415 protein-coding genes, 2 pseudogenes and 2 riboswitches (2 of these 419 cut by a window edge) are annotated in these 450,391 nt (G+C 63.8%); of the genes and pseudogenes, 177 read left to right on the plus strand and 240 right to left on the minus strand.

The annotated features are described in order from the left end of the window. The 5 genes in view from HS961_RS00540 to HS961_RS00560 are tightly spaced (at most 48 nt apart) and all read right to left on the minus strand, a layout consistent with a single transcriptional unit that may run on beyond the window. A protein-coding gene (locus HS961_RS00540) for an OprD family outer membrane porin (RefSeq protein WP_202883134.1) crosses the window boundary here: on the minus strand, nt 1-1,243 show its 5' portion. It extends 92 nt beyond the left edge of the window; only the first 1,243 of its 1,335 coding nucleotides appear in the window; the start codon lies at nt 1,241-1,243; its stop codon lies off the left edge, out of view. A 31-nt stretch (nt 1,244-1,274) separates the two neighbouring features. Then, on the minus strand, nt 1,275-1,697 hold the full coding sequence (locus HS961_RS00545; protein ID WP_182325885.1) for a pseudoazurin: 423 nt from the start codon (nt 1,695-1,697) through the stop codon (nt 1,275-1,277). Between the two features lie 48 nt (nt 1,698-1,745). Beyond that, complete coding sequence (locus HS961_RS00550) at nt 1,746-2,537, minus strand: ABC transporter ATP-binding protein (RefSeq protein ID WP_182325886.1); 792 nt, start codon at nt 2,535-2,537, stop codon at nt 1,746-1,748. After that, a complete protein-coding gene (locus HS961_RS00555; protein ID WP_202883135.1) occupies nt 2,534-3,601 on the minus strand; it encodes a FecCD family ABC transporter permease in 1,068 nt (355 codons plus the stop codon). The genes HS961_RS00550 and HS961_RS00555 overlap by 4 nt, the downstream gene beginning before the upstream one ends. 40 nt (nt 3,602-3,641) lie before the next feature. After that, nucleotides 3,642-4,670 carry an ABC transporter substrate-binding protein gene (locus HS961_RS00560; protein ID WP_182325887.1) on the minus strand — a complete coding sequence of 343 codons (1,029 nt, stop codon included), beginning with the start codon at nt 4,668-4,670 and terminating at the stop codon, nt 3,642-3,644. A 191-nt stretch (nt 4,671-4,861) separates the two neighbouring features. Continuing rightward, nucleotides 4,862-5,096: riboswitch (cobalamin riboswitch) on the minus strand. 91 nt (nt 5,097-5,187) lie between these two features. On the opposite strand from HS961_RS00560, the gene HS961_RS00565 reads away from it, so the two are divergent. Continuing rightward, nucleotides 5,188-5,673, plus strand: coding sequence for a GNAT family N-acetyltransferase (locus HS961_RS00565; protein ID WP_238347728.1), 486 nt, complete (start codon nt 5,188-5,190; stop codon nt 5,671-5,673). Nucleotides 5,674-5,741: 68 nt separating this feature from the next. Here HS961_RS00565 and HS961_RS00570 read toward each other — a convergent pair whose 3' ends face one another. From HS961_RS00570 to HS961_RS00610, 9 genes are all read right to left on the minus strand, one after another. After that, entirely contained in the window at nt 5,742-6,158 is a 417-nt protein-coding gene (locus HS961_RS00570) for a F0F1 ATP synthase subunit epsilon (RefSeq protein ID WP_182325889.1), read from the minus strand. A gap of 68 nt (nt 6,159-6,226) precedes the next feature. Continuing rightward, the gene (gene atpD, locus HS961_RS00575) at nt 6,227-7,636 is read right to left on the minus strand and encodes a F0F1 ATP synthase subunit beta (RefSeq protein WP_182325890.1); all 1,410 of its coding nucleotides are present in this window, start codon (nt 7,634-7,636) and stop codon (nt 6,227-6,229) included. Nucleotides 7,637-7,670: 34 nt separating this feature from the next. Next, nucleotides 7,671-8,543, minus strand: coding sequence for a F0F1 ATP synthase subunit gamma (gene atpG, locus HS961_RS00580; RefSeq protein ID WP_182325891.1), 873 nt, complete (start codon nt 8,541-8,543; stop codon nt 7,671-7,673). Nucleotides 8,544-8,561: 18 nt separating this feature from the next. Further along, complete coding sequence (gene atpA, locus HS961_RS00585; protein WP_182325892.1) at nt 8,562-10,121, minus strand: F0F1 ATP synthase subunit alpha; 1,560 nt, start codon at nt 10,119-10,121, stop codon at nt 8,562-8,564. Nucleotides 10,122-10,162: 41 nt separating this feature from the next. Continuing rightward, nucleotides 10,163-10,711, minus strand: coding sequence for a F0F1 ATP synthase subunit delta (locus HS961_RS00590; protein ID WP_182325893.1), 549 nt, complete (start codon nt 10,709-10,711; stop codon nt 10,163-10,165). 12 nt (nt 10,712-10,723) lie between these two features. Then, nucleotides 10,724-11,194: a F0F1 ATP synthase subunit B gene (locus tag HS961_RS00595; protein WP_182325894.1), complete on the minus strand. Its 471-nt coding sequence runs from the start codon at nt 11,192-11,194 to the stop codon at nt 10,724-10,726. Nucleotides 11,195-11,229: 35 nt separating this feature from the next. Next, on the minus strand, nt 11,230-11,478 hold the full coding sequence (atpE, locus tag HS961_RS00600) for a F0F1 ATP synthase subunit C (protein ID WP_021025615.1): 249 nt from the start codon (nt 11,476-11,478) through the stop codon (nt 11,230-11,232). A 52-nt stretch (nt 11,479-11,530) separates the two neighbouring features. Continuing rightward, the gene (gene atpB / locus HS961_RS00605) at nt 11,531-12,394 is read right to left on the minus strand and encodes a F0F1 ATP synthase subunit A (RefSeq protein WP_182325895.1); all 864 of its coding nucleotides are present in this window, start codon (nt 12,392-12,394) and stop codon (nt 11,531-11,533) included. Between the two features lie 20 nt (nt 12,395-12,414). Next, a complete protein-coding gene (locus tag HS961_RS00610) occupies nt 12,415-12,888 on the minus strand; it encodes an ATP synthase subunit I (RefSeq protein ID WP_182325896.1) in 474 nt (157 codons plus the stop codon). Nucleotides 12,889-13,107: 219 nt separating this feature from the next. On the opposite strand from HS961_RS00610, the gene HS961_RS00615 reads away from it, so the two are divergent. The 3 genes from HS961_RS00615 to lipA all read left to right on the plus strand — a co-directional run bounded on the left by HS961_RS00615 (nt 13,108) and on the right by lipA (nt 15,301). Beyond that, on the plus strand, nt 13,108-13,419 hold the full coding sequence (locus HS961_RS00615; protein WP_182325897.1) for a YbeD family protein: 312 nt from the start codon (nt 13,108-13,110) through the stop codon (nt 13,417-13,419). 57 nt (nt 13,420-13,476) lie between these two features. Then, nucleotides 13,477-14,181, plus strand: a complete 705-nt coding sequence (gene lipB, locus HS961_RS00620; RefSeq protein WP_182325898.1) for a lipoyl(octanoyl) transferase LipB — start codon at nt 13,477-13,479, stop codon at nt 14,179-14,181. A gap of 139 nt (nt 14,182-14,320) precedes the next feature. After that, complete coding sequence (lipA, locus tag HS961_RS00625; protein WP_182325899.1) at nt 14,321-15,301, plus strand: lipoyl synthase; 981 nt, start codon at nt 14,321-14,323, stop codon at nt 15,299-15,301. A gap of 85 nt (nt 15,302-15,386) precedes the next feature. Here the strand turns inward: lipA and HS961_RS00630 are convergent, their stop codons facing one another. Continuing rightward, on the minus strand, nt 15,387-15,977 hold the full coding sequence (locus HS961_RS00630; protein ID WP_182325900.1) for a cysteine hydrolase family protein: 591 nt from the start codon (nt 15,975-15,977) through the stop codon (nt 15,387-15,389). 139 nt (nt 15,978-16,116) lie between these two features. Here HS961_RS00630 and HS961_RS00635 point away from each other — a divergent pair, with 139 nt between their 5' ends. Then, nucleotides 16,117-17,109, plus strand: a complete 993-nt coding sequence (locus HS961_RS00635; RefSeq protein ID WP_182325901.1) for a GlxA family transcriptional regulator — start codon at nt 16,117-16,119, stop codon at nt 17,107-17,109. Between the two features lie 6 nt (nt 17,110-17,115). Here HS961_RS00635 and ptsP read toward each other — a convergent pair whose 3' ends face one another. The 4 genes from ptsP to HS961_RS00655 all read right to left on the minus strand — a co-directional run bounded on the left by ptsP (nt 17,116) and on the right by HS961_RS00655 (nt 20,456). Beyond that, the gene (gene ptsP, locus HS961_RS00640; protein ID WP_182325902.1) at nt 17,116-18,876 is read right to left on the minus strand and encodes a phosphoenolpyruvate--protein phosphotransferase; all 1,761 of its coding nucleotides are present in this window, start codon (nt 18,874-18,876) and stop codon (nt 17,116-17,118) included. A 214-nt stretch (nt 18,877-19,090) separates the two neighbouring features. Further along, complete coding sequence (locus HS961_RS00645; RefSeq protein ID WP_182325903.1) at nt 19,091-19,360, minus strand: HPr family phosphocarrier protein; 270 nt, start codon at nt 19,358-19,360, stop codon at nt 19,091-19,093. Next, on the minus strand, nt 19,329-19,778 hold the full coding sequence (locus HS961_RS00650) for a PTS sugar transporter subunit IIA (RefSeq protein ID WP_182325904.1): 450 nt from the start codon (nt 19,776-19,778) through the stop codon (nt 19,329-19,331). Before HS961_RS00650 ends, HS961_RS00645 begins: the two co-directional genes overlap by 32 nt. A 135-nt stretch (nt 19,779-19,913) precedes the next feature. Then, nucleotides 19,914-20,456: a hypothetical protein gene (locus tag HS961_RS00655; protein ID WP_182325905.1), complete on the minus strand. Its 543-nt coding sequence runs from the start codon at nt 20,454-20,456 to the stop codon at nt 19,914-19,916. Between the two features lie 136 nt (nt 20,457-20,592). On the opposite strand from HS961_RS00655, the gene HS961_RS00660 reads away from it, so the two are divergent. Beyond that, nucleotides 20,593-21,105 (plus strand): TlpA disulfide reductase family protein, encoded by a 513-nt coding sequence (locus tag HS961_RS00660; protein WP_182325906.1) that lies wholly within the window; start codon nt 20,593-20,595, stop codon nt 21,103-21,105. Nucleotides 21,106-21,220: 115 nt separating this feature from the next. Beyond that, nucleotides 21,221-21,715: a GNAT family N-acetyltransferase gene (locus HS961_RS00665; RefSeq protein WP_182325907.1), complete on the plus strand. Its 495-nt coding sequence runs from the start codon at nt 21,221-21,223 to the stop codon at nt 21,713-21,715. Between the two features lie 114 nt (nt 21,716-21,829). Here the strand turns inward: HS961_RS00665 and HS961_RS00670 are convergent, their stop codons facing one another. The 21 genes from HS961_RS00670 to HS961_RS00770 form a co-directional block, all read right to left on the minus strand. Beyond that, nucleotides 21,830-22,336: a peroxiredoxin gene (locus HS961_RS00670; RefSeq protein WP_182325908.1), complete on the minus strand. Its 507-nt coding sequence runs from the start codon at nt 22,334-22,336 to the stop codon at nt 21,830-21,832. A gap of 127 nt (nt 22,337-22,463) precedes the next feature. Next, nucleotides 22,464-22,733, minus strand: coding sequence for a 30S ribosomal protein S17 (gene rpsQ, locus HS961_RS00675; protein WP_182325909.1), 270 nt, complete (start codon nt 22,731-22,733; stop codon nt 22,464-22,466). A gap of 11 nt (nt 22,734-22,744) precedes the next feature. Beyond that, entirely contained in the window at nt 22,745-22,942 is a 198-nt protein-coding gene (gene rpmC, locus HS961_RS00680) for a 50S ribosomal protein L29 (protein ID WP_021025600.1), read from the minus strand. 16 nt (nt 22,943-22,958) lie between these two features. Beyond that, nucleotides 22,959-23,375 carry a 50S ribosomal protein L16 gene (rplP, locus tag HS961_RS00685; RefSeq protein ID WP_021025599.1) on the minus strand — a complete coding sequence of 139 codons (417 nt, stop codon included), beginning with the start codon at nt 23,373-23,375 and terminating at the stop codon, nt 22,959-22,961. A 2-nt stretch (nt 23,376-23,377) separates the two neighbouring features. Beyond that, nucleotides 23,378-24,241 (minus strand): 30S ribosomal protein S3, encoded by an 864-nt coding sequence (gene rpsC / locus HS961_RS00690; protein WP_182325910.1) that lies wholly within the window; start codon nt 24,239-24,241, stop codon nt 23,378-23,380. Between the two features lie 16 nt (nt 24,242-24,257). Beyond that, nucleotides 24,258-24,590, minus strand: a complete 333-nt coding sequence (gene rplV / locus HS961_RS00695; RefSeq protein WP_182325911.1) for a 50S ribosomal protein L22 — start codon at nt 24,588-24,590, stop codon at nt 24,258-24,260. Between the two features lie 10 nt (nt 24,591-24,600). Further along, on the minus strand, nt 24,601-24,876 hold the full coding sequence (gene rpsS / locus HS961_RS00700; RefSeq protein WP_027010580.1) for a 30S ribosomal protein S19: 276 nt from the start codon (nt 24,874-24,876) through the stop codon (nt 24,601-24,603). Between the two features lie 10 nt (nt 24,877-24,886). Beyond that, nucleotides 24,887-25,711, minus strand: a complete 825-nt coding sequence (gene rplB / locus HS961_RS00705; protein ID WP_182325912.1) for a 50S ribosomal protein L2 — start codon at nt 25,709-25,711, stop codon at nt 24,887-24,889. Nucleotides 25,712-25,713: 2 nt separating this feature from the next. After that, on the minus strand, nt 25,714-26,049 hold the full coding sequence (gene rplW, locus HS961_RS00710; RefSeq protein WP_021025594.1) for a 50S ribosomal protein L23: 336 nt from the start codon (nt 26,047-26,049) through the stop codon (nt 25,714-25,716). Next, nucleotides 26,046-26,666, minus strand: coding sequence for a 50S ribosomal protein L4 (rplD, locus tag HS961_RS00715; RefSeq protein ID WP_182325913.1), 621 nt, complete (start codon nt 26,664-26,666; stop codon nt 26,046-26,048). Before rplD ends, rplW begins: the two co-directional genes overlap by 4 nt. Continuing rightward, nucleotides 26,666-27,337 (minus strand): 50S ribosomal protein L3, encoded by a 672-nt coding sequence (rplC, locus tag HS961_RS00720; RefSeq protein WP_182325914.1) that lies wholly within the window; start codon nt 27,335-27,337, stop codon nt 26,666-26,668. Before rplC ends, rplD begins: the two co-directional genes overlap by 1 nt. A gap of 233 nt (nt 27,338-27,570) precedes the next feature. Continuing rightward, nucleotides 27,571-27,882, minus strand: a complete 312-nt coding sequence (gene rpsJ, locus HS961_RS00725) for a 30S ribosomal protein S10 (protein WP_021025591.1) — start codon at nt 27,880-27,882, stop codon at nt 27,571-27,573. A 24-nt stretch (nt 27,883-27,906) separates the two neighbouring features. Further along, entirely contained in the window at nt 27,907-29,097 is a 1,191-nt protein-coding gene (gene tuf, locus HS961_RS00730) for an elongation factor Tu (RefSeq protein ID WP_182325873.1), read from the minus strand. Nucleotides 29,098-29,243: 146 nt separating this feature from the next. Then, nucleotides 29,244-31,355, minus strand: coding sequence for an elongation factor G (fusA, locus tag HS961_RS00735; RefSeq protein ID WP_182325915.1), 2,112 nt, complete (start codon nt 31,353-31,355; stop codon nt 29,244-29,246). Between the two features lie 156 nt (nt 31,356-31,511). Continuing rightward, nucleotides 31,512-31,985, minus strand: a complete 474-nt coding sequence (rpsG, locus tag HS961_RS00740) for a 30S ribosomal protein S7 (protein WP_182325916.1) — start codon at nt 31,983-31,985, stop codon at nt 31,512-31,514. A 168-nt stretch (nt 31,986-32,153) separates the two neighbouring features. Continuing rightward, the gene (gene rpsL, locus HS961_RS00745) at nt 32,154-32,531 is read right to left on the minus strand and encodes a 30S ribosomal protein S12 (protein WP_012202325.1); all 378 of its coding nucleotides are present in this window, start codon (nt 32,529-32,531) and stop codon (nt 32,154-32,156) included. Between the two features lie 343 nt (nt 32,532-32,874). Next, the gene (locus tag HS961_RS00750) at nt 32,875-34,047 is read right to left on the minus strand and encodes a D-alanyl-D-alanine carboxypeptidase family protein (RefSeq protein WP_238347729.1); all 1,173 of its coding nucleotides are present in this window, start codon (nt 34,045-34,047) and stop codon (nt 32,875-32,877) included. A gap of 80 nt (nt 34,048-34,127) precedes the next feature. Continuing rightward, on the minus strand, nt 34,128-34,769 hold the full coding sequence (locus HS961_RS00755) for an alpha/beta hydrolase (protein WP_182325917.1): 642 nt from the start codon (nt 34,767-34,769) through the stop codon (nt 34,128-34,130). 81 nt (nt 34,770-34,850) lie between these two features. Next, nucleotides 34,851-35,204, minus strand: coding sequence for a (2Fe-2S) ferredoxin domain-containing protein (locus HS961_RS00760; protein WP_182325918.1), 354 nt, complete (start codon nt 35,202-35,204; stop codon nt 34,851-34,853). 91 nt (nt 35,205-35,295) lie between these two features. Beyond that, nucleotides 35,296-36,495: a VanZ family protein gene (locus HS961_RS00765; RefSeq protein WP_238347897.1), complete on the minus strand. Its 1,200-nt coding sequence runs from the start codon at nt 36,493-36,495 to the stop codon at nt 35,296-35,298. A 48-nt stretch (nt 36,496-36,543) separates the two neighbouring features. Continuing rightward, the gene (locus HS961_RS00770; protein WP_182325919.1) at nt 36,544-36,963 is read right to left on the minus strand and encodes a CopD family protein; all 420 of its coding nucleotides are present in this window, start codon (nt 36,961-36,963) and stop codon (nt 36,544-36,546) included. Nucleotides 36,964-37,161: 198 nt separating this feature from the next. Between HS961_RS00770 and hemB the strand changes: the two genes are divergently transcribed. After that, a complete protein-coding gene (hemB, locus tag HS961_RS00775) occupies nt 37,162-38,178 on the plus strand; it encodes a porphobilinogen synthase (RefSeq protein WP_182325920.1) in 1,017 nt (338 codons plus the stop codon). Nucleotides 38,179-38,248: 70 nt separating this feature from the next. After that, on the plus strand, nt 38,249-39,496 hold the full coding sequence (locus HS961_RS00780) for a magnesium transporter CorA family protein (protein WP_412101646.1): 1,248 nt from the start codon (nt 38,249-38,251) through the stop codon (nt 39,494-39,496). Between the two features lie 51 nt (nt 39,497-39,547). On the opposite strand, the gene HS961_RS00785 is transcribed toward HS961_RS00780, so the two are convergent. From HS961_RS00785 to HS961_RS00795, 3 genes are all read right to left on the minus strand, one after another. Further along, a complete protein-coding gene (locus HS961_RS00785) occupies nt 39,548-41,599 on the minus strand; it encodes a bifunctional 2',3'-cyclic-nucleotide 2'-phosphodiesterase/3'-nucleotidase (RefSeq protein ID WP_182325921.1) in 2,052 nt (683 codons plus the stop codon). 145 nt (nt 41,600-41,744) lie between these two features. Further along, entirely contained in the window at nt 41,745-42,437 is a 693-nt protein-coding gene (locus HS961_RS00790) for a dienelactone hydrolase family protein (protein WP_182325922.1), read from the minus strand. A 53-nt stretch (nt 42,438-42,490) separates the two neighbouring features. Next, nucleotides 42,491-43,708 carry an MFS transporter gene (locus HS961_RS00795; RefSeq protein ID WP_182325923.1) on the minus strand — a complete coding sequence of 406 codons (1,218 nt, stop codon included), beginning with the start codon at nt 43,706-43,708 and terminating at the stop codon, nt 42,491-42,493. 131 nt (nt 43,709-43,839) lie between these two features. Here HS961_RS00795 and HS961_RS00800 point away from each other — a divergent pair, with 131 nt between their 5' ends. The 6 genes from HS961_RS00800 (at nt 43,840) to HS961_RS00825 (ending at nt 49,475) form a co-directional block, all read left to right on the plus strand. After that, complete coding sequence (locus tag HS961_RS00800) at nt 43,840-44,721, plus strand: helix-turn-helix transcriptional regulator (protein ID WP_182325924.1); 882 nt, start codon at nt 43,840-43,842, stop codon at nt 44,719-44,721. Nucleotides 44,722-44,799: 78 nt separating this feature from the next. Further along, entirely contained in the window at nt 44,800-45,546 is a 747-nt protein-coding gene (locus tag HS961_RS00805) for an SDR family oxidoreductase (protein WP_182325925.1), read from the plus strand. A 25-nt stretch (nt 45,547-45,571) separates the two neighbouring features. Continuing rightward, on the plus strand, nt 45,572-46,288 hold the full coding sequence (gene creB, locus HS961_RS00810; protein WP_182325926.1) for a two-component system response regulator CreB: 717 nt from the start codon (nt 45,572-45,574) through the stop codon (nt 46,286-46,288). 9 nt (nt 46,289-46,297) lie between these two features. Next, nucleotides 46,298-47,758: a two-component system sensor histidine kinase CreC gene (gene creC / locus HS961_RS00815; RefSeq protein ID WP_182325927.1), complete on the plus strand. Its 1,461-nt coding sequence runs from the start codon at nt 46,298-46,300 to the stop codon at nt 47,756-47,758. 107 nt (nt 47,759-47,865) lie between these two features. Next, nucleotides 47,866-49,281, plus strand: a complete 1,416-nt coding sequence (gene creD, locus HS961_RS00820) for a cell envelope integrity protein CreD (protein WP_182325928.1) — start codon at nt 47,866-47,868, stop codon at nt 49,279-49,281. Beyond that, nucleotides 49,278-49,475, plus strand: a complete 198-nt coding sequence (locus HS961_RS00825) for a hypothetical protein (protein ID WP_182325929.1) — start codon at nt 49,278-49,280, stop codon at nt 49,473-49,475. Before creD ends, HS961_RS00825 begins: the two co-directional genes overlap by 4 nt. 68 nt (nt 49,476-49,543) lie before the next feature. Here the strand turns inward: HS961_RS00825 and HS961_RS00830 are convergent, their stop codons facing one another. The 5 genes from HS961_RS00830 to HS961_RS00850 are packed head-to-tail and all read right to left on the minus strand — an operon-like array spanning nt 49,544 to nt 53,801. Beyond that, a complete protein-coding gene (locus tag HS961_RS00830) occupies nt 49,544-50,182 on the minus strand; it encodes a hypothetical protein (RefSeq protein ID WP_182325930.1) in 639 nt (212 codons plus the stop codon). Continuing rightward, nucleotides 50,182-50,868, minus strand: coding sequence for an ABC-type transport auxiliary lipoprotein family protein (locus HS961_RS00835; protein ID WP_182325931.1), 687 nt, complete (start codon nt 50,866-50,868; stop codon nt 50,182-50,184). The genes HS961_RS00830 and HS961_RS00835 overlap by 1 nt, the downstream gene beginning before the upstream one ends. Before the next feature lie 10 nt (nt 50,869-50,878). After that, the gene (locus HS961_RS00840; RefSeq protein WP_182325932.1) at nt 50,879-51,844 is read right to left on the minus strand and encodes an MlaD family protein; all 966 of its coding nucleotides are present in this window, start codon (nt 51,842-51,844) and stop codon (nt 50,879-50,881) included. A 2-nt stretch (nt 51,845-51,846) separates the two neighbouring features. Beyond that, nucleotides 51,847-52,674 carry an ABC transporter ATP-binding protein gene (locus HS961_RS00845; RefSeq protein ID WP_182325933.1) on the minus strand — a complete coding sequence of 276 codons (828 nt, stop codon included), beginning with the start codon at nt 52,672-52,674 and terminating at the stop codon, nt 51,847-51,849. A 2-nt stretch (nt 52,675-52,676) separates the two neighbouring features. Further along, the gene (locus tag HS961_RS00850) at nt 52,677-53,801 is read right to left on the minus strand and encodes an MlaE family ABC transporter permease (RefSeq protein WP_182325934.1); all 1,125 of its coding nucleotides are present in this window, start codon (nt 53,799-53,801) and stop codon (nt 52,677-52,679) included. A 310-nt stretch (nt 53,802-54,111) separates the two neighbouring features. Here HS961_RS00850 and HS961_RS00855 point away from each other — a divergent pair, with 310 nt between their 5' ends. Both HS961_RS00855 and HS961_RS00860 read left to right on the plus strand, forming a co-directional pair. Next, the gene (locus HS961_RS00855; RefSeq protein ID WP_182325935.1) at nt 54,112-55,794 is read left to right on the plus strand and encodes a GMC family oxidoreductase; all 1,683 of its coding nucleotides are present in this window, start codon (nt 54,112-54,114) and stop codon (nt 55,792-55,794) included. A 499-nt stretch (nt 55,795-56,293) separates the two neighbouring features. Continuing rightward, complete coding sequence (locus HS961_RS00860) at nt 56,294-57,052, plus strand: sulfite exporter TauE/SafE family protein (protein ID WP_182325936.1); 759 nt, start codon at nt 56,294-56,296, stop codon at nt 57,050-57,052. A 51-nt stretch (nt 57,053-57,103) separates the two neighbouring features. On the opposite strand, the gene mrdA is transcribed toward HS961_RS00860, so the two are convergent. The 4 genes from mrdA to HS961_RS00880 all read right to left on the minus strand — a co-directional run bounded on the left by mrdA (nt 57,104) and on the right by HS961_RS00880 (nt 61,907). Further along, complete coding sequence (mrdA, locus tag HS961_RS00865) at nt 57,104-59,056, minus strand: penicillin-binding protein 2 (protein ID WP_182325937.1); 1,953 nt, start codon at nt 59,054-59,056, stop codon at nt 57,104-57,106. A gap of 21 nt (nt 59,057-59,077) precedes the next feature. After that, on the minus strand, nt 59,078-59,596 hold the full coding sequence (gene mreD / locus HS961_RS00870) for a rod shape-determining protein MreD (protein WP_182325938.1): 519 nt from the start codon (nt 59,594-59,596) through the stop codon (nt 59,078-59,080). Nucleotides 59,597-59,633: 37 nt separating this feature from the next. Next, on the minus strand, nt 59,634-60,575 hold the full coding sequence (gene mreC, locus HS961_RS00875; RefSeq protein WP_182325939.1) for a rod shape-determining protein MreC: 942 nt from the start codon (nt 60,573-60,575) through the stop codon (nt 59,634-59,636). A 285-nt stretch (nt 60,576-60,860) separates the two neighbouring features. After that, entirely contained in the window at nt 60,861-61,907 is a 1,047-nt protein-coding gene (locus HS961_RS00880) for a rod shape-determining protein (protein ID WP_182325940.1), read from the minus strand. Between the two features lie 211 nt (nt 61,908-62,118). Between HS961_RS00880 and gatC the strand changes: the two genes are divergently transcribed. The 3 genes from gatC (at nt 62,119) to gatB (ending at nt 65,511) form a co-directional block, all read left to right on the plus strand. Further along, nucleotides 62,119-62,418 carry an Asp-tRNA(Asn)/Glu-tRNA(Gln) amidotransferase subunit GatC gene (gene gatC / locus HS961_RS00885; RefSeq protein ID WP_182325941.1) on the plus strand — a complete coding sequence of 100 codons (300 nt, stop codon included), beginning with the start codon at nt 62,119-62,121 and terminating at the stop codon, nt 62,416-62,418. A gap of 142 nt (nt 62,419-62,560) precedes the next feature. Next, nucleotides 62,561-64,036: an Asp-tRNA(Asn)/Glu-tRNA(Gln) amidotransferase subunit GatA gene (gatA, locus tag HS961_RS00890; protein ID WP_182325942.1), complete on the plus strand. Its 1,476-nt coding sequence runs from the start codon at nt 62,561-62,563 to the stop codon at nt 64,034-64,036. Nucleotides 64,037-64,056: 20 nt separating this feature from the next. Then, nucleotides 64,057-65,511 (plus strand): Asp-tRNA(Asn)/Glu-tRNA(Gln) amidotransferase subunit GatB, encoded by a 1,455-nt coding sequence (gatB, locus tag HS961_RS00895; RefSeq protein ID WP_182325943.1) that lies wholly within the window; start codon nt 64,057-64,059, stop codon nt 65,509-65,511. A gap of 139 nt (nt 65,512-65,650) precedes the next feature. Here gatB and HS961_RS00900 read toward each other — a convergent pair whose 3' ends face one another. From HS961_RS00900 to HS961_RS00925, 6 genes are all read right to left on the minus strand, one after another. Further along, on the minus strand, nt 65,651-65,803 hold the full coding sequence (locus tag HS961_RS00900; protein WP_182325944.1) for a transcription initiation factor TFIID subunit D10: 153 nt from the start codon (nt 65,801-65,803) through the stop codon (nt 65,651-65,653). A 357-nt stretch (nt 65,804-66,160) separates the two neighbouring features. Then, nucleotides 66,161-66,949: a hypothetical protein gene (locus tag HS961_RS00905; RefSeq protein ID WP_182325945.1), complete on the minus strand. Its 789-nt coding sequence runs from the start codon at nt 66,947-66,949 to the stop codon at nt 66,161-66,163. Nucleotides 66,950-67,056: 107 nt separating this feature from the next. Then, nucleotides 67,057-67,215 carry a hypothetical protein gene (locus tag HS961_RS00910; protein WP_182325946.1) on the minus strand — a complete coding sequence of 53 codons (159 nt, stop codon included), beginning with the start codon at nt 67,213-67,215 and terminating at the stop codon, nt 67,057-67,059. A 41-nt stretch (nt 67,216-67,256) separates the two neighbouring features. Further along, complete coding sequence (locus HS961_RS00915; RefSeq protein WP_133857608.1) at nt 67,257-67,385, minus strand: transcription initiation factor TFIID subunit D10; 129 nt, start codon at nt 67,383-67,385, stop codon at nt 67,257-67,259. A 225-nt stretch (nt 67,386-67,610) separates the two neighbouring features. Further along, entirely contained in the window at nt 67,611-68,801 is a 1,191-nt protein-coding gene (locus HS961_RS00920; protein ID WP_182325947.1) for a hypothetical protein, read from the minus strand. Beyond that, nucleotides 68,798-70,183: a hypothetical protein gene (locus HS961_RS00925; protein ID WP_182325948.1), complete on the minus strand. Its 1,386-nt coding sequence runs from the start codon at nt 70,181-70,183 to the stop codon at nt 68,798-68,800. The genes HS961_RS00920 and HS961_RS00925 overlap by 4 nt, the downstream gene beginning before the upstream one ends. Before the next feature lie 160 nt (nt 70,184-70,343). Between HS961_RS00925 and HS961_RS00930 the strand changes: the two genes are divergently transcribed. Next, the gene (locus HS961_RS00930) at nt 70,344-70,817 is read left to right on the plus strand and encodes a PaaI family thioesterase (RefSeq protein WP_182325949.1); all 474 of its coding nucleotides are present in this window, start codon (nt 70,344-70,346) and stop codon (nt 70,815-70,817) included. Between the two features lie 58 nt (nt 70,818-70,875). After that, the gene (locus tag HS961_RS00935; RefSeq protein ID WP_182325950.1) at nt 70,876-71,427 is read left to right on the plus strand and encodes a nitroreductase family protein; all 552 of its coding nucleotides are present in this window, start codon (nt 70,876-70,878) and stop codon (nt 71,425-71,427) included. Between the two features lie 61 nt (nt 71,428-71,488). Here the strand turns inward: HS961_RS00935 and HS961_RS00940 are convergent, their stop codons facing one another. The 6 genes from HS961_RS00940 to serA all read right to left on the minus strand — a co-directional run bounded on the left by HS961_RS00940 (nt 71,489) and on the right by serA (nt 78,285). Beyond that, nucleotides 71,489-72,580 (minus strand): ABC transporter ATP-binding protein, encoded by a 1,092-nt coding sequence (locus tag HS961_RS00940; RefSeq protein WP_182325951.1) that lies wholly within the window; start codon nt 72,578-72,580, stop codon nt 71,489-71,491. A 1-nt stretch (nt 72,581) separates the two neighbouring features. After that, nucleotides 72,582-73,448 carry a carbohydrate ABC transporter permease gene (locus tag HS961_RS00945; RefSeq protein ID WP_238347731.1) on the minus strand — a complete coding sequence of 289 codons (867 nt, stop codon included), beginning with the start codon at nt 73,446-73,448 and terminating at the stop codon, nt 72,582-72,584. Further along, nucleotides 73,438-74,424 (minus strand): carbohydrate ABC transporter permease, encoded by a 987-nt coding sequence (locus HS961_RS00950; protein WP_182325953.1) that lies wholly within the window; start codon nt 74,422-74,424, stop codon nt 73,438-73,440. The genes HS961_RS00945 and HS961_RS00950 overlap by 11 nt, the downstream gene beginning before the upstream one ends. Nucleotides 74,425-74,443: 19 nt before the next feature. Further along, a complete protein-coding gene (locus HS961_RS00955; RefSeq protein WP_238347732.1) occupies nt 74,444-75,808 on the minus strand; it encodes an ABC transporter substrate-binding protein in 1,365 nt (454 codons plus the stop codon). 97 nt (nt 75,809-75,905) lie between these two features. After that, nucleotides 75,906-76,862: a TauD/TfdA dioxygenase family protein gene (locus HS961_RS00960; protein ID WP_182325954.1), complete on the minus strand. Its 957-nt coding sequence runs from the start codon at nt 76,860-76,862 to the stop codon at nt 75,906-75,908. 193 nt (nt 76,863-77,055) lie between these two features. Then, nucleotides 77,056-78,285, minus strand: a complete 1,230-nt coding sequence (gene serA, locus HS961_RS00965; RefSeq protein ID WP_182325955.1) for a phosphoglycerate dehydrogenase — start codon at nt 78,283-78,285, stop codon at nt 77,056-77,058. 322 nt (nt 78,286-78,607) lie between these two features. Here serA and HS961_RS00970 point away from each other — a divergent pair, with 322 nt between their 5' ends. The 5 genes from HS961_RS00970 to HS961_RS00990 all read left to right on the plus strand — a co-directional run bounded on the left by HS961_RS00970 (nt 78,608) and on the right by HS961_RS00990 (nt 81,658). Continuing rightward, nucleotides 78,608-79,738: an alkene reductase gene (locus tag HS961_RS00970; RefSeq protein ID WP_182325956.1), complete on the plus strand. Its 1,131-nt coding sequence runs from the start codon at nt 78,608-78,610 to the stop codon at nt 79,736-79,738. 67 nt (nt 79,739-79,805) lie between these two features. Beyond that, nucleotides 79,806-80,378 carry a hypothetical protein gene (locus tag HS961_RS00975; protein ID WP_182325957.1) on the plus strand — a complete coding sequence of 191 codons (573 nt, stop codon included), beginning with the start codon at nt 79,806-79,808 and terminating at the stop codon, nt 80,376-80,378. Nucleotides 80,379-80,392: 14 nt separating this feature from the next. Next, nucleotides 80,393-80,755, plus strand: a complete 363-nt coding sequence (locus HS961_RS00980; protein ID WP_182325958.1) for a hypothetical protein — start codon at nt 80,393-80,395, stop codon at nt 80,753-80,755. A gap of 80 nt (nt 80,756-80,835) precedes the next feature. Further along, nucleotides 80,836-81,066, plus strand: a complete 231-nt coding sequence (locus tag HS961_RS00985) for a hypothetical protein (protein ID WP_182325959.1) — start codon at nt 80,836-80,838, stop codon at nt 81,064-81,066. A gap of 58 nt (nt 81,067-81,124) precedes the next feature. Then, nucleotides 81,125-81,658, plus strand: a complete 534-nt coding sequence (locus HS961_RS00990) for a GNAT family N-acetyltransferase (RefSeq protein WP_182325960.1) — start codon at nt 81,125-81,127, stop codon at nt 81,656-81,658. A gap of 11 nt (nt 81,659-81,669) precedes the next feature. Here the strand turns inward: HS961_RS00990 and HS961_RS00995 are convergent, their stop codons facing one another. The 3 genes from HS961_RS00995 to pyrE are packed head-to-tail and all read right to left on the minus strand — an operon-like array spanning nt 81,670 to nt 83,686. Beyond that, complete coding sequence (locus tag HS961_RS00995) at nt 81,670-82,287, minus strand: DNA-3-methyladenine glycosylase I (RefSeq protein ID WP_182325961.1); 618 nt, start codon at nt 82,285-82,287, stop codon at nt 81,670-81,672. A gap of 15 nt (nt 82,288-82,302) precedes the next feature. After that, complete coding sequence (locus HS961_RS01000; protein ID WP_182325962.1) at nt 82,303-82,950, minus strand: DUF4124 domain-containing protein; 648 nt, start codon at nt 82,948-82,950, stop codon at nt 82,303-82,305. A gap of 37 nt (nt 82,951-82,987) precedes the next feature. Further along, entirely contained in the window at nt 82,988-83,686 is a 699-nt protein-coding gene (gene pyrE / locus HS961_RS01005) for an orotate phosphoribosyltransferase (RefSeq protein WP_182325963.1), read from the minus strand. 10 nt (nt 83,687-83,696) lie between these two features. On the opposite strand from pyrE, the gene HS961_RS01010 reads away from it, so the two are divergent. Both HS961_RS01010 and HS961_RS01015 read left to right on the plus strand, forming a co-directional pair. Next, nucleotides 83,697-84,500 carry an exodeoxyribonuclease III gene (locus HS961_RS01010; RefSeq protein ID WP_182328058.1) on the plus strand — a complete coding sequence of 268 codons (804 nt, stop codon included), beginning with the start codon at nt 83,697-83,699 and terminating at the stop codon, nt 84,498-84,500. A gap of 56 nt (nt 84,501-84,556) precedes the next feature. Next, complete coding sequence (locus tag HS961_RS01015) at nt 84,557-85,144, plus strand: hypothetical protein (protein ID WP_182325964.1); 588 nt, start codon at nt 84,557-84,559, stop codon at nt 85,142-85,144. A 9-nt stretch (nt 85,145-85,153) separates the two neighbouring features. Here HS961_RS01015 and pntB read toward each other — a convergent pair whose 3' ends face one another. The 4 genes from pntB to HS961_RS01035 all read right to left on the minus strand — a co-directional run bounded on the left by pntB (nt 85,154) and on the right by HS961_RS01035 (nt 89,754). Beyond that, nucleotides 85,154-86,569, minus strand: a complete 1,416-nt coding sequence (gene pntB, locus HS961_RS01020; RefSeq protein WP_182325965.1) for a Re/Si-specific NAD(P)(+) transhydrogenase subunit beta — start codon at nt 86,567-86,569, stop codon at nt 85,154-85,156. Nucleotides 86,570-86,587: 18 nt separating this feature from the next. Further along, on the minus strand, nt 86,588-88,168 hold the full coding sequence (locus tag HS961_RS01025) for a Re/Si-specific NAD(P)(+) transhydrogenase subunit alpha (protein WP_202883154.1): 1,581 nt from the start codon (nt 88,166-88,168) through the stop codon (nt 86,588-86,590). A gap of 242 nt (nt 88,169-88,410) precedes the next feature. Then, entirely contained in the window at nt 88,411-88,836 is a 426-nt protein-coding gene (locus tag HS961_RS01030; RefSeq protein ID WP_182325967.1) for a cupin domain-containing protein, read from the minus strand. Between the two features lie 81 nt (nt 88,837-88,917). Further along, entirely contained in the window at nt 88,918-89,754 is an 837-nt protein-coding gene (locus HS961_RS01035; protein ID WP_182325968.1) for an AraC family transcriptional regulator, read from the minus strand. A gap of 191 nt (nt 89,755-89,945) precedes the next feature. Here HS961_RS01035 and HS961_RS01040 point away from each other — a divergent pair, with 191 nt between their 5' ends. Beyond that, nucleotides 89,946-90,584 (plus strand): MBL fold metallo-hydrolase, encoded by a 639-nt coding sequence (locus HS961_RS01040; RefSeq protein ID WP_182325969.1) that lies wholly within the window; start codon nt 89,946-89,948, stop codon nt 90,582-90,584. Between the two features lie 66 nt (nt 90,585-90,650). Here the strand turns inward: HS961_RS01040 and HS961_RS01045 are convergent, their stop codons facing one another. Continuing rightward, nucleotides 90,651-92,957 (minus strand): TonB-dependent siderophore receptor, encoded by a 2,307-nt coding sequence (locus tag HS961_RS01045; protein ID WP_182325970.1) that lies wholly within the window; start codon nt 92,955-92,957, stop codon nt 90,651-90,653. A 163-nt stretch (nt 92,958-93,120) separates the two neighbouring features. Next, a complete protein-coding gene (locus HS961_RS01050) occupies nt 93,121-94,047 on the minus strand; it encodes a helix-turn-helix transcriptional regulator (RefSeq protein ID WP_182325971.1) in 927 nt (308 codons plus the stop codon). 121 nt (nt 94,048-94,168) lie between these two features. Here HS961_RS01050 and HS961_RS01055 point away from each other — a divergent pair, with 121 nt between their 5' ends. Then, nucleotides 94,169-95,263: an alpha/beta hydrolase gene (locus HS961_RS01055; RefSeq protein WP_182325972.1), complete on the plus strand. Its 1,095-nt coding sequence runs from the start codon at nt 94,169-94,171 to the stop codon at nt 95,261-95,263. A gap of 20 nt (nt 95,264-95,283) precedes the next feature. Here HS961_RS01055 and HS961_RS01060 read toward each other — a convergent pair whose 3' ends face one another. After that, nucleotides 95,284-96,141, minus strand: coding sequence for a M48 family metallopeptidase (locus HS961_RS01060; protein WP_182325973.1), 858 nt, complete (start codon nt 96,139-96,141; stop codon nt 95,284-95,286). A gap of 170 nt (nt 96,142-96,311) precedes the next feature. Here HS961_RS01060 and HS961_RS01065 point away from each other — a divergent pair, with 170 nt between their 5' ends. From HS961_RS01065 to HS961_RS01090, 6 genes are read left to right on the plus strand one after another with little or no spacing between them, the layout of a single operon-like run. Continuing rightward, nucleotides 96,312-97,019 carry a hypothetical protein gene (locus HS961_RS01065; RefSeq protein ID WP_182325974.1) on the plus strand — a complete coding sequence of 236 codons (708 nt, stop codon included), beginning with the start codon at nt 96,312-96,314 and terminating at the stop codon, nt 97,017-97,019. Next, nucleotides 97,016-97,906: a collagen-like protein gene (locus HS961_RS23675; protein ID WP_272956281.1), complete on the plus strand. Its 891-nt coding sequence runs from the start codon at nt 97,016-97,018 to the stop codon at nt 97,904-97,906. Before HS961_RS01065 ends, HS961_RS23675 begins: the two co-directional genes overlap by 4 nt. Further along, complete coding sequence (locus HS961_RS01075; protein WP_182325975.1) at nt 97,903-98,757, plus strand: aspartyl/asparaginyl beta-hydroxylase domain-containing protein; 855 nt, start codon at nt 97,903-97,905, stop codon at nt 98,755-98,757. Before HS961_RS23675 ends, HS961_RS01075 begins: the two co-directional genes overlap by 4 nt. Then, nucleotides 98,745-99,770, plus strand: a complete 1,026-nt coding sequence (locus HS961_RS01080) for a sulfotransferase family protein (RefSeq protein WP_182325976.1) — start codon at nt 98,745-98,747, stop codon at nt 99,768-99,770. The genes HS961_RS01075 and HS961_RS01080 overlap by 13 nt, the downstream gene beginning before the upstream one ends. Beyond that, complete coding sequence (locus HS961_RS01085; protein ID WP_182325977.1) at nt 99,767-100,915, plus strand: hypothetical protein; 1,149 nt, start codon at nt 99,767-99,769, stop codon at nt 100,913-100,915. Before HS961_RS01080 ends, HS961_RS01085 begins: the two co-directional genes overlap by 4 nt. Before the next feature lie 20 nt (nt 100,916-100,935). After that, on the plus strand, nt 100,936-101,502 hold the full coding sequence (locus tag HS961_RS01090) for a phage tail protein (RefSeq protein ID WP_182325978.1): 567 nt from the start codon (nt 100,936-100,938) through the stop codon (nt 101,500-101,502). A gap of 29 nt (nt 101,503-101,531) precedes the next feature. On the opposite strand, the gene cysC is transcribed toward HS961_RS01090, so the two are convergent. From cysC to HS961_RS01115, 5 genes are all read right to left on the minus strand, one after another. Continuing rightward, nucleotides 101,532-102,158, minus strand: a complete 627-nt coding sequence (gene cysC / locus HS961_RS01095) for an adenylyl-sulfate kinase (protein WP_182325979.1) — start codon at nt 102,156-102,158, stop codon at nt 101,532-101,534. Continuing rightward, nucleotides 102,155-102,673 (minus strand): GNAT family N-acetyltransferase, encoded by a 519-nt coding sequence (locus HS961_RS01100; protein ID WP_182325980.1) that lies wholly within the window; start codon nt 102,671-102,673, stop codon nt 102,155-102,157. The genes cysC and HS961_RS01100 overlap by 4 nt, the downstream gene beginning before the upstream one ends. Further along, nucleotides 102,663-103,010: a DUF6916 family protein gene (locus HS961_RS01105; protein ID WP_182325981.1), complete on the minus strand. Its 348-nt coding sequence runs from the start codon at nt 103,008-103,010 to the stop codon at nt 102,663-102,665. The genes HS961_RS01100 and HS961_RS01105 overlap by 11 nt, the downstream gene beginning before the upstream one ends. Nucleotides 103,011-103,105: 95 nt before the next feature. Beyond that, complete coding sequence (locus tag HS961_RS01110) at nt 103,106-104,050, minus strand: DMT family transporter (protein ID WP_238347734.1); 945 nt, start codon at nt 104,048-104,050, stop codon at nt 103,106-103,108. Between the two features lie 87 nt (nt 104,051-104,137). After that, nucleotides 104,138-104,839 carry a helix-turn-helix domain-containing protein gene (locus tag HS961_RS01115; protein WP_182325982.1) on the minus strand — a complete coding sequence of 234 codons (702 nt, stop codon included), beginning with the start codon at nt 104,837-104,839 and terminating at the stop codon, nt 104,138-104,140. A gap of 164 nt (nt 104,840-105,003) precedes the next feature. Here HS961_RS01115 and HS961_RS01120 point away from each other — a divergent pair, with 164 nt between their 5' ends. The 3 genes from HS961_RS01120 (at nt 105,004) to HS961_RS01130 (ending at nt 108,516) form a co-directional block, all read left to right on the plus strand. Next, nucleotides 105,004-106,359, plus strand: coding sequence for an AmpG family muropeptide MFS transporter (locus tag HS961_RS01120; RefSeq protein ID WP_182325983.1), 1,356 nt, complete (start codon nt 105,004-105,006; stop codon nt 106,357-106,359). Between the two features lie 128 nt (nt 106,360-106,487). Then, nucleotides 106,488-107,216, plus strand: coding sequence for a response regulator transcription factor (locus HS961_RS01125; protein ID WP_182325984.1), 729 nt, complete (start codon nt 106,488-106,490; stop codon nt 107,214-107,216). A gap of 28 nt (nt 107,217-107,244) precedes the next feature. Then, on the plus strand, nt 107,245-108,516 hold the full coding sequence (locus tag HS961_RS01130) for a sensor histidine kinase (RefSeq protein ID WP_182325985.1): 1,272 nt from the start codon (nt 107,245-107,247) through the stop codon (nt 108,514-108,516). Nucleotides 108,517-108,594: 78 nt separating this feature from the next. Here the strand turns inward: HS961_RS01130 and rbsD are convergent, their stop codons facing one another. The 7 genes from rbsD to HS961_RS01165 all read right to left on the minus strand — a co-directional run bounded on the left by rbsD (nt 108,595) and on the right by HS961_RS01165 (nt 116,100). Beyond that, nucleotides 108,595-108,996, minus strand: a complete 402-nt coding sequence (gene rbsD, locus HS961_RS01135; RefSeq protein ID WP_182325986.1) for a D-ribose pyranase — start codon at nt 108,994-108,996, stop codon at nt 108,595-108,597. Beyond that, a complete protein-coding gene (gene rbsK, locus HS961_RS01140; protein ID WP_272956282.1) occupies nt 108,993-109,967 on the minus strand; it encodes a ribokinase in 975 nt (324 codons plus the stop codon). Before rbsK ends, rbsD begins: the two co-directional genes overlap by 4 nt. Beyond that, nucleotides 109,964-111,013, minus strand: coding sequence for a LacI family DNA-binding transcriptional regulator (locus tag HS961_RS01145; protein WP_182325987.1), 1,050 nt, complete (start codon nt 111,011-111,013; stop codon nt 109,964-109,966). Before HS961_RS01145 ends, rbsK begins: the two co-directional genes overlap by 4 nt. A gap of 9 nt (nt 111,014-111,022) precedes the next feature. Continuing rightward, nucleotides 111,023-111,961 (minus strand): ABC transporter permease, encoded by a 939-nt coding sequence (locus tag HS961_RS01150; RefSeq protein ID WP_238347898.1) that lies wholly within the window; start codon nt 111,959-111,961, stop codon nt 111,023-111,025. A gap of 102 nt (nt 111,962-112,063) precedes the next feature. Beyond that, nucleotides 112,064-113,653, minus strand: a complete 1,590-nt coding sequence (locus HS961_RS01155; protein ID WP_182325989.1) for a sugar ABC transporter ATP-binding protein — start codon at nt 113,651-113,653, stop codon at nt 112,064-112,066. A gap of 15 nt (nt 113,654-113,668) precedes the next feature. Further along, nucleotides 113,669-114,619, minus strand: coding sequence for a sugar ABC transporter substrate-binding protein (locus HS961_RS01160; protein WP_182325990.1), 951 nt, complete (start codon nt 114,617-114,619; stop codon nt 113,669-113,671). A gap of 215 nt (nt 114,620-114,834) precedes the next feature. Continuing rightward, nucleotides 114,835-116,100, minus strand: a complete 1,266-nt coding sequence (locus tag HS961_RS01165; protein WP_182325991.1) for a YbfB/YjiJ family MFS transporter — start codon at nt 116,098-116,100, stop codon at nt 114,835-114,837. A gap of 85 nt (nt 116,101-116,185) precedes the next feature. Between HS961_RS01165 and HS961_RS01170 the strand changes: the two genes are divergently transcribed. The 4 genes from HS961_RS01170 to HS961_RS01185 are packed head-to-tail and all read left to right on the plus strand — an operon-like array spanning nt 116,186 to nt 119,640. Continuing rightward, nucleotides 116,186-117,070 (plus strand): LysR family transcriptional regulator, encoded by an 885-nt coding sequence (locus HS961_RS01170; RefSeq protein WP_327012009.1) that lies wholly within the window; start codon nt 116,186-116,188, stop codon nt 117,068-117,070. Next, nucleotides 117,067-118,119 carry an NAD(P)H-dependent flavin oxidoreductase gene (locus HS961_RS01175; protein ID WP_182325992.1) on the plus strand — a complete coding sequence of 351 codons (1,053 nt, stop codon included), beginning with the start codon at nt 117,067-117,069 and terminating at the stop codon, nt 118,117-118,119. The genes HS961_RS01170 and HS961_RS01175 overlap by 4 nt, the downstream gene beginning before the upstream one ends. A 47-nt stretch (nt 118,120-118,166) precedes the next feature. After that, nucleotides 118,167-119,063 (plus strand): pyridoxal kinase PdxY, encoded by an 897-nt coding sequence (gene pdxY / locus HS961_RS01180; protein ID WP_327012010.1) that lies wholly within the window; start codon nt 118,167-118,169, stop codon nt 119,061-119,063. A gap of 19 nt (nt 119,064-119,082) precedes the next feature. Beyond that, complete coding sequence (locus tag HS961_RS01185; protein WP_182325993.1) at nt 119,083-119,640, plus strand: GNAT family N-acetyltransferase; 558 nt, start codon at nt 119,083-119,085, stop codon at nt 119,638-119,640. Nucleotides 119,641-119,668: 28 nt separating this feature from the next. On the opposite strand, the gene HS961_RS01190 is transcribed toward HS961_RS01185, so the two are convergent. From HS961_RS01190 to HS961_RS01205, 4 genes are all read right to left on the minus strand, one after another. After that, complete coding sequence (locus tag HS961_RS01190; protein ID WP_182325994.1) at nt 119,669-120,961, minus strand: O-antigen ligase family protein; 1,293 nt, start codon at nt 120,959-120,961, stop codon at nt 119,669-119,671. After that, the gene (locus tag HS961_RS01195; RefSeq protein ID WP_238347735.1) at nt 120,958-121,770 is read right to left on the minus strand and encodes a glycosyltransferase family 2 protein; all 813 of its coding nucleotides are present in this window, start codon (nt 121,768-121,770) and stop codon (nt 120,958-120,960) included. Before HS961_RS01195 ends, HS961_RS01190 begins: the two co-directional genes overlap by 4 nt. Then, nucleotides 121,771-121,977, minus strand: coding sequence for a zinc-finger domain-containing protein (locus HS961_RS01200; protein ID WP_021028650.1), 207 nt, complete (start codon nt 121,975-121,977; stop codon nt 121,771-121,773). It lies immediately after the preceding gene. Between the two features lie 243 nt (nt 121,978-122,220). Then, nucleotides 122,221-122,652 (minus strand): glycerate kinase, encoded by a 432-nt coding sequence (locus HS961_RS01205; RefSeq protein ID WP_182325995.1) that lies wholly within the window; start codon nt 122,650-122,652, stop codon nt 122,221-122,223. 175 nt (nt 122,653-122,827) lie between these two features. Here HS961_RS01205 and HS961_RS01210 point away from each other — a divergent pair, with 175 nt between their 5' ends. From HS961_RS01210 to HS961_RS01225, 4 genes are all read left to right on the plus strand, one after another. Then, on the plus strand, nt 122,828-123,520 hold the full coding sequence (locus HS961_RS01210; RefSeq protein WP_182325996.1) for a MarC family protein: 693 nt from the start codon (nt 122,828-122,830) through the stop codon (nt 123,518-123,520). A gap of 176 nt (nt 123,521-123,696) precedes the next feature. After that, nucleotides 123,697-125,163, plus strand: coding sequence for a S1C family serine protease (locus HS961_RS01215; protein WP_182325997.1), 1,467 nt, complete (start codon nt 123,697-123,699; stop codon nt 125,161-125,163). Then, nucleotides 125,160-126,239, plus strand: a complete 1,080-nt coding sequence (locus HS961_RS01220) for an FHA domain-containing protein (protein ID WP_182325998.1) — start codon at nt 125,160-125,162, stop codon at nt 126,237-126,239. Before HS961_RS01215 ends, HS961_RS01220 begins: the two co-directional genes overlap by 4 nt. Before the next feature lie 72 nt (nt 126,240-126,311). Then, nucleotides 126,312-127,316 (plus strand): aldo/keto reductase, encoded by a 1,005-nt coding sequence (locus HS961_RS01225; protein ID WP_182325999.1) that lies wholly within the window; start codon nt 126,312-126,314, stop codon nt 127,314-127,316. A 6-nt stretch (nt 127,317-127,322) separates the two neighbouring features. Here the strand turns inward: HS961_RS01225 and HS961_RS01230 are convergent, their stop codons facing one another. Next, nucleotides 127,323-127,988 carry a phytanoyl-CoA dioxygenase family protein gene (locus tag HS961_RS01230; protein ID WP_182326000.1) on the minus strand — a complete coding sequence of 222 codons (666 nt, stop codon included), beginning with the start codon at nt 127,986-127,988 and terminating at the stop codon, nt 127,323-127,325. A gap of 4 nt (nt 127,989-127,992) precedes the next feature. After that, nucleotides 127,993-129,378, minus strand: a complete 1,386-nt coding sequence (gene radA, locus HS961_RS01235; RefSeq protein ID WP_182326001.1) for a DNA repair protein RadA — start codon at nt 129,376-129,378, stop codon at nt 127,993-127,995. Nucleotides 129,379-129,510: 132 nt separating this feature from the next. Between radA and HS961_RS01240 the strand changes: the two genes are divergently transcribed. Further along, a complete protein-coding gene (locus HS961_RS01240) occupies nt 129,511-130,146 on the plus strand; it encodes a glutathione S-transferase family protein (RefSeq protein ID WP_182326002.1) in 636 nt (211 codons plus the stop codon). Here the strand turns inward: HS961_RS01240 and HS961_RS01245 are convergent. The 8 genes from HS961_RS01245 to HS961_RS01280 form a co-directional block, all read right to left on the minus strand. Next, on the minus strand, nt 130,083-131,012 hold the full coding sequence (locus tag HS961_RS01245; RefSeq protein ID WP_182326003.1) for a substrate-binding domain-containing protein: 930 nt from the start codon (nt 131,010-131,012) through the stop codon (nt 130,083-130,085). The genes HS961_RS01240 and HS961_RS01245 overlap by 64 nt on opposite strands. Nucleotides 131,013-131,057: 45 nt before the next feature. Then, entirely contained in the window at nt 131,058-132,680 is a 1,623-nt protein-coding gene (locus HS961_RS01250; RefSeq protein WP_182326004.1) for an ABC transporter substrate-binding protein, read from the minus strand. Between the two features lie 167 nt (nt 132,681-132,847). After that, nucleotides 132,848-133,486 (minus strand): 4'-phosphopantetheinyl transferase family protein, encoded by a 639-nt coding sequence (locus tag HS961_RS01255; RefSeq protein ID WP_182326005.1) that lies wholly within the window; start codon nt 133,484-133,486, stop codon nt 132,848-132,850. Then, nucleotides 133,474-137,541 (minus strand): Pls/PosA family non-ribosomal peptide synthetase, encoded by a 4,068-nt coding sequence (locus HS961_RS01260; protein ID WP_182326006.1) that lies wholly within the window; start codon nt 137,539-137,541, stop codon nt 133,474-133,476. Before HS961_RS01260 ends, HS961_RS01255 begins: the two co-directional genes overlap by 13 nt. 175 nt (nt 137,542-137,716) lie before the next feature. Further along, nucleotides 137,717-139,183, minus strand: a complete 1,467-nt coding sequence (locus tag HS961_RS01265) for an efflux transporter outer membrane subunit (RefSeq protein ID WP_182326007.1) — start codon at nt 139,181-139,183, stop codon at nt 137,717-137,719. Further along, nucleotides 139,180-140,376, minus strand: coding sequence for an HlyD family secretion protein (locus HS961_RS01270; protein WP_182326008.1), 1,197 nt, complete (start codon nt 140,374-140,376; stop codon nt 139,180-139,182). The genes HS961_RS01265 and HS961_RS01270 overlap by 4 nt, the downstream gene beginning before the upstream one ends. A 40-nt stretch (nt 140,377-140,416) precedes the next feature. Continuing rightward, a complete protein-coding gene (locus HS961_RS01275; RefSeq protein WP_182326009.1) occupies nt 140,417-142,081 on the minus strand; it encodes an MFS transporter in 1,665 nt (554 codons plus the stop codon). Beyond that, the gene (locus HS961_RS01280) at nt 142,078-142,662 is read right to left on the minus strand and encodes a TetR/AcrR family transcriptional regulator (protein WP_182326010.1); all 585 of its coding nucleotides are present in this window, start codon (nt 142,660-142,662) and stop codon (nt 142,078-142,080) included. The genes HS961_RS01275 and HS961_RS01280 overlap by 4 nt, the downstream gene beginning before the upstream one ends. Before the next feature lie 367 nt (nt 142,663-143,029). Here HS961_RS01280 and HS961_RS01285 point away from each other — a divergent pair, with 367 nt between their 5' ends. Both HS961_RS01285 and HS961_RS01290 read left to right on the plus strand, forming a co-directional pair. Beyond that, nucleotides 143,030-143,530 (plus strand): helix-turn-helix transcriptional regulator, encoded by a 501-nt coding sequence (locus HS961_RS01285; protein WP_182326011.1) that lies wholly within the window; start codon nt 143,030-143,032, stop codon nt 143,528-143,530. After that, nucleotides 143,527-144,798, plus strand: coding sequence for a type II toxin-antitoxin system HipA family toxin (locus HS961_RS01290; protein ID WP_182326012.1), 1,272 nt, complete (start codon nt 143,527-143,529; stop codon nt 144,796-144,798). The genes HS961_RS01285 and HS961_RS01290 overlap by 4 nt, the downstream gene beginning before the upstream one ends. 85 nt (nt 144,799-144,883) lie before the next feature. Here the strand turns inward: HS961_RS01290 and alr are convergent, their stop codons facing one another. Beyond that, complete coding sequence (gene alr, locus HS961_RS01295; RefSeq protein WP_182326013.1) at nt 144,884-145,987, minus strand: alanine racemase; 1,104 nt, start codon at nt 145,985-145,987, stop codon at nt 144,884-144,886. A gap of 142 nt (nt 145,988-146,129) precedes the next feature. Between alr and lplT the strand changes: the two genes are divergently transcribed. The 3 genes from lplT (at nt 146,130) to HS961_RS01310 (ending at nt 148,946) form a co-directional block, all read left to right on the plus strand. Beyond that, the gene (gene lplT / locus HS961_RS01300; RefSeq protein ID WP_182326014.1) at nt 146,130-147,431 is read left to right on the plus strand and encodes a lysophospholipid transporter LplT; all 1,302 of its coding nucleotides are present in this window, start codon (nt 146,130-146,132) and stop codon (nt 147,429-147,431) included. A gap of 106 nt (nt 147,432-147,537) precedes the next feature. Next, a complete protein-coding gene (locus tag HS961_RS01305) occupies nt 147,538-148,419 on the plus strand; it encodes a DMT family transporter (RefSeq protein WP_182326015.1) in 882 nt (293 codons plus the stop codon). Nucleotides 148,420-148,448: 29 nt separating this feature from the next. Next, entirely contained in the window at nt 148,449-148,946 is a 498-nt protein-coding gene (locus tag HS961_RS01310) for a glutathione peroxidase (protein WP_182326016.1), read from the plus strand. 14 nt (nt 148,947-148,960) lie between these two features. On the opposite strand, the gene HS961_RS23680 is transcribed toward HS961_RS01310, so the two are convergent. From HS961_RS23680 to HS961_RS01340, 7 genes are all read right to left on the minus strand, one after another. Next, nucleotides 148,961-149,086, minus strand: coding sequence for a hypothetical protein (locus tag HS961_RS23680; protein WP_272956283.1), 126 nt, complete (start codon nt 149,084-149,086; stop codon nt 148,961-148,963). 145 nt (nt 149,087-149,231) lie between these two features. Next, nucleotides 149,232-150,329 (minus strand): ProQ/FINO family protein, encoded by a 1,098-nt coding sequence (locus tag HS961_RS01315; protein WP_238347736.1) that lies wholly within the window; start codon nt 150,327-150,329, stop codon nt 149,232-149,234. Nucleotides 150,330-150,553: 224 nt separating this feature from the next. Beyond that, on the minus strand, nt 150,554-151,333 hold the full coding sequence (locus HS961_RS01320) for an SDR family oxidoreductase (protein ID WP_182326017.1): 780 nt from the start codon (nt 151,331-151,333) through the stop codon (nt 150,554-150,556). A 21-nt stretch (nt 151,334-151,354) separates the two neighbouring features. Then, nucleotides 151,355-152,389 carry a 2Fe-2S iron-sulfur cluster-binding protein gene (locus HS961_RS01325; RefSeq protein WP_182326018.1) on the minus strand — a complete coding sequence of 345 codons (1,035 nt, stop codon included), beginning with the start codon at nt 152,387-152,389 and terminating at the stop codon, nt 151,355-151,357. 30 nt (nt 152,390-152,419) lie between these two features. Continuing rightward, nucleotides 152,420-152,896: a GlcG/HbpS family heme-binding protein gene (locus HS961_RS01330; RefSeq protein ID WP_182326019.1), complete on the minus strand. Its 477-nt coding sequence runs from the start codon at nt 152,894-152,896 to the stop codon at nt 152,420-152,422. A gap of 24 nt (nt 152,897-152,920) precedes the next feature. Beyond that, a complete protein-coding gene (locus HS961_RS01335; RefSeq protein ID WP_182326020.1) occupies nt 152,921-154,378 on the minus strand; it encodes an aldehyde dehydrogenase family protein in 1,458 nt (485 codons plus the stop codon). Nucleotides 154,379-154,468: 90 nt separating this feature from the next. Beyond that, entirely contained in the window at nt 154,469-155,206 is a 738-nt protein-coding gene (locus HS961_RS01340) for a TenA family transcriptional regulator (protein WP_182326021.1), read from the minus strand. A 301-nt stretch (nt 155,207-155,507) separates the two neighbouring features. Between HS961_RS01340 and HS961_RS01345 the strand changes: the two genes are divergently transcribed. From HS961_RS01345 to HS961_RS01365, 5 genes are read left to right on the plus strand one after another with little or no spacing between them, the layout of a single operon-like run. After that, nucleotides 155,508-155,858, plus strand: coding sequence for a 2Fe-2S iron-sulfur cluster-binding protein (locus HS961_RS01345; protein WP_182326022.1), 351 nt, complete (start codon nt 155,508-155,510; stop codon nt 155,856-155,858). A 9-nt stretch (nt 155,859-155,867) separates the two neighbouring features. Next, entirely contained in the window at nt 155,868-156,185 is a 318-nt protein-coding gene (locus tag HS961_RS01350) for a ferredoxin (RefSeq protein WP_182326023.1), read from the plus strand. Nucleotides 156,186-156,194: 9 nt separating this feature from the next. Then, nucleotides 156,195-156,485: a 2Fe-2S iron-sulfur cluster-binding protein gene (locus HS961_RS01355; RefSeq protein WP_182326024.1), complete on the plus strand. Its 291-nt coding sequence runs from the start codon at nt 156,195-156,197 to the stop codon at nt 156,483-156,485. Next, complete coding sequence (locus HS961_RS01360; protein ID WP_238347737.1) at nt 156,482-157,228, plus strand: sulfite exporter TauE/SafE family protein; 747 nt, start codon at nt 156,482-156,484, stop codon at nt 157,226-157,228. The genes HS961_RS01355 and HS961_RS01360 overlap by 4 nt, the downstream gene beginning before the upstream one ends. Before the next feature lie 23 nt (nt 157,229-157,251). Continuing rightward, complete coding sequence (locus tag HS961_RS01365) at nt 157,252-158,178, plus strand: ornithine cyclodeaminase family protein (RefSeq protein WP_182326025.1); 927 nt, start codon at nt 157,252-157,254, stop codon at nt 158,176-158,178. Nucleotides 158,179-158,193: 15 nt separating this feature from the next. On the opposite strand, the gene HS961_RS01370 is transcribed toward HS961_RS01365, so the two are convergent. Both HS961_RS01370 and HS961_RS01375 read right to left on the minus strand, forming a co-directional pair. Further along, nucleotides 158,194-158,847 (minus strand): GntR family transcriptional regulator, encoded by a 654-nt coding sequence (locus tag HS961_RS01370; RefSeq protein WP_182326026.1) that lies wholly within the window; start codon nt 158,845-158,847, stop codon nt 158,194-158,196. Nucleotides 158,848-158,985: 138 nt separating this feature from the next. After that, nucleotides 158,986-159,216 (minus strand): hypothetical protein, encoded by a 231-nt coding sequence (locus tag HS961_RS01375; RefSeq protein WP_182326027.1) that lies wholly within the window; start codon nt 159,214-159,216, stop codon nt 158,986-158,988. A 348-nt stretch (nt 159,217-159,564) separates the two neighbouring features. On the opposite strand from HS961_RS01375, the gene HS961_RS01380 reads away from it, so the two are divergent. Beyond that, nucleotides 159,565-161,103, plus strand: a complete 1,539-nt coding sequence (locus tag HS961_RS01380; protein ID WP_182326028.1) for a hypothetical protein — start codon at nt 159,565-159,567, stop codon at nt 161,101-161,103. Between the two features lies 1 nt (nt 161,104). After that, the gene (locus tag HS961_RS01385) at nt 161,105-162,577 is read left to right on the plus strand and encodes a gamma-glutamyltransferase family protein (protein WP_182326029.1); all 1,473 of its coding nucleotides are present in this window, start codon (nt 161,105-161,107) and stop codon (nt 162,575-162,577) included. Between the two features lie 136 nt (nt 162,578-162,713). Here HS961_RS01385 and glcF read toward each other — a convergent pair whose 3' ends face one another. The 6 genes from glcF to HS961_RS01420 form a co-directional block, all read right to left on the minus strand. Further along, nucleotides 162,714-163,979, minus strand: coding sequence for a glycolate oxidase subunit GlcF (gene glcF / locus HS961_RS01390; RefSeq protein ID WP_182326030.1), 1,266 nt, complete (start codon nt 163,977-163,979; stop codon nt 162,714-162,716). A 33-nt stretch (nt 163,980-164,012) separates the two neighbouring features. After that, the gene (gene glcE, locus HS961_RS01395; protein WP_182326031.1) at nt 164,013-165,164 is read right to left on the minus strand and encodes a glycolate oxidase subunit GlcE; all 1,152 of its coding nucleotides are present in this window, start codon (nt 165,162-165,164) and stop codon (nt 164,013-164,015) included. Nucleotides 165,165-165,483: 319 nt separating this feature from the next. Further along, on the minus strand, nt 165,484-165,879 hold the full coding sequence (locus HS961_RS01400; protein ID WP_182326032.1) for a hypothetical protein: 396 nt from the start codon (nt 165,877-165,879) through the stop codon (nt 165,484-165,486). Continuing rightward, nucleotides 165,870-170,828, minus strand: coding sequence for an RHS repeat-associated core domain-containing protein (locus HS961_RS01405; RefSeq protein WP_412101619.1), 4,959 nt, complete (start codon nt 170,826-170,828; stop codon nt 165,870-165,872). Before HS961_RS01405 ends, HS961_RS01400 begins: the two co-directional genes overlap by 10 nt. A gap of 119 nt (nt 170,829-170,947) precedes the next feature. Continuing rightward, on the minus strand, nt 170,948-171,895 hold the full coding sequence (locus HS961_RS01415; RefSeq protein ID WP_182326035.1) for an SMP-30/gluconolactonase/LRE family protein: 948 nt from the start codon (nt 171,893-171,895) through the stop codon (nt 170,948-170,950). Between the two features lie 75 nt (nt 171,896-171,970). Then, nucleotides 171,971-172,438 carry an Lrp/AsnC family transcriptional regulator gene (locus HS961_RS01420; RefSeq protein ID WP_182326036.1) on the minus strand — a complete coding sequence of 156 codons (468 nt, stop codon included), beginning with the start codon at nt 172,436-172,438 and terminating at the stop codon, nt 171,971-171,973. Nucleotides 172,439-172,532: 94 nt separating this feature from the next. Between HS961_RS01420 and HS961_RS01425 the strand changes: the two genes are divergently transcribed. Then, a complete protein-coding gene (locus tag HS961_RS01425; RefSeq protein WP_182326037.1) occupies nt 172,533-174,785 on the plus strand; it encodes an aminotransferase class V-fold PLP-dependent enzyme in 2,253 nt (750 codons plus the stop codon). A gap of 85 nt (nt 174,786-174,870) precedes the next feature. On the opposite strand, the gene HS961_RS01430 is transcribed toward HS961_RS01425, so the two are convergent. The 3 genes from HS961_RS01430 to HS961_RS01440 all read right to left on the minus strand — a co-directional run bounded on the left by HS961_RS01430 (nt 174,871) and on the right by HS961_RS01440 (nt 177,358). Further along, complete coding sequence (locus HS961_RS01430; RefSeq protein WP_182326038.1) at nt 174,871-176,178, minus strand: ammonium transporter; 1,308 nt, start codon at nt 176,176-176,178, stop codon at nt 174,871-174,873. A 66-nt stretch (nt 176,179-176,244) separates the two neighbouring features. Then, nucleotides 176,245-176,583 (minus strand): P-II family nitrogen regulator, encoded by a 339-nt coding sequence (gene glnK, locus HS961_RS01435; RefSeq protein WP_027010591.1) that lies wholly within the window; start codon nt 176,581-176,583, stop codon nt 176,245-176,247. A 43-nt stretch (nt 176,584-176,626) separates the two neighbouring features. Then, complete coding sequence (locus tag HS961_RS01440; RefSeq protein WP_182328067.1) at nt 176,627-177,358, minus strand: TorF family putative porin; 732 nt, start codon at nt 177,356-177,358, stop codon at nt 176,627-176,629. A gap of 327 nt (nt 177,359-177,685) precedes the next feature. Here HS961_RS01440 and HS961_RS01445 point away from each other — a divergent pair, with 327 nt between their 5' ends. The 8 genes from HS961_RS01445 to HS961_RS01480 all read left to right on the plus strand — a co-directional run bounded on the left by HS961_RS01445 (nt 177,686) and on the right by HS961_RS01480 (nt 185,854). Next, complete coding sequence (locus HS961_RS01445; protein ID WP_182326039.1) at nt 177,686-179,230, plus strand: YifB family Mg chelatase-like AAA ATPase; 1,545 nt, start codon at nt 177,686-177,688, stop codon at nt 179,228-179,230. Nucleotides 179,231-179,399: 169 nt separating this feature from the next. Continuing rightward, a complete protein-coding gene (locus HS961_RS01450; protein WP_182326040.1) occupies nt 179,400-180,626 on the plus strand; it encodes an ABC transporter substrate-binding protein in 1,227 nt (408 codons plus the stop codon). Beyond that, nucleotides 180,623-181,399: an ABC transporter ATP-binding protein gene (locus HS961_RS01455; RefSeq protein ID WP_182326041.1), complete on the plus strand. Its 777-nt coding sequence runs from the start codon at nt 180,623-180,625 to the stop codon at nt 181,397-181,399. Before HS961_RS01450 ends, HS961_RS01455 begins: the two co-directional genes overlap by 4 nt. After that, nucleotides 181,396-182,118 (plus strand): ABC transporter ATP-binding protein, encoded by a 723-nt coding sequence (locus tag HS961_RS01460; protein ID WP_133856808.1) that lies wholly within the window; start codon nt 181,396-181,398, stop codon nt 182,116-182,118. Before HS961_RS01455 ends, HS961_RS01460 begins: the two co-directional genes overlap by 4 nt. After that, nucleotides 182,118-182,981, plus strand: coding sequence for a branched-chain amino acid ABC transporter permease (locus HS961_RS01465; RefSeq protein WP_238347740.1), 864 nt, complete (start codon nt 182,118-182,120; stop codon nt 182,979-182,981). Before HS961_RS01460 ends, HS961_RS01465 begins: the two co-directional genes overlap by 1 nt. After that, nucleotides 182,978-183,883 carry a branched-chain amino acid ABC transporter permease gene (locus tag HS961_RS01470; RefSeq protein WP_182326042.1) on the plus strand — a complete coding sequence of 302 codons (906 nt, stop codon included), beginning with the start codon at nt 182,978-182,980 and terminating at the stop codon, nt 183,881-183,883. The genes HS961_RS01465 and HS961_RS01470 overlap by 4 nt, the downstream gene beginning before the upstream one ends. A gap of 2 nt (nt 183,884-183,885) precedes the next feature. Then, complete coding sequence (locus HS961_RS01475) at nt 183,886-184,449, plus strand: carboxymuconolactone decarboxylase family protein (RefSeq protein WP_182326043.1); 564 nt, start codon at nt 183,886-183,888, stop codon at nt 184,447-184,449. Nucleotides 184,450-184,480: 31 nt separating this feature from the next. Further along, the gene (locus HS961_RS01480) at nt 184,481-185,854 is read left to right on the plus strand and encodes an LLM class flavin-dependent oxidoreductase (protein WP_182326044.1); all 1,374 of its coding nucleotides are present in this window, start codon (nt 184,481-184,483) and stop codon (nt 185,852-185,854) included. A gap of 126 nt (nt 185,855-185,980) precedes the next feature. Here the strand turns inward: HS961_RS01480 and HS961_RS01485 are convergent, their stop codons facing one another. Next, the gene (locus HS961_RS01485) at nt 185,981-186,319 is read right to left on the minus strand and encodes a helix-turn-helix transcriptional regulator (protein WP_182326045.1); all 339 of its coding nucleotides are present in this window, start codon (nt 186,317-186,319) and stop codon (nt 185,981-185,983) included. 311 nt (nt 186,320-186,630) lie between these two features. Between HS961_RS01485 and HS961_RS01490 the strand changes: the two genes are divergently transcribed. Further along, nucleotides 186,631-188,031, plus strand: a complete 1,401-nt coding sequence (locus HS961_RS01490) for a DNA/RNA helicase domain-containing protein (protein WP_182326046.1) — start codon at nt 186,631-186,633, stop codon at nt 188,029-188,031. Between the two features lie 398 nt (nt 188,032-188,429). On the opposite strand, the gene HS961_RS01495 is transcribed toward HS961_RS01490, so the two are convergent. The 11 genes from HS961_RS01495 to trpB all read right to left on the minus strand — a co-directional run bounded on the left by HS961_RS01495 (nt 188,430) and on the right by trpB (nt 200,386). Then, the gene (locus HS961_RS01495; protein ID WP_182326047.1) at nt 188,430-189,041 is read right to left on the minus strand and encodes a peroxidase-related enzyme; all 612 of its coding nucleotides are present in this window, start codon (nt 189,039-189,041) and stop codon (nt 188,430-188,432) included. Beyond that, on the minus strand, nt 189,038-189,556 hold the full coding sequence (locus tag HS961_RS01500) for a CMD domain protein (protein WP_182326048.1): 519 nt from the start codon (nt 189,554-189,556) through the stop codon (nt 189,038-189,040). The genes HS961_RS01495 and HS961_RS01500 overlap by 4 nt, the downstream gene beginning before the upstream one ends. Nucleotides 189,557-189,570: 14 nt before the next feature. Further along, a complete protein-coding gene (locus HS961_RS01505) occupies nt 189,571-190,878 on the minus strand; it encodes an acyl-CoA thioesterase/bile acid-CoA:amino acid N-acyltransferase family protein (protein ID WP_182326049.1) in 1,308 nt (435 codons plus the stop codon). Then, nucleotides 190,878-192,446: an ABC transporter substrate-binding protein gene (locus HS961_RS01510; RefSeq protein ID WP_182326050.1), complete on the minus strand. Its 1,569-nt coding sequence runs from the start codon at nt 192,444-192,446 to the stop codon at nt 190,878-190,880. Before HS961_RS01510 ends, HS961_RS01505 begins: the two co-directional genes overlap by 1 nt. A gap of 72 nt (nt 192,447-192,518) precedes the next feature. Beyond that, nucleotides 192,519-193,556 carry an ABC transporter ATP-binding protein gene (locus tag HS961_RS01515; RefSeq protein ID WP_182326051.1) on the minus strand — a complete coding sequence of 346 codons (1,038 nt, stop codon included), beginning with the start codon at nt 193,554-193,556 and terminating at the stop codon, nt 192,519-192,521. Then, nucleotides 193,553-194,590, minus strand: a complete 1,038-nt coding sequence (locus HS961_RS01520; RefSeq protein ID WP_182326052.1) for an ABC transporter ATP-binding protein — start codon at nt 194,588-194,590, stop codon at nt 193,553-193,555. The genes HS961_RS01515 and HS961_RS01520 overlap by 4 nt, the downstream gene beginning before the upstream one ends. Then, nucleotides 194,587-195,525 (minus strand): ABC transporter permease, encoded by a 939-nt coding sequence (locus tag HS961_RS01525; protein ID WP_182326053.1) that lies wholly within the window; start codon nt 195,523-195,525, stop codon nt 194,587-194,589. The genes HS961_RS01520 and HS961_RS01525 overlap by 4 nt, the downstream gene beginning before the upstream one ends. Next, nucleotides 195,522-196,496: an ABC transporter permease gene (locus HS961_RS01530; protein WP_133856796.1), complete on the minus strand. Its 975-nt coding sequence runs from the start codon at nt 196,494-196,496 to the stop codon at nt 195,522-195,524. Before HS961_RS01530 ends, HS961_RS01525 begins: the two co-directional genes overlap by 4 nt. Then, nucleotides 196,493-197,980, minus strand: a complete 1,488-nt coding sequence (locus tag HS961_RS01535) for a SidA/IucD/PvdA family monooxygenase (protein WP_182326054.1) — start codon at nt 197,978-197,980, stop codon at nt 196,493-196,495. The genes HS961_RS01530 and HS961_RS01535 overlap by 4 nt, the downstream gene beginning before the upstream one ends. Further along, complete coding sequence (locus HS961_RS01540) at nt 197,977-198,993, minus strand: LysR family transcriptional regulator (protein WP_182326055.1); 1,017 nt, start codon at nt 198,991-198,993, stop codon at nt 197,977-197,979. The genes HS961_RS01535 and HS961_RS01540 overlap by 4 nt, the downstream gene beginning before the upstream one ends. A 193-nt stretch (nt 198,994-199,186) precedes the next feature. Then, nucleotides 199,187-200,386 (minus strand): tryptophan synthase subunit beta, encoded by a 1,200-nt coding sequence (gene trpB / locus HS961_RS01545; protein WP_412101620.1) that lies wholly within the window; start codon nt 200,384-200,386, stop codon nt 199,187-199,189. A gap of 101 nt (nt 200,387-200,487) precedes the next feature. On the opposite strand from trpB, the gene HS961_RS01550 reads away from it, so the two are divergent. From HS961_RS01550 to HS961_RS01560, 3 genes are all read left to right on the plus strand, one after another. Beyond that, on the plus strand, nt 200,488-201,999 hold the full coding sequence (locus tag HS961_RS01550; protein ID WP_182326057.1) for a DUF2868 domain-containing protein: 1,512 nt from the start codon (nt 200,488-200,490) through the stop codon (nt 201,997-201,999). Nucleotides 202,000-202,012: 13 nt separating this feature from the next. Beyond that, nucleotides 202,013-203,617 (plus strand): DUF3482 domain-containing protein, encoded by a 1,605-nt coding sequence (locus tag HS961_RS01555; protein ID WP_238347742.1) that lies wholly within the window; start codon nt 202,013-202,015, stop codon nt 203,615-203,617. Between the two features lie 143 nt (nt 203,618-203,760). After that, the gene (locus HS961_RS01560) at nt 203,761-204,117 is read left to right on the plus strand and encodes a signal protein (protein ID WP_182326058.1); all 357 of its coding nucleotides are present in this window, start codon (nt 203,761-203,763) and stop codon (nt 204,115-204,117) included. Between the two features lie 49 nt (nt 204,118-204,166). On the opposite strand, the gene HS961_RS01565 is transcribed toward HS961_RS01560, so the two are convergent. Beyond that, nucleotides 204,167-206,068 (minus strand): ABC transporter permease, encoded by a 1,902-nt coding sequence (locus HS961_RS01565; RefSeq protein WP_182326059.1) that lies wholly within the window; start codon nt 206,066-206,068, stop codon nt 204,167-204,169. Nucleotides 206,069-206,179: 111 nt separating this feature from the next. Beyond that, the gene (locus HS961_RS01570) at nt 206,180-207,394 is read right to left on the minus strand and encodes an ABC transporter substrate-binding protein (RefSeq protein ID WP_182326060.1); all 1,215 of its coding nucleotides are present in this window, start codon (nt 207,392-207,394) and stop codon (nt 206,180-206,182) included. Nucleotides 207,395-207,768: 374 nt separating this feature from the next. Between HS961_RS01570 and tssI the strand changes: the two genes are divergently transcribed. The 13 genes from tssI (at nt 207,769) to HS961_RS01630 (ending at nt 226,863) form a co-directional block, all read left to right on the plus strand. Next, nucleotides 207,769-210,105: a type VI secretion system tip protein TssI/VgrG gene (gene tssI, locus HS961_RS01575; RefSeq protein WP_182326061.1), complete on the plus strand. Its 2,337-nt coding sequence runs from the start codon at nt 207,769-207,771 to the stop codon at nt 210,103-210,105. Between the two features lie 61 nt (nt 210,106-210,166). Continuing rightward, a complete protein-coding gene (locus HS961_RS01580) occupies nt 210,167-213,064 on the plus strand; it encodes a DUF6531 domain-containing protein (protein WP_327012011.1) in 2,898 nt (965 codons plus the stop codon). Nucleotides 213,065-213,070: 6 nt separating this feature from the next. Beyond that, nucleotides 213,071-214,666, plus strand: a complete 1,596-nt coding sequence (locus HS961_RS23750) for an RHS repeat-associated core domain-containing protein (RefSeq protein WP_327012012.1) — start codon at nt 213,071-213,073, stop codon at nt 214,664-214,666. A 461-nt stretch (nt 214,667-215,127) separates the two neighbouring features. After that, nucleotides 215,128-215,499, plus strand: coding sequence for a hypothetical protein (locus tag HS961_RS01585; RefSeq protein WP_182326062.1), 372 nt, complete (start codon nt 215,128-215,130; stop codon nt 215,497-215,499). After that, on the plus strand, nt 215,499-215,861 hold the full coding sequence (locus HS961_RS01590; RefSeq protein WP_182326063.1) for a hypothetical protein: 363 nt from the start codon (nt 215,499-215,501) through the stop codon (nt 215,859-215,861). The genes HS961_RS01585 and HS961_RS01590 overlap by 1 nt, the downstream gene beginning before the upstream one ends. Before the next feature lie 1,586 nt (nt 215,862-217,447). Continuing rightward, nucleotides 217,448-218,878 carry an FAD-binding oxidoreductase gene (locus HS961_RS01595; RefSeq protein WP_182326064.1) on the plus strand — a complete coding sequence of 477 codons (1,431 nt, stop codon included), beginning with the start codon at nt 217,448-217,450 and terminating at the stop codon, nt 218,876-218,878. 50 nt (nt 218,879-218,928) lie between these two features. Beyond that, on the plus strand, nt 218,929-220,005 hold the full coding sequence (locus HS961_RS01600; RefSeq protein ID WP_182326065.1) for an ABC transporter substrate-binding protein: 1,077 nt from the start codon (nt 218,929-218,931) through the stop codon (nt 220,003-220,005). Between the two features lie 148 nt (nt 220,006-220,153). Beyond that, nucleotides 220,154-221,248: an ABC transporter ATP-binding protein gene (locus HS961_RS01605; protein WP_182326066.1), complete on the plus strand. Its 1,095-nt coding sequence runs from the start codon at nt 220,154-220,156 to the stop codon at nt 221,246-221,248. After that, nucleotides 221,245-223,008 carry an ABC transporter permease subunit gene (locus HS961_RS01610; protein ID WP_182326067.1) on the plus strand — a complete coding sequence of 588 codons (1,764 nt, stop codon included), beginning with the start codon at nt 221,245-221,247 and terminating at the stop codon, nt 223,006-223,008. Before HS961_RS01605 ends, HS961_RS01610 begins: the two co-directional genes overlap by 4 nt. Before the next feature lie 6 nt (nt 223,009-223,014). Further along, nucleotides 223,015-223,929 carry a 4-hydroxy-tetrahydrodipicolinate synthase gene (dapA, locus tag HS961_RS01615; protein WP_182326068.1) on the plus strand — a complete coding sequence of 305 codons (915 nt, stop codon included), beginning with the start codon at nt 223,015-223,017 and terminating at the stop codon, nt 223,927-223,929. A 13-nt stretch (nt 223,930-223,942) separates the two neighbouring features. Next, complete coding sequence (locus HS961_RS01620) at nt 223,943-225,079, plus strand: alpha-hydroxy acid oxidase (protein ID WP_182326069.1); 1,137 nt, start codon at nt 223,943-223,945, stop codon at nt 225,077-225,079. A 28-nt stretch (nt 225,080-225,107) separates the two neighbouring features. After that, nucleotides 225,108-225,932 (plus strand): IclR family transcriptional regulator, encoded by an 825-nt coding sequence (locus HS961_RS01625; protein WP_182326070.1) that lies wholly within the window; start codon nt 225,108-225,110, stop codon nt 225,930-225,932. A gap of 157 nt (nt 225,933-226,089) precedes the next feature. Further along, complete coding sequence (locus HS961_RS01630; protein WP_182326071.1) at nt 226,090-226,863, plus strand: ferredoxin--NADP reductase; 774 nt, start codon at nt 226,090-226,092, stop codon at nt 226,861-226,863. A gap of 95 nt (nt 226,864-226,958) precedes the next feature. Here HS961_RS01630 and HS961_RS01635 read toward each other — a convergent pair whose 3' ends face one another. Next, on the minus strand, nt 226,959-227,486 hold the full coding sequence (locus HS961_RS01635) for a flavin reductase family protein (RefSeq protein ID WP_238347744.1): 528 nt from the start codon (nt 227,484-227,486) through the stop codon (nt 226,959-226,961). A 155-nt stretch (nt 227,487-227,641) separates the two neighbouring features. Between HS961_RS01635 and HS961_RS01640 the strand changes: the two genes are divergently transcribed. Both HS961_RS01640 and HS961_RS01645 read left to right on the plus strand, forming a co-directional pair. Further along, nucleotides 227,642-228,451, plus strand: coding sequence for an alpha/beta fold hydrolase (locus tag HS961_RS01640; RefSeq protein ID WP_182326073.1), 810 nt, complete (start codon nt 227,642-227,644; stop codon nt 228,449-228,451). 239 nt (nt 228,452-228,690) lie between these two features. Next, the gene (locus HS961_RS01645) at nt 228,691-229,791 is read left to right on the plus strand and encodes a branched-chain amino acid aminotransferase (protein ID WP_182326074.1); all 1,101 of its coding nucleotides are present in this window, start codon (nt 228,691-228,693) and stop codon (nt 229,789-229,791) included. Nucleotides 229,792-229,861: 70 nt separating this feature from the next. Here HS961_RS01645 and HS961_RS01650 read toward each other — a convergent pair whose 3' ends face one another. After that, complete coding sequence (locus HS961_RS01650) at nt 229,862-231,196, minus strand: D-amino acid dehydrogenase (protein WP_238347745.1); 1,335 nt, start codon at nt 231,194-231,196, stop codon at nt 229,862-229,864. 88 nt (nt 231,197-231,284) lie between these two features. Here HS961_RS01650 and HS961_RS01655 point away from each other — a divergent pair, with 88 nt between their 5' ends. Continuing rightward, nucleotides 231,285-232,229 (plus strand): LysR family transcriptional regulator ArgP, encoded by a 945-nt coding sequence (locus HS961_RS01655; RefSeq protein ID WP_182326076.1) that lies wholly within the window; start codon nt 231,285-231,287, stop codon nt 232,227-232,229. Between the two features lie 191 nt (nt 232,230-232,420). Here the strand turns inward: HS961_RS01655 and HS961_RS01660 are convergent, their stop codons facing one another. The 3 genes from HS961_RS01660 to HS961_RS01670 form a co-directional block, all read right to left on the minus strand. Next, nucleotides 232,421-232,843, minus strand: a complete 423-nt coding sequence (locus HS961_RS01660) for a universal stress protein (protein WP_182326077.1) — start codon at nt 232,841-232,843, stop codon at nt 232,421-232,423. Nucleotides 232,844-233,086: 243 nt separating this feature from the next. Continuing rightward, nucleotides 233,087-233,932, minus strand: coding sequence for a metallophosphoesterase (locus tag HS961_RS01665; RefSeq protein ID WP_182326078.1), 846 nt, complete (start codon nt 233,930-233,932; stop codon nt 233,087-233,089). Nucleotides 233,933-233,970: 38 nt separating this feature from the next. Then, the gene (locus HS961_RS01670; protein WP_182326079.1) at nt 233,971-234,948 is read right to left on the minus strand and encodes a LysR family transcriptional regulator; all 978 of its coding nucleotides are present in this window, start codon (nt 234,946-234,948) and stop codon (nt 233,971-233,973) included. A 147-nt stretch (nt 234,949-235,095) separates the two neighbouring features. Here HS961_RS01670 and HS961_RS01675 point away from each other — a divergent pair, with 147 nt between their 5' ends. Then, nucleotides 235,096-235,533 carry a hypothetical protein gene (locus HS961_RS01675; RefSeq protein WP_182326080.1) on the plus strand — a complete coding sequence of 146 codons (438 nt, stop codon included), beginning with the start codon at nt 235,096-235,098 and terminating at the stop codon, nt 235,531-235,533. A gap of 392 nt (nt 235,534-235,925) precedes the next feature. Here HS961_RS01675 and HS961_RS01680 read toward each other — a convergent pair whose 3' ends face one another. The 3 genes from HS961_RS01680 to HS961_RS01690 form a co-directional block, all read right to left on the minus strand. Next, nucleotides 235,926-237,794 carry a phosphoenolpyruvate carboxykinase (GTP) gene (locus HS961_RS01680; protein WP_182326081.1) on the minus strand — a complete coding sequence of 623 codons (1,869 nt, stop codon included), beginning with the start codon at nt 237,792-237,794 and terminating at the stop codon, nt 235,926-235,928. 392 nt (nt 237,795-238,186) lie between these two features. Then, complete coding sequence (locus HS961_RS01685; RefSeq protein WP_182326082.1) at nt 238,187-238,339, minus strand: hypothetical protein; 153 nt, start codon at nt 238,337-238,339, stop codon at nt 238,187-238,189. A gap of 117 nt (nt 238,340-238,456) precedes the next feature. After that, nucleotides 238,457-239,068 carry a LysE family translocator gene (locus HS961_RS01690; RefSeq protein WP_182326083.1) on the minus strand — a complete coding sequence of 204 codons (612 nt, stop codon included), beginning with the start codon at nt 239,066-239,068 and terminating at the stop codon, nt 238,457-238,459. A 109-nt stretch (nt 239,069-239,177) separates the two neighbouring features. On the opposite strand from HS961_RS01690, the gene HS961_RS01695 reads away from it, so the two are divergent. Beyond that, nucleotides 239,178-240,686: a PLP-dependent aminotransferase family protein gene (locus tag HS961_RS01695; protein WP_182326084.1), complete on the plus strand. Its 1,509-nt coding sequence runs from the start codon at nt 239,178-239,180 to the stop codon at nt 240,684-240,686. 22 nt (nt 240,687-240,708) lie between these two features. On the opposite strand, the gene HS961_RS01700 is transcribed toward HS961_RS01695, so the two are convergent. Both HS961_RS01700 and HS961_RS01705 read right to left on the minus strand, forming a co-directional pair. Then, nucleotides 240,709-241,908, minus strand: a complete 1,200-nt coding sequence (locus HS961_RS01700) for a threonine ammonia-lyase (RefSeq protein WP_182326085.1) — start codon at nt 241,906-241,908, stop codon at nt 240,709-240,711. 93 nt (nt 241,909-242,001) lie between these two features. Beyond that, entirely contained in the window at nt 242,002-242,667 is a 666-nt protein-coding gene (locus tag HS961_RS01705) for a TenA family protein (RefSeq protein WP_182326086.1), read from the minus strand. A 119-nt stretch (nt 242,668-242,786) separates the two neighbouring features. Between HS961_RS01705 and HS961_RS01710 the strand changes: the two genes are divergently transcribed. The 9 genes from HS961_RS01710 to HS961_RS01745 all read left to right on the plus strand — a co-directional run bounded on the left by HS961_RS01710 (nt 242,787) and on the right by HS961_RS01745 (nt 250,495). Continuing rightward, the gene (locus HS961_RS01710) at nt 242,787-243,152 is read left to right on the plus strand and encodes a RidA family protein (protein WP_182326087.1); all 366 of its coding nucleotides are present in this window, start codon (nt 242,787-242,789) and stop codon (nt 243,150-243,152) included. A gap of 220 nt (nt 243,153-243,372) precedes the next feature. Beyond that, the gene (locus HS961_RS01715) at nt 243,373-244,680 is read left to right on the plus strand and encodes a C4-dicarboxylate transporter DctA (RefSeq protein WP_182326088.1); all 1,308 of its coding nucleotides are present in this window, start codon (nt 243,373-243,375) and stop codon (nt 244,678-244,680) included. 4 nt (nt 244,681-244,684) lie between these two features. Then, nucleotides 244,685-245,371: a GntR family transcriptional regulator gene (locus tag HS961_RS01720; protein WP_182326089.1), complete on the plus strand. Its 687-nt coding sequence runs from the start codon at nt 244,685-244,687 to the stop codon at nt 245,369-245,371. Further along, a complete protein-coding gene (locus HS961_RS01725) occupies nt 245,371-245,997 on the plus strand; it encodes a pseudouridine synthase (RefSeq protein ID WP_182326090.1) in 627 nt (208 codons plus the stop codon). Before HS961_RS01720 ends, HS961_RS01725 begins: the two co-directional genes overlap by 1 nt. Nucleotides 245,998-246,200: 203 nt before the next feature. Beyond that, entirely contained in the window at nt 246,201-246,872 is a 672-nt protein-coding gene (locus HS961_RS01730; RefSeq protein ID WP_182326091.1) for an ankyrin repeat domain-containing protein, read from the plus strand. Between the two features lie 318 nt (nt 246,873-247,190). After that, entirely contained in the window at nt 247,191-247,400 is a 210-nt protein-coding gene (locus HS961_RS23550) for a hypothetical protein (RefSeq protein WP_238347901.1), read from the plus strand. A gap of 114 nt (nt 247,401-247,514) precedes the next feature. After that, nucleotides 247,515-247,871, plus strand: coding sequence for an RNA recognition motif domain-containing protein (locus HS961_RS01735; RefSeq protein WP_182326092.1), 357 nt, complete (start codon nt 247,515-247,517; stop codon nt 247,869-247,871). A 451-nt stretch (nt 247,872-248,322) separates the two neighbouring features. Then, nucleotides 248,323-249,684 carry a glycerophosphodiester phosphodiesterase family protein gene (locus HS961_RS01740; RefSeq protein WP_182326093.1) on the plus strand — a complete coding sequence of 454 codons (1,362 nt, stop codon included), beginning with the start codon at nt 248,323-248,325 and terminating at the stop codon, nt 249,682-249,684. Nucleotides 249,685-249,889: 205 nt separating this feature from the next. Further along, nucleotides 249,890-250,495 (plus strand): DUF4304 domain-containing protein, encoded by a 606-nt coding sequence (locus tag HS961_RS01745; RefSeq protein WP_182326094.1) that lies wholly within the window; start codon nt 249,890-249,892, stop codon nt 250,493-250,495. 38 nt (nt 250,496-250,533) lie between these two features. Here HS961_RS01745 and HS961_RS01750 read toward each other — a convergent pair whose 3' ends face one another. Both HS961_RS01750 and metH read right to left on the minus strand, forming a co-directional pair. Beyond that, the gene (locus HS961_RS01750) at nt 250,534-250,803 is read right to left on the minus strand and encodes a helix-turn-helix domain-containing protein (RefSeq protein ID WP_182326095.1); all 270 of its coding nucleotides are present in this window, start codon (nt 250,801-250,803) and stop codon (nt 250,534-250,536) included. Nucleotides 250,804-250,921: 118 nt separating this feature from the next. After that, the gene (metH, locus tag HS961_RS01755) at nt 250,922-253,675 is read right to left on the minus strand and encodes a methionine synthase (RefSeq protein WP_182326096.1); all 2,754 of its coding nucleotides are present in this window, start codon (nt 253,673-253,675) and stop codon (nt 250,922-250,924) included. Between the two features lie 34 nt (nt 253,676-253,709). Next, nucleotides 253,710-253,823, minus strand: a riboswitch (S-adenosyl-L-homocysteine riboswitch). Nucleotides 253,824-254,048: 225 nt separating this feature from the next. Between metH and gltS the strand changes: the two genes are divergently transcribed. Next, entirely contained in the window at nt 254,049-255,287 is a 1,239-nt protein-coding gene (gene gltS, locus HS961_RS01760; RefSeq protein ID WP_182326097.1) for a sodium/glutamate symporter, read from the plus strand. Nucleotides 255,288-255,353: 66 nt separating this feature from the next. Here the strand turns inward: gltS and HS961_RS01765 are convergent, their stop codons facing one another. Next, a complete protein-coding gene (locus tag HS961_RS01765; RefSeq protein WP_238347746.1) occupies nt 255,354-255,809 on the minus strand; it encodes a PACE efflux transporter in 456 nt (151 codons plus the stop codon). Nucleotides 255,810-255,877: 68 nt separating this feature from the next. Here HS961_RS01765 and HS961_RS01770 point away from each other — a divergent pair, with 68 nt between their 5' ends. Then, the gene (locus tag HS961_RS01770; protein ID WP_182326098.1) at nt 255,878-256,834 is read left to right on the plus strand and encodes a LysR family transcriptional regulator; all 957 of its coding nucleotides are present in this window, start codon (nt 255,878-255,880) and stop codon (nt 256,832-256,834) included. Here the strand turns inward: HS961_RS01770 and HS961_RS01775 are convergent. The 6 genes from HS961_RS01775 to HS961_RS01800 form a co-directional block, all read right to left on the minus strand. Beyond that, the gene (locus tag HS961_RS01775; RefSeq protein WP_182326099.1) at nt 256,831-260,217 is read right to left on the minus strand and encodes a mechanosensitive ion channel domain-containing protein; all 3,387 of its coding nucleotides are present in this window, start codon (nt 260,215-260,217) and stop codon (nt 256,831-256,833) included. The two genes, HS961_RS01770 and HS961_RS01775, sit on opposite strands and share 4 nt — an antisense overlap. A gap of 123 nt (nt 260,218-260,340) precedes the next feature. Then, entirely contained in the window at nt 260,341-265,851 is a 5,511-nt protein-coding gene (locus HS961_RS01780) for a DNA repair ATPase (protein ID WP_182326100.1), read from the minus strand. A 139-nt stretch (nt 265,852-265,990) separates the two neighbouring features. Continuing rightward, nucleotides 265,991-268,081 (minus strand): flotillin family protein, encoded by a 2,091-nt coding sequence (locus HS961_RS01785; RefSeq protein WP_182326101.1) that lies wholly within the window; start codon nt 268,079-268,081, stop codon nt 265,991-265,993. Between the two features lie 83 nt (nt 268,082-268,164). Next, a complete protein-coding gene (locus tag HS961_RS01790) occupies nt 268,165-268,848 on the minus strand; it encodes a ubiquinone biosynthesis protein UbiH (protein ID WP_182326102.1) in 684 nt (227 codons plus the stop codon). Nucleotides 268,849-268,937: 89 nt separating this feature from the next. Further along, nucleotides 268,938-269,642, minus strand: coding sequence for a PspA/IM30 family protein (locus HS961_RS01795; RefSeq protein WP_182326103.1), 705 nt, complete (start codon nt 269,640-269,642; stop codon nt 268,938-268,940). A gap of 40 nt (nt 269,643-269,682) precedes the next feature. Next, a complete protein-coding gene (locus HS961_RS01800) occupies nt 269,683-270,321 on the minus strand; it encodes a YjfI family protein (protein WP_182326104.1) in 639 nt (212 codons plus the stop codon). Between the two features lie 163 nt (nt 270,322-270,484). Between HS961_RS01800 and HS961_RS01805 the strand changes: the two genes are divergently transcribed. The 9 genes from HS961_RS01805 to catC all read left to right on the plus strand — a co-directional run bounded on the left by HS961_RS01805 (nt 270,485) and on the right by catC (nt 280,584). Continuing rightward, nucleotides 270,485-271,252: an enoyl-CoA hydratase gene (locus HS961_RS01805; protein WP_182326105.1), complete on the plus strand. Its 768-nt coding sequence runs from the start codon at nt 270,485-270,487 to the stop codon at nt 271,250-271,252. A 673-nt stretch (nt 271,253-271,925) separates the two neighbouring features. Then, nucleotides 271,926-273,380, plus strand: coding sequence for a glycosyltransferase family 2 protein (locus HS961_RS01810; RefSeq protein WP_182326106.1), 1,455 nt, complete (start codon nt 271,926-271,928; stop codon nt 273,378-273,380). After that, nucleotides 273,377-274,330: a hypothetical protein gene (locus HS961_RS01815; protein WP_182326107.1), complete on the plus strand. Its 954-nt coding sequence runs from the start codon at nt 273,377-273,379 to the stop codon at nt 274,328-274,330. The genes HS961_RS01810 and HS961_RS01815 overlap by 4 nt, the downstream gene beginning before the upstream one ends. Continuing rightward, complete coding sequence (locus HS961_RS01820) at nt 274,327-275,334, plus strand: hypothetical protein (protein ID WP_182326108.1); 1,008 nt, start codon at nt 274,327-274,329, stop codon at nt 275,332-275,334. Before HS961_RS01815 ends, HS961_RS01820 begins: the two co-directional genes overlap by 4 nt. 10 nt (nt 275,335-275,344) lie before the next feature. Further along, complete coding sequence (locus HS961_RS01825; protein ID WP_182326109.1) at nt 275,345-277,237, plus strand: hypothetical protein; 1,893 nt, start codon at nt 275,345-275,347, stop codon at nt 277,235-277,237. After that, complete coding sequence (gene wecB, locus HS961_RS01830) at nt 277,234-278,406, plus strand: non-hydrolyzing UDP-N-acetylglucosamine 2-epimerase (protein WP_182326110.1); 1,173 nt, start codon at nt 277,234-277,236, stop codon at nt 278,404-278,406. Before HS961_RS01825 ends, wecB begins: the two co-directional genes overlap by 4 nt. A gap of 31 nt (nt 278,407-278,437) precedes the next feature. Continuing rightward, nucleotides 278,438-279,331 (plus strand): YaiO family outer membrane beta-barrel protein, encoded by an 894-nt coding sequence (locus HS961_RS01835; protein WP_182326111.1) that lies wholly within the window; start codon nt 278,438-278,440, stop codon nt 279,329-279,331. A 9-nt stretch (nt 279,332-279,340) separates the two neighbouring features. After that, entirely contained in the window at nt 279,341-280,105 is a 765-nt protein-coding gene (locus HS961_RS01840; protein ID WP_182326112.1) for a hypothetical protein, read from the plus strand. A gap of 194 nt (nt 280,106-280,299) precedes the next feature. After that, nucleotides 280,300-280,584 (plus strand): muconolactone Delta-isomerase, encoded by a 285-nt coding sequence (gene catC, locus HS961_RS01845; RefSeq protein ID WP_182326113.1) that lies wholly within the window; start codon nt 280,300-280,302, stop codon nt 280,582-280,584. Between the two features lie 92 nt (nt 280,585-280,676). Here catC and HS961_RS01850 read toward each other — a convergent pair whose 3' ends face one another. Next, entirely contained in the window at nt 280,677-281,459 is a 783-nt protein-coding gene (locus HS961_RS01850) for a fumarylacetoacetate hydrolase family protein (protein WP_182326114.1), read from the minus strand. A 209-nt stretch (nt 281,460-281,668) separates the two neighbouring features. Here HS961_RS01850 and HS961_RS01855 point away from each other — a divergent pair, with 209 nt between their 5' ends. The 4 genes from HS961_RS01855 (at nt 281,669) to HS961_RS01870 (ending at nt 286,767) form a co-directional block, all read left to right on the plus strand. Then, nucleotides 281,669-282,973 carry a Glu/Leu/Phe/Val family dehydrogenase gene (locus HS961_RS01855; protein WP_182328071.1) on the plus strand — a complete coding sequence of 435 codons (1,305 nt, stop codon included), beginning with the start codon at nt 281,669-281,671 and terminating at the stop codon, nt 282,971-282,973. A gap of 187 nt (nt 282,974-283,160) precedes the next feature. Next, nucleotides 283,161-284,114, plus strand: coding sequence for a Bug family tripartite tricarboxylate transporter substrate binding protein (locus tag HS961_RS01860; RefSeq protein WP_182326115.1), 954 nt, complete (start codon nt 283,161-283,163; stop codon nt 284,112-284,114). Nucleotides 284,115-284,137: 23 nt separating this feature from the next. Then, nucleotides 284,138-285,724: a class I adenylate-forming enzyme family protein gene (locus HS961_RS01865; RefSeq protein WP_182326116.1), complete on the plus strand. Its 1,587-nt coding sequence runs from the start codon at nt 284,138-284,140 to the stop codon at nt 285,722-285,724. 44 nt (nt 285,725-285,768) lie between these two features. Beyond that, complete coding sequence (locus tag HS961_RS01870) at nt 285,769-286,767, plus strand: tripartite tricarboxylate transporter substrate binding protein (protein ID WP_182326117.1); 999 nt, start codon at nt 285,769-285,771, stop codon at nt 286,765-286,767. 68 nt (nt 286,768-286,835) lie between these two features. On the opposite strand, the gene HS961_RS01875 is transcribed toward HS961_RS01870, so the two are convergent. From HS961_RS01875 to HS961_RS01905, 7 genes are all read right to left on the minus strand, one after another. Then, nucleotides 286,836-287,705 carry a hypothetical protein gene (locus HS961_RS01875; RefSeq protein WP_182326118.1) on the minus strand — a complete coding sequence of 290 codons (870 nt, stop codon included), beginning with the start codon at nt 287,703-287,705 and terminating at the stop codon, nt 286,836-286,838. Between the two features lie 119 nt (nt 287,706-287,824). After that, entirely contained in the window at nt 287,825-288,706 is an 882-nt protein-coding gene (locus HS961_RS01880) for an HpcH/HpaI aldolase/citrate lyase family protein (protein ID WP_182326119.1), read from the minus strand. Between the two features lie 70 nt (nt 288,707-288,776). Further along, nucleotides 288,777-289,730 (minus strand): tripartite tricarboxylate transporter substrate-binding protein, encoded by a 954-nt coding sequence (locus tag HS961_RS01885; protein ID WP_238347902.1) that lies wholly within the window; start codon nt 289,728-289,730, stop codon nt 288,777-288,779. Nucleotides 289,731-289,879: 149 nt separating this feature from the next. Next, nucleotides 289,880-291,259, minus strand: a complete 1,380-nt coding sequence (locus tag HS961_RS01890) for an MmgE/PrpD family protein (protein WP_182326121.1) — start codon at nt 291,257-291,259, stop codon at nt 289,880-289,882. Nucleotides 291,260-291,284: 25 nt separating this feature from the next. Beyond that, on the minus strand, nt 291,285-292,466 hold the full coding sequence (locus HS961_RS01895; RefSeq protein ID WP_182326122.1) for a CaiB/BaiF CoA transferase family protein: 1,182 nt from the start codon (nt 292,464-292,466) through the stop codon (nt 291,285-291,287). Between the two features lie 40 nt (nt 292,467-292,506). Further along, complete coding sequence (locus tag HS961_RS01900) at nt 292,507-293,673, minus strand: acyl-CoA dehydrogenase family protein (RefSeq protein WP_182326123.1); 1,167 nt, start codon at nt 293,671-293,673, stop codon at nt 292,507-292,509. An 87-nt stretch (nt 293,674-293,760) separates the two neighbouring features. Then, nucleotides 293,761-294,657, minus strand: coding sequence for an FAS1-like dehydratase domain-containing protein (locus HS961_RS01905; RefSeq protein ID WP_182326124.1), 897 nt, complete (start codon nt 294,655-294,657; stop codon nt 293,761-293,763). A 221-nt stretch (nt 294,658-294,878) separates the two neighbouring features. On the opposite strand from HS961_RS01905, the gene HS961_RS01910 reads away from it, so the two are divergent. The 6 genes from HS961_RS01910 to HS961_RS01935 are packed head-to-tail and all read left to right on the plus strand — an operon-like array spanning nt 294,879 to nt 301,736. After that, on the plus strand, nt 294,879-295,784 hold the full coding sequence (locus HS961_RS01910; protein WP_182328072.1) for an SDR family NAD(P)-dependent oxidoreductase: 906 nt from the start codon (nt 294,879-294,881) through the stop codon (nt 295,782-295,784). A 9-nt stretch (nt 295,785-295,793) separates the two neighbouring features. Further along, nucleotides 295,794-296,687 carry a MaoC/PaaZ C-terminal domain-containing protein gene (locus HS961_RS01915; RefSeq protein WP_182326125.1) on the plus strand — a complete coding sequence of 298 codons (894 nt, stop codon included), beginning with the start codon at nt 295,794-295,796 and terminating at the stop codon, nt 296,685-296,687. Continuing rightward, nucleotides 296,684-297,952, plus strand: a complete 1,269-nt coding sequence (locus HS961_RS01920) for an acetyl-CoA hydrolase/transferase family protein (RefSeq protein WP_412101621.1) — start codon at nt 296,684-296,686, stop codon at nt 297,950-297,952. The genes HS961_RS01915 and HS961_RS01920 overlap by 4 nt, the downstream gene beginning before the upstream one ends. A 24-nt stretch (nt 297,953-297,976) precedes the next feature. Beyond that, the gene (locus tag HS961_RS01925) at nt 297,977-299,173 is read left to right on the plus strand and encodes an acetyl-CoA C-acetyltransferase (RefSeq protein ID WP_182326126.1); all 1,197 of its coding nucleotides are present in this window, start codon (nt 297,977-297,979) and stop codon (nt 299,171-299,173) included. Between the two features lie 45 nt (nt 299,174-299,218). Beyond that, on the plus strand, nt 299,219-300,208 hold the full coding sequence (locus tag HS961_RS01930; protein WP_182326127.1) for a Bug family tripartite tricarboxylate transporter substrate binding protein: 990 nt from the start codon (nt 299,219-299,221) through the stop codon (nt 300,206-300,208). A 10-nt stretch (nt 300,209-300,218) separates the two neighbouring features. Further along, nucleotides 300,219-301,736, plus strand: coding sequence for a class I adenylate-forming enzyme family protein (locus HS961_RS01935; RefSeq protein WP_182326128.1), 1,518 nt, complete (start codon nt 300,219-300,221; stop codon nt 301,734-301,736). On the opposite strand, the gene rraA is transcribed toward HS961_RS01935, so the two are convergent. From rraA to HS961_RS01970, 7 genes are all read right to left on the minus strand, one after another. Continuing rightward, the gene (gene rraA / locus HS961_RS01940; protein WP_238347747.1) at nt 301,727-302,236 is read right to left on the minus strand and encodes a ribonuclease E activity regulator RraA; all 510 of its coding nucleotides are present in this window, start codon (nt 302,234-302,236) and stop codon (nt 301,727-301,729) included. The two genes, HS961_RS01935 and rraA, sit on opposite strands and share 10 nt — an antisense overlap. Continuing rightward, nucleotides 302,236-303,192 (minus strand): Bug family tripartite tricarboxylate transporter substrate binding protein, encoded by a 957-nt coding sequence (locus tag HS961_RS01945; RefSeq protein WP_182328075.1) that lies wholly within the window; start codon nt 303,190-303,192, stop codon nt 302,236-302,238. The genes rraA and HS961_RS01945 overlap by 1 nt, the downstream gene beginning before the upstream one ends. Before the next feature lie 67 nt (nt 303,193-303,259). Next, nucleotides 303,260-305,260 (minus strand): aconitase family protein, encoded by a 2,001-nt coding sequence (locus HS961_RS01950; RefSeq protein WP_182326129.1) that lies wholly within the window; start codon nt 305,258-305,260, stop codon nt 303,260-303,262. 91 nt (nt 305,261-305,351) lie between these two features. Continuing rightward, on the minus strand, nt 305,352-306,266 hold the full coding sequence (locus HS961_RS01955; RefSeq protein ID WP_182326130.1) for a LysR substrate-binding domain-containing protein: 915 nt from the start codon (nt 306,264-306,266) through the stop codon (nt 305,352-305,354). Between the two features lie 101 nt (nt 306,267-306,367). Further along, the gene (locus HS961_RS01960; RefSeq protein ID WP_182326131.1) at nt 306,368-307,189 is read right to left on the minus strand and encodes a TlpA disulfide reductase family protein; all 822 of its coding nucleotides are present in this window, start codon (nt 307,187-307,189) and stop codon (nt 306,368-306,370) included. Between the two features lie 132 nt (nt 307,190-307,321). Continuing rightward, entirely contained in the window at nt 307,322-308,761 is a 1,440-nt protein-coding gene (locus tag HS961_RS01965; RefSeq protein ID WP_182326132.1) for an NAD-dependent succinate-semialdehyde dehydrogenase, read from the minus strand. 82 nt (nt 308,762-308,843) lie between these two features. Beyond that, on the minus strand, nt 308,844-310,052 hold the full coding sequence (locus HS961_RS01970; RefSeq protein WP_182326133.1) for an ABC transporter substrate-binding protein: 1,209 nt from the start codon (nt 310,050-310,052) through the stop codon (nt 308,844-308,846). 255 nt (nt 310,053-310,307) lie between these two features. On the opposite strand from HS961_RS01970, the gene HS961_RS01975 reads away from it, so the two are divergent. From HS961_RS01975 to HS961_RS01990, 4 genes are read left to right on the plus strand one after another with little or no spacing between them, the layout of a single operon-like run. Then, complete coding sequence (locus tag HS961_RS01975) at nt 310,308-310,673, plus strand: Zn-ribbon domain-containing OB-fold protein (RefSeq protein WP_182326134.1); 366 nt, start codon at nt 310,308-310,310, stop codon at nt 310,671-310,673. 15 nt (nt 310,674-310,688) lie between these two features. Next, entirely contained in the window at nt 310,689-311,882 is a 1,194-nt protein-coding gene (locus HS961_RS01980; RefSeq protein ID WP_182326135.1) for a thiolase, read from the plus strand. 23 nt (nt 311,883-311,905) lie between these two features. Beyond that, nucleotides 311,906-313,066, plus strand: a complete 1,161-nt coding sequence (locus HS961_RS01985) for an acyl-CoA dehydrogenase family protein (RefSeq protein ID WP_182326136.1) — start codon at nt 311,906-311,908, stop codon at nt 313,064-313,066. Beyond that, nucleotides 313,063-313,521 (plus strand): PaaI family thioesterase, encoded by a 459-nt coding sequence (locus tag HS961_RS01990; RefSeq protein ID WP_182326137.1) that lies wholly within the window; start codon nt 313,063-313,065, stop codon nt 313,519-313,521. The genes HS961_RS01985 and HS961_RS01990 overlap by 4 nt, the downstream gene beginning before the upstream one ends. Before the next feature lie 402 nt (nt 313,522-313,923). Here the strand turns inward: HS961_RS01990 and minE are convergent, their stop codons facing one another. The 6 genes from minE to HS961_RS02020 form a co-directional block, all read right to left on the minus strand. After that, complete coding sequence (gene minE, locus HS961_RS01995) at nt 313,924-314,181, minus strand: cell division topological specificity factor MinE (RefSeq protein WP_021027472.1); 258 nt, start codon at nt 314,179-314,181, stop codon at nt 313,924-313,926. A 5-nt stretch (nt 314,182-314,186) separates the two neighbouring features. Beyond that, a complete protein-coding gene (gene minD / locus HS961_RS02000) occupies nt 314,187-314,999 on the minus strand; it encodes a septum site-determining protein MinD (protein ID WP_182326138.1) in 813 nt (270 codons plus the stop codon). Between the two features lie 67 nt (nt 315,000-315,066). Further along, nucleotides 315,067-315,798, minus strand: a complete 732-nt coding sequence (gene minC, locus HS961_RS02005; RefSeq protein WP_182326139.1) for a septum site-determining protein MinC — start codon at nt 315,796-315,798, stop codon at nt 315,067-315,069. 186 nt (nt 315,799-315,984) lie between these two features. After that, nucleotides 315,985-317,436, minus strand: a complete 1,452-nt coding sequence (locus HS961_RS23685) for a hypothetical protein (protein ID WP_272956284.1) — start codon at nt 317,434-317,436, stop codon at nt 315,985-315,987. Between the two features lie 80 nt (nt 317,437-317,516). Next, complete coding sequence (locus HS961_RS02015; RefSeq protein WP_182326140.1) at nt 317,517-318,164, minus strand: hypothetical protein; 648 nt, start codon at nt 318,162-318,164, stop codon at nt 317,517-317,519. Nucleotides 318,165-318,175: 11 nt separating this feature from the next. After that, nucleotides 318,176-319,114 (minus strand): zinc ribbon domain-containing protein, encoded by a 939-nt coding sequence (locus HS961_RS02020; RefSeq protein WP_182326141.1) that lies wholly within the window; start codon nt 319,112-319,114, stop codon nt 318,176-318,178. Between the two features lie 286 nt (nt 319,115-319,400). Here HS961_RS02020 and HS961_RS02025 point away from each other — a divergent pair, with 286 nt between their 5' ends. From HS961_RS02025 to HS961_RS02035, 3 genes are all read left to right on the plus strand, one after another. After that, a complete protein-coding gene (locus HS961_RS02025) occupies nt 319,401-320,693 on the plus strand; it encodes a solute carrier family 23 protein (protein ID WP_182326142.1) in 1,293 nt (430 codons plus the stop codon). A 237-nt stretch (nt 320,694-320,930) separates the two neighbouring features. Continuing rightward, nucleotides 320,931-322,451 (plus strand): acetyl-CoA hydrolase/transferase family protein, encoded by a 1,521-nt coding sequence (locus HS961_RS02030; protein ID WP_238347748.1) that lies wholly within the window; start codon nt 320,931-320,933, stop codon nt 322,449-322,451. 259 nt (nt 322,452-322,710) lie between these two features. After that, on the plus strand, nt 322,711-324,012 hold the full coding sequence (locus HS961_RS02035) for an MFS transporter (RefSeq protein WP_182326143.1): 1,302 nt from the start codon (nt 322,711-322,713) through the stop codon (nt 324,010-324,012). An 84-nt stretch (nt 324,013-324,096) separates the two neighbouring features. Here the strand turns inward: HS961_RS02035 and HS961_RS02040 are convergent, their stop codons facing one another. Then, on the minus strand, nt 324,097-325,077 hold the full coding sequence (locus tag HS961_RS02040; RefSeq protein ID WP_182326144.1) for a YihY/virulence factor BrkB family protein: 981 nt from the start codon (nt 325,075-325,077) through the stop codon (nt 324,097-324,099). A 133-nt stretch (nt 325,078-325,210) separates the two neighbouring features. Then, the gene (locus HS961_RS02045) at nt 325,211-327,025 is read right to left on the minus strand and encodes an NAD(P)/FAD-dependent oxidoreductase (RefSeq protein ID WP_182328077.1); all 1,815 of its coding nucleotides are present in this window, start codon (nt 327,023-327,025) and stop codon (nt 325,211-325,213) included. 316 nt (nt 327,026-327,341) lie between these two features. Here HS961_RS02045 and HS961_RS02050 point away from each other — a divergent pair, with 316 nt between their 5' ends. The 3 genes from HS961_RS02050 (at nt 327,342) to HS961_RS02060 (ending at nt 330,255) form a co-directional block, all read left to right on the plus strand. Continuing rightward, nucleotides 327,342-329,303 carry a sigma-54-dependent Fis family transcriptional regulator gene (locus HS961_RS02050; RefSeq protein WP_182326145.1) on the plus strand — a complete coding sequence of 654 codons (1,962 nt, stop codon included), beginning with the start codon at nt 327,342-327,344 and terminating at the stop codon, nt 329,301-329,303. Nucleotides 329,304-329,438: 135 nt separating this feature from the next. Next, complete coding sequence (locus tag HS961_RS02055; RefSeq protein ID WP_182326146.1) at nt 329,439-329,987, plus strand: hypothetical protein; 549 nt, start codon at nt 329,439-329,441, stop codon at nt 329,985-329,987. 28 nt (nt 329,988-330,015) lie between these two features. Continuing rightward, nucleotides 330,016-330,255 (plus strand): DUF7661 family protein, encoded by a 240-nt coding sequence (locus HS961_RS02060; RefSeq protein WP_182326147.1) that lies wholly within the window; start codon nt 330,016-330,018, stop codon nt 330,253-330,255. Here the strand turns inward: HS961_RS02060 and HS961_RS02065 are convergent. The 9 genes from HS961_RS02065 to HS961_RS02105 form a co-directional block, all read right to left on the minus strand. Beyond that, complete coding sequence (locus HS961_RS02065) at nt 330,252-331,109, minus strand: nucleotidyl transferase AbiEii/AbiGii toxin family protein (RefSeq protein ID WP_182326148.1); 858 nt, start codon at nt 331,107-331,109, stop codon at nt 330,252-330,254. The two genes, HS961_RS02060 and HS961_RS02065, sit on opposite strands and share 4 nt — an antisense overlap. A 2-nt stretch (nt 331,110-331,111) precedes the next feature. Continuing rightward, entirely contained in the window at nt 331,112-332,002 is an 891-nt protein-coding gene (locus tag HS961_RS02070) for a type IV toxin-antitoxin system AbiEi family antitoxin domain-containing protein (protein WP_238347749.1), read from the minus strand. Between the two features lie 413 nt (nt 332,003-332,415). Further along, nucleotides 332,416-332,739, minus strand: a complete 324-nt coding sequence (locus tag HS961_RS02075; protein WP_182326150.1) for a hypothetical protein — start codon at nt 332,737-332,739, stop codon at nt 332,416-332,418. Between the two features lie 369 nt (nt 332,740-333,108). Continuing rightward, entirely contained in the window at nt 333,109-334,833 is a 1,725-nt protein-coding gene (locus HS961_RS02080; protein WP_182326151.1) for an acetyl/propionyl/methylcrotonyl-CoA carboxylase subunit alpha, read from the minus strand. A 137-nt stretch (nt 334,834-334,970) separates the two neighbouring features. Beyond that, nucleotides 334,971-336,563: a carboxyltransferase domain-containing protein gene (locus HS961_RS02085; protein ID WP_182328078.1), complete on the minus strand. Its 1,593-nt coding sequence runs from the start codon at nt 336,561-336,563 to the stop codon at nt 334,971-334,973. Nucleotides 336,564-336,577: 14 nt separating this feature from the next. Further along, nucleotides 336,578-337,354, minus strand: a complete 777-nt coding sequence (locus HS961_RS02090; RefSeq protein WP_182326152.1) for a LamB/YcsF family protein — start codon at nt 337,352-337,354, stop codon at nt 336,578-336,580. Nucleotides 337,355-337,376: 22 nt separating this feature from the next. Continuing rightward, nucleotides 337,377-338,045 (minus strand): pyroglutamyl-peptidase I, encoded by a 669-nt coding sequence (pcp, locus tag HS961_RS02095; RefSeq protein WP_182326153.1) that lies wholly within the window; start codon nt 338,043-338,045, stop codon nt 337,377-337,379. 24 nt (nt 338,046-338,069) lie between these two features. Then, entirely contained in the window at nt 338,070-339,026 is a 957-nt protein-coding gene (locus HS961_RS02100; protein ID WP_182326154.1) for a DUF979 domain-containing protein, read from the minus strand. Next, a complete protein-coding gene (locus tag HS961_RS02105) occupies nt 339,023-339,757 on the minus strand; it encodes a DUF969 domain-containing protein (RefSeq protein ID WP_182326155.1) in 735 nt (244 codons plus the stop codon). Before HS961_RS02105 ends, HS961_RS02100 begins: the two co-directional genes overlap by 4 nt. Nucleotides 339,758-340,077: 320 nt before the next feature. On the opposite strand from HS961_RS02105, the gene HS961_RS02110 reads away from it, so the two are divergent. Beyond that, nucleotides 340,078-340,752, plus strand: a complete 675-nt coding sequence (locus HS961_RS02110) for a GntR family transcriptional regulator (protein WP_182326156.1) — start codon at nt 340,078-340,080, stop codon at nt 340,750-340,752. 265 nt (nt 340,753-341,017) lie between these two features. Next, nucleotides 341,018-342,469, plus strand: coding sequence for an aldehyde dehydrogenase (locus HS961_RS02115; protein WP_182326157.1), 1,452 nt, complete (start codon nt 341,018-341,020; stop codon nt 342,467-342,469). Between the two features lie 33 nt (nt 342,470-342,502). Here HS961_RS02115 and HS961_RS02120 read toward each other — a convergent pair whose 3' ends face one another. Next, the gene (locus HS961_RS02120) at nt 342,503-343,567 is read right to left on the minus strand and encodes a homocysteine S-methyltransferase family protein (RefSeq protein ID WP_182326158.1); all 1,065 of its coding nucleotides are present in this window, start codon (nt 343,565-343,567) and stop codon (nt 342,503-342,505) included. A 299-nt stretch (nt 343,568-343,866) separates the two neighbouring features. On the opposite strand from HS961_RS02120, the gene recQ reads away from it, so the two are divergent. The 8 genes from recQ (at nt 343,867) to HS961_RS02160 (ending at nt 353,127) form a co-directional block, all read left to right on the plus strand. Next, complete coding sequence (gene recQ / locus HS961_RS02125; protein WP_182326159.1) at nt 343,867-345,798, plus strand: DNA helicase RecQ; 1,932 nt, start codon at nt 343,867-343,869, stop codon at nt 345,796-345,798. Between the two features lie 113 nt (nt 345,799-345,911). Further along, nucleotides 345,912-346,760, plus strand: coding sequence for a hypothetical protein (locus HS961_RS02130; RefSeq protein ID WP_182326160.1), 849 nt, complete (start codon nt 345,912-345,914; stop codon nt 346,758-346,760). Nucleotides 346,761-346,895: 135 nt separating this feature from the next. Continuing rightward, nucleotides 346,896-347,525: an ABC transporter ATP-binding protein gene (locus HS961_RS02135; protein ID WP_182326161.1), complete on the plus strand. Its 630-nt coding sequence runs from the start codon at nt 346,896-346,898 to the stop codon at nt 347,523-347,525. Beyond that, nucleotides 347,522-348,325, plus strand: coding sequence for an ABC transporter permease (locus HS961_RS02140; RefSeq protein WP_182326162.1), 804 nt, complete (start codon nt 347,522-347,524; stop codon nt 348,323-348,325). The genes HS961_RS02135 and HS961_RS02140 overlap by 4 nt, the downstream gene beginning before the upstream one ends. A gap of 61 nt (nt 348,326-348,386) precedes the next feature. After that, nucleotides 348,387-350,102, plus strand: a complete 1,716-nt coding sequence (locus tag HS961_RS02145; protein WP_182326163.1) for an acyl-CoA dehydrogenase family protein — start codon at nt 348,387-348,389, stop codon at nt 350,100-350,102. 13 nt (nt 350,103-350,115) lie between these two features. After that, nucleotides 350,116-351,507: an L-serine ammonia-lyase gene (locus HS961_RS02150; RefSeq protein ID WP_182326164.1), complete on the plus strand. Its 1,392-nt coding sequence runs from the start codon at nt 350,116-350,118 to the stop codon at nt 351,505-351,507. An 83-nt stretch (nt 351,508-351,590) separates the two neighbouring features. Next, nucleotides 351,591-352,547, plus strand: coding sequence for a LysR family transcriptional regulator (locus tag HS961_RS02155; protein ID WP_182326165.1), 957 nt, complete (start codon nt 351,591-351,593; stop codon nt 352,545-352,547). Between the two features lie 151 nt (nt 352,548-352,698). Next, entirely contained in the window at nt 352,699-353,127 is a 429-nt protein-coding gene (locus tag HS961_RS02160; RefSeq protein ID WP_182326166.1) for a hotdog fold thioesterase, read from the plus strand. 7 nt (nt 353,128-353,134) lie between these two features. On the opposite strand, the gene HS961_RS02165 is transcribed toward HS961_RS02160, so the two are convergent. Together HS961_RS02165 and HS961_RS02170 are read right to left on the minus strand one after the other, a co-directional pair. After that, nucleotides 353,135-353,866 carry an aspartate/glutamate racemase family protein gene (locus HS961_RS02165; protein ID WP_182326167.1) on the minus strand — a complete coding sequence of 244 codons (732 nt, stop codon included), beginning with the start codon at nt 353,864-353,866 and terminating at the stop codon, nt 353,135-353,137. A gap of 79 nt (nt 353,867-353,945) precedes the next feature. Next, a complete protein-coding gene (locus tag HS961_RS02170; RefSeq protein WP_182326168.1) occupies nt 353,946-354,830 on the minus strand; it encodes an amino acid ABC transporter substrate-binding protein in 885 nt (294 codons plus the stop codon). Nucleotides 354,831-355,054: 224 nt separating this feature from the next. On the opposite strand from HS961_RS02170, the gene HS961_RS02175 reads away from it, so the two are divergent. Beyond that, on the plus strand, nt 355,055-356,272 hold the full coding sequence (locus tag HS961_RS02175; protein ID WP_182326169.1) for a D-amino acid dehydrogenase: 1,218 nt from the start codon (nt 355,055-355,057) through the stop codon (nt 356,270-356,272). 23 nt (nt 356,273-356,295) lie between these two features. Here the strand turns inward: HS961_RS02175 and HS961_RS02180 are convergent, their stop codons facing one another. After that, nucleotides 356,296-357,195, minus strand: coding sequence for a LysR substrate-binding domain-containing protein (locus tag HS961_RS02180; protein WP_182326170.1), 900 nt, complete (start codon nt 357,193-357,195; stop codon nt 356,296-356,298). Between the two features lie 17 nt (nt 357,196-357,212). Next, complete coding sequence (locus HS961_RS02185) at nt 357,213-357,824, minus strand: cob(I)yrinic acid a,c-diamide adenosyltransferase (RefSeq protein ID WP_182326171.1); 612 nt, start codon at nt 357,822-357,824, stop codon at nt 357,213-357,215. Nucleotides 357,825-357,978: 154 nt separating this feature from the next. Between HS961_RS02185 and HS961_RS02190 the strand changes: the two genes are divergently transcribed. Continuing rightward, the gene (locus HS961_RS02190) at nt 357,979-358,203 is read left to right on the plus strand and encodes a hypothetical protein (protein WP_182326172.1); all 225 of its coding nucleotides are present in this window, start codon (nt 357,979-357,981) and stop codon (nt 358,201-358,203) included. Between the two features lie 137 nt (nt 358,204-358,340). After that, the gene (locus HS961_RS02195) at nt 358,341-359,762 is read left to right on the plus strand and encodes an FAD-binding oxidoreductase (RefSeq protein WP_182326173.1); all 1,422 of its coding nucleotides are present in this window, start codon (nt 358,341-358,343) and stop codon (nt 359,760-359,762) included. Between the two features lie 74 nt (nt 359,763-359,836). Here the strand turns inward: HS961_RS02195 and HS961_RS02200 are convergent, their stop codons facing one another. Continuing rightward, nucleotides 359,837-361,120: an MFS transporter gene (locus HS961_RS02200; protein WP_182326174.1), complete on the minus strand. Its 1,284-nt coding sequence runs from the start codon at nt 361,118-361,120 to the stop codon at nt 359,837-359,839. Between the two features lie 105 nt (nt 361,121-361,225). Here HS961_RS02200 and HS961_RS02205 point away from each other — a divergent pair, with 105 nt between their 5' ends. Then, nucleotides 361,226-362,128 (plus strand): AraC family transcriptional regulator, encoded by a 903-nt coding sequence (locus HS961_RS02205; RefSeq protein WP_182326175.1) that lies wholly within the window; start codon nt 361,226-361,228, stop codon nt 362,126-362,128. Nucleotides 362,129-362,173: 45 nt separating this feature from the next. Then, nucleotides 362,174-362,788: a flavin reductase family protein gene (locus tag HS961_RS02210; RefSeq protein WP_182326176.1), complete on the plus strand. Its 615-nt coding sequence runs from the start codon at nt 362,174-362,176 to the stop codon at nt 362,786-362,788. A gap of 15 nt (nt 362,789-362,803) precedes the next feature. Here the strand turns inward: HS961_RS02210 and HS961_RS02215 are convergent, their stop codons facing one another. The 4 genes from HS961_RS02215 to HS961_RS02230 form a co-directional block, all read right to left on the minus strand. Next, on the minus strand, nt 362,804-363,433 hold the full coding sequence (locus HS961_RS02215; protein WP_182326177.1) for an N-acetyltransferase: 630 nt from the start codon (nt 363,431-363,433) through the stop codon (nt 362,804-362,806). Between the two features lie 146 nt (nt 363,434-363,579). Then, nucleotides 363,580-366,582 (minus strand): beta strand repeat-containing protein, encoded by a 3,003-nt coding sequence (locus HS961_RS02220; protein ID WP_182326178.1) that lies wholly within the window; start codon nt 366,580-366,582, stop codon nt 363,580-363,582. Between the two features lie 119 nt (nt 366,583-366,701). Next, nucleotides 366,702-368,078, minus strand: a complete 1,377-nt coding sequence (locus tag HS961_RS02225) for a CsgG/HfaB family protein (protein WP_182326179.1) — start codon at nt 368,076-368,078, stop codon at nt 366,702-366,704. Between the two features lie 18 nt (nt 368,079-368,096). Then, complete coding sequence (locus HS961_RS02230) at nt 368,097-368,672, minus strand: hypothetical protein (protein ID WP_182326180.1); 576 nt, start codon at nt 368,670-368,672, stop codon at nt 368,097-368,099. 365 nt (nt 368,673-369,037) lie between these two features. On the opposite strand from HS961_RS02230, the gene HS961_RS02235 reads away from it, so the two are divergent. The 3 genes from HS961_RS02235 to HS961_RS02245 all read left to right on the plus strand — a co-directional run bounded on the left by HS961_RS02235 (nt 369,038) and on the right by HS961_RS02245 (nt 373,388). Next, the gene (locus HS961_RS02235) at nt 369,038-369,691 is read left to right on the plus strand and encodes a response regulator transcription factor (RefSeq protein ID WP_182326181.1); all 654 of its coding nucleotides are present in this window, start codon (nt 369,038-369,040) and stop codon (nt 369,689-369,691) included. A gap of 83 nt (nt 369,692-369,774) precedes the next feature. After that, complete coding sequence (locus tag HS961_RS02240; RefSeq protein ID WP_182326182.1) at nt 369,775-371,283, plus strand: ABC transporter substrate-binding protein; 1,509 nt, start codon at nt 369,775-369,777, stop codon at nt 371,281-371,283. 5 nt (nt 371,284-371,288) lie between these two features. Then, nucleotides 371,289-373,388: a hybrid sensor histidine kinase/response regulator gene (locus HS961_RS02245; protein ID WP_182326183.1), complete on the plus strand. Its 2,100-nt coding sequence runs from the start codon at nt 371,289-371,291 to the stop codon at nt 373,386-373,388. 54 nt (nt 373,389-373,442) lie between these two features. On the opposite strand, the gene HS961_RS02250 is transcribed toward HS961_RS02245, so the two are convergent. The 7 genes from HS961_RS02250 to mnmG all read right to left on the minus strand — a co-directional run bounded on the left by HS961_RS02250 (nt 373,443) and on the right by mnmG (nt 380,574). After that, entirely contained in the window at nt 373,443-374,486 is a 1,044-nt protein-coding gene (locus HS961_RS02250) for a peptidoglycan-binding protein (protein ID WP_182326184.1), read from the minus strand. A gap of 208 nt (nt 374,487-374,694) precedes the next feature. After that, entirely contained in the window at nt 374,695-375,612 is a 918-nt protein-coding gene (locus HS961_RS02255; RefSeq protein ID WP_182326185.1) for a ParB/RepB/Spo0J family partition protein, read from the minus strand. A 3-nt stretch (nt 375,613-375,615) separates the two neighbouring features. Next, the gene (locus HS961_RS02260) at nt 375,616-376,179 is read right to left on the minus strand and encodes an RBBP9/YdeN family alpha/beta hydrolase (RefSeq protein ID WP_412101622.1); all 564 of its coding nucleotides are present in this window, start codon (nt 376,177-376,179) and stop codon (nt 375,616-375,618) included. 175 nt (nt 376,180-376,354) lie between these two features. Beyond that, the gene (locus HS961_RS02265) at nt 376,355-377,128 is read right to left on the minus strand and encodes a ParA family protein (protein WP_182326186.1); all 774 of its coding nucleotides are present in this window, start codon (nt 377,126-377,128) and stop codon (nt 376,355-376,357) included. 23 nt (nt 377,129-377,151) lie between these two features. Further along, the gene (locus HS961_RS02270) at nt 377,152-377,766 is read right to left on the minus strand and encodes a LysE family translocator (RefSeq protein ID WP_182326187.1); all 615 of its coding nucleotides are present in this window, start codon (nt 377,764-377,766) and stop codon (nt 377,152-377,154) included. 175 nt (nt 377,767-377,941) lie between these two features. After that, entirely contained in the window at nt 377,942-378,598 is a 657-nt protein-coding gene (rsmG, locus tag HS961_RS02275; RefSeq protein WP_182326188.1) for a 16S rRNA (guanine(527)-N(7))-methyltransferase RsmG, read from the minus strand. Next, entirely contained in the window at nt 378,595-380,574 is a 1,980-nt protein-coding gene (mnmG, locus tag HS961_RS02280; protein WP_182326189.1) for a tRNA uridine-5-carboxymethylaminomethyl(34) synthesis enzyme MnmG, read from the minus strand. The genes rsmG and mnmG overlap by 4 nt, the downstream gene beginning before the upstream one ends. 221 nt (nt 380,575-380,795) lie before the next feature. Here mnmG and gstA point away from each other — a divergent pair, with 221 nt between their 5' ends. The 3 genes from gstA (at nt 380,796) to cueR (ending at nt 382,230) form a co-directional block, all read left to right on the plus strand. Then, complete coding sequence (gene gstA / locus HS961_RS02285; protein WP_182326190.1) at nt 380,796-381,398, plus strand: glutathione transferase GstA; 603 nt, start codon at nt 380,796-380,798, stop codon at nt 381,396-381,398. 158 nt (nt 381,399-381,556) lie between these two features. Beyond that, nucleotides 381,557-381,751 carry a heavy-metal-associated domain-containing protein gene (locus tag HS961_RS02290; protein ID WP_182326191.1) on the plus strand — a complete coding sequence of 65 codons (195 nt, stop codon included), beginning with the start codon at nt 381,557-381,559 and terminating at the stop codon, nt 381,749-381,751. 2 nt (nt 381,752-381,753) lie between these two features. Next, entirely contained in the window at nt 381,754-382,230 is a 477-nt protein-coding gene (cueR, locus tag HS961_RS02295; protein WP_238347750.1) for a Cu(I)-responsive transcriptional regulator, read from the plus strand. 75 nt (nt 382,231-382,305) lie between these two features. On the opposite strand, the gene HS961_RS02300 is transcribed toward cueR, so the two are convergent. Next, nucleotides 382,306-383,385 carry a recombination-associated protein RdgC gene (locus tag HS961_RS02300; RefSeq protein WP_182326192.1) on the minus strand — a complete coding sequence of 360 codons (1,080 nt, stop codon included), beginning with the start codon at nt 383,383-383,385 and terminating at the stop codon, nt 382,306-382,308. 280 nt (nt 383,386-383,665) lie between these two features. On the opposite strand from HS961_RS02300, the gene HS961_RS02305 reads away from it, so the two are divergent. After that, nucleotides 383,666-384,256: a Spy/CpxP family protein refolding chaperone gene (locus tag HS961_RS02305; RefSeq protein ID WP_182326193.1), complete on the plus strand. Its 591-nt coding sequence runs from the start codon at nt 383,666-383,668 to the stop codon at nt 384,254-384,256. Nucleotides 384,257-384,417: 161 nt separating this feature from the next. Continuing rightward, entirely contained in the window at nt 384,418-384,981 is a 564-nt protein-coding gene (locus HS961_RS02310) for an acyloxyacyl hydrolase (RefSeq protein WP_182326194.1), read from the plus strand. A 3,312-nt stretch (nt 384,982-388,293) separates the two neighbouring features. Here HS961_RS02310 and HS961_RS02315 read toward each other — a convergent pair. From HS961_RS02315 to HS961_RS02325, 3 genes are all read right to left on the minus strand, one after another. After that, a complete protein-coding gene (locus HS961_RS02315) occupies nt 388,294-388,656 on the minus strand; it encodes an HPF/RaiA family ribosome-associated protein (protein ID WP_182326195.1) in 363 nt (120 codons plus the stop codon). 275 nt (nt 388,657-388,931) lie between these two features. Then, entirely contained in the window at nt 388,932-389,495 is a 564-nt protein-coding gene (locus HS961_RS02320) for a GNAT family N-acetyltransferase (protein WP_182326196.1), read from the minus strand. Nucleotides 389,496-389,603: 108 nt separating this feature from the next. Continuing rightward, complete coding sequence (locus HS961_RS02325; RefSeq protein ID WP_182326197.1) at nt 389,604-390,074, minus strand: FKBP-type peptidyl-prolyl cis-trans isomerase; 471 nt, start codon at nt 390,072-390,074, stop codon at nt 389,604-389,606. A gap of 200 nt (nt 390,075-390,274) precedes the next feature. Here HS961_RS02325 and HS961_RS02330 point away from each other — a divergent pair, with 200 nt between their 5' ends. The 3 genes from HS961_RS02330 to HS961_RS02340 all read left to right on the plus strand — a co-directional run bounded on the left by HS961_RS02330 (nt 390,275) and on the right by HS961_RS02340 (nt 394,548). Further along, nucleotides 390,275-391,063, plus strand: coding sequence for a 3-hydroxybutyrate dehydrogenase (locus HS961_RS02330; protein WP_182326198.1), 789 nt, complete (start codon nt 390,275-390,277; stop codon nt 391,061-391,063). 282 nt (nt 391,064-391,345) lie between these two features. Next, nucleotides 391,346-394,036 (plus strand): penicillin-binding protein 1A, encoded by a 2,691-nt coding sequence (locus HS961_RS02335; RefSeq protein ID WP_182326199.1) that lies wholly within the window; start codon nt 391,346-391,348, stop codon nt 394,034-394,036. 41 nt (nt 394,037-394,077) lie between these two features. After that, nucleotides 394,078-394,548, plus strand: coding sequence for a lysozyme inhibitor LprI family protein (locus HS961_RS02340; RefSeq protein ID WP_182326200.1), 471 nt, complete (start codon nt 394,078-394,080; stop codon nt 394,546-394,548). A 16-nt stretch (nt 394,549-394,564) separates the two neighbouring features. Here the strand turns inward: HS961_RS02340 and HS961_RS02345 are convergent, their stop codons facing one another. From HS961_RS02345 to HS961_RS02355, 3 genes are all read right to left on the minus strand, one after another. Beyond that, nucleotides 394,565-395,407 (minus strand): siderophore-interacting protein, encoded by an 843-nt coding sequence (locus HS961_RS02345; protein ID WP_182326201.1) that lies wholly within the window; start codon nt 395,405-395,407, stop codon nt 394,565-394,567. Nucleotides 395,408-395,742: 335 nt separating this feature from the next. Next, nucleotides 395,743-396,348: a glutathione S-transferase family protein gene (locus HS961_RS02350; protein ID WP_182326202.1), complete on the minus strand. Its 606-nt coding sequence runs from the start codon at nt 396,346-396,348 to the stop codon at nt 395,743-395,745. A gap of 68 nt (nt 396,349-396,416) precedes the next feature. After that, the gene (locus tag HS961_RS02355; RefSeq protein ID WP_182326203.1) at nt 396,417-397,655 is read right to left on the minus strand and encodes a CaiB/BaiF CoA transferase family protein; all 1,239 of its coding nucleotides are present in this window, start codon (nt 397,653-397,655) and stop codon (nt 396,417-396,419) included. Between the two features lie 175 nt (nt 397,656-397,830). Between HS961_RS02355 and HS961_RS02360 the strand changes: the two genes are divergently transcribed. The 7 genes from HS961_RS02360 to HS961_RS02390 all read left to right on the plus strand — a co-directional run bounded on the left by HS961_RS02360 (nt 397,831) and on the right by HS961_RS02390 (nt 404,306). Further along, nucleotides 397,831-398,799, plus strand: coding sequence for a Bug family tripartite tricarboxylate transporter substrate binding protein (locus HS961_RS02360; protein ID WP_182326204.1), 969 nt, complete (start codon nt 397,831-397,833; stop codon nt 398,797-398,799). A gap of 5 nt (nt 398,800-398,804) precedes the next feature. Beyond that, the gene (locus tag HS961_RS02365) at nt 398,805-399,872 is read left to right on the plus strand and encodes a mandelate racemase/muconate lactonizing enzyme family protein (RefSeq protein ID WP_182326205.1); all 1,068 of its coding nucleotides are present in this window, start codon (nt 398,805-398,807) and stop codon (nt 399,870-399,872) included. An 84-nt stretch (nt 399,873-399,956) separates the two neighbouring features. Then, nucleotides 399,957-400,982 carry a Bug family tripartite tricarboxylate transporter substrate binding protein gene (locus tag HS961_RS02370; protein ID WP_182326206.1) on the plus strand — a complete coding sequence of 342 codons (1,026 nt, stop codon included), beginning with the start codon at nt 399,957-399,959 and terminating at the stop codon, nt 400,980-400,982. A gap of 4 nt (nt 400,983-400,986) precedes the next feature. Next, nucleotides 400,987-401,841 carry an alpha/beta fold hydrolase gene (locus tag HS961_RS02375; protein ID WP_182326207.1) on the plus strand — a complete coding sequence of 285 codons (855 nt, stop codon included), beginning with the start codon at nt 400,987-400,989 and terminating at the stop codon, nt 401,839-401,841. A gap of 33 nt (nt 401,842-401,874) precedes the next feature. Beyond that, entirely contained in the window at nt 401,875-402,843 is a 969-nt protein-coding gene (locus HS961_RS02380; RefSeq protein ID WP_182326208.1) for a LysR family transcriptional regulator, read from the plus strand. 75 nt (nt 402,844-402,918) lie between these two features. Continuing rightward, nucleotides 402,919-403,494: a carboxymuconolactone decarboxylase family protein gene (locus HS961_RS02385; protein ID WP_182326209.1), complete on the plus strand. Its 576-nt coding sequence runs from the start codon at nt 402,919-402,921 to the stop codon at nt 403,492-403,494. Next, nucleotides 403,491-404,306 carry an amidohydrolase family protein gene (locus HS961_RS02390; RefSeq protein WP_182326210.1) on the plus strand — a complete coding sequence of 272 codons (816 nt, stop codon included), beginning with the start codon at nt 403,491-403,493 and terminating at the stop codon, nt 404,304-404,306. Before HS961_RS02385 ends, HS961_RS02390 begins: the two co-directional genes overlap by 4 nt. Nucleotides 404,307-404,346: 40 nt before the next feature. Here the strand turns inward: HS961_RS02390 and HS961_RS02395 are convergent, their stop codons facing one another. Next, nucleotides 404,347-405,132 carry an enoyl-CoA hydratase/isomerase family protein gene (locus tag HS961_RS02395; RefSeq protein WP_182326211.1) on the minus strand — a complete coding sequence of 262 codons (786 nt, stop codon included), beginning with the start codon at nt 405,130-405,132 and terminating at the stop codon, nt 404,347-404,349. Nucleotides 405,133-405,370: 238 nt separating this feature from the next. Between HS961_RS02395 and HS961_RS02400 the strand changes: the two genes are divergently transcribed. After that, nucleotides 405,371-406,354 carry a Bug family tripartite tricarboxylate transporter substrate binding protein gene (locus tag HS961_RS02400; protein ID WP_182326212.1) on the plus strand — a complete coding sequence of 328 codons (984 nt, stop codon included), beginning with the start codon at nt 405,371-405,373 and terminating at the stop codon, nt 406,352-406,354. A gap of 58 nt (nt 406,355-406,412) precedes the next feature. Here the strand turns inward: HS961_RS02400 and HS961_RS02405 are convergent, their stop codons facing one another. From HS961_RS02405 to HS961_RS02420, 4 genes are all read right to left on the minus strand, one after another. Next, on the minus strand, nt 406,413-408,128 hold the full coding sequence (locus HS961_RS02405) for an FAD-dependent oxidoreductase (RefSeq protein ID WP_182326213.1): 1,716 nt from the start codon (nt 408,126-408,128) through the stop codon (nt 406,413-406,415). Between the two features lie 42 nt (nt 408,129-408,170). After that, nucleotides 408,171-409,658, minus strand: a complete 1,488-nt coding sequence (locus HS961_RS02410; RefSeq protein WP_182328081.1) for a polyamine aminopropyltransferase — start codon at nt 409,656-409,658, stop codon at nt 408,171-408,173. Nucleotides 409,659-409,963: 305 nt separating this feature from the next. Further along, nucleotides 409,964-410,182 (minus strand): DUF350 domain-containing protein, encoded by a 219-nt coding sequence (locus HS961_RS02415; protein ID WP_021027983.1) that lies wholly within the window; start codon nt 410,180-410,182, stop codon nt 409,964-409,966. A gap of 68 nt (nt 410,183-410,250) precedes the next feature. Beyond that, the gene (locus HS961_RS02420) at nt 410,251-411,804 is read right to left on the minus strand and encodes a DUF4178 domain-containing protein (RefSeq protein ID WP_182326214.1); all 1,554 of its coding nucleotides are present in this window, start codon (nt 411,802-411,804) and stop codon (nt 410,251-410,253) included. Nucleotides 411,805-412,018: 214 nt separating this feature from the next. Between HS961_RS02420 and HS961_RS02425 the strand changes: the two genes are divergently transcribed. Continuing rightward, nucleotides 412,019-412,279: a DUF2061 domain-containing protein gene (locus tag HS961_RS02425; RefSeq protein ID WP_182326215.1), complete on the plus strand. Its 261-nt coding sequence runs from the start codon at nt 412,019-412,021 to the stop codon at nt 412,277-412,279. Nucleotides 412,280-412,347: 68 nt separating this feature from the next. Continuing rightward, nucleotides 412,348-412,647 (plus strand): hypothetical protein, encoded by a 300-nt coding sequence (locus tag HS961_RS02430; RefSeq protein ID WP_182326216.1) that lies wholly within the window; start codon nt 412,348-412,350, stop codon nt 412,645-412,647. Nucleotides 412,648-412,656: 9 nt separating this feature from the next. On the opposite strand, the gene HS961_RS02435 is transcribed toward HS961_RS02430, so the two are convergent. The 9 genes from HS961_RS02435 to HS961_RS02475 form a co-directional block, all read right to left on the minus strand. After that, a complete protein-coding gene (locus HS961_RS02435; RefSeq protein ID WP_182326217.1) occupies nt 412,657-413,445 on the minus strand; it encodes a peptidoglycan DD-metalloendopeptidase family protein in 789 nt (262 codons plus the stop codon). Then, nucleotides 413,442-414,077, minus strand: a complete 636-nt coding sequence (locus tag HS961_RS02440) for an FMN-binding negative transcriptional regulator (protein WP_021027987.1) — start codon at nt 414,075-414,077, stop codon at nt 413,442-413,444. The genes HS961_RS02435 and HS961_RS02440 overlap by 4 nt, the downstream gene beginning before the upstream one ends. A gap of 23 nt (nt 414,078-414,100) precedes the next feature. Next, complete coding sequence (locus HS961_RS02445; protein ID WP_182326218.1) at nt 414,101-415,537, minus strand: amidase; 1,437 nt, start codon at nt 415,535-415,537, stop codon at nt 414,101-414,103. 90 nt (nt 415,538-415,627) lie between these two features. Further along, nucleotides 415,628-417,190, minus strand: coding sequence for an ABC transporter substrate-binding protein (locus HS961_RS02450; RefSeq protein WP_182326219.1), 1,563 nt, complete (start codon nt 417,188-417,190; stop codon nt 415,628-415,630). Between the two features lie 51 nt (nt 417,191-417,241). Further along, nucleotides 417,242-418,105: an alpha/beta hydrolase gene (locus HS961_RS02455; RefSeq protein WP_182326220.1), complete on the minus strand. Its 864-nt coding sequence runs from the start codon at nt 418,103-418,105 to the stop codon at nt 417,242-417,244. 28 nt (nt 418,106-418,133) lie between these two features. Next, on the minus strand, nt 418,134-419,810 hold the full coding sequence (locus HS961_RS02460; protein ID WP_182326221.1) for a dipeptide ABC transporter ATP-binding protein: 1,677 nt from the start codon (nt 419,808-419,810) through the stop codon (nt 418,134-418,136). After that, the gene (locus HS961_RS02465; RefSeq protein ID WP_182326222.1) at nt 419,807-420,625 is read right to left on the minus strand and encodes an ABC transporter permease; all 819 of its coding nucleotides are present in this window, start codon (nt 420,623-420,625) and stop codon (nt 419,807-419,809) included. The genes HS961_RS02460 and HS961_RS02465 overlap by 4 nt, the downstream gene beginning before the upstream one ends. Beyond that, nucleotides 420,622-421,566 (minus strand): ABC transporter permease, encoded by a 945-nt coding sequence (locus HS961_RS02470; protein ID WP_182326223.1) that lies wholly within the window; start codon nt 421,564-421,566, stop codon nt 420,622-420,624. The genes HS961_RS02465 and HS961_RS02470 overlap by 4 nt, the downstream gene beginning before the upstream one ends. Before the next feature lie 5 nt (nt 421,567-421,571). Continuing rightward, nucleotides 421,572-422,723 (minus strand): C45 family autoproteolytic acyltransferase/hydolase, encoded by a 1,152-nt coding sequence (locus HS961_RS02475; RefSeq protein ID WP_182326224.1) that lies wholly within the window; start codon nt 422,721-422,723, stop codon nt 421,572-421,574. A 242-nt stretch (nt 422,724-422,965) separates the two neighbouring features. On the opposite strand from HS961_RS02475, the gene HS961_RS02480 reads away from it, so the two are divergent. Then, entirely contained in the window at nt 422,966-423,841 is an 876-nt protein-coding gene (locus HS961_RS02480) for a GntR family transcriptional regulator (protein WP_238347751.1), read from the plus strand. A gap of 10 nt (nt 423,842-423,851) precedes the next feature. Here HS961_RS02480 and HS961_RS02485 read toward each other — a convergent pair whose 3' ends face one another. The 11 genes from HS961_RS02485 to HS961_RS02535 form a co-directional block, all read right to left on the minus strand. Continuing rightward, nucleotides 423,852-424,607, minus strand: coding sequence for a siderophore-interacting protein (locus tag HS961_RS02485; RefSeq protein WP_182326225.1), 756 nt, complete (start codon nt 424,605-424,607; stop codon nt 423,852-423,854). A 141-nt stretch (nt 424,608-424,748) separates the two neighbouring features. Next, entirely contained in the window at nt 424,749-425,738 is a 990-nt protein-coding gene (locus tag HS961_RS02490) for a 2-hydroxyacid dehydrogenase (RefSeq protein WP_182326226.1), read from the minus strand. Nucleotides 425,739-425,761: 23 nt separating this feature from the next. Continuing rightward, a complete protein-coding gene (locus HS961_RS02495) occupies nt 425,762-426,712 on the minus strand; it encodes a sugar kinase (RefSeq protein WP_182326227.1) in 951 nt (316 codons plus the stop codon). A gap of 49 nt (nt 426,713-426,761) precedes the next feature. Then, nucleotides 426,762-427,574, minus strand: coding sequence for a sugar phosphate isomerase/epimerase family protein (locus HS961_RS02500; RefSeq protein ID WP_182326228.1), 813 nt, complete (start codon nt 427,572-427,574; stop codon nt 426,762-426,764). Between the two features lie 151 nt (nt 427,575-427,725). Continuing rightward, nucleotides 427,726-428,481 carry an amino acid ABC transporter ATP-binding protein gene (locus HS961_RS02505; protein ID WP_133858129.1) on the minus strand — a complete coding sequence of 252 codons (756 nt, stop codon included), beginning with the start codon at nt 428,479-428,481 and terminating at the stop codon, nt 427,726-427,728. 88 nt (nt 428,482-428,569) lie between these two features. After that, the gene (locus tag HS961_RS02510; RefSeq protein WP_412101623.1) at nt 428,570-429,361 is read right to left on the minus strand and encodes a transporter substrate-binding domain-containing protein; all 792 of its coding nucleotides are present in this window, start codon (nt 429,359-429,361) and stop codon (nt 428,570-428,572) included. Nucleotides 429,362-429,405: 44 nt separating this feature from the next. Further along, the gene (locus HS961_RS02515) at nt 429,406-430,059 is read right to left on the minus strand and encodes an amino acid ABC transporter permease (RefSeq protein WP_182326230.1); all 654 of its coding nucleotides are present in this window, start codon (nt 430,057-430,059) and stop codon (nt 429,406-429,408) included. Between the two features lie 21 nt (nt 430,060-430,080). Continuing rightward, complete coding sequence (locus tag HS961_RS02520) at nt 430,081-430,752, minus strand: amino acid ABC transporter permease (protein ID WP_133858132.1); 672 nt, start codon at nt 430,750-430,752, stop codon at nt 430,081-430,083. Between the two features lie 118 nt (nt 430,753-430,870). Beyond that, nucleotides 430,871-431,977, minus strand: a complete 1,107-nt coding sequence (locus HS961_RS02525) for a LacI family DNA-binding transcriptional regulator (protein WP_238347752.1) — start codon at nt 431,975-431,977, stop codon at nt 430,871-430,873. 314 nt (nt 431,978-432,291) lie between these two features. Then, complete coding sequence (locus tag HS961_RS02530) at nt 432,292-433,272, minus strand: LysR family transcriptional regulator (RefSeq protein WP_412101624.1); 981 nt, start codon at nt 433,270-433,272, stop codon at nt 432,292-432,294. Nucleotides 433,273-433,478: 206 nt separating this feature from the next. Next, nucleotides 433,479-434,651, minus strand: coding sequence for an NADH:flavin oxidoreductase/NADH oxidase (locus tag HS961_RS02535; RefSeq protein ID WP_182326232.1), 1,173 nt, complete (start codon nt 434,649-434,651; stop codon nt 433,479-433,481). Nucleotides 434,652-434,988: 337 nt separating this feature from the next. Between HS961_RS02535 and HS961_RS02540 the strand changes: the two are divergent. Continuing rightward, a pseudogene (locus tag HS961_RS02540) lies at nt 434,989-435,261 on the plus strand (LysR substrate-binding domain-containing protein); the annotation flags it as partial. Nucleotides 435,262-435,598: 337 nt separating this feature from the next. On the opposite strand, the gene HS961_RS02545 reads toward HS961_RS02540, so the two are convergent. The 4 genes and pseudogenes from HS961_RS02545 to HS961_RS02560 all read right to left on the minus strand — a co-directional run. Continuing rightward, nucleotides 435,599-436,978, minus strand: a complete 1,380-nt coding sequence (locus HS961_RS02545) for an MBL fold metallo-hydrolase (protein WP_202883137.1) — start codon at nt 436,976-436,978, stop codon at nt 435,599-435,601. Continuing rightward, on the minus strand, nt 436,975-438,843 hold the full coding sequence (locus tag HS961_RS02550; RefSeq protein WP_202883138.1) for a hypothetical protein: 1,869 nt from the start codon (nt 438,841-438,843) through the stop codon (nt 436,975-436,977). Before HS961_RS02550 ends, HS961_RS02545 begins: the two co-directional genes overlap by 4 nt. A gap of 61 nt (nt 438,844-438,904) precedes the next feature. Then, nucleotides 438,905-439,936: a patatin-like phospholipase family protein gene (locus tag HS961_RS02555; RefSeq protein ID WP_182326233.1), complete on the minus strand. Its 1,032-nt coding sequence runs from the start codon at nt 439,934-439,936 to the stop codon at nt 438,905-438,907. 253 nt (nt 439,937-440,189) lie between these two features. Continuing rightward, nucleotides 440,190-440,321: pseudogene (locus HS961_RS02560) on the minus strand (IS3 family transposase); the annotation flags it as partial. 200 nt (nt 440,322-440,521) lie between these two features. Here HS961_RS02560 and HS961_RS02565 point away from each other — a divergent pair. The 4 genes from HS961_RS02565 to HS961_RS02580 all read left to right on the plus strand — a co-directional run bounded on the left by HS961_RS02565 (nt 440,522) and on the right by HS961_RS02580 (nt 444,658). Next, nucleotides 440,522-441,061 carry a cysteine hydrolase family protein gene (locus HS961_RS02565; protein ID WP_182326234.1) on the plus strand — a complete coding sequence of 180 codons (540 nt, stop codon included), beginning with the start codon at nt 440,522-440,524 and terminating at the stop codon, nt 441,059-441,061. A 250-nt stretch (nt 441,062-441,311) separates the two neighbouring features. After that, nucleotides 441,312-442,268: a sulfurtransferase gene (locus HS961_RS02570; RefSeq protein WP_182326235.1), complete on the plus strand. Its 957-nt coding sequence runs from the start codon at nt 441,312-441,314 to the stop codon at nt 442,266-442,268. Between the two features lie 92 nt (nt 442,269-442,360). Beyond that, nucleotides 442,361-443,641, plus strand: coding sequence for a YeeE/YedE family protein (locus tag HS961_RS02575; RefSeq protein WP_182326236.1), 1,281 nt, complete (start codon nt 442,361-442,363; stop codon nt 443,639-443,641). Between the two features lie 153 nt (nt 443,642-443,794). Beyond that, nucleotides 443,795-444,658, plus strand: a complete 864-nt coding sequence (locus HS961_RS02580; RefSeq protein ID WP_182326237.1) for a methylglyoxal synthase — start codon at nt 443,795-443,797, stop codon at nt 444,656-444,658. Nucleotides 444,659-444,673: 15 nt separating this feature from the next. Here the strand turns inward: HS961_RS02580 and HS961_RS02585 are convergent, their stop codons facing one another. Continuing rightward, nucleotides 444,674-445,108: a VOC family protein gene (locus tag HS961_RS02585; RefSeq protein WP_182326238.1), complete on the minus strand. Its 435-nt coding sequence runs from the start codon at nt 445,106-445,108 to the stop codon at nt 444,674-444,676. A gap of 63 nt (nt 445,109-445,171) precedes the next feature. Then, nucleotides 445,172-445,651, minus strand: coding sequence for a hypothetical protein (locus HS961_RS02590; protein WP_182326239.1), 480 nt, complete (start codon nt 445,649-445,651; stop codon nt 445,172-445,174). A gap of 292 nt (nt 445,652-445,943) precedes the next feature. Here HS961_RS02590 and HS961_RS02595 point away from each other — a divergent pair, with 292 nt between their 5' ends. From HS961_RS02595 to HS961_RS02605, 3 genes are all read left to right on the plus strand, one after another. Continuing rightward, complete coding sequence (locus HS961_RS02595) at nt 445,944-447,305, plus strand: aspartate aminotransferase family protein (RefSeq protein WP_182326240.1); 1,362 nt, start codon at nt 445,944-445,946, stop codon at nt 447,303-447,305. Between the two features lie 80 nt (nt 447,306-447,385). Then, complete coding sequence (locus tag HS961_RS02600) at nt 447,386-448,903, plus strand: CoA-acylating methylmalonate-semialdehyde dehydrogenase (RefSeq protein WP_182326241.1); 1,518 nt, start codon at nt 447,386-447,388, stop codon at nt 448,901-448,903. Between the two features lie 95 nt (nt 448,904-448,998). Then, complete coding sequence (locus HS961_RS02605; RefSeq protein WP_182326242.1) at nt 448,999-449,928, plus strand: IclR family transcriptional regulator; 930 nt, start codon at nt 448,999-449,001, stop codon at nt 449,926-449,928. Between the two features lie 83 nt (nt 449,929-450,011). Here HS961_RS02605 and HS961_RS02610 read toward each other — a convergent pair whose 3' ends face one another. After that, nucleotides 450,012-450,391, minus strand: the 3' portion of a protein-coding gene (locus HS961_RS02610) for a Zn-dependent hydrolase (protein WP_182326243.1). The gene runs 874 nt beyond the window's last position; only the last 380 of its 1,254 coding nucleotides appear in the window; its start codon lies beyond the right edge, outside the window — the gene reads right to left on this strand; the stop codon is at nt 450,012-450,014.

The following is a 450,391-nucleotide window of genomic DNA, read 5'->3' on the forward strand; positions in this document are numbered from 1 at the left end:
GCAGCTGCAGCGCCAGCCCCTTGGCCTGCCCTTGCTGCACGGTGTAGCGCAGCAGCATGTCGCGCTCCCAGTGCCGGCCGCCACTGCCGCTGGCGCCCAGGTAGTTGGCGTACACGCTGCCAGCGCGGCGGTAGTCAATGCCCGAGCCCCGTGTGTAGGCGACGCCCGCGCGCAGGCCCGGCGTCAGCCACTGGCCCAGATCGGCCTCGTACTTGAGCTGCCACGAGGCCTCGTGCGGCGCGTTGAAGTCCGACAGCTGCATCGCGTTCTCTAACCAAATGGAGCCCCGGTTGACATAGTCAAACGGCGTGTCGCCATCCACCTTCTGGTACCCCAGGCCCAGCTGGTGCATCCCAGCGGCATAGGTGGCCATCAGGCTCCAGGTCAAGTTATCCACCCGGCCTGCCTTGGCGGCGCCGGTGTCTTTGTTGCGGTACAGGTTCAGGCTCAGCGACAGGCTTTGCTTATCAGCCAGCGCCCTTTTGTAGAAGCCGCCCAGGTACCAGGTGTTCCAAACGTCCTCGTATTGGCCGACATAGCTCGACAGGCTCAGCCCATTCCAAGGCGTTGTCCAGCTGCCGCCCGCAAAGCTGAAGGCATCGCCTTGCACGCCCGAGTAATTGGCCAACAACGGCTGGCCGTTTTTGCGGGCATTGCGATCGGCCCAGCGGGTAAAGCGGCCGGCCTGCAGGCTCAGCTGCGGAATATCGTTGCTGCTGATCAGCCAGCCCCGGTTGGTCTCCGGCAGCAAACGCGTGTCGGACGAGTGGAAGATCGGGTTCTTGGTGCGCATCTCGCCGACCTTCAGCTCGGTCGATGACCAGCGCAGCTTGAGGACAGCCCCCGCGCGGCCAAAGCTGTCTTGGAGATCACTGCCGTCCTTGGCGATATAGCGCGGATTGCTGCGCACCTTGTCCGCATCCGAGCCCAGGTTGAGCCCCCCATAGGCATGGGCATCGAGCCCCAGGCCGATGAGACCCTGGGTGTAGCCCGAGCTGAAGTTGAGCATCAGCCCATAGCCTGCCTCGCGCGCCTCGTCGGAGCGCGCGCCGCCAGACACCACCCGGGTGCTGTCGCCGCGCCGGTAGTCCAGCTGCTCCACCACCATGCGGTTGACGAGGCCCAGACTCGCGCCTTCGACCAGGCCCTTGGCCTCGTCCTGCGCGCCTGCCTGGGCTTGGCCAGCGGCCACGGCCAATACCGCCAGGCCGCTGATACGGGCCATCAATGTGAAATAGTTCATGCTTGTAAATTGCCCAAATTGCGGTGGCCGTTCAGCGCGGCGCCGATGCGCGGCTGACGATGTCCTTGAAGCGCTGCTGCGCACGCTCAGGCACCTCAGCGGGTACCTGCAGGCCAGACAGCGGCACATCGCCGACCTGCACCAGCATGACCATGCCCATCGCGTAATGAGGCAGGCACTGCACGCCATAGAGGCCTGTGGCATCAAAGCTGACTTCGATCTCCTCATTGATCTTGCCCTTGAAGGGCTTGGCACCGGCAGGCGCCATGCCCGGGATGCTGACGGCATCATGGCCATTGCTGCTGGCCAGAAACTTGATCTTGTCGCCCGGCTTGAGCTTCAGAAACTCGGGCTCATAGGTCATCGCGCCGGTGGCGCTGCGGTTGCGCATGTGGACCTCAAAGGTCTCGGCTGCTGCCTGGCTGCACAGCAAGGCGCTCAACACAAGCGGCATACAGACTCGGAAAACTGGGAAGACTGGGAGGGGCATATCGGGTCACCGTCAAGAAGAAGAAAGCGGACGAAAACGCAGCACACGGCTGCCGTCCCAGGGGTCGACCAGGGTGCTGGCCTCCACGCGAAAAACCTGCGCTAGCAGAGCGGCATCCAGCACCTGCGCGGGCGCGCCCAGCGCCACCAGCCGGCCCTGCTGCATGACGGCAACGCGGTCGCAGGCGAGGGCCTGGTTCAGGTCATGCAGCGCCACGACCTTGGTGACGGGCAAGGCGCGGATCAGCGCCATCAGCGACAGCTGCTGGTGGATATCGAGGTGGTTGCAGGGCTCATCGAGCAGCAGCACGCCGGGTTGCTGCGCCAGGGCCCGGGCAATGTGTACACGCTGGCGTTCGCCGCCCGAGAGGCTGTGCCAGGCGCTGTGGCGTTTGGCCTCCATGCCCACGGCGTTGAGGGCTTGCTGCACGGCATCCCAATCCTGCAGCGAAAAAGGCTGCAGCGCCGACAACCAGGGTGTGCGCCCCAGCGCCACCGCATCCTCGACGCTGATGGCATCCTGCGTCTCGGCCATTTGCGCGACCAGGGCCAGCTCACGCGCAATGGCGCGACGCCCCATCTTCTGCAGCGGTTGGCCCTGCAGCAATACCTGGCCTTCGTTAGGCTGGATGACCCCGGCCAGCAAGCGCAGCAGGCTCGATTTGCCCGAGCCATTGGGCCCTATCAAACCCAGCATCTCGTGGCGCTGCACCGGCAGCGTTACCTGGTCCACAATGCGCTGGCCCTGCAGCCGCAAGCCCAGCGCGCAGGCTTGCAACACCACGCCATCGGCGGCCGCGATCATCGCTGCCTCCGCTGGCTTCTGAGCAAGATGCAGGCAAACACCGGCGCGCCAACCAGGGCGGTGATCACGCCAATCGGCAGCACCTGGCCGCGTATGAGAGTGCGCGAGAGTACATCGGCAGCGATCAGAAAAATGGCGCCCATCATTGCGCTGGCGGGCACCAGGCGGCGGTGGCGCACCCCCACCAGCATGCGCGCGGCATGCGGAATCACCAGGCCGACAAAGCCAATCGCGCCGACGATGGAGACCATGACGGCGGTCATCAGCGCAGCCACCAGCAACAGCACCAGTTGCACCCGGCGCACCGGCACACCGAGCGCAGCAGCCGATTCACTGCCGAAGGTAAAGGCATCGAGCGCCCGCGTGTGCAGCAGGCAGAGCAGCAGGCCGGTGATGGCGATGCAGGCCGTGAGCACGGTATCGGGCCAGCGCACGCCGCTCAGGCTGCCCAACAGCCAGAACATGATGCCCCGGGCCTGCTCGGCGCTGCCTGATTTGGTGATGATCAGCGAGGTCAGCGCATTGAAGAGCTGCGAGCCCGCAATGCCGGCCAGCACAATCTGCCCGCCATTGCGCAAGCCACCGCTGCCGGCGGCATGGGCCAGCAGGGCCACCAGCGCAAACGCACAGAGCGCGCCAAAAAAGGCGCCCACGGTCATCGAGATGGCGCCGGCGCCAATGCCCACGACCGACACCAGCACCGCACCGGTAGAGGCCCCGGCGGAGATACCAAGCAGATAGGGCTCGGCCAGCGCATTGCGCAGCATGGATTGCAGAATGACGCCGGCGACCGCCAGGCCCGCGCCGCAGCTGGCCGCGACCAGGGCCCGAGGCAGGCGGTAGTTCCAGACGATGCCCTGGCTGATCGGATCAATGGCGTAGTTGGCCCCAAACAGCTTGTTGGCCAGCACCTGCAGCACCAGGCTGGGCGACAGCGCGGTTTCGCCAATGGCAATGCCCAGCGCCACGCTCAGCAGCAGCGCAAGGGCGGCACCCAGGCCCAGCAAGGCCCAGTGCAGCGGCTTGCGCAGCGCCGATGCAGCGGCCACAGGCGCAGCGCTCATGGGCATGCCGGGCTTGGTACCAACGCGCACGCAACCGGCATCAACGGCCGGCCGGCTGGGCGAGCTTCAGCACGGCATCGCTGATCTGCTCCATACCATCGACTACGCGGATCGAGCCCTGCAGCGCATCGGCATCGACAATGACAATGCGGTTGTTCTTGACCGCATCCATGTGCTGGGTGACGGGGTCCGTTTTCAAGAAATCCAGCTTCTTCTGGTAGTCATCGGCCGGAAAACGACGGCGGTCCATGCGGGCAATGACCAGGATCGAGGGGTTGGCTTTGGCAATCGTCTCCCAGCCCACGGTGGGCCATTCTTCGGACGAGTCGACGATATTGCGCAGGCCCAGGGTCTGCAGCATGTAGCCAGCAACCCCGTTCTTGCCGGCCATATAAGGATCAATGGCCAGGTCGGCGCTGGAGAACCACAGCGCGGCTGTGAGCTGGGGCTGCTGGGCGGCCTTGACCTTGGCCACTGCCTTGGCCTGGCGCTCGCGCAGATCCTTGACCAGGCGCTCGCCCTGGGGCTGCACATCAAACAGCTGCGCCAGTTGCGTGATGCTCTTGTAGAGCGCCTGCACATCGTAGGCCGAGGTGCGGGTGCCGTCTGCACCTTTGAGGTTGTTCTTGCCTTCGCAATCAGACGGCATCGCATAGGTGGCGATGCCCAGGTCATGGAACTGCTCGCGCGTGCCGACCACGCCATCCTTGCCGACCATCCATTCGAACTGCGACACCACCAGCGCCGGGCGCTTGCCGATCACCGACTCAAAGCTGGGATCGTTGTCCGCCAGGCGCGGCACCTTGTCGTTGATGGCCTTGAACGGGGGCAGCACGGCATTGAACCACAGCGATGTGCCTACCACCTTGTCACCCAGGCCCAGCGCATACAGCATCTCGGTGCCGGCCTGGCCAATGGTGACGACCGAGGCAGGTGGCTGTTTGAGCGACACGGTATAGCCGCAGTTTTGCAGCTGCATCGGATAAGGGGCAGCCGAGGCGGACAGGGAAGTCAACAAGGAAGTGGCCAGCAGGCCAGGCAGCACAAAACGGCGAACGGAAATCAACATCGTCTCTCCAGCAAGAGGCAAGGCATGCCAAGGCTGCGCGAGCCGATCCGGTGCTGAGAGGCTGCCTGGTTCATCCAGGGCAGCCTTGCGCAGACAAGACGCTGCTCACCGCCCGGACACCCCGCCGGTCATGATCAAAAACATGCGCGCATCCGCCAATGCCAGGCCTGCATCGCAGACCTGCGCATGGAGAGGGCACGCATGGCTTTGGCAGGTTTCCTGACTGGCTGGTCTACGCAGGCCATCGCCTTCCCAAACCCTGAGGTTCAGTGGCAGATGGATGGCATGCTCGCGGCCTACAGTTGCGGGGGCAGTTCCGTTGAAGGGCGCTGGCTGTTGGCAGTTGGCTGGCCCTGCTGGATTCCCTCATGCAGTGGCCATGTGCCGGCCGCATGTTCTGGCGAAACCAAAGTGGCTGTAATGTAGCCGATTTCTGTGGCCTACATGCTAAGCTCGCCCGCGCATGCATGCCCTGAACCACGCTCCAGACCCGTCCCCTCCATGCCGTGTCACGCGCGTGGAGACACTTGCCCCGGTGGCCGATTTTTTGCAGGCAGCGCGCCAAGCAATGTTTGGCGACCGGGTCGCAACCACCTCACCGCAGGCGGATCTGCGCGACTTTGCCAAGGTGTATGCGTCATCCGGCGGCTGCATGCTGGCAGCACGTGACAGCAGCGCTGCAGTGGTGGGCAGTATTGCCTACCGGCCCTATGACGGGCGTTTTGCGCAGTTGGACGTGCCTAGCGCCGACACGGTGGAGGTCGTGCGGCTTTTTATTGCACCGGCCTGGCGCAGGCGCGGGCTGGCAGGCGTGCTGTTTGCCCAGCTAAAGCAGCATGCGCTGCAGCACGGCGTGCAGCGCATGTATTTGCACACCCACCCTTTTCTTCCTGGTGCCCAAATGTTTTGGCAGCAGCAGGGCTTTGTGGTGTTGCACCAGGATGCCGACCCGCTGTGGCAAACCATTCATATGCAGATGGCCTGCCTATCACCCCAGGACTGAGCATTTGTGGCGCACAAAAAAGCCACCGCAAGCGGTGGCCTTTCAGGGGTAGTTGCGCAGACAGCGGATCAGCGCTTCTTGCGGTATTTTTGCAGGGCTGCAATCTGGGCGGCCATCACGGACAGCTCGGATTGGGCCTTGGCCAAGTCAAGCTCGCCCTTGGCGTTCTTGAGGGCTTCTTCAGCCTTTTGCTTGGCTTCAACCGCCTTTTGCTCGTCCAGGTCCTTGCCGCGCACAGCGGTGTCGGACAGCACGGTCACGCAGTCGGGTTGCACTTCGAGAATGCCACCAGCCACGAAGATGAATTCTTCGCTGCCGTCGGCCTTCTCAATGCGTACCGAACCCGGCTTGATGCGGGTGATCAACGGCGTGTGGCGGGCGTAGATACCGAGTTCGCCCATTTCACCAGGCAAAGCCACAAAGCGGGCTTCACCGGAGAAGATGGATTCTTCAGCACTGACCACATCAACGTGGAAGGTGTTCATCTTTGATCCTCAGAGTGAAAAAGAAACAAGTCCGCCGGGATGGGCTGCATGGCTGCAGCCCGACCCAGTTAGGCTTGCATCTTCTTCGCCTTCTCGATGGCTTCGTCGATCGTGCCAACCATGTAGAAGGCTTGCTCAGGCAGGTGGTCGCACTCGCCGTTGACGATCATCTTGAAGCCGCGGATGGTTTCCGACAGCGGCACGTACTTGCCTGGAGCGCCCGTGAACACTTCAGCAACGTGGAACGGCTGCGACAGGAAACGCTGGATACGGCGAGCGCGGGCCACGACGAGCTTGTCTTCGGGAGCCAGTTCGTCCATACCCAGAATCGCGATAATGTCGCGCAGTTCGGTGTAGCGCTGCAGGGTGCCCTGCACTTGGCGGGCCACGGTGTAGTGCTCTTCACCCACCACTTGGGGGTCCAGCTGGCGGCTGGTCGAGGACAGCGGATCCACGGCAGGGTAGATACCCAGCGAGGCGATGTCACGCGACAGTGCCACGGTGGAGTCCAAGTGGGCGAAGGTCGTTGCTGGCGATGGATCGGTGTAATCGTCCGCTGGCACGTAAACGGCCTGGATCGAGGTGATCGAACCGACCTTGGTCGAGGTGATACGCTCTTGCAGACGGCCCATTTCTTCGGCCAGCGTAGGCTGGTAGCCCACAGCCGAAGGCATACGGCCCAGCAGTGCGGACACTTCGGTACCGGCCAGGGTGTAGCGGTAGATGTTGTCCACGAAGAACAGCACGTCCTTGCCTTCGTCACGGAAGGCTTCGGCCATGGTCAGACCGGTCAGCGCAACGCGCAGACGGTTGCCTGGTGGCTCGTTCATCTGGCCGTACACCATGGCAACCTTCGAGTCGTTCAGCGACTCTTGGTTCACCACACCGGCGTCCGACATTTCGTGGTAGAAGTCGTTACCTTCACGGGTACGCTCACCCACACCAGCAAACACGGACAAGCCGCTGTGTGCCTTGGCGATGTTGTTGATGAGCTCCATCATGTTCACGGTCTTGCCCACACCGGCGCCACCGAACAGACCCACCTTGCCGCCCTTGGCGAACGGGCACACCAGGTCGATCACCTTGATGCCAGTTTCCAGCAGTTCTTGTGCAGGTGCCAGCTCGTCATAAGCGGGCGCCTTGCGGTGGATGGAAGCCGTCAGCGTCTGGTCCACAGGACCGCGTTCGTCGATGGGGTTACCCAGCACGTCCATGATGCGGCCGAGCGTTGCCTTGCCCACGGGCACGGTGATCGCCTTGCCGGTGTTGGTGACCATCAGGCCACGCTTGAGACCGTCGGACGAACCCAGCGCAATGGTACGCACCACGCCGTCACCCAGCTGCTGCTGCACTTCCAGCGTCAAGGCGGTGCCTTCGAGCTTCAGTGCGTCATACACGCTAGGCACGCTGCCGTGGGGGAACTCAACGTCCACCACCGCACCGATACATTGAACAATCTTGCCTTGTACTTGAGCCATTTGTTGCTCCAATATTGATTTCAGTCGAGCTGTATTACACAGCCGCGGCGCCTGCGACGATTTCCGACAACTCGGTCGTAATCGCAGCCTGACGCGTCTTGTTGTAGATCAGCTTCAACTCGCTGATGACGTTGCCGGCGTTGTCGGTCGCGGCCTTCATGGCCACCATACGTGCAGACTGCTCGGAAGCCATGTTGTCTGCAACGGCTGAATAAATCAGCGACTCCACATAACGCACGAGCAGCTCGTCGATCACGCTTTGCGCATCGGGCTCGTAGATGTAATCCCAGCCGTGGCTGGTAGCCGGTGCCGAACCCTCGATCGCATCTTGCGACAGAGGCAGCAACTGCTCCACCAGCGAGTCCTGCTTCATCGTATTGATGAACTTGGTGTAGCACAAATAGACTGCGCTCAGCTTGCCCTCAGCGTACTGGTCGAGCAAGACCTTGGCCGGTCCGATCAGTGCGTCGAGGTGCGGCGTATCGCCCAAGGCGGTAGCGTTGGCCACCACCTTGACACCCACGCGCGTCAGAAAGCCCAGACCCTTGCTGCCAATGGCCACGGCCTCTGCGCTCACACCAGCGGATTGCAGGTCCTTGAGCTTGTGAGTCACGGCACGCAGCACATTGGTGTTCATGCCGCCGCACAGGCCCTTGTCAGTCGTCACCACGATGATGCCGACCTTCTTGACGTCGTTCGACACCATGAAGGGGTGGACATACTCGGGGTTTGCCTGGCTCAGGTGAGCTGCAATTGCGCGAATCTTGTCGCTATATGGACGGGCTGCCTGCATCCGCTCTTGCGCCTTGCGCATTTTGGATGCGGCAACCATCTCCATGGCTTTGGTGATCTTCTTGGTGTTTTCCACCGATTTGATCTTGCCGCGTATTTCCTTGCCTGCTGCCATGATGACTCCTCGCCTGGCTTAAGCGAAGGACTTCTTGAATGCAGTGATGGCTGCAGTCAGTTCAGCTTCGTCCTTGCCTTCCTTGTCGAAAGCCTTCTTCTCGTTCAGACGTTCCACCAAGGCGCCGTAGCTGGTCTTGAGGAATTGGTGCAGACCCGATTCAAAGGACAAAACCTTCTTGACTTCGATGTCGTCCATGAAACCCTTGTTCACGGCAAACAGCGACGAAGCCATCAAGGCGACGGGCAGTGGGCTGTACTGGGCTTGCTTGAGCAGCTCAGTCACGCGGGCACCACGGTCCAGTTGCTTGCGGGTTGCATCGTCCAGGTCAGAGGCGAACTGTGCGAAAGCAGCCAGCTCACGGTACTGTGCCAAGTCGGTACGGATACCGCCGGACAGGCCCTTGATCAGCTTGGTCTGTGCAGAACCACCCACGCGGGACACCGAGATACCGGCGTTGATAGCGGGACGGATACCGGCGTTGAACAGGCTGGTTTCCAGGAAGATCTGACCATCGGTAATCGAGATCACGTTGGTAGGCACGAAGGCCGACACGTCACCCGCTTGCGTTTCGATGATCGGCAGTGCGGTCAGCGAACCGGTCTTGCCCTTGACTTCACCCTTGGTGAAGGCTTCCACGTAGTCGGCGTTCACACGTGCAGCACGCTCCAGCAGACGGCTGTGGAGATAGAACACGTCGCCGGGGAATGCTTCGCGGCCTGGTGGGCGGCGCAGCAGCAGCGATACCTGGCGGTAAGCCACGGCTTGCTTGGACAGGTCGTCATACACGATCAGGGCGTCTTCGCCACGGTCGCGGAAGTACTCACCCATCGTGCAACCCGAGTAGGCCGACACGTACTGCATCGCAGCGGATTCGGAAGCGGTAGCGGCCACGACGATGGTGTATTCCATCGCGCCGGCTTGTTCCAGCGCGCGCACCACGTTCTTGACCGACGAAGCCTTCTGACCAATAGCCACGTACACGCAGGTAACGCCTTGGCCCTTTTGGTTGATGATGGCGTCGATAGCCACAGCGGTCTTGCCGGTCTGGCGGTCACCAATGATCAGCTCGCGCTGGCCACGGCCCACGGGCACCATTGCGTCGATGGACTTGATGCCCGACTGCAGTGGTTGGTCCACGGATTGACGTGCGATAACACCAGGCGCAACCTTTTCGATCACGTCGGTCATCTTGGCGTTGATAGGACCCTTGCCGTCGATAGGCTGACCCAGTGCATTGACCACGCGGCCAATCAGCTCGGGGCCCACGGGCACTTCCAGAATACGGCCGGTGCACTTGACGATGTCGCCTTCCGAGATATGGGTGTATTCACCCAAGATCACGGCGCCCACCGAGTCACGCTCCAGGTTCAGTGCCAGACCGAACGAAGGCTGACCATCGGCGCCTGCTGGGAATTCCAGCATTTCACCGGCCATCACATCGGACAGGCCGTGCACGCGCACGATACCGTCGGTCACCGACACAACCGTACCTTGGTTACGGATATCGGAATTGCCTGACAGACCCTCAATGCGGCTCTTAATCAGTTCAGAAATTTCTGCGGGATTGAGTTGCATTACTCACTCCTTTTCATGGTTTAGCCGAATCCTCGATCTGCTTACGCAGTGAGGGTTGCTTTCATTTGTTCCAGACGGGCTTTGACGGAGGTGTCGAGCACCTCGTCGCCGACCACAACGCGCACGCCGCCAATCAGCGATTCGTCCACGGTGGTGCTCAGATTGAGTTGGCGGCCAAAGCGTTTTTCCAGCACGGAGCCCAGCGCATTCAATGCGGCGTCATCCATGGGGAAGGCGCTGACCACCAGCGCATCGGACGAGCCGTTGCCGCTGTTGACCAGTGCGCGAAATTGCTTGGCCACTTCAGGCAGCGCATCCAGACGACGGTTCTGCACCATCGTGCGCAGGAAATTGCGCGCCAGATCTGACAAGGCCCAACCGCGTGCCAGCGTCACACCGGCCATCACCTCGATCACCTGTTCGTTGGTGACGTTGGGATTGTCGGCCAGTTGGCGCATTTCCGGATCGGCGGCAATCGCCGCCAGTTCGTCCGTCCAAGACAGCGCATCGCTCAGGCCAACACTCTTTTCAGTGCAGGCCTTGAACAAGGCTTCAGCGTAAGGACGGGCAATGGTGGCGAGTTCTGCCATTTCGTTGCTTCCTTACAGCTCAGTCTTCAGGCGATTGAGCAAATCACTGTGGACCGCAGGATTGACTTCCTTGCGGAGAATCTGCTCGGCACCCTTGACTGCCAAAGCAGCAACTTGCTCGCGCAGCGTTTCGCGCGCTTGGATCACTTGCTGCTCGGCATCTGCACGAGCGGCGGCAATGATCTTGTTGCCTTCTTCGGTAGCACGGGCCTTGGCCTCTTCTACGATTGCTTGGGCACGACGGTCTGCGTCCGCGATACGCGACGCTGTCTCATTGCGGGTTGCGGAAAGTTCTTCCTCAACGCGCTTGTTCACAGCTGTCAACTCGGACTTTGCCTTATCGGCAGCAGCAAGACCATCGGCGATTTTCTTAGCCCGCTCATCCAACGCCTTAGCAATAGGTGGCCACACGAATTTCATCGTGAAGAGCACCAGAATCAAGAAGACAATGGCCTGAACGAACAGGGTCGCGTTAATACTCACGGCAACACCTTTCTATCTACGGCGTTGATCGGAGCTTAGGCCAGTTGGAATGGGTTGGCGAAAGCGAACAGCAGAGCGATAGCAACACCAATCAGGAATGCAGCGTCGATCAGACCAGCCAAGATGAACATCTTGGTTTGCAGTTCGTTGATCAGCTCAGGCTGACGTGCCGACGATTCCAGGAACTTGCCGCCCATCAGAGCAATACCGATCGAAGCGCCGATTGCGCCCAGACCAACAATCAGACCACAAGCCAGAGCGACGAGACCGAGAACGTTTTCCATGATGACTCCTGAGAAAAAAAAGAAAGGTTAAGAGAAAGAGGAAAGGGAACAGTTAGTGAGATTCATGTGCCTGGCCGAGATAAATCAGCGTCAGCATCATGAAAATGAAGGCCTGCAGAGTAATCACCAGAATGTGGAAGATCGCCCAGATCGTGCCTGCAATGATGTGCCCCACGGGGAGCAACACACCAGAGAGCGACATAGCGGCTGCGCCACCCATCAGGGCAATCAGCATGAACACCAACTCACCAGCGTACATGTTGCCGAACAGTCGCATACCGTGCGACACCGTCTTGGCAACGTATTCGATAATCTGCATCAGCAGATTGATAATGCCGAGGATCACGGCAAAGACAGGATTCTTGCTGGTGCCAAAGGGTGCCGAGACCAGCTCATGCGCCCAGCCACCCAGGCCCTTGATCTTGACGCTGTAGTACAGGCACAGCACCAGCACCGCGGTCGACAGACCCAGGGTGGTCGACAGGTCAGCCGTTGGCACCACACGCAGATAGGCGTGGTGGTCAGCGGTCGCACCTTGCCACAGCAGCGGCAGCAGATCGACGGGCAGCAAGTCCATCGCGTTCATCAGGAAAATCCAGACGAAAACGGTCAGCGCCAGAGGGGCAATGAATTTACGGGATTGTGCGTTGTGGATATTGGCCTTGGCCTGGTTATCCACCATCTCGACCAGCATCTCGACCGCTGCCTGGAAACGACCAGGAACGCCGGATGTGGCGGTGCGCGCTGCCAGCCACATCACGAAGATGCCCAGCAGGCCCAAGATCACGCTCACGGAGATCGAATCAAGGTTAACCACCGAGAAATCGATGATCGACTTTTGCTTGATATTCTGAAGATGCTGCAAGTGGTGAACGATGTATTCACTTGCAGTGGGTGCATTCGCTTCTGCGGCCATCGGACAACTCTTCTTCTCAATTACAAAATTTTTGCAGATCTGGTCAGCAGCCAAAGCGCCAGCCAGTACGTCTTCATCACTACAACCAGACCCAACACCAGAGCCAACCAGTTGAGTCCCGGCACGACCAGGGGCGCCAGCAACAGCAGCACCACGGTCAGAACCAATTTTGCGATCTCCAGTCCAAAGAATCGGACCATGGCAACATTCTCTTGCCCAGCCCCCAGATGCAGCCGCAATCCACGTGCAAAAAAGGCAGCAGGAATCACCACCGCCGCCGCACCGTATGCCACCGACCACATCCATCCGGCCCGCTGCGTCACCAGACCCACCAATACGGTGAGCACCACCCCGACGACCAGCTGCCACTTCACCACACGCACCACCGATACCGGCGGGTGACGTTGGCGCCACTCGGCTGCTTCTTGCGCAGTCAGGGGCTTGAAGTCCGACTCTTCGGCCACATGTTCTTCTTGCGGAGCATTTGTTGTCATTGTGTTGGCTCCCGGGCAGAACAACCTAGCCAAAGCCTGCGATTATAAGGATAAACCCGTTGCAATCGGGAAGCGTTTTGTTGCGCGTCTGTTTTTTTGCAGCACGCCAGCACCTCTTCGCCCTCTTTTGGCGTCAGCCCCCTCTGACAAATTCCACAACAGGAAGATGGCTTATGGACTGACTCCGCATCACTTCACAGCTTCTGTTTTAATAGCAAAATGACCACCCCTACACCTTCTGCTGACACCGGCGACACCAGCACCGATCCTCGCAAAGATTCGCTGATTGAATACCCCTCAGAGTTCCCGATTAAGGTGATGGGGCTCAACCAGGACGGCTTCGTACACGCGGTCACCGCCATTGCCAAGGAACATGACCCCTTCTTTGACGCTAGCACCGTAGAGCTGCGCCCCAGCAGCGGTGACAAATACCTGGGCGTCACCATCACCGTGACGGCCACCAGCCGCGAACAGCTCGACAACCTCTACCTTGCGCTCACCTCCAACCCTCTGGTCAAGGTCGTACTGTAAGCGCGCCTTGTTGTCACCTTTGTGAACCCCGCCGGCTTTCCATGCCGGCTCTTTGCCATGCAAACCCGCTTTCTTGGCCGGGCGGATTACGCGCCCACGCTGCAAGCCATGCAGCAATTCACTGCGCAGCGCACGCTGCAAGACACTGACGAGCTATGGATTTGTGAGCATCCCGCCACCTTTACCCAGGGTGTGGCGGGTCTGCCCAGCCATCTGTTGCATACAGGCGACATTCCCGTGGTACAAACCAACCGAGGTGGTCAGGTAACCTACCACGGCCCGGGGCAAGTGGTCGCTTACCCACTGATCGACCTCCAGCGCGCCGGCTACTTCGTCAAAGAATTTGTGTTCCGCATTGAAGAAGCGGTGATCAGGACCTTGGCCACGTTGGGGGTAACCGGCCACCGCGTCGCTGGGGCGCCCGGTATCTATGTGCGCCTGGATGACCCCTTCTCCCATGCGATGCTGGACCAGCGCCCCCAATTGCGCGAGCCCGGCAGCGCCGCGCCCGAACCCGTGTTTGATGGTCTGGGCAAGATCGCTGCGCTGGGCATCAAGATCAGCCGCCACTGCAGCTACCACGGCGTGGCGCTGAATGTAAAGATGGACCTGGAACCCTACCACCGCATCAACCCTTGCGGTTATGCCGGGCTGCAAACCGTCGATCTTTCTACAATCGGGGTTAACGCCGACTGGGAGGACGTGGCCAAGACCTTGGCGCGCGAGCTTTCCTCCCGCTTGGTGACTGCCGGTTCTGCATAACCCGGAGCAGCAGCGCACGCCCCATTCCCCACCAAGGGCGGCGCAGCTGCCTCGGGCCGTCCTTGCTCAGAGCCTACGGTCACACCGGTTTTGTCTGCGCTGGGCGCACAGGACGCGGTGAAACAACTAAAGTGAGCATATGAGCACCAATGAAGTCGTGCGTGAAGCACAGTCCGCCGCCAACTACAACCCACTGGCCAAGCAAAAGGCAGCGGCCAAGCTGGCGCGCATTCCGGTCAAGGTCCAACAAGCCGAGGTGCTGAAAAAGCCCGATTGGATCCGCGTCAAGGCCGGCAGCCCCACGACCCGTTTCTACGAGATCAAGGACATCCTGCGCCAGAACAACCTGCACACCGTCTGTGAAGAGGCCAGCTGCCCCAACATCGGCGAATGCTTTGGCAAGGGCACAGCGACCTTCATGATCATGGGCGACAAGTGCACGCGCCGCTGCCCGTTCTGCGATGTGGGCCATGGCCGCCCGGACCCGCTGGACATGAATGAGCCGCTGAACCTGGCGCGCACCATCGCCGCGCTGCGCCTGAAGTACGTGGTGATCACCAGCGTGGACCGCGACGACTTGCGCGACGGTGGCTCCGGCCATTTTGTCGAGTGCATCAAGAACATCCGCGAGCTGTCTCCGACCACGCAGATCGAGATCCTGGTGCCCGATTTCCGCGGCCGCGATGACCGCGCACTGGAGATCCTCAAGGCCGCGCCGCCCGATGTGATGAACCACAACCTGGAAACCGCACCACGTCTGTACAAAGAAGCGCGCCCCGGCTCCGATTACCAGTTCAGCCTGAACCTGCTCAAGAAGTTCAAGGAACTGCACCCCGATGTGCCGACCAAGAGCGGCATCATGGTGGGCCTGGGCGAGACGGACGAGGAAATCCTGCAGGTGATGCGCGACATGCGCGCCCACAACATCAATATGCTGACCATCGGCCAGTACCTGGCGCCGTCGAACAGCCACTTGCCAGTGCGCCGCTATGTGCACCCTGACACCTTCAAGATGTTTGAAGAAGAGGCCTACAAAATGGGCTTCACCCATGCGGCCGTGGGCGCCATGGTGCGCTCCAGCTACCATGCGGACCAGCAGGCGCACGCAGCAGGCGTCTAAACGCTAAGCACCCACAACAAAAAGGCGGCCCCTGACGAACAGGGGGCAGCCTTTTTGCTTGGGCGCGTGTGGCTGAAGGACGGTTTTATCCCAGCGCGGCGCTGCTGCCGACCACGACGGCATACAGGTCACCAATGGTGGCCATCGCGCTTTGGTGCAGTTGCGCTGCAGAGACTGCGCCAGCAGCCGACTGCAAGGAACGCGTTGCGCAGGCATTGGCCACGACGGTGGCGCGGTTGCCGCGCAAAAACGCACCTTCTGCGGTGAAGGTAACGCACATATGGCTCATGAAACCAATGATCACCAGCTGCGCGTTGCCCGCAGCATCCACCTGCTGGGCCAGGTTGGTGTTGTGAAAGGAGTTCGGGGCCGTCTTGACCACTACGGGTTCATCCGACAGCGGTGCCACGCTGGCATGGATCTGGCCGATCTCGGCGCGGATGTCATAAGGTGAGCCCTCACCGCCGTCGTGCATCACATGGATCACCTTGGCGCCGGCGGCACGGGCCTGGGCCAGCAGCCGCGAGGCGGCATCCAGCGCCGCTTGCCAGCCCTCCAGCTCCATGACGCCCTGGGTGTAGGTATTTTGGTAGTCCACCAGAACCAGGGTCGATTCGGCCAGCACGGCGGGCTTGGCGTCCAGTTGGTTGAGTTCGCGTAAAGTGCTGGTATGCATGATTGTTGCCTTGTGTGGGTGGGTTAGGTTAGAGCCACCAACAGCGGTGGCGACATGACTGCATCTTAGGCACAGTGCCCGCTGCGGACAATGCCGTCTTTGCCGCAGAAACCGACACCCGCCTCCTCAGAAAGACCGCATGCCGCACCCAGAACGCCTGATCGTGATCCTGTTGTTTGACCGGGTGGATCTGCTTGACGTGACCGGCCCACCCGAGGTGTTTGCGCTGCTCCAGCGCGAGATGGAGGAGCCTTGCGGCTACAAGGTAGTGCTGGCGGCGGAGTCGCTGGAGCCGGTGACTACGGCAGCCGGCGTGCGCGTTCTGCCCGATATCCGCCTGGACAGCCTGCAGCACCAACCCATCGATACCTTGATCGTGCCAGGCTCAGTGGAGACGGATGCCAGAGGCCGGGTGCAGGCGCTGGCTGATCCGCAGGTGGTGCAATGGGTGCAGGCCCTGGCCAGCCAGTCGCGCCGCGTGGCCTCGGTCTGTGTGGGCGCGCATATCCTGGCCGCCGCCGGTTTGCTGGAGGGCAAGGAGGCCACCACACACTGGTCCACTGCCGCACAGCTGGCCCAGGACCATCCCGATATCCGTGTCGATGCCGACCGCATCTACATTCAGCAGGGCCGCATCTGGACCGGTGCTGGCCTGACCACCTGCCTGGACCTGGCACTGGCCTTGGTGGCCGACGATTTTGGCAATGCCCCGGCGATGCGCGTGGCGCGGCAGCTGGTGATGTTCTTGAAACGCACCGGCGGCCAAAGCCAGTTCAGCGTCATGCTGGAGCCGCTGTCCAGCACGCGCCGCATGGAAAACCTGCGCCAGTACATCGCCCTTAACCTGGGCCAGCCGCTGTCGATGCCCGATCTGGCCGAGCAGATGCATGTCAGCGACCGGCAGTTGGCCCGCATCTTCAAAACCGAGTTGGGCATGACGCCAGCGGCCTACCTGGAGGCCGCAAGGGTGGAGGCAGCCCGCCAGCAGCTGGAGGCCACCGATGCCTCGCTGGAGCGGGTGGCCGAGACCTGCGGCTTCAATACCACCGACACCCTGCACCGCGCCTTTCGCCGCCAGCTGGGCACCACCCCGGGCCAGTACCGCAACCGCTTTCGCGCGCCTGCGGAATAGCTGCGCTCAGCGCTCCAGCACGCCGGCCGGGTCTTCCGAATCGATGACCTGCTGGGCCCAGCCTTCCAGGCGACGCGTATCGGCGCGCAGCACCTCTTGCTTGATGGCCAGAATCTGCGCTGGCTGCATGGAAAAGCTGCGCAAGCCCAAGCCCAGCAGCAGCCGCGTCATGGCCGTGTCCCCCGCCATCTCGCCGCAGACGCAGACCTCCTTGCCCGCCGCCTTGGTCGCCTGAATCACCTCTGCCACCAGGCGCAGCACGGCCGGGTGGAACGGGTCATAAAGCTGCGAAACGGCCTCGTCGGCGCGGTCAATCGCCAAGGTGTACTGGATCAGGTCATTGGTGCCGATCGACAGAAAATCGAAATACTTCAAAAAGGTGCGCACCGTGAGCGCTGCCGCTGGTATCTCGATCATCGCGCCCAGTTTGACCAGGCCCTGGGGCACATTGCGCTCGCGCAGCTCTTGCGAGGCCTGCTCGACCAACGCCAGGGTCTGCCTGATCTCGCTGACATGGGCCAGCATGGGGAACAGCAGCTGCACCGGGCCATGGGCCGCAGCGCGCAAGATGGCGCGCAGCTGAGTGCGGAACATGTCCGGGTCCGCCAGGCTGAAACGGATGGCCCGCAGCCCCAGCGCGGGGTTGAGGTAGTAGTCCTTGGGCTGGGCTTTGTCCAGAGGTTTGTCGGCACCAATGTCCAAGGTGCGGATGGTCACCGGCATGCCCTGCATGCCCGCCAGCGCCTCGCGGTAGGCGCGGTACTGCTCCTCTTCGCCGGGCACCTTGCCGCCCCGGCCCATGAACAGAAACTCGGTACGGAACAGCCCTACGCCCACGGCACCGGCCTTGACGGCGGCCGGCCCATCGCCAGGCAACTCAATATTGGCCAGCAGCTCGATGCGCTCGCCATCGATAGTGATCGACGGCGTATCGCGCAGGCGCGACAGGCGCTCCCGTTCCAGCCGCATCTGGCGCTGCTTGAAGCGGTACTCCTCCAGCAAAATCGGCGAGGGATCGATAATCACCTCGCCGGCATCGCCATCGATGATCACCCAGTCATCGGCACGGATCAGCTGGCTGGCGGTGCGCGCACCGACCACGGCCGGGATGTCCATGCTGCGCGCGACGATGGCGGTGTGGCTGGTCTTGCCACCCACGGCCGTCACAAAACCGGCAAACACGCTTTGCTTGAACTGCAGCATATCGGCGGGTGAAAGGTCATTGGCGATCAACACCATCGGTGCATCGCGCTCATCCACCACCCAGTCGTGCTGGCCCTCTTGCACCCCCAACGGCGCACTGATGGGCGCCGCCACCGGGCTGGAGACGCCGCGCATATGGCGAAGCACCCGCTCCACCACCTGCTGCAGGTCGAACTTGCGATCACGCAGGTACTCGTCGTCCATCTCGTCAAACTGGCGGCAGAGCAGCTCCAGCTGTGCGGTGAGCGCCCATTCGGCGTTGTAAAGGCGTTCACTGATCAGCTGGCGTACGCCGGACGAGAGCATGTCGTCCTGCACCAGCATCAGGTGTACATCCAAGAGCGGCTCCAGCTCTTGCGGGGCATCTACGCCCAGGTCACCACGCAACCGCTGCAGCTCTTCGATCACCGCCAAGCGGCCCGCGCGCACCCGGTCAATCTCACGCGCGACCTGGTCGGGCTCGATCAGGTAGTGGGTCACCTCCAGGTGGCTGGATGCGGCCATGACTGCCCGGCCAATGGCGATCCCCCGGGCCACTGCAATTCCATGGATGGCGAATGTCATGCGGAACTTCCTCTTCGCTGGCACATGTTGCGCCAAGCTGATTTATACGCCTGTCGCAGAAGACTGTACAAGCACGGGGACTGGGAAGGGGTGGGCGCTCCCACCAGGGCTGGCGAGCGTATGCCATGTCAGGCAGCCGCAGCGGGCCGCCGCCGGCACTGGTGGGCAGCGCGTGGCGTTTGCGCTGCGCCGATCCGGAACGCCAGGCAGCGACTTATTCGCCTTCGCCGAACTTGTCGTTGACGAGGGCCAGCAAGGCATCCATGGCCTGCTGCTCATCGGCACCCTCGGTCTCGATGGTCACCTCCGTACCGATGCCGGCAGCCAGCATCATCACGCCCATGATGCTTTTGGCATTGACGCGGCGCTCGCCCCGCGTGATCCAGACCTCGCAGGCAAAGCTGCCGGCGAGCTTGGTGAGTTTGGCAGACGCGCGGGCATGCAGGCCCAATTTATTGCTGATGGTGACTGCGGTCTTGATCATGTGCTCGGGTATTTTGGTTCTGTGGCGTGTTCTGCGTCACCTGCATGATGCCTTGGCTACCACCGGCAATGGCCCGGGCCACGAGGCTGTCCAGCTCCTCATGGCGGTAGCACAGCGCGCGCAGCAACATCGGCAGGTTGACGCCGGCGACCAGCCGTGTCGATGCACGGCGCTTGGCCAGCTCCTGCGCAATATTATGCGGGGTTGCACCGAACACATCGCTGAGCACCAGCACCGGGCCGCTGTGGCTGTGATCAAGCATGGCTTGCGCCTCTTGCAGGCAAGCCACCGGATCGGCGCTGGCAGCCACATCCAGCGCCATCAGGTGCTCCCCGCTGTCGGGGAACACATGCGCGGCGCATTGCGCCAGCGCCTGGGCCAGCGGTGCGTGGGCGATCAACAATATCCGGTTGCTCATCAATACAAAAGGTTGTGTTTAACGAAGGCGCAATGGGCCAGCAGTCTGCCCACCCGCATCCTTTGCCAGTGTAGCGATTTTGCCGCACTGCAACATTGGTAGTGTTGCTTAGCCAAGCGCACTGCAAGGTACCGCTCAGCGCAGTTGCAGCCCCTGCACAAAGCTCTGCAATGCCGTTGCCGCCACCGGTTTGCCGGGCGCCAACACCATTGCCTGGTAAATGCGCACCTGCTGGCCCTGCGTGCGAGCAAACCAGCGCGCATCAGCATAGACGGTCTTTCCTTGTGCATTCTTCCCTTGCCATTGCACTTGGCGCGCCTGCGGCAGCTCCAAGGTGCCGGGCCACACCAGCACCTGGCCCGGCAGGGGCTGCCAGGCATCGGGGATCTGCAGCTGCTGGTACAAGGCCTTTTGCCAGTCGCCCATGACAACAGCAGCATCCTGGGGCTGAACCACGGCATGGGCCAGTGTGTAGGTGGCTCCATCGGCCTCGCAACCCACCATGGACACGGACAGCTGCTGCGTACCCCAGGCCACATCGCGCACCGCTCGGTCAGGTTTGCAGGGCAGCATCAGCGCCAAGGGTACATCATCCAAAGCCACGGACCGCCAGTTCAGCGCCGGGCTGCAGGCTCCCAGCAGGGCAGCGGAGAAGATCAGGCAGCGAGCTAACGTCATCAGGCGATTATGGGTGCTGCACCGCGATGGTCAATCAGTACGAGCAGGTATGCCGGGCCGCAAACCAGCGCTGGACGGCCTGGTCGCATAATGGCTGGGCTTACGAACTTTTTGCAGCACCTTGACTCTCAGCCCCATGCCCAAAAAATCTACCACCACCGTCTTCTCCGCCATCGCCATTGCTGCGGCATTGGGCGTGGGTGCGTATGTTTACCAAGGCAGCGGGCAAATCACTGCGCCTGAGAGCCAGTTTGTGCTGCTCAATGGCAGCACCCAGACGACCTCCGACATGAAGGGCAAGGTCACCCTGGTGAACTTCTGGGCCACCAGCTGCACCACCTGCGTGGCGGAGATGCCCGAGATCATCAAGACCTACGACAAGTTCAAGGACCGGGGCTACGACACGATGGCCGTGGCCATGCACTACGACCCGCCCAGCTATGTCGTCAATTTTGCCGAGTCCCGCAAGCTGCCGTTCAAAGTGGCCATCGACAACACTGGCAAGATCGCCAAGGACTGGGGCGACATCCAGCTGACCCCCACCACCTTCATCGTCAACAAGCAGGGCCAAGTGGTCAAGCGCTATGTGGGTGCGCCCAACTTTGACGAGCTGCACAAGCTGATCGACAAGCTGCTGGCCGAGACCTGAGTCCGCCACCGAATCCTGCGCCAAGTCAAAACCGTCCTCCAGGGGCGGTTTTTCTTTGGGGGCTCGCCCGCATGTGGGCGCTACACTGCCCATTCCTTGACTAAGCGCATTCGCTGTGGACCGACCTGAGATAACGTTCCTGCACCCCTCCACGCCAGAAGAGTTTGCGGTGACCCGCGAGATCTTTCTGGAGTATGCCCAATCACTCGATATTGACCTGGGCTTTCAGGGTTTTGAGGAAGAACTGGCCGAGTTGCCAGGTGAATATGGCGCGCCTCGGGGCGACCTGGTGCTGGCCTTGGTAGAAGGCTCGGTGGCAGGCTGCTGCGCACTGCGCCCGATGGACGATGTTGACTACAGCAATGCCTGCGAGATGAAACGTCTCTATGTGCGCAAGGCCTTTCGGGGCTTTGGCCTGGGCCGGCAACTGGTGGACTACACCATGTCCAGCGCCATCCGGCTGGGTTACGACTGCATCTTGCTCGACACCCTGGACAGCATGGAATCGGCCCGCGCGCTGTATGCCGACTTTGGCTTTGAAGAGATTCCGCCCTACTACCACAACCCGGTATCGGGCACGCATTACCTCAAGGCAGACGTGCACCCCTGAGCGCGGGTGCTTTCAGCCACAAAAAAGCACGCCTCGGCGTGCTTTGCTGTTTTTGGGTGGGCGGCCGGCTGGCCCGCCCGACATGGGGCGGATGCCCGCCAATCCAGGGGCCGCTTAGGCCTTGGCTTGTGCCAGGATCGTGTCGGCATCGCTGACCGTGAACTGGCCAGGGGCTTCCACGTTCAGCTGCACGACCTTGCCATCCTTGACCAGCATGGAGTAGCGGTTGCTGCGCAGGCCCAGGCCCTTGCCGTTCAGGTCCAGGGTCAGGCCGGTAGCCTTGGCAAAAACGGCATCGCCGTCGCCGATCATGCGCACTTTGCCGTCGGTGTGCTGGTCCTTGCCCCAGGCACCCATCACAAAGGCGTCATTGACCGACAGGCACCAGATTTCGTCCACACCTGCGGCCTTGAAAGCCTCGGCTTGCTCCACGTAGCCAGGCAGGTGCTTGGCCGAGCAGGTGGGGGTGAACGCGCCGGGCACCGCAAACAAAGCGATGGTCTTGCCAGCCGCTTCCTTGGTCACATCGAATGCGTTAGGGCCCAGGCTGCAGCCATTGCCTTCAACCGCCACAAACTCGCTCAGGGTAGCTGCGGGAAGCGAATCGCCAACTTTGATCATGGTGTACTCCTTGTAAATTGCCACTATGGCAGTGAGCCCGCTGACCGACGGGTCAAACGGGCATAAAAAAACGACCCACAGATTGTGGGTCGTTTTTCAAGTTACGTTGGTGCAAGTCGCAAAAGACTTAAACCAATGCAGCCTTTTGCACCAAGCGGGTAGCAACCCAGTTCTTGGTCTTGGAGAGCGGACGGCTCTCGGTGATTTCAATCATGTCGCCGGTGTTGTACTCGCCATTTTCATCATGGGCGTGGTACTTGCTGGACTTGATCATGATCTTGTCGTAGATCGGGTGCTTCACGCGACGTTCTACCAGAACGGTCACGGTCTTTTCACGCTTATCGCTGACCACCTTGCCAATCAAGGTGCGCTTGAGGGATTTTTTAGCTTCCGTCATGTCGGCTCCTATTACTTGGCGGCTTGCTTTTCAGCAAGAATGGTCTTGGCACGTGCCACATCGCGGCGGGTAGCCTTGATGGTAGCGGTGTTGCCCAGTTGTTGCGTTGCCTTTTGCATGCGCAGACCAAAGTGAGCCTTTTGCAAGGACTTGATCTCGGCTTCCAGGCCAGCAACGTCTTTTTGGCGCAGTTCAGCAGCTTTCGTCATATCGATTTCTCCTGAATTAAGCGCCAAGCTGACGGGTGACGAACGTGGTGCGCAGCGGCAGCTTGGCGGCAGCCAGGCGGAACGCTTCACGGGCCAGTTCTTCGGGCACGCCAACGATTTCGAACACCATCTTACCGGGCTGAATTTCAGCCACGTAGTACTCTGGGTTACCCTTGCCGTTACCCATACGGACTTCAGCAGGCTTGGTCGAAATTGGCTTATCAGGGAACACGCGGATCCAGATACGGCCGCCACGCTTCACGTGACGGGAGATTGCACGACGTGCAGCCTCGATCTGGCGGGCCGTCAAGCGGCCACGGTCCGTGCATTTCAGGCCGAAATCACCGAACGCTACCGTGTTACCACGGGTTGCGATACCAGTGTTGCGACCCTTTTGCTCCTTGCGGTATTTGCGGCGAGCAGGTTGCAGCATAGTTATTCTCCTTTACCGTCCGCTGCTGTAGCGGGCGCGTCAGTCTTGCGAACGCGCTTAACGGAATCAGCACCAGCGCCGGCGGGCTTGTCGCTACCGTCTGCAGGAGCCGTGTTACCACCAGCGGGGCGACGAGGGCCACGCGATGGACGATCGCCATTGCGGTTATCACGACGAGGACCACGTGGACGACGCTCATCATCAGGACGTGGCGTTTCTGCGGCTGGCAGATCGTTACGACCCAGAGTGTCACCCTTGTAGACCCACACCTTCACGCCGATCACACCGTAGGTGGTCTTGGCTTCGGAGGTGCCGTAGTCGATATCAGCGCGCAGGGTGTGAAGTGGCACACGACCTTCGCGGTACCACTCGGTACGTGCGATTTCGATGCCGTTCAAACGACCCGACGACATGATCTTGATACCTTGAGCGCCCAGACGCATCGCGTTCTGCATCGCACGCTTCATGGCGCGACGGAACTGGATACGCTTTTCGAGCTGCTGGGTGATCGAGTCAGCGATCAGCTTGGCATCGATTTCAGGCTTGCGCACTTCTTCGATGTTCACTGCCACTGGCACGCCCAGGCGAGCAGCGAGTTCCTTCTTCAGGGCCTCGATGTCTTCACCCTTCTTGCCGATCACCACACCAGGACGAGCCGAGTAAATGGTGATACGGGCGTTCTTGGCAGGACGCTCGATCAGAACGCGTGCCACGGCAGCGTTCTTCAGCTTCTCTTTCAGGTACTCACGAACCTTGATGTCTTCGGCAAGCATGCCGGCGAAATCACGGTTGCTTGCGTACCAGCGGCTAGACCAGTTACGGCTGACCGCCAGACGGAAGCCGGTAGGATGGATTTTTTGTCCCATGTTCTTCCTTTAGGCCTCAGTTACCCACGGTCACATAAATGTGGCAGGTAGGCTTGCTGATGCGGTTGCCGCGGCCCTTGGCGCGAGCGGTAAAACGCTTGAGCGTGGTGCCTTGCTCAACGAAGATGGTCGTAACCTTCAGTTCGTCGATATCAGCGCCGTCATTGTGCTCAGCGTTGGCGATAGCGGACTCCAGAACCTTCTTGACGATCACAGCAGCTTTTTTCTGCGTGAACTCGAGAATGTTCAGAGCTTGGTCAACCTTCTTGCCGCGAATCAGATCCGCAACCAGACGGCCTTTGTCAACCGACAGGCGAACGCCGCGGAGGACTGCACGTGTTTCAGACATGGTCTACTCCTTATCGTTTCGCTTTTTTATCAGCGGGGTGACCCTTGAAGGTGCGCGTCAGGGCGAATTCGCCGAGCTTGTGGCCCACCATCTGGTCGGTTACATATACTGGTACGTGTTGCTTGCCGTTGTGCACGGCAATGGTCAGACCGATGAAATCGGGCAGAACCATGGAGCGACGCGACCAGGTCTTCACTGGTTTCTTGTCCTTGGTGGCAATGGCCTTTTCGACCTTAGCCAGCAAATGATGGTCAACAAACGGGCCCTTTTTTAGAGAACGAGTCATTTGCTACCCCTTACTTCTTACGGCGCGACACGATCATGGTCTGTGTGCGCTTGTTGTTACGGGTACGGTAGCCCTTCGTCAGATTGCCCCATGGGTCAACTGCGTGACGGCCTTCACCGGTCTTGCCTTCACCACCACCGTGTGGGTGGTCGACAGGATTCATCACCACACCGCGAACGGTAGGACGAATACCCATCCAACGCTTGACACCGGCCTTGCCCAATTGGCGCAGGCTGTGTTCTTCGTTGGCGACTTCACCAATGGTTGCACGGCATTCGATATGGATCTTGCGAACTTCGCCCGAACGCATACGCACTTGGGCGTAGACGCCTTCGCGAGCCAGCAAGGTAGCCGAGGTACCAGCAGAGCGGGCGATTTGTGCGCCAGCGCCGATCTTCAGCTCGATGCAGTGAATGGTCGAACCCACAGGGATGTTGCGGATCGGCAGGGTGTTACCCACGCGGATCGGTGCTTCAGAGCCACTGACAATGGTTGCGCCCACTTCCAGGTTGCGCGGAGCGATCACATAACGACGCTCGCCGTCTGCATAGCACACCAGAGCGATGTGAGCGGTACGGTTTGGATCGTATTCAATACGCTCAACCTTGGCGGGGATACCGTCCTTGGTGCGCTTGAAGTCCACTACGCGGTAGTGGTGCTTGTGACCACCGCCCTTGTGACGGGTAGTAATGTGACCGTTGTTGTTGCGGCCTGCCTTTTGGAACTGAGGTTCCAGCAGAGGAGCGAAGCCTTCGCCCTTGTGCAGATGGCCACGGGTCACCTTCACCACATGGCGTTGGCCTGGGGAAGTTGGTTTGAGCTTAATAACAGCCATGATTACGCAGCCTCCCCAGAGAGGTTCAGCTCTTGACCTGGCTTGAGCAGCACATAAGCCTTGCGAACGTTGTCGCGACGGCCAATGGTCTTGCCAAAGCGCTTGGTCTTGCCCTTGGTGTTCACCACAGACACGCCCTTCACTTCGACCTTGAACAGCAGCTCAACAGCGGCCTTGATCTCGGGCTTGGTGGCGTTCTGCAGCACCTTGAATGTCACAGCGTTGGACTTTTCAGCAACCAGCGTGGCCTTTTCGGACACGATAGGAGCAACCAGCACTTGCATCAGACGACCTTCGTCGAACTTGCGTTCGGCGGGAGTAGGGTTCACACGGCTCATGCGAACATCTCCTTGAGTTTGTCGAGAGCGCCCTTGGTGACGAGCACTTTCTTGAATTGCACCAGCGACACTGGGTCAGCGTAACGTGGTTCAACCACGAACACATTCTTCAGATTGCGCGAAGCGAGGTACAGGTTTTCGTCCACTTCGTCAGCGATCACCATCACCGATTCGAGGTTCATGGACTTGAGCTTGTCAGCCAGCACCTTGGTCTTGGGCGAATCAACCGTCAGCGAATCAACCACAGCCAGGCGGCCTTCACGGGCCAGCTGCGAGAAGATGGATGCCATACCGGCACGGTACATCTTCTTGTTGATCTTCTGCGTGAAGTTTTCATCAGGCAGATTCGGGAAAATGCGACCACCGCCACGCCACAGAGGCGAGGAGGTCATACCAGCACGTGCGCGACCCGTACCCTTTTGTTTAAAAGGCTTGGCGGTCGAGTGACGGACTTGTTCACGGTCTTTTTGAGCGCGTGTGCCTTGACGGCCGTTGGCGCGGTAAGCAACGATGATCTGGTGAATCAGGTCTTCATTGAAATCGCGACCAAACACGGTCTCAGGAGCGTCCACTTGGGAGGCTGCCTTACCTTGTTCGTTCAGGAGTTCGAGCTTCATTAGTTCGCTCCTTTAGCAACTGCCTTGACAGCAGGACGCACGGTTACGAAGCCATTCTTCGAACCGGGGATTGCGCCCTTGATCAGCAGCAGTTGACGCGCTTCGTCGATACGAACCACGTCGAGATTCTGGGTAGTCACGGTCTCATCGCCCATGTGACCAGTCATGCGCTTACCGGGGAACACGCGACCTGGGTCTTGTGCCATACCGATCGAGCCGGGAACGTTGTGCGAACGGCTGTTACCGTGCGACGCGCGTTGCGACTTGAAGTTGTGACGCTTGATGGTACCGGCGTAGCCCTTACCGATCGAGGTACCTTGCACGTCGACCTTTTGGCCCACTGCGAAGATCTCGGTCACTGGCAGGGATGCACCTGCGGCGTACTTGCCGGCGGTGTCAGCTGCAACGCGGAATTCCTGGGTGATTTCACCAGCTTCCACGCCTGCTTTGGCCAGGTGGCCAGCGGCTGGCTTGGTCACGCGCGAGGCGCGACGTTGACCAAAGGTGACCTGCAGGGCCACGTAGCCGTCGTTCTCTTGGGTTTTAACCTGGGTCACGCGGTTGTTAGATACATCCACCACGGTGACAGGCACTGCATCGCCGTCATCCGTGAACAGGCGCATCATGCCTACCTTACGGCCCAGCAACCCGAGGGAGTTGCTTTGACTCATTTGTTGCTCCAAAACTTCCGCCACCGAAACTGCAATTGGCTCGGTGTTGCACCAGGGTTTGACGCCATCGGCACGAAAGAAGGTTGATAAAAACTCCGGCGCCTACCATCCAAATGTCAGACAAATTGAATGTTGAGCGCACGAAGCCATAAATTTTAACGCGAACTTCCCAAATAGGCAAGTTCGCGTTAAAAAGGGCAAGCAGCCACACCCGAGGGTGTGGCTTTCCGGCCTTATTGCAGTTTGATTTCGACGTCCACGCCGGCAGCCAGGTCCAGCTTCATCAGCGCGTCAACGGTCTTGTCGGTAGGATCGACAATGTCCATCAGGCGTTGGTGGGTGCGGATTTCCAGCTGGTCACGCGAGGTCTTGTTCACGTGGGGCGAACGCAGAATGTCGAAACGCTTCATGCGGGTCGGCAGGGGCACGGGGCCCTTGACGATCGCGCCGGTGCGCTTGGCGGTTTCTACGATTTCAGCAGCAGACTGGTCGATCAACTTGTAATCGAAAGCCTTCAGGCGGATGCGGATTTTTTGCTTGGACATGTTAATTCCCAGTTGTTCTAAGAATTAAGCAATGATCTTGGCAACCACGCCAGCGCCCACGGTACGGCCGCCTTCGCGAATAGCGAAACGCAGACCTTCTTCCATAGCGATGGGGTTGATCAACTTGACGGTGATCGACACGTTATCGCCAGGCATAACCATTTCCTTGTCAGCTGGCAGCTCAATGGCGCCGGTCACGTCCGTGGTACGGAAGTAGAACTGAGGACGGTAGTTGTTGAAGAAGGGGGTGTGGCGGCCGCCCTCGTCCTTGCTCAGCACATACACTTCAGCGGTGAAGTGGGTGTGTGGCTTGATCGAGTTAGGCTTGCACAGCACTTGGCCACGCTCAACATCTTCACGCTTGGTGCCGCGCAGCAGCAGGCCAACGTTGTCACCAGCTTGACCTTGGTCCAGCAGCTTGCGGAACATTTCCACGCCGGTCACGATGGTCTTGACGGTGTCTTTGATACCGACGATTTCGATTTCTTCGCCGACCTTGATGATACCGCGCTCGATACGGCCGGTCACCACGGTGCCACGACCGGAGATGGAGAACACGTCTTCCACGGGCATCAGGAAAGCACCGTCCACAGCGCGCTCAGGCGTTGGGATGTAGGTGTCCAGAGCTTCAGCCAGACGCAGGATAGCGGGTTCACCCTTTTCGGATTGGTCGCCTTCCAGAGCCAGCTTAGCCGAGCCGCGGATGATAGGGGTGTCGTCACCTGGGAAATCGTACTTGTCCAGCAGTTCGCGGACTTCCATTTCCACCAGCTCCAGCAGCTCTTCGTCATCGACCATGTCGCACTTGTTCAGGAACACGATGATGTAAGGCACGCCCACCTGGCGAGCCAGCAGGATGTGTTCGCGGGTCTGGGGCATGGGGCCGTCAGCGGCCGAGCACACCAGCACAGCGCCGTCCATCTGGGCAGCGCCGGTGATCATGTTCTTCACATAGTCAGCGTGACCTGGGCAGTCCACGTGAGCGTAGTGGCGGTTAGCCGTTTCGTACTCAACGTGGGCGGTATTGATGGTGATACCGCGGGCCTTTTCTTCAGGAGCAGCGTCAATTTGGTCGTAAGCCTTGGCTTCGCCACCAAACTTCTTGGACAGCACGGTTGCAATCGCAGCCGTCAGCGTGGTCTTACCGTGGTCGACGTGACCGATGGTGCCCACGTTGACGTGCGGCTTGGTCCGTTCGAATTTACCTTTTGCCATGAGAATTTCTCCAAATAAAGAGCAAAACCTGTGTTGGGTTTAACGTCTACACCGAATTGCTAGGTCGCTTCGCACAGGAAACAAAGCGGCACCCGGTCGTAGACAAAAGCGATCCGCACCTGGCAAGCCAGGTGCGGGCGCATATTTTAGGCCTTTGCGCGTGCGGCGACAATAGCCTCGGCCACGTTACGTGGGGCTTCAGCGTAGTGCTTGAACTCCATCGTGTACGTAGCGCGGCCTTGCGTTTGCGAGCGCAGCGACGTTGCGTAGCCGAACATTTCGGACAGTGGCACTTCTGCCTTGATGGCCTTGCCGCCACCAACCATGTCGTCCATGCCCTGCACCATACCGCGGCGGGAAGACAAGTCACCCATCACGGTACCAGCGTAGTCTTCTGGCGTTTCCACTTCCACAGCCATCATGGGCTCCAGGATGACGGGGCTGGCCTTGCGAGCACCTTCCTTGAAACCGAAGATAGCGGCCATCTTGAACGCCATTTCGTTCGAGTCCACATCGTGGTACGAACCGAAGGTCAGCGTGACCTTCACGTCCACCACGGGGTAGCCTGCCAGCACGCCGGAGGTCAGTGCTTCGATCACGCCCTTTTCCACCGCAGGGATGTATTCGCGAGGAACCACACCGCCCTTGATAGCGTCGACGAACTCGAAGCCCTTGCCTGGCTCTTGCGGCTCAACCGTGAACACCACGTGACCGTACTGGCCCTTACCACCGGATTGGCGAACGAACTTGCCGTCCACATCCACGACCTTGTTGCGGATCGTTTCGCGGTATGCCACTTGGGGCTTGCCCACGTTGGCTTCCACGTTGAATTCGCGCTTCATGCGGTCAACGATAATTTCCAGGTGCAGCTCGCCCATACCGGCGATGATGGTCTGGCCCGATTCTTCGTCGGTACGCACGCGGAACGATGGATCTTCTGCAGCCAAACGCGACAGAGCGATACCCATCTTTTCCTGGTCGGCCTTGGTCTTTGGTTCCACAGCCTGTGCAATCACGGGCTCTGGGAACACCATGCGTTCCAGAATGATCGGTGCATCGACGGAGCACAGGGTTTCACCCGTGGTCACGTCCTTCAAGCCTACGCAAGCAGCGATGTCACCAGCGCGGATTTCGTCGACTTCCACACGGTCATTGGCCATCATCTGCACGATACGGCCGATACGCTCTTTCTTGCCCTTGACCGAGTTGTACACGGTGTCACCCTTGGTGAGCACGCCCGAGTACACGCGAACGAAGGTCAGCTGACCCACGAACGGGTCGGTCATCAGCTTGAATGCCAGCGCAGAGAACTTCTCGCCGTCATCTGCCTTGCGGGTGACCTTCTTCTCTTCGTCGTCAGGATCCGTACCGGCCACGTCATCGATGTCCACCGGCGAAGGCAGGTAGTCGATCACGGCGTCCAGCATGCGCTGCACGCCCTTGTTCTTGAACGCGGTACCGCACAGCATTGGCTGAATTTCAACAGCCAAGGTACGAGCACGGATGCCAGCCTTGATTTCTTCTTCGGACAAGGTACCTTCTTCCAGGTACTTGTTCATCAGCGTTTCGCTCGACTCAGCAGCCGCTTCGACCAGGTTTTCACGCCACTTTTCAGCGGATTCCTTCAGGTCGGCAGGGATGTCTTCGTAGTCGAACTTCATGCCCTGGGATGCTTCGTCCCAGATGATGGCCTTCATCTTGACCAGATCGACCACGCCCTTGAAGTTTTCTTCAGCGCCGATAGGGATCACCACGGGCACAGGGTTGGCCTTCAGGCGCAGCTTCATCTGGTCATAGACCTTGAAGAAGTTGGCACCGGTACGGTCCATCTTGTTCACAAAGGCCAGACGTGGCACTTTGTACTTGTTGGCTTGACGCCACACGGTTTCGGACTGTGGCTGCACGCCGCCCACAGCGCAGTACACCATGCAAGCACCGTCGAGCACGCGCATGGAACGTTCCACTTCAATCGTGAAGTCCACGTGGCCGGGGGTGTCGATGATGTTGAAGCGGTGTTCTGGGTAGGACAGATCCATACCCTTCCAGAAGCAGGTCACTGCAGCGGAAGTGATGGTGATGCCGCGCTCTTGCTCTTGCTCCATCCAGTCGGTGGTAGCAGCGCCGTCGTGCACTTCACCCAGCTTGTGGGTCACGCCGGTGTAAAACAGGATACGTTCGGTCGTGGTGGTTTTACCTGCGTCGATGTGCGCAGAAATACCGATATTGCGGTAGCGCTCGATGGGGGTCTTGCGAGCCATGGATGATCCTTTGTTGATCAGTAAAGTGGGGGCGGATGCGGACTGGCGGATTGCGCAGGCATCAGCCTACGATGTGTGGGCAGTCTCAATCCAAGCAAGGCCGCAGGCAAAAATTGTTGCATGCGGCCTTTGCAATAGCGAGACAGATCGCGCAGCTTAGAAGCGGAAGTGGCTGAATGCCTTGTTCGCTTCGGCCATGCGGTGCACTTCGTCACGGCGCTTCATCGCGCCGCCACGGCCTTCGGTCGCTTCGAGCAGTTCGTTGGCCAGGCGCTGGGCCATGGACTTCTCACCACGCTTGCGAGCGGCTTCCTTCAACCAGCGCATGGACAGAGCCAGACGACGGACAGGACGCACTTCCACTGGCACCTGGTAGTTGGCACCGCCAACACGGCGGGACTTCACTTCGACCATAGGCTTGACGTTGTTGATGGCAACAACGAAAGCTTCCAGCGGGTCTTTATCAGGGTGCTTCTTCTCGATCAGATCCAGGGCGCCATAAATGATGCGCTCTGCAACTGCCTTCTTGCCGCCTTCCATGATCACGTTCATGAATTTGGACAGCTCTACATTGCCGAACTTTGGATCCGGCAGAATTTCACGTTTGGGGACTTCGCGACGACGTGGCATTTCTTTACCTCTATCTTTGCTTCAGTTGGCATCTTTTCAGACACCGCGAGAGCCAATCAGGACTCCCACTTACTCGACCCACACAAAACACTTGCGCTTGGGGTCACTACGCTGAATCTCGCGCCACGCGGGACACAGCACCTATGTATTCGTTCAAAAAACCAGGGCTTACTTAGCCTTAGGCTTCTTGGCACCGTACTTCGAACGGGACTGCTTACGGTCCTTGACGCCTTGCAGGTCAAGCGAACCGCGCACGATGTGGTAACGCACACCTGGCAAGTCCTTCACACGGCCACCGCGCACGAGCACAACGCTGTGCTCTTGCAGGTTGTGGCCTTCGCCGCCAATGTACGAAATCACTTCGAAACCATTGGTCAGACGCACCTTAGCCACCTTACGCAAAGCCGAGTTAGGCTTCTTAGGCGTCGTGGTGTACACACGAGTGCACACGCCGCGGCGCTGGGGGCAGTTTTCCATAGCAGGGCTCTTGGATTTAACAACTTCTACCGTGCGGCCCTGACGCACGAGTTGGTTAATGGTTGGCATTAATAAACGTCCCTAAACGTGAAATTACCGTGAACTTACCGTGAATTACTGCCGAGCCCTTGCCTGAAAGACAAAGACGGCAGCCCCTTCGGAAATTCCGAAAAGCCCTCTAATGTATCACCTAGTCTCGGTTTGGGCAAATGCTGGTTTTTGCATGCCCGCGCCTGCCGCCTCTGTTGACGTTGCTCTTCCCCAAAGTTTTCTCAGGCAATGCTTACCCCGACTACCTCAGCTGCTCTTGTTTTTGATGATGCAGAAACCACAAAGCGTGCACCAGGCACGCTTTGCAAAGACGGGCAAGAATCCGATGGCAAGCGCTCAGGCGCCTGCCATCAGCAGCTTTTTACTTGATCCAGAGGCGGATCGCATCCCAGGCGCGGCCAAAAATGCCCGCTTCTGCCACATCGTCCAGCGCCACCAGTGGCACTTCAGCCACTTGCTGGCCGCCGGCCATCACCTTCAAGGTGCCCAGCTTCTGGCCCTTGGTGAAAGGCGCAATCAGCGGCTCTTGGCTGACCACCTGGGTTTCCAGCTTGCCACCGGTGCCTGCGGGCACATTCACAACGATCGGCGCGACGCTGCCAATCTTGACCACGTCCTGCGCGCCCTTCCAGGCCTTGGGCGTGGCAACCGCCTGGCCGCCGTCAAACAGCTTGACGGTATCGAAGGCGGTGTAGCCCCAGTTCAGCAGCTTCTGGCTTTCGTTGGCGCGGTCGCGGTCGCTGGCAGCGCCCAGCAGGATGGAGATCAGGCGGCGCTCGCCGGCATTGGGCACCTGGCGCTTGGCGGTGGAGACCAGGCAGTAGCCAGCCGCATTGGTGTGGCCGGTCTTCAGGCCGTCGACCGTCGGGTCACGGAACAACAAAGTATTACGATTGGTGCCGTTCGACTTGGGCGTGCCGGGGTAGAACCACTGCTTGGTCGAGTAGTAGTGCATGTACTCGGGGAAGTCCTTGATCAGGCGGTTGGCCAGAATGCTCAGATCCTTGGCCGTCGTCGTGTGGCCCGGCTCGGTCAGGCCCTCGGGATTCTTGTAGGCCGTGTTGGCCATGCCCAGCGCCTTGGCCTGCTCGTTCATCAGGCGCACAAAGTTCTCGGCCGTGCCGCCCACCGCTTCGGCCAGCGCCATCGTCGCGTCGTTGCCCGACTGCACGATCATGCCGTGCAGCAAATCGTCCACCTTCACCTGCATCTTGGGGTCGATGAACATGCGCGAGCCGGGCATCTTCCAGGCGCGCTCGCTCACCGGCATGGTTTGCTCCAAGGTGATCTTCTTGTTGCGCAGCGCATCGAACACCACATAGCCGGTCATCAGCTTGGTCAGCGACGCCTGCTCCACCGGCGCATCCACATCCTTGGCCGCCAGGACCTGGCCCGTGGTCACGTCAAACAGCAAGTAATTGCGTGCCGCAATTTCCGGGGGCTGGGGCGCGGCCAATTGTGCAAAGGCCAGGGTGGGCACCAGCAGCGCTGCTGCAGCCCAGGTACGCAGGGTGGGCATCAAGCTCGATTTCATGTCGTCCAACTCTAAGAACAGTGCCTGCAGCGCCATGAACGCGCGCTGCAGACTATAAAAACAATAGCAATACTACACCGTCAAGCGGCGGGTGAAAGCAGGTGGCGCGTGACCAAGCCTTTGAGAAGCGGTAATTGTCCGTGGAAAAAATGCCCGCCTCCCGGCACAACCGTAACCGGGAGTATCTGCGGCCTCGCCCAGTCCATCACCGCTGCCAGCGGCACGGTGTCATCCGCCTCGCCATGCACCACCAAGGTGCGCTCATGGGCTTCGGGCGGCAGGGTCGCCACCGTAAAGCGCGAAGCTGCCGTGCCCACGAACACCGCCTTGTCGATCTGGCGCTTTGGCCAAAGTTCCGCCAGGGCATGGCTCATCACAAAGGAACCGAACGAGAAGCCCGCCAGTGCCAGATTCCCCTCGGGCGCCAGCTGATCCACCACCGCCAGAAAGTCATCGCGCTCGCCCCGGCCTTCGTCATAGCTGCCGGCTGACTCGCCGACACCGCGAAAGTTGAAGCGCAGCGCCGTCCAGCCGCTGGCCACAAAGGCCCGCGCCAAGGTCTGCACCACCTTGTTGTCCATGGTGCCGGCAAACAGCGGGTGCGGGTGGGCAATGATGGCCGTGCCGCGCTGCTGCCCATCGGGGCTGGCGGCCAGGTCACGGGCCACTTCCAGAATGCCGGCAGGCCCGGTGATGGTGAAACGTTCGGTTTGCGCATTCATGACGCGGTCAACTCCAAAGCGGGCGCTGCGCGGCCAGTGGCGGCAAGGCAGCCCCGGATCTAACTGGGAAAAGGGAAGGGCTCAGCGGCCCACATCGGGCGGGGTCAGCAAGCGCTCGACCACCTGGCCATTTTTCAGGTGCGACTCGACGATCTCATCGATATCGTCATTGTCGATAAAGGTATACCAAACCCCTTCGGGGTAGACCGCCATGATGGGGCCGCCGGCGCAGCGGTCCAGGCAGCCCGCCTTGTTGACCCGCACCTTACCCGGTCCGCTCAAGCCCTCGGCTTTGACGCGGGCCTTGCAATGGTCAAACATCTCTTTGGCGCCATGGTGGGCACAGCTGTTTTCGCCATTGACGCGGTCATTGAGGCAGAAGAACACATGGTGTTCGTAGTACTGGCCGTTGCTGCCAGGTGTTTGCTCGCTCATGCCAAGCTCTCTTCGAATGCGATCCCCCATTGTGGCAGCTTGGCGCCCGCCTGGCCGCCATGCGCCGCAATACTGCCACGGGCTACTGCGTTTAGCTGCGGTCAGCAGGGGCGGCGGCCGAGCGCTGGCGCCGCCGCGCCGCCACCACCGCAGGCAGCCGGCCCAAGCGAAGCAGCACATAGGCAATCACCGCAAAGGGCCAGAGCCAGCTCAGCCACTGGCCCAGACCAAAGAAGCGGATAAAGCGCCCTTGCTCCCAGGACTGCAGCGCATCGGCATAGTAGGGGCTGGGGGGCGACTGGTTGAGCAGGTTGATATCGATCATCAAGCCCATCAGCAGCAGCAGCACGCAGTAACGGCGTGGCATGCCCACCTGAAGCAGCGCCAGCGCCACGGCCAGCGCAATGCCCAGGCGGGTGGGCTGGTCCAGCCAGTCCCAGGCATACAGGGGGCCATAGCTCAGCGAGGACGACAGCGCCGAGAATGCAATCCCGCCCAGCACCACCAGCGCCACCATCACCATGCGCCGTGTCACGCTGCCCATCACGCTGAAGGCCAGCCAGCAGGGAATCAGCAGGCCCAGCAGCACAGCGGTCAGTTGCCCGATGGGCGACAGCGGCTCAGTGGCCTGCATGAAGTTGGGCATCCAGTGCTCGAAGGCCGAGTTCTCCAGCATGTCGACCAGCCACATCTCCAGCCGGTCAAAGACCTGGCCCAGGCCAAAGGGCTGCGCGGCCGGGAACAGCAGCGCCAGCGGCCAGAGCATCAGCAGCACAATGGCGCCGCGCGCATCGGCATCGAACCAGCGTGCCCGCACATCGCGCCAGCGCCGCAAAATGCCCAGCCAGGCCAGCAAGGGCACCAGCAGCGCCCCCAGCAAGGTGCCGATGCTGTTGAGCAGCCAATCCATATTGCTCGACACGCGCAGTGGCAAAAAGATCTGCAAAAACTCCATCGCCAGCGACAGCAGGCTGCCCACACACAGGGCCCAGAACCAGCCCGTCTTGACCCAGCCATGGCGCCACCAGCCCAGGCTGAGCAGCAGGCCCAGCGGCGCATAGCCGGCCACATTGATCCAGACATCGAACCAGGTCCAGTACGGAGGCGGAATGCGCGCCAGCAAAAACTCGGCCGGCGAGATGCCCTGGGTGCGCCAGCCCGCAAACGGGAACAGGCTGGCAAAGATGATCAGCGCCACATACACCGGCACCAGCGGCCAGGCAATGGTGCGGGGCTCCACTGGCGGTGCAGACATCTGCAAAGAGGTGGGCACTGGGCTGCTGTCAGGCATGGTCATCAAGGGCCCTGGTTGGCAGAGGGGTCGCGGTGAGTGGGCGGCTTAAAAGGGCTTGACCACCGCGAGCACCACGATGACCACCATGGCCAGCACCGGTACCTCATTGAACCAGCGGTACCAGACATGGGAATGCCGGTCCGTGCCGTTGGCGATCTTGCGCAGCAGCACCGCGCAGGCATGGTGGTAGCCAATGACCAGCAACACAAAGAACAGCTTGGCATGCAGCCAGCCCCCTGCCCCCCGCCACCAGCCCAACCACAGCCACAGGCCCAGGCCCAGCGCCAGCACCGCGATCATCGTCATAAAGCGCAAGAGCTTGCGCGCCATCAGCAGCAGGCGCTCGCGCTCGGCCTGCGAGTCGGCCGGCACCATGGCCAGATTGACGAAGATCCGTGGCAGGTAAAACAGGCCCGCAAACCAGCTGGCCACAAATACGATATGAAAGGCTTTGATCCACAGCATGAGCATGCGCCACAGTGTAGTGGCTGGCACGATGGCCGAGCGCACGACCCCGGCTTAAAACCTGCCTGCATCGGCTCTCCAACCCCGCCTTGATCTGGCACAAGCCGCGCCTTGGCCCACCGCCAATCCTCCCTGCCCAGCGCAGTCTCTCGGGGCCGCCCTCTGCAGCCTGCCGTTGATCTGGCGCACAATCGCTGCATGCATCTGTCCAGCCCCACCCCCTTTCCCCACAACCGCCCGCGCCGTCTGCGCCGCGATGCCTTCACCCGCAACCTGGTCCGCGAGAACGTGCTCACGCCGCACGACTTCATCTACCCGGTGTTTGTGCATGAGGGTCAAGGCAAGCGCGAGCCCGTGCTGTCCATGCCCGGCGTCGACCGCCTGAGCCTGGACCTGTTGCTGCCGGTGGCCGAGCAGTGCGTGGCGCTGGGCATCCCGGTGATGGCGCTCTTCCCGCAGATCGACTCGGCGCTGAAGACACCGGACGGCAAAGAGGCGCTCAACCCTGACGGCCTGATCCCACGTGTAGTACGCGCCCTGAAAAAAGAATTCCCCCAGCTGGGCGTGATGACCGATGTGGCGCTCGACCCCTACACCAGCCACGGCCAGGACGGCCTGCTCGACGAAACCGGCTACATCCTCAATGACGAGACCGTCGAGATCCTCGTGGGCCAGGCGCTCAACCATGCCGAAGCCGGTGTCGATATCGTCGCCCCCAGCGACATGATGGACGGCCGCATTGGCGCCATCCGCGAGGCCTTTGAAGCCCATGGCCACATCTACACCCGCATCATGGCCTACAGCGCCAAGTACGCCAGCGCCTTCTACGGCCCCTTCCGCGATGCGGTGGGCACGCGCGGCGCGCTGGGCAAGGCCGACAAGAACGTCTACCAAATGGACCCGGCCAACACCGACGAGGCGCTGCGCGAAGTGGCGCAAGACCTGGCCGAAGGCGCCGACATGGTGATGGTCAAGCCCGGCATGCCTTACCTGGATGTGGTGCGCCGCGTCAAGGACGAGTTCAAGGTACCCACCTTTGCCTACCAGGTGAGCGGTGAATACGCGATGCTCAAGGCTGCCGCGCAAAACGGCTGGCTGGACCATGACCAGGTGATGATGGAATCGCTGCTGGCCTTCAAGCGCGCCGGCGCCGATGGCATCCTCACCTATTTCTCGCTGGATGCGGCGCGCTGGCTCAAAGAGAAAAAGGCCTGAGCAACAACGCCAGGACGGGCTTGCACAGGCCCGTCTTTTTTGGCCCTTTTGCGTCTGATCCGAGCGAGGAATTTCGGTGACTACTCCCAGCAGCATCCGCATCTTTCACATCGTCGGCAACGAGGCCAGCGAGCTGGCCGCCGTGCCCTTCGAGCTGCCCGCCAAAGGCTTTTTGTGGCTGGCCTGCACGCGCAGCTATTTCAGCGAGCAGCTGGGCAGCCTGCAGCTGGCACTGCAAAAACTCAGTGGCGCGCCGCTGGTTGATCTGCATGTCTCCGACCTGCTCAATGCCCAGCTCCCCTCGCACTATGACTACACCTCGCAGTACGACCTGCTGGTGATCCGCCGCCTGGCCAGCACGCCATCGCAGGCCGGCACCGCCGCACTGGCCGCTACCCGGCGCACCGCCGCCGCCAAGCCCCTGCCGGACGCACCCCGCATCAGCACCACGCCGGTGGGCTTTGCCGCCTGGGAGCGGGTGCTGCTGTCAGTTCACCCCGAAGATTGCACCGTGCGCGACGCCTATGCCCGGCGTCTGCTGCAGTTTGCCAAGGCAGGTACCCCGCCGCCCCCGGGCACGGATGCGCCGGACCTGGACCAGATATCGGACGCCACGCAAGAACGGTTGGCCCGCGAGGACAAGGCCTTCCGCAACCCCGGCAACAGCGCCAGCCCAGGCGGCATGCAGCCCATCCGGCTGCCGGCATCGCCTGCTGACTTGATGATGCGCACCGTCAACATCATCGTGGACAACTACCTGGACCTGCGCCGCGAGCTGTCGCGCCATCTGGACCAGTGGCAGAGCGCGCTGCTGTCGCCGCGCAAGCGCATTGCCAACTGGCAGGCGCTGCTGGAGGCGCGGCTGACCTTGCACCAGCTCGACGAAATCTGCGAAGACCAGCGCGCCGCCGTGCAGGACTGGGTGGATGCGCTGGAGACCTGGCCCCAACCTGAGGCGCCCAGTGCCCAGCGCGAGCTGGAAGCCCTCAAGGTACGCAGCCGCGATGTGCTCGAACATATCGAGCGGGTGGTACACCATGTGCGCCGGCTGGAGCAAAGCACCGAGACCGCCGTGCAGATGCATTTCTCGGTGCAGAGCAACCGCGCCAACGACATCATGCGCACGCTCACCACCATCACCGCCATCTTCCTGCCGCTCAACCTGATTGCCGCGATCTTCGGCATGAACTTCGAGTTCATCCCCCTGATCCACAAGGAAGACGGCTTTTGGTGGGCCATGGGCGTGATGGCCGTTATCACCGTGGCGCTGATCGGCTTTTTCTCGTACAAGCGCTATCTCACCCGCATGGGCAGATAGCGCTGCACGGCCCCCAATCCGCTGGCGTGGCACCCGCTGCTGGGGGCCAGCTTACAGGCCCAGGTCCACGCGGTAGACCGCGCGCTGGGTCCCCGTGCCGTCATCCGCCTTTTCCAGCGAGATGTTGGCCAGGCCCGCAGCCTGCGCCACCGGCAGCGCGTTGGCGGCCGAGGTGAACAGCACCTTGCCAGCGGTCGGCGTCTTGGCAAAGCGCCAGCTTTGGGCCGCACCATTGGCCGCACGGGTGATTTGCGGATGCTCCTTGATGTACGAGATCACCACATCGCGGTTCGCATCGGGCGAGGCATAGATGGTGGCGCGGCCATCGAGCTCCGGCAGGAAGCTCTTGCCACTGGTGGCACGGTAGTTGTTGGTGGCGATCACAAAGTCCTGCGCCGGGTCAATCGGCGCGCCCTTGTACTGCAGGCCCACGACGCGGCTGCCGACGGCCTGGGTCACATCGATCTGGTACTGCATGTCGGCGGTAGTGAACATGTCGAAGTTGTAGCCGGGGAAGCTGCTGATCAGCCACTGGTCGGCCGTTGCGGCCGGATCGATGCGGTTAAAGCGCTGGGCAGCGGCCTCCAGCCAGCTCTTGATCTGCGCCCCGTTCACCTTCACCGCATAGACGGTATTGGGGTACAGGTACAGGTCAGCCGCGTTGTAGATCGCCAGTGGGCCGGCAGCCACATCGGTGTAATCGCCACCGCCCTGGAAGCCCGACTTGAAAGGCGCGCTCACCGACAGCACCGGCAGCTGCGCATACTGCGGCAGATTGGCCTGCACATAGCGCTGCACATAGTCCTGCTGCGCCTGGTTCACCAGCTGGATGGCGCCGGCATCGCCCACATCGGCAAACTGCGTGCCCATGCGGAAGTCGGTCTGGCCCACCGGCGTTTTCACATAGCTGATCGCCGCCTGGTGCTGGCTCTCCACCACCGGTGCAATGCTGCTGTCCACCGCCACATAGGTGGTCTTGCCAGCGGCATCCTTGCCGGTCGTGGTGCTGCGCAGCTCCGACTTGCTCTGGCTCTTGTCAACGCTCCAGGCCTTGCCATCCCACTTCAAGGACAGCGCCACCACACCCAGCGCCTTGCCCCAGCTGCTGGCCATCACCGCCGGCACACCGTTGATGGTGCCAGCCTTGTTGTCTACCCCCGCCATGCTGAAGGCCGGTTGCGCCGCTGTGTCGGGGAACATGCTGTGCTGGTGGCCCATCACCATCGCATCAATACCGGCCACCTTACTCAGGTAGAGGCCCGGGTTCTCCATGTCGGCGCGGTATTCCGAGGCATCCAGCCCGCCGTGCAGCAGCGCCACGACGACATCGGCGCCCTTGCTGCGCAGCTCGGGTACATACTTTTGTGCGGCCTCGACGGCGCCGGTCACCTGCACCTTGCCTTCCAGGTGGCGCTTGTCCCAGCCCATGATGCCGGGCGTGGTGAAGCCAATCACACCGATCTTGATCGGCAGCTTGACGGCCTTGCCATCGCTGTCGGTGCCGCTGACTTCGCGCTCCAGCAGGACATAGGGGGCCACCAGCGGCGCATTGGTCTTGCTGCTGAGCACATTGGCCAGCGCCATCGGGTAGCCAGGGCCTGCGCACTTCTTGCTGGCATCCACCCCATCCACCTGCAGGCCGCCGCCCAGCACCTGGTTGAGAAAGGGCAGACCGTAGTTGAACTCATGGTTGCCCAAGGTGCCGGCGTCAAACTTGAACACGGCCATGGCCTTGTACATCGACAGCTGCTGCTCGCAGGCAATCGGCGCTACCTGCGCCTCGTAATCGGCAAGTGCCGTGCCCTGGATGGTGTCGCCGTTGTCCACCAGCAAGGTGTTGGCAAAGTCGCTGCGCGCCTGGCGGATCAGGGTGGCCGTACGTTCAAAGCCATACGATGGGTCATCGGCCAGCTTGAAATAGTCGTAGCTGCGGACGTTGTAGTGCAGGTCCGTGGTCTCCAGCACCGCCAAGGTGGCAGTGGCTGCTTTGCTGCTGCTGGAGCTGCCGCCACCGCAGGCCGTCAGCAGGGCCGCAGCGGCCAGCAGGGTCAAAGGAAGCGGCGCCATCCGCAGGTCGGTGGCACGGAAAAAGGGGCTGCGCATGGTGTTTATCGTTGAAAGTGAGCGATGCGCGCATCATCAGCAGCCCGTATGACGACGGTGTTACGACCAGCCCCCAAAAATGCAACAAAGCCTTGCAGGCTGCGGGCCGGCAAGGCTTTTGGCAGGGAAAGGTGTGAGCGCCCGCTCAGCCTACATGCTTGGCAAAGAAAGCCAGGCTGCGGGCCCGCGCTGCGGCAGAAGCAGCTGCATCGTAGGAGCCACGTTGGTCACAATTAAAGCCGTGGTCAGCCGCATAGACATAGACCTCGGCCTCCGGGTGGGCCGTGCGGAAGGCATCCACCGATGCCAGCGAGATCCAGTGGTCCTTGTCGCCAAAGTGGGCCATCACCGGGCAATGGGGCTGGCGCGCGATCTCGTCGCCGGTGGTCATGCCGCCGCCGTAGTAAGGCACTGCGGCCGACAGGCCCTTGAGCTCGCAAGCAGCCCGCCAGGCCAGCAGGCCACCCCAGCAAAAGCCGGTGATGCCCACCTTGCCACCGCTGCGGCGCGCGCCTTCGTCAATGGCGGCCTGCAGATCCTGCAGCACGCCAGGGGCCACATCGGGCGCTTCAGCCGCCGCCTTCAAAGCCGAGCCGGCTTGCATGTCGGCATCGCTGTAGCCCAGCTCCACACCGGGTTTGACGCGGGCGAAGGTGGCCGGCGCAATCGCCACATAGCCGCTTTGGGCAATGCGGTCTGCCACCGAGCGGATGTGCGAGTTGACACCAAAGATCTCCTGCACCACCACGATGGCGCCGCGCGCCTGGCCCTCGGGCTCGGCGATATAGGCCGGGAACACCTGGCCATCGGCCGACTTCAGATCTACAAAATTACCCATAGTGATCACTCCTTGCTCAACAGATCAAATGTCAGATGCGGAACGCTGGTCGATTATGGCGCTGCACAGGCCGCTGCCGGTTCCCTGCGCGTCAGCATGCTCAGCCAGGCTGCTGCCAGCAGCAAAGCCAGACCACCATACACCGCCGCCAAACCCAAGGCCGTCTGCGGATTCACCAGGTGGATGCCCAGCGACGCGAGCAGCGAGGTCAGCAAAAAGGCCAGGCCGCCGGCAATGCCGCCCGACAGCGCTGCATGCTGCGGGAACATCGACAGCACATTGGCAAAGTGGATGTTGAACACCAAACCCGCAGCCACATGGATGCAGAAGGCAACGGCGGCCATCACCTCCAGCATCGGCCAGGATGCTGGCAGCCAGCTCGTCAGTGCCATCAGTCCAATAAAGCCGGCCATGGCCAGCAAGGCCGCCTGGTGCTTGGCCGCCAAGGAGCGCGCCATGGCGGCACGCGCAATCAGGCCGCCGCCCATCCAGGCCAGGCCCATCAGCAGCGCCAGCGCACCGGTGGTGGTGGGTGGCCGGTGGTACACGGTCTCCACGATAAAGGGCGATGCCATGCTCCAGCCCATCACCATCGCATAAGCCACGCTCACGCAGAGCACGCCCCGTGCAAAGCTGCGGTTGCGCATAATGCCCCAGGCCCGGCTGGCCACCTCCCGCGGCCGGATGGGCTGGGGCTTGGCGAGGGTCTCGCCGCCACCCAGTATCTCCAGCACCAACGCAATCACCGAGAACACGGCCAGCACCACAAAATTGGCACGCCAGCCCCAGTGGGTCTGCACAAAGCCGCCAATAAAGGGCGCGCAGATGGGCCCCAGCGACCAGACCACGGTCATCCAGGTCAGGTAGCGCTGCAGCGCCGGGCCCCGGAACACATCGACAAAAAAGGTGCGCTTGCCCACCACGGCCACGGCGCCCAGCAGGCCTTGCAGCAGGCGCAGCGCGCAGATGACCACGATGTCGTCGCTGACGGCAATGGCCGCGCTCGACAGCGCGAACAGCGCCAAGGCCACCATCGTGGGGCGCCAGCGGCCAAAACGGTCCAGCAACACGCCGACGACCAGTTGCCCCAGGCCGTAGCCGGCGATGAACAAGGTCAAGGTCAGCTGGATCTGGGAGGCGGTCGCGCCCAGGCTCTGGGCCATGGCGGGCATCGAGGGCAGGTAAATATCGGTGCCAATGCCCGATAAGGGGATCAGCAAAAAGGCCAGAAAAACGCCAAAAGTGGCGTTGTCAGCAGTGATTCTTCGCATGGGAGGTCGAGCGCCCGAAAATAGACAGGGCGCCAGTGTGTTATGTTTTTTAGACGGGTACAAGATCCTGCCTAGCCTAGGCTTGAAAGGCCTATACTGCATTGCAACATCGACCGCGAGACTAGCGCCCCATGACTTTGTTTGCTGCCACCCCGCCCCATGCCCCGCCTGCCGTTGCGGCCTCTGCCCCATCGCAGGAGCTGGGCCACTTTCTGCGCGCCCGGCGCGAGAGCCTGTCGGCCGCCGCGATGGGCCTGGCCCGCCATGGCCGCGTGCGCACCCCCGGCCTGCGGCGCGAAGAGGTCGCCCAGCTCGCCGGCATTGGCGTAACCTGGTACACCAAGCTCGAACAAGGCCGCGAGGTCCAGCCCTCGCGCCAGGCGGTGGAAGCCATCGCCCGGGCGCTGCAATGCAATGACGACGAGCTGCGCCACCTGCTGGTGCTGGCCGGCATCAAGCTCGACCAACCCGCCCCCACCCTATTGGATACACCGGGCTGTCTGCATGGCCAGTTGCTCGACAAAATGCTGCCCTACCCGGCCCAGATGCAAAGCGCCGCCTTTGACCTGCTCGCCGCCAATACCGCCTATGAGCGGCTGATGGGCGTATCGCTGCAGCAGCTGCCCTCGCTGGAGCGCAACTGCCTGCACATGAACCTGTTCAACCCGCAGTGGCAGCAGGTGATGCGCCATGAGCCGCAAGCTGTTGAGCGCATGGTGGCCATGTTCCGCGCGGCCTACACCCAGCAAAGCGGCGACACGGCGATTGCCCAGCGGCTGGACTATTTTCTGGCGCACTCCCCCGTTTTCCGCAATGCCTGGGAGCGCTACCAGGTGCGCAGCCCCGAGAACAACGAAAAGACCTTTGACCACCCGCTTGTCGGCATCCTCCATCTGCGCCAGACCTACTGGTGGTCGGCCCCGCGCAGCGGCATGCGCATGGTGGTCTACCTGCCTGTCAGCGACCAGGACGCCGAGGCGCTCGACCGGCTGGCCGCGCTGCCTGCGCCTTGAATGCACCCAGGCAGCGCAGTGGGCAGTGGCCGCAAGCTCGCCTAAGATAGTGCATCTTTGTGAGCCGACCGACCTGCCATGACCTCTATCGTCCTCATCACCGGTGCCAGCCGTGGCATCGGTGCCGCCACTGCCCTGCTCGCCGCCCGCCATGGCTGGGATGTGGCCGTCAACTACAGCAGCAATGAAGCAGCAGCCCAGACCGTGGTGCAGGCCGTGCAGGCCCTGGGCCGCCGCGCCATCGCCGTGCAGGCCGATGTGGCCGATGAGGCGCAGGTGCTGGCGATGTTTGCCCGCGTCGACCAGGAACTGGGGCGCATCACGGCGCTGGTCAACAACGCCGGCGTGGTGGACCGCGCCCAGCGCCTGCAGGACATGGACATGGCCCGCTGGCGCCGCATGTTCGACATCAATGTGCTGGGCAGCTTTCTGTGCGCCCGCGAGGCGGTGCGCCGCATGAGCAGCACCAACGGCGGCGCGGGCGGCAGCATCGTCAATGTCTCCAGCCGGGCCGCCTGCCTGGGCTCGGCCAACCAGTATGTGGACTACGCCGCGTCCAAGGCCGCCATCGACACCATGACGCTGGGCTTGTCCCAGGAGGTGGCCGCGCAAGGCATCCGCGTCAACGGCGTGCGCCCGGGGCTGATCGAGACCGATATCCACGCCAGCGGCGGCCAGCCCGACCGCGTGCAGCGCCTGTCGGCCGGTGTGCCGCTGGGCAGGGGAGGCACCGCTGAGGAAATCGCCCAGGCCATCTACTGGCTGATGTCCGACCTCAGCAGCTACTGCACCGGCTCCTTCATCGATGCCGGCGGCGGGCGCTAGGCCGCCCTTTCAGACCCAAGCCACCATGCTCTCTACGCCCCATGTTCTGCTGCTGGAAGACGACCCAGCCATTGCCCGCACCGTTTGCTACGCACTGGAGCGTGATGGCATCCGCTGCACCCACAGCCTGTTGATGGCCGATGCCCGCGCACAGTGGGCCAGCGGCCGATTTGATGCGCTTTTGCTGGATGTGGGCCTGCCCGATGGCAATGGGCTGGACTGGTGCCGCCAGCTGCGCGCCGCCGGCTCGCCCGCGCCCATCCTGGTGCTCAGCGCCCGGGGCGAAGAGGTAGACAGGGTGCTGGGCCTGGAGTTGGGCGCGGATGACTACCTGAGCAAGCCCTTCAGCCCGCGCGAGCTGGTGGCCCGCACCCGCGCGCTGCTGCGCCGCGCCCAGCAGTTTTCGCCGCCACCCGCCCAGGCTGGCAACGCCGTGCACGCGCAGGCGCGCCATGCCTTCCAGGTCGACGAGGCCGGCCAGTGCGTGCGGCTGCAAGGCGTGCTGCTGGATTTGACCCGGCGCGAGTTCCAGCTGCTCAGCAGCCTGCTGGCCGCGCAGGGCCGCATCCTCAGCCGCCACCATCTGCTTGATGCCGTCTGGGGCCTGCACAGCGACAGCACCGACCGCACGGTGGACACCCACATCAAGACCCTGCGCGCCAAGCTGCGCACGGTGGCCGCTGACCGCGACTTCATCAGCACCCACCGGGGCATGGGCTACAGCCTGCGCGACGGCGACTGAAGGCCCGCCATGCGCCTGGGTATCCGCCTGCTGTTTGCGTTCTTCCTGATCAACGGGCTGGCGGCCTTTTTTGTGCTGCGCGTGTTCATGGCCGAGATCAAGCCCAGCGTGCGCAAGGTGACCGAAGACACCTTGGTGGAGACCGCCTACCTGCTGGCAGCCCAGGCCAGCGATGACCTGGCCGATGGCAAGCTCAGCACTGACGCCAGCCACAGCCGCTTTGCCCGGCAGGTGCAGGCTGCCTTCCAGCAGCCGCTGCGGGTGTGGATCTGGGACACGCGCAAGGCCGCGCTGGACCTGCGGGTGACGGTCACCAACGCCCAGGGCCGGGTGCTGTTCGATTCCGCTGGCCAGGATGTCGGGGCCGACTACGCACGCTGGCGCAACATAGCGCTCACCCTGCGCGGTGAATACGGCGCCCGCACCTCGCGCGAAGTGGCGACCGACGAGGCCACCAGCGTCATGTATGTCTCGGCGCCCATCGAGCGTGATGGCCAGATCCTGGGCGTGCTCACGGTCTCCAAGCCCGCCAATGCGGTGCAGAGCATCATCGACAGCAGCGAAAGCAAGATGCTGCGCGGCGGCTTGCTGTTTTTGCTGCTGTCGGCCGCCGTTGGCTTTGCCATCACCTGGTGGCTGGTGGTGCAGGTGCGCAAGCTGCGCAGCTATGCCCAGCATGTGCAGGGCCCCACCTTGCAGGAGGCGCAAGGTAATCTATTGCCGCCCAAAATGCCCGAGGTACCCGATGTTCCCGGCGAGCTGGGCGACCTGGCCCAAGCCATGGATTCGATGCGCCGCCGCCTGGAGGGGCGCGACTACATCGAAGGCTATGTGCGTGCCCTGACGCATGAGCTCAAGAGCCCGGTCGCCGCCATCCGGGGCGCGGGTGAGCTATTGCAAGACGAGCTGCCGGCCGCCGACCGCGCGATGTTTGCCCAGCAGGTGGTGGACCAGAGCCTGCGCCTGCAAAACCTGATCGACCAGCTGATGCAGCTGAGCCAGCTGGAGCAGCGCAGCGGCCTGGCCTCGGCCGCCGCCCACACCAGCCTGCGCGCCTGCGCCGAGCAGGCCATGGCGCAGCTGCAGGCCACCGCCGCGCAAAAAGGCATACAGCTGGTAGTGCAAGGCGATGACAGCCAGGGCGCCTGGGATGCAGCCCTGGTCACGCTGGCCATCAGCAATCTGCTGGCCAATGCGCTGGATTTCTCGCCCGCGCACAGCCAGATCGTGCTGACCCTGGCACCCCAGCGCCTGAGCGTGCAAGACAGCGGCCCGGGCGTGCCCGACAGCCTGCTGCACCGCCTGGGCGAGCGCTTTTTCACCACGCCGCGCCCCAATGGCGAGCGCAGTGGTACGGGGCTGGGCCTGTCCATCGTGCAGCGCATCATGCTGCTGCATGGCGGCCGGCTGCAGTTTGCCAACACCCAGCCCGGCCTGCGCGCCAACCTCGATTTTTCAGCGCAGGACTGAGCACGTCATCCCCCTCTCCGCCACTTCACGCTGCCTTCACAGACTTCATGCTCGGCTCACCGGGGCCGCCGACACTCGCCGCACCGATACACAGCAACGAGGAATGCATGAAAAACAGACTGGTGCAAAAGGCCCTGAGCCTGGCCATCACCATCGCGCTTTTGATGGTGGCGCTGATGATGATCAGCGATGTGGTGCGCGACCGCATCTACAACCGCGACCGCGCGATGCAAAGCGTGGTCAACAGCACCGCAGGGGCCCAAACCCTGTTTGGTCCCGTGCTGGCGCAGCGCTGCAGCCGCGAGGTGAGTGGCAAGGACAGCGAAGGGCGCGTGGAGACGCGGCTGGTCAGCTTTCAGCGCTATGCGCTGCCCGATGAAATAACGCACCAGGCGCGCACCGATATGCAGCCCCGTGCGCGTGGCCTCTACCAGGTCAACACCTTCTTGCTGGCCGACAAGCTGGTGGCCCGGTTTGCGCCCGGCAACCAGCTGCAGGGCAAGCCCGAGGGCGCCTCGGTGCGCCACTGCGATGCGCCACGCTTGATCCTGCCGCTGAGTGATCCGCGCGGCATCCGCAGCGCCGCACTGCTGGTCGATGGCAAGCCGCTGCCGCTGGAGCCGGGCACGGGCCATGCGGTGTACAGCCGGGGCCTGCAGTCCAAACCGCTGCCCACAGCGATGGCCGACAGCAGCGCGGCGATGGAAGTGGTCGTGCAGCTGCAGCTGATGGGCACGGAGCGCCTGGCCTTTGTGCCGCTGGGTGGCACCAACCAGGTCAGCATGCAGGCCGACTGGCCCCACCCCTCGTTTGGCGGTAATTTTCTGCCGCTGAGCCGCGAGGTCAGCGACCAGGGCTTCGGCGCCAGCTGGAGCATCCCGGCGCTTGCCTCATCGGCCCGCCAGGCCTTTGTGCAAGAGCGCCCGCTGTGCAGCCTGGGTATCGCCGACACCAGCGACCCCTACGCATCCAACGAAAGCCAGTGCCTGGAGCAGTTTGGCACCAGCTTTATCGACCCGGTCAATCCCTACAGCCTGAGCGACCGCGCCACCAAGTACGGTGTGCTCTTCGTGGTGTTGACCTTTGTGGCCGTGGCCATGTTCGAGGTGCTGAAAAAGCTGCGCGTGCATCCGGTGCAGTACCTGCTGGTGGGCTCGGCGCTGTGCATTTTCTTCCTGCTGTTGATCAGCCTGTCCGAGCATGTTGGCTTCAGCCAGGCCTATGCGATTGGCGCCAGTGCCTGCGTGCTGCTGCTGGGCTACTACGCCAGCCACATCCTGGGCAGCCTGCGCCGTGGCCTGCCATTTGCCGCGCTGATTGCGGTGATGTATGGCCTGCTGTTTGTGCTGCTGCAGCTGGAGCAAACGGCGCTGGCCGTCGGTTCGCTCGCACTGTTTGCCGTGCTGGCCATCGTGATGGTCGCCACCCGCAAAGTGGACTGGTATGCCTTTGGCAAAAGCGACAGCACCGAGCCCGCAAAAGCTGCCAAAGCCGCTGCCTACAGCCCCCAGGAGGCCGCATGATCACCGACCGCCACATGGAACAACAGCGCCAGCAATGGCGCCAGGCCCAGCAGCAGCTGACCCGCAGCCAGTTGCGCAGTCTGCGTGACCAGTGGCTGGAGCGCGGCAGCCAGCTGCCGCTGCAGGCCAATGCAAGGCGCTTGATGTGGCTGCGCTTGCGCTGCTCGCTGCTGCTGGCGCAGCAGCGGTTCTGAGCGCCAGCTACCCCCCAAAAAGCAAAGGCAGCCCGAGGGCTGCCTTGTTGCTTTTCAAACGTGGGAGGCTATTTGGCCGGCGGCGCGCCACTGCCTCGGCTGATCGCGCGCAGGCGTGCCTCGGGCGACAAACCCCGCACGCACTGCACATTGGCATCGCCCAACAGGCTGTCGCACTTGCGGATGGCGGTGTCCAGATCGGCTTCGCGCTGGCGCTCGGCCTGGCTCTTGGGCGGTGTGGCGATCGAGACCTCGCTGGCCGCCTGCTGGTGGGCATCCTGGATGCCGCTGGCACGCTTTTGCCTGGCCTCCCGCAGGCATGCCTGCTGCGCGCTCTTGCTGTCCTTGTCGCTGCCGGCATGGCGGCTTTTGCATGCATCCACGGCCAGCGTATGAACCCGCTCGACCTGGGCGGCCATGGCCTTGAAACGGTTGTTGCCACTGGGGTGGCGCCGTGCCTGCAGCTCGGAAGCATCTACCTCGTGCTGGGTTTCCACCTCCAACGCGCAGCGGCGCTGCGCAGCCGTCCCTGCAGCACCGCTCTTGCACTGCGCCAAGGCTTTCTCGGTGCGTGCATCCAGCTGATCGACCGCCTGCCGGTAGGCATCGTCGCCCATGTCTGCTGCAAACAGCGGCAACACCACCGCGACTCCCAGCGCCCACCCGACGGCCAGGCGCCAGCGCCGAGCCTTGCGCGCCTCCTGCATCAGCGACCCTGTTCGCGCAGCCAGGTATCGAGCTGCTGGGCCACCTGGTCGGTGGCAGCAGCCAGGGCAGCGGCGGCGCCGGCGGCATCGGCACTGGCAGCGGGCTGCTGGGCATTGAACACTTGCTGCGCCAGCCAGCGCTCACCCTTGGGTGTGATCTCGCTCAAGGTGGCGCGCATGCGCAGCACGCCTTGGCTCGACTGGGCCGAGTCAAACACCTGGCTGAAATCCACCACTTCGAGGCGCAGCATCGCCGGGTAGCCGGACTTGCGCAACAGCTGGTTGGCGCCATCGTCATCCAGCACCACGGCGCGCTGGCCGCTGAGCGCGTCGCGCATGCGCTGCTGGATCAGCTGCATCGCGGGCAAGGCCCAACTGGCCTGGGTGTAGGGGCGCAGCTCACGCACATCGGCATAGGCCAGGCGGTAGTAAATAGCGGCGCTGGCATCGGGCACACCGGCTGCGCGCACATTGGCCAGCACCAGCGGCTCGGCGTTGGCCGATGGCGCGCTGGGCGCCTTCAGTGCCTGCACCGGGCCAAAGTCATAGCGGGCCACGGGCTGCGGCTTTTGCGGCAAGGCCGAGCAAGCGGCCAGCACGGCCACCGCTGCCGCTGCCAGCGCCAGACGGCCAGCCGTTTGCAAACGCAGGGCGTGCTGTGCCACCCGTTGAGTAGTAGAAAACATGGCATCCATCCTATCGACCGCTTCCCGCCGGCTGGGGCGCGACAAAACCTGGCTCGCCAGGGCCCGGCAGCGCGTTGGAGCTGCCATAAATCAGAGACTGCGGGTTGTTCTTGAAGGCCTCGGCCGTATCGCCCATGCGGCGGGCGGCAGCGCCCACATCGTGCATGGTGCGGCCCATGGCGGGCAAGGTGCCGCGGTTGAAGTTGTCGGCCGCGTCGCTGACCTTCTCGACTGCCTGGCCCATCTGGTCCACCACGCCACCCTTGGCCGCCAGGCTGCCGACCGCCGTGCTCACATCGTTAGAGGTTTTCTGGATACCGGCGAGGGTCTTGCGCGCATCCTGGGCAATCGCAGGCAGGCTGTCGAGCGCCGGATCGAGCTTGGTGTCGACTGTAACGACGAGGCGCTTGCTCAGCTGGTCCAGGCTTTGTGCGGCCTGGCCCAGGCTCTTCATGCTGTCCACCAGCACCTGCTGGTTCTGCGGATTGAGCAGGTCATTGACCTTGCGGGTAGCGTCTTCCACCTGCTGCAAGATGATCGGCCCCTGCTCGGCAATCTGACCAAAGGGCGAGGGCTTGACCCGCAGGCGCGGAATACCATCCGGGCCGGGCGGCAGCGGTGTGGTTTCGCTGTTGTCGTCATCAAGCTGGATATGGGCCAGGCCGGTAACGCCCTGGTAGCCCAGCATCGCATAGGTGGTTTTCGTAATCGGCGCTTCGGAGTTGACCGCAATGATGATCAGCACCGTGCCATCGCGGGCCGGATCAAATTCGATCTTGGTGACCCGGCCCACAGCCACGCCCTTGTAGCGCACTGCCGCCTGGGGCTGCAGGCCGCTGACGGTCTCACGCGTAGAGAGTTCATAGCGGGTGTAGTTGGTGTTGTCACGGCCCATCCACAGGCTCAAAAAGATGACCAGTGCGGTGAGCAAGACCACAAACAACCCGGCCGCGAGGGCATGCGATTTGTTTTCCATAGCTATTCCTTCGCCCCACCAAGCGCCACCGGAGCCATTGCTCGGCGTCCACGCTCACCCAGGAAGAAATGTTCAATAAAAGGGTGCTTGAACTGCACCACATCCAGCGGAGCGCCCGTGACGATCACCTGTTTCTCCGCCAGCACTGCCACCCGGGTGGACAGCGCAAACAAGGTATCAAGGTCATGGGTGACCATGACCACCGTCAGACCCAGCTCCCGGTGCAGGTCCTTGAGCAGGTCGCAAAATTCGTCGGAGCTGTTCGGATCGAGCCCGGCCGTGGGCTCGTCGAGCAGCAACAGCGGCGGGTCCATGATCAGCGACCGAGCCAGCGCCACGCGCTTGACCATGCCGCCTGACAGATCGGAGGGCATGCGGGTGGCATGCTCGGGCTTGAGGCCCACCATCTGCAGCTTGACCATGGCCGCGTCATGCACCACCGACTTGGGCAAGGTGCCCTGCTCGCTGAGCGGAAAGGCGATGTTCTCCAGCACATTGAAGGCCGAGAACAGCGCCCCCTGCTGGAACAGCATGCCCATGCGCGAAGCGGCGCCGCGCAGGCTCAGCTCTTTGACGGGCTGGCCCATGATCAGCACCTCGCCCTTGGAGGGCTGCAACAGCCCCAGCATCTGGCGCAGCAGCACCGACTTGCCGGTGCCCGATCCGCCCACGAGGGTCAGAATCTCGCCCCGGTACACCGCCAGGTCCAAATCCTGGTGGATCGCAAAGGCGCGGTCGCCCTGGCCGAACACGGTCCAAAGCTTGCGGATATCGACCACCTTCTCATCGCTGGTCGGCGCGCTTGGGGGTTGGGAGACAGGCTGGTCCATCGCTAGAACCCCACCTTGCGGAAAGCGATCGCAAAGATCGCATCCAGCACAATCACGGCGGTGATCGAGATCACCACCGACGAGGTCGTGCCGCGCCCCAGGCTCTGGGTGTTGGGCTCTACCTCCAGCCCCCAATGGCAGGCAATCAACGCGATGGCCACGCCAAAGGTGACCGACTTGGCCAAGGCCAGATACAGGTTGGCAATGTCCACCGCACCAGGCATGGCCTGGAGGAAATAAGCGGGCGATACGCCCATCGCGGCATCGGCGGCCATCATGCCGCCCACTAGCGCACAGACTGTCGTCCACATCGACACCAGCGGCATCGCAATGGCCAGCGCCAGTGCGCGGGGCATTACCAGGCGGTAGCCCTGGGCAATGCCCATCACCTGCATCGCATCCAACTCTTCGTTGACCCGCATCACACCGATTTGCGCGGTGATGGCCGAGCCGGTTCGACCAGCGACCAGGATGGCGCCCAGCAAGGGCCCCAGCTCTCGCACCAGCGAGATCCCCAGAATATTCACGATAAAGGCGTCCGCGCCAAACTGGCGCAGCTGCAAGGACATCAGGTAGGCCAGCACCACCCCAATCAAAAAGCCCACCAGCGCGGTGATGGGCAGCGCCGTGGCGCCCATCGCATACAAATGGCCCGAGACATCGCGCCAGGGGCCACGCAGCGGGTTCTTCAAGAGCCGCAGCACATCGAGCAGCAACTGCCCCACCATCTGGACCATGCTGCGCACATGGGCCAAAAAGCCCAACAGCACCAGGCCCAGCTGAATCAACCAGCCCCACCAGTTGACCTTGGACTCTGGCGGGCAACCCATCGTCAGCGACGCGACCCGGTCCAGCATCTGGCGCTGCAGATCAGTGGTGCGCAGCTGCGCGGGCCATTGCTGGCCCCAGTGGTCCCAAAGCAACTGCGCGCCCACATGGTCCAGCCACTGCACTTCGCTCAGGTCCCAGCCTTGGGCAGCCTGGGCCGGTGTGCTGTCCAATTGGCGGCTCAGGTCGCGCCACAACGCGCGTTGGCCCAGCTCAGCCGCACCCCAGCGCCCGCGCAGCTGCGCCCAGCGCTGCGAGCCGTCCTGAAGTTGCTGAATAAGAGGGGCCGTATCGTCCATGGATCCAAAAATAATGCAGTTCGCCCTACTGCGAACGCTTACGCACTATAGCCGGTCTGCCACCCCACTGCCGCTTGCCAGCCAGCGAAGGCAGCGCTTGACGCTGTAGGAAAGGGTCGCTGAACCACCGCAGTGCTGCATCCGCGCCACGCTGGCCGAAAGGGGGCATCCACAGTCGCCTGGGCAATGGGCTCGGCAGCGGGCAGGGCATTGGTTTTCCCGCTTGGCAAGCCCGGCATACTGCTTACAAACTAGCCGATTCGTTGGACCGCGCGCACCAGCAGGTGCCGCATCATAAAAAAGACAGCACATGCAATCTGGAGACAACACCTCGTTCGACTACATCGTCATCGGCGGAGGCACCGCCGGCGCGCTGATGTGCAACCGGCTCAGCGCCAAAACCCACAAGCGGGTACTGCTGATCGAGGCAGGCCGCCGCGACGATTACCACTGGATCCACATCCCCGTAGGCTACCTCTACTGCATCGGCAACCCCCGCACCGACTGGCTCTACAAGACCGAGCCTGATGCCGGCCTCAACGGCCGCAGCCTGCTCTACCCGCGCGGCAAAACGCTGGGCGGTTGTTCCAGCATCAACGGCATGATCTATATGCGCGGCCAATCGCGCGACTACGACCAATGGGCCGAGCTGACCGGCGATGCCCGCTGGCGCTGGAACGACACCGTGAACTACTTCAAGCGCCATGAAGACCACTGGCGCCTGGACCAGGAAGGCGAGGCCAGCCCCAGCTTTGCACAGTGGCATGGCAACCGCCGCACCGGCAGCACGGGCGAGTGGCGCGTCGAGAAACAGCGCCTGCGCTGGGACATCTTGGATGCCTTTGCCCAAGCCGCCCAGCAAGCCGGCATCCCCGCCACCGACGACTTCAACCGGGGCAACAACGAAGGCGTCGGTTACTTCGAGGTGAACCAGAAAAGCGGCTTGCGCTGGAACACCGCCAAGGCCTTTTTACGCCCCACCTGCTACGGCCGCTCCAACTTCGAGATGTGGACCAATGCCCAGGTCAGCCGCCTAGTGCTGGAACGCCAAGCCGATGGCCAGCTCGCCTGCACCGGGGTGGAGGTCTGGACGGGCACGGAGATGACCATCGTCACCGCCGACAAGGAAGTGATCCTGAGTGCTGGTGCCATCAACTCGCCGCAGATTCTGCAGCTCTCAGGCATTGGGCCTGGCGCGCTGCTGCAGCAGCATGGCATTGCCGTGCAGCATGATCTGCCCGGCGTAGGCGCCAATTTGCAGGACCATCTGCAGATCCGCTCGGTGTTCAAGATCGATGGCGCACCTACCTTGAATGTGATGGCCAGCAACCTCTGGGGCAAGGCCCAGATCGGGCTGGAATACCTGCTCAAGCGCAGCGGCCCGATGAGCATGGCGCCCTCCCAGCTGGGCGCCTTCACGCGCAGCAGCCCGAGCCAGCCCTACCCCAACATCCAGTACCACGTGCAGCCGCTGTCACTCGATGCCTTTGGCCAGCCGCTGCACAGTTTTCCGGCCTTTACCGCCAGTGTCTGCAACCTCAACCCCAGCAGCCGGGGCACCGTGCAGATCAAGAATGGCGACTTCCGCACCGCACCGGCCATTGCACCCAACTACCTGTCCACCGCCGAAGACCGCCAGGTGGCCGCCGACAGCCTGCGCGTGACCCGCAGCATTGCCGCACAACCAGCGCTGGCCAAGTACCAGCCGGTGGAGTGGAAGCCCGGCGCGCAATACCAAAGCGATGAAGACCTGGCGCGCCTGGCGGGCGATATCGCCACCACCATCTTCCACCCGGTGGGCACCACCAAGATGGGCGCCGACAACGACCCGATGGCCGTGCTCGACAGCGAGTTGCGCGTGCGCGGCATCCGGGGCCTGCGGGTGGTCGACGCCGGCGCCATGCCCACCATCACCAGTGGCAATACCAACTCCCCCACCTTGATGCTGGCCGAGCGAGCCGCAGAATGGATCCGCGCCAGCCATGGGCCATGATGGTGCGGGGCAGAGTTTCAGCGCGGTTACGGCCGCGCAGCCCCCGCCCCACCACAAACAAAGTCAATAAACAGCACAACCAGCCCCGAAACGGCTGGTTTGTCTCATTTTTTCGCCATCTTTGGGCAGTGCTGCGCAAGAAAGGGGCTGAAACGCTGGCGAAACGGTGCATGCGAGGCAATCTGCACCAATTCAGTTACCTATCGGGTAAATCCCAATGCACCATGGCGGTGCGATGACCTATAGTAGAGGCACTCGAGGCACTGAAACAGTGCTCTGCGAGAGGACCGAGGAGACATCTCTACAATTCGAACATTTATAAAAAGCATCAATAAAAATGAGATGCTCCTTCAAAGCGCCTTCGGGCGCTTTTTTATTTTCCGCATCGGTTTCCCCTCTCCGCACCGCAGGCAGCCAGCGCCTGTTCCGCAGCCAGTCCTCTATTTAGCCGCCCTGGTACGGTGCCGTGCCCCTTGCGGCGGTGCGACAATCTCGCCCCATGGAATGGATCATCATTACCCTCGCGTCGATGTTCGCGGGCTTTGTGGACGCTGTCGTTGGGGGTGGCGGCCTTATTTTGGTGCCGGCGCTGTTTGGCGCTTTCCCGTCTGCACCACCGGCGACCCTGCTGGGCACCAACAAGAGCGCCGGCGTCTGGGGCACTCTTATTTCAGCACGCCAGTACGCCAAGAGGGTGGATATGCGCTGGGCAGCCATTGCGCCAGCGGCAGGCGCCGGCTTTGCGGCCTCGCTGCTGGGGGCCTGGGCCGTGACCGTGGTCGACCCGAGCATGCTGCGCAAGGCCTTGCCGCTGATCCTGATCGCCGTGCTGGCCTACACCTTGTACAAAAAACAGCTGGGCCAGACCCATGCGCCGCGCTACAGCGGGCGTACCGAGGCCTGGGTGGCATCGGCCATTGGCGCCACCATTGGTTTCTACGACGGTTTTTTCGGCCCGGGTACCGGCAGCTTCTTTGTCTTCTTGATGGTGCGCTGGCTGGGCTATGACTTTCTGAATGCATCGGCCAGCGCCAAGATCCTGAACATCGCCACCAATGTGGCGGCGCTGATTCTGTTTACCGCCAAAGGCCATGTCTGGTGGCACTTTGCGATTCCGCTGGCCGCTGCCAATATTTTGGGCAGCATGCTGGGCACCTGGATGGCCTTGAAGAAAGGCTCTGGCTTTGTGCGCGGCATGTTCATCATCGTCGTGGCGGCGCTGATCCTGAAGACCGGCTACGACGCGTTCCTGCGCTGACCGCGCTGCAGCGGAGCGGCTGTCAACGCGCAGCCCAGCGCGCAACGCCGCTTACTGCGGCTGCTCGGTCTCCGGCTTGAGCTGGATATCTTCCACGCGCCGTGGCGTGCCGATGGGCGCACGGCCATCACCGCGCTGCATGGCGGCCATGTCGGCCTCGCTCGGGTACTCGCCGAGCAACCAGTAGTCCATGATGCGGCGGGCAATCGGCGCGGCCGAGCCGGCGCCAAAACCGGCGTTTTCAACGATGACACCAACGGCGATCTTCGGGTCCTCGGCCGGTGCAAAGGCGATATACAAGGCATGGTCGCGCTGGCGCTCGGCCAGGCGGGCGGCGTTGTATTTCTCCTTTTGGCCAATGCTGATGGCCTGGGCGGTACCCGTCTTGCCACCGGCTGTGTAGCGGGCCGTGCCAAAGGAGCCGCGCCCGGTACCGCCCGTCACCACCGACACCATGCCGCGCTTGACGGCATCGATATGGCTTTGCTTGTAGCCCAGGTTCACGGGGGGCGGCTGCTCAATGGGGCGGCGCTCGCCGGTCACCGGGTCGATCAAGGTGCGGCCCACATGCGGCACCCGGCTGTTGCCGTTGTCCAAGATGGTCGCCAGCGCATGGGTCAGCTGCAGGATGGTGAAGTTGTTGTAGCCCTGGCCAATGCCCAGTGAGATGGTCTCGCCGGCATACCAGCGCTTTTGCTCGGGGCGCTTGTAGGTATCGCGCTTCCAGGCGGTGCTGGGCAGCACGCCACGCACTTCGCCAGGCAGGTCAATGCCGGTGATCTGGCCAAAGCCCAGGGGCTTCATGAAGTCATGGATCGCATCCACGCCCATTTCATTGGCCAGAGTGTAGAAATACACATTGCTCGAATGCTGGATGGCGCGGTTCAGATCGACGGGCCCCAACGCGTGGCCGGAGCGGAAGGTGTGGCCGCCAAAGGTCCAGCTGCCGCCATCCTGGATGATGGTCGACGGCGTGCGCTTGCCCGTCTCCAGCCCTGCCAGCCCCATGAAGGGCTTGTAGGTGGAGCCGGTCGGGTAGGTGCCGCGCATGGCCCGGTTGAGCAGAGGGCGGTCAATAGATTCGTTCAGCGCCTTCCAGCTTTCCTGGTCAATGCCTTCGACAAAGATATTCGGATCGTAGGTGGGCTTGCTGACCATCGCCAGCAGCTCACCGCTGCGCGGGTCAATCGCCACGGCCACGCCGCGCCGGTCGCCGTACAGGTCTTCAACCATCTTCTGCAGCTTGATGTCCACCGACAGCACCACGCTCTCGCCCGGCGTGGCCGGGGAGCTGTCGAGCTTGCGCACCGCATGGCCGCCGGCCGAGGTCTCCATGCGTTCCACGCCAGTGTGGCCATGCAGCTCCTTCTCGTAGCTGGCTTCCACGCCGGTCTTGCCGATGTACTCGGTGCCCCGGTAGTTGGCAGCTTCGTCGGAGTCGTCGATGCGTTCCTTCTCGCGCTGGTTGATGCGGCCGATATAGCCGATCAGGTGGGCACCGGCCTCCCCCAAGGGATAGGAGCGAAACAGGCGCGCCTTCACATCCACGCCGGGGAAACGGTAGCGCTGAGCGGCAAACTTGGCCACTTCCTGGTCGCTCAGGCGAGAGCGGATCGGCAAGGAATCGAAGTTGCGCGAATCCTCGCGCAGGCGCTTGAAGCGGCGGCGATCACGTGGCGTGATCTCGATCAGCGCGGACAGCGCATCGATGGTCTCTTCCACATCGTCCATCTTGTAAGGCGTGATCTCCAACGTATAGGCTGAGTAGTTGGTGGCCAGCAAAACACCGTTGCGGTCGTAGATCTGACCCCGGTTGGGCACGATGGGCACCACCGCCGTGCGGTTGCTCTCGGCCTGCGCCAGCAGGTCATCATGGCGATCCACCTGCAGCACATACAGGCGCGAGAGCAGAATGCCAAAGCACAGCACCACCACCAGGCCGATGACCACCACCCGCAGCCGAAAGCGGCTGAAGGCGCGGTCTGAATTCTGGATCTCGGTCATGGTCTGCGCAGCCGCCCTCGCTTAGAGCGGGCGGTTTTCGTCATCGTCGGGCGGTTGGCGCTGGGGCAACTGCAGCAGCCCGCTCACCAGCGGCCAGAGCAGCACGCACCACAGGCCGGGCGTGAGAAAGCCCCAACCCGGAAAACTGCCACGCAGCAACAGGCGCAGCAGCATCAGCACCACGTCGGATGCCAGGAAAAGCGGCATCACCTGCACGGCCTGGGCCATTACGCTCAACCAGGTGATGCGCTGGCGCAGCAGCGCCACGCCATACAGCACGGCCGAATACACCAGCGCATGCAGGCCCAGCAAGGACGACTGGTGCACATCCATGCACAGGCCCAGTACAAAGGCCCAGCCCATGCCGATCTTGCCGGGCTCATGCACGCCCCAGTACACGAGCACCAGCAGCAACACATCGGGCAGCCACAGTGCGCGGCCCAGCGGCAGCATGTTGATCATCAGCGCCAGCACCAGGGTCAGCGCAATAAAGCCCGGGGGGACGGGTAGCAGCAAGGGCTGCCCACGCGGCATGATCATGGCTGCATTCCTGGGGTTGGGTTCGTGGAAGCCGGCATCATCCGCGCTTGCCCTTGCGGGGGGTGGAGGCCGGGCCTTCCTGGGTCTTGGTCTCCTGCGGCGGGCGCGGCGGCAAGGCGTCCTCGGGCAGTGGGTTGATCACCATCACAAACTGCGTACCAAACATCTGCGCCAGCGGCTCGCAGTAGACGCGCGCGAACGGAGAATCTGCCCGGCGCTCGATCTTGATGATGCGCGCCACTGGCAGGCCGGGCGCATAGACGCCGTCGACACCGCTGGTGGTCAGCAGGTCGCCTTCCTGGATATCGGCATTGCTGGGCATGAAGCGCAGCTCCATGCCACCACCGTAGGCATTGGTCGGGTCGCCATAGGCCACGGCACGGGCACCGGTACGGGGGTTGAGCACGGGGATGGCCTGCTCGCGGTCGGTCAGCAAGGTCACCTCGGCCGACATCGGAAACACCCGGGTCACCTGGCCCAGCACGCCCAGCTCGTCCATCACCGGCGAGCCGCGCGCTATGCCGGCGACCTCGCCCTTGTCGATCACGACACGGCGGTTGAAGGCGTCTGCCGTCTCGTACACCACCTGGGCGGCGCGGCCTTCGGTCTTGAGGCGGGGCACCAGGTTGAGCAGCTGGCGCAGGCGCTCGTTCTCATGGTCCAAGGTCTCGACCAGGTTGGCACGGTGCGTCAGCGCAATCGCGCTTTTTTCGGCCGTGACGGCTGCCGCCTGCGCCGTGTGCAGGTCTTCAAAATACTTGGCGCCGCCCTGGGCCAGCAGCACCGGTTGGAGCATCACCCACTGCATCGGGAAGAGCACGGTGGCAACGGCCTTGCGCAGCGGCTCAGTGAGCTTGAAGCGCACATCCGCCACCATCAGGAAAACGGCCAGCGCCACGCACAAGGCCAGGCGCACATTGGCGCTGGGCCCTTGGGGTCGGAAGGTCGGCATCCCGCCGGAGAAGACGTTGCGTGGCATGCGGTTATCTCAGCAGGCCCTGCCTGGCCGCAGACCCTGCCGCAGCGCGTGCCTGTCCGCCAGTCGGCGATCTGCACGGTGGACAAGGGGCATGGACAGGGACATCAGAGAAAAGCGAAAAAGCGGAAACAGGCGCAATACAGCGGCAAACCATCCAGCCAGGCATCCTGCACATCGCAAAGAGCGAGTGCGCCGGAAAAAGCAATGGCGGGCCTGCAGCAGGCCATGGGGTGCACAGCCGCTGACGCTCGCCATTATTGCGTATCCCCGCGGATGGCGTCTGTGTTATTCGCTGGTGAAAATGGTCACGCCCTTGCGATCCAGCGTGTCCAGCGCGATACCGCAGCCGCGCACCACGCAGGTCAGTGGTTCCTCTGCAACAAGCACGGGCAGGCCGGTTTCTTCGGCCAGCAGGCGGTCCAGGTCGCGCAGCAAGGCGCCGCCGCCGGTCAGCATCATGCCGCGGTCGGCAATGTCGGCACCCAGTTCGGGGGGGGTTTGTTCCAGCGCGTTCTTCACGGCAGACACGATCTGGTTCAGCGGCTCGGTCAGCGCTTCCAGCACCTCGTTGGAGCTGATGGTGAAGCTGCGCGGCACGCCTTCCGACAGATTGCGGCCCTTGACTTCGATTTCCTTGACTTCGGAGCCCGGGAACGCAGAGCCAATGCTCTTCTTGATCAGCTCGGCCGTGGGCTCGCCGATCATCATGCCGTAGTTGCGGCGGATGTAGTTGATGATGGATTCGTCAAACTTGTCACCGCCCACGCGGACACTGCCCTTGTAGACCATGCCGCCCAGCGAGATCACGCCCACTTCGGTGGTACCACCGCCGATGTCAACGACCATCGAGCCGGAAGCCTCCGACACGGGCAGACCAGCGCCGATGCCCGCCGCCATGGGCTCTTCAATCAGCTCCACCTGGGTGGCGCCGGCCTTGATCGCGGCATCCTTGATCGCACGGCGCTCAACCTGGGTCGAACCGCAGGGAACGCAGATGATGATGCGGGGGCTGGGCGAGAGCAAGGTGCGGGGGTGCACCATCTTGATGAACTGCTTGATCATCTGCTCGGTGATCAGGAAGTCGGCAATCACGCCGTCCTTCATCGGGCGAATGGCTTCGATATTGCCAGGCACCTTGCCCAGCATGGCCTTGGCTTCGCGGCCAACGGCCTGGATGACCTTGCGGCCATGGGTGCCGCCTTCGTGGCGAATCGCAACGACGGACGGCTCATCAAGCACAATCCCTTTATCGCGCGCAAAAATCAAGGTGTTGGCCGTGCCCAGGTCGATGGCCAGGTCGGTGGAAAAGTAGCGACGGAACGCTCCGAACATGCAAGTTTCCTCTAGGGCATGGGCCGCGCTTCGGCGCTCCATCGCCCTTCATTGTGTGTGGTGAGATGACAGAAGGGTTTTTGATGCGCAATGACCGACGTTGCCGCGTTATTGCGTCAAAGACGGGATAATACCCCATCCCCTGTGAATAACTTGCAGGGCAACGCTTTCCGGCCCCGTTTTTTTACGACTGGTTTACATACGACTATCTATGGCCCTGACAAAAGATGACATTGCCCGCATCGCCAACCTGGCGCGGCTCGAATTATCCGATGCGGAGAGTGAGCGCATGCTCTCTCAGATGAATAACTTTTTCGGCATTGTGGAGAAAATGCAGGCTGTGGATACCTCGGGTGTCACGCCCCTGTCACACCCCGTGGCCGCGATCCAGGAAATCACCCTCCGTCTGCGTGATGACATCATCAGCGAACCGGATAACCGGGAGGCCAACCAGCGCAGCGCTCCTGCCGTGGAAAAAGGCTATTTCCTGGTGCCCAAGGTGATTGAGTAATTCACAGCATCTTCAGGCCCGGTGGGCACTGGCAACAGCCGGCTCCGGCCAGGGCTGCGGCGCCCGCTGCCGCTACCCTGCTGACACCGGCGCCCAGCGCCCTCCCCCCATTCACTGAGATCGCCAAGATCGCGAGATTTGCATGAGCATCCCTACCGAATTGCATGACTTGAGCGTGGCCCAGTTGGCCGCCAAGCTCAAAAGCCGCGAAGTGTCCTCCGTCGAGGCCGCGCAACATTTCCTGACCCGCGCCAAGACCCACCAGGCTCTGGGCGCTTACATCCATACCAATGACGAGGTGACCCTGGCTCAGGCCCGCGCCGCCGATGCCGCCATTGCCGCCGGCACTGCAAGCCGCCTGGCCGGTGTGCCCATTGGCCACAAGGACCTGTTCGTTACCCAGGACTTCCCCACCACCGCAGGCAGCAAGATGCTGGCCGGCTACCAATCGCCGTTTGACGCGACCATGGTGAGCAAGCTGGCCAGCGCCGGCGCTGTCACCCTGGGCAAGCTGAACATGGACGAGTTCGCGATGGGCTCGGCCAACGAGAACAGCGCCATCGGCCCGGTGCGCAATCCCTGGAACACCAGCCGCGTGCCCGGCGGTTCGTCCGGCGGCTCGGCAGCGGCCGTGGCTGCGCGCCTGGCACCAGCAGCTACCGGCAGTGATACGGGAGGCTCCATCCGCCAGCCCGCGTCGTTCTGCGGCATCACCGGCATCAAGCCCACCTATGGCCGTGCCAGCCGCTACGGCATGATCGCCTTCGCCTCCAGCCTGGACCAGGCCGGCCCGATGGCGCGCACCGCCGAAGACTGCGCACTGCTGCTCAGCGAGATGTGCGGCCCCGACCTGGACCGCGACTCCACCAGCCTGGACCACCCGGCCGAAGACTTCACGCTGCACCTGAACGACTCGCTGGCTGGCCTGCGCATTGGCGTGCCAGCCGAGTTCTTTGGCGACGGCCTGAGCAGCGATGTGCGTGCCGCCGTCGATGCTGCGCTGAAGGAGTACGAAAAGCTGGGCGCCAAGCTGGTGCCGATCAGCCTGCCGCGCACCGAGCTGTCCATCCCCGTCTACTACATCATCGCTCCGGCCGAGGCCTCGTCCAACCTCTCGCGCTTTGACGGCGTGAAGTTCGGCCACCGCGCCAAGGACTACAGCGACCTGGTGGACATGTACAAGAAGACCCGCGCCCAAGGCTTCGGCGACGAGGTCAAGCGCCGCATCATGACCGGCGCCTATGTGCTCTCGCACGGCTACTACGACGCCTACTACCTGCAGGCGCAAAAGATCCGTCGCATGATTGCCGACGACTTCCAGACCGCCTTCAAGGACTGCGACCTCATTGCCGGCCCCGCCGCGCCCACCGTGGCCTGGGCGCTGGGCGGCAAGAGCGACCCGCTCGCCAACTACCTGGCCGACATCTACACCCTGCCCGCGTCGCTGGCCGGCCTGCCGGGCCTGAGCGTGCCCGCCGGTTTTGGCGAAGGCGGCATGCCCGTGGGCCTGCAGCTGATCGGCAACTACTTTGCCGAAGCCAAGCTCCTGAACGCCGCCCACCAGCTGCAGCAAGCCACCGACCACCACCTGCGCCAGCCCACCGGCATCGCGAAGTAACGCAGGGAGGAAACCAGAAAATGACCGAATCAAGCATCAAGCTCATCAACGGCTACGAAGTGGTGATTGGCTTTGAAACCCACACCCAGCTGGCCGCCAACAGCAAGATCTTCAGCCGCGCCAGCACCGCCTTTGGCGCCGAGCCCAACACCCAGGCCTGCGCCGTGGATCTGGCCCTGCCCGGCACCCTGCCGGTGATGAACAAGAAGGCCGTCGAGTGCGCCATCAAGCTCGGCCTGGCGCTGGGCAGCACCATCGCGCCCGTCAGCATCTTTGCGCGCAAGAACTACTTCTACCCCGACCTGCCCAAGGGCTACCAGATCTCGCAGTTCGAGATCCCGGTGGTGCAAGGCGGTGAGGTCAGCTTCTTTGTCGGCGACCGGAAGAAGACCGTGCGCCTGGTGCGCGCCCACCTGGAAGAAGATGCCGGCAAATCCGTGCACGACGAGTTCATCGGCCAGTCGGGCATTGACCTGAACCGCGCCGGCACGCCGCTGTTGGAGATCGTGACCGAGCCCGATATGGGCAGCTCCGAAGAGGCCGTGGCCTATGCCAAGGAACTGCACAAGATCGTCACCTGGATCGGCATCTGCGACGGCAATATGCAAGAAGGCTCGTTCCGCTGCGATGCCAACGTGTCCGTGCGCAAGCCCGGCCAGCCGCTGGGCACCCGCCGCGAGATCAAGAACCTGAACTCGTTCAAGAACATGCAGGTCGCCATCGACTACGAAATCCGCTGGCAGATTGAAGAGATCGAGGACGGCCGCGCGATTCAGCAGGCCACTGTGCTGTTCAACCCTGACAGCGGCGAGACCCGTGCGATGCGCACCAAGGAAGACGCCGCCGATTACCGCTACTTCCCCGATCCGGATCTGCCACCGCTGGTGGTTGCTGACAGCTGGGTGCAGGCCGTCAAGGCCGACATGCCCGAGCTGCCGCGCCAGCGCGCCGACCGCTTTGTGGCCGACTACGGCCTGCCCGAGTACGACGCCACCACCCTGACCCAGAGCCAGGCCATGGCCGACTACTTTGAAGCCGCCGCCCAGGCCAGCAGCCAGCCCAAGCTGGCCAGCAACTGGGTGATGGGCGAGATCTCGCGCCGCCTGAACCTGGAAGAGATCGGCATGGACCAGGTCAAGGTCAGCGCCGCGCAGCTGGGCACCCTGATCGCCCGCATCCACGGCAATGTCATCAGCAACAACAGCGCCAAACAGGTGTTCGAGGCGCTGTGGACCGGTGAAGGCGCAGATGTCGACGCCGTCATCGACGCCAAGGACCTGAAGCAATCCAACGACACCGGCGCGCTAGAGGCCATCATCGACGAGGTGATCGCCGCCAACCCCGGCAATGTCGAGCAGTACAAGGCCGGCAAGGACAAGGCATTCAACGCCCTGGTCGGCCAGGTGATGAAGGCCTCCAAGGGCAAGGCCAATCCGGGCCAAGTCAATGAGCTGCTGAAGGCCAAGCTGGCCTGATCCTGCAAGAGCAAACGCCAGACAGCAAGAAGCCTCCAGCGATGGAGGCTTTTTTACGGGCTAGCCAGGCATGCACCCTGGCGGGCCCCGCTGGTTATCGCGCGGTGGCGGTTACCAGCTGCTTAGGCCAACGCGGGCATCAGCGCTGCTGCTGCGACCGGTCTTGCTGACCTGGCTGCTTTTGCTGCGGCGATTGCTGCTGGTGCTGCTGCTCTTTTTGCGAGCCGGGTTTCTGGCCCGATTGCTGCTGGTTCACCTGGTTGGGATTGCGTTGGCTGTTTTGCTGAGTCATAGCGGTAGCTCCTTCAAGATGATGACAAGGCAACATGCCCTGCCATGGCTCTATAGTCGCGCAGCGGCCCAGGGGCCGGTGTAGGAATTGACGAGCCGCCTGCTTCGAGACGTTTCTCGCCGCACATTTTGCAAAGCATTGGCAGCCATTGCCCCTGTGATCGGGCATGGCCCGGCGAACATCTCTTTTCCTTCTTTGACAGAAGTACAAGCGCAGGGCTTAGAGCCGCTAACACGACCCAGCAAACCGAAGGTTTGCGGTTGAGGCTGGGCGCCCCCGACAAGGCATCAAGCCGCAGACAGTACAAGCGTACGGCAAGGCTTGAGAACGACGTATCAAGGGTTGTGTTAGCGGCTCTTATTCCCAGCGGTCGGCCATGTCCTCGGTATAGCCCAATACCAAGGAGCGCTGCGATTGCAGCAGCACCGGCAAGGCTTGCCAGCCAGGGTGGGCCAACAATTCCTCATCGCCAGTGGCATACAGCAGCCGCAAGTCACGCACCAAGGCCTGGGCTTGCGCGGCATTGGGCGGCTCGGCGCGGGCCAGCGCCATCCAGGATGCGCCCATCGCAAAGAGCTGGTAGCCATGCTGCTGCGCCAAATGCTGGTGGATGGCATGGTTTTGAAAGCTGTCCCAGTCAGCGCTGAAATAGCCATTGGGCTGCCCTGCTATCAATGGGTCGTCGCTGGCCAGCGGCAGGCGCTGGATATAGACGACATCGTCCAGTAGCGCGTCCTGGCTGCGGTTGGCGGCGACTAGAGCTGCGATGTCGTCTGGGCTGGTGCTGAGACTGCCGCAGACCGCTGCCCAACTGCTGGGGTTTTGGGCTTGGCGCAACTGCAGCGCACGGTGCTGCAGCGCTTGCAGGTTCCAGGCTGCCTCCTGCGCTGGGTCGTCCCAATCCATCCCTGCTGGGCTATCCAGGTAGAGCCGGTCATCCATGCTGGCATGGCCACTGGTGTAGCTGCATTGCTGCACATCGTCCAGGGTGGCCAGATAGCGGTGATCGGGGTCCGCGGCGCGCAGCGCTTCAACCTGCGCCAGCAAGGCGGCGAGGCGGCCCACCTCCTCCAGCCACTGGTAGGCAAAGCCATAGTTGGCGCGGCGGTACGGCGGATGGGGCTGCGCGAAGAATCCGGTTTTCATGGTGGGCTGGGCGAGGTGGTCGAGAACGCCAGTATCGCCGCTGTATGCGATGCAGGCGCCCACGAAAAAGCCCGCTGGAAGCGGGCCTTGGCGCGGGGTTCAGAAGATCAGCACATCTGTGCGTTGTCCGGTGTCTTGGGCTCGGTGCCCAGCTGGCGCCGGTTGCACTTGCACTGCTGCTGCGAGTACTTGGTCTCGCGCAACGGCTGGCCCTGTTGCAGGGGCCAAGGCTGCTGCTTGGTCATCGGCAAAGGCAGTTGTTGCATGGGGTGCTCCGTGTTGTCTTCGTGGTCCGCGCAGTCGCAGATTACTTCTGCGATTGCTGCTTGCGGTCCTGCTGGCCCGGTTGCTGCTGCTTCGGGGATTGCTGTTGCTGCTGCTGCTCCTTTTTCTGGGCAGGCTGCTGTCCGGACTGTTGGTGGTTCTGCTGGCTCATGGCGTTTACTCCTTCAGTGTCAGGTTGGCGGCAAGCGCAAATGCCTGCCGTTGAGACATGGTGCCGCCCCAAGATGGCCTTGGCTGTAGGAGTTTTGGAGATTCGTCCGGCTTTACGTAAACGCGGCGCGCTATTTGAAAATTTTCTTTACAAAACAGCGGCTTATACACAGCAATATCTATCACCCGGCGCTGTATTTTTAGCTTGCACTATCACCTGCCTGCTTCAATCATCCGTTGGCAGCGCCAAACGCTTCTGCGGCTGAAAGTCGTACAGGGTCTGGCCGTCGTTGTCGATCACCAGGGCCGGCAGGTTCATGCCCGTACTCAGGTAAAAGCCGCCCGGCCAGGCCTGGGCGGCGAGATGCTCGCCATCGAATAGCAATTGCGGTATCTCACGCGTGGACTTGCGCCACACCAGCTGCAGGCTGTGCACATCCACGATCTGCAGCACCACCTCGGCAGCGGTGCTGGGGGTTTCGTCATAGCGCATCAGCAGCCGGTCGGCATTGCGGGCCAGCACCTCGCCGCTGAACTGCACCGGCACACTGGTAACGGGGGCGATCTTGGTGATGCCCGCCTCGCGCACGGCCTGGCGGCTGACCACAAAACCATCGCTCAGCGGCTGGTAGAGCTTGGGGGCAGCGCGCACCTGCTTGTCTGCGCTGGAATGCACGCTCAGCCGGGGCCAGCGCTCAAACTCACCGGGCCGCACTTTTTGCGCAAACTGCAGCAGAACCATGGGCATGCCGTACTGGGCCACGTCGGTGTCAAAGTCAGCGTAGTCGATACGCGTGACCGTTTGCGCGTACTGCGCCCAGGGGCGCTGCTGCCAGCGCTGCAGCCGCTCGGCCCAGGGGTAGAGCTCGCCGCTGGCCCAATAGAGCGCATAGCGGTCACCGGTATTGCTGGTCACATCCAGCAAACCGGGCTCGCGCAGCTCGCCAAAGTCGTACTTGGACACGCCCGTGCCCAGCTCCGCCGCAAAGCGCTGGCGCAATGCGGCATCCATGGGTTCAAACGCGGTTTGCGTGGGCAGGCGCTGCCACCAGTGCCGGTCATTGAGCAGCAGCGATAGCTGGCCATCGGCCTCGCTGCGCAAGCGGGCCGGCCGGCGCACCTGTGCCCGGGGCAGAACGATGCGCTGGGGCTCGCCCAGCAGCTGCTTGGCCTGCAGGTCGTTGCTCAGCAGCACAAACACATCCTCTTGCGCGGTGCTGTGCTTCATCACCCGCAGCATGCGCAGGCTGCCGTCCTCACCCTGGTAGATGGTCGATGCCTCCACCTCGCCCAGCTCCTCGGTTTTGTCTGCGCTGGGCTGCAGCAGCTTGAGGGTGACCGGCACCAGCAAGGGCAGCACAAAGAAGAACACAAAGCCCAGGCCCAGCGGCAGCCAATAGCGGCGGGGAATGCTCATCGCCTGGACCCGCTGGCGGCCATGAAGTCCTGCACCACCTCACCATCATCGCCCAGCAACAAGGCCGGTTGGCGCATGTCATTGAGCAGCAAAAATCCGCCGCTGACGGCCTGGCCGGTGACATACATGCCGCCTTCACGCTTGCCCAGCTGCGGCAGCTGGTCGATGGTGCGGCTCCACACCACCTGGTGGTTGGCCTTGTCCAGCAGCTGGATCACCCGGCCCTCTTGCCGCACGGGAGTGGGGTTGTAGGCCAACAGCAGGCGGCGCGCGTTCTCGGCCACCACATCGGCATGGAAGCGCGGCACCGCCGGCGGCACCACATGGATGCGCAGCAGACCCCGGTCATTGATGGCATAGGGGCGGGTCGCATAGCCATCACCCACCGGCACAAAGCTGCGCGGTGATGACTGCACCTCCGGGCTGCTGCTGAGCACGAGGTCAAAGTAACCGAAATATGCGGGCTGGCCAGGCTCATGGCGCCACCAGGATTGGACCAGCAACGCGCGGTCGGCCTCGCCCGTGGGGCGAGGCAGCGATTGGTAGCGGTAGTAGCTGGTTTCCTGGCCGTAGCCGGCTTGGGCTTTTTCGTAGAGGCGGTGGCTGTCTGCCGACGGCCAGATCTGGCCCAGCAGCCAGTACACCAGGTACTTGCTGCCGCTGCGTGTGGTCACTTCCAGGCTGTCGGGGCGGTCCCGCCGCTGGGGCGCTACGCCGACGATGCCTTCGCCCAGCTCGGCCGCAAACTTGGCGCTGAGCTGGGGCAGCAAATCCACAAAGCGCAGGCTGCCGGGGTCAAATCGCCACCAGCCGCGCTCCTTCAAAAACAGGTAGAGCTGGCCATCCGAGAAAAACTGCAGCTCGGCGCTGCCGGAGCTGCCGGCCCAGGGCATCGCCATGCGCTGGGGTTCGGCCACCGGGCTGCCGTCTGCCGCATCGCGCAGCAGCACGCGGTAGACCACATCGTCTTGCTCGCGGCTTTCATACAGCTGCACAACGACGCGCTTGCCCTGGTGCTCCACCAAGGTGGTGGCCTCGCTGCGGCCCCAGGCGGCAGGGTTCATCGCCCTGCCCTTTTCGGGCGCCATCAGCATGCTCTGCACCCGCTGGTGCAGCGGCGGCAGCCACCAGGGCATAGCAGCCACCAAGGCCAGCGCTGGCAGCAACCAGGGCCAATGGCTGCGCAAACGGTGCAAGCTTGGTTCGGACGCCGAGGGCTGCATGCGCAGCACCGTCTGGCCAGGGTATTGCTCTAGCTGGAACTGCGCGCCGCACTGCAAACAGGCAAAGTGGTCGCGCGCACCTGCGCTGCGGCAGTTCGCAGCGCCGCAGCGCGGGCAATACGGGGACGACAGAGAGGACGACGAGGACCAGACGGGCATAAGCCAGCGATGATAAACCGAGGGCGCAGAAGGGATGGCTGCGGCTTTGCAAACGAAGCTTGGCGCTGCTGGCCGGCGACTCCCAGGTGTCAGCCACCTCGCCCGCGCGGAGGCCTCAGCCGCTAATATGCAGGCTTTTGAATCTGCTGCGCCCTGTTCCATGACCACCACCGCCCCCTCTAACGCTGTAGCCACCGCCGTTACCAGCGATATCCCCGCCTACACCGTGGATGAGCCAGCCAACCAGATCTTTGGGCTCAGCATGGCCATGGCCGAGTCCTTTTTGCTCAAGGGCGAGGCCATCGGCAATGACCGCGCGCAGGTGCGCATGCCCTACCAGAAGCAATACACCAACAGCCGGGGCGACATGCATGGCGGCGCCATTGCCACCTTGCTGGATGTGGGACTGTCCTGCGCGGCACGCGCGCATGATCCGCTGCGCTACGGCGTCATCACCGTGGATCTGACCATCCACTACATTGCACCGGGCGCCGGCGATGTGGTCTGCACGGCCGTCTGCGAAAAGCGCGGCAAGAGCCTGTCCTTTGTGCGTGGCGAGTTGCATGACGATGCCGGCCACCTTTTGGGCCTGGCCACCGGCACCTTCAAGCTGGTCGACAAGCAGAAAATCTGAGCCTGCAAAAAACCGGTAGATATGGCATGCTGGCGGTCCTATTGCTCATCTTCTGACCATGACGCGCCAATCCACCCATGCCATCCATCCCCAGTTTCTGGACCGTTCCTCGCCCCGTGCCTTCTCCGGCAAGGCGCTGACGGCCAAGGACATCGAGACCATTGTTGAAGGCGCACGCTGGGCCCCTTCGGCCAGCAACAAGCAGCCCTGGCACTTTGCCTACGCAATCAATGGCGATGCCAACTGGCAAGCGTTCTCCACCATCCCCAATGAGTTCAACCGCCGCTGGTGCCTGAACGCCGGTGCGCTGCTGGTGGTGCTGTCGAACAAGGCCGAATCGGCCATGCACAGCTTTGACACCGGCTGCGCCTGGGGCTACCTGGCCCTGCAAGCCCATGCGATGGGACTGGCCACGCATGCGATGGCGGGTATCGAGCTGGCTGCCGCACGCGAGGTGCTGCAACTGGGCGAGCAATGGCAGGTCGAATGCCTGGTCGCCATCGGCGAGCGCGGCGACAAGTCCAGCCTGCCGGCCGATCTGGCCGAGCGCGAAACGCCCTCGCCACGCAAGCCACTGTCGGAAATTTTGAGCGCCGGCCCCCTGGCTTAAACGGCTGCGCGCAGCAACGCAAAGGCTCCCAACCGGGAGCCTTGTGCTTTATATGCTCGGTTTAAGCGACGTTCAGGCGCTCGCCACTTTGCCGGTCAAACACATGCCAATGCTGCGGCGCCGTGTGCCAATGCAGCGCCTGGCCAGGGGCCAACGCCAGGCGATCCTTGACGGTCGAAATCAGCGGCTGCTGGCCAAAGCGGCTGACCACCTGGGTTTCGGCGCCGGTGGGTTCCACCACCTCGACCGTCGCAGCGCTGGTGGCCACACCGCTCAGCGGCGCCACTGCCAGCTGCACATGCTCGGGCCGAACGCCCAGCCAAAGATCCCGCTCACCCTGGGCCTGCAAGCCAGGCAACAGCGGCAGGCGCTGGCCATCATCAGTCACCAGCTGCCATTCGCTCTGTGCTTGCTGCGTGCGGGCGGCAATCAGGTTCATCGACGGCGATCCAATGAACTGCGCGACAAAGGCATTGCGCGGCCGGTCATACAGCTCCAGCGGGGTGCCCACCTGCTCGATCAAGCCGTCGCGCATCACGACGATGCGGTCGGCCATGGTCATGGCCTCGATCTGGTCATGCGTCACATAGACGGTGGTGGTGCGCAGGCGCTGGTGCAAGGCCTTGATCTCGGTGCGCATCTGCACGCGCAGCTTGGCATCCAGGTTGGACAGCGGCTCGTCAAACAAAAACGCGAGCGGCTCGCGCACAATGGCGCGGCCCATGGCCACGCGCTGGCGCTGGCCGCCCGACAGCTGGGCCGGCAGGCGGCCCAGCAGCGGCTCCAGGCCCAAGATCTCGGCCACCTGCTGCACGCGCTGTGCGATGGCGGGCGCCGCCTGGCGCTGCAGCTTCAGCGCAAAGCCCAGGTTCTCGGCCACCGTCATATGCGGGTAGAGCGCATAGTTCTGGAACACCATCGCGATATTGCGCTCGCGCGGCGGCACATCGTTGATGATCTGGCCGCCCAGCACAATCTGGCCGCTGCTCACCTCCTCCAGCCCGGCGAGCATGCGCAGTAGGGTGGATTTGCCGCAGCCCGAGGGCCCGACCAGCGCGACAAACTCGCCCTCGGCAATATCGAGCGATATGCCCTTGAGCACCTCCTGCCCCTGGAAGTGCTTGCTCAGCTGTCTCAATGCAATCGAAGCCATCTCAGTCCTTTACGCCACCGGCCGTGAGGCCATGTACCAGGTATTTGCGCACCAGCACCGTGAAGAGCAGCACCGGCAGCATCACCATGGTGCCGGCCGCTGCAATCTTGGTCCACTCCCAGCCGTCGTACTGCAGAAAATTGACGATAGCGACCGGCGCCGTCACCGCCTGGGTGCGGGTCAGAATCAGTGCAAAGAAAAAGTCGCTCCACGAGAAGATGAAGCACAGCACGGCCGTCGCCACCAGGCCCGGCCGGGTCAGCGGCAAGGTCACATGCCAGAACGCCGACCAAATGCTGCAGCCGTCCATCCAGGCCGCCTCTTCCAGCGCCGTGGGTATGGCCTCAAAAAAGCCTTGCATCATCCAGATCACGATGGCCAGGTTGAAAGTCAGGTAGACCAGCACCAGGCCCCAGACGGAATCGAGCAGGCCCAGCCAGCGAAAGGCCAGAAAGAACGGAATCGTGAACGCAATGGGCGGCGCCATGCGCGTGCACAGCACCCACAGCGCCACCTGGCGCCGCTGCTTGAAGCGCCAGCGCGACAGCGCATAGGCCGCAGGCACCCCCAGGAGCAGCGACAGCCCGGTGGACAGCACACTCACCAGCAGGCTGTTGCCAAAGGAACGGGCAAAGTTGTCCTGCCAGAGGCCGGCAAAGGCCTCCAACGTGGGGCTGAAGACCAGATCCAGCGACAGCGCATCGCCCGCCGGGCGAAAGGCCATCTGCAGCATCCACAAAAAGGGCAGCAGCACGAGGACCAACACCAGCACGGCAGCGGTGCTGCGCAGATGGCGCTGTGCGCCTTGCACGGCGCGCTGCCATAAGGGCAGCGAGGGAGGCACGTTGTGCCAGGTCTCAGCGTGCATGGGCATCTCCCCGGTTCTTGCCCAGGCGGCTGACCAGCGCGCTCAGCACAAAGATGATGGCCAGCATCACCACCGCAATGGCGCTGCCGTAGCCCCAGTACGAGAAGTTGAAGGCCTGGATAAAGCCGTAGAAATTGGTCACCTCCGTCACAGTGCCCGGCCCCCCATTGGTCAGCACATACAGCAGCGGAAAGGCCTTGAAGCTGTCGATCAAGCGGAACAGCGCGCAAACCACCAGGGTGCGCTGCAGATAGGGCAGCACGATGTAGACAAACACCTGCCAGCGGTTAGCGCCATCGATGCGCGCCGCATCGACCGGGTCGCGCGGCACCATCTGCAGCTGGGCCAGCACCATCAGCATCGTGAACGGAAACCATTGCCAGACATCAGCCGCCACAATGGCCCACAGCGCGGTGTCGGGATTGGCGATCAGCGAGCGTACCGGCCAGCCCCATTGCTCCAGCAGCGCATGCAGGGGGCTGATGTCGGGCGTGTAGATGATCTTCCAGACGAGGGCAACCACAATCGGCGGCAGCACCATGGGGATCAGGAAAAACGTGCGCAAGCCCGCCAGCAGCCGGCTTTCGCCGTGCAGCAGCAGGGCCAGGCCCAGGCCGACGAGCAGCTGCAGCAGCACCCCCACCGATGAGAGCTTGGCCTGCACCCAGAGCGAATCCAGAAAGCGCTGGTCCTGCAGCAGCTGCGCATAGTTGCCCGTGGGCTGCCCAAAATGAAAGGTCGCTGCCGGGTCGGTCAGGCTCAGCGGCGTCAAGCTCACCACCACCAGGGTGATCAGCGGCAGCAGGGTAATGGCGGCCAGCACCACCAACGCCGGTGCCAGGCCCAGGCCATAGGCCCGTGCCGATTCGCGCTGCCAATTCAGCGTGGTGGCCGCTGGCGTTCGCTTGCCCTTGGCCTCGCCGGCCAGCGGCAAGTCGCCTGCGGGGCCGGCGTCGAGGGATGCAGTGGGCGGCATGGTCGCACTCCCTTGTGGATCAGACCGAGACGCCAGCGCGGCGCAACTCGGCAATCGACGCGGTCTGCGCCTGCTTCATCGCCTGCTCGGGCGTGCGCTGGCCAGTCACGATCAACTCGATGGCCTTGTTGATCTGCTGGTCCACTTGCGGGTAGGCGGCCACGGTGCGGTACTTCATATGGCCTTGCTTGGCCGACAGGTCTACCGACGCGGTCACCAGCGAGGCAATGTCATAGCCGTTGACCCGTTGGCGCTCGCGGTAGGTCGGAGAGTCGATGTCCGAGCGGCGCGTAGGCGAGCCATAGCCGGCGGCCACGGCGCGTTGCAAGGTTTCCTTGGACGTCGCCCAGCGGATGAACTGCCAGGCGGCATCCTTGTTCTTGCTGCCCACGGGAATGCCCCAGCCATGGATAGCAGTGCCCGGAAAGCGCCCGGCCACACCCTTGGGCACCTGGCCCCAGGCGGCAGACGCCGCCACCTTGCTGCTGGATTTGTCGGCCAGCTGCGAGAGGTTGATCTGGCCCTGCACGCTCAAATGGCTGCGCCCTGCCTTGAGCGACTGCACCGCCTGGTCGGAGGTGTACGAGACCACACCATCGGGCCCGTATTCGCGCAGCAGGCGGGCAAAGTAGTCGGCCGCCGCTATCGCTTCGGGGCTGTCCAGGGTCGGGAAAAGGTCATCGGGCGCCTTGCGGAACACATCACCGCCAAAGGCCTGCAGGAAGGGGATAAAGGTCCAGCCATAGTGGTTGTCGGTGACAAAACCGGCCGCACGCTCCTTGCGGTTGAGCAGCTTGGCGGCTTCCAGCCAGGCGTCTGTCGTATCCGGAAAGGCCAGGCCCGACTGCTTGAGCACATCAAAGCGCGAGGCGGCTGCAATCGTGACCTCGGCCTGCCAAGGGATGCCATAGAGCTGGCCATCGCGGCCCCGCTCGGGCGCCAGCGCGCCTTCCAGAAAATCGTTGACGTCAAAGCTCGCTGGCGTCTTGTTCGGGTCGTTGATATAGCCATCCAGTGGCGTCAGCCAGCCCGAGTTGATCCAGCGGCTCGAATAGATGAAGGTGACATTGACCGCATCAAACGCCGCACCCTTGGTGGACAGCTCCAGGTCGGCACGCTGGTTGTAGACCGGAAAGCCGGGCGTGTCGAAGTTCACCTTGGCGCCGGTCGCCTCCTCGAACTCGGGAATCCAGGGCCGCAGCAGCTTGGAATACGGCGAGCTGTACAGCGAGGTATTGAGCGTCACGCCCTTGAGCGGTTTGCTGTCCAGCGCCAGTGCCGGAAAGCCCAGCACGCTGCCGGCACCGGCCGCCAGTGCAGAGACCAGCAGCTTGCGGCGCGGCACCAAGAGGCCGCCTTCGTAGTGGTAGGTGGTTCGGGTCATGGAGAGTCTTCTTTTGCGGGCGCAAGCATTCATTGCCGCCTGCGCTGCGGGTGTTGTCTAGTCAGGGGGTGGGCCAGGCCGTCGGCCCGGTCCGGGTTCAGGCTGCGGCGGGCTCGCGCACGGTCAGGTCGACGCTGGTACGGCCATCAACCGAGGTCGCGACATCGCCGCTAACGGTCACCCGGCGCATCACGCGGTGGGCATCGGCATAGTCATTGACGGCGTAGTGCTGCGTGGCGCGGTTGTCCCAGATGGCTACATCGCCCGGCTGCCAGTGCCAGCGCACGGTGTTTTCCAGACGCACGATGCGCTCATGGAAGAGCTGCAGCAAGGCGGCGGACTCATTGCTGCGCAGGCCCTTGATGCGCTTGGCAAAGTGGCCCAGCAGCAGCGCCTTCTCGCCCGTTTCGGCATGCACATGCACGAGGGGCTGCTCGGACTCGATGGTCTTGCTGGTAAACACCTTGCGGTAGCTGGCCCGGCCCTGCGTCTCGGTCTGGCTGGCGGCGCTGTTCTGGCGGAAGTTTTCCGCATAGTCGTAGTCATTGCCATGCACGGCCCAGAGCTGCTCGGCCAGCTGCTGCAGCGGTGCGGGCAGGCCTTCATAAGCCGCCACAGTATTGGCCCAGACGGTGTCGCCACCATGGCCGGGCAAGGTCACCGCGCGCAGCACGCAGACCTTGGGGAAGGCCGCCTTGAAGGTCACATCGGTGTGCCAGGAATCGGCCCGGCCGCCGTGCTGGGAATTGAGCTCCAGAAAGGCTGTGCCATCGGGTGCGGGCACGGTGGGGTGGGATTCGATCTCGCCAAACAGGCGGCCAAAGGCCTGGTGACCGGCGTCATCCAGGTGCTGCTGGCCGCGGAAGAAAATCACCCGGTGCTGCAGCAGCGCGGCCTTGATCTGGGCAAACAGCGCGGGCTCCAACGCGCCCGACAGCGACACGCCATGCACCACCGCGCCAATGCGGCCCGCCAGGGGCTCGATGTGCAGGGCGGTACCTGCAGCGGTATCGGCCGCTGGGCTCAGGTGGCGAACATTGGTGATGGCATTCATGGGCGCTCCTCGTGGGCTGGCAATCAGGATGAAGCCTTCATGCTAGGGAGGGGTTGGCGACACCACAACGACGCATTTCATGCATCGATATACCAACAGCGGCTAAGAAAAAAGAGGCATAAGCCTCTTTCTTGGGTGTCTAAAGCCATCCACTGCACCGGCGCCGCTGGGACGCTGTGCGGTGGATGCCGCATCAGAACAGCACGCGGCAGCGGATGGTGCCGGCGATCTGGGCCAGTTTCTCCAGCGCCAGGGCCGAGGATTCCTGGTCGATATCGATCACCACATAGCCCACCTTTTCATCGGTGCGCAGGTACTGGCCGGCGATGTTGACGCCGTTGTCGGCCAACACCTGGTTGATGGCAGACAGGATGCCGGGGCGGTTCTCATGCACGTGCAGGATACGGTTTTTGCCAGGATGCTCGGGGAGCGCCACTTCGGGGAAGTTGACTGCCGAGGTGGTGGTGCCGTTGTCGCTGTACTTGACCAGTTTTTCTGCCACTTCCAGGCCGATATTGGCCTGGGCTTCCATCGTCGAGCCGCCGATGTGCGGGGTCAGGATCACGTTGTCCATGCCGCGCAGTGGCGACTGGAATTCGTCCTTGTTGCTCTTGGGCTCGACCGGGAACACGTCGATGGCAGCGCCCAGCAGCTTCTTGTCCTTCAGCGCCTGGGCCAGCGCATCCAGGTCCACCACGGTGCCGCGCGAGGCATTGATCAGGATGCTGCCCGCCTTCATCGCTGCAATCTGGCTCGCGCCGATCATGTTGTGGGTCGAAGCCAGCTCGGGTACGTGCAGGGTCACGATGTCGGACTGCTCCAGCAGCGCCGTCAGGTTGGCAGCCTGGTGGGCATTGCCCAGCGGCAGCTTGGTGACCACATCATGGAACACCACCTTCATGCCCAGGCCTTCGGCCAGCACCGACAGCTGGGTGCCGATGGAGCCGTAGCCGACGATACCCAGGGTCTTGCCACGGATCTCGAAGGAGTTGTCGGCGCTTTTCTTCCAGCCGCCACGGTGCGATACCGCGTTCTTTTCGGGGATGCCGCGCAGCAGCAGGATGGCTTCGGCCAGCACCAGCTCTGCCACTGAGCGGGTGTTGGAGAACGGCGCATTGAAGACCGCAATACCGCGCTCACGCGCTGCATTCAGATCGACCTGGTTGGTGCCAATGCAGAAACAACCCACGGCCACCAGCTTGTTGGCCGCGGCAAACACATCGGCCGTCAGCTGTGTGCGGGAGCGGATGCCGACAAAGTGCACGTCGGCGATCTTGCGCTTGAGCTCTTCACCCTCCAAAGCGCCGGTCAGCGCCTCAATCTGGGTATAGCCCGCCGCCTGCAACACCTTGAGCGCGGAAGGGTGGATGCCCTCCAGCAACAAGAACTTGATTTTCGATTTATCCAGCGATGTTTTGGTCATGAATGCGCGCTTTCTCTTTCACAAACGACAGCGGGCTGCACACGGCTGCGATCGGCAGCTTGCAGACCCGGGTTGATCATGGCGCAGAACCTTTGCCATTACGTGTTGTCGGGTTGACCCTAGGTTGCACCGCTGCAGTGCTTTAACCCACGCCCCGGTGCCAAGCTGCACTCCACCCAAACTCAAGCCATTGATTTTTCAGGTATTCGAGACGCCGGGGCCTCCGCTGACAGCGCCCGGGCTTCAACCCTGGCCTGCAAAGGGCGGGCTTGCGTGGTACAAAAAGCGGGTAAACCCGTGATCCAACCACAAGGAGTTTTGCATGACAAGCACCCCCAGCCACCACCTGTTTGACCCCCTGCAGGTGGGCGATTTGGCTTTGACCAACCGCATTGCGATGGCCCCGTTGACGCGCAACCGCTCGCCCAACGCCGTGCCCAAGCCGATGACGGCCACCTACTATGCCCAGCGCGCCAGCGCCGGCTTGCTGATCACCGAGGCCACCGCCATCAGCCACCAGGGCCAGGGCTATGCCGATGTACCCGGCCTGTATGAGCAAGACCAGCTCGATGGCTGGACAAAGGTCACCGAAGCCGTGCATGCCAAGGGCGGCAAGATCGTCTGCCAGCTGTGGCATGTGGGCCGTGTATCGCACCGCTTGCTGCAGCCAGGCCAGCAGGCCCCGGTAGCGCCTTCGGCCATCACCGCCAAGACCAAGACTTTCCTGATTGACCCCGCCACCGGCCAAGGCCGCTTTGAGCCCACCTCCGAGCCCCGCGCGCTGGATGCCGAGGAAATTCCCGGTATCGTGCACAGCTTTGCTGCAGCCGCCCGCAATGCCGTCAAGACCGCCGGCTTTGATGGCGTCGAGATCCATGGCGCCAACGGCTATCTGCTGGACCAGTTCTTGAAAACAGGCGCCAATACGCGCCGCGACGACTACGGCGGCTCGGTCGAAAACCGCGCACGGCTGACCCTGGAAGTCACCCGCGCCGTGATCGACGCCGTCGGCCGTGGCCGCGTCGGCATCCGTCTCTCGCCTGTCACCCCCGCCAATGGCATTGATGACGCCGATCCGCAGACCTTGTTCACCTACCTGGCGCACCAGTTGGCGCCGCTGGGCCTCGCCTACATCCATGTGATCGAAGGCGCCACCGGTGGCCCGCGTGAGGTGGAGGGCCGCCCGTTTGACTACGAGGCCTTCAAAGCCGAATACCGCCGCGCCGGCGGCAAGGCCGCCTGGATGGTGAACAACGGCTATGACGGCACACTGGCCGAGCAAGCGGTGGCCAGCGGTCAGGCCGACATCGTCGCCTTTGGCCGGCCCTACATTGCCAACCCCGATCTGGTCGAGCGCCTGCGCAGCGGCGCGGCGCTGAACGAGGGTGACAGCAGCACCTACTATGGTGGGGGCGAGAAGGGTTATACCGACTACCCGACCGTAGCCGGTTAAACAGTGAGCGGCCCGGGCCTACACAGATCTGGGCCGCAGCGCAACCGGATTTTGGTAGAGTGGGTGCATGCCTTTGACACCCCTTTTCCGCACCACCTTTTGCCTGCTGCTGATTCCCGGCTTGGCCGCTTGCTCCAGTCTCTGGCCCTCCAAAAAAGAGGCCGAACCCGCGCCGATGGCGCCCCAGCAAGCGCCCAAAGACAAGCCGGCGCCGCAAGCACCCGCCGCTGCAGCAGCCAGCATCAGCGAGGCCGATCTGGCCGGGGTCTGGGAATGCCAGTTCCAGATCAGCATGGGCAAGGACAGCGCCAGCTTCACCTACACCAACCAGTTCAACGCCGACCACACACTGCGCTCGCAGGCCTTTTTGGCCTATGACATGCCCAGCACCGAGCAGCAGTACCGCTTTGTGCTGCAAGGCACGGGCCAGTGGCGTATGGAAGGCAGCACGATCACGATGATCGTTCCTGAGGTCGTCAAGCAGGACCGCTCCGAGCACAAAAAACCGGAGCTGATGAACGACAAGGACCTGGTGCCCGAGGACCTGAGCGACACCTGGGCGGTGCAGGCCCACAAGGGCAAGAACATGCGTGTCACCGTCGGCAGCCTGGCCGACTCGATGCTCTGCAACAAAGAATAAAGGCCAAGCCGCACATGGATTCGCTGTCTCTGGGCTTTTTGCCACTGGCGCTGTGGTGGCCGGTGGCGACGGGCCTGTCCTTGCTGCTGGTGCTGGGTGCCGTACTGTGGATGTTTATGCAGGACCGGCCATCGCAGCGGCGGGGCGGTTCAACGTCGCCCGCTTGGCTGCCTTGGGCCTTTGCGCTGTTGGCGCTGGTCTGGTGGGGTTTTGGCCTAGCGCTGGCTTTGTGGCCGCTGCGAGAGCTGGATGAGCTGGGCCAATGGGCCCGCGCCAGCAGCTATGTGCTGGTGCCGCTGTGGATAGGCGGCGTGGCCTGGGTCTGCGCGTTGGTGGTGCAACGCCTGCTGCGCAGCACGGCGGCGATGCGCGGTTAAGCACTGCGCTTTTGGTGGCGATTGCCGATTGACAGTCGCCCCATTTGCGCCACACTGGCACTTACATCTGGAGGCTTGCCATGACCGATATCGACAGCATTAACCTCGACAAGCTGCGCAACATTGTGCAGAAATTCAGCCACCGCGATTTCACCGCTGCCCAGATCGCCGACGATTACTGGGATGGTGCCAGCGAGCAAATCGGCGCCAGCGGCGCGCAGTTTGAAGCCGTTTTACAGCGCAATGCAGCGCTGCTGGGCATCCAGGCCGTTGGCAACGACCAGCCCGCGCGCTGGCATGTCGCGGCTTAAGCTGGCCACCCGCACGCCATCTATCGCGCACCATCCCCAGCGGTGCTAGGCTTGCGCCATGTTGCAGCCCGCCCGCCTCCATTTCCGCGATTTTTCCCCCGCCGATCTGTTTGTCGTCGCCCATGCGATGGGTGATGCACGGCTGACCGCGTTCTACGGGTTGGACACGGCCCACAGCGATGCCAGGGCGATTGCGCAGGAACAACTCGATTGGTATTCCTCCGTGGCCAGCGAAGGCAGCGGCTGGTGGCAGGCGGTGCTGCTGGATGGTGCCGTGATCGCGGCAGTCGGCATCTACGACCATGACGACGAGGCCGACAGTGCCGATCTGGGCTACTGGCTTTTGCCCGATCACTGGGGCCATGGCTGGATGGACCAGGCACTGCGCCAATGGCTACCCGCTGCGTTTGCGCAGATGGGCTTGCACAGCGTGGTGGCCTATGTGGAGCCTGAGAATGCGGCATCCACCCGGCTGCTGGGCCGCCTGGGCTTTTGCCATGAAGGCCTGCTGCGCGACTGCAGCAAGCGTGATGGACAGTACCTTTCGCTGCAGCGCTATTCGCTGCTGGCGAGCGAGCTACCGGGGCTGTAGCTCAGCACTGCTCAGGCTGGCCGGCCATCCCGCACATGGCAGCCATGCAGGTGGTCATTGACCATGCCCATGGCCTGCATAAAGGCGTAGACCGTGGTGGGGCCGACAAACTTCCAGCCCCTTTTCTTCAAATCCTTGGACAGCGCCACCGCCTCGGGCGGCACGCCCATCTGGCGCACGGCGTCCAAGGTAATGCGCTCCGGACGACTGCTCGGCGCAGGCGCAAAGCGCCACAGATAAGCATCAAAACTGCCAAACTCGCGCTGCACCTCGGCCAGACGCTGGGCATTGTTGATCACGGCCTCGATCTTGCCCCGGTGGCGCACGATGCCGGCATCGGCCAGCAGGCGCTGCACATCATCGGCACCAAACTGCGCCACCGTTGGGGCATCGAACTGCGCAAAGGCCGCCCGAAAGGATTCACGCTTGTTCAAAATCGTCAGCCAGCTCAGGCCTGCCTGAAAACCTTCCAGGCAAATCTTCTCAAACAAGCGGCGGTCCTCATGCACGGGGAAGCCCCATTCATGGTCGTGGTAGTGCTGGTAGAGGGGTGAGGCCATGCACCAGCTGCAACGCGCGTGCTGGTCATCGGCCAGGGCCAGACCTGGGGCGAGTGGGTCGAGAGCCATGGGTCGTTGTCGCGACTACTTGGCAGCAGCCGGGGTCCAGTAGGGTCTGAGGCTTTGTGCCTCTTCGTCAAAGCGCAGGTTGGTGGCCTTGATTTCTTCATTGATCGTGGCGATCTGCTCGTCCACTTCCTTGAAATCACGGCGGTTGCTATCCAGCCGCGACTGCAGCAGTGCGGGCGCCTTGCTGGGGTCTTTTCGGTAGAACTCCATGTCCTGGTCGATCTTCTTGCGGTCTTCGAGCAAGAAGCTGCGGCGCTCCTGCACGATACGGATCTGGGCGCGCAGCACATCGACGGCTTCTCCGCGCTCGGCGTCATGGGCGGCTTTGCTGGGGTAGCGGGTGGCCAGCGCGCGCTCGCGGCGCTTGCTGTCGTTGGCGCGGTAGCGCTCTTCGGCCTCGCGGCGCTGCTGGGCGGCCTGCTCGGCGCGCTCGCGCTCGGAATACGTAGGCCCGACCGTGCGCACCGCACCGCCGGGCAGGGTGACCTGCTGCTCCCGGTCTGCACAGGCGGCAATGGGCCGGTCTGCCGTCAAGCGGCGGCCTCCCGCATCCACGCAGCTGTAGACCATGCTGGTGGCGGGGGACTTTTGCGCATGGCTGGCGCCAGCAGACGCCAGCATCACCACGGCCAAAGCAGCTGCACAGCAGTCCTTCCGCATCATCAGATCCTTATCATTAAAAACTATCGAATTCTAGTTATCAATTACCGACGCCATAGCGTTCCCGGTACGCCAATACCTGACTGTGGTGTGCACGCATCGAGTCTGCCGCAGTACCTTGGGCCAGAAAGGCCAGCAGGTCCTCCAGCTTGGCAATGGTGCAGACCTGCATTCCCAGCTGATCGCGCACATATTGCACCGCGCTGTGCGACACATCTTTACCATTCTCAGTGGCTTTTTCCTGTCTGTCCAATGCAATGGCCATGCCGTAGGGGATTGCGCCCGCGCCCTTGATCAGCGCAATCGATTCGCGCGCGGCGGTACCGGCCGACATGACATCGTCAATGATCAGCACCCGGCCCTGGAGTGGCGCGCCCACCAGGCTGCCACCTTCGCCATGGTCCTTGGCTTCTTTGCGGTTGTAGGCAAAGGGCACGTTCTTGCCCTGGCGCGCCAGCTCCACCGCCACAGTCGCGGCCAGCGGAATGCCCTTGTAAGCTGGGCCAAACACCATGTCAAAGGCTACGCCGCTGGCCAGAATCGCTTTTGCATAGAATTCGGACAGGCGCGCCATCTTGGCGCCATCGTCAAACAGGCCCGCATTGAAGAAATACGGGCTGATGCGTCCGGCCTTGGTGGTGAACTGCCCAAAGCGCAGCACGCCAGCGTCCACTGCAAACTCTACAAAATCCTGCGCCAGCTGCGCATCCGCGCCTGACTGTGGGAGACTTACGACCATGACCCAATCCTTGTTCAAGTTAACCAGCCTCAACCTCAACGGCATCCGCTCCGCTGCCACCAAGGGCGTGATCCCCTGGATTGAGGCAACCCGGCCCGATTGTATTTGTGTGCAGGAAATCAAGGCACAGCAAGCGGATATGCTGGACAAGTTCGAAGTCATTGACGAGATGAATGGGTATTTCCAGTTTGCCGAGAAAAAAGGCTACTCGGGCGTCGGCGTCTACACCCGCCATGCGCCCAGCGATGTGGTGGTGGGCTTCTCGCCCAATGAGTTCGATGCCGAAGGCCGCTATGTGGAGCTGCGCTTTGACACCCCTACCCGCAAGTTCTCCATCATCAGCTGCTACTTTCCCAGCGGCAGCTCCGGCGAGATCCGCCAGGCCGCCAAGTACCGCTTTCTGGCCGAGCTGCATCCGCACTTGATGCGCCTGCGCGCCGAGCGCGATTTCATCCTCTGCGGCGACATCAACATCGCCCACACCAATGCCGACATCAAAAACTGGCGCAGCAACCAGAAGAACAGCGGCTTTCTGCCCGAAGAGCGCAGCTGGATGACCCAGCTGTTCGAGAAAGAGGCCGAAGCCGGCGGCCTGGTCGATGTGTACCGCGTGCTGCAGCCCGACACCACCGACGCCTGCTACACCTGGTGGAGCAACCGGGGCCAGGCCTATGCCAACAACGTGGGATGGCGCCTGGACTACCATCTGGCCACGCCAGCGATTGCCGCGCTGGCCCGCAAGGAGCACATCTACAAGGATGTGAAGTTCTCGGACCACGCACCCATCACCATCGACTACGACTTCCAGCTCTAAGTCATCCAACGGGCTGCCTGGCTTGGGAAGCCCTGTCCTTCATCCGGGAGCTTTCCATGCGCCTAGCTGCTACCCCCCTTCTTCTGGCCTGCCTGCTGGCCAGCACCGCCGCCTGCGCCAAAGATGCGTCCGACTACAGTGCGCAGGAACTGGTGGAGGCGCTGACCCAGCGACTGTCCAAGTCGCTGTTGGCCGGGCCTACCCGGGATGCGCCAGCCAACACCACGGCCATTGTGGTGCTGGAAGGCAAGGCGCTGCCGCTGGCGGCCAAGCTGCAATCCACACCCGGCATGCGCCTGCTGAGCAAAGAGCAGCTGGTGGCCGAGCAGCGTGCCAATTTTCTGATCATCTCCCAACTGGGCCAGCAGGGGCCCGATATGTTGGTGGACTATGAGACCCCCAACAATGCCTCGTTCGGCACCTTGCGCATCCAGCAGAAGGACGGCAAGCTGGTCTTCAAGGCCGAGGACACCTACCGCAGCAGCAGCGGCGCACGCGCCACCTATGCCCGGCTCTACGGTGGCCAGGCCTGCCGCAACGGCAGCGAGATGGCCTACCGCTTCAACTATGCCGACAGCTATGCCCGCAGCGGCGAATGCCCGGTGGAGCGCTTTCCCAAGAGCGATTCCGCCTTCGAGTGGTAAGCAGCTGGCCTACACCCCGCTTTTGAGCGTTGCCAGCACCTCATCGAGCATCTGCTTGGCATCGCCAAACAGCATGCGGTTGTTGTCTTTGTAGAAGAGCGGGTTGTCCACGCCGGCATAACCGGTCGCCATCGAGCGCTTCATCACGACGGACTGCCGCGCCTTCCAGACCTCCAGCACCGGCATGCCGGCAATGGGGCTTGTGGGGTCGTCCTGCGCGGCGGGGTTCACGATGTCGTTGGCGCCGATGACCATGGCCACATCGGTATCGGGAAAGTCGTCATTGATCTCATCCATCTCCAGCACGATGTCATAGGGCAGCTTGGCCTCGGCCAGCAGCACATTCATGTGGCCGGGCATGCGGCCAGCGACCGGGTGGATCGCAAAGCGCACCTCGACCCCGCGCTCGCGCAAGGTCCGGGTGATCTCGTTGACGGTGTGCTGGGCCTGGGCCACGGCCATGCCGTAGCCCGGCACGATGACCACGCGCTTGGCCTCGCGCAGCAGCTCGGCGGTGTCGGCCGCGCTGATGGCCACCACCTCGCCCTGGGGTGCGGCGCCGGCCTGGCCAGTGGGCGCGGGCGCACCGCTGCCAAAGCCGCCGGCAATCACGCTGATAAAGCTGCGGTTCATCGCCTGGCACATGATGTAGCTCAGAATCGCACCCGACGAGCCCACCAGCGCGCCAGTGACGATCAGCAAGTCGTTGCCCAGCATGAAGCCGGTGGCGGCTGCCGCCCAGCCCGAGTAGCTGTTGAGCATCGACACCACCACCGGCATGTCCGCACCGCCAATGGCCATCACCATGTGGATGCCAAACAGCAGCGCGATGGCGGTCATCACCAGCAGCGCCAGCATGCCCAGGCCCAGCGATGCGGTCTGCACAAACCAGCAGCCCAGCGCGACCACCACCACCAGCCCCAGCAGATTGAGCAGATGGCGCCCGGGCAGCAGCAGCGGCTTGCCACCAATGCGGCCATTGAGCTTGCCAAAGGCCACCAGCGAGCCCGAGAAAGTGACGGCGCCAATGAGTATGCCGATATAGACCTCGCCCGCGTGGATGGCCCGCTCCGCGCCTTGCAGCGGGTGGGAGGTATCGATATAGCTGGCAAACCCCACCAGGCAGGCAGCCAGACCGACCAGGCTGTGCATCAGCGCCACCAGCTCGGGCATCTGGGTCATCTTGACCCGCTTGGCGGCATACAGCCCTATGCCACCGCCCAGCACCAGCGCGATGACAATCGCCACCACGCCGGACGACGACACGCGCGGGCCAAAAACAGTCACCAGCACTGCCAGGCCCATGCCCAGCATGCCCAGCAGATTGCCGCGCCGCGCGGTCTCCGGGTGCGACAGCCCCCCCAGGCTGAGGATGAACAAAATGGCAGCGCCCAGGTAGGCAACGGTTGCGAGGCTTTCGGTCATGCGGTTCTACCCCCTGGCCTATTTGCGGAACATGGCCAGCATGCGGCGCGTGACCGCAAAACCACCAAACATATTGATCGCCGTGAGCACCAAGGCCACAAAGGCCAGTGCGCCTATCAGCAGCCCCGGTCGGTCTGCGCCCACCACGCCCGGCGGCGCCATCTGCACCAGCGCGCCAATCGCGATGATGCTGGAGATCGCATTGGTCACGCTCATCAGCGGCGTGTGCAGCGCGGGCGTCACATTCCAGACGACCATGTAGCCGATAAAGCAGGCCAGCACAAACACCGTCAGGTGGCCCAGAAAGGCCGCCGGCGCATGGGCGCCGACCAGCCAAAAGAGCAGCGCCAGCACCGCAAAAATGATGGCCAAAGTGCGCGCAGGCATAGGGCTGCCAGCGCCGTGGCCGTGGCCCCGTTTTTTGGCCGCTGCCGGGCTGGCGGCTGCAGCGCCCGCAGCAGCTGCCGGCTTGGCCACGGGTGCGGCCGCCAGCGCAGGCGCTGGCCAGCTGATGCTGCCCTGGTACACCACCGTCAAACCCCGGATCGCGTCATCCTCCATGTTCACCACGGCGACCCCATCCTTGGCCTTGCACAGCTCCTCGGTCAGGCGCAGCAGGTTGTTGGCATACAGGGTGGACGACTGCGCGGCCAGCCGCGAGGCCAGATCCGTGTAGCCAACAATCGTCACGCCATGGCGCACCACCGCCTCGCCGGGCACCGTCAGCTCGCAGTTGCCGCCCTGCTCGGCGGCCATGTCCACAATCACGCTGCCGGGCTTCATCGCCTGCACCATCTCGGCCGTAATCAAGCGCGGCGCGGGCTTGCCGGGGATTAGGGCCGTGGTGATGATGATGTCGGCCCATGCGGCCTGCTGCGCATACATCTGGCGCTGGGCCGCCTGAAAGCCCTCGCTCATCACCTTGGCGTAGCCGCCACTACCACCGCCCTCTTCGGCGTAATCCACCGGCACAAAGGTGCCGCCCAGCGACACCACCTGGTCGGCCGCCTCCGCGCGCGTGTCGTTGGCGCGCACAACGGCACCCAGGCTGACGGCGGTACCAATGGCCGACAAGCCCGCCACCCCGGCCCCCGCAATAAACACCTGCGCAGGCGGCACCTTGCCCGCCGCCGTGATCTGCCCATTAAAAAAGCGGCCAAACGCATGGGCCGCCTCCACCACCGCGCGGTAGCCGCTGACCCCCGCCATCGACGTCAGCGCATCCATCTTCTGCGCGCGGCTCAAGGTGCGCGGCAGCGCATCCATTGCCAGCACCGTCAGCCCCTTGGCTGCCAGCTGCGCCATCAGCTCGGGGTTTTGCGCGGGCCAAACAAAGCCGACCAGAATCTGGCCGGCATGCATCCATTCGCATTCTTCAGCGGTAGGCGGCCGCACCTTGAAAAGAATGTCCGCCCCCGCCCAGATCGCCGAACTGGGCATCACCTGCGCACCTGCGGCACGGTAGGCCGCATCGCCAAAACTGGCCGCATCGCCAGCGCCCGCCGCCACGCTGACGCGAAAGCCCAGCTTGACCAGCTTTTCCACCACCGCAGGCACGGTAGCCACGCGTTTTTCGCCAGCGAATATCTCGCGCGGCATTCCAATGCATTGCGGGTTGGCTGGCGGCGGCTGCGGCGCCACTGCTAAGGTCGATGACAAGGTGCTGGACATGGATGCGCGCTCCTGGTTCAGGGATCAACTCGCTTGCAGAGCGCCGGTTAACCCGGTCATGCCTGCAGCGCTGAACCTCTTGTATCACGGGTAAGCGGTTTGGGCTACGCGCATTTTTGCCTAGGCGCTGTCTGCCTCCTAGACATCTGGTCCGTCCATGAATCTATCGATTAAATCCAAAGATCATTCGCCACCGTGCGCTCCCCCGCCTCCCCATCCCCCGTATTCGCCACCCCGCGTGGCTCAATCAACAGCAGCTTGACCTCTCCCTGCGCGCAAGGCTTGTGCTCTACCCCCTGAGGGATGACGGCCATTTGGCCTGCCCGCAGGTCGATAGCGCGGATGCCTCCGCAGGCATCGCGCAGGTCGATGCGCAGCTGGCCATCGAGGACGATGAAGGTTTCATCGGTGTCGCTGTGCTGGTGCCATAGAAATTCGCCAGCGATCTTGACGACCTTGAACTGGTAGTCGTTCATCTCGGCAACCACGCGCGGCTGCCAGTGGCCTTGCAGCAGCGCGATCTTGTCCAGCAGATCGATGGACTGGCCTTGGCCACGGCTGGTGGGAATCGGGGAGGTTTGGATGGGATCTGTCATGGTCTTGCTGACTCGGTTGAAAAACAGCAGCCAGCTTAAGAATTCACAGCCCCAAAGTATTGAACGTTTGTGGTGCCGGCTTCAGCGGCGCGGCGCATGGCCGATGACCTGCAGCCAGCGCCCCGGCGTGATGCCAAAGGTTTTCAGAAAATGCCGCGTCATATGGCTTTGGTCGGCAAAGCCAGCATCCTGCGCCGCATCGGCCAATGACAGGCCCGCCAGCAGCAGGCGCCGCAGGGCATCGAGCCGGCGCATGGTCAGATAGCGGTAGGGGCTGGTGCCGTAAAACATGCGGAAATCATGCGACAGGCTCCAGCGGTCGCGGCCGGTGGCGGCTTCCAGCTCGTCCAGCGCCACCACCCGGTTGGCATGGGCCTGCAGATAGTCACGCGCGCGGCGGGCGGCCTGATAGTCGCCCTTGGCCTTGGCGCGCCGCGTGCCGACCCCGCCGGTAGCAGCGGCCAGCGCATGGGCCAGCTGCGCCAGCGCATCGCCTTGCTCCAAGGGCTCGACAACATCGTGTACGCCTTGCAGCAAGGCCTCGGCGGCAGCCGATATCGCCGGGTCGTTGGTGATGCCGCCTTCCAGAAAAGGCAAGGCGCTGCCGCCCAGAATGTCCTGGATCAGCGCCGGCTCCACATAGACCATGCGGTAGCGAAAGCCCTCGTCCGTGCCGGCCTGCCCGTCATGCGCCTCGTCGGGATGCAGCACCAGGGTGCTGCCGGCCAGGCTGTCGCGCCGGCCGCGCCGGTAGTGAAAGCTTTGCACGCCCGCCAGGGTGCGCCCGATCGCATAGGTGTCGTGGCGGTGCATCGCGTAGGCATTGCCCTGGAACCAGGCCTCGATGCGCTCCATGCTGGCCGAAGGTGGGCTGCGCAGCACCCAATCCGAACGTGGCAAGGCAGGGGGGCGGGGCATCAAAAATCCAGACTAGGGGTGGAAGCGGTGGACGAAGTGCTGATTTTACAAACCATCCCCAAAGCAGCGTTCACCACTAGCAGCTCCGAACCCCACCCTGCCCCAAATCCACCATGGCTTGCAGCACAATAGCCAGATTGCGCCCTGCATCCGCCAGCCTGCGCGTTGCCGCCAGCCTCCCCATCCAAACCATGCTCCACTACCACACGATCCCCGTCACCGCGTTTCAGCAAAACTGCTCCTTGGTCTGGTGCGACCAGCAAATGGAGGCCGCCGTCATCGATCCCGGCGGCGATCTGGAGCGCATCGAGGCGGAGATCGAGCGCCTGGGTCTGCAGCTCAAGGCCATCTGGCTGACCCATGCGCATATCGACCATGCCGGTGGCGCGGGCGAGTTGGCCGAGCAGCACGGCCTGCCAATCATTGGCCCGCACCCGGGCGACCAGTTCTGGATTGATGGCCTGCCCCAGCAAAGCCAGATGTTTGGCTTTCCGCCTGCGCTAAGCTTTACGCCCACGCGCTGGCTGCAGGATGGCGATACGGTCAGCATCGGGCAGGAAACCCTGCAGGTGCGCCACTGCCCCGGCCACACCCCTGGCCATGTGGTCTTCCATGCGCCGCAAATCACGCGCTGCTTTGTCGGCGATGTGCTGTTTGCCGGCAGCATTGGCCGCACCGATTTCCCCCAGGGCAACCACCAGCAGCTGATCGACTCCATCACCCAGCGGCTCTGGCCCATGGGCGATGCGACGGTGTTCATCCCCGGCCATGGCCCCGAGAGCAGCTTTGGCCGCGAACGCCAAAGCAACCCCTATGTGGGTGGGACCTGATCCGGGGTTCAGTTTCAACGCCAAAGGCCAGCGGCATGCCGCTGGCCTTTTTTGCAGGCGCGCCGATCAGAACTTGGCGGTCAGCGAGGCGTAGAACGAACGGCCCGGCTCGTTGTAGGTCGCGGCACCGGCACCATAGATGGTGCGCGGGTTGTTCACGCCCACGGCATTGCCCATGCGGTAGAGGCGCTTGTCAAACAGGTTCTTGATGCCGGCAGTCAGGGTGACATCCTTGCTGAAGCTGTAGCGCGCGCCCACACCCACCAGCGCATAGGGTGCCAGGCGGCGGGTTTCCTCGCCGGTCAGCGGCAGGCCCTGGTAGTCCAGCTTGTTGGGCTTTTGGCCGCCGTACCAGGTCACTGAGCCCAGCAGTTGCAAGGCGTTGGTGGTCTGCCATTCCACCCGCGAGTTGAGCGTGTACTTGGGGATGATGGACAGCTGCTCGCCCGTGGTCTTGTTCTTGCTCTGCACCATGTAGGTGAGGTTGTTGCTCAAACGCACTGCAGGGCTCAGCTTGATGTTGAACGTGCCCTCCACGCCAGACACCACGGCCTTGGGGATATTGGTCCAGGTGAACACATCGGCATTGGCATAGGCGCCCGTACCGCCGGTCGCGGTTCCGATGGGGGTCATGCCCGCATCGATCTTGTTTCGGTAGTCGTTGTGGAACAGGGTCACACCGGCCAGCAGGCCCTCGTCGGCATACTCAATGCCCAGTTCCTTGTTGATGCTGGTTTCGGGCTTGAGGTCGGCATTGCCCATCAGGTAGCAGGCGCCGCCCGCGCCCCAGCAACCAATGCCACGGCTGTAGAGCAGGTAGTTGGGGTTGGTCTGGTACAGGTTGGGGGCCTTGTAGGCACGGGCCACGCCGGCCTTCAACGTGACCTTGTCGGTCAGAAAGTGCGACAGGTTCAGCGACGGGCTCCAGTTCGTACCCACCTCGCTGTGCTGGTCCAGGCGCAGGCCAGGGGTCAGCAAGGTGCGGGCATTGAGCTCGATGTTGTCTTCGACAAAGACCGAGGCAATGCGCGAGGAGACCTTGCCGCTGCGGCCCGTGTTGTCCACCCCTGGCACGCTGCCAGCCTCGGTCGTGGTCTGCGATACCGAGTTGCTGTCTTCCAACTTTTGCTCCACCCATTCAGCGCCCACCGTCATCACATGGGGCAGGCTGCCCCATTTGCCCCGGGCGCTGATCTCGCCATGGGCCGTCAGGATGTCGAGCTTGGAAGTGCCATAGGCATCGCTGGAGAACAGGCCTTCGGTGCCGCCGGCCAGGCCTTCGTTCATGCGGGTGTTGCGCGTAGTTTCGTACTGCAGGTAGGCGGTCGAGCTACCAAAGTCGTACTCGCCCTTGTGCGTGACGGCATAGGTCGAGCGGTACATGCGGTTGGTTTCCGTGCCCAGCGCGTCCAGCACACGCTGCGAGGTCGCCACCAGCTTGCCATTCGCATCGACCGTGTAGTTGTTGGTGTTTTGCGTATCGCCCGCGTAGATATTGCCTTGTCGCGCAAAGCTGGCATCGAAGTCGATGCGATGGCCCGCTGCGGGCTTCAAGCTCAGGCGCCCAGACAGGTTGCGGTCGCGCACGCCTTCGCGGCCGGCAGGGAAGGTGCCAGCGTAAATGCCGGCGCGGGTGGAGGCATGGCCCTGGTTGATGTCCCAGGCGTCGGCATCGGTCTTATCCGCATTGCCACTCAGGCGAAAGCCTAGCTGCTCCGAAATGGGGCCGGCCAGCGAGAAGCTGGTGCGGCTGCTGCTGCCGTCGCGCGAATCTTCTGGCTGGTTGTAGTAGACCGTCGCGCTGCCGCTCAGCTTGTCAGGGATGCCCTTGGTGATGATATTGACCACGCCGCCAGCGGCGCCATTGCCGTAGCGGGCGGCAGCGGGGCCGCGCAGCACCTCGATCTGCTCGACGGCCTCCTGCGGCACCCAGTTCATGTCACCCCGGGTGTCGCGCTCTCCGCGCCAGCCGTAGCGCACCGATCCCCGGCTGTTGACGGGCTTGCCATCGACGAGGATCAAGGTGTTTTCCGGGCCCATGCCGCGCAGGTCGATCTGGCGGTTGTTGCCGCGCTGGCCGCTGCTGGAGTTGCTGGTCAGGTTCACACCGGGCTGCTGGCGCAGCACATCGGCCAGGTCATTGCTCGGCTGGCTGTCCAGGTCCTCGCGCGTGACGGTCGAGACGCCTGGTGCCTGCTTCCAGGCGCTTTCTGCCGTGCCCAGCACCTGCACCGTCTCCAAGGTTGGATCCTGCGCCGACGGTGTGGGCACCGCTGCCTGGGTTTGTGCCTGTATAGCCTGTGCGCCCAACAAGGCCACCGCCGCTGCCACGGCGCGCAAACGCCACCCCTGTTCCCCTGCCTGGATCGACATACCGCCCCTTTTTTGAAAGACAAATGATTTCCATTACCGAATATCGAATTCTTCCATTACAGGGCCCACGCGTGGTTTGCGCGGGCAACAAAGATGTTTGCGCCAGCGGCAGAGCTGCCCGGTTGAGGGCCAGGCAATGCATGCGGAGAGAAGTGGGGAAGCTTTAGACCCGTACCCGCGCCAGCTTGGGCGCCAGGCCAAAACGCCTGCGGTAAGCGGTGGCAAAGTTGGCGGCACTGGTGTAACCAGCCAGCAGCGCGGCTTGGCCGACGGTGATGCCCTCGCGCTCCAACGCCTGGCGGGCGCGCTGCAGCCGGCATTCGCGCAAAAACTCAAACACGGTGGTGCCGTAGACGCTGCGGAACTGGCGCTGCAAGGTGCTGGCATTGACGCCAGCATGGCGCGCAATCGCATCCATCGACAGCGCATCGGCCTGGCCCGAGGCTAAAAACGCATGCAGCTCGCGCAGCCGCTGGTGCTCACGCGGCAGCAGGCCGGTTGCGGCAGCGGCGCCCGGCGCCACGGCATCGCGGTTGCCCACGGTGGCCAGTGCCTCGCCCAGCAGCTCCAGTGCATGGCTTTCCAGGTACATGTGCTGCAACAAGGGCGCCAGACCTGGCGGGTGCACGATCTGCTCGGCAATCACCGCGGCGCGGGGCGACAGCTGCCAGCGGCGGGTAGCGAGGTGCTCCTGCATAAAGCGCTGCAGATCGGGCCAGGCGGCCCCATCGCCACCACCAGCCTGGGCCAGCCAGGCGGGAGTGAGCCCCAGGCTGACCCGGCGCGAATACACGCCCGAGCGCGCCCGCCGCTCAAAGCGCTCGCGCTCGGCCACCGACACCAGCGCCGCAGTGGCACCGGCGCCAGCATGGGTCAGCGCCACCCGGGTCAAACCGTAGGAGACATCAATCCGCCCTTCGAGCACCACCACCAGGCGCAAGCCGGCATCGATCTCGGCCTGCGCCGTCTGGTCACGCGGGTCGCAGCCATCTTCGCTGTGCAGGTGCAGGCCTGGGCGCAGCTCGCGCAGCCGCGAGACATGGGCGCGCAGCTCTGCCTCGGCGTTGGTCGCCGGTTCAGGCGCGCGCATAGGCCATGCCTGTGGTGCCGGTAGCGTTGGTGGAAGGGGCCCTGCATGCGCAAACATCTTTCTTGTTGCAGCAAACATGGGCCAAGCGGGTTTGTGCCATGCTTGCCATGATAATTTCTTAATGCAAATCATTCTCAAGCACATGGTTGATTTGCCGCAAACCCCCGCCGCTATGCCACTCGCCCTGCCCCGCTTTCCCACCCTGCCATTGACCGGTTTGGCAGATCTGACGGATTTTGTTGATTTGGCCGATGCCACCCGGCGCCGCTTGCTGGGCCTGGGCGCCGCCCTGGCGCTGCCCGGCTGCACCTGGCAAAACACCTTGAATAACGCCCCGCCCGTCACCCTGCCCGGCACCCGGCAGTTGGATCTGCGCGCCCCCGGCATGCCCGGCCCGGGCGCACCGGATCGCGTACACCGCATCATGGTGGCCGTGCCGCCCGCCCCGCCGCCGCCCCAAGGCTACCCGGTGCTGTATCTGCTCGACGGCAACCTGCTGTTCACCCCCACCGCGCAGCTGATGCGCAACCGCTTTGCGCGCGGCCCCTCGGTGCCCACCCAAGGCGCCGTGGTCGTCGGCTTGGGCTATGCCGAAAGCGCGGTGCTGGACCTGAGCGCCCGCAGCTATGACTACACGCCACCAGCGCCCGGCCCGGCCACCGATGAGCGCGGGCGTGCAGAAGGCGGCGCCGACCATTTTCTCGACTTCATCGACCAGCAGGTGCGCCCGCTGCTGGAAGCGAGTTGGCCGATCGACACGACACGCCAGACCTTTTTTGGCCACTCCTATGGCGGCCTCTGCGTGCTGCATGCGCTGCTTACACGGCCAGGCGGCTTTCAGCGCTATGTTGCTGCCAGCCCCTCGATCTGGTGGCGCGATGGCTTTGTGCTGCAGGCCTTGCCCGGCTTTGTGGCCCATGCCGCCCGCCAGCCGGCGGATGCGCCAGCGCTGCGCTTGCTGGTGACGCAGGGCGAGCGCGAGGCGCGGCCCGCGACGCCATCCACGGCAGCCCCAGCGCCCGCTAGCGCCAGCGACCCGGCCCGCGATGCCCTACGGCGCCAACGCCAAAACGCCCCGGGCATCCCCGCGCTGATGGACGGCCTGCGTGGCGCCCCAGGGTTGGCGCTGCGCTTTGCCAGCTTTCCCGGTGCGGACCACGGCGGCGCCATGCTACCAGCGGCACAGCAGGCGCTGGCGATGGCCATCGGGGATTGAGGGCATCAGGCCTAAACGATTCAGCGCTTGGCCCGCTCGTAGAGGCCCTGCACCTTGGGCACATTCGACTGCAGGCTGGCAATGCGGTCCGGGCCGGTCGGGTGGGTGGAGAGAAAGCCAATGCCGCCCTTGCCGGTGGCAGCGCCCATCTTCTCCCACAGGCTGACAGCGGCCTGCGGTGCGTAGCCCGCGCGTGCTGCGATCTCCAGCCCCACCAAGTCGGCATCCGATTCATCGGAGCGGCTGAACTTGAGGGTCAGCAACTGGCCGCCCAGGTTAGCCGCCGCCGTGCCCATATCGCCCAGGCCAAACACGGCCGCCCCCAGGCGGATGCCCAGGCCGGTGGCCTGCGTCTTGGCCAGTTGTTCGCGCGAATGCTCGCGCAGCGCATGCGCCATCTCATGGCCCATGACCATCGCAATCTCGTCATCGCTGAGCTGGAGCTGGTCGATCAGCCCGGTATAGAACACGATCTTGCCGCCGGGCATGCAAAAGGCGTTGATCTGCTTGCTGCCAATCAGGTTCACCTCCCAGCGCCAGTCCTTGGCGCGCGGATTCCAGACCTGGGCCTGCGCAATCAGGCGCTGGGCAATCGTTTGCAGCCGCTGCAGTTGCGCATTGCCCGGGCCAGCCAGCGCGCCTTGTTGTTTGGCCTGCGCCAGCAGCTCGGCGTATTGTTGCTGCGCCGCCTGCTCCAGGGTCTCGGCCGGCACCAGGTTGCGCAGCACCGAGGATTTGCCCACTTCCACCTGTGCCCAGGCGGTGCCCGCGCTAGCGGTCGCGGCTACCGCAGCCCCCGCTACCAAGGTCTGCAACCAGGCACGCCGCCCGTGGCAGGCACAGCGCAACAAGGAGGAGGGGTGGGGCAGCTCAGGCATTCAAACTCCAATCACGAAATCGTGATGATTGCATACCGGTTTTAGCCCCAAATATCATTTTGCTTACCACACCAATAAATATATTTAATAAATGAATTGCAAACGATGTTTCGCTCTGGTAAAAATCGACACCCAATTACATTTTGCTTCAAAGCAAAACAGGCCCGCCCATGCCTAATCTCCGTTTTCTTGCCGCCGCGAGCCTCGCGGTCGGCCTAGCCACTGCTGCGCACGCACAGATGGAAATCCCTGCTGGCTCCGAAGGCAGCCTTGGCGGAGGCAGCCAGGACCTGGGCTGCGAGGCCGTCACGATTGCAGGCAGTTACGCGCTGGATGGCGGCTCGCTACAAAACGCTGGCGCCTTTTTGATCGAATCCGGTGGCTTGCTCGATGCGCAGGGCAGCATCCAACTGGGCTCGGACTTTCGCAACCAGGGCACATTGAACGCGGCGGCCAGCGCCATGGTGTTTGACGGCTCCTGTGCCGCAGCCGGTGCCAGCATCAACGTCTCCGGCGTCACGACGGTCGCCAACCTCACCATCAGCTCCACCAGCGGCCAAAGCTTTGTGCTGCCCAATGGCGCCAACATCGTGGTCACCGGCAGTTTGGTGCTGCAAGGCCAGCCCGGTCAGCCGGTGCGCATCGTCACCGCAGGCGGCCAGCCAGCGACCTTCACCCTGGGGCCTGGCGCGCAGGTGACCCAGCAGAACGTCAACCTGGTCAATGTCTACGTCGGCCCACCGCCTAGCACTGCCGCCGTGCCGGTGCCCGTCTCCGGCCTGGGCTGGACGGCCAGCCTCACCCTGCTGCTTTCGATTCTGTCTTGGGGCGCCTTGCGCTCTACCCGCATCCGCTCTTCTCTGAGAACCCAGCCATGAACCTCGTCACCTCCTTCTTCCACAGCCGTTGGCTGGCCGGCGGCATCATGGCCCTGGCGGCCAGCGCCGCATGGTCTGCGGACACCAGCTTCAAACCGGCCGCTGGTTCTGGCTTTGTCATCAAGGGCCAGGCCAACCAGGACCTGTTCCGCGTGCAGGGCACCGGCGAAACCTTTGCCCCACCGCTGCCCAGCGCGCCGGCCACCGGCACCGAGCAGCTGTGCATGGACCCCGCTACGGGTCGCTTGCTGCGCTGTGAGCCTGGTGTTGGCACGGGCCCCGCTGGCCCGATCGGTCCCATCGGCCCCCAAGGTGTTGTTGGTCCGATCGGAGAAACGGGTCCCATCGGTCCTGCAGGCCCGACAGGCGCTACCGGCCCTGCAGGTGCGACGGGCCCCATCGGCGCCACTGGCCCTGCGGGCTCCGCTGGACCTACGGGTGCCACTGGCGCTACCGGCGCAGCAGGCCCAATAGGTCCTAACGGTGCAACAGGCTCTACAGGCCTTCAAGGTCCTGTCGGCAACACAGGCGCTACGGGTGGGCAGGGCCCTCAGGGTCCCACCGGCCCAGCCGGACCTACAGGCGCAACGGGCTCGATTGCCACCATTCACGCCGTAGAGATTGTCGGCACTGGTGAGCTGTGCCAGGCAGTAGCTTGCTGCGCAACGGGCGAGCAAGTGGTCGGTGGCGGTCATGAAGCCTTCAACACCCGCCCCGGCAATGCAGCCTACGATGTCCGCGTGTCTATGAGCGCTCCGGGCACCCCCGCTGCATGCAATGGTGCACAAGGCTGGTCGGTGCGGGTGCTCAACTCGTTCAGTGGCGACAACTCCGTGTCTTGCAAGGCCACTGCGCTTTGCGCCCCGGCCGCGCCCGCCGTCCCATGACCCTGGCAGCCGCTTCCAGCTCCCAAGCGCAGCCCCGTCAAGGTCTGCGCCTGCAGGGCATCACCACCATGCGCCTGCCCTGGCGCCTGGAGGGAGCGGCCGCTTTGCAACAAGCACAACAGCTGCCCGAATCCTGGTGGCGCATGCATTTCAACCAGGGCCGGCACGATGGCGGATGGCAGGCACTGGCCTTGCGGGCGTCGGCCCAGGCGCCCTCTGACATCGTGCCTATGGATGGTGAGCTGAGCGGGTATGCAGACTGCGAAGCGTTGCAGGCCTGTCCAGCCATCGCAGACCTGTTGCGCAGCCTGGACCTGCAGTGGAAATCCGTGCGCCTGATGCGCCTGCAGCCGGACAGTGAAATCATGGAGCACAGCGATGCAGGCCTGTGCGCTGCCGAAGGCGATGCCCGGCTGCACATTCCCCTGCAAACCGAAGAAAAGGTTTTTTTCCACCTGGGCGGCCAGCGCGTGCCGATGCGCGTGGGTGAGTGCTGGTACACCGATGTATCCCTGCCCCACCGCGTGCGCAACCGCAGCGGCAAAGCACGTATCCATCTGGTCGCAGATGCACTGGTGGACGAGCGCTTGGCCCAAGCCTTTGCAGCCGGCGACCAAGGCGAGCCAGCATCCGATGACGGTGACCCCTGGCTGGCCTTCAACCAATTTCGCGAACGCGTATTTGCGCAAGCATCGCTGGCCGATGCGCTGGCCAACTGCACCGACCTGGCCAGCCTGAGCGCCCGCAGCATCGCGCTGGGCCAGGCCCAGGGCCTGGTGTTTGATGCCTCTGATGTCGAATCGGCGATGAAGGCCGGGCGCCGCGCCTGGAATGCCCAATGGATGCTCTGAACCTCCAGGGCTGGCGGCCCGTTCGGCTGTACCGAGATGGCAACCAGACCATGGTGGACTGGGCACGCCTGGGCGATGCCCCGCTGCGCGCGCCCTTCTACCAAGAGAGCCTCAAGCCGCTGCTGAACACCCCGTTCAACCAGGCATTTCGCCGCCAGACGCCGCTGGACGTGCTGCTGGCCTGGCATGTGCAGTCGCCGGGCATTTCGCCTTGCCTCTTGGTCTTCCATGTCTCGCGCTGCGGCTCCACCTTGTTCCCCCAGGCATTGGCGGAAGGCGCCCACCACCTGGCAATGTCCGAGCCACCGCCGGTCGACTTTTTGCTGCGCGAAGCGCTGGTCAACGGCTGGCTCAGCCCAGCACAAGCCATCGCCGCCTTGCGCGCCTGGATGAGCGCCTGGGCGCAGCGCAGCGATGCGGCCAGCCCCGCACTGCAATCGGCCAGCCTCAAGATTGATGCCTGGAACACCGACCAGGCACCGCTATTGATGCAGGCCTGGCCCGAGGCCTTGCCGGTGTTCCTGACCCGCGAGCCGCTGGCCGTGTTGGTGTCGCAAATGCAGGAGCGCGCTTTATATCTGGTACCCGGCGCCTTTGGCCCCACATTCGGCCTGCCGGGCCTGAGCCTGCTGGAGCAGGCAACGATGCCGCCCGAGCAGTACTGCGCCCGCATGCTGGGCCGCATTTATGCGGACATGGCCCGGGTGGCTGATCCGGCCCAGGCGCTGGTGCTTGACCATGCCCAGCTGCCGGAGGCCATTGAGCAACTGGTACTGCCACGGCTGTCCTGGCAGCCCGATGCCCCGGCGATGCGCGCGCTGCGCGAGCGCCTGTCACGTCACGGCAAACGGCCCCATGAGCCCTTTGCCCAGGACACCAGCGACAAACATGCCAAGGCCAGCACCGCATTGCGCGCACTGGCCGAGCAATGGATGGCCCCCCATTACCAGCAATTGCGGGCCCGGTGCGAAGCCCATGACCGCGCAGAGACTCTCACCGAGGCCGCCATATGACCATGATCCCAAGACGCCATTTTCTCGCCTCCACCAGCGTGGCCGTCAGCACAACCGGCGGATGGACTGCTGCGCAGGCGCTGGCGCCCAGTGCCCCGGCCCCGCAATCCTCCAAGGCCTGGCAACTGCTGGCTGTGGCGCCGCAGTCGCACAAGGTGACTGATCTGGGCTCGGACTACCGCCGAGGCCTGGAGCTGGGCCTGGCCCAGCGGCCTGAAGTTGCTGTACAGCTGCACTGGGTAGAAGCCCCACCCACCCCCAACCGTGCGGCCCGCAGCATCACGGCGGCGATTGATCAACGGCCTCAGCTGCATGGTGTTGTCGGCTGGATGCCGCCCGACGTTGAAGCCAAGGTAGCCGCCCATGCGCAACCACGGGGTCTGCCGCTGTGGGCCAGTGATACCGGTGCCGATCTGCCTGCAGCCGCCAAGCCGGGCCAACCCCACCAGGCTGTCGTGCGCCATAGCTTGGATTTGTGTGGCAGTGCAGCGCAGCTGGCGCAGGCCGTCTACCAACAACTAGGCCCACGGACCGTGCTGGCTGTTGGGCAGATGGAAAGCGGCTACGACTTTGTCTATACGTTTGAGCAGGCCTACAGGGTGCTAGGTGGACGGGTGCTTGCCCGCCATGTAGGTCAGCAGGGGCCACAAAGTGAAGAGTTCCATGGCTTGCGGGCTACCCTTTTCAGCCACCGGCCGGATGCGGTTGTGGCCTTGTATTCTGGCCGGCAACTGACGCGTTTTGCCCATTGGTGGCGGGCGAATGCGCAGTCGCAAGGTGCTTGGGCATTGGCTGGACTGCCTTGGTTGGCCGATATAGATACCGGTGGCGATACGGTTATCGCCGGTTCATGGTCTAGTGTTGCTGACGCTGAGGCTGTCTGGCTACAGCATTTTGAGAAAGCTGGATTGCTCTGGACAGCTGCTGCGTTGCTTGGCGCCGAGGCGGGGTATAGCATTGCCATTGCAATCGAGAAGACGGATCAGCAGCCGTCCACTTCAGCTATGCGCAAAGTCTGGCAAAGGGCTGAGCTGCAGGGACCACGCGCCGACTATTCAAGCACAGTCGCATCTTCTAGCCCTCTATCCAGCCGCCATGCTACCCCTCTTTTGAGTGGATGGCTCAATGGCTATCTGCAAACTTAACAACATCAAAGGTACTTACCATGGAAGCATTTATCGGCCTGATCACTATATTTGGCGGCACGTATGCCCCCCGAGGTTGGGCTTTTTGCAACGGCCAATTGCTGTCTGTTGCCCAGAACTCAGCGCTATTTTCTCTATTGGGAACGACCTATGGAGGGAATGGCCAAACCACTTTTGCGCTGCCCGATTTGCGAGGGCGGGTACCTTTGGGTATGGGCCAGGGGGCTGGATTGCCTACTTATACCCTGGGAGAAAAGGCTGGTACTCCTACAGTCACACTGGGGCTTCAGCAAATGCCTATTCATAATCACCCCACCACTGTCACCCAAACCAGCATGATGGCCAGCACCTCTGCAGGCACATTGCAGGTACCAGTTACAGGCTCTTTACTGGCCCAATCCAACCAGCGCGATGCGCAGTACGTTGAATTGGCAAACGCCGGGTCAACCGTTCCCTTGGGTGGTGCGCCAACCGCAAGCGTCGAGGTAGGGCAGGTTGGCGGATCGCAGGCTTTCCCCATCATGCAACCCTATCTGAGCTTGAATTTCATCATTGCATTGGAAGGCATTTACCCCTCGCGCAACTGATTTTTGAGCTTTGTTGCAGCGGCCCCCGCTCAGCAGGGCCGCTTCTGCTGCAAGCCCAGCGCATCCAGATACGCCAGTACAGCTCTCAGCGCAGCTTCAGGCGCCAAGTCTTCTCCTCGCAAATGCAGCTCCGGCTGCAGAGGCCGCTCATACGGGCTGTCGATACCGGTAAAGTCGCGCAGCTCGCCCCGCCGGGCGCGCGCATACAAGCCCTTGGGATCGCGTGCCTCACAGACGGCCAAGGGCGTATCCACAAAAACCTCGACAAAGGCCCCCGGCGCAAACAAGGCCCGCGCCTGCGCTCGGTCTGCTGCAAACGGCGAAATCGCTGAGACGATGACGACCAAACCAGCATCGGCCATCAGCCGCGCCACATGCGCCATGCGACGGATATTCTCCGCCCGCGCCTCGGCGCTAAAACCCAGATCGGCATTGAGCCCCTGGCGCAGGTTGTCGCCATCCAGCGCATAGGTGTGGCAGCCGCGCTGGTGCAAGGCACGCTCCACCGCATGGGCCAGACTGGTCTTGCCTGAGGCGGATAAACCGGTGAGCCAGATGCAGCAAGGCGCATGGCCCATCAGCGCCGAGCGTTGCGCCGGTAGCACCGCCTGGCCAGGCGGGAAGATGGAGGCAGCGGAATCGGTGCGGCCGGTCATTCGGCAGACTCCATGTTGCTAGGCTCACGGCGCATATTCAAATACAGGCCATCGCCTGGCAGTTGCACAAATCCCAGCCGCCCATATAAATGGCGCGCCCGGTTCTGGGGCTCCACACTCAGCGCCAGCGGCTGCCGCTGGGCATCGGCGCGTTCGCACAGCCAAAGCAGCAGCACGCTGCCCAGGCCTTGGCCACGCTGTGCAGCCAGCAGCGAGATATCGACGACCCGCAGTGCAACAACGCTGTCATCGACGATCAGCCGCCCAATCGGTTGGCCATCCCGCTCAACCAGGTAATGCAGCGCCTCGGGGTAGTAGCTGCGGTAGTGCTGAAGCTGAAAATCAAACTGCGACTGGCAGAAGGCATAGATGGCCTCAGGCGGCCAGCCGGTCACTGCCAGCTCGTCGCTGCGCACATCCCGGTAAAGGACACGCAAAAAATCAGCATCTGACGCCAAAGACTGGCGCAGCTGCAAGCGGCCTAGCAGCAGGGCTGCAGGCAGCTCAGAGGGCATGGCTGAATTGGGCTTCGTAATAGACGCCCTGCGCATCGGCACCGATGGCAGACACCATGATCGCAAAGTCGCCCCAGTCCGCATGGCGTGCGCGGTAGGTCTGGCTGGGCAGAACCGGGGCCGCGGGGCCCTGAAAATTGAGCCGGAACATGGCCATGCCTGGAACGGTACGACTTGGCTGCTCAAAAGCCGTGACCAACAGTGGAATCTGGTGCGTCTGCCCCGCCGTGTCCCCCGCGAGAAACACCAGCGACTGGCCCGGGAGCTGGCTGGCCATCTCCTGCGTCAGCACCCGCGACCATACGGCGTCATCCAGTTGGTAAGTGGCTTCTGGCAAGGTCATACTTGGGCAGCAAACGCAGTCCGTGGTGGCAAGAGCGCCATTCTATCGCCGGGCCTGCAGGCTGCACCAGCGAATGCGTGACCTGGCATTCAGCCCCGCATCTCCGCCTTCACGACCACCCACAGCCCCAGCAGCACCGCCGCCAAGCCCACCCAGGCCACCCAAGGCTGGTGCTCGCCAACAATCCACACCGCCAGCACAAAGGCCGCCACTGGCTCGATGAGGCTGAGCGCCACGCCAGTGGGCCCGGAGATATGGCGCAGGCCCATCGAAAACAGCAGGTGCGCGATGCCCGAGACAACGGCACCCAAGTAGACGACGACCAGCACGGCAGACAAACTCCACTGCGGCATGCCCGCATACAGCGCGGCAACAGGCAGGGCCAGCAATGCCGCGCCGCTGAACACATAAAAGTTCACCACCTTGGGGGGCATATGGCTGACAAGACGCTTGTTGACCAGCGCATAGCCGGCGTACGACAGCCCCGCCAGCAGGCACAGCGCCAGGCCGGGCCAGGAGACCTGGCTGCCGCCGCCCTCACCCAGCACCATCGCCACACCCCCCGCCACACTGACCAAGGTGCCCAGCCACCACAGCGGCGACAGCGGCGCGCGCAGCACCAAGGCCTGCAACAGGCCCGCCCAGATGGGGCTACTGCCAATGGCCACCGCCGTGCCCACCCCTACCCCTGCCATTTGCAGCCCGGCGTAGAAGAACACGCTGTAACCGCCGATGCCCAGCGATGCCCAGAAAAACGACGACAGCCGCAGCCCCGCCTGGCTGGGCCGCAGCACCAGGCTGCCGGTGTTGCCACGCCGGGCCCAGAGCAGGCTCAGGCCCAAGAATGCCGCCGCCACCGCCAGCTGCACAGCGCCTACCCAAAACGGCGACAAGCCCGCCGCCCCCAGGTACTGGGCCGTGCCGCTGGTGCCCCAGAGCACGCCGGCAATGGCGACCAGCGCAATGCCCTGCGCGGAGGCGCTGAAAAAAGAAGAGCTTGCGGGGGAGGCCATGCTGCTGGAAGTCTGTGTCATGCCGCTATGGTGCCGCGATAGGGCTGGGGCAAATGTCGAGAAGCGCTTGTGCCTGCGCTGCCCAAGGTACCCAACGCGCCCAGCGCATCAACCGCCCACGCCCTTGCGCAGGCTGCGGCTGCCCACGCCGCGATCACGCCGCAGCGCATAGGCCAGCGCGCTGGCCGTGCTGTAGCCGCAGCGCAAGGCGGTGGTCTCCAGCGGCTGGCCGGCGGCCAGTGCCTGGCTGGCCTCGGTCAGGCGCAGGTCGCGCAGCCATTGTTGGGGGGTGCTGCCGGTCAGCTCCTGCCAGCGCACATGAAAGCGCTGCGGGCTCAAATGCGCCAGGGCCGCCAGCTGGGGGGTGCGCCAATCGCCGGCCAAGTCGGCTCGCACCGCAGCGGTGATGGCCTGCACATCGAGGGCGCGGCGCAGCAGCAGCGCTGGCGTTTGCTGCACCCAGGCCACATGCGCCTGGGCCACCGTCCAGGCCGAGGCATGGGTGGCCAGCCAGTCGCGCGGCGGGGCGGCAAAGCGCCGCATCTGCGCAAAGCTGGCGCCATCGGGCACATCCACCACCGCCAGCGCACTGCCCTTTTGGGCGAGGTAGGCATGGGTGGAGCCGGCCGGTATCACCACACCGCTGGCGGTATCCACATAGGCGGCCTTGCCATCGACCTCCAGCTCCATGCGGCCGGCCAGCGCATACAGCAGCTGTACATGGTCATGGCTGTGCGCCTGCTGCTCGCCTTCGTAGTGGCGAACAGAGTAATCAGGAGCCAGCAAGCGGTGGTGGGAGTGGTCGGCCATGGCAGCAGCGGTGCATCAGTGCATAGGGGCACAGTGTAGCCAAGCAGTGGCCATTGCCGTCAGTTGCGCCGCTTGGCCCGGTCGGCAGCGCGGATCAGCGTATATTGGCGCATTGTCCGGGCTTGGCCTGGTCCCCCCTCGATTTACCGCACTGCCCCGTCTGCATGGCCGACACCTCTTCGCCCACCCCTTCGTCCGCTACCGCACCCGCCGCCCGCCGCTCCTGGGCGGACACGTTCCGCGTCTACTCCGAGCCGGCCAGCCTGCGCATGCTGGCGCTGGGCTTTTCTGCCGGCCTGCCGCTGCTGCTGGTGCTGGGCACCTTGTCGTTCTGGCTGCGCAAGGCGGGCATTGACCGCAGCACCATTGGCTACCTCAGCTGGGTGGGCCTGGCCTATGCCTTTAAATGGGTGTGGTCGCCGCTGGTTGACCGGCTGCCGCTGCCGGGTCTCACCCGGCTGCTGGGGCGCCGGCGCAGCTGGCTGCTGCTGGCCCAGGGCCTGGTGGTTGCCGGCCTGCTGGGCATGGCCTGGGTCGATCCGCAGCAAAACCTGAACCCGGTCATCTGGTGTGCGCTGGCCGTGGCCTTTGGTTCAGCCACCCAAGATATTGCGCTAGATGCCTACCGCATCGAATCAGCTGATGCCGAGCGCCAGGCTGCGCTGGCCGCCACCTACCAGACGGGCTACCGCATCGCGATGATCTGGGCGGGCGCCGGCGTGCTGTGGCTGGTGGCGCTGGGCCTGAAAGAAGGCGCAGGCGACTACCAGCGCGAGGCCTGGAGCTTTGCCTACATGGTGATGGCCGCGTCGATGCTGGTGGGGGTAGTCACCGTGCTGCTGTCGCCCGAGCCGGCGGCCAAGGCCATGCCCCCCGCCCGCAATGCTGCCGAGTGGCTGCAAGAGGCGCTGGTGGCACCGTTTGCCGACTTTATCGGCCGCTATGGCTGGCATGCGGCGCTGATCCTGGCCTTGATCGCCATCTACCGCATCTCCGATGTGGTAATGGGCATCATGGCCAACCCCTTCTATGTAGACATGGGCTACACCGAGGCCGAGGTCGCCTCGGTCAGCAAGATCTTTGGCGTCATCATGACCTTGGTGGGCGCATTCATCGGCGGTGTGATTTCGATGCGTATCGGGGTGATGCGGGTGCTGATGCTGGGCGCCGTGCTGTCGGCCGGCAGCAACCTGCTGTTTGCCTGGCTGGCCACCCGTGGGCATGATCTGGTGGGCCTGATTGCCGTGGTCAGCGCCGACAACCTGGCCGGCGGCATCGCGTCGGCCGCCTTTATCGCCTACCTGTCGAGCCTCACCAATGTGAACTACTCGGCCACCCAATATGCGCTGTTCAGCTCGATGATGATGCTGCTGCCCAAGTGGATTGCCGGCTTCTCCGGCGTTTATGTGGACAGCTTTGGCTATGCGCAGTTCTTTGTGTCCACGGCGCTTTTGGGGCTGCCGGTGCTGGTGCTGGTCTGGCTGGCGTCGCGCATCAAGCCTGTCACCGGCGAATTCTAAGAACGTTGACAAGACGGCGGGGCGGTTTACTAAACTTTACGGCGGGGACAATCCGGCTCGACCCCAGCGTGCCACGATAGTTGCCTATAGCAAAACTGCGGGACTACCCGCCCATAACCATGACTGCCATGCATACCCACCAACTGTTGATGATCGAAGATGACGAGCGTCTGGCCAATATGGTGAGCGAGTATCTGGCCCAGTCGGGGCTGCAGGTCAGCCACATGGCCGATGGCGCCAGCGGCCTGGCGGCCCTGCAAGAGCCGGCCAACGGCCAGTCGCCGGACCTGGTCATCCTCGACTTGATGCTGCCCGATCTGGATGGTCTGGAAGTCTGCCGCCGTATCCGCACCCTGAGCGGCGCCGCGGCCCAGGTGCCTATCTTGATGCTGACCGCCAAGGGCGACCCGATGGACCGCGTCATCGGCCTCGAAGTAGGCGCCGACGACTACCTGCCCAAGCCTTTTGAGCCCCGCGAACTGCTCGCCCGCATCCGTGCCATCTTGCGCCGCCGTGTGGATGGTGGCAGCGCGGCAGCCCCCGCCAGCCAGGTGCTGCGCTTCGGCAGCCTGGAGATAGACCGCGATGCCCGCGCCGTTACGATCAGCGGCAAGGCTGCCGACCTGACCAGCTACCAGTTTGACTTGCTCGTCACCTTGGCCGAGCGTGCCGGCCGCGTGCTCAGCCGTGACCAGATCATGGAAGCCGTGCGTGGCCGCGAGCTGGAAGCCTTTGACCGCTCCATCGATGTGCACATGGGCCGCATCCGTGCCGCCATTGAGGCCGATGCCAAGAACCCGCGCCGCATTCTGACGGTGCGCGGTGTCGGCTACGTCTTCGCCAAACAGCAGGACTGAGACTCCCGCCTAGCGCTTCTTTCTCCGCATGCATTTGTACAAATACTTCGCCGAACGGCTTTACCTGCGTATCTGGCTCACGGTGGTGGGCGGCGTGGCCGTGCTGATCCTGGTGGTGGGCTGGGCCTGGCAGGCAGCGGCAGAGAAAAATGCCACACCGATGCAGCCGCCCGCGCGTGAGCTGCTGATCCGCGGTGCCGATGGCGCCGTACTGCTGCATGGCGAAGCGGTGCGCCAGCCCGGCGACCCCAGCGAGCTGGTGCTGTACCTGATCGAAGACGACCAGGGCCGCACTTACGAGATGGAGCTGCAACGCCGTTCCGGCCGGGGCGAATCCCACCGCCCACCGCCCCCCAATCTGGGGCCTTGGTGGTTCTGGGTCAAGCCGCCGTTTGGTTTCTTCTGGATGCTGGGCTTGATTGGTGTGGTCGTCGTTGTGGGCGTGTTCCCCATCATCCGCCGCCTGATGGGCCGGCTCGAAGCGCTGCGCAAAGGCGTCAAGCAGTTTGGTGATGGCGACCTGTCGGTGCGCGTCGATGTGCGCGGTAATGACGAGGTGAGCGACCTGGCCCAGCAGTTCAATGCGGCAGCGGCCCGCATCGAGGCGCTGGTGCAGTCGCACAAATCGCTGCTGGCCAATTCTTCGCATGAGCTGCGCAGCCCCCTGACCCGCATCCGCATGGGCGTGGAGCTGATGGGCGAGAAGCCCTCGCCCACCTTCAAGCAGGAGATCCAGCGCAATATCGCCGAGCTGGACCAGCTGGTTGACGAAATCCTGCTGGCCAGCCGCCTGGGTGCCCGCGAGGCCGATATGGGCAGTACCGAGTTGATCGACATCATCGGGCTCTGCGCCGAAGAATGCGCCCGCGTCGAGGCGGACCTGGAAGTCGCCGACATGCATGGCGATGTGATCGAGGTGCGCGGCATTGCCAAGCTGCTGCGCCGCGCGGTGCGCAACCTGCTGGAAAACGCCCGCCGTTACTCGCAAGGCCCCATCACCTTGTTCCTGGACAAGCAAGGCGCCTATGCGGAAATTCGCGTCGCCGACCGGGGCCCCGGTGTGCCGCCCGACCAGCAGGAACGCATTTTTGAATCCTTCTACCGCATGCCCGGCGCCAGCGAGCGCCATGGCGGTGTGGGCCTGGGCCTGGCCCTGGTCCGCTCGATTGCGGAGCGCCATGAAGGCAGCGTGCATTGCGAAGCGCGCGAAGGCGGTGGCGCCGTGTTTGTGCTGCGCCTGCCGCTGGCGCCACTGGCGCGCACAGCACCTGCGGAAGCACTGCCTCCGCCTAACGTTTAACAGCGGCGCAAGCACGTAGCAAAGGGTCTCGCCTAGCGGCTGAGACCCTTTTTTATGCAGTTGCTTTCAGTGCGGCGCTTAGAACGCCACACCCGAGCGCAGCGCGATATTGGCGTAGGGTGTGCATTCGCCGGTACGCACGACGGCCACCGCCTGGCGGCTCAAGGCTTTGAACGCCTCATGCGACACGCATTGCGGCGCGCTCGGCAGGCCATCGGCCTGGCGCTGTTGGTACCAGGTCGGCAGCTGCTGGCCGTCCAGACACTCATCGGCGACGACAGCGCTCTCCACCTGCAGCTCGCTCAAGATGGCCTGCAGCACCTGGTCCAAGGTTGGCACGCCGCGCGCCACGGCCAAATCCACCCGGCGCACACCGGGCGGCACTGGCAGACCGGCATCGCCAATCACCAACAGATCGCCATGGCCCATGCCAGCGATGATCTGCGACAACTCGATATTCAACAATGCGGCACGCTTCATACAGGGCTCCAGGGGCTGGCTTCGGTGCGCGTGGCGACCTCGGCATGAAAAGGGATGGAAGGCTGCGCACCAGCGCGGGTGACGCAGATGCCAGCAGCGCGGATGGCCCACTGCGTAGCCAGGTCCAAGCTGGCACCAGAGGCCAGTTGCACGGTGAGCGCGCCCAAAAAGGTGTCGCCTGCAGCGGTGGTATCGACCGCCTGTACCTGCGGGGCACGGTGCCAATGGGCAGGGGCTTCGACACCTGCTGCCGTGTTCGTATCGCAGCAGACGGCGCCCTGGCTACCCAAGGTCACCACCACCTGGCCAGCGCCCTTGGCCTGCAGCCAGCGCGCAGCCTGGGCGGCAGTTGCGGGGCTGTCCACTGGGCTACCGCTCAGCTGCGTGGCTTCGGCTTCGTTCACCACCAGCACATCAATGGCAGGCCACCAGGCATCGGGCAAGGGCTGCACAGGCGAGGGGTTGAGCACCGTTTTGCAACCCACGGCGCGCGCGCTGCGCAAGGCCTGGTCCACTTCCTGCAAAGGGGTCTCAAACTGCAGCACCACATAGTCGGCATCCTGCAGCAGCGGGCGCAGCACGGGCTCGGTCACCTGCAGCCGCAGGTTGGCGCCGGGCACCACGACGATCTGGTTCTGGGCGCTGTCATCGACGCTGATGACGGCGACGCCGGTCGCATCGCGCGCGCTGCGCTGCACATGCTGCACATCGATATGGTCGGCCACCAGGCCGGCCAGCAGTTGCTCGGCATAGGCGTCCTCGCCCACGCAGGACAGCAGGCTGACGGCCGCGCCCTGGCGCGCGCAGCTGACAGCCTGGTTGCCGCCCTTACCGCCGGGCACCTGGCTGAGCGACTGGCCCAGCATGGTCTCGCCCGCCCGCGGCATATGGGGCACGCGCAGCACCAGGTCCATGTTCAAACTGCCCAGCACCACGATATGCGGGGCCTCGCTCAAAATCGGCACATTCACAGGGTTTCTCCACTCTCAATCGGTACGGCAGCCCGGGCGGCGGGCTTGCTGCTCTCGCGGGCGACCAATGCAGGCACCAGCATCTGCGTGGCCGCTAGCACCGGCTCAGCACTGCGGCCCGCCTGGATGCGTTCGAGCAACCAGGCCAGCGCCTGCTGGGCCATGGCCCGGGTCGGCTGGGCTACGGTGCTCAGCGCGGGCTGGGTGTAGCTGGCCAGCTCAATATCGTCATAGCCCACCACGGCCACATCCCGGGGCACCTGCAGACCGGCTTCATGCACAGCGCGCAAGGCACCCATGGCCATCAGGTCATTGCAGACGAAGACGGCCGTCGGCCGGTCGGCAGCGCTGTCTCGCAGCAAGTGCCGCATCGCCACATAACCGCCATTGGCGGTGAAATCGCCATGCACCAGCAAATCGGCGGGCAAACCCACCAGCTGCAAGGCCTGGCGCCACCCCTGCACGCGCTGCTCGCTGGACTGCAGATCTTGCGGGCCGCCCACGCAGGCGATGCGCTTGCGGCCCATGGCCATCAGGTGCTGGGTGGCCAGCATGCCGCCCTGCACATGGTCGGTCTGCACGCAGGGGCGGTCCAGGCCCGCAATCGCCCGGTCGATCAGCACCATCGGCAAGGCGGTTTGCGCCAAGTGCTGGGACATCAGCGCGTCATCGCTGGTCGAGGCGACGATCAGGCCATCGACCCGCTTTTGCGACAACACATCCAGGTAGACCTGCTGGCGCCCGGCGTGGTTGTCGGTATTGCACAGCAGCAGCGCATAGCCGGCGTCAAAACAGGCGTCTTCCACCGCGCGCACCAGCTCGGCAAAGTAGGGGTTGGAGTTGTCCGGCACCAGCATGCCGAGGGTGTGCGTGGCATTGATCTTGAGGCTGCGTGCCACAGCGCTGGGCACATAGCCGAGGGTCTGCACGGCTTCGAGCACCCGCTCTTGCGTGGCAGGCAGCACCGAGCGCGTCTTGTTCAGCACATGCGAGACCGTGGTGACGGACACGCCGGCCAGGCGCGCCACGTCCTTGATGCTGCTCATTACCACCGGTCAGGCCCGGTGGGCGGCACGGCGCTGGCGCACCGTGTCGATGATCACGGCCACCACAATCACGGCGCCGGTGATGATGCGCTTGGCAGGCTCGCTGGCGCCGATCTGGGCCAGGCCCGCTTCCAGCACGGCGATGATCAATACGCCAAAGAAAGTGGCAATCACCGAGCCGCGTCCGCCCATCAGGCTGGTGCCGCCAATCACCACGGCGGCGATCACCTGCAGCTCCATGCCGCTGCCGGCATTGGGGTCGGCAGCTTCCAGGCGGGCCGATTGCATCAGGCCCGCCAGACCGGCGAGCAGGCCGGTCAGTGCAAATACCAGGATGCGGATGGGGCGCGGGTCGATACCGGCTAGGCGCATCGCTTCTTCATTGGTGCCAATGCCGACCACGTAGCGGCCAAACACGGTACGCGTCAGCACAATCTGGCCCAGCACCACCACCACGATGGCAATGACAAAGGCCGACGAGACGCCATAGGCAATGGGTGCTGCCAGGCCCGAGATCGCATCGCCCACATACTGGGTGCGCGAGTCGGTGACCAGGTAGGCCGCACCGCGCAGCGCTTCGAGCATGCCCAGCGACACGATGAAGGTGGGCAGGCGCCAGGCCACCGAGATGGAGCCCAACACCGCGCCGCAGAGCAAACCGCAGATCAGGCCCAGCGCACCCGCAGCCCAGGGGTTGAGGCCCCAGACCAGAATCGCCTGGGCCGCCACGGCCGCCGACAGCGCCAGCACCGAGCCCACCGACAGGTCAATGCCCGCCAGGATCAGCACAAAGGTCATGCCCACGGCCATCACCGCCAGCGCGGGGATCTCGTTGGCAATGGTGACAAAGGTCTCGGTGCTCCAGAAATACTCGCTCAGAAAGCTGAACAGCGCCACCATGGCGGCCAGCACCAGGAACAGGCCCACATAGGTGCCCCAGGCCTGCATGCGGCCCGAAGGCAGCTTGGGGTTGCTGTTTGCGGAGGAAAGGGACGCGCTCGGCTGCGCGGAAGGGGGAGTCGTCATGGCTTGGTCCTCGTGCCTGCTCTTTTATTGGGGGGTGGCAGCCTGCGCTGCGGTGTGGGCAGATGGGGCCTCATCCAGATTGCCAAAAGCGGCAGCCAGCAACTGCTGGTCGCTCCACTGGCCGCGCTCAAACACGGCGACCAGCTCGCCATCGTGCATCACGCCGATGCGGTCGCACATGGCCATCAGCTCGCGCAGGTCGCTGGAGACCATCAACACGGCCTTGCCGTCATCGCACATGCGGTCGATCTCGTGGTAGATGTCGGCGCGGGCGCCCACATCCACGCCGCGTGTGGGCTCATCGAGCAGCAGCACATCGCAGGGCTGGTGCAGCCAGCGGGCAAACACCACTTTTTGCTGGTTGCCACCGCTCAGGGTCGATACCGCTTGCTCGGCGCTGCGCGAGCGGATGCGCAGGCGCTCGACAAAATGGCGGGCAATCTCGCTCTCTTGCGCGCGTTGTAGCCAGCCGCCGCGCGCAATCTTGTGCATGCCCGCCAAGGTGGTGTTGGCGCGGATGGATTGCGACAGCAGCAAGCCTTGCGACTTGCGGTCTTCGGTCACCAGGCCAATGCCAGCGCGGATGGCATGCACCGGGCTGCCCCAATTGGGCGCCACGGTATGTGTGGCGGCGCTGCTGCCAGCGGCATGCAGGCTGATCTCGCCCTGCTCGGCGCGGTCTGCACCAAACAGCAGGCGCACCAGCTCGGTACGGCCGGAGCCGACCAGCCCAGCGAGGCCCATGATCTCGCCCGCATAGAGTGACAGGCTGACTCCGCGCACCTGCGTGCCGCGCTGCAGCTTATGGGCCTGCAGTCGCAGCGCGCCACGTGTGCGGCGCGGCCGGCCTTCGTTGTCTTGCACGGCATGGCCCACCATGCGCTCGACCAGCTCATGCTCTTGCACGCCTTGCATGGGCCGTACATCGACCAGGCGGCCATCGCGCAGCACGGCCACCTTGTCGGCAATGCGCTGCAGCTCTTCGAGCCGGTGCGACACATAGACCAGGGCCACGCCCCGCGCCTTGAGCAGCGCAATCTGCGTGAACAGGTGCTCGGTCTCCTTGAGCGTCAGCATGGCGGTGGGCTCATCGAGCACCAGCACCCGCGTGCCGTCCTGCAGATTGCGGGCGATCTCCACCATCTGCTGCTGGCCAATGCCCAGCTGCGAGACGGGGGTGTCCGGGTCGATATGCTCCATGCCGATCTTGGCCAGCTGGGTGCGGGCCAGCGCACGCATCGCTGCATGGTCCAGCCAGCCCAGCTTGTGGGGCAGGCGCCCCATCAGCAGGTTCTCGGCCACCGTCAGGGTGGGCACCAGGCCCAGCTCCTGCATGACCATGCGCACGCCTTGGCGTTCGGCATCGCGGCGCGATGTGGGGGCAAAGGGCTTGCCATCGAGCTGCATCTGCCCCTGCGATGGGTCCACCAAGCCGCAGAGCATCTTGGACAAGGTGCTCTTGCCCGCGCCGTTTTCTCCGGTCAGCGCCATCACCTCGCCGGCATGCAGATCCAGGCTCACGCCCTCCAGCACCAAGGTGCCGGAGTAGGCCTTGCCCATCTGCTGCAGACGCACGCGGGGTGTGCTGGCGCCTTGCGCCTCAGTCGTAGCCATGGTGTGCGCCGTTTTTTACTTGCTGTCCTTGGTCACCAAGGCCACATCGGTCTTGACTTCAGCAGGCAGCTCGCTCTGCTTTTTCTTGTCGGCCAGGGCCTTGAGCGCCATCTCGATGCCGAACACGGCCTGCTTGGCGGCGTACTGGTCGGCGGTGGCCAGCACACGGCCGTCCTTCAGCATGGGCTTGATGGCGGCGATATTGTCATAGCCCACCACCTGCACCTTGCCGGTGCGGCCAGCGGCCTTCACCGCAGCGACCACGCCCAGCGCCATGCTGTCGTTGCCGGCCATGATGGCCTTCAGATCGGGGTGCTCGCGCAGCATGCCTGCGGCCACGGTGTTGCCCTTGTCGATTTCCCACTGGCCCGATTGCAGGCTGACCACATTGGTGCCAGCGGCCTTCATCGCATCCTGGAAGCCCAGGGTGCGCTGCTGCGCGTTGAAGGTGGTCGAGACGCCTTCCACAATGCCGACCTTGTCGCCTGCCTGCAGTTGCTTGCCGAGGAACTCACCCACCAGCTTGGCGCCAGAGCGGTTGTCCGGGCCGACGAAGGGCACGTTCAGGTCCTTGCTCTTGAGCGCATCGGCATCGAGCTTGTTGTCGATGTTGATGATCAGCACGCCCTTGTCTGCTGCATTTTTGAGCACCGACACCAGCGCCTTGGAATCGGCCGGGGCGATCACGATGGCCTGCACGCGCTGGGCCACCATCTGCTCAACCATCTTGATCTGCGCTGCCGTGTCCGTCTCGTCCTTGATGCCATTCGCCACCAGGGTGTACTGGGCGGAATTGGCTTTCTGGTGCGCCTTGGCGCCGTCTTCCATGGTGCGGAAGAACTCATTGGCCAGCGATTTCATCACCAGGGCCACCTTGGGCTTGTCAGCCGCAACGGCTTGGTGGGAAAAACCAGCCACGGTGGCCAAAGCCAACGCAGCAGTCAGGGTACGGCGGGTAAAGCGCATGAGAGATGTCTCCGAAAGATTGTTGTGCATCACGCGGCTTATCCACAGCAGTAGCCGCGAGATGCCGCATGTTTGCATAGGCGCAAACGTTTGCGCCCCGGAGTTTACCCCAAGGTCAAACAATGTTTCACCAGTTGGTCATATGCGTCGGACGCCTCCCTGGCAGCCCGTTAAGCAAGCACTTTGTGGTTGGCTGGCAGGGGCCGTTCAGCCGCTCAGCCCCGGTGCGGATGGCGCCAGACCATGCAGCCCAGCACCCCCATACCCAGCACCAGCGCCCCGCCCGCTGCCGCCAGGCCGTAGGCAAAGCCCTGCTGGGTACTGGCGCTGTGGGCCAGCATCCAGGCCACCATGGGGGGGCCCACAATCTGGCCCAAACCATAGGCAGCGGTCAGCAGGCCGGGAAAGCTGCTGAGCGCGCTGGGCCAGATGCGGCGCGCCTCTTGCAGCGCAAAAAAGGTGAGTGCGGTAAACGGCAGGCCCAGCAAAAAGCTGCTCAGCGCAAAGCCCAGGGGGGTGGGCCACAGCGCGCTGATGGCAATCGACACCGCCTGGATGCCGTAGCCGGCAATCAGCAACCGGCGCCGGTCCCAGCGGGCTGGCAGATGGGTAGAGAGGTAAGCGCCCAGCGCGACACCGCCACCAAACATGGGCCAGAACAGGTCCGGCCAGATCGAATCGGCCGGCAGCGCGCCACGCGCAATCACCGGCAAATAGGTGGCGGTGACGATATAGCCCAGGCCCGCCAGGCTGTAGGCCAGGGTCAGCAGCAGCCGGTCGACTGGGCCCTCGGGCGCAACCGCCACAGCGACGCCCGTCTGGGTGTGGGCAGGCGGCGGCGCCAGCGGGCCGCGCACCACCGTCATCACCATCAGCCACAGCACCACCGCCAGCAGCGCAAAGGCCAGCCAGGCGCTGACGGCATGCCAGCCCACGGCCACCATGGCGCTGGTGGCGAGGCCCGTCAACGCAATGCCAATGCCCGGTCCGCAAAACAGCAGGCCGCCCATCTGCGGCCGCCCCAAATGCGCCAGCTGCGACATGCACCATAAGGTGATATTGAGGAAGACCACCGCGCTGGCCACGCCCGAGACAAAGCGCAGGCTGGCCCAAGCGCCGGGCCAGTCGAGTGCCATCGCCGCCGTCAGCACGGCGGTGATAAACAGCCACCAGTGCACCATGCGCGAGGGGTGCAGCCGCTGCATCAAACCCTTGGCCACCCAGGGCAAGACCATGCACACCAGGGAGCCCACAAAGTAGCCCAGGTAGTTGCTCATCGCCAGCCAGCTGCCCTGGGCCAGGTCGATGCTGCCGTCGTGCAGCATCATCGGCATCAAGGGGGTAAAGGCAAAGCGGCCCACACCCATGGCCGATGCCAGCGCCAACATGCCGGCCACGGCCACCAACCAGGGGCGCTGGCCCCAGGGCAATGAGGATGCGGCGGCGGAGGGAGAAACCGAAGAACTGACCGAGGGTGGCATGGCTGACCTATCGCTGATATATCTTTTTTAGAGATGCTATGTTAAATTAACATCTTCAAAAAAGATAGATACGATAGATACAAACGTGTTGGATCTCGCCACTCTCGCCATCTTTCAGCAGGTCATTGCCAGCGGCAGCATCACCCGTGCGGCGCAGCAGCTGGGCCGTGCCCAGTCCAATATCACCACCCGTATCCAGCAGCTGGAGGAGTCGCTGGGCGTAGCGCTTTTTGTACGCGAAGCCCGGCGCATGGTGCTGACACCCGAGGGACAGCGGCTGCAGCACTATGCCAACCAGCTGCTGACCCTGGCCGAAGAGGCCACGCAAAGCCTGCGCGGCCAGCAACCCAGCGGGCGGCTGCGCCTGGGCTCCATGGAGAGTACCGCTGCCGCACGCCTGCCGATACCGCTGGCCGCCTTCCACCGCCAGCATCCCCAGGTGCAGCTGGAGCTGTCCACGGCCGCATCGCTGCAACTGATGGAGCAGGTGCTGGACCACCAGCTCGATGCCGCACTGGTGGCCTGGCCACCACCCGATGTGGATGCCCCCTTGCCACTGGACCTGGTGCCGCTGTACGAAGAATCGCTGCTGCTGCTGCGCCCCGCCCAAGTGCAGGATGGCGAGCAGCCCCGCACCCTGGCTGGCTTCAGCGATGGCTGCACCTACCGTCGCATTGGCGAGCAGTGGATGAACGAGGCCCATGGCCCGGCCCCCACTCGGGTGCTGCAGCTGTCGTCGTACCACGCAATCATTGCGGCGGTGGCGGCAGGCAGCGCCGTGGCGGTCGTCCCCCAAACGGTGCTGGATCTGCAACGCCATCCGCTGCCGGTGCGCAGCCAGCCGCTGGGCAGCTGCACCACCATGTTTGTCACCCGCCAGGGCTATGCGACGCCGGCGGTGCAGCAATTGCTGGCCGTCTTGCAGGCAGCCGCACCCACCCCTTTGTCAGCCGCTATGGAGACCGTATGACCCGCAATCTGACGCAAGAACTGGACCTGCAGCTGCCCGTGGTGCAAGGCCCGATGACCGGCTCGGACAGCCCGGCGCTGGCTGCTGCGGTCAGCGACGCCGGCGGCCTGGGCTCACTGGGCTGCGGCATGCGCTCGCCCCAGGCGATGGCCGAGGCCGCCGCAGCCGTGCGCGCACAGACCGACCGACCCTTTGCGATGAACCTGTTTGTGCAGGCCACACCCGCACCCGATGCCGCCACCGTGCAGCAGGCCCTGCAACGCCTGGCGCCGCTGTATGCGCGCTTTGGCGCCGAGCCGGCGGTGCCCGCGCAGTGGTGCGAAGACTTTGCGCAGCAGCTCGATGCACTGGTCGCCTGCCGCCCGGCCGTAGCCAGCTTTACCTTTGGCATTCTCAGCGCCGCGCAGGTGCAGCGCCTGCAGGCGGCGGGCAGCCAGGTCTGGGGCACGGCCACCACGGTGGCTGAAGCTCTGGCCTGGCAGGCTGTGGGTGCCGATGCCGTCATCGCCAGCGGCAGCGAGGCCGGCGGCCACCGGGGCACTTTTTTGGCGGACTATGCGGCGTCCATGGTCTCCACCCTGCCGCTGCTGCGTGACTGCGTGCTGCAGCTGCAAGTGCCGGTGATAGCGGCAGGCGGCATCATGGATGGCGCCGGCATTGCCGCCGCGCAGGCGCTGGGGGCGCAGGCGGTGCAAATGGGCACGGCCTTTCTGGTCTGCCCCGAATCGGCCATCAACGCGGCCTACCGTGCTGCGCTGGCGACCGCCCAAGCTACCGACACGGTCACCACCCGCACCATCTCGGGCCGGCCCGCACGCGGCATCCGCAATGCGATGGTCGATGCGCTGGAAGCCGATGAAGCCGCCATCCCGCCCTACCCGGTGCAAAACGCGCTGACCGGCGCACTGCGCAAGCTCGCCGGTGCGGCGGGCGATGCGCAGTACCTGTCGCTCTGGGCCGGCCAAGGCGTGGCGCTGGCCAGAGCCCTGCCCGCTGCGCAACTATTGCAAAAGCTCAAAGAGGAGTGGCTGGCAGCGGGCGCACAATAGCAGCCAATGCCCGGCAGCCTGGTCCGGGCCCGCAAAGACTGCCTACCGTGAACACTGCTACCCCCTCTGCCACTGCGCAAGCCTCCCGCCCCGTCATCCTGTCCATCCAGTCCCATGTGGCCTGGGGCTACGTGGGCAACTCGGCCGCAGTGTTTGCGCTGCAGCGCCTGGGCTTTGAGGTGCTGCAGGTACACACGGTAATGTTCAGCAACCACACGGGCTACGGGCAGTTCCGCGGCCAGATCCTGAGCGCCGAACATATCCGCGAGATCCTGGCTGGCCTGCGCGAGCGCGGCGCACTGCAAAAAGTGGGCGCCGTGCTCTCGGGCTACCTGGGCAATGCCGATACCGGCGCAGCCATTCTCGATGCCGTCAATGACATCCGCCAGGCCAACCCGCAGCTGCGCTACCTCTGCGATCCGGTGATGGGCGATGTGGGCCGGGGGCTCTTCGTGAACCCTGCCATCCCCGATTTTCTGCGCGACCAGGCGATCCCATTTGCCAACATCATCACGCCCAACCAGTTCGAGTTTGAGCTGCTGAGCGGCACCAAGCTGGCCAGCACCGAAGAGGCTGTGGCCGTCGCGCGCCAGATGCGTGGCCGGGGGCCGGACACCATCGTTATCACCAGCCTGGCTACGCCCGACATCGCGGCCGACCAATTGGGCACCCTGGCCGTTAACGGCCAAGGCGCCTGGCTGGTGACCACGCCGCGCATTGACCTGCACCCGCTCCCCAATGGCATGGGCGATGTGTTTGCCGCTACCCTGCTGGGCCGTTTGATGGATGGCCGCCCCCTGCCTGAGGCGCTGGAGCTGGCGACCGCCACCTTGTACTCACTGGTCAAAGGCACGGTGGCGGGCTCCCGCGATCTCCCCCTGGTGGCCGCGCAGGCCCAGCTGATCGAGCCAGCCGCGCGCTTTGCGGCGCAGCCGCTGGCCTGAGTCAAAGGTCAGGCACCGCATGTCGCATCCAAGTTCCCTCCCACGTCTACAGCTGCGCGCCTTTGTGCCTGGCGATTTCGAGGCCTACGCCCACTATCACCGCCAGCCTGCCGTCTACCGCTACTTGTATACCGAGGCACCGCAGGACACTGCCGTACTGCAGGCACAGTTCACACGCGATGCACTGCCCCAGCGCCTGGCGCAGGATGGCGACACCCGGCGCTTTGCCGTGGTGCGCAGCAGCGATGGCTGCCTGTTGGGGGAGACCTTGCTCAAACTGGCTAGCGCCGCCGCGCGCCAGGCCGAGGTAGGCTATATCTTTGATCCAGCCCATGCCGGTCATGGCTATGCCACCGAAGCCGTGGCGCAGACCTTGGCGCAGGGGTTTGGCGCGTTGGGCTTTCACCGCATCTTTGCGCGGCTGGATGCCGCCAACCTCGGCTCGGTCGGCGTGGTCGAGCGCCTGGGCATGCGGCGAGAAGCCCATCTGATCGAGAATGACCAGTTCAACGGCCAGTGGGGCGATGAGTACATCTATGGGCTACTGGCCCGCGAGTGGCGCGACCGCCAGGGCTGACCTGGGTCAGCCTGGCTCAGCGCTGGGTTCAGCGTGTGGGGTGCAATGCCAGCAGTGCGCGCTCACGTCCGATCAGCGCGCCCAGCAGCAGCACCAGCAGATAGACATAGAACAGATGCCCACTGTTGTGGGCGAAAAACGCCTGGGTCAGGCCAAAGCCGATGTAGCACAGGGGCACAAGAATGCCCAGCATGCGCAGGTAGAGGATCTGGCGGTCCATCGGCGCGCCAGCGCATTGCGCCATGCGCTTTTGCGTGGGCCAGAAGATCAGCAGCGGCACGGCATAGAAGGCCAGCAGCAGGGCCACCCCCACCAGACCTCGCTTGGCAAACATGTCGAGCAGCTCATTGTGCGCATGGTCATAGGGCAGCACCGAGGCGCTGGCCTCGCCCGCTTCGACGCGGCGGGCCTTCTCGGCGATATAGCCTTTGAGGCCCCAACCGGTCAGCGGCCTGTCCAGCCCCATGTGCCAGGCCAGGTTCCAGTGGGCCAGGCGCTGGCCGACCGAGGTTTCGGCCGCATCGCGGTCTTGCACCTCGTAGCTCTGCACTTCATGCACCGCCGTGTGGTAGCGCTGGGCCATCTCCCCGCCTTTGAGCGATACCAGCCCCCCAATGCCAAGCAAGGCGGCCAGCAGGCCCAGGCCCACCGGTTTGCGCAGGCCACAGCGCCACAGCAGCACGGCGCCAATCAGCAAGACAAAGGGCAGCACGATCCAGCTGCCACGCGTGTCCGACAGGATGACGGCCAGCAGCCCGAAGAGACTGCACACCAAGCCCAGCGCACGCTGCCAGATCACCAAAGAGCGCCACAGCAGCAACACGCCAAAACAGCAGGCCAGCGCCAGCACCAGCGCAATACCGCTGAACTGGATCGCATTGGTAAAACCATTGGCGCGGTGGGCATCGGTCCAGCCGGTCTGGTAGACGGCGACCAGGCCGGCACCCAAGGCACCTGCCAGCATGCCCCAACCCAGCGGCCGGACCCGGGGCGCAAACACCTGTAAAAAACCCAGGCCGGAGATGGCCAGCGCGTATTTGACGAACTGGTCGCTGCGCGAGCGCAGGTGCCAGTCATCAAAGCTCATGGTCCACAGGACGGCCATGACGGCGAGCATCAGCCCCCAGGCCAGCGCCCGGCGGTCCCAGCTGCGGCCCCACCACTGGCGCACAAAAATCAGGCTGGCCAGCGCCAGCACGGCAGCGCCGAAGGAATAGCCCGACGGTAAGCTGAGGGCCACCCCAGGCACCAGAAAGGCCGCCAGCTGGCTGGCCCGCATTGCGGGCGAAGGCGCAACGGGCGCCGCCGCAGCCAGGCTCATCGGCGCACGTCTCCGCTCAGATAGGGGCGGTCGTAGGCCAGGGCGACGTAGCGGAAGAAGCTCTCCAGCGCGACGAACACGCAGTACAAAAAGCCCGCGCCCCCGCAGAGAATGCCGAAGTGGAAGAAGTAAAGACGCACAAACATGGCAATCGATGAGGCCAAGCCGCGCAGAATGCCGCCGCGCACGCCCTCTTCGGCGCGCTTGGCTGCGCCCAGCATTGCGTACTGGGTCAGCTTTTCCAGGCTGGTGTGCACGGTGCTGCGCGAATGGTGCAACAGCGGTGTGCGCATCAGGTGGCGCGTCACATTGGCACGGCTCAGCTGCGCCTCTTCATGCACCACGCCGGTGTACTCGCGCAGCAAACCGCGCCAGAACAGGCGCTCGACCTTGGCGGTGGAGCGCAGGTATTTCAGCTCCTTGCCGAAAGCGACCATGCGCCAGCGCACCATCCAGATGGCTTCCTTGCCCGACTGGACGATGGCTTCCAGCTCCTCGCGGAATGCAGGAGAGATGGTCTCATCGGCATCGAGGAAGAACACATAGTCGCCCTTGGCGTGGGCGAGCAGGCGGTTTCGCTGCAGCGCAAAGCCCTGCCAGTCTTCATAGCGAAACACCTGGGCTCCGAGGCTACAGGCAATGGCGGTGGTACGGTCCACACTGCCACTGTCCACCACCACAACCTGGTCGGCAAACGAGGCACTGCGCAAACAGGCCTCGATGTTGTCTTCTTCGTTGAGCGTGAGGATGCCAATGGTCAGCGTAAACCTGCGCGAAGCTGCAGCGCCGCCCAATGGGGAATCAGTCACTCAATGGCCACCGTGGAAGGTTTCGCCGGCCTTGAGTCGGTACACGGTGCCGCAATAAGGGCACTTGGCTTCACCGCTGTGGCCCACATCCAAAAAGACGCGGGGATGGCCACTCCACAATTTCATGTCTGCCTTGGGATTGGGGCAAAACACGCCACCTTGGGCGTTCAGGTCTTTGGCCAGCAACTCAACAACTGCCTGCGTCATGGTTTTCAACTTTCCTGCGCCAGCCCCGCACCCCTGTCGCGGACCGGCTATCGATGATTCTGTAGGCACGGGGAACGGTGGGGACCAGCCCCAATGGGCTCCCATGCTGGGCAGTGATTTTACGTGGACGGCGCCCGACTTGGCAGAAGATGCAGAGTGGGCGGCTCAGAATTGGCCGCCAAACCCGCCTAAAAGGGTTCGGCAGGCAGCCGGCGGGTCGCCCTTGTTACAAGTGGCTCCAGCTCAAGGCTGAGGGTTGGCGGGCGCCAGCGCTGGATCGACCTCTGCGCTGGGGCGGTGCAAGGTCCAGGTTTTCAAGCGGCCGTGCACAAACTCACAAGTTACCGTTGAGTCGGTGTTGTCGCGCCATACAAACACCTCGGGCTGCTCCAAGGCATTGGATTGGCGCAGGCCCAGCGAACGCGTCATGGCCACCACATGCACCAAGGGAACGTTGGGCTTGAGCTTGGCATTGAGCATCACGGCGCTGGCCACATAGCCCAAGGGCCGCTGCGCGGCCCGTTTCATGATGGTCATCAAACGGGTGAAGTGCAGCATCAGCCACATCAAGATGCCGCCGCTGACGGCTAGCACGCCCATCCATTTGTAATTTTGGTAAGCAGCCCCCAGCAGCACCAACAAGCCAACGGGGATCAGTATGTTTCTCCAGTTCATCGCGCTATTGTCCACTGCCTGCGGTGGCGCGTCGCCATTAAAGGCCAATTGGGAGACAGAGTGGTTAGTAAGTACAAACATACGCTGTAACGATGTTGTCCTATTGCCCCCTGGTACGACATGTCCTAGAGTGGCATCATCGGGCGCAATATTAACTATCAAAAGACATATCCCAATGAATTTTGACACTTACCTCAGCGCGGGCAACCAGAGCTTCTGGCTCTTGATTGCCACCGTGCTGCCCGCGCTGAGCCCCATCGGCATTTCGGTGTTCTTTCTCGCCTTGACGGAAGGCGCACCCAAAGAATTGCGACAGAGCATGGCCACCCGCATCGCCATCCAGGTCAGCCTGCTGATGGTGTTTTTCATGCTGTTTGGCGCCATCATCCTCAACCTGTTTTCACTGTCCATCGATGTCGTGCGGCTGGGCGGCGGCTTGCTGCTGGCCGTGATCGGCTGGAACATGATCAATGCCAAGCCCAATGAGGAGCTGACCGAAAAACCTGCCCCGCCCTTCTCAACGGAATCCGCGCGCCTGATGAGCTTCTACCCGCTGACCTTTCCGCTGTCCTTTGGCCCAGGCACCTTGGCCGCCACCATCACCGTCAGCGTGACCCTGTTGGACAGCGAATCCTCGGGCGTGATCGCCGCCAATCTGCTGGGCGCCATCGTGGGATGCCTGGTCGCTGGTTCGACCGTGCTGGTCTGCTACCGCTATGCCGACAAGGTGCTCAAACCGCTGGGCAAGAGCGGCGTCATGATCTTCCTGAACTTCTCGGCCTTCATCCTCATGTGCCTGGGCATACAGGTGGCATGGGGCGGGCTGCGCAACCTGCTCGGCGAGCTGCTTAGCCGTGGCGTTGCTTAAGGAGCCTGTTCCAGGAGCGCATGCACACCTCCCAGATCCTTTCACACAACCGCGCTTTAATTTTGATAGCATTTGATCTTGCCCGGTATCCAGCCCTGGCCATCAGCCCCTGAGCCCAACGCACCGCCATGCCTGCACATCAACCTGCTTGCCGGCGGGGCGCGACACCCAACACCATGATCCATTGCACTTCATCGCCTTTGTGGCGCAACGGCCTGGCACTTGCGCTGGCCGCTTTGCTGGCAGCGCCGGCCATGGCCCAGTCACCGCTGGCGCCAGCCACCAGCGCGCTCACCGCTGAACCCGCGGTGCCCGCGCCCACTTCCCCAGCGGCGCCTGCATCGCCTACAGCCTCCAGCACTCCTGCGGCGGCCCCAGCGGCCGATGCCCCGCCCCCCTCCCCCGACGCCCAGCAGGCCTATATGGCCGCCCGCGACAAGCTGGTGCAGATCCGCACCCTGCGCCGCCAGACCAATACGCAGAGCAGCACCGGCTCGGGCTTTTTTGTCTCGGAAGACGGTTTGCTGATCACCAACTACCACGTGATCAGCCAACTGGCGCTGGAGCCTGAGCGCCACCGCGCGGTGCTGGTATCGGTCAGCGGCCAGGAGGCGCCGGTACAGCTGCTCGCTATCGATGTGCTGCATGACCTGGCCTTGCTGCGCGTCGCGCCAGCCAAAGAAGGCGCAGAAGCGAGTGCCGAGCACCGCTACAGCGCACTGCCGCTGCGCCCCAGCAGCCGGCCACTGAGCGGCGGCGAGCGCATCTTCTCGCTGGGCAACCCCTTGGATGTCGGCTTTGCGATCACCGAGGGCACCTACAACGGCCTGGTGCAGCGCAGCTTCTACCCGCGCATCTTCTTTGGCGGCACCTTGAACCCGGGCATGAGCGGTGGCCCGGCCATCGACACCCAGGGCCGCGTGGTGGGCGTCAATGTGGCCAAGCAGCTGGGCGCAGAGCAGCTGAGCTTTCTGGTACCGGTGGAGTTTGTCGAGCAGCTGCTCGCCCAGGGCCGCGAGGCCAGCCCGGTCAAGGGCGCCATGCATGCCGAGGTCACCCGCCAGCTGATGGCCCACCAAAAGGACCTGGTCGACCGGGTGCTGAGCGGCAATACACGTTCCGAGCGCTACGGCCCCTACCGCGTGCCTGTGCCATCTGAAACCCTGGCCCGCTGCTGGGGCGATGGCCGCGAGCGGCGCAGTGAATCGCTGTTTGATTTTGAGCGCAGCCAATGCCGCATCGACAGCGAAGTCTTCACCGGTGACGGCGATGTGGGCGGACTGGGCATGCGCTACGAAGCCTATGACGCGCCGCGCCTGAGCCCCTGGCAGTTTGCCCACACCTATGGCTCCAGCTTTGCGAACGAGCCGATGCGCAAGCGCGGCAACCGCGTGCGCACTGGCTATGAATGCCGCGAGGATTTTGTCGCCGGCGATGCCAAGCTGCCGTTGCGCGCCGTCGTCTGCATGGCCGCCTACCGCAAGTTCAGCGGCCTCTATGACCTGACCGTGCTGGCCGTCTCGGTGGACCAGCCGCGCCAAGGCGTGCTCGGCCGGCTCAATGTGAGCGCCGTGAGTTTTGACAATGCCCAGCGCCTGGCCCGCCAGTACCTGCAAGGCTTCTCCAGCGAGGCCGCCCAATGAGCCATCAAGACTACCCCGAATTGACCGATATCGCTCCAGAACACGAAGACGCCAGCCTTCAGGCGCCCGCCCCCGCGCAGGAGCCCGAAGGCGCCGTGCTGGAGCTGGTCGAGCGCGGCCACCGCCTGGCCATGGCCTTGCCGGTGTTTGCCTGGCCCTGCACCATCGGCCGTGCCGCCACCAATGACCTGGTGCTGACGGACCCCAGCATTGGCCCCAGCCATGTGCGCCTGCACCACCCGCATGCAGGCCACTACGAGGTCGAGGTGCTGGACAGCACCAATGGCGTCTGGCACGGCCGGCGCCACTACCAGGCCGGCGAGCGTTTTGCCTGGCAGCCTGGCCAGCGGCTCACGCTGGGCCGGGGCGTGCAGCTGAACCTGCGCAGCACCGCCCAGCCGCTGGCCGCCACCCAGCGCTGGCGCCCCTTCTCGCGCAGCCAGGGGCTGCTGACGGGCTTCGCATTGGTGCTGCTCGTGCTGCTGTCCGCCTGGACCACCTGGTTGGGCGCTACCGAAACCGGTGCCCTGGCCCGCCAACTGCCTGCCATCCTGCTGTGGATGCTGGGCGGCCTGCTGGTCTGGACCCTGGGCTGGTCGATGATGGGCAAGCTATTCACCGGGGTGACCGGCTTCTGGCGCCATGTCGGCATTGCCTCGGTCGGCATGGTCGCCATGGCCTTGCTGGATGTGCTGCTGTCGGTGACGGGCTTTGCCATGTCCTGGCCGCTGCTCAGCCGCTTTGCCAGCCTGGCGTCCTTCACCTTGATGGCCGTGGTCATCTGGTTCCACCTGCGCGCTGCCACCCTGGTATCGGCCCGTACCCTGGCGCTGGCCGTTGGCGGCCTGCTGGTGCTGGGCATCGGTGCCAAGCTGGGCCTGCAGTGGCAGACGCAAAAACGCCTGGGCGACAACCTCTACATGTCCACGATGCTGCCGCCGCAATGGCGCTTGGCACCTACCACTTCGGTGGACCAGTTCATGCAGGGCACCGACAGCATGCGCGAGCAGCTGCAAAACCGCAGCCAATTGGAAAAGGACGATGACGAGGAAGGCGACGACAGCGGTCTCGATTGAGCACCGTGACTGACAAACCTGCGGCGGCAGGCTAGCATCCGGGCATCACGACCTGATTCCCAAAGGACCAAGATGCAGTACCGCCAGCTGGGCGCCAGCCCTCTCCAAGTCTCCGCCCTCTGCCTGGGCACGATGATGTTCGCCGACCAGACCGACCTCCAGGAGGCGGCGACCATCGTCGCCGATGCGCGTGCCCAGGGCGTCAACTTTATCGACACCGCCGACATCTACAGCAAGGGCGAGTCCGAGCGCATGGTCGGCCAGCTGCTGCAAGGGCAGCGCGATGACTGGGTGCTGGCCACCAAGCTGGGCAATGCCATGGGCAGCCAGCCCAATGAAGGTTCGTACTCCCGCGCCTGGATGCTGCGCTCGGTCGAAGCCAGCCTGCAGCGCTTGCAGACCGACCGCATCGACATCCTCTACCTGCACCGCGACCGCGTGGGCCTGCAGCTGCAAGAGCCGCTCTACGCGCTCAAGCAACTGATCGACAGCGGCAAGATTCTCTACTGGGGCCTGTCCAACTTTCGAGGCTGGCGCATTGCCGAAGCCGTCTACATCGCCCGCGAGATCGGCCTGCCCCCGCCCGTCGTCTGCCAGCCCTACTACAACCTGCTCAACCGCATGCCCGAGACCGACATCCTCCCGGCCTGCGCGCAGTTCGGCATCGGCGTCGTGCCCTTCAGCCCCATTGCGCGGGGTGTTCTGAGCGGCAAGTACCAGCCCGGCATGGAGCCACCCAAAGACAGCCGCGCCGGCCGCCAGGATGCCCGCATCCTGCAGACCGAGTTCCGCCCTGAATCTCTTGTCATTGCCCAGCAGGTGCAGCAGCACGCCGAGCGCCAGGGCATCAGCGCAGCGCAGTTCGCCACCGCCTGGGTGCTCGCCCACAACGCCATCAGCTCGGTCATCGCCGGGCCGCGCACCTTGAAGCAATGGCAGGACTACCAGCCCGCGCTGGACTACCAGATCACCGTAGAGGACGAGCGCCTGGTCAACAGCCTGGTCAGCCCCGGCCACCCGTCGACGCCTGGGTACAACGACCCGGCGCATCTGTGGCCACAGGGGCGGTTGGTTTAAAGGCAGCTAAGCCCAAGCCAGCCCATAAGGCAGCTGCGCAGGGCCAAACAGAAAATGCAGCACGCGCCGATGGCTGCTGCCACGCGCTTTGGACGAGGCGTGCAGCAGCAAGGGCCGCATCACCAAGGCGGCGCCTTGCGCAGCCGGGCATGCAACCTCTCCTCGGTCGTCACGTATCTGCGCAGCCTGTGCGCTGTCGATGACGCCCATGGCGTGTGAACCCGGCACCACGCGCAGCGGGCCGTCGTCCGGGCCGCAGTCATCCAGATGCAGCCGCAGGGCCACTAGCTGCTCCAGCACATGCGGCGGTGGCTGCACAAACTGCGCCTCTTCTTTGATCGACCAGCCCCTAAGCGCTGGGTGCTCAACCCTGGCCTGCACGGGAATCGCCAAGTCCTGGTGCAAAGCCACCAGCCAGTTGGTGCCTAGGGATTTTTCAAAATAGGTGCATTGCACCGCTTGGTGGCCGTGAGGAATCAGCCCGGACAAGCCAGCGCACCCACGCAGCTGCACAGCCAAGCGTTGGCACCATGGCAAGGACAGCAGATCGCGTGACCCTGGCCCACTCCCAGTCTGGTCCTGCAGGTCAGCCAGTGCCGCTGCGCAGCCGTCTGCATCCAGCACGCCGGAGACCAGCGCAAAGCCGTCACGGGCCAAGGCATCCACGGCCATGCGATCAGTCCAACCCACGCACCAGCGATATCGCCTCGTCCACCCGGTCCACCGCGTGGATGGTGATGCCTTCTATGGGTTTTTTGGGCGCATTGGCGCGGGGCACCACGGCGACGGTGAAGCCCAGTTTGGCGGCCTCCTTCAGGCGCTCTTGCCCACGTGGTGCGGGGCGCACTTCGCCGGCCAGGCCCACTTCGCCAAAGGTGATAAAGCCCTTGGGCAGGGCCTTGCCACGCAGGCTGCTGGTAATGGACAGCATGACGGCCAAGTCGGCCGCAGGCTCGCCAATGCGCACGCCGCCGACGGCGTTGACGAAGACATCCTGGTCGGCACAGGCCACGCCAGCATGGCGATTGAGCACGGCCAGCAACATGGCCAGGCGGTCGCGGTCCAGGCCCACCGACAGGCGGCGGGGGCTGGGGCCGCCGCTGTCGACCAGCGCCTGGATCTCGACCAGCAGCGGGCGCGAGCCCTCCAAGGTCACCAGCACGCAGCTGCCGGGCACCGGCTCGCTGTGCTGGCTCAGAAAGATCGCGCTGGGATTGCTCACGCCCTTGAGGCCTTTTTCGGTCATCGCGAAGACACCGATCTCGTTGACGGCACCAAAGCGGTTCTTGATGGCGCGCACCAGGCGGAAGCTGCTGTGCGTATCGCCTTCAAAGTAGAGGACGGTGTCGACCATGTGCTCCAGCACGCGCGGGCCGGCCAGCGCGCCTTCCTTGGTCACATGGCCCACCAGCACCACCGCAATGCCGGTGCTCTTGGCCATGCGGGTCAGGTGGGCGGCACATTCGCGCACCTGCGCCACCGAGCCGGGGGCCGAGCTGAGCTGGTCCGAGTACATGGTCTGGATCGAGTCGATCACCACCACCGCCGGCTGCGTGCTCTCGCAGGTGGCCAGAATTTTTTCCAACTGGATTTCGCTCAGCACATTGACCTGGCTGTTGTCCAGCCCCAGCCGGCGCGAGCGCAGCGCCACCTGGGCGCCGCTTTCCTCACCCGTCACATAGAGGGCCGGCAGGCCTTCGCGCTGCAATGCATCCACCGCCTGCAGCAGCAAGGTCGATTTGCCGATGCCCGGGTCGCCGCCAATCAACACCACGCCGCCCTCGACAATGCCGCCGCCCAGCACCCGGTCCAGCTCGGGAATGCCGCTGGGGGTGCGGGCCACTTCGGTGGCCTCGATGGCGGCCAGCGGCGTGACGGCCTGGGCCTGGCCGGCATAGCCGGTGCGGCCGGTCTGGCTCAGGCGGTTCTTGCCGCCGCTGGCGGAATCGGCGGCAGTCTCCACCAGGGTGTTCCAGGCATTGCAGGAGGGGCACTTGCCCAGCCAGCGTGGGCTGGTGCCGCCGCATTCGCTGCAGATGTAAACGGATTTCTCTTTGGCCATGGCATCGATGTTTCGGTACAGACACCCATGGTAACGGCGAGCGCAGCGCAGAGCAGGCAAATCGATTAGCATCCCCAGGCGATACGGCAGACAGCCAGCAACCAACACCCAGCACCGCCCCCAAGGAGACCCATGCGCCAAGACCTGACCCTGTACTACGCCCCCGGAACCTGTGCCCAGGCCGTGCTGATTGCCTTGCACGAGGCGGGCGCCGCCTTTGAGGCCCAGCGCCTGAACATGGCCGAAGGCGAGCAGCGCGCCCCGGCCTACCTGGCCATCAACCTCAAGGGCCGCGTGCCGGCGCTGGTCACCCCCCAAGGGGTGCTGACCGAGACAGCCGCCTTGCTGCTGTATGTGGCCCAAACCCACCCCGACAAACAACTCGCGCCGCTGAGCGACCCGTTCCAACTCGCCCGCATGCAGGAGTTCAACAGCTTCCTGGCCTCGACCGTGCACATCAGCCACGCCCACCGTCCGCGTGCGGCGCGCTGGGCCGATGACGAGGCCGCACAAAAGGCCATGCAGGCCAAGGTGCCGCAGAACATGCGTGATGGCTTCACGCTGATCGAGCAGCACTACCTGGGTGACAAAACCTGGGTGATGGGTGAGCAGTACACGGTGGCCGATGGCTACCTGTTCACGATGGCCGGCTGGCTCAAGAGCGACAGCGTGGATATCAACGAATTCCCGCGCGTGGCGGCGCACTATGCCCGCGTGGCAGCACGGCCTGCGGTGCAGGCTGCGCTGGCCCAAAGCGCTCGGGGCTGATACTCGCTCGGGTCAAGGTGCTCCACCGGCGGTGGCGGCGGCTGCGAGACCCCTGCCACCGGCTCCCAGCCGGAGCCGTTCCAGTCGTGGATGGCCGCTTCGCGCTGGTAAAAGCGGGCCAACAATTGGGCGCCTGCGTTGCTGCAGGCCTGGCGAACAATGCCGGCGCTGAAGACCGCCTCATAGGCCAGCGGATGCGGTATCTTGCCGACCACCTGCACGTCGGCAGTACGCGGAAGCTCGCTGCGCAGCAGCAGGCCCAGCTCCGCATCGCCCCGGCCCACCAATTGTGCCACCTGGGGACCAAACACCTTGATGCTCTTGGGTATCACCTTGGCGGTCAGATCCAGTTCGGGGAACAGTTTTTGCTCGATAAAGTCGCCGCCATCGGCCGAGGGGTAGGCGATGCTGCGGGTGGCCTCCAGCATCTTCTTGGCGTCTTCTGTGTCTTTGAGCACCGGCAGCGGGCGGCCGGCCTGCACGATGGCGATCAGCGGTGAGCGCACCACATCGTAGAGACGCCCCGGGCGCACCAGCCCTTGGACTTGCATCACCTGCAACACGGCACGCGGCGCCAGCACCAGGTCCACACAACGCGCTTGCTGCAGGTACTGGCCCAGCTCCTGGGCCACGTTATGCGGCGCACCATAGCCGGGTTCGGCGCGGATCTGGGTGGGGATCATCAGCTGCCCCGCCAGCGCGCGGTGTACGGGCACAAAGCCCTCCGTCATCAGCAGTTGCACCGGCAGGCTGGCATGGGCCAAGCTGGCTTCCGGCTCGGGCGCCGGCGGCTCGGAGGCACAGCCCACCAGCACCGCAGCGGCACAGCTGAGCAAGAAGGAGCGGCGGAGAGGCATCAGGCGCATGCGGGCATTATCAGACAGCAGCGCCCATTCTCTCAACCCTGCCCCTTAATTCACCACATTCAACAGGCGCCAGTCGATGTAGTTGTCCGCGCGGGTGGGGATGCTGACCTTCTTGCTGGTGGCCCAGGGCGTGATCAGGTTGAACAGCGGCACATGCGAGATGGCCTTGTGCTCGTTGAGCAGCACCTTTTCGATCAGCTGGTTGCGCAGCTTCAGATCCGTCTCGGTCTTGACGCGCTCGATCATCGCGTCTTGCTGCGGGTCAGAGAAGCGGCCCAGGTTGAAGTTGCCATCGCCGCTGCCGCCAGGAGAGCGCAGCAGCGCCTGCAGGCTGTAATAAGCATCAAACGTCGGCACCGACCAGCCCAGCAGATAAACGCTGGCTTCGTAGCGCTGGATCATCGGGAAGTAGGTGGCAAACGGGTAGGTGCGCAGCTTGGCCTTGATGCCCACCTTGGCCCACTGGGCGCTGATGGCCTGGCACAGCTGCTCGTCGCTGGGGTAGCGGCCGGCAGGGCAGGAGAACTCGAACTCAAAGCCATCGGGATAGCCCGCCTGGGTCAGCAGCTTCTTGGCAGCGTCGGCATCAAAGGCCAGGCGCTGGTCGGCCTGCTTGGTCCAGCCATTCACATGGTGGGCAATCAAGGTGCCGGTGGGCTGGGCCAGGCCGCGCATCACCACGCGCTGGATGGTGGCCATGTCAATCGACTGGTACAGCGCCTGGCGCACGCGCACATCCTTGAACGGGTTCTTGCCCTTGACGCTGGACTGGGGCAGTTCGTCGCGGAACTGGTCCATACCCAGGAACAGGGTGCGGTCAGCGGCGGATTCCAGCACCTGCAGGTTGGGCGCCTGCTTGATGCGCTGCAGGTCGTTCATGCTCGGGTCGATGATGAAATCGACCTCGCCCGACAGCAGCGCTGCGGTGCGTGTGGCGTCCGACTTGATCGGCGTGTACACCGCCTGTGTGATGTTGCTAGGGTACTGGGTCTTGCCCCACCACTGCGGGTTGCGCTTTAGCACCAGGCGCGAATCCTGCGACCAGCTGTCCAGCACATAGGGGCCGGTGCCCAGCGCATGGCGGTGGGCATAGTTCTCGTCCTTGGCCTTGATGTCCTTGGGCACCTCGGACTGGTGCTGCACCGCCCAGGGCTTGCTCATGATGCGCAGCTCGGTCAGCTGGTTGACCAGCACCGGGTTGGGCACGTCCGAGAAGATATCCAGGGTGCGGGCATTGACCACCTCGATGCGGTCGATGCCCTGGGTGTAGACCACAAAGCCGGAGCTCTTGGCCTTGGCCCGCTCCAGCGAGAATTTGACATCTTCGGAGGTCAGCGGCGAACCGTCGCTGAAGGTCACACCTTCACGCAACGTGATGCGCAGCTGCTTGGGGTTGATGCGCTCCCACTTGGTCGCCAGCGAAGGCTCGGGCTTCTGGGTCTGGCTGTTGTACTCCACCAACGCCTCGTACACCGCGCGGTGCACCGAGTTGTTGACCCCGACATTCTGCGCATGAATATCCCAGGACGACAGATCGGCCGAGCGGGTCCAGCGAAAGTTCGATGCCTGGGCAGAAAATGCCATGCTGGCCACTGCGCCGGCGATCGCCAGGGTGCAGACGCTGCGCGCCCAGCCGTTGCGGCCTTGCAGATAAGTGGTGGGTTGCATCACAGATTCCTTCATTCCATGCAAAAACAAAACGCCGCACTATGGCAGTGCCGACCGGCCCCGCCAACGATTTATTCGTTGTATCGATATGGGCCTGGCGCGGTGCAGATTCTGCTAGCGGCGGGCGGGCAGGCCAGTGTAACGGCCCCGCCAAAACCGGATGAGGCTTAGGCCGACGTGCGCCAGGCCAGCGCCAGGGCGCCTGAATCGGTTGTTAGATCTGTCACCACCATGCCGGCATTCCAGCCAGGTTGGCGATGATGAACTTCGGTCAACGGCATCCCGGCGCATTTGAGCTGGGCCTCCAGCCGCGCCCATTGCTGCGCAAAACCGCGCTGCCAGTCCATGCCCTGCAAGCCAGCCAGCGCAGCGGCGGCATCAGGGTCCAGATACAGCGCAGCCACCGCGGGCCATCCCGCCGCATCGATATCTGTCTGGGCATCCCCGGGCAGGCCCTGCACATCGATGCCGACGCTGCCCTCTTGCGTGCAGGCCCAAACCGCCATCGCATCGGCATAGCTGATGGACAGCTGGCACCCCGTGAATGCCTGCCCATTGCACAGCAACTGCGGCGCCTGCCCAGCCCGGCGCTGCACCGCCAATTGCCTGGCAGTGCAACCCAGCTGCGGCGCCAGCGCTTGGCAGATCGACTGGTAGACGGCCTCGCGCATGGGCTCGCGGGGCAAAGCGTCCGATGGCGGCCCAGCCATCGTCACCGCCTGGGCCTGCACCCGGCCCTGCAGCGCTGGCGGCAGGGCCAGCGGCTGCGCGGACCAACTCAGCGTTGCGGCGTCTAGGCCCGCCATGGCGACGCAGGTGCGCCCTGCCAGCGGGTGCCAGCGGGCAGGCGCTCGCCCTTCATCACCAAGGTCATGGGGCCCAGCTGCACGCCATCGCCCACCTCGGCGCTGTAGAGCACGGTGCAGCGCGCGCCCACCGTCACCCGCGCGCCAATGACGACGTCGTCCACCTTCATCACCCGGTCCTCAAACAAATGGGTTTGCGGGCAAGACAGGGCATTGAGCTCGCTGTGGTCGCCAATGGTCACGCAGTCATGCTCGGTGATGTCGGTGGTGTCCAGGTAGGCGCTGCTGGCAATCTTGCTGCCCAGCAGGTTCATCGCCAGGTTGAGCCAGGGCGTGCCGCGCAGGTAGCGCAAAAAGTTGGGCACCGCTATGCCTTCGTACATGCTGGTAGTGGCCTCGGACAGCCAGACAAAGGGCGTCCACATCGGAATCGCCTTTTTGCGGTAGCGCCCCACCAGCAACCACTTGAACAGCGCCACCGCCCAGAAGGCGACCAGGCCAAAGACCATGCCGGCAACGGCCAGGTCCAGCACCACGGCGCCCCAGCGGCCGGCAGCGGCCAGCGGCATCGCATCGAGCACGATCGCATAACCGGCGGCAATCACCAGCGCATGCGGCGCGCCAATACGGAAGGCCTCGACCAGGCCCCGGCCCAGCACGCGGCGGCGCGAGGGGGCAAAGGTCAGGTGGTCGGGGTAGCCCTGCACCACTTCGCGCGCCGGCAGGTTGATGGCCGGCGAGCCAATCCAGGTCTGGCCGGCCTGCATATCGGCATTGCGCGGCACGGCCGACATCACCCCGATCAGCACCCCTTCGGGGATAGTTGAGCCATCGGGCACATAGGCGCCATTGCCGATAAAGCTGCGGCGCGACACCACCGTGGGCTGCACCGTCATGTAGCCGCCATCAATGCGCTCATCGCCCAGCATCACCGCATCGGCCACAAAGCACTCATCACCCAGGGTCAGCATGTCAGGCACCACGCCCAGCGCGGTCGATAGCTCGGTGCGCTTGCCCACCTTGGCACCCAGCATGCGGTACCAGCTGGCCGAAAACACCGTGGCATAGATGCCGTGCAAGGTGGCCAGGCTGCCTTCCTGGATCTGGTTGGTGAGCCACTTGCCCAGGTAGCGGCCGCTGTGTACCGACCAGGTGCCCGGCTGCAGCCGGGGCAGGAACAGATAACGGATCAAGGCCGCCACCAGCATGGTGCAGACCACCAGCACCAGACTGGCCGGCAGCGCCAGCACAAAGAACTTGAAGAAACGCAGGATAAACGCACCCAGCGCATCGACCGTGCCATCCTCCAGCAGAGGCCGCACCGAGATCGAATCCACATCCAGCCAGTCGATCAGCAAGAACGCGGGGAACACCGGCATAAAGAACAGGGTCGCAATGCTCAGGCCACCCACCGCATACACCAGCATCTCCCAAACGCGCCAAGCGGCGCTGGGCCGCACACGCTCGGGCATGCAGCTGCTGTCAAACTCCGACACCGCTTGCGCAGGCGAGCCGGCCCAGACGCTGCGCGCAGGCTGCACCTGGCCATCGCTCAGGCTCGACTGCCCTTCCAGATGCGCCCAGTCGCCCAGGCGGGTATTGCCCTCCAGCACCACATAGGAGCCAATGCAGGCCTCGGCGCCAATATCGACAGGGCCCAGCAGCAGCCAGCCGCCCTCGACCCGGGCGTTCTCCAGGCTCACCACATTGCCCACACTGGCACCTGCGCCAATACGCAGCAGATCGGGGGCGCGCACGGTCATGGAGCCCAGCACCACATCCGTGCCCACCTTGGCGCCCAGCGCGCGCAGCCACAGCGGGAACAGCGAGGAGCCGGTGATCATGCCCACCGGCACGGCTTCGACCAAGCGATCCACCAGCCACCAGCGGAAATAGGTCAGCCCCCACAGCGGGTAGCGCCCCGCCTTGAGCCGGCCCGCAATCAGCCACTTGCCCGCCCAGGCCACGGCAAACTCCAGCACCGTGGCCAGCGCAAAAGCCAGCACCGAGATGGCAATGGCCAGCGGCACCGAGTCGTTCTCGTCCCCGGTGAAGAAGTGGTAGGTGAAGAACGGCGCCAGCCATTGCGCCATCTTGACCAGCACCAAAAACGGAATCGCCAGCGCCTGCGCGGCACCGCAGCGCCAGCGGCGCAAGGCCGAATGCTCGCGGAACGCGCGGGGTGCGGCGGCTGGCGCATCGTCCGCCACCATGCCCGCTTGCAAGACCTCGGCAATCGCACCCACACGGCGCTGCTGGTAGATCGTGCTGACGGTGGCCTGTGCAAAACGCGGGTCGGCACGCAGCATCGAGGTCAGCCGCGCCGCGAACAGCGAGTGGCCGCCCAGGTCGCTGAAGAAGTCCAAGGAGCGGCGGATGGGCTGGCCCGGAAAGATCTTCGCCAGCGCAGCAAACAGCAGCTCCTCGGCCGGGGTCTCGGCAGTGTCCGAGTCACCGCTGTCCACGGCAGCGCTCAGCTCGGCGGCACGCAGCGCCTTGCGGTCGATCTTGCCCGAGGTCAGGCGCGGCATCAGCGCCTGCGCCTCAAAGCGGGCGGGCACCATGTAGGGCGGAAGGCGCTCGGCCAGCGCGCTGCGCAGTGCGGCATGGCTGGGGGGCGCGTCCAACGGCACATAAAAGGCCACCAGCTGGTCGATGCCATCGTCCTTACGCAGCAGCACGGCCGTGGTGCCCACACCGGGCTGCTGGGCCAAAACCGCTTCGATCTCGCCCAGCTCCACGCGGAAGCCTCGGATCTTCACCTGGTCATCGGCCCGGCCCAGGCACTGCATCTGGCCTTTTTCATCGATGCGCGCCAGGTCGCCGGTCCGGTAAAGGCGCGTGTCATGCGGCCCTGCCGGCCAGGGGTTGTCCAAAAACTTCTCGGCCGTCAGCTCCGGCCGGCCCAGGTAGCCAGCGGCCACGCCAGGGCCAGTAATGCAGAGCTCGCCCACCTCACCGGCCGGCAGGCCTACCAAGGTAGGCGCGGTGCCTGCAGGAAATCTCTCCGCCTCGATCACCTGCACGACCACCATGCTGTAGTTGGGCAAGGGCGTGCCGATGGTGACGGGCTCGCCCCCCTGCAGCTCGGCCAGGCTGGCCGATACGGTGGCCTCGGTCGGCCCATAGGTGTTGAACAGCTGCCGAGGCGCGCCGGTGCTGGAACGGGCCCAGCGATCAACCAGCGCTTCGGGGCACATCTCGCCGCCCAGGTTGATGATGCGCAGGCTCGGCACATCCTGGGCAAACAGCGCCAGCAAGGTGGGCACGGCATGCAGGACAGTGACCTGCTGGTCCAGCAAGGCCTGGGGCAGGGCCTCGGGGTCGCCGGCAATCTCACGCGGCGCAATCCACAAGGTGGCACCCACCAGGTAGCTGATCCAGATCTCCTCGAAGGACATGTCAAAGGCCACCGAGAAGCCCTGGTAGACCTTGTCGCCCAGGCGCACGCCCAGGCGCGCATTCTCACTGCGCAAAAAGTGGCAAATGCTGCCCTGGTTGATGGCGATGCCCTTGGGCTTGCCGGTCGAGCCGCTGGTGTAGATCACATAGGCGGGATCGCTGGGCTGGGCATTGCTGCGCCGGCGCGCTGCGGTGCCGGCGGGCAACTCGGCCAGCAGGCCAATGTCCGTCAACAGCGGGCACTGCACCTGGGCATCGCGCAGGCCTTGTTGGGGCGTGGCGGCCGCCATCAGCAGCGCCTTGGCCCCTGCGTCTTCCAGGCAGGTCGCTATGCGCTCAGGGGGTGTTTCGCTGTCAAAGGGCAGCCAGGCGGCGCCGGTTTTGGCAATGGCCAGCTGCAGGCTGAGCAAGGCGATGCCGCGTGGCAGCCACAGGCCGACCATGTCGCCCGGGCCAATGCCGGCCTCGATCAGCCGGTGGGCCGCACGGCTGGCGTCGGCGTCGAGCTCGGCATAGCTCAGCTGCCGCGTGCCGGCAATCAGCGCGACTTGCTCGGGGTGGGCATAGGCGGTGGCCTCGAACACATCGGCCAGCACCTCGTGGCGCAACAAATCAGGGCGCTCGGGCCCCCGCAAAACAACAGTCTCAGACATGGCAGTACCCGGCAGCTGCAGAAGGCGCAGGCGCACCGCCTATCTGCACAAAACGCCCCAGAACGGGGCATTCGCGCATTATGCGGCTGCACCAGGGCCTGCTAAACCGGGATCACCCCTGGATGGGGCTCTCTGAGGGCGGGGCACAACGCTTTGCTGCCCGTTTAAGCCCGGCCTAATCTGCAGCCACGGGCTGCACTGCTGTTGCCGGCAAAACGGCATCGGCCGACCAGCCGCCGCCCAGCGCACGGTACAGCGCAATCTGGTTGTCCAGCCGGCTTTGGCGCAGGTTGACCAGCTCGGTCTCGGCCTGGAACAGGTTGCGCTGGGCGTCGATCTGCTCCAGGTAGGAGGCATAGCCCGCCTCATAGCGGTCCTTGGCATAGCCGAGCGTCTGGGCCAGCACGGCCCGGCGGCGCTCAGCCGCCTGCTCCTGCTCGGCCAGGCGTTGCACGCCGACCAGCGCGTTTTCCACATCGCCCAAGGCCGACAGCACCGCGCCCCGGTAGGCGTAGGCGGCTTGGTCGCGCTGGGCCGTGGCCGTGTCGTACTGGGCATCAAGCCGGCCGCCATCAAACAGCGGTGCGAGCGCGCTGGCGCCCAGGCTCCAGACGTTGATCGGGTTGTACTGCAGCGCATTGACAAACAGCCGCCCTGCGCTGGCGCTGAGGTTGAGCTGGGGCAGGTAGGCGGCGCGGCTGGCACGCAGGCCGGCATCGCTGGCGGCCAGGTTCAGCTCCGCCTGCACCAGGTCAGGCCGGCGGCGCAGCAGGGTCGACGGCAGCGCAGCGGGCACCACCGGCATCTGCAGGCGGGCAAAGCCCTGGCCGTCGGCCGCAGCGGTATCGCGCACGGCGGGCACATCGCCGGCCAGCAATTGCAGCGCGTTGTACTGCCGCGCAATCGCCAGCTCCAGCGGCGGGATCTGGCCCTGGATGGCCTCGTACTCGGCCTGGGCCTGGGTCACCTGCAGGCGCGAGATATAGCCCACCGATTCCTGGTCACGGGCCAGCTGCAGCGCGGTGCTGCGGGTCTGCAGGGTCTGGCGCGTCTGGGCCAGTTGCGCCTCGCGGCCCAGCAGATCGACATAGGCCTGGGCCGTGGTGGCCGCCACCGTCAGCGCCACCGCATCGCGGTCGGCCTGGCTGGCGCGGTACTGCAGATCGGCTGCCGTGCTGCGGTCGCCCAGGCGGCCCCAGAGATCGGGCTCCCAGCTGGCCTGCAACTGGGGCTGGATGGAGCGGCTGGTGGTGATGCCCGAGGCCGTCAAGGTGTGGGTCGCCCCCACATTGGTGCCCAGCGACAGGTTGGGTTGCAGTGCGGCATCGGCCGCCGCCAGTTGGGCGCGGGCTGCCGCTACCCGGGTGCCTGCCACCTGCAGGTTGGCGTTGCGGGCCAGCGCGGCCTGCACATAGTGGTTGAGCTGTTCATCGCCAAAGGCCTGCCACCAGGCGGCGGGCACGACTGCCTCAGGCCCGCTGGTAGCAGCAGCCTCAGTCTGCGCCCAGGCGCTGGGCACGGTCACGGCGGCATCGGCGGGCGCCTGGCGCAGGGCGGGGGCGCAACCGGCCAGCAGCAGGGCCATGCCCAGCGCCGTCAGCGTGGTACAGGCCGAGCCGCGCAAAAGGCGGGGGCCGGTCATGGCTGTTCTCCCTGGGCGGCGGCCTTGGCGGCGCGCGTGTCCACATGCACTTCGACCGACATGCCGGGGCGCAGGCGGGCGGCCAGCGGCTGGTTCGGGTCAATCGCAATGCGGATCGGCAGGCGCTGCACGATCTTGATGAAGTTGCCCGAGGCGTTGTCCGCCTTGATGACGCTGAACTCCGAGCCGGTAGCTGGGGCCATCTGCTCGATATGGCCGCTCAGCTCGGCGCCTTCGAGCGCATCCACAGAGAAGCTCGCGGCCTGGCCCAGCTGCATATGGGCGATCTGGGTTTCCTTGAAGTTGGCCACCACCCAGAGCTGGTCGGGCACCAGGAACAGCAGCTGCGTGCCCGAGGCCACGTACTGGCCCTGGCGCACGGAGGCCTCGCTGATCTGGCCATCACGCGGCGCACGCACCACCGTGTTGTCCAGGTCGATCTTGGCGAGGCCCAGCTGGGCTTCGGCGCCCTTCACCTGGGCTTCCAGGCTGGCGCGTGCCACCTGGGTGGATTTGATGCTTTGCTCGCCGATGCGGATGTCGGCCTGCGCCTTTTGCACATTGGCCTTGGCCAGTTGGCTGGTGGCGCGGGATTGGTCGCGCTCGCGCAGCGACACCGAGCCGCGCGCGGCCAGGTCCTCGACCCGCTGCAGATCGGCGCCCGCACGGCGGGCTTCGGCATCCACCGCCGACAGGCTGGCCTGGCGTGCGCCCAGGTTGGCGCGGTTCTGCGCCTGGGTCTGGTCTGAGTTGGCCAGCTGCGCGCGGGCATTGTCCAGCTGCGCCTGGGCCTGGGCCACTTTCTCTTCATAGATGCGGTCATCAATGCGCAGCAGCACATCGCCGCGTTTGACATGCGCATAGTCCTGCACATTCACCTCCGTCACATAGCCGCTGACCTGGGGCGCCAACACAGTGATCTGGCCACGCACATAGGCGTTGTCGGTGCGCATCATGTCGGATGCAAAGGGCGGCAGCTTCCAGGCCCAGAGCACCAGCAGCACGCCGGCCAGCGCGACGACCGCCATCGTCAGTACCGCGCGGCGGCTGGGCCGGATCAGCTTGGCGGTGGGCGATGCGGCAGGCGCGGGCGCGGGCAATGGGGCCGCAGGCGCAGGTGTGGCTTGGGGCGCTGCAGGCGCCGTTGTGGGAGCGGCTGCAGCGTTGGGAGAGGTGTTTTCAGTATCAGACATTGTTGTTGCTTTATAGATAGGGGTCGAAAAGGGGCTGGGGTTAGATGGGCGCCGGCAGCTCACCCCGGCGCCGCGCCAGCCAGGCCAGCATGCGCTGGCGCAGCACGCGGTAGAACGCCCAGGCCAGGAAGGCCAGCGCCATCGCGCCAATCACGCGGAACACATCGTTGAAGGCGCGCACTGCCGCTTCACGCCGGATCACCTGCACCAGCTGGGCCTGGCTTTGGGCGCCGCGCTGCACCGGGTCGGTGATGGTGCGGCCCAGTGCTTGCGACTGCTGGGCCAGGCGCTGGGCGACCAGCGGGTTGGTCACCGGCATATCGGCCGCAATCGCCTGCGTGTAGAGCTGGGCGCGCTGCTGCTGGATGCTTCCCAGCAGCGCGGGGCCCAGCAAACCGCCCAGGCTTTGGGTCACCGAGAACAGCACCACAAAGGTGACCATGTGGTCCAACCCCTTGCCCAGCGCCCGCTGGATGCCGATCATCATCACTGGCCCCATGAACAGCGCCGCCGAGAACGCGATCAGGAACTGGCTGAAGAAAAAGTCATGCGGACGGCTCAGGCTGGTGGAGTGCAGATCCAGCCAGCCACCCGCGCCGATCAGCAGGATCGAGGTCAGGATCTGCGGCAGGATGGCCTGGGGGCTGAAGGTGGCCGCCCCAACAATCACGCCTAGCAGCATGCCAACAAAGATCACGCCATACAGCGCCTGCAGCTGCTCGGGCACCACGCCCATCGCGCGCAGCAGGCCCACCACGCCATAGTTCTGCTCCGAGATCATGAAACGCATCATGATGGCGCCCGCCATAAAGGTCAGCGTCGTGGGATGCATCAGCCAGCGCAGCTGGATCAGCGGCGTGCGGCGGCTGTACTCCAGCAGGGCCGCCAGCGCAAACAACACCAGCGAGGCGATCAGCGCATAGGCCAGCCAGGGGGTGCTAAACCACCAGGCATTTACGCCCTGGGCCAGCACCGCGCACAGCAGGCCGACGGCAGGCGCGACCAGCAAGAAGGTCACAAAATCCAGCGGTTCAAACACATGGATCTGCAGGCCTCTTGGCAGTTTGAGCACCACCACGGCCGCAAAGGCCATCAGCGCCAACCCGGCCTCAAACGCATACAGATGGGGCCAGGGGTTGACGTTGACCAGCGAGGGCGACAGCACCCAGGCCAGAGGCACGGCGATCGAGGACATGTTCATGCCCAGGATGAAGGCCGATGGCACCTTGGAAGCTGGGAAGCCCTGCATCACATACATCACGGCCAGCGAGGTGGTGGTGGCGCCAGCAAAGCCAGCGACGGCGCGCACGATGATCGACATCGTGTAGCCCTCGACAAACACGTGCAGCAGCGCCAGCAGCGCGTAAATGCCCAGGCCCCATTCGGCAAACACCCGCAGGCCCAGTTGCTGCCGGCTTTTGAAGACCAGCAGGTTGGCCGTCACATTGACCATCACATAGGCGGCCGGCAGCCAGGCGGCCTCCACCGGGGTGAGGCCCAGCTGGCCCTGGATGGAGGTCAGATTGGCCGTGACCAGGCCATTGCCCAAGCCACCGACCAGGCCCACAAACAGGCCCACCATGATGTAGGCGATACGCCGGGGCAGCGTGTGCTGCAGCCGCGCGGGTGAGCCTGGCAGCACGGGACGCTCATGCGTCTCCCAGTCAGGCGGTTGTTCTACATAGCGAAAGGCGGGCGCGTTCATACCGTCTCCCTGGCATCCGTGCGCAGGCCTTCGGTGATCAGCTGCCAGGCGCGGTCGCTCAGTTGCAGGCGCTCGGCCGGCGTGCGGCCACGCCGCGCTGCGCTGAACATGCCAACGATCAGCAGCAAATCAGCGCCCTCCAAATCCTCCCGGCAGCGGCCAGCCGCCTTGGCCTGCAGCAACAAGGGCGTCACCAGTGCCAAGAGGCGCGCACGCAGATCGACGACCAAGGGGTCATCGAGCGGCAGCGAACGCCAGTAATCGGTCAACGGCACGGTCAGCACCGAGTCATGGGCCCAGAGGCGCAGAAACTCGAACAGCGCATCGGCATCGCCCGTCTCGCTCAAGGCATGGGCCTTGGCGGCCAGCCGCTCCAAAATGTGGATCAACAAGGCCCGCAGCAGCGCCGGCCTGTCCGCAAAATTGCGGTACAGCGTCGTGCGGCTCACCCCCGCCCGCTCCGCCACCACATCCAAAGCCACCGTCACCCCCTGCTCGGTAAACACATGCAGGGCCGCATCGAGCAACTGGCTGCGGTGGGCCAGCGCATCACTGCGGGGTTGGCGTTCTTTGGGGGTCATGGTAAGGAGGCAAAAGCATTAAACGTACAAAACTGTACGCTAATTGCGCGCGGCCTGCACAGACCCTGCGGACATCAGGGTAAACCCGTGGGTTAATGGCTGCCTATTTTTTGAGCAATTTATTGGTGACTTTCGACAGAACAGCCTGCTAGATGAGCCCCCAGAGATCACGCGGCTCACTTGAAGAAGAGCAGTGAGGCATGACACATTCTTCTTGAATTATTTATAGATGAATAAAATATGCGTAAATGACAACATCTATGTTGCTTAACACCTTTAGCAAGCAGAGGTTGGTCGGATTTGAGCAACGTAGAGTCGAAATAATTCATAGATTTGCTTTTCTCGCGCAAAAGACTAATATCTATGAATGCCTCGCCAAAACACACCGCCCTCCGACTACCCGCAAGCTGTTCTGCAGCAGATCGAAAAGCTGGCGCAGAACATTGCGATCGCCCGTAAGCGGCGGGGAGAGTCGCAGGCGCAATGGGCCAAACGACTGGGCATTTCGCAGCCCACGATGGCGCGGATCGAACGGGGTGATCCGTCGGTCGCAATGGCCTCCTATGTGATGTGCATGTGGCTGATCAATCCAAAGGGCGATTTGGCCGAGTTGATTGCGCCGCAGAACGACCATGCGGCGCTGGAGCGGGAGGTCGCCAAGGCAAAAGCTCAACGCAAACCCAAAGCGCCCCAGCCAAACCGTCTGGTGCCGCCAACGGCCAACGCGGATAGTGCCGTGTACCCCAGCCAGGAATCCGACCTTGCCTCCATCATTCCTGGCTTGTTGAACGAGGCACGCCAGGAATGGACAAGTGCAGCCCCAGGGCTTGCCGCTCTCATGGCCAAGAAGCCTCCCCAAAAGCCATGACCGCCGCCGCCTTCCCCTCCGTCTCTGCACGCACCTATGTGCCGCAAGACCAGCTCTATGTCTGGGCCATGGTCAACCCGGCGGCGCCCACCTTGGCGGGCACGGTCAGCCTTTCGCAGCTGGTGGCGGATTGCGCCACGTTCAGCTATGCGCCAGATTGGTGGAACTTTGCACTCAGCCAGGACCTGCCCTTGGTGCAAGGCCAGCTCTTCAGCAACGACGAAAAGCACACGGCACCCGGCGCCATTGACGATGCCCGGCCTGACCGATGGGGCGAGCGCATCATCCGCCACATCGACCGGCCGGCACGCCTGTCGATTCTGGAGATGCTGCTCTTTGCCGGGGACGACCGCTTTGGCGCGCTGGGCATCTCCACCTCGGCCGAGCATTACCTGCCGCGCTACATCGGGCCCTATCCACAGCTGAAGGACTTGGCGCAACTCGCTGCCGCCGTCGAGGATGTTCAGACCCAGGCCCCGATCACCCCCGAGATACAGCGCCTGGTCCAGCCCGGCGTCACCTTGGGCGGCGCCCGGCCCAAGGCCTTGCTGCAAACCGACAACGGCCCTTGCGTCATCAAGTTCAGCGAGCTGGATGATGCTGTGGATACGCCGCTGATTGAACACGCGACGATGAGGCTGGCCGCACAGGCCAACATATACACCGCCAAGACTGCCGTGCTGCCTCTGCCACCGCGCTATGGCAAGGCGCGGCACGCACTCACCATTGCGCGTTTTGATCGCATCGGCCCCTTCCGGGTGCACTGCCAATCCGCCCACACCGCCTTGCGCGCTGCGGGGTTGGAGATGAGCTATAGCGCCCTGGCAAGCATCCTGCTGCGCCTGGGCCATCCAGAGCGCCAAGCCGCCATGCGAGAGGAGTTATTCAAGCGCATGGTCTTTAACATCCTCATGGACAACACCGACGACCATGAGCGCAACCACAGCCTCAGCCTCAACCTGGCTGATAACTACTACGACCTGAGCCCCGCCTACGACGTAGTGCCGAGCCTGCAGAACCTGGGCTACCAAGCCCTCAGTGTGGGGACCATGGGGGCCGAATCCAGTCTGGAGAACGCCCTCAGCCAGATCAATGAATACGGCCTTAAAAGGCCGCGCGCCCTGTCGCTGGTTAAACAAGTGGCTACTGTCGTCGACCAATGGGCTGCGCATTTTCGGGCGCTGGGTGTCAGCCCGGTGGATATGGAACAGCTCGCAGCCAGCATAGACCGCGACGCGCTCAGGCTACAAAGGCAGGCATTTCTTTAAAGCCTGCGTGGCTGGCGGAATACTTCAGCAAAGCACGCGCAGCGCCAGCCCAACCCTTCAAAGATTTGCCTATTTTTGAGGCAGCTCAGTGCCCATCCACCACCACCGGCACCCGTGGCGCCACCGCGCACATCAGCTCATAGCCCACGGTGCCTGCGGCCTGCGCCACTTCGTCGATGGGGAGCACCGTGCCGTTGGCGGCGCGGCCCCACAGAGTCACTTCGCTGCCCCAGCCGGCTTGGGGGATGTCGGTGAGATCGACGGTGACCATGTCCATGCTGACACGACCGATCAGGCGCGAGCGCTGGCCGTCGACCAGCACGGGGGTGCCGTTGCCGCAGTGGCGGGGGTAGCCGTCGGCATAGCCGCAGGCGACGACGCCGATGCGCATGGGCTTGTCGGCGGTGAAGGCCGAGCCGTAGCCGACGGTATCGCCGGCCTGCAGCTCCTGCACGCCGATGACCTTGGCCGACAAGGTCATCGTCGGCTGCAGGCCCCAGTCCTCGGCGGTTTGCAGCGGGTAATCGGGCGCGCTGCCGTAGAGCAGAATGCCGCCCCGCACCCAGTCGCCGCGTTGGCTGGCTGGCATGTCGGGGTTGCGCAGCATCGCGGCGCTGTTGCAGATGCTGCGCTCGCCGGGAAGGTCCAAGGTGGTCTGGTTGAACAGCGCCAGCGCTGCGCCAATGCCTTTGGCGGTGTCGGCATCGCTGAAGTGGGTGATGAGGGAGATCTCGTCCACCTGGGTCAGCGCATTGAGGCGGGCCCAGGCGGAGCGGTAGCGCTCGGCGGTAAAGCCCAGGCGGTTCATGCCGGAGTTCATCTTCAGAAAGACGCGGTGCGGCTGCTGGGTCTTGTGGGCCGCCAGCCAGTCGATCTGCTGGTCGCAGTGCACCGTGTGCCAAAGGTTCAGGCGCGAGCACAGCTCCAGGTCACGTGCATCGAAGACGCCTTCGAGCAACAGAATCGGGCCGCGCCAGCCCAGATCGCGGATGCGCTGGGCTTCGGACGGCTCCAGCAGCGCAAAGCCATCGGCGGCGCGCATGCCGTCAAACACCTGCTCGATGCCATGGCCGTAAGCGTTTGCTTTCACGACACACCACAGCTTGGCGTCTTGCGCCGCCTGGCGCGCGCGGGCCAGGTTATGTTGCAAAGCAGCGGTATGAATGGTGGCTAGAATGGGGCGCGGCATGGCAAATACTCACAACAAGATTATGAAAACCCCTAGTATTCTGGCACCGTGCTTTCAGCCCTGCGTGCTATAACCTCGACTCCCTACACGTAGCTTACAAATTTCTCGCGCCATTAGCATCCCTTATTAGCCTCTCCAACGAATGAAGCGCGGTTTCTATACCATCATGTCGGCGCAGTTTTTCAGCTCGCTGGCCGACAACGCCCTGTTTGTCGTTGCCGTCGATCTGCTGATCAACTCAGGTGCAGCCGAGTGGCAACGGGCCGCCTTGGTGCCCATGTTCGCGCTGTTCTACGTGATCCTGGCACCGTTTGTGGGCGCATTTGCCGATGCCTACCCCAAGGGGCAGGTGATGTTCATCAGCAATGCCATCAAGGTGATCGGCTGCCTGCTGATGCTGTTTGGCCACCATCCGCTGCTGGCCTATGCCGTCGTAGGCCTGGGCGCTGCGGCTTACTCCCCCGCCAAGTACGGCATCCTCACCGAACTGCTGCCGGCCAGCCAGCTGGTGCGGGCCAATGGCTGGATCGAGGGGCTGACCATCACCTCGATCATTCTGGGTGTGCTGCTGGGCGGCCAACTGGTAGGCCCCCAAATCTCCGGCTGGCTGCTGTCCTTTGACCTGCCGCTGATCGATACCCCCATCGACACCCCATCGGAGGCAGCGATCTGCGTGATCGGCCTGCTCTATGCAGGCGCTGCCTGGTTCAACACCCGCATCCCCCGCACCGCTACCCAGCTGGTGCCGCTGCGCCAGGACATGAGCCGCAGCATGTTCTCCAATGTGATGGACCTGCTGCCTGACTTTTGGCGCTGCAACAACCGCCTCTGGCACGACAAGCTCGGCCAGATTTCGCTGTCGACCACCACCTTGTTCTGGGGCGTGTCGGGCAACCTGCGCTACATCGTGCTGGCCTGGAGCGCCGTCGCGCTGGGCTACAGCACTACCAAGGCCTCGGCCCTCGTTGGCGTGGTGGCCATTGGCACGGCAGTCGGCGCGATTCTGGCCTCCATGCGCATGAAGCTGGACGGCGCCACGCGCGTGATCCCGCTGGGCATTGCGATGGGCCTGTTGGTAGTGGGCATGAACTTCATCCACAGCATCTGGCTGGCGGTGCCTTTTCTGATTGTGCTGGGGGGCCTGGGCGGCTTCCTAGTGGTGCCAATGAACGCACTGCTGCAGCACCGGGGCCACAACCTGATGGGCTCGGGCCGCTCGATTGCTGTGCAAAACTTCAACGAGCAGGCCTGCATCCTGGGTCTGGGCGTCGTCTACAGCATGTTCACCCGGTTTGGCATGTCGGCCTATGGCGCCATCACCTGCTTTGGCCTGCTGGTGGCCGGCATCATGTGGTGCATCCAGCTCTGGCACCGGCATAATTGCAAGCAGCATCCGCAGGAAATCAAACGGCTGCTGGACATTGCCCGCCACGACCACCACTGATGAGCCCTGCGGTGGGCAAGGCGCCAAGCCCTGCCGCCCACCTGCATCCCTACCCATAGAAAGCTGACAGCGCCTGTTGACCCCAGGCGCTGCTCTCCGTTGCCCCATGCTCACCGCGCTGCCCTTTTTAGCCTTGATGACCAATGCCCTGATCTGGGGCACGATCTGGTGGCCGTTCCGCCAGCTGCAAGGCATGGGCGTACACCCGGTGCTGGCCACCGCCCTGGTCTACCTGATCCTGTTTTGCGGGCTGATGCTGGTCAAACCTGCAGCGGCGGCCATTGCCCGGCGCCACCCCATGCTGCTGTTGCTGGCCTTTACCTCCGGCACCACCAATGTGCTGTTCAACTGGGCCGCTACCACCGGCGATGTGGTGCGCGTGGTGCTGCTGTTCTATCTGATGCCCGCCTGGTCGGTGCTGCTGGCCTGGTACTTTCTGGGGGAGAGGCCCAACAAATACTCGGTCCTGCGCCTGGTGCTGGCCTTCAGCGGCGTGCTGATCGTGATGATCCCGGCCGGCGCCACCTGGCAGAGCCTGACAGCCAACCTCTCACTGCCCGATGCGCTGGCGATTGCCGGCGGCTTTACCTTTGCCGGCACCAATGTGGTTTTGCGCAGCCAGTACCGGGTGCCGGGCGAGGCGCGCATGCTGGCCATGTTCTTTGGCGGCCTGGTTGCCGCTGGTGCCATGTCGGTGCTGGGCATCTACCTGGGCCGTATGCCGGCCCTCCCCGATATCGCCTGGAGTTGGCCGTTGATGGTGCTGGTGGTCGCCGTGCTGATCATGCTCAGCAACTGGACCTTGCAGTACGGCGCCTCGCGCCTGGCCGCCACTACGGCTGCCGTGGTGATGCTGTCCGAAGTGGTGTTTGCCAGCGCCTCCAACGTGATGATCGAGGGCGCCGTGCTCTCGGGCCGGCTGCTGCTGGGCGGCGCGCTGGTGCTGTCGGCATCGCTGATTGCGGCGATTGAATCTCGCCTGCCTTAAGCAGATGGTTAGCGACTAAGATAGCCGCCATGCCCCAAGCTCAGCACACGCTCCAGGATTTTGTACTCCACGACGCCAGCGCACAGCCCCTACCGCTAGCGCGCTATGCCGGCCAGGTGGTGCTCGTCGTCAACACCGCCACGGCCTGCGGTTTTACGCCGCAGCTCAAAGGGCTGGAAGCGCTGCAGCAGCAGTATGGCGCGCAAGGCTTGCAGGTGCTGGGCCTCCCCTGCAACCAGTTTGGCGCGCAGGCATCGGGCAGCAATGCCGAGATTGCGCAGTTTTGCGAGCTGAACTACCAGACGAGCTTCCCCAGCCTGGCCAAGGTGGAGGTGAACGGCCCGCACGCCGACCCCTTGTTTGTCTGGCTCAAGGCGCAGGCACCGGGCATCCTGGGTGGGCGGATTCTGTGGAATTTCACCAAGTTTCTGGTCGCGCGCGATGGCACCACGGTGCAGCGCTTTGCCCCGATGACCAAGCCGGCCAAGCTGGCAGCGGCTATCGAGAAGGCATTGGCTTCTTCTTAAATACCAAACGGCGCTCAGTCCATCAGCGCCGTCTCCAGCCCGGCCGCAATGCTGGCCAAGCCGGCAATCACGCAGACCGCGCCCCAGAACTTGCGCAGCCAGCGGCGCTTGGGGTTGGCTTTGGTGGGGTCGGGCTTCATGGCGTTCTCCTTGCCAAGTCTCAGAAGGTCAGTGTAAGCAGCGGCAGATCAGCGATCAAGCCAGAGGCATAAAAAAAGCTGTCCACACTTTTGGAGCGTGGGCAGCTTTTTGATTGATTGCCTGAGATGGGCCCAGGCGCAGGGCTTATTCAGCGGCAGCAGCCTGGTCGTCGGCTTGGGCGACGGGCGCCTCGGCTTCGTCATCAGCAGCTTCTGGCGCAGCGGGTGCGGCTACCGGTGCAGGACGGGCGGCAATCGCCTTGACCTGCGCAGCACGGTGCAGATGGCGCTCGACAGCTGCCGGGTGCATGCCGTACATGTCGGCAAACTCGGCCACGCTCTTGCCGCTGGCGGCATGGGCGGTCGCCAGGGCCTCGGCCTTGGCGTCGAACTCGGCGACTTCCTGCATGGCGTCGGCCAGCAGCGCCTGGGTGGCTTCGTCCTTGACCTGGACCTTGGCCAGGAAGTCATCGCGGCTCAGGTCCGAGCCGATGTAGGCCATGCCGATACGGCGGCGCAGCTTGAGCTGCAGGTCTTCGCCATCACGGGGCTTGCGGCGGCGGAAGGACTCCACCAGCGCATGGAACACGTGCTCGGGCGCCATCGCTTCGACCACTTGGCCTTGCAGGTCGTGGCGGGACTGGCCCATGGCCACGGCGTTCAGGTAACGGGTCGAACGGGTATGCAGGCCCAGGGCCACCTTCAGCTCATTCTTTTCGAAGGCATCGGGGTGGGCGGCCATCAGGTCCTGGAACACACCGCGCTTGAGCGGCAGCGGTTGGTCGCCAAACAGCGCAGGGTACAGGCCCGCAAGCTTTTCCACCACGGGGTGGCGTGGGCGGGGAGGCGCCTTGGGCGCCTGGGGAGCACTTGGGCCACCATCACGGCGGGGGCCACGGCCACCCGATGCGGGGCCTTCACGGCGTGCACCGCTGCCGGGCTTGTTGCTGCGGCGGGGGGCTTGGCCCGTGCGTGCAGGGCGCTCGCTGCGCTCCTGGCGTTGCACGGGTGCGGCATCCGATTCGGCAGGCGCAGCGGCGGGTGCCACTTCCAGCGCATGGCCCTTGGTGGCCGCGCGCAGCGCATCGGCCATGGCCGAGTTCAGCACCGGCGCTTTGCCTGCCGGGCGCTCGGAGCGCTCCTGCTTGGGCTGGCGACGCGTATCACCGCCCGCTGCGGGCGCAGCCGGAGCTGGTGCCGGTGCGGAAGCATCAGAAGAGGTGGGGAGGGTCGGTTCGGTCATAAACAAGCGCTGGCGCAGAAAAAAGTGCAGACCCGCCAAGAGCAGCTGCACCGGTAAAAAGCAAAACGCCCTGGATCACCCAAGGCAAGACTGCAAGTATAACGAATCAAGCCCGTCACCAAGTAAGCAGCTGCACACCTTGCGTGGGCTTTCAGGCGCAGGCGCTACCGAGGTTTGCAGCCCCGGCCCCGCGATCCCAGCCCAAGCCACGCCGCATGCGACGCTCAATAGGTCCCCGGGTACTCGCCCCCGTCGATCAGCCAGCTCTGCCCGGTCACATAGCCGGTGTGCTGCGATGCCAGGTAAGCAATCAGCGCACCGACTTCTTCGGGCCGGCCAAAGCGGCCTGCGGGGTTGGCGGCCTCGCGGCTTTGGCGCACCTGGTCTGTGGGACGGCCGCTTTGCTGGGCCAGCTTGTGGATGTGGCGGGCCTGCGCATCGGTATCGAACGCGCCGGGCAGCACATTGTTGATGGTGACGTTGTGGCGTACCGTTTGACGCGCCAGCCCCGCCACAAAGCCCACCAGCCCCGAGCGCGCGCCATTGGACAGCCCCAGTTCGGCATGCGCGGCCTTGACGCTGCGCGAGACGATATTGATGATGCGCCCGTAGCCGCGCTGCTGCATGCCATCGACCACGCGGCGCATCATGTCGATCGGGCCGACCATCATCATGTCCAGCGCCTCGTGCCAGGTCTCGTCCGTCCAGTCGCGGAAATCGCCAGGCGGGTAGCCGTCGGAGTTGTTGACCAGGATGTCCGGCTGCGGGCAGGCAGCCAGTGCAGCCTCACGGCCCGCTTTTTTGGTGATGTCGGCCACCACATAGCGCACGGGGCGGCCACACTCGGCCGACAAGGCCTGCGCCGCCGCTTGCAGGCTGCTTTCGGTGCGGGCGGCGATCACCACCTCGGCCCCTTCCAGCGCCAGCTGGCGCGCTGCTGCATAGCCCATGCCCTTGCTGCCGCCCCAGACCAGCGCGGCCCTGCCCGTCAATCCCAGATCCATGGTGTTGTTCCTTAGCTTAGGTTAGCTGTGCTCGCTCAGCTCGGCCACGGCGGCCGCTTCGTTCTGGAAGATAAAGCTGTCGCTGTAGATCTTGTCCAGCGCCGCACCCGACAGGGCCATCAGCGCCTTGGCATCGGCAATCATATGGGGCGAGCCGCAGAGGTAGATCGAATGCTCGGACAGGTCCTCGAAGTCCTCGGCAATGGCGTCCTGCACATAGCCGCGCCGGCCGGTCCAACCCTCTGAAGGGCGCGAGAGCACCGGCACAAAAGTGAACTCATACAGCTGCCCGGCCCAGGCCGCGATCTCGTCGAGCAGGTACAGATCCGCCTCGCTGCGCATGCCCCAGTAGAAGTGGATCGGCGGGCAGTCGGCATCGCCCAGCAGCGATTCCAGAATCGCCTTGATCGGCGCAAAGCCGGTGCCAGTGGCGGCAAACACCATGGGTTGGTAATCCTGCGCCCGGTAGTAAAAGCTGCCATGGGGCAGTTCCACATCCAGCACATCGCCTACCGCCATCGTCGCCAGCAGGCCATCGGTAAAGCGCCCGCCGGCAATCTTGCGGATCTGCAGGCTGATGCGCCGGCCCTGTGGCGGCGTGGCCATCGAGAAGCTGCGGTGCTCGCCACCGGGCAGGCAGATGTTCAGGTACTGGCCCGGCACATAGCGCAAGCCATGGTCCTCGGGCAGGTCCAGCGCCAGGTGGTAGATGTCGGGCGTGTGCATGTGCAGCTCGGCCACGGTGGCCTGCACCCGGGTGGCTGAGGAGCTGTCCGGGCCCGTCGCGATGCTGATGACCAGATCCGACTGCGCCCGCGCCTGGCAGGCCAGCGCATAGCCCTGGGCATGCTCCTCCTCGCCCATGGCCAGCGGCAGTTCGCCATCGGCATAGGCAAACGCGCCCTCTTCCACCTTCATGCGGCAGGTGCCGCAGCCGCCAAAGGTGCAGTCATGGGGCAGCGCCACACCCTGGCGGGTGGCGGCGTCGAGCACCGACTCATCGGCAGCCACTTCAAACGATTGCTGCGTCTGCAGCCACTGTACGCGGTAGTTCATCGCAGACCTCAGCTCGGTTGTCCCTGGCGCTTATTTCTTGATGTCGGCCTGCACCAGCACATCGGCTGCGGCGCCCAGGTGGTCTTTCAAGGCCTGCAGGGCGGCCACGCCACAGGCGGTGTCCTGCTCGCCATTGCCGCCCGACAGACCCACACCACCAATCACCTCGCCATTGACGACGATGGGGTAGCCGCCAACGAAAACCGCAAACTTGCCTTCAAAGCTCCACTGGATGCCAAAGGCCTCATTGCCAGGCAGCGCCGGCCCATTGGGTGCCGTGTTGAACAGGTGGGTGGAGCGCTTGTGCCCTGCTGCCGTGAAGGCCTTGTTCCAGGCGATCTGCGGGCCGGTGACGCGGGCGCCATCCATGCGCTCGAGCACCAGCGGAAAGCCGCCTTCGTCGGTAATACAGACCGTCTCGGTCACGCCAATTTCCTTGGCCTTGGCCAGTGCGGCCAGGGACATCACACGGGCTTCTGCCAGTTCCAGTTTCAGTGCGCTTTTCATCGTGTTTCCTCTTGCTGTCAGGTGTCAGATACCGCGGTAGACGGTCTTGATCTGGGTAAAAAATTCCAGGCCGGCGCGGCCCGATTCGCGGAAGGTGGAGGTGCTGGAGTTCTTCAGCCCGCCAAAGGGGGCATTGACCAGGTTGCCGGTGGTCGTGCGGTTGATCTTGACGGTGCCGGACTGGATCTCGTTGGTGAACACATGCATGTAGCGCGGGTTCATCGTGACGATGCTGGCCGACAGGCCGTACTGCGAGTCATTGGCCTGGCGCAGCGCGTCGTCAAAATCGGCGACCTCGATGATCGCCAGCACCGGGCCAAAGATCTCTTCCTGCGCAATGCGCATGCTGTTCTTCACATCGGTAAAGACTGCGGGCGACAGGTAGTAGCCATGGTCGAACTCGCCACCGGTCAGCCGCTCGCCACCGCACAGCCAGCGTGCCTCGCGCTTGCCAATGTCGATGTAGTTCAGCACCGTCTGCAGCTGCTTTTCCGTCGCCAAGGGGCCCAGGTCCATGCCCGGCGCCATGCCGTTGCCGATCTTGAGCTGGGACACGCGCGTCAGCAGCTTGTCGGTAAAGGCCGCCTTCACGCTGGGCACCACCAGGATGCGGCTGGTGCCGGTGCAGGCTTGGCCGGTCAGTGAGAAGCCGCCCTTGATCGCCAAGTCCACCGCCAGGTCCAGGTCGGCGTCCTCCATCACGATCAGCGGGTTCTTGCCGCCCAGCTCCATCTGCAGCCGGGTGGAGAGGTGTACGGTGCGGTGGATCTGGGTGCCGGCGGATGTCGAGCCGGTGAACGAGATCGCACGGATGGCCTGCGAGTTGGTGATGACCGGACCCACCTCGCCCGCGCGGCCGGTGACGCAGTTGACCACGCCGGCTGGCACACCGGCTTTCTCCAGCGCTTCGACCAGGCGCAGGCCCGACAGCGGCGCATCCGACGAGGGCTTGAACACCACCGTGTTGCCGGTGATCAGCGCCGGCGCCAGCTTGCGCGCCGGGATGGAGGCGGGGAAGTTCCAGGGCGAGATCACGGTCACCACGCCCAGCGGCTCGCGGTGGCTGAACACATGCAGGTTGGCATCGTCCTGCGGGTAGGTCTCGCCGCCCAAGGTCTGGCCTTCGGTGGCATAAAAACGAAAGGTTTGCGCGCTGCGCAGAAACTCGTCGCGCGCCTGGTTCAGCTGCTTGCCCTCCTCGCGGGTCAGCTCCTGCGCAAACTGCTCCACGTTCTTTTCCAGGTAGCTGGCCGCGTCGTTGAGGATCTTGGCGCGCTTGCCAATGGCCAGCTTGCGCCAGCCCTCAAAGGCTTTTTGCGCGGCCTGCACCGCCGCCTCGGCATCGGCCGGGCCCGACGCCTGAAAGCGCCCCACCACATCGCGGGTATCGGCGGGGTTGAGGTTGTCAAAGGTGCTGCCCAGCAAGCAGGGCACCCAGGCGCCGTTGATGTAGTTCAGAAACGTTTGCACGGTATCAGCCATGGTGGAGAGGTCTTGGAGAGGTGAGGGGTCGGTCACAGCGGCAGGCGCCAGGGGCCTGCCGCTGTCCTGGGCAAGGGGGCGCAGCAAGGCTCAGGCCGCCAGCAGCTCTTCCTGCGAGATCTGCAGGTCCTTGGCGACATAGTCGTGGTACAGCGCCGTGGTGTAGAGCAGGCGCATCTGGGCACCGATCTCGCAGATGCGCAGGCACTTGGCTTGCAGCTCGGGCGTGTTGGCATGCTCCAGCACGATCTGGTAGCCGCGCTCGCCATGGATTTCGTCAGAGACGATGTGCAGGTCAAAGAACTCGACCTCTTCATCAGTAAAGCCGTACTTGTCGCGCAAGGTGGGCGTCTGCTTGCGGTAGATCGATGGCACCTGCGACTCCAGGCCCACGACCAGACCGGCCACCGCGACCACCGGTTCTTCGCGCATCGCAATCGAATAGCACCAGGCCTGCAGGCCACGCGTGGTGGGCGACATGTTATTGGGATCCACCACGCGCTCACGCGTCGTACCGCAGGCCTCGGCAAAACGGATCAGCAGATCGGTGTGGCGGTCACCACCAATCTCCTCCTCATACATATTGGCCAGCAGAAAGTCCTTGGCCTCCGTCATATGGTCTGGCGTGCGGGCATACAGATAGGCGAGGTAGTCGGCAAACGGGCCCACGTAGTGGTAATGGTTCTCGGCCCAGCGCGCCAGGTGCTCACGGCTCAAACGGCCAGTCGCCCAGGCCACGCTGAAAGGGGCCTTGTTGGCGCTTTTGCCCTTGATCGCATTCTCAAGCGCAGCGCGGAAATCATCGCGGTTCATCAGTGTTTGGGTCATGGCGGGTTCCTCAGAAATGTTGGGGTCGTCGCCAAGTCAAACCGATCCAAGCGACACACTTAGAATACTGTATACAGAATACGGGGTCAATATTTTCGAACCCAACTCACCCCTAGTGCTTACCCCTATCGTTGGTGAATTCCAAAATCCCTAGCCGTCACTCAACAGTCACAAGCCATTGATATTCATTCATCTGCAAGTACCAGAGCCAAGCCAAAATTCCCTCTACATCACGTTATCCCTAGTACATCCACAAAAGTCATTTGTATACAGTATGCATCATTGCAATGCGGAGGATGCCATGCCCCAGATCACCTTTCACAAAAACGGCCAGACCTTCCAAGGCGAGGTCAAAACCGGCGCCAACCTGGTGGTGCGCGCGGGGATCAAGCAGTTCCCCTTTCCCCACCTGGCCTACCAATGCGGCATGGGCAAATGCGCGACCTGCGCCTGCAAGGTGCTGGCGGGGGCTGAGCACCTGCCGGCACCGAACTGGAAAGAGAAAAAGCAGCTGGGCGCACACCTGGACGAAGGCTTTCGCCTGGTGTGCCAGCTCTGGCCCGAGCACGACCTGGAGCTGGAACAAGTGCCGCTGACGGCCAGCCCAGCCAGCCAAGCCGCTGGCACAGCGCCAGCCACCCCCGCAGTCTGAGGACTACCCATGTTTGTGATCTTGACCAGCAAGCCCGGCCAGTACCGCACCCAAGCCAATGCCGATATCCATCTGATCGAAGCCTGGGACTACCACTTCTGCGGCCGCCTGCTGGCCCACTTTGCCGTGGGCGAGTTGCTGCGCGAGACCAAGGTGCAGGTGATCGAAGAAGGCCCCGGCGGCACCACCAACCGCGTGCCCTCCAAGTTTCTGGAGCGCTTTGATTCCCTGGAGCAAGCCCGCCAGGCGCTGCAGCACCTCTGCCAGTTCGGCGCGCTTGATGCCACGTTGACAGCAGCACCCCTCACCGCCCCCACCGCCGCCTGATTGCCCCGTATGCCCACCATCACCTTTGTCAGCAACGACAACAAGACCGTCGAAGCCCCAGAAAACAGCAACCTGCTGCGCGTGTCGCTGCGCGAGAAGGGCGGCATCCCCTTCAAATGCGGCGGCGGCCTCTGCGGCACCTGCAAATGCCTCATTGAGGAAGGCCTCGCCCACACCGATGCCATCAAGGCCAAGGAGCGCAAGCATTTCAGCGAGGAAGAGTTTGCCGCAGGCCACCGCCTGGCCTGCCAGACCTTTGTCAACGGCGACATCAAGGTCAGCTGGGTGCTCCGGCCATGAGCGCCTGGAGCGCCATGGCCGAGCACCTCTCCTGGGGCCGCTACCTGGCCATGGGGCTGATGGTGCTGGCGGGCGCCGCCATGCAGGGCGTCGGCGGCCTGGGCTATGCGATGTTCTGCGCGCCCCTCGCGGCGATCTTCTTCCCCGAACTGGTGCCTGGCCCCTTGCTGGCCGTAGGCGCGCCGCTAGCCTTGCTGGCCTATTTGCGTGAGCGCGATGCCCTCAACCGCCAGGTCGCTGCCGCCACCTTGGTAGGCAGGGTCATCGGCACCTTTGCCGCCACCGGGCTGCTGGTGCTGTTCAGCGCCCATGCGCTGTCCATTCTGTTTGCGGTGCTGATCCTCGCCGCCGTCAGCCTCAGCACCCTGGGCTGGCGCGTGCAGCCCAGCACCACCAACCTGTCGATCGCCGGTGTGGCCAGCGGCATCATGGGCACCATCACCGCCGCTGGCGGCCCGCCGTTTGCGATTGCGATGCAGCACCTGGCACCAGCCACCATGCGTTCCACCTTGGGCGTCGTCTTCTTTGCCGGCACCATCGTCTCGCTCAGCGCCCTGGCCTGGGTGGGCCGCATGGGCAGCGGCCACTGGCTGCTCAGCCTCGTGCTGCTGCCCTGGATGCTGGGCGGCTTTCTGGCCTCCAACCACCTGGCCCGCCATATCTCCAAGGCCAGCATCCGCCGCTGGCTGCTGGGCACCGCTGCCGTCAGCGCCTGCATCATCCTGCTGCGCGTCTGGCTCTGATTCCCCCCACTCCACCCCACACCATGCTGCACATCACCGATGCCATGGTGGACACCCTCGTGTCCACCGACCAAGCCCTTCTGGCCATGCACACGGCCTTTGCCGCCTTTGGCGCAGGCGAGGCGGCGATGCAAGCGCGCGAGCGCACTGATGCCGGTGGCGTCAAGCTCTCCACCCTGGGGGCCGTCATCCCCGCGCAAGGCGTCACCGGCGCCAAGGTCTACACCACCATTGCCGGCCAGTTCAACTTTGTCATCCTGCTGTTCTCAACCGAGACCGGTGCGCCGCTGGCCACCTTGGATGCCAATGCCATCACACGCCTGCGCACCGCCGCCACCACGGTGCTGGTGGCCCAGCATCTGGCACCCGCCAATGCGCGCCATCTGTATTTGTGCGGTGCCGGCGTGCAGGGCCTGGCCCATGCGCAGCAGATGGTGCAGCACTTTGGGCTGCAGCGCATCGATGTGTTCGACCCCTATGCGCCCGAGGGGCTGGAGGCACGCCTGGCGCAGCTGACTGGATTGCCCGCAGCGCAGATCCGCCGCGTGGCGCACACCGAGGGCGTTGGCGAGGCGGACATCATCGTCACCGCCTCACGCGCCAAGGATCCGCTGTTCAATGGCGAGCATGTAGCGCCCCATGCGCTGGTAGCAGCCATTGGCTCCAGCCTGCCCCACACCCGCGAGCTGGACGATGCCTTGCTGGCGCGGGCGCAGCTGATTGCGGTGGAATGGAAAAAGCAGGCGACCAGCGAAGCGGGTGACCTGGTGCTGGCCGACCCGGGCCTGTCGCTGGCGGGCAAGCTGGTGGAGCTGGGCGATATTGTCAGCGGCCGCCATGTCGTCAGCGCGCAGCCGGGCATCCGGCTGTACAAGGCCGTGGGCGTGGGTTTGGAAGATATTGCGCTGGCGGGCGTGGCTTACCAGAACTACCTGGCCAGCAAGGCCTAAGCGCGGGGCGCAGGATCAGGGCTCAATGCCGGCCGCGTTGTAGATATGGCGTGCGGCCAGCAGGCCGGCCAGTTCAGGGTCGCCCTTGATAACGGCGCGCAGGATGGCCGCATGCTCTTCCCAGTTCTGGGGCGCACGCGCTTGGCTGCGGGGCGCAAACAGCACTTCGGTGCGGTCGCGCAAGGACAGCATCACCTCTTGCAGCACCGAGTTGGCAGCCACCTTGCCCAGCGCCAGGTGGAACTTTTGGTTCAGCACGGCCAGCACATCGCCATCGCCGGTGTGGGCGTTCTTGGTGCCTTCGGCCAGCAAGGCCTCCAGCGCGGCGATCTGTTCGGGGTCATGGCGCTTGGCGGCCAGGCGGGCGTTGAGTGCCTCCAGGGTGGCACGCACTTCGACCAGCTCACGCAACAGGTCGCCATGGAACTTGGCGACCGAGGCACCGCGCCGGGGCTCGATGATCACCAGCCCGCTCGATGCCAGTTGGCGCAAGGCCTCGCGCACGGGCATGCGCGATACCGAAAACTCCTCGGACAGCCGCTCTTCCACCAGCCGCTCGCCGGATGCAAGCTCGCCCGACATGATCTTCTCGCGCAAGGCTTCCACCAGCTGCTGGGTCAGCGGCGAGTGGTTCAGTCCTGTTTTTTTGTCTCCGTTGGCAATGGGCATGAAAGTCGGTCCGTTCGGTACGTTGCAAGCCCTGGGCAGCGCATGGGTCACCATACACCGTCCAGGGTCGCGCCCAGTTTACATGCCCAGCAAGGGTTTGCAGCCGCTTGCACTTGTCTTGTATACAGAAATCTAGGCTTAGCGGTTGGCGCGGCGGATCTCGGCCAGCGAACGGGTGTCCTGCATCGCCGCAGCCCAGAGGCGTCCCGGAGACATTTCTGCCAGGCGCTTAGCCTGCCATTGCACAAACGCATCTTCGATACGCGACAGCCAGCCCAGCGATGCGGGTAGCAAAGCGGCGCCGGGTTGGCGTAGCGCCAGCAGATCGGTGGCTGGGGCAGCAACAGCTTGGGTCGCAGTGGTCTTCATGAATCAGCTCCTGGGATAACCTAGTAATTACCCTAGTGTATCCAGTGTACAAATCCATGGTCTTGATCTGGATTCATAACCCTGCACTATCCAAGCCCATGATTGGCTTCACAAAACGGACAGAAATCACTGCGCGCTTAGAAAGCTCTGCTGACCGTACAGCCGGGCGTTCCGCAGCGATAGAGGCCTATTTCAGCAATTCTTGTATACGAAAATCGCGTTTTTCATGATTTAACCCGGATCATTTGCATGTTGCATTGCAATATTTCTGGTATTCCCTGATGATTTTTTGATTCATTGTATTTAGTATACAAATTGGCTGTTTAATCATACCAAGGAGTAGCCACGATGGATCCGTCAGTCTCTATAGGGCCCGCACACTGGGCCTACCTCGCCGGCGTGCTGGTCATCATTGTGACCATGGCCTTCCGTGCCAATGTGGTGGTGCCATCGATATTGGCCACCGTCGTCGTCGCGCTGGCCTGGAGCGGCAGCTTCATCACCGGAATAGGAAGCATATTCAGTGCCAGCATGGTGGCGGCCAAGGAGCTGTTCAACATCTTCTTGATCATTGCGCTGATGACGGCACTGCTCAATGCGCTCAAGGACCTGGGCTCGGACATCCGCATGGTCAAGCCCTTCCGCGCGGTGATGAAGAACGGCCATATCGCCTATTTCATCCTGGCGCTGGTCACCTACCTGATCTCGCTGTTCTTCTGGCCCACGCCAGCCGTGCCGCTGGTGGCGGCGGTGCTGCTGCCAGCAGCCATTGCGGCAGGCCTGCCGCCCATCGCAGGGGCCATGGCCATTGCGATTGCCGGCCAGGGGATGGCACTGTCGTCCGACTATGTGATTGGCGTGGCGCCGGGCATCAGCGCCAAGGCCGCTGGCGGCATCAGCGCGGTGGCGGTGGGCGATAAGGCCCTGCTGCTGTCCTGGGTGGTCGGCATGATTGCGCTCTTCCTGTCGTACCTCAAGGTGCGCAAGCTCATCGTGCCCAGCGACAACGCCCTGCTGGAGCGCTGGGAGCTGAACCCCGCCGGCATCGATGCGCAGATCGAAGGCGCGGGCCCGTTTGACAAGGCCGAGATCGCCAAGGGCACCGCCCATGAGGGTGACCTGGGCACCAATTCGGAGCTCGAAGCCGAGCTGCGCAAAACCCAGCCGCTGGCCTCGGCCTCCAAGCTGTTTGCCGTGCTCACCCCGCTGGCCTTTTTGCTGGTGATTCTGGTGATGGTCGCGCCCAAGTTCACCACCGCCGTGCCAGAGCTCAAGGGCGGCGATGCCGCCATGCTGATCGGCGGCGTCGCGGCGCTGCTGATGATCTGGGCGACCACCGCTGCCCAGGGCTTTCGCAAGATGCTAGATGGCGCGGCCGACCATGTCACCGATGGCTTTGTGTTTGCGTTCAAGGCCATGGGCTCGGTGCTACCGATTGCCGGCTTCTTCTTTATCGGCTCGGGGGAGACGGCTGGCGCCATCCTGGGCATTGCCCCCGGCACGCCGGCGCCCAGCCTGTTGTTTGAGCTGGTGCAGGCCGGCCAGCACCTGATCCCTGACAGCCAGTTGCTGGTCTCGTTCGGCGTCCTCATCATGGGCATGATCACCGGCATCGATGGCTCGGGCTTCTCCGGCCTGCCGCTGACCGGCACCATCGCTGGCGCGCTCGGCCCGGCCTCAGGCATGGATGTATCCGCACTGGCCGCCCTGGGCCAGATGGGTGCGGTGTGGACAGGTGGCGGCACCTTGATCGCCTGGTCCTCGCTGATCGCCGTCGCAGGCTTTGCCCGGGTGAATGTGCTGGAGCTGGCCCGTGCCTTGCTGATACCGGTGGTGCTGGGTTTGATGGCGGCCGTCTTCACCGCCGTCGCCCTGTGGGGTAGCTGAGATGGCGCAGATGCCCCACCAGGATGTGCGCGGCGTGCTGGGCCAGCGTGCGATGGTGGCCTCCGGCCACCCGCTGGCCGCCGCCGCCGCGCAGGCCCAGCTGCAGCAAGGCGGCTCGGCCGTAGATGCCGCGATTGCCGCCGATGCGGTGCTGGGCGTGGTCGAGCCCATGGCCACGGGTGTGGGCGGCGATCTGCTAGCCATGCTGGTGCCACCGGGCCAGCCGCCGCTGGCTTATAACGGCACCGGCCGCGCCCCCCAGCGCTTGACGGCCGACCTGGTCGAGGCCTTCCCCCAGCGCCGCATCCCCGAGCGCCATCCGCTCTCCGTCACCACGCCCGGCGTGGTGCAAGGCTGGTGGGATCTGCACCAGCGCTTTGGCAAACGGCCTTGGGCGCAGCTGTTTGATGCCGCCGTGCAGGCCGCCAGCCAGGGTTTTGCGGTGGCCCCCGTGGCCGCACGCGAGTGGGCCCTGTTCCAACCGGTGATTGCTCGCGATGCCGCCAGCGCCGCCCTGTACCGTGCCGATGCCCCACCCCGCGCGGGCGAGCGCTTCGACAACCCGGCCCTCGCCCGCTTGCTGCAAGCCGTCGCTGCGCAAGGGCCACAGGCTTTTTATGCCGGCGCCATCCCCACCGCCTGCGCGGCCGCCGTACAGGCAGCGGGTGGTGTGTTGGCCGCTGTAGATTTCAGCGCCCACCAGGGCAACTTCTGCACGCCAGTGAGCACGCCATTTCGCGGCGCCACCATCTACGAGTGCCCACCCAACACCCATGGCGTGGCCGTGTTGCATGCACTGGCCGCCATGCAAGACCAGGCCATCGACATGGCCAGCGCAACTACCCAGGTTGCCCTAGTGCAGGCCATGGAAGCGGCGATGGCCCATGCCCAGCAGACCGTGGCCGACCCAGCCGGCAATACCGTCTGCACCACCGTGGTGGATGCCGATGGCCTGGCCATCAGCCTGATGAGCAGCGTGTTCAAGCGCTTTGGCTCGGGCATTGGCGTGGCCGAAGGCGGCTTTGTGCTGCAAAACCGGGGCCATGGTTTTTCGCAGCCCGGCCATATCAATGGGCCGGCGCCGGGCAAGCGCCCCTACCACACGGTGGTGCCGGGCGCGGCTACGCGCGATAGCGAATTCCTCGGTGTGTTTGGTGTGGTGGGCGGCGCGATGCAACCCCAAGGCCAGGTGCAGCTGCTGTGCCGCATGCTGGCCGGAGGCGAGGCACCGCAGCCCGCCTTGAACCAGCCACGCTGGCGGCTGGAAGGCGGCCGGGTGCTGGCGGTGGAAGCCGGCATGCCGCCCGCGATTACCGCCGCGCTGCGCGCCCAGGGCTACCGCGAGCCGAGTGGTGAAGGCGAGCTGGGCGGGCGCAGCGACTTTGGTGGTGCGCAATGGATCTGGCGCCTGCCCGATGGCCAGTTGTGTGGCGCCTCCGACCACCGCAAGGACGGCCTGGCACTGGCCGTCTAAGAGTCGCTAACACAACCCTTGATACGTCGTTACCAAGCCTTGTCGTACGTCTGTACTGCCTGCGGCTTGGCGCCTCGTCTCAACCGCAAACCTTCGGTTTGCTGGGTCGTGTTAGCGACTCTAAGCCGCCTGCGTTTCAGCGCTGGGCTTGGGGTGGCGCCAGCGCCTCGTCCAGCACCTCGATCCAGTGGCGCACCGGCACATCGGTGCCCGATTGCAGATGGGTGATGCAGCCAATATTGGCCGACAGAATCGCGGCAGGTGGCGCATCGCTGCAGGCCTGGTTCAAGGTGCCGATCTTGCGGTCGCGCAGCTGGTGGGCAATCTCGGGCTGCAGCAAGGAATAGGTACCGGCCGAGCCACAGCAGAGGTGCGATTCCACCCGCGAGACGCGGATGTCAAAGCCCAGGCGGCGCAGGCTGGTCTCCACCCCGCCGCGCAGCTTTTGGCCATGCTGCAAGGTGCAGGGCGGGTGGTAGGCCAGGGGGGCCTCGGGCAGGTTCAGCTGGCCATGCAGGCGCTGCTCCAGCTCGGGCAACATATCAGGCAACAGCTCGCCCAAATCACGCGCCAATGCGCCAATCGCAGCAGCCCGCGCGGCATAGGCCGGGTCATGGCGCAGCAGGTGGCCATAGTCCTTCACCATCACGCCGCAGCCCGAGGCCGTGGTCACAATCGCCTCGACCTGCCGGCTCTCCACATGGGGCCACCAGGCATCGATATTGGCCCGCGCCTGCGCCAGCGCGCCCTGCGGGTCACTCAGGTGCTGCTGCACCGCACCGCAGCAAGCGGCGGCGGGGGTGATCAGGGTCTGGATGCCCACGGCATCGAGCACCCGCGCAGCGGCGGCATTGATATTGGGCAGCATCACCGGCTGCACGCAACCGGCCAGCATCAGCACCTTGCGGTCATGCGCACGCGTCGGCCACTTGCCGGCACGCGGCGCGCGCACCAGCTTGGCCTTGATGGCGGCAGGCAGCACCGGGCGGGCCAGCCGCCCCAGCGCCAGCGCCGGGCCAAAGGCCTTGGACACCATGCCCTTGCGCAGCGCCCAGCGCTGCAGGCGCTCGGCCGTGGGGCGCTCCACCTTCTGGTCGACGATGTGTCGGCCAATATCGAGCAGCTTGCCGTATTGCACGCCGCTGGGGCAGGTCGATTCGCAGTTGCGGCAGGTCAGGCAGCGGTCCAGATGGGTCTGGGTCTTGCGCGTGGGTTGCTGGCCTTCGAGCACCTGCTTGATCAGGTAGATGCGGCCGCGCGGGCCGTCGAGCTCATCGCCCAGCAGCTGGTAGGTGGGGCAGGTGGCAGTGCAAAAGCCGCAATGCACGCATTTGCGCAGAATGGCCTCGGCCTCCTGGCCTTCCGGGGTGTCTTTGAATTCGGGGGCTAATTGGGTTTGCATGGTGCAGGGGTGCCTCGATTAGCTGAGCTTTATTTAGCTCAACGCCCAGTCGCCCAGGCGGCCGGGGTTGAAGATGCCGTTGGGGTCAAACGCCTGCTTGAGCCGCTGCTGCACCTGGCGCAGCGCGGGCGAGGCGGGCGTAAAACCAAAATCATCGGATGCCAGCAGCCCTACCTGGCTACCGGGCCTGAAACACACCGCGCTGCCGCCGACGCTGGCCGCCAAGCTTTGCAAGGCATGGACATGCTGCATGGGCGCTTGCACCCAGCGCAGCGCACCGCCCCACTCCATCAGCGGCTGCAGGCCTTCTTCGGTGCAGGGCAGCACCGGCGTGGTGGCCGGCAAGGACAAACGCCACAGCGCATGGCCCGGCTCCATATCGCTGAACCAAGGCAGTTGCTGCTCGCGGCAGGCCAGCCAGGCGGCATCGGCCTGGCCATGGTCCAGCATCGTGCCGCCCATGCCATCGAGCGCCGACTGCACGGCCGCCACCGCGCCGCGCAGGCGCACCAGCAGATGGCCCTGGTCGCCCTCACCGGATTGCTGCCAGAGGCTGGCATTGATGGGCAGCGGCTTGGCGCGCCAGACGGCGAGCCTGTCCAGCGCCTGCTGGGCCGTGCATTCGTAGTAAAGCGTCGCTTGTGCGCGCTGCAAAGGCAGCACCTTGAGGCTGACCTCCGTGAGCAGGCCCAGGGTGCCCCAGGCGCCCGCCATCAACCGCGACACGTCATAACCCGCGACGTTCTTCATCACCTGGCCGCCAAAGCGCAACAGCTCGCCCTGTCCATTGATCAGCTCCAGGCCCAGGATGTAGTCACGCACCGCCCCCGCCGCCGCCCGCGAGGGGCCGGACAAGCCTGCCGCCACCATGCCACCGACTGTGGCACCCGGGCCAAAATGCGGCGGGTCAAAAGCCAGGCACTGGCCACTTTCGGCCAAGGTGGCCTCCAGCGCCGCCAGCGCTGTGCCCGCCCGCACGGTCACGACCAGCTCGCTGGGCTCGTAACTGACGATGCCGCTGTAGCCCCGGGTGTCAAACACCTCGCCGCCCAGGCGCGCACCATAAAAATCCTTGCTGCCACCGCCACGAATGCGCAACGGCGCCTTGTGCGCATGGGCGGATCGAACGCGCTCCTGCCAGTCGAGCACGGTGGGGGAAAGAGAGGCAGCCACAGCTTGGTCCATGGCGCCATGGTAGCGACAGTTGCTGCCGGCGCAGGGAGGTCAAGTTAGATGGGGGACTGAGGGAGGTTGATGGGGGCCTGATTGACTCAGACCTCGCAATTTTTTCGGTCGTGCTCCTCCCGGTCGAGCACTGGTGGCGGCAGAGAGCGGAACTTGCTGCCGGCAGGGACCGGTCAACGTAAATGAGAGGTTGATGGGGCCGCTATTTGAATCATGGGGATCCATCAAATCTGGATGGGCTTAAAACTGTATTCGCGATATTTAGTACGTGAACTACAGGCGAGGCAATATGAACCATCAGCCGTGCCATCGATATTAATTATTTGAAGTCCACCCCTGCAATTAGCCCATAAGCTATTGCAATGCCGCCTCCAAAAAACGCGCCAATCCATAAAGTCTTTACAATATCAAACGATAGATTAACGCCCATTACTAGCGATAATAACCAAAGAAATACACCATAAACCATGACGCCCGAAACGGTTGCGCATGCTGTAAGATTTACGATAGTGAGTTTCTCTTTGCGCTGCAGAACAAGAATGCTAGGCAATCCAAAGATAAAAAATCCAAGGTAAGCAAAAAAAACCGAAATGAATATTGGAATGCTCAAACCTGCTTTGTTCGCATCGGTTAATGTTATTAAAATAATAAAAAACAATGCTGGAAATAGCGGCCCCAGCAATGCCGCAATCAATGCCCTTGCATTCACTTGCATGAGCAAGCTCCAATTATTTGCTCGGTTTGCGGATACCATACGTTATCGATTAAATATGATAGCCCTGAATTTTGCCCTATAGGTCCTTGCGCCCAGCCAGCACCCTCTCCAAAATTATTTACAACTCCATTACTCACATTGCGCGCCACATAGCCAGGAAAAAGTTTATGTCCTGGCTGAGTAACATTAACAACTACTGTCCCATTGTTTAAACTATAAGATTTGACTGGGTTATTATTATAACCTCCAGAATCATTTCCAAATGAACTTACATAGTCGATGCCATTAAAGACGCTTTGAGCTAAATCGGGGGTGGCATTGTTCATAGCTCCATTTATAGTCGCAGCATTAGGTTTTCCGGGAGTGGGCGATTTTATAATCCCCTTCATCACACATGCGGAATCTGCTCCATTCAAGGAGACCTGTTTATTATAATAATGGTAATGCCAATCAGCGCTTGCATCAATTTTTTCCGGCCATCCATCAGGTCTGGGGAATGAAATATTAGGCCCTCCTGGAATGTTGCAGCTAACTGTATTCCCGGATGCTACACATGCCAGTCCTAGCGGATCGACACCAGATATTGGATTATTCGCTGTATACCTAAATAAATTAACCCCTCCTGATGTATTGATTAAATCCTGATTTACATATTCTCCGATCACCGGCTCATAATACCGATGCCGGTTGTAATAAAGCCCCGTATCCCCATCCGCATGCTGCCCCGGCAGCCGAATCGGCTGGTACAGATCACCCGGGTTATGCTCCGCCCGCACATTGCCCCAGGCATCCAACTGCACAGCCCAGTCCAGCCGGCTGTCTTCCCGGATCAGGGCATTGGGCGTTCCCAGGTGATCGCAGAGGTAGTGGCGGATCTCGACTTTTTCTGCAGCTTTTTTGCGTTGGTCGCTCAACGTTTGCTCGTAGTCTTGCAGCTGCTCACGCATAAAGATCTGCACATCCTTGGACATGGACTTAAAGGCGATGTTCTGGGGCAGCGCGGCGCTTAGGTTCTTGATATCTGCCAGGGCGCTTCGCAGGGCGTCTTGCACCACGCCCGGTGAGGTATTGGCGAGCAGTTGTTCGCCCAGATCCAGGGGAGCTTTGCTGGCTCTGCGCAGCTGGATGAGTGGGGTGAACGATCCAGGCTCGTAGATGGTGTGGATGACTTCTGGTTGGGCCGCGCCATCGCTGTCCTGCAAGTTCGCGCTGTTGTACCGTTCGGTGTGAATCAAGCGGTCGCCATCCCAGCCGAAGTAGTCTGTTTCGCTCAGGTCGCCTGATTCTGAGTTGGCCGGCATGCTGTATTTGACTAGTCGTCGCCCAAAGGCGTCGTAGCGATACTGCTGGGCGGTTTGTTTCTCCTTTTCTGTGACGACTACCTGCACCAGCTGGTTGCCACTGTCATACATAAGCTCTAGCTTGCGACCCGTGGCCTCGTCCAAGCTTTGTGTGCGGTTGCCTCGGCTGTCATATTGGTAGTGGATCTTCGCGCCTGCGCTGCTCGCGTCTTCCTGGTTCTCGTAATACGCCACGCGGTTGCCGGCCCAGCGTTTGCTGGTGTGCAGCGGCTGGTTGCTGCTGGGGTCAGGGTCCGCTTGAAGGGGATTGAAGTCGCTGCGCAGCAGTTGCTCTTTGGTGATGGGGTTGGCTTGGGCAGCTGCACGTTGCTGGGCGCGCAGGCGGTCGGTTTCGTTGAGGTGGCCGGTGATGGCATCTGGGGTTGCGGCCTTGGTCTCGGGCCCTGAGATGGGCAGGCGGTTGCCTGCGGGGTCGAACTGCCAGCGCTGCGATCCCGCATGCGGGGTATGCGCGCCGGTCAGGCGTCCTGCCCCGTCGTAGGCAAAGCGGCTGATGCCGGCGTGGCTGCGCATGCTGACCATTTGGCCCAGGCTGTCGTAGTAGTACTGCCGGGCGCTCATGGCGCCTAGCAGGGTTGGCGGGACGCGGCTGAGGGCTTGTCCTCCTGGCGTGGCGAGCATGTCATCCAGCGCGCTGCCTTGCTCCAGGCCCATCCACTGCATCGTTTCCAGGCGACCTGCTGCATCCCAGCCAAGCTTGCGGTAGAGGGGTTTTGCGGTGTTCTCGCCAGGGGTTGTGCTATTGATGTCGGTGAGGACCTGGCGGTGGATCTCTCGGTGCAGCGCGTCGCGCTCAAAGTTGACGAGGCTCTCGCCTTGCCAGGTGATGTCGTGGACGTGGCCTGCGCCGTAGAGCAAATATCCCACCTCGCCCAGGCCTTGCAGCTGGCTGCCTTGGCGGTTGCCCAGGATGTCTAGCTGGTGGCTAATGCGGTGTTCGAACTCGATCTCGGGGGCAAAGAACCGGTCTTGCAGGTCACCAGGGGTGGGGGTTTTGTAGAGACGCTGGACTTCGCCGATGACCCGGCCTGCTGGATCGCGTTCGATGACTGCCTGGCTTTGCAGAATGCCTTCTGTGGCTGGCATGCGGCTTGGGCCCACTTCATCGGCTTCGATTTGGTGCCACACACTTGCTTGCAGCAACTCACCTACCTTGCCCCATTCATAGCGCTGGGTGGTCGCGGGCAACAAGTCTGTCGCTGGCAGATGGCGGGCAGCGAGTTGGCCGGTCATCGTCCATTCGTAGTGGCTGGTGTGTGCAGCCAGGCTTTGTTCTGCGGCCCAGCCGTCTGCGGATTGCGTAAGCTGGCCAGCGGCATCGTATGCGTAGCTCTGCACCCGGGCATCAAACCCGGTCTCCTGGCTAAGCCGGTCCATCACATCCCAAGTGAAGCGGGTGAGCTCGCCGTTCTCATTGGTGAGCTGGGTCAGGCGCCCAGCGATATCGTAGGCAAAGTCCAGATTCTGGCCTGCGTGGCTGCGGCTGGTAAGCCTGCCCCAGAGGTCATAAGCCATCCGCACGCTGGCGGCGGTGGTGCTGACGGGGGTTTTGCCATCTCTGTCATTGCTACGTCCGGCTTTGACTTCCACCACCTGGCCCTGGGCGTCGTAGGTGTAGTGTTCCGTGCTCCCATCGGGGTAGTAAACCCAGCGCAGCTGGTCTTGCTCGTTGTATTCGTAAGCCACCCGCTCGCCCAGCGCATTGCGCACTGTTTTTGTCTGGCCCCAGCGGTTGTATTCGTAGTGGGTGGTGTTGCCCGAGCAGTCGGTGTAGCTGGCGGTCTGCCCGGTGGGGGTGTAGGCAATATGTTTGTCGCGGCCATTGGCATCGGTGATGCGGATGGGCTTGTCGGCATTGGCGCGGATCGCCAGATCTGAAGGGCTGCCAGTGATATTGGGGTAGTGGTATTGCTCGCTGCTGCCGCCTGGCAGCGTCACCGCGGTCATGCGGTGGTGGTAGTCGTAGTCGTAATGCGTTGTGCGGCCAGCGGCATCGGTACTGCTTTGCAGCAGGCTGGTGGTGTCATCAAAGCGCTGGCTGCTGCGCGATCCGCCTGGGCCCTGGGTCGCTAGCAATTGGCCCATGGGGCTGACTGCCATGTATACGCTCCGGCCTAGCGGGTCGGTGACTTGAGTGAGGTGGCCGTACTGGTTGTATTTGCGTTTGATCGTGCTGCCATCAGCGCGGGTGTGTTCCACCAACCTCGCCAGCCCGGCTTCGCCTTGGAAGATGTATTTGTCCACGCGGCCCAGGCTGTCCGTCACCACGCAAGCCCGGCGCGGCTGGCCGTCTACCTCCGGCAAGGCTTCGTATGCAAACCGGTAATCCAAGCCCTCTTGGTTGCGCTGCTCAATCGCCTGGCCTCCTGGCTCATAGCGGTCATAGGCATAGTGGTGCTCTGGCCCGCTGCGCTCTTGGTGCGCAATCATCAAATGGTTGCGCCAGGCAAAGCGCCGCACTACTTGGCCGTGGCGGTTGGTGACGGAGGTGAGATCGCCCTGGTCGCTGTAGCCGTACCGCACCAAGGTGAGGGATTCGGTTTGCAGCATGGGGGCAGATGGATCGCGGCGCAGGTCTACGCGCGTCAGACGCACACCGGTGTCGGCTTGCCAGAAGAAGTTGCCATCTGCATGGGTGTAGTGCTGGGCATCTTGCGCTGCAATCGCTTGTGTGTAATGCAGCTCGTAGCCACGGCCCACGCCATCGTCGATGGTGGTGATGCGTTCCTGGCCCAAAACCGCAGACCAGAAGTAGCGCTGGGAGCGGCCCAGCCGGTCCACCTTGCCCAGCGGAATCCAGTTTGAATCGATGTCCGGTTCCTCGACCGTGACTGGTTTGCCTTCAGCCTTTTGCGCCTTCATCGCCTTGCGCGCCGCTTCAATCGCCTGCCAGTTGGCGGGACCAAACACCCAGACCGTGTCCCCGCTCCCATTGGCCGCCAGGATCATCAAATCCCCGCAAGCCATATCGCGCCGAATCCAAGAAAAGCGCCCCTGCCACCACAAGGGCGCCTGCTGGCTGTGCGGCGGCGGGGCTTCAAAGCTATCTGCTGCGCCGCGCTCGTTGAACTTGGCGGGCGCCGTCATGGCAGCCAGATCGTTAGACAAATTGCCCGGATGCCTGCCCGAGCGCAGCAGCCAGATATCTTCGCTGGGGCTGTAAATGGATTCACCCGCCGCAAGCGCATCAAATGTGATAGTTCGGCCCTGGCTGTCATGCAGCAAGGTGGCGCTAGCTTCTACCTTGATGCGCAAATCTGTTGGAAGGCCCCAGCCATAGCCCAACACCCCGCAATGGCCGCCGTGCTGCGCGTTGACATAGCTGCTGTACTGGCGCTGCCAGATGATGGGCATCGCGCCTGGCAATGCGAAGTCCAAGTCAGAAGACCCAGACAACACTTTGGCGCCGAGCTGCGCATTGACGGGGTTGCCAATGCCCTTGCCATCCTCTTTGCTCTCTGCCTTGCCGCCGGGGCAGACGGAGCATGCGACACCGCCTTGAGTGCCGATCAGAACCGTCCTGGAACCGGTGACGATCCGTGCGTATTTGACCTTGTCATCGATGCGGGCTGCGGGCTTTCCGGACATGCAAACTCCTATCAAAAGCTGAAAAATGATAGTTCATAACTAACAATTCAACAATTTCGATAGTGAGTGCTGCCGCTAGCAGCAGAGGTAGCTATATCAACCGGGGCGTCTGCTGCCTGTCAGAACCCATGGCTGATTTCCCGCCAAGGCTGGGTCGGCAGGCCGGCCACGCCCACGCGCATGGCAAACACGCAGCCCGACAGCGGCAACTGGGCCAGTTCGTCGCGGCTGCGGCCTTGGCGGGCTGAGGTGACGTACAAGGTACGTCCATCGTTGCCACCAAAGCAGGGCATCGTGGGGCAGAGTGCAGGCGTGTAGTGGTTCGCCAGAATGCGGCCCTGGGGGGAGATCTGCAGCACCCGGCCGCCTTCGTACATGGCGCACCAGTAATTGCCGTCCACATCAACAGCGGCGCCATCGGGCCGGCCGCCATAGCCGGGCTCGCCAGGGGTCCAGCCGTCGGGCTTGCTGTCAAAGCGGATGAACACTTCGCCCTCGCCCTGCGGGTAGCCGCTGACATCGCAGGCGTATTTCATGACCCGGTGGCTGGGGGTGTCGGCCCAATACATGGTGCGGCGGTCGGGTGACCAGGCCAGGCCATTGGCGTTGGAGACACCATCGAGCACCTTGCGCACCTTCGTGGTGCCGCTCAAGCCGTCTATGCAGTACAGGGCTGCCACCGGTTGGCGCGGGCCGCTGGCAGGCTCGTGGATGGTGCCGACCCAGAATCGGCCCTGGGCATCGCAGCGGCCATCGTTGCCGCGTTCGGTTGCCGGGTCGATCGGCAGGCGGGCGATTTCGTGCAATGCACCGCCCCAGTCGGTGATGCGGCAGATGCGGTCGCGCAGCACCACGATCCAGCCGTCCAGTGCGCCGCCGCTGCGGGCGGGCGCAATACAGCCGGGCTCCGCCGGCATGTCCCAGCGGTCCATATAGCCCGATCCGGGCATCGTGCGCCACAGCTGCTTACCGGCTACATCGACACCATAGAGAACACCACCGCTGGCTTGCCAGAAAGGAGATTCGCCCAATGCGAAGGGCTGGCTGACCACGGTATGCCAGATCATGGCGTTCCTTTAGAAATAAATTGCATGGAAAACCCTAAGCATTATCTGTGCCACCTGGCTTGCAACAGACAGGGCTTATCGAATATAGGACAGCGGCAAGGCGGTGGTGAACTTGAGCTCTTCCATCGCAAAGCTGGACGACACATCCAGCAACTGGGTATCGGCAATCAGGCGCTTATAGACCTTGTCGTAAGCGGCAATGTCAGGCACCACCACGCGCAGCAGGTAGTCCACCTCGCCACTCATGCGGTAAAACTCGACTACCTCGTCAATGGCACCCACCGCCGCACGAAAGCGCTCAAACCATTCCTGGCTGTGCGTGCTGGTGCGCACTGCGACAAAAACAGTCACACCCACATTCACCTTGTCACGGTCCACCAGCGCTACCTGGCGCTTGATGACCCCGGCCTCTTTGAGCCGCTGGATGCGGCGCCAACAGGGCGTCGCCGACAGGCCCACCTGGGCCGCCAGCTCAGCCACCTGAGTTTCGGCATCAGCCTGCAGCAACGCCAGCAGCTTGCGATCAATGGAATCTAATTTCATTTTTTAAGATATTTTTAGAATGAATTTCCAATATTGTCCGATAGTTGCCGAATTTTGCGGCTGTATTCCCCGGCCCGAACTCGACAATTGGGGCATGGAAATCTACCTCGACGCCAACGCCACCACCCCCGTACTCCCCCAAGCCCGCGCCGCCGCCATGGCGGTGATGGCCGATGCCTACGGCAACCCCAGCAGCATCCATGGCAGCGGCCTCAAGGCTCGCGCGCTGTTGGACGAGGCACGCGCGGTAGCACGCCAAGTGCTGGATTTGCCCAGCGGCCAGCTGCTGTTCACCAGCGGGGCGACCGAGGGCATCCAGACGGCAGTGCTGTCAGCCTTGAGCGCCCTGCGCCAGCGCCGGGATGCGGGTGACAGTACTGCACTCCAACTGCTCTATGGCGCCACCGAACACAAGGCCGTGCCCGAGGCCCTGCAGCACTGGAACACGGTGCTGGGCCTGCACCTGCCGATACACGCCATCCCCGTGGGCAGCGATGGCCGCCATGACCTGGACTGGCTGCGCGCCCAGGCGCCAATAGCCGGCCTGGTCTGCACGATGGCTGCCAATAACGAGACCGGCGTGGTCAGCGACCTGGACGGTATCGCCGCTGTAATGCGCAGCAGCCCCGCCCTGTGGCTGGTGGATGGTGTGCAGGCGCTGGGCAAGCTGGCGCTCAAGGCCATGGAACGCGGCATCGACTACGCACCGTTCTCCGGCCACAAGCTCTATGCGCCCAAGGGCGTGGGCATGCTCTATGTGCGCGAAGGCGCGCCGTTTACCCCGCTGCTGGCCGGTGGCGGGCAGGAAGGCGCGCTGCGCGCCGGCACCGAGAACATGGCCGGCATTGCCGCGCTGGGCGCCGTGCTGCGCGCGCTGCAAGATGGCAGCACCTTTGCCAGCCCAGCCACCCTGGCCGACCACCGCCAGCGGCTGGAATCCGCGCTGCGCGATGCCTTTGGCGCAGTGGTGTTCAACGCGCCTGCAGCGCTGTGCCTGCCCACCACCTTGAACTTTGCGGTGCCGGGGCTGGAATCCAAGCTGCTGCTGGACCTGTTCGATGCCGCCGGCCTGCGCGTCAGCGGCGGCTCGGCCTGCAGCGCCAGCAAGGCCCAGCCCAGCTATGTCCTGCAGGCCATGGGCCTGCCCGCCTGGCAAGCGGCTGCGGCGGTGCGCATGTCGTTTGGCGCAGCCGATGCCAGCGCCATGATTGACGAGGCCTGCCAACGTATCCGCGCCTGCGGCGCTGCACTGCGCACCCATTGCCTGGTCGAGGCGCCTGAAGACACCGCCCACGGCGCCGCCCCGCTGCTGACCCGCTTTGTGGTGGATGGCGCCTGCTGCTACCTGCTGGCCGATGCCGCCAGCCAACGCTGCGTGGTGGTCGATCCGCTGCCCGAACTGGTCGAGCGCCTGGCGCAGTGGCTGCGCTGTCGGGGTTTCACACTGGCTGCTGTGCTGGACACCCACAGCCATGGCGACCATGCCTCCTCCGCTGCCGAGCTGCGTGCCGCCGTGCCCGCTGCGCTGCAGGCCGCTGGCGCGGTGGATGCACTGGGCTGGCCCCAAGGCGCCATGCAGATCGACCTGGGCGCCTACCGCCTGAGCCGCCTGGCGCTGCCCGGCCATACCGAAGACTCCACCGCCTACCTGCTGCACCAGGGCGCGCAGCTGCAGCTGGCGCTGGTGGGCGATACGGTGCTGCCCGGCGCGCTGGGCCGCAGCGATTTTGCCCAGAGCGCGCCGCTGGCCTATGCGGACAGCCTGCGCCTGCTGGAAGCGACCGTGGGCCCGCAGACCTTGCTGCTGCCCGGCCATGACTACGACAACCACTTTGCCTGCACCCTGGCGGTGGAATCGGCCGCCCAGCCACTGCTGGCCGGTGTGCTGCAGGGCCAACTGGATGCAGCGGCCTTTGCCGCCGCCAAGGCCCGCCTGGAGCAGGCCATGGCGCCCACCGCCTACCTAACCATGGCCTGCGGCGCGCGGGTGGATGCGACTGCGCCCACCGCCTGTGTGGAGCTGCCATTAGCACGCGCCCAGGCGCTGCAACTGGCCGGCGGTGCCGCCTTGCTGGTGGATGTGCGCGAGCCCTATGAACAGCAGCTGGGCAGCGCGCGCGGGCTGGAAGGCGGTGACCTGGCCCAGGCCGTGCCGCTGTCGGGCCTGCTCAATGCACTGCCGCAGTGGCTGGCACTGGCCACCGATACCCCTGTGGTGTTCTACTGCCGCAGCGGCAACCGCAGCGCCCAGGCCGCCCGGGCACTGCGCCGTCTGGGCCATCCGCAGGCCTTCAGCCTGGCCGGTGGTTTGGCGCTGTGGCCAGAGCGCGATACCGCTTCCGCATAAGCATCGACTCAGTCCGCGTCGGGGCATAAAAAAAGGCCGGCCGGGTTGTTCACCCGTCCGGCCCCCCAAGGAGTATTCGCAAAAATTAACGTCCGTAGGCCGCTTCGCCGTGGGAGGTGATGTCCAGGCCTTCGCGTTCGGCTTCTTCCGTCACACGCAGACCACCGGTCAGCAAGCCTGCCACCTTGTAGGCAATCCAGGCCACCACACCCGACCACACGATGGTGATCAGCACGCCCTTGGTTTGCACCCAGATTTGGTGGGCCATGTTGTAGCCTTCTGGCTCAACACCGCCCAGGCTAGAGGCGCAGAACACGCCGGTCAGGATGGCACCCAGGATACCGCCCACACCGTGTACACCGAAGACGTCGCAGGTGTCATCAGCCTTCAGCAGGCGCTTGAGACCCGAGACACCCCACAGGCACAGAGCACCGGCGAGCAGACCCATCACGATGGCACCCATGGGGCCGACAAAACCAGCTGCCGGGGTGATGACCACCAGGCCACCGACGGCACCGGAAGCGGCACCCAGCATCGAAGGCTTGCCCTTGTGCAGGGTTTCGCAGACCAACCAGCTCACACAGGCTGCGCCGGTGGCGACGATGGTGTTGATGAAGGCCAGGCCCGCAATACCGTTGGCAGCACCCGCCGAGCCGGCGTTAAAGCCAAACCAGCCCACCCACAGCAGCGATGCGCCCACCATGGTCAGAGTCAGGTTGTGCGGAGCCAGCGCTTCGCGGCCAAAGCCCAGGCGCTTACCCAGCACATAGGAGCCCACCAGACCGGCCACACCGGCGTTGATGTGCACAACGGTGCCGCCAGCAAAGTCCAGCGCGCCATCCTTGCCCAGCAGACCACCGCCCCAGACCATGTGGGCAATCGGCAGGTAGCTGAAGGTGAACCACAGCACCGCGAAGATCATCACGGCAGCGAACTTGATGCGCTCGGCAAAGGCACCGACGATCAGCGCCACGGTAATGGCAGCGAACGTGGCCTGGAAGGACACGAACACATACTCAGGCACCGTCGCCATCGCACCGGACAACGTATCCGGCGTGATGCCCATCAGGAACACCTTGCCAAAGTCACCGAAGAAGTTGCCTTCGCCGGAGAAGGTCAGCGAGTAGCCGTAGATGGTCCATAGCACCGTGATCAGCGAAAAGATCGTGAACACCTGGGCCAGCACCGACAGCATGTTCTTGCTGCGCACCAGGCCGCCGTAGAACAGCGCCAGACCGGGGATGACCATCAGGATCACCAGCATGGTCGAGGTCATGATCCAGGCGGTATCGCCTGCGTTCAAAACGGGAGCTGCAGCTTCGGCCGCAGCCGCGTTGCCCGCAGTGGCCAGTGCCACCGCCGCCAGCCCTGCCAAGGAAAGTAGTCGTCTCATGTTGTTCACACCTTCAAGATAAATTGGCTTGTTGCGCGCGCTGTGCCAGCGCGGAGCGCTGTTTTTTTAGATAGCGTTCGGGCCGGTTTCACCGGTACGGATACGCACCACCTGCTCCAGCGGAGAGACAAAGATCTTGCCGTCGCCGATCTTGCCGGTACGCGCTGCGTTCTCGATCGCCTCGATCACCCGGTCCACCAGGTCCTCGGCCACCGCGATCTCCAGCTTCACCTTGGGCAGAAAATCCACCACATACTCGGCACCGCGGTACAGCTCGGTATGGCCCTTTTGGCGGCCAAAGCCCTTGACCTCGCTCACGGTGATGCCTTGCACCCCAATATCGGACAGCGCCTCACGCACTTCATCGAGCTTGAAGGGCTTGATCACCGCCACTACCAGTTTCATGTTCATAGGTTCTCCTGTCGTCACTTATTGCAGCGGCGCTGCATCAAAAAGCCTTGGTCAGCGACACAATCGCGCGACCCTTGTTCACAAAGCCAAAGGCACCCGTCTTGTTAGCGCCCACCCAGGCAGCGCTGAGCGAGAAGCCGTCACCCAGGTCATAGGCACCGCCCACGCTGTAGTCCAGGTAGTTGGGCACGCCCAGGTCCTTGATGTCGCTGGAAAAGCGCGTGTAACCCACGGCCAGCTTCAAGGTCGTCTTGGGCGCCACCTCTTGTGCAAATGCCACATTCAGGTAGCCGGTGTTGCGGCCCTTGTACGTGCTGTCGTACTTGGTGCCGGCCCAGCCAAAGTAATCCTTCGATACCGTGTGCGAGTACTTCACGGTCACGGGCCCGTAGGTACCCGAGCCATACAGCTCAGTGGTGTTGCCCAGCGTGTTGCCCGGGTAGACATAGGTCAGCAGACCCAGGTCCCAGTCCACATCGGCCGCCTTGAACTTGTAGCCACCGTAGAAATCCATCTCCAGCTTGTTGTTGTCGAGCCAGTCGACGGTGGAGTTCCAGTTACCCACATAAAAGCCGCTATCGCCAAAGGCGTAGTCGACCCCTCCCTGGAGTGCTGGCTTGACCCACTGGGCACTAGAGGACTTCTGGTCCTGACCACGGAACTTGTAGTTCGTGGTCACGCTCACGTTGGCGGTCAGCTGCGCGCTTGCCACCATCGGCAGCGCCAGGAACGCTGCACCTGCCACCACCATCCAGCCTCTGTTGCTCATTGCCATTGCCACACTCCTTGTTGATGAATTCGACCCATCCGTTTGTGGCAAGCACAATGCACAGAGCGTGCCAATCTCCGCGCCACCTGCTGCGTTGTGCGCACCAGACAAGCGCGGCGCGCTATGTTTTTTTGCAAATGCTTACGTTCTGAGCCGCAACGGGGCGCTCCGGGGTGATCGGCGGCAGGCTTGGGCCAGGGGCCAGACCGCCCCGGGGCTGTCGCCCTTGTCCCCAAAACCGACTTTTGCGATGCTGGCTGCAGCCGTGCCTCCAAGAGGTGCTTAGCAATGCACCAAAACGGTGCGCAACCACAAGGAAGCCAGCCCATGAGTCTCGCCGTGGTGCACAGCCGGGCCCTGGTCGGGCTCACCGGCCATCCCGTCAGCGTCGAAGTCCATCTGGCCAATGGCCTGCCCAGCTTCACCCTGGTCGGCCTGGCCGATCTGGAAGTGAAGGAAGCCCGCGAGCGCGTGCGCTCGGCGCTGCAGAACAGCGGGCTGGAGTTTCCGCACAACAAGCGCATCACCGTCAACCTGGCCCCGGCCGATCTGCCCAAGGAATCGGGCCGCTACGACCTGGCCATCGCGGTCGGCATTCTGGCGGCCAGCGGCGCCATCGATGCGGACCGGCTCAACCACTACGAGTTTGCTGGCGAACTGTCGCTGTCTGGCGCCTTGCGGCCGGTGCGCGGCGCGCTTGCTGCGAGCATGGATCTGCACCAGCGCGGCCAGCATGTGCGCCAGGTGCTGCCCCCGGGCAGTGCAGAAGATGCTGCCCTGGTGCCCGATGCCGAGGTCTACCGCGCCAGCCACCTGATGGACGTGGTGCAGCACTTTGCGCCGCAGGCCGCCCACGCCGAGCCCGATGCAGCGCCCAGCCAGTGGCAGCGCATGCCCGCCCAGAGCCGGCCGCCGGAGGCGCTTGGCGCCGACATGGCCGACGTCAAAGGCCAGACCGCCAGCAAGCGCGTGCTGGAGATCGCTGCCTGCGGCGGCCACAACCTGCTGATGCTGGGCGCACCGGGCGCTGGCAAATCGATGCTGGCCCAGCGCTTTGCCGGCCTGCTGCCTGCGCTGAGCGTGGCCGAGGCGCTGGAGAACGCTGCCGTGCACAGCCTGGTCGGCGCCTTTGATGCCCGCAGCTGGGGCCAGCGCACCACGATGGCGCCCCACCACACCGCCAGCGCCGTGGCCCTGGTGGGCGGCGGCAGCCCGCCCCGGCCCGGTGCGATATCGCTGGCCCATTGCGGTGTGCTGTTTTTGGATGAGCTTCCTGAATTTCCGCGCAGCGCGCTGGAAGCACTGCGCGAGCCGCTGGAGACCGGCCAGATCAGCATTGCCCGCGCCGCGCAGCAGGCCACCTTCCCCGCCCGCTTTCAGCTCATCGCCGCGATGAACCCCTGCCCCTGCGGTTTTCGGGGCTCGCGCCAGCGCGCCTGCCGCTGCTCGCCCGACCAGGTCAGCCGCTACCAGGCGCGCATCAGCGGCCCCCTGCTCGACCGCATCGACCTGCACCTGGAAGTCAGCCCCCTGCCCGCCGATGAGCTGCTCACCGCCCCGGCCGGCGAATCGACCGCCGCCATCCGCGAGCGGGTAACCGCCGCCCGCGCCCGCTCACTGCAGCGCCAAGGCATGCTGAACCAGCAGCTGCAAGGCCAGGCGCTCGACGCCCACTGCCAGGCCGAGCCCGCCGCACTGCAACTGCTGCAAACCGCCGCCGCCCAGCTGGCCTGGTCTGCACGCGGCATCCACCGCAGCCTGCGCGTGGCGCGCTCGATTGCCGACCTGGCGCAGTCGGAGACCATCAGCCCGGCCCATGTGGCCGAGGCGGTGCAGTACCGGCGGGCATTGTTGGGTACGAGCGGCATGTAGACAGCGCATGCACTCCCGGCAGCGCTGGCCAATACCCGCCCTTATGCAAAAAACGCGTTTGCTAAGTCAGAAAAATTAGTTCCTCGCGCAACGCTGTCTTCGCACAATCCCCCCTTTTACGCCGCGCAGCCCTGCTGCGAACGGCGGGTTTTTGAAAGCGGATATGGGTGTGAGCAAATTAGGCCAGTGGCGAGTCTTGGGCGTGGCGGTGGCCTCGATGTGTGTGGTGGCCGGTGCCAGTGCGGCAGGTGCAGCCAGTGCCCCCAGCGGGGCACCCATCCGTATCGGCTTGCTGGCACCGCTGACCGGATCGGGAGGCGCCTACGGCAAGGAAGAGGAAACGGCGGCCAAGGCAGCTGCTGCCCACATCAATGCCCATGGCGGTGTGCTGGGCCGGCCCTTGGAGATCGTGGTGGCCGATGACGAGACCACGCCGACGGCTGGCGTGTCTGCCGCACGCAAGCTGATCGATGTGGATGGCGTGGTGGCGATCACCGGCGTGTGGAGCAGCGCCGTGGCGCTGGCCGTGCGCCCGGTGGCGTTGGAGAAAAGCGTGGCCTTGCTGCCCGTGGGCTCGGCCGATGAGCTGACCGAGGGCGACAACAAGGGCCTGGTCTGGCGCTTCCAGACCAATGGCAAGAACTGGGGCCAGGCCTTTGCCAATGTGGCCTACAAGGATGGCGCGAAGACGGCTTCTATCTTGGTGCTGCAGACGCCTTTCACGCTCAGCACCGTCAAGCCGTTTGCCGAGCGCTTTGCGCAGCAGGGCGGCAAGGTGCTCGACACCCTGTACTTCAACCCCAATCAGCCTTCGTACCGTGCCGAGGTGGAGAAAATCTTCAGCAAGAAGCCCGATGCCGTCTTTCTGCCCAGCTATATCCCCGAGTTCAGCGCCATCGTGCGTGAGATTTACCGCAGCGGCTACGAAAGCAAGCTCTACACCTTCAGCCATGCGGCTGACAGCGGCGGCAAGTTTGTGCAGAACGTGGGCAAGGCCGCCGCAGAAGGCGTGAACCATGTGCAGGCCACGCCGGTGGGCAACAACGCCAGCTACCAGATCTACCTGAAGCAGACAAAGCAGCCCGAAGGCACCATCGTCGCCTTTGGCGCCAATGTGTTTGACGAGATCAATGTGCTGGCGCTGGCCATCGAAAAGGCCAAGAGTACCAAGGCGGTCGACTTCAGCAAGGAGATCGCCAATGTGGTCAACACCAAGGGCCCCGATGTGCACGACCCCGTACAGGGCCTGCAGCTGATTCGCGAAGGCAAGCCTTTCCGCTACTCCGGCGCGACGGCGGACTTCCGCTTTGCGCCCAATGGTGATCAGGTGGACCTGGACTATGGCCACTACCGCGTGCTCAATGGGGTGAGCAAGCTGGTGGGCACCACCAAATGAGCCTGCAGACAGACGATCTGCTCAGCGTTCAGGATGTTCATGTAGGTTTTGGGGAATTCACCGCACTGGACGGTGCCCACCTGCACATTGCGCGCGGTGGCATCACCGGCATGGTGGGGCCCAATGGCGCGGGCAAGTCCACCTTGTTCAATGTGCTGGGCGGCCAGCAGGCCCACCAGGGCGGCCGGGTGCTGTTCGATGGCCAGGACATCACGCACTGGTCCGTGCACCGCCGCGCCCAGGCCGGGCTCACCCGCACCTTTCAGATCTCGCGCGAGATGGGCGCGCTCACCGTGCTGGAGAACTTGCTGCTCGCCGCCCCGCAGCAGCCCGGAGAAAAGCTCTGGCATGCGCTGCTGAACACCGCTGCCGCGCGCCAGCATGAAGCCCAGGCGATGGCGCAGGCCCAGGCCCTGCTCGAGCGCGTGGGCCTGTGGCGCCTGGCGCATGAGCGGGCCGACAGCCTCTCGGGGGGGCAGAAGAAACTGCTGGAGCTCTGCCGCGCGCTGATGCTCAAGCCCCGGCTGGTGCTGCTCGATGAGCCAGCGGCCGGCGTCAACCCGGTGCTGGTCAGCGAGATTGCGGACTTTATCCGCAGCCTCCAGGCCGAAGGCATGAGCTTTGCCATCGTGGAACACAACATGGACATGATTGCCGCCCTCTGCGACCCGGTGTATGTGCTGGCGCAGGGCAAGGTGCTGACCCAGGGCAGCTTTGCGCAGGTCTCTGCCCATGCGCAGGTGGTCGAGGCCTACCTCGGAGGTGTGGCATGAGCGCCGAACTCCGTCTGGACAACATCGTGGCCGGCTACGGGGCGCGCGCCGTGCTGCATGGCGTGAGCCTGGATGTCGCACCTGGCTCCAGCCTTGTGGTCGTCGGCCCCAACGGCTCGGGCAAATCCACCTTGATGCGCGTGGTGACCGGGCTGATCCGCCCGCAGTCGGGCCGCGTGCTCTGGGATGGCCGCGATATCACCGCCATCGACGCGCCAGGCCGTGCACGCCTGGGGCTGGGCTATGTGCCGCAGGAGGCCAATGTGTTCCGCAACCTCTCGGTGCTGGACAACCTCAAGCTCGGCCATGAGTTCATCGCCAGCGGTGGCGCCAAGGCCTTGCGCCAGCGGCTGGATGCGGTGCTGGCACTGTTTCCGGAGATCGTTCCCAAACTGAACGTGGCCGCCGGCTTGCTCAGCGGCGGCCAGCGGCAGATGGTGGCCATGGGCGCGGCGCTGATGCCCTCGCCCCGCCTGCTGGCGCTCGATGAGCCCTCAGCGGGTCTGTCGCCCTTGAATGCATCACGCCTGTTTGAGGTGGTGCAGCGCGTGGCGCAAACCGGAGTCACCTTGTTCATGATCGAGCAGAACACCCGCCTGGGTCTGGATGCGGCCGACCAGGGCCTGGTACTGGTGGCCGGCCAGGTGCGGGCGCGCGCGCCCAGCCAAGAGCTGCTGGCCAACGGCCAACTTCAAAGTCTTTATCTGGGGGCGCACTGATGCTGGCGCAGCTCATCTTCAACGGCCTGGTCTCGGGCCTGCTCATTGCGTTGCCAGCTTTGTCGCTGGCCCTGGTCTTCAGCGTGCTGCGTTTTGCCAATTACGCCATTGGCGCGATGGTGACCACCGGCGCCTACCTGGTCTATGCCTTCAACGGCCCGCTGAACTGGCCCTTGCCACTGGCGGTGGCCGCTGGTATCGCGCTCAGTATTGCGCTGGCGCTGCTGCTCAACCGGCTGGTGTTTGCGCCGCTGCGCGGGCGCTCGGGCGTCACCTTGCTGGTGGCCTCGATCGGTGTCGGCCTGGTGCTGGAAAACCTGGTGCGCCTGGTCGCCGGTAATGCGCCGCGCGGCTTTGGTGCCGAGATAGCCCGGCCCGCGCGCCTGCTCGGCCTGCGCGTCAACCAGGAGCAACTCATCACCCTGGTCTGCGTGCTGGCAGCGCTGGCTCTGGTGTGGCTGGTGTTCCGCTTCACCCGCCTGGGCCGTGCGATGCAGGCCGTGGCCGACAACCCCGATCTGGCGGATGTGCGCGGTATCTCGCGCAAGAAAGTGACGGCCACCGTCTGGGCGCTGGCCGCCGCGATGGCCACCTTGTCGGGCGTGCTGATCGGTCTCGACTCGAATGTGGACCCGCAGATGGGTTGGAACTACCTGTTGCCCGTCTTCACTGCCGCGATTCTGGGCGGCATCGGCAGCCCGATGGCGGCCGTGGCAGGTGCGCTGCTGCTGGGGGTGACCGAAGAGCTGGCCACCCTGTTCCTGCCGCCCCACTACCGCACGGTGGTGGCCTTTGTGGTGATGGCCGTGCTGCTGCTGCTGCGCCCGCACGGTCTGTTTGGCGCCAAGTGGGTGCGCAAATGACAAGCTATCTGATTGCAACCCTGGTGCTGGTGGTCATCGCCACCTTGTCGGGCCTGGCGCTGAACCTGCAATGGGGCCTGGGCGGCCTGGTCAATTTTGGGCTTTTTGGCTTTTACATGCTGGGCGCCTATGCCTGCAGCCTGCTGCAGATGCAGGGCCTGCCGCCGCTGGCCGCCATGCTGCTGGCCCTGCTGCTGACGGCGGCGGCCAGCGCCTTGGTCAGCCTGATATCCGTACGGCTCAGCGAGGACTACCTGGCCATCGTCACCCTGGGCTTTGCCGAATCGCTGCGGCTGTTCATCAGCTACGAAGAGTGGCTGACCCGGGGCACCTTGGGCATTCCCAACATCGTGCGGCCCTTTGCCGAGCTGGTGCCCACCGCCTGGCGAGATCTGTTCTTTCTGGGCTTTTGCCTGGTCTGGCTGGCGCTGGTGTTTGTGGTGCTGCAGCGCCTGGCACGCTCGCCCTTTGGCCGCCTGCTGCGCGCCACGCGCGAGGATGCAGGCGTGGCCGAGGCGCTGGGCAAGAACGTGCTCTGGGTGCGGGCGCGCAGCTTTGCGCTGGGCGGCGCCATCCTGGGCATCGCCGGCAGCCTGCACGCCTTCTACTACACCTATATCGACCCGACCCAGTTCACCACCATCCTGACGGCCTATGCCTTCATGGCCGTGATCCTGGGCGGGCGCGGCAGCCATGCCGGCGTGCTGGTTGCCGGCTTCACGGTGATCCTGCTGCTGGAGGGAAGCCGCATGCTGGCCGGCGTCATCCCCTGGCTCGATGGCTCTCAGTTGGCCGCCATCCGCCTGTCGCTGGTCGGAGTGCTGCTGCTGGCAATGCTGATCTTTAAACCCAATGGGCTGCTGCCGGAATACCGGCTTGGCCCCCGTCCTCAAGAAAGCTGACCATGACCCGAATCACCCGCAAATCCCGCGACGACCTGCCCGCGGCAGAGCAACCGCTGTGGGACCGCATGCTGGCCGCTGGCGATTTTGCCGACCAGGCTGGCGTCATGGCGCAGCGCCTGCCGATCTTCTCGCAGACCTGGGCACTGCTGCTGCAGCTGGGCCAGGAAGCCGTGCTGCCCAAGCGCTACACCGAGCTGGCCATCGTCACCGTCTCGCTGCTCAATGACTGCGAATACTGCATCGACCACCACGGCCCCAAGCTGTTGGTTGAGGGTCTGTCGGCCGAAGGTGTGCAGACGCTGCTGGACTATGCCAACCACCCCGAGCTGAACGAGGTGGACCGCCTGGTGGTGGAGTACGCAATCGCCGTGACCCGGAACTGGAGCCAGACGCGTGACGAAATCTTTGCGCGCCTGCACCAGCACTTCAGCGAAGCGCAGATTGTCGAGTTGACCTGGCGCACCGCGCTGTGCGGCGCCTTCAACCGCTTCAACGACATCCTGCAGGTTCAGACCGCGCCCCTGACCAGCGCTGCGGCCAGCGCGGTCGCCGCACAAGCCTGACGAACGAACGCAGCATGACGGATTCCATCGCATGAGCAGACAGCCCCGGCGTGAACTGCGCCTCAACAGCTTTCAGATGGCTGCGCCCTCCCACAACTGGGCCGGCCTGTGGAAGCACCCGCGCGACAACCAGGCGCAATACAACCAGTTGCGCTACTGGGCAGACATGGCCCGCACCGCAGAGCGGGGCCTGCTCGACGGCATCTTTATCGCCGATGTGTTTGGCATCTACGATGTCTACGCAGGCAGCGCCGATGCAGCCCTGGCGGCCGGTGCCCAGTCCCCGCAGCTGGACCCGACGATGCTTATCTCGGCGATGGCCCTGGTGACTGAGCACATCGGTTTTGGCGTGACATCGAGCCTCAGTAACGACCACCCCTTCTCCTTTGCGCGCCGCTTCAGCACCTTAGACCACCTGACCAACGGCCGTCTGGGCTGGAACATCGTCACCGGCTACCTGGAAAGCGGCGCGCGCGGCCTGGGCCGCGACAGCTTGCGCGACCATGATGAACGCTATGACGTGGCCGAAGACTTTATGGCGGCCATCTACCAGCTCTGGGAAGGCAGCTGGGAGGCCGGCGCTGCCGTGCGCGACAAGAACAGCGGCGTGTTCAGCCACCCGGAGCGCGTGCATGCGGTGGCGCATGACGGCCCCTACTACCGCGTGCATGGCCGGGCACTGGCCGAACCCTCCCTCCAGCGCACCCCCCTGCTGTACCAGGCCGGCAGCTCCGCGCGCGGCCAGCAGTTTGCCGGCCGCCATGCCGAGGCCTGCTTTATCAACGGCCCCACACCGGCAGCTGCCGCCAAGTCGGTGAAGGCCCTGCGCGCCTCGGCCCAGCACGCCGGCCGCGATCCCTATGACCTGCTCACCCTGCTGGGCGCCACCGTGATCGTTGCGCCCACCAAAGCCGAAGCCCAGGACCTGCGCGACGAATACCGCCACTACCTCGACAGCGCCGGCCAGCTCGCGCTGGTCTCGGGCTGGACCGGCATGGACCTGTCACAGCTCGACCTGGACGATGTGCTGCCCTTTGCGAAGACCAATGCCATCCAGTCCACCGTGGAGCACCTGACCCGCAACACGCCGCAGCCGCCCAAGGTGCGCGATCTGCTGGATTTCAGTCCCGTCGGCGCGCGGGCCCCCGTCTTCATCGGCCCGCCGGTCGATGTGGCCGACCAGATGGCCCACTGGGTCGCCGAGAGCGATATCGATGGCTTCAACCTTGTGCGCACCGTCATGCCCGAGAGCCTGGGCGCCATCGTCGACCTGCTGATCCCGGAGCTGCAAAACCGGGGTATGTTCAAGACACGCTATGAGGAAGGGACCTTGCGCGAAAAGCTGTTCCCGGCTGGGGGCAGGCTGCTGCCGGCCAGCCACCCGGGCGCGGCTTACCGGCGCTGATTTTGCAGCGGACGGTTACCTAAACCGCTCCCCATAAAACAACCCCCACCGCCCTCTAAAGAGCGATGGGGGTTCGAACATCAGTGCAGAAAGTCTGTTTCAGACTTTCCACCATTTGACAAAGAGTCATAGGCCCGCTCGGGGATTCCCATTTGGCGCACTGGATCCTTTCGGATGTCGGACGCGAAGCGGCAGCGCGGCAGCTTTTTCAAGCTCGGCGATCGTCCGTGGTTGGTAGACGAACAGGTCCTCTAACTGTATGGCGAGGCCAAGCACTTGTACAACCGCGATGACCGTCTCAAAGGAAACGTTTTTTCCCGTCTCCAGGTTCAGCACGGTCGCTTTTGACACGCCTATTCGGCTAGCGAGCTCGGCTTGTGTGAAGCCTTGGGCAATGCGATGCTTGCGCAAGCGCCCCGCGAGTTCGGCAGCGATTTGTGCCGGAGCATAAAGTCCAAGGTTCATTATTTTTCTCTTTAAGTCCAATAATGACGTTTAAGACTTAATATTTTAAGTCTTAGACTTCAGCCAGTCAAACATCTTCCCAGCCTTGTTTCCAGTGGCCGTGGCTGGGCAGAACCGGCGGGCGCTGCTGGGTCATCACGGGCTTTGCAACCTGAACAAGAGGCAGCCTCCACAGATAAAACAACCCCCATCGCCCGGCAACAGGCGATGGGGGTTCTTGCTTCAGCGCAGACAGCCGCTTCAGGCCTCAGGCATCAGCGGCTCGCCCAGGTTCAGCATCAGGCGGTTGGCCCACCCAAGCGATCGCATCCATGGATCACGATGGCATCCTGTCCAGAGGCAAGTCGACATTTGTCAAGATCTGCACCCTGCAGGAGCTGGCCAACGAGGCAATGAAATACGACCTCGACGGTCTAGAGCCACTTTCCTCCGACGGCCTCGAGGGTCGAGCCTTGCAATTGGAGACAATCGAAGCTGAAATTGAACGCGTTCAGCGCAGCGATTGGGTGACTGCAAAATCCCGGTGCAGCGAAGACTTTCGCAGGGGGATGTCAAGCATCCGAGACACTCCAGCGTATCAAACGTTCGCGAGGGAGATTGCGAATGAGATTGCATGCGTGCTGGAGGCCGATGGCGTGAGGCAGTCGGCTGAGCGACGAGATCGATACCTCAATGAGAAGCGGAAGTCCTGGATGATGTCTTTGCCTGAAATTGAGGATCGACGCGTCGTCCTTATGATTTACGACCGTTTCCGTGCCATCTTGAAGTCAATGGGCGTGCTCGGGACCGATCAGATGATCGCTGACTATTTGGGATTTCTCGATAGCAATCGCTGGGACAATATCAGGCAAAGGGAAGGTTTTGACGTTGTGTTCGTTGATGAGCTTCATTTGTTCAATCGGCAGGAGCGAATGACTTTGCATCACCTCATGCGTGAAGACGCCAAGGCGCCGGTAGTGGTCATGGCCTACGATAGCAAGCAAAGCGTTCGTGACACCTTTAACGGACTGTACGATAGCCCAGGGGGAGTAGCTGGGCTGTCCCGCGACATGCGACTGGGCGAGACCGAGAGATTCGACCTCACTGAGGGATTCCGTTACACGCCGGAGATAGCCCGCGTTCTGGAGTGGATTGACCAAGGATTCCCTGCTGCAGGCATTTCTGAAGAGCTTGGATTTGACTGGCGTCCGATCGACTTGAAGGATAAAAAGCCGAGCGGCTCGCGGCCCATCCTTGTCCGAGCGAAAAGCACGCTTGACATCTGGAACTGCGTCTTTCCCCGCGCTCGCGAGAGAGCGAAGTCGCTGCAAAAGGGTCGGCGCGTGGCAGTGCTGTGTGCAAGCGAAGTACTCTTCAAAAAATACTCTGAAGCCGGGCAATATGGTGATTGGTTTCTGCCAATCTCAGACAGAGAGCAATTGTCAAGCCTGCGGCACGCCGGTAAGCGCTTCGTTTTCAGCATGCCGGACTTCGTCGCTGGAATTCAGTTCGATACGGTATATCTCATTGAGGTGAATGACGGCGAGGTCGAAGAGGGCCCCTATTCAACAGGCGCTCTCCGTAGGTTCGTCTCGACGATATACCTAGGAGCGAGTCGGGCTGAACAAATCTTAGAGATCTACTCGTCCGATGAGCGTGGTGGTCCATCACGTGTACTGAGGCACGCAATTAATAACGGGGCATTGGATGTTATCGAAATCAGTGATCTTTAGTAATAGACGTCCCTTTGTCAATGACCTGTTGATGGTCAAGCGACAAAAGGTGAATTTCGGGCTTCAGCTAATGCCGCTGCAAACTGCAGAAGGAAGCTCCGGCCATTAGTACCTCTAAACACCCCAAAAATGGCTACTCAGCATGTGAGGCATTCCAGCTCAAATAATTGGAGAACTAGAGGACTGTCTCCGTTCGACCAAGTCCTCTTGCATTTCGCGCGCAACGACAAGAATGAGTCAACGCAAAGTCGCTGTGATAAATCAGGTTGCGGTAACGCAGTTAGCATCATTGGGGATTAGCGAGCTTTTGAACCGCAACAAGACATAGCCTGTGAAAGATTACCCCCCATCGCCCTGCAAAGAGCGATGGGGTTGGCACATCAGCGCAGAAAGCCGCTTCAGGCTTCCGGCATCAGCGGTTCGCCCAGGTTCAGCATCAGGCGGTTGGCCCAGGCAAAGATGGCGTCCGAATGCAGCAGATCCAGCACCTCGCCGTCGTTCAGGCCTTCGGCCTTGAGCGCGTTGATGTCGGCGGCGTTGATGGCGGCGGGCTGCTCGGTGATCTTGATCGAGAACTGCACGATGGCCTTTTCACGCGCGGTGGTGCCGGCGGTGGCGGGCTGCTCGAAGACCTGGGCGATGGTGTCGCTGCGCTTGGCCAGTTGATCAAAGCGCTGCGCATGCACCGAGGCGCAGTAGACGCAGCCATTGATGCGCGAAACCACCGTGGAGCCCAGCTCGCGCTCGGCACGCGAGAGGCCGCCGGGCGCATACATGATGGCGTTGAAGGCGGTGGAGCGCTCGCGCAGGATCAGCGGCTGGTGCACCAGGAACAGGTAGTAGTCCGAGGTCTTGGCCTTGGGGTGGCTTTCTTCCAGCACGGCCATCTGGTCGGGCGTGGCCTGGTCGAGCTGGACCACATCCAGCCAGGCCTTCCACTCCAGCGATTCGTTGGTAAAGCCGTGGGCGCGGATGACCTGGGCGGGTTGGAATGCGGCGGGCGTGCTCATGCGGTGGCCTCCTCGGATGCTTTCATGGCTTGCAGGCCGGCCACAAGGCGGACCTGGTAGGAGAGAAACGCGATCAGCTGCGACAGCGCCACGACAGCCGGGGTGCTGATGCCAGCGGCTGGCAGGGTGTCCAGCGCCGCCTTGTCACCCTCGATCGGGTTCTCGATCAGGGTGCGGGTGAAGGCCAGGATGGCCGCCAGGCGCGGGTCTTGCGCATCCTGGGGCTGGCCGGTCTCGGCCACGGCGATCAGCGCGGCATCCACTGGCAGCTGCTGCAGGCGTTCGCGGTAGTGGGCGACCAGCTCGGGCGCGGGGGTCAGGCGGCAGGCATAGAGCGCGACCAGCAGGCGCTCGGCCAGGCTGATGCCCGGCAGCGCCGGATCAAACAGGGCCTGGTAGCTGCCCTGGGTGGCAGCCACCACCTTTTCACGCTGGTGGCGGGCCGCATAGGTGCGGCTGCCCGGTGCCAGACCGACCAGCCGGTCGATCAGGTCATCGCTGGGGGATGTGGACATGCAAGACTCCTTGGTTATGTTTTTGCAGCGCCGGCCTGGGCCGCCACTGCGCGTTCTAGAAACTGCAGCACGCCCTGCCAGGACGCGGCATCGGCATGGGCGTTGTCGGCCGGATTGCCGCCGCCGGTGCTGACCTTGCCCGAGACCGGGTGTGCATAGACCAGCTGCGTGGTAGGCACATAGGGGAAGAGGATGGCGTGGCCGGCGCGCTCAAAGTCCAGCCACTGCACATCGTGCGGGTGCTGCACCTCGTCCAGCTTGTCGCGCACCATCTGCGAATACACGCTAGACGGCCAGGAGCCATCGTCGGTCGCCGACAGCAGCATCACCGGGCCCTGGATGCGCTCCACCGGGATGCGCGCACGCGCCACGGCGTCGGCATCGCGCAAGGCAGTGCGCATCGCGCGTTCATGGCGATGGGGCGATGGGCCTTCATCAAACGGGGCCCAGCTGGCCGTGCGGTTGTTCTCCCAGATGTGGGTGAGCGGCTTGCCGTCCAGCAGCCAGGTCGGGCCTTCGCGGCCCACCTGCGGGTCGCTGGCGTTCTGGCCGCTGTGTACGAAGGCGCTGGGCACATAGCCCACCACGGCCGATACCTGCTGCGCAAAGGTAGCCCCCAGCAGCAGCACCAGCTCACCGCCGCGCGACTGGCCGCTGAGCGCGACAAAGTCATGCGCCGGTTGCACCGTGCGGCGCAGCCATTGCAGGCCTTTTTCAAAATACTCCAACGGGGTGTTGGAGATGTAGGGCGACAGGCCCGGCGCCTTGAAATACGCCAGCGCAAAGGCCGCATAGCCGCGCGATGCATAGAGCGCCGCGCGCGGCTCGTTGATGCCGCCACCCGAGCCATTGACGATCATCACCGCCGGGTGCAGGCCGGCGCCGGCGGGCAGGTACAGGGTGCCGACCAGGCCATCCTCGCGCACCTCACGGCGGGTGACGCCGGGGGCTGCGAGCTGCTGGCTGAAGCGGGCCTGCGCCTGCGCAGTGCCGGAGCTGGCTTGCAAGCTCGTCACCAACGCATCGGTCACCGGCTGGTTGAACAGCTCGCGGCTGGTGGATGCCACCGGGCTTTGCGACCAGACCAGGCCCATGCCATCGACACCGGCATAGCTGCCGGAGACGGGGGCATCGCGGTTCAGATCGACAGCACCCTGCGCATCGGCGATGAAACGCGCCTGCGCGCGCCACAGCACGCCGCTGCGCGGGGTCTCGGCGCTGATCTCCACCGCCTCACCGGGCTGGGCGCCTTCGATACGGATGTGGCGCGCCACATCGATCAGCGCGTCCGCCTGGTCAATCGTGATGGACAGCTGGGCCATCAGGGCGCCACCTTGGTGACCATCGATGCGGTGGTGCGGTCGCTGCTGAACGGGGTGACCTTCAGGCCCTTCTTCGCGGCCCAGATATTGCGGTAGTGGAACAGTGGGATGATGCCCACATCATCGGACACCACCTTGGCCGACTGGCGCAGGATGCCCTCGCGCTTGGCCATGTCGAACTCTTCGGTGGACTCGGTCAGCGCCTTGTCCACCGCTGCATTGCTGTAGTGGCCCCAGTTGGAGGCGCCCAGGCCCTTCTTGGCATCGACCGTGGCCAGTACGTTCACCAGCGCATAGCTGGCCTCACCGGTGCCATTGCCCCAGGCCAGCATGCTCATCGCATATTCGTTCTTGTTGGCGCGGCCCGAGTACACGGCCCATGGCACCACCTCCACCTGGGTCTTCACGCCAATGCGGGTCCAGAACTGGGCCACCACCTGGGCAGTTTCCGGGCCTTGTGGGTAGCGGTCGTTGGGCACATGCATGGTCAGCTTGAAGCCTTCGGGGAAGCCGGCATCGGCCAGCAGCTTCTTGGCCTTGGCGGCATCAAAAGGAATGTTCTTGATGTCGGGGTTGTAGCCATAGGTGTTCTTGGGCATCCACTGGTTGGCCTCGGTGGCCGCGTCCTGCAGGATGCGGTCCACAATGGCGCCGCGGTTGATCGCCAGGTTCAGCGCCTCACGCACGCGCTGGTCCAGCAGCGGGTTCTTGGGCAAGGGCTTGCCGGCGTTGTCGGTGATAAAGGCATTGGGCGCCGGGTTAAAGCTCGGCTGCAGCAGCATCACGCGCAGGCCGTCGTAGGGGTAGACGGCGATATTGGGCGCGCTCTTGAGGCGGGCCAGGTCGGAGACCGAGACCTTGTCGATCACATCCACATCGCCGGCCAGCAGCGCGGCGGTGCGCGATGCGGCGTTGTTGATGTAGCGGTAGTTGACCTTGTCCCAGATCGCCTTGTCACCCCAGTAGCCATCGTTGCGCTGCATCACCACGCGGTCGCCCGGCGTGTACGACACCCATTTGTAGGGGCCCGAGCCGACCATGGCCTTGCCCGAGTTGTAGTCTTCGGTCGCCGACTTCTCGCCCACATGCTTGCTGACGATGTGCACCGAAGCCAGGTTCAGTGGCAGGTCTGGGTTGGGGATGGTGGTTTTGATGATCAGCGTGTGCGGGTCCTTGGCAGTCACCGATTCGACGGTGCGCAGGTAGCCGGCAAAAGTCGCCACGCTGCCGGGCACCGCGCGGGCGCGCTGGTAGGAGTAAATGACGTCTTCGGCGCTGAAGGCCTTGCCGTCTTGCCACTTCACATCGGTGCGCAGCTTGAACTCCCAGGTCTTGGGGTCCAGGTTCTTCCAGCTCGCAGCCAGGCCAGGCTGCAGCTTGTTGTGGTTGTTCTGTACCAGCAGATCCCAGAAGTGCAGGTCCACCGAGCGGTCGCCGGCGTGGTTGTTGAGCTGGGGGTCCATCGACGAGACCGGGTCGGCAAAACCGATGTTCAAGGTCTGCGCATGGGCAGCCAGGCCAGCGCCCATCAGGGCAGCGGTGAGGGAAGAGACGATGATGCGTTTCATGGCGAACTCCTGGTGAAACTGTGAAAACGGGGCATGCAAATACGGAGAAAAAGGCGGCGCTCGGGTGAGCGTTCAGGCGTCGTTCAAATGGCAGGCGCTTTGGTGCTGAATGGCGATGCCCTTGAGCTGGGGCGCCTCCACCTTGCAACGCGGCATCGCACGCGGACATCGCGGATGAAAGTGGCAGCCGCTGGGTGGGTTGAGCGGGCTGGGGATTTCACCCTGGATCGCCGAATAGGTCTTGTGGCGCGCGTTCATGTTGGGCACCTCGGCCAGCAAGGCCTGGGTGTAGGGGTGGTTGGGCCGGGCAAACAGCTCCTCCACCGGCGCAGTCTCGATCACGCGTCCCAGGTACATCACCACCACCCGGTCGCAGATATGCTCGACCACACCCAGGTCATGGCTGATGAACAGATAGGTCAGGTGCAGCTGCTCACGCAGGTCCATGAACAGGTTCAGGATCTGCGCCTGGATCGACACATCGAGCGCAGCCACCGCCTCGTCGCAAACCAGCATGCTGGGTTGCACCGCCAGTGCGCGGGCAATGCCGATGCGCTGGCGCTGGCCACCGCTGAACTGGTGCGGGTAGCGGCTGCGCAAGGCCGGGTCGAGCCCGGCGCGCTCCATCTGGGCACACACATAGTCATCAAAACCGGCCTGGTCGACCAGGCCATGGATGCGGGCCGCTTCGCCCACGATCTCGTCCACGCGCAGGCGCGGGTTCAGGCTGGCGTACGGGTCCTGGAAGATCATCTGAATGCGCAGGCGCTCGGCATGGCGCTCGGCCGGCGTCAAACGGGCCATGGCCTTGCCGGAGAACAGCACTTCGCCATCCGACGGGGGCAACAGCCCGGCCGCCATGCGGCCCAAGGTGGACTTGCCGCAACCGGATTCGCCGACCAGGCCCACCACCTCACCGGGGCGCACCAGCAGATCGACCTGGTCCACCGCTCGGGTAACGGGGTGCGGCTTTTCCAGCCCCAGCTTTTGCAGCAGGCGGCCGCCGATGCCCGGCTTTTGCTCGCCAAAGCGCTTGCTGACCTGGCGCAGCTCGACCACCGGGGTGTCTGCCGCGCTGTCCGCCACTGGGGGTTTCGTCATCTCGTTCATACGCGGGCCTCCAGGCCTTGCGGCGCGGTGGCACCAGGGGTGCTAACGGCGCTGGGGGCGCTGGCGGTCAGCGCCGGGTGAAAGCAGCGCACCAAGCGGCCGGGCAGCGGCTCGGTCTGCTCGGGCTGGGCCTGGCAAGCAGCGGTGGCGCGGGCGCAGCGGGCGGCAAAGGCGCAGCCCGGGGGCAGCTGCAGCATATTGGGCGTCATACCCGGTATCTGCTGCAGGCGGCTGCCGCGCCGGTTGTTGGCCGGCAGGCTGCCGATCAGGCCGGCGGTATAGGGGTGCAGCGGGCTGTCCAGCACGGCATCCACACCGCCTTGCTCGACGATGCGGCCGGCATACATGACAGCCACTTCATCGGCCAGACCGGCCACCACCGACAGGTCGTGCGTGATCCAGATCAGCGAGGTGCCCTGCTGGCGTGCCAGCTTCTGCACCTCGGACAGGATCTGCGCCTGGATGGTCACATCCAGCGCTGTCGTGGGCTCGTCGGCAATGATCAGATCGGGCCGGTGCAGCATGGCGGTGGCAATGGCCACGCGCTGGCGCATGCCGCCCGACAGCTGGTGCGGGTAGGCCTGCAGGCGCTCGTCGGGGCTGGCAATGCCCATCATCGCCAGGGTCTCACGGGCTCGCTCACGTGCCTGGGCCTTGCTGGCCGAGGTGTGGGCGCGCACCGCCTCGATCATCTGCGTGTCCACGCGCAACACGGGGTTGAGCGTCATCATCGGGTCCTGGAAGATCATCGCGATGCGGTTGCCCTGCAGCTGGCGCAGCTCGCGGGGTTTGATCTTGGTGATGTCGCGGCCCTGGAACAGCACCTCACCGCCGGTCACGCGGCCCGGTGCATCGACCAGGCCCATGATGGAAAAACCGGTGACGGACTTGCCCGAGCCGGACTCGCCGACCAGGCCCAGGATGCGGCCACGCTCCAGGGTGAAGGACACATCATTGACCGCGCGCAGGGTGCCGGCGCGGGTCGCAAACTCGGTGCGCAGATTGCGCACCTGCAAGGTGGGCACGCTGCTCATCGGGTGTTCCTCGGGTTCAGGACATCGCGCAGGCGGTCGCCCACCAGGTTGATCGCCACGATGGTGACCAAGAGCGCAATGCCGGGGTAGAAGCTGATCCAGTACTGGCCCGAGAGCATGAACTGGTAGCCATTGGAGATCAGCAGGCCCAGCGAAGGCTCGGTCACCGGCACGCCCAGGCCCAGAAAGCTCAGGGTGGCCTCCAAGGTGATGGCGCGGGCGATCTGCAGGGTGCCGATCACGATCAGCGGTGGCAGGCAGTTGGGCAGGATGTGGCGCACCATGATGCGCCAGTTGGGGATGTCCAGGCAGCGTGCCGCCTCGACATACTCGCGCCGGCGCTCGACCAGGGCCTGGCCGCGCGCGGTGCGGGCGTAGTAGGCCCATTCCAGGATCACCAGGGTCAGCACCACATTGCCCACGCCCTTGCCCAGGTAGGCGAGGATCATCATCGCCACCAGGATCGAGGGGAAGGACAGGATCAGATCGACCACGCGCATGATGATCGTGTCCGTCTTGCCACCGGCATAGGCGGCCAGCAGGCCCAGCAAGGTGCCGACCACACCGGCAATCAGCGCCGAGCCCACGCCCACCAGCAGGCTGATGCGCAGGCCATAGAGAATCGCAGAGTACAGATCGCGGCCCTGGCCGTCGGTGCCCAGCATGTAGTGGAAGCTGTCCATGCCATTGGCCGAGCCTGGCGGCAGGCGTGCATCGAGAACATCGAGCTGCTGCAGGTCATAGGGGTTCTGCGGCGTGATCCAGGGAGCGACCAGCGCCGCCAGAATCAGCACCACGGCGACGACGAGGCCGAACAGCGCCAGGCGCGAGGCCATGAAATCCGCCACATGCGCGCGCCAGGGCGAAGGCTGGCGCAGTGCCGCTGCCGGGGCCGTTCCTGTGGGGGTGTTGGCTGGGGTGTTGGTGCCGCTCATGCTGCGCCCTCCAGGCGCACGCGGGGGTCGAGCACCTTGTACAAGATATCCACGATCAGATTGAGCGTGACAAACAGGCAGACCACCACCACCAGGTAGGAGACGATGACGGGACGGTCCAGCGCATTGATGCTGTCCAGAATCAGCTTGCCGGCGCCCGGCCAGGAGAAGATGCTCTCGGTCACCACCGCAAAGGCGATGGTCGAGCCCAGCTCCAGGCCCAGCACGGTGACCAGCGGAATCATCGTATTGCGCAGCACATGCAGGCCCACCACACGCAGTGGCGACAGGCCCTTGGCGCGGGCAAATTTCACATAGTCCAGCGGCAGCACTTCACGCACACCGGCGCGCGTCAGGCGGATCACCAGCGAGATCTTGAACAGCGACAGGTTGATCGCCGGCAGCAGCATGTGGCGCAGGCCATCGGTGGTCAGAAACGACCACTGCGCGCCCAGGAACTCCACGGTCTGGCCGCGCCCGCTCGACGGCAGCATGCCGAGCGAAACGCTGAAGGTCATGATCAGCATCAGACCCACCCAGAAGGTGGGCAGCGAAAAGCCCACGATGCTGCCGGCCATGATGGATTTGGAAAACCAGCTCTCGGGGTAGAGGCCGGCCAGCAGGCCCAGCGGCACGCCCAGCACCACGGCGATGACCAGCGCGGCAATCGCCAGCTCCAGGGTCGCCGGCAGGCGCTGCAAAATCAGCTCGATCGCCGGCACGTTGTAGACAAAGCTCACGCCCAGGTTGCCCTGCAGCGCACCGCCGACAAAGCCCAGGTACTGGCGCCACAGCGGCTGGTCAAAGCCCAGTTGGGCGATGATGCGCGCGCGCTCGACCTGGTCCACGTCCTGGCCGATCAGAATATCGACCGGGTTGCCGATGGCATGCAGGCCCACGAAGACGATCACCGTCATCAGCAGCACCACCACCAGGGCCTGCGCAAGGCGGCGCAGCAGCCAGCCGATCATGGTGCGTCCGCCTTGTCCAGCAGCGCAGCGGCCTGGCCGGGCGGCTCGGCCGGCGTCCACTCATCGCCAAACACCTCGGGGTCGCTGAAGGCCTGCAGCTTCTCGAAATGCCACTGCACATCTTCGGCATACAGGCGACTGCTGATGCCCTGGGCCAGGCGCTCGGCGCCCACGCTGATCGCAGGAATATCGCCGGACACCGTGCCATGCGTCAGCGCAGCCGGATACGAGAACGCATGGATGCGCTCCAGCCCCGGGCAGGCGCCGGGAATCTTTTGCTGCAGCTCGAAGGCCGGGCCCAGGTCGGGCGAGTCGGAGAGCTCCTGGTCGTCCTCGCCCTCGGGGTGGCGGTAGCGGTCACCCCAGTTGCGCACATGGGCGGCAAAGGGGGCAAACTCGCTGCGCGCATTCCAGTCGATGCGAAAGCCGGTGGAGAACACGACAAAGTCCAGGTGGAACACGCCCTTGGAGGTGTGCACGCGGATCTCGTCGCCGGTCCATTCCATGCGCTCGATCGCGCAGCCCAGGTTGAAGCGGGCATTGGTATGGCGCGACACGCGCAAGGTGCTGCCCCGGGGTGGCGGCACCTGCTGCACATTGATGTAGTGGCGGATCTTCCACTTCCAGTCGTCAGGCAGGTGCAGATGGCCATGGGTCAGGCCCGGGCTGCCGGCGCCCTTGCCCTTGTTGACGCGCGGAATATCGCTGCGGCGGATCAGCAGATCGACGCTCGCAGCGCCGCTCTCCAGCGCGGTGGCGGCGCTGTCCATGGCCGAAGCACCAGCCCCCACCACGCCGATGCGCTTGCCAGCCAGTTGGGCGTAATCGGTGCTGTCCGAGGAATGCGCCCAGCGGTCGCGCGGCAGGCTGCGTGCCATCTCGGGCACATAGGCGCCGCCCAGGCCATCGCGGCCGGTGGCCAGCACCACATGGCGCGCCAGCACCTTGCGTGCGCCATCGGGGGTTTCCAGGTCGAGCTGCACCACACCATCGGCGCCGCGCGGGCGCACGGCCAGTACCTTGTGGCCGTTGTGCACCGGCAGCGCCAGCACCTGGCGGTACCAGCGCAGGTAGTCCATCCACTGCAGGCGCGGGATCTTGTCGAGCGCCTCCCAGGCCTCCAGGCCAAACTGCGACTCGAACCAGGCGCGGAAGGTCAGCGCCGGTTTGCCCAGCGCCGGGCCGGTGAGCTGCTTGGGCGAGCGCAGGGTTTCCATGCGCGCCGTCGTCGCCCAGGGGCCTTCAAAGCCGGCGGGCGACTGGTCAAAAATCTCGGCAGGGACGCCCATGAAGCGCAGCGCCGCGCAAGCGGCCAGGCCCGACATGCCGCCACCGATGATGGCAACGGGCAGAATCGGCTCGCCCTCGAGCGCGGTTTCGGGCACCCAGTCCTTGGCGGGCAGGTCCAGCCAGGCCAGGTCCTGGCGCACCCGTGCTTCGAGTGCAGCCAGCCCAGCGGGCGGCAATTGGCGGTCGTCGTTCATTCGTGGTTCTCTAAAGGTTCTTGTGCGCCAGCAGCGGGCCGGTGGCCCTCTGGCAGCATTTCTTCCAGCAGCGCGGCGTGGGCGCGCGCGTCATGCAGTACAAAGCCGGGCAGCAGCGCCTGCGCCACCTCGGTCAAGGCCTGGCACAGCGCATCCATCGCCGGCGTGCAAGGCGTGGCCTGCTGGCTGACCACACCAAACAAAAAGGGGATCTCGGTATCGAGCGGTCGCACCACCACACCCTGCAGCGGCAGGCCCAGCGCCGTCACCGGCTCCAGCACCGAGACACCCAGGCCCGCGCGCACGGCCGCAATCGCGTTCACCGAGGCATTGGTTTCCATGAACTGGGTCTGGCCGGGCAGCTCGCCAGGGCGGGCGGCGGCAAAGGCTTCATCGAGGCGGCCGCGCAAGCGGTAGGGGTTGGCCATGGTGATGATGCGGCGCTCAGCCAGCGCCAGCAGCGGCACCACATCGAGCGCAGCCAGGGGGTCCGCTTCGGGCAGCACTGCCACGCAGGGCGCACGGCCAATCCAATGCACTTGCAGGCCTCTGTGTTCTAGCGGCAAGCTGCTCACGCCCAGCTGGGCGGCACCCGTCAGCACGCCTTGCGCCACCTGCTCGGGCGATGCGCTGCGCAGCTGGATGTGCGAGATGCTTTGCGCCATCGCGCCTTCTAGCCGCGCCAGCGCTGCAGGCACCAAGCCGGCGGCCAGCGCCGGCGTGGCCAGCAGGTTCAGCGGGCGCTGGCTGCCGCCTGCGATCTCGCGGGCGCGCTGGCGTATCTGCTGCAGGCTGTGCAGCGCATGGGCCACGTCCTCATACAGCAGAAAGCCTTGTTCATTCGGGGTAATGCGCGGGCCATTGCGGCTGAACAGCGCATAGCCAATCTCCTGCTCCAGCTCCTGCACCAGGCGGCTGATCGCCGGCTGCGAACGACCCAGCATGCGGCCGGCGGCCGTCACGCTGCCGGTCGAGATCACGGCCGCGAAGGCCTCAAGCTGGCGAAGTTCCATGGTGTTGAATGCGAAAACCGCATTCTGAAGCATTGAGTATGCACTTCACAAATACTAAATCGACATATCCAAATACCTCCAGCGTATTTACCCGAGTACGCGGGGGCTCGCCCGCTACGGTGCAGACGCAAAAAAGGGAGCATGCGCTCCCTGTGTGGCGGCCGTTTCCGGCGGTTTTTAGCTCACATTTCGCTCAGAGCCCCAGCTTCTTGGCCACGTAATCGGCGTCCTTGTCGCCCCGGCCCGAGAGGTTGACGAGGATATTCACCCCCTTGTCCAGCTGGGGTGCGATGCCCATGGCCCAGGCGACGGCATGGGCACTTTCCAGCGCCGGGATGATGCCCTCGACCCGCGACAGCGTCATGAAGGCGTGGAGGCAGGCCTTGTCGTCCACAGCCTGGTAATCAACCCGGCCCAGGTCCTTGAGGTAGCTGTGCTGCGGGCCCACGCCAGGGTAGTCCAGGCCCGAGGCGATGGAATGCACGGCGGCAGGGCTGCCATCGGCGTTCTCCAGCACATAGCATTTCATGCCATGGATGGCACCTGGCTTGCCCACCGACAAGGTGGCGGCATGCTTGCCCGGCTGGTCCACGCCCTCGCCCGCCGGCTCCACACCGACCAGCTTGACAGCGGCATCGGGCAAAAAGGCGCTGAAGATGCCCATCGCATTGGAGCCGCCGCCCACGCAGGCCGCCACATAGTCGGGCAGCTTGCCGTGGCGGGTCTGGAACTGCTCGCGCGCCTCGCGCCCCACGATGGACTGGAAGTCGCGCACCATCTTTGGAAACGGATGCGGGCCCACCACCGAGCCAATCGCATAGAGGTAGTTCGTCGGGTCCTTGAGGTATTCCACAAACGCGCTGTCCACCGCCTCCTTCAAGGTCGCCTGGCCAAAGGTCACCGGCACCAGCTTGCAACCCAGGATGCGCATCTTCGTGACGTTGGGGTGCTCCTTCTCGATATCGACCTGGCCCATGTGGATCTCGCAGGGGATGCCCACCAAAGCGCAGGCCGTCGCCAAGGCCACGCCATGCTGGCCAGCGCCCGTCTCGGCAATCACCTTGGTCTTGCCCATGAACTTGGCCAGCAGCGCCTCGCCCAGGCAGTGGTTGATCTTGTGCGCGCCCGTGTGGTTCAGGTCTTCGCGCTTCAGGTGGATCTGCGCGCCACCCAGCTGTTCCGAGAGTCGCTTGGCATGGAAGATGGGGCTGGGGCGGCCCACATAGTCCTGGAACAGGTGCTTGAGCTCATCCTGGAAATCCTGGCGCTGCACGATCTGCTCGTAGGCCTCGGCGATGTCGTCCATGGCCTGCTTCAGATGCGGAGGCACCAGCTGGCCGCCGTAGTCACCAAAGAAACCGTTGGCATCAGGCATCTCCGCAAAGTTCATCATTGTTGTCATTGGCTGCTTCGTTATGAGGATGGCAAACTTGGTTGATACCACAGCGTCCCCGGCTACAGCTTGCAGGTTTTCCCGATGCCACAATAGCTGCCATGAAAGCTGACGCCGTTCGTGACATCGCCCTGGCCCATGCCATCGAGACCTCGCCGCCCCATGAGGCCCTGCCCAGCGCTGCGCGCTGCGAGGCCATCACGCAGGAGGTGCTGCACACCTTGGGCAAGCCGGCGCTGGGAGGCAAGGCCGGCCAGGCCGTCTTTGCCCAGTTTCTGCAGCAGCGCGCCAAGCGCATCATCCAGGCCAGCCAGCTGCCTGCCGATGTGCGCCAGCTCTGGCAACACGCCCCGGGCCTCGCGCGCTGGATGCCGCTGGCCATCGGCCTGTTGGCCCTGTGCCTGGGCTTTGCCAGCCACCGCATCACCGATCCGCACCGGGTCGATCTGCTGTCGCTGTCCTTGATGGGCATCGTGCTGTGGAACCTGCTGATGTATGCGGTGTTGCTGGTTCGCAGCCTGCTGGGCCTGGCGCGGCGCAAGCCCGCCCGGGTAGCGCCCTGGGAGCCCGCACAGCAAGCCGCCACCGGCGCCGCCCCCAGCGCCCCGGTGGCCGACGAGCACCCCGGCTGGCTGGCCCGCCTGCGCGGCAAGGCCATGCCCGCGCTGCGCGGCAGTGGCCTGCGCAGGATGGCGCTGCGCTTTGAGCGCAACTGGTGGCAGGCGAGCGAGGGCGTGCGCAATGCCCAGCTCTTGCAGTGGCTGCACCTGGGTGCGGCGCTGGTGGCCGTGGGCGCACTGGCCTCGCTCTGGCTCACCGGCTTGACCAAGGAATACCAGGTCGGCTGGGAGAGCACCTTTCTGTCGGCCGCGCAGGTGCAGCACTGGCTCAATATTCTGTTCGCCCCCACGCAGTGGCTGCAGTGGACGGCACCCTGGAGCCTGGCCGACATCCAGGCGCTGCAAGGCTGGGTGAGCAGCGGCCTGCCAGCGGCCCCCGCTGCAAGCACCGATGCCATCGCGGCTCCCGCCTCCAGCGTCGGCGAGCGCTGGGTCTGGGCCTATACCGCCTTGCTGGCGGCCACCGTGGTGGTACCGCGCTTGCTGCTGGCCCTGTGGCAGGGGCTGCGCGCGCGCTGGCGCCGCCAGCACCTGCAGCTGCCGCTGAACCAGGCCTACTTTGCCCGCCTGCAGCGCGACTTTGGCGGCCTGGCCACACGCCTGGTGCTGCTGCCCTTCAGCATGGATGTGACGCCCGAGCGCCGCGCGGCGATCGACCACCATGCCATCGGCCTCTATGGCGCTGGCGCCCATGTTGACTGGCTGCCGACCCTGGCCTATGGCGCGCCGCTGCCAGCGGTTGATATCGACCCGGCAGCGCAGGCGATTGCGCTCATCAGCCTGTCGGCCACGCCCGAGGCCGAGGTGCATGGCGAGCTGCTGACCCAGCTGCGCAACCGCCATGGTGCCAACGGCCAGCTCTGGCTCTGGGCCAGCGATTTTGCCGCCCGCAACGCCGGCGCACCCCGCCGCCTGCAGGAGCGCGAGGCGCTCTGGCAGGAGTTTGCCCACCAGCATGGCTTTAACGCCCAGCTGATCACCACCGGCGCCTGACGAGACCCGCACGATGACCGAGATGACCAACGATCCCCAACTCCCCGCGCCCCTGGCACCCGATGCGATCGGCGCCAGCGACCAGTCGATTGCCTGGTGCCTGCTGTCGCACACCAACATCGGCAAGACCACCTTGGCGCGCACCCTGGTGGCCGAGGACATTGGCGAAGTGCAAGACGCCGCCCACGTCACCAGCCAATCGCAGCGCTACCTGCTGCAGCGCTCGGACCAGGGTGATGAGCTGTGGCTTTGGGACACGCCGGGTTTTGGCGATTCGGTGCGGCTCTACAACCGCTTGAAGCAGCAGGGCAACCCGTTGGGCTGGTTTCTGTCAAATGTTTGGGACCGCTGGCGCGACAAGCCCTTCTACATGAGCCAGCGCGCCTTGCAGGCCGCGCGCGACCATGCCGATGTGATGCTCTACCTGGTCAATGCCGCCGAAGACCCGGCCGACGCCGGTTACTGGGCCAGCGAGATGCGCATCCTGCAGTGGATGGACAAGCCCGTGCTGGTGCTGCTCAACCAGATCGGCAGCGACACCACGGCCGCGCAAACCGCTGCCGACCTGCAGCGCTGGCGCACGGCGACGGCCGAGTTTGCCGGCACCGTCCGCTCGGTGCAGGTGCTCGATGCCTTTACCCGCAGCTGGTGGCATGAGAAGCAGGTGATGCAGTCCATCGCACCGCTGCTGCCCGATGCCAAGCAGCCAGCCTACCAGCGCCTGCTGCAAACCCGCGCAGCGCGCCAGCAGCAGCGCGAAGCGGCCAGCTTGAAGGCACTGGCCGAGCAGCTGCTGCTGGCAGCTACCGCGCAAGAGACGGTGCAGGCCGGTGACAACAAGCTTTGGCAGCGCGCCTGGAGCAAGGTGAGCGGCTCGGTCGCCCAGGCCATCCGTGGCAGCGGCGCTGAGGGCGCCGAATTGAGCCCCGAGCAGACCGCTGCGATGCAACGCCTGACCCAGTCACTGCAGCAGGCCGACCTGGCCAGCACCCAGGCCTTGCTGGCCTTGCACCAGCTCGACGGCCAGGCGGCCAGCCAGATCCAGCAACAGCTCAAGGACCACCTCAAAACCAGCACACCGCTGGACCCGCAGACAGCCAGCCTTTGGGGTGCGCTCACGGCCGGCGCTGCCACCGGCTTGGGCGCCGACATGGTCGCCGGTGGCATGACCCTGGGCGCTGGTGCGCTGGTGGGCGCCTTGGTGGGCGCCGTCACCTTTGCCGGCGCCGCCTGGAGCGCCAACAAGATGTTTGACCAGCAGGCCCAGCGCTTTCACCTCTCACCCGAGTACCTCAGCGCCTTGACCGGCCAGCTGCTGCTCAAGTACCTGGTGATCTCGCACTTTGGCCGGGGGCGCGGGCGCTACACCAGCCCCAGCGCACCGGCGCAGTGGAGCGAGGCGGTGCAGGCCGCTGTGCAGCTGCGCGCCACGCAATGGCAGCAGCAGTGGAAGGCGCTGGGCAGCCTGCCGCCTGGCGACGCGCTGAGCGATGAGGCGCGTGCCGCCTACCTGCAGGCATTGCAGCTGCAGCTGGGTGACTGCCTGCACCAGGCGCTGAACCGCCTCTACCCCGACATGGATCGATCGGCAGCCAGTGCTGATACAAATACTCAATAAAAACAAGCAATTACAAAATAACCAGCGATAAGCAACATCAATTCGCATTGACCCGGTTGTTTTTTGTGGATGCCCGCCGCAGCATGGAACTGCCATGGCCCTGCGGCCTGGCATTCCGACCAACATAACGACAGGAGAGTTTTATGCGCAACACCTGGAAAGCCTGGATCAGCGGTATTGCCCTGTGCAGCACCGCTGCCGTTTTTGCCCAAACCCCGGCAGCAGGCACGGCACCGGCCGCCAAACCGGCGCCAGCCGCCAAAACCACCGCAGCGGCGCCTGCTGCCGCACCAGCGGCTGCAGTAGACAAAGCCAAGGCCAAGACCCCCGCCCCCGGCGGCGGTGCCGGCAAGGTCTGGGCCAATACCAATTCCAAGATCTACCACTGCCAAGGTGACCGCTACTACGGCACCACCAAGCAGGGCGAGTACATGACCCTGGCAGATGCCAAGGCCAAGGGCATCCAGCCCGCCAAGGGCAGCAAGGCCTGCAACAGCTGATCAGGCCTACCCCAACACACTCCACCCCGCGCACCCTGGCGGGGCTTTTTTATGCCCCGCGCCGCTGCAGCAGCCACTGCCACCAGCGCTTGCCGTAGCCGGCAATGCCCTGCGGGAACAGCAAGACCAGCAACAAAATCACGGCGCCCAGGGTGGCGCGCCAGTAGTCGGTGTTGCGCGCCACCGCATCGTGCAGCCAGGTAAAGCTGAAGGCGCCCAGAATCGGGCCCACCAAGGTCTGCACGCCACCCAACAGCACCATGACCAGGCCATCGACCGACTTGGCCACCGACATAGTCTCCGGCGAAATACTGCCCTTGGAGAACGCGAACAGCGCGCCCGCCAGCCCGGCCACCGAGGCGGCCAGCACAAAGCCCATCCACTGCACCTTGGCCACCGCAATGCCAATGGCCTCGGCGCGCAGCGGTGCATCGCGGCTGGCGCGCAAGGCATAGCCCAAGGGGGCATACAGCACCCGCCACAGCGCCAGCACCCCGGCAGTAGCCAACAGCAAGGTCAGCAGGTAAAACCAGCGCTTGTCCTCCAGCCAGGCCACCGGCCAGACACCCGTCAGCCCATTGCTGCCGCCGGTGACCGAATCCCACTGGAAGGTGGTGGCCCAGATGATCTGCGCAAAGGCCAGGGTCAGCATCGAGAAATACACCCCCGTCAGCCGCACCGCAAACCAGCCCGTGAGTACGCCGCCCAAGGCCGCCAGCAGCGGCGCCAGCAACAGCGCCCACAGCATCGGCAGGCCGGCCGCGTTCAGCAGCAGCGCCGCGCCATAGGCGCCCAGGCCAAAAAAGGCCGCATGGCCAAAGGAATGCAAACCTGCCGGCCCCATCAAGAAATGCAGGCTGGTGGCAAACAGCGCGGCAATGACCAGGTCCACCATCAGCACCAGGGTATAAGACTGCGCATCCACCACCCAGGGCAGCGCCAGCAAGCCCAGCAGCACGGCCGCGCCAACAGCCTTGAGGGCGGTCGGCGGCGCACGCAAAGGTTGCTCGCGCAGGCCATGGCTGCGGCTGGCGGCCTGCGGCTTGCCCAGCAGGCCCCAGGGGCGCAGCACCAGCACCACGGCCATCACCAGAAAATCAGCAACCAGTGTGAGCTGCGGAAAAGCGATATCGATTCCCGCTATCTGCACCACCCCCAGCCAGATGCACAGCGCCTTGACGGTGGACACCAGCAGTGCCGCAACAAAGGCGCCAGTGAGCGATCCCATGCCGCCGACGACCACAACGACAAAGGCCGAGCCGATAGTCTGCAGATCCAGCTCCAAGGTGGCGGGCTCGCGTGGCAGCTGCAGCGCGCCGCCCAGCCCGGCCAACGCAGCGCCCAGCGCAAATACCGCTGTGAACAACCAGGCCTGGCGCACGCCCAGCGCGCCGACCATTTCGCGATCCTGCGTGGCGGCGCGCACCAGCATGCCAAAGCGGCTGCGGTGCAGCAGCAGCCAGGTGGCGCCCAGCACCAGCGGGCCCACAGCGATCAAGAACAGGTCATAGGTCGGAAAGGCGCGGCCCAGAATATCGACCGCACCGCCCAGCCCCGGCGCGCGCGGGCCCAGCAGCTCATCGGGCCCGCAAAGCCAGAGCACCGCATCCTTGATCACCAGCACCAGCGCAAAGGTGGCGAGCAGCTGAAACAGCTCCGGCGCCTTGTAGATGCGACGCAGCAGCAGCACCTCGACCAGGCCGCCCAGCAGCCCCACGGCGATGGCCGACAGCGGCAGCGACAGCCAGAAACCCCAGCCGCCCCCCAGCGGCGCCATGGCCTCGGCCAGCGCATAGGCCGCATACAGGCCCACCATGTAGAAGGAGCCATGCGCAAAGTTGACGATGCGGCAGACGCCGAAAATCAGCGACAACCCCGCAGCCACCAGGAACAGCGACGAGGCGCCGGCCAGGCCGTTGAGCAGTTGCACCAGCAGACCGGAAAAACTCATGCGGCATCCTGCGCTTGTGGCCATGCCTGGCCGTCATGCCGCCCCAGCCAGGCGGGCAGCGTTGCCCGCAGACTTGCGGTAAGTGCGGGGGCCAGGCAGCGTTCCATCACCTTATTGCGGGCGCATCTTGCGCACTTCTTCGTCGCTGGGCAGGTAGTCCTTGCCATCGCGGTAGACATAGTCCACCAGCTCGCCCTTGCCGCCCACGTTCTTGAGCTTGCCGACATAGGCGCCCATGGTGGACTGGTGGTCTTGCGCGCGCCAGGTGATGGGGCCAAAGGGCGAAACCACCTGCAGGCCTTCAAAGGCCTTGATGAGCGCATCGGTATCGGTGCTGCCGGCCTTCTTGATGCCTTCGGCCAGCGACTTGATGCCGGCATAGCCGACGACCGAGCCCTGGCGCGGATAGTCCTTGTACTTGGCCTGGTAAGCGTCAAAGAAGGCCTTGTGTTCGGGCGTCTTCAGGCTGTGTACCGGATAGCCGGTGACGATCCAGCCATTGGGCGTTTCGGCCTTCAAGGTGTCGAGGTACTCGGGCTCGCCGCTCAGCACGCTGACGACGTTGCGGTCCTTGAACAGGCCGCGCGTATTGCCTTCGCGCACAAACTTGGTCAGGTCGGTGGCAAACAGCACGTTGAAGATCGCATCGGGCTTGGCATCGGCCAGCGCCTGCACCACGCTGCCGGCATCGACCTTGCCCAGCACGGTGGCCTGCTCGGTGACGAACTCCACATCGGGCTGGGCCGCCTTCATCTTGGCCTTGAAGGTGGCGACCGAGGACTGGCCGTATTCGTAGTTGGGGTAGACCAGGGCCCAGCGCTTTTTCTTCAGCTTCAGCGCCTCTTCGACCAGCATCGACACCTGCATGTAGGTGGAGGGGCGCAGGCGGAAGGTGTAGGCATTGCCGTTGCTCCAGACCATCTTGTCCGTAAGCGGCTCGGTGGCCAGGTAGAAGAACTTGCGCTGCTTGGCAAAGTCGGTCAGCGCCATGCCGGTGTTGGACAGAAAACCGCCGGCCAGCACATCGACCTTTTCACGCGCGATCAGCTCCTCGGCCACGCGCACGGTGTCGCCCGGATTGGCGTTGTCGTCGCGGGTGATCAGCTCCAGCTTCTTGCCGTTCACGCCGCCCGCGCGGTTGACCTCATCCACCGCCAATTCCATGCCGCGCTTGTAGGGCTCCAGAAACGCGGGCTGGTTCTTGTAGCTGTTGATCTCACCGATCTTGATCACACCAGCCGCCTGGGCAGCCGAAGCCCCCAGGCCAGCGAGCAGCAAGGCGCTGGCAGTGCGGGACAACAAAGGGGTGCGGGCAGAAATACGCATGCAAAAGTCTCCAGGTGAGACCGGCCTCGCAGCGGAGGCAGGCGCTGATATTCAGGCCGCTATTGTGACGGCTTCCGCGCGCTGGCCGCGTCCTGGGTGGCAAAGGTCCGCATGCATGCGGCGCAGGCCTCGGTTTTGACCGCATGGTGCGACAGGTTTTGCAGCCTGCTGCGCAGCGCCCAGGCACCCAACAGCGAGGGATGCTTCGCAACGCCAGGAAGTGAATGCTTGGCGTCCATCAGGTCCCCCGCACACCTGGCATAAGCGCTTGGTTATTGATTTAAAAACACAAATCATTGCTAAGTTATTTATTGCTATTAGCTATTGTTTAACTATCATCGATTCGGTTTTTCATCCACGGCCGGGTCACGCATATGGTTAACCGCACGTTTGTCGCGCACAGCCCCTTGGGCGAGCAGTTGCAGTTTCGCTCGCTGGAGGGCAGTGAGCAAATCTCCCGCTTGTTCGAGTACCGGGTTCGGCTGATCAGCGAATCCCAGGGCATCTCCGCCAAAAGCCTGCTGGGCAAGGACATGAGCATCGAGATCGATCTCACGACCGAGATCCATGGCGGCGACACGCGCTTTCTCTCCGGACAAATCACCCAGTTCAGCTTCACTGGCAAAGATGGCGCGTTCTACGCCTATGAAGCGGTACTGCGCCCCTGGTTGTGGCACGCCACCCGGCGCACCGATTTCAAGATCTTTCAGTGCAAGACAGTCCCCGAGATCGTCCAGGAAGTGCTGGCACCCTATGGCTTTGTGATCGACCAAAAGCTCATTGGCGAGTACCGCAACTGGAAGTACCTGGTGCAGTACGGCGAGAGCGACTTCAACTTTGTCTCGCGCCTGTTGGAAATGGAAGGCGCCTATTTCTTCTTCGAGCACCACAACGGCAGCCATACCTTGGTGCTGGCCGATGACATTGGCAGCCACCGCCCCTTGCCCCAAGGCGCCAGCACGCACCCCTACTACCCCAGCGACCGTGCCGCGCAGGTGCGCGACGAAGATTTCGTGGACAGCTGGGTCTTTGCCGAAGACATCGCATCAGGCCACTTTGCGGCCGACGATTACAACTTTGAGCGCCCCCGCGCCATTCTGGACACCCGGCAGCAACAGCCAGCAGGCCATAGCGAAGACAGCCGGGAGCGCTTTGACTGGCCCGGCGGCTACACCGATGTGACCGATGGCGAGAACTATGCCCGCGTGCGCATCGAGCAGCAGCAGGCCCAGCGGGAGATGGTGCAGGGCGATGGCAATGCCCGCAATATGGCGCCCGGCTACCTGTTTACTTTCAGCAAGTACCCGCGCAGCGACCAGAACAAGGAGTACCTGATCGAGTCGGCCTCCTACCGCTTTGCAGAGAACGTACACCGCAGCGACGGCGGAGGCGCAGACCATGGCGCCAGCTACCGCATCCGCTTTTCGGCCGTGCCCAAAAGCACCGCTTACCGCAGCCAGCGCAGCACCCCAAAACCCAGCACCACCGGCCCCCAAACCGCCGTGGTGACCGGGCCGCCCAACGAAGAGATCTACACCGACAGCTTTGGCCGCGTCAAAGTGCAGTTCCACTGGGACCGTTATGGCCAGAAAGACGAAAACTCCAGCTGCTGGATTCGCGTCTCCCAAACCTGGGCTGGCAGCAACTACGGCAGCATGCATATCCCGCGCATCGGGCAAGAGGTGATCGTTGATTTTCTCAACGGCGACCCCGACTACCCCATCATCACCGGCCGCGTTTACAACGCCATGCAGATGCCGCCCTGGGACTTGCCGGCCAACAAGACGCAATCGGGCATCAAAACCCGATCCAGCAAGGGCAGCGCCCCCGGGGCTGGAGAAAAAGACGGGCCAGGCGATGCGAATGCCATCCGCTTTGAAGACAAAAAAGGCCAGGAGCAGCTGTGGCTGCATGCACAAAAGGACCAGCTCACCGAGGTTGAGAACGATGAGGACAAATGGGTGGGCAATGACCGGCGCAAGGTCATCGACCGCGATGAGTTCAACACCATCCACCGTGACCGCACCGAGGTGGTGGACCGCAACGAGAAGATCAATGTGCACGGCTGGCGCACCGAGGAGGTGGACCTGGATGAAACCCTGACCGTCCACCAAAACCGCCAACGCCGCGTCGATCTGAAGGAGGCGGTGGACATCGGCATCAGCCGTGACAAGACCGTGGGCCGCAACGAGACCGACAGCATCGGCAACAACTGGTCCATCAACGTGGGCTTGCTCAAAACGCAAACCATCGGCATGGCCTATCTGCAAAACGTCGGCGCCCTCAAGATGATGAACATCGGCGTGAACTACATGCAGAACATCGGCATGTTCATGCAAACCCATGTGGGGATGAACCAAAGCCTGAGCGTGGGCGAGAACCAGAGCACCAAGGTGGGCAGCAAGCAGACCACCCAGGTGGGCGAGCAGTATTCGCTCACCGTTGGCGGCGGCGATGGTGGTGGTGGCTCGGGGGGTGGCGCTGAAGGCGCTTCTATGAACATCGTCAGCCCCGGCGGTGAAGGCAGCGGTGGTAGTGGTGGCGGCAAGGCCTCCAACATCCGCATGACGGGCCAGAACGTCACCGTCACCGCCGCCAACATCCGCCTAGAAGCCCAGCAAGAAATCATCTTCAGCTGCGGCGACAGCACCCTCAAGATCACGCCCGGCCGCATCGAGATCCTGTCGCCCGAAGACCGCCTGAACTGCTAATGCGTTCACAGCAGCCCTCATCTCGACATCGCTATCCACCCAACCCCAGGAGACCCCTCTTATGAGTGGCCAACCCGCCGCCCGCAAGGGCGATCGCGTCGCCAAAGGCAAGATCGCCCAAGGCTCACGCACCGTGCTTATCGGCAGCCAAGGCGGCATCGCCTGCTCTGAATGCCCCGGGGGCATCACCGTCAGCTCGCCGGTCAATCCGCAAATCGGCGCCAAGGTTCTGCTGGGCGAAGAAGACCTGGACTTTGCACTCCCAGGCGCCCTGCCCGTCGTATGGCAACGCAGGTACAGCAGCTATGTGAACCCCAGCCATGGCGCCACCTGCGGGCTGATGGGCTACGGCTGGCATTTGTGGCTGGAGCTGAGCGTGGCGCTGCAAGAAGATGCCACCTTGCTGTTTGATGCCAATGGCCGGGTGATCACTTTTGACGAACCCCTGCCGCCTGGCGGCCAGCTTTACAGCGCTAGTGAGGGGTTGTGGCTGTTGCGCGGTGGTGGCGGCAGCAGCGAGGGTGGCGGTAGTGGCAAGGACGCAAGCACTGCCCCTTGGGCCAGCGATGCGCGCTGGCGCCATATCGCACCCGCGCTGGCACGCAGTGCGGACACCATCCTTGCCACTAGCGGCAATGGCGATACCCTTTGGCACTTGGGCATGGTGCCCACCCAAACAACGCAACCGGCCAAAGACAGCGCAGCAGACCGCTGGCGCCTGCTGGCGGTGACGGACCGCCTCGGGCGCAGCCAGCACTACCACTACAGCGACGGCAGCCAGCGCGACATGGATAACCGCCCCCTGCCGCTGGGCATGCTGGTGGGGCTGAACGATGGCGCAGGGCGCCGCTACCGGCTGCAACACCAGCGCATCCACAGCGGCAAGAAAGCGCAAGAGCGCCATGCGCTTTGGGGGGCCGATGACGGCTTGCGCATGGTCAGGGTGGAACTGGTTGAAGACCCCATCGCGCCCTTGCGCGGCACCATCGTCCTCGCGCGCTACGGCTACAGCGAGGACGGCGACCTGCTGACCGTACACAACCGCGCCGAGGTGCTGGTGCGCAGCTTCCAGTGGGACCACCACCGCATCAGCGCCCACCGCATTGCCCAAGGCCCCTGGCACGGCTACCGCTACGAGAGCCAGGCGCCTGGCGCCCGCGTGATGGAGCACGGCAACCAAGAGGGCCTGCATTACCGCTTTGACTACCAGGCGCTGCCGGACAGCCCCCAAGGCCTGCCCCGCTCCAGCACCCGCGTCACCGACAGCCTGGGCCGTGTGGAGACCTACCAGTTTGAGGGCGAGCCGGGCTTGTCGCGCCTGGTGGCCCACGACAAGGCAGACGGCAGCCGCTGGCTGCAGGCCTACGATGCCTTTGGGCGCCTGACCTGCAGCACCGACCCATTGGCACGCAGCACCTACCTGCGCCGCGACGGCCAGGGCCGCGTCACCGGCATGCAACTGCCCGGTGGCAGCAGCACCCAGCAGCACTACGACGACGCTACCGGCCGGCTGCTGCACAGCAGCGATGCCGCCGGCGCCTGCACCCGCTACCAGTACGACAGCTGGGGGCGGCTGACGCAAACCACCTGGGCCGATGGCAGCCATGAGCGCTACCACTACCCCAGCCCCACGGAGGCGCCGCTCATCGCCGACAAGCCCTTGCGCATTGAAGATGCCCACGGCGCCACCAAGCACCTGGCCTGGGACGGGGCGGGCCAACTGCTGGCCTACACCGATTGCTCGGGCCACACCAGCCGCTACAGCTACGACCGCTACGGCGCGCTGACAGAATCCACCAATGCCAGCGGAGGGCGCGAGCGCTACCAGCGCGATAGCCAGGGCCGCCTGGTGGCCACCGAGCGGGTGGGCCCCACGGTAGAGCGCTACCACTATGACGATGCCGGCCACCTGGTGCGCATGGAGCCCGCATGGGACGCCTCAAGCCGCCCAGGCCCTGGCCAGACGGACCTGACAGCGCAGCACATCCATCTGAGCTACGACCTCTGGGGCCGGCTGCTGCAACGCAGCCAGGGGGGCCGGAGCATCAGCCTGGAGTACGACAGCGCCGGGCGCCTGACCCGGCTGGTGAACGAGAACGGCGCCCAAAGCCGCTTTGCCTGGGACAGCCAAGACCGCCTGGTGCAGGAAGAAGGATTTGACCAGCGGCTGCAGCGCTACCACTGGGATGCCGCCGGCCAGCTGCTGACCAGCACCGATGGCCATGCCAAGTTCCAGCACACCACCAGCTATGCCTGGGACAGCAGCGGCCGGCTGAGCCAGCGCCACTTGCCCGCCAGCGCCCATGCCCCCGCGCAAACCCAGCACTACCAGTGGAACGCAGCCGGGCAACTGACCGAGGCCAGCGTGTGGCTGCATCCGGCTTCGCCTGCAGACCCGGCCCAAGTCTTGCCCGCTCAATTGCAAAGCCAGATCAGCCTGCAGCGCGATGCCCTGGGCCGCATCACTGGCGAAGTGCAAAAGCTCTACCGCACAGGCGGCAGTGACGCCGCTGCCCCCTCCACCACACCGGAGTTTGAGCACCGCATCAGCCATGGGCTGGACGCCCTGGGCAACCGCCTGCACAGCGATCTGCAAGGGCTGGGCTCCATCGCCTGGCAGCTGTATGGCGCAGGCCACGTACATGGGCTGCAGCACAACGGCAACACCCTGGTCGATATAGAGCGCGACGCGCAGCACCGAGAAACCCGGCGCAGCCTGGGCAGCCCCGGCCAAACCCAGGGCCAAGCGGACAAGCAGGCAGGCAGCCCAAGCCCCCTTCAGGTCCTGCGCAAATGGGACGACCTGGGCCGCGTCTTCTCCACCGCCACCCAAGGCCTGCAGTTGCCCACCGCAGCCGCAGCAGGCCCCGCCTCCCCGCTCCTGGCTTTGCAGCTGGTCGGCCAAATCGCCAACCGGCACTACCGCTACGATGCGCTGGGCCAGATCACCACCATCTAGCAAGGCGTGGGCGAGCAGCCCAGCCAGGTGCTGCGCTATGCCTACGATGCCGCAGGCCGCCTGCGCGGAGCTGCAGAAGGGCTGCGCCCCACCAGCGTTCAGGAGTGGCGCACAGACCCCGCTGGCAACCGCCTGCCCGGCCCCACCCCCACGGCGGCCAACCCCGGCAGCGAAGCCCAGCAATGGGCCGCCCAGGTACACGCCCACTGGCGAGAAGAAAACTTCAACCTCCTGGGCCTGGGCCACCTGGCCGCCTACCAGCGCGGCCCCCTCAAACAATGGGACGACAACCGCATCGGCTACAGCAGCGACTGCGTATGGCGCTATGACGAATTCGGCAGGCGCATCGAGCAGCTGCAATCGCTGGCCCCCAACGCGCAAGGCCAGCCCCAGCGCAGCCGCCAAGAACTGCGCTACGACGGCGACCACCAACTGCTCGAAGTCCACTGCACTTACAGCAACGGCCGGCCCGAGCAGCACCTGCGTTACACCTACGACGCGCTGGGCCGCCGCCTGTGCAAAAAGAGCAGCACCGCCGCAGGCGAGCACACCAGCTACTACGGCTGGGACGGCGAGCGGCTCATCCACACCGAGCACCTGCGCCCCGGCGCCGATGGCCAGCCTTGCCGGCACATAGAACACACCATCTACGAAAGCGGCAGCTTTACCCCGCTGGTGCGGCTGAGCACCACCACCCAACTCAGCGAGCACCAGCAGCCCCCGCTGCTGCTGCGTGCGCTGCAAGCGGGCATGACCCATGCGGACAGCAGCGCTGAGAACGACGACAGCAACACCCAAGCGCTGGCGATGATGCAATCCATACTCAGCGCCATGCCCGCCAGCATGCAAGCGCTGGCCGAGCAGAACATGCAGCAAGCGCTGCACAGCAGCACCGCCATGCCAGCTTCATCCGCCTTTATGGGCGAGACAGCCCAACGTGGCGCCCAGCTGCTGCAAGGCATGCGCGAGCAGCTGCAGTTAGAGCAACAGCAGGCCCATGCCCGCATCGCCACCCATTACTACCACTGCGACCTCCTGGGCACTCCGCTGGCCTTGACGGACAGCAATGGCCAGATCGTCTGGGCGGCCAGTCTGGACCCTTGGGGGAATTTGCTTGATGAGTACGACCCGCATGGGATTGGGCAGCCGATTCGTTTACCTGGGCAGATCCATGACCGGGAGACGGGGCTGTATTACAACCGGCATCGGTATTACGACCCGAAGGTTGGGGGGTATATCACGCAGGATCCGATTGGATTGGAGGGGGGAGAAAATTTGTTTGCCTATGTGGGCGGTAATCCGATGTCTTTTATCGATCCTCATGGATTACGACCAAATCGCCCTCAGTGGTGGAATGATGCATGGAAACCCAAAACGCCTCCTGGTCACTGTGCGACTGCCGAGTGCGCAGCAGGCATCACGCCTGCTCCAAGCGAAAACCGAAGTCAGGAAGAAATTGACAAGGGGCAATGCATACTAGTTTGTCAGATATCTCTTTTAGTGCCCGTTGCAGCATGCAATGCTGCTGTTCAAGGAGGTAAATTGGGCGTCCTCATAGGAACAGGAGTCAAAGGAGGAATATGCAATTCAATATGTCATTGAATTTTCTTCTAAGTCGCATCAATCGGTCAGGATGCCCTAATTGCGGGCATTTATATTTCAAACTATATCAAACGTCTCGTTCTACATGCCCCAAATGTCATCAAGAAGTCCGCACGGATGTATGGATAGTGAGAGCAGTAGAAACAATTATAACTTTACCAATCCTCTGGCTAATTCTAACTGCGTTACGAATTTTTTTAGATGACTCAACTGGAATTTTGTCATGTTTTTTACTAAGCATTCCCGCAAAAATTTGCGATATATTCGTTGCGCAGCGCTTTGTGACCGCATATTGTGCCTGTAACGAATTAGAAAATGGAGATAAAAGCTGACATAAATAAATTGAAATATTATTAAAGCTATTTTGGAAAATTGAAAACTCAATCAAAATTTGATTAGTATTTTTTTATTGAGCAATCGATACTCTTCGTGACGTGTTTCATCATGCTACATTAAATAAAATGAAAAAGTCGAAGGCAATTTATATTTCAGCAATTGCATTAGCGTGTGTGGCAGGACTTGTTCTAGGCATTAAAAACAACAAAGAACTCACAAATAAAACCGTACAAAAAATGACAGATGGTTTTCTAGCCATTAAAGCTGGAGATGAAATCATCCAGTCCAATGACATCAGAATAGCAATAGAAAAAAATGATGATTTGGGTTGTTATTTTGAGAAAATCTCTGAGTCACCATTGAGAGATTTAAATACATGCCTACAAAATCCTCTTTGTGTGCAGATGTTCAATGCAAATCACCCCTTTAATATTAAAAATATCAGCAATGCTTTTCAAAAAGGTAAGTTCTGCAAAAATAAACAAGCCGACAAATAATGAAAAACTATATTTTAGAAAAAAGAATAGTATATGCAATGTCTATTGCAATCTGCTTCTATATTTGTTATCAAGTTGGAACCATAGTAAACAAGCAAAATGCCTTAATCACTAGCTTTACAAAAAAAGAGTATGTTTTAGCGTCTGCAGCAGCGATTAGACTTCAGACACTGGAAACATTAGACAAAAATATTGGTGATAAAACCGCAACCACTTGCATATTAGAGAAGGAGGTCTTGCGGCTATCTCAGAATTGGAATTACTGCAAATCTCAACCGGAGTGCATACATAATCTGCGCGGAGTCAAATATCCCAAAACAAACGAAATTATCAATGCGTTAAAAAAAGATCAATGTACCTAACAGCCGCCAACACCTCCAAGCAATAGGTTGCTCAGGTTCACGCCTGATGGCGGCCAAAAAGCTTTAGTCCGCAGCCCTAACGCCCCCCAACCTGAGCAACTCACAGGTCCTGAAGGATGTCAACGGCCAGATCGCCTGGGAGGCCTGGCGTTAGTAATGGGAGTTGTGTGTTGATCACTACGCCAACCCCGAACGGCATATGCCCCGCGCAACCAACAACCAGACTGGTTTGCGGTCCGGTCATTGGGCCAATGCCATGATGGAGCCTATTGCTATGAAGATGTGGTTTCGTAAGTACATCAGACTGATAGCAGTTTTGACAGTGGCTACCTTCGCTGCAACTGCATACTACTTTGCTCCAAGCAAGGGAGAAAGGCAGGCGATGGAATTGGAGGCATGCAAGAAAAAGTGCGCACCCCGTGCAGGAGTCATGGAAGGGCAGCGTGGGTTACCCAATGCATCATCGACAGAAAGGCGGAATCATCTTCGATTTGCGAAGTGCGCCTGTCGTTGAGGCATGGGAAAAAGGCGCCAGTCTCAGATTAAATCCAAGGCTACCACTGCACGCCGTATAGGTACCGACTCCCATTTTCCTTTCTCTTCATCTAAACAAAAACATCCACCCAGGTAGGCTATGGCGTTGAACTGGAGATCATTCCTATATTTAACCTTCTCGCATGTGGCATCCTCGACTTTGGTTGTGGCATACAACTGGGATGCAATTAACAGAAGATTGCATCGCTACACCACTGACTTAATTCTCAGCTACTTTTTTTGGTCGTTATTTTTATTGATTGCCATACTTCTAACACGTCGACTCAAAAACGGCCTGTTAGCTGGCTTTTTTATGCCCTACTTTGCCTCAATCCTTTCATATTCATTTGTTATGGAAACAGGTATTCTCAAACAATTAATACGCTCAGACGGCATTGATTACTTGAGCGTATTGGCAATTATCTTGACTGCTCCTTATTTAATGATATGGGGACCAATTATCTCCACGACAAGCGTTTTGACAACATGGCTATTAAACCGAAATGCGAGAATTTCAATCAAATAGAAGTGATAAAGTAAACTCCAAGACTTTAAAAAATGCTCGACTGATGTTCTCTATGACGGTCGATATAAAAATCGACAATGAGATCTGCAGATAATTGTTTCTCCCCTCCCACAATGCCCCGCGCAGGCATTCAATCATCGCTGAAGAATTGGTGAGTCCCCACACACTAATAGCAACACCTGCTTCAGGTTCCTACAACCCAACTTGCTCGCGCAAATACTAGGCTCTCTCACCCTTGACAGGACGGTGACGAGCGCCAACATCGCGTCATCCAGCCCCTTGCAGACCATGGCTCACCGCCGCGCCAACGGTCGCAGATGGCGCACGCTGCCTCCCGCTCAGCAGCACATCGCCGAAACCACATTCCCCTTCCCCCTCTACCTGACCTCTGGCAAAGCACGCCAGCCTCACGCCGCATGCATCAATCGCATTGCAATCACATGTATTCGTATTTCATCTAATACTAATCTTATTAAGAATTAGCGATCATCGGGTCCTCTCCTCCAAACTTTGGACCCGTGGGCATATGGACTTGATTCAGAACCTCATCGCGTTGCTCGGTGAAAGCGCAGTACTTCGCAGCCAGCAAGACCTGGCCGGCCATGTGACGGACTGGCGCGGCCGCTACCAGGGCCAGGCCCAGTGCGTTGTGTTCCCGTCAACGACGGCGCAAGTGGCAGCGGTGGTGCAGCTCTGCCATGCGGCGCAGGTGCCGGTGGTAGCGCAGGGTGGCAACACCAGCTTGTGCGAAGGCGCGATTCCGCGTGCCGATCTGCCCGAGACGGTGGTCATCAACCTGGGGCGGATGCGCCAGGTGCGTGCGGTGGATCCGGCCAACAACTCGATGGTGGTGGATGCGGGCTGCGTGCTGCAGACCGTGCAAGAGACGGCCCGCAGCCATGGGCGACTCTACCCGGTGAGCCTGGGTGCCGAAGGCTCCTGCCAGATCGGCGGCAACATTGCGACCAATGCCGGCGGCACGGGGGTGCTGCGCTACGGCAATACCCGCGAGAACGTGCTGGGCCTCGAAGTGGTGCTGCCCGATGGCCGCATCTGGGAAGGGCTCTACGGCCTGCGCAAGAACAACACCGGTTTTGACATCAAGCATTTGTTCATTGGCTCCGAAGGCACGCTGGGCATCATCACCGGCGCCACGCTCAAGCTGCACCCGCTGCCCACGGCGCGTGCGATGGCCTGGCTGGCGGTGGAGTCGCCCCAGGCGGCCATCGACATGCTGGCCCGGTTCCAGAGCCGTTGCAGCGCCTCGCTGTCGGCCTTTGAGATGGTCAATGATGTACAGCTGAACATTGTGCTGAACCATGTGGCCGACCGCCGCGCGCCCCTCAGCCCCAGCTACCCCTGGCATGTGCTGGTGGAGCTGACCGATACCTGCGACGAGGCCCTGCTGTCCGCCGCGCTGGAAGAGACTCTGTCGGCCGCCGCCGAAGAGGGCATGCTGCTGGATGCCGCCATCGCCACCAACGGCAAGCAACAGGCCGACTGGTGGGAGGTGCGCCACAGCGTCTCCGAAGGCAACAAAAAGGCCGGCATCGGCATCAACACCGACCCGGCCGTGCCGCTGTCGGCCATCCCAGCCTTTATCACCCAAGCCACGGCTGCAGCGCACCGCATCGTGCCGGGCGCGCCGATCATCATTGTGGCCCACCTGGGCGACGGCAATGTGCACTTCATCCCGCAACTGCAGTTTGCGCAGTGGCAGGCGCTCAGCCCCGCCGAGCAGGACCAGCTCTCGCACAGCGTCAAGCAGGCCGTCAACGAAGTGGCCTGCGCGCTGGCCGGCACCTTCAGCGCCGAGCACGGCATCGGCCAGGTGCTGACCGACGAGATGGCGCTGTTCAAGCACGCCGTCGAGCTCGATCTGATGCATGCCATCAAGCGCGCCATCGATCCGCAGCAGCGCTTCAACCCCGGGCGCCTGCTGCCGCCCACTCCCTGATCCTCTCCCTCCCTTGACTTCCCCTGCCTCTTCCTTCGAAAGGACACTTTATGACTGAGATCACTACCTCCCGTCGCACCGCACTGAAGGCGGCCGTGGCTGGCGCAGGCCTGATTGCTGCACCTGCCGTACTGCGTTATGCCCGTGCCACGTCCAAGCGTATCGTGGTGCGTGATGACGGCGGTATCTACACCAAGGCCTATGGCGCGGTGTACTACAAGCCCTTCACGCAGAAGACCGGCATCGAAGTGGTGGGGGTGCAGGCAACGGCCGAGCCCGTGGCGCAGATCCGCAGCATGGTCGAGACCAAGAACTACACCTGGGACATGGCCAAGATCAGCCAGCCCGCCATCCTGCTGCTGACCGAAGGCGGCAAGGTGCTGCTGGAAAAGCATGGCCTGGAGAACGACCCCTTCGTCAAGACCATCCCGGCGCAGTACATGTCGTCCTACGGCGTGGGCACCAATGTCTACAGCACCGTGCTGGCCTACCGCGAAGAGGCCTTCAAGGGCCGCGCAGCGCCCAAGTCCTGGGCGGATTTCTGGAACGTCAAAGACTTCCCCGGCCGCCGTGGCATCCGCAAGCACCCGTTTGACACGATGGAGCAGGCGGCCATGGCTTCTGGCGTGCCTGCAGCGCAGCTGTACCCGCTGGATCTGGACCGCGCCTTCAAGGCCCTCGACGAGATCAAGCCCAAGGTCGATGTCTGGTGGAACTCGGGTGCCCAGGTCGAGCAGATGCTCAAGTCCGGCGAAGTGGACATGATCGCTACCTGGGTGTCGCGCCCGCAGTCGGCCAATGCCGATGGCGCCAAGATCGGCATCGTCTGGAACCAGAACATCTGGGGCGTGGACAGCTGGTCCATCCTGGCGGGCACGCCCAATGCCGATGCCTGCCGCGAGTTCATCAAGTTCGCGTCTGAACCCCAGCGCATGGCCTCGCTCAGCCAGTACTTTGCCGCTGGCGTGACCCAGCCCGAGGCCTTCAAGTACATCAAGCCCGAGGTGGCCAAGGATTCGCCGACCTATCCCGACAACATCAAGAACGGCGTGCAGATCGATGCCAAGTACTGGGTGGCCAACCAGGCTGCGGTGATCGAGAAGTTCAACGGCTGGGTGCTGAAGTAAGCGCTGCCCGCCAGAGATGACGACGCCTGCAGCGGCACACCGCTGCAGGCACGAGGGAGTCTCTGCAAAGCGTCCTGCCTGGGGCGAGGGTTTTGCAGAGCCTCCGTAGTTTCATTCGTTGCACACCGCTGCAATGGAGTCCATTGAAATGAAGAACATAAAACTGTCGATTGCGGGCCTGACCAAGCGCTATGGCTCCTTTGTCGCGCTGCACCCCACCAACCTGGAAGTGCCTGAGGGCGAGTTCCTGACCCTGCTGGGCCCCTCGGGCTCGGGCAAGACCACCTTGCTGAGCATGATCGCCGGCCTGTCCGTGCCCGATGGCGGCCAGCTGCTGATCAATGGCAAAGATGTGACCTATGGCGCGCCTTATGAGCGCGACATCGGCATGGTGTTCCAGAACTATGCGCTGTTCCCGCACATGACGATTGCCGAGAACATCGCCTTTCCGCTGAAGATGCGCAAGCTCGACCGCGCCACCGCGATGAAGCGCGCGCTGGAGGCGCTGGAGCTGGTCCACCTGCCCCATGTGGCGCAGCGTTTTCCCAAAGAGCTGTCGGGCGGCCAGCAGCAGCGCATTGCGCTGGCACGCTGCCTCGTCTACAAGCCCTCCATCGTGCTGATGGATGAGCCGCTGGGCGCCCTCGATAAAAAGCTGCGCGAGCACATGCAGCTGGAAATCAAGCGCATCCACCGCGAGGCCGGCACCACCATCGTCTATGTGACCCACGACCAGGAAGAGGCGATGACCATGTCGGACCGCATCTGCCTGATGGATGGCGGCCGCATTGCGCAGCTAGGCACACCGGCGGACCTGTACTTCCGCCCGCGCACGCCCTTTGTGGCCGATTTCTTGGGCGAGAGCAATCTGTTCAAGGGCACCGTGGTGGCCAGCCAGGGCGGCCAGGTCAAAGTGGCCTTGGCGGGTACCCAGACCGAGCTGCTGGCAACCACCGAGCAGCCGCTGGCCAACGGCGCCAAAGTCAGCGTGATGGTGCGCCCGCAAAACATGGCCGCTGCCGCAGCCGCACAAGGCGCCAGCGAGCGCTTCAGCGGCCAGCTGCTCGACACGATGATCACCGGCAGCCTCACCAAGCTCTACCTGAAGGCGCCCGCGCTCAGCACCGCGCCGGTGGTGCTGTCCTTCCCGACCTCCATCGCCAAGCATGACCACGCGCTGGGCAGCAGCCTGGAGTTTGGCTGGTCCAGCAGTGACGCCGTCGCCGTGCCGGAGACCGCATGAACAGCGCCGCCACCCCCCGCGCGGCCTGGGTGAGGCCGCTGATGATGGCCGCACCGCTGGTCATGCTGTTTCTGGTGCTGCTGGTCTACCCGGTCGGCCAGTTGCTGCTGCTGAGCATCTACAGCGATGGCAGCTTCAAGTGGAACAACTACAGCCAGCTGTTCAGCTCCTCGGTCTACCTGGACACCATGTGGATCACCCTGAAGATCTCGCTGGTCACGGCGCTGCTGTCCATCATGGGCGGCTACCCGATTGCCTACCTGGTCTCGTCCTTGCAAAAGGACAAGAAGAGCCGCTGGGTGTTCTGGATTCTGCTGTCCTTCTGGACCAGCTTTCTGGTGCGCGCCTTTGCCTGGATCGTGGTGCTGGGCCGCAATGGCCTGGCCAACCAGCTGCTGCTGGCGCTGGGCCTGCAGGATGCGCCCTCGAACATGCTCTACAGCTTTGGTGCCGTGCTGGTGGGCATGGTCCATGCGCTGATGCCGCTGGCCGTGCTGACCATGTTGTCGGTGATGGAGAACATTGACCGCAACCTGCCGCGCGCCGCGCTCACCTTGGGTGCGCGCCCGGGCACGGCCTTCTGGCGCGTGTACTTTCCGCTGTCCATGCCCGGTGTGGCCGCCGGCGCCATCATGGTGTTTGTCACCGCCGTGGGCTTCTTCATCGTGCCCCAGCTGCTGGGTGGCCGTAAGGAGACCATGATCACCCAGCTCATCATCGAGCAGGTGATGCAGGTGATGAACTGGGGCTTTGCCGGCGCCATCTCGGTGCTGCTGCTGGTCGTCGTGCTGATCGTGTTTGCGGTCTATGACAAGGTGCTGGGCCTGTCGACGATGACGGGCGCACAGTCCGACAAGAGCAACCACAGCAGTGGCTTTATGCGCCAGCTGTCCGAGATGCTGCTGGGCTTTTTGGGCAGCATCAGCGACCGCCTGATTGCCTTGGTGCCGCGCTCGCGCAAACGCGATCTGCAGCAGGGCGATTCCTTCGTGCTGCGCGCCAGCGTGGTGGCCCTGCTGGTGTTCCTGAGCGTGCCTGCGCTGCTGATGATCCCGATTTCGTTCGCCGACAAGTCGGGCCTGAACTGGCCGCCCCAGGGCTTCACCCTGCAGCACTACCAGGACATGCTGGCCTCGCCGCTGTGGATCAACGCCACGGTGCGCAGCTTTGTCGTGGGCTTTTTTGCCGCGCTGGCGGCCATGGCCGTGGGCACGCCGGTGGCCTTTTTGCTGGTGCGCGGCCAGATGCGCGGCAAGGCCTTGCTGCTGGCCTTTGTGCTGTCGCCGCTGATCATCCCCCGCATGATCATTGCCGTCGGCATGTTCTATTTCTTCTCCAAGGTGGGCCTGGTGGGCACCTCGCTGGGTCTGGTGCTGGGGCATACCGTCATCGCCATCCCCTATGTGGTGATGACCATGATGGCCGTGCTGCGCAACTACGACACGCGCCTGGACATGGCCGCCCAAAGCCTGGGCGCCCGCCCCTGGCAGACCTTGCGCTATGTGACCTTCCCGATCATTGCCGCCGGCCTGACCTCGTCCTTCCTGTTTGCGTTTGCCACCTCGTTTGACGAGCTGACCATCTCGCTGTTTGCCTCCGGTGGCCTCAGCTCCACCCTGCCCAAGCAGTTCTGGGATGAAGTGACCCTGCAGATCTCGCCGGTGATCGCCGCCGTCTCGACCTGCCTGTTCGCCTTCATCGGCATTTTGATCACCTGTGCGGACTGGCTGCGTCGCCGCTCCGCCGCTTCTTTGAATTGATGAACCATGACTACACGTATCACCTCTGAGCAACTCCGCGGCATCTTCCCTGCACTGGCAACGCCGGTGACCGCCGATGGCCAGATCGACACCCAGGCCGTGCGCGCGCTGCTGGACCACCTGCAAGGCAGCGGCATCAGCGGCACGGTGCCACTGGGCGGCACCGGCGAATACGGCGCGCTGTCGCGCAACGAGCGGGCCCGCATGGTGGCCGCCGTGCGCGAGCACCAGGCCGCCGATCTGCCGGTGCTGGCCGGCGTGCTCGACCCCGGCTACTACGACGCCATCGCCTCCGGTCAGGCGCTGGCCGATGCGGGCGCGGATGCGCTGATGGTGCTGACGCCCTACTACACCACGCCGTCGCAGCAAGGCATTCGCGACTACTTCATGCGCTATGCAGATGCGTCGCCGCTGCCGGTGGTGATCTATGAGATCCCCTACCGCACCCGCATCTCCATCGCGCCTGAAGTGCTGCATGAGCTGTCGCGCCACGAGAACATCATCGGCATGAAGGCTTGCAACACCGACATGTACCACTTCCTCAAGGTGGTGCAGGGCGCGGATGCCAGCTTTGCAGTGCTGAGCGGTGAGGACACCATCTTCCCCGCGCAGATGCTCTGCGGCGCCCAGGGCGGCATCATCGTGACGGCCAACCTGCTGCCCAAGACCTGGACACGCATGTACGAACTGCTGTCCAGCGGCAAGACCCAAGAAGCGCTGGCCCTGCACCAGGAGCTGATTGGCCTCTTGGACCTGGCCTTTGCTGAGACCAACCCCGGCCCGATGAAGTCGGTCTGGGACCTGGTCGGCGTGCAGGCCCCGCATCTGCTGGCCCCGCTGGTCGATTGCAACCCGGCGCTGTCCACCCGCCTGCGCGAGGCGCTGACCGCCCGGCTGCAGGCCGAACGCCAAGCGGCCTGATCGGGCGCCCGCCATGCTGCCCGCCATCAAAGACTACCGCGAGCTGGCCCGCCGGCGCCTGTCCCGCTTTGCTTTTGACTACCTCGAAGGCGGCGCGGAAGACGGCCGCAGCATGGCACGCAACCTCGCCTCCTGGGGCGATGTCACCTTCTTGCCGCGCACGATGGTCGATGTCAGCCAAGTGGATACCAGCATCACCCTGTTTGGCCGCCAACAGGCGATGCCGGCCTTTGTGGGGCCCACCGGCCTCAACGGCCTGTACTGGCCGCAGGCTGAGCAGGTGCTGGCCCGCGCGGCGCATGCGGCCGGCCTGCCGTTTGTCATGTCGACCGCCTCCACGTCGCTGCTGGAAGATGTGCGCGCCGCCAGCCCGGGCGATCTGTGGCTGCAGTTGTATGTGCAAAAGGACCGGCGCATTGCGCAGAGCATGATGGCCCGCGCGCAGGCGGCGGGCTTCAGCGCGCTGATGCTGACGGTGGACACCATGGTGCACGGCAAGCGCGACCACGATGTGCGCAACGGCTTTCGCATGCCCGTGCCCTGGACGCCCCGACTGCTGGCCGACCTGCTCAGCCACCCGCGCTGGTGCCTGCGCATGCTGCGCCAGGGCGGCTCGCCGCAGCTGGTCAACCTGGCGCGCAGCGCCGGGGTGGAGAGCAATATCCAAAAGCAGGCCGCCGCGATGAGCCGCGAGATGGACATGGGCCTGCGCTGGGAAGACCTGGCCTGGGTGCGCCGCCACTGGCAGGGGCCCGTCATCGTCAAAGGCGTGCTCAGTGCCCAGGATGCGCGGCTGGCGCTGCAGGCCGGTGCCGATGGCATTGTGGTCAGCAACCATGGCGGGCGCCAGCTGGAATGCGCACCCGCACCGATGGCGCAATTGCCGCAGATTGCCGACGCCGTTCATGGCAAGATGCATATCTTTGTCGATGGCGGGGTGCGCCGAGGCAGTGACATCGCCAAAGCCCGGGCACTGGGGGCCGATGCCGTCTTGCTGGGGCGTGCGCCGCTCTACGGACTGGCCGCAAGCGGGCCGCAGGGCGTGGCCGAGGTTCTGGAGATTCTGCGCACCGAGCTGGAAACCACCCTGAGATTGTTGGGCGCGCCGCAGGCCAGGGGCCTGGATGCGTCATTTATGCAAAAACACTAGACCGCTCCCGAGACAGCCGCTTTTTACGATGCCTAAAACCACCCACAGCATTGCCGAGCCCGTAGCAAGCGTTGAACCCTCGCCCCGTGAATCCTCGTTGTTTATGGGCTCTCTGGCCAAGGCCTTTCAGGTGCTGGAGGCTTTCCGCGACACCCACCGCGAGATGTCGCTGGCCGAGATCGCCCGCGCCGCCCAACTGGACCGCAGCGCCACCCAGCGCATCATCTTCACCCTGGAGAAGCTGCGCTACATCCGGCGCCTGCCCGATTCCAACCTCTACACACTGGCGCCCGAGGTGCTGCGCCTGTCGTACAACTACCTGCGCTCGCAGCGCATCGTCGAGCGCGCCTACCCCTACCTGATCGAGATGACCCACACCTTGGGCGAGACCTCGAACCTGCAGGAGATGGACGGCAACGAAGTGGTGTTTATCGCCAAGGTGCCAGGCCGCTACATCTACAACTCCGATTTCTCCGTGGGCTCGCGCCTGCCTGCGGCGTATACCGCCTCGGGCCGGGCGATGATGGCCAAGCTGCCGATGGACGAGCGCCTGCGCCTGATCGCCACCACGCCGCTGGTCAAGATCACCGCCCAAACCGTCACCGACCCGGAGCAGCTATTGCGCGGCATCGAGGCCGCCGAGCGCGATGGCTATGCCATCGTGCAGAACCAGACCGTCGTGGGCGATATATCCGTGGCGGCGGCCATTACCGGCCGGGGCGGCGTGCCCATTGGCGCCATCACCATCTCCGCCCCCTCCACCCGCTGGGGCACGGCCAAGGCCGAGGCCGAGTTGCTGCCCCATGTGCTGCTGGCCGCCACGTCGATCTCGAATATTCTGGATAACTTCTAGCCCGCTGGTCTTATTGCGTTAGGTCGAAAATAGGCGCTAGTTCACCGAAAAACCCCGCTCACAACGCGCCGATATGTCCATATGACGTTTAAGTTGTATGAATAGTGAACAATAGCGTTTATAGATATACACAAGACTAACTGAGTACTGCACTGCTATGAGCGCCTTTCTCGAAGAACGTGTCCTGTCTGTTCACCACTGGACCGATCGTTTGTTCTCTTTCACGACTACCCGTGACCCCGCGCTGCGCTTCTCCAGCGGCCACTTCACCATGATTGGCTTGAAGGTCGACGGCAAGAATTTGCTGCGCGCCTACTCCATCGCCAGCCCCAATTACGAGGAGCATCTGGAGTTCCTGTCGATCAAGGTCGATGACGGCCCGCTGACCAGCAAGCTCCAGCACATCCAGGTGGGTGACACCATCATCGTCGGTAAGAAGCCCACGGGCACCTTGCTGGTCGATTACCTGCTGCCAGGCAAGAACCTGTACCTGATCGGCACCGGCACGGGCCTGGCGCCCTGGCTGTCGGTGGCGCGCGACCCCGAGACCTATGACCACTTCGAGAAAGTCGTCGTGGTACACGGCGTGCGCCAGGTCGAAGAGCTGGCCTACCAGCATCTGCTGGAAGAAGAGCTGCCCAACCACGAGTTCCTCGGCGAAGTCGTCAAGGACAAGCTGGTGTACTACCCGACGGTGACGCGCGAGCCCTTCCGCAACCAGGGCCGTATCTCCAACCAGATCACCGCCGGCACCTTCCCGCAGAACATCGGTCTGCCCGAACTGAACCCCGACACCGACCGCGTCATGCTCTGCGGCAGCCCCGCGATGCTGGCCGAGCTGAAGGAACTGCTGGAAGCCAAGGGCTTCAAGGAAGGCAATACCTCGACGCCTGGCGACTTTGTGGTGGAACGCGCCTTCGTCGAGAAGTAAGCAGCGCCCCGCTCGCCCAGCAAAAAACGACCCTCGGGTCGTTTTTTTTATTGCCTGCAGCTGGATAAATCCCGGATTAGGAAAGCAGAGAAAGCTTAGATCAGCTGCTCGGTGTAGAAATTGCCACCGTGGTAGAGCAGGGGCGGCACGCCCGCCACATGCTGGCAATGCGCCACCTCGCCAACGAGGATCACATGGTCGCCGGCATCATGGTGCGGGCCATTGCGGCACTCAAAGCTGGCAATGGCGCCTGCGATCAGCGGCACGCCGGTCACGCCCATCTGAAACTCCACACCGGCCCAGCGGTCGATGCCCTTGCGGCTGAACTGCAGGGCCAGCTCCTTTTGGTGCGCGCCCATCACATTGACCGCATAGTGGCTCACAGTCTCGAACAACGGCATCGAGCTGGCGGATTTCATCAAGCTCCACAGCACCAGCGGCGGCGTGAGCGAGGCGGAATTGAAGGAGCTGATGGTCAAACCGATCTTGCTGCCATCGGGCGCCAGCGCCGTCACCACGGCCACCCCGGTGGCGAACTGGCCCAGCGCATTGCGAAACTCACGTTCGGAAAACGACGGAGAAGCGGGGGATTGCAGATGTTCAGGAGGCAAGGAGCGGTTCACGGGGCAGGCAGACGGCGGGGACAAGGGCCATGCCGTCAAAAGCATGGATAGCGACCATTATCGGCCAGCGGCCGAGGCCCCTGCGCCCGTAGGTGCTTGAAAACACGGCAGGCGGGCCGCATCTGCAAAGCAAATCCACGGCGAGAAGTACCCCTATGTCCCTGATTCCCAACTTTGCCATGCTCGGCAGCGGCCCCACCGTGCTGATGCTGCATGATGCCGATACCGACCACCTGGGCTTTGCGCCCCAGGTGGAGCTGCTCGCCAGCCAGGGTTACCGCGCGATTGCCTGGGACATGCCCGGCTACCACGCCAACCCGCCGCCCTATGGTGGCTATAGCTTGAAGGCGCTGGCTGCCACGGCAGATGGCCTGCTCGAAGCGATGAAGATTGGCCGCGCCCATGTGGTGGGTCATGGCCTGGGCGCGATGGTGGCCGCCGAGCTGGCACTGCGCCACCCCACCCGTGTGCGCAGCCTGACCCTGGTGGCAGGCGGCCCGGCGCTGGATGCGAACGCCCAGCAGCACTGGGTACACAGCCGCCAGCAGTTGCTGGCCCAGTGCCTGCAGCATGCCAGCACCGAGGCAGTGCAGATGCAGCGCTTTGCCGAGCTGCTGGTGCAGCTGCAGTCGGGCCAGCAGGCCTTGCCCGAAGGGCTGCAGCTGGCGCGCCATGCGATCACCCAGATCCAGCCGCTGGCCTTTGGCCGCATGCTGGAGATGCTGGCGGGCCCCAGCACCCTCGCCGAGCGGCTGCCCCATATCAGCCAGCGCTGCCTGCTGGTGAGCGGCGGCCAGGATGTCTGCATGCCGCCCCAGCACATGCAGGCGCTGGCCGACCAGTTGCCCGAGGCCCGGCACCACAGCCTGGACGGCATTGGCCATTGGCCGCAGCTGGAGAATCCGGATGCGTTTGAAGGCCTGTTGCTGGACTTTTTGGCCACCCAGAAGGCCACCGTTCACTAGGACAAACCCGTAAAGCGCGACGCGGCGGCACGGCCCCGCCTCTGCAGGTGGTTGACTCGCCAAGCTGGCAATGCAGGCGGCTTGGCGCCACGGGCGCAAAAAACTGGCATGCTATGGGGTTTGGCGTGCAGCCCGTCACTCTTCTGGAGCGCCTCCAGGCTGGCGGACGGCCACCATGACCGGCAGCGGCCCCCTCACCAGCCGCTGCTGTCCCTGTTGCCAACTGAAGGATCAGTCCCGTGTCCCCCTCTTCCCTGAGCTTTGCCCTCACCCCATCGAGCCAGCCACGCAGCGCCCAAGAGCGCGCCAAGATTCTCGACAACCCGGGTTTTGGTCTGCACTTTACCGACCACATGGTCTCGGTGCACTGGGACAAAGAAGGCGGTTGGCGCGATGCGGCCGTGACCCCTTACGGCCCGATTGCACTGGACCCGGCCGCTGCCGTGCTGCACTACGGCCAGGAAATCTTTGAAGGCATCAAGGCCTACCGCCATGCCGATGGTTCGGTCTGGACCTTCCGCCCCCAAGCCAATGCCGAGCGCCTGCAGCGCTCCGCCCGCCGCCTGGCGCTGCCTGAGCTGCCGGTGGACGTTTTTGTCGAGTCGCTCAAGCAGATCATTGCGGTGGACAAGGACTGGGTGCCCAGCGGCGAAGAAGCCAGCCTCTACCTGCGCCCCTTCATGATCGGTGACGAAGTCTTTCTGGGTGTGCGCAGCGCCCACAAGGCCACCTACTATGTGATCGCCTGCCCCGCAGGCCCTTACTTTGCCAAGGGCGTGGCACCGGTGGCGATCTGGCTATCGACCGACTTTGCCCGCGCTGCCAAGGGCGGCACGGGTGCCGCCAAGTGCGGCGGCAACTATGCCGCTTCGCTGCTGCCCCAGCAGCAAGCGCAAGACAACGGCTGCTCGCAGGTGCTCTTCCTCGATCCTGCCGAAGGCAAGTACCTCGAAGAGCTGGGCGGCATGAATGTGTTCCTGGTCTACGGCAAGCAAAACAAGCTGGTGACGCCCGAGCTGTCGGGCAGCATTCTGGAAGGGATCACCCGCGACTCCGTGCTGCAACTGGCACGCGACCGCGGCATGGTGGTTGAAGAGCGCAAGATTGCCGTCGACGAGTGGAAGCAAGGCGTGGCCTCGGGCGATATCACCGAAGTCTTTGCCTGCGGCACCGCTGCGGTCATCACCCCGATTGGCCAGCTCAAGGGCGAAGGCTTCTCAGTGGGCGACCTGTCGGCCCCGGCCGGCGACGTCACCATGGGCCTGCGCAAGGAGCTGACCGACATCCAGTACGGCCGCGCCCCTGACCGCCATGGCTGGCTGGTGCGTCTGGACGCGTAACTCGTCCTCAGTAAATGCCAAAAGGGCCGCACACTGTGCGGCCCTTTTTCATGGCGTTGTCCGTTGCCGTTCAGGCGGCGACGGTGGCCCGGCGCTTGGCTTCGCTTTCATAGCCGTAGAAGCCAAACTGCATCTCTGGCATGCGGCCGCTGACCAGTTCGGCCATGGCCTTGCCGCTGCCAGCGCCATGGGTCCAGCCGAGGGTGCCGTGGCCGGCGTTGATCCAGAGCTTGCCGATCTTGGTGCGACCGATGAACGGGATGTTGGTGGGGGTGGCAGGGCGCAGGCCGGTCCAGAACTGCGGGTTGCCGCCCTGCTCGGGCAAGCGCGTGTCGCAGACGCCGGGCATCAGCTCCTCCACGCGGCGCGCCAGCATATGGCAGCGGGCCTTGGCCAGTGGGCTGTCCAGCGAGCTGTCAAAACCGTTGAGCTCGATGGTGCCGGCGACGCGCAGCTCGTTGCCCAGGCGGCTCATCGCCAGCTTGTTGCCGTCGTCAATGCAGCTCACAAAAGGCGCGGCCTCGGGCTTCAAGATCGGCAAGGTGGCGCTGTAGCCCTTGCCGGGGTAGATGGCCACATTCAGGCCCACGGTGCGCAGCAGCGGCGCGGTATAGCTGCCGCAGGCAACGATGACGGCATCGCCCTGCAGGGTGCGCGGGCTGCTGTCTGCGCCCGCTGCAGTGGCCCGCACGGTGACGGAATCAATCGCGCCGCCCGCCACATTCAGCCGCTCGACACGGTGGTTGTAGAGAAACTGCACGCCGCCCTGGGCGCAGAGCTGGGCGAGCTTTTGCGTGAACACGCGGGCATCACCGCTCTCATCGCTCTCGGTAAAGGTGCCACCCTTGATGTGCGCGGCATAGGGCTTGAAGGCAGGCTCGATCTTCAAAAACTCTTCGGTGCTGACCAGGCGGCGGTTCACCCCGTACTGGCGCATCAGATCAACGGCCAGCTGCGCATCCTGCACCGCTTCGTCGCTGGTGAAGAAATGGGCAATACCGCGCTCGAGCCGGTTGTAGTCAATCCCCGTCTGGGCGACGACGGCCTTCAAGGCGTTGTGGCTGTAGGCACCCAGCGCGACGATCTGCTGCACATTGCGGGCAAAGGAACGGTCATTGCACTCGGCCAGAAACTGCGTGAGCCAGCGCCATTGCTGCGGGTCCACATGGGGGCGCAACAGCAGAGGAGCCTCTTTGTCGAACATCCACTTGAGCGCCTTCAGCGGGGCATGCTTGTTGGCCCAGGGCTCGCAGTAGCTCACCGAGATCTGCGCCGCATTGGCAAAGCTGGTTTCCAGCGCCGCGTCCGGTTGCCGGTCGACGACGGTGACGTCGTGGCCGAGTTGCAGCAGATGCCAGGCGGTGCTGGTGCCGATGATGCCGGCGCCGAGGATGATGACTTTCATGGCTATCAGTGTCTGGCATCTTGGCTGTAACATAAAGTGCAATTAAACTTCTTCAAGAATCATCAGTTCTGCTAATACTGGAGCCCCCATGAGCAACCTGGACCCGGTCGCGCTGGAATGCCTGGCCGCCGTGATTGAAGAAGGCGGTTTTGAGAAGGCCGCTGTGCGCCTGAACGTGACGCAATCGGCCGTGTCGCAGCGCTTGCGCGCGCTGGAGGCGCAGATTGGATCGGTGCTGGTGGTGCGCAGCCGCCCGCTGCGGCCCACGGCTGCGGGTCAGCTGCTGCTCAAGCACACCCAGCAGCTGCGCTTGCTGCGTACTGACCTGGAGCAAGAGCTGCACAGCCTGCTGCCTCACGCTGTGGGCCGCAGCGCGCATGACGAGGCCATCTCGATTGCCATCAATGCCGACAGCATTGCGACCTGGGCCATTGATGCGCTGCAAGACATCGCCCTGCAGCAGCTGCCGCTGGAGATCATCACCGACGACCAGGACCACACCTTGGAGCTGCTGCGCACCGGCGAGGTGCTGGGCTGCGTCACCACCATGCCGCAGGCGCTGCGCGGCTGCCGCGTGACGGCGCTGGGCGCCATGCACTACATCGCAGTGGCCGCCCCCAGCTTTGCCGAGCAGCATGTGCCCCAGGGGCTTAACCGCAGCAACTTCAAGCACCTGCCGTTTCTCAGCTACAACCGCAAGGACGACATGCAGCGCGTGTTTGTCGCCCGCGCGATGGGCCTCAAGACCGTCGGCCTGCACCAGCTCTATGTCCCCAACTCCGAGGCCCAGGTGCGCGCGGTGGCCGCGGGCTGGGGCGTGGGCGTGGTGCCCGAGCTGCTGGCCCGCCCCTACCTGGCCGATGGCCGCCTGGTGAATGTGGCCGAGGCCCAGGTACTGCGGGTGGACCTGTATTGGCACTGCTGGAACCTGCAATCTGCCTTGCTGAGCGCCCTGAGCGACGCGATGGTGCAAAGCGCCAAGGGCAGCCTGGGCCCCGCCACCGCAGCGGCGCGTGCCACGGTCAAAGCCTGAGCACCCGCTCCAAAAAAAACTGCCTGCACCCCAAGGGGTGCAAGCAGTTTCCGGATGTATCCCCTGTGTTCAATGCACCGGTGGTTCCATCCCTCCCTCATCAGTGAAATCCGTCAGCGTTGAAGTATCGTCCGCAACTGTGGCGATACGGTGAATAGCAAATGACAGATTAATTATCTGATTCAATCGATTTACCGAATCAGCAGTACCGGCAGCTTGCTTTCGGCCAGCACCTGGGTCGCCACCGAGCCCATCACCAGCTTGGCCAGCCCGCCATGGCCCCGGGTGCCCATGATCAGCAGGTCATAGCCGCCGCCATCGGCCGTCTCGGCGATGGTCTGGGAGATGGGGCCGACGGCGCTCTCGGCCACCGCCGTCACCTGGTGGGCTGCCAGAAACTCCTGCACCGGCAGCAGCACCTTTTGCGCCTCTTCCGAGTGGTAATCATCCACTAACGCCTTGCCCAAGGCCTTGGCGGCCCGGGGTGGCAGCAGCGGCTGCACCGTGAGCGCCGTGTAATGGTGGTTGGGCGTCAGCCACTCTGCGTGCGCTGCCAGGTAATCGAGAATCTTCTGGGTGTAGGGGCTGCCGTCAACGGCCAACAAAATACGCATGCCTGAACTCCTTGAACAAGGGGTGAGGGACCCCACACCGGTGACGCACACCAACGCGGGAGCTAACCTGGAACACCCCGCAGTCTGACGACGGCAAGGCGCTTCGCAGGCTTAAATCATGTGTATCAGCTTATAGATTCATCGTCAAACGCAGCTTGATATGCATCAGGCGCGACGATGAAATGAGCTCAAACCCTTAGATGCGGGGTTTATAGAGAAGCGCCGAGTGCTGCAGACCGCGTGCTATACCGCCACCACGCAATGGGGCTGGAAGCTCTCCTGCTCCCCCTTGCGGGCATAGCCCAGCGGGTTGGCTACCACCCGGCATTGCCAGGCGCGGCCATCGCTGTGCTGGCCTTTGGCCAGGTAATCGCTGGGCGCATGCAGATGGCCGTGGATCCAGAGGTCGGCATAGGGCAGCAGCTCGTCGAGCGCATTGCAGAAACCGGCGGTGCCCGGGGTCATGCCATAGCGCGGGTCGGCGCTGCGCAGGCTGGGGGCAAAGTGGGTGATGACGACAGTCTTGCCGTCAAAGGGCTCGGCGAGTGCGGCGCGCAGCCATTCCTGGCAGCGCAGCGCTTCGTCGCGCATCTCGGCGGCCAGAAACGGCTGGCCATTGCGCTCGGTCTGGGCCTTGGTGAGGTAGAAGTTGGCGGCCTTGAAGGCCTTCTCGCGCTGCTTCATCAAAGCGCCCAGCTCGGTCACGCCGTTGTGCAGCGCAATCGCGTCATAGTCGGACCAGAGCGTGGTGCCGATAAAGCGCACGCCGTCGCGCACCAGGGTTTCGCAGTCCAGCATGGTGATGCCCAGCTTCTCGCAGCTGGCCCGCAAACGCTGCCGCGCCACATCAAAATCCTGGTTGTCAAACTCATGGTTGCCGGGCACCAGGATCACCGGCTCCGGCCAGTGGCCGCCGGCCTGCTGCGGGCTGAACTGGCCCAGGCCAAAATCTGCGTCTGTCAGCATCGAGCCGCTTTGGTAAGAGCCGATGTCGCCGGCCAGCACCAGCAACTCGGCGCCGGGCGCGGGCTGGGCGCGGAAATGGGGATGGGTCTCCAGGTGCAGGTCGGACAGGATTTGCAGGCGCATCGCCTAGCCTACCATGGGGACTGCGGCTGGGCAGTGCTCTACATCGGCAATTCTTGGTCAGGAAAGGCCGCGCGGGCCGAGCGCTCCAGCGCATGCAGCATCCATTCGAGTGCCGAGGGTGGAATATGCCCGCTGCGGCTGCGCCAGAGCGCATCCACATGCACGGCCTCCACCCGCAGCGGCAGCGGCTGGAAGGCCAGCAGATCGGCAATGCCGGTAGCGGGCACAAAATGGCGTGGCAGCACGGTGATCAAATCGGTGCGCGCCACCACACGGGCAGCGGTGAAGTACTGGTTCACCGTCAGCACCACCCGGCGTTTGCGGCCGATGGATGCCAGCGCTTCATCCAGAAACCCAAAGGGCTGGCCGGAGAAGCTCACCAGCATATGGCGCGCATCGCAGTAGCGCTCCAAAGTCAGCAAGCCCTCACTCAATGGGTGATCCTTGCGCATCACGCAGATGTATTCGCCGTCATAGAGGCGGCGGCTTTCGAAATCCACCAGATCACCCGATTGGGCGCGCGCCGTCATCTCGGCCAGCACAAAGGGGAAATAGCCGACGGCCAGATCGGCGGTCTCGGCCTCCAGCTCTTCGCGCGGGTCTCGGGTAGTGAGTGGTTGCACATGCACGGAGACGCCAGGCGCCTCGGTTTCCAGAATGTGCATCAGGCTGGGCAGCAGGGTGGCGGCTGTGGCATCGGCCATGGCCACCACAAAGGCCTGGGTGGCATTTGCGGGATCAAAGCGCTCAGGGGCAAAGCTCGATTGCAGGCGTGCCAGCGATTCGCGCACCACCGGCCACAATGCATTCGCCAGCGGGGTGGGCTCCACGCCCTGGCCGCTGCGCACCAGCAGCTCGTCGTTCAAGGCCTCGCGCAGGCGCCGCATCGCATTGCTGACGGCCGGCTGGGTGATGGACAGCTTGTCAGCGGCCCGGGTCAGGCTGCGCTCATTCATCACCTCGTCGAATACTCGCAACAGGTTCAGATCCAGGTGCCGAAATTGATGGGGCAGCATTTTCAATCCTTTGCAGCGCTGAAAGCCCCGCAATACATCACTGGCATGAATGATACAGATTCAAAAGATAAATTTGAGAACGTCTAGGGTAAACCCTATACTTCGTTCATCGCTTCAAAGAAGCATTGAAAACCAAAGACATTCATCATGACCAACAGTTTTGTACACACCGACATGGCTACCGAGCACACGGGCGTTCTGCGTGTGGAACGCGCTGCTGAACATCTCAAATCCACCTTCGGCACGAAGGGCGTGGGCGCATCGCTGATGCTGGCCGCCCTGGTCTCCGCCGTTCTGGTGGTTGCTACCCGCCTGGTGGACTCCGTCGCTGGCGGTAGCCACTGGATCGCTGGCTGGGCCCTGCTGTGGGTTGTGGCCTTTGCCGCCATCGCCCTGCTCGCCGCCCCTGCCCGCAACCTGAGCAGCAGCCTGCGCGCCGCTCGCCGCAGCTGGGACGAAGGCCACCGCCGCGCCATGGAAGACGACAAGACCTGGCAAGTGGCCCTGCAAGACAGCCGCGTGATGGCTGATCTGAACCGCTCCATGAGCGACGCCGCTGTGTCGTTCTACCACAAGAACTACTGATCAACGCTGCGGTCCCCCAGGGGCTCCAAGCGTCGGCAGCCACGATCTGCCTTTTCAAAAGCCATGGCATGCCATGGCTTTTTTGTCGTTGGCGCCAGCATCTCACCATCCCCGTAGGCCAGGTTTGCGGCCTAGGGAATGCAGTGATCCGGGCTTTGCAGGTGGTCGGCAACGGGATGGCAAGCGCTTTCTAGCCCTTTACCGCGCTGGCTGTATGCAACAAACCACAGTGCCATCCATCAGCAGAAGTAGCAGACTTGCCAGCCATCTCCCCCAGAGGCCCAAAACAAAACCCCGTATGCGTTAAACATACGGGGTGTTGCGCTACGTAGCCTTAGCAGGCCGCTGGCAGCACGGTGCTACCAGGGCGCCAGCGATGCAAATCAGCCAGATCAGGCAGCAGCCAGGCGCTTTTCCAGATCGGCCTTGATGTCCAGCAACGCCTGGGGCAGGCCCTGGGCGAGGTGGTCAAAATGCGCTTGGTGCGATGCCAGCTCTTCGGTCCACACGGTAGTGTCGATATTGGTGACGGTCTTGAACTGCTCGGCATTGAAGTCGAGGCCGGTCCAGTTGATCTCGGCGTACTGCGGTGCCACGCCAAAGGCGGTCTGCGTGCCCTGCACCTGGCCTTCGAGGCGGTCCAGCATCCACTTGAGCACGCGCATGTTCTCACCGTAGCCAGGCCAGACGAACTTGCCAGCGGCATCCTTGCGGAACCAGTTGGTGGTGTAGATCTTGGGCAGTTGCGCGCCAGCGGCTTCGAGCTTGTCGCCCAGGTTCAGCCAGTGGGCAAAGTAGTCGCTCATGTTGTAGCCCATGAAAGGCAGCATCGCGAACGGATCACGGCGCACCACGCCTTGCGCGCCAAAGGCGGCAGCGGTGGTTTCGGAGCCCATGGTCGCGGCCATGTAGACGCCTTCCTTCCAGTTGCGCGCTTCGGTCACCAGCGGCACGGTGGTCGAGCGGCGGCCACCAAAGATGAAGGCATCGATCTTCACGCCCTTGGGGTCGTCCCAGGCTTCGTCCAGCGCCGGGTTATTGGTGGCAGCCACGGTGAAGCGGGCATTGGGGTGGGCAGCCTTGGCGCCGGTTTCCTTGGCGATCTGGGGCGTCCAGTCCTTGCCTTGCCAGTCGATCAGGTGATCGGGCAGCTGGCCGCTGTCCTTTTCCATGCCTTCCCACCACACATCGCCGTCGTCGGTCAGTGCGACGTTGGTGAAGATCACGCCCTGGTCCAGGCTGGCCATGCAGTTGGGGTTGGTGTGGTAGTTGGTGCCCGGGGCCACGCCAAAGTAGCCGGCCTCGGGGTTGATGGCGCGCAAGGAGCCATCGGCTTGGGGCTTGATCCAGGCGATGTCGTCGCCGATGGTGGTGACTTTCCAGCCTTCAAAGCCGGTAGGCGGCACCAGCATCGAGAAATTGGTCTTGCCGCAGGCGCTGGGGAAAGCGGCTGCCACATGGTATTTTTTGCCCTGGGGGTTTTGCACGCCCAAAATCAGCATGTGCTCGGCCAACCAGCCCTGGTCGCGGCCCATGGTCGATGCGATACGCAGCGCAAAGCACTTCTTGCCCAGCAGCGCATTGCCGCCGTAGCCCGAACCGTAGGACCAGATTTCGCGCGTTTCTGGGTAGTGAACGATGTACTTGGTCTTGTTGCAAGGCCAGCTGGTGGTGTCCTTTTCGCCCGCTTGCAGGGGCGCGCCGATGGTGTGCACGCAGGGCACAAAGGCACCTTCGCTGCCGATCACGTCGTACACGGCACGGCCCATGCGGGTCATGATCTTCATGTTGACGGCCACATAAGCGCTGTCGGACAGCTCGATGCCCACGTGGGCAATCGGCGAGCCCAGCGGGCCCATCGAGAACGGCACCACATACATGGTGCGGCCCTTCATACAACCGTCAAACAGCGGCTGTAGAGTCGAGCGCATCTCGGCAGGTTCCATCCAGTTGTTGGTGGGGCCGGCGTCCTCTTTCTTGGCCGAGCAGATGTAGGTGCGGTCTTCGACACGGGCCACGTCCGAGGGATCGGACCAGGCCAGAAAGCTGCCGGGGCGCTTGGCCGGGTTGAGCTTTTTGAAGGTGCCGGCATCGACCAGTTGCTGGCAGAGGCGGTCGTATTCTTCCTGGCTGCCGTCACACCAGTAGACGGAATCGGGCTTGCACAGTGCGGCCATATCGGCCACCCAGGCGATGAGCTTGGGGTTCTTGACGTAGTCGGGTGCCTGAATGGCGACGCCGGCTTGGATGTTTGCGTTCATCGGAAGCTTTCAAAGTTGTAAACGGTTCATCAAAAACCGCTGCGACCTGCTCCTTGGCCAAACCGCAACCCATTTTTGAAAAGCCGTCTTCACTGCGTGGGACAAGGCGCCTTGCTGGTGCGCAAAATTGCCTACGCTGGACCGGCGATTTTATCAGTCGGACCCCAAAACGGTGATTTTCACTGGCCATATCTATGCATTTGATGCATGGAAATATGCATATCAGTATTGATACCGGTTTCTTCCGCAGCCATGCTGTCGCGCAGGCGGCCGCTGGCGTCTGGCCGATATGGCGCCAGCGCTGCGCCCGCGCTTGCCTGTCCGGCGCAGGCAACAAAAAACCCACCAGCGGTGGGTTCAGTGAAGGGGTTGCGCGCAGAGTGCGCCGGCGCTCAGGCCATGTTGACCGCAATAAAGGCCAGCAGGAACATCATCAGCGCGCCCACCACCGGCAACACCACGGGCATCAACGGAACGATGGCTTCAACCGCATCCATCGGTGGATGTTCGGTGTCGGCATCAGTGTGGGGCTGCGGGCTGGACATGGGCTCTCCAATGCAAAGGCGGGACCAAAAAAGGCTGAGGACCATTGTAGCCAGCGGGCCCCCGCCTGCGTGCTGGGCAAAAACCCTGAGCCTGCGCCATGGAGCCCTTGTCAGGAATCAAGCTTCCAGCACCGGATACAGCGACAGCACCAGCAGCGCTGCCATGCACCAGTTGAAGCGCTGCAGCGCCTGGGGCGTGCGCAGCGCCCGGCCCACTGCGCTGCCAAACAAGGTCCAGACACTGACGCTGGGGTAGTTCACGAGGCCCAGCACCAGCGCGGCGAGCAGCAGGTTGGCGGCATAGCCATCGCGCGGGGTATAGGTGGCCACAATGCCGATGGCCATGATCCAGGCCTTGGGGTTGACCCACTGGAACGCAGCGGCCTGCCAAAAGCCAAAGGGCTGCGCACCCGCCTGACCAGCACCCGCCTGGCCCGAGCGGGCGATCTTCCAGGCCAGCCACAGCAGGTAGGCCGCACCCAGGTACTTGAGCCAGGTGTAGAGGCGCGGCTCGCGCTCAAAGGCCACCCCTAACCCCAGGCCGACCAGCAGCAGCATCGCTACCACCCCCAGGCTGATACCCAGCATATGCGGCACTGTGCGGCGGTAGCCAAAGCTGGCGCCCGATGCCGTCAGCATCACATTGTTGGGGCCTGGCGTGACCGAACTGACAAAGGCAAACAAGGCCAGGGGCAACACAAAGGCGAAGGTTTCGGGCAGAACGGACATGGCAACTTGCGAAAAAAGGAGAAAAGAAAAGCTGTTGCCATGCTAACGCTGCGATGCAGTACAGTACCGGTACACTTTACCTAGCCACTTCAAGAATTGGCCTGCTCTTATGACCCAGCCACTTTCGCCAACCGCCAATAACGCCGCCTTGACCCCTGACGCGCCCCCGTCGGCGGCGGCCGCCTGGGGATGGCAGCCAGTACGCACCGGCAGCGCATCGCTGGTCGAGCAACTGGTGGCCCATTTCAGTGACCGCATCCGCAACCACGGGCTGCGCGCGGGCATGCGCCTGCCATCGGTGCGGGCGCTGGCCGAGCAGGCAGGGGTGAGCCGTGACACCGTTGTGCAGGCCTATGACCGGCTGGCCGCGCAAGGCCTGGTGCAATCACGCCGAGGCGCAGGGTTTTTTGTTTGTGCCCAGCGCGTGCTGGCCGAGGCGGCCGCCACGCCAGCGGCCAGCCTGGCCCAGGGCGCCGCATTCGATACCTCGTACCTGCTGCGCGGCATCTTCCGCGAGGATGCCGATGGCTCTGGCCATACCGGCAGTGCCGGCTGCCTGCCCGCCAGCTGGATGGACGAGGGCCTTATCAGCGGGGCATTGCGTGCCATCTTGAAGCAGGGCCTGCGGGCAGAGCGCAGCCTGCTGGGCTATGGCCTGCCTCAGGGCCTGGCGCCGTTGCGCCGCCAGATCGCATCGACCCTGCAAGCGCAGGAAGTGCCGGCCCACCCCGAAACCCAGCTGATGACGGTAAGCGGCGTCACCCACGGGCTGGACCTGATCGTGCGCTGCTTTCTGCAGCCAGGCGATACCGTGCTGGTCGAGGACCCGGGCTGGTTCCTGATCTTTGGCCGCCTCAACACCATGGGGGTCAATGTGGTGGGGGTGCCGCGCCTGCCTGGCGGCCCCGATGTGCAGGCGCTGCAGGCACTGGCCGCGCAGCACCAGCCCAAGCTCTTCATCCTGAACACGGCGGTTCACAACCCTACCGGGCTGAGCCTGTCGGCCGGTGTGGCCCATGAGGTGCTGCGCATTGCCGAGCAGCATGATTTTTTGCTAGTCGAGGACGACACCTATTCCGAGTACCTGGGCAATATGCCCTTGCGCCTGGCGGCGATGGACCGGCTGCAGCGCGTGCTGCTGGTGGGGGGTTATTCCAAAACGCTGTCAGGTGGCTTGCGCGTGGGCTATGTGGCGGCGCGGCCCGAGTTCATCCACCTGCTGACCGATCTGAAGCTGCTCGGCGGCCTGACCTCCGCCCTGCCCAGCGAGCAGATCGTGCACCGCATCCTGGCCGATGGAAGCTACCGCAAGCATGTTGACCGGCTGCGCGAGCGGGTCGACAAGGCGCGCCACCGCTGCCTGCGCCAACTCGAAACGCTGGGCTGCCATGCCGTGCATGAGCCCGTTGCTGGCACCTTCGCCTGGGTGGACTGCGGCATGGATTCGGAACTGCTGGCGCGCCAGGCTTCCGAACATGGCCTGCTGCTGGCGCCCGGCGTGCTGTTTTCGCCGCGCCAGGCGCCGTCCAGCCTGCTGCGCATCTCTGTCGCAATGGCCGAGCAACCGGCCGCCTGGAAGACGCTTGCCTGGCTGCTGGAACGCCACCGGGGCGCATGAAGAGGCTGCGTCTGCTCAGCGATCAGGCCAGATCGACCTGCATGCCAACGGCGCGCAGCTTGTCCACCACCTCGTCAATATGCGCCTTGCTGCGGGTCTGCAGCACGATGTCGATCTCGGTGTTTTGCGCGGCCAGCTTGGTGAAGGCGCGCTGGTGGTGTACCTCTTCGATATTGGCGCCTGCCTCGGCCACGATGGCGGTGATGCGCGCGAGCATGCCGGGGACATCGCGCGAACTGATGCGCAGCCGCGCCAGCCGGCCCGAGCGCACCATGCCGCGCTGGATGATGGAAGCCAGCAGCAAAGGATCGATATTGCCGCCCGACAGCACCAGGCCGACCTTCTGGCCGGCAAAGCGCTCGGGGTAGCGCAACAAGGCCGCCAGGCCCACTGAGCCCGCGCCCTCAACCAACGTCTTTTCAATCTCCAGCAGCATCAGCACCGCCTGCTCGATATCGCTCTCTTCGACCAGCACCAGGTCATCAACGGTACGGGCCACGATCTCGCGGGTGATCATGCCGGCGGTCGCCACGGCGATGCCTTCGGCCATCGTCGATACGCCGACGGGCAGATCCTGGTGCCGCACTGCATTGAGCATGCTGGGGAAGCGCGAGGTCTGCACGCCCACCACCTGGATGCCGGGCTTGACCGCCTTGGCGGCGGTGGCCATGCCGGCAATCAGCCCACCGCCGCCGACGGCGATCAGCAAGGTGTCCAGGTCGGGCTGGTCTTCCAGCATCTCCAGCGCCAGGGTGCCCTGGCCGGCGGCGATATCGGCATCGTCAAAGGGGTGGACAAACACCAGCTTCTGGTCCTCGGCCATCGCATAGGCGTGGATGCGCGCTTCTTCCAGGGTATCGCCATGCAGCACCACTTCGGCACCAAAGCTGCGCGTGCGCTCGACCTTGACGCCCGGCGTGAAGCGCGGCATCACGATCACCGCCCGCACCCCCAGCTGCTGCGCATGGTAGGCCACGCCCTGGGCGTGGTTGCCAGCGCTCATCGCAATCACGCCCCGTGCGCGCTGCTCGTCGCTTAGCTGCATCAGCTTGTTGCAGGCACCGCGCTCCTTGAAGGCCGCCGTGAACTGCAGGTTCTCGAACTTGAGGTAGACCTTGGCGCCTACGATCTGGGACAGGGTGTGGGAGTACAGGCAGGGCGTGCGCTCGACCTTGCCGTGGATGCGCTGGGCGGCGTCGCGGATGTCTTGGATGCTGAGCATGGGGTGACTCGCTGAAGGGGTGGTGGGCCGCCCGGCTAGGGGCTGGCTGTGGTGATGGACTTTGTCTGGTGGTGTCGATGGCTAGCGCTGCAATCAGTCGGCGCTGGGCGGCTGGTAGACATGGTCAAAAAACGCCTGCTCCAGCGCGACAGCGCGGCTGAAATAATCGGCCGCCTCGGCCCGTGCATCGGGGTCGATGCTCTCGCCCATGCGGTCCAGCTCGGGGCGCAACCAGCCGACAAAATCACGGAAAAAGTCGTTGGCATGCAGACTGATCCATTCGGCATGCTCAAAGCGCGGTGGCAGGCTCTGGCCGGGCTGGTCAAAGCCATCCAGGTACAGGCCTTCGGCCACGCAGAGCACAGCCAGGCAGTTGGCGTATTTCTGGCTGCGCGCGGCCTGGCCCATCAGCGCCTGGAACTGCACCGTGGGCAGGTTGAGCGGCGGTGTCTCGCGCTCTTGTTGGGACACCGCCAGCGTGTCAAAGCTGCGCTGAAAATAGGTGTTCTCGTCGCTGGTGATCATCGCCGCAAACTGCGCCAGCCGCACCCGGGGCGCAAAGCCGTCGGCGCTGGCAATGGCCGCACCCAGCAGCGCCACAAACTGGTTGATGAACTGGTAGTCCTGCACCAGGTAGCGGCGCAGCACCGCGTCATCCAGGCTACCGGCCCGCATCTCGTCAATAAAGCGGTGGTGGATGCAGGCATCCCAAACGGGCTGGTTCAGCGCTTGGAGCGCATCGGAAAAACGGTCAGTCATGGTGGCGGCAGAGGCTGCAACGGCGAAGAGGGCCATTGTGCCGCAACAGCCTTGTGCCTGCGCAGCGGGCTTGTGATGCGCTATGATTTTTGCGTATCCTCAGCTACTGAAAGACCTGCATGACCTCCGCCATCGATCGCCGCCATGTCGGCGCCCGCCTGTCCGAAACCGCTATCTACAACGGCACCGTGTACCTGGCTGGACAAATCCCCGAGAACAACCCCGGTGCCGATATCGTCACCCAGACGCAGGAAGTGCTGGGCCATATCGACCGCCTGCTGGGCGAGGCCGGATCGAGCAAGGCCAGCATTCTGCAGTGCCAGATCTACCTGACCGACATCAGCGAAATCGGCCAGATGAACAGCGTCTGGGACGCTTGGGTCGCCCCCGGCCACACGCCACCCCGCGCCACGGTGCAATCTACGCTGGGCAACCCCGACTACAAGATCGAAGTGGTGGTGGTCGCCGCCGTCGAAAAAGCCTGATCGCCGCGCGCGGGCCCTGACCAGGGCCGCGCTGCACGCAGCATTCCTTGCATACAAAGCCTGTCTTGCACCTTGCATGGCAGGCTTTTTGCTTATGTCTCCCCGTCGCACAAGTCGGTGAACGCTCACGGGTAATCCCTGTTCACGGATGGCTAGGTGCTTGGGTACATTTTGCATACAAGAAATTTATAACTTGTATACAAACTCAAAAGGAATGCGTATGCGTCGTTTTGTCAGATCGCTGTTCGGGCAGGTGGTGGTAGCTCTTGTCATTGGTGTCCTCATTGGGCTGCTGGCGCCGGAATGGGCCGTCAAGCTCAAGCCCTTGGGGGATGCTTTTATCAAGCTCATCAAGATGATCATCCCGGTGCTGGTGTTCTGCGTGGTGGTGCATGGCATTGCCGGCGCGGGGGACCTCAAGCGCGTGGGCCGGGTCGGCGTCAAGGCGCTGATCTACTTTGAGGTGCTCACCACCATTGCACTGGTTTTGGGCCTGGTGCTGGCTTTTGTGTTCCAACCTGGTGCAGGCATGAACGTGGACCCGGGCAAGCTAGATGCCTCGGCCCTGAGCGCTTACGCCAGCAATGCCGACAAGCTGACCAGCGGCGGCACGGTCGACTTCCTGATGAAGCTGATCCCCACTACCGTGGTGCAGGCCTTTGCCACTGGTGATGTGCTGCAGGTACTGCTGTTTGCCGTGCTGTTTGGCTGCGGGCTGACCATGCTGGGCGAGCGCGGCGCGCCAGTCAGCCTGTTGATCGACACCATGTCGCATGTGCTGTTCAAGGTGATGGGCATCATCATCAAGCTGGCGCCACTGGGCGTGTTGGGCGCGATTGCCTTTACCGTTGGCCAGTACGGCGTGGGCTCGCTCAAGCAGCTGGGCATGCTGGTGCTGCTGTTCTATGTGGCCGTCGCCTTCTTTGTGTTTGTGGTGCTGGGCTTTGCCATGCGCGTCTCGGGCTTCAGCCTCATCAAGCTGCTGCGCTACCTGCGTGAAGAGCTGATGGTCGTGTTCGCCACCACCTCGTCGGACAGCGTGCTGCCCCAGATCATGGCCAAGCTGCGCCACCTGGGCATCCGCGACTCCACCGTCGGCCTGGTGATCCCCACCGGCTACTCCTTCAACCTGGATGCATTTTCGATCTACATCACCTTGGCGGCGGTCTTCATTGCGCAGGCCACCAACACGCCGATCTCGATGACCGATCTGCTGACCATTCTTGCGATTGCACTGGTCACCTCCAAGGGCGCGCATGGTGTGCCGGGCTCGGCGATCGTGGTGCTGGCTGCTACCTTGCATGCCATCCCGGCAATACCGGCGATTGGCCTGGTGCTGGTGCTGTCGGTGGACTGGTTCATGGGCATTGCCCGCGCGCTGGGCAACCTGATCGGCAACTGCGTGGCGACCGTGGCGATTGCGTCCTGGGAAGGCGATATCGACCGTGAGCGGGCGCATAAGGTGCTCAATGGCGAGAAGCTGCCGCAAGACACGGCACAATCGGAGCTGTCCACACCCCACTCCTGAGCCCATGACTGCTGTCAGCCCCACCACCATCGCAGAACGCGTCGTCGAAGCCATCCTCGCGCAGAAGCTGTCGCCGGGCGAACGCTTGGGAGAACAAGCGCTGGCAGACAACTTCTCGGTCAGCCGCACCTTGGTGCGTGAGGCGCTGATGCAGCTGCAGGCGCGCGGCTTTGTGCAGGTGCAGCCGCGCCGAGGCTGGTATGTGGTGCAACCCAGCGCCGAGGAGGCGCGCGATGCCTTTGCCGCCCGGCGCATCATCGAGGCCGGCATTCTGGAGACGGCCGGCCGCCCCATGCAGCAGGTGATCCGCCAGCTGCGGCTGCATATTGACGAGGAGCAGCGCGCGATCCAGGGGGCCGATGCCGCCACCCGCGCCTTCCTGCTGGCCGATTTCCATGTCTGCCTGGCCGAGAACATGGGCCACCGCCTGCTGGCCGATACCTTGCGCGATCTGACCGCCCGCACCACCCTGGCGGCCACGCTCTACCAGTCCGACCACAACGCCGAGCAGTCCTGCGCGGACCACGCCAGCATTGTTGAAGCACTGGAGCGCGGGGATGCCGCGCAGGCCCGCGCGCTGATGCTGGCCCACATCGGCAATGTGGAAGAAGCGCTGGAGACCACGCCACCGCCCCCGGAGACCGCGCCCGGCGAGCGCCTGCGTGCCACCCTGAGCCCCGTGCAGCGCTGATGCCCGAGCCACGCATGCGGCCGCGCAAGAGCGGCGGGCCGGTCAAATTTCTCAAGCCCTCGCAACCCGCCAGCCCTGCCGGGCCGCTCAGGTTGTTGGGCTTCCACAAGCCCTATGGCGTTGTCAGCCAGTTCACGCCCGAGGGGCGCTGGCAAGGCCTCAAGGACTTTATCGCCGTGCCCGGCGTTTATGTAGCCGGCCGGCTCGATGGCGACAGCGAAGGCCTGCTGCTGCTGACCAATGATGGCCAACTGCAGGCCCGCATTGCCGACCCGCGCCACAAGATGTCCAAGACCTACTGGGTGCAAGTTGAAGGCATTCCCGATGCAGCGGCCCTGCAGCAGCTGCGCGATGGCGTGGATCTGAAAGACGGCAAGACCCTGCCCGCCCAGGTGCGCATGCTCGACCCGCAGCCTGCGATGTGGCCGCGCAACCCGCCCATCCGCGTGCGCCAAAGCGTGCCCGATTGCTGGATTGAGCTCATCATCCGCGAAGGCCGCAACCGCCAGGTGCGGCGCATGACCGCCTCCGTCGGCCACCCCACCTTGCGCCTGGTGCGCATGGCCATTGGCCCCTACACGCTCGATGGGCTGCAGCCAGGCGCGTGGACCGATCTGGCGTTGTAAAAACCGCTGCATGGGCAGGCTGGGAGCTGTCCCGTCGCTACGGTTGTCTCCGCTGGCAGGGCGTCATGTAAGTCTTGTGCAAGAATGGCAAATCGCGCCCACCAAGCATTCACCTCCAGCTATGGTTTTGGGAGTATTGAAATCTCAGGGGCCTGCGCTGCCGTGCTGCCCCGATGCGAACAAACCGGTTCAAAGGAGACCCCATGCGCCCCTTGCTCAGCCTCTGCCTTGGCCTGGCCTTTCAACTGACGCAGCCCGTTGCCCACGCACAGAACATGACCACCCTCGCCCTGCACCAAGCCGCTGCCGGCAACAACAGCCACCGCATCCAGCAACTGCTGCAAAACGGCGGCGCCAGCGCCATTGATGCGCGCGATGCCCAGGGCCGCACGCCCTTGCTGGTGGCGACCCAGAGCAACCAGGTGGCAGCGGCCAAGGCCTTGATCGAGGCCGGCGCCGACGTGAACGCCAAGGACAACATCGAAGACAGCCCCTACCTCTATGCCGGCGCACGCGGCCACCAGGAGATCCTGCAGATGGCCCTGTCCCATGGCGCTGACCTGCGCAGCACCAACCGCTATGGCGGCACGGCGCTGATTCCGGCGGCCGAGCGCGGCCATGTGGAGACCGTGCGCACCCTCATCAACGCCGGCGTGGACGTCAACCATGTCAACCGCCTGGGCTGGACCGCGCTGATGGAGGCCATCATCCTGAGCGACGGCGGCCCGCGCCACCAGCAGATCCTGCAACTGCTGATCGATGCCAAGGCCGATGTGAACCTGGCCGACAAGGAAGGCGTGACGCCGCTGGCCCATGCCCGACAGCGCGGTTACAGCGCGATGGTGGAGATGCTGACGGCAGCGGGCGCGCGCTGATTCAACCCTCCCGCAACCGTCGAGACACGCAGAAAAACAGGGGTGGTGACCACTGCAACCACGCCTGTTTTAATGTAAGAAGATAATAAAAATTGGCTTTTTTATAACCAATGCTATATAGTGGATCGGTTGGAGAGGTCGCGACCCCATGGGCAAGCCTCTCTTTTCCGCAGGTGGCTAGCCAAGCTAGCGCCGCGTTCCTGGCGACATTCGCCTTGTTGATCTGTAGAGCAGCAGTCAACCGAGTACCTCCAAGCTCACACAGGCGGCCAAAGCCTGTGACCCTGATTGATACCCATTTCTAAGACTTTTATTTCCATCGGGAAGTACGTCGTTTCGCCCTCGACCCACCAGACCCCCAACGGTCGCTTCGGCGCGTCCTTCTCCTTTCAGCGATCACAAGGCAATGGCAGCTACTGCCGGGTGTTCCGCTTCGACAAGACCTTCGCTTCTGCGGAAGCAGCACGCATCTTTGCCGTGACCCAAGGCTGGCTCCAATCGTCCATGCCCAAGCCGCCAGTCTGTTGATGGCCGGGTGGCTGCAAAGCCCGTCCAACCCCTTGGCGATGTGGCTTGATCCTCAGCGCCGCATCCAACCCATGCGCTCCCATGGCGCAACCACTTCTAGAAAGAGACTCTGACATGAGCAACAAAATTTATGTGGGCAACCTGCCCTACTCGGTGACTGACTCCAGCCTCCACGACAACTTCTCCGAATTCGGCGCTGTGAGTTCGGCCAAGGTCATGATGGACCGCGAAACCGGTCGCTCCAAGGGCTTCGGCTTTGTGGAAATGGCCTCTGCCGAAGTGGCCCAGGCCGCGATCGATGCGCTCAATGGCATGTCGGTGGACGGACGCCAGATCGTCGTCAACCTGGCTCGCCCGCGTGAAGCATCCCGTGGCACCGGTGGAGGTGGTTATGGCGATTCGGGCTACCGTTCGAGCGGCCGTTCCGATGTCGGCTATGGCAATGGCGGCTACGGTGGTGGCCGTTACTGAGCACATCGCATCTTGAAGACCCGGCTGCCTTAGCCGGCGCCCTTCGGATCTGACCGAGCCCGCGCTCCCCGCACAGAGCCTCTCCCTGCCCTATGGCATGGAGAGGCTCTTTTGTCTTTGCTGAACGTCGACGAGCCGCCCTTGCAGGCCCTGGTCTGGCGGCTGGGTCGCGCCTGACGGGCCATTGGACAGAACACCACAGTTGCCGCGCTGCAGCATCGAAAACACTGGGCCGCGTACCGGGCTTGCACTACGCTGGTGCGCTGGATGCAGATGCCTGCGGCAACCGGTGGAGGGGTGCACTACAGAAGCTTTCAGCGGCCGACAAGGGGCCCGCACAGCACGCCTGTTGTGAGCCGTAGACGCGCGCTTTACATTGTCACAGCGCCGTCATCCCGCCCCCGCAGCATCCATCCACTGGCTGATTTACCAACCCTGGGGACAACGGAACATGACAACACACCAACCCACATTTCGCCTGGCTGCGCTGGGCTCTGCCCTGTGCGGCGCACTGCTGCTGACCGCTTGCGGCGGCGGCGATGATGACCCGAGCTTCAAGACCCTGGATGGCAAGCAGCCCCAGGTGATCGCGCACCGTGGCTACTCCGGCATGTACCCCGAGCAGACCCGCATGGCCTACGAAAAGGCCGCCGACGCCGGCGCCGACATGCTGGAGCTGGACATGCACATGACGCGTGACTGCCAGCTGGTCGCTCGCCACAACGCCTGGCTGAGCGACAGCACCAACATCGCCGATGTGGCCAAGACCAACTCCGCCGTGGCAGCCCGCAAGCGCACCACGCCTGGCGTGCTGGTGAATGTGAAATACCCCGCCATTCCGGCCAACGGCCCCAGCCAGTACCTGAACGACCTGGTCGAGCCCGGCAACCAGAAGTCGGTGCTCAAGGCCTTGATCGTCGATGGCGAAGACCACACCAATGACTGGTCGATCAGCGACTTCACGATGCAGGAAATGCGTGACTGGATCGCCGGCACCACCTTGGACAACCGCGCTGACCGCCCGACTGAGTGGAACGGCAAGCTGCCCCTGATCAGCGCCCAGGATGTGATCGACATCGCTGCGGCCAAGGGCAAGTCGCTGGGCCGCACCATCCCCGTGTATGCCGAAACCAAGAACCCCTACTGGAACAACCAGCAGGCGAGTGCCAACGGTTGCGGCAGCGGCAGCCACCCGTTTGAAGATGCCGTGATGGCGCTGCTGGAGAAGAACAAGCTCAACAGCAAGGACTCGGCCATCTACATCCAGAGCTTTGACCCCGAGAGCCTGAAGTACCTGCGCAAGGCCGGCATGAAGGCCAAGGGCGTGCAGCTGATCGATGGCAACGACTTCGACCTCAAGGACGGCTCGATGCTCTACATCACCACCGATGAATGGACCTTCATCAGCGGCCGCCCTTATAGCTGGACCTTGGCGGGCGATGCCCGCACCTTTGCCGCCATGCAGAGCCCTTCCGGTCTGGCCGAGATCAAGACCTATGCCGACGGCATCGGCCCCTGGAAGCCACAGATCCTGGCCCATTCCGTCGTGCCCTACAAGGAAGGCGCGGGCTTGAAGGACGTCAACACCCTCAAGGACACGGGCCTGATCGCCAACGCCCACAAGGCCGGCCTGATCGTGCACAGCTTCACCTTCCGCAACGAAGCGGGCCGCCTGGCGGGCATCTACCAGGGTGACCCGGTGCAAGAGTTCCTGGCCTACTACCGCCTGGGCATCGACGGCGTGTTCACCGACTTCACCCCCACCGGTGTGAAGGCACGCGATGCCTACATCGCCGAGCTGAAGAACCAGTAATCGCAGCGCAGCAGCGCTCACCCCGAAAAGGACGCCTGGCGTCCTTTTTTCATGCGGCTATCACTTGGGAAATGCGAAGGCTTTCGTGCATTGGGCAGGGAGATGTCGGATTGCGGGATAGACGCCCTCTCACCAGCGGCAAAAAGTCTTATAAACACCGAGGAGGCATCATCACCGGTATCAACACCGCGACCAGCAATCACCTATGGACCGTACAACCACCACCAGCGAACTGCGTGCGCAGTTCTTCCCGCTGCTCCTGGCCGCCGGCTTTGTTCGCCAAGGCGATATCGCCCGGCGTTTGCTGGACGGTGGCGTGGTGCATATCGTCGAGATCCAGCACCGCCCGCGCAGCGCGGTGTTCCAGGTCAATCTGGGTGCCCATCTGTTGGCACTGGGCGATGTGGCCCGCGGCACCCTACCCGCGCCGCAAACCATGCGTGACCACGACTGCGCCTGGCGCGGCTCGGTCATCGCCGGCTTTCGCAACGCCGCAGACGCCGAGTTTGCCTACGGCGCCAGCGCGCAGGATGCGGCCGAATCGGTGGCCTTTCTGGTGTCGGAATGGCAGCGGCAGTCCCAGGCCTTTTTTGCGCCACTCAGCAACTACCCCGCATCCTTTCTGGCCGCCGCCCGGCAGGCCGCGCAGGACACGGAACGGCACCCCGCCCACCTGCTCACCTGGGCCCGGGTGGCCGTCCTGTTGGCTGAGATTGCACTGGCACAGTCCATCGCCCAGGCAGCGCTGCCCCGGGTGCCGGAGCGCGCTACTTCGCTGCGTGCGAATCTGGAGGCTGTTTTGACGGGTTGATTGTTGGAAAAGACGACGAGCAGCTCGTCAACCGCGCTTTACCAATCATCCAGTGACCGAAGTTCAGAGCCGGCATAGTCGCGCGGTTCCGGGCGTGCCCGCAGTACCAGGTCGACGCCCAGAACGCTCAGGAGTTTCATCAAGCGTTCAGCGCTGACGGCCTTGGGATTGCGTTCCATCGCAGAGACCGTCTGCTGGGTCACCCCCATGCGCATGGCCACCTCTGCCTGGGTGAGCTTGGCTGTCTTGCGAAAAGCACTCAGAAATATCGGTAGTTGGCGGCTGGTGTGGACGATGAAGTCATCCATGCGTGCTCCCCATTCACAGTAACTCAGGAGCAGCTATTGTGAGGCCACAACCCATAGACTGTATTCCGAAAATACAAGTCTTGGTTTGTATTTCCGTTTTACAGCCAATGGCTTGTATTTACGCCAAATTCGGCGCCAGCGCCCGGCGCAGCACCTCGATGTCCATGCCCCGGCGTTCCGCCATGTCCGCCAGCTGGTCCTCACCGATTTCGCCGACATTGAAGTAGACGGCTTCAGGGTAGCCCAGGTAGAAGCCGCTGACGCTGGAAGCCGGGAACATCGCCAGGCTCTCGGTCAGCACCATGCCGATGTCGGCAGCATCCAGGGCCTGGAACAGGTCGATCTTGGCGGTGTGGTCGGGGCAGGCGGGGTAGCCGGGGGCGGGGCGCACGCCCTGGTATTTTTCCTTGATCAGCTCGGCGTTGCTCAGCGCCTCATCGGCGGCGTAGCCCCACAGATCCTTGCGCACGCGCAGGTGCAGGCATTCGGCAAAGGCTTCGGCCAGGCGGTCGGCCAGGGCCTTGAACATGATGCCGCTGTAGTCGTCCAGCGCTGCTTCAAATTCCTTGTCCTTCTTCTCGGCGCCGATGCCAGCGGTGACCGCAAACAGGCCGGCGTAATCGCCAATGCCCGATTCCTTGCTGGCCACAAAATCGGCCAGGCAGCGGCTGGGGCGCATCACGTTATCCACCGCCTGCTTTTCGGTTTGCTGGCGCATGCCGTACCAGGTCAGCAGCTCGGTGCTGCGCGACTCGTCGGTGTAGAAGACGATGTCGTCGCCCACCCGGTTGGCGGGGAACAGGCCCATCACGCCATTGGCCTGCAGCCAGCGGCCTTCGATGATCTTTTTAAGCATGGCCTGGGCATCGGCCAGCACCTTGCGTGCCTCCACACCGACCACTGCGTCGTCCAGGATGGCCGGGTACGGGCCGGCCAGGTCCCAGGTCTGGAAGAACGGGCCCCAGTCGATGTACTGGGCGATCTCGGCCAGGTCAAAGTTCTTGAACACGCGGCGGCCCAATACGCGGGGCGTGACGGGCGGGTGCGCGGCAAAGTCCACCGGGGTGGCATTGGCGCGGGCCTGCGCCAGGGTCCACAGCGGGGTCTTCTTCTTGTTGGCGTGCTGGGTGCGCACCTTGTCGTAGTCGGCCTCCACCTCCTGCAGGTAGCGGTCCTTGTTCTCGCCGAGCAGGCTCTGGGCCACGCTCACGCTACGCGAGGCATCGGGCACGTAGAGCACGGGGCCTTCGTACTTGGGGGCGATCTTCACGGCCGTGTGCACGCGCGAGCAGGTGGCGCCGCCAATCAGCAACGGAATCTTCTTGATGCGGAAATAGTCGTCCTTGTGCATCTCGCCGGCCACATACTGCATCTCTTCCAGGCTGGGGGTGATGAGGCCGGACAGGCCGATGATGTCCGCGCCCTCGGCCTTGGCGCGCGCCAGGATCTCGTGGCAGGGCACCATCACGCCCATGTTGATGACCTCGAAGTTATTGCACTGCAGAACCACGGTGACGATGTTCTTGCCGATGTCATGCACATCGCCTTTGACGGTGGCGATGACGATCTTGCCCTTGCTCGATACATCGAGCCCCGCGGCCTCTTGCTGGCGCTTTTCTTCTTCGATATAGGGCACCAGGTGGGCCACGGCCTGCTTCATCACGCGGGCCGATTTGACCACCTGGGGCAGGAACATCTTGCCGGCGCCAAACAGGTCGCCAACCACGTTCATGCCGTCCATCAGCGGGCCTTCAATCACATGCAGCGGGCGCCCGCCACCTTGCACCACGATGGCCTGGTAGGCCTCTTCAGTGTCTTCGGTGATGAAGTCGGTGATGCCGTGGACCAGCGCATGCGACAGGCGCTCGCCCACGCTGCGCGGGTGGTCCGGCGTGCCGCGCCATTCCAGCTTCTTGCTGTCGTCCTTGGCGCCGCTCTTGGCGCTGTCGGCCACTTCGACCAGGCGCTCGCCCGCATCAGGGCGGCGGTTCAGCACCACGTCCTCCACGCGCTCGCGCAGCACCGGCTCCAGGTCGTCATAGACGCCGACCATGCCGGCGTTGACGATGCCCATGTCCATGCCCGCCTGGATCGCGTGGTACAGGAATACGGTGTGGATCGCCTCGCGCACCGGGTCGTTGCCGCGGAACGAGAACGACACGTTGGACACGCCGCCGCTCACCTTGGCGCCGGGCAGGTTCTGCTTGATCCAGCGCGTGGCCTCGATAAAGTCCACGCCGTAGTTGTTGTGCTCTTCAATGCCGGTGGCCACGGCAAAGATGTTGGGGTCGAAGATGATGTCCTCGGGCGGGAAACCGACCTCGTCGACCAGGATGCGGTAGGCGCGCTCGCAGATTTCGATCTTGCGTTCGTAGGTATCGGCCTGGCCTTTTTCGTCAAAGGCCATCACCACGGCCGCCGCGCCATAGCGCTTGACCAGGCGCGCATGCTTCTTGAACTCGTCCACGCCCTCTTTCATCGAGATGGAGTTGACGATGCCCTTGCCCTGGATGCAGCGCAGGCCGGCTTCGATCACCTCCCATTTGGAGCTGTCGACCATGATCGGCACGCGGGCGATGTCGGGCTCGGAGGCGATCAGGTTCAGAAAACGCACCATCGCCGCCTTGCTGTCGAGCATGGCTTCGTCCATGTTCACGTCGATGACCTGGGCGCCGTTCTCCACCTGCTGGCGCGCAACGGCCAGCGCCTCTTCGTACTGCTCGTTCAGGATCAGCCGCGCAAAGGCCTTGGAGCCTGTCACATTGGTGCGTTCACCAACGTTAACAAACAGGCTGTCCCCAGCGATGAACACGGGCTCCAGGCCCGACAGGCGCATGGGAGGGACGGAAACGGGGACAGCAGACGCGGACATGGAGCTCACCTGTGACAACCAAAAACAGAGACAGAACAGGTGAGCGCCGTTGGAGCGGGCCTGGCAAGGCAGGCCCGTCGTCCTGCCCCAAGCCTGACAGGCTTGTGGTGGAGGTTCCACCCAGCCGGCTGCAGCGCTCCTTGGGACAAGGCCAGGCATTTTAATCCAGGCCAGCCGCGGTGGCTGCTGCGGGGGAACTTTCCAATAGCCAGAAACACCAAGTTCTTTCGTTGGTTATAGCCTTATTCAATCATAAGATGCTTTGACTTTCATCCATATTGCAGCACTTTTCTGGCAAAAACCGCCATTCCACAGCCAACACCGGCTTTCTGTATTTAACCAGGTCAAGGCCTGCCATTTGAGGAGAATTCCCTTGCATCTGAGTTTCAGTGCTTACTACACCCTGATCTTTGCCGTTCTGGTGCTCTTGCTGGGCAAGCTGCTGACCCGGCACATCCGCTTTCTGCGCGACTTCAACATCCCCGAACCGGTATCGGGCGGGCTGGTTGTCGCAGCCGTCATCTTTGCGCTGCACCAGCTCACCGGCCTGACCCTGGCCTTTGCCACCGCGATGCAGACCAGCTTCATGCTGGTGTTCTTTTCATCGATTGGCCTGAGTGCCAACTTTGCCAAGCTGCGCGAAGGCGGCATGGGCCTGGTGTTGTTCCTGGGTGTGATCGCCGCCTTTATCTTTGTGCAAAACGGCGTGGGCGTGGGCCTGGCCACCTTGCTGGGGCTTGATCCGCTGATCGGCTTGGTGGCAGGCTCGATCACCTTGCTGGGCGGCCACGGCACGGCCGGCGCCTGGGGCTCGGTGCTCGAGAACCAGTACGGGCTGAGCGGCGCCACCGCGCTGGGTATTGCCTGCGCCACCTTTGGGTTGGTGATTGGCGGCCTCTTGGGCGGCCCGCTGGCTAAGCGCCTGATCACCCGCCACCAGTTGGCCCAGCCTCGCAGCATGGCCACCCCAACAGCCAGCAATGCGGGCAGCGCCAGCGACGGCAAGGAACCGGCCAACTTTGAAACGCCCAATACAGCCCCCCGCCTGATCACTGCCGAGGCCGCCATTGAAACCCTGGCGCTGTTTGCCGGCTGCCTGGCCTTTGCCGAGTTCATGACCAGCGCCACCCAGGGCACCAAGCTGCAGCTGCCCACCTTTGTCTGGGCGCTGGGCGGCGGTGTGGTGATCCGCAATGTGCTGGACTATGGCTTTGGCTTCAAGGTGTTTGACCGTGCCATCGATGTGTTCGGCAATGCCGGCCTGTCCATCTACCTGGCCATTGCGCTGCTGTCGCTCAAGCTCTGGGAGCTGGCGGATCTGGCCGGTCCCTTGATGATCATCCTGGCTGTGCAAACCATCACCTTGGCGCTGTTCGCCGCCTTTATCACCTTCCGCATCATGGGCCGCAACTACGATGCGGCCGTGCTGGCCGCCGGCCACTGCGGCTTTGGCATGGGCGCTACCCCCACGGCTGTTGCCAATATGCAGGCCATCACCAGCCAGTACGGGCCATCGCACAAGGCATTTTTGATCGTGCCGCTGGTGGGCGCCTTCTTTATCGACATCATCAATGCCTTTGTGCTGCAGCTGATGATTGCCTGGCTGCGCTGAGGCAGTTGCCATATAGAAACGGGGCGTCGTGCAAACACGATGCCCCGTTTCGTTTTCAGGCCAGGATTACTGCGCCGATTGCGGCAGGCCAAAGATGCGGTCAAACGACCAGTTGAAGACAAAGGTGTAGACCAGGAAGAACAGCAGCAGGCCGATATCCATCACCAGTGCTTCCCAGAGGCTGACCTTGAACCACCAGGCAAACAGGGGGACGAGCATAAAGACGAGGCCACCCTCCATGCCCAGCGCATGCGCAATGCGGCGGCCCATGCCGCGCCCGCGCGTGGCCTGGCGCGCTTCCCAGCGCTCGAACAAATGGTTCCAGACCACATTCCACACAATGGCGATCACCGACGACACGGCGGCCACCACGCCCGAATGCGCGGCGCCCTGGCCGGACAAGGCCGACAGACCGGCGGTGGCCGCGATGATGGCAATCGCCTCGTACAAGGCGACATAGACGACGCGGCGCATGGGCCCTTGCAGTGACAAGGGGCTGTTGTGTATTTTTTGAACTGACATGGGGCGCTATCTTATGTGTCATCAGCTGATAACATAAGTCAGAATCTTTCAGAAAAATTGATATACCAATGCGCAGCGCTTTTGCCCCCTTCGACTCTGACACCATCCAGACCTTGTTGGCGGTGCTCGACCACGGCAGCTTCTCGGCGGCCGCACGCGCCCTGGGCAAGGTGCCTTCGGCGGTGAGCATGCAGATTGCCCAGCTGGAGGCGGAGCTGCAGATGCCACTGTTTGCCCGCGTGGGCCGCGAGCCAACGCCCTTGCCGGCGGCGTTGGCGCTGGAACCGCAGGCGCGCCTGCTGGCCGCACAGCTGCAGCAGCTCAATGCCCATGCGCTGGCCTTGGAGCAAGGGCTGGAATCGCGGCTCACCGTCGCCATCGCACCCGAGCTGGTGTCCGCGCCTTGGGCAGCACCCTTGGCGGCCTTGGCGCAGGAGTACCCGCAGCTGGCGGTGGAAGTGCTGACCGCCCCGCAGGCCGATGCCTTGACCATGCTGCACAGCGGCCGCGCGCAGCTGGCGCTGGTGTTTGAGCGGCCCAGCCTCGATGGCCGCGAAGGTTTTCAGGAAGTGGCGACCGAGACCTTGCTGGCTGTCATCGCCCCCAGCCACCCACTGATGCAGTCACTGGACCATGCACCTCCGCCGGGCGAAGCGACGCGGCCCCAGCTGCGCGAACACCACCTGACCAATACCCGGCAGATCATCGTCGCCAGCCGCGACTGGTCGCTCAGCCATGAGCGCCTGGTCTATGCCCGCGATGTCTGGCGCACCGACAACCATGCGGCTGCCTTGCAGATGGTCAGCGCCGGCATTGGCTGGGGCTGGCTGCCCCAGCCGCTGGTCGCGCCACTGCTGCAGTCGGGCGCGCTGGTGGCGATGGAGTTTGCCAACCTCAGCAACGGTGCCCAGCTGTATGTGGATGTGGTCTGGTCCAAGGAGCACCCGATGGGCCTGGCCGCCAAGCGCTTTGTGGCGCTGGTGCAGGCGGCATCACAAGCGCCACCGTCGGCAGAAACACCTTAAGCGCCCTGCGCCTCCTGTGGCGCAGCAGCGGCTGGCGGCAGATCGCGCACATGGATGTCCATCTGCGGGAAGGCCACTGCAATGCCGGCCGCCTTCAGGCGCGCATTGATGCTGCGGTTGAGGTCGTTGCGCACCGGCAGGCGGTCGTCCACCGCGCCCACATAGACGCGCAGCTCAAACTTCTGGCCCTGGCCTTCGAGCGCCATGAACCAGCAATTGGCCTCGGGCTCGCGCAGCACCTTGGGGTGCTCGGCCGCAATCGCCAGCAGCATGCGCTGCACCTCGGCCGGGTCGCTGCCATGGGCCACGGAGACATCGATGATCAAACGCGTCACATCGTCACTCAAGGTCCAGTTCGTCACCTGGCCGGTGATGAAAGTCTTGTTCGGAATGACGATTTCCTGGTTGTCAAAATCCAGCACCGTGGTCGCGCGGGTGCGGATGCGGGTGACGGTGCCGGTGTGCTGGTTGATGGTGATCACATCACCGACGCGGAAGGGCCGCTCCACCAGCAGGATCAAGCCTGAGACAAAGTTCGCAAAAATCTCCTGCAGACCAAAACCCAGACCCACGGTCAGCGCGGCGGCCATCCACTGCAACTGGCTCCAGCGCAGCCCCAGCAAGGACAGCGCGCTCACCGTGCCGGCAATCGTGATGCCATAGCGCGCCAAGGTAGCCATCGTGTAGCGGTCCGAACTGCTGACCCGGCGCGTGCTGGAGAACACTACCTCGACCAGGCCCGGCAGATTGCGGGTCAGGCTGAAGGTCATCAGCAGGATCAGCGCGCCGATCAGCAGGTCCATCAGGCTCACCGGTGCGGGGCGGGCAATGCCGCTGGCCTCCGTGTTAGTGGTGTACCAAAGCACCACCCCTTCAAAACGCAGCAGCGCCGGCAGCACTGGCGACCAGGCGTACACCAAACTCAGGGCCACCAGCACCCGCTGCAGCAAGCCCAGCAGGCGGTGCGCCTGGGTGCTCACCGTCACCAGCGCCATTTGGCTTTGCTCATCGCTGGCATTGGTGTTGGCATTGCTGGCAGTGCCCGTGCCGGCATCGGCAGCCGCCGCGGCATTGGCCGCCTGGCGCTGCAGCGCTGCCGCGCGCAGCCGGTTCAGCGCCAGCCGGCGCTCACCCAGCAGCAGCCAGCGCCGCAGCAGGCTCACCAGCACCTCCGCCGCCGCCAAAAACACAAAGCTGCTCAGCAGCGCCTGGATCACCTCGGTGGCGGTGTAGACATAGCCCAGCACAATGCCCACCAAGGTGATGGCCAGCACCAAGAGCGCCGCCACGCTCACCACCTGGCTCCAGCGCAGGCCCGGGCGTTGCTTGAGCACGCTTTGCCGCAGGTAGCGGAAGGCCATCCAGGCCAGGCCCAGGGTCAGCACCAGCAGGCACATGCGGCCCCAGGTGCTGATGGCGGAGTCGTCGTGGCTGTAGAAGGCCAGGCCACCCAGCAGGTCGATCGGCACGATCAGCCAGGTCGCGCGCAGCACCATCTGGCGCAGCACCTGCACCCGCTCACGCGGCCAGCCAAAGTGCGCAACGGCCAGCCCGCAGGGGCGGAACAGCACATTCAGCAAGGTCACCACAAACACAAAGGCGCTCAGCTGCTCCAGCGCCTGGCCCAAGGGCTCCAGCGCCACCGGGGCGGCGGCCGATTGCAGCAGCACCCCAAGCGCGGCGGTGGCAAAGCTCCAGGGCAGCGCATACAGCAGGCTCCAGCCCAGCGCCATCAAGGTCAGGCCAAAGTGGTCTTGCGAGAAGTTATCCACCTGCTCGGCAATGGCCTGCAGCTTCTGCAAGGCATAGCGGCGCAGGCCCAGCAGCAGCAGCACGCCGGCAAAGATGCCGGCATAGATCCAGAGGTTGCGCAGAATGCTGGCGCCCAGCACGCGCGCCGTGTTCCAGGGCGAGGCATTGGCACTGGGCTCCAGGCCTGCAGGGTCGGCGCTGCGCAGCACCGAGCGCCATTCGTCCAGCCAGCCGCCGCCCATGGCCAGGTGGCTGGGGAACCACAGCAGCTCCTTGTCCATCACCTGCCGCAGCGCACTGCCACTCTTCAAGGTGGATTGCAGCGCGGCATCGGTCTGCTCCAGCACGGCGATGCGCCGCAGCAGCAAGGGCTGCAGCTGGTCGATCAGCGCGGCCTGCTTGGTCCACAAGGCCGTGTTCTGGACACCGCCGCGCGGGGTCATCGCCGCGCTGCGGCCGCCACCGACCGCCGCCGTGCCATTGAGGTCAAAGCGCCGCTCGCTGGCATTGAACAGCGCCAGGCGCAGCTCAGCCAGCTGCCGCAGGGTGGCCTTGCGCCGCGCCTGGAGGGTGTTGACGGTGGGCAGCGCCACCCGCTGCTTCCACAGCCACTGGCCCACTGATGCGCTTCCGCCCAAACGCAGGCGGGCCTGCGTGTCGCGCAGCGCAGAGGCCAGCTGGCTTTGGCGGTATTCATCGCTGGCCAGCGCCTGGCGCTCCTGCACCAGGCGGTCGTTGTGCGCCAGGATCTGTTCGGCCAGCGTGGTGTTCTGCTGGGCCACATCGCGCACGGCGGCGGGCGCCTCGGCCACGTCGCTTTCGGCAGCCTGCGTTTGCTGCACCTGCTGCTCCAGCTGCTGGCGGGCGCGGTCGGCAATACGCTGGTTCAGCCAGGCCACGCGGGGCGTGCGCTCCAGCAACTCGCGGCGCTGGGTTTGCAGTTGCACATCCAGCAGGCGCTGGCGGGTTTCTATCGTGGATTGCTCTTCCTGGCGCAGTGCCAGTTCTTGTCTGGCGCGGCGGTTTTCAGCATTGCGGCGCAGTTGGCGCGCCTGGGTCAGAGCGGTCGATTCGCCGGGTTCGGCCGTCACCGGCGTGGCCGTTTCCTGCACGCGCTGCTGCAAGGTGGCCAGGTCCGTCCGGCCATTGCCGGGCTGGGCCACCAGGTTGGCCTGCTCGGCCGCTGATTTCTCGATGCCGGACTTGAGCGCGGCGATCGCTTCGCGCTCATCGGTCAGCAGCTTTTCCAGCACTTCCTGGCTGGCATTGGCGGGCACGCGCTCTTCCCAACGCGCCTGGATCTGCCCCAGCTCCTGGTCGCTCAGCGGCGCTGGCGCTGTGCCCGCAGGGGTCTGCACCCGGCTGCGCAGGCGTTCGAGCGACTGCGCCAGCGCATCGGCCTCTTGCTCGGCGGTGGCGGTGGCCTCACGCTGGGCCTGGATGGCACGCTCTTCATCACTGCTACTGCTGCTGGATGAACTGCCCCCCAGGCCCGCCAGCGAGGTCAGTGACTGTGCAGACGCCCCCGATACCAGGGACAGCAGGCAGGCGCAGAGCAGCAGCCACAGGGCCGGCAGCCACCAGCGTGGCAGGCCCTGGCGGGCAAAAAGAGAGAGGGGGGAGGCGCGCATCGGCACAGTGTATCGGTATGCGCCATGCCCCATGGCTAGGACAAGGGCGCTGCTTGCACCTGATAACAATGCTTTCAACGTCCCTGGCAGTTGCCGCTGCAGATACCAGGGACGCTGGGATGCTTAGCGTGGTGGGCGGCCGTCCTGCATGCGGTCAAAGGCCTTGTCGATATCGTCCGCCTGCAAGGTGGGCTGCAGCGGCTGGCGGCCAGCGCGCTGCTGGTCGATCTGCTCTTGCATGCGGGTGGCGACCTGCATCAGCACCCGGTGCAGGCCCAACTGCTGGCGCCGGCTTTGGTCGAGATGCTCGACGACCGGTTGCAAGGACTGCAGCAGCAGCTCGCCGAACTGCTGCACAGCCAGCTCCAAATGCGGCGCATCGGCGGTTTTCTCGGCCTGCGGGGCCGGAGTGCTGTCCAGCACCGCCTGGCGGATGCCATCGAGCGACTGGCCCACGGCGGTTTGCGCCTGGCCCCACTGCGCCAGCAGGCGCTGCAGGCCCTCTTGCGCGGCCGTATCGCCCAGCTGCTGCGCCTGCTGGGCCTGGCCCATGGCGCGGGTGGCAGCCACCAGGTCGACCAGCTGGGTGGTCACCCGGGTGGCGGCATCGGCATTGGCGCCGCCGGCGGCCTGCTGGCGCTGGAACTGGGCCTTGATCTCGGCCCAGCGCGCCTGGCCCTGTGCATCGGCACTGCCGCGCAGCTCGGCGAGCTTGAGCAGGTTTTCCTCGGCGCCGCCGGTCAGCATCTGCGCCTCGCCCTGGTAATGGTCGCTCAGCATCTGCGCCATCTCGGCATCGTTCATCACCGGGGTGATCTTCTCGGCCAGCTTGTTCATGTTGCGGTAGCTGCCCTGCAGCTTGAACGGCGGCTCCGTGCGGTAGTGGTCGTCCTGCGCGGCGCTGTGGATGTACTGCTGGTTCACCTTGAACACCAGCTCGCGCACCTGCAGCATGCGCTGGAGCACGGCCTCCATCTCGCGCAGCTCGGCGGCCGCGTATTCATGCGACAGCGCATTGGCCGACACCTCCTTGCCCTGCACCCGGTCGAGCAGCAGGTACAGGTCTTGCAGGCTGCGGGTGGCCATCGGCGCCAGCACCGCGTTCGAGGTCATGCTGTTCTCGATATAGCTGAGCTTGAAGACCTCGTCCATGCCACCCAGCACATCGCCCAGGTTGTAGATGTCGGCGCGGTTGGCCAGCATGTCCGGGATCTTGAACACCTCGCCCGATTCGGTATAGGGGTTGCCGGACATGACCACGCAAAAGCGCTTGCCGCGCATGTCATGGGTCTTGGTCTGGCCCCGCCACACGCCCTCGATGCGGCGCGTGCCGTCAGACAGCGAGATGAACTTCTGCAGAAACTCGGGGTGCGTGTGCTGGATATCGTCGATGTACAGCATCACATTGTTGGCCATCTCCAGCGCCAGGTTGAGCTTCTCCAGCTCCTTGGCCGCCGTCGCATCGGGCGCCTGCGCCGGGTCGAGCGAGCGCACCGAGTGGCCCAGCGCCGGGCCGTTGATCTTCATGAAGATGAGCCCCAGGCGGTTGGCCACGTACTCCATCAACGTGGTCTTGCCGTAGCCGGGCGGCGAGATCATCATCAGCAGGCCCATCTGGTCGGTGCGCTTGTTCTCGCCCACCACGCCAATCTGCTTGGCTAGGTTGTCGCCAATCACCGGCAGGTAGATCTCGTTGATCAGCCGGTTGCGCACAAAGGACGACAGCGGCCGGGCCTTGAACTCCTCCAGCCTGAAGCGCGCGCGGTAGCCGGCCAGCAGCTGCTGGCGCAGCGCCTGGTAGCGCTCCCACTGCGGCAGGTAGCGGCGGTAGTGGCGCGCGGCACGCGTGGTCAGCTCATCGAGCTGGATGGGCAGGCGCCCGCCCTGCACCCGGCCATGCTGGCCCAGCAAGCCCTGCACCTCGCAGCGCAGATCGGCCGTGCTCAGCTGGTGGGTCAGCTCAGCCTGGCAAACCAGCCAGGCTGCCGCCTCGCTGCAATAGGGCAGCCAGGCGGCGCGTTCGGCCTCTGGAGCGGCCTGTGCCACCGTTTGCAGCCAGTGCAAGGCACTGCGCCAGCGCTGGGCCAGCGGTGCAGCGCTGCGCTCGCGGCTGGCCTGGCCGGCCTCGCCGCCTGCCCAGTAGCGCTGCAGATCGGCCCAGTGCAGCCCTTCTTTGGGGCCGGCCTTGAGCGCCTGCTGTAACGCGGCGATCACCGCCTGGCTGGCGCCCGAGAAATGGAAGCGCAGCGCCTTGTGCGCCAGCTCGGCCTGCAGGTAGTCGGCGGCGGCGCGCAGCAGGTTGTCGGCCTCGCTGTCCCACTCGCCGTCATCAGGAACAGCGGTTGCGGCGGCTGCCAACAGGGGACTGGCCGGGTCGGAGCGCAGCAGCGCATCGAGCAGGCCCTGCTCCTGCGCAAAGTCGCGCAGCTGGGCCATGATGTCGGTCTGCAGCGCCAGGCGCTCGGCTTCGCTGCCCAGCAGCTGTTGCATGGCCTGGGCCTGCTGCGCGCGCTCGGGCCAACGGGCAATGCTGCTGGCGCGTTGCGGCTGCTGGATATGGGCCTGCTGGCTCCAGAACAGCAGCGCCAGGCTGCGGGCCTGCGGTGCATGCCGCAGCACGCCGGCGCCATCGGCCAGCGGCACCAGCGCCTGCAGAATCAGCGCCGCATCATGGTCGTGGATGCCGCGCTCATAGCCATCGCGGTAGCGCGGTGCAGAGAACTCGCGGATCGCCTGGGTCAGCGCCTCGGTATCGGGCAAAAGCTGGCGCAAGCGGTCCTGGCTCCAGCCCTCGCGGCCGGCACGCACCGCTTGCACCACCTCCAGCGCCAGGTACTCGCCCCGGTACATTTCGGCCGATTCAGCGGGCGAAGAGGCATCCCAGTAGGCCTGCAGGCCGGCCAGCTCGGCATTGTCCACCGCCTCGAAGTACTCGGTGCCCACCAGGTGCAGGTAGAGCTGCCCATCGCGGGGCAGCAAGGTCATGTCCAGGTCCTGGTTGCCGACCGAGAAGCGGTGGCGGCCCAGGCGGATCAGCTTGCCATCGCCCTCGTACAGATCGGTGCGGTCCTGCAGCGCGCGGAAGGCCTGGTCGCGCAGCGATTTGATGCGGCTGTCGATGTCATCGGCCTTGACGGGGTCCTGCAGCTCGCCGCGCAAACGCCCGGCCAGTTCCTTGAGCTTGGCGATCAGCGGATCGCCGGCAAAAAAGGCATGCAAGGCCTCGGGGCTGGCGATCTTCTCGGCGCGCTTGGGGAGGCCCTGCACAATGCGCAAGGCGGCATCGAGCACGCCCTGCGCGCGGCGCTGGCGCTCGTCCTGCAAGGACTGTTTGCGCGCCTCAAAGGTCTCCAGCACCTCTTCGCGCTTGGCGATGATGTCGGAGAGAAACTGCGCATGCTCGCCAAACTGGCCCTCGATGTCTTCGAGCTGCACCAGGAGGCGCGCCAGTTGCTCATCGCATTTCTCAGGTGTCTGGGCCAGGTTCAGCCCGCTGACAATGCTTTGCGAAAACAGCGCCAGCTGCGCGGCAAACTGCGCCAGGTTCTCGGCACTGCCCAGGCCCGATTTGCGCTGCTCGGCCCGGGCCCGCACCTGGTTCAAGCGGGCGTAGATGGCCGAGATGCGGTCTACCACCGCCGTGCGCTGGGTGGCATCGTCGATCTTGAGGCTGCCCATCAGCTCGGACAGCAGATCGAGCGCGGCCGACATCTGGGCCATCTCCGCCAGCGGCTCGGCCAGCTGCACCACCGTGGTCGCCGCCTGGGCCTGCTGGTCCAGCGCCTGCAGCTGCTCCACATAGGGCTGCATGGCAGCATCGGTGGCAATAAAGCCCGCCGTGCGCTGCGATACCTCGGCCTGCGCCTCGTCGGCCGTCTGCACCATGGCCTCGATGGCTGCGGCATCTACATAGCGCAGCTCGCGCGTGGCCAGCAGCTGGCCGCGCAATGCCGCCAGATCGGTCAGCGCGCCCACATAGTCATCGATGCTATCGCCATCGGTCAGGCGTATCTGCTTGAGCAGCTGCGCATGGCGGCTGCTGACCTCGCCCATGGCCTTGGCCGAGGCCTGGCGGATGCTCTCCACCTTCTCGTATTCGTCGAGCACCGCATCACCGGTGGCGACAATGCCCAGCAGGTTCTGCTGCAGCGCCTGCATGGCCGGGCTGCTGAGCCAGTGGTAGCGCTCAAACAGGCGCCGCGCGGTGTCGATCAGCCGCTCGTAGCGCGGCAGCGATACCTCGGGCGCAGCGATCTCCTTGCGCACGCTGTACAGGTCGGAGATACCACTGACCAGCTCGGCATTGCCGATGCGGCCCAGCGCGCTGTCTTTCTGCGGCTGGCGCGCGGCATAGTCGTCCGACGCAAACGGCGTGCGCCACAGCTGCATCGGGTGAACGCGCGAGGCCTCGTTGCTCTCGGCGGCAAAGATGACGATGCGGCCATCGTCCATGCGCGCATAGCCATGGCCGATGATGGGCGGCTGCAGCGCGCGCTCGATCAGGTTGTACTTGAACAGCGCCATGCGCCCGCTCTCGGGCTCGTAGAACACATAGAGCACATCCTCACCATTGGGCGAGCGGATGCTGCGCCGGTAGCGCATGCCCTGCATGTTCTGCTCAAAAGCGCGGTGCTCGCCGTTTTGCAGGTAGTAGCCGCCAGGGAAGATGATGCCGTGGTCCTGGGGCAGCTGGATGCAGGCCGCGCCAATCGCATCCATGCGCAGCACCTGGCGCGACAAGGTGTTGTAGACCAGGTAGCGCCACTGGTCCTCACGGTAAGGCAGGATCTTGAGCAGGATCAGGCTGCCCACCGCCGCGTATTCAAACACGGCATCGTCGAGCGACTGGTTCTTCTCTTGCACCGGCTCGCGGTAGAGGCCCAGACCGTCATTGGTGTTGTTCTCGACCTTGATGGTCAGGTCACCATCGAGCGTCTCGACAAACACCTTGTCGAGGATATTGATGTGCGGATGGCGGCCCTGCACCAGGTGCTCGCGGCCAGCGCGCTGCCACTCAAAATCATGAGGCGCGGGCAGCTCGATATCGCGCTCGCCCCGGTTGTCGATGTAGCGGATCTGCTGCCCATCGGGCGATACCGACCAGCGGAACACCCGCACATCGCCCAGCCGTTCGCCAATCTGAAAACTCGCCAGCAGCTTGCCATCACGCACCGCCAGCTGCATCAGCTTGGTGTGTTTGTAATAGGCGTACAGCTCCTGGAAATCCTGCACAAAGCTCTGGATGCCTAAAAAGCTGTCCTTGGTGTCCACCGGCGTAACTTCATAGCCCTGCTCGCCCTCATGCAGGCGGTAGAGCGCAAACACATCGTCGATGCGCGTCTCCTGCTTGAGGCCCATGAACACGTTGTAGCCAAACAGCAGATAGCCGCCCACCTGGGCGATATCGCGGCCCAGGCAGTTGTTTTCGGTGCGCACCCGCATGCGGGCGATGACCTCCATCTGGCTGCGGCCAAACTCCTCCAGCCGCGCTTCGTTCAGTTCACGCGCCAGGGTCTCCAGCGCCTGGCCCTGGGCATCGAGCCGCTTGGCCAGCACTTCATAGGAGCCGCCGCTGGCGACGGCGTCGTCAACGGCAGAGCGGTCCGGTTGGTCGTTGGATGGGGTAGTGGACATGGCTTGAGCGGCAGAGAGTGCGGTGGGGCATGGCAGACCAGCGCGGGGGCTGGGGCCTGCCTTGCAAGAGGGCTAGACGCCCAGAGGAAACGAGTAGACCGGGGGCCAGGCCTGAAGCTTGGCCTAGCCTGGCGCCAGGTCAGGACTCGGTCGCCGAGGGCGGCAGGCTCTTCTTGTCCTGGCCACCGCCCAGCAGGTTGCTCAGCGCATCGCTGGGCAGGCCCTTGCCGCCGATGAACTTCTGCAGCAGCTCCTGCACGATGGGGCTCTTGGCCGAGACACCTTCTACCGCCTTGCCCACCGACAGCGCCTTGGCAAAGTTGTTGAAGAAATCGCCACCGCCGCCGACGATGTCGATATTGGCCTTGGACAGCGCAGCCGACAGCACCTCGGCCTGCTCCTGCGCCACGGTCTTGTTCGCCTCGATGGCGGCCAGCGCCTGCTCGAAGTTCTTCTCCAGCTGCATGCGGAACTCTTCGTGCGAGCGGGCCTGGTCGGACAGCGAGGCCAGCGCGCTGAACTTCTCGGTCAAACCCTTGGCCTCGGCAAACAGCTTGTCGCGCAGCACATCGGCTTCGGACTGGCCCACATCGCGGGTCACTACGGCCTTGGTGTTGCCCACCTGGGCCTCACCACGGGCCTGCGCCATCAGGCGCTCTTCCAGCACCTTGGCATCGGCCAGGCCCAGCTTTTCGTTGGCATCGGCCTGGGCTTCGATCACCCGCACTTCGGCCAGGCCCTTTTCCTCTTCGCCCTTGGCCTGGGCAATGAGCTTTTCCGCAATGATCTTGGCCTGCACCATGCCTTCGCGCTCGATGGCGGCTGCCGTCACTTCGCGCACCTTGGCATCAGCCAGGCCTGGCGCTGCGCGCTCAACCTCGATGGCCTCGGCCATCTTCTTCTTGGCCTCGGCGGTCTTGCCGGCGGCTTCCAGCTCGGCCTGGGCCAGGTTGGTCACTTCGATGGCCTTGTGGCGCGACGCGGTTTCATCGGCCTCGGCCTTCTTGACCTGGCGCACCATGTCTTCTTCGGCCTGGGCCTGGGCGGTCAGCACGGTGACCTGCTTCATGCGCTCGGCTTCGGACACCACGCGCACTTCCTTGATGCGTTCCTCTTCCTGGGCCACGCCCTTTTCGACCACCACGCGCTCGCGGATGACATTGGCGATACTGGCCTTCTCGACTTCGATGGCCTTTTCCTTCTCGATGCGCTGCAGCTCCACCTCGCGCTGGCGCGAGACCACTTCCAGGTCCTTGGCGCGGGTGACCTTTTCAATCTCGATCACCACCGCGCGCTCGCGGTTCTGCTGGGCCACTGCGACTTCGCGCTGGCGGTTTTCTTCGCGGATATCGAGCTGCTCCTGCGTCTGGATGCGGGCCTGCTCGGCTTTCAGGCGCTCTTCTTCCTGCACCTTCTGGGTTTCGGCCTGCTCGCGCGCCTGGATGGTGGCGATCTCGCGCTTCTGGCGCGCTTCGGCATCGGCCTGCTGGCGCTCCAAGGCCAGCATGGCTTCCTTGGTCTCGACGTTCTTCTTGGTCACGGCCAGCTCGGCATTGCGTTCGAGCTCGTTGGTGACGATGTTCTGGTTGGCCGTCAGCTCGGTGATCTTGCGGATGCCTTCCGAGTCCAGGATGTTGTTCGGGTCCAGCGAGGACTTGGAGGTCTGCTCCAGGTAGTCGATGGCCACGTCTTCAAGCACATAGCCGTTGAGGTCGTTGCCGATCACATGGATGATCTGGTCGCGGAACTCCTGGCGGTTCTCGAACAGCTTCACAAAGTCGATCTGCTTGCCCACGGTCTTCAAGGCCTCGGAGAACTTGGCATTGAACAGCTCGTTGACAGCGCCCTTTTCCGAGGCGCGGTCCACGCCAATCGCCTTGGCCACCTTGAGCACATCGGCTGCGGTCTCGTTGACGCGCAGGTAAAAGGCCACGGTGATGTCGGCACGCATGTTGTCGCGGCAGATCAGGCCTTCCTTGCCACGGCGGTCAATCTCCAAGGTAATCAGCGAGATGCGCATGAACTCCTTCTTGTGGATCACCGGCAGCACCATGCCGCCGGTGAACTTCACCTTGGGCTGCGAGGTCGTGTCATTGATGATCAGCGCCGTGCCCTGGGGCACCTTGATGTAGAAGGCCTTGACCAGGGCAAACAGGCCCAGGATGACGATGAAGATCGAGCCGATCACCACGCCCGCGACGATGTACCACTCCAGATTTCCCCAATTCATGCGTATCTCCCTATCAGTATCAGTCTTAAAAAAACAAGGCGAATGCGGGCCCGCCGCGCGCTGGCGCGGGCGGGGCGCGCGTGTCAAACAGGTGGCTGCAAGCCAGGTATCTCGTTGCCGTCAAACTCGGCCTTGCTGACCACGCGCCAGGCGTTGTGCACTGGCAGATGTTCGATCAGCACAATCTCGGTGCCGCGCGGCAGGTCACGATCGGGCGAGCGCATCTGCACATTGAGCCCACCGCCGCCGTCATCGACGCTGCCATAGCCCTGGGTAGCGTTGACCACCCCGCTGCGCACCAGGCCCGTGCGGCCCAGCAGCACCTGCGGGGTTTCGGGCGGCGCAATACGCGCTACCAGGCCGCGCAGCGGCCGCAGCAGCACCACCGTGGCGGCAAAGCCCAGCACCAGCGCGGCAACCGCCAGCGCGCTGCCGATGAGCAGGTTAAGCCAGGCCCAGCCCTCGGGCATGGGCACCAGGTGGCACAGCACATAGGAGGCCAGCCAGGACATCAGCAGCAGCACCGTCAGGATGACGGTGGCGGGAATGCCGCCCAGCCCCACCTTCAGCAGCAAGCCGGCCAGTGCGCTGACCGAATGCTCGACACCATGGGCATGGTCGCTGCCATCAAACAGCAGCCACTGGTCCAGCGAATCGGTCTCCACCAGGCCCAGCAGGGCAATCAGCCAATACAGCAGCATGCACAGCAGCAGCGCGCCAAAAATAAAGGTTGGAAAGCCCAGTGCGTAGTGCAAAAAAGCCGACATGGCAGACCCCTCTTGTTGGTGTGCAGCGGCAGGCCAAGGCCTGCGCGCACTTGTTGTGTGTTGTCGGGCCAGCAGGGGCCCTGCCGCGATCAGCCCTCTTTGGAGCCGCTGCGCTGCGCCTTGAGGCGCTCCAGCACCGACTGCGCATTGCCTGCAGAGGCGGTGATGCCGGCAGCGCGCAGCTTGGCGTCGAGTGCGTCTTCGCTGCTGCTTTGCGCCAGCTCGGCCGCACTTTCCATGCGGGCACCGCGTTCGGCCTGCTTTTGCTTGATGCGTTCTAGCGAATCCAGCGCCGTTTGCACGCGCGACTGCGAGCCGGTGTAGCGGCCCGCCACGGTGGCCTGGGCGCGCTGCACGCTCTCGGTGGCCTTGACGGTATCGGTCTGCTGCTTGAGGCGCTTGATATGGGACTGCGCCGTCTGGATGGCGTTGCGCAGCTGCTCCACGCTTTGGCTGAAAGCGCTCAGCTGGGTCTCTTCCTCGTTGCGCTGGGTTTCCAGCAGAGCGACCTTGCCGGCCACTTCCAATGCCAGTGCTTCATCCTGGGTTTCCAGCGCCTTGATCGCATAGCCTTCGTACTCGGCAATCTTGGCCTGCGTGGTCTGCAGCTTGCCAGCGGCGAGCTTTTGCTTGGCCATGATCTCGGCCAGCGCTTCCTTGGAGCGGTTCAGGTCGTTGTCGGCGTCGCGGATTTCCTGGTCCAGGATGCGCAGCGCCTGGCTGTCGGTCACGGTTTCGCCCGCTTCATGGGCGGCGCCACGCAGGGCGGTCACCAGCTTGTTCCATACGGTCATCATGTTCTCCTTGTACTGTGGGTGGTGGGCCTGCAGTCCGTCAGACCTGCGCCAAGGTCAGATAGGGTGCCAGCGCCTCAGTGGCCTGGATCACGCTGTCAGCCAGGATCAGGATCTCGGCCAGGATGTCGTCCGTGCTGCTGTTGGCGCGCATCGCGGCGAACATCACATAGCCTTCGCCGCCATGGGCCTGGGGCTCCAGCGCCATGGTCGTGAACGGAAACAGCTTTTGCAGCCGCAGAATCTGGGCATTGAGGCCCGCGCCATCGCGCACCTGGTTGGCGGGCCACAAGAAGGCCTCAACCACCAGCTGCTCGCCCGACAAGGCCACATGCACGGGCAGGTCGCCAAAATCCGTCAAGGTGACCAAGACACTGGCCTCGGCCCCGTCGAACACTTCGATGTGCAACTTGCCCTCGCGGGCCAGCGCCGATGCGTGCAGCTCTTCGGCCAACGCGTGAATCGTGCGGTAGTGGTGCTTGCTGTTTTCCATGCTGCCCTCCTGGTGGTTGATGGCGATTGAACCCGGTTGTGCATGCGGCTGGCGCATCTGGCGCTCCAGCAGATGCAGGACCGCGCTGTACTCTGGGAGTACCCAGATTTCTTTTTTCACCAGGCCCTGCTCCCGCAGCCGTTGGCGGTGCAGGCGCTGGTAGTGGGCTGATGTTTTTTGTTCCATGGGCCTACCATAGCAGTCATCACATGTGATGTGTACATGTAATAGTTTCAATATGTAAATTTCTTTTTAAAATCATAGCGCTGCATGGCCTATTCAGGTGATTCTCAGGCGGTTTGTCCCGCTAGAGACGGGCCCGGCCGCCGCGCCTGCCCACAATGGCTGCATGGACCTGATCGCCCTGCACCACGCCCTCGCCAGCCTGCAAGACAACGGCGTGGCCACCTTGGCTTTTCGCAACGCCGGCAGCCTCAATATCCTGTCGTCACCGGTATTGGAGGACCTGGCTCAGGCGCTGGATACCTTGGCGCAGGATGCGCGCATCCGCGTGCTGGTGCTGCGCGGCACGGGCGACAAGGCCTTTGTCGCCGGCGCTGATATCAAGGAGATGCGGTCGCTGACGCCCGACAATGCCGCCGCCTTCATCAGCCGGCTGCGCCGCGTCTGCGAAGGGGCGCGCCAGTTTCCCACCCCGGTGATTGCGCGCCTGCCGGGCTGGACCCTGGGCGGCGGGCTAGAGCTGGCCTGTGCCTGCGATATCCGCATTGCCAGCAACCGCGTGCAATGCGGCATGCCCGAAGTGCAGGTGGGCATCCCCTCGGTGATCCATGCCGCGCTGCTGCCCCGGCTGATTGGCGCAGCGCGCACGCAGTGGCTGCTGCTGACTGGCGACAACATCGATGCTGCGCAGGCGCTGCAATGGGGGCTGCTGGACCAGGTGGTGCCACCCCAGCGGCTTGACGACGAAGTGGAGCGGCTGGCCCACAAGCTGGCCGGCTATGGCCCGCAGGCGCTGCGCCAGCAAAAGCGCATGCTGCGCGCCTGGGAGCGGCAATCCATAGACCAAGCCATCGACGACAGCGTGCAGGAATTCGCCAACGCCTTCAAGACCGGTGAGCCCCAGGCCTATATGGCCCGGTTTGGCCAGCACTGAGACGCTGCACGTTCTCCCTCCGCTAGGGATCCTCTGCAAAACCCTCGCCAAGCGGGATGGACGCGGATCGGGATGAGACGCAAGGCGTCTTTTGCAGTCGAGCCGTAGCTATTGACAAGGAAGACAACGCAGCGGATCGCCCGAGACCGCGTTCAGACCACGGCAGGGAGTTATGCAGAGGGTCCCTAAGCGCTCCGCTGGGGGACAGCCGTCAGTAGCGCCTGCCTGCTGGTGCCCGGCCCCCACGCCCGGGCCCCTTTCCTTGCCCTTGATCGCCCATCCGCCTCAGCCGGGCACCGTTTCATTGCACGCAGACAGTCGCTGGCTACGCAACAGATGTACACGCAGCGTGTGCCTCCCCTTCGCCAGTTTTCAAGCATTTTTTCTATCGGACTGCTCTTACACCCGCTATCAAACGCATCATCCAGCAACAAAAAATACTGCTGCACTGCAGCATTTACGCTGCAGCAATCGTCAAAAATCGCTTCCAAATCAAGCATCAATTTGTAACGGTTACAGGATAGCCATTCTGCAGAGTGTTGATAGTCATTCGCTTTAACGTTAATAAATGCTTACTTATTAACTCGGATACTTGTTGAAACACTATTCATGCATTTGTGTCGATTGATATAATCGAAACACAAGTCGTAAGAATTTTTTTCTATCAAGCACCATGGCCAAGCACTCTCACCCTTCTAGCCAGGCACCTGCACTCTGCGCAGTGTTCCTGGGCTTTTTGCCTGTGCTGGCCCATGCACAGCCCTTCACGCCTTACCAAGCCAGCTGGGCCACCTGGGCACTAGGCTTGTGCCTGGCGGCGCTGCTACTGGTGGTGCTGCTGGAGGCGCTCTACACCTTCCGCCACTACGCCTTCACGCTCAACCGGCTCTTCGCCCGCCAGCGGCCGCTGTATGCCGGCATTGAGCAAGCGCACTGGCCGCATATCACCGTCTTTATTGCAGCGCACAACGAAGAGGCCGTGATCTCCGGCTGCATCGAGGCGCTCTTGGATGTGGACTACCCGCGTGATCGCCTGACGATCATGCCGGTCAATGACCGCTCGACCGATGGCACGCGCCAGATCATCGACAGCTATGCCGACCGCCACCCCGGCCGCCTGCAGCTGTTCCACCGCCAGGAAGGCCCTCCGGGCAAGGCGGCGGCGCTGGCCGACGCCACGGCCATCGTCCAGGCCCGGGGCGAGTCCGAACTGATCGTGGTCTTTGACGCCGACTACCTGCCCGGCAAGAAAATCATCAAGCAGCTGGTGGCCCCCTTCCTCGACCCCGAAGTGGGCGCCGTGATGGGCCGCGTGGTGCCGCAGAACGCTGGCGTGAACCTGCTGACCCGCTTGCTGGATCTGGAGCGCTCCGGCGGCTACCAGGTGGACCAGCAGGCCCGCTACAACATGGGTGCCGTGGCGCAATATGGCGGCACCGTGGGCGGCATCCGCCTGAGCGCACTGCAGGACGTGGGCGGCTGGACCCCCGAAGTCCTGGCCGAAGACACCGACCTGACCTACCGCTTGCTGCTCAAGGGCTGGCAAACCGCCTACCTGGGCTATGCCGAATGCTATGAGGAAGTGCCAGAGAGCTGGGCCGTGCGTTTTCGCCAGATCAGCCGCTGGGCCAAGGGCCACAACCAGGTGATGACCAAGCTGGGCACCGAGATGCTGACCCGCAAGGGCCTGCGCTGGATGGAACGGCTGGACGGCATCGCGCTGCTGGGCGTGTTCCTGATGTCGCCCATCCTGCTGGTGGGCTGGCTGCTTGCCCTGGTACTGACGGTCACCGGCTACGGCATCGGCGCCAATGTGAACATCGCGCTGCTGATGCTGCTGATTGCCACCGGTTTTGCCTGCGTGGGCAACTTCGCGGCATTCTTTGAAGTGGCGGCCGCCGTGCATCTGGATGGCCACCAACGCCGCCTGCGCCTGCTGCCTTTGCTGCTGACCGGTTTTGTGGTCAGCATGGTGGCGGTCTCCAAGGCCACCATCGATGGCCTGGTCCTGGACAAGCTGTTCAAGCGCCAGTTCAAATGGGACAAGACCGTGCGCTACCGCCAGGCGCCCGCTGCAGCCACTGCCGCCGTCGTCCTGCCTGCAGCACTGCCAGAAGCCCGTGTATGACCTCCCCAGCCAACCCCTTGCTGTTTGGCAGCATGTGGCTCATCGTGACCGCCTTGGTCTTCCTGCTGCCCCTGCTGCCTGCGCTGCGCGAGCTGTATTCGCGCAGCGATGCCGATGCGCTAGCCATTGATCCGCTGGACAACGGCCGCACCGACTACGCTGCCCAGCGCATGGCCGAGCAGCTCGACCTGCTCGAAACCATGCCCCGCGTAGCCCAATGGCGCTACGACGACCAGGGCCGTCTGATGGTGCCCCGGGGCCAGGGGCGCCTGATGGCCAGGACCGCGCTGCCGGTGGTGGTCGGCTTTCGGTCCCAGCTCCGCACCCTTGTTTCCAGCGATATCGTCGAGCTGCAAGCCAATAGCGTGGTGCAGCGCGTGCTGCATGCCAAGAGCATCCACTGCCTGGGCCCCGCACAGCTGGCGCGCCTGACCAGCGCCGAGCGCCATATCGTGCTATCGCCGGGTGCACGCTTTGTGCGCCTCTCGGCCGCCTGCATCTTTACCTGGCCGCTCAAGCGCTCTCTGAGCTTTCCGCTGCCCGAGCTGGGCACCGGCATGCCGCTGACCCGCCTGCAACGGCGCCATGAAGGGGACCTGCGCATTCCCGCCGGCAGCATCGTGCAGGGCGGCCTGGTCATCACCGGCAACCTGCTGATGGAGGAGATGTCCGTGGTCGTGGGCCATGTCAAGGTGCATGGCAATGCCATCCTGGCCCAGAGTGCCTGCGTGCAAGGCGCCGTGTTCGTGCAGGGCGACCTGCAGACCAAGGGCAACAACTATGTCGAAGGCCCCTTGTGCGCCGGCAAGCGCCTGCATCTCGGCCCCGACAGCCAGGTGGGCGACAAGGACTGCCTCAGCAGTGTCTCGGCCTGGACCATTGCCCTGCACGCCAGTGTGCGGGTCTATGGCAGTATTGCGGCAGTTCGTTCCGGACAGGTGGTGCTATGAAAAAACGCAATCTCTGGATCGCCTCTGCCGCGATGGCCTGGCAGTTGGCAGGTGCCGCGCAGGCGGCCGAGCCCCCGGCGCTGGCTGAATTTGCCACCGGCGATGGTGCCTACTACACCACGCTGGGTGGTCAGGTTGTGGACCCTTACTTCATCAACAAGGGTTTCACGATCGCGCTGCAGGCGGATGTCCCGCTGAAGGCCGAGTTGCGGCGCTGGCTGGCCTGGCTGCTGCCCCGCCAGCGTCTCGATGGTGGCTTTGACCGCTTCTGCCCCGCCGGTGACAACAGCTGGCGCAGCTGCATGGGAGCCGATGCCGACGACTCCATGGCCGCCACCACGATCGAGATGTTGCACCAGGCGAAGCAGAAAAAGTGGCTCACCAGCAGCCAGTTCGTGGCGGCCGATCAGGCCATTGCGCGCAGCCAGCAGCTGCTGACGCGCCTGCGCAACCCCAAGAACCAGCTCTACAAAGCCTTGTTGAACACCGAGCTGTACTACCTGATGGACAACGTCGAGGTCTACGAAGCATTGCGTGTGACCGAGGGCGCGCAGGCGGGCCCGGCCTCCAAGCAGCTGGCAGCAGCCATCAACCGGAGCTTTCGCAGTGGCAGCGACTGGAAGCCGGCCTTGCCCGAATATGACCGCCCGCAGTTCTACCCCCACACCTTGGCCAGCGCCTACCTGTGGCAAACCGGGGTCATTTCCCGCGCCGAATCGGACCGCGCCACCGCCCAGTGGCTGGCCCAGCATGGCCGCGCCTGGCTCTCGCGCAGCGAAGATGACTATGCATGGGGCCTGATTGCATGGAAAATGCGCCAGACTGCACCGATCCAGGCCGCCTGCTGGCGCGCATCGCTGCGGCCCTTCAAGCCCGCAGTGGGCTGGACGGTGCTGGATGCGATGATCGACCAGGCACTGGCGCATACGGGCATCGGCACGCAGTGCCCTTTTGTCACGGCAACCGCGACTGCACCGGCGACTCCCTCTGCTGCCAACCCTTGAGGCTGACACCATGAACAAGCTCTTGCGCTGGAAAAAATGGCTGGCCGCCACAGCGGTGGTGCTCTGCGTGCTGGCCGTCATTGCCTGGCACCAGTCGCGCAGTGTCAAGGCCACGCAGCACTACGCCACCATCAGCCTGCTGATTCCGGACAGCATGTCTGCCGACGCCCCCGAGGTCGAGATCTGGCGCGAGGCCGCGCGTGAGCGCGGCGTGCTGCTCACCCCGCTGGGCATCACTGAATGGATGCGTGGCATGAACTATGGCGCACCTGCCGCGCAGCAGGCGGTGATCCTGCCGGACACCTTCCACCGCAATATCTCGGATGCGGCCGTGCAGACCCTGATCGACATGGTGCATGCCGGCGGCCAGGCCATGGTGGTGCAGGACGGCGGCATGCTCGACGAGCGCGGCTACTACAGCAAGGGCAGCTCGCGCCTGTCGCAGATGCTGGGCGTGCGCTATGGCGATTACGACAGCTACAAGGACCAGCTCTCCGACTATGAAGAGATCCGGGGCGCGCCCTCGACGATGGAGCTGCTGGGCATCCCTCCTGGACGCTACCTGGATGCCAAGGCCGCCGCCAAACTGACCGCGATCGATCCCGAAGAGCTGGCGGTAGACGAGCCCGCCTTCCCCAGCTTCATCGCCGGCTACACCAAGGACTCGCAGCGCTTTACCGTCCTGAAAACCGATCGTCCCAAGGGCGGCCCCCGCATCCTGCTGCAATCGAGCAATGGCGATGTGGTGGCCAGCCTCAACCGCTGGGGCAAGGGCCAGGCGCTGTTTGTCAACCTGCCGCTGACCTACCTGCTCGAACGCACCGACGGCATTTTTCTGCACGGCTTTCTGTCTTACTTTGCCCAGCAGGTGGTGGAGCGCCCCGCGCTGCTGGCCGCCCCCGACGGCATCGGCGCGCTGGTGCTGAACTGGCACAACGACGACGGCAAGGCCATCGGCTTTCTGCATGAGCTGCAGGAAGCCGGTATTTTTGACCACGGCCACCAGTCCTTGCACTTCACCGCCGGTCCGGATGTGAATACGCAAGGCGACGGCCTGGGCATGGACCTGGACGACAACAACGATGCCCAGCAGATGATCCAGAAGCTGCTCAGCCAGGGCCACAGCATCGGCAACCATGGTGGCTGGATCCACAACTACTTCGGCAACAACGCATCGGACGACAACGCCGATGACTTCATGCCCTTTCTCGATCTGAACAATGCCTCGGTCACCAAGGCCAACTGTGGCAAGCAGCCCACCGAGTACTCGGCCCCCAATGGCAACACGCCGCTGTGGACTTACGACTGGATGGTCGAACACGGCGTGCAGGCCTTCTACACGGTGGCCAATGTCGGCATGCCACCAACGCGGCTGTGGCTGGGCAAGCGCCAGATCAACCAACCCTGGTCTTTCCCAGTGCTGACCTATGGCCAGGTGGCATCGGCCGAAGAGGCCTCGTTCCAGAAAATGCCGGTTGCAGAATTTGGCCAGTGGCTGCAGCAGGTGGCGCGCTTTATCGAGCAGACCCGCAGCGTCCGCCTGAGCTACTTCCACCCGATTGGCGCGGTGGATTATCTGCCGGCAGTCAAGGACTATATCGACAGCGTGCAGGCCTGCGCGGACCGCAAGCAATGCCAGTTCATCTCGATGACCGAGGCGGCCGACTTCCTCAGCCGACGCGACCAGGTGCAATGGTCGCTGCAGGCCCAGGGCGACGATGACCTGCTGACCGCCAGCCACCCCCAGTCCCTGGCCTCGATGGCCTGGACCCTGCCCAAGACAAAATATGCTGCCGTGCGCGTGCGCGCTGGCGAGGCCGAGGTGCAAGGCACCGACGATGCCTGGCTGGTGCGCGTGCGAGGCGGCAAAGAACTCAGCCTGGAACTGCGTCGCCAACCATGAACTCCTCTACCCCTTCCTCCCCCGCCTCCGTCGTCGCGATCATGGGCACCCGGCCCGAGATCATCAAGATGGCGCCCGTGGTGCTGGCCCTGCGCCAGCGCGGCATACCCACCCATGTGCTGCATACCGGCCAGCACGAGGAGATGGCCTGGCCGCTGTATGAATTTTTCGGCATCGCGCCCCAGGAGGTGATCCGCCTCAAGCGCGAGGTCGCCACCCTGCCCGCGCTGTCCAGCGAGCTGATGTCGGCCATCGGCAGCACCTTGGCGGGCCTGAAACCGGCCGTGGCGCTGGTGCACGGCGACACCAGCAGCGCGGCGATGGGCGCAATGGCTGCCGCCTACCTGCAGATCCCCGTCGGCCACGTGGAAGCCGGCCTGCGCTCAGGCCGCATTGCCGAGCCCTTCCCCGAAGAGATCAACCGCAGCCTGATCGGCCGCGTCAGCCAGTGGCACTTTGCCCCGACCGGCCAGGCCCACGAGAACCTCGAGAAGGAAAATGTGCCCGGCGAGATCTCGGTGGTGGGCAACACCGTCGTGGATGCCGTGCTCTTGGCCGCCCGCCATGTGCGCAAGCAGCGCGCCGCCGGCCAGCCGGTGGCCAATCCGGACTACCAGTGGTTTGTTGACAGCGGCCTGCGCCAGCTGGTGCTGGTGACGGCACACCGCCGCGAAAACTGGGGCGCCCCGATGGTGGAGATTGCCCAATCGGTCGCCCGCCTGCTGGAGCAGCACGCCGATGCGGCCGTCATCTGGCCCGTGCACCTGAACCCGCTGGTGCAGGACGTGGTGCGCAGCGTACATGCCGCCAGCACGGCCGATGTGCAGAGCCGCTGGCGCCTGACCGCCCCGCTCGATTACGCGCCCATGGTCGAGATCATGGACGCCGCCCAGCTGCTGCTGACCGACTCCGGCGGCATCCAGGAAGAAGGCCTGTCCTTGCACAAACCCCTGCTGGTGATGCGCGATGTGACCGAGCGCCCCGAGGTCATCGCCTGCGGTGCCGGCCTGCTGGTAGGCACCGAGGCCGAGCGCATCCTGTCGGCCGCCAGCCATGTGCTGGCCACCGGCCAATTGCCGGGCCTGCCCCCGCGTACCCAGGACAACCCGTTTGGAGATGGCAGCAGTGGCGTGCAGATTGCCGCCGCGATTGAGCGCCATCTGCAGTAAGCCTCTCCCTGAAAACCTCCAGAAAAAAACCATGAAAAAACGCACTATTCCCACCACGCTGGCCTTGAGCGCCGCTGCCTTGTTGGCACCTGCACTGGCCCTGGCCCAAGCCCAGGCCGCCGATGCCACACCCGGCTCCACGATGGCCGCGCCTGCCGCGCCGCCTGCGGCCGACGAGGCACCAGCCGCTGATTTTGAACCCGGTCGCCGTGGCCGGGTCGATATCGGCGCGGGCTTTTCCAGCCTGACCGGCGGCAACAGCAACTGGAACGACGAATTCGTGCGCGGCAATGTCGGCCTCAAGCCCGGCACCATCCTGAACTGGGAGCTGTCCAGCCAGCGCCACTTCGACCAGCGCGGCACCGTCGGCGCGCTGTCGCTGACGCAGACCTTGTCGCCCTGGTGGTACATGTCGGTGGGCGGCAGCTCCGGCTCGGCCGACTTCCAGAACAAGTACCGGGGCGACATCGCCATCTACCGCAAGTGGACCGAGAGCCAGCAATGGGTCACCGGCCTGGCGCTGATGAAGTCGGCCAGCCGCGACGGCATCCACCGCGACACCGGCATCACCGCCTCGGTGGCCTACTACTCGGCGAATGACTGGGTGGGCGAAGGCGGCGTGGTCTACAACAAGTCCAACCCCGGCTCGGTGGAAGGCTACCGCGGCTTTGCCGCGTTGACCATGGGCCGCGAAAAGCAGCACTACTTCACCGCCCGCATCGACCACGGCAAGGAAGGCTACCTGCCCACCGGAGCCATCGCCAGTGGCGCAGGCAACCAGGTCGGCTTCCAGTCGACCGAGCTGAGCCTGCAATGGCGCCAATGGCTGGGCAAGGACTGGGGCTACCTGGTCGGCGGCGAGTTCTACCGCAACCCCTACTACAACCGCAAGGGCGTCAGCGCTGCGGTGTTCTTCGACTTCTAAGGCCGCACCATGGCGTTGCGCATGACCCGCCAGCACCGGGGGCTCCGGAGCTATATCTGGACCTGGCAGCACAGCGCGCAGCTGCTGGTGCTGCTGCTGACCTTCTGGCTGGTGCTGTGGCATGCGGCGCCGCTGCTGATGCGCGAATGGGCCGACGTGCTGGCCTGGGCCTGGCCGCATCTGGGCCTGGGCGGCAGCGATGGCGTGGAGGTCAAGACCACCTCGCTGCTGGGCATGCCCATCGATGTGGTGCGTACGCATTTCCATGTGCCGGCGCCCAACCTCTGGCAATGGTGGGGTGGCGCGCTGCTGTCGCTGGGGCTGATGGCGCTGTCCTTTGTGCTCTCGCGCGAACGCCTGCCGCTGATCTATGGCCTGCGCATCGTGGCGCTGCTGGGCATCGTGGGCCTGCTGTCCTATGAGTTTCTGCCGGCGCTGGCCGTCAGCGATGTGAATCGCCTGCTTGCCGACAACATCCTGGACATGGGCCTTGCCATGCTCTGGCTGCTGCCCGCCGTGCATGCGCTGGTGCTGTATATCTTCCCGATCCCCGTGCTGCACAAGGTGGCCGCCACCTTGACCGGCATGCTGATGCTGGTCGTCAGCATCCCGCTGCAGGCGGCCTCGCTCGCCTGGCTGTCCCAGCAGTTCAGCCTGCTTGTCACCTTGCCCTTGTACATGCTGTTCAGTTTTCTGCCGCAGATAGCAGCCCAACTCGGCATCTACGGCCTGTTCATGAGCTTTGCGCCAGCGCCTGAGCATGGGGGCGCGTAGCCGGGGGCGCCAAGCCGGAGGCGCCCAGCCCAGGTCAAAAAAGTTACCCAAGCAACGATTAGCCGACGAGACCCTGTTGGCTTCCTCCTGGGCGGACAATGCGCGCTGGCCCTGCCCGCAAGGCCAACACCAACCGATCGATCAATGGCGCACGCTGGCCGGCCCGGCCGCATCGCGCTTCCAAGGAGAAAAGAATGCTGTACCTGGTTCGCATGGATGTGAACATTCCCCATGACCTGCCCGCTGAGCAGGCCCAGGAGATCAAGGCCCGCGAGAAGGCCTATTCGCAAGATCTGCAGCGCGACGGCCGCTGGCAGCACATCTGGCGCGTTGCGGGCGAGTATGCGAACTACAGCGTGTTCGATGTGGAATCGAACGACGAGCTGCACGGCCTGCTGCAGGCGCTGCCGCTGTTCCCCTACATGAAGATCTCGGTCACGCCGCTGGCACAGCACCCTTCGGCGATCGCCCAGAACTGATACGGCGCGCCGGTTGCGACCGGTTCTCTGCTGTGCAACGCACACCCTCGCAACAGCGAAAGGTGTGCGTTTTGCTTTTCGGAGTGGATGGTTTACAGCTGCACGCGCAGCGCACCGATGCCCTCAAACTGCACCCGCACCGCATCGCCGGGCGCCGCCTGCAGCAGGCCGCACCAGCTGCCCGTGGTCACCACCGTGCCGGCACGCAAGGGGCCAAAGTGTGCAGTTGCATAGCGCAGCCATTGCAGCAGCAGCCAGGCGGGGTCTTGCAAGCCGTAGCGGTTCTCAAAGACCTGGGCGGGCTGCGTGCCGATCTGCACCGCGCAAGGCTGCAGGGCGCCATCGACCGGGCGGTAGGGCTGCCAGTCGCCCAGCACCAGCGCCCCATGGCAGAGCAGATCGGCCGCCTTCAAGGCTGCAGGTGCCTGCAGCTGCTGCTGCCAGCGCGCATCGACGATCTCGATGCTGACGGCCATCGCATCGATCAGCCGGGTGGCGCCCGCTTCATCCAGCGCAGCGGCCTGCTCCGCATCCACCGATGCGCCCAGGCGCAGTGCGATCTCGGCCTCGATGCCGCGCAGAAAAAATGGGGTGCTGCCCAGATCGGCGCCATTGCCATGCACCCCTTGGGGCGGCAAGGGCGCATGGCCCAGCGGCTGGCTGCGGCTGGGACCGCCGGATTTCCAGTACTGCGGCGCCTGTGCAGCATCGCCCCAGCGCTGTGCGCGCTCGCGGTGTACGGCGATGATGTCCGCCGCATCCAGGCTGGCAGGCCAGGCAGCGGCATCGACGGCATGGCCGGTAACGGTGGCGGTTTGCAGCGCCTGGGCCAGAGCGGCGGGGAGGAAGGGGGTGGCAGTGTCGGCAAAGGGCATGGCAATCGGGTCCGAAAGTGTAAGCAGGCCAAATCGGCATAGCGTAACGGACAGAGGCGCAGGCCCCTGTCACCGCAGCAAAAAGCAACATGTAAGCGGAGCCGACGCAAGGTTATGCAAAAAAAGCATTCCATCTCAATCATCCGGCCTTGGACAAAGGCTATAGAGCGGATTTAAGCTGTGCACACCTCTTCAACCGCATGGATCGTATGCCGTCCAACAGCACTCCCGCCGTAGCGCAACACGCGCTGCCTTCGTACCTCGACGCCAAGCACCTGGGCCCCTGGGGCAACTACCTGCAGCAGGTCGACCGCGTCACCCCCTACCTGGGCTCGCTGGCCCGCTGGGTCGAGACGCTCAAGCGCCCCAAGCGCGCGCTGATCGTGGATGTGCCCATCGAAATGGACAACGGCACGATCGCCCACTTTGAAGGCTACCGCGTGCAGCACAACCTGAGCCGTGGCCCCGGCAAGGGCGGCGTGCGCTTCCACCAGGATGTGACCCTGTCCGAAGTGATGGCCCTGTCGGCCTGGATGTCGATCAAGAACGCCGCTGTGAACGTGCCCTACGGTGGCGCCAAGGGCGGTATCCGTGTCGATCCCAAGACCCTGTCCAAGGGTGAGCTCGAACGCCTGACCCGCCGCTACACCAGCGAAATCGGTCTGTTCATCGGCCCATCGAAGGACATTCCTGCACCTGACGTGAACACCAACGGCCAGATCATGGCCTGGATGATGGACACCTACTCGATGAACACCGGCGCTACCGCGACCGGTGTCGTCACCGGCAAGCCCATCGACCTGGGCGGCTCGCTGGGCCGTGTCGAAGCCACCGGCCGTGGCGTGTTCACCGTGGGTGTCGAGGCCGCCAAGCTGTCCGGCCTGGCACTGCCGGGCGCCAAGGTGGCGGTGCAAGGCTTTGGTAACGTGGGCGGCACGGCAGGCAAGCTGTTTGCCGATGCAGGCGCCATCGTCGTGGCCGTGCAAGACCACACCGGCACCATCTTCAACGCCAAGGGTCTGGATGTGCCCGCCGTGCTCGACCATGTGGCCAACACCGGCGGTGTCGGCGGCTTCAAGGGCGCAGACAAGATGGCCAACGAGGACTTCTGGTCCGTCGACTGCGACATCCTGATCCCCGCCGCACTGGAAGGCCAGATCAATGCCAAGAACGCTGGCAAGATCAAGGCCAAGATGGTGATCGAGGGCGCCAACGGCCCGACCACCACCGAAGCCGATGACATCCTGCACGACAAGGGTGTGCTGGTGCTGCCCGACGTGATCGCCAACGCCGGCGGCGTGACGGTGAGCTACTTCGAATGGGTGCAGGATTTCTCCAGCTTCTTCTGGAGCGAGGACGAGATCAACGCCCGCCTGGTGCGCATCATGCAGGACGCCTTTGCTGCCGTGTGGCAAGTGGCGCAAGAGAACAAGGTCTCCCTGCGTACCGCCACCTTCATCATCGCCTGCCGCCGCATTCTGCATGCGCGCGAGGCACGCGGTCTGTACCCATAAAGTCAGCGCTATCCACGCTTTGCAAGCGGCCCTCGTGGCCGCTTTTTTGCGCCCTGCTTCCGCGCACGCAAAGCATGGCTTTCGCAACGGCGAAGGCCCAATGCGCCCTTGTGCAGGCAAACCCCATCACGGCTGCTCGCGCGACTGCCTATGGTGATCTCCTAAATACAAATACGGAGACAATACCATGCGCTTTGCGCGCCGCCGCGCCCTCGCGGCCCTGCTGCTTTCCCCGCTGCTGGCCTTGGCGGCCGACTGGCCAGCACGCCCCATCACCATCGTCGTGCCCGCAGCGGCCGGCGGCACCACCGATATCGCAGCGCGCCTGCTGGCGCAGAAGATGGGCCCCGCGCTCAAGACCAGCGTCATCGTCGAGAACAAGGCCGGCGGTGGCGGTGGCATTGGCACCGCCTATGTGGCGCGCGCCAAGCCCGATGGCTACACCTTGCTGATGGGCAATATCGGCCCGGTCGCCATCAATTTCAGCCTTTACAAAAAGCTGGCCTACGGCCCCAACGACCTGCGCGGCATCACCAATGTGATCTCGGTGCCCAACATCCTGGTCGTACATGCCAACTCGCCCATCCAGAACGTGCAGCAGCTGGTAGCCCTGGGCAAGCAAAAACCGCTGACGGCCGCCACCTCGGGCGTGGGCCAGTCGCCGCATATGTCCACCGAACTGTTCCGCCAGCAGAGCGGGCTGGATGTGACCTTGGTGCCCCACAGCGGCGCGGCGCCCGCCGTAACCGCGCTGCTCGGCCAGCAGACCGATTTCATGATCGACAACCTGCCCAGCTCGATGCCGCATATCCAGTCGGGCAAGTTCCGGGCATTGGCCATCACCAGCCGCGAGCGCTCGGCCCAGCTGCCCGATGTGCCGACGATGCGCGAGGCCGGCGTGCCGATGGATGTGACCGCCTGGTTTGACCTGCTGGCCCCCGCCGGCACACCCGATGCCATCGTCAACCGCCTGCAGCAGGTGGCCCATGAGGCACTGCAAAGCGCCGACATCCGCCGCACCTTTGCCGAGCTGGGCGGTGTGCCCGGCGGCGAGAGCGCTGCCGAGCACGACGCCTTTATCGCGCAGGAGCGCAAGCGCTGGGCCGAGATCGTCCGCGCCGCCAACCTGTCTCTTGACTGATTTCTTTCGTTTGCATTCCTGGTATGTCTGACACTTCATCCTTCCAACTCGCCCAGCCTTTTGGCTCTATCCCCGCGCTGGTCCTGGCCCAGGCGCAAGAGCGCCCCGAGCACACCGCACTGGTGCTGGGCAGCACGCGCCTCAACTACGCCCAGCTGGCCCAGGGCATGCGCCAGGCCGCCTGCGCGCTGCAGCAACAAGGCCTGCAAGCCGGTGACGTGGTGGCGATATGCGCCAGCACCTCGGTGCCCTATGTGCTGGCTTACCTGGGCGCGCTGCAGGCCGGCGTGGTGGTGGCGCCCCTCGCACCATCGGCCACCGCCGAGCACCTGAGCGCCATGCTCGACAACGCCGAAGCCAAACTGCTGCTGCGCGATGCCGAGGTCGCCGCCCAGTGGCCGCTGGCCAGCACCGCAGAGCGGCCCTGCATTGCGCTCGACGATAATCCGCAGGCAGGTACGCGCTGGAGCGACTGGCTGGCCGAAGTGCCCGCCGGCCAGGCACCCCAGCCCATACAGCCCACGCCGCAGTGGCCTTTCAATTTGATCTATTCCTCGGGCACCACCGGCGTGCCCAAGGGCATTGTGCAAAGCTGGGGCATGCGCTGGTCGCATGTGAACCGCGCGGTCACCAACGGCTACGGCACCGATGCGGTATCGCTGTGCGCAACGCCGCTGTACTCCAACACCACCCTGGTGGCGGTCCTGCCCACCTTGGCGCTCGGCGGCACCCTGGTGATGATGCGCAAGTTTGACGCGGCCCAGTACCTGCAACTGGCCCAAGCGGAGCGCGCCACCCACACCATGCTGGTGCCCGTGCAGTACCAGCGCCTGCTCGACTGCCCGGCGTTTGACCAGACCGATCTGACGCTGCTGCAGAACAAGTTCTGCACCAGTGCGCCCTTCAAGACCGCGCTCAAGTCCGAGGTGCTGCGCCGCTGGCCCGGTCGCTTGATCGAGTACTACGGCATGACCGAAGGGGGCGTGCGCTGCGAGCTGCACTGCCACCAGTTCCCCGACAAGCTGCACACCGTCGGCCGTGCCGGCCCGGACGCCGATCTGCGCTTTATCGACGAAGAAGGCCAGGAGCTGCCCAAGGGCGCGCAGGGCGAGATCGTTGGCCGCTCGGCCGGCATGATGACCGGCTACCACCGCCAGCCCGACAAAACCCGCGAAGCCGAGTGGATCAGCCCCAGCGGCGAGCGCTTTATCCGTAGCGGCGATGTGGGCCAGATGGATGCCGATGGCTTCATCGTGCTGGGCGACCGCAAGAAGGACATGATCATCACCGGCGGCTTCAACGTCTACCCCAGCGATATCGAGGCCGTCATGCTGCAGCACCCCGAGGTGCGCGAATGCGCGGTGATCGGTGTGCCCTCGGACGCCTGGGGCGAGAGCCCCGTCGCCTATGTGGTGACCCAGCCCGGCAGCAGCCCCCAGGCGGCCGACTTGCAGCAGTGGCTCAACAGCCGCGTGGGCAAGACGCAGCGCGTGGCCGACCTGGTCATCCATGCGCAGCTGCCGCGCAGCGAGATTGGCAAGGTGCTCAAGCGCGAGCTGCGCACGCTGTACGCGAGCCAGGCCAGCCAGACCAGCGCCTCAGCGGCCTGATTGCCCGCCAACTTCCATCCCAAAACAAGAGCAGGAGACAAGACATGATCCATTCCCCATCCACCCGGCGCAGGCAGCTGGCCGGCCTGCTTGCGGGCCTGGCGGTTGCCGGCAGCAGCTTGCTGGCCGGCATGGCCCATGCGGCCACCTGGCCCAGCAAACCGATCCAGCTGGTCATCCCCTACCCGCCGGGCGGCAGTGCCGATCTGCTGGGCCGGCCGCTGGCCATGCAACTGCAGCAGCAGTTAGGCCAGCCGGTGGTGCTGGAGTACAAGCCCGGCGCGGGTGGCACCCTGGCCTCGCAGTATGTGGCGCGGGCCAAGCCCGATGGCTACACGGTGCTGATGGTGCTGGCCGCGCATGCGATCAACGACAGCCTCTACCCCAAGCTGCCCTACGACACCCGCAAGGACTTTGCGCCGGTCTCGCTGGTGGCCAACCTGCCAATGATTGTGGTGGGCAGCAGCAAGCTGCAGGCCAAGAATATTGGCGAGCTGGTCAAGGCCGCGCAGGCGGCCCCCGAGCGGCTCACCTATGGCTCCGCCGGCAATGGCAATACCGGCCACCTGGCCGGCGCTCTGTTTGCCAGCACCGCTGGCGTCAAGATGACCCATGTGCCCTACAAGGGCAGTGCCGGCGTCGTCAATGCCATGCTGGCCAGCGATATCGACCTGACCTTTGACAGCATCTCCACCTCGATCCCGCATGTGCGCAGCGGCAAGCTGCATGCACTGGCTGTTACCAGCGCCAAGCGCTCGGCCCTGGCGCCGGAGATCCCCACGGTGCAGGAGCAGGGCATCAAGGACTTTGACATCAATGGCTGGTATGCCGTGATTGCACCAGCCGGCACCCCTGCCGATGTCACCAACAAACTCAGCCGCGAGATTGCGACCGCGCTGCAAAACCCCGCGCTGCAATCGCAGCTCGCCGCCAGCGGCTATGAGCCGGTAGGCTCCACGCCCGAGGCACTGGGCGCGCATATTGACCGCGAGATGGAGCGCTGGGCTGCTGTGGTCAAAGCCACTGGCGCCCGCATCGAATAAGCAGCGCTGATCCCACAAAAAATGCCCTGGTGAACCAGGGCATTTTTCATCGGGGAAAGCAACCCAGATCAGCGGCTTTGGCGCTCGGTGGCCTGGGCTTCCAGTGCGGCGCGCAGTGCGTCATCGTTGTTGCCTTGCTGGCCGCCGGCATCCGGCGTCACCTTGCGCAGCAGGCCGGTGATGCGGCCCGAGTTCTGCATCAAACGGTTGGCATACAAAGCGCCAGCGCCGGAGTTGCGGGTGTTGTTCCAGTCACCCTCGCCCTGGTTGACGCTGAAGTTCATCCAGAAGGCGCGCACCGTCTCGCTCGATGTGCCGCTGCGCATCTTCACGCACTGGGTCTTGCCGGCATCGACACCGCGGATGATCTGCTCACAGGCAAACAGGCCGTCATACGACACGGTCATGCCGCTACCGAAGGACGAGCCGCCGGTGATGCGGGTCAGCTGCATGGTTTCGGTTTCGATATTGCCGTTGCTGTCGCCATAGACCAGGCTCCACAGGCCCAGCAGCGAGGCGGGCGAGTTGTCGTAGCCAAACTGGTAGCGCTTGATTTCCTTCTCGCCCTCACCCGGCAGGGTGATATAGCCCAGGGTGCCGCTGACAAAGCGGATGCGCACATTGCCGGGGCTGCCGCGCTCGACGCCGCTGCGGTCGCCACTGCCCAGGAAACGGCCGCCTTCATAGCGGCCCAGGGTGGTCGTCAGCTCGCTGTTCTCATTCAGACGGCCTGTCGCCATGTAGAAGGTGGGCTGGCCGCTGCTCTCATAGGCATAGACCTGCATCACCAGCACATCGTTTTGCACATCGACGGCAAAACCACGGCCCGGACGGCCATTGACCTCGTCGGAGACGATCCAGGTACCGCCTTGCGGTACATAGGCATGGGCCATTCCAGTGAGGGCCACGGCGGCCCAGGCAATCGCGTGTTTGAACATGTCGCTCTCCTGTATGGGTGCGCCGCTGTCGCGGCGCGGTAGTGGAGCGAGTATATCGACGAGATTGCGGAGAGCTGTGTCAGAAAGTGTCCTGCTCGGCACCCCGTGCAGCGCGCTTTCTACACGACGGTTTGAAGCCGACGCTGGGCCTGCTGGTGGCGCTGCAAGGTCTTCTGGGCCAGCGCAATCACCGGCGCATCAACCATGCGGCCATCGACCACGCATACCCCCCCTTGCGCGGCCTCGGCCGCGGCCAACACCTGCTGGGCGCGCTGCAGCTGCGCATCGGTCGGCGCAAAGGCGGCATTGATGGGGGCCACCTGCATCGGGTGGATACTGAGCTTGCCACCAAAGCCGCCGCGCAGCGCCCGCGCCGCATCAGCCTGCACGACGGCAGCCTCTTGGGTATTGACGGTCACACCATCAATAGGCGCGGGCAGCTGGGCGCGGCGCGCGGCCAGCACCACGGCCAGGCGCACCGGCAGCAGCTCGCTCTCGTCCTCGGCACAGGCCATGCCGGCATCGACCTGAAAATCCAGATGGCCAAAGGCCAGGCGCAGCACGCGCGGCGCGCGCGCAATCGCATCGATGGCATGCAGGCCCGCAACCGATTCGATGATGGGCACCAGCAGCCCCTGCGCGCCCAGCGCCGGCAGCAGCAGGGCCATCGCCTCGGCCGTCTCGGCCTTGGGCAGCACCACACCGGCGGCGCCCTGCGCCACCAGCTGGGCCAGCGCCTGCTGATCGCCATCAAACCAGGGGGTGCCATGGGCATTGATGCGCACCAGTACTCGGGCGCGCTCTGCTGTTTGCAGCTGGCCAAAGGCTGCCAGCAAGGCAGCGCGGGCGCCTTCCTTGTCCTGCGGCGCCACCGCATCTTCCAGGTCCACGATCACCGCATCGGCCCCACTGGCCAGCGCCTTGGCGATGCGCTCGGGGCGGCTGGCCGGTACAAACAGCCAGGAGGTGGCGGTGGCCAGCGGATGCGAGTTAACAGTCATGTCCATCAATCTTTCTTCTATCCAAAAAGGGGCCCACGGCCCCTGCTCCTGCGCGGGTGGAGCGCCAGGCTTATTCGGCGGTCACACCGGCTGCCTTGATCACCGTGTTCCAACGCTTCACTTCCGATTCCAGCAAGGTCTTCAAGCTCTGCGGCGTGGCGCGGTCCGGGGTCACCAGCTCGCTGCTCAGGTCGGCAATGCGCTGTACCACCACGGGGTCCTTCAAGGCCACATTCAGGGCGGTGTTGATCTTGTTGATCACCTCGGCCGGCGTGCCCTTGGGGGCGTACATGCCGTGCCAGACCTTGACGTCAAAACCCTTCAGGCCCTGCTCGTCGAGCGTGGGGATCTGTGGCATGGCGGTCAGGCGCTGGGGCGTAGTCACGCCAAATACCTTGACCCGGTTGCCGTCCTTGATGACCGGCGCGGTCTGCGTGGTCTGGTCACAAAGCAGATCGACCTGGCCGCCCATCAAGTCATTCATCGCCGGGCCCGCGCCCTTGTAGGGCACCGTCGTCAGCTTGACCCCCGCCTGGTACGCAAACAGCATGCCGCAGAGCTGCGAGACCGCGCCAATACCGGCATTGGCCAGCGACACCTTCTCCTGGTTGGCCTTCACATAGGCCAGCAGCTCCTGGAAGTTGTTGGCCGGAAAGTCCTTGCGCGACAACAAAGTCATCGGCACATCCAGCACCTGGCCGATGTACTCGAAATCCTTCAGCGGGTCGTAGGGCAGCTTTTTGTACAGCGATGGCGCTGTCGCCATGCCCATGTGGTGGATCAGGATGGTGTAGCCATCGTTCTTGGCCCGTGCCACGCGCGCCGGTGCAATCGTGCCGCCTGCGCCCACGGTGTTTTCCACCACCACGGTCTGGCCCAGCGACTTGCCCATCGGAATGGCCAGCATGCGCGCCACCACATCGGTCGGGCCACCGGCCGAATAGGGCACCACCAGCACCACCGGTTTGGTGGGCCAGTCCTGCGCCTGGGCGTTGAGGTGCAGGCCCAGGCTGGTACAGGCCATCAGGGCAGCAGCAGCGGCCGGGGTCAACAAGCGAATGCGCATTTTTGTCTCCTGGTCTTGGGTTGGGTACTTCGCCCTTCCCGGTAGGTAAAGGGGACTGCTCCAGCCCCCTGCATCACAAGCGCCGACGGGCGGCGCTGCTGCTTTCTTTATACGGCCAGCAACAGCTTTTCGACCCTGGTCCATTCCCGTACTTGCCAGAGTTTCTGCACCGATTGCTGCATCTGCGCAGCCGGCACCGCGCGGCTGAAGGCGCCCAGACGCAGCGCCTTGTCGGTCAGCTCCTCGCGGCTCAGGGTGTTGCCCGGGTCGCCCTTGGGCTCGTCCACCCGGCCTTCCAGCACGCGGCCATCGGTGGTGGTCACCGTTACCTTGCCAATCCAGCGCTGCGGGTAGGCGCCGTCCACCTCGGGGTCCAGCACCATGCGCACCTTGTCGCGCAGCAGCATGGTGTCTTCGGCGCGGAATTCATCGTCAAACTCATTGAGCCCGGCAAAGCCAAAGCGCGCGGCCAGCGCCAGCACCGTGCCCATCGAGAACTTGCTCTGGTGCACCGTGGTCGGGTCCACCACGGGGCCCAGCACATCGATCGCGGCCTGGTGTACATGGGTCACCACCTCGGCAATGTCCGACACCTTGAGCTGGTGCGCGCGCACCACCTGCAGCAGCGCATCGGCGGCCGGGTGGGTGTGGCGGCAGGAGGCATGCCATTTGAACGAGGTCTCGGGCGTCGCCCAACGCGTGCCCAGGCCATCGACCAGGCGGGCCGGATCGCTGTCGCTGGACATGCCAGCGGCCATGCCCTGCGGGCCGCAGAAGATATCGGCCGCGCCGGTGAAGCCATCCTTGGCTAGGTAGGCGGCCATCAGGCCGGCACCGGCGGCATGCGCGGTGTGCAGCTGCTTGCTGTCGGCAGCGGTGCGCAAAAACTCCCACAGGCCGGCAGACTGCGTGCCGGCCGAGCCAAAGGCATGCAGCATTTGCTGCGCATTGAGGCCCAGCAGATGGCCCACGGCGGCCGCAGCGGCCAAGGTACCGGCCGTGCCAGTGGTGTGGAAGATCTTGTAATGCGAGCGGCCCAAAAATTCGCCCACGCGGATGCCTACTTCATAGCCGGCGATGCAGGCGGTCAGCAACTCCTTGCCGGACTTGCCCAGTGCCTGTGCCACGGCCACGGCCGGGGGGAAGACGACCGCCGCCGGGTGGAACACCGAGCCGTTGTGTACATCGTCCTGCTCGGCCACATGCGAGGCGGCGGCATTGGCCATGGCCGCCAGGTAGGGGCTGCTGCTGCGGCCCTCGGGGCCGATCACCTCGGCCGGGCCTTGGGCCGGGCCCTGGCCCAGCGCAAAGCGGGTGATGCTGGCCACAGGGCGGGCATTGTGGCCGGCCACCACCGAGCCAAACCAGTCCACCCAGAGGTCTTCGGTTTTCAGCAGCACGGATTCGGGGATGTCGCTGTATTGCAGCTCGGCCGCAAAGCGGGCCAGTTGGGCGGCGGGCGTGGGGGATGTAGTTGTTGTGGTCATGTTCTTGTCTCTCCAACAGAAAGCATCAAAGGCCGGAGGCCTTGCGCACTGCCGCCAGCGCATCGGCCGGCAGCTGCAGCGCATCGAGGATGACGGCCGTGTGCTCGCCCACCGCTGGCACCGCATCCATGCGGTAGTCGTATTGGTTGTTGCGGCCAGGCGGCAGCAGCGCAGGCACGGCGCCCACGGGCGTATCCACCTGCGCAAAGCGCTGGCGGGCCAGCAGCTGCGGGTGTACCCACAGGCCCGCCATGTCGTTCACATGGGCGTTGGCAATGCCGGCCTCGTCGAGCCGCTGCACCACATCGCTGGCCTGCAGTGCGCCAAAGATGCGCACAATCTCGGCCTGCAACTCAGCACGGTTGGCATTGCGCTGGGCATTGCTGTCAAAGCGCGCATCGGTCGCCAGCGCCGGTGCCAGCAGCACCTGGTCGCAAAAGATTTTCCACTCGCGCTCGTTTTGCAGGCCCAGCATCACCGTGCCGCCATCGCCGGCCACAAAGGGGCCATAGGGGTAGATGCTGGCATGCGATGCACCGGTGCGCGGCGGCGGCGCGGCGCCTTCAAACGCGTAGTACATCGGGTAGCCCATCCACTCGCCCAGCGCTTCGAGCATGGATACATCGATATGGCTGCCCTCGCCCGTCTTGCCGCGCAGCAGCAGCGCCGAGAGGATATTGGTATAGGCATACATGCCCGCCGCAATATCGGCCACCGAGATGCCCGATTTGCTCGGCGTCTCCGGCGTGCCGGTCACCGACAGAAAGCCTGCCTCGCTCTGGATTAGCAGGTCATAGGCCTTCTTGTCGCGGTAGGGGCCGTTGTCGCCATAGCCGCTGATGTCGCAGACGATCAGGCGCGGAAACGCTGCATGCAAGGCTTCGTACGACAAGCCCATGCGTGCAGCCGCGCCCGGTGCCAGGTTTTGCAGCAGCACATCGGCCGTGCCCAGCAGCTGCTTGAGCGCCTCCAGCGATGCTGGGTCCTTCAGATCCAGCGCCAGGCTTTCCTTGTTGCGGTTGAGCCAGGTGAAATGCGAGGACTGGCCGCGCACCCGGCTGTCATAGCCGCGCGCAAAATCGCCGCTGCCCGGCCGCTCCACCTTGATGACGCGCGCGCCCAGATCGGCCAGCTGGCGTGCGCAAAAAGGCGCTGCCACGGCGTGCTCCAGCGATACGACGGTGATGCCATCCAATGGTCTGGTCATGAAGTCTCCGGTTGTCTGGTTTTATCGCTGCACTGCGCCATCAGAAGGAGCGCGGCAGGCCCAGGATGTGCTCGGCCACGTAGGAATAAATCAGGTTGGTGGAGATGGGTGCCACCTGGTACAGACGCGTCTCGCGGAACTTGCGCTCGATGTCATATTCGCAGGCAAAACCAAAGCCGCCGTGGAACTGCAGGCAGGCATTGGCCGCCTCCCAGCTCGCCTTGGCGGCCAGGTACTTGGCCATGTTCGCCTGGGCGCCCATGGGCTCGTGTTTGTCGTACAGCTCGCAGGCTTTCCAGCGCATCAGGTTGGCCGCTTCCACCTCGATAAAGGCGTCGGCAATCGGGAACTGCACGCCCTGGTTCTGTCCAATCGGGCGGCCAAACACCTCGCGGTCGCGCACATAGTTGGTCACCCGGTCCAGGAACCAGTAGCCATCGCCAATGCACTCGGCCGCGATCAGGGTGCGCTCGGCGTTGAGGCCGTCGAGGATGTACTTGAAGCCCTTGCCTTCTTCGCCGATCAGGTTCTCCTCGGGGATCTCCAGGTTCTCGAAGAACAGCTCATTGGTCTCGTGGTTGACCATGTTCAGGATCGGGCGCACGGCCATGCCCTTTTTCTCGGCCTCGCGCAGGTCGACCATGAAGATCGACATGCCTTCGCTCTTTTTCTTCACATCGGCCAGCGGCGTCGTGCGCGCCAGCAGGATCATGAAATCGCTGTGCTGGATGCGGCTGATCCACACCTTCTGGCCGTTGATGACGTACTTGTCGCCCTTCTTCACCGCCGTGGTCTTGATCTTGGTGGTGTCGGTGCCGGTGGTGGGCTCGGTCACACCCATCGACTGCAAGCGCCATTCGCCGCTGGCGATCTTGGGCAGGTACTTTTCCTTCTGCGCCGCCGAGCCATGGCGCAGCAAGGTGCCCATGTTGTACATCTGGCCGTGGCAGGCGCCGGAGTTGCCCCCGCAGCGGTTGATCTCTTCCATGATCACCGAGGCTTCCGTCAGGCCCAGGCCCGAGCCGCCGTATTCCTGCGGGATCAGCGCCGCCAGCCAGCCGGCCTTGGTCAGCGCGTCGACAAAGGTTTCGGGGTAGGTGCGCGCCTCATCGACCTTGCGGAAATACTCATCAGGGAACTCGGCGCAGAGCGCACGGATGGCATCGCGGATTTCGGGGAAGTTGTTGGAGCCGGTATGTTCGATCATGGTTCTGGGTCTGGCGTTGGGGGTGGCTGCGCTTAGAGCGCCTGCGCCACCCGCCGGTGTTGGGGAAAGCGTTGTTGGTCTGCGCGCTCAGCGGATCTTGGCGGTGGCCTGCATCGTCAGCCAGCCCTCGTGGTCATGCGCCCAGAGCTTGATGGTCTTGCCATCGTCCTGGGGCTGGCCCAGCACGGTGAAGGGGTGCAGATCGAAGGTGGGGCGGATGGCCTTGAACGAGAAGTCGGTCAGCACCGCATCCGGCGCATTGCGGCGCAGCAGATCGACCAGCAAGGTCGCAATCAGCGGGCCATGCACGATCAGGCCAGGGTAGCCCTCTTCCTGCGTGACATAGCTGCGGTCGTAGTGGATGCGGTGGCCGTTGAAGGTGAGCGCCGAGTAGCGGAACAGCATCACCGGGTCGGCGTTGATCTCGCGCTTCCAGGCGGCCTGCGTCTCGGCAGCGGTGGGCTGGGGCACCGGGTCGCTGGGCTGGGCGGCGGCGCGGTAGACGATGTCATGCTCCTCGGTCAGCGCCAGGCCACGTGCATTGCGGTAGCTGTGCTGCACCAGCACAAACAGCAGCTCGCCCGAGCGGCCCACCTTGTGGTCCACCGAGGCAATGCGCGAGACGCGCTCAACGCACTCGCCAATGCGCAGCGGGTTGTCCGCCTGCCACTGCAGGCGGCCACCGGCCCACATGCGCCGGGGCAGCGGCACGGGCGGCAAAAAGCCGCCACGCGCCGGGTGGCCATCGGGCCCCAGCAGGCTTTGCCGCGCCATCGGCAGAAAGTTCATCCAGTGCCACAGCGGCGGCAGGCTGTCGCCGTCCTGGGCCGGGGCATCATCACGGTCCAGGGTGGCGGACAGGCCGGTCACCGCCGTGCGGGCCACCAGGTCGTGCTGGGTCTCTGTCTTGTTGATCCAGCTTTGCAAATGGGCTACCTGCTCGGTGTTGAGCGAGGCGGCAGAAGGTTCAGGGGTTTGCGACATGGTGGCACTGTCGCAGGCTCGGCCCCCCAGCGCAATCGCAGAGATTGGAACCTCTCCTTTTACAGCGGTGAAGACAAAGGGTTAGCCCTGGTTTTTGAACCTGCGGTTTCAGTTTGCCAAAGCCCTGCCTACGCATTTGCGAATTGGCAATGCGCTTTATGGACGGCATGCTGGTGGCATTCATCTACACACAGCTCCAAGGAAAAGCAGACATGTCCACCATGCTCGAAGGCAAAGTCGTTATCGTCACCGGTTCTGGGGGCGGCATTGGCCGTGATATGGCGCTTGCCATGGCCCAACAAGGCGCCAAGGTGGTGGTCAATGACATCGGCACGTCCACCACCGGCGAAGGCCACGACGACGGCCCCGCGCAAAAGGTCGTCAACGAGATCAAGGCCGCCGGCGGCGACGCGGTTGCCAATACCGACACCGTCTCGGACGCGAATGCCGCCGCCAAGATCGTGCAGTGCGCGCTCGACAGCTTTGGCAAGCTCGACGGCATCGTCAACAACGCCGGCATTCTGCGTGACCGCTTCTTCCACAAGATGAGTGTGGACGAATGGGATGCCGTCATCAAGGTCCACCTCTACGGCAGCTTCTATGTGGCCCGCGCTGCGGCCAACCACTTCAAGGAGCAGGAAAGCGGCGCCATGGTCCACATGACCAGCACCTCCGGCCTCATTGGCAACCTGGGCCAGGCCAACTACTCGGCTGCCAAGCTGGGCATCGTCGCGCTGTCCAAGAGCATTGCACTGGACATGGCCAAGTTCAATGTGCGCAGCAACTGCATCTCCCCGTTTGCCTGGAGCCGCATGATCGGCTCCATCCCCACCGACACGCCCGAGCAGCAGGCCCGTGTGGACAAGCTCAAGCAGATGACCCCCAACAAGATCGCGCCCCTGGCCGTCTACCTGCTCAGCGAGCAGGCCCAGGACGTGAATGCCCAGGTGTTTGCGGTGCGCAATAACGAGATCTTCCTGATGAGCCAACCGCGCCCGCTGCGCTCCGTACACCAGGGCGAAGGCTGGACGCCTGAGGACATCGCCTCGCATGCGATGCCGGCGCTGAAGTCCTCGTTTGTGCCGATGGAGCGCTCCGGAGAAGTGTTCAGCTGGGACCCTATCTAAGCCAAGGCCATGACCATCAACTACCAGCAACTCAAGGCCCGGCCGTTTGCGCCGGTACACCAGGACTATTCGCAGCGCGACACCATGCTGTATGCGCTGAGCCTGGGCGTCGGCAATGACCCGCTCGATACCCGTAACCTGCCGCTGGTCTACGAGGGCATGGACCAAGCGCTGCAGGCACTGCCGACGATGAGTTCGGTGCTGGGCTATCCGGGCTTTTGGGCCAAGGAGGCGGACACCGGTATCGACTGGGTCAAGCTGGTGCATGGCGAGCAGCGCACCACCATCCACCAGCCGCTGCCGGTGGGGGCCAAGGTGGTGGGCAAGACAAAGGTCACCCGAGTGATCGACAAGGGCGCAGGCAAGGGCGCGATTGTGGTGAGCGAGCGCAGCCTGGAAGGCGAAGATGGCACGCGCTATGCCACCTTGGAGCAGGTGACGTTCTGCCGGGGCGATGGCGGCTATAGCGAAGCACTGGGCGGCCAGCCCAGCGATGCCTCGCTGCCGGCGCTGGCGCCCACGCCCGATACGGCACCGCGCTGGACCTACACCCACACCATCCGCCCCGAGGCCGCCCTGCTCTACCGCCTGATGGGCGACTACAACCCCCTGCATGCCGATCCAAAAGTGGCCCAGGCGGCAGGCTTTGACAAGCCCATCCTGCACGGCCTGGCCACCTACGGCATGGTCTGCCATGCGCTGGTGATGACGGCCTGCAACGGCGATGCCAGCCTGCTGCGCAGCATGCATGCGCGATTCTCGTCACCGGTGTTTCCGGGCGAGACCTTGCGCACCGAGGTCTGGCAAGAAGGCGATGCGCTGCAGTTCCGCGCGCTGGTGGTCGAGCGCGGCATTGTCGTGCTCAGCCATGGCAATGCCAGCCTGGCTGCCGCCCAGCCATGAGCATGGGAGAAGGCCGGCAGATTGCGCTGGCGGATCTGGACCTGGCGCAGTTCATCCGCGCTGGCGACAGCATCGTCTGGGGCCAGTCGGCCGCCGAGCCGCTGTCGCTGATCCAGGCCTATGTGGCCCAGCGCCAGCGCTTTGCGCGCACCAGCGTCTTTCTGGGCATTGGTGGCGCCAACAGCTTGCAGCCCGCGCATGCCGATGCCATCGATATGCGCGGCTATGCCGCCGGTGGCTCGCACCGCGCGCTCGGCATGGCCGGTGTGCTCGACCCGATTCCTTGCCACTATTCGCAGATTCCGCAGCTGATCGCCAGCCGCCGCATCCCCATCGATGTGGTGTTCGTCCAGGTCTCACCGCCCAATGCCGATGGCGACTGCAGCCTGGGCCTGGCGCATGACTACCTGGTCACTGCCATGCGCCATGCGCGCTGCGTGATCGCCGAGGTCAACGCCGATGTGCCCTGGGTGGCGGGCGCCAGCCTGCGCCTGGCCGATGTCGATGCCTGGGTGCAGAGCGACCAGGCCGTGGTCGATGTGCCCGCCGGCAAAATTGGACCCGCTGAAGAAGCGATTGCGCAGCTGATCGCCAGCCGCGTGGAAGACGGCGCCACCTTGCAGCTGGGCATTGGCAACCTGCCCGATGCCGTTTTGCAGGCACTGCAAGGCCACCGCGATCTGGGCCTACACAGCGGCACCCTGGGCGACCGCGTGGCTGACCTGGTCGATGCCGGTGTCATCACCAACGCGCGCAAAGGCATTGACGTGGGCGTGAGCGTGACCGGCCTGCTGATGGGCAGTGCCCGCACCCGGCGCTGGGCGCACAACAACGGTGCGCTGCGCATTGCCGGTACTGACTACACGCACAACGCCCGGGTGCTGGGCCAGACCCAGAAGCTCACCGCCATCAACTCGGCGATCGAGGTCGATCTGACCGGCCAGATCAATGCCGAGGTGGTGGCAGGCCAGTACCTGGGTGCGGTGGGTGGCGCAATGGACTTTTTGCGCGCCGCTGCCGCCTGCGATGGGGGCTTGCCGATGGTGGCGCTGCCCTCCACCGCACGCGGCCAATCACGCATCGTCGCGCAGCTGTCCGGCCCGGTCTCTACGCCGCGTGCCGATGCCGGCCTGATCGTCACCGAACACGGCATTGCCGATTTGCGCGGGCTGAGCCTGGCGCAGCGCCTGCGCGCGATGCTGGCCATCGCCGCGCCTGAACACCGAGACCTGCTGGCGGCCCAAGCGCGCCAGCAGCTGAATTGATTCGATTTTTCTGGAGAGAGAACCATGCGTAAAGCCGCCATCGTCACCCCTTTGCGAACCCCGGTGGGCACCTACGGGGGTAGCCTGCGCCCCGTCTCGGTCGAGGACCTGGCAGCGACCACCGTGCGTGCCGTGGTCGAGCGCAGTGGCATCGACCCCAGCCGCATCGACGATGTGGTGTTTGCCCAGTCTTACGCTAGCAGCGAGACGCCTTGCGTGGGCCGCTGGGCCGCGCTGCAGGCGGGCTTGCCGGTGGAGGTGCCTGGCATGCAGCTGGACCGCCGCTGCGGTGGCGGCCTGCAAGCCGTGGTCACCGCCTGCATGATGGTGCAAAGCGGCGCCGCCGATGTGGTGATCGCCGGCGGGGTGGAGAGCATGAGCAATATCGAGTACTACACCACCGATATGCGCTGGGGCAAGCGCGCTGGCAGCGTCACCATGTACGACCGCCTGGACCGGGGCCGCGAGCGCTCGCAACCGGTGGAGCGCTTTGGTGCCATCTCCGGCATGATCGAGACCGCCGAGAACCTGGCGCGCGACTACGGCATCAGCCGCGAAGAGGCCGATGCCTTTGCGCTGCGCAGCCACCAGCGCGCGGCCGCCGCCTGGCAGGCAGGCCGCTTTGATGCCGAGGTAGTGCCCGTCAGCGTGCCCCAACGCAAGGGTGAGCCCACGCTGTTCAGCCGCGACGAAGGCTTCCGCGCCGATGCCACGATGGACTCACTGGGCAAGCTGCGTGCGCTGATGAAGGGCGGCACCGTCAGCGCCGGCAATGCCAGCCAGCAAAACGATGCCTCGGCCGCCTGCCTGATCGTCGCCGAAGACAAGCTCCAGGAGCTGGGCCTGACGCCGATGGCCAGCCTGGTGGGCTGGGCCGCTGCCGGCTGCGAGCCCTCGCGCATGGGCATTGGCCCGGTGCCTGCCGTCAAAAAGCTGCTGGGCAGGTTGGGCCTGACGATGCAGGACATGGACCTGGTCGAGATCAACGAGGCCTTTGCCTGCCAGGTGCTTGCTGTGCTGCAGGGCCTGGAGTGGAACGATGCCGAGCGCCTGAATGTGAACGGCTCGGGCATCTCGCTGGGCCACCCGATTGGCGCCACCGGCGTGCGCATCTTGGCCACCTTGCTGCATGAGCTGGAGCGCCGCAAAGGCCGCTATGGCCTGGAGACCATGTGCATCGGCGGCGGCCAGGGCATTGCCGCCGTGTTTGAGCGCTACTGACCGGCCGCCCTCCCCCACCATTTACAAAAAACCAGGAGACAAGACATGACCCTCATCCACCGCCGCAACCTGCTGGCCGCCACGGCCGCCGCCGCCCTCAGCCTGTGTACCCTTGCCCAAGCCCAAGGGGGCCTGGGATCGGGCGCACCGGTGCGCCTTATCGTCGGCTACTCGGCCGGGGGCCCCGTGGACCAGGGCGCACGCCTGCTGTCCATCGCGCTGTCCAAGGAGCTGGGCACCACCGTCATGGTCGACAACAAGACGGGCGCCAACGCCACCCTGGCGGGCAACGAAACCTCACGCGCCAACCCCGATGGCCTGACCCTGTGGTTTGCCGCCAGCCCCACCATCACCATCAGCCCCAATGTGATGCGCAAGATGCAGTTCGACCCGGTCAAGGACCTGACCCCGATCGCGCCGGTGCTGAGCTATTACAACGTGCTGGTGGCCAACAACAACGAGCCCTTCAAGACCACGCAGGCGCTGGTGGACTATGCCAAGGCCAACCCCGGCAAGCTCAGCTATGCCTCGGCCGGCGTGGGCGGCTCCAACCACCTGGGTACCCTGCTGTTTGCCAAGCGCAGCGGCATTGAGCTGAACCATGTGCCCTACCGAGGCAATGCGCCAGCGATGACCGATGTGATGGGCGGCCAGATCAACATGATGATGGACATCATCAGCACGGCCGGCACCTACATCCACAGCAAGAAGGTGACCCCGATTGCCGTGACCTCGCCCCAGCGCAACCCGGCGCTGCCCGATGTGCCGACCTTTGCCGAAAGCGGCATCGAAGGCCTCAAGGGCTTTGATGTCGGCGGCTGGTATGCCGTTTACGGCCCCAAGGGCATGTCACCCGAGCTGCAGATGCGGCTGAACAAGGCCATCAACGCCGCGCTGGCCCAGCCCGAGCTGAAGGCCAAGTACAAGGAGCTGGGCTACGACGAATGGATCGGCTCCCCCCAGACCCTCGTCGAGCGCGCTGCCAAGGAACGCCAGATGTGGTCGACCGTGACCCAGGGCATTGTGGTGGACTGATAGGACCAATATGGAATTTCGCATTCACCAGTTTCTGGACCGCTGGCTGCAAGAGGCCCCCGACCGGCCCTTTATCTACCTGCCCGATCGCACCCTGAGCTATGCCGACCTGGGCCGCCTGGTTGATGCGCTGGAGGCGGAGCTGCGCGCGCTGCAGGTGCGCAGCGGCGACCGCGTGCTGGTGGTCGCCGAGAACTGCCCCGAGCATGCTGCCCTGCTGCTGGCCTGCAGCCGCGTGGGCGCCTGGGCCTGCGGCGTCAATGCCCGCATGGCACCGGGCGAGGTGCGCGGCTTTGCCGACAAGGCCGATGCGCGGGTGGTCTATTTCACCGACCGCGTCTCCAAGGCCGCCGCCGCCCACGCCGAGCGCTATGGCGTCAGCCCCTCCTGCGTGCCGGGCCTGGCCCACACCGCAGTGCGCAGCGATGCGCGGGCCGAGCCTGAGCCGGACGGCAATCCGGTGGCCGCCATCATCTTCACTTCCGGCACCACCGGCACCCCCAAGGGTGTGCTGATGAGCCAGCGCGGTGTGGCGCACTTTGCCCGCGTCTCGGCCCAGTCACGCCGGCTGGGGCCAAATGACAAGGTCTATGCCTTTGTGCCGATGACCCATATCTTTGGCCTGGGCACCGTGCTGCTGGCCTCGCTGTCGGCCGGGGCGGCGCTGGAGATGCGCAGCCAGTTTGAACCCGCCGATCTGCTGGATGCGCTGGCCCACCATGGCATCACCCAGCTGCAAGGCCCGCCCACCCTGTTTGCGCGCCTGCTGCAGCACTGCGAGCAGCATGGCATCAGTCAGCCGGCGGCACCGCATCTGCGCTACCTCTACACGGGCGCCGGCCCCCTCGATCTGGCGCTGAAAACCAAGGTTGAGGCGCTGTTTGGCCAGACCCTGCACCACGGCTATGCCATGAGCGAATACGCCGGCTCGCTGCACCTGACCCGCATCAACGAAGCCCGCAGCGACACCAGCGCTGGCTACTGCATCGATGGCGCGGAATTGCAGATCGTCGATCCGCACAGCGGCCGTCCGCTGCCGACCGGCGAGCGGGGCGAGATCTGGGTGCGTGGCACGGGTCTGATGCCCGGCTACTTCCGTGACCCCGAAGCCACGGCCGCCGCCTTGCGCGAAGGCGGCTGGTATGCCACTGGCGACCTGGGCGAGCTGCATGCCGATGGTGCGCTGTTTGTCGTGGGCCGCCTCAAGGAGATGATCATCCGCTCGGGCTTCAACGTCTACCCCAGCGAGGTCGAACATGCGCTGGGCAGCTTTCCCGGCATCCAGCGCGCCGCCGTCGTGGGCCAGAAGGAGGCCGATGGCAACGAGGCCGTGATCGCCTTTGTGGTGCAGGATGCCCGCCATCCACCGGACCTGGATGCCCTGCAAGCGCACTTGCGCGAACACCTGGCGCCCTACAAGCGACCGGCACGCATCATCGCCATCGATGAACTGCCGGTGAACGCCAATGGCAAGGTGATGAAGCGCGAGCTGCAAGCCCGGCTGGAGGCGGAGCAGGCTCAGGCCTGATTGGCCACCACCACGCCGTCGGGGTCCATCACCAGGTAGTCCCCCGGCTGCAGACTGGCACCACCCAGCTGCAGCGCCATGCCCAGCGCCCCGCCGCCGTTGCCGGTTCCCCGCAGCGGCGTGCGGCCCAGCGCAAACACCGCCAGGTCCATGCCGGCCAACACATCCGTATCGCGCACCGCGCCATAGACCAGCAGGCCCGCCCAGCCGTTGTCCAGCGCGATGCGCGCCATGCGGTCGCCCAGCACGGCAACCCGCAGCGATGCCCCGGCATCAACCACCAGCAAGCGCCCGCCACCGGCGGTTTCCAAGGTCTGGCGGAGCAGGCCGGCATCCTCGTGGCAGCGCAAGGTCTGGATACGGCCGCTGGCCGATGCGCGCCCGCCATAGGATTGCCAGGCCGCCTCGCAGAGCTGGGCGGCGCTGCCCAGCTGGTCGCAGAGGTCAGCGCTTCGGTTGGGCAGCGATGGTGGCGCAGCGGTTGCTTGGGCCATCGCCATCAGTCGATCCTCGCGCCCGAGAGCTTCACCAGCTTCTGGTGCTTGGCCAGCTCCTCCTGGAAGAAGGCGGGAGCCTGCGCCGGGCCCTTGTCCAGCACCATCAGGCCCTGGCCGGCGATGGCGGTCTGCGCCTCGGGCGAGGCCAGTGCGGTCTTCATGGCGGTAGCGTACTGGTCGACGATGGGCTTGGGCAGGCCGGCCGGGCCCACCAGCGCAATCCAGGCATCAAAGCTGTAGCCGGGCACGCCCGCTTCGGCCACGGTGGGCACATCGGGCAGCGCGGCAGAGCGCTGCGTGGTGGACAGCGCAATGGCACGCAAGCTGCCGGCCTTGATCTGCGGCAGCGCCTGCGATACCGACACAAAGGCCAGCTGCACCTGGCCACCCATCAGGTCGGTGATCAGCGGCCCGGTGCCCCGGTAGGGCACATGCTTGATGTCGATGCCGGTCTCGGCAATCAACAGCTCGCTGGCCAGGTGCAGGGTGCTGCCATTGCCGGCCGAGCCGTAGTTGAGCGTGCCCGGGTGCGCCTTGGCATAGGCACGCAGCTGTGCCAGGTCCGTCACCGGCAGCTTGGCATTCGCCACCAGCACCAGCGGCACGGTGGCCAGCACCGCAATCGGGGTGATGTCGCGCAGGCTGTCATAGGGAATGGTCGGGTAGATGCCGGGGTTGATCACATGGTTGGACGAGATCATGCCCAGGGTCAGCCCATCCTTGTGCGCCCGCACTACCTGGGCCGTGCCGGGGATGCCGCCTGCCCCGGCAATGTTTTCGACCACCACCGGGTGCCCGGTACTGCGGCCAAAACCGGGCGCCAGCGCACGGGCCACGGCATCGACCGTCGATCCTGCGGCCAGCGGCACGACCATGCGAATGGGCTTGTCTGTGCTGGCCAACTGGGCATGGGCCTGCCAGGGCGCTAGCCACAGGGCGGCTGCCAGCACAGGCAGCATCGTCAACAAGCGGCGCTTGCTGGCTTGGTTTGCTTTTTTCATCGCTGTCTCCTGGTCTCTTTTTTTCTCAGTGGGAAAAGCGGCGTCTCAGCTCCTCAAACGACATGAGCTCACCGGCGATCGCGCTGGCAGCCACGGTGGCGGGGCTGGCCAGCCAAACGCTGCCGGGCCCGCCACGGCCCGGAAAATTGCGGTTGATGGCGCTGACCGTGACCTGGTCAGCGCGCTCCGAGCCCCCCGGGCCGCAGTTGCCGCAGGCCCCGCACGAGGGCTGCAGCATGCGCGCACCAACGCGCTCAAAGGCATCGAGGTAGCCAGCATCCGCACAGTGGTCGCGCACGGCGGTGGTGCCAAACTGCAGAAACAGCTGCACGCCAGGCGCCACCTTCAGGCCGCGCTCGGCAGCCCAGTGCAGCACCTGGTGGTAGTGCACAAAATCCTCGCGCTTGCCGGCGGTGCAAGAGCCGCCGTAGGCAATGTCGATACGCAGCGGCGCCGTGATCGATGCCAATGGCCGCCCATTGCCCGGATCGCCGGGGCTGGCCACCATGGCGGGCACGGCCGCGCAGTCGATGTGGATGGTCTGCGCATAGTCGGCGCCCGGGTCGCTGTGCATCCAGTCCTCCAGCACAAAGTCAATACCGCGCCGCTCGCGCAGAAAGCGCACGGTCTCCGCATCTGGCGCGACGATGCCGGTAAAGCCACCCAGCTCGGCCGTCATATTCGTTAGGGTGGCGCGCTCATCGGTGCCCATCTGGGCGACGGCCGTGCCGCAAAACTCAAACAGCTTGCCAACGCCTCCGCCGGCGCGGATCAAGGGCTGGGCCAGCAGGTGCAGCACGACATCCTTGGCAGCCACACCTGGCGCCAGCGCACCATCGAGCACAATGCGCAGGCTTTGCGGCAGGGTCAGGCGCACGGCACCGGTGACAAAGGCATTGGCCATGTCGGTGGTGCCCACGCCAAAGGCCACGCAGCCCAGTGCGCCGCTATGGGTCGTGTGCGAATCGGTGCCCACTACCAACTGGCCGGGCAGCGCATGGCGCTCGGTCATCATCGCGTGCGAGATGCCCGCCACATTGCTGCCGTCATCGCGCAAGGCCTCGTCTTCCGTCAGGGTGCGGTAGCTGTGCAGGGCGTAGTCAGCGGCAAAGCTGCGCTGCGCCTGCACCATGCGATGCACATTGGGCACCAGACCGCCGCGCACATGGGCGGGGCTCTCTTGCACATAGGAGGTGTGGTCCTCAAACACCAGGATCGATGCCGGGTCGTTGAGCGGCAGCGGGCGGCCCAGGCTGGCATGCAGCATGTGCGCGGCCATGCCCGTGTAGTACTCGTGGATAAAGCGCCAGTCGGCCCGCACAAAGGCGCCATCGCCAGCAACCGGCTGGGCCGGGGTGACCGCCGTGGGCAGTGCATGCCGGGCGACGATCTTCTCGAACAAGGTGCGCGGCTGGGTGGTCGGTGCTGGTGCGGGCGGCGCTGCGCTGTCTACATGGGCCACATTCGCCAGATGCGCACGACCAAAGGCCAGCAGGCCACCTTGCATAAGGATGGCGGCGGCCAGCGCATCGCGCCCGGCCAGCAGCTCTTGCCAGGCAATCGCCTCACCGGCAGCAATGCGCGGGACCAGGCTGAGGTCGGTCGAGGTGATCAGGCCGATGTTGTCGGCGTTCTGCCGGTAGATGCGCTCAAAGCTCTCGGCAATCACCAGCCGCACGCCGGCCAGCTTTTCGGCCATGGGGCTGTGCTCGCGCGAGGAGCCCTTGCCGTAGCGCTTGCCCGCGACAACGACCTCGATACCGCTGCCGCGCAGCGCACCGGCGGCAATCGGGAACACACCACCAGCCTGGAAGCCGCTGTAGGGGTAGTGGCCCAGCGCATCGTCAAAGTGCGTCAGGATTGCAATCGGCGTGATCTCGTCGGTGGAGACATCGTCGCGCAGCGGCTGGGCCGCCGCCAGTGGCAGCTGCTCGCCGGCCAGCACCTGCTGCACGCAGGCGGGGTTCTGGCTCAGGTACAGAATGCGGGGAGAAAAATGCAGTGCGGTGGGGCTGGTGCTTGGCATGCCCCATCATCGCGGTGGCGCCGCGCTGCGGGAAGCGCTAAGACAGCACAGGGGATAGCGCAAAAATCGATCACCGGGATTACCCGGGGAGCTACTCCACAGCGCCTTGCAGCACCTGCAGCAGGGCCTGGGTGGTGCGCAACTGGGGCTGGCGGCGCAAGGCATACAGGTGCAGCTCGCGCTGCGCCCAGGGCTCGGCCAGTGGCCGCAGCACAAAGCCTGCTGTGCCGGCATAGGCGGCAGCGGCGCTTTGTGGAATCACCGCAATGCCCAGACCCGCTTCCACCATGCGGCAGACGGCATCAAAGCTGCTGAGCGATACCTCGGGGTTGAAGCGCTGCTGCGCGGCCTCGGCCCGCTCGTGTAGCATGCGATCGAGCGCGCCGCCCTGGTGTACGCCAATCAAAGGGTGGGCCAGCACCTGCGCAAAATCAACCGCATCCAGCGCCGCCAAGGCATGGCCGCTGGGGATCACCACCTGCAGCGGATCGCTGGCAAAAAACCAGGCATCCAGCCCCGAGGCCGGTGGCACGGCCACGCCAACACCAACATCGGCGCGGTCATCCAGACAGGCGCGCAGCACCTCGCGGGTATCGGCCTCGTGCAAGGAGATGCGCACATGCGGATAGCGCGCGCGGAACTGCGACAGCTTCTCCGGCAGAAATCCCACCACCGCCGACATATTGGCGTAGAGCCGCACGGTGCCGCGCACCTCATCGCCCTGCTCCTGCACCTCGCGCACCAAGCCTTGCAGCTCTTCATCAATCTGCATGCCCCGCTCAAACACCCGGCGCCCCGCATCGGTCAGCACCACGCCACGCGGCGAGCGCACCAGCAAGGCCGTGCCAAAGGCATGCTCCAGGTCCGACAGTCGCCGGCTCAGCGCCGATGATGCAATGTGCTCGGTCTCCGCAGCGCGGGCAATCGAGCCCGCATGCACCACGGCAATGAACAGCCGCAGGCTGTAAGTATCCAGGCGTCTGACGGGCGGGCGTTGGGAGGTCATGGTGGGGCGTGGGGGTGGTCAGCCGCCAAGGATAGCGCCCCGGGGATGGGGAGCGCTGCGATACCCGAGCGCGCCCCTCCATGCAGTCGCAAGCGATCGGCTTAGCTGCCGGTGGCTGGCACGATCTTTTGCATGAACTCGTTCAAGCTGGCCCCTGACAGCTCGCCCACACGCTGGCCCTGCAGCTGGCCATTTGCGTCATAGAACAGGGTCGTCGGCAGTGCGCGGCTGCCGGCCACTTCGCCCATGCTGTTGCGCGGGTCCAGCAGCACCTGGCCATCGGGCAGGCCAAAGCCGCGTGCGGCCTTCAGCACCACCTCGGGCGCCTCTTGCTGGTTCACCCACAGAAACTGCGCCTGCGGGTAGCGCTTTTGCGCCTCCAGCAGCGCGGGCATCTCGCGCACGCAAGGGGTGCACCAGCTGGCCCAGAGGTTGATGACCACGGGCTTGCCTTTGAACTGGTCGATCGCATGGGTTTGCGCATCCAACGCCACCAGCGCCAGCTGCGGCAGCGCCTTGGCGCTGGGCGAGAACTGGTACACCAGCGCATTGCCGCCCAGCCACAGCACCGCAAACAGCGCCGCCGCACCCGCCAGCGGCTGCAACACTGCCTTTTTGCGCAACCACAGCCACCAAATATAAACAACGGTCACCGCCAGCGCGGCCCAGGGCTCCCAGCCCCCATCGCGCACATTGAACAGCGACAGCGGCTGCGCCAGGTACTCATCGGCATAACGGGCCACAAAGCCCAGCCGCGCTGCGACCAGCGCCAGCAGCGGCAGCAGCCAGGCATGCGGCGTCGTAGACAGACCCCGCTGCCGCGCCCAGCGCGCCAACAGCACATCGGCCAGCAGCCATGCCAGCATCAAGATGACCAAACCCCAGGGCAGTGAGAACGGCCCGATCTGCAAACTTGCGCTCATCTTTGTATTTTTTAAAACAGAAGGCGCTGGCGTAGAGGCACACCAGCGGCGAATCTGCGGTCTGAATACCTGAGGCGCCTTTTGGTTCCATTCCGGCGCCCCGTAGCAGGGCGCCGGAATGGACAGCAGGTTTTACTGGTCCTCACTCACCAGCTTGATATTGCAATAAGCCTGCAGCCCTTCAATCCCGCATTCCGAGCCCCAGCCGCTTTCCTTGACGCCGCCAAACGGTGCTTCGGACATGGAGATGTTCAAGGTGTTGATGCCGAGCATGCCGGTTTGCACGCCGTTGGAGAGCTGCTGGCGTACGCCGCTGTCTTGCGTGAAGGCATAGGCGGCCAGGCCGTATTGCAGGCGGTTGGCGCGCTGCAGCGCTTCGTCCATGTCGGCGATGGGATTGATCAGCGCGACGGGGCCAAAGGGCTCCTCGTTCATCAGGCCGGCGTCTTCGGGCAGGTTGCTGAGGACGGAGGGCTCCCAGAAGAAGCCCTTGCCGGGCATGCGCTTGCCGCCGGTGTGCAGGGTGGCGCCCTTCTCTTGCGCATCGGCGATCAGGCGGGTGAGCGCCTCGATGCGGCGCGGGTTGGCCAGCGGACCCATCTGGCTGGCGTCATCCAGGCCACTGCCAACCTTGAGCTTCTTGGTGCGCTCGACAAAGGCGGTCACAAAGCGGTCGAACACCTCGCGGTGCACATAAAAGCGCGTGGGCGAGATGCAGACCTGGCCGGCGTTGCGGAACTTGCCAGCCACCAGCGCATCGGCGGCCTTGTCGATGTCGGCATCCTTCCAGACGATGACGGGGGCATGGCCGCCCAACTCCAGGGTCGCGCGCTTCATGCTCTTGGCGGCATGCGAGGCCAGCATCTTGCCCACGGCGGTGGAGCCGGTGAAAGAGAACTTGGCCACCTCGGGCTGGTCGAGCAGGTAGCCCGATACCTCGGCGGGCACGCCAAACACCATGTTCAGCACACCGGCGGGCAGGCCGGCATCGTGCAGCACCCTCACCAGCTCCTGGGCGGTGGCGGGGGTTTCCTCGGCGGGCTTGAGCACCAGGGTGCAGCCAGCGGCCAGGGCGCCGGCAATCTTGCGCGCGGGGGTGATGGCGGGGAAGTTCCAGGGCGCAAAGGCGGCGCAGACGCCGACCGGCTCATGGTGTACCGCAATGCGCTGCGTCGGGGTCTTGCCTGGCACCAGGCGGCCATAGTTGCGGCGGCCTTCTTCGGCGTACCAGTCGTAGGTGTCGGCAGCGGCCAGCACTTCCAGCTTGGCTTCGCGCACCGGCTTGCCCTGCTCCAAGGTCATGCAGCGGGCAATGTGGTCGGCACGCTCGCGGATCAGGTTGGCGGCCTTGCGCAAGATGTCCGAGCGGGCCAGCGGCGATGTGCGCTTCCAGCCTTCAAAGGCCGCATTGGCGGCCTGCAAGGCGGCCTGCAGATCGGCCGGGCTGGCGTGGGGCAGCTGGCCCAGTGTGGATTCGTCCAGCGGGTTGATGACCGGCTCGCTCTTGCGGCCGTCGGCGGACAGCCATTGGCCGTTGATAAACAGTTGCAACTGTGGATAAGTTTGGGACATGGGTGGCTCCTGCCAGGGGTTTGGAAGGCACAACGCGGTCTTTCTGACAAGAAGACCGCGTGGCTTGTGGATAAGGCTGTGTTTACTTCTTCACAAAAGCGCACTTGCCATCGGCCATCGGCCGGAAGGCCTTGTCACCCGGGATGGTGGCGAGGATCTTGTAGTAGTCCCAAGGGCCCTTGGACTCTTCGGGCGACTTGACCTGGGCCAGGTAGAGGTCGTGCACCATGCGGCCGTCCTCGCGCACATGGCCGTTCTGGCTGAAGAAATCTTCGATCTTGTTGGACTTGAGGTACTTGGTGACGGCGGGGCCATCGTCCGAATTGATGGCGGCCACGGCCTTGAGGTACTGGGTGACCGCCGAATAGGTGCCGGCATGCACCATCGAGGGCATGCTCTTCTTGCCCATGCGCTCAAAAAAGCGCTGCGAGAAAGCGCGTGTCTCAGGCGTGCGGTCCCAGTAGAAGGCGGTGGCAAAGGTCAGGCCCTGGGCGGTGCGCAGGCCCAGCGAATGCACATCCTGGATGAACATGAACTGCGGCGCCACGGTCTGCTTTTGCATCAGGCCAAACTGCTTGGCGGACTTGATTGCATTGATGGTGTCATTGCCGGCGCTCACCAGGGTGACCACCGAGGCTTTCGACTCCTGCGCCTGCAGCACAAAGGACGAGAAATCGCTGGCATTGAGCGGGAAGTTGGTGCGGCCCACGATCTTGCCGCCGCCCTTGCTGACGATATTGGTCACCGTCTCGGCGCCGGCCTTGCCGAAGGCATAGTCCACCGCCATGATGTACCAGTCGTTTTTGCCTTTTTCCAGCATCGCATGGGCCACACCGCTGGCCATCGCATAGGTGTCATAGGTGTAGTGGATGGCGGTGGGCATGCAGGCCTCGCTGGTCAGCGCATCCGATGCGCCGCCCGAGGTCAGCACCAGCTTGTTGCGCTCCTTGGCCAGGTTGTAGACGGCCATCGCGACGGCCGAGTTGTTGAGGTCAACCACCACGTCCACACCATCGGTATCGAACCAGGTGCGTGCACGGCTGGCACCGACATCGGCCTTGCCCTGGTGATCGGCAAATACCACCTCGATCTTCTTGCCCCCTACCGTGCCGCCAAAGTCCTCCACCGCCATGCGGGTGGCCTCCAGCGAGCCGCGCCCTGCCGTATCGGCATAGGGGCCGGACATATCGCTGAGCACGGCAATCTTGACGACGTTGTCAGAGATGCCCTGCGCTTGCGCGCCCGTGGTGCAGCATGCGGCCATGGCCAAAGCCAGCGCGGTCATTTTCATGGTCTTGTCTCCGGTTTTATAGAAAGCGTTTGACAGACGATGCTAGAGATTTCTGGCCCGGTGGTTTCTGCATTTGCCAAGCGCCGCCTTAGCCTGCGCCAAAGCCTAGAAAACCCTGATACCCACAGAAGCGAAAGCAGTGTCACCCAGGTTCGTCAAGCGCGGCCAAACCCCCTCTTCGGCAACCAATAATTGCGTGCAGCAGGCAATGGGGCCATGCTTCAGCATCCGCTATCTCCTCAGAAAGATTCCGCAATGACACCCTCGATGTCAAGCCAGTACCAGGCTGCATTGGACTCGGGCAGCTTCCAGATTCAGCGCTGCAAGGCCTGCGCCCAGGCCATCTTCTACCCCCGCGAGTTGTGCCCGCATTGCGGCAGCGATGCGCTGGCCTGGGAGCCACCCAGCGGCAAAGGCACGGTCTACTCGACCACGGTGATCCGCCGCAAGGCCGAGGCCGGGGGCGACTACAACGTGGCGCTGGTGGACCTGGCGGAAGGCCCGCGCATGATGAGCCGCGTCGAAGGCATGGCGCCCGCCGATGTGAAGATCGGCATGGCCGTGCAGGCCCAGGTGATCACGCACAACGGCAAGGGCCTAGTGGTGTTCAAAGCCGCATAACAAGAGGGATAAAACATGGCACAAGTACATACCAGCAGCGGCCTGCGCGCGCTGCGCGGCAAGGCCGCCATCACCGGCGTGGCCACCTATGGCTGCGGCGAAGCCCCGGGCTCGGACGACATGCTGCTGCTCGCACGCGCCGCCCATGCGGCCGTCGCCGAGGCGGGGCTGACGATGCAGGACATCGACGGCTTGGCCACCTGCAGCGTCAATGCCACGATGTGGCCGATGCCGGTGATCGAGCACCTGGGCATCAACCCGAACTATGTCAACGGCACCATGCTGGGCGGCTCCAGCTTTATCGCCCACCTGCTGCCGTCGATCATGGCTTTGGAGGCCGGCCAGTGCAAGCATGTACTGGTTTGCTACGGCAGCGCCCAACGCTCGGCCGCCTTTGGCCGCAAAGAATCGACCGCTGCGCGCAAGTTCATGGACCCGCAGCCGTTCGAGCACCCCTTTGACCCGACGATGCCGGTCGCTGCCTATGCGATGGCCGCTGCGCGCCACATGCACCAGTACGGCACTACGCGCGAGCAGCTGGCTGCCGTGGCCGTCTCGGCCCGCCAGTGGGCGCAGAAGAACCCTGAGGCCCTTATGCGCGACCCGCTGACCATCGAGCAGGTGCTGGGCGCACGCATGGTGGCCGATCCCTTCACCGTGCGCGATTGCTGCCTGGTGACCGATGGCGGCGGCGCCTTTGTGCTGAGCCGCGCAGAGGATGCGCAGCGCGGCCCGAACGCGCCCATCTATGTGCTGGGCAATGCCACGGCCTGCTGGAACCGCCAGATCTCGTCGATGCCCGACCTTACCGTCACGGCGGCCAGCCAATCGGGTGCACAGGCCTTTGCGATGGCGGGCCTGACGGCGCAGGACATGGATGTGGTGGAGTTGTATGACGCCTTCACCATCAACACCTTGCTGTTCCTCGAAGACCTGGGCTTTGTCAACAAGGGCGAGGCGGGTGCGTTTGTCGCCAGCGGCGCGATTGCGCCGGGCGGCAGCCTGCCGGTCAACACCAATGGCGGAGGACTGTCTTGCGTACACCCGGGCATGTACGGCATCTTTGCTCTGATCGAGGCCGTGCGCCAGCTGCGCGGCAACTGCGGCGATCGCCAGGTGGCGGGCGCCCAGCTGGCACTGGCCCACGGCAATGGCGGCACCCTGTCCAGCCAGGCCACGGCGATCTTGGGCACGGCGGCAACGCTCTAAAGGCCCGCAACAGAGAACATTCCATGATTCGAGACCAAGAAACCCTGGACGCACTGCTCGACAGCGTGCGCCGCTTTGTGCGCGAGCGCCTGGTGCCCGCCGAGAACGAAGTCGCCGAGACCGACGAGATTCCTGAGGCCATCGTGCAGGAGATGCGCGAGCTGGGCCTGTTTGGCCTGACCATCCCCGAGGAGTTTGGCGGGCTGGAGCTGACGATGGAGGAGGAAGTGCATGTGCTGCTGGAGCTGTGCCAGACCTCCCCCGCCTTCCGCTCGGTGATTGGCACCACAGTAGGCATTGGCTCGCAAGGCATTCTGATGGATGGCACCGATGCGCAGAAGGCCGAATGGCTGCCACGCATGGCGACCGGCGAGATCATCGCGTCATTCGCGCTGACCGAGCCCGAAGCCGGCTCGGATGCAGCATCCTTGCGCACCACCGCGATCAAGCAGGGTGACCACTACCTCGTCAACGGCACCAAGCGCTTCATCACCAATGCGCCCCATGCCGGCATGTTCACCTTGATGGCGCGCACCAACCCGGCCGACAAGGGCGCCGGTGGTGTCTCGTCCTTTATCGTCGATGCGAAGACCCCGGGCATCAGCTTTGGCAAGTACGACAAGAAGATGGGCCAGCGCGGCGCCCACACCTGCGATGTCATCTTTGACAACGTCAAGGTGCCCGCCGCCAACCTGATCGGCCTGCAAGAGGGCCGGGGCTTCAAAACGGCGATGAAGGTGCTGGAAAAAGGACGTATCCACATCGCCGCCGTAGCGGTGGGTTGCGCCAAGCGCATCCTGCGCGATGCGCTGCAGTACGCGCTGGAGCGCAAGCAGTTTGGCCAGGCGATCTGCGACTTTCAGCTGGTGCAGGCAATGCTGGCCGACAGCCAGGCCGAGCTCTATGCCGCCGAGTGCATGACCATCGATGCCGCGCGCCGCCGCGATGCGGGCCAGAACGTCTCCACCGAGGCATCGAGCGCCAAGATGTTTGCCACCGAGATGTGCGGCCGCGTGGCCGACCGCGCGGTGCAGATCCTGGGCGGCTCGGGCTATATGGCCGAGTACGGCATCGAGCGCTTCTACCGCGATGTGCGCCTGTTCCGCCTGTATGAAGGCACGACCCAGATCCAGCAGATCATCATCGCGCGCAACATGGTGCGCGAAGCCAAGGCCGCCGCATGAGCACCACGCCCTCCCGCCCCCAGCTGAGCATCGAGGACCTGAACAGCCGCGTACCCTTTCTGCGCCTCATCGGCGCGCGCCAGGATCCGAACTATGAAGACGGCATCGTGCGCGTGCACCTGCCCGACCTGCGCGAGGAACTGTGCAACCAGCTGCCCGCCGCGCATGGCGGCATTCTGATGACCCTGCTCGACGTCGCCATGTCCCGCGCCGCCGTGCTCGCGCCCGGCGCGCCCTCCAGCACCGCCGTCACCGTTGAAATGTCCTCGCGCTTTATCTACCCCGGCCGCGGCCCCCTCGTCGCCGAAGGCTGGGTCATCAACCAGGGCCGCTCGCTCTGCACCTGCCAAGCCAACATCTACGACGCCGACCGCCGCATCCTGGCCACCGCCCAAGGCACCTTCAAGTACTGGAAAGCCCACGCCTACGACAACACGGCCGAGCCCAGTGCATAACTGAGGGGAAAAGCGCAGCAATGTGCATAGTTTTGTGGATAAGCCGCCAAGTTATCCACGAACCGCCAGCAGTCCACCGACTTACCCCCAACGACAACGCGACCCGAAGGTCGCGTTTTTTTGGAGGAAGGGGAACACAGAAAAGCAGCAGGAAACCAGGATAGTGATTCCGGTATTCAACGACGAGCCCAGCAGCGCGCAGAGCGCCCAAAGCTACCACCCCAATGGCGAGATGGGCCCGCAGGCTAGGCGTGGCGCCGCAGACAATACTTTGGTATGGCAAGGCGCCACAACAACGCATGCGGGCTCATATCGCCACCCCAAACCGAAAACTGCCAAAGCCCCTCAAGCGCTAGACGCCGTCACAGCGCCCAAACACCCAAGAATCAAGAACCCACAAACTTACTTGTCTGGCAGCTCGATTTTTACCTCGAGAACTTCCAGATTGTCTTGTCGCTCCAGGTTGACTCGGACGTCATCTGGATTGATGGACACGTACTTGGCGATCACGGCCATCAGCTCTTTTTGCAGGGCCGGCAGATAGTCGGGCTGGTTATTGCTGCGGCCCGTGCGCTCCCGCGCCAAAATAATCTGCAGCCGCTCCTTGGCGACCGAAGCGGTCTTCTTCTTTTCACCCAAGAACAGGGACAGCAAGGACATCGGACTCACCTCCCGAAAATACGTTTGAAGAAACCAGGCTTTTGTGCGTCGATAAAGCGCATCGGCTTGTCTTCGCCCAGAAAGCGCGACACGACATCCTTGTAGGCTTCAGACACATCGGTCTGGCTCAGGTTGATCGCAGGGGTGCCCTGGTTGGAGGCCTGCAGCACCGATTCCGATTCGGGAATCACACCGATCAGCGGAATGCGCAGAATGTCCTGGATATCTTCCAGCGACAGCATCTGGCCGTCCTGCACCCGGTTGGGGTTGTAGCGGGTGATCAGCAGGTGTTCCTTGATGGGGTCTTCGCCATCAATCGCGCGCTTGGTCTTGGAGCTCAGCATGCCCAGGATGCGGTCCGAGTCACGCACGGACGACACTTCGGGGTTGGTGACGACCAGCGCCTCATCGGCAAAGTGCATGGCCATCAAGGCGCCGCTCTCGATACCGGCGGGCGAATCGCAGACGATGTAGTCAAAGTCCATCGCGGCCAGGTCCTTGAGGATCTTCTCGACCCCCTCCTGCGTCAGCGCATCCTTGTCACGCGTCTGCGACGCGGCCAGGATGTAGAGGTTCTCCAGCTGCTTGTCCTTGATGAGGGCCTGGTTGAGGTTGGCCTCGCCCTGGATCACATTGATCAGGTCATAGACCACGCGGCGTTCGCAGCCCATGATCAGGTCCAGATTGCGCAGGCCGACATCGAAGTCGATCACCGCAGTTTTGTGGCCGCTCAGTGCCAGTCCGGCCGCAAAGCTTGCACTGGTGGTAGTTTTTCCAACTCCGCCCTTGCCGGAAGTTACAACGACGATTTTTGCCATCTTTCGATCCGTTCCCTTTACGTCCTCAAATGTCCTAAGCCCAGCGCGGGCTGTCCCCTTGTGCCGGTTACAGCGGCTCGATCAGCAGTTTCTCACCTTCGAGCCGCACCACGGCGGCCTTACCCGCCAACTCGGCGGGCCAATCCGATTCCACCGTGCGGTAGATGCCCGCGATGGACACCAGCTGCGGCTCAAAACAGGTGCAATAGATGCGCGCGGTTTTGTCACCCCTTGCGCCCGCCACGGCCCGGCCCCGCAAAGGCCCGTAGACATGGACATTGCCATCAGCAATCACCTCGGCACCGAAGCTGACGATGGCGTTGACGATCACATCGCTGCCCGAGGCATAGACCTGCTGGCCCGAGCGCATCGGCTTGTCGACGCGCAGGCTGGCCTTGGCTGGCAACTGCACTTCCTTGATCACCTCGACTTCAACCTCGCGCACCTCGGGCTCAGCGGCCTTGCGGACCGGTGCCGCCTCCGGCGCGGCAATCAGGCCGGCCGCATAGGCGCTGGCCATCTGCGCCTCGCTGCCACCGCGCACCGCCACCGGCGTCGTGCGGTACTCGCGCAGCAAGGCCACCAGGGCCACAAAGTCGATGTCCTCGTCGGCCTCGCGCAGATGCGCCAGATCGATCAGCACCGGGTCATGGTCGAAGAACGTGGAATCGCTGCCAAAACGTTCGACAAACTCCTGCGCCAGCTGCTCCAGGTCAGCCGAACGCAACGCGAATGCAACCACCGGCAACTGGGCGCTTTTCATATCGAAACCGCTGCGCTGGGTCGTTTCACCTGACATGGTTATAAGCCGATCTAGTTACTGGACATGAATCGGCAAAGTGTAACCTGCCTGACGTGAAACGCCGCAGCCCTCCGCCGTTTTGCCCGGTTTGACAACACTCTTTTACCAATGAGCCTGCGCTGCATTCAAAAGTCGAATGCATGAAAAAGGGCGCTTTCGCGCCCCGGTTGGATGGTGCTGCCATCACTTCAGCTGAAAGCCACAGTGGCCGCAGAAGACGTCGTCAGCCGCCACCACTTCAAAGCAACTGCGGCAGCGCAGCAGGGGCGCGTCAGCCGCAGGCGCCGCAGCGGGCGCAGGCAGGTTTGGCGGGGCCAGCGCTGCGGCCGCTGGTGGCAGCGCCGCTGCGCCAGTGGCTGCCACTGCGGCGCCCAGCACCGGTGCGGCTGCGACGGGCGGCTGCACGGGGGCCGGGGCTACAGGCGCCACCACCGGAGCGGGTGCCACGGGCGCTAGCGGCGCAGGCGTTGGAGCCAGGGGCGCTACCGGTGCGGGCGCCGGGGTGGACACGGGTGCGGGCGGGGCCACCGGGGCAAAAATGTCAGTGACGGGCGCCACGGGAGCGGCAGGAGCCACTGGCGCGGCCGGCGCACGCGCGGCACCTGGCGGGTGGTGGCCATGGCCATCCAGGTGCGTGGCGTGGCGCACCTTGTCGGCGGCTTCACGGGCCATGCCCTGGGCCTGGCGGGCCTTCTCGCGGGCCAGGTCAATGCCGGCCTGCAGGCTCTCTTCAGTGCCTTGCTCATCGAGGCCATCGGTGACCATCAGATAGATGATGTTCACGCCCATGATCATCACCTGCATGGTCAGCGCCATCAGCACGGCAAACAGGATCACGGTCGACAAGGTACCGGCGAGCATATGGCCGCTGCTGGCCATCGCGCCAAAGGCGGCAGCGTTGCCCATGCCGCCCATCGAGGCCATCATGCTGGGGCCAATCATGGCGCTGGCAATCGCCGTCATGTAGGCAAAGCCGGGGATGAAGCCGGTAAACACCACCAGGGTGATGACGGTGATGACGATGTACAGCGCCAGCAGCATCAGCACCAGCGGCACCAGGCGCGTGCGCACGACGGCCAGCACCAGCGACACGGCGCGGCGCAGCGAGCGGCCGTCCCAGATCGCCGGGGCCAGCAAGGGCGCCGCCACCCAGTACAGCGCGATGAAGAACACCGAGGCGGCGATCACCATCACCGGGTGGGCAAAGAACAGCAGGATCGGCCCGATGAAGGGGATCTTGCAGATGAAATACACAATGGCCGCCACCAGGCAAAGACCCAGCACCACGGCCAGCACCAAGAGACCAAACAGGATGAAACGCGGCACACACATCAGGCCGGCCCGGATGGCGTCTGCCATGCTGCGCTGTTCCACATCCTTGGCCTTGTCCTGCAGCAGGATGCCGACCGCCGACATGCCGGCCGAGAAGACGACCGAGGCAATGATGAAGAACAGCAGCGCGAGCAGCATGCTGCTCGCGCGGGTGGCCAGCATCTGGCCGCCTACCATCACCAGGCCACCGGCCAACCAGGTCAGAAAAGACAGGCCGAGCACCCGCCACTGGGTCAGGCCCTCGGCCGCTCGCATCAGTTGGCCAAAGTCAATGGACTTCAGCATCGATTTCGGGGAAGACATCTGCGTTTCCTTGGTCGTGGTTAGCGTATTGCGCCCCGCCGGCGCCCTTGCAAGGGCGTGGGTGGCGGGCTTAGGGGTGCTCAGTCGATGCGGCTGGGCCAGGGTTTGGCCTGGATCACAAAGTGCTCAATGCCGGGCGGCACATTCTTGTCGGCCGATTTCTTGACCTCGACCGGATTACCAGCCTCGGTGGGCGCGGTGCCGGAGTTGGTGTTGACCTTCTTGGCGCGCAGATCGCGCGGCGAGACGGTGACAAAGATCGTGGCGCCGCCGCGGTTGTCGGCCATCATCGTGGCGATGTCCTTGATGGCGACCATCGCATCCTTGTGCTCCTGGCGGGATTTGGCGGCCCAGGGCAGATCCAGCGAGACGGCATCGAGCACCGGCATGGCGCGCGTGGCAGGCGACTGGCTGCTGCTGAAGACTTGCTCGGTGGTGGTGGTCTTGCTGCCCGAGATGCGCTGCTTGACCGGCAGTGCCGACATCGATTCGACCGCGCGAACGCGCAGGGCCTCGGCCTGGTCGGCCTCGCCCTTCATCTTTTGCTCCCAGGTCAGCAGCGCGGGCGGCACGGCCGGCTCACGGCAGCCGGGCGGCGATGCGATGCCGCACTCGACCTGTACGGGCACGGCAGGCGCCACGACGGGCGCAGGTTCTGGCGGAGGGGCCACGCAGCCCGCCAGCGCGAGCACCGACACCAGGGCGGACATTTTCATCAACAGCTTCACAGGGCTCTCCTTCAATTCAACAAATCATCCAAGGTCTGGGGACGCGCCGGCTTGCGCGGCGCTGGGCGGGCCGGCGCTGCGGCGGGCGCCGGGGCAGCCGCTTCTTCGACGGCGACGGCAGCGGCCACCGCATCCTCAGCGGGCGCTGGCGCCACCAGGGTTTCGTTCGGGGCGAGCGCGGCATCGGTTTCGACCATGGCGGGCGCTGCGGCCTCTACCGGCAGGGCCGCATCGGCAGCCACCGGCGCCGTGGGTGCGGAGACGCTAGGCGCCGCCACGGCCGCACCGGCAGCGGGGCGGCCCTGTTGGCTCTTCCACCACCAGGCACCGCCTCCGGCCAACACCACCACGCCCAGCAACGCCAAAACGATACGCAGCCCCTGGCCGCTTTGGGGCGCGGGGGCTTCGGGCATGGGGTTGCGCAGGTTGGCGCTGGCGTTGGGGCTAGTGCGGGGGCGCAGGCCCGGCTCAGGTGCCGCAGCGTTGGGGCGCTTGGCAGCAGCCTCCGGCTCCCACAGTGGGGCTTCGGGTTCGCGCAATGCGGGTGCTGGCACGGCGGCGGCCGACTGGGCGGCCGTGCCACCAATCACCATCGCGGCGCTGGTCTGGATGCGTTCACCGGGCATGGTGGAGGATGGCTCGGAGCTGTCCTGCACATTGCCAAAGACCAGGATGGCCTTTTCTTCGGCCACGCTCAGCGGGGTATCCCAATCCGGGGCCGTGTCCTGGAAACCGGGGGTTTCTTCAAAACGGCATCCGCACTGCTTGCAAAACAGCGCCTGGCCGTTGCACAGGGCGCCACAATCGGGACAGGTGGCATAGGCGGCTACCGGCGCAGCGCGGGCACTGGCTGCCGCCTCAGGCGCCAGTACGGCCGGTACCTTACAGCCGCATTTTCGACAGAATTTGGCGCTCGCATCCAATGCCTCGCCACATTGCACACAGTTCATGGAAACCCTCTCCCTAGACGGGCAGGTTGCTGCAGGCAACCAGCCGTATTTGTTCTCAATGTCATTGTGATTATCTATTGCATTAGCCCATCAGGCCAGTGCTACGGCGCCACACCTGGTATGCCGGCCTCTGCGCCCGGGACCCTGCAGTCCCTGCATCGGTCCTGCTTAGAGAGTTTCCCTCTCTCTACAAGGTATGACAAATTCACTATGATGCAGCACCTTTTCTCTAGCGTGCCTGCAACAACGCCCTCTGGCGCTGTCCCTGCAAGCGGCCTGCCCAACCATGTCTGACTCTTTCCTTCCCCGCTGGCGTGAAGTGCGCCCGGGCGCTGACGATGTCGTCGCGCCCGACGAGCGCCTGCCCTGGCCGCAAACCTCGATCATGGGGGTGCAGCATGTCATCGCCATGTTTGGCTCGACCATTCTGGCGCCCATTCTGATGGGTTTTGACCCCAATGTCGCCATTTTGATGAGTGGCGTCGGCACTTTGATCTTCTTTTTGATCACCGGCGGCCGGGTACCCAGTTATCTGGGGTCCAGCTTTGCCTTCATCGGTGTGGTGATTGCCGCCACCGGTTATGCCGGCTCGGGGCCCAATGCCAATATCGGCATGGCGCTGGGCGGCATCATTGCCTGCGGTCTGCTCTACACCTTGATCGGCTTTATCGTGCAAGCGGTGGGCACGGGCTGGATCGAACGCTTTATGCCGCCGGTGGTGACCGGCGCCATCGTTGCGGTGATCGGCCTGAACCTGGCCACGGTCCCGATCAAGAACATGGCCAGCAACAACTTTGAAAGCTGGATGCAGGCGATGACCTTTGTCAGCGTGGGCCTGGTGGCCGTGCTGGCACGCGGCATGGTGCAGCGCCTGCTGATCCTGGTGGGCCTGATTGCCGCGTCCATCATTTACGCCATCCTGACCAATGGCTTGGGCATGGGCAAGCCGGTCGATCTGTCGGGCCTGGCCTCGGCCGCATGGATCGGCTGGCCCAATTTCTCAGCCCCACAGTTCAGCCCGCATGCGATGGTGCTGATCGCCCCGATCGTGATCATCCTCGTGGCTGAGAACCTGGGCCACATCAAGGCCGTGACGGCGATGACCGGCCGCAACCTGGACCAGTACATGGGCCGGGCCTTTATCGGTGATGGCGTGGCCACCATGGTAAGCGGCGGCGTGGGCGGCACGGGCGTGACCACCTATGCAGAGAACATCGGCGTGATGGCCGCCACCCGCATCTACTCCACCGCCGTGTTCATGGTGGCGGGCCTGATTGCGCTGGTGCTGGGCTTCTCGCCCAAGTTCGGCGCGCTGATCCAGGCGATTCCGCTGCCAGTGATGGGCGGTGTGTCCATCGTCGTGTTTGGCCTGATCGCCATTGCCGGTGCCAAGATCTGGGTCGAGAACCGGGTGGACTTTTCGCAGAACAAGAACCTGATCGTCGCAGCCATTACGCTGATCATCGGCACCGGCGACTTCACCTTGAAGTTCGGCAGCTTTGCACTGGGTGGCATCGGGACCGCGACCTTTGGCGCGATCATCCTCTACCAACTGCTCAACCGCGGCGACAAGCGCTGAGCGGCGCACTGCCCCTGCCAAAGCCCGGTTGTCCCGGGCTTTTTTTATGCGCTAAATTGTTGCAGTGCAACAATATTTTGACAACGAAGTAGCACTTATCCACAACTCGGGTATTCCCCGATTCCGAATGGTTTCGTTGGCAACGACTGCTAAGATTTGCCCGCTTCGCCCCTCGGCCTTTGCCGCTGGGGTGCATCTGTAGACAATAACGAAAACACTGTTCTGGAGTCTCCCCCCATGCCTTTGAATGACCATGTGCGCTGCAGCGCGCTGCACGCCCGCATCATGTCCGCAGCCGAGGCAGCCGCGCTGATCCCCGCCGGTGCCAATGTGGGCATGAGCGGCTTTACTGGCGCTGGCTACCCCAAGGCCCTGCCCCAGGCCATAGCAGCCCATGCCAAGGCTGAGCACGCGGCAGGACGGCCCTACAAGCTCAATGTCTGGACCGGGGCGTCCACCGCAGCCGAATGCGATGGCGTGCTGGCCGAGGCCGGCGCCATCGGCCAGCGCCTGCCCTTCAACACCGACCCGATCGCGCGCAAGGCCATCAATGCCGGCGAGATCGACTTCATCGACATGCACCTGTCCCACGTCGCCCAGCATGCCTGGTTCGGCTTCTTGGGCCACATGCATGTGGCGGTGGTCGAAGTGCTGGGCGTGACGGCCGATGGCCTGCTGATCCCGTCGACCGCCGTGGGCAACAACAAGACCTGGCTGGAGATTGCCGACATGGTGATCCTGGAGGTGAACACCAAGCCGCCCGCCAAGATGGAAGGCATGCACGACATCTACTACGGCACCGCCATCCCGCCGCGCCGCGTGCCGATCAGCATGACCCATGCCGATGACCGCATTGGCCAGCCCTATTTGAAGGTGGACCTGGACAAGGTCGTCGCCGTGGTCGAGACCCACAAGGGCGACCGCGACAATGTGTTTGCCGCGCCGGACGCCAACTCCAACACCATCGCCGCGTCGATCATCGATTTTCTGTCGCACGAGATGAAGATGGGCCGCCTGCCCCAGGAGATGCTGCCCATCCAGTCCGGTGTGGGCAATGTCGCCAACGCGGTGCTGGCCGGCCTGCTGACGGGCCCCTTCGACAACCTGCTGGGCTTTACCGAGGTGCTGCAGGACGGCATGCTGGACCTGCTGCGCAGCGGCAAGATGGCGCGCGCCTCGGCCACCTCCATCTCGCTGTCGTCTGCGGCCTACCGCGATTTCGAGGAGAACATCGACTTCTACCGCGACCGCATCATCCTGCGCCCGCAGGAGATCTCCAACCACCCCGAGCTGGTGCGCCGCCTGGGCGTGATCGCGATGAACTCGATGATCGAGGCCGATATCTACGGCAACATCAACTCCACCCATGTGATGGGTTCGAGCATGATGAACGGCATTGGCGGCAGTGGCGACTTTGCCCGCAACGGCTTTCTGTCTTTCTTCGTCACCCCCTCGGTCGCCAAGAACGGCCAGATCTCCTGCATCGTGCCGATGTGCTCGCATGTGGACCATACCGAGCACGACACGCAGATCATCGTCACCGAGCAGGGCCTGGCCGATCTGCGCGGCCTCTCGCCCAAGCAGCGCGCCAAGGTCATCATCGAGCGCTGCGCGCACCCGGACTTCCGCCCCATGCTGCAAGACTATGTGGACCGCGCGATGCAGCAGTCCGCCGGCCTGCACACGCCGCACATCCTGACCGAGGCGCTGTCCTGGCACCAGCGCTTTCTCGATACCGGCTCGATGAAGATCGGCTGATTCCGCAGGGGCGTCTCCAGCTCCCTTCAACGCCCCCACAGCGCTCCTGTTACGCCCCGCCAGCTTCCGCTGCGCGGGGCGTTTTGCATCTGTCTCCGAAGCCATTGCGGCGCATGCGCACGAAGCGCACAATAGCGGCGACCCCGAGCCATGCCCGGGAGTCAAAAGTGCGCTGGCTATAGATACATGTGTATACATAGCTATTAAAAGCGTAGCAAACCATCCGACATCCCAACCCATAACAGCATCGGAGACAAACATGGACACCCTCGAACAGCGCACGATTTCCAAGATCAGTTGGCGGCTATTGCCGCTGCTGATGGTCTGCTACTTCATCGCCTACCTCGACCGGGTCAACATCGGCTTTGCCGGGGCCAGCATGTCCAAGGACCTGGGCTTCAGTGCGGCAGTTTTTGGCAGCGCGGCCGGCATTTTCTTCCTGTCGTACTTTCTCTGCGAGGTGCCCAGCAACCTGGCGCTGGAGCGATTTGGCGCCCGCAAATGGATCGCCCGCATCATGTTCAGCTGGGGCATTCTGTCGGCTGCGCAGGCCTGGGTGGGCGGGGCGACCAGCTTTAACGTGGTGCGCTTTTTGCTCGGCATTGCCGAGGCCGGTTTCTTCCCCGGCGTGATCTTCTACATCACCTTGTGGTTTCCGGCGGCTTACCGCGCACGCATCGTCGGCTGGTTCATGTTCGCCATTCCCATCTCCACGGTGATCGGCGCACCCATCTCCGGGCTGATCCTCGACATGGATGGCATGGGCGGCATGCATGGCTGGCAGTGGTTGTTCATTCTGGAGGCGCTGCCAGCGATCTTCCTGACCTTTGTCGTGCTGTTCTACCTGCCCGACGGCCCGCAAGATGCCAAGTGGCTGACCACCGAAGAGCGCGCCTGGCTGGACCAGACCCTGGCAGCGGAGCGCCAGAACCGCGAATCCATCCACAAGATCCACTGGAAGCAGACCCTGCTCAACCCCAAGGTGATTGCGCTGGGATTTGTCTACATGGGCATCACCGTGCCGCTGTATGGCCTGGGCTTTTTCCTGCCGCAGATCATCAAGGGCTTTGGTGGCCTGTCGAATGTGCAGGTTGGCTTCATCAACGCCTTCCCCTACCTGGTTGGCGCGATTGCGATGATCTTCTGGACGCGCGGCTCCGACCGCATGAAGGAGCGCAAATGGTTTGTGCTGATTCCGCTGGCGTGCATCGTCGCCGGCCTGCTGATTGCCGCCAACACCGCCGCACCTGTGCCCAAGATGGCTGCGGTCACCTTGGCCGCCTTTGGCATCTTCAGCGCGCTGCCTACTTTCTGGACTTTGCCCACCGCCTTCCTGAGCGGTACCGCGGCCGCAGCCGGCATCGCCTGGATCAACTCCATCGGCAACCTGGGCGGTTATATCGGCCCCACCATCTTCGGCACCTTGAAGGACAAGATGGGCAACGATGTCTATGCTGTGATGTTCCTGGCATCGCTGGCAGTGGTGGCCTTTGCGCTGGTGTTCTTTATGCGGCATGACACCCGCGCAGAAGGCTTTGGTGTGAAAGCCCACGGCCACTAAAGATCGGCCAAGATCGGCCCAAATCGGCCGTATCCTCCAACAACAATGCGCCCTCGGGCGCATTGTTGTTGGGGCAGAGCATCTCTAGATCTGAAAATCCACTGTAGCCGCCTGCTCGGCCGTGGGCCGCTGCTGCGGGCTGTCCTCTGCCTGCGCATTGCTCCCTTTGCCATGTAGCGCCACATCGGCGCTGTTCAGCGCGCGGGCGCAGCTGGCGGCAAACAGCAGAATGGCGGACGAGAAGTAGATCCACATCAGCAGCACCACCAGCGAGCCAGCAGCACCATAGGCCGAGACGACCGCAGCGGTGGACAGATACCAGGCCAGCACCTGCTTGCCGATGGTGAACAAGAACGCGCCAATGGCAGCGCCCGCAATCAGAAAACGCAGTCGGGGCTTGGTGCCAGTACCGATGCGCATCATGCCGACAAACAAGGTTACGGTGATCAGAAAGGACACGCTCTCGTTGATGACACCCAGCAGCATGCCGGGCGCCTCCACATGCAGCACAGCACCCGCCCAGCGCGTGGTCATGCTCAGCATGGTGGTGAGGACCAGCGATATCAGCATCAAAAAGCCCAGCACCAGGATGTAGCCCAGGCCCCGCACCCGCTGCACCAGCGAGTACCACCAGGGCGTATCGCTCTTGTCCACCTTTTCGCCATGGTTCCACAGCCGCTCCAGCGAGGTCTGCAGCTCTACAAACACCCCCGTCGCGCCCGAGAGCAGCATCACAAAACCAATTGCCGAGGCAATCAGCCCCTGCGACTTGGTCTGCGCGCTCGACAGCGCGCCGCGCACCACCTCAGCCACTTGCGAGCCCATCACGTCCTCGACCTGGTGGATCAGATTGCTCTCGATGTAGGAGCGGTCGAGCCACCAGCCCAGCACCCCCACCAAGAGCAGCAGCAGCGGCGCCAGGCTCAGCATGCCGTAGAAGGACATGGCCGCGCTCATGCGCAAGCCATCGGCTGCCAGCCATTGATCGGCGGCATGGTAGAAGGGGCGGAAAGGATTGAGCTTGCGCTGCACCCGCTGGGCGAGCGTCGAGTCTTGTGTCACCATCGCCCGATTCTGGCATTGATGCAGCGCCTGCCGGTGTCAGCCATCGGCCATAGCTGGCGCCAGGTCCCAATTCCTCACAATCTGCGGCGCCGCGCCCACGCCTGCAGCGCGGCAGCCCCCACTTACCTCCCCATCAGCGAAGATGGTGTACCTGCTGCAGGCCATAGACGGGCGTTGCCAACCCCTCCTGCCGCGCTTTGAGCTGCAATGCCAAGTAGAGCGAATAGTGGCGCGACTGGTGCAGGTTGCCGCCATGGAACCACAGCTGCGGCTGCTGGGTGGGCTTCCACATATTGCGCTGCTCGCCCTCCCAGGGGCCGGGGTCCTTGGTGGTGTCCGATCCCAAACCCCAGACCTTGCCGACCCTGTCGGCCACCTCCTGGCTGATGAGGTCGGCCACCCAGCCATTCATCGAGCCATAGCCGGTGGCATAGACCACCAGGTCGGCCGGCAGCTCGGTGCCATCGCTCAGCACCACAGCGTTTTCAGTGAGGTGGCTGATGCCCTTGTTCTCGCCTGCTTGCAACTTGATGCTGCCGTCGATCACCAGGTCGCAGGCGCCCACATCGATGTAGTAGCCCGAGGCGCGGCGCAGGTACTTCATGAACAGGCCCGATTCATCGTCGCCAAAGTCCAGCATAAAGCCTGCCGCTTCAAGTTGGCGGTAGAACTCCGCATCGCGCTCGCGGATGCGGTCATACAGCGGCACCTGGAAGTCGGCCATGATGCGGTAGGGCAGCGAGGCAAACACCAGGTCCGCCTTCTTGGTGGTCATGCCGCTGGCCACCGCGCGCTCCGAGTACAGATCGCCCAGGCCAATGTCCATCAGCGAATCCGAGCGCACGATGTGGGTCGACGAGCGCTGCACCATGGTCACATCGGCCCCATGCTCCCAGAGCGCTGCGCAGATGTCGTGGGCCGAGTTGTTGGCCCCGATCACGACCACTTTCTTGCCGGCATAGGCCTCGGGCCCCGAATGCTGGGACGAGTGCTGCTGCTCGCCCCGGAAGCGCTCCTGGCCTTCGATGCGGGGGATGTTGGCCTTGCCCGACATGCCGGTGGCAAACACCAGCTGCTGGGGGCGCAGCACCATCTTGCGGCCCTCGCGCTCCACCGTCACCTCCCACTCCTGCGCGGCTTCGTCATAGCGCGCGCCCAGGCATTGGGTGGACGACCAGTAGTTCACCTCCATCACCCGGGTGTACATCTCCAGCCAATCGCCAATCTTGTCCTTGGGCGCAAACACCGGCCAGTGATCGGGGAAGGGAATGTAGGGCAGGTGGTCGTACCAGACCGGGTCGTGCAGGCACAGCGATTTGTAGCGGTTGCGCCATTGGTCGCCGGGGCGCGGCTGCCGGTCAATGACGATGTGCGACACGCCCAGCTGGCGCAGCCGCGCGCCCAGTGCAATACCGCCCTGGCCGCCACCTATCACCAGCACATAGGGTTGGCGGCTCTCGCCCAGGGTCTCGGCCTCTTCCTGCTGGCGGTCCAGCCAGGTCTGGCGGCCCCTGCGTATGCCGTGCTCGGCGCCCATCGGGCGGCGCAGGCCGAGGGCCTCTTCAAAGCCTTTCAGCTCCTGAATGGTGGTCAGCAAGGTCCAGATGCGGCCATCGCGGATACGCAGATGGCCCAGGCCCCGCGCATGGCGCGCATCCACTACCAGCCAGGCGCTCAACACACCATTGGCCTCCGTCACCTCTTCCTTCGGATCCAGCTGCAGCACCAGCGGCGCGGCGGCATCCAACTGGGCGGCCAGCATGTCGGCCACCTGCGCCGGGCCTTCGCAGGTCTTGAGGTTCCAAGTCAGCAGCACCAGGTCGCGCCAGTAGCAGTCCTCGGCAAACAGCTGGCTGGCCGCTGCAAAATCGCGGGCGGCCAAGGCCTGGTTGAGCTGGTCCAGCACCGCTTGCGCGCGGGCTGTCGGTGTACCCGCCGCAGTGGGCATGGCTGGGGTGGTGGCATTCTGGTTAGCGCTTGTCATGGCATGTCTCCTTTTTATGGTGATGTCGCAGCGGCTCTGCGGCCGTGGCAGTGCTGTTTTGCAAGCCCCATGCCAGGGCGCGATGCTGCACCGCAACCTCCTCGCACAAGGGCTGCGCGCTGCGGGTTTGCCAGCAGCGGGATGGCGCGCACACTGCCGCGGCCGATGCAACACCTGTTGCATGCGCCCTTTTGCACTGCAGCATCTGTTGCGGGTAAGCCTGATTGGCATCACCGGGGCGCGGGCACAGAATCAGCCCGGTGATTGCAGGAGACCCGCCATGCCCATCCACAGCTATACCGCCCATGTCCAGGAGCTCGAAGCCTTTGGCATGGGCTACCCGCTGCAAGGGGAGACACGCGACCGAGCGGTGCTGGGCAGCTGGCGCCGCTGCATCGACCAGCACCGGCTGGACCCGAGCCGCACCAGCGAAGCCCATATCGTGCCGGCAGGCCAGTTGCGCGCCCACCGCGAAGAGTCCGAGCCGCTGATCCGCATTGCCCGCAGCGGGCTGGAGCGGCTCTACCAACAACTCAAGGGCCTGGACTATGTGCTGCTGCTGGCCGACCGCCACGGCATCGCCGTCGATTTTTTGGGCCATGACAGCCACGCCATCGACCTGCGCAGCGCCGGCCTCTACCTGGGCGCACAGTGGCGCGAGGATGTCGCCGGCACTTCGGCCGTTGGCACCTGCCTGGCCACCGGCGAGGCGCTGACCGTACACCAGAGCGACCATTTCGACTTCACCCACACGACGCTGTCGTGTACCGCTGCGCCCATCTATGACCTGCAAGGCCAGCTGGCGGCCGTTTTGGACCTGTCCCTGCTGCGCTCGCCCGCCGCCCGCGCCAGCCAACAGATGGCGCTGCACCTGGTCACCGCTGCCGTGCGCCGGGTGGAGCTCGCCAACCTGATGGCCCAATCGGGCAGCGACTGGGTGCTGCGCCTAGCGCAGTCGCCAGACTTTCTGGATGTCGATGCCGATGCGGCCCTCAGCATCGACGCGAGGGGCCGCATCCGCGCCATGACCCATGCCGCCACCCGCATGCTGGCCGCCATTGCCGGGCTGAACTGGCGCCAGCAACCGCTGCAGACCGGCCAGCCGCTGGGCCGTTTTTTTGACACCGACCTGCAGGCCCTGCCGCAGCTGATGCGCAACCGCCCGGCGCAAGAGCGCATCCTGCGCGCCCGTGATGGCAGCATCTGGTTTGCCCATGCGCTGCCACCCCAGCCGCGCAGCAACGCGCAGGCCAGCCCACGCCCAAGCTTGCCCGCCCCGCTGCAGGCGTTGAACACCGGCGACGCCGCCATGGGCCAGCTGCTGCACAAGGCCGCCCGCCTGGCGCCGCAAGACCTGCCGGTGCTGCTGCAAGGCGAGACCGGCAGCGGCAAGGAGTTTCTGGCCCGCGCGCTGCATGCCGCCAGTGGCCGCAGCGGTGCCTTTGTCGCCATCAACTGCGCGGCCATCCCCGAGGCGCTGCTGGAGAGCGAGCTGTTTGGCTACCTGCCCGGCACCTGGACCGGAGGCGCGCACAAAGGCCGCGCCGGCCTGATCGAGGCCGCGCACCAAGGCAGCCTATTCCTCGATGAAATCGGCGACATGCCGCTGGCCCTGCAGGCCAAGCTGCTGCGCGTGCTGTCCGAATCCGAAATCACGCCCTTGGGCGCGCGGGCGCCGCAGAAGGTCGATATCCGCGTCATCTCCGCATCGCACAGGCCGCTGGCCGAGCTGGCCCACAGCGGCCAGTTCCGCGCCGACCTGCTCTACCGCCTAAACGCTGCCGAGCTGCAACTGCCCGCCCTGCGCGAGCGCAGCGACCTGTTGGCCCTGGCCGAGCACATGCTCGCCGCCCTGGGCTGCAGCCTGCGCCTGAGCGGGCCGGCACAGGCCGCCCTGCGCGCCCACCACTGGCCCGGCAATCTGCGCGAGCTGCACAATGCCCTGCGCTATGCCGCCGCGCTGGCCGAGCAACAGATCGACCTGGAACACCTGCCCGATGCGCTGCAGCGCAGCCCGGCTGCTGTGCAGGGGCAGGACGCGGTCAGCGATGCAGCTTTGGCAGGTGCCGCAGTGGAAGGCCGTACCTTGAATACCGCCACGCTGGAGCAGGTACTCGCCCAGTGCCAAGGCAACGTCTCCGAAGCCGCCCGCCTGCTGGGCGTCAACCGCTCGACCATCCACCGCCGCATCCAGCGCCAGCAGCTCAGCCGGGTGTTTGCGAGACAGGAAGGCGAGCGCTAGTAGCTGCGCTAGCCAAGCAATAAGGACTACCTTGATTGGGCGCTATCTGATCAGCCGCCTTGCGCAGGGATGACAGTGGCGCTACCCTTGTTGGCTTGCCAGCCCTGCTGGTTCAACCAACAGCATAGTCCTGGCATGCACCCCACAACCTCATTGCTCGCAGAGCATTTCAGCCTTCTGGCTGCGCAGCCCTGTTGGCAATGCACCGCCAACTATGGCAGCTGGTTATCCCTCCATTTCGGCCAGCCTCGGATCGTGGTGCGTGAACCTGTGCCGAATGCCAAACGCTTATCCATGCAACGCAGAAGTGCTGATGTGCAAGGCGATTTCCTGCTTTGGATCGAGATGGGTGCGTGGGAATACTCCGAAGAAGGCAAGCCTCTGCAGCACTCCGAGCAATCCCGTGAAGCGCTTCAAAAAGTGGCTGCACTTCTGCAAGGGCAATGCATCTCAAGCGTGCAGCTTCTGCATGCGCGCACTGAGACCATTTTTGATTTTGACCAGGGCGGCCAATTGCGTGTTTGGCCACATGCTGATGCCAGTGCCGACGACCCCCTGTGGCATCTCTACCTGCCAGAGAAGATATTGACTTTGCAGGCCGATGGCCTCATCGCGCATGGGCCTGTCTCTGAACAGCCATCCATCTTCATACCTGGCAAAACGGCCTCGGTTACGCTCGGCTAGTCCATCCACCCCGCCACATCGCTTGCCCATGCCCCGACACCGCTTTAACGTCTTTGGCCGCATCCTCGATCTGGAGCCCTGCCCTAGCGGCTGGCGCTGCTATGCCGTCGGGCAGGACGGCAAACGCGCTCCCGTCCAACTGGCGGTGCCCGCCGATCTACCTGCCAGCGATCTGGGTCAGTACCTCTACGACATCTACCATGAGCTGGCGACGGGCAGCCGGGGGGATGTAGTGGAGATTTCTGTTTCAGGTTCCCAAGGGGCCTAGTGCGGCCACGACAGCGCGCGGTACAGCGCAATTACCTCAGCCATCGCCTCATCGAACGGAGGCAGTTCTTCATCGACGTCTGCCGCCAGATCCTGGTATCCAGTGCGCGCCATGTCAATCACATCTTCCGACTCCATGGAGTGAATATTTGGGACGATGCCTTTAGAGCCGCAAGAAGCCAGCAAGATCTCATATATCTTGGCGAAATCTTCAGCGGTCAGTGGAGGCCCTGACCGCAGCAATAGCCAGATGTCATAGACGTCCTGCCGGCGGTTTCTTCTTCGAATAGGCTGCTGAAGCAACGAGCGCATCTTCTCCGCCAGCACATTGTTCAAGGTATAGGAATGTATGCTTGCACCACCATCCAACGCCAGCACTTCCACATCGAATACAACCTCATTGAAGCTGTAGTCGATTTCCACAACTTGCGCTGCACTACCCGCCTGCAAACGAGCGACCTGCCCGGCATGGCTTCGGTTCGCAAAGCCGATTTTCAATGCCAGGCTATGGTGTGTCTTGTTCTCGCCTTTTGGTTGAACCGTATGCGACTGCAAGCGGCATAGCGTGCCATAGGACAGTCGATTCTCCGCAGCAACCAGCCCCGCTTGCAGCTCTTTCAAAAGTACCTCTGCACTCTCAGCGCTGTACATGTCCTTGGTCGAAAAATCCAAGTCCCGGGTGTAGCGGGAGCTGTCATACCGGATAGCCAGCAGCAGCCCGCCTTTCATCACCATCTTGGCACTCAGATTTCTGGAATGGCCAATGCCGTCGAGGATGATATGCACCGCCTCTCGAAAGCCCTGCTGCCCTCGTGGCGCGCGCGCCACCCAGGCCTCAATGTCCACTTCGTTCATATTCACTCGGTGTTGGGTTGCGTTCCATCTAGCGACGGTACGTTCACTGAAAGCGCCCAGCGCTCAGAGAAAAAAGGCGCATATTCAGCCTGCGGATCTAGCTTTCGCGAGCCTCCTCTTTGCACCTGAGACGCCCAGGCACTGATGAGCGGATCAGACAGGCCACACACGGTTTCCAGCAGATAGCCAGCGCGGGAACGCTCAATCAAGGTGCCGTGCCTATCCACCTCCTCAACGATGAGCTGCAGATACTTGGCCGCATATTCCCGGTACGTATCAATGACATGCTGCATTCCACCACAGAGGTCCGGTTCACGGAGCATGTCTAGGAAAGTTCGCCCGACCATTGCCACCCGAACAGACGGTGACTTGATCGTCTTGAAAGCACCACGATGCGAGCGGCGAACCAGCTCGACCCGCATCCCATCGATGCGCTCCAATTTCTGAAATTTCAACGTAGGCAACTTGGCAGCAAGATAGCTTGTCTTGCGTGTCTTGAGCTCCTTTTCCATACGTGCGGCCGCTTGCTCTTTCCACTCGCGATCAGTTGGCGTGCACAGGTACAGAATCTTGGAAAAGCGATCGGTAATGCCGTGGTACTCCATCGCACTCAGATGGCTGACGTAAGCAAAGGGGTCGACGGCGCAGGCCACCTCCATGGGCAGAGGCTTGTTATGTCCAAACAGTTGGAAAACAGTCCCCGCCTTGAACCCTTTGGCTGCCGAAATCAAACCAAATGCTGACAAGGTATCAACCACCCTTGTGTATAACGACAGTGACGCTGGTTCATTGGTCGCGTGGGTCGCGACCAAAACGCCCAACTCATATGCCGTGACGACGGGCTTCGCCCATCCTCCCAATCGTTCTTGGATCGGTTTGATGAGCGCGCTCAAGATCTCAGGCGAATCTGAAATTTTAGTCACTTGATATCATTTACGTCCTAAGGACGAAAATGATATCAAGTGTTTATCTGTTTGTCAAGCAGTTTAATGTTCTAACCATCTGAGGGCTGCGAAGAATTTGAAAACCATGAGCCTAAAAAAAAGCGGCTCGACTTTTGGCCTCAGTTGACAAACAGCTTACTCGATGTATGCATTCACTGCACCTTCAGCCCTTTTTGTACTATCGAGGACTGCGCATGTGTCGAAGCGCTAAGGAAACCCTTCAATACCCCTTCTATCGCATGCGATGATCCAGACATAAGACCCATGAGATTGGTTACCTGACTGGGAAGAAATCCCAGCGCAGCCAAGTGCTAACTGGCCGGTCTGAATTGATCCGTTTCTCAAACGATCAACACGCCCGATCAATCCACACTGGGGGCACGAGGCTGGGCATTCACCTTGATGACCCGCACATCGCTCAGGTCTACTACATCTCCGGCTTGTACCGAGCCATACGATTTGCCGTTGACGATGAGATGCTTGCCATCGGTACTGGCCGTGATGGTGTCACTCCGGTAATTGATTCCACCTGTTCCATACTGAGACTCGGCCGACTGCAAGGGCACGATAAAAACCACGCCAGCACCCTCAAGTCGGCTTCCGCTACCAGTATTAACCGATACCTTGCACCCTGCCAGCGTAGCAACCAGTGCGGTGCAAAGCAAAAATTCCTTCAGTCCACGCATCGTTTTCCTCAATTATTGACATCATGTTGTGGGTGCTCAGAGCTGAAGTCGATCACCATCTGAGCTACGTGAATTTCACAGGCACACTTATATAGCAAAAGTTTATTTTTAATTAATTTCAATAGTTATTTTGTATTTCACTGAGGCGACATGACTGAGCCGCGCCCAGGGCGTCATTCGTTCGCATAGAACAATCCACGTACCATTTTTGGTCACGCCGTAACATTGCCCAGAGTTCGTGCAAGTGATGTCCGCGTCTCGGCAGCCCGTGTCTACGATGGCGGTAGCCATCCAACAGCGCGCTAGCCCAACAAAAAAGCCGCGCAACCCAAAGGCAGCGCGGCTCTCGGCCACCGTCAAAAAAACGGCTTAGTCGATACGTGCAATCACCGCACCGGCAGCCTGGTAGCTGCCCGCTTCCACCTTCAGGCTGATGCGGCCAGCGCGGGGGGCGTTGATCTGCATTTCCATCTTCATGGCTTCCATCACGGCGATCAGCTCGCCCTCTTGCACGGTGGCGCCGTCGGCGACCTTCCAGGTCGTGAGCGTGCCGGCAGAGGCGGCGGTCACAGCCTTCTCGTCCACAGCTGCTTCCACGGGCGCTGGGGCAGCGCCAGGGGCCGACAGGCCGGACAACAGCGATGCGGGCAGGCCCAGCATCACGCGGCGGCCGTCGAGCTCGATGGCGACGCGCTGCAGGCCAGCGGTGGCGGCGGGCTGTGGACGGGTTTCGGGCTGGGCGTCCCACTGGGGCATCAGCTCGGTTTCGATCCAGCGGGTGTGCACGCCAAAGTGCTCGCCGTTGATGAAGTCGGCATGCGCCATCACCGCTTCGTGGAAAGGCAGCACGGTCGGCACGCCTTCGATCTTGAACTCCTTGAGCGCGCGGCGTGCGCGTTGCACGGCCACTTCGCGGCTGGGGCCCCAGACGATCAGCTTGGCCAGCATGGAATCGAACTGGCCCGCCACTTGCGAGCCGGATTCCACACCGCTATCGACGCGCACGCCCGGGCCCGATGGGGCCTCAAAGCGGGTCACCAGACCAGGGGCGGGCAGGAAGCCACGGCCCACATCTTCGGCATTGATGCGGAACTCAAAGGCATGGCCGTGGGGTGCAGGCACCGTGGTGTCGGCCAGCACTTCGCCTTCGGCCACGCGGAACTGCAGGCGCACCAGGTCGGTACCGGTGGTCTCTTCGGTTACGGGGTGCTCCACCTGCAAGCGGGTGTTGACTTCCAGGAACGAGATGGAGCCGCTTTGGCTCAGCAGGTATTCCACCGTGCCGGCGCCCACATAGCCAGCGGCCTGGCAGATCTCGCGGGCCGATTGGTGGATGCGCTCGCGCTGCTCGGTGCTCAGGAAAGGCGCTGGCGCCTCTTCGACCAGCTTCTGGTTGCGGCGCTGCAAAGAGCAGTCGCGCGTACCCAGCACCCGCACATTGCCGTGCTGGTCGGCCATCACCTGGGCTTCGATGTGGCGAGGCTTGTCCAGGAACTGCTCGACAAAGCACTCGCCGCGACCAAAGGCGGTCACCGCCTCGCGCACTGCAGCGGCATACAGCTCGTCGATGTCCTCGGCCTTCCAGATCACCTTGATGCCACGGCCCCCACCACCAAACGCAGCCTTGACCGCAATCGGCAGACCATGGTCACGCGCAAAGGCATGCACTTCGGAGACGTCCTTGACCGGCTCAGGCGTGCCTGCCACCAGTGGTGCCCCCACGCTCAGCGCCAGCTTGCGCGCCTGCACCTTGTCGCCCAGCTGCTCAATGGCCGAAGGCGGTGGGCCGACCCAGGTCAGGCCGGCACCGATCACGGCGCGGGCAAAGGCGGCGTTTTCGGACAGGAAACCATAGCCCGGGTGCACCGCATCTGCGCCACTCTTTTGCGCCACTGCCATCAGCTTGGCGATGTCCAGATAGGTCTCTGCCGGGCGCTGGCCTTCGAGCGCATAGGCCTCATCGGCCATGCGCACATGCAGCGCGTCGATATCGGCGTCGGCATACACCGCCACGCTTTTGAGGCCGTGGTCCGTGCAGGCACGGATGATTCGGACGGCGATCTCGCCACGGTTTGCAATCAATACTTTTTTCATGGCTGAGAAGACTCCAGACAACCAAAACACGACAGAGAAGTGAGATTGCCGCAGCGTGTTTCACAGCCTTTTGCAATCAACACTTCGCTCATAGCTATATCCATTCAAGAACGGGGCGCGCACGCCCTGTTCAACACTCAGCTCACCAGGTCCGCAAAGGGCGCCAGGGGGCGGAATTGCAGCCAGCCACCGACAGGCACTTGCGCGGCCAGGTCGAGGTGGTAGGAGGCAATGCAGGCGATGACCGGGTAACCGCCGGTCAAGGGGTGGTCAGCCAGGAACAGCACGGGCTGGCCGCTGGCGGGCACCTGGATGGCGCCCAGGGCGGTGCCCTCGCTGGGCAGCTCCTGGGTTTGGCTGCGCACCAGGGCCTCTTCACCGGCCAGGCGCAAGCCCACGCGGTTGGACTGGGGGGTAACCTGCCAGCGCTGCGCGGCAAACAGGGCCACGGCCTCGGGGGTGAACCAGTCGGTGCGCGGGCCCATGACGACATCGAGCACGACCGTCTCGCCGGCCTTGGGCAGTGCAGGTGGGGTGTGATCGGGGGCTTCCACCGCAGCGGCATCGCGCGCATCGCCCACGGCCAGGGTCTGGCCGGTGGTCAATGCGGCGGGGCCGATGCGGGCCAGGGTGTCGGTGCTGGTGCTGCCCAGCACCGGCTCCACCAGCCAGCCGCCGCGCACCGCCACATAGCTGCGCACGCCGCTGTCGGGCTCGCCCAGCTGGATCACATCGCCATCGTTCAAGGCAATGGCCGCATTGCGTTCGGCCTGCCAGGCAGCGCCACTGGCGCTGCGCACGGTCAAGGGGCCGGTGGCGCCAGTAACGGCCAGCACGGTGGCACCCAGGCTTTGCAATTGCAGGCCTGCGGCGACCGATTCCAGCACCGATTGGCGTGCGTCGTTGCCCACCAGGCGGTTAGCACGGCGCATGGCGCCCTGGTCCAACGCGCCGGCGGCCGATACGCCCTGGCCCGCCTGGCCGGCACGGCCGGCATCCTGCACCAGGGTTTGCAAACCGGTGGCACGCACACACATGCCGGCACCAGTGTGCTCGGCTGCTGCGGGGGACTGGGCCTGCACGGCAGATTGCTGCTGCAGCAGCGCCTGGCCAGCCGCGGTGCTGGCATCGACAAAGCGCACCAGCATGCCCGGCTGCAGCAAGGCAGGCGGGTTGCGCAGGAGGTCCCACATGGGCACGTCGGTGCGGCCCAGCAGCTGCCAGCCGCCGGGGGTGTCATTGGGGTAGACGGCACTGAAGGTGCCGGCAATGGCGACCGAGCCCGCAGGCACCTTGGTGCGCGGCGTGCTGCGGCGCGGCACGTTCAGGCTCGGATCGCCACCGGTCAGGTAGGCAAAGCCGGGCGCAAAGCCGCAAAAGGCCACGCTGTAATCCGTACCGCTGTGGCGGCGAATCAGCTCGGGGACATCAATGCCCAGGATCTGCGCCACATCGGCCAGGTCCTCGCCGTCGTAATGCACGGCAATCTCGACACGCTGGCCGGCGCTGCGGGCCTGGCGGCCCAGGCGCAGTGCCGCCATATGGCGCTGCAGATCGGCAGCGCTGGTCTGCCAGCGGTCAAAGGAGATGAGGATGGTGCGCGCAGCGGGCACCAGCTCCTGCACGCCAGCGGGCAGCTCGGCCTGCAGGGCGGCCAGCAGGTCCAAGGTGTGCTCCAGGTCCTGCAGCTCCACCAGCATGCTCTGGTCGCTCACCGGCAGAAAGCGCATCGTGCGTTCGTCGCTCATGCGCCCGCCTTGTCCATGAAGGAGCGGATCTGCACGCCTGCGGCTTGCAGGTGCTCACGCACCGCCTGGGCCATGGCCACCGCACCAGGGCTGTCGCCGTGTACGCAGATGGAATCGGCTTGCACTTCAACCACCGAGCCATCATTGGCCTGCACCGTGCCTTGCTGCACCAGCTGCAGCATGCGCTGGGCAACCATCTCAGGGTCGTGCAGCACAGCGCCTGGCTCGCGGCGCGACACCAAGGTGCCTTGCGGCGTGTAGCCACGGTCGGCAAAGGCCTCGGCAATCACCGTCAGGCCCGCTTCGCGCGCCCACTGCATCAGCGGCGAGCCAGCCAGCACCACCAGCGCCAGCTGGCCGCCGACGGCCTGCATAGCCTCGATCACCGAGGCGGCCTGGCGGCGGTCCTGGGCGATGGTGTTGTACAGGGCGCCATGGGGTTTGACATAGCGCACCGTGGTGCCAGCCGCAGCGGCCAGGCCTTGCAGCGCGCCAATCTGGTAGATCACATCGCTCACCAGGTCGGCATGCGCCACATCCATGTTGCGGCGGCCAAAACCCACCAGGTCGCGGTAGGCCACATGGGCACCGACCACGACATTGTTGGCCTTGGCTTTTTTCAAGGTATCGAGAATGCCAGCCGGATCGCCTGCATGAAAACCGCAGGCCACGTTGGCACTGCTGACGATGGACAGCATAGACGCATCGTCGCCCATGCTCCATGCGCCCAGGCTCTCGCCCAGGTCGCTGTTCAAATCCATGGTGAGGGACATGGTGCTACCTTTCTTATGAATTTCAGTGGAGTTGGCCTGCGCTCAGCTGCAGATCCTGCTGTTCGGGATCATGCCGCAGCACGGCTGCAATCAGCGCCTCAATACCCTTGCACTGCGTCTCCACCGCCATGCTGGGGGCGCCAGGCAGCGCCGCTGCCATCTCGGGCAGGTAGGGCACATGCACAAAGCCGCCGCGCGTTTGCGCCCAGGCGGGCACGGTGTTCAGGCGGTGCATCAGGCCGTAGAAGACATGGTTGCAGACAAAGGTGCCGGCGGTGTTGCTCACCTCGGCGGGCACACCGGCTGCACGCATTGCAGTCACGGCCTGCTTGATGGGCAGGCGCGCAAAATAGGCCGCTGGGCCATCGGTGGCCACCGCCACATCGATGGGCTGCTGGCCGGCGTTGTCGGCGATGCGGGCATCGTCCACATTGATGGCCACGCGCTCGATCGACAAGGCCGTGCGGCCGCCGGCCAGGCCCAGCGCAATCACCAGGCTGGGCCGGTGCTGCTGCAGGGCTGCGTCCAGCGCATCCAGCGCTTTGCCAAACACACAGGGCAGCTGCACGCCAACAATGCGCGCACCGTCGATGGTCTTGCCATCGAGCGTGCGGGCCACTTCCCACGCGGGGTTGAGGGGGGCTTTGTCAAAGGGCTCAAAGCCCAGCACCAGTACGGTTGTGTCAGTCATGCAGAAGTCCTGTGGTTGCGGCGATCAGTGGTTCATCAAAAAGTACAGCAAAAACACATTGCAGACCAGGATGCCCAGCGCCGTAGGCACCTGCGCCTTGATGACGGCATTGCGGTCCGGTAGCTCCAGCAGTGCCGCCGGCACGATGTTGAAGTTCGCGGCCATCGGCGTCAGCAAGGTGCCGCAGTAGCCAGAGAGCATGCCAATCGCCGCCATGATGGCCGGGTCAGCGTTGTAGATGTTGATCAGCACGGGTACGCCCACGCCGCCGGTCATCACCGGGAAGGCCGCAAAACCATTGCCCATGATGACGGTGAACAGCGCCATGCCGACCACGTACACCAGCACCGCGACAAAGCGCAGATCCATGTTGATGTAGGTGGTGGTCACATGGGCCACCGCCTTGCCAACGCCAGCGTCCGAGAACACCAGGCCGAGCATGCCCAGCATCTGCGGCAGCACCATGGCCCAGCCCATGGCATCGACCAGGCGGCGCGATTCGCGCAGCGATTGCACCGGCGATTCGCGGGTCATCTTGCAGGCCATGGCCGCACCGATGATGCAGCCCAGTGCCAGGCTCACCAGGGTGGCGTTCTTGGGGTCGATTAGGAAGTTGCCGCCAATCTTGAAGTCTTTGAGCAGCACGCTGCCAATCACGGTGACCACAGGGATCGCCAGCGCCGGCACAAACAGCTTGTTCTTCAGGCGCAGAGCGCTTTCCTTGTTCTCGGCATCGCTGCGCACTTGCGGCTTGCCGCCGCCTACGCCCTTGACCAGCACGATCAGCGCCAGCACGATCACGCCAGCACCCACCACTTCAGGCGGCATCTTGTCGCCCAGCAGGAACATGACCGCATACAGACCCCAGAACAGGCCAGTAGTCCAGCGCTTGGGGTTGCTGGCATCAAGCAGATTGAAGACGGCCACAGCCGCCATGACCAGGCCAGCCAGCCAATAGACTTGGGTGATGCTGAAAATCATGCTGCACCTCCTTCGCGGGTAGTGGAAGCGGCAGATGGCGCGTTAGCCATTTCCTTGGCGATGTACTGGTCCAGGCGATGCAGGCGGTAGGAATGGATCAGGAACGCGCAGATGGCGGTCGGGATACCCCATACGGCCACATGGATCGGCTCCACATCGACACCGGCTTCATGCAGGAAGGTGGTCATCAGCACAATCGCGCCGAAGGCCACAAAAATATCTTCGCCGAAGAACAGGCCGACGTTGTCGGTCGCGGCGCTGAAAGCACGCAGGCGGTAGCGCAGCGCTTCGGGCAGCTTGCCGTAGCGGGTCTCGGTCGCGCCTTCAGCCATAGGGGCCAGCAGCGGACGCACCATTTGTGGATGGCCACCCAGGCTGGTCAGGCCGATGGCGGCGGTCAGTTGGCGCGCGCCCAGGTAGACGATCAGCAGACGGCCCGTGGTGGCCGACTTGATGTGGCCGATCCAGTTTTGCGCATGTTGGCGCAGGCCATGGCGCTCGAGCAGACCGATCACGGCCAGCGGCAGTACCAGGATGAGCGGCAGGTTGCGGGTTTTGACAAAACCCGTGCCCAGCTCGGCCAGCACTTTCTGGACCGGGAAACCCGCCAGCGCAGCGGTGACGAGCGCCGTCACCACCACTACCACAAAGGGATTGAAGCGCAGGATGAATCCCACGACGATGACGGCCACCCCGAGGAGGGGCCAGAGGTTGATGATTGAGTTGTCCATGACAATACAAGGTTTGTTATAGGCACGGCGCCCGTCCCAAAGGCTGGGTCACCGCATAGTTTTTGTTCAACAACCTATCAATTTCAATGATGGTCAAATTGAGTTTGTTGAACAATACAAAAGTTTAGCCAAACAAAACAGCCTTTCTCATCGGGAAAACCCGTACACATCTGCTTTCAAATAGTGATGTAGGCGAAAACCTCGTCTTTATGGCGACGAAAATCGCCATACTGACCGATTCAGAGGCTGAGGCCATCCGCTGGGCTGGGCTAGAGGCCACCGCTATCATGTGTATCAATCTCTGACTACCTGCGATCGCCATGAATGTTGCACTGCCTACTCTCTCGCTCAATGATCGCGTGGCCGAGCAGATTCGCGAGCGCATCGTGCGCGGCGAATTCCAGCCCGGATCGCGCCTGTCCGAGGTGGCGCTGAGCGAGAGCCTGGAGATCTCGCGCAACACCTTGCGCGAGGTGTTCCGACTGCTGACCAAGGAAGGCCTGCTGCGCCACTTGCCTAACCGGGGCGTGTTTGTCGCCATCCCCTCGATGGCCTCCATCATGGATATCTACCGCGTGCGCCGCATGATCGAGTGCCAGGCGCTGCAGCAGGCGATTCCCCAGCACCCGGCGCGCAAAGAGATGCGCGAAGCCGTCGCCGCCCAGAAGCAGCTGCGCGCAGCCGGCCGCTGGGTCGAAGTGGGCACCGGCAATATGCGTTTTCACAAGGGCGTTGTGGCGCTGGCCGACAGCGAGCGGCTCAACACCCTGTTCTCGCACCTGCTGGTGGAGCTGCGCCTGGCATTTGGCATGCTGGGCGATGCCGAGTTCATGCATGCGCCCTACATCGACCTGAATGCCCAGATCCTGGAGCGCTTTGAGGCCGGGGACATGGAGCAGGCCGCCAAGCTGATGCATGACTACCTGACCCATTCCGAGCGCGTGCTGCTGAGCGTCTATGCCCGCCGCATGAGCGATGCGGGCATGGTGCTCTGATTTCTGACTTGCCTAACCAAGCTTTTGGCGCATCTGCCGACTGCCGTTGAAGTCCTTGCGGCCAAGCCTGCCAAGTCGTCGCATTGCCAGCGCGTTGCAGCAATGGCGTCTGATCGATAGCATCTACAGCCTTGGCGCCACACCCATCCCCATGCATCGCCAAGCCTTCATCAGCCACCATGCCCGAGAGCAAACAAGGTTTGCCAGCCTGGTTGAGGATGTGGGCCTGAGCGTGGATGAATGGCAGCAAACAGGAGCCCCTGCAATGATTGAACAAAAAATGCTGATAGGTGGCCGGGCTTGCGATGCGAGCAATGCGGCGACGGTGGAGCGCAAGAATCCGCTCGATGGCACGGCAGCATCCCGCGCCCCTGCCGCCACGGTGGCCGATGCGGTGCGGGCCTGCGAGGCGGCAGCAGCGGCTTTCCCGGCCTGGGCACAGCTGGGGCCCGGTGCGCGACGCGCGCTGCTGATGAAGGCCTCTGACACCCTGCACGCCAAGGGCGATGCCATCGCTGCAGCCATGGCATCCGAGACGGGGGCCTCCGGCCAATGGGCGGGCTTCAACGTCCACCTGGCCAGCAATATGCTGCTGGAGGCAGCGTCCCTGACCACGCAGATCAGCGGCGAAGTCATCCCCTCCGATGTGCCGGGCAGCCTGGCCATGGCGGTGCGCCAGCCCGCTGGGGTGGTGCTGGGTATCGCGCCGTGGAATGCGCCGGTGATCCTGGCCGTGCGCGCCATCTCCACCGCACTGGCCTGCGGCAACACCGTCATCCTCAAAGGCTCGGAGTGGTGTCCGGCCACGCACGGTCTGGTCATGGAGGCACTGCAGGATGCCGGCTTGCCGCCCGGTGTGCTGAACTTTGTGACCAATGCGCCAGAGGACGCGGCCAGCATCGTCGAAGCCATCGTTGCCCACCCGGCGGTGCGCCGCGTCAGCTTCACCGGCTCCACGCGTGTGGGCCGCCTCATTGCGCAAACCTGCGCCCGCCACCTCAAGCCCGCGCTGCTGGAGCTGGGTGGCAAGGCACCCTTCATCGTGCTGGACGATGCCGACCTGGAGGCAGCGGCCCGCGCCGCCAGCTTCAGTTCCTTTGCCAACTCGGGGCAAATCTGCATGTCGACGGAACGCTTGGTGGTCGACCAGCGCGTGGCCGACGCCTTTGTCGCCAAGCTGGCGGCAAGGGCTGCTGCGCTGCCATTGGGCGATCCCCGCCAGGGGCCAGTGGTGCTGGGATCAGTGGTGGGCATGGCTACCGTCGAGCGCTGCAACGCCTTGATCGACGATGCCCTGGCACACGGCGCCAGCATCGTCTGCGGCGGCAAGGCGGACAGCACGCTGATGCCTGCCACCTTGCTGGACGGCGTGACGCCTGCGATGCGCATCTACCACGAAGAGAGTTTTGGTCCCGTCAAAGGCATCGTGCGCGTGAACGGCGAAGACGAAGCCATTGCCTGCGCCAACGACAACGCGTTCGGCCTGTCATCTGCGGTGTTCACCCGCGACACCGCACGCGGCTGGCGCGTGGCAGCCCGCATCGAGGCCGGTATCTGCCACATCAACGGCCCCACCGTGCACGACGAGGCACAAATGCCGTTTGGCGGCGTCAAGGATTCAGGCTATGGCCATTTTGGCGGGCGCCAGGGTATCGATGCCTTCACCGACACCCGCTGGATCACCATGCAAACCACCGAGCGCCAGTACCCGTTCTAAAGGGCCAGAACGGGCCGATACCGGCAATACGCCTCAGGCCGCAGCAGGGTAGAACAGCTTGCGCGCCGTGGCGCTTTGCACGGCCTGCGCAATTGCGCCAATATGGTCCGGCGTGGTGCCGCAGCAGCCACCCACGATGTTGACCAGGCCTTCGGCCGCGAACTCATGCACCAGGCGGCTGGTGATCTCGGGCGTCTCGTCAAAGCCGGTATCGCTCATGGGATTGGGCAGGCCGGCATTGGGGTAGCAGCTGATGAAGGTATCAGGCGCGGCCTTGGCCAACTCTTGCACATAAGGGCGCATCAAGGTTGCACCCAGCGCGCAGTTCAGCCCGATCGACAGCGGGTTGGCATGGCGCACGCTGTGCCAGAAAGCCGTCACCGTCTGGCCCGACAGGATGCGGCCCGAGGCATCGGTAACAGTGCCGCTGATCATGATCGGCAGCACCTGGCCCGATTGCTCGAAGGCCTCATCCACCGCAAACAGCGCCGCCTTGGCGTTCAGCGTGTCAAAAATCGTCTCGACCAAGATCACATCGGAGCCGCCTTCAATGAGCGCCAAGGTCTGCTCCAGGTAAGCCTGGCGCAGCGCCTCAAAGGTCACATTGCGCGCGCCGGGGTCATTCACATCGGGGCTGATGGACGCGGTCTTGGGCGTGGGGCCCAAGGCGCCGGCCACATAGCGCTTGTGGCCCGGCGTGCTGTACTTGTCGCAGGCTGCGCGCGCCAGCTGGGCGCTCTTGAGGTTCATCTCATAAGCCAGCTCGGCCATGTGGTAATCCTCTTGGGCAATCGTGGTCGCACCAAAGGTATTGGTCTCGATCAGATCAGCGCCAGCGGCCAGGTATTTCTCGTGGATGTCGCCAATCACATCGGGGCGGGTCAGCGACAGCAGCTCGTTGTTGCCCTTCACATCGTAGGCAAAGTCCTTGAAGCGCTCACCGACGCTGCCCGGGCCGCTATAGCCTTCGCCCCGGTACTGGGCCTCGCCCAGCTTGAAGCGTTGGATCATGGTGCCCATGGCGCCGTCGAGGATGACGAGGCGCTTGGCCAGGGTGGCGGGCAGTTCTTGGGCTCGGGTGTAGCGGGGCAGTGACATGGCGGCCATTGTAGGGCGGCCGCCCCCCACGTGGCGGCCAGGCGTTATTTGCCATACCGGCGCTGGTTGTATGGCGTCGCAGGGGGTGCAAGCCCGCTGCGCTGCCGCACAGCCCGTTACGCACAGCAAACCCTGGCCGGCCTTGCCGCGCCCCAAAACGCGCACAATAGCGCTTTGCGCCCGCCCGGGCGGCCCCGCCTTGGCCTACCCGCCTACGCAGGCCCGCCAGGCCGGTTGACGACACCCCCGCTTGCGCGGCCCCACCCGGGGGCCGGCACAGCTGCCTTCTCTAGCAATTTGTGACTTCCCTCGCCCACACCGTTTTGCAGGATGCCTTTGGCTATGCGCACTTTCGCGGCTCGCAGCAAGCCATTGTTGACCATGTGATCGGCGGCGACGATGCGCTGGTGCTGATGCCCACCGGCGGCGGCAAAAGCCTGTGCTACCAAATCCCGGCCATCGTGCGCCAGCAGCAGGGCCACGGCACCACCATCGTCATCTCGCCCCTGATCGCGCTGATGCACGACCAGGTCAGCGCCATGCACGAGATCGGTGTGGACGCCGCCTTCCTCAATTCCACCCTCGACTACGACCAGACCCGCGATGTGGAGCTGCAACTGCTGTCGGGCGGCATCACCTTGCTGTATGTGGCGCCCGAGCGGCTCAACACCCCGCGCTTTCTGGGCCTGCTCGATGAGCTGCATGCGATGGGCAAGCTGGCCCTGTTCGCCATCGACGAGGCCCATTGCGTCAGCCAGTGGGGGCATGACTTTCGGCCCGAGTACCGTGAGCTGACCGTGCTGCACCAGCGCTATGCCGGCGTGCCGCGCATTGCGCTCACCGCCACGGCCGATGCGCTGACCCGCGCCGACATTGTCGAGCGCATGCAGCTCGAATCGGCGCGCGTCTTCATCAGCAGCTTTGACCGCGCCAACATCCGCTACACCATCGTCGAGAAAAAAGACGCCTCCGCCCAGCTGCTGCGCTTTATCGAGCGCGAGCACGATGGCGATGCTGGCGTGGTGTATTGCCTCTCGCGCAAAAAGGTGGAGGAAGTCGCGCAAACCCTGTGCGATGCCGGCGTCAACGCCCTGCCCTACCACGCCGGCCTGGGCGCCGAGCTGCGGCAAAAAAACCAAAGCCGTTTTCTGCGCGAAGAAGGCATTGTGATGGTCGCCACCATCGCGTTCGGCATGGGCATCAACAAGCCCGATGTGCGCTTTGTTGCCCACGTCGACATGCCCAAGAACATCGAGAGCTACTACCAGGAAACCGGCCGGGGCGGCCGCGACGGCCTGCCCGCCGATGCCTGGATGGCCTATGGCTACCGCGACGTAGTCAGCCAGCGCAGCATGATCGACGAGAGCCCGGCCGGTGATGCCTTCAAGCAGGTGATGCGCGGCAAGCTCGATGCGCTGCTCGGCCTGGCCGAAGGCACCGACTGCCGGCGCGTGCGCCTGCTGGCCTATTTTGACGAGGTCTATGGCCAGGGCGGCGATTACGACTCGGCCCACCCCGAGGCATCCGCCGCATCCGCCGAGAAGGCGCCGCGCTACCAGTGCGGCAACTGCGACAACTGCCTGAACCCGCCCAAAACCTGGGACGGCACCGACGCCGCGCGCAAGCTGCTGTCCACCATCTACCGCGCCCACGCCGCCAGCCAAGTCACCTTTGGTGCCACCCATATCCTCGACATCGTGCGCGGCAAGGAAACCGACAAGGTGCGCCAGTTCAGCCACCAGCAGCTGAGCACCTTTGGCCTGTGCCAGGACTACACCGAACCCCAGCTGCGCGGCGTGCTGCGCCAGCTGCTGGCCATTGGCGCACTGGCCACCCAAAAAATGCAGACCGAGGCCGGCTACAGCTTTGAGACCCTGGTGCTGTGCGACGGCTCACGCGCCGTGCTGCGCGGCGAGCAAACCGTGGAGCTGCGCGAAAGCACCGCCGAACGCAGCCCCAGCAAACGCCAGCGCAGCACCAAACCCGCCGTCGCCGCGCAAAACCTGGGCCCCGACGAGCAGGTCCGCTTCATCAACCTCAAGGCCTGGCGCACCGAAGTGGCCAAGGAGCACAACGTGCCCGCCTACGTCGTCTTCGCCGACGCTACCTTGGCCGCCATCGCCCAGCGCAATCCGCAGAGTCTGGATGAGCTGCAGGGCGTAAGCGGGATTGGGGTGAAAAAGCTGGAGGCTTATGGGGAGGCGGTGTTGCGGGTGTGTGGCGCCGAATAGTTTCAAAAATTGTTGTTGCAATGCAAACAAAGTAGAACCCATGCTTCTATTTTGTAAAGCTATGCTCTAATGCCGTTTCAATTGTTTAAAACTATTAACAAACGGACGGACATATGCTGAAAAAATGGATTGCAATCGGCGCCCTGCTGGGCACCGGCATGGCCCAGGCTTACATGCCCCAATCGGGCACCTGGGTGGTCACCAGCGAGCTCAATGGCAAGCCCGGTCGCGGCCTGGCCATCGATGTGCAGAACCAGACCCTGGTCATGCAAATGTATGCCTACGACGCCAGCGGCAATGCCACGTTCTACCTGACCTCGGGCGCCTACAAGAACAACCAGTATTCCGGCACCTTGAACAAATACCGTGGCGGCCGCTATCTGGGCAGCAACGAACGCATTGGCCAGGACAACGGCAACGATGGCGTGGTGTCCATGCGCTTCGAGTCCGGCACCAAGGGCTACATCAAATTCCCCGGCGAAGCGGAAAAGGAAATCTCCCGCTTCAGCTTCGGCTATGACAACAGCCCGCAGAGCCTGTTTGGCATGTGGCTGTTCACGTCTCTGGGCGCCAGCACAGCGTCGACCGATTTCGTCAGGCTGGAGAAGCTGGCGACGGGAAGCGGTTACGGAACCGGCTTTGCCGCCACCTCCAACTACCGTTTTGGCTGTGAGCATTTGACCAGCGGTCCCAATGCCGGTCTGCTGCTTTGCCTCAAGCTCAACGCCGCCGATCGCACCGAACAGGTCTACTACCTGAACTACGCCGTCAATGACGGCGAAGGTGTGACCGGCGCCACACCGGAAACGGCCACCAAGCTGTTGGTGGTCCGCCGCCTGACCACCAACAACGATGACGGCACAGGCATCCTCTTGAAGGACGCCGAAGCCCAAACGCCTGCCGATCCAGAAGCACTCCGCCAGGCATTGGCAGACGCTGCCGCCCAGCCTAACGAGCAATAGCCCCGGCGCTTCTCCACCTCCGAGAGCCAGCAGCCCCTGACCGGGAACTGCTGGCTTTTTTGCTGGCGAGCAGAACACTCACCCATCGCATCCCTGAGAAACGCTGCCAACTACCCACCGCTACACTCAGCCTCCATGCCCGCCACCACCCCTCCCCGCCTGTCCATCCGCACTCTCCAAAGCCCCATCAGCGGGCCCTGCTCGCTGGAGCTGGGCGCAGGCGAATGCATCGCCGTCATGGGCGCTTCGGGGTCGGGAAAATCGGTGCTGCTGCGGCTGATTGCCGACCTGGACCCGGGCAGTGGTGAAGTGCTGCTCAACGGCCAGCCGCGCAGCGCCTTCAGCGGCCCGGCCTGGCGCCAGCAGGTGATGTACCTGGCGGCGGAGCCCGCCTGGTGGGGTCCGACGGTGCTGGAGCATTTCCCGCCGGGCACGCAATCGGCATTACTGGAGATGGCCAGCGAGCTGGGGTTGCGCCAGGGCTTCATCGATATTCCGCTGACCCAGCTGTCGACCGGAGAGCGCCAGCGCCTGGCCTTGCTGCGCGGGCTGCTGCGCCAACCCCAGGTGCTGCTGCTCGATGAGCCCACGGCGGCGCTCGATGAGGCGTCGGTGGCAGCGGTGGAGCAGTTGCTGCAGGGCTGCCAGCAGCAGGGCTTGAGCCTTCTGTGGGTGACGCATTCGCATGCGCAGGCGGCCCGCGTGGGCCAGCGCTGCATGCAGCTGGTGGATCACCAGTTGCTGCCGATGGAGGCTGCGCAATGAACCCGGCCATCCATCTGCAGCCCAGCGATTTGCTGGTGGGCGCCGCGCTGGTGCTGGCCGCCGCTGCCGCATCCTGGGCCATGCGCCTGCAGCTGCAGCGCCAGGTGCTCTGGGCATCGCTGCGCATGGTGGTGCAGCTGCTGCTGGTGGGCTATGTGCTGCGGCTGGTGTTCCAGCAGGCACACCCGGGCACCACCTTGGTGGTGGTGCTGGTGATGATTGCCGCTGCAGCACGCGAGGTGGCGGTGCGGCCGCACCAGCGGCTGGCGGGCGGGGGCAACTACCGCATTGCCGGGCTGGTGGTGGCGCTGTCCAGCCTGTCGACCGTGGTGCTGGCGCTGATGACTGCCGTGCGGCCTGACCCCTGGTTTGATGCCCGCTATGCCATACCGCTGATGGGCATTGTGCTGGGCAGCGTGCTGAATGCCGCCAGCCTGGGGCTGGACAGTTTTTTTGACGGCGTCCGCACCGGCCGCGCGGCCATCGAGGCGCAGCTGGCGCTCGGGGTGTCCTTCCGCCGCGCGATGGCGCCGCACACCCGCGCAGCGATCCGCCGGGGGCTGATCCCCATCATCAACCAGATGTCGGCGGCCGGGCTGATCACCCTGCCGGGCATCATGACCGGCCAGATCCTGGGCGGTATGGACCCGCTGGAAGCTGCCAAGTACCAGATCCTGTTATTGCTGCTGCTGACCTTTGCCGGCGCGCTGGCCGCAGGCGGCAGCGTGCTGCTGGCCGCTCGTGCGCTGGGCGATGAGCGCCAGCGCCTGCGGCTGGACCGGCTGAACGCCACGCGCTGATCGGCTTTGCCATGGGCTGGCTCCATTCATAGAATGGGCAAGCACCTCGGGGAGAGCAGCCATGGCAGAGCGCGACAAAGACAACCTGGTGGATGAGCTGGTCGGCTACGACCCGCTGGGCAGCGATCCGGCCTTGCAGGCCGCTCTGGCGCGCGCACAGGCCCATGCCTGGCTACCGGGCCTGCAGCAGCATGCGCGCACCGTGGGCAGCGCGGCCTTTGCAAAGTGGGCCGACCAGGCCAACCGCCACCCACCGCAGTTGCAGCAGTGGGATGCACGGGGCCGGCGCATTGACCAGGTGGAGTTTCATCCCGCATGGCACCAGGTGCTGGCGCATTACCGCGCGCAGCAACTGATCGACATGCCGTTTGCCGATACACCGGAAGATGCAGCAAGCGGCCGCTGGACAGCCTGGGCCGCCGGCTTTTACCTGCATGGCCAAGCAGAGGCCGGCAGCCTCTGCCCCGCAACGATGACGACGGCGGCGATCCCGGTGTTGCGCAAGGAGCCCGCGCTGTGGGCACAGATCGCACGCGGCATCACCAGCACAAGCCATGACGCGCATGATGCGCCAATGGCAGACAAGACGGCCTTGTGGGTGGGCATGGGCATGACCGAAAAGCAAGGCGGTTCGGATGTGCGCAGCAACACCACGGTCGCCTACCCGCTGGATGCATCGGGCGGCGGGCGCGGCGCCGCCTACCGGTTGCAAGGCCATAAATGGTTTTATTCGGTGCCGATGGCCGATGCCCACCTGGTGGTGGCGCGCATGGCCAACAGCGCGCAGGACGCCCATGCGCTGCAGGCACCACTGGCCTGTTTTTGGGTGCCGCGCTGGCGGCCCGATGGCAGCCGCAACAGCGTGCTGGTTCAGCGCCTCAAGGACAAGGTCGGCAACCGCAGCAATGCCAGCAGCGAAGTGCTGTTGGACAATGCCTATGGCCTGCTGGTGGGTGAGGAAGGCCGGGGCATTGCCACCATCATGGAGATGGCCACCATCACGCGGCTGTGCTGCGTGCTGGGCAGCAGCGCGCTGCTGCGCCAGGCTACCGTGCAGGCGCTGTGGTCTGCCCAGCACCGCCAGGCCTTTGGCGCGGCCTTGGTCGAGCAACCGCTGATGCAATCGGTACTGGCCGACCTGGCGCTGGAGAGCGAAGCAGCGCTGCTGCTGGCCATGCAACTGGCGCAGGCCTTTGAAGACAGCAGCGCCCCAGGCAAGACCACGGCGCTGGCCTGGCAGCGCATCATGACACCGGCGGCCAAGTTCTGGGTCTGCAAACGTGCCATTGCCTGCAGCGCCGAGGCCATGGAAGTGCTGGGCGGCAATGGCTATACCGAAAGTTCGGCGCTGGCCCGCATCTACCGCGAAGCGCCGGTGAATTCGATTTGGGAAGGTTCGGGCAATGTGATGTGCCTGGATGTGCTCAAGGCGCTGCAGCGCGAGCCCACGTTGCGCGATGCGCTGTGGCAGGACTTGCAACGCATGGCGGTGGAGGACCTGCCCGTTCAACAGGCACTGCAGCGCCTGCACACCCAGTGGCAGGCGATGGCGCAGGATGCCTGGGCGCAACAAGCGCAGGCGCGGCAATGGGTGCAGCAGCTGGTGCTGGTGGCGCAGGCCGGCCTGATGCGGCAGCATGCGGCGCTCGCACATGCCGATGCTTTCGTAGCCAGCCGCCTGGGGCCGCATGCCTGTTTGGGTGTGCTTGGTGCTTCTCCGCTTGCCAAGGCGCAAATCAGCGCTATCCTCGGCGCCAGTCTGCAGTTGCAAAAATGATCGGAAGCTAGCCATGGCAGTCAGCGTGTTTGATTTGTTCAAGATCGGTATCGGGCCCAGCAGCTCGCACACCGTGGGCCCCATGCGCGCCGCGCATGCCTTTGTGCAGCGCTTGCAGCGCCAAGGGGTACTGGCCCAGGTGGCACGCCTGCGCTGCCAGCTGTTTGGCTCCCTGGGCGCTACCGGCATTGGCCACGCCAGCGACCGCGCCGTGATCCTGGGCCTGGCCGGCCATGCGCCCGATACGGTGGATGTGAATGCCGTCGACGCCCTCATTGCCGAGGTCCACCGCAGCCATCAGCTGCTGCTGAACGGCGAGCAGCGCATCGTGTTTGATCCCGCCACCGACCTGCTGTTGATTGGCGAGGTGAGCCTGCCCTTTCACCCCAACGGCATGCGCTTTGAGGCCTGGGATGCCCAGCATGCACTGGTCGATGCGCAGGCCTACTACTCGGTGGGCGGCGGCTTTATCGTCAGCGAAGAGGCGGCCTACGATGCCGAGCGCCAGCAGGCCATTGCACCGGACACCGAGGTGCTGCCCCTGCCCTTTCACAGCGCCGCGCAGCTGCTGCAGCTGGCGCATGACCACCAGCAGCCCATTGCGCAGATCATGCGCACCAATGAACGCCACTGGCGCAGCGATGCCGACATCGACAGCGGCCTACTCAAAATCTGGCAAGCGATGCAGGACTGCGTGCAGCGCGGCTGCAGCACCCCAGGGCACTTGCCCGGTGGGCTGAATGTGAAACGCCGCGCCGCCGGTTTTTACGAAGGCCTGACCCAGCATGCGGGCAGCGCCAGCACCGATCCGCTGGAGGTGATCGACTGGGTGAACCTGTTTGCGCTGGCGGTGAATGAAGAAAACGCCGCCGGTGGCCGCGTGGTGACCGCACCCACCAATGGCGCCGCCGGCATTGTGCCCGCCGTGCTGCATTACTACTGGCGCTTTGTGCCGGGCGCCACCGAGGCCGGGGTGGTGGACTTTCTGCTGACCGCCGGCGCCATCGGCCTGCTGTACAAGGAGAACGCCTCGATATCCGGCGCCGAAGTCGGTTGCCAAGGCGAAGTGGGCGTGGCCTGCTCGATGGCCGCTGCCGGCCTCTGTGCCGTCATGGGCGGCACACCAGAGCAGGTAGAGAACGCCGCCGAGATCGGCATGGAGCACCACCTGGGCCTCACCTGCGACCCGGTCGCCGGCCTGGTGCAGGTGCCCTGCATCGAGCGCAATGCGCTGGCCGCCGTCAAGGCCATCAACGCCGCACGCATGGCCCTGCGCGGCGATGGCTCGCACATCGTCAGCCTGGACAAGGTGATTGCCACGATGCGCGCAACCGGCGCCGACATGATGAGCAAGTACAAGGAAACCTCGCTGGGCGGGCTGGCGGTGCATATCGTTGAATGCTGAGGGCCGTTGATGGCACCCAACCTGGGTGACAGGCGGGGTCGCCCGCCCCGGGTGTGGTTGCTATCAGCGCCTACAATCGCGCCATGGCTATGCATTTTGACTTGGTAGATCTGCGCCTGATGGTGCACGTGGCAGACGCGAACAGCATGACGCGGGGGGCCGAGCTGTCGTTCATCTCGCTGCCAGCGGCCAGCACCCGCATCAAGAACCTGGAAGAGAGCATGGGCGTCAAGCTGCTCTACCGCACCAGCCAGGGAGTAACGCTGACCCTGCCGGGCCAGGCCTTTGTGCAGCATGCGCGCACGGTGCTGGGCCAGATCGAGCACCTGCGCGGCGACATGCAGGAGTACGCACGCGGCATCAAGGGCCATGTGCGCGTGTTTGCCAACACCACCGCGCTGGGCGAGTTTCTGCCTCCTGTGCTGCGCGCCTATCTGCGCAAGCACCCGGATGTGGATATCGACCTGCGCGAGCGCCTGTCTAACGACATCATCCGCGCTGTTGGCGAAGGCCAGACCGATATCGGCATCGTTGCCGGCCAGGTGCGCACCGAAAGCCTGGTAGCGATGCCCTACCGCCGCGACCGCTTGGTGCTGGTCGTCTATGCCGACCATGCCCTCGCCCGCCGCAAGGCCGTGGCCTTTGGCGATACCTTGGAATACGACTACATCGGCCTGCATGAATCCAGCGCCATCCATGCCTTCTTGCGCCAGCACAGCGACTTGCTGCACCGCCCCATCAAGCAACGCATCCAGGTGGGCAATTTCGAAGCCGCCTGCCGCATGATTGAAGCCGGCGTAGGCATCGGCATCCTGCCCGAATCCGCCGCCCGCCGCCACGCACGCAGCATGGACATCCGCATCATCAGCATCTCCGACGAATGGTCCAACCGCGAGATGCAGATCGTCGTGCGCAACCTCGAATCCCTGCCGTCCTTTGCCCGCGAACTGGTGGAGCTGCTGGTAGAAGACGGCGCCGCCCCCGATGACGCCCACAGCAGCCCGGACTGCGATGGCGAGCAGGTGCCGACGAGCAATTGAGCGGACGGGCCCCGAGCCCCGGAACTGCGTCAAAAGCTGCCACAAAGCTCACGGCAGCGCACCACGCGCACCGGCGCGTCATCCAGGCGGTAGGCAGCTCGCCCGCGCAGCGCTATGCTGTGGCATTCCCTTGCTGAGCACCCCAACACCCATGACTGCTATCTGGAAAAAACCCATCTCGCTGGACGTGCTGCGCGACAAAGCGCGCAACACGGCGATTGAACATTTGGGCATCGAATATGTGGAGATCGGCGACGACTACCTGGTGGGCCGTGTGCCCGTGGACCACCGCACGCACCAGCCGTTCGGGCTGCTGCACGGGGGCGTCAGCGTGGTGCTGGCGGAGACGCTGGGCTCTGTCGGCGCGCTGTTCTCGTCGCCCGCCGGCTGGCGCTGTGTGGGGCTGGATATCAATGCCAACCATATCCGGGGCGTGAAGAGCGGCTGGGTCACCGGCACCGCCAAGCCGGTGCATATCGGCCGCATGACCCAGGTCTGGCAGATCGACATGGTCAACGACGAGGGCAAACTGACTTGCGTTTCGCGCATCACCATGGCGATGCTCGAAGACGCTTCTTAAGACGCTGTCAGGCGCTGTAGGCCACACGCGCCAACGCCCGCGCCAGCTCCCAGGCCGGGTCGATCAGCGGCAGGCCTTGCACGCTGGTCGCCCCTGGCAAGGCCAGCGGTATTTCGGTGCAGCCCATGATCAAAGGCACATCGCCATGGCGGACGCGCATGGCCTGGGCCACGGCGCCAAAGTCGGCACGTGCCTGGTCCATGCGGTCGGCTTTCACGCCCTGGTAGATGCCGCGCATCAACAGCTCGCGCTCGGCTTCTTCGGGCAGATGCACGGTGATACCACAGGCGGCCAGCGCCTGGTCATACAAGCCGATGCGGTAGGTGCCCTGCGTGGCGAGCAGCATGCAAGACAGCTGGCCTTGCTGCTGCAAGCCCTCGGCCACCACGCGCGCAATGTGCAGCAGCTGCTGCTGGGGGTAGGCCTGTTGCAGGCGTTCATGCCAGGCATGGGCGGTATTGCAGGCCACGGCAATGGCCACGGCGCCCACGGCCTGGAGCTTGTCCAGACCCTGGCACATCATCGCGAACGGATCTTGCGCGCTGTCGGGCGCCAGCAGCGCTGCGCTGCGGTCCGGTATCGGCAGCTGGGCCAGCCAGTGCTCGGGGTAGCCCTGGTCGGTCATCGGGGTGCCGCTGGCGCGTAAATGGTCTGCGCAGGCCTGCACAAAGAGGCGTACAAAATCAGCGCCAGCCGCGGGGCCCATGCCACCCAGAATGCCTACGGTACGAAGCGTCATACCCAACTCCAGAGAAAATAAAAAATGGCCCGTTGCCGGGCCATTGCAGTGCGTGCCGTGCACGACACGGGATTGTCCATCAGGTCGCAGGCTTGTCGCTTTGCGCTGTCAGATTGTCCTTGAGTTCCTTGTTCATCGGCAGACCCAGCGCCTGGTTCTTGGGCGGGATGGGTTGCAGGAACCACTTGTCGTACAGCTTGGTGAAATCGCCGGATTTCATCATGCCGCCGATAACGCCATCGACGATTTTCTTGAAGGCTGGGTCGTCCTTGGGCAGCATGCAGGCATAGGGCTCGACTTGCAGTGCATCGGCCACCACTTCGTAAGCTGCGGGGTCCTTGGAGTTGGCCTTCAGGCCGTACAGCAGGATGTCATCCATCGCAAAGCCGGCTGCGCGGTCGTTTTCCATCAGCAGGAAGCCGTCGGAATGGTCCTTGGCCAGGGTGATGTTGATGTCCAGCTTCTGGTCGGCACTGTACTTGCGCACCACAGGCAGATTGGTGGTGCCGGTGGTGATCGCCAGGGTCTTGCCCTTCAGATCGGCCCAGCTGTTGATGCCGGAGCTCTTCTTCACCGCGACGCGGGTGCCGGTGTAGAAGTAGTTGATCGCGAAATCCACATCCTTGTTGCGCGCGGCATTGTTGGTGGTGGAGCCGCATTCCAGCACGATGGTGCCGTTCTGGATCAGCGGAATGCGGTTGGCCGAGGTGACCGACTGCCATTTCACTTTCAGGTCAGGCTTGCCGATTTCCTTGCGCACGGCATCAGCCACGGCGTTGGAGATGTCCACCGAGAAGCCGATGGCGTTCTGGCCACCGGAGAGGTAGCTGAACGGCACCGAGGATTCGCGGTAGGCGAAGGTGATTTCGCCCGAATCCTTGGCCTTGGCCAGCACATCGGCAAAGGCCGAGGGCAGGCAGGCGATGGCGGCAGCAGCACAGACCAGCGACTTAACAAACTTCATGGTGAACCTCCTTGAATCAAACAATACGAACAGTGTAGAAACCAGCACTTTGTTTCAACAATGCCTTTTTGGGACAGCCCCATAACGCTTGGTTATGGTGCATGGCATACCGCACAGAGGCGGAACCGCTGTACCTATAAGCAAATGGCATGCCTGATGCCCATTTTGCTATGCGACAGGCGGTTTTCAAGCGCCTATATTTAAGGGTTTTCAGGGGGTGTTCCATGCAGGTATGCATTCTGGGTGCGGGGATTGTGGGTTTGGCTGCCGCCTATGAGCTGACCATGGCGGGGCACGACGTGACCGTGGTGGACAAGGCATCCCACGCCGGCAGCGGCACCAGCATGGGCAATGGTGCGCAGCTGAGCTACAGCTATGTGCAGCCCTTGGCCGACCCTGCCATCTGGAAGCAGCTGCCCAAGCTGCTGTTCAGCAGCGATTCGCCGCTCAAGTTCCGCCTGCAGGCCGATCCCCAGCAGTGGACATGGGGCCTGGCTTTTTTGGGCGCCTGCAATGCCGACCGCTCTGCCGCCAGCACCCGCAGCCTGCTGCAGCTGGCTGCCGTCAGCCGCCAGCGCTTTGAGGCGATGCAAACCCAGGTGGGCGGTGATTGGGACTACAGCAGCACCGGCAAGCTGGTGCTCTACCCCAGCGATGCAGCGGTGCAGGCGGCGCACCAGCAGGTCGATATGCAAAGCCGGCTGGGCAGCGCGCCACAGCGCATCGTCAGCCCCGATGAAGCCGTGGCACTGGAGCCCGCGCTGGCTGCCTACCGCAGCCAGTTTGCCGGCGCGGTACACACCCCCAGCGAATGCGCCGCCGATTGCTACCAGGTCTGCCGCCAGCTCGAAGCCTGGCTGCGCCAAAAAGGGGTGAAGTTCCTGATGGACACCCCCATCCAGCGCCTGCGCCGCGAGGGCGACCGCATCGTCGCGCTGGAGACCGCGCAGGGCGATATCGAGGCCGAGCACTTCATGGTCGCCTTGGGGGTGGACAGCGTGGCGCTGTGCAAGCCGCTGGGTGTGGATCTGCCGGTCTACCCACTCAAGGGCTACAGCATCACCTTGGATGTGGCCGCAGCGGGCTACAAGGCGCCGACGGTGAGCATCACCGACAGCGCCCGCAAGGTGGTGTTTGCGCGGATTGGCCAGCGCCTGCGCGTGGCCGGCATGGTGGAGCTGGTGGGCCACGACCTGCGCATTCCGCAGGACAAGATCCAAAGCCTTTGCGACTCCACCGAAGCGGTGTTTCCCGGCTGCAGCGCATACGTCAATGTCCAGCCCTGGGCCGGCCTGCGCCCTGCGACGCCCACTGCCGTGCCGATTGCCAGATCTGCCGGCGCACGCAATCTGTGGATCAACACCGGCCATGGCGCGCTGGGCTTTACCTTGGCGTTTGGCACGGCGGCACAGCTGGCCTACGACATCGGCCAGACCGCCTGAGCAGCCGTCAATAGCGCGTGGCGCTATAGCTGCGCCGCCAGCACCTTCTGCATCTCGCGCGTGATCGCCTTGACCAGCAAGGACTGCGGTTGCGACACCGCGCGGATCGCATTCACCGGCACCTGCAGGCCAGGCGCCAACGGCAGCACATCGACCTTGCTGTGGTCAGCCGACAAGGCAGTGCAGCCATCGACCATGGCCACGCCCAAACCGTGGTGGGCCATCGCCAAGGCCGTGTGGTAGGTCTGCACGGTGACAAAGTGGTCCAGCCCGGCGCTGGATTCGCGGGTCAGCTGGCTCAGCAGCATGCCCACCGGGTCTTGCGCATCCAGGCTGATGGTGGGCACGCCGGTCAGGTCATCGAGCGAGAGGCTGCCCGCGCGCAGCTTGAACGGTGGCAGCATGCCCTTGGGCACCACGCAGACCATGGGCACGCGCGCCAGGCTCTCTTGCTGCAGGCTGGCCTGCTGCACATTGCTCAGCACAAAGCCGACATCGGCCTCCTGCATCATCAGCGCCGACACGATCTGCGGCGAATGCAAGGACTGCAGGCTGACGCTGACATGCGGGTGCTTTTGCTTGAACTGCGCCAGCGCCCGGGGCAGCACCTCGTGGCTCAGCGCCAGCACGCTGGCAATGCGCAGCTCGTCGCTGTCGCGGCCCTTGCGCAGGCTGTCGGCCAGGCGCTGCACCTCTTCGAGCTGGGCAAACAGCTTTTCCATATGCGGCAGCAAGGCCAGCGCCTCGCTGGTCGGCGCCAGCCGGCCCTTGCTGCGCTGGAACAGTGCAAAGCCCAGCTGCAGCTCGGCATGCTGCAAGGTGCGGCTGACGGCTGGCTGCGAGATGTTGATGAGGCGCGCCGCAGCGCTGACGCTGCCGGTGTGCATCACCGCGTTGAAGACTTCGATATGGCGCAGGCGCATGGGCGGTGCCTCGGCGCTCAGCGGCCGGCGCCGATGTTGCTGTCGCCGGGGCCGCCGTGCCCATCATCGGCCTGCATACGCGCCAGCCGCGCACTCTTCCAGTACACATCGTCGCCGCCATCGACCCGGTTGAGCACCCGGGCCAGCACAAACAGCAAATCGGACAGGCGGTTGAGGTACTGGCGCGGCGCGGGGCGCATGGCCTCGCCCTGCTCCAGCGCCACCACCATGCGTTCGGCGCGGCGCGCCACGGTGCGGCATACATGGGACTGCGCGGCAGCGCGCGTGCCCGCAGGCAGTATGAATTCAGCCAGCCGGGGCAACTGCGCGTTGTAGTGCGCCAATGCGGTATCGAGCTGCAGCAGCGCATCGTCTTTCAGCAGCTCGTAGCCGGGCATCGACAGCTCTCCGCCCAGGTTGAACAGCTGGTGCTGCACGTCGACCAGCAGATCGCGCACATCGGCGGGCAGCGGCTCGCACAGCAGCAGGCCGATGTGGGAGTTGAGCTCATCGACATCGCCCATCGCCTGGGGACGGCCGCTGGCCTTGGAGACGCGGCTGTTGTCACCCAGGCCGGTGCTGCCATCGTCACCGGTTCTGGTCGCAATTTGGGAGAGACGGTTGCCCATGGGTAATCCTTGTAAAGCGGCTGTGAATCTCCGCCTATTTTCTGTTACCGGCGCGGTTAATTTGTAGCCTTGGCAACACTAAGCAAAAATGATAGCAAACAGCGCCGATTCCGGGTTCAATAGAGCCATGTCTGAATGACGAAAGGATCTACAGATGTCTGGCAAGTTTTTCGCCCATTCGTTTGACGCCCGCAGCGTGATGCTGTTTGCATCGATTGCGGTCACATCGGCAATGGCCAGTGCCCAGCCGCTGAGCAGCAGCCAACAGCGCATCGGCCAGGCCGCCAGCGGCAGCCGCATTATCCAGGTCGAGCGCCAACTGGGCACCCATGACCCGCGTCGCCACCAGGCGCGTCAGCCGGTCAAAAAGTCTCTCTGACCGGCGCCCCCCGCCGGTTTTCCCGAACTCTCCCTCTCCCCGCTACGGCGGGGTTTTTTCGTTGTGGCGGCTGCAGCGCAGCGGACAGCGCTGGGGGGCGGGCGGTGCTATTCTTGGTTCCCGCCCTGGAGAACCCGATGAACGCGCCCACCTCCCCCCACATCCTGGCTGCTGCGCAGCGCCCTATTCCCGATGCCTTTATGGCCGCGCTCACTGCCCGTTTTGGCAGCCAGTGCGTCACCTCGCTGGCCGTGCGCGAACAGCATGGCCGCGACGAAGGCTCGCTCACTGCGCCGCCACCGGCCGCCGTGGTCTATGCCGAATCCACCCAGGATGTGCAGGATGCCGTAGCGCTGTGCCACCAGCACGAGGTGCCCGTCATCGCTTACGGCGCCGGCTCGTCGCTGGAAGGCCACCTGCTGGCCGTGCAAGGCGGCATCAGCATCGATGTGAACCGCATGAACCAGGTGCTGTCCATCGACACCGAGGACCTGACCATCACCGTGCAGCCGGGCATCACCCGCAAGCAGCTCAACGAGGCGATCAAGGACACGGGCTTTTTCTTCCCCATCGACCCGGGGGCTGACGCCTCCATTGGCGGCATGGCATCGACCCGCGCCAGCGGCACCAATGCCGTGCGCTACGGCACCATGCGCGAGAACGTGCTGGCGCTGGAGGTGGTGACGGCCAGCGGCCAGGTGATCCGCACCGGCAACCGTGCCAAGAAAAGCGCGGCCGGCTACGACCTGACGCGCCTGATGGTGGGCAGCGAAGGCACGCTGGGCATCTTTACCGAAATCAGCCTGCGCATCTACCCGCTGCCCGAGGCGGTGAGCGCGGCCATCTGCTCGTTCAGCACCATCGAGGCTGCAGTGCGCACCGTTATCGAGACCATCCAGCTGGGCATTCCGATTGCGCGGGTGGAGCTGATCGATGTGAATGCGGTGCGCATGGTCAATGCCTACAGCAAGCTCGATCTGCGCGAAGAACCGATGCTGCTGATGGAGTTCCATGGCTCGCCCACCGGCGTCAAGGAACAGGCCGAAATGGTGCAAGACCTGGCGAGCGAACATGGCGGCAATGCCTTTGAATGGGCCGAGCGCCCGGAAGACCGCACGCGCCTCTTCACCGCCCGCCACAACGCCTACTTTGCGGCCGTGGCCAGCGTGCCGGCCTGCCGCTGCATCACCACCGATACCTGCGTGCCCATCAGCCGCCTGGCCGATGCGCTGCTGCAGTGCGTGACCGAGGCCGATGCCAGCGGCATCCCTTACTTCCTCGTGGGCCACGTGGGTGATGGCAACTTCCACTTTGGCTACCTGATCGACCCGGACAACGATACCCAGCGCGCGCAGGCCGAGCAGCTCAACCACCAGCTGGTGCAGCGCGCCATTGCGCTGGGCGGCACCTGTACCGGCGAGCACGGCATTGGCGTACACAAGCAGGGCTTTTTGCTGGAAGAGGCCGGCGAAGGCGCGGTGGCGATGATGCGCGCCATCAAGCAGGCGCTGGACCCGAAGAACATCCTCAACCCGGGCAAGATTTTCCAGATCGGCTGATCTTCTCCAACCAAAGGCCCGCGCAACCAAGGTGTTGCGCGGGCCTTTTTCATGCCTTGTTAAACGTTGCGCAGTCAGGCAGGCACGGCTGCTGCCTTTTGCTTGCGCGCTGCCACACCGGCACCCACAAAGCCCGCCGACACGACGCTGAGTACCATGCCCACCGCCGCACCAAAGAACACACCGGCGTTCATGTGGTGGTCGAGCATGTAGCCAAACACCGGGGCGGCCAGGCAAAAGCCCAGGTCCAGGCCCGAATACACCATGCCGTAGACCCGCCCGGTGGCGCCCGGCGGCGCGGCGCGCTTGACCAGCATGTCGCGGGAAGGGCCCGCCAAACCCGTGCCAATACCGGCCAGTGCCGCCACGCCCAAGGCCACATAACCGGGCAGCCAGCCGGTACCGACAAGCGCCAGCAACACGCCAGAGAACAGCAGGCAGGCGGAGATGACCTTCTCCAAGCGCTCCACCCGGCCCACCAGAAAACCACCCAGCACCATGCCCGCCGCGCCAAACAGCATGTAGCCGGTGACCACATAGGCGGTGATGCTGGCCGGCAGCCCATAGAGCTGCTGCAGCGCGGGGCTGGAGAAGGACTGGATGGCGCTCATCGCGCAGGTGGTCCAGAAAAAGAAGGAAAAGCAGAGCCAGACCGAAGGCAGCTTGAGAAAGGCCATCGGGTGCTCCTGGATGCCAGCAGCCACCGCCTTGGCCGATGCGGCACCTGGCAAGCTCACCCGGTCATCGAGCGCATCCCGGTTGATCACCATGATGACCAAGATGATGGCCGCCAGCGCTGCGCCGCAGAGGCAGGCGATGCGCCAGGAGCCGGTGGCCGAGGTGATGCCGGCCATGAACACCGGCGCCGCCGCCCAGCCCAGGTTGCCTGACAGCCCATGCACCGAGAAGCCATGGCCCAGCCGCTGGGGCGAGAGCCGCTTGTTGAGGATGGTGAAGTCCACCGGGTGGAAAGGCGCATTGCCCAGGCCGGCAAAAATGGCGGCCAGCATCAGCCCTGCATAGCTGTTGGCGGTGCCGGCAATGACACCGGCCACCGCAAAGCTGCTGAGCGCGGCAAACATGATGGGGCGGGCGCCAAAGCGGTCGACCACAAAGCCGGCCAGCGCCTGGCCCACGCCCGAGACGATGAAGAATGCGGAGACCAGCACACTCAGCTCGGAATAGCTAAAGCCGAAGTCTGCGATCAGCCAGGGAAACAGCGGCGGCAGCAGCAGGTGGAAGAAGTGCGAGGAGCCATGGGCGAGGCCCACCAGGCCGATGGTGCGGGAATCCTGGCGCAGGCTGCCCAGGTCGCCGGGGCCGGGCACGCCGGGCGCTGCTGTTGTACGGGTTGTCATGGCAGCGATGGTAGCCAAAACCCCGTCGGCATGTATCCGACAGAGGGACGATTACTATCGCCAATGTGCCAAGCCGCTGTGCTTTGCCTTGCCCACCCTGCTGTCATGACCTCTGCCGCTCCCCCACCCCGCCGCGCCACCCGCCTTGCGGACAGCAACGCGCCGGCCAGCCGTGCCTGGCAGTATGTGGATTCGCTCACCCCCCATCTGTTTGTGCCCACCGCCGAGCGGCCGGTGCGCGCCAAGCTGCGCGAGCTGGGTGGCGACACGCAGGTGCTGCCCCACCAGCATGCTTGGGCACAGCTGGCGATGTCGACCACCGGCACCGTGCACCTGCGCGTGCCCTCGGCCACCTTTGTGGTGCCGCCTCGCAGGGCGCTGTGGATTCCGCCCGGCGTGGAGCATGCCGTCACGCTGGTGGAGACCGCCGAGCTGCGCACGCTCTATATCCACCAGGCCGCAGGCCAGTGCGGCCCCGGCCTGGATGACAGCCCGGGCAACCTTTGGCGCCGCTGCCGCGTGCTAGAGGTGTCCGAGCTGATGCGCGCCCTGGTCTGCGACCTGCCGGCCCTGCCCGATGACGCGCCCCCACCGACTGCGCAACAGCTGGCGCGCGAGCGCCATGTCAGCGCGCTGCTGCTCGATGAGCTGCGCCAGGCCACCCAACTCGATCTGCGGGTGGACATGCCGCGCGACAAACGCCTGCACAGCCTGTGCCAAGCCGTATTGAACGACCCGCTGGCACATGACAGCCTGCAGGCCTTTGCCCACAACAGCGGCGCCAGCCCGCGCACCATTGCGCGCCTGTTCCGCCAGGAGCTGGGTTGCACCTACCTGCAATGGCGCCAGCAGGTCATCCTGGCCAAGGCGGTGCAGCTGGGGGCCGGGGGCCTGGCCATTGGCCAGATCGCAGCCGAGCTGGGCTACACGCCCAGCGCCTTCAGTGCGATGGTGCAGCGCGCCTGCGGCCTCTCGCCGGTACGCTTTCTGGGCATGCAAAACCGCTAGACCTTCTTTCCCTCTTTTCACCTTTCACTCCAACCCTGCCCCACCATGCCTCTGCACAGCTACGAACCCGGCCAAGGCCACCGCCTGCCCCATGACCCCTTCAACGCCATCGTCGGGCCGCGCCCGATCGGCTGGATCTCCAGCATCAGCAGCGCAGGGGTGCTGAACCTGGCGCCTTACAGCTTTTTCAACGCCTTCAACTATGTGCCGCCCATCGTGGGCTTTGCCAGCGTGGGCCGCAAAGACAGCCTGAACAACATCGAGGCCACGGGGGAGTTTGTCTGGAACCTGGCGAGCGAATCGCTGGCCGAAGCCATGAACCAGAGCTGCGCAGCCGTGAGCCCCGACGTGAATGAATTCGAGCTGGCCGGCCTGGCCACCGAGCCATCGCACCTGGTGCGCCCGCCGCGCGTGCAGGCCAGCCTGGTGACGATGGAATGCCGCTGCACCCAGATCGTTCAGCTGCAGACCGCGCAAGGCGCGCAGGTGCCAACCTGGCTGGTGCTGGGTGAGGTGGTAAAGGTGCATATCGACGAGCAGCTGCTGCTGAACGGCGTGTACCAGACGGCAGCGGGCCAGCCGCTGCTGCGCGGCGGCGGGCCGGGCGACTACTTCACCATCAGCGAGGCGGGCAAATTTGTGATGCGCCGGCCGGTATGAGGCAGCGCTGGGCGCTCAATCGCAGCGCATGCCAGCGGCAGCCGCAAAGCTGCCCAGCGACCAGCCCTGGCCCAGCAAAAACATGCGGGTGCTGAGCGGGTCCAGCTGCTCGGGCGTGATGCGGTCGCCGAGGTAGTGCATTTTCTTGTCGCGGATATCGACATAGCCCAGCCGATGGCGGGCGGCCAGCTTGTGCCACAGGGCATGCGCACCGGGTGACTGGCGCGCGCCTGTGACCAGGCACAGGCCTGCATCGAGCGCCCAGCGGTAGATGCAGGAGGCCAGGCCCTGGCGCTGGTAAGCCGGGTCAAAGCGGCTATGCGGCCCGCGCACATAGCGGTCGGCGCGCTTGTCCAGCTCGATCAGGCGGTTGAAGACGGTAAAGCCGGCAATGCGGTGCTCCAGCTGGTCTTCGACATAGACATAGAACTCGCCATCGGCGCTGCGGTAGCGAATGGCAAAACGGGGGTTGGACAAGGGGATCTCGGGCAGGCCATGGAGCCTGTCGCCGGGGGTGTGGATGCGATCGTGGATGGAGGCGCATTCGCCTTCGAGTTGATGGGGTGGAATCGGGCTCACATCGATGCGCAACTCCACCGGTCGGTACAGCCAGGATGCCCAGAAAGGCGGTATCGCGAGGTTCATGCCAAAACTCCTGCAGTTGAAAACCCGGCAGGTTAGCTCCGGCACCATTTCGCACGCAAAGGGTGCGATATGCGGCAGCCTCCAACGCCCGCAAAAAAGCCCGCCTGGTTTCCCAGGCGGGCTGTCAAAGTGCAAGGCCTTGCGGCTTATTGCACACCCAATGTCATCGACGAGGTGGAGCGGTTGCCAATCGCCACCGCAGACGAGCGGTTACCCGAAACGTTGATACCGCTGGTGCCCGGTACGCCGGAGGCGCTGAAGCTGCCGCTCACCGTAGCGCTCACGTTGCCGCTGTTCACCTGATTGGAGGTGAGCGCAGCACTGGCCATTTGCTGGCCAGGCAGCGCAGACACATTCACCACGTTCTCCGCGTTGTTGCCCACGGCCGTGGCGCTGGCAATGTTGCCGCTCAGGTTGAGCGAGCTGCCACGGGTGAAGCCATCAGCGTTCAGCGTGGCGGTGGCCGCAATGCTGCCACTGTTGGACTGCGCGTTGATCAAGCCCACACCCGAGCCGCTGTTGAGCGCTGTGCCCACACCCACTTGCACGCTGTTGAGCGAGGTATTGCCTGCCGCTACGGCCGAGGCCTGGTTGCCGGTGGTGGTGATGTTGCCGTCAAGCCGGTTGGCTGCAGTGCCGCCCGCCAGCAGGCGGGTGGTCGCGCTCACCGCACCGGTGTTGCCCTGGGTATTGGCCAGAACGGCCAACTGGTCGCTGGCCTGCGTGCCGGCCGCCAGGGTCAGCTGGTTGTTGGCGACGTTGGCACGCGCCATGCTGCTGGCCTGGTTGCCGGTGATGGTGGTATTGCCGCTGGCATCGGTAGCCACACTGTTGCCGCTGAGGATGTCCATCTGCGTGGTCGCCGAGGTCTCGCCTGCCGAGGTCTGCACGCTGCCCAGCAGTGCCGGCTGCAGGCCGCCCGTTCCCAGCGTGCTGACGGCGCTCATCTCCAGGCTGTTGACGGCCTGGTTCTGGCTGGCGTTGGCGCTGAACTGGTTGTTGCTCACCACCAGCTCATGGCCACCGGCACGCGTGGTGTCTGCCACGCTGTTGCCATCTGCCCCCAGGTTGACCCAGGCGAGCGATTGTGCATTGCCCGACGACACGTTTTGTGCGTTGTAGAGAACGGCCCCGGAGCTGCCATCGACGCGGCTGCCGGCCATCGAGACCTGGTTGTTCGCCTGGTTGACGATGGCATCCGAAGCGCCCTGGTTGCCGGTGACGGTGAGGCTGCCGCCCGAGGCCGTGTCGGCACGCAGGCCGATCAACATCGGGGCTGGCTGGGGCGCAGGGCTGACGTTGACGAAGTCCGCGACCGTGGCACCGACATTGCCGGCTTGGTGGTCCTGCACATTGACCACGATGGCGCCAGAATCAACCACACCATTGGTGGCATTGATGCGGGCCAAGTTGTCGGCCTTCTGGCTGGCAGCGCTGGCGCTGAACTGGTTGCCACTGACCACCAGGGTGGAATTGCTGGCGCTGGTAGTCGCTGCGCCCACCAGGTTGGAGCTGGCGCTGGCTTCCACTTCGCCGAAGGCATGGCCCTGCGTGTTCATCACCACGGCGGCCGATTGCGTCACCGTATTGTCGGCACCCAGTTGGGCATCGTTGGTGGCAGAGGCGGCCGTAGCGTCAGCGCTGACCTGGTTGCCGCTCACCGTCAGGCTGCTGCCAGACAGGCTGGTCGAGCTGCTGCCAATGCGCGTTGCGCCAGCACCGGCCGACACCGCACCGCCAGCATTCACCTGGGTATTGGCCGTGGTGGCCACGCTGCCCGCAATGTTGCTGGCGCCTGCACGGGTCTGGTTGCTGGCGCTGGAGCCCTGGGCCTGGGCTTGTACCAGGTTGCCGCTAACGCTCATGGTGTCGTCGCTGCTGTCCAGGGTCTGCACGCCCAGCGATAACACATTGGCACCCGCAGTGACGACGGGCGAGACCAGGGTCTGGGAATTGGTGGTCTCCAACACTGCACCGTCGATGCTGCCTGCAGCAGCCACAGCCGTGCGGTTGCTGCCGCTGTTGCCATCGGCTTGGGCGCTGACGCTGTTGCCGGCAACGCTGTAGCTGTTGTTGGCCGAGCCAGGCTTCTGGTTGTCGATGCCCAGGGTGGTGGCCGAGCCTGAGGCGAGAACAATACCGCCATTGCCCTGGGTCGCCGTGGTGGCCAGAACCGTACCGGGAGCCTGCACCACGTCACCCGATGCCGTGATCTGCAGCGCGCTCGTCTGCTGGTTGCCGCCAGCGGAGGCTTGCACCTGGTTGCCGCTCACGCTCAGGGTGCTGTCCGTCATGGCCCGGTTGGGGGTGCCCTGAACCCGGATACCCAGCAAACCACCGACCGAGCTGATGCCAAAAACAGTGCTCGTGGACACTTGGTCAACGGTACTGCTGGCATCGGCCCCCACATTGACGCTGCTGCCCTGCACCTGGATACCCGCCTGGGTGGTGTTGGCCTGGGCGCTGGCATCGACCTGGTTGCCCGAGACGCTCAGCCCCAGGTTGTCCATGGCATTGGCGGGATTGGCGCCGCCGGTCTGGTTCAGGTGGATACCTACCTGGGTCAGGGAGGTGGTGCCAAACACCGCGCCCGCTGCCGTCTGACTAACCGCAGCAGTCGCCGGGGTGCTCATGTCCACCGCCGTGCCGGTGATCTGCATGGTGCCCACCGCCGTGCTGCCGATCGCGGTGGAGGTGGCTTCGTTGTTGCTCACGCTGGCGGTATCACCATCGTGGTTGCCGATCACATTCGCGGCATTGACGCCGACCATGCCCGTGGTGGTGCTGCTGACGGTGCCACTGACCTGCTGGGCAATATCCACGGTGGGCTGCATCAGCGGTTGGTTGTTGATGGTCAGCGCAGCGGTAGCGCCGGTGGCCAACCGATGCTGGTTGCCAATGGCCAGCGCATCCACGCCATTGCCGGTCACCGCGCCATTGCTGGGGAAGTTGGTGTACTGCGCATTGCTGGCGTTCGATGCATTCACCGTGCCAGTACTGATCTGGCTTTCCAATGGCAGCACGCTGACAGGGCCGCTTTGGTTGCTCTGTGCCAGCGCCACGCCCGAGGTCGCAGCGATCAATGCGGCCGCAGCGGCCAGCGGAGCCAGGCGTGCCCGGCGAAGAAAGGTTGGGTGCTTGTGGGACATGACTGTCTCCTAGTGATACAGGGAGGAAAACTAGACGTGATTTGGGTGTTTTATGCTCTTAGTGCCCGTCTATAAAGCGCTATAAGCTATGAAATTAGTAGCTGATTGACCGTTTCTGATCAGGGCTTGACCTGCAGCCGGGCCAGCAAGCGGTAGCCCGCGCCGTAGCGGTGCACCGTGGTGTCGCCCGGCGTGGGCCGCCACTGCACCTGCACCTGGCTCGGTGGAATGCCGTGCTGGGCCAGCTCCGTGCGCAGCGCTTGCAGGCGCTCTTCGGTCAGCGCGTCGCGGCGGGCAGGGTTCTGGTCGTTTTCGTTCTCACGGGCCAGTAGCGCCATGCGCACGCCTTGGCCAGCGCGCAGCCGCGTCGCCACGGTCTCTGCGGCCGTGGCCGATTGCTGGGCAATGCGGGTGTTGTTCTCTTCAAAAACCACGTCCAGCGAGGTCATCGCTGCCTTGGTTTTCTCGGGCATCGGATCGGTGGCCGCAGCCACCGGGGCAACTGCTGGCGCAGATGCCGGAGCAGGCGCAACGGCCGGTGCGACTGGCCCCTCGCCCGCTGGTGCAGCGGGCTCGCCGGCCGCCGTCTTGGCGCCTTCCATGCATGGGCCGGCCGGGGTTTGCGTGACGGTGCTGATCAGCTCCAGCACGCCCTGCTCCAAGGTGGTCCGCACGCCCAGTTGCACGGGCTCCAGGTCCTTGCTGCCGGCGTTGATGTCGAACAGGTTGCTGCCAAAGAAGCGGAAGATGCCCACGCCAATCTCGCGCCCCACAATCTGCTTTTGCAGGCTGACGGCACGCACCACGCGCAAGGTCTTGGTCTCGACGATGCGCAGGTCGGCACCCACGTTCATCGTGAAGACGCGGTAGCGCGGGCCGATCTGGTTGACCTGGGCCTCGATGCCACCCGACTGGATGTTGTAGTTCACCTCAGTGAGGCCGCCGATGATGTAGTAGTCGGAGCGCAGGATGGAGCCGCCGTAGTACGGCAGCCAGGGCACCGCACGCTGGCCCTTCTCATCGGCCAGTGCGTGCTGGTTGCCATCGCCCAGCTGGCGGCGGTCGGTATAGGCCAGCTCCAGCTCGGCCACGCGGGTGTCAAAGCGCTCGCGCACATCGATGGCGCCGCCGAGCTTGCCCAGCGCCGAATACACCATCAAGGACCCGCCCTGGGTGACGACATTGCCGTCGCCCTGCGAGTACTTGCCGGTGTAGTCCTTGATATCGCCGACGGCAATCGACAGCGGTGCGCGGCCCTTGCCTTGCTCGACGATACGGTGCGACAGGCAGGCAAAGCTGCCGTCCAGCGGGGTGCCGTTGTGGCGCGGGCCAGGGCCTTGCATCACAGGCGCTTCGTCGTCGGCCATGCGCACCTGCTGGTAGGTGGGAAGCGCGCAGCCGCTCAGCAGCAGGGTGGCGGCCAGGGCCGATAGAGTCATCGTGCGGCGGGGCAAGCTGGCGCGCGCAGGCAGCGGGGAAAGATGAATAGCGTGCATGGTGTCCTCCGTCCGCGCTTAGTTGATGGCACCGCTGGCGCCGAACTGGCAGGCCGAGCTGCCGCTCACGTTGGTGCTTTGGTTGCCGCTGTTGTTCTGCGCGACCTGCATGTCCTGCTGGCCATGGGCGTTTTCGCTGTTGATGGGTGCCATCGTGGTGCTCGATAGGCTGCCCTGCACGCCGCTGCTGATGGCGCCGCTGTTGCTTTGGTTGTTGTTGGCCACGCCGCCCCGGCCCAGGTTGTCGCTGCTCTCGCTGGCGCTTCCGGTGCTCGATGCGTTGTTGCCCGCCGATGCATTGGTCTGCGGCGATGCCACCTGGTTGGCCTGGTCGGCGGAGCTGCTGTTACCGGCCGCAGTGGGCTGGAAATTGCAGTTCACCTGGCGCTCGATATTGGTGATATAGGTGCTCTTGAAGGCGTCGTAGTAGCCGCCTTTTTTCTTCTCAACCAGGTCGTTGACGAGGGCCCGGTTGGCCCGGTCGGCGCTGGTCTGGAACTGCCAGGGCACCGATTCGCCGAGCCAGCCTTGTGCGTGGCTGGAAGCGGCCGCCGTCAGCAAGGCTGCGGCCAGATAGAGGGAGCTGTGTTTCATGTCGTCCTCACAGTTGGGTGTGCTGTTCATGGGCAAAACAGATGGAGCGACGACAGGCATCCCATGGCGGCCAGCCATCGCATAGGATGCATGTTCGGCTGCCGGTAAGTAATTGTAAATAGACCAGATGTACTAGCCTAAAAGCATTTGTCGGGCCCTGATACTGCTGAAAACGCAGGCGTTTGTTTTTATTAAATCTATAAAAATCATTAGACTTTTTCAAAAGTAAGCGGATACTCCGAAACTATCAGTCGCGGGAAAATGCGCACTAGTTCATATGGACTATTGGTTGCTTCCGTAAATAGATGTAAGGTACGGGCCATGAAGACTTGCGCCCCCCACGCCGCACAAAGGAGCCGGCGGATATGACACTTCCACTGCCATCGGTCATGCTGGTGGATGACCATCCCCTGTTCCGCCAAGGCCTGCGCATGATGCTGCTCAGCAGCAATATGCTGCAGGCCGACATCCATGAGGCCGGTTCGGTCACCGATGCCGTGGCGCAGGAGCACTGGGTGAATCTGGTGATGCTGGACATCAGCATGCCCGGCTGCGATGGGCTCGAAGGCATTGGCCAGATCCGCAAACGCTGGCCCGGTGCCTATGTGGTGATGCTCTCGGGCCATGACCACCCCGAGCTGATGCGCGATGCCGTGCGCCAGGGCGCCTCTGGCTTCATCTCCAAGGCGTTGGAGCCCGAGGCCATCTGCGCGCAGGTGCAGCACTGGTTGCTGCGCAGCCTGGGCATGGAGCAGAACATCCACAAGGCCAGCGGCCGCAGCCTGACGCCGGACGCCAAGCCCAACGCCGAGGTGCTGCCCCTGCGCCAGTACGAGGTGCTCAAGATGCTGGCCAAGGGCTTCAGCAACAAGGCCATTGCCAAGCATTTCGGGCTGAGCGAACATACGATCCGCAACCAGGTGGCGTCCATCCTCAAGCACCTGGGCGCCGATACCCGAACCCAGGCGGTGCTGGTGGCGCAACGCAACGGAATCCTGCCCGCCACGGCCATCAAATAAAGCAGCTGCTGTCGCCGCCCAAGCGCCAGCGCCATGCCACCGTCCGGCCCGATGCCAGGCAGGTGCACAACAAGGAAGCCATGATGGACATAGGCCCCCAAGACAAGCCCCAGTGGATGCGCTGGGCGCTGGCCGTATTGCTGCTCTGCTGCCTGGTGGGCCTGGCGCCGGCCAAGGCCGCCTCTGATCGCCTGCGCATCGGGATACCGCTGGAGCCCTCCTCGTTCGACATCACCAGCACCTCGGCCGCCACTGCCAGCGAGATCACCTATGCCAATGTGTTCGAGGGCCTGACCATCATCGATGGGCAGGGCCAGATCAAGCCGCGCCTGGCCCAGAGCTGGACGCTGAGCCCGGATGGCAAGCAGGTCGATGTGCTGCTGCGCCGCAATGTGCGCTACCACGATGGCAAGCCTTTCAATGCCACAACCGCCGCCTTCAGCCTGCAGCGCCTGCTGCAGATGAAGAACACCAATGCCTACCTGGAATGGTTCGACAAGCTGGTATCGGTGGAGGCCAAGGATGAGTACCTGCTGCGCATCCGCCTGAGCGAGCCAGACGCCCTGCTCAGCTATGCACTGGCCATGCCGGGCGCGGTGATGGTGCACCCCGACAGCGCCGCCAGCAATGCCAGCACGCCAGTGGGCACGGGCCCCTACCAGGTCGAGAAATGGACCAAGGGCAAGTCGATCACCCTGGTCCGCAATGATCAGTGGTGGGACAGCCGCAAGCCCGCCATCCGCATGGCGGATTTTCTCTTCATGTCCAGCGCGGCCGAAACCGAAAACATGCTGGCCGAAGGCCGCATCGATGCGCTCAGCTCGGTCACGCGGCTGACGGCCTCGTTCATGGCGCGCACCGACTATGTAATGGGCCAGCGCGGCGTGGAGGGCAAGCTGCTGATCGCGATGAACAATGCCCGCGCGCCGCTGAACGATATCCGGGTGCGCCGCGCCATCAACCATGCGCTGGACCGCAGCCGCTACCAGGACATCTATGGCGGCTCCATCGAAGTGCTGCCGATTGGCAGCCATTTCTCGCCCCACCACCCGGCCTATGTCGATCTGGTGCAGCGCTACCCCTATGACACGGACGCCGCCAAGGCCTTGCTGGCCCAGGCCCAGGTGGCGCCCGGCACCAGCCTGCGCCTGGCCGTGCCGCCCACCGACTACGGTCGCTACGGCAGCCTGGTCGTTGCGGCGCAGCTGGAGGCCATCGGCCTGCAGGTCGAGATCATCCGCATGGACTGGCCCACCTGGCTGGACCAGGTGATGAAGAAAAAGGACTACGACCTGAGCTTGATCATGCATGTGGAGCCGATGGATATGGGCATCTATGCGCGTGATGACTACTACTTCAACTACAACAACCGCGTGTTCAAGAAGATCTGGGAAAAGCTGCGCGCCTCGGCATCGCCGCAGGAGTTGGATGAATGGCTGGTCCAGGCGCAAAAGCAGTTGGCCGAAGATGCAGTCAACGCCTTCATCGTCGTGCGGCCGGAGCGCAACTTCATGCGCAAGGGCCTGGTGGGCATGTGGTCCCAATGCCCGATACCCACCTTCGCGCTGGAAGACCTGCGCTGGCAGAACTGAGCGCGATGGCAGACCCCCGCATGGCAGGCAGCCCATCCCCCCCAGCACCGCTGCCACCCTTGGCAAGCCAGGCGGCACCGGAGAAGCGCAATTTTCCGATGTCGGTGACCTCGCGCATCCTGCTGATGCTGATGATTCTGGCCGTCGGCATTGCCGTGGTGTTTGCACTGACCTTGCAGGGCCTGCGCCGCACCAACCAGGCCTTGCAGCAGCTGTCCAGCGTGGAGATGGAGCAGCTCATCGCCAGCACCCGCGTGATGCAGCAAAGCGAGATGATCGGCAGCTATGCGCGCCTGGTGGCCATCACCCATGACATGGGCGAGCGGCGCCTGAACATGGTGGAGCTGACCGACCGCATGGGCTGGCTCGACAAGCTGCTGGGCGAGATGACGCAGACCCGGCTGGATGGCAGCATCGACCCGCTGATGCAGTCCAAGCGCAATGCGCTTAATGCCAATGTGCAGAAGCTGAGCCAGGCGATCTTCCAGCCGGCGCAGCATGGCCTGGATGACCGCGCCGTGTTCCAGCTGGTGGCCGAGAACCAGATGCTGGCCACCGATATGTCCTTGCTGGCCAGTCGGGCTGCGGCCGACCTGCGGCGCCAGCTCAATGAGCGCAGCGTGCAGCTGTCCCGCGATGTGGCGGCCCAGCAGACCAACCTGAACTGGCTGGTGGCCGTGCTGATCCTCTGTGTGGTGATGGCAGGCATCTACATGCATGCCTCGGTGTCGCGCCGCCTGGTCGCCCTGCGCCGCGAGGTGAGCAATGACGAATTCGGCGGCATCTATGCCGTGCCCCAGCAGTGGGGCGATGAGATCGATCAGCTGGGCCGGGCCATTGCCTCCTACAAAAAACACCTGAGCGACCATACCCGCTCGGCGCAAAACGCGGTGCGTGCGAAGAACCGCTTTCTGGCCGGTGCCAGCCATGACCTGCGCCAGCCGGTTCAGGCCCTCAATCTGTTTTTGGAGACCTTGCGCGGCTCGGGCCTGAATGCCCAGCAGTCGGTGGTGCTGGAGCATGCCCGCGCAGCGCTGTCAGCCAGCCGCGAGATGCTCGACACCCTGATGGACTATTCGCGCATCGAGGCCGGGGTGCTGGACCCCAAGTTCCAGCCCGTGGCGATTGCCGGCTTTCTGCGTCGGCTGGAGAAAGAGTTTGGCCCGCAGGCCGATGCCAAGAACCTGGTCTTCCGCGTGCGCGACAGCGAGGACTGGATCTACACCGACCAGTCGCTGCTGTTCATGCTGCTGCGCAATCTCGTCTCCAATGCGCTGCGCTACACCGACCAGGGCGGTGTGCTGCTGGGGGTGCGCAAACGCGGCATGCAGCGCGTGATCGAGGTCTGGGACACCGGCATGGGCATCGATGCCGAGCACCACGACCTGATCTTTCAAAAGTTCCGCCAGGTGGGCGAGGACCACCACATGGGCAGCAAGGGCCTGGGGCTGGGCCTGGCCATCGTGCGCGAGCTGGCCGATATCCTGAATGTGCAGGTCGCACTGTCCTCGATACCCGGGCGAGGCAGCGTGTTCCGGGTCAGCCTGATGGCCGAGGCCGTGCCCGCCGGCGGCTATGGCCTGGTCGCCGGGCTGTGGGAGCAGCCGGACGATGGCGACTACTCGTCCCTGCATGGCCTCAAGGTGCTGGTGGTGGACGATGAACCGCTGGTGCGCGTGGGCCTGGCCAGCATGCTGGAGCAATGGCATTGCCAGGTGATGAGCGCCGCCACGGTGGACCAGGTGCGGCGTCTTATCGGCCATATGCAGGAGAGCAACAGCAAGCCCTTCGATGTGGTGCTGACCGACCTGCGCTTGTCGGCCACCGAAGACGGCAGCATGGTGGTGCGGGCCGTGCGCGATGCCACGGCCGAGCATCTGCCCTGGCAGCAGATGCTGCCCCACTATGTGATTCTGACGGGCGACACGGCCCCCAAACGGCTGCAGATGGCCAACAGCCTGGGGGCGACCTTGATGCACAAGCCCATCGACCCACGCCAGCTACACAAGCTGCTGGCCCGGGAGCTGCAGCTGCGCTGCGATATCGAGGAGTTCATGGAAACCCAGCCGCCTGCCGATATCGACGAGGCCATCGACAAGGCATGAAAAAACCCGCCGGGGTAAGCGGCGGGTTGCAAGGCTGAGCGCTGTGCGGAAAGCTTATTCCGACAGCTGGCGCATCGTGGCCTGGTCCAGACGGCCGGTGACCGACAGGCCCTGGTCTTGCTGGAACGAGCGCAGCGCGTTCTGGGTGCGTGGGCCGGAGGCACCGTCAGGCGTGCCGACGTCGTAGCCCAGCTCATTGAGGCGCTGCTGCGCCTGCTTCATGCCCATGCGCACATTGGCGCTCTTGGCGCCCGGTGCCGAGGTCTGGCTGGGCGCTGCTGCGCCATCCACACCCAAACGGCCGCCACCGCCCAGGCCCTGGCCCTTGACGGATTGCGCGCTGTAGTTGCGCAGCGCCTGCACCATCTGGTTGTAGGCATCGACAAAGGCAGCCGACACGACCTTGCCTTGCGAGGTGTTGGAGTAGCCACCCATGCCGGCACCAGCCGCGCCGCCGAACAGGGTGCCAAAGCCACCCCAGTCGGTCTTGCTGGCATTGCCCGTAGACGAGGACACTTGCACGCCCGAACGGTTGTCCACCAGGGTCAGCATGGCCGAGGCTTCACGCGTCTTGCTGCTGGCTGCAACACCGGCCAAGGCACCGCCTCCACGGCCACCCAGGATGCCGCCCAGTGCCGCGCCAAAGCCGCCGGCATTGTCTTCGCTGAAGGTGACTTCGGGCGTCAGACCGTAATCGGAGGCGACCACTTGGCCCTTGCCAAAATTGCTGCCTTTGCGCATTTCGCCGTTGTCCATCATCGCGCGCTCGCGGGTCATGGCGTTCATGCCGGCAGCGCTGCGTTCCACCACGACAAAGCAGTTCGATTGCTGGATCAGCACGCGCAGCAGATTGGCGGTGGGTGGCAGGCGGTATTCGTTGCGCAGAATGGTGTACCAGCCGGCTTGCTGGTTCTCAACCAGAGACACGGTGCCCACAGGCGAATCGCATTTCTCCAGTTGGCTGTTCTCACCCTGGCTGCTGCCGCCTGCTGCGCCACCGGTGACCATATTGTTGGTGCCGCCGCCCAGCTTCATACCGGTGCTTTCGCAGCCTGCCAATGCCAAAACGGCCAGTGCCGCCAATGCTGCCTTTTTCATGTCGCTCTCCCGCAAGTAAATCCGTTGTGCATTCAAAGAGAGCCCGGAATTCCTTCCAGGCTCGATGACTTTGATTTCGTATTTTTGCTTTGCGCTGCGGACAAGCAATCAGTGGCTTCCAGAAACTACTGCGGAGCGTTATCCACTCTTAAGCGAAGTTGTTAGGAAATGTCACCAGAATCGCGACGTGCAGCACATGGCCGGTGCATTATCCACGTAATTTATCAATCAATCCATTCAGGGCATCCAGAGAACCAAACTGGATTACCAGTTCGCCCATCTCTTCGAGTTTGCCAGCACGCTTCACGCGCTTTTTCACGCGCACTTCGACCTCGGCCATCAGCAGGTCCGAGAGCTCCTCTTCGACCCGCTTCAAATCGCGTGATTTCGCCGCCTTGGCCCTGACCGGGGTTTCGCCCGAGAACTCGGCGCAGACCTTTTTGACCAGGCTTTCGGCCTCGCGCACGCTCAGTTTGCGGGCATTGATCTGGTTGGCAGCGGTGATCTGCGCGGCGCGGTCCAGCACCAGCAAGGCACGGGCATGGCCCATGTCCAGATCCCCGGCCATCAGCATGGTTTGCACCGGCTCGGCCAGGTTCAGCAGACGCAGCAGGTTGGAGGCGGCCGAGCGCGAGCGCCCCACCGCCTGCGCAGCCTGCTCATGCGTCATCTGGAACTCACCCACCAGGCGCGACAGGCCTTGGGCTTCTTCCAGTGGGTTCAGGTCTTCGCGCTGGATGTTCTCAATCAGCGCCATTGCGGCGGCGGACTCGTCGGGCACCTCGCGCACCAGCACTGGCACCTCGGCCAGGCCGGCAATGCGTGCGGCGCGAAAGCGGCGCTCACCGGCGATGATTTCGTACTTGCCGGCGTTGTCTCCCGCAGCCAATTTGCGCACCAGGATGGGCTGCATGATGCCCTGGGCCTTGATGCTTTCAGCCAGCTCGTAGAGAGCGCCCTCGTCCATGCGTGTGCGCGGCTGGTAGACACCGGGCACCATCTGGTCGAGCAACAACTGGTGCGGCACATGCGCCCGGTCATCCGCGGCAGGCTGCAGGTCTTCGACCTTAGGGCCCAGCAATGCTTCCAGGCCGCGTCCCAGCCCCTTGGGTTTCTTGGTAACCATGTCTTATTTCACCTTTGTTGGTTCGGCCATCAGCTCGGCCAGCAGTGCCTGGCCCAGCGGCCAGTCACCCAGGCCGGATTCGGCATTGATATGGCCGCAAGCGCCTTGGTCCACCCAGCGCGCGCCCCAGTGTTGCGCCAGCCACTGCGCGCGCTCGGCGCTGCAATAGGGGTCGTTCTGGCTGCCCACCAAGATGGTGGGAAACGGCAGCTTCTGCAGTGCAATCGGCGCCCAGCCGGGGATCTGCTCGGCCAGATCGGGCCGCTCCACATCGCCCGGTGCCACCAGCAGCGCGCCACGCACCTTGCCGGCCGCCTGGGGCGAATGCGCGGCCCACCAGGCGGTCAGAATGCAGCCCAGGCTGTGGGCCACCAGCACGACCGGTTCTGGCGCGTCCAGCACCACATCCTGCAGCCTTGCCGTCCAGTCGCCACGCTTGGGATGCAGCCAGTCATGCTGCTGCACGCGCTCATAACCCAGGCTTTGTTCCCATACCGTTTGCCAATGGCCCGGCCCGCTGTTTTGCCAACCGGGCAGCAGCTTGATGGACGAGGATTCAATGCTCATTTTTTAATAGCAAAAAAGCGCCACCGTACTGCGCTGTTTCAGAAAAATCAAACCGTTATTGTGCCCGAATGTCTATGGCGTGCAATGTGCGCCTCGCCGCCCTGCAGGCCGCCATGAAAAAGGCCTCCGCATGCAGGGCATGGGAGGCCTGAATCGGCGTGGACAAGGTGGTCTGTCACTTCATGCGTTTGATGCGCTTGACCATCTCCTTGGCGAACTCCAGGAAGGCCTTGCTGCCCTTGGCCGAAGGATCGAACACGACACCGGGCAGCCCATAGCTGGGCGCCTCGGCCAGGCGCACATTGCGGGGAATGACGGTGTCGAACACCTTGTCGCCAAAATGCTCGCGCAGCTGGTCGCTGACCTGCTGCTGCAAGGTGATGCGCGGGTCGAACATCACGCGCAGCAGACCGATGATCTCCAGATCGCGGTTCAGGTTGGCATGCACCTGCTTGATGGTGTTGACCAGGTCGGTCAGGCCTTCAAGTGCAAAGTACTCGCACTGCATCGGCACGATCACGCCATGGGCTGAGCACAGGCCGTTCAGGGTGAGCATGGACAGGCTGGGCGGGCAGTCGATCAGCACAAAGTCAAAGTCGGCATCGCAGGCTTCCAGCGCGGCCTTGAGGCGCTTTTCACGGCGCTCCAGCTCGACCAGCTCGACCTCGGCACCGGATAGCTCGCGGTTGGCGCCCAGTACCCAGTAGCCGCAGCGCTCGGAATGGACCGCTGCCTCCTTGATGGAGCTTGATTCCAGCAGCACGTCGTAGACGGAGGTCTCCAGCGCCCGCTTGTCGATGCCCGAGCCCATCGTGGCATTGCCTTGGGGATCCAGATCGACCAAGAGCACGCGCTGCTTGATCTTGGCCAGGCCGGCAGCCAGGTTGACGGCGGTGGTGGTCTTGCCGACGCCGCCCTTTTGATTGGCGATACAGAAAATTTTTGCCATGAGAACTCGCTTCGTCCACTAACTTATTTGGTCAGGGCCAGCTTGAGGCCAAAACCAATTAAAAACACACCGGCTGTTTTCTCCAGCCATTTGACCAGCGCCGGGTTGGCGCGCAGGCGCTCGGCCAAGGTCTTGGTAATCAGCACCACCACCGTGCAGTAAACCAGGCTGATCACCGCCACCGTGGCCGCCATCACCGCGAAGGTGGGGATGCCCCGGTGGGTAGCAGGATCGACAAACAGCGGGAAAAACGCCATGTAGAAAACAATGGCCTTGGGGTTCATCAAGGTGATGAGAAAGCCCTGCTTGAAATAATGCCGAGGGGCGATCTGGATGACGGGCTTGTCGCCGGGTTTGGCGGTGATCAGCTTGAAGCCGATCCAGCCCAGGTAAATTGCGCCGACCCATTGCACCGCATGGAAGGCTGTTGGATAGGCTGTCAGCACCGCGGCCACCCCGGCCACCGCCAGCCACATCAACACCTGGTCAGCCGCCATACAGCCCGCGCAGACGGCCAAACCGGCCTTGATGCCGCCCTTGCCCGTGGAGGTGATCAGCGCCAGATTGCCAGGCCCCGGGATCATCAAGAACAGGAGCACGGCGAAGACAAACGCACCATAGTCAGAAATGCCAAACATGTGCCGCCCGCTGCAATGGAAACTTTGAGTGTAAACGACCGCCCCGCTTGCTAGCCAGCAAAAAGCGCGTTGTTACCGGCACAAGCGTCAACAAAAAGCCCCGAAAAATCGGGGCTCTGCGTCCGTCCAAACTGCTGCCGTTTGTGGGGCTGTCGCGGCATGTCGCAGGCGTTGCTTATGCAGCCTGGTGCTGCATCCAGACAATGCAGCGCTCGGCATCAAGCCCCGGCACCTTCAAGGGCTCGATATTCAGCACCTGCACGGTGGCTGGCAACGAGGCCAGTTCATCGTCTGGCTTCTTGGCCTTCATGGCCAGCCAGATGCCATCGGCTCGCAAGGTCTGGGCTGACCAGGCGGTGAAATCCTGCAAGGCGGCAAAGGCGCGGCAGCTGACCACGTCGTACTGCTGGCTGAGTTGCTCCACCCGCGACTGGATGCCATGCAGGTTGCGCAGGCGCAGCGCGGCCGCGACTTGCTGGATAAAGGCGACCTTTTTGCCAACGGTGTCCACACAGCTCACATCCAGCTCGGGCAGGCAGATGGCAAACACGACGGCCGGCAAGCCACCGCCCGATCCCACGTCCAGAAGCTTGGGGGACGCCAAGCCCTTGCCAGCCAGGTAGCGTGCCAATGGCGGCACCGCCGCCAGGCTGTCGAGCATATGGTGGGTCAGCATCTCTTGCGGATCGCGCAGCGAGGTCAGGTTGTAGACCTTGTTCCACTTCTGCAGCAGATCCAGAAAAGCCATCAGCTGCTCGATCTGACCATCGTCCAGTGACAGGCCCAGTTGCCCTACTCCGTCACGCAACGGGGCTTCCAATAGTGCGCTCATGCAGTGGTTACCTCTTGTGCGGTGTTGAAGCCTTTAAAGCCGCCCTTTTTCAAATGCACCATTAGCAAGGAGATGGCAGCGGGCGTGACGCCGGAAATGCGCGATGCCTGGCCCAGGGTTTCAGGGCGGTGGGTTTGCAGCTTTTGGCGCACTTCAAACGACAAGGCAATCACCTGCATATAGTCCAGTTCGGCGGGCAGGCGCAGTTTCTCGTAATGCGCTGCGCGCTCCACTTCGTCCTTCTGGCGGTCGATGTAGCCAGAGTACTTGGCACCCACCTCGACCTGCTCCACGACCGACTCACTCAAACCACCCAGTGTTTCACGTGAAACATCGCTGGATTGGTAGGCGCCTTCGTTCATGCTCATCAAGGTGGCGTAGTCCACACCTGGCCGGCGCAGCAGATCGAACAGGTTGTACTCGCGCTCCATGGCCTTGCCCAGAACACGCTCTGCTTCTTGTGCAGTGACGATGCGTGGGTTCACCCAGGTGGCCTTGAGGCGCTCTGTTTCACGTGAAACAGCATCGCGCTTGCGGCTGAAGGCATCCCAGCGTGCATCGTCCACCAAGCCAAATTTGCGGCCCTCTTCGGTCAGGCGCATATCGGCATTGTCTTCGCGCAGCTGCAGGCGGAACTCTGCCCGGCTGGTGAACATGCGGTAGGGCTCGGTCACGCCCTTGGTGATCAGGTCATCGACCAGAACACCGAGGTAGGCTTCATCGCGGCGCGGCGTCCAAGGGCCTTCGCCCCGGCACTGCAATGCCGCGTTCATGCCGGCAAACAGGCCCTGCGCTGCCGCCTCTTCATAACCGGTCGTGCCATTGATCTGGCCGGCAAAGAACAGGCCTTGGATCTGCTTGGTCTCAAAGCTGTTCTTCAGCGAGCGCGGGTCAAAGTAGTCGTACTCGATCGCATAGCCGGGACGCAGAATGTGCGCATTCTCCATGCCCTTCATGCTGCGCACCAGGTCGTACTGCACATCAAACGGCAGGCTGGTCGAGATTCCGTTGGGGTAGTACTCGTGGGTGGTCAGGCCTTCGGGCTCCAGAAAGATCTGGTGGCTTTCCTTGTCGGCAAAGCGGTTGATCTTGTCTTCCACGCTAGGGCAGTAGCGCGGACCTACCCCTTCGATCTTGCCGGTGAACATGGGGCTGCGGTCAAAGCCGCTGCGGATGATCTCGTGCGTGCGGGCATTGGTGTGGGTGATGTAGCAAGGCATCTGCGCCGGGTGCATCTCCGCATTACCCATGAAGCTGAACACCGGCAACTGGCCTTCGTTGACGCCACCAGGCATGCCATCGCCAGGCTGGGTTTCACATTGGCTGAAGTCGATCGAGCGGCCATCGATACGCGGTGGTGTACCGGTCTTCAAACGGCCCTGGGGTAGCTTCAACTCCTTCAAGCGCGCCGACAGGCTGACCGCTGGCGGATCGCCAGCGCGGCCGGCGGCATAGTGGTTCAGCCCGACGTGGATCTTGCCATCCAGGAATGTGCCCGCCGTCAGCACGACGGTGCGGCTGCGAAAACGGATACCCACCTGTGTCACGGCGCCGACCACGCGGTCGCCCTCCACCATCAGGTCGTCGACCGCTTGCTGGAACAGCCAGAGGTTGGGCTGGTTCTCCAGCATCTCGCGGATCGCTGCCTTGTACAGGATGCGATCGGCCTGGGCACGGGTGGCACGCACCGCCGGGCCCTTGGAGCTGTTGAGGATGCGAAACTGGATGCCGCCCTTGTCGGTGGCCAGCGCCATGGCGCCGCCCAGCGCATCTACCTCTTTGACCAGGTGGCCTTTGCCGATGCCACCAATGCTGGGGTTGCAGCTCATCTGACCCAGGGTTTCGATGTTGTGGGTCAGCAGCAGCGTCTTGCTGCCCATGCGTGCAGCGGCCAGCGCTGCTTCGGTGCCGGCATGGCCGCCACCGACAACGATGACGTCAAATTCTTGCGGATAGGTATAGGGGGTTTGGCTCATGGGGCCTCGTTCCAGGGCTCGCAAAGCATGCGCCTTGCAATCAGTCAGCCCTTCTGCAGCCCTTGGGCAGAAATGGCGAATAGTCGGTTTTGCCCGCTATTTTAATGACTGGGGGGTTTACACGCCGGCAGCCGTGTTATTGGGCCGCATCCACCCCTGCTGCAAAGCCTTGTCAAAAGGGATAGCATGGTTCGGCTTAAACCCTTATCGGAGATTTGTCGATGAAGCTGTATTTCTCTCCTGGCGCCTGTTCGCTGTCGCCCCATATCGCGCTGCTGGAAGCCGGCCTGCCCTTCACCTTGGAGATGGCCAGCACCAAGACCCACCAGCTCAAGGACGGTACCGACTTCTACACCATCAACCCGCTGGGCTACGTGCCCGTGCTGGAGCTGGACAACGGCCAGCGCCTGCGCGAAGGCCTTGCCATCGTGCAGTACATCGCCGACCAGGCGCCCGCCTCCAAATTGGCCCCTGCCAACGGCACCTTTGAGCGCTACCAGCTGCAAGAGTGGCTGGGCTTTATCGGCACCGAGATCCACAAGGGTTTCTCTCCGCTGTTCAACCCCAACATGCCTGACACCGTCAAGGACATGTCCCGCGTGCAAGTGCTCAAGCGCCTCACCTATGTCGATGCACAGCTGGCCGGCAAGGAATTCCTGATGGGCTCGGATTTCACGGTGGCCGACGCCTACCTGTTCACGGTCTGCGGCTGGAGCAAGTTTGTTGGTGTCGATATCAGCGGCCTGCAAAACCTGGCCAGCTTCCTGCAAAAGGTCGGTGCCCGTCCTTCGGTGCAGAAGGCGATTGCGGACGAAAAGCAGTAAACACAGCACAGCGGCTGCCCTGCCATGTTTCACGTGAAACATCACAGGGCATGCCCACTGCCCGATGGTCTGGTCTTGGCAGCAAAGACCCTGCGCTTGACCTTCACACCGTGTCAGCTTTCAAGATCAGGCCATCAACCACCGAAAAGGAAACCCTCATGCAAAACACCTTCCAAGTCCAGGGCATGACCTGCGGCCACTGCGAGCGTGCCGTCACCCAGGCGGTGCAGCAGCTTGATGCCCAGGCCACCGTGCAGATTGACCGTGCCCACGGCAAGGTGGTGGTCGACTCCAGCCAGCCGGCTGACAAGATCGCGGCGGCCATCGCGGCCGAAGGCTACCAGGTCCAGTAAGCATGGCCAGCCCGTCACGCAAGCCTGCGGCTGAGCGGTCCACCGCCTGGCCGGTGTCCATCAGCAAAGCAGCCCAGCTGGCGGGTATCTCTGCACGCATGGCGCGCCATTACGAGTCGCTCAACCTGCTGCCCCATGTCCACCGTACCGACAGTGGCTACCGGCTGTATACCGAGTCGGACGTGCACACCCTCTCCTTCATCCGCCGCAGCCGCGATCTGGGCTTCTCGATGGAGGAAATCGACACGCTCCTCAGCCTTTGGCACGACAAGCAACGTGCGAGCAGCTCGGTCAAGGAGATTGCGCAAAAGCATATCGAGACCTTGCGCGAGCGCATTGCCGCGATGAAGGCCATGGAGCGCTCTCTGCAGGCGCTGGTACACAGCTGCCATGGCGACCAGCGCCCGGACTGCCCGATTCTGGACAGCCTGTCGGACCCTGCGGCCGAGCCCGATACCGCCGGCTGCTGCAAACACTGAACCGTTGCCGGACAGGCCCGGCCATGAAAAAACGCGCTCCGTGGAGCGCGTTGTCGTTGCTGACGTGCCTGAGGATCAGAACGGGCTGGAATCCGGATCGTTGTCCACCGGTGCCGATTTGGGCCCGGTCTGCATGCCTCCGGGCTTGCCAGACGCATGGAAAGGCTGACCCACTGCCGTACCCTGGCTGGTCGGCTTGATGGGCGCTACAGCCCCTTCCCGGGCCGCTGCAGTGGGTTTGTCGCCCCGGTCAGGCAGTTGACCCAGCTCGGTACGGCCTTCGCCGCCCAGCGCCTGGATCAGGTCCGGAATCAGCTGGCTGAACTCACCGGTCGCAATGGCCACATCGGCGTCGAAGCCGCCGTCTTCACTGGCACCTTCCATCACCACATCCAGCAGCGACACCTTTTTGAGCTGCAGGCCCTCGGTCAGCACAAAGCTGACCCGGTCATCCCAGGTCAGTGCCAGCTTGGTGGGCAGCTTGCCCTGGTCGATATGTTCGCGGATCTCGTCGATGCCCAGCGGGTGGCGGGCATAGCGCACCACGGCCTTGGACTCGTCAGCGCTTTTAAGCTCGCACTCCTGGTCAATGCTGAAGCCTGCCGGCGCATCGTAGCTGTGCAGCCAGGCGGACATCGCCCCTTGCGGGCTGTTCTGGGTGTCGATCAGCGCCACGGCAAATCCGGGCGATGCCTCCACCAGCATGGTGATCACCTCATCGGCACGGCCCTGGCTGCTGGTGTCCAGTACCAAGAGGCGCGCCTGCGGATCGAGCCAGATCCACAGCCCGCCCTGCTTGGTAAAGGCCATCGGCAGCAAATCCAGCTTGCACTCGTCCTTGAGCTCCTGCTTTTCCTTCTTGCCCGGCTTGCGGCCTTCCTGGGCTTCAATATGGGCCAGCTTTTCATCGACCTTGCGGTTGAGCACGCTGGCCGGCAGCATCTTGCTCTCGCTCATCAGGCGCAGGATCCATTGGCCGCCGACGGATTCCACCATCGCGCCGTGCTCTTCACCGCGGGGCGGCACCCAACCGGTGGACTTTTCCTGGGTAGCACCGCATTGCTCAAACTGCTGCTTGGCCAAGGCCGCATCCAGCGCGACCAGGTCGGGCTGCCAGGCTTCGGAGATGCGGTAAAAAATCATGTTCTTGAACATGCCATTCCTTTGTTCTGGAAGCTGCTGCCAAGGGCGAGCAAGCTTTAAAAAAACACAAAGCGGCCAGGGTGCGCCGCAATGATCTGCCGTCCATTGTGCCGCGAATCGGGAGCGCCCATGGGCAGTGCGGCGGGCATAACCGCCCGGCTGCAGCCAGCGGCATCCACTACCAAAATTGGTAAATCTTTACACAGCCATACCGGCCCGTGACGGCGCTATTACATGGCAGGCGGACACTGCAGTCATCGCATAAGACATCACAACCCGGAAAGGAAACACCATGTCTCTCTTGCAACGCAGCGCCATCGTGACCGCCATGCTGGCCGGCCTGACAGTCTCCAGCTTCGCCCAAACTCCCGCACCCGGTGCACCCATGGCAGCCCCGGCCGCGCAAAGCGCACCAGCCCCCGCCAAAAAGGCCCATGGCCCTGAAGCGCGCGAGGCCCGCATGGCCAAGCGCATGCAGGCACTCAAGGCCTCGCTCAAGCTCAATGCCAGCCAGGAAGCCGGTTGGGCCAGCTATATGGCTGCGGTCAAACCCCAGCGCCCGGCACCCGGTGACCGCCCTGAATGCCCCGACTTCGCCAAGATGACCACGCCGGAGCGCATTGATGCCATGGCAGCCATGCATGCTAAGCACCAGGCCGCGATGGACCAGCGCAACCAGGCGACCAAGGCCTTCTATGCCAGCTTGACGCCTGAGCAGCAAAAGACCTTTGATGCAGAAACCTTGAAGATGCACGAACGCCGTGGACACGACGGGAAGGACGGCAAAGACGGCAAAGACGGCAAAGACGGCAAGGGCTCACATGGCCACCGCCATCAAGGCCCCAATCCGAAACAGTCTGTTCCGCCAATCGACAGCAAATAAGGCAGGAAGCCTTCTCCCGCCTCGGATCTCTCTCCATCCCCTCCTGCGCAGCCCTCAAAAGCTGCGCTTTTTTATACGCCACAAGTCGTAAGCGGTTGCATACAGACAACATCCTGCTTTTGCTGACAGAAGCCTCTGTAGTCCAGGTGTAACATTATTTAATGCAATACCGCCCCCTTCTCTCCGCTGTCGGCTTGTGCGCGCTGACTGTCTGGAGCGCTTCTGCCCACGCGCAATTCGCTGACAAGCGCAACAGCCCCACCTTGTACCTGCAAGCGGGCATTGCTGAGCGCGATGCCCGCGCGGTCACCATTGGTTCGACCATTCCGATGGATTGGAAGACCTTCTGGTGGGGCCATCCCGTCACCGCCCATTGGGACATGAGCCTGTCCGCCTGGAACTCGGACCGCATGGAGCAAGAAGGCAGCCGCACGATTGCCATCGTCGGCTTGGTGCCCACTATGCGCTTCCACAGCAAGAGCCAGTACCCCTGGTTTGTAGAAGCAGGCCTGGGCGGTTATGTCTCCAGCAAGCTGTACGAGACCCGTGACAAGCGCTTCTCCACCGCCTTCAATTTCGGCACCCATATCGGCGTGGGCTACTTCACCGGCATGCGCCGTGAGAGCGAATGGTCCGTGCGCCTGGAGCATCTGTCCAACGCCTCGATCAAGCGTCCCAACCCTGGCGAGAACTTTGTGCAGTTGCGTTACGCACGGCACTTCTGATCTCTCCCGCTACCCTCTTCCCCTTCATACCGCCTTCTGGCGGTATTTTTTTGCCCGTTGGAAGCCTGCCTATTGGCTGGTGGTGGACCAGTGCCCTGGGCGGCCTCACTGCCATCGCAACGGTAAAGCCGTTCAGCAATAAAGACCAGGCCCATCAGAGCTGCTGGAGCAAGACAATTTACGAGAGACTGTATAAACATACAGCCTCAAGAGAAAGCCCTGTTGTTTGACTTCAAGGTGGCCGATCTATCTCGATAGATGCCCGGCTGATGGAACGTCCCCCAGTGCCCTTTTGGGCCCTCTTGAGACGGTTTCTCCGCTTCTTCGACTCCCAGCCTCACTAGCTCGTTTAAAGCGCCAGCAGGCGCTGCTTCCATGGGGTCGAGATGAAAGGAGAGATTTCTCCAAGCCTTGCCCCGCTCCGCTTATTCAGCTCAGCGCTAGGGATGCTCTGTAAAACGCGTTTCCGCCCAGCTGAATACTTGCAAAACGGCGTCAACGTTAGCGTGAGCAATCCAAAACTATAGCGAACACCTATGCGGGACTGTGCATTTGCGCACAGCGTGCTTTCTGTCATCAGCCACTAGCGCGGCGCGGCAACAAGGCGCAATCCTGCGCAGCACTGAGATCAGGCTCTCTCTGTTGTGTGCTGTTCAGTCGCCAGTACGGCGCCCTCTCCGTTCGAATGGATCTTGCCGAATCCGACTTCATCGATCTGCTTTGAATTTTTCACATTCCGAAAAATTTCAACATATGAAACTTTGCTGAGCGTGCCTTTGGTTTTTCTTTTATTTTCTTTAAAAGAATAGTAGGTAGTAGTAGAAGGGCGGCTGTTTCTGTGGATAAGTAGACTAACGTTTGAATTTTCAAAAGCTTGGAGTTTCTTCAACCGTGTTGATGGTACCCGTCTGTGGCTGTCACTCTAAAGTGGATAAGTACCAGTGCTGGGAAATATCTGTGGATAAGTCGTTTTCCGCTCATTCATTATCCACAAGTAATCTGCGCCGCCAAAATCTCAGCAAGATGTTGATAAATATAAAGTTATCCACAAAGAAAGGAATTCCATGTCGATTGACAGTTCGATTCCGAAATTCAAACCGAGGAAACGCTCGCTGGCAAAAATTCTCCACAGGACCTCGGCTAAATTTGGCGGCTTTGCCGCATCGACAGGTTTGCCTTGAATTCTGTGGATAAGTTTTTTATCTCAGTAAAACAATCATCTTTCCGTCTTTTGGGATGTGTGCACGGCGTCCTTTTCCCGGTGGATGGAAGTGGAGCAAGTTGGATGCCACACCCTCGTCTGTGGATAACTAGATAGTTACTGTCGCTTTATGCAGAGTGTTATCCACAGTCTGTTTAGAGAACACGATTGCGATGTGGTGCTGCGCTGCTGGAAAGACCAAGTAGGCATTGAAAAATACCCTTTCAAATCAATGCATTGGCATTAGGCCGAAGACACCCCTGGTGCGCGAAGACCTGGGTCGGTCAGCGTTGTTGCGCCTTAAAAGTGGTTTGCGGAGGCCAGAAAGATTGCATGTGCAGAACAGGCGCAGGGAAGTCTCTTTGTTCTGGTGTTGGCCTGGCTAAAAAACCTGACTTCCGCACTCCTTGCTCATGACTCTCGCTTCCATGCAGATCTCGCACTTGCAATGCACGGTGGTCGCCGCCGTGTAGACCATGGATTTATCGCTCCGCTGGAGGGGTTCAGCAATGGAAAAAATCAGCAGATGCTGATTCCGGACGAATAGGCATTTTTCGTATTTATAGCTGCTGATGCGATGACGCCTGTGTGTCATGGGCGCCCGTCTGGCGGACCTCACGCACAGAACGGATAAGAGACAGAGGGGCAGCAACTGCACCACAGCGCGGGTATGCCGATCTTTTCGCCGCGAACGACGATTCCCAGCGCATTTGGAGCGCCCAGCATTTTTGGGCGCTTTCGTTTTTACCAGCGCAGATAGGCAGTTTGACCCCGGCGATTTCTTAGCGCATTTCAAAGACTGGAAGCCTGTGATCCAGCGCATCTCCAACAAGAGGCAGCTAGCACCCAGCTACTCGAATAAAGACTCCAACATTTCAATTTGAATGATTCAAATTAACTGAATTGAAAGACCATTTACTTCAAGTTGCCGACAACCCTCTAGCGGGTGAATAGAACCCAGAATGCCACATTTTTATGCAAACTTGTCAAACCCAGCCCTGATGTTGTCAACAAGTTATCCTTGCTGTGCTTGTGAATAATTTTCGCATCGTGAAAAATATCACAATATGAAAAATTCAACGCGGCTAGTTATGCACATGCGCATAAAGGTAACGTGCGTCTACGATGGGGCAAATTTGTGGATAAGTAAAGGACTTATGCATAGAAACGACATAGACGCTCTGAAAGACAGCTTATCCACAAATTGACTCAGTGGTACATGAACAGCAATTTCTGTGCATAACTTCCTAAAGACGGTTTCTACTTATACACAAAAAAATCTCAAGTTATAACTTTAGAACAAGGTATTGGATATTTATACACAGTTCTATGGGGGTAACTTTTTGGCAAATGATTGATGAAAAAATAAGCGAAATTGACCGATTTCTGTGAAATTGATGTGGATAAATCAAGCAAGAGGATAGTCTGGCAATTGCGTATAGGTAGACAAAAATTGGCTACATATCACGGATGTTTGCAAAAAATAGCGTGCTGATATGTCCATTTATGCAAAAAACAAAACGAATGTTCCTGCGTGCTCACTTCGTCAGATCTGTGGATATCTTTTCGATGACGTTTTACTAGGCTCAAAATTCGTCATGTGTGAATAAGCTGTGTGCAATTTCATATGTTGAGCTTATGAAGATATTCACCGATTCTTAGCCATGCGCCGGTACGGTCTGGGCGGTGCGTTCAGCAGATTTGAACGAGGCCTTAGCAGCGACGGTGCGCCGACCGCCGGATCGAGCAGCTGTTTATGAGGTGCCCCGGAACATCCACATCGACATCAACAGCTACAGCTACAGCTACAGCTACAGCTACAGCTACAGCTACAGCTACAGCTACAGCTACAGCTACAGCTACAGCTACAGCTACAGCTACAGCCGCGGACGCTTAAGGCAGCACAGCCGTTGCCAGACACATGCGGGCTTCACGGCTAGGTGGTTTAAGGTGTTGAGAGTGGGACACCCCGGCGCGCTTTAGCGCGGCAAACCCGCAGACATGCTGGCGCCTGCCGGGTAGAAGAAAGGGCGTAGTACAGACGTAAAAAAGCACCGGCTAGCGGTGCTTGGTTCAGGAGGTTGGGCTTACCAGCCCCGGTCCATCAGCCTTCAGGCTTCGGCGTCCTCGTCGGTGGCAGTGCGAATGGTTTCGCGGTTGCTCTTGTCGCGCATCTTGGCCACGTCGGTGTCCAAAGCGCGGTGCAGTTTTTCCAGCGCAGCGTTAAAGGCTTCTGCCACCTTTTCGGCCTCGGCGTTGACGGCCAAGGGTTGCCGACCAGTAGCGCGTGTTTCCATCACACAGCGTTTGCCTTTGCCGCCATTTTTCAGGGCGTCCACATCGGTGAGGTAAACCTCCACCCGGGTGACATATTCACGAAAGCGCGAAAGCTTGTTTTGTACCTCGGTTTGTGCCCATTGGGAGAGGGAATCTCCACCTTGGACATTGTCGCCAGCGTGCACTTGAACTTGCATGGATGTGCTCCTTTCTCGAACGTGCTGGGCGGCGGCCCAGCTTTGACAACCGGATGCTGCTAAGGCAAAAAGCCTTGCGGCACCTGTGATTACATCCTAACGCGCAAAACTGCAACAAAGCCTGCGTCATGGTCAATATGGGTAAAAGCCCTGAGAAAGATCAAGCGTCCTACAGCCGGCCTGGTAGGCATTCGGACGCCAGAGGAGGGCGCCGGTTGGCTTGAATCGATGCGAGCTGACCCATCGAACACTTGCCGTTGCAGGCCAAAGAAGGTTCAGCGTGCTCTGAATGTCGCAGCAGACAAGCGATACAGCACATGGGCGCGCAGTGGGTCACCGGCCTCCAGCGCAAGATGGTCAAAATCGCCGTTCTCGTCGTGCACCATGCCCAGGCGCTGCATCAGGGCCTGCGATGGCAGGTTGTTGCTGGTGGTGAAGGCAACGATCTCCGGCAGCTGCAAGTCATCAAAACCCACCGCCAGCGCAGCCTGTGCCGCCTCTGTGGCCAGGCCCTGGTGCCAGGCATGGCGGGCCAGGCGCCACATGATTTCGACACAGGGAGAAAAAGGCAGCTGGGCCTGGGGCACATGCAGACCCACGATGCCGATAAATTGCTGGTCCTCCAGCCTTTCCACGGCCCAGACGCCCCAGCCGCGCTCCGCCATCAGCGCCTCGCAGCGGTCTGCCATTGCATCGCTTTGCGCGCGGGTCAGCGGCGCGGGAAAGTAGCGCATCACCTCGGGGTCCGCCGTCATCGCGGCAAAGGCCTCCCGGTCTTGCGGCTGCCATTGGCGCAGCTGCAGCCGGTTGGTGCGGGGCTCGATCAGTGGGGTGTTCATAGGTGGTGCTCCAATAAAAAAGCGGCTTGCACGCGTGGCAGCCGCTTGGGTATCAACAACGCCCAGCGCAGAGGGCCGTGCGTTGCACCAGCCCGCTGCGCTGCGTGATCAATGGTGGTGGCCGTGGCCGCCATGGACATGGCGGTGGGCAATTTCTTCTTCGCTGGCAGCGCGCACGTCGACCACCTTGCCGCTAAAGCGCAGCGCCAGGCCCGCCAACGGGTGGTTGCCATCCAGATGCACTTCGGGGCCCTTGATCTTCTTGACGTAGAAGGCCTGTGGCTCGCCGCGCTCATTGGCGCCGCGCAGCTGGCCGCCCACCTTCACGCCAGCGGGGAACTCGCTCTTGGGGATCACGCGTACGAGGCTTTCGTCGCGCGCGCCAAAGGCATCTTCCACGGCCAGATCCACGCTGGTGCTAAAGCCTGCAGCTTGGCCTTCAAACGCCGCTTCCACTTTTGGGAAGATGTTTTCATAGCCGCCATGCAGGTAGGCGAGGTTGCCGCTGTCCAGCGGCTTGCCTTGGGAATCGGTCACCTTGTATTGGATGGTGACGGCGCAGTCTTTGCTGATGTTCATGGTCTTGTTCGAAGAGTCTGGCGAAACCGCAAGTGTAGAGCTTCGCGCTGGGTGAAGGCCAGGCCTGCCCTGATGGCAGGGGCGAGGCCAAGGCTTTGGTGATTGTCATGCAAACGGCTTGCTCTCCTACGGCAGCATGTTGCAGCGCAGCGCGAGACTGGATCTTTGTGACCGCATTTTCGGTCGAAAGGATCAAGAACATGGTTCAGCAACTCGCAGGCAAAGTGGCCTATGTGACGGGCGCCGCCAGTGGCATTGGCAAGGCCATCGCCGATCTGTATGCGCAGCAGGGCGCCAAGGTGGTGATCGCCGATCTGAAGCAGGAAGCGGCCGAGGCGGCGGCCAAGGAGATTGCAGGCAAGGGCGGTACTGCCATGGGCCTGGCGGTCGATGTGACGCAGGAAGACCAGGTCGACGCTTCGGTCGAAGCCGCGGTAAAGGCCTATGGCGGCATCGATATCCTGGTGAGCAATGCCGGCATCCAGATCGTCAAACCGGTGCAGGAATTCACACTGCAGGAGTGGCAAAAGATGCTGGCCATCCAGCTCGATGGCGCTTTCCTCACCACGCGCGCCTGCATCAAGCACATGTATGCGCAGGGCCGTGGCGGCAGCATCATCTACACCGGCTCGGTGCATTCCAAAGAGGCCTCCAAGCTCAAGGCGCCTTATGTGACGGCCAAACATGGCCTGGAAGGCCTGGCGAAGGTAGTGGCCAAAGAGGGCGGCCCGCAAGGTGTGCGTGCCAATGTGATCTGCCCCGGCTATGTGCGCACGCCCCTGGTGGACAAGCAGATCCCCGAGCAGGCCAAGGAGCTGGGCATCAGCGAGGCCGACGTCATCAAGAACGTGATGCTCAAGGACACCGTCGATGGCGAGTTCACCACCGTGGACGATGTGGCGCGCGTGGCGCTGTTTTTTGCAGCGTTCCCCACCAATGCGCTGACGGGGCAGTCGATGATTGTCAGCCACGGCTGGTTTATGGAGTGATGCGGGGCTGCTGCCAGGCCCGCAAGCGCCACGGCAGCAGTTGGGCTGATAGCTGCAAAGTCATATCAGTCGCTAAATCCCCACTTAAATCTGCCAAAGTGCCTGAAATTCTGCCTTGTGCACTAGGCCAGCCGTTGGCAGACCCCTACATTTGTTACATGGTTTGCAGTCTGCTTTGCACAGCCGACAGGCGGGGAAACCCCGCCTGCCCGACAATGGCGGATTGGCCCCAGCAGCCCTGCGCGCAGCGCGATGCCGGCCCAGGCTTTGCAGATTCTTTCCATGGCGATCCCCCTTATTTCCGCTTTGACAACTCCCTTGCGCCGCGCAGCGGGCGCCTTGCCCGTGCAGGCGCGGCGCCTGCGCCAATGGCTGGCCGCGCGCAGCAAAAAGCAATGGCTGCTGGCGGTAGCGGCCTTGCCGGTGCTGCTGCTGCTTTATGTGCTGCTGCTGATTCCGCTGACGCCGTCGATCGGCGATATCCAGAAAAACAAGGTCGAGGCGCCCACCCAGCTGCTGTCGGCTGATGGCAAGGTACTGGCGCAGTACAAGCGCTCCAACCGCGAATGGGTGGCGCTCAAGGACATTTCGCCCAACGTCATCAACGCGCTGATCGCGACGGAAGACCACCGCTTTTATGAGCATGGCGCGCTTGATTGGCGCCGCACCTTTGGCTCGGTGCTGCACACGGCCATGGGCCGGCCCCAGGGCGGCTCCACCCTGACCCAGCAGTTGGCGCGGAATATGTTCCCCGAGGAAATCGGCCGTGCCCGCTCGCTCAACCGCAAGCTCAAGGAGGCCGTGACGGCCTACAAGATCGAATCCGCCTACACCAAGGACGAGATCCTGGAGACCTACCTCAACACCGTGCCCTTTCTCTACAACGCCTTTGGCATCGAGATGGCCGCGCGCACCTATTTTGACAAGCCCGCCCAGAAGCTGAGCGTGCTCGAAGCCGCCACCCTCGTCGGCATGCTCAAGGGCACCAGCTACTACAACCCCGTGCAAAACCCCGAGCGGGCCCAGCAGCGCCGCAACACCGTGCTGGCGCAGATGAACAAGCACGGCAAGCTCAGCGACCAGGATTTTGAAGCCTTCAAAAAGCGCGCCATCAAGCTGGATTTTGAGCGCCAGGACGAGGCCGTAGGCATGGCGCCGCATTTTGCGCAGGCGCTGCGCAAGTGGCTGATCGATTGGGCCGATGCCAACGACTACAACATCTATGCCGATGGCCTGGTGGTGCAGACCACCATCGACTCGCGCGTGCAGCAATGGGCCAACCAGGCCGTGGCGCGCCAGGGCCGCCAGCTGCAGGTAACCGCCAATGGCCTTTGGAGCAACCGCAACCAGTGGACGGCCAAGAACCCGCTGGTGCAAAGCTTTGTGCGCGAAAGCGCCGTCTACCGCCAGGCGGTGGCCGATGGCCAGGACAAGGACGAAGCACTGCAGCGCCTGCTGGCCGATGCCGAGTTCATGGCCAACCTGCGCCAGGACAAGGTACGCGTGCAAGTGGGCTTTATGGCCATGGACCCGCGCAGCGCCCACGTGCTGGCCTGGGTGGGCAGCCGCGACTTTGGCATTGACCCGTTTGACCATGTCTCGCAGGCGCGCCGCCAGCCCGGCTCCACCTTCAAGCCCTTTGTGTACGGTGCGGCGCTGCTCAACGGCGCCTTGCCCAGCGACCAGTTGATGGACGAAGCCGTGCGCATTCCGCTGGGCGGCGGGCAGTTCTGGCGGCCGACCGATGGCGGCCCGCCTTCCGACCAACCGATGACCCTGGCCGATGGCCTGGCCTTCTCCAAAAACACCATCACCGCCCAGGTAATGGCCCAGGTGGGCCCCGCCAAGGTGGCCAAGCTGGCACGCGCCCTGGGCATCCGGGACAGCAAGCTCGAAGAAGTGATGTCGCTGGCGCTGGGTACCAGCCCGGTCACCCTGCAAGAGATGGTCACTGCCTATTCCACCCTGGCCAATGGCGGTGGCTACCGCGCGCCCGTCATGGTCACCCGCATTACGGACCGCGAAGGCAAGGTGCTGGCCGAGTTTGAGCCGCCTGCGGCCGAGCTGGCGCTGGACAGTGGTGTGGCCTATGGCTTGATCGACATGATGCGCGGCGTCATCACCAAAGGCACCGGCCGGGGTGTGGCGCGCTACGGCGTCAGCGGCGACTGGATCGGCAAGACCGGTACCACGCAAGACAATGCCGACGGCTGGTTCATGCTGGCGCACCCGGACTGGGTGGGCGGCGCCTGGGTCGGCTTTAACGACAGCCGCGTGCAGCTCAACGACTACTGGGGCCAGGGCGCCCACAGTGCGCTGCCTGTTGTCGCCGAGGTAGCAGCCGCATCGCAGCGCGGCAAGCTGGTGCAGGCCCAAGCCCGGTTTGAGATGCCCGCCGAGAACAACACCTTTGTGCAGCGCCTGCGCAGCTGGATGCTGGGCTTTGGCGACAACAAGCAACCGGTCGATCCGTTTGAGCAACCGCCTGCGATGCAGCCGCTGCCCGATCGCGGCAATCCTGGTGATGCGCCGGTCATCGACGATCCCGAGGCCCGGCCCATAGGCCAGAGCGGCGCGGGCCCGCGCGGCCCGAGTGGCGACGGCGACTTCCCCGGCTTCCAGAACAACCCGCCAGCAGCGCAGCAGCCGCAAATGCCTGCGCAACGCCCGGCCGATGCGGGCCAGCCGCAACCCGGTGTCGTGGTGCCCGGCGCATCGTCCAACCCGGTGCCATCCAACCCGGCACCGGCCGCACCCGCCTTCCCCGGTAGCGCCAGCGCGCCGCAGGGCCAGTCCTCGGGCAACCCACCACCGATTGAGCGCGGTGTGGTCGTCTCGCCGGTGTCATCCGGTACCGTGGGCCAGCCCGTGCCAACGGCCGATGGCGGCATGGTCTGGCGCCGCGCGACCCCGTCCGGCACGGCCGCGCCGCAGTCCGGCAATGCAGGCATTGCCGCCAGCGAGATCAACTGACAAATCTGCCTATTTTTTCATCAACCATCAGGAGGATGTTCATGGTCTTCAACCACAGTCGCCAGCCCCGCTGGCTATGGATGCGCGCCGCTTGCCTGGGGGCTGCCATGTTGGTATCGACAGCCGCGATGGCCGTGGACAACCCCGATGCCCCTGACCGCCTGGCCGCATTTGAGCAGCGCATACAGCCGCTGGAGGCCGCCATCGGCAACCAGAACACGACGGCCGACATGCTGCGTGCCAGCAGCGCTTACGCCAAGCAGCTTGATGTGGAGCTGAACCAGACCTACCGCGAGCTGATGGCCAAGGTGGGTGCCACCGGCGCGCAAAAGCTGCGCGCCTCCCAGCGCAACTGGCTGAGCTTTATGACGACCGAAGCCGCCTTTATCGACGGCACCTGGAACGCCAAGGACTTTGGCAGCTCCTCCGCGCTGTCTCGCAGCGAGTACCGCAACAGCCTGACCAAGGCGCGCATCATCCAACTGCTGGACTACCTACGCTCCTATCCTTGAAGTAGTTCGTGTGCGGTCACTCTTCAATGACTTCATGCACGCCGGAGCTACCGCGCTTCCAGTAAGCCGCTGCCTTGGTCCATTTGGGGTGGGCGCCATGCTCGGCAATCAGCGCTGCACGCAGCGCCTTGGCGGCCGTCGATTCCAGCGCCACCCAGTTGTAGTAATCGCCAGCAGGCGCGTCAATCTGGCGCAAAGCCGCTAGCAGCCGCTGCGCATCGCCGGCCGGCTGGCCCTGGCGGTGTACCCAGTGCACCTGCAGATCGGCAGCGCTGTCCAGCGCTTGCTCGTCAGCCGCGTCATTCACTTCCACCACCACCACCGCCTGGGTGCCGGCAGGCAGCTCGCGCAGGCGGCGCGTGATTGCTGGCAGCGCCGCATCATCACCAATCAGCAAGTGCCCATCAAACGCCGTAGGCACGATAAAGGAGCCGCGCGGCCCCGCAATCCCCAGCACATGGCCGCTGGCCGCCTGCAGCGCCCAGGCCGTTGCCGGGCCGGCCTCATGCACCGCAAAGTCAATCGCCAAGGTCTGCGCCTGCGCATCGTAAGAGTGGGGCGTGTAGTCCCGCATCGCCTCGCGCATCGCCGGCGGCAGGCCTTCGCTGCCGGGCGGCGGCAGCTGCAGCGCGCCATTGGCATCCGGAAACAGCAGCTTCACATGGTCATCAAAGCCCAGGCTGCTGAAACCCGCCAGGTCAGCACCCTGCAAACGGATGCGCAGCATATGCGGCGTCAGCTGCTCCACCGATTCAACGGTGGTGCGGCGCAGCTTTATCTCATGGCGCGCCCGCTCAGGCGCACGCGCAGCCAACAGCTCGGGGGAAGGGGAAGTGGGAAGGCTCAGTTGCAAGGGCATGGTGTTCGATCCGTGTCTAAGATATATCTTTTATCTTAAATGAGAACCATTTCTGCGGCTAGGGCGGGGTGGCAATCCCTGGTTGGGGTGTGGCTATGGCGGGGGTAGGGTTGCGAAAGGGTGGGGGGTGTGCACAAAGATCATAGAGGGCCGGCAGTGAAGGGACCGTTCACCGGACGTGCCCATTGAATAGTACGGCCAGGCTTTGTGCTGGTTTTACTCAAACTTTGCGGCAAGCTTTGACGTGTAGAAACGGTAGAAGGCCTCAACCGGTGCTGAAGCCAGTGGCTGTAACGGTAAGCAATGCGCGAGAAGTCCCACGCACGGCTATACGTTCAGCCGTCCACCGGCTCGGTAGCCACCACGGATGGGCGTTGTTGCATCTTGGCGAACCATGCCGCCAACTGCGGTGCCTGTTCGCGCCAGCCCAACGTGTCGAAACGGTAGTCGATGTAGCCCAGCGCGCAGACCAAGGTCAGATGGCCGATGCCAAAGGCGCGCGCTTCCAGCGCCGGTACCTCGCCCTCCAGCAGATCCAGGCTGGCGCGGGTCTTGTGCTCGAACGCGGCCAACAGGGCCGCCAGCGGCACGGCGCGCTCGCGTTCGTTGCGCCACAGAATCAGCGCATCAAGCAGGCCGTCACCCAGCGCATGCCAGCGCAGCGCCACCCAGCGGGCGTCGCCTTCCCGAGGGAAGAGCGAGCCGTTGGCGAGACCGTCCAGGTATTCGCAGATGACGACCGAGTCAAACAGCGTCCGGCCGTCGTCCAGTATCAGCGTCGGGATCTTCGACAGCGGATTGTCCTGCATCAGGACGGCATTGGGCTTGAGCATTGCGGCCACCGAGCGGACCAGCTGCAGCTGCTGCGTCAGCTGCAGCTCATGGGCGCAGATCATCACTTTTCGGACATAGGGAGATTTGGGGGACCAGTGCAGTTGCATAGCAATCCAGGAAGAGAAAACAAAGGAGCGCACCGGCGCCGGCACGCATGGCGTTGACCAGTGCTGGGCTACAGCACTCCGCTGGCCAGCAGGCCATCGATGCGCTCGGCCGAATAGCCCAGCTCTTCCAGCACCTGGCGCGAGTGCTGTCCCAGCAGCGGCGGGGCCACCTGCTGCTGCAGCGGGGTCTCGGAAAAGCGCATCGGGCTCACCACCTGCGGCACCTGCACGCCGCTGGGATGTGCCACATATTGGAGCATGCCACGGGCCTTTACCTGCGGGTCTTCGAAGACGTCGGGCACCGAGTTGATGGCGCCGCAGGGCACACCCACGCCGTCAAGCGCCGCGATCAACTCGGCACGCGGGCGCTGCGCGAACGCATGGCGCAGCATGGCCGACAGGGCCGTGATGTTGCGCACGCGCTGGGCATTGGTGGCAAAGCGATCGTCCTGGGCCCACTCGGCCTGGCCCAGCACATCGCACAACTTGGCAAACTGGCCGTCGTTGCCGACCACCAGGATGGCATCGCCATCGGCGCAGGCGTACACGTCCTGCGGCTGGATATTGGGATGCGCGTTGCCATTGCGCTGGGGCGTCTTGCCAGACACCAGGTAGTTCATGGCCTGGTTAGCCAGCATCGCCACCTGCACATCCAGCATGGCGATGTCAATGGAGTCGCCCACGCCGCTTTGGTCGCGGCGGGCCACGGCCGCGAGCACCGCCACCGCGGTGTACATGCCGGTCATCAGGTCGACGATGGGCACACCGACCTTTTGCGGGCCACCGCCCGGTTGGCCGTCGCGCTCCCCCGTGACGCTCATCAGGCCCCCCATGGCCTGGATCAGGAAGTCATAGGCGGGCTGGTCGCGGCGCGGACCGGTCTGTCCAAACCCGGTGACCGAGCAGTAGATGAGCCGTGGATTGATCTTGCGCAGGCTGGCCTCGTCCAGGCCATAGCGCGCGAGCGTGCCGGCTTTGTAGTTCTCCAGCACGATGTCCGACTGCAGGGCCAGGTCGCGCACGATCTGTTGGCCTTCTGCAGTGTCCAGGCTCACGGTGATCGAGCGCTTGCCGCGGTTCACCGCCAGGTAGTAGCCGGCCTCCTTGGTGTCCTTGCCATCGGCATCCTTGAGGAAGGGCGGGCCCCAGGAGCGCGTGTCGTCACCAGCGCCCGGGCGCTCCACCTTGGTGACCGTGGCTCCCAGATCGGCCAGGATCTGCCCGGCCCAGGGCGCCGCAAGAATACGGCTCAGGTCCAGCACCCGCAGGTGCGACAACGGGCCAGAAGCCACTTTGGCATTGGTCATCAGAAAGACTCCAGTCAGCTATGCAATGTCTGGACTTTAGGCCCCCATCGGCAGGGTGCCTAGCCGTGGCGCGCGCAAGGCTGAGATGCTCCGAGGCACATAGCAGGCTTGCGATGCAAGGGTCTTACTTCGGTGGAAGGCTCTGCCTAGACTGGTGCAAAAGGAGACAACGACCATGCATAGACGTACTTTTGCCAGCCTCTTGGCGGCTATCGCCCCCCTGTTCGCAAGCGGCCACGCTTGGGCCGACAACTGGCCCACCAGGCCCCTGAAGCTCATCGTTCCCTATGCCGCCGGTGGCCCGACCGACGCCATCGCGCGCATGATCGGCACCAAGATGGCGGCCTCCTTGGGCCAGCCGGTGGTGGTCGACAACCGGGCGGGCGCGGGCGGCACCATTGGCGTCGATGCCACAGTCAAGTCGCCAGCGGACGGCCACCAATTTGCGCTGGTCGCGCCGGGCCCGCTGGCCGGCATGCCCAATCTGACGAAAGTACCGTACTCGCTCGACGATCTGGAGTTTCTCACGCTGGCGGCGCGCATACCGAGCGTGATCGTAGTGAACCGCAAGTCTGGCATCACCTCGCTGGAGCAGCTGATTGCCAAGGCCAAGGCTGCCCCCAATACCCTGAACTACAGCTCCGCCGGTGCGGGCACCACGCCGCATATCGGCTTTGAGCTGTTCAAGCGCGAGACGGGCGCAGCCATCGTGCATGTGCCCTACAAGGGCGCGGCGCCAGCCATCAGCGCCGTGCTGTCGGGCGAGGTACAGATGACCATGGTCGATCTGCTGCCCATCTTGCCCTTTGCCGCCAATGGCAACCTGGTGGTGCTGGCGGTCGCGGGCAAGACGCGCGCACCGCAGCTGCCTGATGTCCCGACCACGGTGGAGCTGGGGCTGCCGAATGTGCTGATGGAAACCACCTACGGGCTGATTGCGCCCAAGGGCATTCCTGCCGGTGTGCAGACCCAGCTGCGCGAAGCCGCCGTGGCGGCCATCAACTCGCCGGAGATGAAGGAGCGGTTTCTCAAGCAGGGCGCTATCGCTGCCACCTCGACGCCAGCGGAGTACCGCAGCTTGATGCAGGCCGAGTCTGATAAATGGCGCGGCGTGATCAGCAGCGCAAAGATCACGCTGGACTGATCGCGATGAAGATTACCCACGCCTTGGTCCGGCCCTGCATCCAGGGGCTGGCTGATCCGCAATGGAAGTTTGCTCGCGCGCAGGTGCCGCGTCTTGAAGCGGCGGTGTTGGAGCTGCAGGATGAGGACGGTCATATCGGCCTGGGCTATGTGCATGCGATTCCCGCGATCTCCACACACGGCGCCGGCGCGCTGGCGGCGCTGGAATTCCTCGCGCCACGGCTGCTGGGGCGGCGCGCCGATGACATCGCCTCCATCATGGAGGAGGTCGACGCCACACTGGCCTTCAACCCCACCGTGAAGGCCGGCATCGACATGGCCCTGCATGACCTGCTGGCTCGCCGCCTGGGCGTGCCGGTACATGTGCTGCTGGGCGGCAAGATGCGCGATGGCGTCGCGCTGTCGCGCATCCTTCCGATCAAGTCGCCTGACGAAATGGCGGCCATCGCGGCAAGGCTGGCGGGCGAAGGCTATTCCCAGCTCAAGCTCAAGCTGGCGGGCGATACGGTGACCGACATCCAGCGCATTGCCGCCGTGCGCGCGGCAGTGGGGCCCCATGTGGCGCTGACGCTCGACCCCAACCAGTCGTACCACGCCAAACAGCTGATCAGTGCGTTCTCCAAAATGGAGCGCTATGACATCGCGCTGATCGAGCAGCCCGTGCCTGCGGCCGATATCGCCGGGCTGGCGCTGCTGACGCGCACGCTTCCGGTGGCCATCGAGGCTGACGAGAGCGCACAGAGCGTGCGCGATGTGTTCAGGCTGGTGTCTGAACGCGTGGTGGATGTGATCAACCTCAAGGTCACCAACCTCGGCGGGCTGCGCCACTTCCTCGAAGCCGTGCGTATCTGCGAGGCCGGCCAGGTGGCCTGCCGCATCGGTGCCGCGTTCGGACCGGCGCTGATGCAGGCCATGGCCCTGCAGGCGGCATGCATTCCGAGGGCGCTGCCCTATGCCTGCGAGCTGTCGGAGCATCTGCATCTGCAGGATGACCCGTTCACGGCGCTGCCCGTGAAGAACGGCATTCTGACCCTGCCCGACGGGCCGGGTTGCGGTGTGGGCTGGCGTCGCTGAAGCCGGGCGGAGGGCCTCCGCCCCCGAGACGGTGGACCACCCATTGCGCGATGGCAGGATTTCAATAATGAGGAGACAGGCGCCATGACATTTCCCCCCCACCTGACTGCGCCTTCGCGCGCGGCAGCCGGCACAGGCCGGCGCACCTTGCTGCTGGCGCTGGCAGCGACCGTGCTGTGCGCCGCCCTGCCTTGCCTGGCCAGGGCCGAAGGCTTTCCTGATAAGCCGCTGCGGCTGGTCGTGCCCTTTCCGGCCGGTGGCGCTGCGGACATGATGGCGCGCGGTATGGCGCAGCGGCTGGGCACCGAGCTGGGACAGCAGGTGGTCGTGGACAACCGGGGTGGCGCTGGTGGCGTGACTGCGGCAGAGCAGGTGGCACGTGCGCCTGCCGATGGCTACACGCTGTTTTTTGCCACCATGGGAACGCAGGCCATCAATCCGGCGCTGTATGCCAAGCTGCGTTACGACCCGGTTAAGGACTTTGCGCCGGTGGCGTTGACGCACACCACCCCGCGGGTGCTGGTGGTGGGCGCAGCGGTGCCGGCGCGCACGGTCAAGGAGCTGATTGCGCTGGCAAAAAGCAAGCCCGGCGTGCTGACCTACGGCTCGGCCGGCAATGGCAGCTCCAGCCATCTGTCGGGTGCGCTCTTCGACGAGCTTGCCGGGGTGAAGATGGTGCATGTGCCCTACAAGGGTAGTGCGCCGCTGCTCACCGATGTGCTGGCGGGCCGGGTCGACATGACCTTTGACTCCTACACCGTTTACGAAGAACAGATCCGCAGCGGACGGGCCCGCGCGCTGGCCGTGACATCGCGTACCCGGCTCAGTTCGCTGCCCGACATCCCGACGCTGGCCGAGTCGGGGCTGGCCGGCTACGACGTCTCGAACTGGCTGGGCGTCGTGGCGCCGGCCGGAACCCCCCGTAGTGTGATCGACAAACTGAACGCCGCCCTGGTGCGAGCCATGGCAGCGCCCGAACTGCGCAAACAGCTCACCCAACTCGGCATCGAGCCCACCTCCAGCAGCCCGGAGGAGTTCGCCCAGCTGGTGCGCAGCGAGATCCCCAAGTGGCGCAGCATCGTCCAACAGTCCGGCGCGACGGTGGATTGACGCCATGGACACCATGACCCCAGCGGCAGTGTTGCGCCGCCGTGAGATGGTCTGCACCAGTGCGGGCGAGATCGATGTCGTGATCGACGCTCCCGAGAACGGTGCGGGCCCGGCCATCGTTTTGCTGCCGTCGTCGCAGCGCGATTCGCTGGATTTCGACCCCCTGGCGCAGCAGCTGGCGCTGCTCGGTCACCGCGTACTGCGACCCCAGCCGCGTGGCATGGGGCGCACCACGCTGCCCCTCGAGCCGCTCACACTGCACGGCCTTGCGCGAGATGTGATCGATACCGTTCAGGCACTGGGCGGTGGCAGCGCGGTGCTGGTCGGCCATGCGTTTGGCCATTTCATCGCACGCGTCGCCGACATGGACCACCCGCAATGCGTGCGCGGCGTGGTCGTGGCGGGGGCTGCCGCGCGCGTGTTTCCGGCAGGCATGGCGGAATCGCTGGACTTGGCCTCGGACTCCCGCCAGCCCGCTGCCCTGCGCATCGCCCATCTGCAGCGCGCCTTCTTCGCCCCGGGCAACGACCCCAAGGCCTGGCTCGAAGGCTGGCATCCCGAGTTGCGAGCGATCTACCGCGCGGCGGGCAGGGTGCCGCCGAAGGACCGCTGGTGGACGGTGGCGAACGCCCCAGTGCTGGACCTGCAAGGCGCTCAGGATCCCTGGCGCCCGCCGGAAAGCCGCGGCGAGCTGCAGGATCTGCTCGGCGCACAGCAGGTGACGGTGCAGGTGATCGACCAGGCCAGCCATGCACTGGTGGTGGAGCAACCCGTCGCGGTGGCTGCTGCTATCGCGCGCTGGATGGCCCTGCTGCCGGAGGGGGGCGGACGCAGCGCAGGCGCAGCACATGGGGTTTAATCAGCCATTGTCCTGAAGCCTCTTTCCTATTCAATGTGCAGCGCCAAAGCCACCACACTCCAGCTCGACATCGCCTCCAACCTGCACAAATGGCGCACGTTTTTGGCCATCGCCGAGCTGGGCAGCTTGACGCGGGCCGCGCTCTTTCTTGACAGCAACCAATCCCTGCTGAGCCGCCAACTGAATGCGCTGGAGCGCGACTGCGGCGCGCGGCTGTTCAACCGCACCGGGCGCGGCGTGACCCTGTCCGATGTGGGCGAACGCATCTTTCCCCATGTGAAGAACCTGCTGGCGGATGCCGAGCAGCTGGAGGTCGAGATCCGTGGCGAGGCGCGCGAGCCCGCCGGGCGTGTCACCGTGGGCTCGCTGCCGTCCATCTCCGGCCCCATTGTGGGGCGGCTGTTCCAGCAGATCCGGGCGCAGTTTCCTGGCATCCACCTGAAGATTCTCGAAGGCTCAAGTGGCCAGGTCGAGGAATGGCTGGCCGATGCGCGTGTGGATATCGCCATTCTCTACCGCTACAGTCATGCGGTGCCCGAGCAGGAGCAGGCGCTGGCCAGCGTGGAGAGCTTTCTGATCGGTCCGGCGGGCGATGCGCTGACTTCGGCGCCGGAAGTAGCCTTTTCCGCACTGCACGATCTGCCCTTCATCCTGCCCAGTGCGCCCAATGGCCTGCGTACGACCTTGGATGCGCTGGCGCGCCAGGAGCACATGAATCTGGTGCCTGTCATCGAAGCCGATTCGCTGCCGCTGATGCGCTCGCTGGTCGCGCAGGAGCGGCTCTACACCGTGTTGCCGATCCACGCTGTCTGGAACGAGGTGCAGGAGGGCAGCCTCAGCGCCGCGCGCATCGTCGATCCACCGCTGCAGCGCATCGTCTCCATGGTCTTTGCCCGGAACAAGGGCCCCGGCCGCGCGGCCTCGGCCGTGGCGCGGCAGATCGCGCAGATCGTCGATGAACAGGCGCGCGCTGGCATGTGGCGCTCCACGCTGCAGGCATAACAGCTTTGCCGGCTGCCGGGGGGTGAGCCGGCCAGCATGCATGGTGAAATCATGAGCTGCATACGAAGGAGACCCATGCCCCGCATTTCCCTACCCGCCCCAGAGCACATGTCGCCCGCTCAACGCCAGGTCTACGACAAGGTCGTGTCCGGTCCGCGCGGCAAGATCGAAGGTCCGCTGCGCGCGGCGCTGCACAACGCCGAGTTGGCCGACTGCTGGCAAGCCCTTGGTGCGCTGCTGCGTTACCGCACCAGCCTGACGCCTCGGCAGTCGGAGATCGCCATTCTGGTGACAGGCCGTGCCTGCCAGTCTCCGTTCGAGTGGTACGCGCACCGGCGTGAGTCGGAGAAGATCGGCATCGAGGCCGATATCCTCGAAGCCTTGCTGGCCCAGACGCCGCCACCGTTTCGCGCGCCGGAGGAGCAGCTGGTGTACCAGTTCGCACTGGAGCTCAACCAGCAGCGCTCGGTATCGGATGCGACCTACGCCGCGACGCTGGAGGTGTTTGGCGAGCGCGCCGTGGTGGAGCTGACGGCGCTGGTCGGCTACTACACCATGGTGGCGATGACGCTGAATGCCCACGAGATTCCGTTGCCCGAAGGCCAGCAGCCGGCCTTTCCCTTGCCGCAACACCAGGGAGATCGGCCATGAGCGATGCGATCATCCGGGGCTGGGACTGCCACGCCCACTTGTTCGGGCCCTACGCGCGCTATCCGCTGAACGGGGACCGCAGCTATACGCCGCCCGAAGCCCTGCAGGCCGACTATCTGGCGCTGTTGCAGCGCCTGGGCCTCTCGCACGGCGTGCTGGTGCAACCCAGTGCCTATGGAGAAGACCACGGCTTGCTGCTGGACACGCTGGCCGCCTTGCCCCAGCTGCGCGGCGTTGCCGTGCTGCGCCCCCATGCAGTGGAGCGCCTGCCCGGGCTGCGCGCCCGCGGCGTGCGCGCGGCGCGCTTCAGCCAACGCAGTGCCGGCGGCAACTTCGCCGGCAGCGCGTCGCTGCAGGATCTGGAAGACATGGCCGCTGCCTTGGCCAGCGAAGGACTGCATGCCGAGCTGTGGACCGATTGCCAGGTGCTGCCCGACATTGCACCGCGCCTGCGCCAGCTGCCGGTGCCGGTGGTCATCGACCACATGGGCGGTTTCGATGCCGCCGCTGGCGTGGACGCGCCTGGCTTTCGCCAACTGCTGTCCTTGCTGGAGGACGGCACGGTGTGGGTCAAGCTGTGCGCCTACCGCAATGTGATGGGCGATGCCGACCTGGAGCGCGCCCGGCCGTTTCATGACCGGATGCTGGAGGCCAACCCCGAACAGCTGGTCTGGGGCAGCGACTGGCCGCACCTGCGCGTGGTGCCCGAGCCCGATGCTGGGCTGCTGTTGGACACTTTCAAGCAGTGGTCCGGGAGCGATGCAGTGGCGCGCCAGGTGCTGCAGGACAACCCGACGCGACTCTACGACTGACGGGACGTGGCAGGGCGCGCGCCATGCGCGCCGCCTGCGCTCAACGCCCGGTGAACACCGGGGCGCGCTTTTCCTTGAACGCCAGCTGCGCCTCCTTGGCATCGTCGGTCTTGGCGATCTGCGCCGTCATGTCCTGTTCATAGCGGTAGCCATCGCGCAGGCTCATGTCCTCGACCACATTCATGGTGTGCTTGCCCATGCGTGTCGACACCGGGCTCTTGGAGGCGATGACGGCCGCCAGTTGCATCGCGGTGGGCATCAGTTCTTCAGGCGGGGTGCAGGCCAGAACGATGCCAAGGCGGTACAGCTCGACGCCTGGCATGCGGTAGCCCGTCAGCATCATGTGGCGCAGCTGGGTATGGTTGAACAGCCGCATCGCATGGCGACTGCCGCCGAGCAGACCCACATCCACCTCGGGCAGGCCCAGCGAGGCCTTGTCCGAGCACAGCAGCAGGTCGGAGGACGCAGCCATCGCCAGGCCCGATCCGAGCGCCACGCCATTGATCGCACAGATCACCGGCTTGGCGCATTCGCGGATCGCATGGAAACACTCGCGCGTGCGGCGTGAGTGTGCGAGCAGGTCACCGGGGCCCTTGATGACATCGGCCCGGCCCTTGAGGTCTGCACCTGCGCAGAACACTTTGCCCGCCCCGGTGAGTAGCACAACGCGGACCTCGTCCATCTCCGAGACCCGGTCCAGCGCCCAGGTCAGCTCGTCATTGAGCGTGCGCGTCAGCGCGTTCACCGGGGGGCTGTCGAGCGTCATCACGGCAATATGGTCGCTGACCTCTACCTTCAACTGCGTCAATTCGTTCCAGTCGCTCATGTCTCTTCTCTCGGTGATGGCAAAGAACCAGTCTATCCAATGGCCCCCGGTGGCAGCCAGCTCTGCAGCATCACTTCTGTTATGCGCATTGATGCGATGCAGGCACGGCCGCTATGTCTCGGAATGCATGCCAGCCTTGCCGCAGCTTGGCTGGGACAGGATTGTGCGGTGTGCCTACACTGGCAGTTGGGCGGGCTCGCCGTGCCCCGACAACGCATAAAAAATGGAGAGACATCAAATGCAACGCAAGCAATTCATCGCCGGACTCGCTCTGGCTGCCGTGGCCATGACCGCCGTGCACGCGGGCGAGGGCCCGGGTGGCTATCCGAGCAAGCCTATCCGTCTGGTGGTGCCTTTCCTGGCAGGCGGCGCCACCGACCAGATGGCACGCGGTATGGGCCAGAAGCTGGCTGAGGCGCTGGGCCAGCCGGTGATCGTGGACAACAGGGCCGGCGCGGGCGGCAGCATTGGTGCCGAGGCCGTTGCCAACGCCCCCAAGGATGGCTATACGCTGCTGTACTCGACGATGGGGGTGTTGACCATCAATCCCAGCCTGTATGCCAACCTCAAATACGATCCGGCCACCAGCTTTGCGCCGGTGGGCCTGACCCATGTCACCGCCAACCTGCTGGTGGTGAACCCGCAGGTGCCGGCAAAATCGGTGGCCGAACTGGTAGCACTGGCGCGGAAGAAACCGGGCGGGCTGAGCTTCAGCTCGGCGGGTAACGGCACCAGCAGCCACCTGTCGGGCGAGCTGTTCAAATCGATCGCTGGGGTGGACATACAGCATGTTCCCTACAAGGGCAGCTCGGCGGGGCTGCCCGACCTGCTGGCCGGGCGCATCGACATGACGTTCGACACCGCATCCCTCTTTGGCGAGTACATCCGGAGTGGCAAACTGCGGCCGCTGGCAGTAACGTCGCGTGCGCGCATGCCGGCGATGCCCGAGGTGCCGGCCATGGCCGAGACTGCCGGCTTCAAGGACTATGACGTCTCGCTATGGCTGGGTGTGCTGGCGCCGGCCGGGACCTCGCCGGAGATCGTGGCCTACCTCAACCGCAAGCTGGTCGAGGTGATGCGCGACCCGTCGATGGAAAGTTCGCTCAAGCCCTTCGGCATCCAGCCGCTGCACAGCAGCCCGCAGGAGTTCGCCAACGTCATCGACCAGGATCGCAAGAAATGGGCGGCGGTGGTTAAGTCGGCCAACGTCCAGGCGGATTGATCCGGACCGCAGCGCGCCAGGTCGGTGAACGCCGCTGGTCCTTGGGTTGAGACGCCCATTACCCGGCGTTCATACCCGCATACAACCCCCGTGTAAACGCCTCCTCAAACACCGAATACCCCGACCAGTCACTGTGCGCAAAATGCAGGCGCCCGGTGCTGGGGGTCGGCAGGGCTTGGAGGCGTTCGCCGTTGATCAGTGCTGGGTGCTGGGAGCTGCTGGCAGGTTGGCCGATGCGGCTCAGCACGGTCTGGGTGCCGGGGCGGGGGATGGCCATCGCGTGGCCGTAGCGCATGACCTCGACGTGGCTGGCTTTTTCGTAGATGTCGGCGTGTGCGCGGGCCAGGGTGGCCAGGGTTTGGTCGCGGGCAGCTTCCCAAGTTTGGGCCAGCAGTTGCTGGCGTGCGCTGCGGGCACTGGCGCCGGGTTGGTTGCCGCCCAGCGCGCGGTAGCAGGTGAGGACGGTGGGCAGTTGCTGCATCGCATTCAGGCGCTGGTGGCCGGCGTTGACGTAGCCCAGGCCGCCGTGGGCCACATCGTCATACAGCACATTGTCCCAGGCCAGTTCGGCGCCGGGGCGGTCGCGCAGCGGCGCGCGGATGTGGACGTTGGTGACTTGCCAGGGTGCCCAATCCAGCGCCTGCACGGCGGTGCGCAGAAAGTCGGGTGGGTCCTGCACCACATGGGCCGCGATGAAGGTGGGTAGCGCCACGATGCAGTGCGCGGCCTGCCAGCGCTCCATGCTTTGGTTGGCGTGGTTAAAGCTGTCGATCTCCACGCCTTGGCGCGTCTCAGCAATCCGCATGACGGTGTGGCCGCTGTGCAGCCAACCGGCAGCCTGCACCGGGGCCGCGAGCTGCTCGCTGAGCCAGCCATTGCCTTGCGGCCAGGTCAGCACGCTGTCATGCGCGTCGTCCGGCATGCCTGGAGCCTGAAAGCCGTGGCGGCTGGCAAAGTAGTGCAGGCCGGCCCAGGCCGATACCTGGGCGCAGCCGGCGCCAAAGTCGTCCTGGCAGGCATAGTCCAGGTACCAGCGCAGATGCGGGTCGTCCAACTGCTGCTGGGCCAGCCAGGTGTCAAAACGGATGGCATCCAGCGCCTGGTGGGCGGGGGCCAGGCCGCCTTGAGCCTGCCAGCTGCGCATGGTGGGCATGCTGAAGGGCTGGGCGCGCATGGCGCTGTCGACCAGCTGGGCAAAGCGCTGGTACTGGGCGATGGTGCTGGCGGCCACATCTTGCGTGGGTAGCAGGCCTTCCTGCCATTCGCCGTGGATAAAGAGGCGCTCCTGCGGGCTGAAGCACAGGTACTCTTCCTTGTACTGCCAGCGGCCGGCCACGCGCTGGCGCACGCCTAGCTCTTCGAGCAGGTCCTGCACCTCGGGGGCGCTGTCGCCGGGCACTGGCAGGTAGTGGGCGCCCAGGGGGCAACGCAGTCCTTGCACCGTGCCGCCACGGCTGTTGCCGCCGGCCTGGTCTTCCAGCTCCAGCAGGGCCACATCGCTGGTGCCTGCCAGGCGCAGGGCGCGTGCCGCCGATAGCGCCGCAATGCCGCCGCCGGCAATCAGCACCTGCACGCGGTGGGTGCGGCTGGGCGCGGGCAGCGGCAGGCCTTGTGCCAGGCGGTCGCGCATCGCATGGCCGCGCTCCCAGGCCTGGCCCACAAAGCTGCCTTGGATATGGGCGGCGCTGGTGCTGGGCGGTGCGGGCTTGCAGCCGGCCAGCGCGCTGCTGCCAGCCAGCGCGGCGGCGCCCTTCAGGACGGAACGGCGCTGCATGGCTGGGCGGTTCGCAGTGGGCAGGGGTGGTAGGCCATCATGTCAGTGCGCCACCTTGCCCCATTCGCGCTCATAGGTATGCACCAACACCTGGTTGGACAGGCGGTTCACCTCGGTCGGTACCCGCGCCATGTCGGGCGGGAAGTCAAACAACAGCGGCAGGCTGGGCAGGCTCAAAAAGCGCATGCCCTCGGGCAAGGTGGTGGGCAGGCTCCAGGGCCGGCGGCTGGCAATCACAAAGCCCCATTCGCCAAAGCTGGGCACATGGGCGTGGTAGGGCGTTGCCTGCATGCCCACCGATTCGACGGTGTTTACGACGGTCCAGAAACTCTCGCGTGCAATCAGCGGAGACGTGGTCTGGATCACCGCAAATCCGCTGGCGGCCAGGTGCTGGCTCAGCATCGCGTAGAAGCTGTTGGTGAACAGCTTGCCCACCGCAAAATTGGTCGGATCAGGGAAGTCCACGATGATCACATCGAAGACCTCGTCAGCCGTTTGTAGCCACTGGAAGGCATCGGCATTGATGATGCGCAGCTTGGGGTCGTTCAAGGCATTGCTGTTGAGCGCCTGCATGCTCGGCACGTTCTTGAACAGGTCGGTCATCTGCGGGTCCAGCTCGACCAGGGTCACCGATTCGACCGAGGGGTACTTCAGCACCTCGCGCACAGCCATGCCGTCGCCGCCGCCAAACACTGCCACCTTGCGCGGCGCGCCATAGCGGCTCATAACAGGGTGTACCAGCGCCTCGTGGTAGCGGTACTCATCGCTTTGCGCAAACTGCAGGTTGCCGTTCAGGTACAGGCGCGCGCCGCGCTTGCCCTGGGTCACCACAATGCGCTGGTAGGGCGTCGTGCGGGTCAGCACAATTGGTTCCTGGTAGAAGTGGTCCTCGGTCAGCGATGTCAGCCGTTCGGCACCCAGCAGCCCGCCCAGCAAGGCGGCAATCACCAGGCCGCAGGCCAGCACATGGCTGCCAAAGCGGCGCAGCTCTTCCTTGAAAAGAAACAGCGCCCACACTGCTACCAGCGCATTGAGCAGGCCAAACACCAGCCCGGTGCGGATGAGCCCCAGGTGCGGCACCAGCAGCAGCGGAAAGGCCAGTGACACCGCCAGCGCGCCCAGATAGTCAAAGGTCAGCACCTTGGAGACCAGATCGCGCAGCACCACATTGCGCTTGAGGATGCGCATGACCAGCGGTATCTCCAGCCCCACCAAGGTGCCCACCACCAGCACCGTGCCATACAGCATCCAGTGGAAGGCGCTGGGCACATAGGCGTTGACGATGGACAGCACGGCAGGCAAGGCCCCGCCCACCAGCGCCACCATCAGCTCGATACGCAAAAAATGCGCCGGCAGCTCGCGCACCAGGTAGCGCGACAGCCAGGAGCCGATGCCCATCGCAAACAGATAGGTGCCGATGATGGTGCTGAACTGCAGCACCGAATCGCCCAGCAGGTAGGACGCGAGTGCCGCTGCGGCCAGCTCGTACAGCAGCCCGCAGGCCGCCACCACAAACACGCTGAACAGCATGGCCACTTCCAGCGGGCTGGCGCGCCGCGCGGCCCCTGCGGGCTGGGCGGCATGGCCAAACTCCAGCGCGTCGTCCGCGCCCAGGGGGCCATCCGGGCTAGGGCTGGGGGATGCGTTAGCTGAAGGGTTGGCTGGTGTGGAGGGCGACACGGGCGAGAGCTGCAGAAGCCGTGCAGGGCGCGCAGGCGCCCGCAGTGGTGGCGGAATAGAGAAAAAAGACAGGGCGCCCACGCAAAGGCCAGGCGCCGTTATTTTGGCAAAGGGCGCCTGACAGCGTTGGCTGTCACCGCCCGCGCGCAATCAGCCTAGCCGATCGCTGCTGCCACGATGATGCTGATACCCAGGCTCATCGCCGCCACCACCACGCCCAGCGCGAGGTTCTGCTTTTCCACAATCTCGGCCCACATGTCCACGGGGGTGATCTTGTCGATGATCAGAAAGCACAGCCAGAAGACCACCACGCCCACCATGGCGAACAGGATGGAGCCAAAAAACGCCGCAGGGCGGAACCATTCCAAATCCATCACAACTCTCTCCTTCGTCAAAAGCGCGCCCGGGTTGGGCGATGCGCCGTGCTGTTGCCAGCCATTGTTTATTTGTGGCTGCCGCCGGAGCTGTAGCCACCCCATGAACCGCTGGACGACCGGCCGCCACTCGTGCCCGTGCCGGTACTGCACTTGCTCACATAGGTCGGGTCGGCGGTCAGTTTGCGCCGCTCCTGCGCAGTATCGCAGCCCTTGGGCCACATCCAGATGAGCAGAAAGAACAGCAGGAACAGGCCGATGATGACCGGCATGCAGCCCAGCTTGGGCACCGAAAAACTGCTGGTCTCGGGTTTGAACAGCGCCAGCTGGTCGCTCATGCCAAAGGCCGATGCCACCGACTCGGGCGTCATCTTGCGGCCCAAAGACCAGCTCAGCTCGCGCGCGCCTTGCTCCAGGTTCAGCAGCTGCGCGCCATCCTTGCCCCGGGCAAAGTCCACATTGTCGGTCTTGTCGCCCCGGGCCACCGGCCAGTAGAACTCGCCCAGCACATAGGTGGTCTCGGCGCGGTAGCGCGATTGCAGCTGGTAGGTCTGCTGCTTCCAGGTCGCCGTGCTGCGGCCTGCGCGGTAGTCGGGCGCGCCGGTCAGGGTCTTGACTAGGCTCCAGCCTTCGCTGCTGTTGACCAGGAACTGGAAGCCCTGCTGGCTGTGGTAGAGCAGGTACTCGTCCCAGCCAAAGTATTCGTCGTCATCGGGCTCGATGCCCACGCGGTGCTGAAAACCCACCAGCTGCCACTTGCTGCCGGCCAGGGTGGCGATCTTGCCCAGCGGCACCAGGGGCTTGACCGGGTCTTTCTGCATCGCGGCACGCAGCTCGCCGCCAATGCCTTGCGATACGTCGATGAGGGAGCCGCAGCTCGGGCAGGTCAGCGCTTGGGTGGTGTCCAGCTTGATATCGACCCGCGCCGCGCAGCGCGGGCAGTTGAAGTGCCGGCCCTGGTCCTTCTTGTTCGACGTGCCCTTCAGCCCTGCAATCTTGAGCGAGCCCAGCAGCACCGGCGCGCCCAGGTAGACGGCAGGCGGGTTCTCGCTGTAGTCGATGGACAGCACCTTGTCATCCTGGGTGCGCAGCTCCACCACGGTAAAGGGCTTGCCCAGCTCGGGCTGGTGCGGCATCTCGCCCTCGGCCGCCATCAGCTGGGCCAGCACCACGCTGGTCACGCTGTACTGCACGCCGCTAATGGCAATGCTCTGGCCCGGTTGCCAGCGGTCGGCCGCTGGCAGGTTTTTGGCGGGGGCCTGGCTGGCGCGGCTCAATACAAACTGGCCGTTATCCTCGCTGATGATGGCGGTCTCGCCGCTGTCACCCAGCGCCATCCACTCGTTCCAGCTGCCGGTCTCGCCCTTGTACTGCAGCCGGCCCACCAGCCGAAAGCCTTCGCTGCCCTTGGCGAACTGGCCGGTCTGGTTCAGCTTGAGCGGGCTGTAGTCGTTGAAGACCTCGGCCATCTTGCCGATGCGCTTCAAGATATCGCCATTGCGCACGATGGAGCTTTGGCAATACGGGCAGACCGCAAACACCGACTGGGCGCTGGCAAATTCCACAGGCGCACCGCAACCCGGGCAGGGTGCCGTATAGCTGCGTTGCTGGTCCGTCGTCATAGGTCGTCTGGCTTGTTATGAAGGTGTTATCACGTCGCCCGGTCGGCAACCGCACCGCATCATAGCGCAGCCCTTGGCGGGTGGGCCACCTGGCTGCGACTCCTCGCATTGCGCTGGCCTATGCCGTTTTTAGCGAGGATTCATTGGCTTTGTCCATTGCTAATAATTACCATTTACATAACCGCCATTGATGAATTGCAAGAAAGAGCCCGCCATGTCCTCCCTCCGCCGCAGCCTGCAGAACAACCGCCAAACCCTTAAAAAAACCGGTAGCTACTACCTGATCCACATCACGGTCGCTGCCATGGTGGCCTATGCCGTCACCGGCAACTTGATTGCCTCGCTCACCCTCAGCCTGTTAGAGCCCACGGTGCAGGCCTTTGCGTTTTTCTTCCATGAAAAGGCCTGGCAGCGCTGGAATGCGCGCTCGGCTGCTGCAGTAGCAATTGCGCCCGTAGCCGTAGCAGGCCGCTGACAGGCCCCCTGACAGCAGCGGCCGGATGTGCGACAGTAGCGCATTGCCGCTACCCACAGGATGCACCGATGACCCCCTCCATCTCGCGCAAACGCTTTTCCTTCGCTGCCTGGCCCGCCGTATGTGTCGCAGTGCTGGCCTTGCAGGGCTGTGATGTCGTGGCGCCCATTGGCAGCAATGCCGTGCTGTCAGACCAGGTGATCGCCGAGAAAACGGCCAACTACTTCAGCAGCACCGAGGCCCATGTGCAGGTCTTCGGCTTTGACCGCCAGCGTGAATCGACGCGCTACCAGGCGAGCTTTCAGGGCAACAAGTACAACTGCTCGATCTATATGAACCAGGTGCGCTGCGACCCAGCTGGTCAATAAGTTCGGCCCTCAGCTGCGCAGCGCCTCATCATCGGCGCGCAGCAGCGGCGCCGGGTTGGGGAAGATGTCTTGCCAGACCGGCGCAAAGGCCTGCTCGCCCACACCGGGTGCGTCACTAAAGTCGGGCAAGCGCAGTAGGCACAACTGCAGATGCAGATGGGGCAGCCACCAGCCGTTCTCTGCAAAGTCGCCCAGCTGGGCAAACTCGCTGCCAGCGGCAATCTGCTCGCCCGGCTGCCAGCGCTGGGCCGATGCATGGCTCAAATGCCCCCAGATGCTGAAAAACTCTGGGTGCGCAGGCCCCTGGTGGCGCAGCACCAGCATGCCGCCATAGTCCAGCCGAATATCACGCACTTCAGCCACCACCACTTCCGCAGCCAGCGGCAGCCGCAGCGCCGTGCCCGCTGGCGCAAACAGGTCTACGCCCAGGTGGCAGTCGCGCATCGCGCCTTCCAGGCGGGTGGATGCGTAATTGCTGCTTTGGTAGACGCAGCGCTGCTCCATCCAATGGCCCACACCCATCTCAAACCCCTGGCTTTGCTGCAGGGCCTCATAAGCTCGCGTGGCACCCTCGCGGTCCATGCTGGCGCTGGCGGCGGCCACGGCCGATTCGGGGCTGCGGAAATCGATGTGCCCCATGCGCGCCTGCGCCAGGCCGGGCATCACACCACTCCAGCTGCCGCGCTGCTGCGCCACCCAGGCATGGAAGGCGGCGGCTTGGGGCACGGCGCTGCGGCCGCTTTGGTGGCGCGCAATGGCTTCGGCGATGGGGTCGGTCTGTTGGTCGGTGGTGCTCATGGCTGTTGAAGTTGGCAGTGCTGCTCTATGGTATCGGCCAGCGCATGCTGGTTCTGCTCGCGCAGGCGCTCGACGGCACCGCGCATGTCGGCCGGGCGCTCGTCCTGGCCCAGCTTGAACTTGGCTTCACAGCGCGCCACGGGCATCTCATAACCCACAATGCCGGGCAGGCGCCGCTCCATGCCGCCGGGGCCCAGCTCGCTGCTGTCCCAGGGGCAGCGGCGGCCACGCTCCATATGGCCCACCAGGTCCTGCAGGTGGGCGACGAGTTCATCTTCTTCCAACATGCGCGGTGTGCCATGCAGGTGCACCACCTGGAATCCCCAGGTCGGTGCGCTGTCGCGCTGCGGGTAGTTGGGGTACCAGGACGGCGAGATATAGCCGCCAGGGTCCATCAGGATGGCGATGCTCGGCAGGCCTTGGCGCAGAAAGCGCACATGGTCGCTGGCCGATGCCACGTGCGACACCAGGGTGCCCAGCGCGCCACGCGTGGTGTCGAGCCGAAAGACGGGGTGAGACAGCGCCACGCCTTCGCTGTGCGGCGTAATCAAGGTGCCCAGCACCACGCGGTCGACCAGCTCCTTGATCTGCGCGGGCTGCTGGGGTTGGTAATAGGGTTTGGTGTAGAGCATGGGAGGGTCGGGTCAGAGATATATCAGGCGTGGACCGGGGGCAGGCGTTGGTCCCAGGGCAGGGCCTGCTCCAGCTGCGCGGCCAGCTGCAGCAGCCGGCTTTCTGCGCCATAGGGGGCGATGAACTGCATGCCGATAGGCAGGCCGCTGGCGCTTTGCCACAGCGGCACGCTCATCGCCGGCACGCCGGCGGCATTGGCCGGGCGGGTGAAGACGGTGGCATCCATGAACTCCTGCATGAAGTGCTGCGCATCGGGCTGGCGCACATCCAGCGCCTGCAAGTCTTGGGGCAGGGTTGGCATCACCGGGCAGAGCAGCAGGTCATAGCGGCCAAACATCTCGCCCAGGCGCCGGGCGATGCTGTTGCAGGTATTGCGCGCGGCCAACAACTCGACAGCGCCCAGGCGCCGGCCCTGCTCGGCCAGGCCCAGGTTCACCGGTTCAAAGAACTCCGCCGTGGCGGGCTTGCCGGTGCTGCGCACCAGGTCATCCACCTCCAGCGCGGTATAGGCGGCAATGATGCGGCTGAAGGCGGCGGCCAGATCGATGTGCGAGAAGTTCCATTGCGCTTCTTCGGTCACATGGCCCAGCTCCTGCAGCAGGCGACTGGTGTCTTGCAGGCCTTGCAGAATGCTGCTGTCCAGCGCCTGGTCCGGGCCCGCATCTTTCAACACGCCAATGCGCAGCCGGCCGGGCGGGCGCCGCAGCGCCTGGCTGAAGTCTTCCGCCTTGGCCGGCGCGGCATAGAGCGAACCGGGCTCCAGCGCATCGCTCAGGTCCAGCATCAGGGCCGAATCGCGCACGCTGCGCGTCAGCACATGGTGGCTCACCAGCCCGCCCCAGTTCTCGCTGGAGACAGGGCCGCAGGCCACGCGGCCGCGCGAGGGGCGCAGGCCAAACAGCCCTGTGCAGGCCGCCGGTATGCGGATCGAGCCCGCCCCGTCATTGCCATAGGCCAGCGGCACCATGCGCGCTGCCACTGCGGCGGCCGAGCCCCCCGAGGAGCCGCCGACATTGTGTGCCGCACTCCAGGGGTTCAGAGTGCGGCCATGCAGGCTGGGCGCGGTCGCCACATTGGCCGAGAACTCGGGCAGATTGGTCTTGCCGACGATGACCATGCCCGCCTGCTGGTAGCGGCGTACCAGGGTGTGGTCGGTGGTCGAGACATTGCCCAGCGCCGCGCGCGAGCCATAGGACATCGCCGCGCCGGCATAGCTGGGGCAGTCGTCCTTGAGCAGCACCGGCACGCCGCGCAGCGGCGCATCGGCCGGCAGCTGGCGCAGCTGTTCCTGGGCCTGCTCGCGCATGGTCAGGATCACGGCATTGAGCTGGGGGTTGCAGCGCTCAATGGCGTCAAAGGCATGGTCCACCGCGGCCTGGGGTGTGAGCGCACCAGCGCGGATGGCCTGGGCCAGTGCCGTGGCGTCGGCCAGGCAGTATTCGGTTGCAGAGAAAGACATACAGGGTGTGAAACGCAGAGATCGGAATGCGGGGAAAGAGGTGTGCGCGTGGCAGAGCCAGACCGGTTCTGACCTCGCGCAAAGGTTGCTTTATGGCGCGGCGCGGGTCACGCCCCAGAAGCGGTGCGTGCCGGCAGGCCAGCCCTTGTAGCCTTTGATGCTGGGCGACATGGCAGTGACGACCGGCAGGTTGTACAGGCCGATGATCGGCACCTCCTTGGCCATCAGCGCATGGAGCTGGTTGAACAGGTCCTTGCGGCGGGCCGGGTCGCGCTCCATCGCCACTTGCTTGAGGAGGGCAGAGGCCTGCGCATCGTCCCACTGGCGGGTGGGCTCGGCCTTCTTGTCGCCAATCAGCGATTCATACATCAGCAAGGGGTCCAACCGCGCCGAGTAGGCAAAGATGGCCAGCTCGTACTGGCCCTTGCCATACAGATCCAGCTGCGAGGCCCAGTCGCGCACCTTGATGTCGATATTGATGCCGGCCGAGCCCAGCAGCGCCTGCAGGATGGTGGCCAATTGCACGCGCTCCTGGCGGTTGGCCACCAGCAGGCTGATGGGCTGGCCCTTGTAGCCCGCCTGCTTGGCCAGCGCGCTGGCGCCCACCGGGTCATAGGCAGGCCAGGCCTTGCTGCGCTGGTCGTAGTAGGGGCTCAATGGCGACAGCACCGAGGGGTTGGGCGTGAACAGGCCCTTGCCGGCAGCCTCGGCCACATCGGGCAGGCTCAGCGCCTTGGCAATCGCCTGGCGCATGCGCACATCCTTGAGCGCGGGCGCCTCGGTCTGCACCTGCAGCACCACCCAGCTTGGTGTGGGTTGCACCTCCACCTGTACGCCCTTGTCCTTGAGTACCTTGATGGTGTCAGGGTCCACGTCGTCGATGACATCGAGATCGCGCGAGAGCACACCGTTGGAGCGGGTGCTGGCATCGGGCACGGTCACAAAGCGCAGGGTAGCAATGCTGGCCTGCTTGTTGCCGGCATAGCCATCGCGCGCGCCGGGCAGCGCGCTGTAGTCGGCAAAGCGCTTGAGCTCGGTGTAGCGGCCGGTCTGCTTTTCGGCAAAGGTGTAGGGGCCGGTGCCAATGACCTGGCTGACGCTGCCATTGGCGGCCACCGACTCGGGGTGGATGATCCAGGGCGTGCACTGGATGGTGGCCAGGGTGATCAAAAAGTTGGGCGCCGGCGCGGAGAAGCTAAAGCGCAGCGTTTGCGCATCGACCGCCTTCACCTCCTGCAGCGCCGGGCCGATCTTGCCGTTGTAGCGGTTGATGCACTGGAAGTTGGTCTTGGGATCGAGGTAGCGCTTGAAGTTCCACACCACATCGGCGGCCGACAAGGTCTTGCCATTGTGAAAACGCACATTCGGGCGCAGCTTGAAGTCGTAGCTGGTGCTGTCGTCATTGGCCTTCCAGCTGCTGGCCAGCATGGGCTTGATGCTCAGATCTTCGCCATAGGCCACCAGGCCCTCGACCACATGGGCCATCACCATGTCGGAGTTGCCATCGCGGTTGACACCGGGGTTGACGCTGGCGATATCGGCATGCAGCGCCACGCGCAGCATATCGGGGGCGCCGGCGGCCTGGCTGTGGGCACTGAGCGCGCAGGCTGCAGCTAGCAGCGCGGGCGACCAAAGAGAGCGGCTGGTGGGCATGGTCTTCCTTGTGGTGGTTGGGGTGGTGGCGAGGGGGTCTTGGACAGGGTTTTAGACTGGGGCGGCTTGCGGCGTGCGCAGGCACTGCTGCAAGAAGGCCTCGACCGGCTCGATGACCTTGAAGGGCTCGTGCGCAATGCCGGGCACGGTGTCGCGCTGCACGCGGATGCCATGCGCGGCAAAGCTGTCGGCCAGTGCGGTGATGCGTTCGATGCGGTTGTCTCCCTGCAGCTGGGCACCATCCATCCACAGCGCGCTGTCGCGCGGAATGGTGATCTCCCAGGTGGCGGTGTCGGCCGTGCCGATGATGGTCTGCACCGTCACCGCGCGCATCGCCGCCAGGTTGAGGCTGCGGCCAAAGCGCTGCTCGATGTCGCGCACACCCACCCACCAGTCGTAGTCGGTATTGAGCAAGGTGACCACGCCCGGCGCGCCGATCGACACGGCATGGAGGCGCTCGGGGTGCAGCAGAAAAAAGCGCTGGCTGAACTGCCCGCCGCCCGAGAAGCCGTAGAGCATGAAGCGCTCGCTGCGCAAGCGGTACTTGGCCGCCACCTCATCCACCATGGACAGCAGCACCTGGTCATAGCGGATGCCATGGAAAAGAATGCGCTTGTAGTTGGCCAGATCGCCCGCCACGCCAATGCCGGCGGGGAAGAGCGGCGCCAGCACGATGCAGTCATTGCGGTCGGCAAAGTCGGCAAAGCGGTCGCGGTACTGGCTGGCGGTGCGGCCCGTGCCGTGCACGATCACTGCCAGGTCATAGACCTTGTCGTCGCTCTCGCTGTAGTTTTTGGGCACATAGAGGCAGTAGCTGAAGCGCTGGTCGTACTGGCTGGCAAAAAAGGTGGTGGCGCCAAAGTCGTAGTAGCTCAGCTTGATGCCGTGGCCCTGGCGGGCGGGAGGGGATGACATAGAGAACTCCTGAAAGGTTGCTGAATTTTTAAGCAGGGCAGGCAGCGCCGTCTGCAGAGGCGGCGGCCTTGTCTTCGGCATGGCGCCAGCGCAGGTGCACCCCGCCATCGGGCGTGGCCTGCAGCATCGGGATCGCATCCAGCAGCTGGCGCGTATAGGGGTTCTGCGGCTGGTCAAACACGGCATCGCGCGTGCCCTGCTCGGCAATCACGCCGCCCTGCACGACGATGACCCGGTCGGCAATCTGCTCGACCACGCCCAGGTCGTGGCTGATGAAGAGGCATGAGAAGCCATAGCGCTGCTGCAGCTCGGCCAGCAGGTCCAGCACCTGGGCGCGCACCGTCACATCGAGCGCGGAGACCGCCTCGTCGGCAATCATCAGCGCCGGGCGCCGCACCAGCACGCGGGCAATGGCCACGCGCTGGCGCTGACCGCCCGAAAGCTCATGCGGGTAGCGCGTCGCAAAATCGCCGCCCAGCCCCACATCGACCAGCGCTTGCTGGACGCGCTCGCGTTTGCCGCTGGCGCTCAGGTCATCGGCCATGCGCAGCGCCTCGGCCACCAGGGCCTGCACCGTCATGCGCGGGTCCAGCGAGGAATAGGGGTCCTGGAAGACCATCTGGCAGTTGTAGCGGTAGTCCTTGAAACCCGCGCTGCCTGGCAGCAAGGGCTGGCCCTTGTAGAGCAGGCTGCCGCTGGTGGGTTGCAGCAGGCCTGACAGGATCATGCCCAGGGTCGTCTTGCCCGAGCCCGATTCGCCCACCACGGCCACCACTTCGCCGGGGAAGATATCCAGGCTGATGCCCTTGAGCACGCGCGCCGGCGCGCCCTTGCGGAACCAGCGCTGGCGGCCGCCAAACTCCAGCACCAGGTCGCGGGCCGACATCAGCGGCGCCGTGCGGTCGATCTGGCGCGGTGCGCGGCGCTGGGGCAGGGTGCGCAGCAGCTGGCGCGTGTAGTCATGCGCGGGGGCGGCCAGCACCTGGGCGGTGGGGCCGGTCTCGACGATGTCGCCCTGCTTCATTACTACCATGCGGTCGGCGTAGCGGGCCACCATCGGCAAGTCATGGCTGATCAGCAGCACGGCGGTGCCGTTCTCGCGGGTCAGCTCCAGCATCATCTCCATCACCTCGCGCTGCACCACCGCGTCCAGCGCCGTGGTGGGCTCGTCGGCAATCAGCAGCGCCGGGCGCAGCAGCATGGCTGAGGCGATCATGATGCGCTGGCGCATGCCGCCTGAGAACTCATGCGGATAGGCGCTCAGGATGCGCTGGGTATCGCGCAGGCCGACGCGCTCCAGCATCGCGTGGATGCGCGGCATGTGCTCATCGCGTGCCTGGGGCAGGTGCATGCGCAGGCCTTCGAGCAGCTGCTCGCCAATGCTCAGGGTGGGCGTGAGCGAGGTCATCGGCTCCTGGAACACCATGGCCACGCGCGGGCCGCGCAGCGCACGCAGCTGGCGCTCGTTCATCGTATAGAGCGATTGCCCGTCAAGCAGGATATCGCCGCCGCTGTGACTGATGGCATGGGGCGTGAGCCGCATCACGGCGCGGCTGAGCATGGTCTTGCCCGAGCCCGATTCGCCGACGATGCCAACAATCTCGCCAGCGGCCAGCTGCAAGGATGCATTGCGCACCACCAGCTTGTCGGGGCCGGCCGAGAGGCTCAGGTTCTGGATCTGCAGCAAGGCAGGGGATGGGGTCATACGCGCCTCCGCATGCGTGGGTCGAGCCGGTCGCGCAGCGCGTCGCCGAGCAGGTTGATGCCCAGCAGTGCCAGCGAGATCGCCAGCCCCGGGAAAATCGCCAGCCAGGCCGCCTGGCTGACATAGGAGCGGCTGCCCGCCAGCATGTTGCCCCAGGTGGGTGCCGGGGGCGACACGCCCAGGCCCAGAAAGCTCAGCGAGCTCTCGGCCAGAATGATCCAACCGCACATCGAGGTGGCCATGACGATCACCGGTGCGATGCAGTTGGGCAGCACATGGCGCAGCAAGGTGTAGGTCTCGGAGTTGCCCATGACACGCGAGGCGCGCACAAAATCACGCTCGCGCAGGCCCAGCACCGTGCCACGCACCACCCGCACTACAGATGACGCATAGGCCAGCGCCAGCGCGATGATGATGCCGGTGGTGCTGGCGCCAAACACTGCCAACAGGCCCAGCGCCATCAAGAGGCCGGGGAAGGCCAGCAGCGCATCGTTGATGGCCATCAGGATGCGGTCGGGCCAGCCGCGCAGGTAACCGCTGAGCGCGCCGATCAGCACGCCAAAAAAGGTGGCCAGAAACACGGTGCTGAGGCTGATGCGGATGCTGGTGGCGGTGCCGCGCATCAGGCGGCTGAGCACATCGCGGCCCAGCTCGTCGGTGCCCATCCAGTGCTGCCAGCCTGGCGCTGCCAGGCGGGTCTTGAAGTCGAGCTTGAGCGGGTCATACGGCGTCCAGAACGTGGCCAGCAAGGCCACGACGACAACCACGGAGACCAAGCCTGCGCCCAGCCAGAAGGAGAGGGAGCGGCGGTTCATGATGCGGCCACCCTCGGGTCGAAGATGGGATAGAGCAGGTCCACAAAGAGGTTCACCAGGACATAGATGCTGGCGATGAAGAGCAGGCAGCCCTGGATCAGCGGGTAGTCGCGGGCAAAGATCGCATCGACCAGCAGACGGCCCAGGCCCGGAATGGTGAACACGGTCTCGATCACCGCTACCCCGGCGAGCAGGTTGCCCAGGATCAGGCCCAGCAGGGTCCAGGTCGGGCCGAAGGAGCTTTTGAAGGCATGGCGCAGCATCACCGTCATCTCGCTCAGCCCCTTGGCGCGGGCATGGGTGATGTAGTCCAGGTGCAGCACTTCCAGGGTGGAGGCGCGGGTCATGCGCAGGATCACGCCGATCTCGTGCAGGAGCAAGGTGGTGATGGGCAGCACCAGGTAGAGCAGCGCCTGCTGCGGGTTCTCGCCAAAGGCGACAAAGCCGACCACCGGAAACCAGCCCAGCTTGAGCGCAAAGAACATCAGCAGCAGCAGCCCCATCCAGAACGCGGGCAGCGACAGCAGCAAGGTGGCGGTGGCGACCAGGGCCAGGTCGGTGAGGCGGCCTTGGCGCCAGGCCGCCAGCATGCCCAGCGGCACGGCCACCAGGGTGGCCAGCAGCACGGCAGGCAGCACGATCTGGGCGCTGACGGCAAAGCGCTGCCAGATCAGCGCGGCAACCGGTTGGCGGTTGGAGATGGACTGACCCAGGTCGCCCTGCAGCACATGGCCGGACCAGACCAGGAACTGCGTGGGCAGGCTGGCGTTGAGGCCCAACTGCTCGCGCAGGGCCGCCAGCGATGCGGCATCGGCCGAGTCACCCAGCATCAGCGCTGCCGGGTCACCGGGGATCAGGCGCACCAGGATGAAGACGGCCAGTGCCACGATCACCAAGGTCGGAATCGCCATGCCGATTCGGGTGGCAGCGAATTTCCACATGGCGATCAGTGCTCCAGCGCCACAGCGGCGGCAGCAGACGGTTCAGCCGCGCCATCGCCATGCAGGCGGTAGGTGGTGAACTGGCGGTTGATGGCGGGCAGCGGCGCAATCTCCATGATGCCCAGCGCCGGCTCCATCACGATCATCGCAACGGTGGCGGTCAGGTTGCCACCATCGGCCGGGCGGGGTGGGCGGCATACCGCGTAGGGCGAGAGGAAGTCGTCAAACAGCGCCTTCTTCAGCGATTCGCGCGTCAGCAGGCGGCCTTGCTCCTGCAGGATCTTGCGCACCCGCCAGTCGCGGTAAAAGCTCTCGGGCACATGGGGGATGCCGGTGTCGCGCAGCTTGGCCAGCGCCACGGGGCTGACCCAGTGGTTGGCGTGCACGATCATGCCGTCCTCGGGGTAGAGCGGGAAGGCCTCGTCGGGCGCGCATTCAAAGTCAATGCCAAAGCCGGCTGCCGATGCCACCATGATGTTGTTGGAGCAGGACTTGGGCGTGGTGGCCACGGCCTTGGCGGCCAGTGCAAAGTGCTCCTGCTCCAGCACCTTGCGGCGGATCAGGCCCAGCGGAATGCCCAGCTTGGTGTAGTCGCGCTCGCATTCCAGGTAGTTGGCGGTGATCGAGATGCCTGCGGCATTGAGGCCGCTGCGGGCCAGGCCACCAGCCTCGACAAAGGTCAGGTAGTCGGGGCCATGGTCCTGGCGCACGCGCAGCACCACGCCGGTCTCGGCGCATTCGGCGCGCCAGTCCCAGTTCTGGCCATGGATCAGGTTGCCCGAGGCACTGCGCTCGGGCAGCAGCATGGCGCCGGTGCAGCCGTCGTCCAGTTCGTCATCGACCGGCTTGGTGGACTGGGCGCGCGCCAGGGCCACCACCTCGGTGCGGGCATTGATCATCACGATGTCGTCCAGCGCGACGCCCGAGCCCTCGGCAATGCCGCGCATTTCTTCGAGGTAGTTCTCGTCAAAATCGGCGATCTTCTGGGCGTACTCGGCGATCAGCGCGGCCTTGTGTGCGGCACGGATGCCGTACTTCTCCAGCGCGCCGCCATACAGCGCTGCGCTGCGGGCAATGCGGTCTTTGAGCGCCGCGCCATACTGGCGCCCGCGGGCTTGGGGGGCGCCAGACAGCGTGACGAGTGGAAACGGCGACATCTTTTTCCTTTTGTGTTTTGTGAACTTTTAATACATTAATTTCCAGGACATTGACTGTCAATTTGTTTTTTATAGAATCAAACAAAACTTAGGGAAACTACGATGAAGGATGCTGCCAAGACGGGAAGCCTGGCGCGTATGCTCGGAGCTGGCCGACAAAAACAAGAGTCTGCGCGCCACCGCCACCGCCACCGCATTGCGCAGGCGCGGGCCGCTGCAGCACAACCCAGGGGAGAATCGGTTTGAAGCAATCGCTGAGTTCTTTGCAGATCGACGTCGCGCGCAAGCTGACGGCGCTGATGCATGGCGGCCGCTGGCGCGTGGGCGACCGCATCTCCGACCTGCACCTGGCCGATGAGCTCAAGGTCTCGCGCACGCCGGTGCGCCAGGCGCTGATGCTGCTGACCGCCCAGGGCCTGGTGGCCTACCACCCAGGCCGGGGTTTTAGGGTCGAGCGCGTGCCCGAAGGCGACGATGCGCTCGAGCAGTTGGTGCCCCCGTCCGAGACCGAGGCACTGTACAGCCAGATCATGAACCACCGCGCCAGCGGCCAGCTGGCCGGCGAAGTCTCCGAGGCGCAGTTGGTGGAGCTGTTTGGCGTGACCCGGGGCGCCGTGCGCCGCGTGCTGATGCGCTTTGCCGCCGAGGGCCTGACTGAGCGCCTGCCCGGCCATGGCTGGCGCTTTACCGAGAGCCTGGACAACCCCCAGGCCGTGCACGAGAGCTATGACTTTCGCCTGATCGTCGAATGCGGCGCGCTGAAGATGGCGGGCTTTGCGCCCGACCCGGAACAGCTGCAGCAGCTGTTCCGTGAGCAGTCAGATATCTTGCAGATGCCCGTCGAGCAGCTGCGCCAGGATGTGTGGTTCAAGGCCAATGCGAATTTTCATGAAACCCTGGTGTCCTGGTCGCGCAACCGCTATTTGATCGAGTCGGTGCGCCGGCAGAACTCGCTGCGCAAGATCTCGGAGTTTGCGCATTTCAGCCACCTGAGCGAGCAGCACATCCGCCAGGCCTGCACCGACCACCTGGGCATTCTCAAGGCGCTGAAAGAAGGCGATGCCGACTATGCCGCCGCGCTGCTGCGCCGGCATATCTCGCGCTCGGCAGAAATCTAGAAAACAGAGTCTAGGTTTTTTCCAGCTCCGGCTTGGGCGCGCGCAGCTCGTTCTCGCTCATGCCCCGGCGCCAGTAGGCCACGATCAGCTGCTCCTGCTTGCCCAGCCCCAGGCTGTCCACCGCCCATGCGCGCAGCGCCTGCGCGGTGGCAAATTCGGCACCTACCCATAAAAAGCGGCTTGCGCCTTCGGTGGTTTGTGCGGCGCTCCAATCCAGCGCTTGCACGGCCTGCTGCAGTTGCTCGCCGCTGCCGGCTGCTGCACCCGCGCGGTAAAGCCAGTGCCACTGCATGCCGGCTGGCAGGCGGATGTCGATGGCGTCTTGCGGGTCCGCTATCTCGCAGACCACATGGCCGCGTGTGCTGGCGGGCAGCTGCTCTGCAATGCGGGCCAGCGCGGGCAGTGCGCTGTCGTCACCGGCCAGCACCATCCAGTCGGCGATGCGGGCCGTGCGGCCACCGGGTTTGAGGATCTCGACACAGTCGCCCACCTGCGCCTGCTGGGCCCAGCAGGCACCCGGGCCAGCATCGGCATGCAGCAAAAAATCAATCTCCAGCCATTGCGCATCGGCATCGAAGCTGCGCACGGTGTAGACGCGTGTGCTGCTGGCGCTGCTGTCTTGCGCATTCTGCGCCGACGGAAACACCAGGCGGCAGTGGATGTTGTCGTGCTGACAAAAGGGCGCCAGCTGCGCGCTGGCAAAGCGGATGCGGCGGTAACCGGCAGACGGGGAGGAGAGGGAGAGAACCTGGAGCGTGGAGGGCATGCCGCAGTCAAGAGACGGTACGAGAGGGGAGGCCGCTGGACCCAAGCGGGTGGCCAGCGTCGGAAGATCTGGCGACCATTATGCGGGCGCACGTTTCCTCACCCCGTCTCGCGCGGCGCAGCCCATGGTGCCGCTGTGGGCTCAGGCCTGGCTCAAATCGAATCTGCCTGCAGGCTGCTCGCCGGCCAGCACCTGCAGCAGGTTGCTGGTCGCCATCTCGGCCATCGCATGGCGGGTCTCGTGCGTGGCTGATCCGATATGCGGCAGCGCCACCACCTTGGCATGGGTGCGCAGGGGGGATTCGACCGGCAGCGGTTCAGTGGCAAACACATCCAGGCCGGCGGCGCGGATCTGGTCGGTGTCGAGCGCATGCAGCAACGCGTCCTCATCGACAATCGCGCCGCGCGAGCCGTTGATGACGATGGCGCTGGGCTTCATCATCGCAAAGGCTTCGGCGCCCAGCAGGTGCTTGGTCTCAGGGGTGGAGGGCACGACGGAGACGACAAAGTCTGCCTCGCGCAGCAGCGCATCGCGCGCGACATAGTGCACCTGGCCGGCCAGCGCGCCCAGCTCGCTCTCCGGCACAACGCTGCGGTTGTTGTAGAGCACGCGCATGCCAAAGCCCAGCGCGGCGCGCCGTGCCAGTGCCATGCCGATGCGGCCCATGCCCAGAATGCCCAGGGTCTTGCCATGCACATCCCAGCCAAACAGGTCCTTACCAATATTGCGCTGCCACTGGCCGGAGCGCACATACATCGCCAGCTCCGGAATGCGGCGGCTGGTGGCCATCAGCAGCGCAAAGATGGTGTCGGCCGTCGTCTCCGTCAGCACGCCAGGCGTGTGGCACAGCGCAATGCCGCGCTCGCGCAGCGATGCCAGCGGGTAGTTGTCCACACCCACCGAGATGCTGGAGATCACCTGTAGCTGCGGTGCTTCATCAAGCAGCGCATCGGTGATCGGGTAGCTCGACCCGATCAGTGCCTGGGTCTGGGGCAGCGCTGCAAAAAAGGCATCGCGCTGCGCCGCAACGCGCGGGTTGGCCACGGTCACATCGTGCGCGGCCTGCAGGCGGGCCAGTTGGTCCTCGGGCAGTTCACGAAAAACCAAAATCTGGTGGCGGGTGCTGCTCATTGCTGCTCCTGGATGCGTTGAAATCAATAGCCGGCGGCGGTCAAAGCTGCGCGCGTCGGCAGGCCTTCCGAGTCGCCCAGCACCTGCACCTGCAGCGCGCCAATCCAGCAGCCGCGCTTGACCGCATCGGCCACCGAGCGGCCATCGAGCAAACCGCTGATAACGCCTACCGCAAAGGCATCGCCGGCGCCCACGGTGTCCACCACCTTCTCGACCGGGCAGCCGGCCACATAGCCGGTGCCGGCCTGGGCGTCATCGTAGTAGGCACCTTCTTCGCCGAGCTTGACGACGACCAGGCTTGCGCCCTGGTCGCGGTAGAACTGGGCCACCGCTTCTGGCGTCTTGTGGCCCGTCAGCAGCTCGCCTTCGGCCAGGCCGGGGAAGACCCAGTCCGCGCCAGCGGCCAGCGCATTGATCTCGCGGCGCATCGTGGCCTCGTCCTGCCACAAAGTGGGGCGCAGGTTGGGATCGAAGGAGATGGTGCTGCCGGCAGCGCGGGCGATTTGCAGGGTGCGCTGGGCAGTGGCCAGGCTGGTCTGCGAGATCGCGGCAAACACGCCGGTGGCATGCAGGTGGCGGGCCGAGGCCAGCCAGGGCTCGTCGATGTCGGCGGGGGTCATCAGGCTGGCGGCCGAGCCCTTGCGGTGGTATTCCACCTGCGGGTCGCTGCCGTCATCGCTGCGGCCCTTGATCTGGAAGCCGGTTTTTTGTGCCGGGTCCAGCACCACATGCTCGCAGTGCACGCCTTCGCTCTTCATCTGGCTGATGAGGTAGCGCGCCATCGAATCGGCGCCCAGGCGGCTGGCCCAGTGGGTGTTAAAGCCCAGGCGCGCCATGCCGGTCGCCACATTGATTTCGGCACCTGCAATGCGCTTGGTAAAGAACTCGGCGTTCTCCAGCGGGCCGGCGCGGTCGGCGATCAGCAGCATCATGGCTTCGCCAAAGGTGGCGATGTCAAAGGTCTTGGTGGTCATGGCCGTGTCTCTCTTGGGTGCTGTTGGCTGTTGGTTTGTCGGGAGCTGATCAGGAGGCCTTGGCTTGCAGTGCCGTGGCATCGCGCAGCACGGCTAGCTCCTGCTGGGTGACGGCGACCAGGTCGTCGCCTACCAGCGGGTACTCGATGGCGCGGGGTGCATCGCTGGGCAGCGCGCGCAAAATGGCGCGCCAGGCGGCGGCCGATTCGGCCAGCGGCACTGCCACCCATTTGGCGGGCAGGCGTTGCACGCCCTTGGCATGCACATAGGCTACGCGGCTGCCAAACAGCTGGGCCGCTTGCAGTGCGCATTCGCCCAGGTAGTGCCAGTTGCCCATGTCAAAGGTCATCGGCAGGACCAGGCCAGCGGCATCGGCCGCAGCAAAGAAGCGCTGCAGCGCTTGCACGGTGCCGGCGGCCGAGGTCTGGTCGTTCTCGATCAGCAAGGTCAGGCCCGCGCCATCGATGGCGCTCTTCAGCGCCGCAAAGCCCTGGGCCGAATGCGCGACGGATTGGCTGGCAAAGCCGCCGATCGACATCTTGAGCCAGGTGGCGCCCAAGGTGTGGCTGGCGGCAATCGCGTGTTGCACGGCGGCGGTGTTCAGGCTGCCGTCTATCGCAAACAACGGCTGGGGGCAGGAGTAGACCAGGTCCAGCTGGTGATCGCGGCCATAGGCGGCCAGCGCGGGCAGCTCTTCGGCAGGGTTCAGCAGCAGCTCTTCGCGCACTTCATAGCCATTGGCACCTGCGCGGTGCGAGAGCTGGGCAAAGTAGAGCTGGCCGTGGCGGCGCACTTCGGCATTGCCAAACGAAGTGAGGGAGATCAGGGCGGGCGCGCCCGCGTTTTGCAAAGACAAGGCCATGGTTGTTATGTGTGTTGGCCGTTGGCGCCCGCCGGCCGGCGGGGCGCTAGCAGCGATCAGTGAAGTCGTTGTGCACAGTCTGCGGTGGCGGCATGGGCGCTGTGCAGGCCCGGGGGCGTGGCGCTGGCGCACGCCCCGCGCCGCTGCACCATCAATGGTTGCTGAGGATCTGGCCCAGGAACTGCTGGGTCTTGGGGTGTTGGGGGTTGTCAAAGAACGCGGCCGGTGGGCCTTGCTCGATGATCTTGCCGTCGGCCATGAAGATCACGCGGTCGGCCACGCTGCGGGCAAAGCCCATTTCATGGGTCACGCAGAGCATGGTCATGCCGTCTTCGGCCAGGCCGATCATGGTGTCCAGCACTTCCTTGACCATCTCGGGGTCGAGGGCCGAGGTGGGCTCGTCAAACAGCATGATCTTGGGGGCCATGCACAGCGCACGGGCAATCGCTACGCGCTGCTGCTGGCCGCCCGACAGCTGGCTGGGGTACTTGTGGGCCTGGTCGGGAATGCGCACCCGCGTCAGGTAGTGCATCGCGCGCTCCTGCGCTTCGGCCTTGCTCAGGCCGCGCGAGCGCATTGGCGCCAGCATGCAGTTCTCCACAATCGTCAGATGCGGGAACAGGTTGAACTGCTGGAACACCATGCCCACTTCCTTGCGGATGGTGTCGATGGCCTTGCTGTCACCCGTCAGGTCCGTGCCGTCCACGGTGATCTGGCCTTTCTGGATGGCTTCAAGCCGGTTGATGCAGCGGATCATCGTGGACTTGCCCGAGCCCGAAGGCCCGCAGATGACGATACGCTCGCCGGCACGCACGTCGAGGTTGATATCGGTCAGCACCTGGAAGTTGCCATACCATTTCTCGACGCCTTGGAGGCGAATGATGGGTGCTTGCGAGGGGGTCGTCATAAAGCAGTCGTGTTCTTGAAGATGATCGTGTGGCGCTGCCCGGGCCGCTGTTCCGCCAGATGGAGAACAGCGGCTTGCGCCTCAGTGTTTAGTCCAGCTTGGGCAGGTCGGCGCCCAACCACTTTTGGTACAGCTTGTTCAGCTCGCCATTGGCGGTGTTCTTGGCGATGAAGGCGTTCACGGCTTCAGCCACTTCGTCCTGGCCGGGGCGCAGGGCGACTGCCATGTTCTGCTGCAGCAGCTGGAACTTGTTCTCAAACTGGCCAGCAGGTGCGCGCTTGGCGATCTGGGCGGCGACGGTCACCGAGCAGCCGATGGCATCGACCTGGCCCGACAGGAGGGCCTGCATGGCCGATGCATCGTCGTCAAAGCGGCGGATTTGCGTGCCTTCTGGTGCAGCCTTGGTGACGGCCACGTCCTGGGTGGAGGCACGTGCCACGCCCACGCGCAGGCCCTTGAGGTTTTCCGGGCCCTTGATGGCGGTCTTGGTGGCGCCGAACAGCACGATCGAAGCAGCCGAGTAAGGCTTGGAGAACAGCACCTGCTTGGCGCGCTCTGGGGTGATGGCCAGCGAGGCGATCAGCATGTCGACCTTGTTGGTCAGCAGGAAGGGGATGCGGTTGGGGCCGGTCACGGGCACGATCTCGGCGGTCACACCCCATTCCTTGGCCAGCAGCTTGGCCACATCGGCGTCGTAGCCGTCAGGCTGGTTGCTGGTGTTCAGGATGCCGTAGGGCGGGAAGTCCACCAGCATGCCGATGCTGATCTTGCCCTTTTTCTTCAGGTCCGCCAGCGACTGGGCCGATGCGGTCAGGGGCAACAGGGCGCTGGCAGCCAGGGCGGCAGCAGCGGAGGTGAAAGTGCGACGGGAAATCTGCATGCTCATGTCTCCTAGTAGAAAAATCAACCGACAACCAAAAATATTCAGCGGGCCAGGGCCTTGGCCTGGCGCTTTTCCAAGCGGCCGGCCCACAGCGAGAGCGGCCAGCACAGGATGAAGTAAACCGCACCGACGACACCGAACACCAGCATGGGCTGGAAGGTGGCGTTGTTGATGATCTGGCCGGCGCGCGTGATCTCGGTAAAGCCGATGATGGCCGCCAGCGAGGTGCCCTTGATGATCTGCACCAGGTAGCCCACGGTGGGGGCCACGGCAATCTTCATCGCCTGGGGCAGCACGACGGCGCGCATGCGCCAGAAGTAGGACAGCGACAAGGCCTCGGCCGCTTCCCACTGGCCGCGTGGCACCGCCTGGATACAGCCGCGCCAGATCTCGCCCAGGAACGCGCCGCTGTTCAGAATCAGCGCAGCAGCCGCTGCTACCCAGGGATTGATCTCAAAGCCCAGAATGGGCGCGCCAAAGAACACCAGGAACAGCTGCAGCAGCAGCGGTGTGCCCTGAAAAATCTGGGTAAAGACCGTGGCAATACCGCGTGCCAGGCCGTTCTCGGAGGTGCGCGACAGCGCAATCACCAGGCCCACCAAGGCGCCGCCGATAAAGGCGATCAGGGACAGGGCCACGGTCCACTTGGCCGCTTCAACGATGAACCACAACTCGGGCCAACCAAAAGTACGCATTTCTTGTTCTCCGAGGGTGACTTATCGGCGGTCTGGGTAGTTCAAGGCCATCTGGTAGATGAGCTTGAACAGCAGGTTGAAGGCCAGCGACAGCAGCAGGTAGATGAGGGCTACGACGATGTAGACCTCAAAGCTGCGGAAGGTCTCGGACTGGATGTTGGCGGCGACCGAGGTCAGGTCGTCGGCCGAGATCACCGACACCACGGCCGAGCTGAGCATCAGCAGGATGAACTGGCTGGTCAGCGCCGGGTAGATGGTCTTGAGCGCGGGCTTGAGGATCACGAAGCGGAAGATTTCCCAGCGCTTCAGATCCAGGGCCAGGCCGGCTTCGATCTGGCCCTTGGGGATGGATTCGATGCCGGCGCGGATGATCTCGGTGGCATAGGCGCCCAGGTTGACCACCATGGCCACCAGCGCGGCGGTTTGCGGCGACCAGCGCAGGCCCACGGCCGGCAGCGCAAAGAAGAAGAAAAACAACTGCACCAAAAAGGGCGTGTTGCGGATCAGCTCGATGTAGGCATTGATCACAAAGCGCAGCGGCGCCGGGCCCGAGGTTTTGCCCCAGGCGCAGACGATGGCGACGGCCAGCCCGATGATCATGGCGAGAAAAGACAGCTGGATGGTCACCCAGGTGCCTTGCAATAGCTGCGGCCAGGCTGCCAGGACCTGGTCGAATTGGAACGTGTAGTTCATGGCGATGCGGCGCGTTTGAAACCGGTTTCAGTAGCGCTGCAGTTTAACGGAAGGTTACGGATCGATTACTAGGGTTTGCCCTAGTTTGGTGCGTAACGCCTTTTTTAATTGTTGTGAATCAATGGTTTGGTGATTTTGTCGAGCCGCGCACAATGATGGTGCCTGGTAACTCGACTATGCGGGCGGGGCTTTGCAGGCCCTGGATGCGTTCGATCAAACAGGTGGCGGCGGCTTGGCCCAGCGCATCGGTGGGCTGGGCCACGGTGCTCAGGCCCGGGCCCACCAGGGCGGCCCAGTCTGTCTCGTCCACCCCGATGATGCCCAGCTCCCGCCCGGGCACCCAGCCCAGCGCATGCACTGCGGTGGCCACGCGCAGGCTGGCCACGGCATTGCCGGCCAGCACGGCGGGGTGGCGGCCGGCTTGCAGCGCTTTATCGCGCCATTGCTGCAGCTGTTGCTGCAGGGCGATGGCGTTGGCACTGTCGGGGGTGCTTTCCCACACACTGCCTTGCATGCTGGTGGCTTGGCTTTGCAGGTAGCGGGCAAAGGCCTGCTGGCGCGCGGTGCGCGAGCTGGCAGCAGCAATCGGCTCGGTTACCAGCAGCACCTCGTCAAAGCCTTGCTGCTGCAGGTGGTCCATCGCGATCTGGATCACGCCGGGGTTGTCCACGGTCACAAAATCGGCATCCAGCCCTTCCTGAAACCGGTCCACCAGCACGATGGGCTTGCCGTGCAACTGCGCGTCTTGCCAGAGCTGGGCGCTGGTGTCCACGCGGTTGAGGATCATGCCGTCGAGCTGGTAGGCCGACAGCGCATGCATGGCATCGCGCTCGCGCCCGGCCTCATTGCCCAGGTTGAACAGCACCAGCAGGTAGCCGGCGGCCTGGCAGGCTTTTTCTGCGCCCTGCAGCACGGCCACCGAGAAGGGGTTGGTCACATCGGCCACCGCCAGGCCGATCAGACGGGTGCGGCCATGCTTGAGCGCTTGGGCCATCGGGCTGGGCCGGTACTGCAGGCTGGCAATGGCCTCCTGCACGCGCTTGGCCATGTCGGGGGTGAGGATGTCGGTGCGGCCATTGAGGTAGCGCGACACCGTTGCCTTGGAGACCTGGGCCGCCAGCGCCACATCGGCAATCGTGGCCCGGGCCTTGGCGGGCGCCGCTGGCTTGGCTGCGCCGGGCGGGCACAGATGCGGTGGGGTGGCAGGGGGCGCAGGCTTGGGCACGGGGCGGTCCAGGGTGGTCGTTACGGTAGCGATGGTAGCGCTGAACGGCCGCTGCGCCGCAATGGCCAGACGGTGGGCGGGCTGGCACAGTCGCGCAGGTGCGGGCGGATGGTTGGCGGCTTGCTCAGCGTGTTAAAGGCCCCTTGGGCCGCAGAAGTCAAAGGTCTGTCTGTCAGCCTTCTCCGACTTTTGCCCTGTGGATAATTTTGTGCAATGTTGCCGTCGTTGCGCGAGAAACTCCCTGCAATCTCCCTCTAGGAAAGAAATGCACACCGGGAAGCACGTTTCTGTGGATAAGTTAATTTCATAGCAACTTAGTCAAGTGCTGTGTGGGCGTCAAGGAGGCAGTCAATAAAGGCTTGCGCCACGCGGCTCGGAGCGGGCGATAAGCGCCACATGGCCACGAATTGGCAACGGTAATGGAAGCGTTCTGGCCGTACAGCCCGCATCAAACCTTGGTTTTCAAAACTGGCCGCGTAGTGGTCGGGCAGAAATCCCAAAAAACACCCGGACAAAATCAAGGTGGCAATCGACTCCTGGTCAAACCCGGTGGCCGCGCGCGGCAGCCGCACGCTGTGGCTCAGCTCCATATTGGGCGAGTGGTAGCCCAGGCCGGCAAAGGGGTAGCTGCGCAGCTGCTCCCAGTCCAGCGTCTGGTGCTCCTGCTCCCACAGGTCATGGCCGGCGGCGCAGTACAGCTGCATGTTCTCGGCAAACAGATCGCGGTAGACCAGGCTGGCCGAGCTGCGGTGCGCCGGGATGATGCCCACCTGAAACCGCCCATCCATCAGGCCGCGCTCGATCGCGTTGATCGAGCTGACATGCAGCTGCAGGTTCACATCCGGCGCCTGGCCGTGGAACTGCGCAATCGCGCGGTGGATCTGGGCCTGCGGGTTGCTCACCGTCTTGTCGAAGATGGCGATCTCCAGATTGCCGCCCATGCGGGCGTGGATATCGTCAATGCGGCTGCGGAACAGATCCACGCCGCCCAGCAGCTGCAAGGTCGCCTCATAGACCTGGTGGCCCTCCGGCGTCAGCGCAAAACCCGCGCGCCCGCGCCGGCACAGCACCATGCCCAGGCGGGTCTCCAGATCCTTCATATGGCGGCTCAGCGTCGACGTGCCGATATTGAGCTCCAGCTCAGCCGCCGACATGCCCCCGCACTCCACCACGCTCTTGAAGACCTGCAGCAGCCGCAAATCCATATCGCTGAGCTGGCCCAGCACCGCGCGGGCACGGCGATCGGCAGCAGGGGGATGGGGTGGGGAGGCAACAACAGGAGGGCGGGCGGGCATCCGCATAGCTTAGCGGCTTTGGCTGCTGCCGCCCTCGGTGTTTACAGAAGCTGTTTAGAGCCGCTTACACGGCCCAGCAAACCGAAGGTTTGCGGTTGAGACTAGGCGTCCCCGACTAGGCGCCAAGCCGCAGGCAGTACAGAAGTACGACAAGGCTTGGCGCAGCCGGCGAGGCAACGACGTATCAAGGGTTGTGTGAGTGGCTCTTAGCGCACGCCTACGGCTGCGCCACGGAACAGTTTGCTGAACTCACGCGGCTGGCTGCGCCAGTACTGGCGTGGTGCATCCACCTGCGCGCCCAGGCTTGCGGCCGCATGCCAGGGCCAGCGCGGGTCGTACAAGGCGGCGCGGCCAATGGCCACAGCATCGGCTTGGCCCGAGGCCACAATGTGCTCGGCCTGCGCAGGCTCGGTCACCAAGCCGACGGCCATCGTGGTCAGGCCGGTGGCCTGTTTGATCGCCTCGGCAAAGCCGACCTGGTAGCCCGGCTGCACGGGGATCTGCTGGGCGGTCGACAGCCCGCCCGAGGACACATGGATGGCGCTGCAACCCAGCGCCTTCAGCCCCTGGGCCAGCGCGATCGAGCCATCGATATCCCAGCCGCCCGGCGCCCAATCCGATGCCGAGATACGCACCCACACCGGCTTGGCCGCAGGCACGGCAGCGCGCACGGCGGCAAACACCTCCAGCGGGTAGCGCAGGCGGTTCTCCAGGCTGCCGCCGTAGGCGTCGCTGCGGGTGTTGGATAGGGGAGAGAGGAACTCATGCAGCAAATAGCCATGGGCCATATGGATCTCGATGCCATCGATGCCCAGCGCATCGGCCGCCTTGGCCGCAGCCACAAACGCATCCTTCACCTCTGCCAGCTCGGCGGGGGTCATCTCGGCCGGCGGTACCTCACCCGCCCCATGGGCAATCGCCGAAGGCGCCTGCGCCACCCAGCCCCGGGGCGCATCGGGCGCAATCTGCGCAGCGCCTTCCCAAGGCAGATGGCTGGATGCCTTGCGGCCCGCATGGGCCAGCTGAATGGCGACCGGAATGTCCGAGAGCTTGCGCAGCGACCCCATCAGCCGTGCCAGCGCCTGTTGGTTGTCAGCGGAATAAATACCCAGATCCGCATCAGTAATGCGCCCCACCGCCGACACCGCCGTGGCCTCCAGCACCAGCATGCCCGCGCCCGATACCGCCAGGCTGCCGTAGTGCATCAAATGCCAGTCATTGGCATTGCCCTCTTGCGCCGAGTACTGGCACATCGGCGCGATGACGATGCGGTTGGGGAGGGTGAGCTGGGACAGAGTGAGGGGCTGGAACAGCTGCGAGGGGGTGGGGTTGCTGGCGGCGGAAGGCGTGGCTAGCGATGGGTCGGTGGTTCTTTGCATGGGTGGAGGTCCGATTGGTTGTGCGCTGTGGAGGGTGATGGTTCCGGCGGCAGGCGAGCCGCAGGGTGGCTTCATCGGCAGCTTGCTGGAACGGGGTACAGCGTATTCCTATATTCCGACCTGGGTGCTGTGGGGGATAGCTAAGGGTTGACCCGTTGGGGACATGGGCGTCGGCAAGCCGCGCGACTCCAGCCTGGTCGCCTCCGCGCTGGGCAGTAAACGCCGCATGCTCTGCGCCCCCCGCTACTTGGCCAAACATCCCGCGCCGCGCGTCCTGAGCGACCTGGCCTAGCACCAGTGCAATACCACCACCGAGCTACGACCCTGGACCTTCCAAACCGGCCAGCAGGAACGCACCCTGCGCGTAGCTGGCCGCCTCACCGTCAACAGCTTCAAAGGCATCCACGACGCCTGCATGGCCGGCGCTGGCATTGCGCTGCTGTCGATCTGGTACATGGCGGAGTACCTGCAATCGGGCCGCTTGGTCGCCATAGCGCTGGAGGATGCGCAGCCCAAGGAGCTGGCGGTGTGGGCGGTGTACCTATTTTTCGCAACACATCAACGCGCACAAACAGATTTCCAAATGCGATCGCGGCTTCAAAGATGGTGACCTCGTTACGCTGCATGAGCTCAGCAGTCTTAGCCAGAGCAGCGTTGTGGTCGAGGTCGTCAACACGGACGCCACCTGGATGGACTAGACACGCCAATTCGCCCACCTGGTAGCCGCCCTCGGCCAAAGCAGCCAGAAAGCTGTCCTCAAGTGATCGATCAAGATAGCCCTTTTTGCCCGTGTAGTAGAGCTTCCTGGGGCACTCTGCAGCCAGCTTGAAGCGAGACTTAGTGAGGTACCTGATAGATTGGTTCATAACAGAATGAAAGTGTTCAAACAATGGAGTTGCTGGGTCCTGGCATCCCTAATCTTGGGCTTATAGGCCTTAACTTTCTACTCAGAAATCGATTCGGACGTGTGTGTAAAGTTCATTGACCGGCATCTCTTGCGTGGAGTGAAAATGAGTGTCGTGTTTCAGCTCATCCACTAGCGTTTTCCTTGGAACTTCTGTTCGTTTCTCTTCGCAGCCGTGCTTGCCTGCCATCGTCGATAGAACGGAGGTCATGCGTTCCTTTTTAGAGGAATTTCCGCGCTTGTTGAAGCCGTTCCAAAGTGACTTGGGCGTGGCATTTAGGCTCCCGTGATGCCCGACCTTATAGAGGTCAACTTCTGCCAGCATCTCCGCAATCCCGGGTTGTTCAAGTGCATATGACCAGTTTTCGATCTGCGCATCACCGGGAAACAGCAACCGCTTTCCTCCAACTTCGAAAAGCAAGATGAGACTGGTGTTGTTCATCGCCTTGTCCAGCATGGTGACAATACCGAGGAGTTGACTTCCACGAGCATCTGAAATGTGCTTCGCCGCCCAGCGTGCCTCTCGTGGCAACTTTCCCTTTTTGGCGAAGACATAGCTCTCATCAAATGGCACACGCGAGTTGCCGTCGATTGAGTTTGCTGTCGACACTCTACGAGCATGGAAATGCCAAAACTCATCGTTGTCCGTCGCGCGCTGCTTTTTGATGGTCGCGCTTTGATCCACTGTGGGTGGTCCCAGCACGTGGGTAATTACACCGGGTAGCAAATCCTCTAAAGGATCATTCATGCCGAAATATGCGTAGGAGCTTTGTCCTGCTTTACCCATGGCCGCCAGGTTCTCAACTGCCGACAGGTTCTTAGTGTTGTCTCGCCCCAAAAAATCAAGTCGTTCAGCCAAGCCGCTTGGTAGCCCTCTTGGCATGTCAGTGGCTAACTTGACGACCTGCTCCGCCACAGTGTTCATGGCCTGAAGCGCGCTAAACGCCCGGGAGCTTCCAGAGGTGGCTTTCGTTTTTTTTGTGCGTGGTCCCGTCGCGTCAGTTGCCAATGTCAAATCTTCAGTCCAAGGCTGCAGCACAAGGCGCGGCTGAAGTGCGCGAATGATGTCTCCAGAGCCATTACCGTTGGATTTCGTGGCGAACCCGCTAATGTGGTCGGCATGCCTGTGTGTGGCAACCACAGCATCCAGTTGCGCTCCCCGACATTTCTCCCTGATGTCTTCTGCAACTCTCTGCATTAGCTTTCCACTTTCCGCCTCTGGCGCTCCAGTGGTACCGAAATCAATGAGCACATGCCGCTTATCTGAGTCGCCATCCCCATACACAAACTGCAACAGAAAGCAGTCGCCAAACCCTACTTGGTAGGCGAACAAATTGAGATGAGTCGGGCTCATGGCAGACTTCGTCACAACATGAGGCTTTGCGCTCGCGCCTACCTTCGCACGCGCCTTGTTCGTACTCATGTCGAGCCTCCCAAATGGCCTTTAGTCGGGAGAGATACAGCTTGAGCGCGTTTGGCTCGCGGACTGGACGAACTTCTCGGTCGTTTGCCTATGTCGTCGCACGAGGCGCAGTGCGCTCGCATACGATGTAGATTGGCAAAAGCGCTGCCGATCTCGGGATCCTCCGTGGGTTTACCGACCAGGTACTCAAGCCGCTTGCGCTGCCATTGACCATCGTTCATTTGCCGGGCGATGTGATACTTCAGCTGACCATATTGGTCAAACACAAGGGTGCCTGCGCCATAGACGGTCAGTGCCGTATTGGACTTCACACCTGGTGGTCGCGGATCCACGTTGCAAACCCCCTTGAGTTCCGCCCCGAATATGTTGGCGCGGCTGACATATTCGCAGATGGTCTCACGCAACAGGAAGCCTTCAGGACCGATGCGCAGGGTGGGGCGTACGGAGACTACTTGGGTGTAGGACCGCTCGTCGACGCCCAGTACGCCTCGGTTTTCCCAGATAAATCGGAATACTTCTTCTGGGTCGCGGAGCATGGATTCAAAGTTCGTCCTTCGGTACTGGATAGAGGCGTGTTGCGAGAAGCCAAGCCAACAGCCACTCGCGTCCGTTCTACTTGTAGGCGGCTCTATTCCGAAGGATCCAAATACTTCTAAGACAGTATCTCGATAGTGGTACCGCCTGTCATCCGGGGCAATTTCAGCATCCGCTGTGAGCAATGCAGCAAGGTAGTCCCCGAATTCCAAGTCCAAAGGCGGGCAATAGTCGAGGGCTCGAATCGACATGGTGAGAAGGTGGTCTGCCACCTTGGCCCCCTCGGCCGCAACCTCCACGAGGTTGTAGTAACCATCATCAAAGGTCCCAAGCTCCTGAATGCGGCGTAGCCAGATCTGAAGGAGCGTACGCATTAGGGCGGCGGCGAGGATTTCCCCTCGGGTATGCGGCTCTCGGAAATCTGGAGAGTCGAGCAAGTCGCGTGCCGGCTTGATTCGTACCGATCGACGCAAAGCATTCGCTCGCATCCCCCCCAGCGCTCGCCCAAACTCCTCCGCAAGTCCCATGAGGGCACCGTCGGTCAATGCGCTGGCAGTGAGAGCCCTTCGATGAATCAGAGATTTGCCCTTGCTCTTGATGGCGACGCGGTTGTTTCCTTTGTTGAACTGAGTCAAGGTCAATTCAACGATTTCCTTTAGCGAGAAGATCGACAACAACGCGACAACATCCGAGAAGCCCTCATGGAATGCAGCCTGATCCGGTCCGGAGAAATTCATGAAACCAGCTCGGAGTCCGTCCAACAAGGCGTGCGTAGTCTCGTGCACGACGATGTCGTGCGAAAGACTTGTAAAGACAAAAGGCCTCGAAGGTTCATGATCGGCTATGAAGTAGCCGAACATCAACGCGCGGTCTTCACGAGAGTAGAACGCGTTGGCATCTACAAAGGCGTGCGGGGCAACATGGAGCTGGTGACCGTCGAAACCCCAATGCACCCGCCGTCCCAGCGCGAATTCAAAACGCGCCAGAGTTCGCATCACCAACGCATAGACGTTTTGCCCGTGAAACGCCGGATTGCCGAGCAATTGGTCTTCCGCCTTTTTGCGGAGCTTGCTCCCCGGAGGCGGAAGCTGAGCCGCAAAAATATCCACAAGCCTGCCTTCCGTATCTTCTTCGTATGCGTGGGCCTTGTACAGCAAACCGGCTTCAGCATCGAAGTCAACAACCTTGACTCGGTATCCCGTGGGCCCGATTGCAAGTTGTTCTGCAGGAACATCTACAGTCGCAAATACTCGTTCTCCTGAGGGGCCCCTCACTCCAGGATCTTGGGCCAAAATTAAGAACGACTGCTTGCCTGGCTTGATCATCGTCACGGCTGGGCTCCTCTAGACTGCGCGACTTCATTAGGTCGCAATTCGACCTGGAAATATCGGATCAAACCGCTTCTAGCAGTTCGGGAGCGTATGAACGAAGGCGGGCTTCAACGAGCGCCCCTCCATGGCGTTGGAGAACAATCATTTCGTCCTTGTTCAACCGCTTCAGGTTTGTGCTGATCGAGGACGCAAAGGTGGCATCCCCCGGCTTGGCCTGCCCCTCGACGCTGTCGATAGAGAACCACAGTGGCTTTGGCCCCTTACCAGCCAAGTGCCGATGTTGCATGCGATCGAACTGAAGCCCTCTAACTTGCTCCATCAGAATGTCCAGAGCAGCTTTTAGGACCATGGAGCCAGCCTCTGTAGGCGCTGAGGTATTTGTGAACGGTTTTCCGCCGTCACTGGTGATCAGATAGTCGAGCTTGTTTCGTTCTACTCGCAGACCAGGATTGATACCTAGGTTGTCGTAGACACCCCCATCCGTGAGCGTTACGTAGCCCACTTGCTCTGCCGGAGGGTAGACGTCCGGATCCAACCGCAGAGGTCCGAAAACAGGAGGAAATGCGGACGATGCTGCAACGGCATTGCTGATTTTGAAGGTTCCTGCATCGACAACGCCAAGCTCATGCTCGCCCATTTCCGCTTTCGAAGCGCTCCCTCCACCTGCCACGAAGAAAAACATGTTACCCGTAGCAATGTTTGTGGCGTTTAAGTAGATCCTAGGTCCGTGTTGCAGGGTGGACAGCAACTCCTCACCGAAGAGATCTCTGTCGTAACTCTCAGCGAGCTTATCCAAGCGGGACTCAAACGGATCCAGGAAGCCCCCGATTACGGAGCCCACCGCAATTGACTTGGTTCTGAGGTACTCGTCAAGCTTGTCGAGTGCTGTATCAATACCACTGGACCAGTTGGCAGCAAGTGCTGCTCCCGCGATACTCCCGCCACTGACACAAGTCAGGAGGTCAATGCCTTGGAGAAGTTGCAGTGCATGAAGCTTACGCAACATGCCTAAATGAAATGCAGCAGCTCTAAATCCCCCGCCAGACAAAGCAATGCCAATGCGGCAATCTTTGCCGCCGATTTTCACTGTCATAACCCCTCCGATTCGACTTCCTGAATATGTCACGAAACTTTACAGCAGGGAGGGAGGTGCATGCAAGAAAATTATTACCTGAACACCATAGTCTTCGCCTTAGGGGGCAAAAGATGCGTAGTGCAAGTGATGTTTGTTATTACGGAATCCGCGCCTTGGGAACATTTCAGCGATTGTTGCTGGTCGTGGCGGTATCGCGAACGATCAGTCATCCCACATAGTAGTCGTCCTACCGTCAGGACAAGCAGCTGCCCAACCAGCCTTGCCAGGTCGAGACGTAGGCGAAATCGCTGACCAACAACTTGTTCGGTCGCTCGGCTCGGAACTGCCGATTGACCCGGTCCAACGGACATGGCGCCTTACTATCGCTAACGGTGGTACGAATTGCCGCGGTCTATCTAGACACTTTTGAACCAACGTCCGGAAACGGATACAACGGACCCTGGCAAGGCAAAGCCGAATGTCTCAGATCAGCCTTATGCGGACCTAGATATAAAGCGCCAAAACATGGCTGAGCCAACGGCCTAATGAACGCTCATATCCAACCCTGAAATCCTGCGTGTCCTCCTGCAACAGCACCCGCCAATGCCAGCCCTCCTCCTAATAGACATCCAACAATCCCTCTGCACCGGCCCCAACGCCGCCTGGGATTGCCCCGCCCTGATCGCCCGCATCAACCAGGTCACCGCTGCCGCGCGCCAGGCCAACACCCCCATCATCTGGGTACGCCACGCCGAGCCTGGCCTGGAAGCGGGCACGCCCGGATGGCAACTGGCCGATGGCCTGCAGGTGGATAGCGCCGACCTGACCCTGGACAAGACCACCGGCGATGCCTTCTGGAAGACCGACCTGCTGCCAATGCTGCAAAACCTGGGCGTGCAGGAGCTGGTGATTGGCGGCATGCACACGGAGTACTGCGTGGATGTGACCACGCGCGCGGCGCTGCGCCATGGCTACCCGGTGGTGCTGCTGGAGGATGCGCACACCACTTGCGGCAATGCCGCCGTCACGCCGCAGCAGGTGATTGCGCACCACAACATCACCCTCAGCAGCACCAGCAGCTTTGGGCCGCGTGCGCGGCTGCAGACGGCGCAGCAGTGGGCGGATTCGGTCAGCCAAGCTTGAGAAAACCCGGCTTGGCTGGGGTTAGCCCAAGGCGCTAGGGAGGCGTTCTAGCTCCCAAAGTGGAAGCAGCCCAGCCCCGTGCAGGCTGGCGCTGCACCGATGTAGTTCAGGCTTGTCCTCTGTCAAGCGCGCAGATCACATATGCATCTGCGCATTCCTCAGTTGGAGTAGCTGCTTGCAACATGCACAGTGCAAGCAGGCCCTGCCGTGATGGCAGCCTTTTCTCCCATGTACTGAAGGACGACACAGCATGACTATCCGCACAGCAGCGCCTTGGCGCGTTTTGATTGCCGGCACCATCGCGGCAACCGTTTGGGGCGCAAGCCCTGCCTTTGCCAACACGCCGCAAGCAGTGCCTGCAGGCGCGCTGGTCAGCACCGAATGGCTGGCCGCCAACCTGCAGCGGCCGGATTTGCGGGTGATCGAGGTGAGCGTGAACCCGGGGCTGTATGAGCGGGCACATATCCCGGGGGCGGTCAATTTCTCCTGGCACAACGACCTCAATGACAAGGTGCGCCGCGACATTGTCAGCAAAGAGGCGTTTGAGCAACTGCTGTCCAAGGGAGGGGTGAGCGACAAAACCACCGTGGTGCTCTACGGCGACACCAACAACTGGTTTGCGGCCTGGGGCGCCTGGGTGTTTGATGTGTATGGCGTCAAGAACGTGAAGCTGCTTGATGGTGGGCGCAAGAAGTGGGAGGCCGAAAACCGCACGCTGAACAACCGCTCGCCGGACTACGCTGCCACCACCTACCGCGTGGGCCAGGTCAATACCGATTTGCGGGCCCGCCTGGGCGATGCGCTGGCGGCGGTAGAGGGTAAGGGCGCCACGCAGCTGGTGGATATCCGCTCGGCCGATGAGTACCAGGGCAAGGTGTTTGCACCTGCCGGCGTGCCCGAGCTGGCCGTGCGTGCCGGCCATATCCCGGGTGCGGTGAATGTGCCCTGGGGCAAGGCGGTCAATGAAGACGGCACCTTCAAATCGCGGGCCGATCTGCAAAAGCTCTATGCCGATGTCGGCATTGATGGCAGCAAGCCCATCATCACCTACTGCCGCATTGGCGAGCGCAGCAGCCACACTTGGTTTGCGCTCAGCAAGATCCTGGGCTACCAGGTGAAGAACTATGACGGCTCCTGGACGGAATACGGCAACAGCGTGGGTGTGCCGATCAACAACCCGGCCGGCACGATCTGGGCTGCCAAGTAAGCCCAATCCTGAATGTATTGAATGTCTCCGCATGGGCCTTGGTCCTGTGTTCACTGCCCGCCTAGCGCGGGCATTTTTTTGGATGGATGGCCATGACTGATTCCAGCTTGGGTTTGGGAGGCGCGGGCGCCGCTGCAGGGCAGCGCCCGGCTGGGGCCATCAGCGCCTATTGGCAGCCGGTGGCAGCGGCGGTATTGCTGCTGGCGCTGTGGCCATTGCAGCAGGCCCTGCTGCAGCGCGATGGCGGGCGCACCCTGGTGTTTGCGCTGGCGATTGGGCTGGCGCTGGGTGTGGTGCTGCAGCGCTCGCGCTTTTGCTTTTACTGCCATGCGCGCGATTGGCTGCAGCGCGATGACCCGCGTGGGATTTTGGCGATCATCCTGGCGCTGGCCGTGGGGCTTGTGGGCATGACGGTGGTGCAAAGCAGCTGGCTGCCCAACCCGCAGGCGGGGCAGTTGCCGCCGGATATGCACATCGGCCCGGTCAGCTGGGTGCTGGTGCTGGCCGGTCTGGCTTTTGGGGCGGGCATGCTGGTGTCGGGCTCCTGCATCAGCGCCCATTGGTACCGGCTGGCAGAAGGCTCTGCCGCATCGCCGTTTGCACTGCTGGGCACGGCGCTGGGCTTTGCCTTGGGCTTCCAGACCTGGAACCCGCTCTACAGCCTGGCGGTGGCCGATGCGCCCGTCGTCTGGCTGCCGCAGCACCTGGGCTATGGGGGGGCGCTGCTGCTGCAACTGGGCGTGCTGGCGGCCTGGGCTGCCTGGGTGTGGCAGCGCCATGTGCAGCAGCGCCAGCGCAGTTTGCAGGTGCCTGCTGCGCCCATAGATCCCGAAAGGGCGGCCCCGCGCAGCCTGCCCGCGCTGTGGCGCAGCCTGTGGCAAGGGCGTTGGAACTATGCCTTGGGCGGCCTGCTGGTGGGCTTGATCTGCACGGCTGCCATTGTGCGCATGCGGCCGCTGGGCGTGACGGCCTTAATCGGCAGCCAGGTGCGCGGCGCGCTGCAAGGCCAGGGATGGGTGCCTGAGCGGCTCAATGGCCTGGATGGCTTTGCCGGCTGCGCCACCTTGCCGGCAGCCACCTGGGCCACGCCCAATGCGCTGGTGCTGCTGGGCCTGCTGGCTGGCGCGTTTATCGCCGCCTTTGCCAGCCGCCAGTTCCGCCCGCGCCTGCCCACCGGGTGCGATGCGGGCCGGGGTTTGCTCGGCGGCGTGCTGCTGGGCTGGGGCGCCATGACCGGTATTGGTTGCACCGTGGGCACCTTGCTGTCGGGCGGTATGGCGGGTGCGCTCAGCGGCTGGGTGTTTGGTGCGGCCATGCTGCTGGTGTTGTGGCTGGGGTTTCGGTGGCAGACCTGGTGGGGCAGCCGGGCTTGAGGGCTGATTCGCGGCGATGCAGCGGCTTGGCGTTGGTGACCAATCGCTATAGTTTTAGTAGCGTATTGGGCCAGCACGCCAGTCGGCTGTCATACCCACCGTTTGGTTTTGGCGCTATATTTCCAGTCGCTTGCCACACCCACGGGATCGACCATGCTTTTAGGCCTTGCCGCCAACCGTTTGCACCACCAGAACGAGGATGCTGCGCTGTTCAGCTTTTTGCGCGCCTGCGAGCAGGGGATTCGGGAGCTGAACATCGGGTTCCATGCGGTGGGCCGCACCTATGACGCGATTGCAGCGGCAGAAATGCTCAAGGGCCACAAGGGCCTGGTGCGCTACCCCTATGGCCGCGAAGGCGGCCTGATGAAGCTGGTGGCCGAGGTGGTGGGCATGCCGGGCGACAACCGCGTGCTTGATGGCGCCATCTACCTGATCGACCCGGTGGACCCGTCGTCGATCTTCCCCGAGGCGCTGGCCTTGAAGCGCCAGTGCGTGATCCACGGCAAGCCCTTTATCTCCACGGCAGCCAGCGCGCGCGACTGGGTGGAGATGGAACGCATCCACGCCGGGCTGGCGCCTGATCGCCAAGCCGACCGCCTGCACGACTATGGCAACCAGACCCTGGCGCTGATTGCCCACGATGCGATGAAGCCGGCGATGCTCGACTTTTGCGAGCGCAATTTTGCGTTGCTCTCACGCTACCGCCGCCGTGTAGGCACCGGCACCACGGGTCAAAAGCTCAACGAGCTGGCCTGGAGCAAGGGCTGGCCTGCTGACAAGCCCTGGGTGGACCGCTACAACAGCGGCCCGCTGGGGGGCGACGCGCAAATCGCCGATCTGGTGTTGGAACGCCGCTGCCAGCGCGCGATCTTCTTTGAAGACCCGCATGTGGCCCGCCAGCATGAGGCCGATATCCAGCTGCTGGAGCGGGCGGTGACGACCGTCACCCAAGAGGTGGTGTGCATGACATCGCCAGCGGTGGCCCAGCGCTGGTGCGATGCGGCGGTCAAGCGCTAAGTCGTACCTCGTCAGTCATCCGCCTGCCTGCACTTCGTTGGCCACCTCGATCAGGTTCTCGTCTGGATCGTAAAAGTACAGCGACTGCAGCGGAGCCCTTGCACCCGTTGCCCGCACCGGCCCTTGCACGATGGGCACCTGCTGGCGCTGCAGATGGGCGGCCACATCGGCCAGCGGCAGGCGGGTGCGAAAGCACAGGTCGGCTGAGCCGGGCGTGGCGTGCCGCACATTGGCATCCACCACATGGCCCACTTCATGCAGGTTGATTTTCTGCCCACCAAAGTGCAAAGCCCAGCGCCCGGGCTTGAACTCACGTGCCTCCATGCCCAGCACGCGCTGGTAGAAGGCGAGGGTCTGCGCAATGCTGGCGACGGTGAGCACCAGGTGGTCGAGGCCGTCAACCAGGGCGGGGGTGGCGGCGGTACCGGATGGGGCGGCGGCGTGAGGCATGGGCGTTACCGGAAGCTGCAAAGCGCCATTGTCGCAGCAGGTGCCAGCCCGGCGCTGTCGGTGTTATTGCATCGACAGCAGTGTCGCCTGCACATAGGTAATCTGCAGCTTGCCATCAAGCATGGCAAAGGTGGCGACCTCATCACTGACCGAGGTGACAGGCTGGCCTTGCAGCGCGGCGCTCTCGCGCACGGTGGCGTAGGCGGTGGCGGTCTTGCCGCCCCGCGCCATCTCTACACGGGTGTTGCTGCGCTCATGGCTGTGGCGGTTGCCAGCGGCGCTCCAGCTTGCGTTCAAGAGTTGCAGGTACTCACTTTTATTCAGGCGCATGGGCTCGGGCATATCGGCCTGGCGCATATCGATCACTACCTGGGCCTGGGGTGCCAGCCATTGGGCGACGGCAGCGCTGTCTTGCTGTTGCACTGCTTGTTCGACCTTGGCCATGGCCAGGTAGATGTCGCCTTCGTTGAGTTTGGAGGAGCAGCCTGTGAGGGAAGCCAGCAGAGCGCCAGCGGCGATGGGAGAGAGGAGGGAGGTTTTCATCATTGATCTATCAAAAGTACTGTTTCAATTGCTTTTATTTATTTAACGCCAGAGATTAATAAAAAATGCCTGTGCTGTCCAGCGCTCTCCCGCAACACCTTCGGCGGGGTGATGTACGGACCTCTTGGCGGAGCGCTCTTCCCAAGGCTGAACGAGGGGCAAAAAATGGGCTTGCTTTACTTGCAGAAATCAGCAAGTGAGCTTTGATATCTCATTCTTTGAATAAGCATCGCCGCGCCCCACAATGGCGAATCAACAGCGGTAGCCGCGATGCGGATTCAAGGAGCAGACCATGAGCTTTGTGCAGATTGACGACACCACCGGCAGCACCCAGCTGCGCACCGACGCAGCCTGGCTGGAGGCGCACTGGATGCCCTTTACCGGCAACCGCAACTTCAAGGCGCAACCGCGCATGATCGTCAGCGGCCAGGGCGCCTACTACACCGATGGCGACGGGCGCAAGATTTTTGACGGCCTCTCGGGCCTATGGTGCTCGGGCATTGGCCATGGCCGCAAGGAAGTGGCCGAGGCGATTGGCAAGGCGGCGCTGCAGCTGGATTACGCACCGGCTTTCCAGTTTGGCCACCCTGCCTCGTTCGCTCTGGCCAACAAGATCAAGGAACATACGCCCGCCGGTCTGGACCATGTGTTCTTCACCGGCTCGGGCTCGGAAGCAGCCGATACCTCACTGAAGATGGTGCGCGCCTACTGGCGCCTCAAGGGCCAAGCTGGCAAGACCGTGCTGGTGGGCCGTGAGAAGGGTTACCACGGCGTGAACTACGGCGGCATCTCGGTGGGCGGCATTGCCGGCAACCGCAAGATGTTTGGCCAAGGCATTGTGGCCGACCACCTGCCCCACACCCAGCCACCGGCCGGCACCTTCCAGAAGGGCATGTCCGATGAAGGCGGCCGCGCGCTGGCCGACAAGCTGCTCGATGTGATCACCTTGCACGACGCCAGCAATATTGCCGCGGTGATTGTGGAGCCGTTCTCGGGCTCGGCCGGTGTGGTGATTCCGCCCAAAGGCTACCTGGAACGCATCCGCGAGATCTGCACGCAAAACGGCATTCTGCTGATTTTTGATGAAGTCATCACCGGCTTTGGCCGCTGCGGTGCCTGGACCGGTGCCGAAGCCTTTGGCGTTGTGCCAGACATCATGAACTTTGCCAAGCAGGTCACCAATGGCGCCCAGCCGCTGGGTGGCTGCGTGGTGACCAAGGAAATCTACGACACCTTCATGGCCGCAGGCGGCCCCGAGTACATGCTGGAGTTTGCGCACGGCTACACCTACTCGGCCCACCCGGTCGCTTGCGCGGCAGGCTTGGCTGTTATGGACATTCTGGAAAAGGAAGACATGCCCGGCCGTGTGAAGGCGCTGGCGCCTTACTTTGAAAATGCTGTGCACAGCCTCAAGGGTGCCAAGCATGTGGCCGACATCCGCAACTACGGTCTGGCCGCCGGCTTTACGATTGCCGCGCTGCCCGGCGAGCCCGCCAAGCGCCCTTATGAGATCGCGATGAAGTGCTGGGAAAAAGGCTTCTACGTGCGCTATGGTGGCGACACCATCCAGCTGGCACCGCCGTTCATCAGCGAGAAGGCCGAGATCGACCGCCTGATCAACGCGCTGGGTGATGCGCTGGCTGAGACCAACTGACCTGCGTAAAAACCGCTTCGCATCTGGCGTCCCTTCGGGACGCCGGTGCTGTTTTTGAATTGAACCCAAGAGAGACTGACATGAACCACGACAAGAACGTGACCGCCACCGTAGGCCATCTGATCGACGGCAAGATCGTGCACGATGGCGGCCGCACGCAGCCGGTGTTCAACCCGGCAACGGGCCAATCGACGGTGAGCGTGGAGCTGGCCAGCAAGGCGACGGTGGAGGCAGCGATTGCCTCTGGCGAAAAGGCCTTCCCCGCCTGGCGCAATACGCCGCCGCTCAAGCGTGCGCGCATCATGGGCCAGATCAAAGTGCTGCTGGAGCAGAACGCCGACAAGATCGCCGCGATGATCACCGCCGAGCACGGCAAGGTGCTGGCCGATGCGCATGGCGAGCTGCAACGCGGTATCGAGAACGTCGAGTTCGCCAGCTACGCGCCCGAGCTGCTCAAGGGTGAGCACAGCCGCAATGTGGGCCCCAATATCGACAGCTGGAGCGAGTTCCAGGCGCTGGGGGTGACGGCGGGCATCACGCCCTTCAACTTCCCCGCGATGGTGCCTTTGTGGATGTGGCCCATGGCCGTGGCCTGTGGCAATACTTTTGTGCTCAAGCCTTCCGAGCGCGACCCGACCAGCGCGCTGTTCATTGCCCAGCTGGCGCAAGAAGCCGGCCTGCCACCGGGCGTGCTCAACGTCGTCAATGGCGACAAGGAAGCGGTCGATACCCTGCTGCATGACCCACGCGTCAAGGCAGTGAGCTTTGTTGGATCGACCCCGATTGCCGAGTACATCTACGGCGAAGGCTGCAAGAACGGCAAGCGCGTGCAAGCATTGGGCGGTGCCAAGAACCATGCGGTGGTGATGCCCGATGCCGACATCAGCAATGCGGTGACCGCGATGATGGGCGCCGCCTACGGCAGCTGCGGCGAGCGCTGCATGGCCGTGCCGCTGGTCGTGGCCGTGGGCGACGAGGTGGCCGACCAGATGATTGCCGGCCTGAGCGCCGAGATCGCCAAGATGAAGGTGGGCCCGGGCACTGACAACGGCAACGACATGGGTCCGCTGATCACCAAGCCGCATTTCGAGAAGGTCAAGGCCTATGTGGACAGCGGTGTGGAAGAGGGCGCTAAGCTGCTGATCGACGGCCGCAGCCTGCAGGTGGCCGGCCATGAGGAGGGTTACTTCCTCGGCCCTTGCCTGTTCGACAACGTGCGCCCCGGCATGAAGATCTACCAGGAAGAGATCTTTGGCCCGGTGCTGGGCATTGTGCGCGTCAAGACCTTGCAAGAGGCGATGGACCTGATCAACGCACACGAGTACGGCAACGGCACCTGCATCTTCACCCGCGATGGCGAAGCAGCCCGCTACTTCAGCGACCACATTCTGGTCGGCATGGTCGGCATCAATGTGCCGCTGCCTGTGCCTGTCGCCTACCACTCGTTTGGCGGCTGGAAGCGCAGCCTGTTTGGTGACCTGCACGCCTACGGCCCGGATGCCGTGCGCTTCTACACCAAGCGCAAGACCATCACCCAGCGCTGGCCCAGCGCCGGTGTGCGCGATGGCGCGGTCTTCAGCTTCCCAAGCAGCCGTTAAAACCATGCAGCAGCAGCCCATCCACAGCGATGGGCCCGGCTGCAAGTTGGTGCGTTTCTTGCGAAGCCCAGGGCATTGCCCCCAGCCTTTGCACCATGCGCACCAGCACCGCCCGCTACCGATCTTCGGAACCCGCCGCTTCAGCAGAAGCGGCAGCCCCCAGCACCTCTCCAGGCACGCCACCGGCACACCCACCGGTGGCGGCTTTGTCTGCGCCGGAGCCTGAGGCACCCGCGGCTGAGCCTGCGCCGGAGCCCGCAGCGGACGGCTTGTTCAACCTCTCGCTGGCCAAGGGCCTGCAGGTGCTGCGCGCCTTCAATGCCGCGCACCGCAGCATGACCCTGGCCGAGATTGCGCAGGCTGCCGGCATGACCAAGGCCTCGGCGCAGCGCTCGGTGCATACCTTGCAGGCGCTGGGCTATATCGGCAAGCACCCGAGCACGCGGCGCTTTGTGCTGCTGCCGCGTGTGGTGGAGTTGGGCTTCAACTACCTGGATGCGCATCCGATGATCAGCGCCGCCCACACCTATCTGGCGCAGCTGGCGCGGCAAAGTGGTGAGACGGCAACCTTGTCCGAGCCTGCGGGCACGCACATGGTCTACCTGGCCCAGGTGCTGACGACCCAGCACATCCCGGTGCTGACGCCGGTGGGCACCCAGGTGCCCTTGTATGCCAGCAGCTGCGGCCGCGCCTACCTGAGCCAGTTGCCCGCCGAAGCGGCCCGCGCGTTGCTGCAGCAGGCACCCATGCCGGCACGTACCCGCGCCACCTTGACGACGGTGGATGCCGTCATGGCGCAGTTGGCGCAGTGCCAGCAGACGGGCTATGCCACCAACTGCGAAGAGCTGTTTCTGGGCGACATGGGCATTGCCGCGCCGGTGTTCAATGCGCGTGGCGTGGTGGTGGGCGCCATCCACCTGGCACCGCCCACCAGCCGCTGGAACATGGCCGATGCCCAGCAGGCGCTGGCGCCGCTGGTGATTGAATGCGCGCGGGCGGTGTCGCAGTTGCTGCCGGCGGACTAAAGTGCTTGGTAGCCAGCCGGGGTTGCGTAGGAGCCCGGGGGCTCCACGCGGTGCAAACGGTTTAAATCGCTGCGAAGGCCGTATCAGGCCACCCCCGCATGCGCCAGCATCGCATGCAGCAGCACATTGCAGCCAGCGGCCAGGTGCTCGGATTTGGCGTCCTCGATCTCGTTGTGGCTGATGCCATCCTTGCAGGGCACAAAGATCATCGCAGTCGGCGCCACGCTGTGGACATAGACGGCGTCATGCCCGGCGCCGCTGACAACATCCATGTGGTCGTAGCCCAAGGTCTCGGCCGCGCCGCGCACGCTGGCCACGCAGTCGGGGTGGAAGATGCAGGGTGCAAAACGCACCACCTGCGTGATCTCTACCTGGCATTGGCATTGCGCGGCCAACTGCGCAAACTCCGCGCGCATGGCGGCGTCCATGGCATCCAGCCCGGTCTGCGACAGGTTGCGAAAAT

The sequence above is a fragment of the Comamonas piscis genome, from assembly GCF_014109725.1.
GTDB classification, from domain to species: Bacteria; Pseudomonadota; Gammaproteobacteria; order Burkholderiales; family Burkholderiaceae_C; genus Comamonas; species Comamonas piscis.

Excerpts from the sequence above, each read along its gene's own strand:
- HS961_RS00545 (WP_182325885.1), bottom strand. The coding sequence starts at position 1,697 with ATGCCGCTTGTGTTGAGCGCCTTGCTGTGCAGCCAGGCAGCAGCCGAG.
- HS961_RS00550 (WP_182325886.1), bottom strand. The coding sequence starts at position 2,537 with ATGATCGCGGCCGCCGATGGCGTGGTGTTGCAAGCCTGCGCGCTGGGC.
- HS961_RS00555 (WP_202883135.1), bottom strand. The coding sequence starts at position 3,601 with ATGAGCGCTGCGCCTGTGGCCGCTGCATCGGCGCTGCGCAAGCCGCTG.
- HS961_RS00560 (WP_182325887.1), bottom strand. The coding sequence starts at position 4,670 with ATGTTGATTTCCGTTCGCCGTTTTGTGCTGCCTGGCCTGCTGGCCACT.
- HS961_RS00570 (WP_182325889.1), bottom strand. The coding sequence starts at position 6,158 with ATGAACACCTTCCACGTTGATGTGGTCAGTGCTGAAGAATCCATCTTC.
- atpD (WP_182325890.1), bottom strand. The coding sequence starts at position 7,636 with ATGGCTCAAGTACAAGGCAAGATTGTTCAATGTATCGGTGCGGTGGTG.
- atpG (WP_182325891.1), bottom strand. The coding sequence starts at position 8,543 with ATGGCAGCAGGCAAGGAAATACGCGGCAAGATCAAATCGGTGGAAAAC.
- atpA (WP_182325892.1), bottom strand. The coding sequence starts at position 10,121 with ATGCAACTCAATCCCGCAGAAATTTCTGAACTGATTAAGAGCCGCATT.
- HS961_RS00590 (WP_182325893.1), bottom strand. The coding sequence starts at position 10,711 with ATGGCAGAACTCGCCACCATTGCCCGTCCTTACGCTGAAGCCTTGTTC.
- atpE (WP_021025615.1), bottom strand. The coding sequence starts at position 11,478 with ATGGAAAACGTTCTCGGTCTCGTCGCTCTGGCTTGTGGTCTGATTGTT.
- atpB (WP_182325895.1), bottom strand. The coding sequence starts at position 12,394 with ATGGCCGCAGAAGCGAATGCACCCACTGCAAGTGAATACATCGTTCAC.
- HS961_RS00610 (WP_182325896.1), bottom strand. The coding sequence starts at position 12,888 with ATGACAACAAATGCTCCGCAAGAAGAACATGTGGCCGAAGAGTCGGAC.
- HS961_RS00615 (WP_182325897.1), top strand. The coding sequence starts at position 13,108 with ATGACCACCCCTACACCTTCTGCTGACACCGGCGACACCAGCACCGAT.
- lipB (WP_182325898.1), top strand. The coding sequence starts at position 13,477 with ATGCAAACCCGCTTTCTTGGCCGGGCGGATTACGCGCCCACGCTGCAA.
- lipA (WP_182325899.1), top strand. The coding sequence starts at position 14,321 with ATGAGCACCAATGAAGTCGTGCGTGAAGCACAGTCCGCCGCCAACTAC.
- HS961_RS00630 (WP_182325900.1), bottom strand. The coding sequence starts at position 15,977 with ATGCATACCAGCACTTTACGCGAACTCAACCAACTGGACGCCAAGCCC.
- HS961_RS00635 (WP_182325901.1), top strand. The coding sequence starts at position 16,117 with ATGCCGCACCCAGAACGCCTGATCGTGATCCTGTTGTTTGACCGGGTG.
- ptsP (WP_182325902.1), bottom strand. The coding sequence starts at position 18,876 with ATGACATTCGCCATCCATGGAATTGCAGTGGCCCGGGGGATCGCCATT.
- HS961_RS00645 (WP_182325903.1), bottom strand. The coding sequence starts at position 19,360 with ATGATCAAGACCGCAGTCACCATCAGCAATAAATTGGGCCTGCATGCC.
- HS961_RS00650 (WP_182325904.1), bottom strand. The coding sequence starts at position 19,778 with ATGAGCAACCGGATATTGTTGATCGCCCACGCACCGCTGGCCCAGGCG.
- HS961_RS00655 (WP_182325905.1), bottom strand. The coding sequence starts at position 20,456 with ATGACGTTAGCTCGCTGCCTGATCTTCTCCGCTGCCCTGCTGGGAGCC.
- HS961_RS00660 (WP_182325906.1), top strand. The coding sequence starts at position 20,593 with ATGCCCAAAAAATCTACCACCACCGTCTTCTCCGCCATCGCCATTGCT.
- HS961_RS00670 (WP_182325908.1), bottom strand. The coding sequence starts at position 22,336 with ATGATCAAAGTTGGCGATTCGCTTCCCGCAGCTACCCTGAGCGAGTTT.
- rpsQ (WP_182325909.1), bottom strand. The coding sequence starts at position 22,733 with ATGACGGAAGCTAAAAAATCCCTCAAGCGCACCTTGATTGGCAAGGTG.
- rpmC (WP_021025600.1), bottom strand. The coding sequence starts at position 22,942 with ATGACGAAAGCTGCTGAACTGCGCCAAAAAGACGTTGCTGGCCTGGAA.
- rplP (WP_021025599.1), bottom strand. The coding sequence starts at position 23,375 with ATGCTGCAACCTGCTCGCCGCAAATACCGCAAGGAGCAAAAGGGTCGC.
- rpsC (WP_182325910.1), bottom strand. The coding sequence starts at position 24,241 with ATGGGACAAAAAATCCATCCTACCGGCTTCCGTCTGGCGGTCAGCCGT.
- rplV (WP_182325911.1), bottom strand. The coding sequence starts at position 24,590 with ATGTCTGAAACACGTGCAGTCCTCCGCGGCGTTCGCCTGTCGGTTGAC.
- rpsS (WP_027010580.1), bottom strand. The coding sequence starts at position 24,876 with ATGACTCGTTCTCTAAAAAAGGGCCCGTTTGTTGACCATCATTTGCTG.
- rplB (WP_182325912.1), bottom strand. The coding sequence starts at position 25,711 with ATGGCTGTTATTAAGCTCAAACCAACTTCCCCAGGCCAACGCCATGTG.
- rplW (WP_021025594.1), bottom strand. The coding sequence starts at position 26,049 with ATGAGCCGTGTGAACCCTACTCCCGCCGAACGCAAGTTCGACGAAGGT.
- rplD (WP_182325913.1), bottom strand. The coding sequence starts at position 26,666 with ATGAAGCTCGAACTCCTGAACGAACAAGGTAAGGCAGCCTCCCAAGTG.
- rplC (WP_182325914.1), bottom strand. The coding sequence starts at position 27,337 with ATGAGTCAAAGCAACTCCCTCGGGTTGCTGGGCCGTAAGGTAGGCATG.
- rpsJ (WP_021025591.1), bottom strand. The coding sequence starts at position 27,882 with ATGTCCAAGCAAAAAATCCGCATCCGCCTGAAGGCTTTCGATTACAAG.
- tuf (WP_182325873.1), bottom strand. The coding sequence starts at position 29,097 with ATGGCAAAAGGTAAATTCGAACGGACCAAGCCGCACGTCAACGTGGGC.
- fusA (WP_182325915.1), bottom strand. The coding sequence starts at position 31,355 with ATGGCTCGCAAGACCCCCATCGAGCGCTACCGCAATATCGGTATTTCT.
- rpsG (WP_182325916.1), bottom strand. The coding sequence starts at position 31,985 with ATGCCACGTCGTCGCGAAGTCCCCAAACGTGAAATTCTGCCGGATCCA.
- rpsL (WP_012202325.1), bottom strand. The coding sequence starts at position 32,531 with ATGCCAACCATTAACCAACTCGTGCGTCAGGGCCGCACGGTAGAAGTT.
- HS961_RS00750 (WP_238347729.1), bottom strand. The coding sequence starts at position 34,047 with ATGAAATCGAGCTTGATGCCCACCCTGCGTACCTGGGCTGCAGCAGCG.
- HS961_RS00755 (WP_182325917.1), bottom strand. The coding sequence starts at position 34,769 with ATGAATGCGCAAACCGAACGTTTCACCATCACCGGGCCTGCCGGCATT.
- HS961_RS00760 (WP_182325918.1), bottom strand. The coding sequence starts at position 35,204 with ATGAGCGAGCAAACACCTGGCAGCAACGGCCAGTACTACGAACACCAT.
- HS961_RS00765 (WP_238347897.1), bottom strand. The coding sequence starts at position 36,495 with ATGCCTGACAGCAGCCCAGTGCCCACCTCTTTGCAGATGTCTGCACCG.
- HS961_RS00770 (WP_182325919.1), bottom strand. The coding sequence starts at position 36,963 with ATGCTGTGGATCAAAGCCTTTCATATCGTATTTGTGGCCAGCTGGTTT.
- hemB (WP_182325920.1), top strand. The coding sequence starts at position 37,162 with ATGCATCTGTCCAGCCCCACCCCCTTTCCCCACAACCGCCCGCGCCGT.
- HS961_RS00785 (WP_182325921.1), bottom strand. The coding sequence starts at position 41,599 with ATGCGCAGCCCCTTTTTCCGTGCCACCGACCTGCGGATGGCGCCGCTT.
- HS961_RS00790 (WP_182325922.1), bottom strand. The coding sequence starts at position 42,437 with ATGGGTAATTTTGTAGATCTGAAGTCGGCCGATGGCCAGGTGTTCCCG.
- HS961_RS00795 (WP_182325923.1), bottom strand. The coding sequence starts at position 43,708 with ATGCGAAGAATCACTGCTGACAACGCCACTTTTGGCGTTTTTCTGGCC.
- HS961_RS00800 (WP_182325924.1), top strand. The coding sequence starts at position 43,840 with ATGACTTTGTTTGCTGCCACCCCGCCCCATGCCCCGCCTGCCGTTGCG.
- HS961_RS00805 (WP_182325925.1), top strand. The coding sequence starts at position 44,800 with ATGACCTCTATCGTCCTCATCACCGGTGCCAGCCGTGGCATCGGTGCC.
- creB (WP_182325926.1), top strand. The coding sequence starts at position 45,572 with ATGCTCTCTACGCCCCATGTTCTGCTGCTGGAAGACGACCCAGCCATT.
- creC (WP_182325927.1), top strand. The coding sequence starts at position 46,298 with ATGCGCCTGGGTATCCGCCTGCTGTTTGCGTTCTTCCTGATCAACGGG.
- creD (WP_182325928.1), top strand. The coding sequence starts at position 47,866 with ATGAAAAACAGACTGGTGCAAAAGGCCCTGAGCCTGGCCATCACCATC.
- HS961_RS00825 (WP_182325929.1), top strand. The coding sequence starts at position 49,278 with ATGATCACCGACCGCCACATGGAACAACAGCGCCAGCAATGGCGCCAG.
- HS961_RS00830 (WP_182325930.1), bottom strand. The coding sequence starts at position 50,182 with ATGCAGGAGGCGCGCAAGGCTCGGCGCTGGCGCCTGGCCGTCGGGTGG.
- HS961_RS00835 (WP_182325931.1), bottom strand. The coding sequence starts at position 50,868 with ATGTTTTCTACTACTCAACGGGTGGCACAGCACGCCCTGCGTTTGCAA.
- HS961_RS00840 (WP_182325932.1), bottom strand. The coding sequence starts at position 51,844 with ATGGAAAACAAATCGCATGCCCTCGCGGCCGGGTTGTTTGTGGTCTTG.
- HS961_RS00845 (WP_182325933.1), bottom strand. The coding sequence starts at position 52,674 with ATGGACCAGCCTGTCTCCCAACCCCCAAGCGCGCCGACCAGCGATGAG.
- HS961_RS00850 (WP_182325934.1), bottom strand. The coding sequence starts at position 53,801 with ATGGACGATACGGCCCCTCTTATTCAGCAACTTCAGGACGGCTCGCAG.
- HS961_RS00855 (WP_182325935.1), top strand. The coding sequence starts at position 54,112 with ATGCAATCTGGAGACAACACCTCGTTCGACTACATCGTCATCGGCGGA.
- HS961_RS00860 (WP_182325936.1), top strand. The coding sequence starts at position 56,294 with ATGGAATGGATCATCATTACCCTCGCGTCGATGTTCGCGGGCTTTGTG.
- mrdA (WP_182325937.1), bottom strand. The coding sequence starts at position 59,056 with ATGACCGAGATCCAGAATTCAGACCGCGCCTTCAGCCGCTTTCGGCTG.
- mreD (WP_182325938.1), bottom strand. The coding sequence starts at position 59,596 with ATGATCATGCCGCGTGGGCAGCCCTTGCTGCTACCCGTCCCCCCGGGC.
- mreC (WP_182325939.1), bottom strand. The coding sequence starts at position 60,575 with ATGCCACGCAACGTCTTCTCCGGCGGGATGCCGACCTTCCGACCCCAA.
- HS961_RS00880 (WP_182325940.1), bottom strand. The coding sequence starts at position 61,907 with ATGTTCGGAGCGTTCCGTCGCTACTTTTCCACCGACCTGGCCATCGAC.
- gatC (WP_182325941.1), top strand. The coding sequence starts at position 62,119 with ATGGCCCTGACAAAAGATGACATTGCCCGCATCGCCAACCTGGCGCGG.
- gatA (WP_182325942.1), top strand. The coding sequence starts at position 62,561 with ATGAGCATCCCTACCGAATTGCATGACTTGAGCGTGGCCCAGTTGGCC.
- gatB (WP_182325943.1), top strand. The coding sequence starts at position 64,057 with ATGACCGAATCAAGCATCAAGCTCATCAACGGCTACGAAGTGGTGATT.
- HS961_RS00900 (WP_182325944.1), bottom strand. The coding sequence starts at position 65,803 with ATGACTCAGCAAAACAGCCAACGCAATCCCAACCAGGTGAACCAGCAG.
- HS961_RS00905 (WP_182325945.1), bottom strand. The coding sequence starts at position 66,949 with ATGAAAACCGGATTCTTCGCGCAGCCCCATCCGCCGTACCGCCGCGCC.
- HS961_RS00910 (WP_182325946.1), bottom strand. The coding sequence starts at position 67,215 with ATGCAACAACTGCCTTTGCCGATGACCAAGCAGCAGCCTTGGCCCCTG.
- HS961_RS00915 (WP_133857608.1), bottom strand. The coding sequence starts at position 67,385 with ATGAGCCAGCAGAACCACCAACAGTCCGGACAGCAGCCTGCCCAGAAA.
- HS961_RS00920 (WP_182325947.1), bottom strand. The coding sequence starts at position 68,801 with ATGAGCATTCCCCGCCGCTATTGGCTGCCGCTGGGCCTGGGCTTTGTG.
- HS961_RS00925 (WP_182325948.1), bottom strand. The coding sequence starts at position 70,183 with ATGCCCGTCTGGTCCTCGTCGTCCTCTCTGTCGTCCCCGTATTGCCCG.
- HS961_RS00930 (WP_182325949.1), top strand. The coding sequence starts at position 70,344 with ATGACCACCACCGCCCCCTCTAACGCTGTAGCCACCGCCGTTACCAGC.
- HS961_RS00935 (WP_182325950.1), top strand. The coding sequence starts at position 70,876 with ATGACGCGCCAATCCACCCATGCCATCCATCCCCAGTTTCTGGACCGT.
- HS961_RS00940 (WP_182325951.1), bottom strand. The coding sequence starts at position 72,580 with ATGGCTTCGATTGCATTGAGACAGCTGAGCAAGCACTTCCAGGGGCAG.
- HS961_RS00945 (WP_238347731.1), bottom strand. The coding sequence starts at position 73,448 with ATGCACGCTGAGACCTGGCACAACGTGCCTCCCTCGCTGCCCTTATGG.
- HS961_RS00950 (WP_182325953.1), bottom strand. The coding sequence starts at position 74,424 with ATGCCGCCCACTGCATCCCTCGACGCCGGCCCCGCAGGCGACTTGCCG.
- HS961_RS00955 (WP_238347732.1), bottom strand. The coding sequence starts at position 75,808 with ATGACCCGAACCACCTACCACTACGAAGGCGGCCTCTTGGTGCCGCGC.
- HS961_RS00960 (WP_182325954.1), bottom strand. The coding sequence starts at position 76,862 with ATGAATGCCATCACCAATGTTCGCCACCTGAGCCCAGCGGCCGATACC.
- serA (WP_182325955.1), bottom strand. The coding sequence starts at position 78,285 with ATGACCAAAACATCGCTGGATAAATCGAAAATCAAGTTCTTGTTGCTG.
- HS961_RS00970 (WP_182325956.1), top strand. The coding sequence starts at position 78,608 with ATGACAAGCACCCCCAGCCACCACCTGTTTGACCCCCTGCAGGTGGGC.
- HS961_RS00975 (WP_182325957.1), top strand. The coding sequence starts at position 79,806 with ATGCCTTTGACACCCCTTTTCCGCACCACCTTTTGCCTGCTGCTGATT.
- HS961_RS00980 (WP_182325958.1), top strand. The coding sequence starts at position 80,393 with ATGGATTCGCTGTCTCTGGGCTTTTTGCCACTGGCGCTGTGGTGGCCG.
- HS961_RS00985 (WP_182325959.1), top strand. The coding sequence starts at position 80,836 with ATGACCGATATCGACAGCATTAACCTCGACAAGCTGCGCAACATTGTG.
- HS961_RS00990 (WP_182325960.1), top strand. The coding sequence starts at position 81,125 with ATGTTGCAGCCCGCCCGCCTCCATTTCCGCGATTTTTCCCCCGCCGAT.
- HS961_RS00995 (WP_182325961.1), bottom strand. The coding sequence starts at position 82,287 with ATGGCTCTCGACCCACTCGCCCCAGGTCTGGCCCTGGCCGATGACCAG.
- HS961_RS01000 (WP_182325962.1), bottom strand. The coding sequence starts at position 82,950 with ATGATGCGGAAGGACTGCTGTGCAGCTGCTTTGGCCGTGGTGATGCTG.
- pyrE (WP_182325963.1), bottom strand. The coding sequence starts at position 83,686 with ATGGTCGTAAGTCTCCCACAGTCAGGCGCGGATGCGCAGCTGGCGCAG.
- HS961_RS01015 (WP_182325964.1), top strand. The coding sequence starts at position 84,557 with ATGCGCCTAGCTGCTACCCCCCTTCTTCTGGCCTGCCTGCTGGCCAGC.
- pntB (WP_182325965.1), bottom strand. The coding sequence starts at position 86,569 with ATGACCGAAAGCCTCGCAACCGTTGCCTACCTGGGCGCTGCCATTTTG.
- HS961_RS01025 (WP_202883154.1), bottom strand. The coding sequence starts at position 88,168 with ATGCCGCGCGAGATATTCGCTGGCGAAAAACGCGTGGCTACCGTGCCT.
- HS961_RS01030 (WP_182325967.1), bottom strand. The coding sequence starts at position 88,836 with ATGACAGATCCCATCCAAACCTCCCCGATTCCCACCAGCCGTGGCCAA.
- HS961_RS01035 (WP_182325968.1), bottom strand. The coding sequence starts at position 89,754 with ATGCCCCGCCCCCCTGCCTTGCCACGTTCGGATTGGGTGCTGCGCAGC.
- HS961_RS01040 (WP_182325969.1), top strand. The coding sequence starts at position 89,946 with ATGCTCCACTACCACACGATCCCCGTCACCGCGTTTCAGCAAAACTGC.
- HS961_RS01045 (WP_182325970.1), bottom strand. The coding sequence starts at position 92,957 with ATGTCGATCCAGGCAGGGGAACAGGGGTGGCGTTTGCGCGCCGTGGCA.
- HS961_RS01050 (WP_182325971.1), bottom strand. The coding sequence starts at position 94,047 with ATGCGCGCGCCTGAACCGGCGACCAACGCCGAGGCAGAGCTGCGCGCC.
- HS961_RS01055 (WP_182325972.1), top strand. The coding sequence starts at position 94,169 with ATGCAAATCATTCTCAAGCACATGGTTGATTTGCCGCAAACCCCCGCC.
- HS961_RS01060 (WP_182325973.1), bottom strand. The coding sequence starts at position 96,141 with ATGCCTGAGCTGCCCCACCCCTCCTCCTTGTTGCGCTGTGCCTGCCAC.
- HS961_RS01065 (WP_182325974.1), top strand. The coding sequence starts at position 96,312 with ATGCCTAATCTCCGTTTTCTTGCCGCCGCGAGCCTCGCGGTCGGCCTA.
- HS961_RS23675 (WP_272956281.1), top strand. The coding sequence starts at position 97,016 with ATGAACCTCGTCACCTCCTTCTTCCACAGCCGTTGGCTGGCCGGCGGC.
- HS961_RS01075 (WP_182325975.1), top strand. The coding sequence starts at position 97,903 with ATGACCCTGGCAGCCGCTTCCAGCTCCCAAGCGCAGCCCCGTCAAGGT.
- HS961_RS01080 (WP_182325976.1), top strand. The coding sequence starts at position 98,745 with ATGGATGCTCTGAACCTCCAGGGCTGGCGGCCCGTTCGGCTGTACCGA.
- HS961_RS01085 (WP_182325977.1), top strand. The coding sequence starts at position 99,767 with ATGACCATGATCCCAAGACGCCATTTTCTCGCCTCCACCAGCGTGGCC.
- HS961_RS01090 (WP_182325978.1), top strand. The coding sequence starts at position 100,936 with ATGGAAGCATTTATCGGCCTGATCACTATATTTGGCGGCACGTATGCC.
- cysC (WP_182325979.1), bottom strand. The coding sequence starts at position 102,158 with ATGACCGGCCGCACCGATTCCGCTGCCTCCATCTTCCCGCCTGGCCAG.
- HS961_RS01100 (WP_182325980.1), bottom strand. The coding sequence starts at position 102,673 with ATGCCCTCTGAGCTGCCTGCAGCCCTGCTGCTAGGCCGCTTGCAGCTG.
- HS961_RS01110 (WP_238347734.1), bottom strand. The coding sequence starts at position 104,050 with ATGACACAGACTTCCAGCAGCATGGCCTCCCCCGCAAGCTCTTCTTTT.
- HS961_RS01115 (WP_182325982.1), bottom strand. The coding sequence starts at position 104,839 with ATGGCCGACCACTCCCACCACCGCTTGCTGGCTCCTGATTACTCTGTT.
- HS961_RS01120 (WP_182325983.1), top strand. The coding sequence starts at position 105,004 with ATGGCCGACACCTCTTCGCCCACCCCTTCGTCCGCTACCGCACCCGCC.
- HS961_RS01125 (WP_182325984.1), top strand. The coding sequence starts at position 106,488 with ATGCATACCCACCAACTGTTGATGATCGAAGATGACGAGCGTCTGGCC.
- HS961_RS01130 (WP_182325985.1), top strand. The coding sequence starts at position 107,245 with ATGCATTTGTACAAATACTTCGCCGAACGGCTTTACCTGCGTATCTGG.
- rbsD (WP_182325986.1), bottom strand. The coding sequence starts at position 108,996 with ATGAAGCGTGCCGCATTGTTGAATATCGAGTTGTCGCAGATCATCGCT.
- HS961_RS01145 (WP_182325987.1), bottom strand. The coding sequence starts at position 111,013 with ATGAGCAGCATCAAGGACGTGGCGCGCCTGGCCGGCGTGTCCGTCACC.
- HS961_RS01150 (WP_238347898.1), bottom strand. The coding sequence starts at position 111,961 with ATGCAGGCCTGGGGCACCTATGTGGGCCTGTTCCTGGTGCTGGCCGCC.
- HS961_RS01155 (WP_182325989.1), bottom strand. The coding sequence starts at position 113,653 with ATGGCTACGACTGAGGCGCAAGGCGCCAGCACACCCCGCGTGCGTCTG.
- HS961_RS01160 (WP_182325990.1), bottom strand. The coding sequence starts at position 114,619 with ATGCGCTTTACCCGCCGTACCCTGACTGCTGCGTTGGCTTTGGCCACC.
- HS961_RS01165 (WP_182325991.1), bottom strand. The coding sequence starts at position 116,100 with ATGCCACCCTCGGTCAGTTCTTCGGTTTCTCCCTCCGCCGCCGCATCC.
- HS961_RS01175 (WP_182325992.1), top strand. The coding sequence starts at position 117,067 with ATGACCCGCAATCTGACGCAAGAACTGGACCTGCAGCTGCCCGTGGTG.
- HS961_RS01185 (WP_182325993.1), top strand. The coding sequence starts at position 119,083 with ATGTCGCATCCAAGTTCCCTCCCACGTCTACAGCTGCGCGCCTTTGTG.
- HS961_RS01190 (WP_182325994.1), bottom strand. The coding sequence starts at position 120,961 with ATGAGCCTGGCTGCGGCGGCGCCCGTTGCGCCTTCGCCCGCAATGCGG.
- HS961_RS01200 (WP_021028650.1), bottom strand. The coding sequence starts at position 121,977 with ATGACGCAGGCAGTTGTTGAGTTGCTGGCCAAAGACCTGAACGCCCAA.
- HS961_RS01205 (WP_182325995.1), bottom strand. The coding sequence starts at position 122,652 with ATGAACTGGAGAAACATACTGATCCCCGTTGGCTTGTTGGTGCTGCTG.
- HS961_RS01210 (WP_182325996.1), top strand. The coding sequence starts at position 122,828 with ATGAATTTTGACACTTACCTCAGCGCGGGCAACCAGAGCTTCTGGCTC.
- HS961_RS01215 (WP_182325997.1), top strand. The coding sequence starts at position 123,697 with ATGATCCATTGCACTTCATCGCCTTTGTGGCGCAACGGCCTGGCACTT.
- HS961_RS01220 (WP_182325998.1), top strand. The coding sequence starts at position 125,160 with ATGAGCCATCAAGACTACCCCGAATTGACCGATATCGCTCCAGAACAC.
- HS961_RS01225 (WP_182325999.1), top strand. The coding sequence starts at position 126,312 with ATGCAGTACCGCCAGCTGGGCGCCAGCCCTCTCCAAGTCTCCGCCCTC.
- HS961_RS01230 (WP_182326000.1), bottom strand. The coding sequence starts at position 127,988 with ATGGCCGTGGATGCCTTGGCCCGTGACGGCTTTGCGCTGGTCTCCGGC.
- radA (WP_182326001.1), bottom strand. The coding sequence starts at position 129,378 with ATGGCCAAAGAGAAATCCGTTTACATCTGCAGCGAATGCGGCGGCACC.
- HS961_RS01240 (WP_182326002.1), top strand. The coding sequence starts at position 129,511 with ATGCGCCAAGACCTGACCCTGTACTACGCCCCCGGAACCTGTGCCCAG.
- HS961_RS01245 (WP_182326003.1), bottom strand. The coding sequence starts at position 131,012 with ATGCGCCTGATGCCTCTCCGCCGCTCCTTCTTGCTCAGCTGTGCCGCT.
- HS961_RS01250 (WP_182326004.1), bottom strand. The coding sequence starts at position 132,680 with ATGCAACCCACCACTTATCTGCAAGGCCGCAACGGCTGGGCGCGCAGC.
- HS961_RS01255 (WP_182326005.1), bottom strand. The coding sequence starts at position 133,486 with ATGGCGGGCCTAGACGCCGCAACGCTGAGTTGGTCCGCGCAGCCGCTG.
- HS961_RS01260 (WP_182326006.1), bottom strand. The coding sequence starts at position 137,541 with ATGTCTGAGACTGTTGTTTTGCGGGGGCCCGAGCGCCCTGATTTGTTG.
- HS961_RS01265 (WP_182326007.1), bottom strand. The coding sequence starts at position 139,183 with ATGACCGGCCCCCGCCTTTTGCGCGGCTCGGCCTGTACCACGCTGACG.
- HS961_RS01270 (WP_182326008.1), bottom strand. The coding sequence starts at position 140,376 with ATGTCTGATACTGAAAACACCTCTCCCAACGCTGCAGCCGCTCCCACA.
- HS961_RS01275 (WP_182326009.1), bottom strand. The coding sequence starts at position 142,081 with ATGAACGCGCCCGCCTTTCGCTATGTAGAACAACCGCCTGACTGGGAG.
- HS961_RS01280 (WP_182326010.1), bottom strand. The coding sequence starts at position 142,662 with ATGACCCCCAAAGAACGCCAACCCCGCAGTGATGCGCTGGCCCACCGC.
- HS961_RS01285 (WP_182326011.1), top strand. The coding sequence starts at position 143,030 with ATGCCTCGCCAAAACACACCGCCCTCCGACTACCCGCAAGCTGTTCTG.
- HS961_RS01290 (WP_182326012.1), top strand. The coding sequence starts at position 143,527 with ATGACCGCCGCCGCCTTCCCCTCCGTCTCTGCACGCACCTATGTGCCG.
- alr (WP_182326013.1), bottom strand. The coding sequence starts at position 145,987 with ATGCCGCGCCCCATTCTAGCCACCATTCATACCGCTGCTTTGCAACAT.
- lplT (WP_182326014.1), top strand. The coding sequence starts at position 146,130 with ATGAAGCGCGGTTTCTATACCATCATGTCGGCGCAGTTTTTCAGCTCG.
- HS961_RS01305 (WP_182326015.1), top strand. The coding sequence starts at position 147,538 with ATGCTCACCGCGCTGCCCTTTTTAGCCTTGATGACCAATGCCCTGATC.
- HS961_RS01310 (WP_182326016.1), top strand. The coding sequence starts at position 148,449 with ATGCCCCAAGCTCAGCACACGCTCCAGGATTTTGTACTCCACGACGCC.
- HS961_RS23680 (WP_272956283.1), bottom strand. The coding sequence starts at position 149,086 with ATGAAGCCCGACCCCACCAAAGCCAACCCCAAGCGCCGCTGGCTGCGC.
- HS961_RS01315 (WP_238347736.1), bottom strand. The coding sequence starts at position 150,329 with ATGACCGAACCGACCCTCCCCACCTCTTCTGATGCTTCCGCACCGGCA.
- HS961_RS01320 (WP_182326017.1), bottom strand. The coding sequence starts at position 151,333 with ATGGATCTGGGATTGACGGGCAGGGCCGCGCTGGTCTGGGGCGGCAGC.
- HS961_RS01325 (WP_182326018.1), bottom strand. The coding sequence starts at position 152,389 with ATGAACTACCGCGTACAGTGGCTGCAGACGCAGCAATCGTTTGAAGTG.
- HS961_RS01330 (WP_182326019.1), bottom strand. The coding sequence starts at position 152,896 with ATGAAAAGCGCACTGAAACTGGAACTGGCAGAAGCCCGTGTGATGTCC.
- HS961_RS01335 (WP_182326020.1), bottom strand. The coding sequence starts at position 154,378 with ATGGCTGATACCGTGCAAACGTTTCTGAACTACATCAACGGCGCCTGG.
- HS961_RS01340 (WP_182326021.1), bottom strand. The coding sequence starts at position 155,206 with ATGACCCAAACACTGATGAACCGCGATGATTTCCGCGCTGCGCTTGAG.
- HS961_RS01345 (WP_182326022.1), top strand. The coding sequence starts at position 155,508 with ATGCCCCAGATCACCTTTCACAAAAACGGCCAGACCTTCCAAGGCGAG.
- HS961_RS01350 (WP_182326023.1), top strand. The coding sequence starts at position 155,868 with ATGTTTGTGATCTTGACCAGCAAGCCCGGCCAGTACCGCACCCAAGCC.
- HS961_RS01355 (WP_182326024.1), top strand. The coding sequence starts at position 156,195 with ATGCCCACCATCACCTTTGTCAGCAACGACAACAAGACCGTCGAAGCC.
- HS961_RS01360 (WP_238347737.1), top strand. The coding sequence starts at position 156,482 with ATGAGCGCCTGGAGCGCCATGGCCGAGCACCTCTCCTGGGGCCGCTAC.
- HS961_RS01365 (WP_182326025.1), top strand. The coding sequence starts at position 157,252 with ATGCTGCACATCACCGATGCCATGGTGGACACCCTCGTGTCCACCGAC.
- HS961_RS01370 (WP_182326026.1), bottom strand. The coding sequence starts at position 158,847 with ATGCCCATTGCCAACGGAGACAAAAAAACAGGACTGAACCACTCGCCG.
- HS961_RS01375 (WP_182326027.1), bottom strand. The coding sequence starts at position 159,216 with ATGAAGACCACTGCGACCCAAGCTGTTGCTGCCCCAGCCACCGATCTG.
- HS961_RS01380 (WP_182326028.1), top strand. The coding sequence starts at position 159,565 with ATGGATCCGTCAGTCTCTATAGGGCCCGCACACTGGGCCTACCTCGCC.
- HS961_RS01385 (WP_182326029.1), top strand. The coding sequence starts at position 161,105 with ATGGCGCAGATGCCCCACCAGGATGTGCGCGGCGTGCTGGGCCAGCGT.
- glcF (WP_182326030.1), bottom strand. The coding sequence starts at position 163,979 with ATGCAAACCCAATTAGCCCCCGAATTCAAAGACACCCCGGAAGGCCAG.
- glcE (WP_182326031.1), bottom strand. The coding sequence starts at position 165,164 with ATGGACCAAGCTGTGGCTGCCTCTCTTTCCCCCACCGTGCTCGACTGG.
- HS961_RS01400 (WP_182326032.1), bottom strand. The coding sequence starts at position 165,879 with ATGCAAGTGAATGCAAGGGCATTGATTGCGGCATTGCTGGGGCCGCTA.
- HS961_RS01405 (WP_412101619.1), bottom strand. The coding sequence starts at position 170,828 with ATGTCCGGAAAGCCCGCAGCCCGCATCGATGACAAGGTCAAATACGCA.
- HS961_RS01415 (WP_182326035.1), bottom strand. The coding sequence starts at position 171,895 with ATGATCTGGCATACCGTGGTCAGCCAGCCCTTCGCATTGGGCGAATCT.
- HS961_RS01420 (WP_182326036.1), bottom strand. The coding sequence starts at position 172,438 with ATGAAATTAGATTCCATTGATCGCAAGCTGCTGGCGTTGCTGCAGGCT.
- HS961_RS01425 (WP_182326037.1), top strand. The coding sequence starts at position 172,533 with ATGGAAATCTACCTCGACGCCAACGCCACCACCCCCGTACTCCCCCAA.
- HS961_RS01430 (WP_182326038.1), bottom strand. The coding sequence starts at position 176,178 with ATGAGACGACTACTTTCCTTGGCAGGGCTGGCGGCGGTGGCACTGGCC.
- glnK (WP_027010591.1), bottom strand. The coding sequence starts at position 176,583 with ATGAAACTGGTAGTGGCGGTGATCAAGCCCTTCAAGCTCGATGAAGTG.
- HS961_RS01440 (WP_182328067.1), bottom strand. The coding sequence starts at position 177,358 with ATGAGCAACAGAGGCTGGATGGTGGTGGCAGGTGCAGCGTTCCTGGCG.
- HS961_RS01445 (WP_182326039.1), top strand. The coding sequence starts at position 177,686 with ATGAGTCTCGCCGTGGTGCACAGCCGGGCCCTGGTCGGGCTCACCGGC.
- HS961_RS01455 (WP_182326041.1), top strand. The coding sequence starts at position 180,623 with ATGAGCCTGCAGACAGACGATCTGCTCAGCGTTCAGGATGTTCATGTA.
- HS961_RS01460 (WP_133856808.1), top strand. The coding sequence starts at position 181,396 with ATGAGCGCCGAACTCCGTCTGGACAACATCGTGGCCGGCTACGGGGCG.
- HS961_RS01465 (WP_238347740.1), top strand. The coding sequence starts at position 182,118 with ATGCTGGCGCAGCTCATCTTCAACGGCCTGGTCTCGGGCCTGCTCATT.
- HS961_RS01470 (WP_182326042.1), top strand. The coding sequence starts at position 182,978 with ATGACAAGCTATCTGATTGCAACCCTGGTGCTGGTGGTCATCGCCACC.
- HS961_RS01475 (WP_182326043.1), top strand. The coding sequence starts at position 183,886 with ATGACCCGAATCACCCGCAAATCCCGCGACGACCTGCCCGCGGCAGAG.
- HS961_RS01480 (WP_182326044.1), top strand. The coding sequence starts at position 184,481 with ATGAGCAGACAGCCCCGGCGTGAACTGCGCCTCAACAGCTTTCAGATG.
- HS961_RS01485 (WP_182326045.1), bottom strand. The coding sequence starts at position 186,319 with ATGAACCTTGGACTTTATGCTCCGGCACAAATCGCTGCCGAACTCGCG.
- HS961_RS01490 (WP_182326046.1), top strand. The coding sequence starts at position 186,631 with ATGGATCACGATGGCATCCTGTCCAGAGGCAAGTCGACATTTGTCAAG.
- HS961_RS01495 (WP_182326047.1), bottom strand. The coding sequence starts at position 189,041 with ATGAGCACGCCCGCCGCATTCCAACCCGCCCAGGTCATCCGCGCCCAC.
- HS961_RS01500 (WP_182326048.1), bottom strand. The coding sequence starts at position 189,556 with ATGTCCACATCCCCCAGCGATGACCTGATCGACCGGCTGGTCGGTCTG.
- HS961_RS01505 (WP_182326049.1), bottom strand. The coding sequence starts at position 190,878 with ATGGCCCAGCTGTCCATCACGATTGACCAGGCGGACGCGCTGATCGAT.
- HS961_RS01510 (WP_182326050.1), bottom strand. The coding sequence starts at position 192,446 with ATGAAACGCATCATCGTCTCTTCCCTCACCGCTGCCCTGATGGGCGCT.
- HS961_RS01515 (WP_182326051.1), bottom strand. The coding sequence starts at position 193,556 with ATGAACGAGATGACGAAACCCCCAGTGGCGGACAGCGCGGCAGACACC.
- HS961_RS01520 (WP_182326052.1), bottom strand. The coding sequence starts at position 194,590 with ATGAGCAGCGTGCCCACCTTGCAGGTGCGCAATCTGCGCACCGAGTTT.
- HS961_RS01525 (WP_182326053.1), bottom strand. The coding sequence starts at position 195,525 with ATGAGCGGCACCAACACCCCAGCCAACACCCCCACAGGAACGGCCCCG.
- HS961_RS01530 (WP_133856796.1), bottom strand. The coding sequence starts at position 196,496 with ATGATCGGCTGGCTGCTGCGCCGCCTTGCGCAGGCCCTGGTGGTGGTG.
- HS961_RS01535 (WP_182326054.1), bottom strand. The coding sequence starts at position 197,980 with ATGAACGACGACCGCCAATTGCCGCCCGCTGGGCTGGCTGCACTCGAA.
- HS961_RS01540 (WP_182326055.1), bottom strand. The coding sequence starts at position 198,993 with ATGGAACTTCGCCAGCTTGAGGCCTTCGCGGCCGTGATCTCGACCGGC.
- trpB (WP_412101620.1), bottom strand. The coding sequence starts at position 200,386 with ATGATGAACTTTGCGGAGATGCCTGATGCCAACGGTTTCTTTGGTGAC.
- HS961_RS01550 (WP_182326057.1), top strand. The coding sequence starts at position 200,488 with ATGAAAGCTGACGCCGTTCGTGACATCGCCCTGGCCCATGCCATCGAG.
- HS961_RS01555 (WP_238347742.1), top strand. The coding sequence starts at position 202,013 with ATGACCGAGATGACCAACGATCCCCAACTCCCCGCGCCCCTGGCACCC.
- HS961_RS01560 (WP_182326058.1), top strand. The coding sequence starts at position 203,761 with ATGCGCAACACCTGGAAAGCCTGGATCAGCGGTATTGCCCTGTGCAGC.
- HS961_RS01565 (WP_182326059.1), bottom strand. The coding sequence starts at position 206,068 with ATGAGTTTTTCCGGTCTGCTGGTGCAACTGCTCAACGGCCTGGCCGGC.
- HS961_RS01570 (WP_182326060.1), bottom strand. The coding sequence starts at position 207,394 with ATGCGTATTTCTGCCCGCACCCCTTTGTTGTCCCGCACTGCCAGCGCC.
- tssI (WP_182326061.1), top strand. The coding sequence starts at position 207,769 with ATGGTTAACCGCACGTTTGTCGCGCACAGCCCCTTGGGCGAGCAGTTG.
- HS961_RS01580 (WP_327012011.1), top strand. The coding sequence starts at position 210,167 with ATGAGTGGCCAACCCGCCGCCCGCAAGGGCGATCGCGTCGCCAAAGGC.
- HS961_RS01585 (WP_182326062.1), top strand. The coding sequence starts at position 215,128 with ATGAAAAAGTCGAAGGCAATTTATATTTCAGCAATTGCATTAGCGTGT.
- HS961_RS01590 (WP_182326063.1), top strand. The coding sequence starts at position 215,499 with ATGAAAAACTATATTTTAGAAAAAAGAATAGTATATGCAATGTCTATT.
- HS961_RS01595 (WP_182326064.1), top strand. The coding sequence starts at position 217,448 with ATGGACTTGATTCAGAACCTCATCGCGTTGCTCGGTGAAAGCGCAGTA.
- HS961_RS01600 (WP_182326065.1), top strand. The coding sequence starts at position 218,929 with ATGACTGAGATCACTACCTCCCGTCGCACCGCACTGAAGGCGGCCGTG.
- HS961_RS01605 (WP_182326066.1), top strand. The coding sequence starts at position 220,154 with ATGAAGAACATAAAACTGTCGATTGCGGGCCTGACCAAGCGCTATGGC.
- HS961_RS01610 (WP_182326067.1), top strand. The coding sequence starts at position 221,245 with ATGAACAGCGCCGCCACCCCCCGCGCGGCCTGGGTGAGGCCGCTGATG.
- dapA (WP_182326068.1), top strand. The coding sequence starts at position 223,015 with ATGACTACACGTATCACCTCTGAGCAACTCCGCGGCATCTTCCCTGCA.
- HS961_RS01620 (WP_182326069.1), top strand. The coding sequence starts at position 223,943 with ATGCTGCCCGCCATCAAAGACTACCGCGAGCTGGCCCGCCGGCGCCTG.
- HS961_RS01625 (WP_182326070.1), top strand. The coding sequence starts at position 225,108 with ATGCCTAAAACCACCCACAGCATTGCCGAGCCCGTAGCAAGCGTTGAA.
- HS961_RS01630 (WP_182326071.1), top strand. The coding sequence starts at position 226,090 with ATGAGCGCCTTTCTCGAAGAACGTGTCCTGTCTGTTCACCACTGGACC.
- HS961_RS01640 (WP_182326073.1), top strand. The coding sequence starts at position 227,642 with ATGTCCCTGATTCCCAACTTTGCCATGCTCGGCAGCGGCCCCACCGTG.
- HS961_RS01650 (WP_238347745.1), bottom strand. The coding sequence starts at position 231,196 with ATGAAAGTCATCATCCTCGGCGCCGGCATCATCGGCACCAGCACCGCC.
- HS961_RS01655 (WP_182326076.1), top strand. The coding sequence starts at position 231,285 with ATGAGCAACCTGGACCCGGTCGCGCTGGAATGCCTGGCCGCCGTGATT.
- HS961_RS01660 (WP_182326077.1), bottom strand. The coding sequence starts at position 232,843 with ATGCGTATTTTGTTGGCCGTTGACGGCAGCCCCTACACCCAGAAGATT.
- HS961_RS01665 (WP_182326078.1), bottom strand. The coding sequence starts at position 233,932 with ATGCGCCTGCAAATCCTGTCCGACCTGCACCTGGAGACCCATCCCCAT.
- HS961_RS01670 (WP_182326079.1), bottom strand. The coding sequence starts at position 234,948 with ATGCTGCCCCATCAATTTCGGCACCTGGATCTGAACCTGTTGCGAGTA.
- HS961_RS01675 (WP_182326080.1), top strand. The coding sequence starts at position 235,096 with ATGACCAACAGTTTTGTACACACCGACATGGCTACCGAGCACACGGGC.
- HS961_RS01680 (WP_182326081.1), bottom strand. The coding sequence starts at position 237,794 with ATGAACGCAAACATCCAAGCCGGCGTCGCCATTCAGGCACCCGACTAC.
- HS961_RS01685 (WP_182326082.1), bottom strand. The coding sequence starts at position 238,339 with ATGTCCAGCCCGCAGCCCCACACTGATGCCGACACCGAACATCCACCG.
- HS961_RS01690 (WP_182326083.1), bottom strand. The coding sequence starts at position 239,068 with ATGTCCGTTCTGCCCGAAACCTTCGCCTTTGTGTTGCCCCTGGCCTTG.
- HS961_RS01695 (WP_182326084.1), top strand. The coding sequence starts at position 239,178 with ATGACCCAGCCACTTTCGCCAACCGCCAATAACGCCGCCTTGACCCCT.
- HS961_RS01700 (WP_182326085.1), bottom strand. The coding sequence starts at position 241,908 with ATGCTCAGCATCCAAGACATCCGCGACGCCGCCCAGCGCATCCACGGC.
- HS961_RS01705 (WP_182326086.1), bottom strand. The coding sequence starts at position 242,667 with ATGACTGACCGTTTTTCCGATGCGCTCCAAGCGCTGAACCAGCCCGTT.
- HS961_RS01710 (WP_182326087.1), top strand. The coding sequence starts at position 242,787 with ATGACCTCCGCCATCGATCGCCGCCATGTCGGCGCCCGCCTGTCCGAA.
- HS961_RS01715 (WP_182326088.1), top strand. The coding sequence starts at position 243,373 with ATGCGTCGTTTTGTCAGATCGCTGTTCGGGCAGGTGGTGGTAGCTCTT.
- HS961_RS01720 (WP_182326089.1), top strand. The coding sequence starts at position 244,685 with ATGACTGCTGTCAGCCCCACCACCATCGCAGAACGCGTCGTCGAAGCC.
- HS961_RS01725 (WP_182326090.1), top strand. The coding sequence starts at position 245,371 with ATGCCCGAGCCACGCATGCGGCCGCGCAAGAGCGGCGGGCCGGTCAAA.
- HS961_RS01730 (WP_182326091.1), top strand. The coding sequence starts at position 246,201 with ATGCGCCCCTTGCTCAGCCTCTGCCTTGGCCTGGCCTTTCAACTGACG.
- HS961_RS01735 (WP_182326092.1), top strand. The coding sequence starts at position 247,515 with ATGAGCAACAAAATTTATGTGGGCAACCTGCCCTACTCGGTGACTGAC.
- HS961_RS01740 (WP_182326093.1), top strand. The coding sequence starts at position 248,323 with ATGACAACACACCAACCCACATTTCGCCTGGCTGCGCTGGGCTCTGCC.
- HS961_RS01745 (WP_182326094.1), top strand. The coding sequence starts at position 249,890 with ATGGACCGTACAACCACCACCAGCGAACTGCGTGCGCAGTTCTTCCCG.
- HS961_RS01750 (WP_182326095.1), bottom strand. The coding sequence starts at position 250,803 with ATGGATGACTTCATCGTCCACACCAGCCGCCAACTACCGATATTTCTG.
- metH (WP_182326096.1), bottom strand. The coding sequence starts at position 253,675 with ATGTCCGCGTCTGCTGTCCCCGTTTCCGTCCCTCCCATGCGCCTGTCG.
- HS961_RS01765 (WP_238347746.1), bottom strand. The coding sequence starts at position 255,809 with ATGTCAGTTCAAAAAATACACAACAGCCCCTTGTCACTGCAAGGGCCC.
- HS961_RS01770 (WP_182326098.1), top strand. The coding sequence starts at position 255,878 with ATGCGCAGCGCTTTTGCCCCCTTCGACTCTGACACCATCCAGACCTTG.
- HS961_RS01775 (WP_182326099.1), bottom strand. The coding sequence starts at position 260,217 with ATGCGCGCCTCCCCCCTCTCTCTTTTTGCCCGCCAGGGCCTGCCACGC.
- HS961_RS01780 (WP_182326100.1), bottom strand. The coding sequence starts at position 265,851 with ATGTCCACTACCCCATCCAACGACCAACCGGACCGCTCTGCCGTTGAC.
- HS961_RS01785 (WP_182326101.1), bottom strand. The coding sequence starts at position 268,081 with ATGAATTGGGGAAATCTGGAGTGGTACATCGTCGCGGGCGTGGTGATC.
- HS961_RS01790 (WP_182326102.1), bottom strand. The coding sequence starts at position 268,848 with ATGTCGGCTTTTTTGCACTACGCACTGGGCTTTCCAACCTTTATTTTT.
- HS961_RS01795 (WP_182326103.1), bottom strand. The coding sequence starts at position 269,642 with ATGACCGTATGGAACAAGCTGGTGACCGCCCTGCGTGGCGCCGCCCAT.
- HS961_RS01800 (WP_182326104.1), bottom strand. The coding sequence starts at position 270,321 with ATGGAACAAAAAACATCAGCCCACTACCAGCGCCTGCACCGCCAACGG.
- HS961_RS01805 (WP_182326105.1), top strand. The coding sequence starts at position 270,485 with ATGGACCTGATCGCCCTGCACCACGCCCTCGCCAGCCTGCAAGACAAC.
- HS961_RS01810 (WP_182326106.1), top strand. The coding sequence starts at position 271,926 with ATGGCCAAGCACTCTCACCCTTCTAGCCAGGCACCTGCACTCTGCGCA.
- HS961_RS01815 (WP_182326107.1), top strand. The coding sequence starts at position 273,377 with ATGACCTCCCCAGCCAACCCCTTGCTGTTTGGCAGCATGTGGCTCATC.
- HS961_RS01820 (WP_182326108.1), top strand. The coding sequence starts at position 274,327 with ATGAAAAAACGCAATCTCTGGATCGCCTCTGCCGCGATGGCCTGGCAG.
- HS961_RS01825 (WP_182326109.1), top strand. The coding sequence starts at position 275,345 with ATGAACAAGCTCTTGCGCTGGAAAAAATGGCTGGCCGCCACAGCGGTG.
- wecB (WP_182326110.1), top strand. The coding sequence starts at position 277,234 with ATGAACTCCTCTACCCCTTCCTCCCCCGCCTCCGTCGTCGCGATCATG.
- HS961_RS01835 (WP_182326111.1), top strand. The coding sequence starts at position 278,438 with ATGAAAAAACGCACTATTCCCACCACGCTGGCCTTGAGCGCCGCTGCC.
- HS961_RS01840 (WP_182326112.1), top strand. The coding sequence starts at position 279,341 with ATGGCGTTGCGCATGACCCGCCAGCACCGGGGGCTCCGGAGCTATATC.
- catC (WP_182326113.1), top strand. The coding sequence starts at position 280,300 with ATGCTGTACCTGGTTCGCATGGATGTGAACATTCCCCATGACCTGCCC.
- HS961_RS01850 (WP_182326114.1), bottom strand. The coding sequence starts at position 281,459 with ATGCCCTTTGCCGACACTGCCACCCCCTTCCTCCCCGCCGCTCTGGCC.
- HS961_RS01855 (WP_182328071.1), top strand. The coding sequence starts at position 281,669 with ATGCCGTCCAACAGCACTCCCGCCGTAGCGCAACACGCGCTGCCTTCG.
- HS961_RS01860 (WP_182326115.1), top strand. The coding sequence starts at position 283,161 with ATGCGCTTTGCGCGCCGCCGCGCCCTCGCGGCCCTGCTGCTTTCCCCG.
- HS961_RS01865 (WP_182326116.1), top strand. The coding sequence starts at position 284,138 with ATGTCTGACACTTCATCCTTCCAACTCGCCCAGCCTTTTGGCTCTATC.
- HS961_RS01870 (WP_182326117.1), top strand. The coding sequence starts at position 285,769 with ATGATCCATTCCCCATCCACCCGGCGCAGGCAGCTGGCCGGCCTGCTT.
- HS961_RS01875 (WP_182326118.1), bottom strand. The coding sequence starts at position 287,705 with ATGTTCAAACACGCGATTGCCTGGGCCGCCGTGGCCCTCACTGGAATG.
- HS961_RS01880 (WP_182326119.1), bottom strand. The coding sequence starts at position 288,706 with ATGACTGTTAACTCGCATCCGCTGGCCACCGCCACCTCCTGGCTGTTT.
- HS961_RS01885 (WP_238347902.1), bottom strand. The coding sequence starts at position 289,730 with ATGGCCTGTACCAGCCTGGGCCTGCACCTCAACGCCCAGGCGCAGGAC.
- HS961_RS01890 (WP_182326121.1), bottom strand. The coding sequence starts at position 291,259 with ATGACCACAACAACTACATCCCCCACGCCCGCCGCCCAACTGGCCCGC.
- HS961_RS01895 (WP_182326122.1), bottom strand. The coding sequence starts at position 292,466 with ATGACCAGACCATTGGATGGCATCACCGTCGTATCGCTGGAGCACGCC.
- HS961_RS01900 (WP_182326123.1), bottom strand. The coding sequence starts at position 293,673 with ATGATCGAACATACCGGCTCCAACAACTTCCCCGAAATCCGCGATGCC.
- HS961_RS01905 (WP_182326124.1), bottom strand. The coding sequence starts at position 294,657 with ATGTCGCAAACCCCTGAACCTTCTGCCGCCTCGCTCAACACCGAGCAG.
- HS961_RS01910 (WP_182328072.1), top strand. The coding sequence starts at position 294,879 with ATGCTCGAAGGCAAAGTCGTTATCGTCACCGGTTCTGGGGGCGGCATT.
- HS961_RS01915 (WP_182326125.1), top strand. The coding sequence starts at position 295,794 with ATGACCATCAACTACCAGCAACTCAAGGCCCGGCCGTTTGCGCCGGTA.
- HS961_RS01920 (WP_412101621.1), top strand. The coding sequence starts at position 296,684 with ATGAGCATGGGAGAAGGCCGGCAGATTGCGCTGGCGGATCTGGACCTG.
- HS961_RS01925 (WP_182326126.1), top strand. The coding sequence starts at position 297,977 with ATGCGTAAAGCCGCCATCGTCACCCCTTTGCGAACCCCGGTGGGCACC.
- HS961_RS01930 (WP_182326127.1), top strand. The coding sequence starts at position 299,219 with ATGACCCTCATCCACCGCCGCAACCTGCTGGCCGCCACGGCCGCCGCC.
- HS961_RS01935 (WP_182326128.1), top strand. The coding sequence starts at position 300,219 with ATGGAATTTCGCATTCACCAGTTTCTGGACCGCTGGCTGCAAGAGGCC.
- rraA (WP_238347747.1), bottom strand. The coding sequence starts at position 302,236 with ATGGCGATGGCCCAAGCAACCGCTGCGCCACCATCGCTGCCCAACCGA.
- HS961_RS01945 (WP_182328075.1), bottom strand. The coding sequence starts at position 303,192 with ATGCTGCCTGTGCTGGCAGCCGCCCTGTGGCTAGCGCCCTGGCAGGCC.
- HS961_RS01950 (WP_182326129.1), bottom strand. The coding sequence starts at position 305,260 with ATGCCAAGCACCAGCCCCACCGCACTGCATTTTTCTCCCCGCATTCTG.
- HS961_RS01955 (WP_182326130.1), bottom strand. The coding sequence starts at position 306,266 with ATGACCTCCCAACGCCCGCCCGTCAGACGCCTGGATACTTACAGCCTG.
- HS961_RS01960 (WP_182326131.1), bottom strand. The coding sequence starts at position 307,189 with ATGAGCGCAAGTTTGCAGATCGGGCCGTTCTCACTGCCCTGGGGTTTG.
- HS961_RS01965 (WP_182326132.1), bottom strand. The coding sequence starts at position 308,761 with ATGTCCCAAACTTATCCACAGTTGCAACTGTTTATCAACGGCCAATGG.
- HS961_RS01970 (WP_182326133.1), bottom strand. The coding sequence starts at position 310,052 with ATGAAAATGACCGCGCTGGCTTTGGCCATGGCCGCATGCTGCACCACG.
- HS961_RS01975 (WP_182326134.1), top strand. The coding sequence starts at position 310,308 with ATGACACCCTCGATGTCAAGCCAGTACCAGGCTGCATTGGACTCGGGC.
- HS961_RS01980 (WP_182326135.1), top strand. The coding sequence starts at position 310,689 with ATGGCACAAGTACATACCAGCAGCGGCCTGCGCGCGCTGCGCGGCAAG.
- HS961_RS01985 (WP_182326136.1), top strand. The coding sequence starts at position 311,906 with ATGATTCGAGACCAAGAAACCCTGGACGCACTGCTCGACAGCGTGCGC.
- HS961_RS01990 (WP_182326137.1), top strand. The coding sequence starts at position 313,063 with ATGAGCACCACGCCCTCCCGCCCCCAGCTGAGCATCGAGGACCTGAAC.
- minE (WP_021027472.1), bottom strand. The coding sequence starts at position 314,181 with ATGTCCTTGCTGTCCCTGTTCTTGGGTGAAAAGAAGAAGACCGCTTCG.
- minD (WP_182326138.1), bottom strand. The coding sequence starts at position 314,999 with ATGGCAAAAATCGTCGTTGTAACTTCCGGCAAGGGCGGAGTTGGAAAA.
- minC (WP_182326139.1), bottom strand. The coding sequence starts at position 315,798 with ATGTCAGGTGAAACGACCCAGCGCAGCGGTTTCGATATGAAAAGCGCC.
- HS961_RS23685 (WP_272956284.1), bottom strand. The coding sequence starts at position 317,436 with ATGTCTTCCCCGAAATCGATGCTGAAGTCCATTGACTTTGGCCAACTG.
- HS961_RS02020 (WP_182326141.1), bottom strand. The coding sequence starts at position 319,114 with ATGAACTGTGTGCAATGTGGCGAGGCATTGGATGCGAGCGCCAAATTC.
- HS961_RS02025 (WP_182326142.1), top strand. The coding sequence starts at position 319,401 with ATGTCTGACTCTTTCCTTCCCCGCTGGCGTGAAGTGCGCCCGGGCGCT.
- HS961_RS02030 (WP_238347748.1), top strand. The coding sequence starts at position 320,931 with ATGCCTTTGAATGACCATGTGCGCTGCAGCGCGCTGCACGCCCGCATC.
- HS961_RS02035 (WP_182326143.1), top strand. The coding sequence starts at position 322,711 with ATGGACACCCTCGAACAGCGCACGATTTCCAAGATCAGTTGGCGGCTA.
- HS961_RS02040 (WP_182326144.1), bottom strand. The coding sequence starts at position 325,077 with ATGGTGACACAAGACTCGACGCTCGCCCAGCGGGTGCAGCGCAAGCTC.
- HS961_RS02045 (WP_182328077.1), bottom strand. The coding sequence starts at position 327,025 with ATGCCCACTGCGGCGGGTACACCGACAGCCCGCGCGCAAGCGGTGCTG.
- HS961_RS02050 (WP_182326145.1), top strand. The coding sequence starts at position 327,342 with ATGCCCATCCACAGCTATACCGCCCATGTCCAGGAGCTCGAAGCCTTT.
- HS961_RS02055 (WP_182326146.1), top strand. The coding sequence starts at position 329,439 with ATGCACCCCACAACCTCATTGCTCGCAGAGCATTTCAGCCTTCTGGCT.
- HS961_RS02060 (WP_182326147.1), top strand. The coding sequence starts at position 330,016 with ATGCCCCGACACCGCTTTAACGTCTTTGGCCGCATCCTCGATCTGGAG.
- HS961_RS02065 (WP_182326148.1), bottom strand. The coding sequence starts at position 331,109 with ATGAACGAAGTGGACATTGAGGCCTGGGTGGCGCGCGCGCCACGAGGG.
- HS961_RS02075 (WP_182326150.1), bottom strand. The coding sequence starts at position 332,739 with ATGCGTGGACTGAAGGAATTTTTGCTTTGCACCGCACTGGTTGCTACG.
- HS961_RS02080 (WP_182326151.1), bottom strand. The coding sequence starts at position 334,833 with ATGAAAAAAGTATTGATTGCAAACCGTGGCGAGATCGCCGTCCGAATC.
- HS961_RS02085 (WP_182328078.1), bottom strand. The coding sequence starts at position 336,563 with ATGCGCTTTCTGCCGGTGAGCGACCAGAGCATGCTGGTGGAGCTGCAG.
- HS961_RS02090 (WP_182326152.1), bottom strand. The coding sequence starts at position 337,354 with ATGTCCCTCACCATGGATTTGAACAGCGACCTGGGCGAGAGCCTGGGC.
- pcp (WP_182326153.1), bottom strand. The coding sequence starts at position 338,045 with ATGACTGACACAACCGTACTGGTGCTGGGCTTTGAGCCCTTTGACAAA.
- HS961_RS02100 (WP_182326154.1), bottom strand. The coding sequence starts at position 339,026 with ATGATTTTCAGCATCACCCAAGTCTATTGGCTGGCTGGCCTGGTCATG.
- HS961_RS02105 (WP_182326155.1), bottom strand. The coding sequence starts at position 339,757 with ATGGACAACTCAATCATCAACCTCTGGCCCCTCCTCGGGGTGGCCGTC.
- HS961_RS02110 (WP_182326156.1), top strand. The coding sequence starts at position 340,078 with ATGAATGTTGCACTGCCTACTCTCTCGCTCAATGATCGCGTGGCCGAG.
- HS961_RS02115 (WP_182326157.1), top strand. The coding sequence starts at position 341,018 with ATGATTGAACAAAAAATGCTGATAGGTGGCCGGGCTTGCGATGCGAGC.
- HS961_RS02120 (WP_182326158.1), bottom strand. The coding sequence starts at position 343,567 with ATGTCACTGCCCCGCTACACCCGAGCCCAAGAACTGCCCGCCACCCTG.
- HS961_RS02130 (WP_182326160.1), top strand. The coding sequence starts at position 345,912 with ATGCTGAAAAAATGGATTGCAATCGGCGCCCTGCTGGGCACCGGCATG.
- HS961_RS02135 (WP_182326161.1), top strand. The coding sequence starts at position 346,896 with ATGCCCGCCACCACCCCTCCCCGCCTGTCCATCCGCACTCTCCAAAGC.
- HS961_RS02140 (WP_182326162.1), top strand. The coding sequence starts at position 347,522 with ATGAACCCGGCCATCCATCTGCAGCCCAGCGATTTGCTGGTGGGCGCC.
- HS961_RS02145 (WP_182326163.1), top strand. The coding sequence starts at position 348,387 with ATGGCAGAGCGCGACAAAGACAACCTGGTGGATGAGCTGGTCGGCTAC.
- HS961_RS02150 (WP_182326164.1), top strand. The coding sequence starts at position 350,116 with ATGGCAGTCAGCGTGTTTGATTTGTTCAAGATCGGTATCGGGCCCAGC.
- HS961_RS02155 (WP_182326165.1), top strand. The coding sequence starts at position 351,591 with ATGGCTATGCATTTTGACTTGGTAGATCTGCGCCTGATGGTGCACGTG.
- HS961_RS02160 (WP_182326166.1), top strand. The coding sequence starts at position 352,699 with ATGACTGCTATCTGGAAAAAACCCATCTCGCTGGACGTGCTGCGCGAC.
- HS961_RS02165 (WP_182326167.1), bottom strand. The coding sequence starts at position 353,866 with ATGACGCTTCGTACCGTAGGCATTCTGGGTGGCATGGGCCCCGCGGCT.
- HS961_RS02170 (WP_182326168.1), bottom strand. The coding sequence starts at position 354,830 with ATGAAGTTTGTTAAGTCGCTGGTCTGTGCTGCTGCCGCCATCGCCTGC.
- HS961_RS02175 (WP_182326169.1), top strand. The coding sequence starts at position 355,055 with ATGCAGGTATGCATTCTGGGTGCGGGGATTGTGGGTTTGGCTGCCGCC.
- HS961_RS02180 (WP_182326170.1), bottom strand. The coding sequence starts at position 357,195 with ATGCGCCTGCGCCATATCGAAGTCTTCAACGCGGTGATGCACACCGGC.
- HS961_RS02185 (WP_182326171.1), bottom strand. The coding sequence starts at position 357,824 with ATGGGCAACCGTCTCTCCCAAATTGCGACCAGAACCGGTGACGATGGC.
- HS961_RS02190 (WP_182326172.1), top strand. The coding sequence starts at position 357,979 with ATGTCTGGCAAGTTTTTCGCCCATTCGTTTGACGCCCGCAGCGTGATG.
- HS961_RS02195 (WP_182326173.1), top strand. The coding sequence starts at position 358,341 with ATGAACGCGCCCACCTCCCCCCACATCCTGGCTGCTGCGCAGCGCCCT.
- HS961_RS02200 (WP_182326174.1), bottom strand. The coding sequence starts at position 361,120 with ATGACAACCCGTACAACAGCAGCGCCCGGCGTGCCCGGCCCCGGCGAC.
- HS961_RS02205 (WP_182326175.1), top strand. The coding sequence starts at position 361,226 with ATGACCTCTGCCGCTCCCCCACCCCGCCGCGCCACCCGCCTTGCGGAC.
- HS961_RS02210 (WP_182326176.1), top strand. The coding sequence starts at position 362,174 with ATGCCTCTGCACAGCTACGAACCCGGCCAAGGCCACCGCCTGCCCCAT.
- HS961_RS02215 (WP_182326177.1), bottom strand. The coding sequence starts at position 363,433 with ATGAACCTCGCGATACCGCCTTTCTGGGCATCCTGGCTGTACCGACCG.
- HS961_RS02220 (WP_182326178.1), bottom strand. The coding sequence starts at position 366,582 with ATGTCCCACAAGCACCCAACCTTTCTTCGCCGGGCACGCCTGGCTCCG.
- HS961_RS02225 (WP_182326179.1), bottom strand. The coding sequence starts at position 368,078 with ATGCACGCTATTCATCTTTCCCCGCTGCCTGCGCGCGCCAGCTTGCCC.
- HS961_RS02230 (WP_182326180.1), bottom strand. The coding sequence starts at position 368,672 with ATGAAACACAGCTCCCTCTATCTGGCCGCAGCCTTGCTGACGGCGGCC.
- HS961_RS02235 (WP_182326181.1), top strand. The coding sequence starts at position 369,038 with ATGACACTTCCACTGCCATCGGTCATGCTGGTGGATGACCATCCCCTG.
- HS961_RS02240 (WP_182326182.1), top strand. The coding sequence starts at position 369,775 with ATGGACATAGGCCCCCAAGACAAGCCCCAGTGGATGCGCTGGGCGCTG.
- HS961_RS02245 (WP_182326183.1), top strand. The coding sequence starts at position 371,289 with ATGGCAGACCCCCGCATGGCAGGCAGCCCATCCCCCCCAGCACCGCTG.
- HS961_RS02250 (WP_182326184.1), bottom strand. The coding sequence starts at position 374,486 with ATGAAAAAGGCAGCATTGGCGGCACTGGCCGTTTTGGCATTGGCAGGC.
- HS961_RS02255 (WP_182326185.1), bottom strand. The coding sequence starts at position 375,612 with ATGGTTACCAAGAAACCCAAGGGGCTGGGACGCGGCCTGGAAGCATTG.
- HS961_RS02260 (WP_412101622.1), bottom strand. The coding sequence starts at position 376,179 with ATGAGCATTGAATCCTCGTCCATCAAGCTGCTGCCCGGTTGGCAAAAC.
- HS961_RS02265 (WP_182326186.1), bottom strand. The coding sequence starts at position 377,128 with ATGGCAAAAATTTTCTGTATCGCCAATCAAAAGGGCGGCGTCGGCAAG.
- HS961_RS02270 (WP_182326187.1), bottom strand. The coding sequence starts at position 377,766 with ATGTTTGGCATTTCTGACTATGGTGCGTTTGTCTTCGCCGTGCTCCTG.
- rsmG (WP_182326188.1), bottom strand. The coding sequence starts at position 378,598 with ATGAGCGCACTATTGGAAGCCCCGTTGCGTGACGGAGTAGGGCAACTG.
- mnmG (WP_182326189.1), bottom strand. The coding sequence starts at position 380,574 with ATGAGCCAAACCCCCTATACCTATCCGCAAGAATTTGACGTCATCGTT.
- gstA (WP_182326190.1), top strand. The coding sequence starts at position 380,796 with ATGAAGCTGTATTTCTCTCCTGGCGCCTGTTCGCTGTCGCCCCATATC.
- HS961_RS02290 (WP_182326191.1), top strand. The coding sequence starts at position 381,557 with ATGCAAAACACCTTCCAAGTCCAGGGCATGACCTGCGGCCACTGCGAG.
- cueR (WP_238347750.1), top strand. The coding sequence starts at position 381,754 with ATGGCCAGCCCGTCACGCAAGCCTGCGGCTGAGCGGTCCACCGCCTGG.
- HS961_RS02300 (WP_182326192.1), bottom strand. The coding sequence starts at position 383,385 with ATGTTCAAGAACATGATTTTTTACCGCATCTCCGAAGCCTGGCAGCCC.
- HS961_RS02305 (WP_182326193.1), top strand. The coding sequence starts at position 383,666 with ATGTCTCTCTTGCAACGCAGCGCCATCGTGACCGCCATGCTGGCCGGC.
- HS961_RS02310 (WP_182326194.1), top strand. The coding sequence starts at position 384,418 with ATGCAATACCGCCCCCTTCTCTCCGCTGTCGGCTTGTGCGCGCTGACT.
- HS961_RS02315 (WP_182326195.1), bottom strand. The coding sequence starts at position 388,656 with ATGCAAGTTCAAGTGCACGCTGGCGACAATGTCCAAGGTGGAGATTCC.
- HS961_RS02320 (WP_182326196.1), bottom strand. The coding sequence starts at position 389,495 with ATGAACACCCCACTGATCGAGCCCCGCACCAACCGGCTGCAGCTGCGC.
- HS961_RS02325 (WP_182326197.1), bottom strand. The coding sequence starts at position 390,074 with ATGAACATCAGCAAAGACTGCGCCGTCACCATCCAATACAAGGTGACC.
- HS961_RS02330 (WP_182326198.1), top strand. The coding sequence starts at position 390,275 with ATGGTTCAGCAACTCGCAGGCAAAGTGGCCTATGTGACGGGCGCCGCC.
- HS961_RS02335 (WP_182326199.1), top strand. The coding sequence starts at position 391,346 with ATGGCGATCCCCCTTATTTCCGCTTTGACAACTCCCTTGCGCCGCGCA.
- HS961_RS02340 (WP_182326200.1), top strand. The coding sequence starts at position 394,078 with ATGGTCTTCAACCACAGTCGCCAGCCCCGCTGGCTATGGATGCGCGCC.
- HS961_RS02345 (WP_182326201.1), bottom strand. The coding sequence starts at position 395,407 with ATGCCCTTGCAACTGAGCCTTCCCACTTCCCCTTCCCCCGAGCTGTTG.
- HS961_RS02350 (WP_182326202.1), bottom strand. The coding sequence starts at position 396,348 with ATGCAACTGCACTGGTCCCCCAAATCTCCCTATGTCCGAAAAGTGATG.
- HS961_RS02355 (WP_182326203.1), bottom strand. The coding sequence starts at position 397,655 with ATGACCAATGCCAAAGTGGCTTCTGGCCCGTTGTCGCACCTGCGGGTG.
- HS961_RS02360 (WP_182326204.1), top strand. The coding sequence starts at position 397,831 with ATGCATAGACGTACTTTTGCCAGCCTCTTGGCGGCTATCGCCCCCCTG.
- HS961_RS02365 (WP_182326205.1), top strand. The coding sequence starts at position 398,805 with ATGAAGATTACCCACGCCTTGGTCCGGCCCTGCATCCAGGGGCTGGCT.
- HS961_RS02370 (WP_182326206.1), top strand. The coding sequence starts at position 399,957 with ATGACATTTCCCCCCCACCTGACTGCGCCTTCGCGCGCGGCAGCCGGC.
- HS961_RS02375 (WP_182326207.1), top strand. The coding sequence starts at position 400,987 with ATGGACACCATGACCCCAGCGGCAGTGTTGCGCCGCCGTGAGATGGTC.
- HS961_RS02380 (WP_182326208.1), top strand. The coding sequence starts at position 401,875 with ATGTGCAGCGCCAAAGCCACCACACTCCAGCTCGACATCGCCTCCAAC.
- HS961_RS02385 (WP_182326209.1), top strand. The coding sequence starts at position 402,919 with ATGCCCCGCATTTCCCTACCCGCCCCAGAGCACATGTCGCCCGCTCAA.
- HS961_RS02390 (WP_182326210.1), top strand. The coding sequence starts at position 403,491 with ATGAGCGATGCGATCATCCGGGGCTGGGACTGCCACGCCCACTTGTTC.
- HS961_RS02395 (WP_182326211.1), bottom strand. The coding sequence starts at position 405,132 with ATGAGCGACTGGAACGAATTGACGCAGTTGAAGGTAGAGGTCAGCGAC.
- HS961_RS02400 (WP_182326212.1), top strand. The coding sequence starts at position 405,371 with ATGCAACGCAAGCAATTCATCGCCGGACTCGCTCTGGCTGCCGTGGCC.
- HS961_RS02405 (WP_182326213.1), bottom strand. The coding sequence starts at position 408,128 with ATGCAGCGCCGTTCCGTCCTGAAGGGCGCCGCCGCGCTGGCTGGCAGC.
- HS961_RS02410 (WP_182328081.1), bottom strand. The coding sequence starts at position 409,658 with ATGCTGTTCAGCGTGTTTGTGGTGGCGGCCTGCGGGCTGCTGTACGAG.
- HS961_RS02415 (WP_021027983.1), bottom strand. The coding sequence starts at position 410,182 with ATGGATTTGGAATGGTTCCGCCCTGCGGCGTTTTTTGGCTCCATCCTG.
- HS961_RS02420 (WP_182326214.1), bottom strand. The coding sequence starts at position 411,804 with ATGACGACGGACCAGCAACGCAGCTATACGGCACCCTGCCCGGGTTGC.
- HS961_RS02425 (WP_182326215.1), top strand. The coding sequence starts at position 412,019 with ATGTCCTCCCTCCGCCGCAGCCTGCAGAACAACCGCCAAACCCTTAAA.
- HS961_RS02430 (WP_182326216.1), top strand. The coding sequence starts at position 412,348 with ATGACCCCCTCCATCTCGCGCAAACGCTTTTCCTTCGCTGCCTGGCCC.
- HS961_RS02435 (WP_182326217.1), bottom strand. The coding sequence starts at position 413,445 with ATGAGCACCACCGACCAACAGACCGACCCCATCGCCGAAGCCATTGCG.
- HS961_RS02440 (WP_021027987.1), bottom strand. The coding sequence starts at position 414,077 with ATGCTCTACACCAAACCCTATTACCAACCCCAGCAGCCCGCGCAGATC.
- HS961_RS02445 (WP_182326218.1), bottom strand. The coding sequence starts at position 415,537 with ATGTCTTTCTCTGCAACCGAATACTGCCTGGCCGACGCCACGGCACTG.
- HS961_RS02450 (WP_182326219.1), bottom strand. The coding sequence starts at position 417,190 with ATGCCCACCAGCCGCTCTCTTTGGTCGCCCGCGCTGCTAGCTGCAGCC.
- HS961_RS02455 (WP_182326220.1), bottom strand. The coding sequence starts at position 418,105 with ATGTCATCCCCTCCCGCCCGCCAGGGCCACGGCATCAAGCTGAGCTAC.
- HS961_RS02460 (WP_182326221.1), bottom strand. The coding sequence starts at position 419,810 with ATGACCCCATCCCCTGCCTTGCTGCAGATCCAGAACCTGAGCCTCTCG.
- HS961_RS02465 (WP_182326222.1), bottom strand. The coding sequence starts at position 420,625 with ATGAACCGCCGCTCCCTCTCCTTCTGGCTGGGCGCAGGCTTGGTCTCC.
- HS961_RS02470 (WP_182326223.1), bottom strand. The coding sequence starts at position 421,566 with ATGTGGAAATTCGCTGCCACCCGAATCGGCATGGCGATTCCGACCTTG.
- HS961_RS02475 (WP_182326224.1), bottom strand. The coding sequence starts at position 422,723 with ATGTCGCCGTTTCCACTCGTCACGCTGTCTGGCGCCCCCCAAGCCCGC.
- HS961_RS02485 (WP_182326225.1), bottom strand. The coding sequence starts at position 424,607 with ATGCCCTCCACGCTCCAGGTTCTCTCCCTCTCCTCCCCGTCTGCCGGT.
- HS961_RS02490 (WP_182326226.1), bottom strand. The coding sequence starts at position 425,738 with ATGAGCAGCACCCGCCACCAGATTTTGGTTTTTCGTGAACTGCCCGAG.
- HS961_RS02495 (WP_182326227.1), bottom strand. The coding sequence starts at position 426,712 with ATGACCACCAAGACCTTTGACATCGCCACCTTTGGCGAAGCCATGATG.
- HS961_RS02500 (WP_182326228.1), bottom strand. The coding sequence starts at position 427,574 with ATGGCCTTGTCTTTGCAAAACGCGGGCGCGCCCGCCCTGATCTCCCTC.
- HS961_RS02505 (WP_133858129.1), bottom strand. The coding sequence starts at position 428,481 with ATGACGACCCCCTCGCAAGCACCCATCATTCGCCTCCAAGGCGTCGAG.
- HS961_RS02510 (WP_412101623.1), bottom strand. The coding sequence starts at position 429,361 with ATGCAGATTTCCCGTCGCACTTTCACCTCCGCTGCTGCCGCCCTGGCT.
- HS961_RS02515 (WP_182326230.1), bottom strand. The coding sequence starts at position 430,059 with ATGCGTACTTTTGGTTGGCCCGAGTTGTGGTTCATCGTTGAAGCGGCC.
- HS961_RS02520 (WP_133858132.1), bottom strand. The coding sequence starts at position 430,752 with ATGAACTACACGTTCCAATTCGACCAGGTCCTGGCAGCCTGGCCGCAG.
- HS961_RS02530 (WP_412101624.1), bottom strand. The coding sequence starts at position 433,272 with ATGCCCGCCCGCCCTCCTGTTGTTGCCTCCCCACCCCATCCCCCTGCT.
- HS961_RS02535 (WP_182326232.1), bottom strand. The coding sequence starts at position 434,651 with ATGCAAAGAACCACCGACCCATCGCTAGCCACGCCTTCCGCCGCCAGC.
- HS961_RS02545 (WP_202883137.1), bottom strand. The coding sequence starts at position 436,978 with ATGAGTACGAACAAGGCGCGTGCGAAGGTAGGCGCGAGCGCAAAGCCT.
- HS961_RS02555 (WP_182326233.1), bottom strand. The coding sequence starts at position 439,936 with ATGACAGTGAAAATCGGCGGCAAAGATTGCCGCATTGGCATTGCTTTG.
- HS961_RS02565 (WP_182326234.1), top strand. The coding sequence starts at position 440,522 with ATGCCAGCCCTCCTCCTAATAGACATCCAACAATCCCTCTGCACCGGC.
- HS961_RS02570 (WP_182326235.1), top strand. The coding sequence starts at position 441,312 with ATGACTATCCGCACAGCAGCGCCTTGGCGCGTTTTGATTGCCGGCACC.
- HS961_RS02575 (WP_182326236.1), top strand. The coding sequence starts at position 442,361 with ATGACTGATTCCAGCTTGGGTTTGGGAGGCGCGGGCGCCGCTGCAGGG.
- HS961_RS02580 (WP_182326237.1), top strand. The coding sequence starts at position 443,795 with ATGCTTTTAGGCCTTGCCGCCAACCGTTTGCACCACCAGAACGAGGAT.
- HS961_RS02585 (WP_182326238.1), bottom strand. The coding sequence starts at position 445,108 with ATGCCTCACGCCGCCGCCCCATCCGGTACCGCCGCCACCCCCGCCCTG.
- HS961_RS02590 (WP_182326239.1), bottom strand. The coding sequence starts at position 445,651 with ATGAAAACCTCCCTCCTCTCTCCCATCGCCGCTGGCGCTCTGCTGGCT.
- HS961_RS02595 (WP_182326240.1), top strand. The coding sequence starts at position 445,944 with ATGAGCTTTGTGCAGATTGACGACACCACCGGCAGCACCCAGCTGCGC.
- HS961_RS02600 (WP_182326241.1), top strand. The coding sequence starts at position 447,386 with ATGAACCACGACAAGAACGTGACCGCCACCGTAGGCCATCTGATCGAC.
- HS961_RS02605 (WP_182326242.1), top strand. The coding sequence starts at position 448,999 with ATGCGCACCAGCACCGCCCGCTACCGATCTTCGGAACCCGCCGCTTCA.